General features: G+C 70.7%; 404 protein-coding genes, 2 tRNA genes, 11 pseudogenes and 1 riboswitch (1 of these 418 only partly in view). Of the genes and pseudogenes, 234 read left to right on the plus strand and 183 right to left on the minus strand.

The genetic code is table 11. From position 1 onward, the window contains the following. Positions 1-38: 38 nt before the first annotated feature. A complete protein-coding gene (locus ACQCO7_RS17910) occupies positions 39-1,010 on the plus strand; it encodes a helix-turn-helix transcriptional regulator (RefSeq protein ID WP_464072790.1) in 972 nt (323 codons plus the stop codon). An 810-nt stretch (positions 1,011-1,820) separates the two neighbouring features. Here ACQCO7_RS17910 and ACQCO7_RS17915 read toward each other — a convergent pair. Further along, the gene (locus ACQCO7_RS17915) at positions 1,821-2,819 is read right to left on the minus strand and encodes a sigma-70 family RNA polymerase sigma factor (protein WP_464072791.1); all 999 of its coding nucleotides are present in this window, start codon (positions 2,817-2,819) and stop codon (positions 1,821-1,823) included. A 185-nt stretch (positions 2,820-3,004) separates the two neighbouring features. Here ACQCO7_RS17915 and ACQCO7_RS17920 point away from each other — a divergent pair, with 185 nt between their 5' ends. After that, positions 3,005-3,523: an N-acetyltransferase family protein gene (locus ACQCO7_RS17920; protein WP_464072792.1), complete on the plus strand. Its 519-nt coding sequence runs from the start codon at positions 3,005-3,007 to the stop codon at positions 3,521-3,523. A 34-nt stretch (positions 3,524-3,557) separates the two neighbouring features. On the opposite strand, the gene ACQCO7_RS17925 is transcribed toward ACQCO7_RS17920, so the two are convergent. Beyond that, positions 3,558-4,340, minus strand: a complete 783-nt coding sequence (locus ACQCO7_RS17925) for a dioxygenase family protein (RefSeq protein ID WP_464072793.1) — start codon at positions 4,338-4,340, stop codon at positions 3,558-3,560. Positions 4,341-4,497: 157 nt separating this feature from the next. On the opposite strand from ACQCO7_RS17925, the gene ACQCO7_RS17930 reads away from it, so the two are divergent. Then, positions 4,498-5,007 (plus strand): MarR family winged helix-turn-helix transcriptional regulator, encoded by a 510-nt coding sequence (locus ACQCO7_RS17930; protein ID WP_029183331.1) that lies wholly within the window; start codon positions 4,498-4,500, stop codon positions 5,005-5,007. A 37-nt stretch (positions 5,008-5,044) separates the two neighbouring features. On the opposite strand, the gene ACQCO7_RS17935 is transcribed toward ACQCO7_RS17930, so the two are convergent. Together ACQCO7_RS17935 and ACQCO7_RS17940 are read right to left on the minus strand one after the other, a co-directional pair. Then, the gene (locus ACQCO7_RS17935; RefSeq protein ID WP_464072794.1) at positions 5,045-6,559 is read right to left on the minus strand and encodes an MFS transporter; all 1,515 of its coding nucleotides are present in this window, start codon (positions 6,557-6,559) and stop codon (positions 5,045-5,047) included. Positions 6,560-6,699: 140 nt separating this feature from the next. Continuing rightward, positions 6,700-7,347, minus strand: coding sequence for a TetR/AcrR family transcriptional regulator (locus tag ACQCO7_RS17940; RefSeq protein ID WP_464072795.1), 648 nt, complete (start codon positions 7,345-7,347; stop codon positions 6,700-6,702). Between the two features lie 277 nt (positions 7,348-7,624). On the opposite strand from ACQCO7_RS17940, the gene ACQCO7_RS17945 reads away from it, so the two are divergent. After that, complete coding sequence (locus tag ACQCO7_RS17945; RefSeq protein ID WP_464072796.1) at positions 7,625-8,929, plus strand: M6 family metalloprotease domain-containing protein; 1,305 nt, start codon at positions 7,625-7,627, stop codon at positions 8,927-8,929. Positions 8,930-8,990: 61 nt separating this feature from the next. Beyond that, positions 8,991-10,712, plus strand: coding sequence for an IclR family transcriptional regulator domain-containing protein (locus ACQCO7_RS17950; protein ID WP_464072797.1), 1,722 nt, complete (start codon positions 8,991-8,993; stop codon positions 10,710-10,712). Here the strand turns inward: ACQCO7_RS17950 and ACQCO7_RS17955 are convergent. Together ACQCO7_RS17955 and ACQCO7_RS17960 are read right to left on the minus strand one after the other, a co-directional pair. Continuing rightward, positions 10,696-11,526, minus strand: coding sequence for an MFS transporter (locus tag ACQCO7_RS17955; protein ID WP_464072798.1), 831 nt, complete (start codon positions 11,524-11,526; stop codon positions 10,696-10,698). The genes ACQCO7_RS17950 and ACQCO7_RS17955 overlap by 17 nt on opposite strands. Positions 11,527-11,598: 72 nt before the next feature. Next, positions 11,599-12,381 carry an MFS transporter gene (locus ACQCO7_RS17960; RefSeq protein ID WP_464072799.1) on the minus strand — a complete coding sequence of 261 codons (783 nt, stop codon included), beginning with the start codon at positions 12,379-12,381 and terminating at the stop codon, positions 11,599-11,601. A 99-nt stretch (positions 12,382-12,480) separates the two neighbouring features. On the opposite strand from ACQCO7_RS17960, the gene ACQCO7_RS17965 reads away from it, so the two are divergent. Further along, the gene (locus tag ACQCO7_RS17965; RefSeq protein WP_464072800.1) at positions 12,481-12,915 is read left to right on the plus strand and encodes a MarR family winged helix-turn-helix transcriptional regulator; all 435 of its coding nucleotides are present in this window, start codon (positions 12,481-12,483) and stop codon (positions 12,913-12,915) included. A gap of 34 nt (positions 12,916-12,949) precedes the next feature. Here the strand turns inward: ACQCO7_RS17965 and ACQCO7_RS17970 are convergent, their stop codons facing one another. Both ACQCO7_RS17970 and ACQCO7_RS17975 read right to left on the minus strand, forming a co-directional pair. Beyond that, positions 12,950-13,954 carry a hypothetical protein gene (locus ACQCO7_RS17970; protein ID WP_464072801.1) on the minus strand — a complete coding sequence of 335 codons (1,005 nt, stop codon included), beginning with the start codon at positions 13,952-13,954 and terminating at the stop codon, positions 12,950-12,952. Positions 13,955-14,140: 186 nt separating this feature from the next. Next, positions 14,141-14,213: transfer RNA gene (locus ACQCO7_RS17975), tRNA-Arg, on the minus strand. Positions 14,214-14,623: 410 nt separating this feature from the next. On the opposite strand from ACQCO7_RS17975, the gene ACQCO7_RS17980 reads away from it, so the two are divergent. Beyond that, complete coding sequence (locus tag ACQCO7_RS17980; RefSeq protein ID WP_464072802.1) at positions 14,624-15,625, plus strand: glycoside hydrolase family 5 protein; 1,002 nt, start codon at positions 14,624-14,626, stop codon at positions 15,623-15,625. A 637-nt stretch (positions 15,626-16,262) separates the two neighbouring features. On the opposite strand, the gene ACQCO7_RS17985 is transcribed toward ACQCO7_RS17980, so the two are convergent. Further along, on the minus strand, positions 16,263-16,790 hold the full coding sequence (locus ACQCO7_RS17985) for a GNAT family N-acetyltransferase (protein ID WP_464072803.1): 528 nt from the start codon (positions 16,788-16,790) through the stop codon (positions 16,263-16,265). A gap of 171 nt (positions 16,791-16,961) precedes the next feature. Between ACQCO7_RS17985 and ACQCO7_RS17990 the strand changes: the two genes are divergently transcribed. From ACQCO7_RS17990 to ACQCO7_RS18000, 3 genes are all read left to right on the plus strand, one after another. Further along, positions 16,962-17,213: a hypothetical protein gene (locus tag ACQCO7_RS17990; protein ID WP_464072804.1), complete on the plus strand. Its 252-nt coding sequence runs from the start codon at positions 16,962-16,964 to the stop codon at positions 17,211-17,213. A gap of 157 nt (positions 17,214-17,370) precedes the next feature. Beyond that, positions 17,371-17,808, plus strand: a complete 438-nt coding sequence (locus ACQCO7_RS17995; protein ID WP_464072805.1) for a DUF5994 family protein — start codon at positions 17,371-17,373, stop codon at positions 17,806-17,808. Positions 17,809-17,860: 52 nt separating this feature from the next. Continuing rightward, positions 17,861-18,046, plus strand: a complete 186-nt coding sequence (locus tag ACQCO7_RS18000) for a hypothetical protein (RefSeq protein WP_464072806.1) — start codon at positions 17,861-17,863, stop codon at positions 18,044-18,046. Positions 18,047-18,101: 55 nt separating this feature from the next. Here ACQCO7_RS18000 and ACQCO7_RS18005 read toward each other — a convergent pair whose 3' ends face one another. Then, positions 18,102-19,085: an acyl-CoA desaturase gene (locus ACQCO7_RS18005; RefSeq protein ID WP_464072807.1), complete on the minus strand. Its 984-nt coding sequence runs from the start codon at positions 19,083-19,085 to the stop codon at positions 18,102-18,104. 358 nt (positions 19,086-19,443) lie between these two features. On the opposite strand from ACQCO7_RS18005, the gene ACQCO7_RS18010 reads away from it, so the two are divergent. Then, positions 19,444-19,791, plus strand: coding sequence for a hypothetical protein (locus ACQCO7_RS18010; RefSeq protein WP_464072808.1), 348 nt, complete (start codon positions 19,444-19,446; stop codon positions 19,789-19,791). Positions 19,792-20,302: 511 nt separating this feature from the next. Here ACQCO7_RS18010 and ACQCO7_RS18015 read toward each other — a convergent pair. Beyond that, positions 20,303-21,493 (minus strand): MFS transporter, encoded by a 1,191-nt coding sequence (locus ACQCO7_RS18015; RefSeq protein ID WP_464072809.1) that lies wholly within the window; start codon positions 21,491-21,493, stop codon positions 20,303-20,305. Positions 21,494-21,603: 110 nt separating this feature from the next. Here ACQCO7_RS18015 and ACQCO7_RS18020 point away from each other — a divergent pair, with 110 nt between their 5' ends. The 4 genes from ACQCO7_RS18020 to ACQCO7_RS18035 all read left to right on the plus strand — a co-directional run bounded on the left by ACQCO7_RS18020 (position 21,604) and on the right by ACQCO7_RS18035 (position 25,230). Continuing rightward, entirely contained in the window at positions 21,604-22,170 is a 567-nt protein-coding gene (locus tag ACQCO7_RS18020) for a TetR/AcrR family transcriptional regulator (RefSeq protein WP_464072810.1), read from the plus strand. A gap of 206 nt (positions 22,171-22,376) precedes the next feature. Next, positions 22,377-23,069 carry a glycoside hydrolase family 11 protein gene (locus tag ACQCO7_RS18025; protein ID WP_464072811.1) on the plus strand — a complete coding sequence of 231 codons (693 nt, stop codon included), beginning with the start codon at positions 22,377-22,379 and terminating at the stop codon, positions 23,067-23,069. Positions 23,070-23,082: 13 nt separating this feature from the next. Continuing rightward, the gene (locus ACQCO7_RS18030) at positions 23,083-23,745 is read left to right on the plus strand and encodes a polysaccharide deacetylase family protein (protein WP_464072812.1); all 663 of its coding nucleotides are present in this window, start codon (positions 23,083-23,085) and stop codon (positions 23,743-23,745) included. A gap of 261 nt (positions 23,746-24,006) precedes the next feature. Then, positions 24,007-25,230 carry an AMP-binding protein gene (locus ACQCO7_RS18035; protein WP_464072813.1) on the plus strand — a complete coding sequence of 408 codons (1,224 nt, stop codon included), beginning with the start codon at positions 24,007-24,009 and terminating at the stop codon, positions 25,228-25,230. A 398-nt stretch (positions 25,231-25,628) separates the two neighbouring features. Here ACQCO7_RS18035 and ACQCO7_RS18040 read toward each other — a convergent pair whose 3' ends face one another. After that, on the minus strand, positions 25,629-26,132 hold the full coding sequence (locus tag ACQCO7_RS18040) for a PaaI family thioesterase (RefSeq protein WP_010350078.1): 504 nt from the start codon (positions 26,130-26,132) through the stop codon (positions 25,629-25,631). A gap of 333 nt (positions 26,133-26,465) precedes the next feature. Continuing rightward, a complete protein-coding gene (locus ACQCO7_RS18045) occupies positions 26,466-28,271 on the minus strand; it encodes an acyl-CoA dehydrogenase family protein (RefSeq protein WP_464072814.1) in 1,806 nt (601 codons plus the stop codon). Positions 28,272-28,396: 125 nt separating this feature from the next. On the opposite strand from ACQCO7_RS18045, the gene ACQCO7_RS18050 reads away from it, so the two are divergent. Beyond that, entirely contained in the window at positions 28,397-29,038 is a 642-nt protein-coding gene (locus ACQCO7_RS18050; RefSeq protein WP_464072815.1) for a hypothetical protein, read from the plus strand. Positions 29,039-29,079: 41 nt separating this feature from the next. On the opposite strand, the gene ACQCO7_RS18055 is transcribed toward ACQCO7_RS18050, so the two are convergent. Further along, positions 29,080-29,841 carry a hypothetical protein gene (locus tag ACQCO7_RS18055; RefSeq protein ID WP_464072816.1) on the minus strand — a complete coding sequence of 254 codons (762 nt, stop codon included), beginning with the start codon at positions 29,839-29,841 and terminating at the stop codon, positions 29,080-29,082. Positions 29,842-29,886: 45 nt separating this feature from the next. Next, a complete protein-coding gene (locus tag ACQCO7_RS18060) occupies positions 29,887-31,086 on the minus strand; it encodes an MFS transporter (protein ID WP_464072817.1) in 1,200 nt (399 codons plus the stop codon). Positions 31,087-31,224: 138 nt separating this feature from the next. Between ACQCO7_RS18060 and ACQCO7_RS18065 the strand changes: the two genes are divergently transcribed. The 3 genes from ACQCO7_RS18065 (at position 31,225) to ACQCO7_RS18075 (ending at position 33,823) form a co-directional block, all read left to right on the plus strand. Next, on the plus strand, positions 31,225-32,190 hold the full coding sequence (locus ACQCO7_RS18065; protein ID WP_464072818.1) for an ArsR/SmtB family transcription factor: 966 nt from the start codon (positions 31,225-31,227) through the stop codon (positions 32,188-32,190). Positions 32,191-32,285: 95 nt separating this feature from the next. Continuing rightward, on the plus strand, positions 32,286-32,789 hold the full coding sequence (locus tag ACQCO7_RS18070) for a glutathione peroxidase (RefSeq protein ID WP_464072819.1): 504 nt from the start codon (positions 32,286-32,288) through the stop codon (positions 32,787-32,789). Positions 32,790-32,947: 158 nt separating this feature from the next. Further along, positions 32,948-33,823 (plus strand): MerR family transcriptional regulator, encoded by an 876-nt coding sequence (locus tag ACQCO7_RS18075; RefSeq protein ID WP_464072820.1) that lies wholly within the window; start codon positions 32,948-32,950, stop codon positions 33,821-33,823. A 139-nt stretch (positions 33,824-33,962) separates the two neighbouring features. Here the strand turns inward: ACQCO7_RS18075 and ACQCO7_RS18080 are convergent, their stop codons facing one another. The 3 genes from ACQCO7_RS18080 to ACQCO7_RS18090 form a co-directional block, all read right to left on the minus strand. Continuing rightward, on the minus strand, positions 33,963-34,148 hold the full coding sequence (locus ACQCO7_RS18080; protein ID WP_464072821.1) for a DUF397 domain-containing protein: 186 nt from the start codon (positions 34,146-34,148) through the stop codon (positions 33,963-33,965). 170 nt (positions 34,149-34,318) lie between these two features. Next, positions 34,319-35,200 (minus strand): helix-turn-helix domain-containing protein, encoded by an 882-nt coding sequence (locus ACQCO7_RS18085; RefSeq protein ID WP_010350067.1) that lies wholly within the window; start codon positions 35,198-35,200, stop codon positions 34,319-34,321. A 403-nt stretch (positions 35,201-35,603) separates the two neighbouring features. Then, a complete protein-coding gene (locus ACQCO7_RS18090; RefSeq protein ID WP_464072822.1) occupies positions 35,604-36,365 on the minus strand; it encodes a GOLPH3/VPS74 family protein in 762 nt (253 codons plus the stop codon). Positions 36,366-37,297: 932 nt separating this feature from the next. On the opposite strand from ACQCO7_RS18090, the gene ACQCO7_RS18095 reads away from it, so the two are divergent. Next, positions 37,298-39,862, plus strand: coding sequence for a D-alanyl-D-alanine carboxypeptidase (locus tag ACQCO7_RS18095; protein WP_464077229.1), 2,565 nt, complete (start codon positions 37,298-37,300; stop codon positions 39,860-39,862). 182 nt (positions 39,863-40,044) lie between these two features. Then, the gene (locus ACQCO7_RS18100) at positions 40,045-41,955 is read left to right on the plus strand and encodes an MFS transporter (protein ID WP_464072823.1); all 1,911 of its coding nucleotides are present in this window, start codon (positions 40,045-40,047) and stop codon (positions 41,953-41,955) included. Between the two features lie 32 nt (positions 41,956-41,987). On the opposite strand, the gene ACQCO7_RS18105 is transcribed toward ACQCO7_RS18100, so the two are convergent. Then, positions 41,988-42,857 (minus strand): hypothetical protein, encoded by an 870-nt coding sequence (locus tag ACQCO7_RS18105; protein WP_464072824.1) that lies wholly within the window; start codon positions 42,855-42,857, stop codon positions 41,988-41,990. 90 nt (positions 42,858-42,947) lie between these two features. Here ACQCO7_RS18105 and ACQCO7_RS18110 point away from each other — a divergent pair, with 90 nt between their 5' ends. From ACQCO7_RS18110 to ACQCO7_RS18120, 3 genes are all read left to right on the plus strand, one after another. Further along, positions 42,948-43,736, plus strand: coding sequence for an SDR family oxidoreductase (locus ACQCO7_RS18110; RefSeq protein WP_464072825.1), 789 nt, complete (start codon positions 42,948-42,950; stop codon positions 43,734-43,736). A gap of 187 nt (positions 43,737-43,923) precedes the next feature. Next, positions 43,924-45,495 carry a sodium:solute symporter family protein gene (locus ACQCO7_RS18115; protein WP_464072826.1) on the plus strand — a complete coding sequence of 524 codons (1,572 nt, stop codon included), beginning with the start codon at positions 43,924-43,926 and terminating at the stop codon, positions 45,493-45,495. Between the two features lie 211 nt (positions 45,496-45,706). Continuing rightward, positions 45,707-46,840 carry an ADP-ribosylglycohydrolase family protein gene (locus ACQCO7_RS18120; protein ID WP_464072827.1) on the plus strand — a complete coding sequence of 378 codons (1,134 nt, stop codon included), beginning with the start codon at positions 45,707-45,709 and terminating at the stop codon, positions 46,838-46,840. A 53-nt stretch (positions 46,841-46,893) separates the two neighbouring features. Here the strand turns inward: ACQCO7_RS18120 and ACQCO7_RS18125 are convergent, their stop codons facing one another. Together ACQCO7_RS18125 and ACQCO7_RS18130 are read right to left on the minus strand one after the other, a co-directional pair. Further along, positions 46,894-47,472 carry a hypothetical protein gene (locus ACQCO7_RS18125; RefSeq protein WP_464072828.1) on the minus strand — a complete coding sequence of 193 codons (579 nt, stop codon included), beginning with the start codon at positions 47,470-47,472 and terminating at the stop codon, positions 46,894-46,896. Positions 47,473-47,601: 129 nt separating this feature from the next. Further along, complete coding sequence (locus ACQCO7_RS18130; RefSeq protein ID WP_464072829.1) at positions 47,602-50,187, minus strand: bifunctional FO biosynthesis protein CofGH; 2,586 nt, start codon at positions 50,185-50,187, stop codon at positions 47,602-47,604. Positions 50,188-50,400: 213 nt separating this feature from the next. Here ACQCO7_RS18130 and ACQCO7_RS18135 point away from each other — a divergent pair, with 213 nt between their 5' ends. Continuing rightward, positions 50,401-51,096: a hypothetical protein gene (locus tag ACQCO7_RS18135; RefSeq protein WP_464072830.1), complete on the plus strand. Its 696-nt coding sequence runs from the start codon at positions 50,401-50,403 to the stop codon at positions 51,094-51,096. Here ACQCO7_RS18135 and ACQCO7_RS18140 read toward each other — a convergent pair. Beyond that, on the minus strand, positions 51,079-51,924 hold the full coding sequence (locus ACQCO7_RS18140) for an LLM class F420-dependent oxidoreductase (RefSeq protein WP_464072831.1): 846 nt from the start codon (positions 51,922-51,924) through the stop codon (positions 51,079-51,081). The genes ACQCO7_RS18135 and ACQCO7_RS18140 overlap by 18 nt on opposite strands. 234 nt (positions 51,925-52,158) lie before the next feature. Here ACQCO7_RS18140 and ACQCO7_RS18145 point away from each other — a divergent pair, with 234 nt between their 5' ends. Both ACQCO7_RS18145 and ACQCO7_RS18150 read left to right on the plus strand, forming a co-directional pair. Further along, positions 52,159-53,676, plus strand: coding sequence for a CehA/McbA family metallohydrolase (locus ACQCO7_RS18145; RefSeq protein WP_464072832.1), 1,518 nt, complete (start codon positions 52,159-52,161; stop codon positions 53,674-53,676). Between the two features lie 174 nt (positions 53,677-53,850). After that, entirely contained in the window at positions 53,851-54,246 is a 396-nt protein-coding gene (locus tag ACQCO7_RS18150) for a nitroreductase/quinone reductase family protein (protein ID WP_464072833.1), read from the plus strand. A gap of 22 nt (positions 54,247-54,268) precedes the next feature. Here ACQCO7_RS18150 and ACQCO7_RS18155 read toward each other — a convergent pair whose 3' ends face one another. The 5 genes from ACQCO7_RS18155 to ACQCO7_RS18175 all read right to left on the minus strand — a co-directional run bounded on the left by ACQCO7_RS18155 (position 54,269) and on the right by ACQCO7_RS18175 (position 60,435). Next, entirely contained in the window at positions 54,269-55,060 is a 792-nt protein-coding gene (locus ACQCO7_RS18155) for an alpha/beta fold hydrolase (protein WP_464072834.1), read from the minus strand. A 190-nt stretch (positions 55,061-55,250) separates the two neighbouring features. Beyond that, positions 55,251-56,702 (minus strand): aldehyde dehydrogenase family protein, encoded by a 1,452-nt coding sequence (locus ACQCO7_RS18160; protein ID WP_464072835.1) that lies wholly within the window; start codon positions 56,700-56,702, stop codon positions 55,251-55,253. After that, on the minus strand, positions 56,699-58,429 hold the full coding sequence (locus tag ACQCO7_RS18165) for an N-acyl-D-amino-acid deacylase family protein (protein WP_464072836.1): 1,731 nt from the start codon (positions 58,427-58,429) through the stop codon (positions 56,699-56,701). The genes ACQCO7_RS18160 and ACQCO7_RS18165 overlap by 4 nt, the downstream gene beginning before the upstream one ends. A gap of 6 nt (positions 58,430-58,435) precedes the next feature. Further along, on the minus strand, positions 58,436-59,554 hold the full coding sequence (locus ACQCO7_RS18170; RefSeq protein WP_464072837.1) for an LLM class flavin-dependent oxidoreductase: 1,119 nt from the start codon (positions 59,552-59,554) through the stop codon (positions 58,436-58,438). 101 nt (positions 59,555-59,655) lie between these two features. Next, positions 59,656-60,435 carry an SDR family NAD(P)-dependent oxidoreductase gene (locus tag ACQCO7_RS18175; RefSeq protein WP_464072838.1) on the minus strand — a complete coding sequence of 260 codons (780 nt, stop codon included), beginning with the start codon at positions 60,433-60,435 and terminating at the stop codon, positions 59,656-59,658. Positions 60,436-60,628: 193 nt separating this feature from the next. On the opposite strand from ACQCO7_RS18175, the gene ACQCO7_RS18180 reads away from it, so the two are divergent. Both ACQCO7_RS18180 and ACQCO7_RS18185 read left to right on the plus strand, forming a co-directional pair. Further along, entirely contained in the window at positions 60,629-61,366 is a 738-nt protein-coding gene (locus ACQCO7_RS18180; protein WP_464077230.1) for a hypothetical protein, read from the plus strand. Positions 61,367-61,404: 38 nt separating this feature from the next. Beyond that, the gene (locus ACQCO7_RS18185; RefSeq protein WP_464072839.1) at positions 61,405-62,190 is read left to right on the plus strand and encodes a hypothetical protein; all 786 of its coding nucleotides are present in this window, start codon (positions 61,405-61,407) and stop codon (positions 62,188-62,190) included. 12 nt (positions 62,191-62,202) lie between these two features. Here the strand turns inward: ACQCO7_RS18185 and ACQCO7_RS18190 are convergent, their stop codons facing one another. The 5 genes from ACQCO7_RS18190 to ACQCO7_RS18210 all read right to left on the minus strand — a co-directional run bounded on the left by ACQCO7_RS18190 (position 62,203) and on the right by ACQCO7_RS18210 (position 70,162). Continuing rightward, positions 62,203-62,856: a LuxR C-terminal-related transcriptional regulator gene (locus ACQCO7_RS18190; RefSeq protein ID WP_464072840.1), complete on the minus strand. Its 654-nt coding sequence runs from the start codon at positions 62,854-62,856 to the stop codon at positions 62,203-62,205. Between the two features lie 78 nt (positions 62,857-62,934). Continuing rightward, positions 62,935-63,873 (minus strand): LLM class F420-dependent oxidoreductase, encoded by a 939-nt coding sequence (locus ACQCO7_RS18195; RefSeq protein WP_464072841.1) that lies wholly within the window; start codon positions 63,871-63,873, stop codon positions 62,935-62,937. Next, positions 63,870-65,102, minus strand: a complete 1,233-nt coding sequence (locus tag ACQCO7_RS18200; RefSeq protein ID WP_464072842.1) for an amidohydrolase family protein — start codon at positions 65,100-65,102, stop codon at positions 63,870-63,872. The genes ACQCO7_RS18195 and ACQCO7_RS18200 overlap by 4 nt, the downstream gene beginning before the upstream one ends. A 297-nt stretch (positions 65,103-65,399) precedes the next feature. Next, positions 65,400-68,372, minus strand: coding sequence for an AfsR/SARP family transcriptional regulator (locus tag ACQCO7_RS18205; RefSeq protein ID WP_464072843.1), 2,973 nt, complete (start codon positions 68,370-68,372; stop codon positions 65,400-65,402). Between the two features lie 182 nt (positions 68,373-68,554). After that, complete coding sequence (locus ACQCO7_RS18210) at positions 68,555-70,162, minus strand: FadD3 family acyl-CoA ligase (RefSeq protein ID WP_464072844.1); 1,608 nt, start codon at positions 70,160-70,162, stop codon at positions 68,555-68,557. 123 nt (positions 70,163-70,285) lie between these two features. On the opposite strand from ACQCO7_RS18210, the gene ACQCO7_RS18215 reads away from it, so the two are divergent. The 4 genes from ACQCO7_RS18215 (at position 70,286) to ACQCO7_RS18230 (ending at position 73,729) form a co-directional block, all read left to right on the plus strand. Then, positions 70,286-71,434 (plus strand): lipid-transfer protein, encoded by a 1,149-nt coding sequence (locus ACQCO7_RS18215; RefSeq protein ID WP_010353323.1) that lies wholly within the window; start codon positions 70,286-70,288, stop codon positions 71,432-71,434. Between the two features lie 64 nt (positions 71,435-71,498). Next, positions 71,499-71,909, plus strand: coding sequence for a Zn-ribbon domain-containing OB-fold protein (locus ACQCO7_RS18220; protein WP_464072845.1), 411 nt, complete (start codon positions 71,499-71,501; stop codon positions 71,907-71,909). Then, positions 71,906-72,676: an enoyl-CoA hydratase/isomerase family protein gene (locus ACQCO7_RS18225; RefSeq protein ID WP_464072846.1), complete on the plus strand. Its 771-nt coding sequence runs from the start codon at positions 71,906-71,908 to the stop codon at positions 72,674-72,676. The genes ACQCO7_RS18220 and ACQCO7_RS18225 overlap by 4 nt, the downstream gene beginning before the upstream one ends. 75 nt (positions 72,677-72,751) lie before the next feature. After that, positions 72,752-73,729 carry an alpha/beta fold hydrolase gene (locus ACQCO7_RS18230; RefSeq protein WP_464072847.1) on the plus strand — a complete coding sequence of 326 codons (978 nt, stop codon included), beginning with the start codon at positions 72,752-72,754 and terminating at the stop codon, positions 73,727-73,729. 22 nt (positions 73,730-73,751) lie between these two features. Here ACQCO7_RS18230 and ACQCO7_RS18235 read toward each other — a convergent pair whose 3' ends face one another. From ACQCO7_RS18235 to kbpA, 3 genes are all read right to left on the minus strand, one after another. Further along, positions 73,752-74,291, minus strand: coding sequence for a hypothetical protein (locus ACQCO7_RS18235; RefSeq protein ID WP_464072848.1), 540 nt, complete (start codon positions 74,289-74,291; stop codon positions 73,752-73,754). 59 nt (positions 74,292-74,350) lie between these two features. Further along, positions 74,351-76,789: a protein serine/threonine kinase AfsK gene (afsK, locus tag ACQCO7_RS18240; RefSeq protein ID WP_464072849.1), complete on the minus strand. Its 2,439-nt coding sequence runs from the start codon at positions 76,787-76,789 to the stop codon at positions 74,351-74,353. A 211-nt stretch (positions 76,790-77,000) separates the two neighbouring features. Continuing rightward, complete coding sequence (gene kbpA, locus ACQCO7_RS18245; RefSeq protein WP_464072850.1) at positions 77,001-77,804, minus strand: AfsK-binding protein KbpA; 804 nt, start codon at positions 77,802-77,804, stop codon at positions 77,001-77,003. Positions 77,805-77,937: 133 nt separating this feature from the next. Here kbpA and ACQCO7_RS18250 point away from each other — a divergent pair, with 133 nt between their 5' ends. After that, the gene (locus ACQCO7_RS18250) at positions 77,938-78,573 is read left to right on the plus strand and encodes a TetR family transcriptional regulator (RefSeq protein ID WP_059043759.1); all 636 of its coding nucleotides are present in this window, start codon (positions 77,938-77,940) and stop codon (positions 78,571-78,573) included. An 83-nt stretch (positions 78,574-78,656) separates the two neighbouring features. Here ACQCO7_RS18250 and ACQCO7_RS18255 read toward each other — a convergent pair whose 3' ends face one another. Together ACQCO7_RS18255 and ACQCO7_RS18260 are read right to left on the minus strand one after the other, a co-directional pair. Next, positions 78,657-79,130 carry a nitroreductase family deazaflavin-dependent oxidoreductase gene (locus ACQCO7_RS18255; RefSeq protein WP_464072851.1) on the minus strand — a complete coding sequence of 158 codons (474 nt, stop codon included), beginning with the start codon at positions 79,128-79,130 and terminating at the stop codon, positions 78,657-78,659. Beyond that, a complete protein-coding gene (locus ACQCO7_RS18260) occupies positions 79,127-80,443 on the minus strand; it encodes an acyl-CoA dehydrogenase family protein (RefSeq protein ID WP_464072852.1) in 1,317 nt (438 codons plus the stop codon). Before ACQCO7_RS18260 ends, ACQCO7_RS18255 begins: the two co-directional genes overlap by 4 nt. A gap of 90 nt (positions 80,444-80,533) precedes the next feature. Between ACQCO7_RS18260 and ACQCO7_RS18265 the strand changes: the two genes are divergently transcribed. After that, positions 80,534-81,694, plus strand: coding sequence for a thiolase C-terminal domain-containing protein (locus ACQCO7_RS18265; RefSeq protein ID WP_464072853.1), 1,161 nt, complete (start codon positions 80,534-80,536; stop codon positions 81,692-81,694). Positions 81,695-81,698: 4 nt separating this feature from the next. On the opposite strand, the gene ACQCO7_RS18270 is transcribed toward ACQCO7_RS18265, so the two are convergent. Beyond that, a complete protein-coding gene (locus tag ACQCO7_RS18270; RefSeq protein WP_464072854.1) occupies positions 81,699-82,211 on the minus strand; it encodes an ATP-binding protein in 513 nt (170 codons plus the stop codon). A 176-nt stretch (positions 82,212-82,387) separates the two neighbouring features. On the opposite strand from ACQCO7_RS18270, the gene ACQCO7_RS18275 reads away from it, so the two are divergent. Together ACQCO7_RS18275 and ACQCO7_RS18280 are read left to right on the plus strand one after the other, a co-directional pair. Then, positions 82,388-83,239, plus strand: a complete 852-nt coding sequence (locus tag ACQCO7_RS18275) for a helix-turn-helix domain-containing protein (RefSeq protein WP_464072855.1) — start codon at positions 82,388-82,390, stop codon at positions 83,237-83,239. A gap of 8 nt (positions 83,240-83,247) precedes the next feature. Beyond that, positions 83,248-83,442: a hypothetical protein gene (locus tag ACQCO7_RS18280; RefSeq protein WP_464072856.1), complete on the plus strand. Its 195-nt coding sequence runs from the start codon at positions 83,248-83,250 to the stop codon at positions 83,440-83,442. A 61-nt stretch (positions 83,443-83,503) separates the two neighbouring features. Here ACQCO7_RS18280 and ACQCO7_RS18285 read toward each other — a convergent pair whose 3' ends face one another. Next, the gene (locus tag ACQCO7_RS18285) at positions 83,504-90,685 is read right to left on the minus strand and encodes a DUF7507 domain-containing protein (protein ID WP_464072857.1); all 7,182 of its coding nucleotides are present in this window, start codon (positions 90,683-90,685) and stop codon (positions 83,504-83,506) included. 206 nt (positions 90,686-90,891) lie between these two features. On the opposite strand from ACQCO7_RS18285, the gene ACQCO7_RS18290 reads away from it, so the two are divergent. Together ACQCO7_RS18290 and ACQCO7_RS18295 are read left to right on the plus strand one after the other, a co-directional pair. Further along, on the plus strand, positions 90,892-91,911 hold the full coding sequence (locus ACQCO7_RS18290) for an expansin EXLX1 family cellulose-binding protein (protein ID WP_464072858.1): 1,020 nt from the start codon (positions 90,892-90,894) through the stop codon (positions 91,909-91,911). A gap of 49 nt (positions 91,912-91,960) precedes the next feature. Continuing rightward, complete coding sequence (locus tag ACQCO7_RS18295; protein ID WP_464072859.1) at positions 91,961-92,629, plus strand: pyridoxine/pyridoxamine 5'-phosphate oxidase; 669 nt, start codon at positions 91,961-91,963, stop codon at positions 92,627-92,629. A 1-nt stretch (position 92,630) separates the two neighbouring features. Here ACQCO7_RS18295 and ACQCO7_RS18300 read toward each other — a convergent pair whose 3' ends face one another. From ACQCO7_RS18300 to ACQCO7_RS18310, 3 genes are all read right to left on the minus strand, one after another. After that, a complete protein-coding gene (locus tag ACQCO7_RS18300) occupies positions 92,631-94,118 on the minus strand; it encodes a flavin monoamine oxidase family protein (protein ID WP_464072860.1) in 1,488 nt (495 codons plus the stop codon). A 187-nt stretch (positions 94,119-94,305) separates the two neighbouring features. After that, positions 94,306-95,502, minus strand: a complete 1,197-nt coding sequence (locus ACQCO7_RS18305) for a flavin-containing monooxygenase (protein ID WP_464072861.1) — start codon at positions 95,500-95,502, stop codon at positions 94,306-94,308. Between the two features lie 27 nt (positions 95,503-95,529). Then, entirely contained in the window at positions 95,530-96,777 is a 1,248-nt protein-coding gene (locus ACQCO7_RS18310) for an RNA-guided endonuclease InsQ/TnpB family protein (RefSeq protein WP_464072862.1), read from the minus strand. Between the two features lie 293 nt (positions 96,778-97,070). Between ACQCO7_RS18310 and ACQCO7_RS18315 the strand changes: the two genes are divergently transcribed. The 6 genes from ACQCO7_RS18315 (at position 97,071) to ACQCO7_RS18340 (ending at position 103,065) form a co-directional block, all read left to right on the plus strand. Continuing rightward, on the plus strand, positions 97,071-97,517 hold the full coding sequence (locus ACQCO7_RS18315; protein WP_464072863.1) for a DoxX family protein: 447 nt from the start codon (positions 97,071-97,073) through the stop codon (positions 97,515-97,517). A gap of 3 nt (positions 97,518-97,520) precedes the next feature. Further along, a complete protein-coding gene (locus tag ACQCO7_RS18320) occupies positions 97,521-97,937 on the plus strand; it encodes a Zn-ribbon domain-containing OB-fold protein (RefSeq protein WP_464072864.1) in 417 nt (138 codons plus the stop codon). 249 nt (positions 97,938-98,186) lie between these two features. Beyond that, a complete protein-coding gene (locus tag ACQCO7_RS18325; protein WP_464072865.1) occupies positions 98,187-98,795 on the plus strand; it encodes a GNAT family N-acetyltransferase in 609 nt (202 codons plus the stop codon). Continuing rightward, complete coding sequence (locus ACQCO7_RS18330; protein WP_464072866.1) at positions 98,792-99,652, plus strand: GNAT family N-acetyltransferase; 861 nt, start codon at positions 98,792-98,794, stop codon at positions 99,650-99,652. Before ACQCO7_RS18325 ends, ACQCO7_RS18330 begins: the two co-directional genes overlap by 4 nt. Positions 99,653-99,772: 120 nt before the next feature. Next, positions 99,773-101,998, plus strand: a complete 2,226-nt coding sequence (locus tag ACQCO7_RS18335; protein ID WP_464072867.1) for an acetate--CoA ligase family protein — start codon at positions 99,773-99,775, stop codon at positions 101,996-101,998. Positions 101,999-102,075: 77 nt separating this feature from the next. Then, on the plus strand, positions 102,076-103,065 hold the full coding sequence (locus ACQCO7_RS18340; RefSeq protein ID WP_464077231.1) for an enoyl-CoA hydratase/isomerase family protein: 990 nt from the start codon (positions 102,076-102,078) through the stop codon (positions 103,063-103,065). Here ACQCO7_RS18340 and ACQCO7_RS18345 read toward each other — a convergent pair. After that, positions 103,052-103,987: a hypothetical protein gene (locus tag ACQCO7_RS18345; protein WP_464072868.1), complete on the minus strand. Its 936-nt coding sequence runs from the start codon at positions 103,985-103,987 to the stop codon at positions 103,052-103,054. The genes ACQCO7_RS18340 and ACQCO7_RS18345 overlap by 14 nt on opposite strands. Before the next feature lie 83 nt (positions 103,988-104,070). On the opposite strand from ACQCO7_RS18345, the gene ACQCO7_RS18350 reads away from it, so the two are divergent. Beyond that, the gene (locus tag ACQCO7_RS18350; protein ID WP_464072869.1) at positions 104,071-104,679 is read left to right on the plus strand and encodes a flavin reductase family protein; all 609 of its coding nucleotides are present in this window, start codon (positions 104,071-104,073) and stop codon (positions 104,677-104,679) included. Between the two features lie 137 nt (positions 104,680-104,816). Here the strand turns inward: ACQCO7_RS18350 and ACQCO7_RS18355 are convergent, their stop codons facing one another. Continuing rightward, a complete protein-coding gene (locus ACQCO7_RS18355) occupies positions 104,817-106,118 on the minus strand; it encodes an MFS transporter (protein WP_464077232.1) in 1,302 nt (433 codons plus the stop codon). Positions 106,119-106,417: 299 nt separating this feature from the next. Between ACQCO7_RS18355 and ACQCO7_RS18360 the strand changes: the two genes are divergently transcribed. Then, positions 106,418-107,419 carry a GlxA family transcriptional regulator gene (locus ACQCO7_RS18360; protein ID WP_464072870.1) on the plus strand — a complete coding sequence of 334 codons (1,002 nt, stop codon included), beginning with the start codon at positions 106,418-106,420 and terminating at the stop codon, positions 107,417-107,419. Between the two features lie 8 nt (positions 107,420-107,427). Here ACQCO7_RS18360 and ACQCO7_RS18365 read toward each other — a convergent pair whose 3' ends face one another. The 3 genes from ACQCO7_RS18365 to ACQCO7_RS18375 are packed head-to-tail and all read right to left on the minus strand — an operon-like array spanning position 107,428 to position 110,535. After that, positions 107,428-108,477 (minus strand): Zn-dependent alcohol dehydrogenase, encoded by a 1,050-nt coding sequence (locus ACQCO7_RS18365; protein ID WP_464072871.1) that lies wholly within the window; start codon positions 108,475-108,477, stop codon positions 107,428-107,430. Beyond that, positions 108,474-109,613: an acyl-CoA dehydrogenase family protein gene (locus ACQCO7_RS18370; RefSeq protein WP_464072872.1), complete on the minus strand. Its 1,140-nt coding sequence runs from the start codon at positions 109,611-109,613 to the stop codon at positions 108,474-108,476. Before ACQCO7_RS18370 ends, ACQCO7_RS18365 begins: the two co-directional genes overlap by 4 nt. 10 nt (positions 109,614-109,623) lie before the next feature. Then, complete coding sequence (locus ACQCO7_RS18375; RefSeq protein WP_464072873.1) at positions 109,624-110,535, minus strand: SDR family oxidoreductase; 912 nt, start codon at positions 110,533-110,535, stop codon at positions 109,624-109,626. Between the two features lie 85 nt (positions 110,536-110,620). Between ACQCO7_RS18375 and ACQCO7_RS18380 the strand changes: the two genes are divergently transcribed. Continuing rightward, the gene (locus ACQCO7_RS18380) at positions 110,621-111,547 is read left to right on the plus strand and encodes a cyclase family protein (protein WP_010357816.1); all 927 of its coding nucleotides are present in this window, start codon (positions 110,621-110,623) and stop codon (positions 111,545-111,547) included. Between the two features lie 347 nt (positions 111,548-111,894). Here the strand turns inward: ACQCO7_RS18380 and ACQCO7_RS18385 are convergent, their stop codons facing one another. The 4 genes from ACQCO7_RS18385 to ACQCO7_RS18400 all read right to left on the minus strand — a co-directional run bounded on the left by ACQCO7_RS18385 (position 111,895) and on the right by ACQCO7_RS18400 (position 116,093). Beyond that, positions 111,895-112,374, minus strand: coding sequence for an ATP-binding protein (locus ACQCO7_RS18385; RefSeq protein WP_464072874.1), 480 nt, complete (start codon positions 112,372-112,374; stop codon positions 111,895-111,897). A 458-nt stretch (positions 112,375-112,832) separates the two neighbouring features. Beyond that, positions 112,833-113,750, minus strand: coding sequence for an acyl-CoA dehydrogenase family protein (locus ACQCO7_RS18390; RefSeq protein ID WP_464072875.1), 918 nt, complete (start codon positions 113,748-113,750; stop codon positions 112,833-112,835). Positions 113,751-113,763: 13 nt separating this feature from the next. Then, positions 113,764-114,894, minus strand: coding sequence for an acyl-CoA dehydrogenase family protein (locus ACQCO7_RS18395; RefSeq protein WP_464072876.1), 1,131 nt, complete (start codon positions 114,892-114,894; stop codon positions 113,764-113,766). Positions 114,895-114,899: 5 nt separating this feature from the next. Then, the gene (locus ACQCO7_RS18400) at positions 114,900-116,093 is read right to left on the minus strand and encodes an amidohydrolase family protein (RefSeq protein ID WP_464072877.1); all 1,194 of its coding nucleotides are present in this window, start codon (positions 116,091-116,093) and stop codon (positions 114,900-114,902) included. 132 nt (positions 116,094-116,225) lie between these two features. Here ACQCO7_RS18400 and ACQCO7_RS18405 point away from each other — a divergent pair, with 132 nt between their 5' ends. Beyond that, positions 116,226-117,728, plus strand: a complete 1,503-nt coding sequence (locus ACQCO7_RS18405; protein WP_464072878.1) for a class I adenylate-forming enzyme family protein — start codon at positions 116,226-116,228, stop codon at positions 117,726-117,728. A gap of 29 nt (positions 117,729-117,757) precedes the next feature. Then, entirely contained in the window at positions 117,758-118,222 is a 465-nt protein-coding gene (locus ACQCO7_RS18410) for a hypothetical protein (protein WP_464072879.1), read from the plus strand. A gap of 36 nt (positions 118,223-118,258) precedes the next feature. Here ACQCO7_RS18410 and ACQCO7_RS18415 read toward each other — a convergent pair whose 3' ends face one another. Further along, positions 118,259-118,642 carry an STAS domain-containing protein gene (locus ACQCO7_RS18415; protein ID WP_464072880.1) on the minus strand — a complete coding sequence of 128 codons (384 nt, stop codon included), beginning with the start codon at positions 118,640-118,642 and terminating at the stop codon, positions 118,259-118,261. Positions 118,643-119,024: 382 nt separating this feature from the next. Between ACQCO7_RS18415 and ACQCO7_RS18420 the strand changes: the two genes are divergently transcribed. Together ACQCO7_RS18420 and ACQCO7_RS18425 are read left to right on the plus strand one after the other, a co-directional pair. Next, positions 119,025-119,612, plus strand: a complete 588-nt coding sequence (locus ACQCO7_RS18420) for a sigma-70 family RNA polymerase sigma factor (RefSeq protein WP_464072881.1) — start codon at positions 119,025-119,027, stop codon at positions 119,610-119,612. After that, positions 119,609-120,958 carry a zf-HC2 domain-containing protein gene (locus ACQCO7_RS18425; RefSeq protein ID WP_464072882.1) on the plus strand — a complete coding sequence of 450 codons (1,350 nt, stop codon included), beginning with the start codon at positions 119,609-119,611 and terminating at the stop codon, positions 120,956-120,958. Before ACQCO7_RS18420 ends, ACQCO7_RS18425 begins: the two co-directional genes overlap by 4 nt. 186 nt (positions 120,959-121,144) lie before the next feature. Here the strand turns inward: ACQCO7_RS18425 and purU are convergent, their stop codons facing one another. Then, positions 121,145-122,026 carry a formyltetrahydrofolate deformylase gene (purU, locus tag ACQCO7_RS18430; RefSeq protein WP_464072883.1) on the minus strand — a complete coding sequence of 294 codons (882 nt, stop codon included), beginning with the start codon at positions 122,024-122,026 and terminating at the stop codon, positions 121,145-121,147. A gap of 108 nt (positions 122,027-122,134) precedes the next feature. Continuing rightward, a complete protein-coding gene (locus ACQCO7_RS18435) occupies positions 122,135-122,635 on the minus strand; it encodes an SCO4402 family protein (RefSeq protein WP_464072884.1) in 501 nt (166 codons plus the stop codon). Positions 122,636-122,775: 140 nt separating this feature from the next. Between ACQCO7_RS18435 and ACQCO7_RS18440 the strand changes: the two genes are divergently transcribed. After that, complete coding sequence (locus tag ACQCO7_RS18440; protein WP_464072885.1) at positions 122,776-124,086, plus strand: ABC transporter substrate-binding protein; 1,311 nt, start codon at positions 122,776-122,778, stop codon at positions 124,084-124,086. 3 nt (positions 124,087-124,089) lie between these two features. On the opposite strand, the gene ACQCO7_RS18445 is transcribed toward ACQCO7_RS18440, so the two are convergent. Both ACQCO7_RS18445 and ACQCO7_RS18450 read right to left on the minus strand, forming a co-directional pair. Then, positions 124,090-125,670, minus strand: a complete 1,581-nt coding sequence (locus ACQCO7_RS18445; RefSeq protein WP_464072886.1) for a hypothetical protein — start codon at positions 125,668-125,670, stop codon at positions 124,090-124,092. Between the two features lie 160 nt (positions 125,671-125,830). Then, the gene (locus ACQCO7_RS18450; RefSeq protein WP_464072887.1) at positions 125,831-127,216 is read right to left on the minus strand and encodes a transcriptional regulator; all 1,386 of its coding nucleotides are present in this window, start codon (positions 127,214-127,216) and stop codon (positions 125,831-125,833) included. A 414-nt stretch (positions 127,217-127,630) separates the two neighbouring features. Here ACQCO7_RS18450 and ACQCO7_RS18455 point away from each other — a divergent pair, with 414 nt between their 5' ends. Further along, positions 127,631-128,293, plus strand: a complete 663-nt coding sequence (locus ACQCO7_RS18455) for a bifunctional DNA primase/polymerase (protein WP_409116561.1) — start codon at positions 127,631-127,633, stop codon at positions 128,291-128,293. Between the two features lie 379 nt (positions 128,294-128,672). Here ACQCO7_RS18455 and ACQCO7_RS18460 read toward each other — a convergent pair. Both ACQCO7_RS18460 and ACQCO7_RS18465 read right to left on the minus strand, forming a co-directional pair. Then, a pseudogene (locus ACQCO7_RS18460) lies at positions 128,673-129,446 on the minus strand (alpha/beta fold hydrolase); the annotation flags it as partial. A gap of 1,575 nt (positions 129,447-131,021) precedes the next feature. Then, positions 131,022-131,714 (minus strand): metal-dependent transcriptional regulator, encoded by a 693-nt coding sequence (locus ACQCO7_RS18465; RefSeq protein ID WP_010357798.1) that lies wholly within the window; start codon positions 131,712-131,714, stop codon positions 131,022-131,024. A 236-nt stretch (positions 131,715-131,950) separates the two neighbouring features. Here ACQCO7_RS18465 and ACQCO7_RS18470 point away from each other — a divergent pair, with 236 nt between their 5' ends. Continuing rightward, positions 131,951-132,706: an SIS domain-containing protein gene (locus ACQCO7_RS18470; protein WP_464072888.1), complete on the plus strand. Its 756-nt coding sequence runs from the start codon at positions 131,951-131,953 to the stop codon at positions 132,704-132,706. Positions 132,707-132,719: 13 nt separating this feature from the next. On the opposite strand, the gene ACQCO7_RS18475 is transcribed toward ACQCO7_RS18470, so the two are convergent. Next, positions 132,720-134,123: a PAS domain-containing protein gene (locus tag ACQCO7_RS18475; protein ID WP_464072889.1), complete on the minus strand. Its 1,404-nt coding sequence runs from the start codon at positions 134,121-134,123 to the stop codon at positions 132,720-132,722. A gap of 42 nt (positions 134,124-134,165) precedes the next feature. Next, entirely contained in the window at positions 134,166-134,618 is a 453-nt protein-coding gene (locus tag ACQCO7_RS18480) for an N-acetyltransferase family protein (RefSeq protein ID WP_464077233.1), read from the minus strand. A gap of 109 nt (positions 134,619-134,727) precedes the next feature. Between ACQCO7_RS18480 and ACQCO7_RS18485 the strand changes: the two genes are divergently transcribed. Together ACQCO7_RS18485 and ACQCO7_RS18490 are read left to right on the plus strand one after the other, a co-directional pair. Then, positions 134,728-135,510, plus strand: coding sequence for an SDR family NAD(P)-dependent oxidoreductase (locus ACQCO7_RS18485; protein ID WP_464072890.1), 783 nt, complete (start codon positions 134,728-134,730; stop codon positions 135,508-135,510). 593 nt (positions 135,511-136,103) lie between these two features. Continuing rightward, positions 136,104-137,120, plus strand: a complete 1,017-nt coding sequence (locus ACQCO7_RS18490; RefSeq protein ID WP_464072891.1) for an isopenicillin N synthase family dioxygenase — start codon at positions 136,104-136,106, stop codon at positions 137,118-137,120. Between the two features lie 149 nt (positions 137,121-137,269). On the opposite strand, the gene ACQCO7_RS18495 is transcribed toward ACQCO7_RS18490, so the two are convergent. Next, positions 137,270-138,370 carry a citrate synthase 2 gene (locus ACQCO7_RS18495; protein WP_010357793.1) on the minus strand — a complete coding sequence of 367 codons (1,101 nt, stop codon included), beginning with the start codon at positions 138,368-138,370 and terminating at the stop codon, positions 137,270-137,272. Positions 138,371-138,801: 431 nt separating this feature from the next. Between ACQCO7_RS18495 and pdxH the strand changes: the two genes are divergently transcribed. Then, complete coding sequence (gene pdxH, locus ACQCO7_RS18500) at positions 138,802-139,488, plus strand: pyridoxamine 5'-phosphate oxidase (RefSeq protein ID WP_464072892.1); 687 nt, start codon at positions 138,802-138,804, stop codon at positions 139,486-139,488. A gap of 15 nt (positions 139,489-139,503) precedes the next feature. On the opposite strand, the gene ACQCO7_RS18505 is transcribed toward pdxH, so the two are convergent. The 10 genes and pseudogenes from ACQCO7_RS18505 to ACQCO7_RS18550 all read right to left on the minus strand — a co-directional run bounded on the left by ACQCO7_RS18505 (position 139,504) and on the right by ACQCO7_RS18550 (position 151,979). Next, entirely contained in the window at positions 139,504-140,034 is a 531-nt protein-coding gene (locus tag ACQCO7_RS18505; RefSeq protein ID WP_464072893.1) for a YheV family putative zinc ribbon protein, read from the minus strand. 49 nt (positions 140,035-140,083) lie between these two features. After that, positions 140,084-140,656, minus strand: coding sequence for a TetR/AcrR family transcriptional regulator (locus tag ACQCO7_RS18510; RefSeq protein WP_464077234.1), 573 nt, complete (start codon positions 140,654-140,656; stop codon positions 140,084-140,086). A 179-nt stretch (positions 140,657-140,835) separates the two neighbouring features. Next, positions 140,836-141,570 (minus strand): enoyl-CoA hydratase family protein, encoded by a 735-nt coding sequence (locus tag ACQCO7_RS18515; RefSeq protein ID WP_464072894.1) that lies wholly within the window; start codon positions 141,568-141,570, stop codon positions 140,836-140,838. Next, complete coding sequence (locus tag ACQCO7_RS18520; RefSeq protein ID WP_464072895.1) at positions 141,567-143,135, minus strand: 4-coumarate--CoA ligase family protein; 1,569 nt, start codon at positions 143,133-143,135, stop codon at positions 141,567-141,569. Before ACQCO7_RS18520 ends, ACQCO7_RS18515 begins: the two co-directional genes overlap by 4 nt. 26 nt (positions 143,136-143,161) lie before the next feature. Then, a complete protein-coding gene (locus tag ACQCO7_RS18525; RefSeq protein WP_464072896.1) occupies positions 143,162-144,322 on the minus strand; it encodes an acyl-CoA dehydrogenase family protein in 1,161 nt (386 codons plus the stop codon). After that, entirely contained in the window at positions 144,319-146,193 is a 1,875-nt protein-coding gene (locus tag ACQCO7_RS18530) for an acetyl/propionyl/methylcrotonyl-CoA carboxylase subunit alpha (RefSeq protein ID WP_464077235.1), read from the minus strand. Before ACQCO7_RS18530 ends, ACQCO7_RS18525 begins: the two co-directional genes overlap by 4 nt. Before the next feature lie 7 nt (positions 146,194-146,200). Further along, positions 146,201-147,799 carry an acyl-CoA carboxylase subunit beta gene (locus ACQCO7_RS18535; RefSeq protein WP_464072897.1) on the minus strand — a complete coding sequence of 533 codons (1,599 nt, stop codon included), beginning with the start codon at positions 147,797-147,799 and terminating at the stop codon, positions 146,201-146,203. Positions 147,800-148,362: 563 nt separating this feature from the next. Next, positions 148,363-150,039, minus strand: a pseudogene (locus ACQCO7_RS18540) (acyclic terpene utilization AtuA family protein); the annotation flags it as partial. After that, a complete protein-coding gene (locus ACQCO7_RS18545; protein ID WP_464072898.1) occupies positions 150,036-150,854 on the minus strand; it encodes a TIGR03084 family metal-binding protein in 819 nt (272 codons plus the stop codon). The gene ACQCO7_RS18545 and the pseudogene ACQCO7_RS18540, both read right to left, overlap by 4 nt. 141 nt (positions 150,855-150,995) lie before the next feature. Next, on the minus strand, positions 150,996-151,979 hold the full coding sequence (locus tag ACQCO7_RS18550) for a phosphotransferase enzyme family protein (protein WP_464072899.1): 984 nt from the start codon (positions 151,977-151,979) through the stop codon (positions 150,996-150,998). Positions 151,980-152,215: 236 nt separating this feature from the next. Between ACQCO7_RS18550 and ACQCO7_RS18555 the strand changes: the two genes are divergently transcribed. Further along, positions 152,216-153,850, plus strand: coding sequence for a peptide-N4-asparagine amidase (locus ACQCO7_RS18555; protein WP_464077236.1), 1,635 nt, complete (start codon positions 152,216-152,218; stop codon positions 153,848-153,850). Between the two features lie 106 nt (positions 153,851-153,956). Here ACQCO7_RS18555 and ACQCO7_RS18560 read toward each other — a convergent pair whose 3' ends face one another. From ACQCO7_RS18560 to ACQCO7_RS18580, 5 genes are all read right to left on the minus strand, one after another. After that, positions 153,957-154,964 carry an EamA family transporter gene (locus tag ACQCO7_RS18560; RefSeq protein ID WP_464072900.1) on the minus strand — a complete coding sequence of 336 codons (1,008 nt, stop codon included), beginning with the start codon at positions 154,962-154,964 and terminating at the stop codon, positions 153,957-153,959. A gap of 112 nt (positions 154,965-155,076) precedes the next feature. Next, positions 155,077-157,146: an ABC transporter ATP-binding protein gene (locus ACQCO7_RS18565; RefSeq protein ID WP_464072901.1), complete on the minus strand. Its 2,070-nt coding sequence runs from the start codon at positions 157,144-157,146 to the stop codon at positions 155,077-155,079. Positions 157,147-157,243: 97 nt separating this feature from the next. Further along, positions 157,244-157,378 carry a hypothetical protein gene (locus ACQCO7_RS18570; RefSeq protein ID WP_464072902.1) on the minus strand — a complete coding sequence of 45 codons (135 nt, stop codon included), beginning with the start codon at positions 157,376-157,378 and terminating at the stop codon, positions 157,244-157,246. A gap of 188 nt (positions 157,379-157,566) precedes the next feature. Then, on the minus strand, positions 157,567-158,331 hold the full coding sequence (locus ACQCO7_RS18575) for a metallophosphoesterase family protein (protein WP_464072903.1): 765 nt from the start codon (positions 158,329-158,331) through the stop codon (positions 157,567-157,569). Continuing rightward, positions 158,328-161,231 carry an FAD-binding and (Fe-S)-binding domain-containing protein gene (locus ACQCO7_RS18580; protein WP_464072904.1) on the minus strand — a complete coding sequence of 968 codons (2,904 nt, stop codon included), beginning with the start codon at positions 161,229-161,231 and terminating at the stop codon, positions 158,328-158,330. Before ACQCO7_RS18580 ends, ACQCO7_RS18575 begins: the two co-directional genes overlap by 4 nt. Before the next feature lie 194 nt (positions 161,232-161,425). On the opposite strand from ACQCO7_RS18580, the gene serC reads away from it, so the two are divergent. Then, a complete protein-coding gene (gene serC, locus ACQCO7_RS18585; RefSeq protein ID WP_464072905.1) occupies positions 161,426-162,544 on the plus strand; it encodes a phosphoserine transaminase in 1,119 nt (372 codons plus the stop codon). Between the two features lie 87 nt (positions 162,545-162,631). Here the strand turns inward: serC and ACQCO7_RS18590 are convergent, their stop codons facing one another. The 3 genes from ACQCO7_RS18590 to ACQCO7_RS18600 all read right to left on the minus strand — a co-directional run bounded on the left by ACQCO7_RS18590 (position 162,632) and on the right by ACQCO7_RS18600 (position 165,950). Then, positions 162,632-164,170, minus strand: a complete 1,539-nt coding sequence (locus ACQCO7_RS18590) for a cellulase family glycosylhydrolase (RefSeq protein WP_464072906.1) — start codon at positions 164,168-164,170, stop codon at positions 162,632-162,634. 104 nt (positions 164,171-164,274) lie between these two features. Continuing rightward, positions 164,275-165,096, minus strand: coding sequence for an ABC transporter permease (locus tag ACQCO7_RS18595; RefSeq protein WP_464072907.1), 822 nt, complete (start codon positions 165,094-165,096; stop codon positions 164,275-164,277). Continuing rightward, a complete protein-coding gene (locus tag ACQCO7_RS18600; protein WP_464072908.1) occupies positions 165,093-165,950 on the minus strand; it encodes an ATP-binding cassette domain-containing protein in 858 nt (285 codons plus the stop codon). Before ACQCO7_RS18600 ends, ACQCO7_RS18595 begins: the two co-directional genes overlap by 4 nt. 79 nt (positions 165,951-166,029) lie before the next feature. On the opposite strand from ACQCO7_RS18600, the gene ACQCO7_RS18605 reads away from it, so the two are divergent. From ACQCO7_RS18605 to ACQCO7_RS18630, 6 genes are all read left to right on the plus strand, one after another. Further along, a complete protein-coding gene (locus tag ACQCO7_RS18605; protein ID WP_464072909.1) occupies positions 166,030-166,278 on the plus strand; it encodes a hypothetical protein in 249 nt (82 codons plus the stop codon). Further along, positions 166,278-167,888: a recombinase family protein gene (locus tag ACQCO7_RS18610; protein ID WP_464072910.1), complete on the plus strand. Its 1,611-nt coding sequence runs from the start codon at positions 166,278-166,280 to the stop codon at positions 167,886-167,888. The genes ACQCO7_RS18605 and ACQCO7_RS18610 overlap by 1 nt, the downstream gene beginning before the upstream one ends. A gap of 494 nt (positions 167,889-168,382) precedes the next feature. Then, positions 168,383-168,760 (plus strand): hypothetical protein, encoded by a 378-nt coding sequence (locus tag ACQCO7_RS18615; protein WP_464072911.1) that lies wholly within the window; start codon positions 168,383-168,385, stop codon positions 168,758-168,760. Between the two features lie 193 nt (positions 168,761-168,953). After that, positions 168,954-169,778: a bifunctional DNA primase/polymerase gene (locus ACQCO7_RS18620; protein WP_464077237.1), complete on the plus strand. Its 825-nt coding sequence runs from the start codon at positions 168,954-168,956 to the stop codon at positions 169,776-169,778. After that, entirely contained in the window at positions 169,775-170,764 is a 990-nt protein-coding gene (locus ACQCO7_RS18625) for an AAA family ATPase (RefSeq protein ID WP_464072912.1), read from the plus strand. The genes ACQCO7_RS18620 and ACQCO7_RS18625 overlap by 4 nt, the downstream gene beginning before the upstream one ends. A gap of 949 nt (positions 170,765-171,713) precedes the next feature. Next, complete coding sequence (locus ACQCO7_RS18630; protein ID WP_464072913.1) at positions 171,714-172,004, plus strand: HNH endonuclease; 291 nt, start codon at positions 171,714-171,716, stop codon at positions 172,002-172,004. Here ACQCO7_RS18630 and ACQCO7_RS18635 read toward each other — a convergent pair. Beyond that, on the minus strand, positions 172,001-172,300 hold the full coding sequence (locus tag ACQCO7_RS18635) for a hypothetical protein (protein ID WP_464072914.1): 300 nt from the start codon (positions 172,298-172,300) through the stop codon (positions 172,001-172,003). The two genes, ACQCO7_RS18630 and ACQCO7_RS18635, sit on opposite strands and share 4 nt — an antisense overlap. Positions 172,301-172,623: 323 nt before the next feature. Between ACQCO7_RS18635 and ACQCO7_RS18640 the strand changes: the two genes are divergently transcribed. The 14 genes from ACQCO7_RS18640 to ACQCO7_RS18705 all read left to right on the plus strand — a co-directional run bounded on the left by ACQCO7_RS18640 (position 172,624) and on the right by ACQCO7_RS18705 (position 187,642). Next, positions 172,624-173,106, plus strand: coding sequence for an XF1762 family protein (locus tag ACQCO7_RS18640; RefSeq protein ID WP_464072915.1), 483 nt, complete (start codon positions 172,624-172,626; stop codon positions 173,104-173,106). 616 nt (positions 173,107-173,722) lie between these two features. Further along, positions 173,723-175,123 (plus strand): terminase large subunit domain-containing protein, encoded by a 1,401-nt coding sequence (locus tag ACQCO7_RS18645; protein WP_464072916.1) that lies wholly within the window; start codon positions 173,723-173,725, stop codon positions 175,121-175,123. 13 nt (positions 175,124-175,136) lie between these two features. Then, positions 175,137-176,339 (plus strand): phage portal protein, encoded by a 1,203-nt coding sequence (locus ACQCO7_RS18650; RefSeq protein ID WP_464072917.1) that lies wholly within the window; start codon positions 175,137-175,139, stop codon positions 176,337-176,339. Next, positions 176,336-176,980 (plus strand): HK97 family phage prohead protease, encoded by a 645-nt coding sequence (locus ACQCO7_RS18655; protein ID WP_464072918.1) that lies wholly within the window; start codon positions 176,336-176,338, stop codon positions 176,978-176,980. The genes ACQCO7_RS18650 and ACQCO7_RS18655 overlap by 4 nt, the downstream gene beginning before the upstream one ends. A gap of 209 nt (positions 176,981-177,189) precedes the next feature. Next, positions 177,190-178,425 carry a phage major capsid protein gene (locus ACQCO7_RS18660; protein ID WP_464072919.1) on the plus strand — a complete coding sequence of 412 codons (1,236 nt, stop codon included), beginning with the start codon at positions 177,190-177,192 and terminating at the stop codon, positions 178,423-178,425. 109 nt (positions 178,426-178,534) lie between these two features. Further along, on the plus strand, positions 178,535-179,128 hold the full coding sequence (locus ACQCO7_RS18665; protein ID WP_464072920.1) for a head-tail connector protein: 594 nt from the start codon (positions 178,535-178,537) through the stop codon (positions 179,126-179,128). Between the two features lie 551 nt (positions 179,129-179,679). Beyond that, positions 179,680-180,117 carry a hypothetical protein gene (locus ACQCO7_RS18670; RefSeq protein WP_464072921.1) on the plus strand — a complete coding sequence of 146 codons (438 nt, stop codon included), beginning with the start codon at positions 179,680-179,682 and terminating at the stop codon, positions 180,115-180,117. Between the two features lie 3 nt (positions 180,118-180,120). Continuing rightward, positions 180,121-180,858 (plus strand): hypothetical protein, encoded by a 738-nt coding sequence (locus ACQCO7_RS18675; RefSeq protein WP_464072922.1) that lies wholly within the window; start codon positions 180,121-180,123, stop codon positions 180,856-180,858. 69 nt (positions 180,859-180,927) lie between these two features. Further along, positions 180,928-181,338: a phage tail protein gene (locus ACQCO7_RS18680; RefSeq protein ID WP_464072923.1), complete on the plus strand. Its 411-nt coding sequence runs from the start codon at positions 180,928-180,930 to the stop codon at positions 181,336-181,338. Next, positions 181,335-181,853 (plus strand): hypothetical protein, encoded by a 519-nt coding sequence (locus tag ACQCO7_RS18685; RefSeq protein ID WP_464072924.1) that lies wholly within the window; start codon positions 181,335-181,337, stop codon positions 181,851-181,853. Before ACQCO7_RS18680 ends, ACQCO7_RS18685 begins: the two co-directional genes overlap by 4 nt. A gap of 1 nt (position 181,854) precedes the next feature. After that, positions 181,855-182,262 (plus strand): hypothetical protein, encoded by a 408-nt coding sequence (locus ACQCO7_RS18690; RefSeq protein ID WP_464072925.1) that lies wholly within the window; start codon positions 181,855-181,857, stop codon positions 182,260-182,262. 175 nt (positions 182,263-182,437) lie between these two features. After that, positions 182,438-184,348: a phage tail tape measure protein gene (locus ACQCO7_RS18695; RefSeq protein WP_464072926.1), complete on the plus strand. Its 1,911-nt coding sequence runs from the start codon at positions 182,438-182,440 to the stop codon at positions 184,346-184,348. A gap of 6 nt (positions 184,349-184,354) precedes the next feature. Further along, positions 184,355-187,114, plus strand: coding sequence for a hypothetical protein (locus ACQCO7_RS18700; protein WP_464072927.1), 2,760 nt, complete (start codon positions 184,355-184,357; stop codon positions 187,112-187,114). A gap of 21 nt (positions 187,115-187,135) precedes the next feature. Beyond that, complete coding sequence (locus ACQCO7_RS18705) at positions 187,136-187,642, plus strand: hypothetical protein (RefSeq protein ID WP_464072928.1); 507 nt, start codon at positions 187,136-187,138, stop codon at positions 187,640-187,642. Between the two features lie 48 nt (positions 187,643-187,690). On the opposite strand, the gene ACQCO7_RS18710 is transcribed toward ACQCO7_RS18705, so the two are convergent. Further along, a complete protein-coding gene (locus ACQCO7_RS18710) occupies positions 187,691-188,461 on the minus strand; it encodes a helix-turn-helix domain-containing protein (RefSeq protein ID WP_464072929.1) in 771 nt (256 codons plus the stop codon). Between the two features lie 178 nt (positions 188,462-188,639). Here ACQCO7_RS18710 and ACQCO7_RS18715 point away from each other — a divergent pair, with 178 nt between their 5' ends. The 5 genes from ACQCO7_RS18715 (at position 188,640) to ACQCO7_RS18735 (ending at position 190,619) form a co-directional block, all read left to right on the plus strand. Further along, a complete protein-coding gene (locus tag ACQCO7_RS18715; protein WP_464072930.1) occupies positions 188,640-188,966 on the plus strand; it encodes a hypothetical protein in 327 nt (108 codons plus the stop codon). Continuing rightward, positions 188,963-189,127: a hypothetical protein gene (locus tag ACQCO7_RS18720; protein ID WP_464072931.1), complete on the plus strand. Its 165-nt coding sequence runs from the start codon at positions 188,963-188,965 to the stop codon at positions 189,125-189,127. The genes ACQCO7_RS18715 and ACQCO7_RS18720 overlap by 4 nt, the downstream gene beginning before the upstream one ends. 181 nt (positions 189,128-189,308) lie before the next feature. Beyond that, positions 189,309-189,494, plus strand: coding sequence for a hypothetical protein (locus ACQCO7_RS18725; protein ID WP_464072932.1), 186 nt, complete (start codon positions 189,309-189,311; stop codon positions 189,492-189,494). Then, positions 189,491-189,799 (plus strand): hypothetical protein, encoded by a 309-nt coding sequence (locus tag ACQCO7_RS18730; protein WP_464072933.1) that lies wholly within the window; start codon positions 189,491-189,493, stop codon positions 189,797-189,799. Before ACQCO7_RS18725 ends, ACQCO7_RS18730 begins: the two co-directional genes overlap by 4 nt. Positions 189,800-189,983: 184 nt before the next feature. Further along, entirely contained in the window at positions 189,984-190,619 is a 636-nt protein-coding gene (locus ACQCO7_RS18735) for a hypothetical protein (protein ID WP_464072934.1), read from the plus strand. Positions 190,620-190,683: 64 nt separating this feature from the next. Here the strand turns inward: ACQCO7_RS18735 and ACQCO7_RS18740 are convergent. Next, positions 190,684-190,836, minus strand: a pseudogene (locus tag ACQCO7_RS18740) (daunorubicin/doxorubicin resistance ABC transporter ATP-binding protein DrrA); the annotation flags it as partial. A gap of 191 nt (positions 190,837-191,027) precedes the next feature. Between ACQCO7_RS18740 and ACQCO7_RS18745 the strand changes: the two are divergent. Continuing rightward, entirely contained in the window at positions 191,028-191,834 is an 807-nt protein-coding gene (locus ACQCO7_RS18745) for a TetR/AcrR family transcriptional regulator (RefSeq protein ID WP_464072935.1), read from the plus strand. Here ACQCO7_RS18745 and ACQCO7_RS18750 read toward each other — a convergent pair. After that, positions 191,808-192,779, minus strand: coding sequence for a WD40 repeat domain-containing protein (locus tag ACQCO7_RS18750; protein WP_464072936.1), 972 nt, complete (start codon positions 192,777-192,779; stop codon positions 191,808-191,810). The genes ACQCO7_RS18745 and ACQCO7_RS18750 overlap by 27 nt on opposite strands. Positions 192,780-192,867: 88 nt before the next feature. On the opposite strand from ACQCO7_RS18750, the gene ACQCO7_RS18755 reads away from it, so the two are divergent. Next, positions 192,868-193,545, plus strand: a complete 678-nt coding sequence (locus tag ACQCO7_RS18755; RefSeq protein ID WP_464077238.1) for a GDSL-type esterase/lipase family protein — start codon at positions 192,868-192,870, stop codon at positions 193,543-193,545. A 14-nt stretch (positions 193,546-193,559) separates the two neighbouring features. Here ACQCO7_RS18755 and ACQCO7_RS18760 read toward each other — a convergent pair whose 3' ends face one another. Together ACQCO7_RS18760 and ACQCO7_RS18765 are read right to left on the minus strand one after the other, a co-directional pair. Continuing rightward, positions 193,560-194,330, minus strand: a complete 771-nt coding sequence (locus ACQCO7_RS18760; RefSeq protein ID WP_464072937.1) for an aminoglycoside adenylyltransferase domain-containing protein — start codon at positions 194,328-194,330, stop codon at positions 193,560-193,562. Between the two features lie 327 nt (positions 194,331-194,657). Then, on the minus strand, positions 194,658-195,587 hold the full coding sequence (locus ACQCO7_RS18765) for a nuclear transport factor 2 family protein (protein ID WP_464072938.1): 930 nt from the start codon (positions 195,585-195,587) through the stop codon (positions 194,658-194,660). Positions 195,588-195,787: 200 nt separating this feature from the next. On the opposite strand from ACQCO7_RS18765, the gene ACQCO7_RS18770 reads away from it, so the two are divergent. Further along, the gene (locus ACQCO7_RS18770; protein ID WP_464072939.1) at positions 195,788-196,780 is read left to right on the plus strand and encodes an aldo/keto reductase; all 993 of its coding nucleotides are present in this window, start codon (positions 195,788-195,790) and stop codon (positions 196,778-196,780) included. A gap of 261 nt (positions 196,781-197,041) precedes the next feature. On the opposite strand, the gene thpR is transcribed toward ACQCO7_RS18770, so the two are convergent. Beyond that, positions 197,042-197,614 carry an RNA 2',3'-cyclic phosphodiesterase gene (thpR, locus tag ACQCO7_RS18775; RefSeq protein ID WP_464072940.1) on the minus strand — a complete coding sequence of 191 codons (573 nt, stop codon included), beginning with the start codon at positions 197,612-197,614 and terminating at the stop codon, positions 197,042-197,044. 33 nt (positions 197,615-197,647) lie between these two features. Here thpR and ACQCO7_RS18780 point away from each other — a divergent pair, with 33 nt between their 5' ends. Further along, positions 197,648-198,166, plus strand: a complete 519-nt coding sequence (locus ACQCO7_RS18780; protein WP_464072941.1) for a GNAT family N-acetyltransferase — start codon at positions 197,648-197,650, stop codon at positions 198,164-198,166. 198 nt (positions 198,167-198,364) lie between these two features. Here ACQCO7_RS18780 and ACQCO7_RS18785 read toward each other — a convergent pair whose 3' ends face one another. Then, complete coding sequence (locus ACQCO7_RS18785) at positions 198,365-199,660, minus strand: MFS transporter (RefSeq protein ID WP_464072942.1); 1,296 nt, start codon at positions 199,658-199,660, stop codon at positions 198,365-198,367. 179 nt (positions 199,661-199,839) lie between these two features. Then, a complete protein-coding gene (locus ACQCO7_RS18790; RefSeq protein WP_464072943.1) occupies positions 199,840-200,277 on the minus strand; it encodes a MarR family winged helix-turn-helix transcriptional regulator in 438 nt (145 codons plus the stop codon). Positions 200,278-200,442: 165 nt separating this feature from the next. On the opposite strand from ACQCO7_RS18790, the gene ACQCO7_RS18795 reads away from it, so the two are divergent. After that, a complete protein-coding gene (locus ACQCO7_RS18795; protein ID WP_029183504.1) occupies positions 200,443-200,625 on the plus strand; it encodes a ribbon-helix-helix protein, CopG family in 183 nt (60 codons plus the stop codon). A gap of 57 nt (positions 200,626-200,682) precedes the next feature. Here the strand turns inward: ACQCO7_RS18795 and ACQCO7_RS18800 are convergent, their stop codons facing one another. Then, positions 200,683-202,089, minus strand: a complete 1,407-nt coding sequence (locus ACQCO7_RS18800; RefSeq protein ID WP_464072944.1) for an NCS2 family permease — start codon at positions 202,087-202,089, stop codon at positions 200,683-200,685. 117 nt (positions 202,090-202,206) lie between these two features. On the opposite strand from ACQCO7_RS18800, the gene ACQCO7_RS18805 reads away from it, so the two are divergent. Both ACQCO7_RS18805 and ACQCO7_RS18810 read left to right on the plus strand, forming a co-directional pair. Then, positions 202,207-202,491 (plus strand): DUF2530 domain-containing protein, encoded by a 285-nt coding sequence (locus tag ACQCO7_RS18805; protein WP_464072945.1) that lies wholly within the window; start codon positions 202,207-202,209, stop codon positions 202,489-202,491. A 151-nt stretch (positions 202,492-202,642) separates the two neighbouring features. Next, on the plus strand, positions 202,643-205,024 hold the full coding sequence (locus ACQCO7_RS18810; RefSeq protein WP_464072946.1) for a cation-translocating P-type ATPase: 2,382 nt from the start codon (positions 202,643-202,645) through the stop codon (positions 205,022-205,024). Between the two features lie 77 nt (positions 205,025-205,101). On the opposite strand, the gene ACQCO7_RS18815 is transcribed toward ACQCO7_RS18810, so the two are convergent. The 4 genes from ACQCO7_RS18815 to ACQCO7_RS18830 all read right to left on the minus strand — a co-directional run bounded on the left by ACQCO7_RS18815 (position 205,102) and on the right by ACQCO7_RS18830 (position 210,479). Next, positions 205,102-205,887 carry a hypothetical protein gene (locus tag ACQCO7_RS18815; protein ID WP_464072947.1) on the minus strand — a complete coding sequence of 262 codons (786 nt, stop codon included), beginning with the start codon at positions 205,885-205,887 and terminating at the stop codon, positions 205,102-205,104. A 153-nt stretch (positions 205,888-206,040) separates the two neighbouring features. After that, positions 206,041-209,346: a sacsin N-terminal ATP-binding-like domain-containing protein gene (locus tag ACQCO7_RS18820; RefSeq protein WP_464072948.1), complete on the minus strand. Its 3,306-nt coding sequence runs from the start codon at positions 209,344-209,346 to the stop codon at positions 206,041-206,043. A gap of 63 nt (positions 209,347-209,409) precedes the next feature. Next, positions 209,410-209,619, minus strand: coding sequence for a DUF397 domain-containing protein (locus ACQCO7_RS18825; protein ID WP_464072949.1), 210 nt, complete (start codon positions 209,617-209,619; stop codon positions 209,410-209,412). Continuing rightward, positions 209,616-210,479, minus strand: coding sequence for a helix-turn-helix domain-containing protein (locus tag ACQCO7_RS18830; protein WP_464072950.1), 864 nt, complete (start codon positions 210,477-210,479; stop codon positions 209,616-209,618). Before ACQCO7_RS18830 ends, ACQCO7_RS18825 begins: the two co-directional genes overlap by 4 nt. A 440-nt stretch (positions 210,480-210,919) precedes the next feature. On the opposite strand from ACQCO7_RS18830, the gene ACQCO7_RS18835 reads away from it, so the two are divergent. Both ACQCO7_RS18835 and ACQCO7_RS18840 read left to right on the plus strand, forming a co-directional pair. Beyond that, on the plus strand, positions 210,920-212,137 hold the full coding sequence (locus tag ACQCO7_RS18835) for an IS110 family RNA-guided transposase (protein ID WP_464072951.1): 1,218 nt from the start codon (positions 210,920-210,922) through the stop codon (positions 212,135-212,137). Between the two features lie 596 nt (positions 212,138-212,733). Continuing rightward, on the plus strand, positions 212,734-213,879 hold the full coding sequence (locus ACQCO7_RS18840; RefSeq protein WP_464072952.1) for a helix-turn-helix domain-containing protein: 1,146 nt from the start codon (positions 212,734-212,736) through the stop codon (positions 213,877-213,879). A gap of 139 nt (positions 213,880-214,018) precedes the next feature. Here the strand turns inward: ACQCO7_RS18840 and ACQCO7_RS18845 are convergent, their stop codons facing one another. Beyond that, positions 214,019-214,942 (minus strand): DUF3027 domain-containing protein, encoded by a 924-nt coding sequence (locus ACQCO7_RS18845; RefSeq protein WP_464072953.1) that lies wholly within the window; start codon positions 214,940-214,942, stop codon positions 214,019-214,021. 378 nt (positions 214,943-215,320) lie between these two features. On the opposite strand from ACQCO7_RS18845, the gene ACQCO7_RS18850 reads away from it, so the two are divergent. From ACQCO7_RS18850 to ACQCO7_RS18865, 4 genes are all read left to right on the plus strand, one after another. Further along, positions 215,321-216,748 (plus strand): MFS transporter, encoded by a 1,428-nt coding sequence (locus tag ACQCO7_RS18850; protein ID WP_464072954.1) that lies wholly within the window; start codon positions 215,321-215,323, stop codon positions 216,746-216,748. Between the two features lie 143 nt (positions 216,749-216,891). Then, positions 216,892-217,383, plus strand: coding sequence for a DUF2771 domain-containing protein (locus ACQCO7_RS18855; RefSeq protein WP_464072955.1), 492 nt, complete (start codon positions 216,892-216,894; stop codon positions 217,381-217,383). Then, complete coding sequence (locus ACQCO7_RS18860; protein WP_464072956.1) at positions 217,353-218,126, plus strand: futalosine hydrolase; 774 nt, start codon at positions 217,353-217,355, stop codon at positions 218,124-218,126. Before ACQCO7_RS18855 ends, ACQCO7_RS18860 begins: the two co-directional genes overlap by 31 nt. A 7-nt stretch (positions 218,127-218,133) precedes the next feature. Then, entirely contained in the window at positions 218,134-218,985 is an 852-nt protein-coding gene (locus tag ACQCO7_RS18865) for a 1,4-dihydroxy-6-naphthoate synthase (RefSeq protein WP_464077239.1), read from the plus strand. Between the two features lie 24 nt (positions 218,986-219,009). Here the strand turns inward: ACQCO7_RS18865 and ACQCO7_RS18870 are convergent, their stop codons facing one another. Then, on the minus strand, positions 219,010-219,393 hold the full coding sequence (locus ACQCO7_RS18870; protein ID WP_010351235.1) for a cold-shock protein: 384 nt from the start codon (positions 219,391-219,393) through the stop codon (positions 219,010-219,012). Positions 219,394-219,619: 226 nt separating this feature from the next. On the opposite strand from ACQCO7_RS18870, the gene ACQCO7_RS18875 reads away from it, so the two are divergent. Further along, entirely contained in the window at positions 219,620-219,892 is a 273-nt protein-coding gene (locus ACQCO7_RS18875) for a hypothetical protein (protein WP_075661493.1), read from the plus strand. Here the strand turns inward: ACQCO7_RS18875 and ACQCO7_RS18880 are convergent. Together ACQCO7_RS18880 and ACQCO7_RS18885 are read right to left on the minus strand one after the other, a co-directional pair. Then, positions 219,847-220,530: an HAD family hydrolase gene (locus tag ACQCO7_RS18880; protein WP_464072957.1), complete on the minus strand. Its 684-nt coding sequence runs from the start codon at positions 220,528-220,530 to the stop codon at positions 219,847-219,849. The two genes, ACQCO7_RS18875 and ACQCO7_RS18880, sit on opposite strands and share 46 nt — an antisense overlap. 98 nt (positions 220,531-220,628) lie before the next feature. Next, on the minus strand, positions 220,629-221,672 hold the full coding sequence (locus tag ACQCO7_RS18885; protein WP_464072958.1) for a hypothetical protein: 1,044 nt from the start codon (positions 221,670-221,672) through the stop codon (positions 220,629-220,631). Between the two features lie 224 nt (positions 221,673-221,896). Between ACQCO7_RS18885 and ACQCO7_RS18890 the strand changes: the two genes are divergently transcribed. Together ACQCO7_RS18890 and ACQCO7_RS18895 are read left to right on the plus strand one after the other, a co-directional pair. Continuing rightward, on the plus strand, positions 221,897-224,557 hold the full coding sequence (locus tag ACQCO7_RS18890; protein WP_464072959.1) for a helicase-associated domain-containing protein: 2,661 nt from the start codon (positions 221,897-221,899) through the stop codon (positions 224,555-224,557). Between the two features lie 77 nt (positions 224,558-224,634). Beyond that, a complete protein-coding gene (locus ACQCO7_RS18895; RefSeq protein ID WP_464072960.1) occupies positions 224,635-226,281 on the plus strand; it encodes a DNA repair helicase XPB in 1,647 nt (548 codons plus the stop codon). A gap of 7 nt (positions 226,282-226,288) precedes the next feature. Here the strand turns inward: ACQCO7_RS18895 and ACQCO7_RS18900 are convergent, their stop codons facing one another. Continuing rightward, on the minus strand, positions 226,289-226,477 hold the full coding sequence (locus ACQCO7_RS18900) for a hypothetical protein (RefSeq protein WP_409116606.1): 189 nt from the start codon (positions 226,475-226,477) through the stop codon (positions 226,289-226,291). Between the two features lie 232 nt (positions 226,478-226,709). Between ACQCO7_RS18900 and ACQCO7_RS18905 the strand changes: the two genes are divergently transcribed. The 3 genes from ACQCO7_RS18905 (at position 226,710) to ACQCO7_RS18915 (ending at position 230,316) form a co-directional block, all read left to right on the plus strand. Further along, entirely contained in the window at positions 226,710-227,057 is a 348-nt protein-coding gene (locus tag ACQCO7_RS18905; RefSeq protein ID WP_464072961.1) for a GntR family transcriptional regulator, read from the plus strand. An 83-nt stretch (positions 227,058-227,140) separates the two neighbouring features. Then, complete coding sequence (locus tag ACQCO7_RS18910) at positions 227,141-228,037, plus strand: DUF1648 domain-containing protein (RefSeq protein WP_464072962.1); 897 nt, start codon at positions 227,141-227,143, stop codon at positions 228,035-228,037. 215 nt (positions 228,038-228,252) lie between these two features. Next, positions 228,253-230,316, plus strand: a complete 2,064-nt coding sequence (locus ACQCO7_RS18915; protein ID WP_464072963.1) for a HelD family protein — start codon at positions 228,253-228,255, stop codon at positions 230,314-230,316. A 35-nt stretch (positions 230,317-230,351) separates the two neighbouring features. Here ACQCO7_RS18915 and ACQCO7_RS18920 read toward each other — a convergent pair whose 3' ends face one another. Further along, positions 230,352-231,029 (minus strand): copper homeostasis protein CutC, encoded by a 678-nt coding sequence (locus ACQCO7_RS18920; protein ID WP_464072964.1) that lies wholly within the window; start codon positions 231,027-231,029, stop codon positions 230,352-230,354. Between the two features lie 81 nt (positions 231,030-231,110). Next, positions 231,111-231,782, minus strand: a complete 672-nt coding sequence (locus ACQCO7_RS18925) for a maleylpyruvate isomerase family mycothiol-dependent enzyme (RefSeq protein WP_464072965.1) — start codon at positions 231,780-231,782, stop codon at positions 231,111-231,113. Positions 231,783-231,832: 50 nt separating this feature from the next. Here ACQCO7_RS18925 and ACQCO7_RS18930 point away from each other — a divergent pair, with 50 nt between their 5' ends. Continuing rightward, the gene (locus ACQCO7_RS18930; RefSeq protein ID WP_464072966.1) at positions 231,833-232,480 is read left to right on the plus strand and encodes an HD domain-containing protein; all 648 of its coding nucleotides are present in this window, start codon (positions 231,833-231,835) and stop codon (positions 232,478-232,480) included. Positions 232,481-232,497: 17 nt separating this feature from the next. Further along, positions 232,498-233,586: a GNAT family N-acetyltransferase gene (locus tag ACQCO7_RS18935; protein WP_464072967.1), complete on the plus strand. Its 1,089-nt coding sequence runs from the start codon at positions 232,498-232,500 to the stop codon at positions 233,584-233,586. On the opposite strand, the gene ACQCO7_RS18940 is transcribed toward ACQCO7_RS18935, so the two are convergent. Both ACQCO7_RS18940 and ACQCO7_RS18945 read right to left on the minus strand, forming a co-directional pair. Then, on the minus strand, positions 233,559-233,849 hold the full coding sequence (locus tag ACQCO7_RS18940; RefSeq protein WP_010351218.1) for a DUF4031 domain-containing protein: 291 nt from the start codon (positions 233,847-233,849) through the stop codon (positions 233,559-233,561). The genes ACQCO7_RS18935 and ACQCO7_RS18940 overlap by 28 nt on opposite strands. Then, complete coding sequence (locus ACQCO7_RS18945) at positions 233,846-234,244, minus strand: hypothetical protein (protein ID WP_409116613.1); 399 nt, start codon at positions 234,242-234,244, stop codon at positions 233,846-233,848. The genes ACQCO7_RS18940 and ACQCO7_RS18945 overlap by 4 nt, the downstream gene beginning before the upstream one ends. Positions 234,245-234,300: 56 nt before the next feature. Between ACQCO7_RS18945 and ACQCO7_RS18950 the strand changes: the two genes are divergently transcribed. Further along, on the plus strand, positions 234,301-235,185 hold the full coding sequence (locus ACQCO7_RS18950; RefSeq protein ID WP_464072968.1) for a MurR/RpiR family transcriptional regulator: 885 nt from the start codon (positions 234,301-234,303) through the stop codon (positions 235,183-235,185). A 140-nt stretch (positions 235,186-235,325) separates the two neighbouring features. Next, positions 235,326-236,252 carry an N-acetylmuramic acid 6-phosphate etherase gene (gene murQ, locus ACQCO7_RS18955; protein WP_464072969.1) on the plus strand — a complete coding sequence of 309 codons (927 nt, stop codon included), beginning with the start codon at positions 235,326-235,328 and terminating at the stop codon, positions 236,250-236,252. A 43-nt stretch (positions 236,253-236,295) separates the two neighbouring features. Here murQ and ACQCO7_RS18960 read toward each other — a convergent pair whose 3' ends face one another. Continuing rightward, complete coding sequence (locus tag ACQCO7_RS18960; protein ID WP_409116616.1) at positions 236,296-236,862, minus strand: hypothetical protein; 567 nt, start codon at positions 236,860-236,862, stop codon at positions 236,296-236,298. A gap of 120 nt (positions 236,863-236,982) precedes the next feature. On the opposite strand from ACQCO7_RS18960, the gene cpt reads away from it, so the two are divergent. After that, entirely contained in the window at positions 236,983-237,519 is a 537-nt protein-coding gene (cpt, locus tag ACQCO7_RS18965) for a chloramphenicol phosphotransferase CPT (RefSeq protein WP_464072970.1), read from the plus strand. A gap of 25 nt (positions 237,520-237,544) precedes the next feature. Here cpt and ACQCO7_RS18970 read toward each other — a convergent pair whose 3' ends face one another. Both ACQCO7_RS18970 and ACQCO7_RS18975 read right to left on the minus strand, forming a co-directional pair. Further along, positions 237,545-239,050, minus strand: a complete 1,506-nt coding sequence (locus ACQCO7_RS18970; protein WP_464072971.1) for a carboxylesterase/lipase family protein — start codon at positions 239,048-239,050, stop codon at positions 237,545-237,547. 157 nt (positions 239,051-239,207) lie between these two features. Continuing rightward, a complete protein-coding gene (locus ACQCO7_RS18975) occupies positions 239,208-240,323 on the minus strand; it encodes an NADH:flavin oxidoreductase (RefSeq protein WP_464072972.1) in 1,116 nt (371 codons plus the stop codon). A gap of 290 nt (positions 240,324-240,613) precedes the next feature. Here ACQCO7_RS18975 and ACQCO7_RS18980 point away from each other — a divergent pair, with 290 nt between their 5' ends. Next, positions 240,614-241,195 carry an ALF repeat-containing protein gene (locus tag ACQCO7_RS18980; protein ID WP_464072973.1) on the plus strand — a complete coding sequence of 194 codons (582 nt, stop codon included), beginning with the start codon at positions 240,614-240,616 and terminating at the stop codon, positions 241,193-241,195. An 80-nt stretch (positions 241,196-241,275) separates the two neighbouring features. Here ACQCO7_RS18980 and ACQCO7_RS18985 read toward each other — a convergent pair whose 3' ends face one another. Both ACQCO7_RS18985 and ACQCO7_RS18990 read right to left on the minus strand, forming a co-directional pair. After that, positions 241,276-241,497 carry a hypothetical protein gene (locus ACQCO7_RS18985; RefSeq protein ID WP_464072974.1) on the minus strand — a complete coding sequence of 74 codons (222 nt, stop codon included), beginning with the start codon at positions 241,495-241,497 and terminating at the stop codon, positions 241,276-241,278. Further along, positions 241,494-241,727, minus strand: a complete 234-nt coding sequence (locus ACQCO7_RS18990) for a hypothetical protein (protein WP_464072975.1) — start codon at positions 241,725-241,727, stop codon at positions 241,494-241,496. Before ACQCO7_RS18990 ends, ACQCO7_RS18985 begins: the two co-directional genes overlap by 4 nt. 116 nt (positions 241,728-241,843) lie before the next feature. Between ACQCO7_RS18990 and ACQCO7_RS18995 the strand changes: the two genes are divergently transcribed. After that, complete coding sequence (locus ACQCO7_RS18995; protein WP_464072976.1) at positions 241,844-242,689, plus strand: helix-turn-helix domain-containing protein; 846 nt, start codon at positions 241,844-241,846, stop codon at positions 242,687-242,689. Continuing rightward, positions 242,670-242,924, plus strand: coding sequence for a DUF397 domain-containing protein (locus ACQCO7_RS19000; protein WP_464072977.1), 255 nt, complete (start codon positions 242,670-242,672; stop codon positions 242,922-242,924). Before ACQCO7_RS18995 ends, ACQCO7_RS19000 begins: the two co-directional genes overlap by 20 nt. A gap of 43 nt (positions 242,925-242,967) precedes the next feature. Here the strand turns inward: ACQCO7_RS19000 and ACQCO7_RS19005 are convergent, their stop codons facing one another. Further along, positions 242,968-243,351, minus strand: a complete 384-nt coding sequence (locus ACQCO7_RS19005; protein ID WP_464072978.1) for a hypothetical protein — start codon at positions 243,349-243,351, stop codon at positions 242,968-242,970. Positions 243,352-243,881: 530 nt separating this feature from the next. Between ACQCO7_RS19005 and ACQCO7_RS19010 the strand changes: the two genes are divergently transcribed. From ACQCO7_RS19010 to ACQCO7_RS19025, 4 genes are all read left to right on the plus strand, one after another. After that, positions 243,882-244,745 carry a hypothetical protein gene (locus ACQCO7_RS19010; RefSeq protein WP_464072979.1) on the plus strand — a complete coding sequence of 288 codons (864 nt, stop codon included), beginning with the start codon at positions 243,882-243,884 and terminating at the stop codon, positions 244,743-244,745. Continuing rightward, positions 244,742-245,413, plus strand: a complete 672-nt coding sequence (locus tag ACQCO7_RS19015) for a Uma2 family endonuclease (RefSeq protein WP_464072980.1) — start codon at positions 244,742-244,744, stop codon at positions 245,411-245,413. Before ACQCO7_RS19010 ends, ACQCO7_RS19015 begins: the two co-directional genes overlap by 4 nt. Before the next feature lie 66 nt (positions 245,414-245,479). Beyond that, positions 245,480-246,046 (plus strand): RNA polymerase sigma factor, encoded by a 567-nt coding sequence (locus tag ACQCO7_RS19020; RefSeq protein WP_464072981.1) that lies wholly within the window; start codon positions 245,480-245,482, stop codon positions 246,044-246,046. After that, positions 246,043-246,552, plus strand: coding sequence for a hypothetical protein (locus tag ACQCO7_RS19025; protein ID WP_464072982.1), 510 nt, complete (start codon positions 246,043-246,045; stop codon positions 246,550-246,552). Before ACQCO7_RS19020 ends, ACQCO7_RS19025 begins: the two co-directional genes overlap by 4 nt. An 84-nt stretch (positions 246,553-246,636) precedes the next feature. Here the strand turns inward: ACQCO7_RS19025 and groL are convergent, their stop codons facing one another. From groL to thrC, 4 genes are all read right to left on the minus strand, one after another. Next, positions 246,637-248,259, minus strand: a complete 1,623-nt coding sequence (gene groL / locus ACQCO7_RS19030; protein ID WP_010351197.1) for a chaperonin GroEL — start codon at positions 248,257-248,259, stop codon at positions 246,637-246,639. 588 nt (positions 248,260-248,847) lie between these two features. Further along, complete coding sequence (locus ACQCO7_RS19035; RefSeq protein WP_004986573.1) at positions 248,848-249,051, minus strand: cold-shock protein; 204 nt, start codon at positions 249,049-249,051, stop codon at positions 248,848-248,850. Positions 249,052-249,495: 444 nt separating this feature from the next. Next, positions 249,496-249,771 carry a MoaD/ThiS family protein gene (locus ACQCO7_RS19040; protein WP_464072983.1) on the minus strand — a complete coding sequence of 92 codons (276 nt, stop codon included), beginning with the start codon at positions 249,769-249,771 and terminating at the stop codon, positions 249,496-249,498. After that, entirely contained in the window at positions 249,768-251,063 is a 1,296-nt protein-coding gene (thrC, locus tag ACQCO7_RS19045) for a threonine synthase (RefSeq protein WP_464072984.1), read from the minus strand. Before thrC ends, ACQCO7_RS19040 begins: the two co-directional genes overlap by 4 nt. Before the next feature lie 17 nt (positions 251,064-251,080). Beyond that, positions 251,081-251,228, minus strand: a riboswitch (SAM riboswitch). A gap of 165 nt (positions 251,229-251,393) precedes the next feature. On the opposite strand from thrC, the gene ACQCO7_RS19050 reads away from it, so the two are divergent. Both ACQCO7_RS19050 and ACQCO7_RS19055 read left to right on the plus strand, forming a co-directional pair. Then, positions 251,394-252,338, plus strand: a complete 945-nt coding sequence (locus tag ACQCO7_RS19050) for a glucosyl-3-phosphoglycerate synthase (protein WP_409116629.1) — start codon at positions 251,394-251,396, stop codon at positions 252,336-252,338. Positions 252,339-252,450: 112 nt separating this feature from the next. Continuing rightward, positions 252,451-253,824, plus strand: coding sequence for an alpha,alpha-trehalose-phosphate synthase (UDP-forming) (locus tag ACQCO7_RS19055; protein WP_464072985.1), 1,374 nt, complete (start codon positions 252,451-252,453; stop codon positions 253,822-253,824). Here the strand turns inward: ACQCO7_RS19055 and otsB are convergent. The 3 genes from otsB to ACQCO7_RS19070 all read right to left on the minus strand — a co-directional run bounded on the left by otsB (position 253,800) and on the right by ACQCO7_RS19070 (position 256,263). Further along, positions 253,800-254,603, minus strand: coding sequence for a trehalose-phosphatase (otsB, locus tag ACQCO7_RS19060; RefSeq protein WP_464072986.1), 804 nt, complete (start codon positions 254,601-254,603; stop codon positions 253,800-253,802). The two genes, ACQCO7_RS19055 and otsB, sit on opposite strands and share 25 nt — an antisense overlap. A gap of 179 nt (positions 254,604-254,782) precedes the next feature. Further along, entirely contained in the window at positions 254,783-255,016 is a 234-nt protein-coding gene (locus ACQCO7_RS19065) for a DUF3263 domain-containing protein (RefSeq protein ID WP_464072987.1), read from the minus strand. Between the two features lie 20 nt (positions 255,017-255,036). Next, the gene (locus ACQCO7_RS19070) at positions 255,037-256,263 is read right to left on the minus strand and encodes an extracellular solute-binding protein (RefSeq protein ID WP_464077240.1); all 1,227 of its coding nucleotides are present in this window, start codon (positions 256,261-256,263) and stop codon (positions 255,037-255,039) included. A 140-nt stretch (positions 256,264-256,403) separates the two neighbouring features. Between ACQCO7_RS19070 and ACQCO7_RS19075 the strand changes: the two genes are divergently transcribed. The 3 genes from ACQCO7_RS19075 (at position 256,404) to ACQCO7_RS19085 (ending at position 259,699) form a co-directional block, all read left to right on the plus strand. Further along, positions 256,404-257,345: an ROK family protein gene (locus ACQCO7_RS19075; protein WP_464072988.1), complete on the plus strand. Its 942-nt coding sequence runs from the start codon at positions 256,404-256,406 to the stop codon at positions 257,343-257,345. 211 nt (positions 257,346-257,556) lie between these two features. Further along, entirely contained in the window at positions 257,557-258,681 is a 1,125-nt protein-coding gene (gene nagA / locus ACQCO7_RS19080) for an N-acetylglucosamine-6-phosphate deacetylase (RefSeq protein ID WP_464077241.1), read from the plus strand. Between the two features lie 88 nt (positions 258,682-258,769). Continuing rightward, positions 258,770-259,699, plus strand: a complete 930-nt coding sequence (locus ACQCO7_RS19085) for a 1-phosphofructokinase family hexose kinase (protein ID WP_464072989.1) — start codon at positions 258,770-258,772, stop codon at positions 259,697-259,699. Here the strand turns inward: ACQCO7_RS19085 and ACQCO7_RS19090 are convergent. Together ACQCO7_RS19090 and cdgB are read right to left on the minus strand one after the other, a co-directional pair. Next, a complete protein-coding gene (locus ACQCO7_RS19090) occupies positions 259,696-260,670 on the minus strand; it encodes a carbohydrate-binding protein (RefSeq protein ID WP_464072990.1) in 975 nt (324 codons plus the stop codon). The two genes, ACQCO7_RS19085 and ACQCO7_RS19090, sit on opposite strands and share 4 nt — an antisense overlap. A gap of 119 nt (positions 260,671-260,789) precedes the next feature. Then, on the minus strand, positions 260,790-262,451 hold the full coding sequence (cdgB, locus tag ACQCO7_RS19095) for a diguanylate cyclase CdgB (RefSeq protein ID WP_464072991.1): 1,662 nt from the start codon (positions 262,449-262,451) through the stop codon (positions 260,790-260,792). Positions 262,452-262,847: 396 nt separating this feature from the next. On the opposite strand from cdgB, the gene ACQCO7_RS19100 reads away from it, so the two are divergent. Together ACQCO7_RS19100 and ACQCO7_RS19105 are read left to right on the plus strand one after the other, a co-directional pair. Next, on the plus strand, positions 262,848-263,366 hold the full coding sequence (locus tag ACQCO7_RS19100) for a flavin reductase family protein (RefSeq protein WP_464072992.1): 519 nt from the start codon (positions 262,848-262,850) through the stop codon (positions 263,364-263,366). Positions 263,367-263,428: 62 nt separating this feature from the next. Beyond that, positions 263,429-263,608, plus strand: a pseudogene (locus ACQCO7_RS19105) (GNAT family N-acetyltransferase); the annotation flags it as partial. A 143-nt stretch (positions 263,609-263,751) separates the two neighbouring features. Here the strand turns inward: ACQCO7_RS19105 and arfB are convergent. After that, on the minus strand, positions 263,752-264,177 hold the full coding sequence (arfB, locus tag ACQCO7_RS19110; protein WP_464072993.1) for an alternative ribosome rescue aminoacyl-tRNA hydrolase ArfB: 426 nt from the start codon (positions 264,175-264,177) through the stop codon (positions 263,752-263,754). A gap of 212 nt (positions 264,178-264,389) precedes the next feature. Between arfB and ACQCO7_RS19115 the strand changes: the two genes are divergently transcribed. Next, a complete protein-coding gene (locus tag ACQCO7_RS19115) occupies positions 264,390-264,965 on the plus strand; it encodes a TerD family protein (RefSeq protein ID WP_464072994.1) in 576 nt (191 codons plus the stop codon). Positions 264,966-265,052: 87 nt separating this feature from the next. Here ACQCO7_RS19115 and ACQCO7_RS19120 read toward each other — a convergent pair whose 3' ends face one another. Beyond that, entirely contained in the window at positions 265,053-266,687 is a 1,635-nt protein-coding gene (locus ACQCO7_RS19120; protein WP_464072995.1) for a hypothetical protein, read from the minus strand. Between the two features lie 159 nt (positions 266,688-266,846). Further along, complete coding sequence (locus ACQCO7_RS19125; protein ID WP_464072996.1) at positions 266,847-267,800, minus strand: aminoglycoside phosphotransferase family protein; 954 nt, start codon at positions 267,798-267,800, stop codon at positions 266,847-266,849. Positions 267,801-267,990: 190 nt separating this feature from the next. Here ACQCO7_RS19125 and ACQCO7_RS19130 point away from each other — a divergent pair, with 190 nt between their 5' ends. Next, positions 267,991-268,239 carry a hypothetical protein gene (locus tag ACQCO7_RS19130; protein WP_464072997.1) on the plus strand — a complete coding sequence of 83 codons (249 nt, stop codon included), beginning with the start codon at positions 267,991-267,993 and terminating at the stop codon, positions 268,237-268,239. A 291-nt stretch (positions 268,240-268,530) separates the two neighbouring features. Then, positions 268,531-268,704: pseudogene (locus tag ACQCO7_RS19135) on the plus strand (phosphohydrolase); the annotation flags it as partial. On the opposite strand, the gene ACQCO7_RS19140 reads toward ACQCO7_RS19135, so the two are convergent. Then, positions 268,692-269,159, minus strand: coding sequence for an NUDIX domain-containing protein (locus ACQCO7_RS19140; protein ID WP_464072998.1), 468 nt, complete (start codon positions 269,157-269,159; stop codon positions 268,692-268,694). The pseudogene ACQCO7_RS19135 and the gene ACQCO7_RS19140 sit on opposite strands and share 13 nt — an antisense overlap. 440 nt (positions 269,160-269,599) lie before the next feature. Here ACQCO7_RS19140 and ACQCO7_RS19145 point away from each other — a divergent pair, with 440 nt between their 5' ends. Next, positions 269,600-271,264, plus strand: a complete 1,665-nt coding sequence (locus ACQCO7_RS19145; protein WP_464072999.1) for a lysyl oxidase family protein — start codon at positions 269,600-269,602, stop codon at positions 271,262-271,264. A gap of 93 nt (positions 271,265-271,357) precedes the next feature. Here ACQCO7_RS19145 and ACQCO7_RS19150 read toward each other — a convergent pair whose 3' ends face one another. After that, positions 271,358-272,638 (minus strand): COG1361 family protein, encoded by a 1,281-nt coding sequence (locus tag ACQCO7_RS19150; protein WP_464073000.1) that lies wholly within the window; start codon positions 272,636-272,638, stop codon positions 271,358-271,360. 190 nt (positions 272,639-272,828) lie between these two features. Between ACQCO7_RS19150 and ACQCO7_RS19155 the strand changes: the two genes are divergently transcribed. From ACQCO7_RS19155 to ACQCO7_RS19180, 6 genes are all read left to right on the plus strand, one after another. Further along, the gene (locus tag ACQCO7_RS19155) at positions 272,829-274,220 is read left to right on the plus strand and encodes an LCP family protein (RefSeq protein WP_464073001.1); all 1,392 of its coding nucleotides are present in this window, start codon (positions 272,829-272,831) and stop codon (positions 274,218-274,220) included. A gap of 83 nt (positions 274,221-274,303) precedes the next feature. Then, entirely contained in the window at positions 274,304-275,743 is a 1,440-nt protein-coding gene (gndA, locus tag ACQCO7_RS19160; protein WP_464073002.1) for an NADP-dependent phosphogluconate dehydrogenase, read from the plus strand. Between the two features lie 168 nt (positions 275,744-275,911). Beyond that, complete coding sequence (locus tag ACQCO7_RS19165) at positions 275,912-276,298, plus strand: luciferase domain-containing protein (protein WP_010351161.1); 387 nt, start codon at positions 275,912-275,914, stop codon at positions 276,296-276,298. 107 nt (positions 276,299-276,405) lie between these two features. Continuing rightward, on the plus strand, positions 276,406-276,804 hold the full coding sequence (locus ACQCO7_RS19170) for an LPXTG cell wall anchor domain-containing protein (RefSeq protein WP_464073003.1): 399 nt from the start codon (positions 276,406-276,408) through the stop codon (positions 276,802-276,804). Next, positions 276,801-277,493 (plus strand): class F sortase, encoded by a 693-nt coding sequence (locus ACQCO7_RS19175; RefSeq protein ID WP_464073004.1) that lies wholly within the window; start codon positions 276,801-276,803, stop codon positions 277,491-277,493. The genes ACQCO7_RS19170 and ACQCO7_RS19175 overlap by 4 nt, the downstream gene beginning before the upstream one ends. A gap of 221 nt (positions 277,494-277,714) precedes the next feature. Then, the gene (locus tag ACQCO7_RS19180; RefSeq protein ID WP_319735753.1) at positions 277,715-278,236 is read left to right on the plus strand and encodes an RNA polymerase sigma factor; all 522 of its coding nucleotides are present in this window, start codon (positions 277,715-277,717) and stop codon (positions 278,234-278,236) included. Between the two features lie 21 nt (positions 278,237-278,257). Here the strand turns inward: ACQCO7_RS19180 and ACQCO7_RS19185 are convergent, their stop codons facing one another. From ACQCO7_RS19185 to ACQCO7_RS19200, 4 genes are all read right to left on the minus strand, one after another. Further along, entirely contained in the window at positions 278,258-278,719 is a 462-nt protein-coding gene (locus ACQCO7_RS19185; protein WP_464073005.1) for a hypothetical protein, read from the minus strand. Positions 278,720-278,751: 32 nt separating this feature from the next. Beyond that, the gene (locus tag ACQCO7_RS19190; RefSeq protein WP_464073006.1) at positions 278,752-279,633 is read right to left on the minus strand and encodes an RNA polymerase sigma-70 factor; all 882 of its coding nucleotides are present in this window, start codon (positions 279,631-279,633) and stop codon (positions 278,752-278,754) included. A gap of 10 nt (positions 279,634-279,643) precedes the next feature. Beyond that, entirely contained in the window at positions 279,644-280,933 is a 1,290-nt protein-coding gene (locus ACQCO7_RS19195; RefSeq protein WP_464073007.1) for an NAD(P)/FAD-dependent oxidoreductase, read from the minus strand. A gap of 93 nt (positions 280,934-281,026) precedes the next feature. After that, positions 281,027-281,926: an NAD(P)-dependent oxidoreductase gene (locus tag ACQCO7_RS19200; RefSeq protein WP_464073008.1), complete on the minus strand. Its 900-nt coding sequence runs from the start codon at positions 281,924-281,926 to the stop codon at positions 281,027-281,029. A gap of 35 nt (positions 281,927-281,961) precedes the next feature. On the opposite strand from ACQCO7_RS19200, the gene ACQCO7_RS19205 reads away from it, so the two are divergent. The 3 genes from ACQCO7_RS19205 to ACQCO7_RS19215 all read left to right on the plus strand — a co-directional run bounded on the left by ACQCO7_RS19205 (position 281,962) and on the right by ACQCO7_RS19215 (position 283,316). Further along, positions 281,962-282,306: a winged helix-turn-helix transcriptional regulator gene (locus ACQCO7_RS19205; RefSeq protein ID WP_464073009.1), complete on the plus strand. Its 345-nt coding sequence runs from the start codon at positions 281,962-281,964 to the stop codon at positions 282,304-282,306. A 152-nt stretch (positions 282,307-282,458) separates the two neighbouring features. Next, complete coding sequence (locus ACQCO7_RS19210; protein ID WP_464073010.1) at positions 282,459-282,842, plus strand: winged helix-turn-helix transcriptional regulator; 384 nt, start codon at positions 282,459-282,461, stop codon at positions 282,840-282,842. A 222-nt stretch (positions 282,843-283,064) separates the two neighbouring features. Next, on the plus strand, positions 283,065-283,316 hold the full coding sequence (locus ACQCO7_RS19215; protein ID WP_464073011.1) for a hypothetical protein: 252 nt from the start codon (positions 283,065-283,067) through the stop codon (positions 283,314-283,316). Positions 283,317-283,385: 69 nt separating this feature from the next. Here ACQCO7_RS19215 and ACQCO7_RS19220 read toward each other — a convergent pair whose 3' ends face one another. After that, complete coding sequence (locus ACQCO7_RS19220) at positions 283,386-284,516, minus strand: acyltransferase family protein (protein WP_464073012.1); 1,131 nt, start codon at positions 284,514-284,516, stop codon at positions 283,386-283,388. Positions 284,517-284,589: 73 nt separating this feature from the next. On the opposite strand from ACQCO7_RS19220, the gene ACQCO7_RS19225 reads away from it, so the two are divergent. Next, positions 284,590-288,543 carry an nSTAND1 domain-containing NTPase gene (locus ACQCO7_RS19225; protein WP_464073013.1) on the plus strand — a complete coding sequence of 1,318 codons (3,954 nt, stop codon included), beginning with the start codon at positions 284,590-284,592 and terminating at the stop codon, positions 288,541-288,543. Here ACQCO7_RS19225 and ACQCO7_RS19230 read toward each other — a convergent pair. Next, positions 288,533-289,222 (minus strand): TetR/AcrR family transcriptional regulator, encoded by a 690-nt coding sequence (locus tag ACQCO7_RS19230; protein WP_464073014.1) that lies wholly within the window; start codon positions 289,220-289,222, stop codon positions 288,533-288,535. The two genes, ACQCO7_RS19225 and ACQCO7_RS19230, sit on opposite strands and share 11 nt — an antisense overlap. A 54-nt stretch (positions 289,223-289,276) precedes the next feature. Between ACQCO7_RS19230 and ACQCO7_RS19235 the strand changes: the two genes are divergently transcribed. The 11 genes from ACQCO7_RS19235 to ACQCO7_RS19285 all read left to right on the plus strand — a co-directional run bounded on the left by ACQCO7_RS19235 (position 289,277) and on the right by ACQCO7_RS19285 (position 298,121). Then, complete coding sequence (locus ACQCO7_RS19235; RefSeq protein ID WP_464073015.1) at positions 289,277-290,416, plus strand: FAD-dependent oxidoreductase; 1,140 nt, start codon at positions 289,277-289,279, stop codon at positions 290,414-290,416. 373 nt (positions 290,417-290,789) lie between these two features. Next, positions 290,790-291,557: a phosphotransferase gene (locus ACQCO7_RS19240; protein ID WP_464077242.1), complete on the plus strand. Its 768-nt coding sequence runs from the start codon at positions 290,790-290,792 to the stop codon at positions 291,555-291,557. 132 nt (positions 291,558-291,689) lie between these two features. Beyond that, entirely contained in the window at positions 291,690-291,887 is a 198-nt protein-coding gene (locus tag ACQCO7_RS19245) for a ferredoxin (RefSeq protein ID WP_464073016.1), read from the plus strand. A 1-nt stretch (position 291,888) separates the two neighbouring features. Then, complete coding sequence (locus ACQCO7_RS19250) at positions 291,889-293,160, plus strand: NAD(P)/FAD-dependent oxidoreductase (RefSeq protein WP_464073017.1); 1,272 nt, start codon at positions 291,889-291,891, stop codon at positions 293,158-293,160. Continuing rightward, positions 293,157-294,389 carry a cytochrome P450 gene (locus ACQCO7_RS19255; protein ID WP_464073018.1) on the plus strand — a complete coding sequence of 411 codons (1,233 nt, stop codon included), beginning with the start codon at positions 293,157-293,159 and terminating at the stop codon, positions 294,387-294,389. The genes ACQCO7_RS19250 and ACQCO7_RS19255 overlap by 4 nt, the downstream gene beginning before the upstream one ends. Then, positions 294,386-295,231, plus strand: coding sequence for an SDR family NAD(P)-dependent oxidoreductase (locus tag ACQCO7_RS19260; RefSeq protein WP_464073019.1), 846 nt, complete (start codon positions 294,386-294,388; stop codon positions 295,229-295,231). Before ACQCO7_RS19255 ends, ACQCO7_RS19260 begins: the two co-directional genes overlap by 4 nt. Beyond that, the gene (locus ACQCO7_RS19265; RefSeq protein ID WP_464073020.1) at positions 295,224-295,616 is read left to right on the plus strand and encodes a carboxymuconolactone decarboxylase family protein; all 393 of its coding nucleotides are present in this window, start codon (positions 295,224-295,226) and stop codon (positions 295,614-295,616) included. The genes ACQCO7_RS19260 and ACQCO7_RS19265 overlap by 8 nt, the downstream gene beginning before the upstream one ends. A gap of 84 nt (positions 295,617-295,700) precedes the next feature. Beyond that, positions 295,701-296,357, plus strand: a complete 657-nt coding sequence (locus tag ACQCO7_RS19270) for a TetR/AcrR family transcriptional regulator (RefSeq protein ID WP_464073021.1) — start codon at positions 295,701-295,703, stop codon at positions 296,355-296,357. Positions 296,358-296,426: 69 nt separating this feature from the next. Further along, a complete protein-coding gene (locus ACQCO7_RS19275) occupies positions 296,427-296,897 on the plus strand; it encodes a helix-turn-helix domain-containing protein (RefSeq protein ID WP_464073022.1) in 471 nt (156 codons plus the stop codon). Between the two features lie 95 nt (positions 296,898-296,992). Then, positions 296,993-297,652: a hypothetical protein gene (locus ACQCO7_RS19280; RefSeq protein ID WP_464073023.1), complete on the plus strand. Its 660-nt coding sequence runs from the start codon at positions 296,993-296,995 to the stop codon at positions 297,650-297,652. 124 nt (positions 297,653-297,776) lie between these two features. Beyond that, positions 297,777-298,121, plus strand: a complete 345-nt coding sequence (locus ACQCO7_RS19285; protein WP_050375495.1) for a DUF2516 family protein — start codon at positions 297,777-297,779, stop codon at positions 298,119-298,121. 35 nt (positions 298,122-298,156) lie between these two features. On the opposite strand, the gene ACQCO7_RS19290 is transcribed toward ACQCO7_RS19285, so the two are convergent. The 4 genes from ACQCO7_RS19290 to ACQCO7_RS19305 form a co-directional block, all read right to left on the minus strand. Next, positions 298,157-299,614, minus strand: coding sequence for a PP2C family protein-serine/threonine phosphatase (locus tag ACQCO7_RS19290; RefSeq protein WP_464073024.1), 1,458 nt, complete (start codon positions 299,612-299,614; stop codon positions 298,157-298,159). A gap of 257 nt (positions 299,615-299,871) precedes the next feature. Continuing rightward, positions 299,872-300,963 carry a C40 family peptidase gene (locus ACQCO7_RS19295; protein WP_464073025.1) on the minus strand — a complete coding sequence of 364 codons (1,092 nt, stop codon included), beginning with the start codon at positions 300,961-300,963 and terminating at the stop codon, positions 299,872-299,874. 396 nt (positions 300,964-301,359) lie between these two features. Beyond that, positions 301,360-302,139 carry a class I SAM-dependent methyltransferase gene (locus ACQCO7_RS19300; RefSeq protein ID WP_464073026.1) on the minus strand — a complete coding sequence of 260 codons (780 nt, stop codon included), beginning with the start codon at positions 302,137-302,139 and terminating at the stop codon, positions 301,360-301,362. 2 nt (positions 302,140-302,141) lie between these two features. Then, positions 302,142-302,537: a CPCC family cysteine-rich protein gene (locus ACQCO7_RS19305; RefSeq protein WP_464073027.1), complete on the minus strand. Its 396-nt coding sequence runs from the start codon at positions 302,535-302,537 to the stop codon at positions 302,142-302,144. A gap of 204 nt (positions 302,538-302,741) precedes the next feature. Here ACQCO7_RS19305 and mshA point away from each other — a divergent pair, with 204 nt between their 5' ends. Both mshA and ACQCO7_RS19315 read left to right on the plus strand, forming a co-directional pair. After that, positions 302,742-304,070: a D-inositol-3-phosphate glycosyltransferase gene (gene mshA / locus ACQCO7_RS19310; protein WP_464073028.1), complete on the plus strand. Its 1,329-nt coding sequence runs from the start codon at positions 302,742-302,744 to the stop codon at positions 304,068-304,070. Further along, complete coding sequence (locus ACQCO7_RS19315) at positions 304,063-304,548, plus strand: type III secretion system chaperone family protein (RefSeq protein WP_464073029.1); 486 nt, start codon at positions 304,063-304,065, stop codon at positions 304,546-304,548. Before mshA ends, ACQCO7_RS19315 begins: the two co-directional genes overlap by 8 nt. A gap of 31 nt (positions 304,549-304,579) precedes the next feature. Here the strand turns inward: ACQCO7_RS19315 and ACQCO7_RS19320 are convergent, their stop codons facing one another. Continuing rightward, on the minus strand, positions 304,580-304,930 hold the full coding sequence (locus ACQCO7_RS19320; protein ID WP_464073030.1) for a hypothetical protein: 351 nt from the start codon (positions 304,928-304,930) through the stop codon (positions 304,580-304,582). 251 nt (positions 304,931-305,181) lie between these two features. Between ACQCO7_RS19320 and ACQCO7_RS19325 the strand changes: the two genes are divergently transcribed. Continuing rightward, positions 305,182-305,415, plus strand: coding sequence for a DUF7683 domain-containing protein (locus tag ACQCO7_RS19325; protein ID WP_464073031.1), 234 nt, complete (start codon positions 305,182-305,184; stop codon positions 305,413-305,415). A gap of 6 nt (positions 305,416-305,421) precedes the next feature. Here the strand turns inward: ACQCO7_RS19325 and ACQCO7_RS19330 are convergent, their stop codons facing one another. Together ACQCO7_RS19330 and ACQCO7_RS19335 are read right to left on the minus strand one after the other, a co-directional pair. Continuing rightward, positions 305,422-306,063 carry a methyltransferase domain-containing protein gene (locus tag ACQCO7_RS19330; protein ID WP_464073032.1) on the minus strand — a complete coding sequence of 214 codons (642 nt, stop codon included), beginning with the start codon at positions 306,061-306,063 and terminating at the stop codon, positions 305,422-305,424. A gap of 41 nt (positions 306,064-306,104) precedes the next feature. Then, positions 306,105-307,016 (minus strand): DMT family protein, encoded by a 912-nt coding sequence (locus tag ACQCO7_RS19335; protein WP_464073033.1) that lies wholly within the window; start codon positions 307,014-307,016, stop codon positions 306,105-306,107. 266 nt (positions 307,017-307,282) lie between these two features. On the opposite strand from ACQCO7_RS19335, the gene ACQCO7_RS19340 reads away from it, so the two are divergent. Together ACQCO7_RS19340 and ACQCO7_RS19345 are read left to right on the plus strand one after the other, a co-directional pair. Continuing rightward, a complete protein-coding gene (locus ACQCO7_RS19340) occupies positions 307,283-308,506 on the plus strand; it encodes an AAA family ATPase (protein WP_464073034.1) in 1,224 nt (407 codons plus the stop codon). 74 nt (positions 308,507-308,580) lie between these two features. Further along, entirely contained in the window at positions 308,581-309,162 is a 582-nt protein-coding gene (locus ACQCO7_RS19345) for a hypothetical protein (protein WP_464073035.1), read from the plus strand. A gap of 10 nt (positions 309,163-309,172) precedes the next feature. Here ACQCO7_RS19345 and ACQCO7_RS19350 read toward each other — a convergent pair whose 3' ends face one another. Continuing rightward, entirely contained in the window at positions 309,173-309,592 is a 420-nt protein-coding gene (locus ACQCO7_RS19350) for an ATP-binding protein (protein ID WP_464073036.1), read from the minus strand. Positions 309,593-309,745: 153 nt separating this feature from the next. Between ACQCO7_RS19350 and ACQCO7_RS19355 the strand changes: the two genes are divergently transcribed. The 7 genes from ACQCO7_RS19355 (at position 309,746) to ACQCO7_RS19385 (ending at position 313,002) form a co-directional block, all read left to right on the plus strand. Then, positions 309,746-310,600 carry a helix-turn-helix domain-containing protein gene (locus ACQCO7_RS19355; protein ID WP_464073037.1) on the plus strand — a complete coding sequence of 285 codons (855 nt, stop codon included), beginning with the start codon at positions 309,746-309,748 and terminating at the stop codon, positions 310,598-310,600. Between the two features lie 11 nt (positions 310,601-310,611). Further along, positions 310,612-310,812, plus strand: coding sequence for a DUF397 domain-containing protein (locus ACQCO7_RS19360; RefSeq protein ID WP_464073038.1), 201 nt, complete (start codon positions 310,612-310,614; stop codon positions 310,810-310,812). 77 nt (positions 310,813-310,889) lie between these two features. Further along, entirely contained in the window at positions 310,890-311,162 is a 273-nt protein-coding gene (locus ACQCO7_RS19365) for a hypothetical protein (protein ID WP_464073039.1), read from the plus strand. After that, positions 311,159-311,587, plus strand: coding sequence for a PIN domain-containing protein (locus ACQCO7_RS19370; RefSeq protein WP_464073040.1), 429 nt, complete (start codon positions 311,159-311,161; stop codon positions 311,585-311,587). Before ACQCO7_RS19365 ends, ACQCO7_RS19370 begins: the two co-directional genes overlap by 4 nt. A gap of 60 nt (positions 311,588-311,647) precedes the next feature. Then, the gene (locus ACQCO7_RS19375) at positions 311,648-312,430 is read left to right on the plus strand and encodes an aminotransferase class IV family protein (protein WP_464073041.1); all 783 of its coding nucleotides are present in this window, start codon (positions 311,648-311,650) and stop codon (positions 312,428-312,430) included. Positions 312,431-312,439: 9 nt separating this feature from the next. Next, on the plus strand, positions 312,440-312,748 hold the full coding sequence (locus tag ACQCO7_RS19380) for a prevent-host-death family protein (RefSeq protein WP_464073042.1): 309 nt from the start codon (positions 312,440-312,442) through the stop codon (positions 312,746-312,748). Then, a complete protein-coding gene (locus ACQCO7_RS19385; protein ID WP_464073043.1) occupies positions 312,745-313,002 on the plus strand; it encodes a hypothetical protein in 258 nt (85 codons plus the stop codon). Before ACQCO7_RS19380 ends, ACQCO7_RS19385 begins: the two co-directional genes overlap by 4 nt. A 65-nt stretch (positions 313,003-313,067) precedes the next feature. On the opposite strand, the gene ACQCO7_RS19390 is transcribed toward ACQCO7_RS19385, so the two are convergent. Continuing rightward, positions 313,068-313,559, minus strand: a complete 492-nt coding sequence (locus ACQCO7_RS19390; protein WP_464073044.1) for a GIY-YIG nuclease family protein — start codon at positions 313,557-313,559, stop codon at positions 313,068-313,070. A gap of 357 nt (positions 313,560-313,916) precedes the next feature. Here ACQCO7_RS19390 and ACQCO7_RS19395 point away from each other — a divergent pair, with 357 nt between their 5' ends. Beyond that, entirely contained in the window at positions 313,917-314,279 is a 363-nt protein-coding gene (locus tag ACQCO7_RS19395) for a hypothetical protein (protein ID WP_464077243.1), read from the plus strand. 35 nt (positions 314,280-314,314) lie between these two features. On the opposite strand, the gene ACQCO7_RS19400 is transcribed toward ACQCO7_RS19395, so the two are convergent. Continuing rightward, positions 314,315-315,076, minus strand: a complete 762-nt coding sequence (locus ACQCO7_RS19400) for a phosphoglyceromutase (protein WP_464073045.1) — start codon at positions 315,074-315,076, stop codon at positions 314,315-314,317. Between the two features lie 137 nt (positions 315,077-315,213). Here ACQCO7_RS19400 and ACQCO7_RS19405 point away from each other — a divergent pair, with 137 nt between their 5' ends. After that, positions 315,214-316,461 carry an MDR family MFS transporter gene (locus ACQCO7_RS19405; protein ID WP_464073046.1) on the plus strand — a complete coding sequence of 416 codons (1,248 nt, stop codon included), beginning with the start codon at positions 315,214-315,216 and terminating at the stop codon, positions 316,459-316,461. 12 nt (positions 316,462-316,473) lie between these two features. Further along, positions 316,474-317,238 (plus strand): aminoglycoside phosphotransferase, encoded by a 765-nt coding sequence (locus ACQCO7_RS19410; RefSeq protein ID WP_464073047.1) that lies wholly within the window; start codon positions 316,474-316,476, stop codon positions 317,236-317,238. Here ACQCO7_RS19410 and ACQCO7_RS19415 read toward each other — a convergent pair. The 3 genes from ACQCO7_RS19415 to ACQCO7_RS19425 all read right to left on the minus strand — a co-directional run bounded on the left by ACQCO7_RS19415 (position 317,223) and on the right by ACQCO7_RS19425 (position 321,375). Continuing rightward, positions 317,223-318,062, minus strand: coding sequence for an isocitrate lyase/PEP mutase family protein (locus ACQCO7_RS19415; RefSeq protein WP_464073048.1), 840 nt, complete (start codon positions 318,060-318,062; stop codon positions 317,223-317,225). The genes ACQCO7_RS19410 and ACQCO7_RS19415 overlap by 16 nt on opposite strands. 472 nt (positions 318,063-318,534) lie before the next feature. Further along, complete coding sequence (locus ACQCO7_RS19420) at positions 318,535-320,742, minus strand: trypsin-like serine protease (RefSeq protein WP_464073049.1); 2,208 nt, start codon at positions 320,740-320,742, stop codon at positions 318,535-318,537. A gap of 99 nt (positions 320,743-320,841) precedes the next feature. Continuing rightward, the gene (locus ACQCO7_RS19425; protein WP_464073050.1) at positions 320,842-321,375 is read right to left on the minus strand and encodes a hypothetical protein; all 534 of its coding nucleotides are present in this window, start codon (positions 321,373-321,375) and stop codon (positions 320,842-320,844) included. A 312-nt stretch (positions 321,376-321,687) separates the two neighbouring features. On the opposite strand from ACQCO7_RS19425, the gene ACQCO7_RS19430 reads away from it, so the two are divergent. Beyond that, positions 321,688-325,068, plus strand: coding sequence for an ALF repeat-containing protein (locus ACQCO7_RS19430; RefSeq protein ID WP_464073051.1), 3,381 nt, complete (start codon positions 321,688-321,690; stop codon positions 325,066-325,068). Positions 325,069-325,097: 29 nt separating this feature from the next. Further along, positions 325,098-325,484: a hypothetical protein gene (locus tag ACQCO7_RS19435; protein WP_464073052.1), complete on the plus strand. Its 387-nt coding sequence runs from the start codon at positions 325,098-325,100 to the stop codon at positions 325,482-325,484. 286 nt (positions 325,485-325,770) lie between these two features. Here the strand turns inward: ACQCO7_RS19435 and phoU are convergent, their stop codons facing one another. Further along, positions 325,771-326,451 (minus strand): phosphate signaling complex protein PhoU, encoded by a 681-nt coding sequence (gene phoU / locus ACQCO7_RS19440; protein ID WP_464073053.1) that lies wholly within the window; start codon positions 326,449-326,451, stop codon positions 325,771-325,773. Between the two features lie 182 nt (positions 326,452-326,633). Between phoU and phoR the strand changes: the two genes are divergently transcribed. Next, positions 326,634-327,899 carry a two-component system sensor histidine kinase PhoR gene (gene phoR / locus ACQCO7_RS19445; RefSeq protein WP_464073054.1) on the plus strand — a complete coding sequence of 422 codons (1,266 nt, stop codon included), beginning with the start codon at positions 326,634-326,636 and terminating at the stop codon, positions 327,897-327,899. Positions 327,900-327,904: 5 nt separating this feature from the next. Next, the gene (phoP, locus tag ACQCO7_RS19450; RefSeq protein ID WP_018568744.1) at positions 327,905-328,576 is read left to right on the plus strand and encodes a two-component system response regulator PhoP; all 672 of its coding nucleotides are present in this window, start codon (positions 327,905-327,907) and stop codon (positions 328,574-328,576) included. A 71-nt stretch (positions 328,577-328,647) separates the two neighbouring features. On the opposite strand, the gene ACQCO7_RS19455 is transcribed toward phoP, so the two are convergent. Continuing rightward, positions 328,648-329,274, minus strand: coding sequence for a copper chaperone PCu(A)C domain-containing protein (locus ACQCO7_RS19455; RefSeq protein WP_464073055.1), 627 nt, complete (start codon positions 329,272-329,274; stop codon positions 328,648-328,650). Between the two features lie 617 nt (positions 329,275-329,891). Here ACQCO7_RS19455 and ACQCO7_RS19460 point away from each other — a divergent pair. The 6 genes from ACQCO7_RS19460 (at position 329,892) to ACQCO7_RS19485 (ending at position 336,041) form a co-directional block, all read left to right on the plus strand. Then, complete coding sequence (locus tag ACQCO7_RS19460) at positions 329,892-330,374, plus strand: CarD family transcriptional regulator (protein ID WP_003953493.1); 483 nt, start codon at positions 329,892-329,894, stop codon at positions 330,372-330,374. A 256-nt stretch (positions 330,375-330,630) separates the two neighbouring features. Next, positions 330,631-331,377, plus strand: coding sequence for a 2-C-methyl-D-erythritol 4-phosphate cytidylyltransferase (gene ispD, locus ACQCO7_RS19465; protein ID WP_464073056.1), 747 nt, complete (start codon positions 330,631-330,633; stop codon positions 331,375-331,377). Continuing rightward, complete coding sequence (ispF, locus tag ACQCO7_RS19470) at positions 331,367-331,858, plus strand: 2-C-methyl-D-erythritol 2,4-cyclodiphosphate synthase (protein ID WP_464073057.1); 492 nt, start codon at positions 331,367-331,369, stop codon at positions 331,856-331,858. The genes ispD and ispF overlap by 11 nt, the downstream gene beginning before the upstream one ends. A 47-nt stretch (positions 331,859-331,905) precedes the next feature. Then, complete coding sequence (gene cysS, locus ACQCO7_RS19475; RefSeq protein WP_464073058.1) at positions 331,906-333,306, plus strand: cysteine--tRNA ligase; 1,401 nt, start codon at positions 331,906-331,908, stop codon at positions 333,304-333,306. Between the two features lie 116 nt (positions 333,307-333,422). Further along, positions 333,423-334,361: a 23S rRNA (guanosine(2251)-2'-O)-methyltransferase RlmB gene (rlmB, locus tag ACQCO7_RS19480; RefSeq protein WP_464073059.1), complete on the plus strand. Its 939-nt coding sequence runs from the start codon at positions 333,423-333,425 to the stop codon at positions 334,359-334,361. 96 nt (positions 334,362-334,457) lie between these two features. Next, positions 334,458-336,041, plus strand: a complete 1,584-nt coding sequence (locus ACQCO7_RS19485) for a DoxX family protein (RefSeq protein ID WP_464073060.1) — start codon at positions 334,458-334,460, stop codon at positions 336,039-336,041. Positions 336,042-336,120: 79 nt separating this feature from the next. Here the strand turns inward: ACQCO7_RS19485 and ACQCO7_RS19490 are convergent, their stop codons facing one another. Further along, positions 336,121-336,324: a DUF397 domain-containing protein gene (locus tag ACQCO7_RS19490; RefSeq protein ID WP_464073061.1), complete on the minus strand. Its 204-nt coding sequence runs from the start codon at positions 336,322-336,324 to the stop codon at positions 336,121-336,123. Between the two features lie 13 nt (positions 336,325-336,337). Then, the gene (locus ACQCO7_RS19495) at positions 336,338-337,204 is read right to left on the minus strand and encodes a helix-turn-helix domain-containing protein (protein WP_464073062.1); all 867 of its coding nucleotides are present in this window, start codon (positions 337,202-337,204) and stop codon (positions 336,338-336,340) included. A 189-nt stretch (positions 337,205-337,393) separates the two neighbouring features. Between ACQCO7_RS19495 and ACQCO7_RS19500 the strand changes: the two genes are divergently transcribed. From ACQCO7_RS19500 to ACQCO7_RS19510, 3 genes are read left to right on the plus strand one after another with little or no spacing between them, the layout of a single operon-like run. After that, positions 337,394-337,837 (plus strand): ATP-binding protein, encoded by a 444-nt coding sequence (locus tag ACQCO7_RS19500; protein ID WP_464073063.1) that lies wholly within the window; start codon positions 337,394-337,396, stop codon positions 337,835-337,837. After that, entirely contained in the window at positions 337,834-337,995 is a 162-nt protein-coding gene (locus tag ACQCO7_RS19505) for a hypothetical protein (RefSeq protein WP_464073064.1), read from the plus strand. Before ACQCO7_RS19500 ends, ACQCO7_RS19505 begins: the two co-directional genes overlap by 4 nt. Next, positions 337,992-338,222 carry a hypothetical protein gene (locus tag ACQCO7_RS19510; protein ID WP_464073065.1) on the plus strand — a complete coding sequence of 77 codons (231 nt, stop codon included), beginning with the start codon at positions 337,992-337,994 and terminating at the stop codon, positions 338,220-338,222. Before ACQCO7_RS19505 ends, ACQCO7_RS19510 begins: the two co-directional genes overlap by 4 nt. On the opposite strand, the gene ACQCO7_RS19515 is transcribed toward ACQCO7_RS19510, so the two are convergent. The 3 genes from ACQCO7_RS19515 to ACQCO7_RS19525 form a co-directional block, all read right to left on the minus strand. Next, positions 338,203-338,952: a tyrosine-protein phosphatase gene (locus ACQCO7_RS19515; RefSeq protein ID WP_464073066.1), complete on the minus strand. Its 750-nt coding sequence runs from the start codon at positions 338,950-338,952 to the stop codon at positions 338,203-338,205. The genes ACQCO7_RS19510 and ACQCO7_RS19515 overlap by 20 nt on opposite strands. Next, positions 338,946-340,169 (minus strand): hypothetical protein, encoded by a 1,224-nt coding sequence (locus tag ACQCO7_RS19520; RefSeq protein WP_464073067.1) that lies wholly within the window; start codon positions 340,167-340,169, stop codon positions 338,946-338,948. Before ACQCO7_RS19520 ends, ACQCO7_RS19515 begins: the two co-directional genes overlap by 7 nt. Before the next feature lie 130 nt (positions 340,170-340,299). After that, positions 340,300-341,679, minus strand: coding sequence for a hypothetical protein (locus ACQCO7_RS19525; protein ID WP_464073068.1), 1,380 nt, complete (start codon positions 341,677-341,679; stop codon positions 340,300-340,302). A 204-nt stretch (positions 341,680-341,883) separates the two neighbouring features. On the opposite strand from ACQCO7_RS19525, the gene ACQCO7_RS19530 reads away from it, so the two are divergent. From ACQCO7_RS19530 to ACQCO7_RS19590, 13 genes are all read left to right on the plus strand, one after another. Then, positions 341,884-343,212 (plus strand): B12-binding domain-containing radical SAM protein, encoded by a 1,329-nt coding sequence (locus ACQCO7_RS19530; protein WP_464073069.1) that lies wholly within the window; start codon positions 341,884-341,886, stop codon positions 343,210-343,212. After that, complete coding sequence (locus tag ACQCO7_RS19535; RefSeq protein ID WP_464073070.1) at positions 343,199-344,317, plus strand: aminotransferase class I/II-fold pyridoxal phosphate-dependent enzyme; 1,119 nt, start codon at positions 343,199-343,201, stop codon at positions 344,315-344,317. Before ACQCO7_RS19530 ends, ACQCO7_RS19535 begins: the two co-directional genes overlap by 14 nt. After that, on the plus strand, positions 344,314-344,955 hold the full coding sequence (locus ACQCO7_RS19540; RefSeq protein ID WP_464073071.1) for a P-loop NTPase family protein: 642 nt from the start codon (positions 344,314-344,316) through the stop codon (positions 344,953-344,955). Before ACQCO7_RS19535 ends, ACQCO7_RS19540 begins: the two co-directional genes overlap by 4 nt. Then, a complete protein-coding gene (locus tag ACQCO7_RS19545; protein ID WP_464073072.1) occupies positions 344,952-345,575 on the plus strand; it encodes a 2OG-Fe(II) oxygenase in 624 nt (207 codons plus the stop codon). Before ACQCO7_RS19540 ends, ACQCO7_RS19545 begins: the two co-directional genes overlap by 4 nt. 237 nt (positions 345,576-345,812) lie before the next feature. Then, complete coding sequence (truD, locus tag ACQCO7_RS19550) at positions 345,813-346,859, plus strand: tRNA pseudouridine(13) synthase TruD (protein WP_464073073.1); 1,047 nt, start codon at positions 345,813-345,815, stop codon at positions 346,857-346,859. 278 nt (positions 346,860-347,137) lie between these two features. After that, positions 347,138-347,965, plus strand: a complete 828-nt coding sequence (locus ACQCO7_RS19555) for a helix-turn-helix domain-containing protein (RefSeq protein ID WP_464073074.1) — start codon at positions 347,138-347,140, stop codon at positions 347,963-347,965. Positions 347,966-347,992: 27 nt separating this feature from the next. Further along, a complete protein-coding gene (locus ACQCO7_RS19560; protein ID WP_464073075.1) occupies positions 347,993-348,655 on the plus strand; it encodes a 2OG-Fe(II) oxygenase in 663 nt (220 codons plus the stop codon). A 304-nt stretch (positions 348,656-348,959) separates the two neighbouring features. Beyond that, entirely contained in the window at positions 348,960-350,189 is a 1,230-nt protein-coding gene (locus ACQCO7_RS19565; protein WP_464073076.1) for a M16 family metallopeptidase, read from the plus strand. Beyond that, positions 350,186-350,992 carry a hypothetical protein gene (locus tag ACQCO7_RS19570; RefSeq protein WP_464073077.1) on the plus strand — a complete coding sequence of 269 codons (807 nt, stop codon included), beginning with the start codon at positions 350,186-350,188 and terminating at the stop codon, positions 350,990-350,992. Before ACQCO7_RS19565 ends, ACQCO7_RS19570 begins: the two co-directional genes overlap by 4 nt. After that, a complete protein-coding gene (locus ACQCO7_RS19575) occupies positions 350,989-352,089 on the plus strand; it encodes a hypothetical protein (protein WP_464073078.1) in 1,101 nt (366 codons plus the stop codon). Before ACQCO7_RS19570 ends, ACQCO7_RS19575 begins: the two co-directional genes overlap by 4 nt. Next, positions 352,086-353,060, plus strand: a complete 975-nt coding sequence (locus ACQCO7_RS19580) for an ABC transporter ATP-binding protein (protein WP_464073079.1) — start codon at positions 352,086-352,088, stop codon at positions 353,058-353,060. Before ACQCO7_RS19575 ends, ACQCO7_RS19580 begins: the two co-directional genes overlap by 4 nt. Beyond that, positions 353,057-353,827, plus strand: a complete 771-nt coding sequence (locus ACQCO7_RS19585) for an ABC transporter permease (protein WP_464073080.1) — start codon at positions 353,057-353,059, stop codon at positions 353,825-353,827. Before ACQCO7_RS19580 ends, ACQCO7_RS19585 begins: the two co-directional genes overlap by 4 nt. Beyond that, positions 353,827-354,642, plus strand: a complete 816-nt coding sequence (locus ACQCO7_RS19590) for an ABC transporter permease (protein WP_464073081.1) — start codon at positions 353,827-353,829, stop codon at positions 354,640-354,642. The genes ACQCO7_RS19585 and ACQCO7_RS19590 overlap by 1 nt, the downstream gene beginning before the upstream one ends. Positions 354,643-354,734: 92 nt before the next feature. On the opposite strand, the gene metK is transcribed toward ACQCO7_RS19590, so the two are convergent. Next, the gene (metK, locus tag ACQCO7_RS19595; protein WP_464073082.1) at positions 354,735-355,949 is read right to left on the minus strand and encodes a methionine adenosyltransferase; all 1,215 of its coding nucleotides are present in this window, start codon (positions 355,947-355,949) and stop codon (positions 354,735-354,737) included. 233 nt (positions 355,950-356,182) lie between these two features. Between metK and ACQCO7_RS19600 the strand changes: the two genes are divergently transcribed. Then, entirely contained in the window at positions 356,183-358,927 is a 2,745-nt protein-coding gene (locus ACQCO7_RS19600) for a helix-turn-helix transcriptional regulator (protein ID WP_464073083.1), read from the plus strand. 224 nt (positions 358,928-359,151) lie between these two features. Then, entirely contained in the window at positions 359,152-361,641 is a 2,490-nt protein-coding gene (locus ACQCO7_RS19605) for a BTAD domain-containing putative transcriptional regulator (RefSeq protein ID WP_464073084.1), read from the plus strand. Here the strand turns inward: ACQCO7_RS19605 and fabD are convergent. The 11 genes from fabD to ACQCO7_RS19660 form a co-directional block, all read right to left on the minus strand. Continuing rightward, entirely contained in the window at positions 361,629-362,504 is an 876-nt protein-coding gene (gene fabD / locus ACQCO7_RS19610) for an ACP S-malonyltransferase (protein WP_464073085.1), read from the minus strand. The two genes, ACQCO7_RS19605 and fabD, sit on opposite strands and share 13 nt — an antisense overlap. A gap of 34 nt (positions 362,505-362,538) precedes the next feature. Further along, complete coding sequence (locus tag ACQCO7_RS19615) at positions 362,539-363,966, minus strand: PucR family transcriptional regulator (RefSeq protein ID WP_464073086.1); 1,428 nt, start codon at positions 363,964-363,966, stop codon at positions 362,539-362,541. Then, positions 363,963-367,358, minus strand: coding sequence for a carboxylic acid reductase (gene car, locus ACQCO7_RS19620; RefSeq protein ID WP_464073087.1), 3,396 nt, complete (start codon positions 367,356-367,358; stop codon positions 363,963-363,965). The genes ACQCO7_RS19615 and car overlap by 4 nt, the downstream gene beginning before the upstream one ends. A gap of 52 nt (positions 367,359-367,410) precedes the next feature. Then, a complete protein-coding gene (locus ACQCO7_RS19625) occupies positions 367,411-368,613 on the minus strand; it encodes a cytochrome P450 (RefSeq protein WP_464073088.1) in 1,203 nt (400 codons plus the stop codon). Positions 368,614-368,695: 82 nt separating this feature from the next. After that, positions 368,696-369,502, minus strand: a complete 807-nt coding sequence (locus ACQCO7_RS19630; protein WP_464073089.1) for an oxidoreductase — start codon at positions 369,500-369,502, stop codon at positions 368,696-368,698. A gap of 37 nt (positions 369,503-369,539) precedes the next feature. Next, positions 369,540-370,757 (minus strand): cytochrome P450, encoded by a 1,218-nt coding sequence (locus ACQCO7_RS19635; RefSeq protein WP_464073090.1) that lies wholly within the window; start codon positions 370,755-370,757, stop codon positions 369,540-369,542. Between the two features lie 102 nt (positions 370,758-370,859). After that, complete coding sequence (locus tag ACQCO7_RS19640; protein WP_464073091.1) at positions 370,860-372,005, minus strand: acyltransferase family protein; 1,146 nt, start codon at positions 372,003-372,005, stop codon at positions 370,860-370,862. 28 nt (positions 372,006-372,033) lie between these two features. After that, positions 372,034-373,122, minus strand: a complete 1,089-nt coding sequence (locus ACQCO7_RS19645) for an oxidoreductase (protein WP_464073092.1) — start codon at positions 373,120-373,122, stop codon at positions 372,034-372,036. A gap of 61 nt (positions 373,123-373,183) precedes the next feature. Further along, positions 373,184-373,825: an NADPH-dependent F420 reductase gene (locus ACQCO7_RS19650; protein ID WP_464073093.1), complete on the minus strand. Its 642-nt coding sequence runs from the start codon at positions 373,823-373,825 to the stop codon at positions 373,184-373,186. Positions 373,826-373,828: 3 nt separating this feature from the next. Further along, positions 373,829-374,191 (minus strand): nuclear transport factor 2 family protein, encoded by a 363-nt coding sequence (locus ACQCO7_RS19655; protein WP_464073094.1) that lies wholly within the window; start codon positions 374,189-374,191, stop codon positions 373,829-373,831. Then, entirely contained in the window at positions 374,188-375,750 is a 1,563-nt protein-coding gene (locus ACQCO7_RS19660) for a condensation domain-containing protein (protein WP_464073095.1), read from the minus strand. The genes ACQCO7_RS19655 and ACQCO7_RS19660 overlap by 4 nt, the downstream gene beginning before the upstream one ends. 454 nt (positions 375,751-376,204) lie before the next feature. Between ACQCO7_RS19660 and ACQCO7_RS19665 the strand changes: the two genes are divergently transcribed. From ACQCO7_RS19665 to ACQCO7_RS19675, 3 genes are read left to right on the plus strand one after another with little or no spacing between them, the layout of a single operon-like run. Then, positions 376,205-376,450 (plus strand): acyl carrier protein, encoded by a 246-nt coding sequence (locus tag ACQCO7_RS19665; protein WP_464073096.1) that lies wholly within the window; start codon positions 376,205-376,207, stop codon positions 376,448-376,450. A gap of 1 nt (position 376,451) precedes the next feature. Further along, positions 376,452-378,446: an asparagine synthase (glutamine-hydrolyzing) gene (gene asnB, locus ACQCO7_RS19670; RefSeq protein WP_464073097.1), complete on the plus strand. Its 1,995-nt coding sequence runs from the start codon at positions 376,452-376,454 to the stop codon at positions 378,444-378,446. Further along, positions 378,443-398,650 carry an SDR family NAD(P)-dependent oxidoreductase gene (locus ACQCO7_RS19675; RefSeq protein WP_464073098.1) on the plus strand — a complete coding sequence of 6,736 codons (20,208 nt, stop codon included), beginning with the start codon at positions 378,443-378,445 and terminating at the stop codon, positions 398,648-398,650. The genes asnB and ACQCO7_RS19675 overlap by 4 nt, the downstream gene beginning before the upstream one ends. 75 nt (positions 398,651-398,725) lie before the next feature. On the opposite strand, the gene ACQCO7_RS19680 is transcribed toward ACQCO7_RS19675, so the two are convergent. Then, positions 398,726-399,217 carry a hypothetical protein gene (locus tag ACQCO7_RS19680; RefSeq protein WP_464073099.1) on the minus strand — a complete coding sequence of 164 codons (492 nt, stop codon included), beginning with the start codon at positions 399,215-399,217 and terminating at the stop codon, positions 398,726-398,728. Beyond that, positions 399,214-400,248, minus strand: coding sequence for a GNAT family N-acetyltransferase (locus ACQCO7_RS19685; protein WP_464073100.1), 1,035 nt, complete (start codon positions 400,246-400,248; stop codon positions 399,214-399,216). Before ACQCO7_RS19685 ends, ACQCO7_RS19680 begins: the two co-directional genes overlap by 4 nt. Before the next feature lie 220 nt (positions 400,249-400,468). Between ACQCO7_RS19685 and ACQCO7_RS19690 the strand changes: the two genes are divergently transcribed. The 3 genes from ACQCO7_RS19690 (at position 400,469) to ACQCO7_RS19700 (ending at position 403,584) form a co-directional block, all read left to right on the plus strand. Further along, the gene (locus ACQCO7_RS19690) at positions 400,469-401,497 is read left to right on the plus strand and encodes a hypothetical protein (protein WP_464073101.1); all 1,029 of its coding nucleotides are present in this window, start codon (positions 400,469-400,471) and stop codon (positions 401,495-401,497) included. Between the two features lie 111 nt (positions 401,498-401,608). Beyond that, positions 401,609-403,012, plus strand: coding sequence for a hypothetical protein (locus ACQCO7_RS19695; protein WP_464073102.1), 1,404 nt, complete (start codon positions 401,609-401,611; stop codon positions 403,010-403,012). After that, on the plus strand, positions 403,009-403,584 hold the full coding sequence (locus tag ACQCO7_RS19700; protein WP_464073103.1) for a hypothetical protein: 576 nt from the start codon (positions 403,009-403,011) through the stop codon (positions 403,582-403,584). Before ACQCO7_RS19695 ends, ACQCO7_RS19700 begins: the two co-directional genes overlap by 4 nt. 71 nt (positions 403,585-403,655) lie before the next feature. On the opposite strand, the gene ACQCO7_RS19705 is transcribed toward ACQCO7_RS19700, so the two are convergent. Continuing rightward, positions 403,656-404,102, minus strand: coding sequence for a nucleoside-diphosphate kinase (locus ACQCO7_RS19705; RefSeq protein ID WP_464073104.1), 447 nt, complete (start codon positions 404,100-404,102; stop codon positions 403,656-403,658). A 180-nt stretch (positions 404,103-404,282) separates the two neighbouring features. Here ACQCO7_RS19705 and ACQCO7_RS19710 point away from each other — a divergent pair, with 180 nt between their 5' ends. Together ACQCO7_RS19710 and ACQCO7_RS19715 are read left to right on the plus strand one after the other, a co-directional pair. Beyond that, entirely contained in the window at positions 404,283-405,062 is a 780-nt protein-coding gene (locus ACQCO7_RS19710) for a class I SAM-dependent methyltransferase (RefSeq protein ID WP_464073105.1), read from the plus strand. Then, the gene (locus tag ACQCO7_RS19715; RefSeq protein WP_464073106.1) at positions 405,059-405,619 is read left to right on the plus strand and encodes a GrpB family protein; all 561 of its coding nucleotides are present in this window, start codon (positions 405,059-405,061) and stop codon (positions 405,617-405,619) included. The genes ACQCO7_RS19710 and ACQCO7_RS19715 overlap by 4 nt, the downstream gene beginning before the upstream one ends. On the opposite strand, the gene ACQCO7_RS19720 is transcribed toward ACQCO7_RS19715, so the two are convergent. Beyond that, positions 405,606-405,758 carry a hypothetical protein gene (locus tag ACQCO7_RS19720; RefSeq protein WP_464073107.1) on the minus strand — a complete coding sequence of 51 codons (153 nt, stop codon included), beginning with the start codon at positions 405,756-405,758 and terminating at the stop codon, positions 405,606-405,608. The genes ACQCO7_RS19715 and ACQCO7_RS19720 overlap by 14 nt on opposite strands. A gap of 630 nt (positions 405,759-406,388) precedes the next feature. Here ACQCO7_RS19720 and ACQCO7_RS19725 point away from each other — a divergent pair. Both ACQCO7_RS19725 and ACQCO7_RS19730 read left to right on the plus strand, forming a co-directional pair. Continuing rightward, entirely contained in the window at positions 406,389-407,381 is a 993-nt protein-coding gene (locus ACQCO7_RS19725; protein ID WP_464073108.1) for a LuxR C-terminal-related transcriptional regulator, read from the plus strand. A 197-nt stretch (positions 407,382-407,578) separates the two neighbouring features. Further along, the gene (locus ACQCO7_RS19730; protein ID WP_464073109.1) at positions 407,579-409,516 is read left to right on the plus strand and encodes an AfsR/SARP family transcriptional regulator; all 1,938 of its coding nucleotides are present in this window, start codon (positions 407,579-407,581) and stop codon (positions 409,514-409,516) included. Positions 409,517-409,565: 49 nt separating this feature from the next. Here ACQCO7_RS19730 and ACQCO7_RS19735 read toward each other — a convergent pair. Next, a tRNA-Thr gene (locus ACQCO7_RS19735) sits at positions 409,566-409,639 on the minus strand. A gap of 214 nt (positions 409,640-409,853) precedes the next feature. Here ACQCO7_RS19735 and ACQCO7_RS19740 point away from each other — a divergent pair. The 3 genes from ACQCO7_RS19740 to ACQCO7_RS19750 all read left to right on the plus strand — a co-directional run bounded on the left by ACQCO7_RS19740 (position 409,854) and on the right by ACQCO7_RS19750 (position 412,467). Beyond that, positions 409,854-410,939, plus strand: coding sequence for an ABC transporter ATP-binding protein (locus tag ACQCO7_RS19740; protein WP_464073110.1), 1,086 nt, complete (start codon positions 409,854-409,856; stop codon positions 410,937-410,939). Positions 410,940-411,148: 209 nt separating this feature from the next. After that, positions 411,149-411,607 (plus strand): hypothetical protein, encoded by a 459-nt coding sequence (locus ACQCO7_RS19745; protein WP_464077244.1) that lies wholly within the window; start codon positions 411,149-411,151, stop codon positions 411,605-411,607. A 128-nt stretch (positions 411,608-411,735) separates the two neighbouring features. Beyond that, entirely contained in the window at positions 411,736-412,467 is a 732-nt protein-coding gene (locus ACQCO7_RS19750; RefSeq protein ID WP_464073111.1) for a nucleotidyltransferase family protein, read from the plus strand. 248 nt (positions 412,468-412,715) lie between these two features. Here ACQCO7_RS19750 and ACQCO7_RS19755 read toward each other — a convergent pair whose 3' ends face one another. Next, entirely contained in the window at positions 412,716-413,633 is a 918-nt protein-coding gene (locus ACQCO7_RS19755) for an aminoglycoside phosphotransferase family protein (protein WP_464073112.1), read from the minus strand. Between ACQCO7_RS19755 and ACQCO7_RS19760 the strand changes: the two genes are divergently transcribed. Further along, entirely contained in the window at positions 413,632-414,276 is a 645-nt protein-coding gene (locus tag ACQCO7_RS19760) for a rhomboid-like protein (RefSeq protein ID WP_464073113.1), read from the plus strand. The two genes, ACQCO7_RS19755 and ACQCO7_RS19760, sit on opposite strands and share 2 nt — an antisense overlap. Before the next feature lie 9 nt (positions 414,277-414,285). Beyond that, positions 414,286-414,879 (plus strand): annotated as a pseudogene (locus ACQCO7_RS19765) (NAD(P)/FAD-dependent oxidoreductase); the annotation flags it as partial. Here the strand turns inward: ACQCO7_RS19765 and ACQCO7_RS19770 are convergent. Then, positions 414,863-415,463 (minus strand): annotated as a pseudogene (locus ACQCO7_RS19770) (alcohol dehydrogenase catalytic domain-containing protein); the annotation flags it as partial. The pseudogenes ACQCO7_RS19765 and ACQCO7_RS19770 sit on opposite strands and share 17 nt — an antisense overlap. Positions 415,464-415,633: 170 nt before the next feature. Between ACQCO7_RS19770 and ACQCO7_RS19775 the strand changes: the two are divergent. Together ACQCO7_RS19775 and ACQCO7_RS19780 are read left to right on the plus strand one after the other, a co-directional pair. Continuing rightward, on the plus strand, positions 415,634-416,323 hold the full coding sequence (locus tag ACQCO7_RS19775) for a pentapeptide repeat-containing protein (protein ID WP_464073114.1): 690 nt from the start codon (positions 415,634-415,636) through the stop codon (positions 416,321-416,323). Positions 416,324-416,326: 3 nt separating this feature from the next. Further along, the gene (locus ACQCO7_RS19780; RefSeq protein WP_464073115.1) at positions 416,327-416,998 is read left to right on the plus strand and encodes a hypothetical protein; all 672 of its coding nucleotides are present in this window, start codon (positions 416,327-416,329) and stop codon (positions 416,996-416,998) included. A 283-nt stretch (positions 416,999-417,281) separates the two neighbouring features. Here ACQCO7_RS19780 and ACQCO7_RS19785 read toward each other — a convergent pair whose 3' ends face one another. Then, positions 417,282-417,782, minus strand: coding sequence for a hypothetical protein (locus ACQCO7_RS19785; protein ID WP_050374585.1), 501 nt, complete (start codon positions 417,780-417,782; stop codon positions 417,282-417,284). A 39-nt stretch (positions 417,783-417,821) separates the two neighbouring features. Here ACQCO7_RS19785 and ACQCO7_RS19790 point away from each other — a divergent pair, with 39 nt between their 5' ends. After that, positions 417,822-419,219 (plus strand): M1 family metallopeptidase, encoded by a 1,398-nt coding sequence (locus ACQCO7_RS19790; RefSeq protein ID WP_464073116.1) that lies wholly within the window; start codon positions 417,822-417,824, stop codon positions 419,217-419,219. Here the strand turns inward: ACQCO7_RS19790 and ACQCO7_RS19795 are convergent. Beyond that, positions 419,212-419,724 carry a GNAT family N-acetyltransferase gene (locus ACQCO7_RS19795; protein WP_464073117.1) on the minus strand — a complete coding sequence of 171 codons (513 nt, stop codon included), beginning with the start codon at positions 419,722-419,724 and terminating at the stop codon, positions 419,212-419,214. The genes ACQCO7_RS19790 and ACQCO7_RS19795 overlap by 8 nt on opposite strands. 157 nt (positions 419,725-419,881) lie before the next feature. Next, a pseudogene (locus ACQCO7_RS19800) lies at positions 419,882-420,178 on the minus strand (ATP-binding protein); the annotation flags it as partial. Positions 420,179-420,361: 183 nt separating this feature from the next. On the opposite strand from ACQCO7_RS19800, the gene ACQCO7_RS19805 reads away from it, so the two are divergent. After that, positions 420,362-421,216 (plus strand): helix-turn-helix domain-containing protein, encoded by an 855-nt coding sequence (locus tag ACQCO7_RS19805; RefSeq protein ID WP_464073118.1) that lies wholly within the window; start codon positions 420,362-420,364, stop codon positions 421,214-421,216. Positions 421,217-421,228: 12 nt separating this feature from the next. Next, positions 421,229-421,510, plus strand: coding sequence for a DUF397 domain-containing protein (locus ACQCO7_RS19810; protein WP_464073119.1), 282 nt, complete (start codon positions 421,229-421,231; stop codon positions 421,508-421,510). On the opposite strand, the gene ACQCO7_RS19815 is transcribed toward ACQCO7_RS19810, so the two are convergent. The 3 genes from ACQCO7_RS19815 to ACQCO7_RS19825 are packed head-to-tail and all read right to left on the minus strand — an operon-like array spanning position 421,491 to position 423,083. Then, a complete protein-coding gene (locus tag ACQCO7_RS19815; protein WP_464073120.1) occupies positions 421,491-422,348 on the minus strand; it encodes a helix-turn-helix domain-containing protein in 858 nt (285 codons plus the stop codon). The two genes, ACQCO7_RS19810 and ACQCO7_RS19815, sit on opposite strands and share 20 nt — an antisense overlap. Next, complete coding sequence (locus ACQCO7_RS19820) at positions 422,345-422,875, minus strand: DUF6879 family protein (protein WP_464073121.1); 531 nt, start codon at positions 422,873-422,875, stop codon at positions 422,345-422,347. Before ACQCO7_RS19820 ends, ACQCO7_RS19815 begins: the two co-directional genes overlap by 4 nt. Next, positions 422,853-423,083, minus strand: a complete 231-nt coding sequence (locus tag ACQCO7_RS19825; protein ID WP_464073122.1) for a hypothetical protein — start codon at positions 423,081-423,083, stop codon at positions 422,853-422,855. Before ACQCO7_RS19825 ends, ACQCO7_RS19820 begins: the two co-directional genes overlap by 23 nt. Positions 423,084-423,304: 221 nt before the next feature. Between ACQCO7_RS19825 and ACQCO7_RS19830 the strand changes: the two genes are divergently transcribed. From ACQCO7_RS19830 to ACQCO7_RS19845, 4 genes and pseudogenes are all read left to right on the plus strand, one after another. Then, positions 423,305-423,469 carry a hypothetical protein gene (locus ACQCO7_RS19830; protein ID WP_464073123.1) on the plus strand — a complete coding sequence of 55 codons (165 nt, stop codon included), beginning with the start codon at positions 423,305-423,307 and terminating at the stop codon, positions 423,467-423,469. A 121-nt stretch (positions 423,470-423,590) separates the two neighbouring features. Further along, positions 423,591-423,806: pseudogene (locus ACQCO7_RS19835) on the plus strand (DUF397 domain-containing protein); the annotation flags it as partial. 56 nt (positions 423,807-423,862) lie between these two features. Next, positions 423,863-424,447: a hypothetical protein gene (locus tag ACQCO7_RS19840; protein WP_464077445.1), complete on the plus strand. Its 585-nt coding sequence runs from the start codon at positions 423,863-423,865 to the stop codon at positions 424,445-424,447. Continuing rightward, positions 424,410-426,440 carry a pectinesterase family protein gene (locus tag ACQCO7_RS19845; protein WP_464073124.1) on the plus strand — a complete coding sequence of 677 codons (2,031 nt, stop codon included), beginning with the start codon at positions 424,410-424,412 and terminating at the stop codon, positions 426,438-426,440. Before ACQCO7_RS19840 ends, ACQCO7_RS19845 begins: the two co-directional genes overlap by 38 nt. Before the next feature lie 55 nt (positions 426,441-426,495). On the opposite strand, the gene ACQCO7_RS19850 is transcribed toward ACQCO7_RS19845, so the two are convergent. Both ACQCO7_RS19850 and ACQCO7_RS19855 read right to left on the minus strand, forming a co-directional pair. Continuing rightward, the gene (locus ACQCO7_RS19850) at positions 426,496-427,185 is read right to left on the minus strand and encodes an ABC transporter ATP-binding protein (protein ID WP_464073125.1); all 690 of its coding nucleotides are present in this window, start codon (positions 427,183-427,185) and stop codon (positions 426,496-426,498) included. 234 nt (positions 427,186-427,419) lie between these two features. Further along, entirely contained in the window at positions 427,420-429,222 is a 1,803-nt protein-coding gene (locus ACQCO7_RS19855) for a bifunctional metallophosphatase/5'-nucleotidase (protein WP_464073126.1), read from the minus strand. 160 nt (positions 429,223-429,382) lie between these two features. Here ACQCO7_RS19855 and mshD point away from each other — a divergent pair, with 160 nt between their 5' ends. Next, positions 429,383-430,300: a mycothiol synthase gene (gene mshD, locus ACQCO7_RS19860; RefSeq protein ID WP_464073127.1), complete on the plus strand. Its 918-nt coding sequence runs from the start codon at positions 429,383-429,385 to the stop codon at positions 430,298-430,300. Here the strand turns inward: mshD and ACQCO7_RS19865 are convergent. The 5 genes from ACQCO7_RS19865 to ACQCO7_RS19885 form a co-directional block, all read right to left on the minus strand. After that, positions 430,260-431,033 (minus strand): ABC transporter, encoded by a 774-nt coding sequence (locus tag ACQCO7_RS19865; protein ID WP_464073128.1) that lies wholly within the window; start codon positions 431,031-431,033, stop codon positions 430,260-430,262. The genes mshD and ACQCO7_RS19865 overlap by 41 nt on opposite strands. Further along, on the minus strand, positions 431,021-432,544 hold the full coding sequence (locus tag ACQCO7_RS19870; protein ID WP_464073129.1) for an ABC transporter permease: 1,524 nt from the start codon (positions 432,542-432,544) through the stop codon (positions 431,021-431,023). The genes ACQCO7_RS19865 and ACQCO7_RS19870 overlap by 13 nt, the downstream gene beginning before the upstream one ends. Then, positions 432,541-433,407, minus strand: coding sequence for an ABC transporter ATP-binding protein (locus ACQCO7_RS19875; protein ID WP_464077245.1), 867 nt, complete (start codon positions 433,405-433,407; stop codon positions 432,541-432,543). Before ACQCO7_RS19875 ends, ACQCO7_RS19870 begins: the two co-directional genes overlap by 4 nt. A 53-nt stretch (positions 433,408-433,460) precedes the next feature. Beyond that, complete coding sequence (locus tag ACQCO7_RS19880; RefSeq protein ID WP_464073130.1) at positions 433,461-434,297, minus strand: cupin domain-containing protein; 837 nt, start codon at positions 434,295-434,297, stop codon at positions 433,461-433,463. A 139-nt stretch (positions 434,298-434,436) separates the two neighbouring features. After that, positions 434,437-434,979, minus strand: a complete 543-nt coding sequence (locus ACQCO7_RS19885; protein ID WP_010355738.1) for an RNA polymerase sigma factor — start codon at positions 434,977-434,979, stop codon at positions 434,437-434,439. Between the two features lie 174 nt (positions 434,980-435,153). Here ACQCO7_RS19885 and ACQCO7_RS19890 point away from each other — a divergent pair. The 11 genes and pseudogenes from ACQCO7_RS19890 to pstB form a co-directional block, all read left to right on the plus strand. Continuing rightward, positions 435,154-435,522, plus strand: a pseudogene (locus tag ACQCO7_RS19890) (GntR family transcriptional regulator); the annotation flags it as partial. A gap of 203 nt (positions 435,523-435,725) precedes the next feature. After that, positions 435,726-436,634 (plus strand): ABC transporter ATP-binding protein, encoded by a 909-nt coding sequence (locus ACQCO7_RS19895; protein ID WP_464073131.1) that lies wholly within the window; start codon positions 435,726-435,728, stop codon positions 436,632-436,634. After that, positions 436,631-437,815: an ABC transporter permease gene (locus tag ACQCO7_RS19900; protein WP_464073132.1), complete on the plus strand. Its 1,185-nt coding sequence runs from the start codon at positions 436,631-436,633 to the stop codon at positions 437,813-437,815. The genes ACQCO7_RS19895 and ACQCO7_RS19900 overlap by 4 nt, the downstream gene beginning before the upstream one ends. Further along, entirely contained in the window at positions 437,812-438,921 is a 1,110-nt protein-coding gene (locus ACQCO7_RS19905; RefSeq protein WP_464073133.1) for a hypothetical protein, read from the plus strand. Before ACQCO7_RS19900 ends, ACQCO7_RS19905 begins: the two co-directional genes overlap by 4 nt. Before the next feature lie 307 nt (positions 438,922-439,228). Further along, positions 439,229-441,613, plus strand: coding sequence for an RNA degradosome polyphosphate kinase (locus ACQCO7_RS19910; protein WP_464073134.1), 2,385 nt, complete (start codon positions 439,229-439,231; stop codon positions 441,611-441,613). A gap of 115 nt (positions 441,614-441,728) precedes the next feature. Further along, on the plus strand, positions 441,729-442,910 hold the full coding sequence (locus tag ACQCO7_RS19915; RefSeq protein WP_464073135.1) for a CHAD domain-containing protein: 1,182 nt from the start codon (positions 441,729-441,731) through the stop codon (positions 442,908-442,910). A gap of 69 nt (positions 442,911-442,979) precedes the next feature. Further along, on the plus strand, positions 442,980-443,408 hold the full coding sequence (locus tag ACQCO7_RS19920) for an NUDIX hydrolase (protein WP_464073136.1): 429 nt from the start codon (positions 442,980-442,982) through the stop codon (positions 443,406-443,408). Between the two features lie 219 nt (positions 443,409-443,627). After that, entirely contained in the window at positions 443,628-444,764 is a 1,137-nt protein-coding gene (pstS, locus tag ACQCO7_RS19925) for a phosphate ABC transporter substrate-binding protein PstS (RefSeq protein WP_464073137.1), read from the plus strand. A 101-nt stretch (positions 444,765-444,865) separates the two neighbouring features. Then, positions 444,866-445,858 (plus strand): phosphate ABC transporter permease subunit PstC, encoded by a 993-nt coding sequence (gene pstC / locus ACQCO7_RS19930; RefSeq protein ID WP_464073138.1) that lies wholly within the window; start codon positions 444,866-444,868, stop codon positions 445,856-445,858. Then, a complete protein-coding gene (gene pstA, locus ACQCO7_RS19935) occupies positions 445,855-446,904 on the plus strand; it encodes a phosphate ABC transporter permease PstA (protein ID WP_050374562.1) in 1,050 nt (349 codons plus the stop codon). The genes pstC and pstA overlap by 4 nt, the downstream gene beginning before the upstream one ends. A gap of 41 nt (positions 446,905-446,945) precedes the next feature. Further along, complete coding sequence (gene pstB / locus ACQCO7_RS19940) at positions 446,946-447,722, plus strand: phosphate ABC transporter ATP-binding protein PstB (protein ID WP_464073139.1); 777 nt, start codon at positions 446,946-446,948, stop codon at positions 447,720-447,722. A gap of 103 nt (positions 447,723-447,825) precedes the next feature. Here the strand turns inward: pstB and ACQCO7_RS19945 are convergent, their stop codons facing one another. Together ACQCO7_RS19945 and ACQCO7_RS19950 are read right to left on the minus strand one after the other, a co-directional pair. After that, positions 447,826-448,185, minus strand: coding sequence for a hypothetical protein (locus ACQCO7_RS19945; RefSeq protein ID WP_464073140.1), 360 nt, complete (start codon positions 448,183-448,185; stop codon positions 447,826-447,828). A gap of 40 nt (positions 448,186-448,225) precedes the next feature. Further along, positions 448,226-449,575 carry a hypothetical protein gene (locus ACQCO7_RS19950; protein WP_464073141.1) on the minus strand — a complete coding sequence of 450 codons (1,350 nt, stop codon included), beginning with the start codon at positions 449,573-449,575 and terminating at the stop codon, positions 448,226-448,228. Between the two features lie 123 nt (positions 449,576-449,698). Between ACQCO7_RS19950 and ACQCO7_RS19955 the strand changes: the two genes are divergently transcribed. From ACQCO7_RS19955 to ACQCO7_RS19980, 6 genes and pseudogenes are all read left to right on the plus strand, one after another. Continuing rightward, positions 449,699-449,875, plus strand: coding sequence for a hypothetical protein (locus tag ACQCO7_RS19955; protein ID WP_464073142.1), 177 nt, complete (start codon positions 449,699-449,701; stop codon positions 449,873-449,875). Continuing rightward, the gene (locus ACQCO7_RS19960) at positions 449,872-450,138 is read left to right on the plus strand and encodes a hypothetical protein (RefSeq protein WP_464073143.1); all 267 of its coding nucleotides are present in this window, start codon (positions 449,872-449,874) and stop codon (positions 450,136-450,138) included. The genes ACQCO7_RS19955 and ACQCO7_RS19960 overlap by 4 nt, the downstream gene beginning before the upstream one ends. Positions 450,139-450,308: 170 nt before the next feature. Further along, positions 450,309-450,568 (plus strand): annotated as a pseudogene (locus tag ACQCO7_RS19965) (SAM-dependent methyltransferase); the annotation flags it as partial. Positions 450,569-450,757: 189 nt separating this feature from the next. Beyond that, positions 450,758-451,147: a hypothetical protein gene (locus ACQCO7_RS19970; RefSeq protein WP_464073144.1), complete on the plus strand. Its 390-nt coding sequence runs from the start codon at positions 450,758-450,760 to the stop codon at positions 451,145-451,147. Beyond that, a complete protein-coding gene (locus ACQCO7_RS19975) occupies positions 451,144-451,311 on the plus strand; it encodes a hypothetical protein (RefSeq protein WP_464073145.1) in 168 nt (55 codons plus the stop codon). The genes ACQCO7_RS19970 and ACQCO7_RS19975 overlap by 4 nt, the downstream gene beginning before the upstream one ends. 198 nt (positions 451,312-451,509) lie before the next feature. Continuing rightward, a complete protein-coding gene (locus ACQCO7_RS19980) occupies positions 451,510-451,698 on the plus strand; it encodes a hypothetical protein (protein ID WP_464073146.1) in 189 nt (62 codons plus the stop codon). 12 nt (positions 451,699-451,710) lie between these two features. Here ACQCO7_RS19980 and ACQCO7_RS19985 read toward each other — a convergent pair whose 3' ends face one another. Further along, positions 451,711-452,046: a metal-sensitive transcriptional regulator gene (locus ACQCO7_RS19985; protein ID WP_464073147.1), complete on the minus strand. Its 336-nt coding sequence runs from the start codon at positions 452,044-452,046 to the stop codon at positions 451,711-451,713. A 193-nt stretch (positions 452,047-452,239) separates the two neighbouring features. Between ACQCO7_RS19985 and ACQCO7_RS19990 the strand changes: the two genes are divergently transcribed. Continuing rightward, on the plus strand, positions 452,240-452,594 hold the 5' portion of the coding sequence (locus ACQCO7_RS19990) for a DUF47 domain-containing protein (RefSeq protein WP_055721076.1). Its footprint extends 266 nt past the window's final position; 355 of the gene's 621 nt are visible here — the first part of the coding sequence; it begins with the start codon at positions 452,240-452,242; its stop codon lies beyond the right edge, outside the window.

Here is a 452,594-nt window from a genome sequence, read left to right on the forward strand (position 1 = left end):
GTCAGGTCCTGGCCTAGACGTGCGGCATCCTTCCGGGCATGACCACTGACACGCCTGCGCGGCTGCTTCAGCTGTTGTCGTTGCTCCAGACGCCCCGGGAGTGGCCCGGGGGTGAGCTGGCCGGGCGGCTCAGGGTGTCCCGGCGGACCGTTCGGCGGGACATCGACCGGCTGCGGGAGCTGGGGTATCCCGTGCAGGCGACCATGGGGGCCGACGGGGGGTACCGGCTGGTCGCCGGGAAGGCGATGCCGCCGCTCGTGCTCGACGACGAGGAGGCCGTCGCCATCGCCGTGGGGCTGCGGGCGGGGGCCGGGCACGCGGTCGCCGGGGTCGACGAGGCGTCCGTGCGGGCGCTGGCGAAGCTGGAGCAGGTGCTGCCGGCGCGGTTGCGGCGGCGGGTGGCCACGTTGCAGGCCGCCACCGCGCCGCTCACCGGTGGGGACGGGAATCGGATTCCGCCGGAGACCCTGACCGCCATCGCCTCCGCCGTCGCCGGGACCGAGCGGCTGCGGTTCGCGTACAGCGCGCGGGACGGGGTGGCCAGCCGGCGGCTCGTCGAGCCGTATCGGCTCGTGTCCACCGGGCAGCGGTGGTATCTCGTCGCGTACGACCTCGACCGGGGGGACTGGCGGACGTTCCGCGTCGACCGGGTGAGCGAGCCGTTCGCCACCGGCGCGCGGTTCGCTCCGCGGGAGCTGCCGGAAGGGGGTGCGGTGGAGTTGGTACGGCGGGCGCTCTCCGGGCGGCGGGACACGTACGCGTTCTCGGTCGTCTTCGCCGGGAGCGCGGAGGAGGTGGGGGCTCGGGTGCCGGGGTGGCTGGGGGCCGTGGCGGAAGAAGTGGACGGGGGGTGCAGGGTGCGGGGGGCGATCGGGGGGCCTGTGGAGTGGCTGGCCGTGCATCTGGCGCTGGTGGGGGTGGAGTTCGCGGTGGAGGGACCGGAGGAACTGGGGCGGTGCGTACGGGAGTTGGGGGAGCGGTTGGGGAGGGCTGGTGGGGTGGGGGGCTGAGGCGGGGGGGGGTTGGTGTGGCTGGGGGTGCGGGGTGAGTGCGGGTTCGGTGGGGGCTGGGGTGGGGGCGTTGGCGCTTGCCCGCGCTGGCGGGGTGCCGCTGCGCCCACCCGTGCCGCCCCATGGGGGTACCTCCCAGGCCCTTCGGGCACTGGGGGAGGCACGACTGCCCGCAGCTGGGTGGGCGGCGGAGGGCGGGTGTGGGGGGTGCGGCGCGGTCTGCCGTAGCTGCGCGAGCCGGGTGAGCGGGTGCGGGGCAGCTCGTGGTGCGGCGCAGCCGGCCACAGCTACGCAAGCCAAGCGAGCGGGTACGAGGCACCTCGTGGTGCTGCGCGGCCTGCCGTAGCTGCGCGAGCCGGGTGGGCGGGTGCGGGGCGGCTCGTGGTGCGGCGCGGGCGCCCCCGGCTGTGGCCCGTGTGTGCTGCGGGTGTGGGCGGTTTTTGGAGGAGGGGGTGTGGCACAATCTGGGGTTTGGGTGGGCCACCCCGGGGTTCAGGTTCGGGGTGGCTCGCCCTTCTTCGTGTGGCCGCCCTGGGTGGGAAGAGCCGGGCTTCGGCGCCCGGGGGGGGAGGGTGCCGAAGCCCGGCTGGGGTGGTCCCGGCGCCGGGGGGAGTGCGTCGGGACGTGGTCTCTGTTGGGGGGTCAACGGGTTCGGGGGGTGCGAGGTTTCTCGTACGTAGGGGTGAACTCCCGTTCCCTGGAGACTTGTTCCCTTGGAATCGGTGGTTGAAGCCGGGGAGGGGCCATGTTCGCCAGGGGCGAGCAAGGTGTGGCCTGAAACCCAACTCCGGCTTCACGCACGGGTGTTCACTAAGCCGCCGCCTCGAACCCCGTGTCCCGCGCGAGCTTCTTCAGTTCGAGCAGCGCGTGCTTCTCGATCTGCCGGATGCGCTCGCGCGTGAGCCCGTGCTCCTTGCCGACCTCGGTCAGCGTGCGCTCGCGGCCGTCCTCGATGCCGTACCGCATCTTGATGATGGAGGCGGTGCGGGGGTCGAGGCGGTCGATGAGGCCGTCCAGCTCCTCGCTGCGCAGCAGGGTCAGGACGGACTGCTCGGGGCTCACCGCCGACGTGTCCTCCAGGAGGTCGCCGAACTGCGTCTCCCCCTCGTCGTCCACGGCCATGTTGAGCGAGACCGGGTCACGGGCCCAGTCGAGGACGTCGACGACGCGCGCGGGGTTGGAGCCCAGCTCCTTCGCGATCTCGGCGGGCTCGGGATCGCGCCCGTGCTCGCGGTTGAACTCGCGCTGGACCCGGCGGATACGGCCCAGCTCCTCGACCAGGTGGACAGGGAGCCGGATCGTACGGGACTGGTCGGCTATGGAGCGCGTGATGGCCTGGCGGATCCACCACGTCGCGTACGTCGAGAACTTGAAGCCCTTGCGGTAGTCGAACTTCTCGACCGCGCGCACCAGGCCCGCGTTGCCCTCCTGGATCAGGTCGAGCAGGGGCAGGCCACTGCGCGGGTAGCGGCGCGCGACGGCGACGACGAGGCGGAGGTTGGAGCGGATGAAGACGTCCTTCGCGCGCTCGCTCGCGGCGACCAGGGCCTCCAGCTCCTCGCGCGTGGCGCCGGAGGGGGACTCCTCGAAGCCGTCGAGAAGCTGCTGGGCGAACACACCCGCCTCGATGATCTGCGACAGCTCGACTTCCTTGGCGGCGTCGAGCAGGGGGGTACGCGCGATCTCGTCGAGGTACATGCCGACCAGATCGCGGTCGGCGATCTCCCCGCCGGTGGCGCGAACGCTGCGGGCCGCGGCGCCTGTCTCGCCGCTGGCGGACTGACGACGGGCGACGGCACGGGTTGCCATGCGAGCTCCCTTGCGATGGTGGGCTGTCGGGTGGTCCTGACCGGGTCCGCCGGATCCGGTCTCCTGCCCCGGGTCCCTCAGATCCGCTCGATGGAAACAACGACTGGAATCAGGACAGAATTCCCAACCCATGCCCCCAATTTTCTGATCTTGCAGTATCCTGCCCGGCCACGCGGAGGAGGCGAATGGTGTCGGAACCCACAGAGGTGCAGGTCAGGCCAGGAGTCGAGGCGGATCTCGCCGCGCTCACCGAGCTGTACAACCACTACGTCCGTGAGACGCCCATCACATTCGACACCGCGGTTTTCACGGTGGAAGAACGCCGTCCTTGGCTGCTCTCCCACCCTGAAGACGGCCCGTACCGGCTGATGGTTGCCACGGACACGGACTCTCAGGAGATTCTGGGGTACGCCACATCCAGCCCTTACCGTCCGAAGGCGGCGTACTCCACGTCCGTGGAGGTCACGGTGTACGTCGCGCCGGGCGCGGGCGGCCGAGGCGTGGGCACGCTCCTGTACGAGGCCCTCTTCGCCGCCCTGGGCAAAGAGGACCTCCACCGCGCGTACGCGGGTATCGCACAGCCCAACGAGGCATCGACCCGGCTCCACGAGCGCTTCGGGTTCCAGCACCTCGGGACGTACCGCGAGGTGGGACGGAAGTTCGGCCGCTACTGGGACGTCGCCTGGTACGAGAAGGCCCTCTAGGCCGGCCTCTAGGCCCCGCCCGCCCGGAACTCCCTCACCCGAACTGCACCGACCTCTTCGCCAGCCCCAGCCAGAACCCGTCGATCACCGACCGCTGCGAGTCCAGCTCCCCCACCGCGTCCGCGACCCCCATCGTCACGAACAACGGCGCGAAGTGCTCCGTACGCGGGTGCGCGTACCGCCCGGCCGGCGCCTTCTCCAGGAAGTCCAGCAGCCCGTCCCAGTCGTGGGACTCCAGCGCCCGCCGCCCCCACTCGTCGAACTCGACGGACCAGGACGGCACCCCGGACCCCCGCAGGGCCGCGAGGTTGTGGGTGAAGAAGCCGGAGCCGACGATCAGCACGCCCTCGTCGCGCAGGGGCGCGAGCTTGCGGCCGATGTCCATGAGTCTCACCGGATCGAGGGTGGGCATCGAGATCTGGAGGACAGGGACGTCCGCGTCCGGGAACATCTCCACCAGCGGGACGTAGGCGCCGTGGTCCAGACCCCGGTCCGGGATGTCCTGCACGGGAATACCGGGGGCGCGCAGCAGCTTGCGCACGCTCTCCGCGAGCCCCGGTGCGCCCGGGGCGTCGTACGTGACCCGGTAGTAGTGCTCAGGGAAGCCCCAGAAGTCGTAGACAAGGGGGACGGGGTTGACGGCACCGAGGGCGAGGGGGGCCTCCTCCCAGTGCGCCGAGACGATGAGGATCGCCCTGGGTCGCGGCAGCTCCGCCGACCACGCGGCGAGCTGGCCGGGCCAGAGGGGATCGTCGGCGAGCGGCGGCGCCCCGTGACTGAGGTACAGGGCGGGCATGCGCTGACTGGCGGCGGACATGGCGGCGACTCTCCCTTGTTTCGGCCGACCTCGTTTTCGGCCGACCTTGTCTCGATCGGCCCCGTTTCGAGCCTTGCTTCAAAACTGCAACATCTTCCTACATACCCTACGACCTGTTTGTTTAAAATTCAATGATGGGAGCGTTACTGTGGAGTACATGAAGGCATCCCCCTCCCCTACCCCGGAGCCGCAGTGGCTCACCGAAGAGGAGCAGTTTGTCTGGCGTGCCTACGTGCACGCGTCGACGCTCCTCGACGACTACCTCGACCGGCAGCTCCAACGCGACGCCGGCATGCCGCACATGTACTACGGACTGCTGGTGGGCCTCGGTGAGGCCCCCGGCCACCGGCTGCGGATGACCCAGCTCGCGATGAAGTCCAAGATCACCCGCTCTCGTCTCTCGCACGCCATCGCGCGGCTGGAGAAGAACGGCTGGGTCCGCAGAGAGGACTGCCCCTCCGACAAGCGGGGACAGTTCGCGGTCCTGACCGACGCGGGGCGCGACGTACTGCAACGGGTGGCCCCCGGCCACGTCGAGGCCGTACGGACCTCGTTGTTCGAACGGCTCACCCCGGAACAGACGAAGGCCCTCGGCGAGATCCTGACGATCGTCGCCGAGGGCCTTCAGCCCAACGAAGCGGGTGCCGACCTGCCCTGGCTGCGCTGACCTCGTCCCCAGGGCCGGCGCTGGTCAGAGCGGTGGCTCAGTGGGCTACCACCGGGATCTTGACCTCGTCATCGGCACCTTCCTCCGCACCGCGGCCGAGATTCGGACGGCCGGCGTTGATCAGGGTGAAGGCGATCGCCGAGGCGGCGACCAGGATCCCCACGGCGAACCAGATCGCACTGGTGTAGCCGTGGACCATGCCCTCCAGCTGAACCAGCTGCTGCTGCGGCTTGGCGGCGGCACCGGCGATGTGGTCCTTGACGTACGAAGTCGTCGCGGACGCGGCGATCGTGTTCAGGAGGGCGGTGCCGATGGCGCCGCCCACCTGCTGCGACGTGTTGACCATCGCGGAGGCGACACCGGCGTCCCGGGGCTCCACGCCCTGGGTCGCCATCGACATGGCCGGCATGAACGCCGTACCCATGCCGAGGCCGAGCAGCACCATCGCGGGGAGCAGCAGCGCGGCGTACGACGAGTCGACCTTCATCTGGGTCAGCAGGAACATGCCGAGCGCGGCGACCAGGAAGCCGGGGCCCATGAGCAGGCGCGGGGCGACGCGGGTCATCAGGCGCGTACCGATCTGGGTGGAACCCGTGATCATGCCCACGACCATCGGCAGGAACGCGAAACCGGTCTTGACCGGGGAGTACCCCTTGACGATCTGGAGGTAGTAGGTCAGGAAGAGGAACAGGCCGAACATGCCGATGATGGCGAGGCCCAGCGAGAGGTAGATACCGCCGCGGTTGCGCTCGGTGACGACGCGCAGGGGCAGCAGCGGGGCCTTGACCTTCAGCTCGACGGCGACGAACGAGGCGAGCAGGACGACGGAGCCGACGAACATGGCGATCGTCAGGCTGTCGGACCAGCCGGCCGTCTCGGCGCGGGTGAAGCCGTAGACCAGGGCGACCAGGCCCAGCGTGGAGAGCAGCACGCCCGGGATGTCGAGGGGGTTGCGGTTGCGACCGCCCTCGGGCTCACGGATGACGAAGTAGGCACCGGCCGCCGCGATGATCGCGAACGGGATGTTGACGAAGAACGTCCAGCGCCAGTTCAGGTACTCGGTGAGGAAGCCGCCGAGGATCAGGCCGACCGCGCCGCCACCACCGGCGATGGCTCCGTAGATGCCGAACGCCTTGGCGCGCTCCTTCGCGTCCGTGAACGTCACGGCGAGCAGGGAGAGCGCGGCGGGGGCGAGCAGGGCGCCGAAGAGTCCCTGGAGGCCGCGGGCGCCGAACATCATGGCCTGGTTGGTGGCGGCGCCGCCGAGCGCGGAGGCGAACGCGAAGCCGCCGAGGCCGACGACGAAGGTGCGCTTGCGGCCCCACAGGTCGGCGATCCGGCCGCCGAAGAGGAGGAGACCGCCGAAGGCGAGGGCGTAGGCGGTGACGATCCACTGCTTGTTGCCCTCGGAGATGCCCAGGTCCGACTGCGCGGCGGGCATCGCGATGTTCACGATGGTGGCGTCGAGGACGACCATCAGCTGGGCTATGGCGATGAACGCCAGGGCCTTCCAGCGATTGGCGTCGGGCGCCTGGGGGACTGCTTGAGACATGGGTGAACCCACTCCGGGACTTCGTTGAGAAAAACGGCGTCGTCGATCGCGGACCGGCGGCGATGAAAAGTGACCGCTACTGAGCGATCGGACTGGTGAAGGATGCGGAACTAATCGGTCAATGCCAGGTAGGCGCCGGGTCAGGGCCGGCGGAGCTCCTCGACGGTCATCGGACTCCCCGGCAGCGTGGAGGCTGCGGACGCGCGCAGGCCGTCGAGGAAGAGTTGCAGGTGGCGGTGGACGAACCGGTCGGAGAACACGCATTCCGTGCCCGCCGGGGGCCGGCTCAGCTGGGCCATGACGATCATCACGTCGCCGGGGCCGATGTCCCCACGGAGCTGACCGGCCGCCTTCGCCCGGTCCATGAGCTCCGTGACGATGTCCTCGACCCGGCCGCTCGCGGCGGCGAGGTCGGGGTGGTCCTCGTCGAAGCTCTCCGACAGCATCGGGCACAGGGCGCTGACGCGTTCATCGGCGGTGACGTGCACGAAGCGCTCCAGCGCGGCGAACGGGTCGCCGCCCTCGGCGAGCGCCTCCTGCCCGGCCCGTGCCGTACGGTCCAGGACCGAGCAGACGACCTCGCGGACGAGGGCCTGGCGGTCCGGGAAGTGCCGGTACACCGTGGCGTTCCCGACACCGGCCCGGCGGGCGATCTCGTCGAGCGGCACTTCCGGGCCGAACTCGGTGAGCATCTCGCGGGCGGCGGTGACGATCCGCTCCCGGTTGCGCAGGGCGTCGGCACGCGGCCGGGTCGTCTTGCGCTGCGCGGGAAGCGTGGGGGACTCCACGGCGGGCTCCTTCGGTTTCGATCCGGTCTTGGGAGGGACGATCCGGGGAGAGCATCCCCGTTTCACTCGGACGCTGGGTTAAACGGGGATGACGTCCCCGGTTATTTCCCCACCTGAATGTGACCTGTGTCACACGCCTCTGTCGCAGGCATATTTCCGTACGAGGGGTGGGTCCCCGATCGGACGCCTCCAGCGCGCGCCCCCTCGCGCCCCGGCAGAGGGTGAACGGGAGGGTGCAGCCGGTGACCGGTGGCTGCCTGGACCGAAGGGCCCCCGCATGCAGCCGCACTCGCCGCGCCGACGGATACGCCCGCACCGCAGGGCCGCGCTGGTGTCGGTGACCGCGCTGACACTGGCGGTCGGCACCTCGGCCGGACCGGCCGAGCGGCTGCGGGAGCCGGGGGCGGTCGCGGCCGGCGCGAACCCGATGACCCTCGCGCGGGCCTCCGCGCTCGGGCCGTGCATGATCCGGGGCGCGACGGCGGTGCAGATGTCCGAGGGTATGCCGACGCCCGGGGGGTACTCCAGGTCCACGGGTACGGTGCGGGCGCTGACGCTGATGGTCGACTTCCCGGACGCCAAGGGTCCCGGCAACGCGATGGACCGGTTCGGGGAGTTCTTCCCGCAGACCTCCGAGTGGTTCCGGACCTCCTCGTACGGCCGTCTCGACTACCGCGCCGAGGCCCCCGTGCCCCACTGGCTGCGGATGCCGAAGCCGTTCGATGCCTACGGGCTCGAACGCGGCGCCCCCTTCGACCCCGGGTACCGGGAGCTGGTCGAGGACATCGTCGCCGCCGCCGATCCCCGCGTCGACTTCCGGGACTACGACCTGCTGAACGTGCTGATCACCCCGAACGCCGGGCCCTCCGCGCTGGACACGGTCCTGTCGGTGACCTTCGCCGGGAACACCGAGGCGCCGATGGCCGACGGGGTGCCCGTCGCCAACGCGTCCTTCGTGTACTCGCGGCAGGACGACGGGTCCGGGACGTACGGCGAGACCGGCTACCGCGTGCTGCCGCACGAGAACGGGCACGTCTTCGGGCTGCCCGACCTCTACACGCAGGAGGGCGGGGGCGCCGTCGGGCACTGGGACATCATGAGCGAGGACTGGGGCGCCAACAACGACTTCCTCGGCTGGCACAAGTGGAAGCTGGGGTGGCTGACGCCGGACCAGGTCAACTGCGCGTCCCTGAAGGGGACTTCGGAGTACATGCTGACGCCGCTCTCCTCCCCCGGCGGGCGCAAGCTGCTGTTCGTGCCGGTCGGCGGGCGCAGCGGGTACGCGGTCGAGCTGCGCACCAAGGGCGGCAACGACGAGGCGGTGTGCCGGCCGGGGGTGCTGATCTACAAGGTCGACGCCGGGGTCGACACGGGGCTCGGGCCGGTGAGCGTGCACGACTCGCGGCGGGACAGCGGCGGGTGCACGCGCAGCCCCAACGTCCACGCCGAGCTGTCCGACGCGACGTTCCGGCCGGGGCAGCGGTTCGTGGACCGCAGGCACGGGATCAGCATCGCCGTCGGGGGGATCGACACGGACGGGAACTACCTGGTGACGGTCGTCCGGGGGAAGTCTTCCGCCTGACCCGCTCCCGGTATGTCCCGTACGGTGTCTTCCCGAGATCTCACCCGGGAGTGCAGCGCCCATGACGTCGTCCGATGCCGTTCCGACCGAGGCCGTGACCCCGTTGATGCGGGGGGTGGGCGTGCTGGAGCGGCTCACCGGGGCCGGGGGGACGCTCAGCCTCAGCGCGCTGGAGCGGGAGACGGGGCTTGCGCGGGCCACGGTCGACCGGGTGGTGGGGACGCTGGCGCGGGTGGGGTACGTACGGCTGGACGGGCGGGACGCGTCGCTCGCGCCGCGCGTCGCGGAGCTGGGGAACGCGTATCTGTCCGCGCTGCGGCTGCCGTCGTTGCTGGGGGCGTGGGCGGATCAACTCGCCGACGAACTCGACGAGTCGGTGTCGCTGGCGGTCGGGGACCGGGACGGGATCCGGTTCATCCATCAGGCGACGCGGCGGCGGACGCTGTCCCTTTCTTTCCGGATCGGGGATCTGCTGCCGGCCGAACGGACCGCGCCCGGGCCGTTGTTCGCGAGTGAGTGGGACGAGGAGGGGTGGGCTGTCTGGCGGGCCCGCCGGGAGGCCGATCCGACGGACGCCGGGTTCGTGGCGGTGCCGGATCGTGAACTCGGCTTGATGGGCGGGGGGTTCGGCGGCTCGGAGTCCGGCGGCTCAGGGTTCGGCGGTGACGACTTCGTACGCCGGGCTGACGGCGCCGGGCGGGACGGGTTCGCCCTGGACGACCAGCTCATCGAACCCGGGCTCGTGGCGGTCTCCGTACCCGTGCGGGGAGTTGACGGGCGTATCGCCTGTGTCGCCAGCGTCGTGAGCCACACCAGCCGGCATACGGCCGAGGGGTTGCGGGACGCGTTGCTGCCCCGGCTGCGGGAGGCCGTGGCCGGGATGGAGGAGGTGCTCCGTACCGCGTCCGAGGCGGTCGCCGGGCCCGCGCCCGCCGGGCTCGCGGGGTGGACCGGGGCGTCGAAGCAGGAGTTGGGGCGGGGGTTCGTGGAGTCGCTCGCGCGGGGGCTGAGTGTGCTGACCGCGTTCGGGGAGGGGCGGGACGCGTTGACGTTGTCGGAGGTGGCGCGGGCTACCGGGTTGTCGCGGGCGTCCGCCCGGCGGGCGTTGATCACCTTTCGGCATCTGGGGTTGGTGCGACTCGGTTCAGATCCCCGGCACTTCGCGCTCACTCCGCGCGTACTGGGCCTGGGGTTCCCGCCCTTGTCCCGGACGACCCTCGCGCGGATCGCCCAGCCGCATCTGGAGGAGCTGGCCTCGCGGGTACACGAGCCTGTGTCGCTGGGGGTGTTGGTCGAGGGGGGTGAGGTGCAGTACACCGCCCGGGTCGCCGCTCGGCATGTGATGAGCGTGGAGTTGGGGGTGGGGGCTCGGTTGCCCGCCTGGGTGACGTCGTTGGGGCGGGTGTTGCTCGCCGATCTGCCTTCTGGTGAGCGGGAGTTGGGGTCGTTGCGGGAGCCGGGGGCGCTGCGGGAGCCGGGGGCGCTGCGGGCGTTCACCTCGCGGACGGTCACGGACGCGGGGGTGTTGCGGGGGGTGCTCGACGAGGTGCGGGCGCGTGGATTCGCCCTCGTCGACGAGGAGTTGGAGGACGGGTTGCGGTCCGTCGCCGTGCCGGTGCGGGGGCGGGACGGGCGGGTCCTGGGGGCGGTGAGCGTGGCAACTCATGTGGCGCGGCGGTCGGTCGACGAGTGTCTGACCGTGATCCTGCCCGAACTGCTCGACGCCGCTGGGCGGATCACGGACGAGGTCGGGGTGGTGTCGCGGTTCATTCGGGTGCGGTGAGGGTGGTTCTCGCGGGCTCTCGCGCGGGCCCGGCAGGCCGGTTCGGGAGTTTCAGGAGCAGCGCGAGAGCGAGCGCGACGGCGAGGACGCAGGCGGCGACGAGGAAGACGCGGTCCACGGCGGCGTCGTACGCGCGCAGCACCGTTTCCCGGAGGGCTCCGGTCAACTGGTGGACGCTTTCCGGCTGTTGAGCGGCTTTCCTCTGCTCGGCGTCGAGCCCGGAGAGTTCGGAGACGAGTTTCGCGTGGAAGACGGCGTTGAACGCGGCGAGTCCGAGGGAGCCGCCGAGCTGGCGGGCGAGGGTCTGGAGGGAGACCGCCGCGCCGAGGTCCGTCATCGGGGAGTCGTTCATGACGGCGAGCGCGTACACCTGGGTCATCAGTCCGAGCCCGACGCCGATGAGGACCGTGTAGACGGCGGAGAGGGCCCGGCCGGTGTCGGGTGTGAGGGTGATCAGCAGGCCCAGACCGAGTCCGGTGACCGCGACCCCGGCCGCGCCGAACCACTTCTCGTGCCCGCACCTCACCATCAGCGGGCTCGCGGAGAGCGCGGCGAGGACGATGCCGACGGTCAGCGGCAGCAGCAGGAGCCCCGAGTCGGTGGCGGAGCCGCCGGTGCCGACCTGGAGGAAGACCGGCAGGAACATCAGCGCCCCGAACATCGCGGCCCCGGACGCGAACGCCTGGGCGTTGGAGATGGCGAGGATCGGCCGGCGCAGCAGGTGGAGCGGGACGACGGGTTCGCGGACCCGGCGTTCGACCACACCGAGGGCGGCGGCGAGGAGGATCGTCCCGCCGATCAGAGCCTGTGTCACATCCCCGGTCGGATCAGCGCACGTCGTCTGGTGCGTGCGATCGCAAGGCGCCGGAGCGCCCGCGTGGCGGAGTCACGTGGGCGGTTCGGCAACGCCGCGAGCGTGCGTGCCAGGCGGCGGGCGCCCGGCCGGGGATGTGACACAGGCTCTGCGAGCGAGGATCGGCGGCGAGGCCCAGCGGTGCTCCGTACCCGCCCAGGCGGAGATGAGGACGAGGCCGGTGGCGACGCCGCCGACGAGGACCGCGCCGGCGTAGTCGACCGTGGGGCGGGTGACTCTGCGGGCCGGCTTCAGCGTCGTCAGGATGAGCAGCAGCGACACCGCGCCGATCGGGAGGTTGAGGTAGAAGATCCAGCGCCAGCCCCAGCCGTCGGTGACGTATCCGCCGACGAGCGGGCCGAGCGCGGCGAAGCCGGTCAGGGCGGTGGAGAACCAGCCCTGGAAGCGGGTGCGCTGCTCGGGGGTGAGCAGTTCGGTGTACAGGGCCATCGCGGAGACGATGAAGCCGCCCGCGCCGATGCCCTGGACCGCTCGGAACAGGGCGAGTTGGGGCATCGACTGGGCGATGCCGCTGAGCACCGAGCCGGTGAGGAAGGCGGCCATCGCGAACACGAGGACCGGTTTGCGGCCGAGGAGGTCGCCGAACTTGCCGTACAGGGGTGTGGTGACCGTCGCGGCGAGGGTGTAGGCGGTGGCGACCCAGAAGAACGAGTCCAGCGCGCCGAACTCGTCGATGATCACGGGCATCGCGGTGGCGGTGACGTTCGTGTCCAGCATGGCGAGGAGTTGGGCCAGGAGGACGCCGGTGAGGGGGAGCAGGGGGGTGGGCGTCGGGTCTGGCTTCGGTTCGGGCACGGGGGCTCCTATATATGTGTGACACACACATGCTAGAGCGAGGGTGCCGACCCGTACAGGGATATATGTGTGGCGAACATATCTGTTACGGTCCCCTGCATGAGCAGCTCCGAGTCCGGCCCGGCCCTCTTCCGCGTCGTCCGCGTCCTGGGGCGCAGGCCGGGGTCCGTCGAGCCGGACCGGCTCATCCATATCCTCGTCGTCCAGGCGGTCGGGGATGCCGCCGCCGCGTCCGACGATCCCGAGGTGACGGTCGGGTCCGTCGCCGAGCGGCTGAAGCTGGATCCGTCCACCGCCAGCCGGATGGTGTCCGATGCGGTGAAGAGCGGGTATGTCACGCAGGGGGCGTCCGTGCGGGACAGTCGGCGGCGGGTGCTGGAGTTGACGCCGGGTGGGGTGGAGCTGCTGGCGCGGTCGCGGGAGTTTCAGCAGGGGGTGTTCGACGGGTTGGTGGCGGGGTGGCCGGAGGGGGATGTGCGGGAGTTTTCGCGGTTGTTGGTGCGGTTCGCGGAGGCGGTGGAGCGGGAGTTGTGAGGGGGTGCCGTCAGGAGGCGTCGCCAGGGGGGCGTCAACTCCCTTTGCGGTAAACGAAGTCGGCCAGTGAGACCGCGTACTCCTTGCGGTTCTCCCGGTACTCCGCGCAGTACTTGGTCGGGTACCAGCCGCTCTCGCGCCACGCCTCCGGCTGCCGGAACGGCGTGCAGGTGTCGTCGGCGCGGGCGTCCCTTGCAGCGCGAGCGTCTCGCAGGCCCTCCAGCCACGACTTCGCGATCATCGCCTCGTAGAAGGTGATCTCCCCGTCGTACGTCCCGTAGATCCACGTGCGTGTGAACGGGCCGCCGTTCAGCTCCGGCGCCCTCGCGTCGAGGAGGTGGTTGCCCATCGCCGGTTCCACCGCGTCGACGTCCACGAAATCCGGGGCGAGGTAGCGGCTCGGTACGGGTTTCTTCGCCCTTGCGTAATCCGCGCAGTCCGTCAGCGCCGGGCACGGTCCGGGTCTGATCGCGTTCCGTTCGGCCAACGGCTGGATATAGAAGTGGAAATCGAAGTGGGGGATGTCGTAAACCCCCTGGGGAATATGGCCTTCGGGGTTCCAGTTCACCAGCTCCCACGCGAACGGGCCCGCCCCGGCGGGCAGCTCCAGCACCTTCTCATGGCCCACCGAGCATTCCGTGTGCAGGTCGGTGCCGCCGTTTCCGTCCTTGTCGAAACAGTGCTTCCCGTCGCTGACGGCCGTCGGGAGTCCGCGCAGTGCCGACGCCGGGAACGCGACCCCGACGGCCACCGGACGTGCGCCGACCTGCTGGACGTATGCCCTGAGGACCCCGCCCCCGAGGGGCACGGCCCTGCCGTACGCGGCGCAGGGACCGGCGTACGAAGCGGTCGTCCGCAGCAGCGCGGGGAGGCTTTCCGCCGGGACACTCACCGTGCGTTCCGCGTCCGGATTCCCGGACGGAACCAGGCAGACCGGCACCCGTTCGCTCTCCCCCGCCGCTCCCGCCGCGCCCGTGAGAAAAGCGGCGAGAATCGTCATCGCGAGCACGATCCGCGTACGCCGTCCGGTGCGCGCCATGGAATTCCCCTTCGCTGGATTCGTTTTCCAGCATCGGGGAAAAGGCGGTCGGGGGCGATCCGGTCCGGCCGGAATTCCGCCTTTCAGGGAGTGGGCATCGACGCGGCCCGGTCACGTTGCCACAGAAGAGGGCCCCGGACCGTCCCTTAAGTGGGAGATCCGGGGCCCTCGCCCTGATCGGTTACGTGCCCCCGGGCAGATTCGAACTGCCGACACCCGCTTTAGGAGAGCGGTGCTCTATCCCCTGAGCTACGAAGGCGGGGTTTGTGAAAACCCTGTCGGAAAACCCGGATCGCGGATTCTCGGCAAGGGCACAGACCCAGCGGCCAGTCGCGGTGGCATGTCCCCTGCTTCGGTGCTCGCACAGGCGACATGGCGAACCGACCACCAGCCAAGGACAGGGTAGCCGATGCGGGCGGGCGCGGGTTGCCGGGATCGGGGGCGAAGGGTCCGGTGACGCGGTTGCAGCGCGTTTCCGCCCGGCGCGACGGTCTCGTCCAGCGCCTTCGTGCTCCCCGTCGGCGGGCGACGACTTTGCCAACCGGTTCCCCTTCGGAGGGTTGACGGCGCGACGAGGAAGGTCGCAATGTTCCGACAGAGTCAAACAGCCAGCAACAACATTCCTTCACACTTTCCACCAAGGTGGGCCCTCGCACGCACGGAGCAGCCATGTCCACTCGCACGTTCACCCGGAAGACGCTGGCCCACCTCCTCTCGGTGGCCGCCTTGATCTGCGCTTCCCAGCTGGTCCTCGCCCCCGCACAGCCGGCCGCAGCCGCCACCAACCAGTTCAAGGGGGTCAACTGGGCCGACGCCCGCGACAACTACAACACCGGGTGGGTGATCCCGGACGGTCTGACCGCGTCGGACAGCTACTCGCAGGTCTATTCGGTCGCCGACAACTATGTGAAGGCGTTCCAGTCCAACCTCGGCGCCAACACCGTACGTCTGCCGATCAATCCGCCCAGCGTCAACGAGTCCTGGTGGAGCGCCTACCGGGGCGCGATCGACGCGGCGCTCGCCGACGGCATGAAGGTGGTCATCAGCGCCTGGACCGAGAAGACCAGCGTCGGCACGGTCACCGACATGGCCGCCTGGCAGGCCATGTGGGCCACCGTGGTGAGCGCCTACGGCAACAACGGCAACGTGTACTTCGAGCCGCTGAACGAGCCGTACGGCTACTCGCTGAGCCAGTGGGTCTCGGTCTGCTCCTCCTGGCTCGCCCAGTTCCCCGGCGTCCCGAGGGGCCGGGTCGTCATCAGCGGCACCGGCTACAACGACAACGTGACCGGCGTCGGGGCCTCGTCCGCCCTCAGCGGCACCCTGCTGTCGCTCCACTACTACGGCTACTGGAACACGTACACCAAGGAATCGTCCTGGGTGACGGACTTCAAGAACCGCATCGGCGGCTACACCGACCGGACGATCGTCGACGAGTTCGGGGCCCCGATGACCACGGGCACCGACTACCTGTCGAACCACGACAACGGCCAGTTCCAGTCGTACCTCGCCGCGGTCACCGACACGGCCCGCTCGACCGGGATGGGCAGCGTCTACTGGCCCGCGCTGCGGACCGGTGACACCTACTCGCTCCAGGCCCACAACGGCAGCGGACTGTCGAACACCAACTCCTCCGGCGTCGCCCAGGTCCGCTGGGGCTGGGGCTACTGAGTCACGGCGCGCCGGGCGAGGTGGCCTGTCGACCGGTGCCCGCCGGGTTCGGGGCTGATACCTGTCCCGCTGCCGGACTTCGTGCGCCGGAAGCAGGAACGCCGCCTGCTGGAAGGGGAGCATCGCCTCTTCCTGTCCGCACGGCGTACCGCGCGCGGACGGGTACGGCCGAACTGGCCGACCTGCGTGCCGAGTTCCTCCGCGACGCGGTGTCCGGGTGTCGGCGACCTGCTTGTCGCCGGCCGGCGCGGACACCCCGGAGCATCGCACGGTACGGGACGAACTCACCGCCGTCTGACGGGACTTCGCGGCGTACGGTGATCCTGGCCGGGCTCCGTACGATGTCGGCGCGGATGACAACTCCCGGGCGTTCGGCGGCACTTCGTCCATGGTCACCGACGACGAGGGCTCGCAGGCGTCGGTTGCGGCCGGGGAACAGGCGCTGCCGTCCTGGTAGTTCGACGCTACGCCCTTGGACGGCCCACAGGAGTCCTTGCTGGGCGAGGATGCCCTACGGCGAACACGTCCCGTCCAGCGCACCATCGGTCGAGCAGCCGCTCTCCTGAAGCGGGTGTCGGCAGTTCGAATCTGCCCGGGGGCACATGGCCGATCAGGACGAGGCCCCGGATCTCTCGTTTCAGGGATGCTCCGGGACTCTCTCCGTGACGGCCGAAAGGCTCAGGACGCGCAGGAGCAGCAAGTCGTACACCGGCCCCGTCGGAGTGTTCCGGTAGGGGCCGGCGTAGCGGTAGCCGAGGCGTTCGTACAGGTTGCGCCCTTGGGAGTTCTCCGGCTGCACGAGCAAGGAGGACCACTGCGGGGTGATCGCCTGGAGCAGCGCCGTGTGGAGGCGGGTGCCGATGCCGTGGCCTTGCCAGGGCGGGCGGACCGCGAGTTCGCACAGACCCATCAGGCGCTCGGTGCGGGCACCTTCGGGGACCTGGTCGACGAGTTGCTCGCCGAACCAGTACGTCGCGTCGCACGGGAACCCGTAGCCGAATCCCACCGCCTCGCCGCCCGCATACGCGACGGCCATCGCGAAGCCCTGCCACCTGAGGTGGCCGGTGATCTGGCGGTGGAGCGCGGGCACGGACAGACCCGCCGTCTCGGCGCCCGGGTTGTCGACGAGTTCGGGGTGGGCGTCGGCCCAGAGCAGGTTGACCAACTGGCCAGTGCGGTAAACGGGCCTCCTGTTCGTTCGAGCTGGAGGCCCTTCGGCTGTTCGGGGTCCGTCTGTCGGCCCGGAAGCTCGCCGGTCATGTCCAAGGGCGGCAGGGTGTGCCGGAGTAGCATGAAAGATCGGTCCGCTGATTCGTGTCCGAGCAATGAGGTCGCCATGCAGCCCACGGAAACACCCCCGGACGGGCACGCCGAGGTCCGTATCGTCGCGGCCTCGCCCGAGGTCGCCCGTCGTGTCGCGGAGGTTCTCCGCCAGTGCTTCGCCGCCGACGAGCAGCGCAGCTATCCCGCGGACGGCCCGGAAGGGACCCGCCTCCAGCTCACCGTGGACACCACCCGCCCGGCCGGACCGGCACGGTCCTGGCTGGAGACCAGCCGCTCCCCGCAGGACGACCGGCGCCGGAAGTGAACCGACGTCCAGGAGCGGTCCGTTCGGCCGCTTCGAGGAGTAGCGTGAACTCATCGGGAGCACTTCGCACACCGGCTCCGATGCCGGTTTCGTTCCCGGTGAGTGATCGACACCGGGCAACTGCCCTCGCGCAGAGGTCCGGAGACGGGTTCGCGCGATGTCCGCGACCATCTCCCATCCCCCGCTACGGGCCGTTCCCTTCAGGGCACCGACCGCGCGCCTCGCGCTGAAACCCGTGAGCCCTTCACCAGGACGCGCCGAACTGGACGGCGCCTGGTGGCCCCGTTCACGTGACCTGCCGCACGAACTCTCCGCTCTGGCGGACGTACTGGATCCGCTGGGGGGACGGCTCACCCATGTCGCCGTCAACCCACGCCACTGGTCGATCCGTTCTCGCAGGATTCTCGTCAACGGCCATACGGTGAAGGCCAGTTGGTTCCCGTCGGGGCAGGATCCGCACCATATTCTGCTGCTGTCCCACACGACGGGCCGCTGGGCCCTCCTGGTGATACCCCCGGAGACCAGTGCCTCCTCCGCCGCCCGGCTGATGGCCGCCGCGAGCGCGAACACCGGTCGGCCGGTGGTGGGGGTGTGACCGTCGTCGTCACCGCCCTTCGCGGGGCCGTGGGTGGTGGGCCGGATCAGGCGTGACCATCCGCCGTGGCCGCCATGAGCGGTTCCGCTGTCTCCTCGGTCGTGTCCGGAGGGACGACCAGCGGCCCCGGCCGGGGGCGAGCAGGACGACCGTGTGCGGGGCGGATGCCGCCACGGTCCTGCGCAGGCGTACGACCTGGTCGAAGACGGGCATCCGGCCGGGCAGCGCGCCCCGTTGACGGTGACGCCGGTGATGTGGCCCCACGTGCGCGGCAACCCGGCGAGCAGCCGGCGTCAGGCGCGGCGGGCGGCCACGCGGTCCGGGGTGGGCCAGCGCACGTCGTGCACCCAGCCGAGGCGTTCGAGGAGGCGGATGACGGCGGCGGAGGGGTCGAGCTGGCCTCGGTCGACGCCGTGGCGGGCGCTGGTGGGGTCGGCGTGGTGGAGGTTGTGCCAGCTCTCGCCGAACGAGAGCAGGGCGAGGGGCCACAGGTTGGTGGCCCGGTCGTGGCGCCGGGTGCGGAACGGGCGCTCACCGATCATGTGGCAGAGGGAGTTCACGCTCCAGGTGACGTGGTGGAGCAGCGCGATGCGCACAAGTCCCGCCCACAGCAGGGCGGTTACGCCGTACAGCCAGGTACCGCCGATGGCCCAGCCCACCGCGAACGGCAGGGCGAGCGTGAGAACGCACAACGCCGGGAAGGCGCGGGAGACGGCCCGGATGTCGCGGTCGGCCAGCAGGTCGGGGGCGTACCGGTCGGCGGGTGTGCGGTCGTTGCGGAACAGCCAGCCGACGTGTGCGTGCAGCAGCCCGCGCAACTGGCCGCGCAGGTGCGTGCCGTAGCGGTACGGGGAGTGCGGATCGCCGGGCCGGTCGGTGAAGGCGTGATGGCGGCGGTGGGTGGCGACCCAGCCGATGACGTCGCCCTGGAAGCTCATCGAACCGGCCACCGCGAGCGCGATCCGTACGGGACGGACGGCACGGTAGCCGCCGTGGGTGAGGCCGCGGTGGAAGCCGACCGTGACGCCGAGACCCGTGACCGTGTAGAGGACGAGCGCGAGGACGATGTCGGCGGGATGGATGAGACTCCCCCACAGCAGCCGGCCGGCGAGGCCGATCGCCACGAACGGCAGGACGACGATCAGCGCCGTCACCGCGACGGACAGCCGCTCACCGCCGACGCGCGCGGGCGCCGGGCCGTCCGGCGGGAAGGGAGACGTCCCGTCGTAGCCCTGGGGCGGTGTGACCGTCCTGGACGTGGTCGGACTGTGTGCCATACCTGGCTCCTCGGCCTGATGCGAATGCGCGGCCGGGGTCTCGGGCTGCCCGTGTGAGGGGAATCGCGAGGACGGGGCCGGTTCGGACATCGGCGTACGAAGAGCCCTCGCTTCCTCCACCGTACTCCCGCACGCTCCGAAGCGAGGCGGGCCGGATCGCGTGGCCACGCGTTGACACGGACCGCTGCCGGACGTTGACTGGCCACCGGACAACAGCGAGGTCGGCCATGACCGTTGCACGGACCATCAGGAACCAGGCGCGGACGGCGAAGAGCAGGGGCGACCGGGTCTCCGGAAGCCTGAAACACGCCGTCGAGAGGGCCGGGGCGGCCTTCGGGCGGAACGGAAGCGGCACCCGATGATGTACGACCAGACACGCGCCCAGCAGCCCGCGGGCCAAACCCGGGCCCCCGCCGAACGCCGCACCCCGGGCCCGGAGCCGCTGCTCCCGTCGGCCGAAAGGGACCGGATCCTCCTGCGCCTCCGGCACGCCCTCAACACCTTCGCCGACACTCCGCGAGAGGCGCTGGAAGAGGCCGAGAGCGCCTACGACGAAGCCACCGCCCAGCTCGTGAACGCCCTCGCGGAACGGCGGCGTCTCCTGCGCGCCGGGTGGCAGGACCAGGCCCCCGGAACACAGTCCGACGAACTCCGGCACGCGCTGAGGCAGTACCGGGAGATCACTCAGCGGCTGCTCCAGCTCTAGGCGGCCGTCGCGGGCGGCCCGGAGACGGGTGCACGTCATGTCGGCGGCCCGGCTGACGGCTGCCGCGTCCGGCTACGACGGCCCGCCACTGACCGCGAGCGCGCTCATCGGCGCGGACGGGGCCCGGCACGGTGTCCTGCGGCCGGCCGATGCGGTGGCTGCCCCCTGCACGGGGAACATGGCCCGCGGCCGGGACCCGTGCCGAGTCGGGAACGAGCCGGCGCCAGGGACCGGCTCGGTGAGTTGGCCGGCCGTCGTGGGGAGGGGCGCGGGCCGGTGACGGGCGACCAGTCGCGGGCTGCGGTGCCATCGACGGCCGGTACGACGGGCGGCGGTCACGTCCGGGGACTGCCGTGTGAGCCGCGCCGCCCGAGCGGAACCGTACCGGCCGCGACAGCGCGTCTTCGCGCTGAGGGGAGCCCGGGCGCCCGTCTTCGCCTCGGACGCCGACGGCCTGCTGCGGCTCCTCGCGGGACCCCGTGCGCGTCGAGAAGGTCTGCCGCGCCGCAGGTCACGCCCCCTCCGCCAGCGCCTCCCGCTGCCGCGTATCCACCGCCGGCGCGGCGAACGTCGCGCACGCCACGCACGCCAGGACCACCAGCATCGCCGGCCGCAGGCCCACGTGTTCGCCGAGGAAGCCGAGCGTCGGGGGGCCGACGAGGAAGGCGAGGTAGCCGATGATCGCGACCAGGCTGACGCGGGCCGTTTCGTCGGGGCCGGATTCGCCGGCGGCGGAGAGGGCGAGGGGGAAGCCGAGGGAGGCGCCAAGTCCCCACAGGAGTACGGCTATTCCGGCGATCACCGCGTTGTCCGCGACGATGACCAGGAGGAGGCCGAGGGCGCCGGAGAGGGCGCTCGCGCGGACGACGTTCACGCGGCCGAAGCGGTCCAGGAAGTACGTTCCGCTGAACCGGCCCAGCGTCATCGCGGCGGCGAAACCGGCGTACACCAGGGACCCGGCGGCCTCGTCCATGCCGTGGCCGTCGACCATGATCAGGGGGAGCCAGTCGTTGGCGGAGCCCTCGGCGAGGGCCATGGCGAGGACGATCGTGCCGATCAGGACGAGCCTGCGGTCCTTCCACAGGGCCGTACGGGGACGGTCGGTTTCGGCGGCCGGCGCCTTCTCGACTCGGCCGGTACCAGCGGGAATCGCCGGGAACGCGTACGCAAGGAGCCCTACGGCTACGGCGGTTGCCCCGGCGAGATGCCATTGCACCGGTACGTCCAGGGCAGTTGCCCCGATGCCGATGCCCGCGCCGAGCACCGTACCGAGGCTGAAGCAGCCGTGCAGGGTCGGCATCGTCGTGACGCCGGTGAGACGTTCGACGTCGGTCGCGTCGATGTTCATGCCGACCTCGCCGCCGCCGATGCCGGAGCCGAAGAGGAACAGGCCGGCCGTGACGAGGGGCGTGGACGAGGCGAGGACGCCGACGGCGACGGTCGCGAGGCCGGCCACCAGTACCGACGTACCCCAGAGGATCACCGGGCGGGTGCCGAAGCGGGAGACGAGGCGGCCGGAGCAGAGGATGCCCAGCATCGAGCCGAGCGAGAGACCGAAGAGGACGAGCCCCATCCCGCCGGTGGACAGGCCGAGCTGGTCGCGGATCGCGGGGGTGCGGGTCACCCACGACGACATCGAGGTCCCGGCGAGCAGGAAGAAGACGAACAGCGCCCGGCGGCGCCTGCGCACGGCCTGATCCATCAGAATGCGTCTTTCGTGGGTGCGGGGTCGGCTGTCCGGCCGGACCTCCTCGTCCACCGGGTTGGACAAATGTACATTCCAGTTCACGGCGGCAGAAAGCGTTTTCAAGAATGACCTCACCAGGGACCACCTCCCGCCGCGACCTCATCCTCGCCGCCGCCCTCGACGTCGTCGCCGAGGAGGGTGCCATCCGCGTCACGTACCGTCGGATCGCCGCCGCCGCGGGCGTCCCGCTCGGGTCGGTGACGTACTACTTCGACGACCTGAACCAGTTGCTCACCGAGGCGTTCACGCGGCTCGCCAAGACCGTGTCGGCGCACTACCGGGCCCAGTTGGAGGCGGCGCGGACGCCGGAGGAGGCGCGGGACGCGGTCGTCGACATCATGAGCGGGACGCTGTGGACGAGCGACCGCGATCCGCTGCTGACGTTCGAGCTGTACGCGTTCGCCGCGCGCGCCCCGGAGCTGCGGACGGTGCTGAACAGCTGGATGCGGGCCAGCCGGTCCGCGCTGGCCAGGCACTTCGACCCGTTGACGGCCCGCGCGCTGGACGCGCTGGTCGAGGGGTTCACGTTGCACAACTTCTTCGACGACACCCCGATCGGGCGGGACGACATCGCGGAGATCGTCCAGGCGGTCCTGGAGCGCGGGCGGGGATTCCCCGAGGGTAAAAACTGACCGGAAGGCGGGCGAAACATTCGGGATTCACGGTCCGCAACCTGGGGCAAGTGACCGCATTGCCTACGCGCTACGCGCGCTGATCAGGAATGATGTGCGCGAATGTTTCGGACCGGCTGCCGAAACTGTTGACAGTTGTCGGGGTCATACCAACACTGTCCCCCGTCAGGCACCCTTACCTCTGCAGGACCAGGAGGAAGCACGCCATGCACGCCGCACCCGCACTCAGCGGCCCTCTCAGCCGCTTCAGGATCTTCGCAGCAACCGTTTGCACAACAGCTCTGGTCGCGCTGATCGCCCTCGTCATGCCGGGCACCGCGCACGCCGCGACGGTCGTCACCACCAACCAGACCGGCACCAACTCCGGGTACTACTACTCGTTCTGGACGGACTCGCAGGGCACCGTCTCGATGACCCTCAACAACGGCGGGAACTACAGCACTTCGTGGCGCAACACCGGCAACTTCGTGGCCGGCAAGGGCTGGAGCAACGGCAGCCGCAGGAACGTGAACTACTCGGGCAGCTTCAACCCGTCCGGGAACGCCTACCTGGCGCTGTACGGCTGGACGTCGAACCCGCTGGTCGAGTACTACATCGTCGACAACTGGGGGACGTACCGCCCGACGGGCACCTACAAGGGCACCGTGACCAGCGACGGCGGCACGTACGACATCTACCAGACGACGCGGTACAACGCCCCGTCAGTGGAAGGCACCAGGACCTTCAACCAGTACTGGAGCGTGCGCCAGCAGAAGCGCACCGGCGGGACCATCACGACCGGCAACCACTTCGACGCGTGGGCGCGGGCCGGGATGCGGATGGGCTCGTTCAACTACTACATGATCCTGGCGACGGAGGGATACCAGAGCAGCGGCAGCTCCAACATCACGGTGAACTGAGGGAGTTGACAGCATGTACTCCGTACGATCCCTCGCAGCCGTGACGGCGGTCGCCGCGCTGACCGGGTTCGCGGTCGATGCCGCTCCCGCGCGAGCCGCCGCCTGTTCCGGGTACGTCGGCCTCACCTTCGACGACGGCCCCGGCGGGAACACCCAGGCCCTGCTGGGCGCCCTCACCTCGAACCGCCTTCGGGCCACGATGTTCAACACCGGCCAGAACGCGGCGAGTTACCCGGCGCAGGTGCGGGCCCAGGTGTCGGCGGGGATGTGGGTCGCCAACCACAGCTACACCCACCCCCACCTCACCCAACTCCCGCAGGCCCAGGTCGACTCGGAGCTGTCCCGCACGCAGCAGGCCATCGCGAACGCGGGCGGCGGCACTCCCCGGCTGTTCCGGCCGCCGTACGGCGAGACCAACGCGACCGTGCAGGCGGTGGCGGCCAAGTACGGGCTGCGGCAGATCATTTGGGACGTCGACTCGCAGGACTGGAACAACGCGAGCACCGACGCGATCGTGGCCGCCGTCGGGCGGCTCACCAACGGCCAGATCATCCTGATGCACGACTGGCCGTCCAACACGCGCGCCGCGATCCCCCGGATCGCGCAGAACCTCGCGTCGCGCGGCCTGTGTTCGGGGGCGATCTCGCCGTCGACCGGGCGCGCGGTGGCGCCGTAGCGGTTTCCCGGCGCGGCGGCTGCCGGCCGCCGCGCCGTCATCGTGCCCGGAACGCCCGTCAGGGCCGGGCCCGGCAATCCGGCGGAAGAGTGAGGCGGGGGCATCTCAGGTGGCGGCCGGGGCCCGGTTGCCACTTGAGCGCCTGCCGTACGCCTCCCGGGGGAGGGGGTTGACGGGATAGGTGTGGTGGGGGACGTCCAGCGCCCCGAAACCGGCGCACGCCCAGTGCCCCGAACCGGCGTGGCCAAAAGGAGTCGTGGGATGCCGCACAGACGCATCACTCCGGGGGAACGCCGAGGCCGCAGGTCGGGGGACCCGCTGGAGAACCGGATCGTCTGCGAGGGGTTCCGGGGGACCTGGTGGCGGCTGGACCCGCCCCCGCTGGAGCGGCGCACGGTCGTCCTCGCGGACGGCCAGCTCGACGCGCTGACGGCCGCCCGCGCCCATCTCGGCAACCCCGGTGAGCTGCTGGTCGTCGCGCGCGAGCGGGTCGACGAGACGCTGTACAAGGAGTTGCGGCGGTTCTCCGAGGGGCGGCCAGCGCGGCCCGGCCGGATCTGGCTGACGACCAGCGGGAGCGCGGGCCGGCCCCGGCTGCTCGCGCACACGCTGTCCTCGCTGACGACGCTCGCCGCTCCCCCGGCGCCGCACCGCTGGCTGCTCCCCTACTCCCCCGGTACGTACGCCTGGTGGCAACTCGTCGCGCTCAGCCTCGCGTTCCCCGGTCAGGACCTCGTGACGGCGCCGGGGCCGCGCCCCGACCAGTGGCTGCCGGTGGCGCTCGCGGAGGGCGTGGACGCGGTGTCGGCGACGCCCTCGTTCTGGCGGCTCGCGCTGGCCTCCGCCGATCCGGGGCTCGCGGAGCTGCGGCCCCGGCAGATCACGCTGGGCGGCGAGCCGGTGGACCAGCCGCTCCTGGACCGGCTGCGGGGCGTGTTCCCCGCCGCGCGGATCACCTGGATCTACGCCTCCACCGAGGCGGGCACCTGCGTCGTCGTGCACGACGGGAAGGCCGGGTTCCCCGTCGAGTGGCTGGAGCGCACGGACAGTACGAAGCCCGGACTGCGCGTGCGGGACGGGCAGTTGTACGTCCGTCCCGTGCACGGCGCGGACGGGGTGCCGGAGTGGATCGCGACCAGTGACCGGGCCGAATTCGTGGGCGGACGTGTGGTGTTGAGCGGGCGGCTCGGCCAGGACCAGCTGAACGTAGGGGGGTTGAGGCTCTCCGCCGGGCAGGTGCGGGACGTGCTGCTCGCCCACCCGGACGTGCACTGGGCGCGGGTGTTCGCGCGGACCGCGCCGTTCGTCGGGTCCGTGGTGGCCGCGGAGGTCGTATCGGACGCGTCCGAAGGGGAGTTGGTGTCCTGGTGCACGAACCGGCTGCCCGGCCATGCCGTACCGCGCTTCTTCACCGCGCTCGACACCGTGCCGCTGACGACGACGCTGAAGAGCCATCTCAACAAGGCCGCGCGCAGGAACGGCTGAGCGGGACGGGTCGGGGCGCGGTGGGGCCTTCCGCCGAACGTTGGAAATTTCGTCCGCACCCGTGCCCCCCGAGTTGGCGCAACTGCCTACCGCCATATGGGCAGTCGTGGCGTCCGGGCACTCGGTGACATTCCACCGGAAGGACCGCGCCCAAATCGGTGTGCACTCAGTGCCGTTGGCGTGGCTCGTGTCGTTGATTCGCGTAACGAGCGCTATTTTCGCCGGAGATGAGGGTGGCGGGGAGGTGGGTATGGGCATGCGAAAGCCGCAGGACGCCGGGTGCGGCGTGCCTGCGGCTGCGGGAGGCTACGAGAACGTGTCAGGGGGTACTGCGGGGCGGGGGTGCTGCGGGTGGGGGTACTGCGGGGTGGGGGGTACTACGCCTGAGGTACTACGGCTCAGGCCATCAGGTCCTTCGTGAGGAACAGGGCCGTGGAGTGGGCCAGGAGCGTGCCGTCGGGGGTGGTGACGTCGGCGTGGGCGAGGATGCGCGGGCCCTGGGTCTGGGTCGCCCTGCCCACGCAGGTGATGCGGAAGCTGCCCGCCGGCACCGGCTGGAGCAGGTTCATGCTGAAGTTGCCGGTCACGGCCTTGGTGCCGCGCCGTACGGTCGACAGCGCGGCCAGCGCGCACGCCGTGTCGCACAGGGTCGCGGTGAATCCGCCGTGCGTGAAGCCGGGCCAGCTGCTGTGGCCGTCCGTCGGGGTGGCACTCAGGATCACCCGGCCGCGCTCAGCCATCTGGACCCGGACACCGAGCCCGTCACTGAACGGGAAGAACCCGGTGCCGTGCGCCGCGGACTCCTGGATCGCCTTCAGACCGCTCATACGACGGAGGCGCCGAACGAACGGGCTGTCCGACGCGAGGACGGGGGAGAGGGGCGCGAGTGTGGCGGTAGTCATCGGGAAAACTCCGAGGTCGTAGGGGTGCTGGAAGGCACCCATGCAACAACCCGCGCCGACCTAATCCAAGGGCCGGGTCTCCATCTCGGGTGCACGGGGGCGCGCGGAAACGGCGCGCGCGGCAAGTCGGATCATCGGCCTAAGCGCCCCGCGCGCTCGCTGGTTCGGCCGAAGCCTCGCGCGGCCTTTTCCTGTGCCCGCCGGCATGCCTGCTCCTGTGCCCGCCGGCATGCTTCGTGCCCGTCGGCATGCCCACCGCGAGCCCTTCCGAACCCCGCTTCCCGGTGTCACTGAGTGCCTGGCACGCACTGCCCCTCCCGCGCTCCCCCGCACTCACTCCCCGGCGGGGTCCAGCGCCCGCGCGTAGTGCGACACGAACCCCTCCGGCGCCTCGAACGGCGTGCCCAGCAGCCCCGTGGGCAGCTCGAACGCCTCCGTGAGCGTGCGCAGGTGAGGCGCGAGGCGGTCGTGCAGGCGGTCCGCCATCGCCGGGAGGGGTTCCGTCAGGGCCGGGAAGGGGCCGTCCGGGAGCAAGTCGGCGCCGTGGGACTGGCATTGGCGGACCGCGAAGAGGGTCAGGAGGTCGTGCAGGACGCGGCGGGTCGCGTCGGAGACGGCGTCCGTACGGCGGGCCAGGGCGTCGGCCGCCCGGTGGGCCGCGTGCGCCTCCGCCGCCGCCAGCGCCGCGTGCGAGGTGCGGTCCCAGCGGACCTGGGCGTCGCCGCCGGACGTCGCGTGCAGGCGCCGGGCCCTGCGGTGGAGGTACTCCTCACGTACGGCCAGCCAGCTGAGCCACCGGTCGGGGGTGTCCGCGCCGCAGGTCTTGGCGGGGTCCCAGCGGGTCGTACCCTTCTCCTCCGCGAGAGCCAGCCGCCGGTACGCCGCGTGCAGGGCGCCCACCTGACTGTCGCCGTCGGCCGTCGTCACCGCGTCCCGCAGCGCGCGGTACTCGACGATCCTGTTGTGCGCGAACGCGCCCTGCGCGCCCAGCCGTTCGCGGGCCTCGTCGCAGGCGCGGGCGGCGACGGTCGTGACGAAGTACTTCGTGAGAGCTATCTCGTCCGTCACCCCTGAGGCGTACTCGTCGGGGATACCGGCGAACGCGGACGACGCCTCACGGACGGCGAGCGTCGCGACGTACGTCTCCGCCAGTACGTCCAGCAGGCGGCCGTGGTGCGAGCGGACGTGCGCGAGGGGGATACGGCCGCCCGCCTTGCTCTCGATCTCGCGCTGCGCGGCGTGCCGTACGGCGATGGAGAGGGAGGCCCGCGCCGCCGCTGCCGCCATCGCCGCCGCCGCGATACGGCCCGTACGGACTCTGCTGATCGCGCGCCAGGTGCGGTTGGTCTCGGAGAGCGGTTCCACCAGTTCGCCCTCGGGCGTGACGTGCGTGCCCTCCGGCGAGAGGAGGCAGTCCAGGCCGACGCGGACGCCGTCGAAGCGGGTCAGCGCGTTGTCGATGCCGAGGACAGGTTTGTCGGGGAGGCGGCGGATCGTGACGCCGGGCAGGACCGTGCCGTCGGAGGCCGTGAGGTGGACCAGGAAGGCGTACGGCCCCCGGTCCTCGCCCCAGAGCCTCAGGCGGGCCAGGACGACGCCGAAGCGGGACACTCCGGCGAGCGGGGGCGGGGCGGTGCTGGACATGAACTTGACCGCCGTCGAGGACGGGGTGGTCAGCACGAACTCCCTGGTGTCCGAGTCGAATTCGGCGATCGTCTCGACGTTGTTGAGGTCGCTGCCGTGGCCGAGTTCGGTGACGACGTACGAGCCGACCGCGCGGCCTTCCAGCATGCGGCGGCGGGTGCGCTCGGGTTCGCCGGACAGCGGTGAGTACTCCGTCAACGTGCCCAGCGCCAGGTTCACCTGGATGCTCAGCAGCAGCGCCAGGTGCGGATCCACCGTCGTCGCCCACTCGGTCAGAGTGACCAACTCGCGGACGTCGAAGGCCGCTTCCATGGGTCGCAGCTTCGGCAGCAGGCGCAGGTACCGTTCGTACGCGCGCCGCCCCGGGTCCGTCGGCCTCGCCCGCCAGTCCTGTGCGAACAGGGGCTGGGTGAAGAGCTCTCGGTGGTGGCGGTACGCCTCCTCCTGCCGGTCGGCGGACAGCATGACTGCGATCTCGTCGGACATCGCGTTCATGGGCTCATGGTCAGGGCGGGTGTCGAGTGCGTCAAGTGCCCGTGGAACGACCGATGGTGCCGGTGAGGAGCGTTTCGCTGGTCGCGCGCCCCCGGGCGGGCATGTATCCCCGGCATAATCCAGCCATGTTCACCGAGCGGTCCCTGGCGGCCGATGTCCTCGCCGTCGGGTCGCCGTATCCCCTCGCGCTGACGGGTGGCTGCGCGCTGCGTGCGCACGGGGTGGTGGGGTGGTCGCGCGGGGTCGGGGTGGCCACCGAGCATCCGTCGCGGCTGGAGTGGATCGCCTCCCAAGTCGCGGTGGGTTTGGCCGAGTTGGGGTGGGCGGCCCAGGTCGCCGAGAAGGGCCCGCTGTTCGCCCGGCTGGCCGTCGGCTTCCCGGAAGGCCCGGTCTCCGTCTCCCTCCGCAAGGAGATCTTCCACCGCCCTCCCGTCGAAACCCCCGCCGGCCTCGCCCTCTCCCTCCCCGACGCCCTGGGCGTGAAGGTCCGCGACTTCGTCCGGTGCGGTTACGCCCGCGACCTCGCCCGTATCGCCGCCGGCGCCGACACCTGGAGCTGGCCGGAGCTGGAGGAACTGGGCCGCCGCCACAGCTCCGACGGCCTCGAACTCGCCGATCTCCAGGGGAGGTTGGTACGCACCGAGTGGCTCGACGACACGGAGTTCACGGGGTGCGCGGACGTGGGGCGGCTGCGGCGGTGGGCTCAGCTGTGGGCCGACGACATCGGGGAACGGCTGCTGGAGGGCGGCGTGCCGGAGGAGCGGTGAGTGGACCGGTGGTTGCCGCAACCTGCGTTACCGGCCCCCTTTTACGCCCCTGTCCGTCTCCGCACCCCCGTGTCCAGTTCTCTCAGTCCCTTGAGGTCGATGCGTTGGGGTTCACCGCCGACCACCTCCACCGAGAAGGCCGCCTCGAAGGGGGAACCTCCGGACACCAGCGGGTGGTTGAGGAATTCCGGGTCCGCGAGGAGGCGGGCGGCGGCGCTGGTGCCGAAGCCGAAGCTGCCGGCGAGGATGACTATGTGGCGGTCCGGCTGGAAGGGGTTGGGGGCTCGGACCAGGATGCCCAGGTCCACCGCCAGTTGGTTGTCCGGGGTGATGTCCGGGGAGAGGACCTCGCCCGTGCGCGCGTCGGTGATTCTCGCGTCGTGTTCCTCCACCGGACCGAACGTGTAGGTGAGCGGCAGGCGTTGGACCACCTCGGCGGTGACGCGGTTGGAGTGGGGGCCGCCGACGAGGATGAGGTTGGCCCGGCGTTCGAGGCCCGTGAGGTGGTGGCTCGGGGTGAGGGGGAGGTGTTTCACGCCGGTGCGCTGGAGTTGTTGCCGTAGTTCGTGGATGGCCAGGACGTCCCCCACGCCGACCAGGCCCGAGCGCTCCCAGATGTAGTGCTCCTCCTGGATGAAGATCGACGTCACCATCTTCAGGTCGTGCGCGGTGAACGGCTTCCAGAAGCCCCGGGTGTCCCGGAAGCGCCACAGGTCACGGACCCTGCCGAACGACCAGCCCGCCACGAACGCGAGCGACGCGGAGGAGAGGTTCACCAGGAGGTCTTGCAGCGCGCCGCTCATCCAGGAGGCTCCGTCCGTTCGGCGTGGGCTCCTGGTTCCTCCCCCTCACGGCCGGATTCGACGCCCGTTGTCGGCCAGGTGCAGGGCGAGGGTGACAGCCACGGAGACCGCCGCCATCACCGCCATCGCCCGTGCGGGACCGGCGAGTTGGGCCAGCGAGCCCGCTGCCGCCGCCGAGAGGCCCTGGAGGGCGAGCATCCCCGAGGAGTGCAATCCCAGTGCGTGGCCGCTGAGTCGAGGTGGCGTCAGCTCCATCAGCCGTTCCTGCTGGGCCAGACTCGCGCCGAATCCGATCGACGCGAGCACCGCCGCCGTCGCGGTGACCGGGAGCGGAGGGTGGAACGCGAACACGGCGTACGGGGCCGCCAGGAGCAGGAGAAGAGGGGTGACCGCCCTGCGCCGTACGGCGGGCCTAAGGACGCGGCCCACGGTCACGTCGCCGACCAGCATGCCCAGCGCCGCGCACGCGAACAGGGTGCCCGCCGCGCCGGGGTCGTAGGAGACGAAGAGCGATTCGCAGCCCACGACAAGGCCGTTGGGGATCCACAGGCCGAGGTAGGTGAGGCGGCGGGGCCGGGAGGACCACAGCTCGGCGTTCGTGCGCCAGGTTTCCGCCGGGGTGGGGCGGCCGGTGGTGCGGGGTGGGCGTTCGGCGAGGGCCGCGCGGGTGGTCGCGGCGGAGGTGACGTACAACAGGGCGGCCAGCGCGAGGACTTGGGGCGGGCTGACGATCGTGAGGAGCAGGCCGGCTGCCGCGTAACCCCCGATCTGCATCAGGCCGTTCATCATGTTGAACAGGGAACGGCCGGTCAGGTAGGCCCCGTTGGGGAGGATCTCGTTCAGCAGGCCCCAGCGGACCCCGCCGCCCAGCGCCGAGACCAGGCCCTGGAGGAGCAGCACCGTGAACACGGCGCCCAGCGGGAGGCCGGGGACCGCGACCAGGGCCGTGGTCGTCGCGAACGCCAGGGAGAGGGCCGTGAGCGTGGCGCGGGGGCGGAGGCGGTCGGCTCCCGAGAGGAGGAAGGTCGCGCCGAGGACCTGGGCCAGCGACGGGCCGAACATGCTCAGCGCGGAGAGGAGGGGGGAGTTCGTCTCGCGGTAGACGTGCGTGCCGAGGGCCAGGCCCGCGAGGGTCTGGGCGGCGACGTGGGTCGCTGAGGAGAGGAAGAGGGGGGTGAATTCGGGGGTCGCGAAGAGGGATCTGTACGGGGTTGTGGAAGCGGTTGTGGTGGGTGCGCCGGTCATGGACGGAGTCTCGGGGTGGTCCGGGCGGGGTGGTTATTGTTTCGCGGGTACGCGAAAGGTCGTGCGAGCCCCTGACCGGCGAGGTCGCGCGGGGCTCCGGCGGCCTCGCGGGAAGTCCCGGCCGGCAAGGAGGAAGCCGTGGGCCTGTGGCAGGTCAACGCCGACACGCTCGCCCGGAGCCGGTTCGTGCTGTCGCCCCTCGCCGAGACCTTCGCCGCGCTGAAGCTGCTGCACGCCGGGGTGGGGCGGCATCCCGGGGAGAGCCGGTGGCTCGCCGCGCACCTGCCCGCGTACCGCGCCCGGCTCGCCGCCGACCCCGTCACCGCGCTGCTCGTGCAGGCGGGGCTCGGCCGGGACTGGATCGCCGACTTCCTGACGCCTACACCCCGGGGTGGAGAGGACTTCGCCACCGAAGTACTACGGGTACGGTCCGCCGGGGTCGCCGAGTCCCATGCCCATCTGCGGACGGCCCTCGCCGGGGATCTGCCTCAGGTACTGGTGCGGGACGACCTGCCCGACCGCGCCGCCGACCTCATGGAGTGGGTGTGGGCGGAGGCTGTCCGGCCCTACTGGGAGCGGCGGCGGCACGTCCTCGAAGCGGACATCGCCGTACGGCTGGACCAGGTGAGCCGGGGCGGGTGGGCCGCCGTGCTCGACTCCCTGCGGCCGGGGACCCGTTGGCTCGGCGAGAGCACGTTCCAGGTGAACCGGCACGAGTATCCGCCCCGCGAGATCTCCGGCGCCGAGTTGGTCTTCGTCCCCGTGACTCCGCAGACGGGGTGGGTCGCGTGGGAGGAGTCCTCGCGGTACGCGGTCGTCTACCCCTGCGTGGGGGTGCTCACGGAGGAGCGCGGGGCCGGGCGGGCCGGGGCGCTGGACGCGTTGCTGGGGGCCGGGCGGGCGCGGGTCCTGGTGCTGCTGGGGCGTCCCATGAGTACGACCCAGCTCGTCGCCGTCACCGGGCAGGGGCTCGGGTCGGTCGGGAGGCATCTGCGGGTGCTGTGGGACGCGGGGCTGGTGGAGCGGCGGCGGGTGGGGAGGTCGGTGCTGTACGTGCGGACGGGGGTCGGGGACGCGGTCGTGGAGGGGGTACCTGGGGCGTAGACGTCTACGACCCCGCCGCCGCCCACCGGCACTCCATCCGGCGGGCAGCCGCCCTCACCCCGGAGGACCAACCCCGCGGAGTTAGCATCCGAAGCATGACTAACAACGCCACCTCCCCCCTCCAGGTAGAGATCGACTCCCTCAAGGGCGGCTCCGCGGACCTCTCCCAGTACGCCGGTCAGGTCGTCCTCGTCGTGAACGTCGCCTCCAAGTGCGGGCTCACCCCGCAGTACTCGGGTCTGGAGAAGCTCCAGGAGCAGTACGCGGCGCAGGGCTTCACCGTGCTCGGCGTCCCCTGCAACCAGTTCATGGGCCAGGAGCCCGGCAGCTCCGAGGAGATCGCGGAGTTCTGTTCCGCGACGTACGGCGTGACGTTCCCGATGACCGAGAAGGTCGAGGTCAACGGGGAGAGCCGGCACCCGCTGTACGAGCGGCTCGTCGGGTTCGCCGACGCGGAGGGTCACACCGGCGACATCCGCTGGAACTTCGAGAAGTTCCTCATCGGCCGGGACGGCTCCGTCGTCGCCCGCTTCTCCCCGCAGACCGAGCCGGAGTCGACGGACGTCGTCACGGCGGTCGAGGCACAGCTCGCGGGCTGAGCCAGGCGCGTCCCTCTCAAGTACCCCGGTATGACGTACCCGGGTATGACGTACCTCGGTATGACGTACCTCGGTACTACCCCCCTTGACCTTCCCCCAAGGTCAGACCCGAGCCTCCTCCCACCGGACGACCCCGTCCGGTGACGGAGGATGGCGGGATGGACGAGGGACTCATCGGCATCGGCGCCTTCGCGGCACGCTCTCGCCTGTCCGCGAAGGCGCTGCGGCTGTACGACCGGCTGGGCCTGCTGCCCCCGGCGCGCATCGACCCGGCGAGCGGCTACCGCTACTACCGCGCGGACCAGATCGAACGCGCCCGCCTGGTCGCCCTGCTGCGCCGCCTGGACATGCCGCTCGCGCGGATCGCCGGGATCGTCGAGGCGGACGGCACGCAAGGTGCCGGGCTCCTGGACGCGTACTGGTCCGAGGCCGAGACCCGCCACGCCGAACGGCGCGCGCTCGCCGGCTACCTCCGTCGTCGTATGACCGGAAAGGGCCAGGAGATGGCTGACCTGTACGACGCGTTCACGGTCGAACTCGTGGAAGTCCCCGAGCAGTTGCTGATCACCGAGACCCGGCACATCCTCGCGGACGAGCTGCCCGTGTGGATCCCGGCGGCGCTGGGCCGGCTGGAGGAGGCGGCGGCCGGCTGCGGCGGCATCGCCGGGCACCCCTTCGTCGCGTACCACGCGGAGTCGTCGATGGAGAGCGACGGTCCCGCCGAGGCGTGCGTACCCGTGGCGGACGCCGGAGCGGCGCGGACGTGGGTCGCGGGACAACCCCGTACCCGTCATACCCGTACCCGTCTGGAGCCGGCGCGGCGGCTGGCCGTCACGCGGGTCACCAAGGCGCAGGTGGCTCACCCCCAGATACTCGCGGCGTACGAGGCCGTGGAGGCGTGGATGCGGCGGGAGGGGTGGGAGTACGACGGCCCGTGCCGGGAGGTGTACTTCACGGACTGGGACGCGGCGGGGGCACAGGATCCGGTGTGTGACGTGGCGTTCCCGGTGCGGCGGGAGACGACAGCGCCCTAGGGCTGGGCCCACCAGGCCCGGGCACCGGACGAACGGGCACAAGCCGAGCCCCCTCGGCAAGGACGGCGATACTCGTCGAGAGGGCTCTCGGTGGTGCTTGTTCAGTTACTCGGCCGACTCAACTGCCTGACGGGTTCTGCTACTTGACCGACTCCACGAAGACGGTCCAGGCCGTGGCGGGGAACGCCAGGGCGGCGCCCTCGGGGCGCTTCGAGTCGCGGACGGCCAGCGCCGCGGCGGGCGACCTGACCTCCACGCACTCGCCGTTCCCGACCGAGTACGAGGACTTCGTCCACACGTGCGTGGCGCTCTGACGAATTGCCATCTCTGCTCCAGTGGCTGGTTGTCTTCGCGCCAACACCGTTGATCGCTGGCGCAATTCGACGCTACTGGGAGACCCCACCCCGGGGGCCAGTCATTCACCCGACCTGGTGGCATATTCCGGGAAAACCTCACGCTGGAGCGCAACAGCCCTGTACAGTGCGGCCTTTCGCCTCAGCGCGCGTACTCCTTCGCGATGGACTCGATGGTCTGGCCGGACACCTCGACGTTCATGGCCTGCGCCCGCAGGTGCTCGTACATCAGGGCGTAGATCTGCACGTCGTGGTGCTTCTCCAGGTACAGGTCGCTGGTGACGCCCTCGATGTAGACCACGCTGGAGTCGGCGAGTTCGGCGAACTCCAGGATCGAGTAACCCCCGTTGAGCCCGGGGTGCGCGCCGGCGTCGAAGGGCAGCAGCTGGATGGTCACGTGCGGCAGCTTGCCCAACTCCAGCAGGTGCTCCAGCTGTTCGCGCATCACCCGGCGGCTCCCGACGGTCCGGCGCAGGACGGCCTCGTCGATGACGACCCACAGCCGTACCGGCTCCTTGACCTCCCCCGTGACGGGGTGGATCTGCTCGCCGAGCCGCCCCTGCCGGCGCAGCCTGACCTCCACCCGCTTCTCGATGTCCTCCGCCGAACTCTCGGGCAGCGCGCCCTTGATGACGGCCGCCGCGTACTCCGGCGTCTGGAGCAGCCCGGGGATGACCTGGGGCGAGTACGTGCGCAGGCTGGACGCGTCGTCCTCCAGGCCGATGTACACGCTGTACGGGACGTCCTTGAACGCGTACCACCAGCCCTGCTGGCGGGATTCGCGCGCCATCTGCATGAGCGACTCGACGACGCGCTCGTCCTCGATCTCGTAGACCCCGCACAGGTCGCGGACGTCCCGGGGGCTGATGCTGCGCCGGCCGTTCTCCAGTCGGCTGATCTTCGACTGCGAGACCAGCAGGCGTTTGGCCACCTGCTCGGCCGTCATGTTCTTCGACTCGCGGAGCCTGCGCAGTTCCAGACCGAGACGCCGACGACGCACGGTGGGATTGGTGTTGGACGGCATGAGACGTGCACCTCCGGCTGGATGCCTGTTGATACTTTGCGTATCTGCTGCTGAGCAGACTGCCACCAACAGGCTTATTACCGCTGGGAAACCACGGATATGCCAGCCAGGCCCGCAAGTTCGGGGATACTGGTGGATTGCGCGTGTTCAACACCGCTTCAACTCCACGCCGGGGCACCTGTTTTCGGACATGCGTCCGCGCGGGGCGGCGTACCGTTTCGCCTTGACGGTCGAAACGGACACACCACCCCGCGCGTGCGCGCGGCTCCCGAACGGGTCGGTGGGGCGCGGAGTTACGACTCCGGGGTTACCACCTCCGGGGTAGGACCCCGGAGCTACTACCCGAGAGTTACGGCCATGGTGGTAGCCGTACGCGTCTGCGGCTGCGTCGTAGGACTGCGGCTCAGTGGGCCACGACGCGCGCCATGGTGGTCCGGCGTGGCTGCGCCGGGACTCCATGGGCCGCTGCTTCCGCGCTCGCCCTGGCGGGTGGCGCGGCCTGGCGGCCGGCCGGTGCCGGGGCGGGCCGGCGCGGCTGGACGGCCACGCCGTTCTGGACGTCCATCACGGCGTGCGCCACGAGGCCGCCCATCGGGTCGTGCCTGATCAGGTCCCGTAGCCGGGAGCGCGAGGAACGACCCTCGTTGCCCGGGTACAGGTGCTTGCCGAGGCCGACCGCGTGCGCGAGCGCCGCGAGTGCCGCGGTCCGCGGGTCCGGCGGTACGCCGGTGCGGATCGCGGAGTCCAGCCGGGACCTGATCTCCCGGCTGATCGCGTTGTCCGTCGCCTGATAGCGAGTCGTCGGCAGCACCCCGCACATCTGGCCGGCCACGGCATGCACCATGCCGCACCGCTCCAGATGAGAGAGGTACGTCTGGCGGAGCCCCAGGCGGGGCCCGCCGATCCAGTGGACCGCGCGGACCGGAGCGCCACGACGGCGCAGCAACTCCAGTGCGTGGTCCAGTGTCGGATCACCTGTCGGCCGTGGTGCCACCACGGCGATACGATCCCCGTCAGGGGCTATCCGTCCGGCCAGCGCCAGCTCCACTAGCTGTGCTCCGGCCAGACCGAGGTCGAGCGACTGCGGCTGTGCGGTGGTACCCGTGGTCGGGTCCAACGCCAGCAACAGAAGCTCTTCCGGAAGAGTTCTGCGGCTCCTGCCCATCCATGCCTCCCCGCGTGGATGACAGACAGGGTGACCCCTCTCACATTCATCTGTCGAGGGTGCGTGACCTGTTTGTAAGGGAACCGGCAGGTATGTCGTTCTCGTCTACCGCAGGGGCCAAGCGCTCCACACAGGACACTGGTACACGGTTCGGACAGTGCCGAGGCGCCGTCCGGGTACGGGGTGTTGGTGGCCAGGTACGCAGTACACGGTTCGTTTCGTGCCGTACGTCAGCCCGTACGGCATATGAGGAGGCATCGGTGGCGGGCGAGTCCCCCGACAGGTCGAAGCAGCACGAGTCGTCACGACCGACGCAGGGTTCCGGTACGCCGGTTCCCGATCCCCGGGTCTCGGTGGGGGGCGGGGCCGAAGGGGGGGTGGATCTGGCTACGCGGGTGCTGATGTTGCCGAAGGACGGGGGCGCCGGGGAGGCCGGGGGTTCCGGGGCCGCCGAGGCGGGCGAGGACTCCGGCGGGGCCGAGGAGGGCGAGGACTCCGGGGTGACCGAAGCGGCCGAGGCCGCTGAGGGTTCCGGGCGCGCCGAGCAGGCCCGGGGTACCGGGGAGGCGCAGGGTGTCGAAGAGGGTGCGGTGAGTACTCAGGACCGGGGGGCTTCGGGTGCCGAGGTGCGCGCCGAGGGTGTCGGCGCGGTCGAGGAGGCGGGCACCGAGAGTGGTGACGCCGACGCTTCCGGTGACGATGCCGATCAGGCCAGTGTCCGTGAGGGTGACGGCGGGACTGGAGGCCGTTCTGGGGGCTCCGGGGAGACCGGGAGCGGGTCCGGGACGTCCGGGGGCGTGAAGGGCGCCCAGGGGGCGCCTGGGGGCGCCGAGGGGGGCTCGGGGCGGGGCGGTTCGGCTCGCGGCGCGGGTGAGGGTGCGGGGGAGGCGGATTCCGGGGGGTCCGGGGAGCGTCGTACGGCTGCGGATGCCGTGGCGGCGGACGCGTACGACGATGACGACGCCGACTCCCGCCAGGGAAACGCCGGTTCGGCCGACGAACAGGACAACTCGCCCGAGGACGCGACGAATTCGTACGCCGATGGCGCGCCGACCTCGAAAGCCGATGGTGAGACGGTCGACTCGCCGACACGCAAGGCCGGTTCAGTGGACACCGAGTCCAAGTCCCTGACAGAGAACGCCGGTTCCCGCACCGCCGAGGACACCGAGCCCGGCGAGGAAACCCCCGCCGCCGACAGCTCGCCCACCGGCAACACGGACTCCGGCGACAACTCGCCCGCCAGCAAGGCCGATCCCGGCGACGCGGAGGCCAAGTCCCCGAAGAGCGACGCCGATTCGGGCAGCGCGAAGAACACCGAGCCCGACGAGTCACCCTCCGGCGACAACTCCCCCGCCGACAAGGCCGATCCCGTCGAAGCCGACACCGACTCGGCTTCCACCAAGGCCCGTTCCGACGACGCCGACCCCCTCGACCAACCGACCGCGATCTTCAAGGCCGTACGCCCGAAGCCGAACGTCGACCAGCCGACGACGATGCTGAAGCTGGGCGACGTGGGCAAGCCCGCCACCACGAACCCCGGAAAACCGGACGCCGCCGAGGGAACCACGGGCGAAGCCGCCGGCGCCGCCTGGACGATGGCCGCCACCACGAAGCCGGACACCGGGGGGAAGCCCGGCACCACCGGCACCGCGAACGCCACCGCAGGCACGGACGCGACCGAGAAGCCCGGCACCGCCGAGACCACGGACACCGCCCCGAAGCCTGGCGGCGCGGGCAAAGCCGGCACCGCCGGGCCGGCGAGCGACCCCAAGGGCGCGGCCGGGAAGACGGATGCTGCCGGAAAGGCCGACGCCTCCGAGGAGACCGGCCCTACCGGAAAGACCGGCCCCGCCGGGAAGACCGAAGGCTCCGGAATCGCGGGCGGGTCGAAGAAGCCCGGCACCACCGGCACCGCGAACGCCACCGCAGGTACCGGCGCAGCCGCGAAGACCGGCGCCGCCGAGTCCACCGACGCCGCCTCGAAGCCGGGCGACGCCGGGAAGCCCACCCCCGCCGGCAAGCCCGGAGCCGGCAAGGCCCGTACCGCAACCGGCGGTGAGGCCGAAGCCGAGCGGACCAGCAGGTTCGTCGCGCTGAGGCCGCTGGACGACCCGGCCGGCCGTAAACCGCGTAGCTCCACAGGGGCAGAGTCGACCGCCACCACCGCCGTACCCCAGGTCGGCCCGGAGCGGACCACCCAGCAACCCCTCCCGCCGAAACCGCCGTTGGACCTGCTGGCGGAGCTGACGAACACGCCCCCGCCGCCGCCCACCCCGCTGCGCGCCCTCGTACGGCGGCTGAAGATCTGGACGCCGCTGGTGCTCCTGCTGGCGGTCGTGTTCGCGATCGCGCAGATGGTCCGCCCGCTGCCGAAGCCGTCGCTCGACCTGACGGCGAAGAGCGTCTACACCTTCGGGGGCGGCAAGGTCGGTATCCCGTGGCCCGCGCAGGGCCAGGCCGCGCTGGACGTACAGGGCGTGGGCACGTTCGGCTCGTCGGGCCAGGAGAAGCCGGTCCCGATCGCGAGCGTCGCGAAAGTGATGACCGCGTATCTCATACTCAAGGACCACCCGCTGAAGAGCGGCGAGGACGGCCCGAAGATCCCGATCGACCAGGCCGCCCAGGACCAGTCGAACGCGGGCCAGGAATCGACCGTGAACGTCACGAAGGGCGACGCGATCACCCAACGCGAGGCGCTGGAAAGCATCCTGATCGCGTCGGCGAACAACGTCGCCCGCCTGCTGGCCCGTTGGGACGCCGGCTCGGAGACGGCCTTCGTCGAGAAGATGAACGCCGCCGCCAAGGACCTGGGGATGACGAACACGACGTACACGGACCCCTCGGGCCTGAACGACACGACCGTCTCGACGGCGATCGACCAGGTGAAGCTCGGCAAGGCGGCGATGGAGCAGCCCGCCTTCCGCGAGGTCGCGGCGATGATGTCGTACACGGACTACAAGGGTGAGTACCACTCGAACTGGAACGGCCTGGTCGGCAGGAACAAGGTCGTCGGCATCAAGACGGGTACGACGACCTCGGCGCTGGGCAATCTGATGTTCGCCGCGAAGAAGGAGGTCGGCGGGGAGACCCGGACGATCATCGGCGCGGTCGTCCGGCAGCCCGCCGGCGGCCCGGAGAACACGATCCTCAGCGCGGCCCTGGACTCCGGCGACAAGCTGATCCGCGCGGCCCAGGACGTCCTGACGTCGGCGACGATCCTGAAGAAGGGCGAGGTCGTCGGGTACGTGGACGACGGCCTCGGCGGCCGTACCCCCGTGGTAGTCACGCGGGACGTCACCGCGGTCGGCTGGTCCGGGCTGAAGGTGAAGCTCTCCTTCGTCGCGGGTGATCTCCCGCACACCGCGAAGGCGGGTACCCAGGTAGCCACCCTGACGGTCGGCGACGGCGGCTCGGCGAGCGCCGTGAAGGTACCCGTAGCTCTCCGGAGTGAGTTGGCGGAACCCGGCTTCGGCGCGAAGCTGACCCGCGTCGGCTGACCCGGCACGCTCCCCGCAGCCCGCCGGCCAGTACCACCCGGTCCTGGTCGGCGGGCTGCGTGCTAGCGTCACGAAACGGACACAACTCGACGGCCGCTCACCCTGTGGTCGTAACCCTGCGGTCTTACGGGAAGCCGGTGGGGGACGAGAAGAAGAAGACGGGACACGGGGAGTGCCTACAGGTGGCCACTGCGGAGCCGACACGCGACGACACCGGTCCGGGCCGAGGCCCCGGCCCGCGAATACGGCTGCCCGCGCCGCAGTCCGGCTCGCATGACCGGCTCGGCCAGGGCGGCGGGAAGACGCGGGACCCCGAGGTGAGCACCCGTCTCAAGGACCGTCTCCGGGCCCGCCTGGACGCCCGCTTCGGCACCCGCCTCGACCTCCTGCGCGCCTGGCTGACGAACCACCTGGTGCTCTCCATGACCGTCCTCTCGGGCGGCCTGCACCTGCTCTGGTTCTTCACGTTCGCGAACAGCGGCGGCGACCTGGCGGCGCAGGACGCGTGGGCGGAGTTCGTCGGCCGCCACCCCGACTCCGCGTACAACCTCGCCTGGTACGGCGGGATGCACCCGGTGTCGTACAGCATCATCTCGCCGTACCTGATGTCGGTCCTCGGCGTGCGGACGACGATGATGATCGCCGGGACGCTCTCGGCGGGCCTGCTGACGTTGATCCTGCTGCGCTCGCGGCCGGTGAAGAACCCGGCCTGGCCTGCGCTGATAGGAGTCGTCGCGTTCCTGTGCAACGCGGCGAGCGGACGCGTCACCTTCGGCCTCGGCAACATGTTCGCGCTGGGCGCGGTGGCCGCCGTCTTCTGCTGGCCGCACAAGTGGCGCCACAAGCGCTGGGCGAAAGCCCTGGTCGCGGCGCCGCTGGCCGCGCTGGCGACGATGTCGTCACCGGTCGCGGGACTCTTCGTAGGACTCGTGGCGGTCGCCCTGTTTTTGCAGAAGCGACGCCCGGGCGCGTGGGCGCTGGGCATCGCGCCGGCCATCGTGGTCGGCGTCTCCGCGTGGCTGTTCCCCTTCTCCGGGACGCAGCCGATGTCGATCGGGTCGGCGTCGCTCCCGTTCATCTACTCGGTGATCGTCTTCCTCGCCGTGCCGAAGGACTGGAAGACGGTCCGGATCACGGCGGCGGTGTACGGGCTGTTCGTGCTCGGCGTGTGGATCGTCAGCTCGCAGATCGGCTCCAACATCACCCGGCTCGCGATGCTGTTCGGCGGGGTCGTGGTGGCGTGCGCGCTGCCGTTCGCGGTGCCGCGCAGCCGCAAGTGGTACGCGCTGGTGATCGCGACGGTCGGGTTCGTGGTGTGGGTCGGTTTCAAGTCGGTCGACGACGTCGTCCGTACCACTCCGGCCGCCTCCTGGGCGCGCGAGCTGGCGCCGCTGGTGAACGAGCTCCAGCAGGTCGGCGCCGGGAAGGGGCGGGTGGAGGTGGTACCCGCGCGCTCGCACCGGGAGGCGTCCGCGCTCGCGCCGTACGTGAACCTCGCGCGCGGGTGGAACCGGCAGGCCGACATGAAGCGCAACCCGCTCTTCTACGACGACACCCTCAACTCCGCGAACTACCACGAATGGCTCAAGCGCTGGGCCGTGCACTTCGTCGTCGTACCCAAGGACGCCCCGGACGGGGACGGTGCCGAGCGGGAGCGCGAACTGGTCCAGCGGGGTCTCCCCTACCTGAAGCAGATCTGGGGCGACGCCAACTGGCAGCTCTTCCGGGTCAACGACCCGGCGCCGCTCGCCGAGCCCGACGCGGTGGTCCAGCGCGCCGAACAGGGCGAGATGACGATCGACGTGAAGCGGGCCGGGCGGGTCCTGGTCAAGATCCCCTACTCCCCCTGGCTGAGCGTCGTCGACGCGCAGGGCAAGAGCCTCAAGGCCCCCCAGGAGACCGAGGCGTCCAAGCACCGCGAGGAGGGCGAGCCGAAGGTCTACGAGAACCTCCACGGCTGCCTCTACGAGACGGAGGAGGACACGGAGGGCGACAAGTGGACGATGCTGGTCGCCCCCACGGCGGGCATCTACCGGCTGGCGGCGCCCTACCAACTGCCCCGGGGGACGCCGTGCCCGGACGAACTCAAGTAGCACTCAGGTAGTCCGGTACCCGTACCCGAGAGCTAGCGCAGCTCGGAGACGTAGCGGTCGGTCCCCGGCACCGTCGGGATGAAGGGGGCCACCAGCTCCACCCTGCCGAGGCCCGATTCCTCCACCCGGGAGCCGAGTCCGGCGTAGTGGTCCTGCCAGACGTCCCGGGGGTCCTGTTCGAGGAACCACAGGAGGGTCAGGCGGGTATCGGTGCCCTCCACCTGCTTCACGTACGCCATGCGGTCGACGGGCAGCGGGGTGGGCCGGAAGATCGTCACCAGCGCGGCGGGGGACCCCTTCAGGGCGCGCGGGAGGTGGCGGGTGCGGAGCCAGTGGAGGAGGTCGGTGCGGCGCTCGGGGGTCTCGGCGTCGATCACCTCCAGGATCAGCCCCTGGTAGGGGTGGTCCAGGGCGTGGAAGTCGCGGGGACCGGCCGCGCCGTCGCGGTAGACCGTCGTCTCGTGGTCCTGGAACGCCGTGAAGACGTGGGTGCGGTCCTGGTAGACGCGGGCGTCGTGGTTGAGGCGGCGGTTGATGGCGACGGTCCAGCGCATGTGGTCGGCGTAGCGGCCGTCGGTGATCCAGTAGGTGGAGAGGTAGCACCCCAGGGTGACGGGCTGGGCGACCGCCGACTTCTCGGGGTAGCGCAGGAGCTGGAGGTCGCGGGTGGCGACCCAGCGGCGGCCCGCGTACATCCAGGGCATCGCCATCGCGCCCGCGTAGAAGTGGTCGTCCTCGTACCAGCGGTTGTAGGCGTACTCGTGGCCGGGGTGCGGTTCGACCATGGTGATCAGGGCGTGGCCGGGGCGGACGCCGTAGGGGCCGGTGGCCGCCAACTCGGCGTAACGGGCGCTGGATTCGGCCTCACCCGAAGTGGTCCCGCTGGTGCCGGTCTCGTTCATGTGCGTTCCCCTTTCCTGCGCGCTCGCCCATACTCTGACGGTCCGTCAGACAATGCGCCAGCGTCAGGAAGCGGCCATCAGGGAGGGTTCGTGTCTCTGCTCACCGGCAAGACCGTCGTCGTCTCCGGAGTCGGCGCGGGACTGGGTCACCAGGTCGCGGCGGCCGTCGTACGGGAAGGGGGGAACGCGGTGCTGGGGGCTCGGACCGAGGCTCAACTGGCCAAGTCCGCGCGGGACATCGACCCCGGCGGGGCGCGCACCGCGTTCCTGTCCACCGACATCACCGACGAGCAACAGTGCGCCGCTCTGGCCGAGTTGGCGGTGTCGCGGTTCGGCGGGATCGACGCCGTCGTCCAGGTCGCCGCCTGGGACTCCTACTTCGGGGGTGTTCAGGACGCCGACTTCGAGACCTGGCGGTCCGTCATGGACGTGAATCTGCTGGGGACCCTGCGGATGACGCGGGCCTGTCTGCCCGCGCTGAAGGAGGGGGGCGGGGGCGCGGTCGTGTTCATCGGGACGCAGTCGGCGGTGGCGGCGCCCTCGCAGGTGAAGCAGGCGGCGTACGCGGCGTCCAAGGGGGCGCTGACGAGCGTGATGTACTCGCTGGCAAGGGAGTTGGGGCCGTACCGGGTCCGGGTGAACACCGTGTTGCCGGGGTGGATGTGGGGGCCGCCGGTGGAGGCGTACGTGCGGTTCACGGCGCAGGCGGAGGGGGTACCCGAGAGTGAGGTGCTGGGGCGGCTCTCGGGGCGGATGGCGCTGCCGGAGCTGGCGACGGACGGGGACGTGGCGGACGCGGCGGTGTTCCTCGCGTCGCCCCGGGCGCGGGCGATCACGGGGCAGTCGTTGCTGGTGAACGCGGGGGAACTGATGCGCTGAGCGGTGCCCTCTCCCGCCAACTCGGCGTTCACGTACAGGAATTGAGGTCACCTCACCGAACGATTTTACTTCCCCTTGACCCTCCTTGCGCTTGCCGTGAGCACACCATCACACCCAGAGTTCACATGCCTGCCCTGCCTGTCTGCTGCGAACTCCCACGTTGACGGCGAACCCTGGAAGGGGGCACATGAACGGTCTCGACTGGGCCGTGCTCATCGGCTACTTCGGCGTGATGGTCGCCATCGGCGTCTGGTCGCACAAACGGGTCGACGACGTCAGCGACTTCTTCACCGCGGGCGGCAAGATGCCGTGGTGGCTCTCCGGTATCTCCCACCACATGTCGGGCTACAGCGCGGTGATGTTCACCGGGTACGCCGGCATCGCCTACACCTACGGGGTGACCTCCTTCGTCACCTGGTCCTTCCCGATCGCGCTCGGCATCGCGATCGGCTCGAAGCTCTTCGCGCCGCGCATCAACCGGCTGCGTTCACGGCTCCATGTGGCCTCCCCGCTGGAGTACTTGAAGAACCGGTACGACCTGAAGACCCAGCAAGCACTCGCCTGGTCGGGGATGCTGCTGAAGATCGTGGACGTCGGCGCCAAGTGGGCGGCGATCGCGACCCTGCTGTCCGTGTTCACCGGCATCTCGCTGAACCAGGGCATCCTCATCACCGGCACCATCACGGCCGTGTACTGCACGATCGGCGGCCTGTGGGCCGACGCACTCACGGAGTTGGGCCAGTTCATCATCCAACTCCTCGCGGGCGTCGCGATGTTCATCGCCGTGATCGTCGAACTGGACGACAGGAACATCGGGTTCCTCGGCGCCTGGGACGAACCCGCGCTCCAGGGCCACGGCAAGCCGCTCGTCGGCCCGTACGGCACGGTGTTCCTGCTCGCGTTCCTGTTCATCAAGCTGTTCGAGTACAACGGCGGCATGCTCAACCAGGCGCAGCGGTACATGGCGACGCGGAACGCGAAGGAGGCCGAGCGCTCGGCGCGGCTGTCGGCGCTGCTGTGGCTGGTCTGGCCGGTCGTGCTGTTCTTCCCGATGTGGATGTCGCCGCTGCTGGTCGAGTCGAAGAAGCCGGACGGCTCCGACTCCTACGGCCTGATGACCGAACAGCTCCTGCCGCACGGCCTGTTGGGGCTCGTGATCGTCGGCTTCTTCTCCCACACGATGGCGATGTGCTCCTCCGACGCCAACGCGATCGCGGCCGTCTTCACCCGGGACTGCGCGCCGGTCATCTGGAAACGGGCCCGAACGTGGGACCGGGGACAGGGACTTCGGGTCGCGCGCATCACGACCGTCGTCTTCCTCGGCCTCTCGATGGCGGCGGCGACGCAGGTCAACTCCCCCGCTTTCAAGGACATCATCACCGTCGTCATCAAGTGGGTCGCCGGTCTGATGGGCCCGATGGCCATCCCGATGATGCTGGGCCTGCTGCGGCCGTTCCGCCGCTCCGGGCCGACGGCGGCGCTGACGAGCTGGTCGATGGGGCTGCTGGCGTTCTGGCTCGTCAACTACCCGATCAACTGGAACGTCGACGGCGGCGTACCTCTCCAGTATCAGGTGTCGATCCCCCTCGCGGTCTCCCTCGTCCTGTACATCGCGATCGGCTTCATCCGTCCCGAGGACACCCCCGGCCGGCTCGCGATCATCGAGAAGATCAACTCGGACGACGACGCGGCGGCCGTCGCGGTGAGCGCGGAACTGGACGACGGACGCGGCACCGTCGGGGTCACGAAGAGCGGCTGAGACCGGGGGAGGCTGCCACATGCTCCCCCGTCCGGCCACATTCCCGACAGCAACACCACCAACACACAGAAACGACCACTCCCCACCCCAAATCCCGTCCCCTGCGGCCACACTGGGCATACCGCCCGACCCCTGAACTCCCCGTCCCCGTTCGATTACAGTGGCGAATCGTGTCGCACGGACGACGGACGGTGGCCCGGGGAGGCAGGGTGTGAGTACGGCGGCCGGGCCCATCTGGGGCCGTACGGAACAGCAGGACTTCCGCAGCCGGGTGCGCGGCGCACTGCTCGGCGGCGCCCTCGGCGACGCGCTGGGCGCCCCGGTGGACCGGTCCTCCGCGCAGGACATACTTCAGGCGTACGGGGTGGAGGGCATCGTCGACCTGGTCCCCGCGTACGGCAGGCGCGGCGCGATCACCCACCTCACCCAGCTCACCCTGTTCACGGTCGACGGCCTGATCCGCGCCCAGGTACGCCGTGACACCGGCGCCTGGCATCCCCCCACGGACCTGCATCGCGCGTATCTGCGCTGGGCGGCCACGCAGCGGGACTGGGGTCCCGACCTACGCCGCAAGGACGACGGCTGGCTGGCCCGCGAGGAGTGGCTGTACGCCCGCCGCGACCCGACGCGCCCGCTGCTCCTCGGCCTCGGGGACGAGCGGATGGGCACCCTGGAGACGCCGAAGAACCCGGCGGCGGACGGCCCCGAGGCGCTCGGCCGCTCCGCGCCGTTCGGTCTGCTGGTCGGCTGGGAGCCGCAGCTGGTCGCGCAGCTCGCGGTGGAGTGCGCGGCGCAGACCCACGGCCACCCGGCGGCGTACCTCGCGTCGGGCGCGTACGCGGTCGTCGTGCACGCGCTGGCCAGGGGCGACAGCCTCGACAGCGCGGTGCAGCGGGCGCTGTCCCACCTGTCGGCGCGGCCCGGCCACGAGCCGGTGTCGGAGGCGCTGCAACGGGGGCTCGGCGCGGTCAGACAGGGCCTGCCGACGCCCGCGCGGGTCGAGGAACTCGCCGGCGGCGGCAGCGCGCCCGAGCTGTTGTCCGCCGCCGTGTACTGCGCGCTCGTCGCCGAGGACGTACGGCACGGCCTGCGCCTCGCCGTCAACCACGGCGCCCCCTCCGCCGCGACCGCCTCCGTCACGGGGTCCCTGCTCGGCGCGCTGCACGGGGAGACGGCCCTTCCCCCGGCGTGGCTCGCGGAGCTGGAGGGGCGGCCGACGCTGCTGGAACTCGCCGACGACTTCTCGATGGAGATGACGCAGGGGCCGGCGCTGCACAACCCGGCGGGGGCGGCGCCGGGGTGGCTGGCCCGGTACCCGAGAAGCAGCGGGGTAGAGCTGGGGTAGGGGGCCGGGAACCGCTGGAGCGGGAGCCGTACCCCTCAGGTACTACCCGGGTACTACTCGACGACCCTGACCCTGGTCTCCGTCGCCCCGAACGCCCACAGCGCCGTGCCGTCCTCCTTGTGGAGGCGGATGCCGCCGGTCTGCGTGCCGGCGGGGGCGGGCGGCGGGGAGGAGCCGTCGACGGCGTTGGAGAAGGCGATGTTGATGCCGGACTTCACCGTGAAGTAGACGACGTGCTCGACGGCGACCCCGTCGGAGCCGGTGGTCGCGGGCGTGCGCACGGAGATCGTGTACGTCCCCGGGGCGGGGTCGACCGTGCCGGGCCAGACGTCGAAGGTGCGGCGGGACTGGTCGTCGGCGTCGACCAGCCAGACCCGGTCCTCGGAGAGCGAGTAGACGATACGGCGGCCCGTGCCCGACTTGGCGGGTAGTCCCGGAGTACTAGGGGTGGACGCATCCGGAGCCGCCGACTGCCGGGGTGTGGCGGCCGGCTTCGGGCTGGCCGCGGCCGTCGGGTGAGGGTGCACGCCGTGGTCCGCTTCGAGCGCCAGGAAGCCCACGCCGACGATCGCCCCGGCCGTCAGACCGGTGACCCAGACCCACGAGGGAAGCCGCAGGGCAGGCACGGGCACGCAACTCCTCAGTCTCCGGCCCCCGCATGTCGGGGGTCGGATCATCCTACTGTGGAGCGCCTGTCCGCAGGTCCCGTACCGGTCCCCCTCAGGTACCGTTCCAAGATCGCAACCGGCGCTCCACCAGGGTCAGTCGAGGAGCGGCAGCAGCTCCGGGAGGTGCCCGTCGGACGCCTGTGCCGCCCGCTGCCGCTCGGCCGGCACCTCGCCGTACAGCGTCGTACGCGGCTTCGCCGGACGCCCCGCCGCCTCGGCGACGGCGATGAGGTCCCGGATCGACTTGTACGAGCCGTACGACGACCCGGCCATCCGCGAGATGGTCTCCTCCATCAGCGTGCCGCCGAGGTCGTTGGCCCCGGAGCGCAGCATCTCGGCGGCGCCCTCGGTGCCCAGCTTGACCCAGCTGGTCTGGATGTTGGGGATCCACGGGTGCAGCAGGAGCCGTGCCATCGCCGTCACCGCGCGGTTGTCCCGGATCGTCGGGCCGGGCCGCGAGATGCCCGCCAGGTACACGGGCGCGTTGGTGTGGATGAACGGCAGCGTCACGAACTCCGTGAATCCGCCGGTGCGTTGCTGGATCCCGGCGAGCGTGCGGAGGTGGCCGAGCCAGTGGCGCGGCTGGTCGACGTGGCCGTACATCATCGTCGAGGTCGTGCGGATGCCCAACTCGTGGGCGGTGGTGACGACTTCGATCCAGGTCGCGGCCGGCAGCTTGCCCTTGGTGAGGATCCAGCGGACCTCGTCGTCGAGGATCTCGGCGGCCGTGCCGGGGAGCGTGTCAAGTCCCGCCTCCCGCGCCCGAGTCAGCCACTCGCGGATCGAAAGTCCCGTGCGGGTCGCGCCGTTGACGACCTCCATCGGCGAGAAGGCGTGCACGTGCATGCCCGGGACGCGTTCCTTGACCGCCTTCGCGATGTCGAAGTACGCGGTGCCCGGCAGGTCGGGGTGGATGCCGCCCTGCATGCAGACCTCGACCGCCCCGACCTCCCATGCCTGTTGGGCGCGGTCGGCGACCTGGTCCAGGGAGAGGGTGTAGGCGTCGGCGTCCGTACGGCGCTGCGCGAACGCGCAGAAACGGCAGCCGGTGTAGCAGACGTTGGTGAAGTTGATGTTCCGCGTGACGATGTACGTGACGTCGTCGCCGACCGCCGACTTCCTTACGTCGTCGGCGATGTGGGTCAGCGCGTCCAGCGCCGGACCGTCCGCGTGGAAGAGCGCGAGCGCCTCCGCGTCGGTCAGCTTCGTCGGGTCGTCGGCCGCCGTCGCCAGGGCCTGGCGTACGTCGGTGTCGATGCGCTCGGGGACCATGCCGGGGGCGGCGGCCTCGCGCAGTTCGGTCCAGTCGCCGTACACCTCGTCGAAGTCGTCGCGGCGGTCGGACGTACGGCCCTCGGTGTCGATCGTGCGGTGCAGGTCGGTGCGGCCGGTGGCCTCGAAGACCTCCTCGGGCTCCTGCCAGGGGTGACCCTCGACGACGGCGTCCGGGATCGCGAGGCCGGTCTCCGGGTCGGCGAGCGCGCGGACGTGCGGGAGGAGGCGGGGGTCGAGCCAGGGTTCGCCGCGCGTCACGAACTCCGGGTAGACGCACAGGCGTTCGCGCAGGTCGAAGCCGGCCGCCTCGGAGCGCCGGGTGAGTTCCTCGATCTGCGGCCAGGGGCGCTCGGGGTTGACGTGGTCGATGGTGAGCGGGGAGACGCCGCCCCAGTCGTCGATGCCGGCGCCGATGAGGCGCTCGTACTCGCCGTCGACCAGGTTCGGCGGGGCCTGGATGTTCGCCGAGGGGCCGAGGATCAGGCGCGATACGGCGACCGCCGCGACCAGTTCGTCGAGTTCGGCGTCCGGCATGCCGCGCATCGCCGTGTCCGGCTTGGCGCGGAAGTTCTGGATGATCAGTTCCTGGATGCCGTGGTGCGCGCGGGAGACCTTGCGCAGCGCGAAGAGCGACTCGGCGCGCTCCTCGTACGTCTCGCCGATGCCGATCAGCAGACCCGAGGTGAAGGGGACCGAGGAGCGGCCCGCGTCCTCCAACACCCGTAGCCTGACGGCCGGTTCCTTGTCCGGGGAGCCGTAGTGGGGGCCGCCGGGCTCGGACCACAGGCGGGTGGCCGTCGTCTCCAGCATCATGCCCATGCTCGGCGCGACCGGCTTGAGGCGCTGGAGGTCGGTCCAGGACATCACCCCGGGGTTGAGGTGGGGGAGCAGGCCGGTCTCCTCCAGAATGCGGATGGAGATGGCTCTCACGTAGGCGATGGTGTCGTCGTACCCGTGCGCGTCGAGCCACTCGCGCGCCTCGGGCCAGCGGTCCTCCGGCTTGTCCCCCAGCGTGATGAGGGCTTCCTTGCACCCCAGGGAGGCACCCTTGCGCGCTACGTCGAGTACCTCGTCGGGGGACATGAACATGCCGTGGCCGGCACGGCGGAGCTTGCCCGGCACCGTGACGAAGGTGCAGTAGTGACACTTGTCGCGGCACAGGCGGGTCAGGGGGATGAAGACGCTCTTGGAGTACGTGATGACACCGGGCCGGCCGGCCGCCGCCAGGCCCGTGTCACGCACGCGCGCGGCGGTCGCCGTGAGGTCGTCGAGAGCCTCGCCGCGCGCCTGGAGCAGCACAGCCGTCTCGGACACGTCGAGGGCGACGCCGTCCCGGGCGCGTTTGAGGGCGCGACGCATGGAGTTCTCGGTGGGGCCGGTTCCCGAGGTCGCGGAAGTCGTCATCCTTTGAGCATACGTTCGAGGTCATAGAAGGTGCGGGGGCGCCAGGTGGGGGGTGCGGGGTGGGTACGGGGGTGGGGGTACGAGGCGGCTACGCGTGCGGGGAGGCGGGGTGGGGGTGCGCCTGTGGTCCTGTCCCTCTTGAGTACTAGTACCCAGGGGGTGTACGTGGTCGTACCGATGTCCGGGGTATCGGCTGCCGCCTACGGTCCTGGCATGCCTGTGGAGATCACGCCCGACGCCGAGACCGAGCCCGCCGCCGCTCCTGCCCGAGGCACCGCCGCTCGGGTGGGGCAGGCCGTGGGGATCGGCTGCGCCGCGCTCGTCGCCGTACCGCTGTTCCTCGGCCTCGCCCTGCTCGTCTGGCTCGCCCTGATCACCAAGGACGCGTCGGACTTCCCCCGGGTCGTGCCCCAGGAGATGGCGGACCGGGCGGTGGCGAACTCCCAGGAGGCTTACGGCGTGCTGGGGTTCACGCGCACGATCCCCTACGGCTCCGGGGATCCCGGGATCTCCGCCGAGAACACCCTGAGTGCCGACCTGTGCTACCGGGGCGGGCTGACGGACGAGACGGTCGACGGGGCCTACGCCATGCACCACAGCTGGGCGCTCGACCACGTCACCGCCGGGGAGGCGGTTCCCGCCCTGCGTCGGCTGCGCACGTATCTCAAGGACGACGGGTGGGACATCGCGTCCTACGAGGAGGGGGGTACCGGGGATACCTGGGGGCTACGCGCCTCGCGCCCGGACGGCGAGATGTTCTTCACCTGGTCCGCCGGGAGCGGGTACTTCCGGGGCGGCGCTTCCATGCCCTGCGCCGTGGACCCCGGCTGGCACATGCCGGACGGGTCACCCGGCGACGACGTGTCGCCGCCGGCCCTCACCCCGTCCCCGTCACACGTACGGCGCTAGCTCGTCCAGCACCCGCAGCACCTCGGCCTCCCCCGCCGGAGGCAACTGCACGACCGCCTCCTCGATCCCCAGCTCCTCGTAGTACTCAAGTTTTCCCCGGGTAGGCACTACGGCGTACGGCACCACATCGAGCTCGGACGGTTCCCGCCCGGCCTCCGCCCAGGCGGTCCGCAGGGCCGGCAGCGACTCGCCGAGCCCGCGTCCGCCGATCGGGAGCCAGCCGTCGGCGTACTCGCAGATGTGGGAGAACAGCTTGGGCCCGGCGCCACCGCCGATGAGGGTGCGCGGCCCGACAACCGGCCCGCGCGGCTTCCGCACCGGCTTGGGGTACGCGATGGACGGCCGTACGCTCCCGAACTCCCCTTCGTAGCCGGTCGGTTCACCGGACCACAGGGCCCGCATCAACGCCATCCGGTCCCGCACCAGCTCCCGCCGGGTCCGCCACTCGACGCCGTGGTCGGCGGCCTCCTCGACGTTCCACCCGTACCCGAGCCCCAGCGTGAGCCGCCCGCCGGACAGATGATCGACGGTGGCGACCTGCTTGGCGAGATCGATCGGATCGTGCTGCGCGACCAGCGTGATCCCGGTCCCCAGCCCCAGCCGCTCGGTCACCGCGGCGGCCTGCCCGAGCCCGACGAACGGGTCCAGCGTCCGCCCGTACTCCCTGGGTAGCCCCCCACCCGCGGGGTACGGCGTAACTCTCTCGACCGGAATGTGCGTGTGCTCCGGCAGATACAGCCCGGCGAACCCCCGCTCCTCCAACTCCCTCGCGAGACGCGTAGGGGTGATGGTCTCATCGGTGAGAAAAATCGTGACCGAGATACGCATACGACGGCCTTTCCGGATGTACGGCGGTACGACTACAGGCGCGGGTGCCGCCCTCATCTGTACCCGGAACAATCCGAACTGTCCATACCGACCGGTCGGAATTACACGACGCAGCCTCCGGCCCGACGCCCCCGCGAGCTTCAACCGACCGGAACCCACGCCCATTCGAACGACCTCACATCCCGATTCCCTTCAGGTCTCCCCGAGTTCACCCCCCTCCCCCACACTGACCCCATGTGCGACGACGCTCACGAGATCGGCAGACGTGCCCTGTTCGTGACGGGTGCGGCTGCGGCGATGACTGTCGGGGGCATGAGTTTCGCCTCCGCCGAGGGACGAGAGCAGGGGCGGGCGGCGAAGACCCTGCGGGGGACGTTGCCCAACGGGGCGCCGGACTTCGTGTATGTGCCGGTCGAAGTCCCGGCGGGGGTGAGCGAGTTGAGGGTGGCGTACACCTACGACCGCCCGGCCGTCCCGACCGGCACCGCCGGAAACGCCCTGGACATCGGCCTGTTCGACGAGCGCGGTACGGGGCTCGGCGGCCGGGGCTTCCGGGGCTGGTCCGGCGGGGCCCGTACGGAGTTCTTCGTGCGGGCGGACGACGCGACCCCCGGGTACGTCCCGGGACCGATCCGCGCGGGTACCTGGTACGTCGCGCTGGGCCCGTACACCGTGTCCCCCCAGGGGCTGACGTACGAGATCACCGTCACTCTCACGTACGGGTCACCGGGTCATACCCCCACCCCCGTCTACCCGCCGGAGCGCGCGCGGGGCCGGGGACGCGCCTGGTACCGGGGCGACTGCCACCTGCACTCCTGGTACTCCGACGGTCGCCGCACCCCCGCCGAGATCGCGGCGCTCGCGCGCACCGCCGGGCTGGACTTCATCAACACCTCCGAGCACAACACCCATGCGGGGCACGCCCATTGGGCCGACCAGGCCGGTGACGACCTGCTGATCCTGCTCGGCGAGGAGGTCACCACCCGCAACGGCCACGTCGTCGCGCTCGGCACCGACCCCGGCACGTTCGTCGACTGGCGCTACCGGGCCCGCGAGAACCGTTTCGCTCGGTTCGCCCGGCAGATCCGCCGCGCGGGCGGCCTCGTCGTCCCCGCGCACCCGCACGCCACCTGCATCGGCTGCGCCTGGAAGTTCGGGTTCGGCGAGGCGGACGCGGTGGAGGTGTGGAACGGCCCCTACACCCCGGACGACGAGATCGCGCTCGCCTCCTGGGACGCGACGCTGGTCGCCGCCGTACGGGAGGGCCGTGACTGGCTCCCGGCGATGGGCAACAGCGACGCGCACCGGGACCCGGACGTGGTGGGGCTGCCCCAGACCGTGGTCCTCGCGGACGACCTGACCCGGGCAGCGGTCCAGGACGGCATCCGCGCCGGGCGGTCGTACGTCGCGGAGTCCAAGGACGTCTCGCTCGCCCTCACCGCCACCGGCCCGCGCGGCGAACACGCCGGCATCGGGGAGCGGCTCGCGGTCGCCCCGGATACCCCTGTGGTCGTACACGTGGAGGTCTCAGGGGTGAGGGGCTGCACGGTCCGCCTCGTCACCGACCAGGGCGTCCTGTTCACCGGGGCGCCCGTGGGGGACTCCGGTTCGGGGGTCTTCGAGTGGCGGACGACACCGTCGTACGCGGCGTACGTACGGGCTGAGGTCCGGCACCCGGCGACGACACCGTCTCTCCCGGGACCGTTCGCGGCGCTGAGCAACCCGGTGTTCCTGGGGCGCGGGCGGGACTGACGGGGGGGGCGGGCCGAGGGCGACGCGCGGTGCGAAGACCTCGGGGGGACAATCGGTGGGGATACCTGAGGGGTACAGGACTACGCACGACCTGAGGGGTACGGGACTACAGGCGCCGCACCCCCGCCCCTCACCGTCCGCCCCGCCCACCGTCCCCGACCAGTCAGGCCCCCCATGCCCACCCTCGCCGACCGCCGCTTCCGGATCACCACCGCCGTCCAGCGCCGCCTCAACCCCCTCATGCGCAGACTCCCGCTCCAGCCCGTCCTGGAGACCACCGGTCGTACCTCGGGACTCCCCCGCCGCACCCCGCTCGGTGGCCGCCGGATCGGGGACGCCTTCTGGCTGGTGTCGGAGTTCGGCGACCGTTCGCAGTACGTCCGGAACATCAAGGCCGACCCGAGGGTCCGGGTCCGCATCAGGGGCCGCTGGCACACCGGTACGGCGCACATCCTGCGGGACGACGACCCGGTGACCCGTCTGCGCGGCCTGCCGAGACTGAACAGCACGGCGGTACGGGTACTGGGTACCGACCTGCTGACGGTACGGGTGGACCTGGATACGCATTGACCCCCGTCATACCCGTACCCCCTCAGCCCACCCTCCGGTACAAGTCCTCCACCAGCTCCACGACCGCCCCCGGCACCCGCAGCGTCGGAAAGTGGTCGCACCGGCTCTCCCGCACCAGCCGGCACCCGGGAATCCGCGAGGCGATGACCTCGTTGCGCTTGACGACGACCGGTTGGTCCAACTCCCCCAGCAGCAGCGAGCACGGTAGGGCCAGCTCCCCCAACCGCTCGTAGCAGGACGGGAGTTGCTCCTCGTGCGCGTACGAGGTGAACCACCCGCCCAACACCCCCCGCAGCAACCGCCGCGCCTCGCTGTCGGGCGGCGTCCCCGCCCCGCCCCACCACGACATCCCCAGATCGGCCAGCCCTTCGAGGTCACCGGCGAGCGCCAACGGCTCGACCTGCGCGGCGAGTTCGGGCGGATCGGGCTCGGGGTACCCGGGTACGCCGGGCACGAGCAGCCCCAGCGCGGCGATCTGCTCGGGATGGTCCAGCGTGTACGCGATGGCGGTGGACCCGCCCATGCTGCTGCCGATCAGTACGGCACGCTCCACGCCGAAGTGGCCGAGCACGAGCGCGAGATCGAGGTCCTGCCGGTACGAGGAGACCGGCGCCGGAGACCGTCCGTACCCTCGTACGTCGTACCGGATCACCCGGTGCCGCTCGGCCAGCGGGGCGAGCACGGGCTCCCAGATCTCGGAGGACCCGACGCCGGGGTGGAGCAGGACCAGGGGCGGCCCCTCGCCGTCGCCCCGCTCGTCGGCCCAGACCTCGCCGCCGTCGACGGCGATCATGACGCCCGCTACATCACCCATGCCCCGATACTGCCCCATACGGCGGCATCGCGCCCGACGGAAAACGGACAGTAACCGCTCTCAGGAACACACCACACCCCTGGTCACCGACCACGCCCCGCCCCGCCGCCTCCCACGTCTCAGCCTCGCCACCCACCTCGCCGCCGGCAGGCCACTCCCCCCTCATCGCCCCCCACCCCAGCGCCCCCCTTCACCCCGGCCACACGATCGCCTGCACCTCGCTGTACGCATGCAACGCGTACGACCCCACGTCCCGCCCCACCCCACTCCTCTTGAACCCCCCGAACGGCGCCTCCATGTTCCGCCCCACGGTGTTGACCCCCACGCCCCCGGCCCGCAGCCGCCGCGCGACGCGGAACGCGCGGGCGACGTCGCCGGACCAGACGTAGTCGATGAGCCCGTACTCGGAGTCGTTGGCGAGGGCGATCGCTTCCTCCTCGTCGTCGAAGGGAAGGACGGCGACGACAGGACCGAAGATCTCCTCACGGACGGCCCGCATGTCGTTGGTGCAGTCGGCGAGGACGGACGGCCCGAGGTAGAAGCCCCGCTCGGGAAGGTCAACAACCTTGCCCACCAGGGGCGTTGCCCCTTCCCGAACCGCCCACTCGACATGCGCCCGCACCCGCTCACGGTGAGCCGCACTGATCACCGGCCCCATGACGGTCCCGGCCTCCCGGGGATCCCCCAGCGTCAACCGCCCGGCATAGGCGACGAGTTGCTCAACCAGCCTGCCGTACACGCCCCGCTGGACCAGCACCCGCGTGGGCGCCGTACAGATCTGCCCGCTGTAGAAGGAGAACGTCGTCCCGATCCCCGCGACCGCGGAGCCCAGATCCGCGTCGTCGAAGACCAACGCCGCGCCCTTGCCGCCGAGTTCCATGAGCTGCCGCTTCATGCCGCGCCCGCACACCTCGGCGATCCGCACCCCGACGGCGGTGGACCCGGTGAAGCTGACCATGTCGACGTCGGGGGACGAGACGGTCGCCTCCCCGACCTCGGCCGCCTCTCCGGAGACCACATTCACGACACCGGGCGGCACCCCGGCGGCTTCCAGCACCTCCGCCATCCGGTACACCGACAGCGGATCCTGAGGCGCCGGTTTCACGACGACCGTGTTGCCCATGGCCAGCGCGGGCGCGATCTTCCCGGCGGGGTTGGCCCAGGGGTTGTTGTAGGAGGTGATGCAGGTGACGACCCCGACGGGTTGCCGTACCGCCAGCGCCCCCATCACGGCGGCCTTCCCCATCGGCCCGGCCTCGTTGATCTGCGGGGCGATGGCCCACTCGGCGGGTTCGACGCGGGCGTACCGTCTGAACCGGGCGGCGGCGACGCCGAGTTGCATGGAGCGGACGGTCGCGGTGGTCGCCCCGGTCTCGGCGCGGGCGAGACCGGTGAGTTCCGCGCGCCGGGCCAGGATCAGGTCGGCGGCGCGGGCCAGGACGGCGGCCCGTTCCTCGGGACGCGTCCGCGACCAGCTCTCGAACGCCGAACTGGCCGCCGCACAGGCGTCGTTGGCCTGCGCGGCGGACGCTTCGGGGGCCAGTCCGACGACGTCCTCGGTCGCGGGGTCGATCACCTCGTAGTGCCCGCCGTCCGGCTCGACCCATTCGCCGCCGACGAACAACCGCTGCCCGTCGGTCACTTGGTGCTCACCGTCCGGGTGTCGGTCCCGGAGCGCAGCACCTTTCCGGGTACGGCGCCGGTGACGACGTCGTCGCGGATGGCTTCAACCCCGTTGACCCATACGGCCTTTATGCCGAGGGCCTTGGAGTCGAGCCGTGGGCTGTCGCCCGGCAGATCGTGGACGAGGGTCGCCTTCCCGGCGTCGATGCGTTCGGGGTCGAAGAGGACGAGGTCCGCGTGGAACCCTTCCTCCACCCGCCCCCGTTGGCGCAGTCCGAAGAGTTGGGCGGGGTCGTCGGTGAGCATCTTCACCGCCTGCTCCAGCTCGACCAGTCTGCGTCCCCGCAGGCAGTCCCCGAGGAAGCGGGTCGTGTACGGCGCCCCGCACATCCGGTCGAGGTGCGCCCCGGCGTCGGAGCCGCCGAGGAGAACGTCCTCGTGCCGCCAGGTCTCGGCGCGCAGCGCCCAGGAGGCGGGGTCGTTGTCGCGCGGCATCGGCCAAAGCACCGTGCGCAGAAGGTCGTTGGAGCAGATCTCGACGAGGGTCGCGAAGGGGTCCTGGCCGCGCTCGGCGGCGATGTCGCGGACGACGCGCCCGGTGAGGCCCTCGTTCTCGGGGCTGTAGGTGTCGCCGATGACGTACCGCCCGAAGTCGGCGAGCCTGCGGAAGACGCCCGCCTCCTTCGACTGGGCGCGCCGCAGCATCTCGGTGCGTACGTCGGGGTCGGCGAGTTTCTCGATGCGTTCGGGGACGGGCAGCCCGAGGACCGGGCCCCAGCCGGGGATGAGGTTGAGCGCGCAGAACGTGCCGAGCGACATGTTCATCGGCGTGAGGATCGGCATGGTCAGCGCCACGACACGGCCACCGGCCTTGCGGGCGCGCTCACTTGCGTGCAGTTGCCGGGGTACGCGCTCGGGGACCCCGGCGTCGACGGTGAGGACGTTCCAGTTCAGGGGGCGTCCGGCGGCGGCGGACATGTCGACGAGGAGGTCGATCTCGGCGTCGCTGAACTGGTCGAGGCAGCCGGCGACGATGGCCTCGATCTGGGTGCCCTCGTGTTCGCCGACCGCCTTGGACATGGCGATGAGTTCGGCGGGCAACGCGTGCCGGGAGGCGACCGGCCGGCCGTCGCCGTCGGAGTGGGTGGTGGACTGGGTGGTCGAGAAGCCCCAGGCCCCGGCGTCCATCGCGTCGTGCAACAGCAGGACGATCTCGGCGAGTTGAGCCGGGGACGGCTGTCCGCCCACCGCGTCGGCGCCCATCACGTGCCGTCGCAGCGCGCAATGCCCCACCATGAAACCGGCGTTGACGGCGATCCGCCCCTCCAGGGCGTCGAGGTACTCCCCGAAGGAGTGCCAGCTCCAGGGCGCGCCCTCCTCCAGCGCGACCAGCGACATGCCCTCGACCTTGGACATCATCCGCCGCGTGTAGTCGGCGTCCTGTGGCCGCGTGGGGTTGAGGGGGGCGAGGGTGAAGCCGCAGTTCCCGGCGGCGACGGTGGTGACGCCGTGGTTGAGGGAGGGGGTGGCGTAGGGGTCCCAGAAGAGCTGGGCGTCGTAGTGGGTGTGCGGGTCGACGAAGCCGGGGCACAGGACGAGGCCGGTGGCGTCCTCAACTGTCCTTGATTCCTGGGCGACTTCACCGACGACGGCGATACGGCCGTCCCGGATACCGACGTCGGCGACGCGCGCGGGCCCGCCGGAGCCGTCAACCACCGTGGCCCGCTTGAGGACATGATCGAGCATCAGCGGTCACGCTCCCTGACGGAACCGCGTCGTCCGGTGCACGGGGTCCGTGTCGATCTTCGGGATGACGTGCTCGCCGATCAACTGGATGGTCTGGAGGGTCTGTTCCTTCGGCACGCCCACCGGCAGTCCGAAGCTCAGCTGGTCGGCGCCGGCCTGTTCCCAGCGCTTGCACTGCCGCAGCACCTCGTCCGGGTCGCCGCAGATCAACAGCTCTTCCTCGATGAGGAGTTCGACGAACTCGGGGGTGTACTCGGGCAGTGTCTCGGGCCAGACCGGGAAGCCCTCGGGGCGCGGGAAGGTGTCGTGGTAGCGGAAGACGAGCGAGGGCAGGTAGTGCAGCCCGCCGCTCACCGCGACCTGGATCGCCTCGTCGTGGGTGGGCGCGCAGATCGCCGTGGTCGTCACCATCACGTTGTCGTTGACGAAGTCCCCGACCGGTTCGGCGTTCACGATCTCCGTCTTGTACTGCTCCAGCACCCACTCCATGTCGGAGACCTTCTGGATGCTGAACCCGATGACGCCCAGGCCCTTTCGGGCCGCCATCGCGTACGACGGGGGCGAGCCGGCCGCGTACCACATCGCCGGGTGGGACTTGCCGTACGGCTTCGGCAGCACCTTCCTCGGCGGCAACTGCCAGTGTTTGCCCTGGAATCCGACGTATTCCTCCTGGAGCCACATCTTCGGGAACTCCGCGATGGTCTCCTCCCACAGCTCCTTCGTGTGGTTCATGTCGGTGATGCCCGGCATGAACCCGAGGATCTCGTGGGACCCGGCGCCGCGTCCGCTGCCGAACTCGAAGCGGTTGCCGGTGAGATGGTCGAGCATGGCGACCTTCTCGGCGACTTTCACCGGGTGGTTGACCGGCGCGAGGGGGTTGAAGATGCCAGAGCCGAGGTGGATGCGCTCGGTGGCGTGCGCGAGGTAGCCGAGGAACACCTCGTTGGCCGACAGGTGCGAGTACTCGTCGAGGAAGTGGTGCTCCGACGCCCAGGCGTACTTGAACCCCGACCGGTCCGCCTCGATGACGTACTCGGTCTCCTCCATCAGCGCCTTGTGCTCCGCGAGCGGGTCGACCTCGCCCCGCTTGCCGACGTATCCCTGTACAAAGAGCCCGAATTCCAAGGAGGTTCACCGCCCCAAGACTGTTTCTGACGGACCGTCAGCCAACGAACTGCCGCCGACTCTGGCACCACCCCCCGTAAGCGTCAATACCTGACGAGTCGTCAGATGACCGAGACCCCCGCCAGCCACCCCCCGTCGATCACGAACGGCTGCCCCGTGATGTACGACGAGTCCGCCGACGTCAGGAACAGCGCGAGGCGGGCGACCTCCTCGGGCCGTCCGATGCGCCCCAGCGGAACGAGCTTGCGGTACAGGCCGTCCAGCGCCTTGGACGTCTCCTCGGGGTCCGAACTCGGGTCCAGCAGCGAGGGGTTGGACATGGCCGTGTCGATCGCGCCGGGGCAGATCGCGTTGACGCGTATACCCCGGGGCGCCAGCTCCAGGGCGGCGACGCGGGTCAGGCCGAGGATCGCGTGCTTGCTCGCGGCGTACGCGCCGACCGCCGCCATGCCCGTGATCGCCGTGTACGAGGCGGTGTTGACGATCGTGCCGCCGTCCGCGAGGTCGGGGGCGGCCGTCTTGATCCCCAGGAAGCAGCCGACCTGATTGACCCGCACGACCTGCATGAACTCGTCGAGCGGCGTGTCCGTGAGGGCGTTGAAGCGCAGGATGCCGGCGTTGTTGACGAGCCCGTCGAGGCGGCCGTACGCCTCCTTGGCGGCGTCGACCGCCGCGCGCCAGGAGTCCTCCTCGCGGACGTCCAAGTGCACGTACAGGCAGTCGAGTTCGGCGGCGAGGGCCTCGCCCTGTTCATCGAGGACGTCGGCCACGACGACCCGCGCGCCCTCGGCCGCGAAGAGCCGCGCCTCCTGCTCGCCCTGCCCTCGGGCCGCGCCGGTGACGACGACGACCCGGCCGTCCAGCTTGCCCGTGCTGTCCATGGGACCTCCTCGGCATAGGTGGAGGTCAGCATCGTAACGCCGCACCTGATGACTCGTCAGATACCTGTACGAGCATTGCGTGAGCAATGTCACAGACCCGCGAGTCGGGATATTTGACCCTGTCGGCCCCCTCCTTGAGTCCTCAATAATCCTGGCGCTGCGGACAAAGAAGTCGCCAAGGAAGGGACAAGGCATGGCCAAGAGAAAGCTCCGGAACAAGAAGGTCCGATACGTCGCGATAGGTGCCGCGCTGGCGACCGGAGGTGCCATCATCACCCTCCTCCCTTCGGCGAACGCGGCCGATGAGCAGAAGACGCCGGAGCAGATCATGTCGATGTGCGAGCGCTCGGCGGTGCTCAATGGGAAGCAGCGCTCGGTCAGCGACTTCAACGGAAGCTTCGGTGACGGTTTCGCGGCGGACAACTGTGATTTCGTCGAGACGAAATTCGAGACCTTCGACGGCCCCACCGAGAAGGCGTCGATCGACTTCCCGAACTGCGAGCCGGACGCCACGGAATCGGCCAAGGTGAAGATCGGCTGGTCGGCGACGGTGGCCCAGGGGGAAGGAAAGTACACCGTGACCCAGCAGGGCGGCGGTGGCGGTCTTTTCGGCGCCATCAGCGGCTCGTGGGTGAAGCACAAGGGCACCCTGGACATGACCGTTGATTCGGCGACCGCCAGTGACACGGAAGAGCGTGAGGTTCCGGTCGGCAAGGTCCTCCACATGGAATTCACGCCGAAGATGCAGCGCATGACCGGAGAATGGCGCGTCCGTATCGACGCCCGCTCGGCGACGACCGTCACGAACGCCACCCCCGAGAAGAACTTCGTCGCCCCGGACGTCGTCGAGGGCCCGCACATGCTGCCGGGCGCGGCCGGTGCGCCGGGCGTCGTCGACGGTGTGTCCAAGGCCGTCCTCGAAGACTGCTGAAACCTTCCCACCAGCCACTACACCCTCTGGAGACTGTCATGGGCACCCGCACCAGAAAGCACCGCAGCCACAAGAAGCGCATCACCCTGGCCCTCGCCCCGGTGGCCGCGCTCGCCGTCGCGATCCCGCTGATGAACTCCGCCGGCGCGGCGACGCCGAACGAGGTGTCGGCCGACTGCGCGGCGGATTCCGACAAGCTGGAGAACTGCGAATTCGTCAACGTGCAGTTCAAGGCGAACAGCCTCGGCCCGAATCAGCGGGTCTCCCCCGTGACGGACAACTGCGGAAACACGACGGCGGCGTCGAAAGAGTTCGCGGTCAGCACCTCGGTGACCCGCAGCATCGAACTGGAGGACGGCTTCACCGTGGAGGGCGGAACGAAACTCGCGAGTTCCGTCTTCGAGGTCGGTGTCCAGTTCAGCACCTCGGAGATCAACATCACCCGTGACGAGAAGACGACGGGCCTGAGTTTCGAGCGCAGTGACACCGTCCAGCCCGACAGCATCGCCTTCTTCATGTGGTCGGCGAAGCGCACGGACGTGAGCGGATTCCTGCGCGCCACGTACAAAGAGGCCCAGGACGGCCAGAAGGTTTTCTTCTCCCCGAGCGAAGGCGCCACGTCCGTGCACGTCTTCTATCCGCAGATCCTGAAGAACGGAACTCCGGACGGCCGCCTGTGGCTGCGGAACGTGAAGTGCGGGACGCCTCAGGCGAACGGCATCCTGAACTCCGAGAACAGCATCCGTGTGGAGCCCGGGCTCGACGAGGGCGGCACCAATGTGACGGACGTGGAAATCCCGGTGACCGAGATCAGCCAGTCATAGAGTCGATCGTTCTCATATGCGAAGCACGGGCGTGGCCCCCAGCCAGCGCAGGACCGCGTCCGTGCCCCCTCGGGCGTCGAGCTTCGCGTAGATGTTGCTGAGGTTGTTGCGCACGGTCTTCTCGCTGAGCCGCAGCCGCAGTCCGATCTCCTGGGCGCCGAGCCCGGTCGAGAGCAGTTCCATGATCTGCCGTTCGCGCGGCGAGAGAAGGGCCCGCAGGCGCTCCACCGCATCTCCTCCGGCGGGCGCCTCTCGGACCTCTTCGCGCAGCGCCGCGCAGGCCGCCGGAGACAGGTAGGTGTGGCCGACGGTGGCCGCCATCACGGCCGAGGAGAGCATGCAGGTGCAGTAGTCGCCGTCGACCAGGTAGCCCGCGCCGCCCCGGAAGACCTCGACGACCGTCTCGACGTCCCGCCGCCCGCTGACCACGATCACCGGCACCCCGCGTCCGGCGAGGGCACCGGTCAACTCCGGGAGCGCGTGGGCGGGTTCGACGCAGCTGAGCAGGACGACGTCCAGCGGCGTGTCCGCCAGCTTCCGGTAGGGCGGGGCCACCTGCCAGACCCGGCCCACGTACGAGTCGTCCGGCGCGGGCCAGTCGGCGTGCGGCCAGCTGGCACCTTCCGCACAGGCCAGAGCGACAGAGAGCCTTTCGGAGGATCTCACTGTGGGGGGTCCTTCCGCCGGAACAGCGACGTCCGTACGTTCGTACATACGCTGTCCGGCGCAGGCATGTTCAAAGATTCAAGAGAGGTGCCTCACAGACCCCAGCAGAGGGGCCACTTCGGCTCCGAACTTCCTTATCTGATCGGTGAGTTCCCCAACCGACCGGCTTCTGAACCTGACTTGGATCTGGTCCACTCCCAACTGCCCGTACGCGTTCAGGGAGTCGGCCAGTGCCGCGGGGCTCCCGGTGAGCGTGCGACGGCCGACGTCCCAGTCCGGCGTCCCGACGTACAGCGGCTCGGCGATGGCTCCGAAGGTGAACTCGCCGCTGTCGGGGCGGAGTTGGCGTATCGCCTCGATCTGTGCGGGGAGCCGGTCGCGCGGGTCGCCCTGCGGCAGCCAGCCGTCGCCCTTGAGGGCGGCCCGGCGGATCGCGGCGGGCGAGGAACCGCCGACCCAGACCGGCACGTGCGGCTGGGCGGGTCGGGGTCGCTGGCCGAGGTCCTCGTAGTCGTACAACTTTCCGTGGTGGGTGGCGAATTCGTCCGGACCGAGCGCTGTCCGCAGGGCGTCGAGGGTCTCGTCGAGCACGGCGCCCCGGCGGGCGAAGTCGACGCCGAGCGCCTCGAACTCCTCCTGGACGTGACCCGCGCCGACGCCGAGGATCAGCCGGCCGCCGGAGAGGTGGTCGAGGGTGGCGTACTGCTTGGCGGTGAGCAGGGGGTGCCGCAGACCGGCGATCGCGACGTGGCTGAGGAGCCGGACGCGGGTCGTGACGGCGGCGAGGTGGGCGAGGGTCGCGACGGGGTCGTACCAGACCGTGCCCATCGCGTCCGCGAGGCGGCGCGGGATCGCGACGTGGTCGCAGCAGGCGACGTACGCGAACCCCGCCTCGTCGGCGGCGCGGGCGACGGCCACCAACTCCGTCGGCCCGGCGTCGGGTTCCCAGGGTTCGACGTAGATGCGGCTCTGGGACTGGACGGGGAGCTGCATGCCGTAGGCGAGGCGGCCGGTCATCTCGGGCCCGGCCAGAGGCCGCCCGCGGTCAGGCCGAGCAGGTCGATGGCGTTGCGGCGGACGATGCGGTCGACGACGTCGGCGTCGAGGTGGCCCATCTGGGACTCGCCGACCTCCCTGGACTTGGGCCAAGTCGAGTCGGAGTGGGGGTAGTCGGTCTCGTAGAGGACGTTGCCGACGCCGATGGCGTCGAGGTTGCGCAGGCCGAACGCGTCGTCGAAGAAACAGCCGTAGACGTGCTCGGCGAAGAGTTCGGACGGCGGGCGGTGGACCTTGTCGGCGACGCCGCCCCAGCCCCGGTTCTCCTCCCAGACGACGTCTGCGCGCTCCAGGATGTAGGGGATCCAGCCGATCTGCCCTTCGGCGTACATGACTTTGAGGTTCGGGAAGCGTTCGAACTTGCCGCTCATCAGCCAATCGACCATGGAAAAACAGCAGTTGGCGAAGGTGATGGTCGAACCGACCGCCGGGGGCGCGTCCTTGGAGGTGGACGGCATACGGCTGCTGGAGCCGATGTGCATGGCGATGACGGTGCCCGTCTCGTCGCAGGCGGCGAGGAAGGGGTCCCAGGCGTCGGAGTGCACGGACGGCAGGCCGAGGTGGGGCGGGATCTCGGAGAACGCGACGGCGCGCACCCCGCGCGCGGCGTTGCGGCGGACCTCGGCGGCGGCCAACTCGGCGTCCCACAAAGGGATCAGGGTGAGCGGGATCAGCCGCCCGCGGGCCTGCGGGCCGCACCACTCCTCCACCATCCAGTCGTTGTACGCCCGCACGCACAGCAGGCCGAGTTCGTGGTCGCTCGCCTCGGTGAAGGTCTGCCCGCAGAAGCGCGGGAACGTGGGGAAACAGACCGCCGACTGGACGTGGTTGACGTCCATGTCGTCGAGGCGCGCGGGTACGTCGTACGACCCCGGCCGCATCTGCTCGTACGTGATGACCTCCAGCCGGATCTCGTCGCGGCTGAACCCGACGGCCGTGTCGAGGCGGGTGAGCGGGCGCTGGAGGTTCTCGAAGAGCCACCAGTCGCCGAGCGGGCCTTCGTCGCCCTTCTCGCCCATCACGGGCTTGAACCGCCCGCCCAGGAAGGTCATTTCCTTCAGGGGCGCCCGGACGACTCGCGGGCCGGTGTCGAGGAACTTCTTCGGGAGGCGGTCCTGCCAGACCCTCGCGGGTTCGACGGTGTGGTCGTCGACGGAGATGATCAGCGGGAACCCTGTCGTGTTCTCCATGCCGGCCACGGTAGCGCCGATCTGACGGGCCGTCAGCTACTGGTGCGACAAAGGGCGTTGCCTCGGCCGCGGCGGCTCCCCCTCCGTGCCACCGCGGCCGTCCCCCGGATCCCCCCTCCGACTCCCCCGTGGAGTGGAACACCTGTCCGGCTACTCCCCCGTGAGTCGCCGGACAGGTTCAACGACTTCGGCCGTTCCCCCCGGTCCGGCCGTTCGTTGGTAAGAGCATGTCAGAGGCCGATAAACGTTCCATGAACGTCGGCTTCCACATCGCGGGTACTACCCCCTGAGTACCCCCTACGCCGCCACCGACAGCTTCAGCAGCCCCCGTACCTCCTCCGCCTCCGGCGCCCTCAACTCCTCGTAGATCCCCAGCGCTTCGGTCCAGCACACGTGTGCCCGCCCCGCCTGCCCCAGCCCGCTCAGCGCCCGCCCGAGAACCGTGAGGACCAGCCCCCGGCGCCACTCCCCGCCGATCCCGCGCAGCGCGGTGAGCGCGAGGTCGGCGTTGGCGGCGGCCTGCGCGGGGCGGCACGCGGCGAGGTCGACCTCGGCGAGCCGGAAGAGCGTCATGCCCTCCCACAGCCGCTGCCGACTGTCGCGGAACACGTCGAGCGCGTCCCGCAGGATGTCCGCGGCCGTGGTGAGCAGCCCGCTCTCGGTGAGCGCGAGCCCCAGCGCGTACCGCCCGTTGGCGCCGCGCAGCGCGTTGCCGGTCCGGTCGTAGATGCCGATGCCCTGGTGCGCCAGCGTCACCGCGCTCTCCACCCGCCCGGTCGCGAGGTGGATGCGGGAGAGGTTGCACAGGACGCTCGCCTCGCCCGCCCTGTTCCGGTTGGCGCGGAAGTTGTCGAACGCGACCGTGAGATGCCGCTCGCCCTCCTCGTGCCGCCCCTGGTAAAGGGCGATGATTCCGCGGGTGTTGGGCGCCCAGCAGCGCGGTACGGGGTCGTCGGCGTCCTCGGTGACCCGCAGCGCCTCGACGGCCGCCGCGTCGGCCCGGTCGAAGCGCCCCGCGACGAGGTGGACGTCCGTGAGGGTGATCAGCGCCCGCCCGAGCGCGTGCGGGTCACCGGCCGAACGGGCCTGCTGGAGCGCCTCGTTGGCGGCCACCTCGTACTCGCGCGCGTTGGCCCCGGACTCGGCGAGGTCCTTGGCGACCCACAACAGGTCGACGGCGCGGCGCAGTCGGCCGTCCCCGATGGACTGCCGTACGCAGGACAGCAGCGCGCCCGCCTCGGCGTACAGCCAGTCCTGCGCGTCGTGCCGGTCCTCGAAGTGGAGCCCGGGATAAGCGGTTTCCTCCAGCTGCTCCACGAGCCGGTCGCCGGGCCGCTCGATCGCGTACACCCCGGCGGCCGTCGCGAGGTAGAAGTCGAGGAGCCGGGTGAGCGCCGACTCCCGTTCGGAGGAGGGGAGTTCGTCACGCTCCGCGCATGCGCGCGCGTAGAGCCGGACCAGGTCGTGGAAGCGGTAGCGGCCGGGCGCCGCCGACTCCAGGAGCGAGGTGTCGACGAGGGACTCCAGCAGGTCCTCGGTGCCGTCGGGCGGCAGGTCCAGGACGGCGGCTGCGGCGGCGAGGGAGATGTCCGGTCCGTCGGCGAGGCCGAGGAGGCGGAAGGCGCGGGCCTGTGCGGGCTCCAACTGCCCGTAGCCCAGCTCGAATGTTGCCTTCACGGCAAGGTCCCCGGCCTGGAGCTCGTCCAACCTCCGTCTCTCGTCGGCGAGTTTGTCCGCGAGGACCGACACCGTCCAGGTGCGGCGGGCGGCGAGCCGGGAGGCGGCGATACGGATCGCGAGCGGCAGGAAGCCGCACGCGGCGACGACGTCGAGCGCCGACTCCCGTTCGGACGCGACGCGTTCGGCGCCGACGATGCGCGTGAAGAGCGCGAGCGCCTCGTGCGGCGCCATCACGTCGAGGTCGACGAGGTGCGCGCCCGCGACGTCCACCATCCGCGTGCGGGAGGTGACGAGGGCCGCGCAGCCGGCCGTACCGGGCAGCAACGGCCGTACCTGGGCGGCGTCCCGGGCGTTGTCGAGGAGGACCAGGACGCGGCGGCCGTCGAGCAGCGAGCGGAACAGCGCCGAGCGCTCCTGGAGGGAGTCGGGGATCGCGGGGTCGGCGGTGCCGAGGGCGCGCAGGAACGCGCCGAGGGCGGCCTGGGGTTCGACGGGGCGGGGGCTCGCGCCCTGGAGGTCGACGTACAACTGGCCGTCGGGGAAGGCGGATCGGGCCTGGTGGGCGACATGCACGGCGAGCGTCGTCTTGCCGACGCCGCCGATCCCGGCGACGGCGGAGACCGCCATCACCCGGTTCTCGTCGCCGCTCTCCGCGACGAGCGCTTCGCCCAGTTCGTGGGCGAGGGTCTCCCGTCCGGTGAAATCCGTTACAGATGCGGGGAGTTGAGCGGGCAGAATACGGACGACGGGGGTTTCGGCGGCCGGTGTCTCGGGTTCGGCGAGCGCGGGGTCGGCGCGCAGGATGCCTTCCTGGAGGTCACGCAGACCGGGTCGGGGGTCGACGCCGAGTTCCTCCGCGAGCAGGCGGCGGGTGTCGGCGTACACGGCAAGTGCCTCCGCCTGGCGGCCACTTCGGTACAGGGCGAGCATGAGCAGCTCGCGCAGGCGTTCCCTGAGGGGGTGTTCGGCGGTGAGGGAGGTCAACTCCGGGACGGCTTCGGCGTGCCGGCCGAGTTCGAGGTCCAAGTCGAGCCGGTTCTCGATGAGTTGGAGGCGCAGTTCCTCCAATCGGACGCGCTGGGAGTCCGCGTAGGGCCCGGGTACGCCCGCGAGCGTCTCGCCCTCCCACAGGCCGAGCGCGTGGTCGAGGCGGTCCCGCGCGGCGCGTACGTCCCCCGCCGCCCAGGCTTTCTCCGCGTCCTCGGACAGGGTCCGCGCCGCCGTGAGGTCGAGCCCGACGGCGCCGCCGGGGTCCCGCAGCGCGTAGCCTCCGGCGTCACTGACCAGCATCCGCGAGGTCAGGACCTTCCGCAGCCGCGACACGTACGTCCGCAGCGCGGCCAGCGCCTGGGAGGGCGGGTCCTCGCCCCACACCGCGTCGATCAGCTCGGCGGCGGTCACCGTGCGGCCCTCGCGCAGCAGCAACGTCGCGAGCACGGCGCGCTGTTGGGGTGACCCGGTGGGCAGCGGAACGTCGTCCCGCCAGGCCCGTACCGGTCCGAGCACACCGAACCTCAGTCCCGCCACGTCCTCGGCCCGCGCGGGGTCGTGGCGTTCCTGTCCCGGCACGCGCGGTACTCGGTCGTCCATCGAGGTCTCCCTGGGCGCTCCCTGTTGACCTGCCCAGTTTGCCTTGCTGGCACGGGACCCGTCAGCAACGGGAAACACCGAGTACACGACGGCACACGGGAATGCACAACTCCCTCACACACTCCCCACAATGCCGGAGGGTGTGGAGCAAACGGCAGCAATCGTTTTCAGCAACCCCGACTTCAGCTCCGCAGCTGCCCCTTGACCACTTTCCCGCTCGCATTCCGGGGCAACTCGCCCACGAATTCCACCACTCGGGGAACCTTGTAGTTCGCCATCTCGCGCCGCGCCCAGGCGATCAGGTCGTCCCCGGTCGCCACGGCGCCGGTCCGCCGGACGACGTACGCCTTGCCGACCTCTCCAAGGCGGGCGTCCGGTATGCCGACGACGGCGACGTCCGCGACGGCCGGATGCAGCCCCAGGAGTTGCTCTATCTCGGCCGGGTACGCGTTGAAACCGCCGACGATGAACATGTCCTTGATCCGGTCGGTGATCCGCAGGTTCCCGGCCTCGTCCAGTACCCCTACGTCTCCGGTACGCAGCCAGCCGTCCGGTGTGACCGCCTCCCGGGTCGCCGCGTCGTCCCCGTAGTACCCGAGCATGACGTTGAACCCCCGTACCAGCACCTCCCCCGGCTCCCCGGACGGCAGCGCCCGCCCCGCCGCGTCCACCACCCGGACCTCGGTCCCGGGGATCGCCCGCCCCGACGTCGTCGCGATCACCTCCGGCTCGTCGCCGCGCCGGCACATCGTGACGATGCCGCTCGCCTCGGACAGCCCGTACGCGGTCAGCACGGTCGCCACGCCCAGTTCGTCCCGCAGCCGCTCGACGAGCCTGAGGGGTACGACGGCCGCGCCCGTCACCACCAGCCGCAGCGAGGACAGGTCGTACGACGCCCGCGCGGGGTGGTCCAGGAGCGACTGGTGGAGCGTGGGCGGGCCGGGCAGGACGGTGACGCGCTCCGCCGCGATGTTCGCCAGCGCGGTCGTCACGTCGAACACCGGCTGCGGGATCATCGTCGCGCCCCGCGTCAGGCAGGCGATCACCCCGGCCTTGTAGCCGAACGTGTGGAAGAAGGGGTTCACGATCAGATACCGGTCCCCCTCACGCAGCCCCGCCAGCTCGCTCCAGGCGTCGTAGCCGCGCAGGGTCTGTTCGTGGGTGATCACGGCGCCCTTGGGGCTACCCGTAGTACCTGAGGTGTAGATGATGTCGGAGGGGGAGGACCCCGTAATACCCGTAATACCCGCAGTCCCTGTAGCCCCCGTAATACCTACGGCCGCCCCCTCCCGCGCCTCGTCCCCACCGGCCAGGAAGTCCTTCCACGTCCGGAACCCCTCCGGCGCGTCCTCCGCCAGTACTACGACCTCCCGTAGCTCCGGCACCCCCGGCAACGGCCCCTCCCCCACCCCGTCCCCCGCGGCCCTCCGCAGCGAAGCCACGTACGACGTCCCCAGGAACGTCCCCGTCACGAACAGCAGCCGCGCCCCGCTCCTGCGCAGCACGTCCGCCGCCTCACCCCCCTTGAAACGCGTGTTCAACGGCACCAGCACCCCGCCCGCCGACACCGCCCCGAGCGCCGCGACGACCCACTCCAGCGAGTTCGGCGCCCAGATCCCCACCCGGTCCCCCACCCGTACCCCGGACGCGGCACAGGCAGCCGCCGCCCGCTCCACCCGGGCCCCCAACTCCCGGTAGGAGATCCGGACCCGCCCGTCCACCACCGCCTCGGCCTCCCCGTACTTCTCGGCCGACCAGCGCACCAGCTCGGGAATGCTGCGCCACTCCATGCCCGTCCCTCCCTGCCCTGCCGCTCCATGAACGGCCCCCGACGATCCGGGAGCCAGTAGCTGACGACCCGTCAGATTAGCGATAACCTAACGCCCTGTCAGCAGGTCTGATCGGAGGGGGACATGGCCGGACTCAAGGACGCGACAGCCATCGTCGGCATAGGCCAGACACCGTTCGCCAAGCACCTCCCGGAGGACGAGAGAACCCTCGCCTGCCGGGCCGTCCTCGCCGCCCTGGACGACGCGGGCATCACCCCCGCCGAGGTCGACGCGGTCGCCTCGTTCACTATGGAGGAGACGGACGAGGTCGAACTCGCGAAGGCGGTCGGCTTCGGCGACCTCACGTTCTTCGCCAAATCCCCGTACGGCGGCGGAGGTTCGTGCGCGACGGTCGCCCACCTCGCCACCGCGATAGCCGCGGGACAGGCGAGCGTCGGTGTCGCCTGGCGCTCCCGCAAACGCGGCAGCGGCCCCCGCCCCTGGACGAACACGACGGCCCAACTCCCCACCCCCGCCCAGTGGACACGCCCCTTCGGCCTGCTCCGCCCCGCCGACGAGATCGCGATGCTGGCCCGCCGCCACATGCACGAGTACGGCACGACCCGCGACCACCTCTTCAACGTCGCCCTGGCCTGCCGCAACCGCGCGAACCAGAACCCGGCCGCGATCATGTACGACCGCCCGCTGACCCGCGAGATGTACATGACCTCGCGCTGGATCAGCGAACCCCTCTGCCTGTTCGACAACTGCCTTGAGACCGACGGGGCGTTGGCCTGTGTCGTCGTCTCGGCGGAGCGCGCCCGCGACTGCCGCCGCACCCCGGTCTACATCCACTCCGCCGCGCAGGGCCTGCCCGCCCAGCACCACGGCATGGTCAACTACTGGAACGACGACCCGCTCACCGGCCCCTCCTGGGCGACGGCCCGACACCTGTGGAAACACGCCGACTTCACCCCGGCGGACGTCCAAGTCGCCCAGATCTACGACGCGTTCACCCCGCTCGTCCCCCTCTCCCTGGAGGGCTACGGATTCTGCGGGCGCGGCGAGGGCGGCGCGTTCACCGAGGGCGGCGCGCTGGAACTCGGCGGACGGCTCCCGGTCAACACGGGCGGCGGCGGCCTCTCGGAGGCGTACGTGCACGGCTTCAACCTCATCAACGAGGGTGTGAAACAACTCCGGGGAACCAGCACCGCACAGGTCCCCGACGCCTCGACCTGCCTCGTCACGGCGGGCGAGGGAGTCCCCACCTCCGCGCTGCTGCTCCGGACGTGAAGAACCGGCCGAGGACCTGAAAAGCCAACCGCACGCGTCCACCCAGGACTTGAGGAGTCCGGCCATGCTGACCCCGCTGCACGACACCGACGGCGCCCCGTTCTGGCAGTACGCGGCCCGGGGCGAACTCCGCGTCCAGACCTGCGCCCAGTGCGCCGAGCCCCGCTTCCCGCCCCGCCCCTGCTGCCCGAACTGCCAGTCGTTCGGGTCGACTTGGCAGCTCACGTCGGGAAGGGGACGCATCTGGTCGTACGTGATCCCCCACCCGCCCCTCCTCCCCGACTACGCCGCGCAGGCCCCCTACAACGTCGCCCTGGTCGAACTCGACGACGCCCCCCGCATCCGCCTGGTCGGCAACGTCGTCACCCACCCCGGCGCCCCCCTCAACTCCCTTGCCCCTGACCGGATCCGGATCGGCGCCCGCGTGCAGGCCGTGTTCCCGGACGGCGGCCTCCCGCAGTGGGTACTGGCGTGACCCCCCGCCTCGACACGGACAAGGAGACCGGCGTCGCGGTCGTCACGCTCGACCGGCCGGAGAGGCTCAACGCGATCGACGTCCCGGCGGCCCGCCAACTCGCCGGGATCTGGGGCCGGTTGCGGTTCGACGACACCGTGCGGGCGGTCGTCCTCACCGGCTCCGGCACCCGCGCCTTCTCCACCGGCCTCGACCGCGACGCCGTCGTCCCGCAGCCCAACTCCCCCTATATGCAGGACGATCCGCTCCTGCGCATCGGCCCCAAGTCCAACGACCTGTGGAAACCGGTGATCGCCGCCGTCGAGGGAATGGCGTGCGGCGGTGCTTTCTACCTGCTGGGCGAGAGCGAGTTCGTCGTGGCGGGGGAAGGCGCCGAGTTCTTCGATCCGCACACGACGTACGGAATGGTCAGCGCGTACGAGTCGGTGCTGATGGCGCAGCGCATGCCGTACGGGGAGGTCGCGCGGATGATGCTGATGGGGACGGCGGAGCGGATCTCCGCGCGGCGTGCGTACGAGGTCGGGCTCGTCTCCGAACTCGCGGAAACCGGGCGGGCGTTGGCGGTAGCGATGGAGAGGGCGCAGGTCATCGCCGGGTATCCGCCGGAGGGGGTGCAGGGGACGGTCCGGGCGCTGTGGTCGGCCCGGGAGGCGGCGCAGGCTCACGGATTCGCGCAGGCCCCGCATTTGATCTCGCTGGGAAATCTTCCGGACGACCGGCAGGCACAACTTTTCACGAAAAGAACGCAGAATTTCCGGATTCGCTGAGCGATTACCGGAAAGGCGACCCGGAATACGCGGGGCGCCGTATTCCCGTCCGGAACACCCTCATAAAATAGCCGCATGATCCAGCACCGCACCATAGAAGTGAACGGCATCACCCTGCACATCGCCGAGTCCGGCACCGAAGGCCCGCTGGTGGTCCTGCTGCACGGCTTCCCCGAGTCCTGGCACTCCTGGCGCCACCAGTTCGCCCCGCTCGTCGCGGCCGGTTTCCGCGTCGTCGCCCCGGACCAGCGCGGCTACGGCGCCTCGGACCGCCCGGACGACGTGAACGCGTACAGCATCCTGCACCTCGTCGGCGACGTCGTCGGCCTGATCCACGCGCTCGGCGAGGAGACCGCGTTCGTCGTCGGCCACGACTGGGGTGCGCCGGTCGCCTGGCACACGGCGCTGCTGCGGCCGGACGTGGTGCGCGGGGTCGCGGGGCTCAGCGTGGCCCCGGCGCCGCGTGGCGCCAACCCGCCGCTGGAGGTGGTGAAGGCGGCGTACGACGGCCGCTTCTACTGGACGTACTTCAACCAAGTCGGCCTCGCCGACGAGGAGTTCGGCCGGGACCCGAAGGCCGCGCTGCGGCGTTTCGTGTACGCGCTCTCCGGCGACGCCCCGGGCGAGCCCGGCATCCACCAGGCCCTGATCGAGCCCGGCACCCCCTGGCTGGACCAGCTGCCCGCCCCCGAGCAACTCCCGGACTGGTTCACCGAGTCGGACCTCGACGAGCTGGCCGAGGACTACGTCAAGGGCTTCACCGGCGGCCTCAACTGGTACCGCAACCTCGACCGCAACTGGGAGCTGACGGCCCCCTACGCGGGCGCGTCCATCACCACGCCCGCGCTCTTCGTGTACGGCGACCGCGACCCCGTCGCCTACTTCCCGGGCACCCCCGAACTCGTCGCCCGCCTCCCGGAGTTGGTCCCGGGCCTGCGCCGCCCGCCGGTCGTGCTGCCGGGCTGCGGCCACTGGACGCAGCAGGAACGCCCCGCCGAGGTGAACGAGCTGCTGGTGGAGTTCCTGACCGGCCTCCGGGACGAGCAGGCGTAACTCCTGCGGCGGCAGGAAGAGTTCAGGTCGTCGGGGCGGCGGGCTCGACCTCGCAGCGGTCCACCTGCGCGGCGAGACCGGCGTCCCCGACGGGAATCCGGACCTCCTCCGTCTTCTTCCCGCCGACGATCTCCTCCGTCACGGGCGCGGCGATCACCACGCCCCGCGCGTCCAGGAACCTGACGGTGATCCCGAAGGTCTGCACCGACTTGTTGGGGTTGGTGACCTTCACGGTCATGTACGGCGCCTTGCGCGTCGCGCACGCTACGAGGCTGACGCGGGCGTCCTCGACGACGGTGACCGGCGTGTGCGTGGACGAGCCGGACGAACCCCCGCTGGAGGAGCTGGAGTCGTCGTCGTAGTCCCGGTAGTGCGACCCACCGGACGATCCCCCCGACGTCGACGACGAACTGTCGTGATCCTGCCGGGAGCTGCTGCACCCGCCTCCCCCACCGCCCCCGCCGTGGCTCCCGTGCCCACGCCCACTGGAGAACCCGGTGAGCGCGAGCACGACCAGCGCCGAGACAGCCGTAAGCCTGAAGACGTACCCCCGTGATCGCATGCGCCCACTCTAGGCAATGCCTGTCACGGTCATGCCACCGCCCGCCGACGACATGGTCCTCACGCCGGCCGAGCCGTCCCCGTCCCCTTCTCCGCGTCCAGCGCGTACACGCACCGGTCCTTGCTGCACGCGTACACGACCCCGTCCCGTACGACCGGAGAGCCAGTGATCTCCCCGCCGGTCGCCAGCTTCCACCGCAACCGCCCGTCATCGGCCTTGAGCGTGTACAGCAGACAGTCGGTCGACCCGAAGTGGATCCGCCCCTCGGCGACGGCGGGCGCCCCCACGATGTCCCCGCCGGCCTGGAACCGCCACTTGGGTGTCCCGGTGACCGCGTCGAGCGTGTAGAGCCCCTTCCCGCTGCCCACATGGACATGCCCCGCCGCGACCAGCACGGGATCGATGGAGGACCGCGCCTCGGTGGCGATCCGCCACCGGTCACGCCCGTCGGCGGCGTCGAGGGCGTAGACCGTACCGAGGTAGTCCGCGAGGTAGACCCCGCCCCCCGTGACGGCGGGCCCCGGCACGAAGGTGGGCGGCGACAGGAACGCGGCCGGTGCCTCGAAGTGCCAGCGCACCATCCCGGTCGCGATGTCGACCGACAGCACCCGCGTACCCGCGGAGACGTACACGTTCCCGTCCCCCGAGGGAGTTACGCGTACGGGTACGCCCCCGCAGGAGGCGGCGTCACCGATGGGGTAGGACCATCGCTCCTCACCCGTACGGGCCTCCAGCGCGCGCAGCCTCGCGTCCTGCCAGACGTACACCGTGCCCTCGTGCAGCACGGGCCCCGCCTCGGGGGACTCGAAGTCGGTCTGGCAGCCGCCGATCTCCCACAGCTTCTGCCCGTTGGACGCCTCCCAGCCCTGCGCGCCGCCGCCGCGCGTGCCGGTGACGATCGTGCCGCGCTCGGCCCGCAGGGAGTACACCCAGGCGTCGGCGGGCAGCCGCCACAGGTCGCCGCCCTCGCGGGCGTCCAGGGCGAAGAGGGTGGGCCCGTCGGAGGCGTGGACCCGGCCGTCGGCGACCGCCATCGACCAGGCGACGTCCCGCGTCTTGAACCGGCGCCGACCGGTCGCGACGTCCAGCGCGTGCACCTCGAAGGAGGTGACGTAGACGAGGTCGCCGTCGACCGAGGGGGTACCCCAGACGTCGTTCGACATACGGAAGCGCCAGGGCCGCCAGCCGGGCGGGGCTTCCGGGGACGCGCTCGGCAGGGCGGGCACACCGGTCACCCCACCCCCAGGTACTACGGGTACGACGGGGTCGGCGCCGTTGGCACCGGGCCGCACCCGCGTCCAGGACCCCGTAAGACCTGGGTCGGGTACGGGGGCCCGTACCGCGGAGGTAGCCCGGATGTCGGAGATGCGCGGCCCGGGACCGATCGGGACGGGCGCGCCCGCGAGCCGTACCGGACTGGCGTCGGGCGCCCCCATCGGCGCGGGGAACGGCGCGGGACTGGACGGCCTCGGAGGTACTACGGGTACTACACCCCCGCCGGGTACGACGGGGTCGCGCGACGGCGGAGGCGGCAGCGCGGGCCTGCCCCCCAGGTTGACCCCGCCCCCGCTCCGCCCGGAAGGCCCCGCGGGTTTCGGCGGGCGCCCGCCCCGGCGGGTCTCGATCATGGTGACGGCCTTCTCCGGCAGCCACGCCGAGGCCGTACCGCTGTCGTCGGACCCGGACCCGAAGAGGTGCGGCGCGAGCTGCGCCTGGAGGTCGGCCGGGTTGGGCCGGGCGGTGGCCTCCATCTGCATGCACGACTCGATGAGCGGCCGGAGTTCGTCCGGCAGCCCCTCCAGGTCGGGCCCTTCCCGCAACAGCATGAAAACGGTTTCTACCGGATTCGCGCCATGGAACGGCGGATGCCCGGTGGCCGCGAAGACGAGCATCGACCCGAGCGAGAAGACGTCGCTCGCCCCGGTCACGCTGCGCGAGTCCTTCGCCTGCTCGGGCGACATGTACGCGGGGGTACCGACCGCGACGTTCGTCATGGTCAGGCGGGTATTGGACACCCCGGAGGCGATACCGAAGTCGATCACCCGGGGGCCGTCCTCGACGACGAGGACGTTCGACGGCTTCAGGTCTCGGTGCACGAGACCCGCGCCGTGGATGGACTGGAGCGCTTCAGCGACCCCCGCCGCCAGCCATCGCACCGCCTGGGCCGGCAGCGGCCCGCAGTCGTTCACTATCTCTTCGAGGGAGGGCGCCGGGACGTACGCGGTCGCCAGCCACGGCACGGCCGCGCGCGGATCGGCGTCCACGACAGCGGCCGTGTAGAAGCCGCTTACTGCGCGCGCCGCCTCGACCTCGCGCGTGAACCGCACACGGAAGAGCTGGTCCTCGGCGAGTTCCGTCCGCACCGTCTTGATCGCCACGCGCCGGCCCGACGCGGAGCGCGCCAGATAGACCAGCCCCATGCCGCCGGCTCCCAGCCGTCCCAGCACCTCGAACGGCCCGATCCGCCGCGGATCGTGCTGCGTCAGCTGATCCACCACTTGCCTGCCACCTCCCCGTACGGGCCGCGCAAGCCACGTCCTCACGCGACCCCGTGCAGCGTCTCACCACCGCACCGCCATGGCGGCACGCACCCCCGATTGTTCCTGGCCGGGCGGCTGGTTGCGAACCCGGTGAAAAATAGGGCGCTACTTCATCTACCGGAACATTTCTTCCAAATCAACGCCGGATCGCCTTCGAACCGATGTCGATTCACGCCGGTTCGACGCCGAAACGGCGGTTCTCCCGCTGCAACAACGCGAACGACGCCCCTTGATTGTCCGATACGACGGCGGCGATCCCGTAGGACGTCGGGAACGGCCCGGCCTGGACCCGCCCGCCGAGGCGTACGACGGTCCGTACGGCGACGGCGCAGTCCTCGACGCCGAAGTGGACGACGAAGTGCGGGGGCATCTCGGCGGGGAAGACGTCGGAGACGGGGGCCCGGCCGAAGTCGGGGCGCGCACCCTCGCCGAAGAGGGCCTCGTGGAAGAGGCCGCCGTAGAACGAGTTCACGGCGTCGATGTCCCGGGCGTACAGCTCGGCCCATACGAAAGTGCCAGGGGTATGACGTACCCCGAAACCAGGGTGGCGCTCCCCCTGCCAGAGCCCGAAGACGGCGCCCTCGGGGTCGGCGACCAGGGCGGCGGCGCCGAGCCTGCCGACCGGGAAGGGGGCCATCACGACCTGGCCGCCGACGGCGACGATGCGCCCGGCGGTACGGCGGATGTCGGGGGTCGCGAAGTAGACCGTCCAGACGGTCGGCATCCGACCGTCACTCTTGGGAGCCAGGGCAGCAACCGGTTTCCCGTCTTTGCTGGCCCACAGCGAGCCGCCGTGGTCCATTCCGGGGTCGTCGGGTACGCCGAAGGTCCACCCGAAGAGCTCACCGTAGAAACGCTTTCCCGCGTCGAGGTCGGGAAGCTGGGCGTCGACCCAGCAGGGAACGCCCTCTCCGTAACCGCCCGTGTGCGCGGCGGTGCCCTCTCCGTACCCCGATGCCCTGTTTTCGGCCATGCGCCCAAAGTAACGGCGGGACCCGCACCGCGCAGACCAGCGGATGCGCCCCGGGAAGTGGAATGCACCCCATTTGGATCGGCCGAATCGCGCTCCGATCACCCCTCGGTAAGCTGACGGCATGACAGGACAAGTGCGTACCGTCGACGGCCGCGTAGCCGGTCGGCGTGGGCAGGCCACGCGGCAGAAGCTGCTGGACTGCCTCAGCGAGATGCTCAGCTCCTCTCCTTACCGGGACGTCAAGGTCATCGATGTCGCCCGGAAGGCGGGCACTTCGCCCGCGACCTTCTACCAGTACTTCCCGGACGTCGAAGGCGCCGTCCTGGAGATCGCGGAGCAAATGGCCGCCGAGGGCGCGGGGTTGACCGAACTCCTCGAAGGCCGTTCGTGGGTCGGCAAGGCCGGCTGGCAGACCGCGCAGGAACTCGTGGACGGTTTCCTGGAGTTCTGGCGGAAGAACGAGGCGATCCTGCGGGTCGTGGACCTCGGCGCGGCCGAGGGCGACAAGCGGTTCTACAAACTCCGGATGAAGATCCTCAACTCGGTGAACAACTCCCTCGCGGACGCGGTCGCCGAGCTCCAGTCCAAGGGCAAGGTCGACAAGGACGTGAACCCGGCGGCCGTGGCCGGTTCGCTCGTCGCCATGCTCGCGGCCGTCGCCTCGCACCAGAAGGGGTTCACCACCTGGGGTGTGAAGCAGGCCGAACTCAAGCCGAATCTCGCGCTGTTGGTGCACCTCGGCATCACCGGCAAGAAGCCGACGAAGTAGGCGTGCAGACCTGACTCGTCCTGTCTCAGCGGGCGGTGGTTCACCTGGGTGGGCCATCGCCCGTTGCCGTCGGACGGCGGGTGTCACGTGGCGGTGATCCTGAACAGGCGGATCTCGCGCTCGATCCGGGCCTGGTACGTCGCGTACGGCGGCCAGAAGGCGAGCGCGGCCTTCCATGCCGAGGCCCTCTCCTCCCCGGTCAACAGCCGTGCCGTGACGGTGACTTCACGCCCCTTCCAGCTGATTCGCGCCTCCGGGTGGGCGATGAGGTTCGCGGTCCACGAAGGATGCCCCGGGCGGCCGAAGTTGGAGCCGATGAGCAGCCAACTCCTGTCGCCCTCAGGCATGCAGGCGAGCGGCGTCCTGCGGGCCAGCCCGCTGCGCGCGCCGGTTGAGGTGAGAATCACACCCGGCAGCATCTGCGCGCTCAGCAGCACCTTGCCGCGGCTGAGACGGTGTACGGCGCGGTCGAGCGCGGGCAGGACGCGCGGGGCGACCTTGCTGAACGCCCGTGTGGAGGACACGCGTTGGACGAGCCGGACGCCGATGGTGATCACGCGGTGACCTCCTGTTGCCGGGTGTTGCTCTGGTCGGGGTACGGGGCGTGCGTCGAGCCGGGGCGCGAGTCGTCCCGTTGAGCATTCTGCCGAGTGTTCCGCTCGCCGCCACCTCGCTCGAAGATTCCAGCCCCGTCGGCCGCATGCGCGCGGAGCCGGTGCGGCGGCCCGAACAACAACGCGTCCCCCACTGCCCGTTTGAAGTACAGCTGCGCGTCGTGCTCCCACGTGAACCCGATCCCGCCGTGCAGTTGGATCCCCTCACCGGCGGCGAGCCGCAGCGCGTCCAGGGCCTGCGCGAGCGCGATCCCCCCGACCGGCTCGGCCGACTCCCGCCGCACCGCCCAGGCGGCGTAGTACGCGGCCGAACGAGCGGCCTGCACCTGCACGTACACGTCCGCGAGCCGGTGCTGCACGGCCTGGAACGATCCGATCGCCCGCCCGAACTGCTCGCGGTGCTTGACGTGTTCGACGGTCAGCTCCAGTACGCGCTCGGCGGCACCGACGGCTTCGCAGGCGAGGTGAGCGGCGAACGCCGCGCCGGTCGAGGCGAGCACGGCCCGTACGTCGACGTCGTTGCCGCCACTGTCGCCGTCAGCCTCGCCCTTGCCCTCTGCCTCGCCGAGCAACTCGGCGGGAACGTCCCTCAGTTGGACGCGCCCGAGTGGCCGGGTGACGTCAAGTGCGGTATGCCGCACCCGCGTCAGCCCGACCGCGTCCCCGCGTACGACGAACAGCCGCACCCGCGACCGGGCGAACCCGCCGCAGTGCGCGGCGACGATCAGCAGCCCGGCGCTGTGCCCGTCGAGGACGCGCACGACCTCGCCATAGAGCCGCCAGCCGTTGTCGCGGGGCCGGGCCTGTACGCCACCGGCGCGCCCGCCCCCGGCCCAGTCGCCGTTGTTCTCGCAGGTCAGGGCGAGGGCGGCGGGTGGAGCGGCGAGGGTGGCCGTGAGGTGGCCGGCGGCGATGCGGGGCAGGAGAGCGGACCGCTGCTCCGGACTGCCGAGGGCGTTGATGAGCGGCCCGGCGAGGACGGCGGTCGCGAGGAGCGGCGAGGGCGCCAGGGTGCGTCCCAATTCCTCCCCCGCGAGCGCGAGTTCGAGGGGCTCGCAGCCGACTCCGCCGTACGTCTCGGGCAACGCGAGGCCAGGGAGCCCGAGTTGGGCGGAGAGCGCGTTCCACAGGGCGGGGTCGTATCCGGCGGGGGTGTCGGCCGCCGCCCTCAGCTCGGCCGGTCCACAACGTTTGCCGAGGAGTTCGCGCAGAGTGCGCTGGATCTCGTGCTGTTCGGCGGTGAGGCTGGCGTCCACAGGTCCCCCAGGGCTCAAGATCTGACGATCCGTCATACCAAAGCGCCGACACATAGAGAAGAGAAGGGATCTGATATACCGTCAGATCTCATGACGCGCAAGGTAGCTGTGGTGGGCGCGGCCCTCTCCGACTGCGGTCGCCTCGACGACACGACCCCGTACGCCCTCCACGCCCAGGCGGCCCGCCGCGCACTGGCGGACTCCGGCCTCGACCGGGGGGTGATCGACGGCTTCGCCTCAGCGGGCCTCGGCACGCTGGCCCCGGTCGAGGTCGCCGACTACCTGGGCCTGCACCCGACTTGGGTCGACTCGACGTCCGTGGGCGGCTCGACGTGGGAGGTCATGGCGTCCCACGCCGCCGACGCGATCGCCGCCGGTCACGCCAACGTCGTACTCCTGGCGTACGGTTCGACGGCTAGGGCGGATGTGCGGGCGGGGCGGCGGGGCGGGACGCTGGCCTTCGGGAGCCGGGGGCCGAGCCAGTTCGAGGTGCCGTACGGGCACACGCTGATCGCGAAGTACGCGATGGCCGCGCGGCGGCACATGATCGAATTCGGCACGACCATCGAGCAGTTGGCGTCGGTGGCAGTGCAGGCGAGGGCGAACGCGGCACTGAATCCCGACGCCATGTTCCGCACGCCGATCACCGAAGCGGACGTGCTGGACGGGGAGTTGATCGCGGACCCGTTCACGAAGCTGCACTGCTGCATCCGCTCGGACGGGGGCGCGGCGATCTTGCTGGCGGCCGAGGAGTACGTACGGGACTGCCGTTCGGCGCCGGTGTGGGTGCTGGGGAGCGGGGAGTACGTCTCGCACGCGAGCATGTCGGAGTGGCCGGACTTCACGGTGTCACCGGCTGCGGTGAGCGGACGAACAGCCTTCTCACGCGCCGGAGTTCGCCCTGCCGAGATGGACTTCGCCCAGATCTACGACGCGTTCACCTACATGACGCTCGTGACCCTCGAAGACCTCGGCTTCTGCGCGAAGGGCGAGGGCGGGGCCTTCGTCGAGAAGGGGCGACTCCTCGTCGAGAGCGGCGAGTTGCCCGTCAACACCGACGGCGGCGGACTCTCCGCCCAACACCCCGGTATGCGGGGGCTGTTCCTCCTCGTCGAAGCGGTCCGCCAGCTGCGCGGCGAGGCAGGGGGGAGACAAGTCCGCACCCGGGACGGGGACTTGCCTCGGTTGGGGGTGGCTTCGGGGACGGGCGGGTGGTTCTGTTCTTCGGGGACGGTGGTGCTGGGGAGGTGAGGGGTCAGGCCGACTTGAGGTAGCCCTCCGCGCCCTCCCTCGGCAGCAGGGCCCACATCTTCGTGCCGCCGCTGAAGGCGCTGCTGGCACCGATGCCCCAGTCGCCGTCGCAGGCGTTGACGACGCGGTCGAGGAGGTCGAGGGAGGTGCAACGGTGGTTTTCGCAGGCGGACTTGAGGTGGCGGTTGGCGTGCTGGGGGTGGTCGTCGAAGAGGGTGAAGTAGAGGGCGTCCTGGCGGTAGCGGAGGGAGAGGTAGATCTCCTGGCCGGGGGTGAAGACGCAGGCGCAGGTGGTGAGTTCGCTGACGGCCTGGACGGCGGCGTCGGCCATGGAGGTGAGGGAGTGGATGGCGAGGATGGCGCGGGTGGTATGGCGGGCGACGGAGGGGGTCTGGAGGCCGGCGGGGAGGGTGAAGCTGTAGCGGAGGTCGGCGGGGAGGCAGGGGGTGAAGGAGAGCTGGGCGGGGTTGAGGCGGGGGGACCGGCAGGTTCCGTCTCCGGGCTGGTCGAGGTGCACGGCAACTCCCTTGGGGCGCGTGGGGATTGAGTGGCTCTGTAACTGAGCCACGACTGACTGTAGGGACCCTGGTTCCACGATGTCTACCGATTCGAGGAACAATTACACCCACGGGTGGTGGGCCGGTACGATCGATCGGCAGACTTGGTGTGACCACACGCGTAATAAGGGGCGGTATGGGCACGAGGAGCACGCCGACGCAGCGACAGAAGCGCCTGGGCGCGGAGTTGCGGAAGATGCGGAACGCGGCCGGAGTCACCACGGAGTACGCCGCCGGTCTTCTCGGCTTCGACCGGACCCGGCTGTCCAACATGGAGTCGGGCATCCGCGCCTTCCCCGGCGACCGCATCCGCACGCTCGCCTGCAACTACGACTGCACGGACGAGGATTACGTCAACGCGTTGGTCGCCATCGCCGAGAACAAGGAACGCGGCTGGTGGGAGGAGTACCGGGGCACGCTGCCCGCCGGACTGCTGGACATCGCGGAGATGGAGTGGCACGCCAAGCGGCTGGACACGGTCCAGTTCATGCACCTGCCCGGCCTGCTCCAGACGGAGGAGTACGCGCGGGGCATCTTCAGCGCCGTACTGCCACCCGTCAGCAGGTTGGAGGTTGAGTTGCGTGTCGCCCAACGCATGGCCCGGCAGAAGGTCTTCGAGCGCCCCGGCCCTCTCCCCTACACCGCGTACGTCCATGAGGCGGCCTTGCGTATGCAGTACGGGGGCATCAAAGCCACCCGGGACCAACTGACATATCTGGCCGAGCAATCCGAGCGCGACAACATTGACGTACGGATCATCCCCGTGACCGTCGGTGAATTCCCTGGCGCCGGACACGCGATGCTGTACGCGAGCGGCCCTGTCCCCCAACTCGACACCGTGCAGCTGGACTCCGCACACGGGCCGGTATTCACCGACGCCGACGCCCAACTCACGAAGTATCGTGCGCATCTGGACTGGATGGACGCGGCAGCCTTGCCCCCGGAAGGCTCTCGCGAGCTCATCCGCAACGTCGCCCGTGAACTCTGAGGAACACCATGCGCACCGATATCACCTGGGAAGACCCCTTCTGCGGCGAGGGCAATAACTGCTTCAGGCTCGGCACCGACGCTTCAGGAAACGCTTACATCGCCGTTGCTGGCCAGGAAGACACCCCCCTCACCGACACCCACAACGCCCTCCGCGCCCTCATCCTCGAAATCAAAGCCGGAAAAGCCGACCACCTCCTCTGAACCCCCTAACGCCGAACGGGGCGCCCGCCACCCGGCGGACGCCCCGTTTCTCAAGCGGTCACTACTCCCCGCGTCGGCGCCGCACGGCCAACAGCAGGCCCCCACCCGCTGCGGCCAGCGACACCGCGAGGCCGATCAGCAATGGGTCGAAGTCGTCGCCGGTGTCCGGGAGTTCCGGCGTCGGCGGCGGCTCCGTCGTCACCGTGACGGTCGAGGTCGGCGGCACCGGCGGCTCGCCGCCACCCGGCACCCGTGCCGTACCCGTCGCCGCGTTGCTGACCTTGCCGGACTTCGCGTCGGCCTCGGTCACGACGTACGTGGCCGTGCAGGTGACGCGCTGCCCGGGGATCAACTTGGCTGCGGAGTCGGGGCAGTCGATCGCGGACACCTTGCCGGTACCGGTGAACTCGGTCTCCACAGGCCGCACATCAGTCAGCGTGACATTGCCCGTGTTCGCCAGCAGGAACGAGTACGTGATCGTCTCGCCCTTCTTCACCTTGCCGCTCGGCGACGCGGTCTTCGTCACCTTGAGGCCCGGCTTGGAGTCCGTGGGGACCGTGGTCCTGCCCGGCGGTGAGATGACCGGCGTGTCGGGGCCGAGGGGCGGAACCCCGGTGGCGGTGGCCGAGTTGGAGATCTTCCCGGCGTCCACGTCGTCCTGGGTGACCTTGTACGTCGCCGTACACGTCACCGAGACACCCGGCGCGAGCGCCTTGGCCCCGTCCGGGCAGAACACCTCGGACAGCGTGCCGGACCCGGTGAACTCCCCTTCCTGGACGCCGACTTCTTTCATCGTGACGTTCCCGGTGTTGGTCACGACGAACGAGTACGTGATCGTCTCACCGAGCACCAACTCGTTCTTGTCGGCGGACTTCACCACCGACAGCCCTGGCTTGGAGTCCGCCGGCACCTTCGTCGTCCCCGGCGGCGACTCGACAGGGTCCCCGCCGAGCGGCGGCTCCCCGGTGACGGTCGCGGAGTTGGCCAACTGCCCTGCATCGACGTCGGCTTGAGTCACCACGTACGTCGCCGTACAGGTCACCGACTCGCCCGGCGCCAACGACTTCGCCGCGTCCGGGCAGGAGGGCACCGACAGGACACCCGTCCCGTTGAAGTCCCCTTCTCGCACAGTGATGTCGGTGAGCGTGACGTTCCCGGTGTTGGTCGCCTCGAAGGAGAAGGTGATGGTCTCGCCCGCCACCAACTCCTGCTTGTCAGCGGTCTTCTGGACCTCAAGACCCGGCGTCTGCGTCCCGGTGACCGTGTTCGGCGAACTCGGCGGCGACCCGATCGGCGTGGTCGTGCCCGGCGGAACTCCGGTCCCCTTCGCCGTGTTGGTCAACTTGCCCGCGTCCACATCGGCTTGGGTGACGACGTAGGTAGCGGTACAGGTCACCGACTCACCGGGCGCGAGCGACTTCGCCGCAGCCGGGCAGGCGATCTCGGACAACTTCCCGGTACCGCTGAAGTCGCCTTCCTGGACGGCCACATCCTTCAGCGTCACATTCCCCGTGTTCGTCGCCTTGAACGAATACGTCACCGTCTGCCCGACCACCAGATCCGTCCGGTCGGCGGACTTCTCCACCTTCAGGCCCGGCTTGGGGGTACCGGTCAGGGTCGTCGTACCTGGGGGGTAGTCCTGCGGGGTGGAGGTATGAGGGGGCGTACCTGTGGGGGTCGCGGAGTTGGTCAACTTGCCCGCGTCCACGTCCGCTTGGGTGACGACGTACGTCGCGGTACAGGTCACCGAGGCCGCCGGTGCCAGCGAACTCGCCGCGTCCGGGCAGGTGATGCCGGAGAGCTTCCCCGTACCGCTGAAGTCCCCCTCCTTCACCCCGACGTCCTTCATCGTGACGTTCCCGGTGTTCGTGACCTTGAACGAGTACGTCACCGTCTGGCCGACGACCAGATCCGTCCGGTCGGTCGACTTCTCCACCTTCAGACCCGGCGTCCGCGTCCCGGTGACCTTGGTGGGCGGGACCGGCGGCGACTCGATCGGCGTCGTCGTGCCCGGCGGAACGCCGGTCCCCGTAGCCGAGTTGGTCAGCGAACCCGCGTCCACATCGGCCTGCGTCACCGTGTACGTCGCCGTACACGTCACCACCGCACCCGGCGCCAGCGACTTCGCCGCGTCGGGGCAGGTGACGGCCGACATCGTCCCCGTACCGCTGAAGTCGCCCTCCTCGATGGTGACGTCCTTCAGCGTGACGTTCCCGGTGTTCGTGGCCTTGAAGGAGTACGTCACCGTCTGCCCGGCCACCAGATCCGCGCGGTCGGCGGTCTTCTCCACCTTCAGACCCGGCTTCTGGTCCACGTTCACCGTGGTCGACCCGGGCGGCGAGGTGATCGGGGTGTCCCCCTGCGGAGGTACCCCCGTAGAGGTAGCCGAATTGGTGATCCTCCCGGCGTCCACGTCCGCCTGCGTGACGGTGTACGTCGCCGTACACGTCACCGACGCACCCGGAGCCAGCGATTTCGCCCCGTCCGCGCACACGATCTCCGAGGGGGTACCCGTACCGCTGAAGTCCCCCTCCTTCACCGAGACGTTCTTGACGGTCACGTTCCCCGTGTTCGTCACCGTGAAGGTGTACGTGACCACGTCCCCGAGGACCACCAGCGTCTTGTCGGCCGTCTTCTCGACCTTCAGGGACGGCGTCTGCGTCCCCGTGATCGTGTTCGGCGAACTCGGCGGCGACCCGATCGGCGTGGTCGTGCCCGGCGGAACGCCGTTCGCGGTCGCGGAGTTGGTCAACTTGCCCGCGTCCACGTCCGCCTGAGTGACGACGTACGTAGCCGTACACGTCACCGCCGCGCCCGGCGCCAGCGACTTCGCCGCGTCAGGGCAGGTGACCGCCGAGATCGTCCCCGTACCGCTGAAGTCCCCTTCCTCGACAGCGATGTTCGCCAGCGTGACGTTGCCCGTGTTGGTGACCTTGAACGAGTAGGTCACCGTCTGCCCGGCGACCAGGTCCCTGCGGTCCGCCGCCTTCTCCACCGTCAGCGACGGCGTCTGCGTCGCCGGCACCTTGGCGGTGGACGGCGTCGAGGTGATCGGCGTCGTCGTGTTCGGCGGAACCCCGCTGCCCGTCGCGGTGTTGGAGATCGTCCCCGCGTCCACGTCCGCCTGCGTGACGGTGTAGGTAGCCGTGCAGGTCACCGAGGCGCCGGGGACGAGGGTCCGTACCGTGTCGGGGCAGGTGATCGCGGACATGGTCCCCGTACCGCTGAAGTCGCCCTCCTGGACGGCGATGTCGGTCAGCGTGACGTTGCCCGTGTTCGTCGCCTTGAACGAGTACGTGATCGTCTGGCCCAGCACCAGATCGTCCTGGTCGGACGTCTTGACCAGCGTGAGGGCCGGCTTCTGCGTACCCGTCAGGGTTGTCATACCTGGGGGGTAGTCCTGCGGGGTGGAGGTATGAGGGGGCGTACCTGTGGGGGTCGCGGAGTTGGTCAGCTTGCCCGCGTCCACGTCCGCCTGAGTGACGACGTACGTAGCCGTGCAGGTCACCGCCGCACCCGGCGCCAGGGGGCCACTCGGGCACGTGATCGCGGACATAGTCCCCGTACCGCTGAAGTCCCCCTCCTTCACCGAGACGTCCGTCATCGTGACGTTCCCGGTGTTGGTGACCTTGAAGGAGTACGTCACCGTCTGCCCGGCCACCAGATCCGCGCGGTCGGTCGACTTCTCCAGCTTGAGGCCGGGCTTCTGGTCCACGTTCACCGTGGTCGACCCGGGCGGCGAGGTGATCGGGGTGTCCCCCTGCGGAGGTACCCCCGTAGAGGTAGCCGAGTTGGTGACCTTCCCGGCGTCCACGTCGGCTTGGGTCACCGTGTACGTCGCCGTACACGTCACCGACGCACCCGGCGCCAGCGACTTCGCGTCGTCCGAGCAGACCGGGGCCGACATGCTCCCCGTACCGCTGAAGTCCCCCTCCTTCACCCCGACGTCCGTCAGCGTGACGTTGCCCGTGTTCGTCACCGTGAAGGTGTACGTGACCACGTCCCCGAGGACCACGGACGTCTTGTCGGCGGCCTTGGTCAGCGTCATGCCCGGCCGCTGCGTCCCGGTGATCGTGGCGGGCGGGCTGGGCGGCGAGGTGACCGGCGTCGTCGTCCCCGGCGGGACGCCGGTCGAGGTCGCGGTGTTGGTCAACTTGCCGGAATCCACGTCGGCTTGGGTGACGACGTAGGTCGCCGTACACGTCACCGCCGCACCCGGCGCCAGCGAACTCGCCCCGGCAGGGCAGGAGATGGCCGACATCGTGCCCGAGCCGGAGAACGAACCCTCCTGCACAGCAACGTTCTTGAGCGTGACGTTCCCGGTGTTGGTGACCTTGAAGGAGTACGTCACCGTCTGGCCGACGACCAAGTCCGTGCGGTCGGCCGACTTCTCCACCGTCAGCGACGGCGTCCGCGTCCCGGGGACCGTCGTCGTGGACGGCGGCGAGGGGACCGGCGTGGTGCCCTGCGGCGGAACGCCGGTCACGGTCGCGGAGTTGGCGAGCCTGCCCGCGTCCACGTCGTCCTGCGTCACCCGGTACGTCGCCGTACAGGTCGTCGTCGCGTTCGGCGCCAGCGTCGTACTCGGGCAGGAGATCGCGGACAGCGTCCCCGTACCCGTGAAGTCGCTCTCCTGCACGGCGATGTTCTTCATCGTGACGTTGCCGGTGTTCGTCACCTTGAAGGAGTAGGTGATCGTGTCACCCAGGACCAGGGACGTCTTGTCCGCCGACTTCACGACGGTCAGCGCGGGCTTCTGCGTCCCGGTGACGGTCGTAGTACCCGGGGGTGAGGTGATCGGCGTGGAGGTATTAGGGGGTGTCCCCGAGACCGTCGCCGAGTTGGTGAGCTTCCCGGCGTCCACGTCCGCCTGCGTCACCGTGTACGTCGCCGTACAGGTCGTCGAGGCGCCCGGCGCGAGCCAGTTGCTGGGGCAGGTGATCGCCGACAGCGTTCCGGTGCCGGAGAACCCGCTCTCGTTGACGGCGAGGTTCGTGATGGTGACGTTCCCGGTGTTCGTAGCCCTGTAGGAGTACGTCACCGTCTGCCCGGCCACCAGGTCCATGCGGTCGGTCGACTTGGCGACGGTCAGCGCGGGCCGCTGCGTCCCGGTGATCGTGTTCGTCGGGCTCGGCGGCGACGAGATCGGTGTGCTGGTGTTCGGCGGAATGCCGGTCGCCGTACCGGAGTTGGTGAGCTTCCCGGCGTCCACGTCCGCCTGCGTGACGGTGTACGTCGCCGTACACGTCACCGACGCGCCCGGCGCCAGCGAGCCTCCCGGGCAGGACACGGCGGGCGTGCCGCCGCTGCCGGAGAAGCCCGTCTCCTTCACCGCCACCCCCGTGAGGGTGACGTTCCCGGTGTTCGTAGCTCTGTAGGTGTACGTCACCTGCTGGCCGGCCACCAGGTCCGTGCGGTCGGCGGTCTTCGTCACCGCCAGCGCGGGCCGCTGGGACGTCGTCACCGTCGTCGTCGCGCTCGGCGGCGACGGCACCGGCGTGCTGGAGTTCGGCGGAGTGCCGCTCGCGGTCGCGGTGTTGGTGATCTTCCCGGCGTCCATGTCGGCCTGCGTCACCCGGTACGTCGCCGTACACGTCACGGACGCGCCCGGCGCCAGCGAACTCGCCCCGGCGGGGCAGGAGACGGCCGGAGTACCGCCGCTGCCCGAGAAGTCGCCCTCCTGCGCGGCGACGTTCCGCATCGTGACGTTGCCGGTGTTCGTCACCCGGATCGAGTAGGTGATCGTGTCCCCGACGGCCACGTTCGTCTTGTCCGCCGACTTCGCCACCGTCAGCGACGGCCTGGCCGTGAACGGCACGACGGCGGTCGACGGGGTCGAGGTGACGGGTGTGCCGTTGTTCGGCGGAGTGCCGGTCGCCGTCGCGGTGTTGGAGATCGAACCGGCGTCCACGTCCGCCTGCGTGACCGTGTAGGTCGCCGAGCAGGTCAGTGAAGTCCCGGGTGTGAGCGCGACGTTGGGGCAGGAGACCGACGGAGTGCCGCCGCTGCCGGTGAAGTTGGTCTCGTTGATCCTGACCGGGCTCAGCGTGACGTTGCCGGTGTTCCTGACCGCGAACGAGTAGTGCAGGGTCTGTCCGGCGTTCAGGTCACCCGTTTCGGCAACCGTTTTCTGCACGGACAGCGCCGGGTTCTGCGAGGCCGTCACCGTCGCCGTGGAGGCGTTCGAGACCGGCGCGCTCATCCCGCTGGGCGGAGTCGCGGTCGCCGTCGCCGTGTTGGTGACCCGGCCCGCGTCGACGTCCGCCTGGGTCGCCGTGTAGATCACCGTGCAGGTCACCGACGCGCCCACCCCGACGCTCCCCGCAGGACAGGAGACCGAGGGCTTGGTACCCGTACCGGAGAAGGAGGACTCGTTGATCCTCGGGTCGGTGACGGGTACCTCTCCGGTATTGGTCACCTGGTAGGAGTACGTCACCGTGTCCCCGGCCTTGGAGATCTGGCTCGGGGCGGCGGACTTGGCGAGGGAGAGGGACGTCTGCGCGGGGGTGATACCGAGGATCTGGCCCCACCCGTCGGTGGTGGTGCCGCTGCCCTCGTACCCGTAGTTCAGCGTCAGGCTGGTGATCGTCGACGTCGTCGTACTGACGTCGTAGGCACCACAGGCGAACGCGGTGCAGCTCTCGGTCACCGGGGTGGTGCCGACGTACTGATTGGGGTTGACGACGCCCACCGTCCGGCCGCTGTTCCAGATGCCCGCGCGGGCGGACTGCGAACCGGAGGAGTCCAGGCTGAAGGTGCCGGACTGGAGAGTGATCGGGTGGTCGTGGTAGGTCGTCACCGTCGTCGACGAGGTGTGCGCGCCGACGTCCGCCACGTAGAGGACCGGCGTGCGCACCGGCCGGGAGAACGTGTAGGTGACCGAACCACAGCCGTTCACCGCTGTGTTGGAGCAGTTCGTGATGAGGTACTTCAGCGCCGCCGTGCTGCTGGTGGGCAGGTAGGACGGCCGGGAGCCGGTGTTCATGATGTCGCCCTGGCCGTTGCCGGTCATCGCCCCTGAGGCGGTCACCGTCACCACGACCCCGCTCGGGGTAGTACCCGTCGCGGTGTTCCCGTTGACCGACCAGCTCGCCGGATACTCCGACCCCGCCGGAACCGCCGCCGCCGTGGCCGCCCCCAGCGGGGGGAGCCAGGACAGAAGCAGCGCGAGGACGGCCAGCAGCACGGCCAGGAAATGCCGGGAGCGCGGTCTGTCCGGACCTCTGCCTCTCCGATACGTCACCACGTACTCCCACCTGCTGTCTGATCAGCCGAAACTCCCGTCACAATCGCTATCTCTTATCATCACGATTAAATTAACCAGACAGGCATAAATACGTTTCTGTACGGATTCCCTCGCTCGGGCGAAGAAGAGGATCCGTCCGCCCGGCAACCTTTCGCGGCTCGGTGACCACCAAGGGGTAGTCCAACCCGACCTAAGGACCACCCGTGGCATCGTCATCCCACCGGCGCAGCCGGTCCCGGCGCCCGTCCGGCGCGCTCATATCCGTGCTCGCCGTGGCCGGTATCGCCCTGCTCGTCTCGCTCGTCGTCGCGTTCCGGCCCGGCGGCGGGGACGACGTCAAGGAGCGCGCCGGAGCCGGGAGCGCCGTCGAGGAACAGGCCGGGAAGTCCTTCCCGTACCCCTCGGGCAGCCCCTCCCCCAGTACGTCGGTATCCCCCTCCCCGAGTACTACGGGTTCCCCCTCGCCCTCGGCCTCCCCCTCCGGAGCTACCCCCGCCAAGTCCTCCCCGAAGCCCTCCACCGCCCCGTCCACCGGCGGCCGGGCCCAGAGCGGCAGCGGTAGCGGCGGCAGCGGCAGGGTCGCGAGCGCGGGCAGCGGTGACGCCCCGCTCGCCGACCGCATCAGGCCCGGCCGGACCTACCAGGGCGTCGCCACGGCGTACGACGTCGGCGACGGGAACGGCGCCTGCTCCTTCGGGCCGACCGGCGACATCCTGACCGCCGCGATGAACACGGCCGACTACGAGACCTCGAAGGCGTGCGGCGCGTACGTCAAGGTCAGCACGGGCACCGCATCCATCACCGTACGGATCACCAACGAGTGCCCGGCGCCCTGCGCGCCCGGTCAACTCGACCTGAGCCAGGCGGCGTTCGCGAAGCTGGCGCCGCTGAACGTCGGGCGTATCCCGATCTCGTGGAAGCTGGTCGGCGCGAATACCGGCGGGAACCTGTCCGTGCGGTACAAGACCGGGTCGTCCCAGTACTGGTGCGGCATCCAGGTGCTCCGGCACCAGAACCCCGTGGCCCGGCTGGAGGTCCGCAGCGGGGGTGCGTGGCTGCGGCTGGAGCGGACCACGTACAACTACTTCCTGTCCGAGCAGGGGGCCGGGTGCGGGGGCTCGATCCGGATCACCGACATCTACGGGGAGCAACTCGTCGTGGACGGCATCTCGGTGAAGCCGGACGTCGTGCAGGGGACGGGCGTGCAGTTCCGGCAGCGCTGAGCGGCGGCGTACCCCGGAAGTCGTACGGGGTCCGTTCGATAATCGGCCCATGACCAGTGATCTGCCCCGCCTGCTGCGCACCCTCTGGGTCTGGGCGCCCGAGGCGACCAGCCTCCCGGCGTTCGACCCGGACGGTGCCCCCGCGTCGCCCCTGTCCCTGTTCGCGGCCTGGTTCGCCGAGGCCGTGGCGGCGGGTGAGCGCGAGCCGCACACCATGTCGCTCGCGACGGCGGGCGAGGACGGCCTCCCGGACGTGCGGATCGTCATGCTGCACGGCGCCGACGAGCGGCACGGCTGGTCGTTCGCCACCCACTCGACCAGCAGGAAGGGCCGTCAGCTCGCCGAACGGCCGTACGCGGCCCTCGCCTTCTACTGGCCGTCGCTCGGCCGCCAGGTCCGTGTCCGGGGCCGGGTGACGACGGCCCCGGACACGGAGTCCCAGGCGGATCTGCACGCCCGCTCGACGGGGGCGCTGGCTGCCGCGCTCACCGGACGGCAGAGCCAAGTCCTGCCGTCGCTGGGCGAGTTGGCGACCGCCTCCGAGGAGGCGTGGGAGCGGGCGGCACGGGACCCCGAGGCCCCGTCCCCGACCTGGACGCTGTACCAACTGGCGCCGGACACCGTGGAGTTCTTCCAGGGCGACGAGCGGCGCAGGTACGTACGGCTGGAGTACCGCTGGAACGAGGGGAGTTGGGAGAAGGTGCTGCTCTGGCCCTGATTCAGAGCGCCGCCAGGACCTCCCGCGCGACCCGCTCCCCCGACCGCACGGCCCCGTCCATGAACCCCATCCAGTAGACGGACGTCTCCGTCCCGGCCCAGTGGATGCCGCCGACCGGCACTCTCAACGACCGTCCGTACTGGGTGAGTACGCCGGGCGCGGCGATGGATACGGGGCCGCCGCGCGTGTACTGCTCGTTGTTCCAGCGGTGCAGGGCGAAGGAGGTCGGGGTGGCGGCCTTGGCGCCGAAGTAGGTGGTGAAGTCCTTGAGGACCGCCGCCCGTACGTCCGCCTCGCTCGCCGCGTCCAACTGCCGTGCCTTGTCAGCCTCGATGAAGCCCATGAGGGCACCGAAGGACGCGTCCGGCGGGGAGTTGTCGAACGTGGAGCTGATCACGCCGCTGTCGCTGACGACTTGGCCGTTGAGACCGTCGGCGCGCCAGAAGGGCGTGTCGTAGACCGCGATCGCCTTGGCGACGGAGGCCATCGGCAGGCGCTGCGTCAACTGGTCGCGGGCGGCGGGCATCAGGGGGTCGTACGCGATGCGCGCGGCGAGCGGCGGGGGTACGGCGACGATGACGCGGGACGCGGTGACCGTCGTGCCGTCCGCCGAAACGACGTACCGGGAACCGGACTTGGCGATCGAGCGGACCGGCGCGTTCAGGACGACGCGGTCGCCGAGGGTCGCGGCCAGCTTGACCGGGACCTGTTGGGAGCCGCCGACGAACCTCAACTCCTGGGCGCCCTTGGCGGTTTCGGTGAGGCGTTCCAGGGTGCCGGGGTTGTTCGCGTCGCCCGCGCCGGCGATGTAGTAGAGGACGAAGAGCAGGGAGAGTTCGCGGGGTTCGGCCGAGAAGATCGAGGTACAGGCCACGTCCAGAAGGAACTTGGCGGACGGGACGACCGCGTTGGCGCGCAGCCAGGTCTCGAAGGTCTGACGGTCCCATTCGTCGGCCTTGGGCGCGGACCAGGGTGCGTCGACGGGGACCTGCTTGGCCATGTCGTTCAACGAGGCTTGCACGATGGCCGCGTTGGCGAGTCCGGCGAGGTCGACGGGCGGGACCGAGCCGAGGGCGCCGTCGGTGGCGTACGGGGTCTTCTTGCCGTCCTTGTAGAGGAGGTTGTTGCCGGTGTTGTAGGTCGCGAAGGTGTCGACGCCGAGGGAGTCGGCGAGCGCCTTCATGCGGGTCTGCGTCGGGCCGATGAACTCGCCGCCGCCTTCGGTGACTCCGCCGTTCGCGAGCTTCAGGTTCAGCACCCGGCCGCCCACCCGGTCGCGGGCCTCCAGCACGACGACGGTCTTTCCGGCCGCCACCAGGTCGCGGGCCGCCGTCAGCCCGGCGAGCCCGGCGCCGACGATCGCGACGTCGACGTCACGGGTGGCGGTCGCCGCCTGCGCGGAGGCCGTACCGGTGGCCGTCGCGGCGAGGGTGAGGGCGCCCGCGCCTCCGATCAACTTCCGGCGGGAGAAGGGTCTTTCGCTTGCCACGTGCGGCCTCCGGGGGGTGGTCGGCAGAACTCTGCGCAACTTGCCGGAACGGGAAAGCTGAGAATTGTTCACGTTCCAGCGCGCATTCTGGCGACTCGCGCCGCCGCGCGACAGTTCTCCGACCCCGCCCACCCGTCACATCCGACACATGTACAACAGGCGTACTACTGCGATGAGTTGAGGTTCCCTACGCTCGCAGGTCGCGGGCGATCCGCTTGGCGATGCGCTCCGCGTCCAGCCCCACCTCGCGGAACGTCCCGCTGATCGGCGTGACGAACCCGGTGAAGTACAGCCCGGCCGCGTTCTTCGGCGACCGCGCGCCGTTCACCACCGGCCGCCCGTCCTCGTCCAGGACGTCGAGGTGGCCGACGAGCCCTTCCAGCGCACGGGAGTAACCGGTTGCGGCAATGACCGCGTCGACCTGCGCCCGCTGGCCTCCGGCCAGCAGTACCTCCCCCTCCTCGAACCCCTCGACGGCGCCCACGACCTCGACCTTGCCCTTGCGGATCGCGCTGATCAGGCCGACGTCCTGGACGGGGATCGCGCCCGCCTTGGCGCGGCTGTAGAGGCCGGTGTCGGGCCGGGGGAGGCCGTGCTCCGAGAGGTCGGGGATGCTCAACTTGGCCATGGGGCGGGCGAGTCGGTCGACCACGGCGGCCGGCAGGCGGCGCACGAGGATGCCGGTGTACTGCGCCGCCCAGCCGGCCGTCGAGCGGCGCACGAGGTGCGGGACCGTCCGGACCGCGAGCAGCACCCGGGCCGCGCCGTTCTCCACCAGGTCCACGGCGATCTCGGCGCCCGTGTTGCCGATGCCGACGACGAGGACGTCCTTGCCCTTGTACCGGGCACCGTTGCGGTACTCGACGGCGTGCGTCAGCGGGCCGGCGTACGACTCTCGTCCCGTCCACCCCGGGAGGTACGGGGTGTGGTTGTAGCCGGTCGCGACGATCACCGCCGAGCCGGTCAGCTCACGTCCCCCCGTAGCTCTCAGGAGCCAGCCGGTGCCATCGGGGGCGCGCTCGACGTCGGAGACCTCGACGCCGGTGACGATGTCCAGCTCGTGGTGCTCGACGTACTTCTCCAGGTACCGGACGACGTCCGCGCGGGCCACCCAGCGGCCGAACTTGCGCGGCATCGGCAACCCCGGCAGGGCCGAGAGGCGCCGGGTCGTGTGCAGATGCAGACGGTCGTAATGGCGGCGCCAGGAATCGCCCACCCGGTCGGCCTTCTCCAGCACGACCGCGCGGATCCCCTTCTGCTTCAGCGCGTACGCCGCGGCGAGACCGCCGGGGCCGCCTCCGACGATGTAAACCGGGCGGTCGGCCGGGGTGGGGGCGGTGTGCCGGGACGGTATCGGCGCTGTGGATTCGCTGGGTTGTGCCATAGTCGCGAGCTTGACGTGTTCCCTGGCCTAAAGTCCAGGGATTCCGGTCTGGGCCGTCTGTCTGCCCTTCCGGTGGCTTCCTGCTTCACCGCGCTGTGCGGGCACGTGTGCCCGTCTTACCGGCGCTCCACAGGCGTTTCGTGTCTCCGCCCGCCCGGCGGCGACGATACGGCGTCCCTCGAAGAGGGCGTTGCGGCCCGCATTGCGGTCACGGTCGTGGTGGGTGCCGCACTCGCCGCACGTCCACTCCCGGACGTGGAGCGGTTTGGGGCCGTCCCTGAACCCGCAGGCCGAGCAGACCTGCGAGGACGGGAAAGCACGGCCCACCTTGACGAACGTACGGCCGTGTCTGGCCGCCTTGTACTCCAGCATGCCGGTGAACGCGGACCATCCCGCGTCGTGCACGGACTTCGCGAGCCGGGTACGGGCCAGGCCGGACACCGCGAGATCCTCCACATACACCGCTTGGTTGTCGCGGACGATCTGTGTGGAGACCTTGTGGTGGAAGTCCCGGCGCCGGTCCGCCACCCGGGCGTGCTGGCGTGCGACTTTGATCCGGGCCTTGGCCCGGTTCTTCGACCCCTTCACCTTGCGGGACAGCTCCCGCTGGAGGCGCCGGAGTTTCTTCTCCGCCCGGCGCAGGAAGCGCGGGCTGGCGATCTTCGTCCCGTCGGACAGGGCCGCGAAGGCGGACAGGCCCAGGTCGATACCCGTGTCGGTCTCCACGCCGGGGAGGATGTCCGGCCCAGTGTCGACGACGAAGCTGAGGAAGTACCGGCCACAGCTGTCCTTGGTGACGGTCAGGGACGTGGGCGCGGCCGGGAGCCGACGCGACCACATGACCTTGAGGTTCCCGACCTTGGCCACGTACACCGTGCCGTCGTCCTTCAGGCAGAAGGCGTTGGTGTTGAGGCGGACCGACTGCCGGGTGTCCTTCTTCGACTTGAAACGGGGCGGACCGACCTTGCGGCCCTGCCGCTCGCCCTTCACCGAGTCGAAGAAGTTCTTGTAGGCGGCATCCAGATCCCGCAGGGACTGCTGAAGCACGACCGCCGACACCTCGGCCAGCCAGGCACGTTCGGCGGTGCGCTTGGCCTGAGTGATACGCAGCCTGGACAACTCCGCCGAGGTCACATACGGCAACCCCGCCGCGTGCGCCTCCTGCCGGTCGCGCAGGCAGTCGTTCCACACCACCCGTGCACACCCGAACGCCTTCGCCAGCGCACGGCACTGCGGGGCGTCCGGGTAGGCCCGGTAGTTGTAACGGAGCTGCACGCCCACCACGCTACGCACACAGACCACGCACGGCACACCAAAGATCGAAACTTATCGATAATTTGTTCTATTTTCCATATCTGGCTGACACGGGATCAGACTTCCGTGCACAGCCTGCGAGGACATCGAGGCCAGTTTCCGGCGCCAGGAGTCGCCGTACGTCAGCCGTCTCGCGGCGAGTGGGTGGTCGTGCTGGCGAGTAGAGCCTCCCCTTGCCAAACTTCCTTCCCGCTCCTAGAACTGACGTACCGTCAGATTCGCGACCCCGTTCGCCCGACCCAGCAGGGAGTCCCATGGACACGATCTGGCTCGACGGCGCGCAGTGGCTGGCGGTGTTGCGGATCGGGCTCGGGCTGTGGTGGCTGGAGAGTTGGCGGCACAAGGACAAGAAGACGTGGTTCCAGGGCGGGGGGATCAGGTGGGCGGCGGACATCGCCGCCAAGCACCGGTGGTCCGCCGTGCGCAGCGGGTTCGCGGTCACCGTCACGCCTCGGCCCCGGGCGATGGCGTACGTCGTCGCCTACGCCGAACTCGCCCTCGGGCTCGGCCTCGTCCTCGGGTTCCTCACACCCGTCGCCCTGGTCGGCGGGTTCCTGCTGAACGGGCTCTACTTCGTCCTCATGATCCACGACTGGGCGGAGCAGGGGCAGAACTCGATGATGGGGCTGATGTCGGTGGTGGGCCTGTTCGGGATGTCGTGGCAGAGCTGGTCCGTGGACAGTGCGCTGGGGTGGTTCTGAGACATGGCCGAGCACCCGGGGGTCCCTCAGAAGTACGACATACCTGAGGCCGATGCCCTCACCCTCCCCTACTGGGACGCCGCCGCCCGGGGCCGCCTGCTGATCCGGCGCTGCACGGCCTGTTCCCGCCCCCACCACTACCCCCGCGAGTTCTGCCCCCACTGCTGGAGCGAGGACGTCGTCTGGGAGGAGGCATGCGGACGGGCCGGCCTCTACACCTGGTCGACCGTCCACCGGAACGACCTCCCGCCGTTCCGCGACCGCACGCCGTACGTCGCGGCGGTCGTCGACCTGGAGGAGGGGCCCCGGATGATGACGGAGGTGGTGGGGTGCACGGCTGCGGAGCTCCACCCGGGGATGGAACTGGTGGTGAGATTCCGGGAGGGCGTGCCGGTGTTCGGGCCGCCGGGGCGCGTCTGAGGGGGCTGGGAGGGCTCTGTCGCTCCTGAGAGGTAGGCCGGGAAGGGTAGATCCGCAGAGGTAACGCTGGAGAGGCAATCCTCAAGGGGTAGCCCGGGGGAGGTAGCTCCGAGGAGGTAACCCCCGAGAGGTAGCTCTAGAGAGGTAACCCCAGAGGGGTAGCTCTGGAGGGGTAGATCTGCCGGGGTAGCTCCCGAGGCGTAGATCAAATGGGGTGCCCCTCAAGAGGGACCCGGTTTCAATGGCCCCATGCCCCGAGCGACCGACCCCGTACCCCCGGCCCCCGCACCCCGCCTGCACGGCCACGGCCTCGCCCTGCACCCCTGGGACCCCGGCTCCGGCGCGGACGTGGACGCCTGGCTGCGGGGTCAGGCGAACGACGAGTTCCGGCGTTGGAACACCCCGCTCATGCCGGTCACCGACCTCGACTCGGCCCGCGCTCACATGCGGTCGAAGGTGGAGGGCGCCGCCGAGGGCACCGGCATGCCGTTCCGCGTCGCCGACGCCGCGACGGGCGAGACGCTGGGGTATATCGGGCTGAACCTCGTCAACCGGGTCACCCGGAGCGCGCGGGTCGGGTACTGGGTGCTGCCCGAGGCACGGGGCCGGGGTGCAGCGACCCGCGCCCTGACCGTCGTAGCCCACTGGTCGCTCACCGAATTCGGCCTGCACCGGCTGGAGTTGGACCACGCGGACGGGCACGACGTCTCCTGCCACATCGCCGAGCGGTGCGGTTTCCGCTACGAGGGCACCCTCCGTGACGCGACGTTCGCCGCGGGCCGCCACGACGCCTTCCGCGACATGCACCTGCATGCCCGCCTGTCCACCGATCCGGAACCGAACGGGGAGAGCAAATGACCGACGAGCACTGGCGGTTGACCACCGACCTGACCGAATTCCTGGACACGGCAGGCCCGTTCCTGCGCTCTCGTCCGGTCCGCCACACGGTCCCGCTCACCGTGACCGAGAACCTGCGCACCCAGGGCACAGCCCTCTACGGCGACAACCGCCCCTTCTTCGGCTCCCTGACCGGCGCCGACGGCGAGGTGGCGGCGGCCTTCTTCCACACCCCGCCGTTCCCGCTCAGCGTCACCCGACTCACCCCGCAGCAGGCCGAGTCGCTGGCCGAAGCGCTCCTGCACCACAACCACCCGCTCTCCGGCGTCAATTCGGACGAGAAGACGGCGGAGGCGTTCGTGGCGGCGTGGAGGCGCAGGACGAACGCCACCGCGACCGTGTTCCGACGTGAACGCCTCTACCGGCTGGAGGAGTTGACGCGACCCCAGCCGGTCCCGCCGGGCCGGTCCCGCACCGCGACCCCGGCGGACCACGCCCTGCTCCGCGCCTGGAACGACGAGTTCACGACGGAGATCGGCCACCCCCACACCATGGCCGACTCCCTGCTGACCGCCCGCATCGCCGCCGGCTCCTTCACCCTCTGGGAGACCCCGGACGGCACCCCGGTCTCGATGGCGAGCGCCACCGGCCTGCTCGCGGGCCAGATCCGGATCGTCACGGTCTACACGCCGTCCGAGCACCGTGCCAAGGGGTACGCGGGTGCGGCCACCGCCGAGGCGAGCCGCCGGGCGCGCGAGGCCGGAGCCCAAGAGGTGCTGCTCTTCACGGACTTGGCGAACCCGACGAGCAACGCGCTGTACCGGCGGATCGGTTACCGTCCGGTCGAGGACTTCGCCGCGTACGGCTTCCAGGACTGACCTTCCCGCACCGCTCCCATCCGGCCGCCCGCCAACCTTTCACCGCACCCCCATTCCTGACACACCATCAGTTCTGTAATCTGACAGTGCGTCAGCTAAGTCAAGGAGGCGGGCGGACCGATGCTTGGATCAACCCACGGCACCCTCACCACCGACTCCCGCCGGGCCCGGGTCATCGCCTGCGGCGAGCAGCCCGGACCGGCCGTGCACGGCAGGCCGGCCGATGTGGACGGCATGGACGTCAGCGGGCGTCCACTGTACGCGGACGTGCCGGTTCTGGAGAGGTTCTTCCGGCCCGAGTCGGTGGCGGTCGTCGGCGCCTCCGACGCAGAGGGCCGGCCGAACACCGGGATCACCAGGCAGTTGCTGGCCTGGTCGAAGCGGGTGGGGGCCCGGCTGCACCCGGTGCACCCCACCCGTCCCGCGGTCTTCGGCATTCCCTGCGTCGCGTCGGTCGCGGACCTTCCCGAACAGGTCGATCTGGCCGTGCTGTTGGTGTCCGACCCGCTGCCGGTGATCGAGCAACTCGCCGAGACGAAGGTGAAGTTCGCGGTCGCCTTCGCGTCCGGTTTCGCGGAGACCGGCGAGGAGGGCGCCGCCGCGCAGGCGAGGCTGGCGGCGGCCGTCGAGCGCGCGGGCCTCAGGCTCCTCGGCCCGAACACCAACCTGAACGCCTTCGAGGAGTTCCGCGACGACCTCGACGGACCGGCGATCGCCCTCATCACCCAGTCCGGTCACCAGGGCCGACCGGTGTTCTCCCTCCAGGAGTTGGGCGTGCGCCTCTCCCACTGGGCGCCCACCGGGAACGAGGCCGACCTCGAAACGGCCGACTTCATCTCGTACTTCGCCGAGCGGCCCGAGACCGGCGCGATCGCGTGCTACGTCGAGGGCCTCAAGGACGGCCGCGCGTTCCTGCTCGCCGCCGACCGCGCGGCCCGCCGCAGGGTGCCCGTGGTCGCGGTGAAGGTCGGCCGCACCGAGACCGGCGCCCGCACGGCGGCCTCCCACACCGGCAAACTCACCGGTGCCGACGACGTGGTCGACGCCGCGATGCGCCAGTACGGCGTGATCCGCGTCGACGCGCTCGACGAACTCCAGGACACGGCAACCCTGTTGGCCCGCGCGAAGCCCCCGGTGGCGAACGGCGTCGCCGTGTACGCGATTTCGGGCGGCACCGGCGCCCATGTCGCCGACCTCGCGACGACGGCGGGCCTCGACCTGCCGTCCCTCTCCGCCGCCAAGCAGGCCGAACTGCACCAGTGGATACCGGAGTTCCTCAGCGTCGCGAACCCGATCGACAACGGCGGACACCCGGTCGGCGACCACCGGGGCCGGAAGATCATCGACGCGATCCTCGCCGACCCGTCGGTCGGGGTGCTGATCTGTCCGATCACCGGCCCGTTCCCGCCGCTCAGCGACCGGCTGGTCGAGGACCTGGTGGCGGCGGCCGAGGAGACGGACAAGCTGGTGTGCGTGGTGTGGGGTTCGCCGGTCGGCACCGAACAGGCGTACCGGGACGTGCTGTTGGGGTCGCGCAGGGTCGCGACGTTCCGTACGGTCCCCAACTGCCTCAAAGCGGTGCGGGCTTATCTCGACCACCACCGCTTCACCCGTGACTACCGCTCCCCCTTCGACCAGGCTCCCCGCACCCCGTCGCCCTCCTTCCGCAAGGCCCGTGAACTCATGCGCCCCGGACAGCAGTTGAGCGAGCACGCGGCCAAGCAGCTGCTGCGCGCGTACGGGATCCGGGTGCCGCGCGAGCAGTTGGTGACCAGCGCGGCGGGGGCCGTACGGGCGGCGAGCCTCGTCGGCTACCCGGTCGTGATGAAGGCGTCCGGCGCGGACATCGCACACAAGACGGAACTCGGCCTGGTGAAGATCGGCCTCACCTCGGCCAGCCAAGTCCGGGACGCCTACCGTGAGTTGACGGATATCGCCCGGTACGAGGAGGTCGCGCTGGACGGCGTCCTGGTCTGCCAGATGGTCGCGCAGGGCGTGGAGATGGTCGTCGGCGTCAGTCATGACGCGCTGTTCGGGCCGACGGTGACGGTCGGGCTCGGCGGGGTCCTGGTCGAGGTCCTGCACGACACCGCCGTACGCGTACCACCCTTCGGGGAGACGCAGGCGCGGGACATGCTGACGGATCTGCGGGGGCGGGCGCTGCTGGACGGGGTGCGGGGGAGGCCGCCGGCGGATCTGGACGCGCTGGTCGAGGTGATCCTGCGGGTGCAGCGGATGTCGCTCGAACTCGTCGACGACATCGCGGAGTTGGACATCAACCCGCTGATCGTGCTGCCTCGGGGGCAGGGGGCGGTGGCGTTGGACGCGCTGGCGGTGTGCCGGTGAGCCCGCCTCGGACGGACGGGCCCGGACCAGACGCCGCGTCCATGACCCGCACTGTTCCCAAAGCCGACGCCGCGTCCATGACCCGCGCTGCTCCCAAAGCCGACGCCGCGTCCAGAACCCACGCCGCTTCCGAAGCCGACGCCGCGTCCAGAACCCACGCCGCTTCCGAAGCCGACGCCTCGCCCGAGGCTCACGCCGCCTCCAAGGCCGACGCCTCCCGCGAAACCGGCGCCGAACCCGAACCCCGCGCCGCGCCTGAGGCCGAAGCCCACGCCGACCCCGACACCCCCCTCCTCCACTCCACCGACGACCACGGCATCACCCGCCTCACCCTCAACCGGCCCGAGTCCCTCAACGCCCTGACACCAGCCCAACGGGACGCCCTCATCGGCCAGTTGGCGGACGCCTCGGCCGACCCCGCCGTACGCGTCGTCGTCCTGACCGGTACCGGTCGCGGCTTCTGCGCGGGTGCCGATCTGCGGGGCGGCCCCGCGAAAGAGGTGCTGCCCGGGGACGTGTCACGGACCCTGCGTCTGGGGGCTCAGCGGCTCGTCGCCGCCGTACTCGACTGCGAGAAGCCCGTGATCGCGGCGGTGAACGGGACGGCGGCGGGGCTGGGGGCGCATCTCGCCTTCGCCTGTGATCTCGTGCTCGCCGCCGAATCGGCCCGTTTCATCGAGGTGTTCGTGCGCCGGGGGCTCGTTCCCGACGCGGGCGGCGCCTATCTTCTGCCCCGGCTGATCGGGCCGCATCGCGCCAAGGAGCTGATGTTCTTCGGGGATTCGCTGTCGGCGCCGGAGGCCGAGCGGCTCGGTCTGGTCAACAGGGTCGTGCCGGACGGGGAGTTGGCGAAGGCGGCGCAGGAGTGGGCGGCCCGGCTGGCCACCGCCCCCACCCGTTCCCTCGCCCTCACCAAGCAACTCGTCAACTCCTCCCTCGACTCCGACCGGGCCACCGCGTTCGCCGCCGAGGCCGCCGCGCAGGAGATCAACATGACGACGGCGGACGCCCGGGAAGGACTGCGGGCGTTCGCGGAACGCAGGAGCCCTGAATTCAGGGGCCGTTGACCCCGAGTCGGGCGGGCCTGAGGATGTGCAGGTCGCCCGCATCGGGATCGCCGAACAGCACGAACAACTCGGGCGAGTCCGCCGTACCGCCGACGACCCAGTACGTGTCCGCGCCGCACCCCTCAAGGCGTACGACCGCACCATCGCGCTCCTCGGAGCCCTCGCCGTCGAACCCGTCGTAGCGGCCCTCGGTGTCGAGGAACCACGTGCCGGTCGCGTCGCAGACGTCGTAGACCTTGTCGACGGACCAGTCCCCGTCGGGCCGCTGGGCGGGCAGGCCGTTCGCCTCGGCGTGGCCGCCTGGGCGCAGGTCGAGTTCCGCGCCGTCCGCTCCGCGCCAGACTCCGGTGAGGCGGTCGGCGGAGAGCCGGGGTGGGTCGTACTCAGGTATTAGACCTGCCGCATCAGCCGCGAACACCCCCGTGAGTACTACGCCGAACAGGGCCACCGAGGCCGGGACCGAGCGCCACCACACGCCCCCGGGGGACCACGGGTGGCTCCTGCGGCGTAGTACCAGTACCGCGAGCACGGGGAGGATGCCGAGCGCGGTCAGGGCAGCGGCGGTCGGGAACAAAGGAGCGCTGAGGGTGAGGGTCGCGATCATCGCCCACAGCGCGCTCACGAGCGCCGTAGCTCCCAGGTAGTACGACCACCCACCCTTGAGAGCCGCGAGCGTTCCGGCGGGGCGGGTGAGCAGGGCCGTCTGGAGCATGCCGGTGACCGGTACCCACAGCGGGGCGAACAGGAGGACGCAGGCCCAGCCGAGGCTGGACGGGGGGATGCCGTAGTCGTCCTGGCCCGAGGACAGGGCCACCCAGACGACGAGGGCGGCCGGTATCTGTGCCGCCGCCGTCGCCGCGGCCACATGCGTGTCGACAGGCGTCCAGCTCAGCCGGGCCGCCCGCAAGGTCCCCCGCCTCATGAGGGGGAGCGTATGCGGGGCGCGCAAAGAAGGGTTCACCACCCCTTCCGACCTGACGCCCCGTCAGCTTCAATGGGAGGGTGATGGGACACGCAGGCGCTGCGGCTGCCGCAGTCCGCTATCTGAGGGCCCTGCCGGGCGGCGGGGCGGCCGAGGGGCCGCCGAGACCGCGACCGGAACTGCGGTGCGTACGGGACGGCGAGGGCGCGCCGGTCGACCAGACGGTTTTCCGGCAGGTGCTCGGGAACTTCGCGAGCGGGGTGACCGTTGTCACGGCACCGGCTCCCGCGGAAACGGAAGGAGCATCCCCCGCCGGGTTCGCCTGCCAGTCCTTCTCCTCCCTCTCCCTCGACCCGCCCCTCGTCGCGTTCATGGTCGCCCGCACCTCCACGACCTGGCCCCGCATCGCCCGCGCCGGCGTCTTCTGCGTCAACGTCCTCGCGGACGACCAGTCCGACCTGTGCCGCGCCTTCGCCCGCAGCGGCACGGACAAGTTCGCCGGGGTGCCGTACGACGCGGCCCCCGCCAGCGGGTCCCCCCGCCTCGCCGGCGCGCTCGCGTGGGTGGACTGCACGATCCACGCGGTCCACACGGGCGGCGACCACCTCATCGTCGTAGGCAGGGTGGACGCGCTGGGGACGATGGGCGGGGAGCGGGGGCCGCTGCTGTTCCATCGGGGGCGGTTCGTCTAGGACCCCGACGGGCTCCAACTCCCGTATGCCTGCGGTGACTTGGCCGCGCCTCCCAACAGCGGACCCATCACCCCGTACGCGCTCGCCCCGGAGCACGGCGCACCCCGTAGACGCCCACGCGCGGCCCGCCCGCCGGGTCACGCCGTCGCGAGCGCCACCCCCCGTCGCCGTATCACCAGCGCCATCAGCGCCGCCGCCGCGCACAGCGCTCCCGACGCGTACCAGACCACGTCGTACGAGCCGAAGACGTCCCGCGCGACGCCGCCGAGGAAGGCGACCAGGGCCGCGCCGACCTGGTGGGACGCGAGGACCCAGCCGAAGACGATGGCCGAGTCGTCGCCGTAGTGCTCGCGGCACAGGGCGAGGGTGGGCGGGACGGTGGCGACCCAGTCGAGGCCGTAGAAGACGATGAAGAAGATCATCGGGGGGTGGACGGTCGCCGCGAGCAGCATCGGCAGGAAGAGGAGCGAGACGCCGCGCAGCGCGTAGTAGACCGCGAGGAGGCGGCGCGCGTCGAAGCGGTCGGTGAACCAGCCGGAGGCGATCGTGCCGACGACGTCGAAGACGCCGATCACCGCGAGGAGCGAGGCGGCGGCGGTGACGGGCATGCCGTGGTCATGCGCTGCGGGTACGAAGTGGGTCTGGACCAGGCCGTTGGTGGACGCTCCGCAGATCGCGAAGGTGCCCGCGAGCAGCCAGAACGGGCCCGTGCGCGCCGCCTTGGACAGGACGGTCAGCGCGCGCCGCGCGGCGCCTGTGACGGGCGGCGGCTTCTCGACGTACGCCTTCGCGCCGTACGGCTCGATGCCGACGTCCGCCGGGTGGTCGCGCAGCAGCAGCCAGACGAAGGGGACGACGGTCAGCGCGGCGAGGGCGACGGTCACCGCGGCCGGGCGCCAGTCGTAGCGGGTCACCATCCAGGACAGCAGCGGCAGGAAGATCAGCTGGCCCGACGCGGACGCGGCGGTGAGGATGCCGCTGACCAGGCCGCGGCGCTCGGTGAACCACCGGTCGGTGACGGTCGCCGCGAACGCCAGCGCCATCGAGCCGGAGCCGAGGCCGACCAACAGGCCCCAGTACAGCATCAGTTGCCAGGCCGCCGTCATCCATACGGTGAGTCCGGAGCCGATCGCTATCACCGTCAGCGCGACGGCTACGACCCGGCGGATGCCGAAGCGGTCCATCAGCGCCGCCGCGAACGGCGCGGTCAGGCCGTACAGCGCGAGGTTGACGGACACGGCCGCGCCGATCGTCCCGCGCGACCAGCCGAACTCGTCGTGCAGGGGGTCGATCAGCAGGCCCGGCAGGGAGCGGAAGGCCGCCGCGCCGATGATCGTGACGAAGGTGACGGCGGCCACGAACCAGGCGCGGTGCACCCGGAGTCGCGCGCGGGGGGCGTGCGGTGGTTTGGCTGCGGGGAGTTCGGGGGGTACGGGCACCCCCGCCACGGACTGCCCGGCGCCCGACGGCTGGGGCACGGAGGTTCCGGCCACGAACACCCCACCGGCAGCGGGCCCGGCTTCCGACAGCCCGGGCAGGGCGGATCCTGGTGCGGGCACCCCCGCCCCGGGCGCCCCGGCAGCAGTGGGCCCGCCCCCGGGCTGCCCGGCCGTGGAGGGGGCCGCCGCGTACGGCCCGTCCGCTGGGGTCTCGGTTGTCTGAGTCACGTCACTCAGCATCGGCCCCCCGCTCCCCCGCATCGACTGGCCCGAAGGACACGGTTCGCTAGGATCGGGCCATGAGCCCCGGCACCGCACGGGCCTACCGCCCGCACCACGTGGTCGTCCTCGCCCTCGACGGCATCCTCCCTTTCGAACTCGGCATCCCCCACCGGATCTTCGGCCGCCCCAGGGACGCGCGGGGCCGGCCCCTGTACGAGGTGATCACCTGCTCGGTCCGCCCGCCGGGCCCGGTCCGTACGGACGCCGACTTCTCGATCATGGTCGAGCACGGTCCGGAGGCGCTGGCCGATGCCGACACCGTGATCGTCCCCGCCTCCTACCAGCTGGGCCCGGTCTTCAAGGAGGGCGTGCTCACCCCGGAGCTGGAGTCCGCCCTCGCGCGCACGCGCCCCGGCGCGCGCCTCGCGTCGATCTGCACGGGCGTGTACGTCCTCGCCGCCGCCGGCCGTCTCGACGGGCGCCCCGCGACGACCCACTGGGCCGACGCCGAGCACCTCCAGCGGCTCTTCCCGCGCGTGGCCGTCGACCCGAACGTCCTGTTCATCGACGACGGCGACGTCCTCACCTCGGCCGGTGTCGCCGCCGGGATCGACCTGTGCCTGCACATCGTGCGCCGCGACCACGGCGCCGCCGTCGCCAACGAGGTCGCCCGCCGCACCGTCGTCCCCCCGCACCGCGACGGCGGCCAGGCCCAGTACATCGAGCGCCCCGTCCCCGACGCCCGCCAGGCCAGCACGACGGCCGCCCGCGCGTGGGCGCTGGCCCGCCTCCACGAGCCGATCCAGCTGCGCGACATGGCCGCCCAGGAGGCGATGTCCGTCCGCACCTTCACCCGCCGCTTCCGCGAGGAATCCGGCGTCAGCCCCGGCCAGTGGCTCACTTCCCAACGCATCGAACACGCCCGTCACCTCCTCGAATCCACCGACCTCTCCATCGACCGCATCGCCCACGACGCGGGCTTCGGCACGGCCCAGTCGATGCGCCAGCACCTCCAGACCGCCCTGGGCGTCACGCCGTCGGCATATCGCCGGACGTTCCGTACCGGCGCCGAGACCTGAGGCCCCCGTCAGAACGTCAGCACCGCCCGAGCCACCCTCCCCTCCTCCGCGTCCACCCGTGCCTTCTCGAAGTCCTCGATCGGGTAGGTCCGGGTGACCAGTTCGTCCAGCAGGAGCCGCCCGGAGCGGTACAGGTCCGTGTAGAGGGGGATGTCGCGCTGGGGGCGGGAGGAGCCGTAGCGGCAGCCCAGGATGGACTTGTCCAGGAAGAGGGAGGTCACCGGGAAGGACGCCTCGGCCGTGGGGGGCGGGGTGCCGAGGAGGATCGCCTGGCCGTGGCGGTCCAGGAGGTCGATCGCGGCTCGGACGAGGGTGGTGCGGCCCACGCATTCGAAGACGTGGTCGGCGCCCGTGGGGAGCAGGTCCCGCACCGCCTCTGTCGACGTCACGAAGTCCGTCGCGCCGAAGGTACGGGCCGTCTCCTCCTTCGCCGGGTTCGTGTCCACCGCGACGATCCGCAGGGCTCCGGCTATGCGCGCGCCCTGGAGGACGTTGAGGCCGATGCCGCCGGTGCCGATGACCACGACGCGGTCGCCCCGGTCGACGCGGGCGCGGTTGAGGGCGGCGCCTACGCCGGTCAGGACGCCGCAGCCGATGAGGGCGGCCGAGGTGAGGGGGACGTCCTTGGGGATGCGGACCGCCTGGACGGCCTTGACGACGGTGCGTTCGGCGAAGGCCGAGTTCGCGGCGAACTGGTGGACCGGCGTGCCCGCGCGTGTGAAGGGGCGTTTCGGGCGGCCCAGGGAGTGCCGGCACATCGTCGGGCGGCCCCGGTCGCACTCCGCGCACGTCCCGCAGTTGGCCAGCGTCGACAGCGCGACGTGGTCGCCGGGCGCCACGTGCGTCACCCCCACGCCGACCGCCTCGACGATCCCGGCGCCCTCGTGCCCGAGGACGACCGGCACGGGGAAGGGGATCGTGCCGTCGACGACGGACAGGTCGCTGTGGCACAGCCCCGCGGCGGAGATCGCGACCAGCACCTCCCCCGGCCCCGGCTCCCGTACGTCGAGGTCCCGCACGACCTCGACGCGGCTCCCGTCGAACACGACACCCCTCATCGCACCGCTCCCCTCTTCGGCAGACCGAGCACCCGCTCGGCGATGATCGTGCGCTGCACCTCGTCGGAGCCGCCGTAGATCGTGTCAGCCCGCGAGAACAGGAACTCCCGCTGTCCTTCGTCGAGTTCGTACGGCGCCTCGGGCGCCCACGCGCCGGGCCCGACGGCGGCCTCGGCGCCCCGCACCAGCACCCCCAGCTCCCCGAGCCGCTGGTGCCAGCCGCCCCACAGCAGCTTGGCGACGCTGGTGGCGCCCGCCTCCTGCGCGCCGCCCAGCGTCCGCAGTGCGTTCCACCGCATGACCCGCAGTTCGGCCCACGCGCGCACCAGCCGTTCGCGGACGACGGGATCGGCGTCGGCCCCTGTCCGCGCCGCCGTCTCCAGGACCCGCCCCAACTCCTCGGCGAACCCGATCTGCTGGGCGAGCGTGGAGACGCCCCGTTCGAAGCCGAGCAGGCTCATCGCGACCCGCCAGCCGTCCCCGGCGGCCCCGACGACGTGTTCCCCGGCGGCGAACGCCCCGTCGAAGAACACCTCGTTGAACTCGCTGGTGCCAGTCATCTGGCGAATGGGCCGTACGTCGATCCGGCCCGGCTGGTCCATGGGGACCAGGAGAAAGGTGAGCCCCTTGTGGCGCGCCGATTCCGGGTCGCTGCGGGCGAGGACGAAACACCAGTCGGCTTCGTGCGCGAGGGAGGTCCAGATCTTCTGGCCGGTGATCCGGTATCCGCCCGCGCAGGATTCGGCGCGGGTGCGGATTCCGGCGAGGTCGGATCCCGCGCCGGGTTCGCTGTAGCCCTGGCACCACAATTCCTCGCCGGCCGCGATCGGGGGCAGGAATCTGGCTTTCTGCTCGGGAGTTCCGTGCGCGAGGAGCGTGGGCGCGAGGAGGTTCTCCCCGATGTGCCCGGAGCGCGCGGGGGCGCCCGAGCGCGCGTACTCCTCGGCCCACACGACCTGCCTCGTCAGCGGCTCGGGCCGGTTGCCGTACCCGCCCTCGCCCCATCCGATCCCGATCCGCCCGGCGGCGCCGAGCGTGCGCTCCCAGGAGCGCCGGTCCACGGCCGAAGGGACGTGCGCGGAGAGCCAGGCGCGCACCTCGGTACGGAAGTCGTCGGCACCGAATTCGAAATCCACGGTCCCCTCCTCACGCGTTGGGGCGGTTTCCCTCCGCCGCCGCTTTCCTCATCTCCGCCAATTTCTCCAGCAGGGGCATCGGTTCCGTCCCGACACTCCCCGGCAGCACCTCGGCGATCCGCTCCGGCGTCCAGCCGCCTTGTGAGAACGCCGCCCGCACTTCTTTCGGCTGCGCCCACACCGCAATCTTGGCACCGGCGACCGTATAGACCTGTCCAGTTATCCACAGGTCGCGCGCCCGGTTGGACAAAAGGAAAATCACCATCGCGGCGACGTCCTCGGGCTCGCCCATCTCCGCGAGTTCCATCGGCACCCCGGCCGACATCCGGGTCCGGGCGACGGGCGCGACGGCGTTCGCGATCACGCCGTACTTGTGCAGCCCGAGGGCCGCGCTGCGCACCAGCGAGATGATCCCGCCCTTCGCGGCGCTGTAGTTGGCCTGCGAGACGGAGCCCTGGTGGTTGCCGCTGGTGAACCCGATGAGCGACCCGGAGCCCTGCCGGCGCATCACGGCGGAGGCGGCCCGGAACACCGTGAACGTGCCCTTGAGGTGCGTCGCGACGACCGGGTCCCACTCCTCCTCGGTCATGTTGAACAACATGCGCTCGCGCAGGATCCCGGCGACGCAGACGACCCCGTCGAGCCGCCCGTACGTCTCCACGGCGACGTCGACGACCCGCTGCCCGCCGGCCATCGTCGAGATGTCGTCGGCGACGGCGACGGCCTCCCCTCCGGCGGCGGTGATCTCTTTGACGACGCCCTCGGCGACCTCACTCGTGGGCGAGGCGCCGTCCACGGCCACGCCGTAGTCGTTGACGACGACCCGCGCGCCCTCGCGCGCTGCGGCCAGCGCGACGGCCCGTCCGATCCCCCGTCCCGCGCCGGTGACGGCGACGACCTTGCCGGCCAAGAAGTTCCCCACGACCCGCCCCTTCCACGGTTTCTGACGGACCGTTAGATTTTATGGCGCGGCCAACCGCCGAGGACAAGCCCCGGGGAGGCACCGGATGACACTGCCGGAGGAGTTCCACGAGATCGCGAAACGCGTGAACAACTGGGGGCGTTGGGGAGCGGACGACGAGATCGGCACGCTCAACCTGATCACCGGCGACGTCGTACGCCGGGCCGCCGCCGAGGTGCGCGACGGGCGCCGGGTGCCGCTCGCGCTGCCCCTCAAGGAGGACGGCGTGCAGACCGGGGCGATCCCCGGGCGCGTCAACCCGCTGCACGCGATGACGCAGATCAACCAGGAGATCTTCGGCCCCGGCACGGTGGCGTGCAGCGACGACGCGGTGACCATGGGCCTCCAGGCCGGCACCCACTGGGACGCGCTGACGCACGTCTCGCACTCGGGGCGGATCTACAACGGGCGCCCGGCGGGCACGATCACCGCGCACGCGGGCGCGGCCTTCAGCGGCATCGCCACCGCGCGGCACGTCGTCTCACGGGGCGTGCTGCTCGACGTCGCCCGCGCGCGGGGCGTCGAGAAGCTGGACGGCGGGCACGCGGTCACGCCTCAGGACCTGGCGGCGGCCGAGGAGTTCGGCAAGGTGCGCGTGCGCGCGGGGGACGTCGTCCTCGTACGGACCGGGCAGGTGCGGGTGTATCTCGGCGGGGACCGGCACGCGTACGCGTACCCGTCGCCGGGGCTGTCGGTACGGACGCCGGAGTGGTTCCACGCGCGGGACGTCGCCGCCGTCGCGAACGACACGCTGACCTTCGAGATCTTCCCGCCGGAGATCGAGGACCTGTGGCTGCCGGTGCACGCGCTCGACCTGGTCGAGATGGGGATGCTCCAGGGGCAGAACTGGAATCTGGAGGAGTTGTCCACAGCCTGTGGAGAAACCGGGCGGTACGCGTTCCTGCTGTCGGCGATGCCGGAACCGTTCGTCGGCGCGACCGGCACACCCGTGGCGCCCGTCGCGGTCCTCTGAGCGCTCGCCCGTACGCACCGGACGGCGGCACGCCGCGCCCGCCCCGAGCACGGCACCGCGCACCGCCGTCCGGACTCGGCGCGCCCGCCCTGCGTCCCCTCGCCCCGAGAGGGAACCGACGCCGAATCAACGACCCACACTCGCCGAGGACTTCCGTCACCGAAGCCCTCGCCGTCCCCTCGCGGCGAATCGCTGACCACAAGCGTGATCAAACGGACACGTCACGTCAACACCCTCTCAGGGTTTTGTGGTTGTACGCCCGCTTCGCGCCGGGCGCGCACGGAAGCACGGCCGGGCGCACCGCCGGCCCTCGCCGTGCGGATCAGGCACACGTACGCGCACGCGGGTCACACGGCGCCGTAGGCCAGCCCCTCGAAGATCCCCAGCGCCCGCCCGCACTCCGCCGCGACATGCCCCTGCGCCCGCGCGGGACGGTCGAGTTCGCACCAGATCCGTTTGCCGGTGCCCTCGGCGGCCCACCCCCAGCGGTCGGCGAGCCCGTCGACGAGGGCGAGGCCGCGCCCGCCGGTGGCGTCGTCGGTCGCGCAGCGGGGCACAGGAGCCCTCTCGCTGCCGTCGGCGACCTCCAGGCGCACCGTGGCCGCGCCGGCCGCCTCACCGGGCAGACAGAGGCTCAGGACGGCCGGACGGCCGGTGTGCACGACGGCGTTGGTGACCAGTTCGGAGACGATCAGCGCGAGCGTCTCGGCGAGCGCGTCGTCGTCGGCCAGCGCCGACCCGGCCAGGCGCGCGCACGCCCATCTGCGGGCCCGCCCCACCTCCGCGGGGTCGGGCCGGATCTCCAACTGCGTCTGAAGCACCTGCACCGCTCACACCATCCGAACCGGCGGACACAGCCCCGCGCGCCACGACGGCGACGTGCCCACCATGACGACGAGGGCCACGATCGTAGCCATTTCCCGCGCGCCCCCGGCAACGGCCCGAGGCGTCGTGACAGAACGTGAATCCCTTGCAGAACAGCTTGATCGACGTTCCGTCACCCCGACGAGCGCTTCGGGCATATTCCAGCGTGAAGGAGTACCCGTGCGGCATACTGTGCGACCCCCCTCTGCGGAAGTCGGACAGGCGACACCGGGGCGGCTCACACCCGGAACCACTCGCATCCCCCGAAGGTACCGGAGCGAATCCCCGACTCCACACCGTGACGGGTCACGCGCGGGACACAACCAGGTATCGACACACCGTCATCGCCCGTTGCCACAATCGTCGACATCCGTACGCCGCGCCCCCGCGCGCGGCACCGTCCCCGCAGGCCACGGCGGTGTCAGCCGGCCCCGGAGAGCAGCTCCCGCGCGAGCAGTTCCTCGCTCTCGCACGCCCCTCCCGCCCGCCTCGCCCGCACCCACGCGCGCTTGAGCAACAGATGTACGTCCGCCTCCCAGGTGAACCCCATCCCGCCGAACACCTGGAGGCAGTCCCGCGCGCCCTGTACGGCGGCCTCGTCGGCGAGCACCCGCGCGCACGCGATGTCGACGGCGTCCCCGGTGACCGACGCCGCGTACACCGCCGCGCGCGCGACCTCCACGCGCACCAGCGCCTCGGCGCACAGGTGCTGCACCGCCTGGAACGCGCCGATGGGACGCCCGAACTGCTCGCGCGTACGCGCGTGTCCGACGGCCAGCTCGCACGCGCGCGCGGCGGTGCCGAGCTGTTCGGCGGCGGTGAGGAGAACGGCGACGGGGTCACCCGCGCGCGGGACGGCGACCGGGTCTCCCACGCGCGGAGCGACGCGGTGCAGCGGCGTCAGCGGATCGACCGACCGCATCGCGACAGCCCCCGAACCGCCCACCCCGGCCGCACCCCCCTCCCCGATCACAACGTCCGCCTCCGCCCACCACTCCACGAGCCCCCCGTCGACCATCGCGACGACGGTCTCCCCCTGCGCCGCGCCCGGCACCGCCCCCGCCGCGAGGTGCGTCGCCACCAACGGCCCCGGCAGCAGCGCCCGTCCGGCCTCCTCGAACGCCAGCACCGCCTCCGGCAGCCCGAGTCCGACCCCGCCGTCCGCCTCGGGCAGCCGCAGCGCGAAGAACCCGGCCTCCCCCAGGGACCGCCACAGCGCCCGGTCCAGCACGGGTTTCCCCACGGCGGCCCGCAGTTCGTCGGGCCCGAAGCGCCGGTCGAGCACCTCACGCACGCCCGCGCGCAGGGCACGCTGGTCGTCGGTCAGCCGGAATCTCACAAGTCCCTCCCCGTCAGCGCCCCTTGGGCAGCCCCAGCACCCGTTCCGCCACGATCGTCCGCTGGATCTGCGACGTCCCCGCCGCGATCGTGTACGACAGCGACGACAGCCGCTCCAGCACCCACGGCCGGTCCAGATCCAGCGCCGCGTCGCCCAGCACCTCGGCGGCGGCGTCGTACAGCTCCTGGCGCGCGTGCGAGAAGCGCAGCTTGAAGACCGAGCCCCCCACGCCGGGCACGCCGTTCGCGGTCGCCTCCGAGACGTTCCACTGGACGAGCCGCCACAGCGCCCGCAGCTCGGCGTCCAGGCGGCCCAGACGGCGCCGTAGGGCCGGATCGTCCCAGCGGCCGACCGCCAGGGCCTCGCGGGCGAGTTCGGCCAGCACGCGGCGACAGGCGACCACCTCGCCGGCGAAGGCGGTGCCGCGCTCGAAGGAGAGCGTGACCATCGTGACGCGCCAGCCGTCGTTCTCGCCGCCGACCCGGTTCCCGACCGGCACCGGCACGTCGTCGAGGAACACCTCGGCGAACTCGGCGGACCCGGCGAGCGTGCGCAGCGGCCGTACGGTGATGCCCGGCGCGTCCATCGGCATCGCGAGCCAGGTGATCCCCCGGTGCTTGGGGGCGTCCGGGTCGGTGCGCACGAGGAGTTCGCACCAGTCGGCGACCTCCGCGTGGGACGTCCAGATCTTGGAGCCGGTGACCCGGTAGACGTCGCCGTCGCGCCGCGCGCGCGTGCGCAGGGAGGCGAGGTCGGAGCCGGCGTCCGGTTCGCTGAACCCCTGGCACCAGACCTCCTCGCCGCGCAGGATCGGCTCCAGCCAGCGTTCCCGCTGCTCGGCCGTGCCCTCGGCGGCGATCGTCGGGCCCGCGTGCAGGAGGCCCACGAAGCCCGCGCCCACGTAGGGCGCGCCGGCCCGCTCGGTCTCCTCCAGAAAGATCAGGCGGACCGTCGGGGAGGCGTCCCAGTGCACGTGCGCGTAGCCGGCGTCGTACAGCCTGCGCTGCCAGCCGAGGTCGTACGCGCGCCGCGCGGGCCAGTCGTCCGGCGACGGCTTCGGCGGCAGCAGGGGCAGCGTTTCCGTCAGCCACGCGCGCAGGCGCGCGCGGAACTCCTCCTCCTCGGGCGTGTACGCCAGGTCCATGCGCGCTACTTGTCGAGGTCCAGGTCGAGCATGCGGATCGCGTTGCCGCGCATCAGCTTGTAGGTCGTCTCCTCGTCGAGCCCCTCGACGTGCTCCAGGGCGATCTGTTTGGTGTGCGGGAACGTCGAGTCGACGTGCGGGTAGTCCGTCTCGAAGGTGGCGTTGTCGCGGCCGACGACGTCGATGGAGGCGACGCCGTGCCTGTCGCGGAAGAAGCAGCAGAAGATCTGCCGGTAGTAGTACGTCGACGGCGGTTCGGGGACCAGGTCGCGGACGCCGCCCCACGCGCGGTGTTCCTCCCAGACGTCGTCGGCGCGCTCCAGGGCGTACGGGATCCAGCCCATCTGCCCCTCGGAGTAGGCGAGTTTGAGGCGCGGGAAGCGCACCAGGACACCGCTGAAGAGGAAGTCCATCATCGACGCCATGGCGTTGTTGAACGACAGGGCCGCCTGGACGGCCGGCGGCGCGTCGGGGGAGGCGGCGGGCATCTGGGAGGACGAGCCGATGTGCATGTTGACGACCGTCCCGGTGTCCTGGCAGGCCGCGAAGAAGGGGTCCCAGTAGCCGGAGTGGATGGACGGCAGGCCGAGGTGGGTGGGGATCTCGGAGAACGTCACGGCGCGCACCCCGCGCGCGGCGTTGCGCCGGATCTCCTCGACGGCGAGGCCGACGTCCCACAGGGGGATCAGGCAGAGCGGGATGAGCCGTCCGCCGCTGGAGCCGCACCACTCCTCGACCATCCAGTCGTTGTAGGCGCGCACGCACGCGAGGGCGACGTCCTTGTCCTGCGCCTCCGCGAAGGTCTGCCCGCAGAAGCGCGGGAAGGACGGGAAGCACAGGCTCGCCTCGACGTGGTTGAGGTCCATGTCCTTGAGCCGCTCGACCGGGTCGTAGCAGCCGGGGCGCATCTCCGCGCGCGTGATGCCCTCCAGGGTCATGTCGTCGCGGTCGAAGCCGACGGCGGCGATGACGCGCTTGTAGGGGAACTTGAGGCCCTCGTAGATCCACCAGTCGGCGGGCGGCCCGTCCGGGTCCATCGTGATCTGGTACTTGCCGCCGATGTAGGCCAGTTCGCCGATCCCGGCGGTCAGCGGCTTCGGCCCGTGCTCCCGGTACTTCGCCGGCAGCCAGGTCTCGAAGAGGTGCGCCGGCTCGATCACGTGGTCGTCGACGCTGACGATGCGCGGCAGCTCGCCCATGAGGCCCCCACTCCCGATATCTGATGGACCGTCAGATCCTGTCGTCACGCGCAGACTAGCCCCGCACCCCTGGACCGACAAGGCGCACGCTCCTACGATCTGACGACCCGTCAGAGAAGCAGGGGGCCCGAAGTGACCGACACCGCGCACGCGCTGAGCTCCGCCCGCACCCTCTGGGAACTCCTCGACCGCCGCGCCGCCCTCACCCCCGACCGCCCGGTGCTCCTCCAGGACGACCGCGCGCTGACGTTCGGCGAACTGCGCGACGGCGCCGAGCGCACGGCGGCCGGCCTGTACGGCATGGGGGTGCGCCCCGGCACGGTCGTCGCCTGGCAGCTCCCCACCCGGATCGAGACGGCCGTCCTGTCCTTCGCGCTCGCGCGCCTGGGCGCCGTCCAGAGCCCCGTGATCCCGTTCTACCGGGACCGCGAGGTCGGCTTCGCGCTGCGGGAGTCCAGGGCCGAGTTCTTCGCCGTGCCGGGCGTCTGGCGGGACTTCGACCACACCGGCCTGGCGCGGCGGCTCGGCGCGAAGGGGATCTTCGAGGCGTACGACCGGCTGCCCACCGGCGACCCGGCCGTTCTGCCCGCTCCACCCAGCGACGGTTACTCCGTTCGGTGGATCTACTGGACCTCGGGAACGACCTCGGACCCCAAGGGAGTTCTCCACACAGACCGCTCGCTCATCGCCGGGGGTGCCTGCCTCGCCCACGCACTGCGCCTGTCGGAGACGGACGTGGGGTCGATGGCCTTCCCGTACGCCCACATCGGGGGGCCGGACTACATGGTGATGCTGCTGCTCTACGGCTTCCCGGCGGTGATGTTCGAGCGGTTCGCCCTCCCCGAGGCGCTCGGAGAGTTCCGGCGGCACGGCGTGACGGTGGCGGGCGGGTCGACGGCGTTCTACTCGATGTTCCTCGCGGAGCAGCGCAAGCGGCCGGGGACGAAGGTGATCCCGACGCTGAGGCTCCTCGCGGGCGGCGGAGCGCCGAAGCCGCCGGAGGTGTACCACGCGGTGGTACGGGAGCTGGAGGTGCAGCTGACGCACGGATACGGCATGACCGAGGTACCGATGATCACGATGGGCTCGCCGGACGACACCCCGGAGAACCTGGCGACGACAGAAGGGAGACCGCCGGAAGGGATGGAGATACGCATCGTCGACGGCGAGGTGCGGCTGCGCGGCGAGGCCGTCTGCCAGGGGTACCTGGACCCCGACCAGACCGCCGGGGCGTTCGACGCGGACGGGTTCCTGCGCACCGGCGACCTCGGGTACGTCACCCCGACCGGGCACCTGGTCCTCACCGGCCGGCTGAAGGACGTCATCATCCGCAAGGGCGAGAACGTCTCCGCGAAGGAGATCGAGGACCTCCTCGCCGCGCACCCCGGCATCGGGGAGGCCGCGGTGGTGGGGCTGCCGGACGCGGAGCGCGGGGAGCTGGTGTGCGCGGTGGTGGAACCGGTGGACGGGCAGGGCGAGTTGAGCCTGGCGGGCGTCGTCGCCCACCTCCGCGAGCAGGGGCTCTCGCCGCACAAGCTGCCGGAGCGGCTGGAGGTGGTCGAGGCGCTGCCGCGCAACGAGACGCTGCGCAAGGTGCTCAAGTACAAGCTGCGGGAGCGGTATTCGGAGGGCTGAGCAGAAGGTGGTGTGATCAACTGTCCGGCGTGGAGACGTTGGCGGCGAGTCTCGTGGCGGTGCTGGGGACCCTGCTCGGCGCGGGGGTCACCCACCGGTTCCAGGTGCGGGCGGCCGAGCGGGCGGAGCGCTTCGCGCGCGCCGAGCGGCTGCGGCAGGAGCGGATGGCCGCGTACTCCGCGTACGCGGGCGCGCTGGTCGCCTACCGGCGGGTGCTGCTGGACCGGTGGTTCCGGCTGCACGAGGACAACGAGCCGGAGGAGTCGCGCCGGGCCCGCCTGGAGGGGTACGCGCTGCGGACGACGGTCCAGGAGGCGCTGTTCCGTGTCCAGCTGCTCACGTCGGACGAGGCGCTGGTCGCGCGGGCGCGCGAGGCGCTGGAGCTGACCGACCAGCTGCACAGGGCCCCCGACCGGGCCGAACTGGAGACACGCCGCGACATCACGCGCGCGGCGGTGACGGCCTTCGTGACCGAGGCCGGGCGGACGCTGTGACGCCGGAGGGCGCCGAGGTGCCGTAGCGGCGATCGGCTACGCCGACACCTGGCTCGGCTGTTCCTCCTCCGCCGTCGCCTCGTCGAGGCTCGCGTACACGTCGAACAGCCGCCGCACGCCGAGCGCGCCGAAGACCTTGTTGACGTGCGCGTCCTGGCCGCCGCCCGCCGGGAGGACGAGGCGCAGCCGGCCCCCGCAGGAGCGCAGGAGGCGGCGGGCGGCGATGAGGACGCCGACGCCGCTGGAGTCGCAGAACCGGACGCCGGAGAGGTCGAGGACGAGGAGGTGACGGCCCTCGGCCACCTCGTCGTGGACCCGTCGGCGCAGGCTGGTCGAGGTGACCAGGTCCAGTTCGCCCGCCACATGGAGCACGGCCCAGCGGCCCCGCTCCTCACCGGTCACTTTGATCGCCACCACCACGCCCTTCGCTCGCCGGTCCGGAAACGGACGTCCCCCGGAAGCGGTCCCTTCGCTTCCCCTCGTTTCCTTGCAGCGCGGCTGCCCACCGGCCGTTCCCCGAAACACCGGGCGGGAAACGGACACCGAACGAAGGAGGCTGGTTCCCGTCGGGTCATGTCCGGGCACCACCGGTGCACGATCAGTGCACGATCGGTCGGAAAATGATCCGTTTCGATCATGGCTTGATCGCGCCGGAACGGGGTAGGCGGCGCACAAGGCGGACAGAAGAGCCCCTTTATCACCCCATGACGGGTCCGGGGAGCACAATGCGACAAACGAGCGTGCGATGTCAGAGGGGACGACTACATTCGAGGTGACGGCAGAAACGGGTGGAGGGGGCCGCATGGCGAAGAAGGACGCACTGCCCCGCTGGGACCGCAAGATGCAGCAGCGGCTGGCGCGCGGCGAGGCGGCGGCGCTCGGCGAGCTGTACGACCGATTCGCTTCGCTCGTGCACGGCCTCGCCCACCGCGTGCTCGGGGACGAGCGCGGAGCCGACCGCATCACGCGCGAGGTGTTCACACACGTGTGGCAGCACCCCGACGCGTACGACCCCAAGCAGGGCCCCCTGCGCACCTGGATCGCCGCCCTCACCCACCGCCTCGCCGTCCAGCACCTGCGCGACACCGGCGCCGCCGACCTCGCGCACGGCGCCTCCGGCTCCCCCGAGGACCTCGAACACCGCGTCCGGCACGCCTCGGTCGCCGCCCGCGCCGACTACATCGTCCAGTCCATGCCGACGCCCCTGCGCAGCGCGCTCGAACTCGCCTACTTCCAGCGCCGCGACTACCGCCAGACCGCCGCCGACCTCGGCGTCACCGAGGACGAGGCGCGCCGCCGGCTCCGCCTCGGCCTCCAGCTGCTGTCCACGGCCCACGACAGCGCGGCACCCGGCGCACCACCCGGCCCCGGCTACGGGGGTGCGGCATGACCAACGCCGACCGGCACGCCGAGGACCCCTTCGACCCGGACGGGTACGGCACCCCAGGCGTTCCCAAAACGCCCGGCACCCCAGGCCCTCCCGGCAGCCCGGGAACCCCCGGCGCCCCGGACCCCGGCCGGCCCTCGCCCCGGATACCGCTGCCGCGCGCCGCCGCCGAGGACGACGCGGCGTACCCCGCCGTACGACAGGAAGGCGGGGGCGTCCCCGCACCGCCGACACCCCCTCTGGAGCACCCGGTGCTCAAGTCACTGCTCGGCGCGTGGGCGCTGGCGGCGTGCTCCGCGGAGGAGTCCGAGGCCGTCGAGGAACACCTCGGCGGGTGCGGGGCCTGCGCCGACGAGGCGCGGCGGCTGCGCGAGGCCGTCGGGCTGCTCCAGCGGCCCGAGCCGCTCGACCTCGACCCCGGGCTGCGTACGCGGGTCCTCGCGAGCTGTCTCGAACGGCGTCCGCCGCGCATCCCCGTGCCGGAGTGGGCCCTGCCGTACGACGCGGAGGCCGCCCGGCTCGACGCGCTGCTCCAGGACTTCGGGGACTCCGAGTGGCACGCGCCCGTACGGCTGCGGTGGTTCACCGGGGAGCGGCAGGAGAACCGGCGCACCACCGTCGCCGGGGTCATCGCGCACCTCCACGCGGTCGACGGGCTCGTCGCCGTCGCGCTCGGGCTCGACGATCCGCTGCGCGGGGGTGCGGACGAAATGGGGTGCGGGCCCGTCGCCCGGACCGAGTTCTCCTGGCGCAGCTCCCGGTTCCCGCACACCCGTACCGTGCGCGCGCCCTGGCGGGCCCAGGCCCACGACATCGTGCGGACCGCGTCCTTCACGGGCGGCTCCGCCGGGGGGCTCGGGGTGTCCTACGGCGACTTCGAACTGCCCCTGCGGGACGCACTGCTGGACCGGGCCTTCGAGTGCTGGGTCCACGCGGACGACATCGCGCAGGCAGTGGACTATCCGTACGATCCGCCCGCGCCGCGTCATCTGCGCGCGATGATCGAGCTGGCCGCGCGGATGCTGCCCGCCGCGCTGGCCGAGCGGCGCCTTGCCGGGCTCGCGTCTCCGGGGCGTACGCGTCACCTCGTCCCCGCGGGGCACCCCGGGCGCAGCCTCCGGCTGGAGATCGAGGGGCTCGGTGGGGGCGAGTGGTTCATCCCGCTCGACTCGCCCGCGGCCGTCGGGTCCGCCGAGTACGAGGTCGCGCACATCGCTCTCGACGGGGTCGAGTTCTGTCAGCTCGCCGCCGGGCACATCGCACCGGACGACGCGGCTGCGGGCCAGGTCGGGGACCGGGAGGCGATCAGGGATGTGCTGTTCGCGGCGGCGGCGTTGAGCCGAATGTAGGGGGCGGGAAGTCGGCGACTGCGGGTTGTGTGTGGTTGCTCGCGCCCACGCGGCGGAGCCGCATGTCGAACACAGCCCCGCGCCCTAAAAACCGCAGGTGCCAGCCGGTCTTCCAGGGGCGCGGGGAACTGCCCGAACGGCCACGCCGTACCCGCGCCCGCCTACCCGCCAGCACCACCCCGGCTGCTACGCGAACACCACCGTGCGGCGGCCGTTCAAGAGGATCCTGCGTTCCGCGTGCCACTTCACCGCTCGCGCCAGCGCCTGGCACTCCACGTCGCGGCCGATCGCCACCAGCTGGTCCGGCGTGACGTCGTGGCCCACCCGTTCGACCTCCTGCTCGATGATCGGGCCCTCGTCGAGGTCGGCCGTCACATAGTGCGCCGTCGCGCCGATCAGCTTCACGCCCCGCGTATGCGCCTGGTGGTACGGCTTCGCGCCCTTGAAGCTGGGGAGGAACGAGTGGTGGATGTTGATGATCCGGCCGCTGAGCTGCTTGCACAGGTCGTCCGAGAGGACCTGCATGTAGCGGGCGAGGACCACCAGCTCGACGTTCTCCTCGCGGACGATCTCCAGGAGGCGGGCCTCCGCGTCGGACTTCGTGTCCTTCGTCACCGGGATGTGGTGGAAGGGGATGCCGTACGAGCCGACCAGTTCCGCGAAGTCCGTGTGGTTGGAGACGACCGCGGCGATGTCGACCGGCAGTGCGCCGGTGCGCGCGCGGAACAGCAGGTCGTTCAGGCAGTGGCCGAACTTGCTGACCATGAGGACGACGCGGGTGCGTTCGTCGGCGCGGTTGATCTGCCAGTCCATGTGGAACGAGTCGCCGATCGCGGCGAAGCTGGCGCGCAGCTTGTCGGTGGTGACGGGTTCCTCCGCGGAGAAATGGACGCGCATGAAGAACAGGCCCGTGTCGTGGTCGCCGAACTGCTGGCTGTCCTCGATGTTGCACCCGGTCATGAACAGGTAGCTGGACACGGCGTGCACGATGCCGGCCTTGTCGGGGCAGGAGAGGGTGAGGATGTACTGCTGGGCCGGGGCGGCGGCGGGGCTGGACTGCGCGTTCATGTCGGACAGGGTCCCATACGTACGCCAGGGACCTCGGGGGGTTCCAGTGGGTGGGCGGGTGCGGGCCGGCCACAGCGGACCCGCACCCGCCCACCCACCACAGACCCCCTAAACCGCCCGCGTAACCATCCGCAGCACCTCCAGCGTCTGCGGCGGCACCTCCGGGTCCTCCCCGTCCGCCACAGCCATCCGCACATGCGCGTCCCGCGCCGCCCGCACCGCCTCCCCCCACCCCGCGTGATCGAGGTACGCGGAGACCGGCGCGTCCGGCCCCACCTGGTGCATGATCCGCAGCACCCGCAGGACGGCCGTGTCGACGAGCGCCGCCTCCTGGGAGTCCCGGAAGATCGTGCCCACGTATTTCTCGGCCGACCAGTTGTCGAGCCAGGTGTCCTCGACGAGGCGGTACACGGCGTCGGTGACGTCGCCGTACCCCTCGGCGCCGGCGAGCCAGACGCCCCGCTGGAAACCGGGATCGGAGAGCATGTGCAGCGCGGAACGCACATTGCTGCGCCAGCGCCACCACGGCATGTCGTTGAGTGGCATGACGCCCATGGTGGATGAGCGACGGCCCCGACGGGAAGGGTTCTCCGGTCCTTGCAAGGTCATGGATCCTATGATCGCCGACACCCCGTACGGCCCCGCCTGCCACCCCCGCCCCTCAGCCCGCGCGCAATTCACCTCCGCGTCACCTCACGTTGACCGCGAGTGACTCCCGAGTTGGGGATGTGACGGAAGCGTGTGTGTCCATGACCGGCAGGCGACGCACGCGCAGCACCTTCCTCCCCAGGACCGGCCGCTTCACCAGGTCTGTCAGAGCCAGCACGGCGACTCTGGTGGCCGGCGCGTCGCTCGTCGCCGGCTGCGGGGCCATCCCCGGTACCACGGGGGGTGCCGGGGACGACCCCGTCGTGGTGATGACGTGGGCCCCGCAGGACACCGGCGCGACGAACAAGCCGGGGATGCCGGCCTTCGCGCAGGCGTACGCGCGCTGGGTGAACGACAACGGCGGTCTGGGCGGCCGTGACCTCAAGATCCTGACCTGCAACGACCACAACGACACGGTGGGCGCGGCGCAGTGCGCGCGGCAGGCGGTCAAGGAGGGCGCGGTCGCGGTCGTCGGCTCGTACAGCCAGTACTCCAAGTCGTTCTTCCCGCCGCTGGAGGGCGCGGGCGTCCCGTACATAGGCGGCTACGGCGTCACCGAGAACGAGTTCACGAGCCCCCTGTCGTACCCGGTGAACGGCGGCCAGCCGGCCCTGCTCGCGGGGCTCGGCGAGGAACTCGCGAGGACCTGCGGCCGGATCGCGCTGGTACGGCCGGACACGATCGCGGGCGACCCGCAGCCGGTGATGCTGGACGCGGGCCTGGAGACGGGCGGCCACGCCGCGGCGGACGACCAGCGGGCCGCCGAGGACGCGACCGAGTACGGTACGGCGGCCGAGGCCGCGCTGAAGGAGGCGACCCGCGGGTCGGCGGCGAAGAAGGGGTGCGTCGTCCCGGCGCTCGGTGACCGGACGAGCATCTTCATGGACTCCTTCCGCCGGGTCCGCGACGAGTACCCCGAGGTGCGGACGGCGTCCGTGCTCGGCAGCGTCGACCAGACGGAGATCGACTCGACGGGCGGCGCGAGCAGTCCGTACGAGGGGGCGTACGTCACCGGCTGGTACCCCGTCGCGAGCGACCGGCGGTGGGACGGGATGAAGAAGGTCATCAAGGAGGAGGCGTTCTCCGACACGCGGATCGACGCGCAGGACACGGGAGTGCAGACGACGTACCTCGCGTTCACGGTCCTCAAACAGGCCGTCGAGTCCCTCAAGGGTGAAGATGTGACGGCCAGTTCACTGCGGGGCGCTCTCGACGACGGCCTGAAGGTCAACACCGGCGGCCTCACTCCCACCCTCAGCTGGGAGTTCTCCGGACGCCTCGGGTCGGTCGGCTTCCCCCGGATGGTCAACTCGGCCGTGACGCTCCAAGTGGTCCGCCAGGGACGGCTGGTGGCCGCCCGCGGCGACTTCGTGGACGTGACGAAGTCGCTCCAGGCGGCGAGCCTGCGGTGACCCTCAGAGCTGCGTCGGCTGCCGCTCCGTCAGCCCGTACTTCTTCGCGATGACGTTCCACAGCGCCGCCGCCTTCGCCTTCTGCTGCGTCGCCGTGCCGCTCTCCTTGTTCCCGGCCGCCGTCTCGGACGTCGTACGGGCCTGGCCCTTGCGGCAGCCCTTCTTGTCGCCGGCGACCTGGTCGGCCCAGGCGGCGTAGTGGTCGTCGGCGGCGGCGGAGGCGTGCCACGCCTTCGTGAGGGCCTCGGTGAGGGCCGTGTGGTCGGGGAGCTTGTCGACGGACAGGGCGGACAGCCTGGTCACCAGGTCGTTGCGCTGCCCGGCGGCGTCGCGCAGGTCGGCGGCGGCCTTGCCCAGGTTGTCGCACGCCTTGACGTCCGCGACCGCGCCGATCACCGTCGCGCGGCTGCTGCCGCTGTCCGCGAGCAGCTTGTCCAGCGCGGCGGCCTGCGCCTCGGCGCCGTCCCCCGCCTTCGTGCCGGTGCCCCCGCTCGGGTCGGCGGACGCGGCGACGTTCGTGCTGTTCGCCTTGTCGTCGTTGCCGCCGCTGCCCATCAGGGCCCCGGCGCCTATCCCGACGGCCGCGAGCGCGACGCCCGCCGCGACGATCAACGGCACCTTGGAGCGGCTGCGGCCACCCCGGCCGCGCGCGTCGTCGTCGTAGTCGTACGAGGGCTGCTGGGCGTACGGCGCGGGGGCGGGCTGTCGGCCGTACGGGGCCTGCTGCGGCGGACGGCCGTACCCCTGCTGGGGCTGTCCGTAACCCTGCTGCGGCGGGATTCCCCCGGACGTGGCCGCACCGGGCTCGTCGCGGAACAGGTTCTCGAACCCGGCGGGGGCGCCGCCGCCGGCGGGCACGGGCGGGATGATCTGGGTGGCCTCGGAGCCGCCGGGGGACGGCATCGCGCCCGGGTAGCCGCCCATCTCCGGAGGCAGCGCGCCCGGGGTGACCGGCGGGAGGACCTGCGTCGCGCCCTCCTCGACGGCCGGGACGGGCGGGAGGTACTGCGTCGCGCCGTCCGGGGAGTACGCCGGGTTCGGCCCGTCGACGACCGGCGGCAGGTACTGCGTGGCGCCCTCGGAGCCGTGGAATGCGGGGGCCTGGCCGGGGAATCCACCGGCGTCCGGGTACTGGCCCGGGAATCCGCCCATGTTCTGTGCCTGGCCCGGGTAGCCGCCGTCCGTCACCGGCGGGATGTACTGCGTCGCCCCCTCGTCCATCGGCGGCAGCGGCGTGCTCTGGCCGTAGGCGGCGGGCGGCTCGTACGGCTGCTGGTAGGGGGCCTGCTGGTCGTACGAGAGGGCCGGCGCCCCCTGTCCGTACGTCACCGGCGAGTCGCCGCCCTCGGGGGGCAGCGGCCAGCTCTGCGTGGACGGGTGGGACGGCTGGGCCGGGGGCGGTGTCCAGCCCTGGCCGGCGACCGGCGCGGCGGGGTCCGGCTGGGGGTCGTACCGGGGAGGCGGAGGGAGTGCCGCCGCGCCCGTCATGCCCGGCAGCAGCGGCTCACCGCCGTCGGAGGGCAGCACGATGCCTTCGCGCGCGGGCCGCGCCGAGGGCTCCTCGCCCTGTCCACTCTGCGTCACGGGACTCCTCCGAACGGGGGACTACACGACAGTCGTCGGCTCACGCTACCGGGTCCCCGGAATCCCGTACCACACAGCTCAGGCCGTGACCTGCGGTGCTGTGACGTCACTAACAGCGCCGACCGCCGTACTCGTGGGTACGGCGGTCCGGTGTGCGTGCTCAGGCCGCCGTCTGGAGGCCGAGGCGGGCCCCGAACTCCCGGACGACGGGCTCGTCCCGGTAGGGCTCCAGGCGGTGCTGGAGGTCGTCGAGGTACTCCGCGCCCCGGTTGGAGCGGAGGGTCTCCAGGAGGTCGACCGCCTTGAGGCCGGTGTGGCATGCCTGCTCGATCTCGCGCTGCTGGACCTGCGCGGTGGCGAGCAGGACGTATCCGATGGCGCGGCGGCGCGCGCGCGTGGGCGGGTGGCCGGCGAGGGACTGTTCGGCGCAGCGGGCGGCGGCCTCCGCCTGGCCGAGGTCGCGGTGGCAGTGGGCGAGTTCGTCGGCGAGGTACGCCTCGTCGAAGTGGGCGATCCAGGGCGGGTCGTCCCCGGTGTCGGTGCCGGCGGCCTCCAGCGCGGACAGCGCGCGGGAGGACGACAGCTGGGCGGCGCGTGCGTCGCCGAGGAGGGCGTGGCCACGGGCCTCGGCGGCGTGGAACATCGACTCCGCGCGCGGGGTGACGCGCCCGCGCGTGCCCTCCTGCGCGGCGCGCGCCAGCTGGGCGATCTCGCGCGGGTTCCCGAGCTGGGCCGCGAGGTGGCTCATGGACGCGGCGAGGACGTACCCGCCGTAGCCTCTGTCCCCCGCCGCCTGCGCGAGCCGCAGGGACTGGATGTAGTACCGCTGCGCGAGGCCCGGCTGGCCCGTGTCGACGGCCATGTACCCCGCCAGCTCGGTCAGTCGGGCGACGGCCGCGAACAAGTCCCGCCCCACCGCCTCCCGGTAGGAGCCGGCGAGCAGTCCGGAGACGACGCTGTTGAGGTAGTGGACGACGACGGGGCGCACGTGCCCGCTGCCGTACTGGTGGTCGAGGTCGACGAGGGCTTGCGTCATCGCGCGGACGGCGGAGACGTCGGACTGGCCCACGCGCGGGCCCGCCGAGCGCGCGACCTGCGCGTCCGGCGCGGAGATCAGCCAGTCGCGGCTGGGCTCGACGAGCGCCGACGCGGCGACCGAGGAGCCGGAGAGGAAGTCGCGGCGGCCCACGTCGCTGCGCCACAGCTCGCAGACCTGCTCGATCGCGCCGAGGACCGTCGGGGAGAACTGGAGGCCGACGCCCGAGGCGAGGTTCTTGCCGTTGGCCATGCCGATCTCGTCGATCGTGACCGTACGGCCGAGTTTGCGGCCCAGCGCCTCGGCGATGATCGCCGGTGCGCGGCCCCGCGGTTGCTGTCCGCGCAGCCAGCGGGCCACGGACGTCTTGTCGTAGCGCAGGTCGAGGCCGTGCTCCGCCCCGCACATGTTGACCCGGCGGGCGAGCCCGGCGTTCGAGCATCCCGCCTCCTGGATGAGCGCCTGCAACCGTTCGTTCGGCTGCCGCGCGACAAGCGGCCTTGCGGCCATGGCGTAACCCCCTGTGGCTGCGGTGCCTGCCACGCACCGAGTTGACGTGTCTTCCACCGGTCGGCTCCGGGTTGGTCGTCCTCGGGTCCGGCTGTTCGGGATCCGGACCCGCTAACCGAAAAAATCCGGCCGTGAAGATCAGTGCCCCGCCTGCCTGACGAAAATGCGGGACTTGCGAGGATTGCCGGGGTATCGGGCGGAGCGCTGCCCTGGACGTGACTCCCCGTTCCCCCCGGTTTGTGCCTACCCGTTCCGCGGCGCTTTCCTGCCACGCGCCCCCGGGCGTGCACCCATGCGCCCCGAAGGCCGAACCGGTGCTCTCCCCCGCGCACTTGAACATCCGTCAGAGCCGTCCGGGAGCCCGCTTCCGCCCAAGCTCTCGGGCACGCGTAACCCCTCGTGACCGCTAGAGTTGTGCTCACCGTGGAAGAGACCATTGCCGGCGTCGCCGAAGCCACCCAAATCCCGAAGCAGCGCGGGGAAACGCTGCTGGAAACCGCCGTCCGCTATGCCGAGGAGCGCCATTGGGACGTGTTCTCCGGCACCTGGCTGGAAGCCGTCGACGGAGTGCAGCGCTGCTCCTGCGGTGACACCAAGTGTGCCGCGCCCGGCGCACATCCCGTGCGCCCCGACTGGGCGTCCCAGGCGACGGGGAGTGCGACCGTCGCCCGCAGGATGTGGCAGAAACAGCCCTCCGCGTCCATCCTGCTGCCGACCGGGCGCACCTTCGACGCGATCTCCGTGCCCGAGACCGCGGGGTTCCTCGCGCTCGCGCGGATGGAGCGGATGGAGCTGACGCTGGGGCCCGTGACCCTCTCGCCCGACGGACGTATGCAGTTCTTCGTCCTTCCCGGGGCCTCGGTCAAGGTTCCCGACCTGCTGCGGCGCATCGGCTGGTCGGTCGGCGCGCTCGACCTCGACGTCCTCGGGGAGGGTTCGTACGTCGCCGCTCCGCCGACCCGTCACGGTTCCCGCGCCGTCCAGTGGGCCTGCCGTCCCACCGCCGCGAACCGCTGGCTCCCCGACGCGGAGGAGCTGATCTCACCGCTGGCCTACGCGTGCGGCCGGGACCGGTAACTCCGGTCCGCCTGAAGGGCGTTCATTCATACTGGCCGGGCCCGCCGGTCCGGGGGGCATGCCGCGGATGCGGTGCCTGGGGGTGGGGCCCGGCCGAGGGGTGTCCGGGGGGTGTTCCGCGCGGGTGCCGGGTACGCCGGGTGGGGTGTGCGTGTCGGCGGGGATCTGTACGGCCGCTGGGCGGCACGGGGGCGGTGGGGATCGTGCGTCCGCTGGGCGGCACGGGTGGGCTGGGTGCGGGATCTGGGTACGGGTGGTCTGGGCATGGGTTATCTGGGCCCCCTCTTGGCGCGGGCTCGGTGAGCGTCAGCGCCCCTGTCTCAGCCCGTGCCGTCGCTTCGGCCCCACCGCGCCCGAGCCCCTTCCCGACGGTCACCCCTCACTCCGCGAACGCCCCCTCCAGGAACGGTTCGATCGCCGCTCGCCATGCCTCCGGCTGGTCGTAGTGGACGAGGTGGCCGGCGTCGGAGACCTCCGCGTACTGGCCCCGGGGGAGGACGCGGACCATCTCCTGGGCCTCGGCGCGGCCCAGTTCGCCGTCCAGGCCGCGGACCACCAGGGACGGGCACTGGACCTGCGCGAGTTCCTCCCAGTGCGCGTCGTACACCCACGTCTCCCGGGACTTGAGCATCTGCTCGGGCTCGAAGACGGGCCGCCAGCCGTCCGCGGACTCGTGCATGACCTCCGCGTAGAACGCCCCGCGCGCGGGGTTGGGCCGCTCGACCCAGGGGTCGTCCTCGCCGAACCACTTGCGGACGTCCGCGAGCGTCGCGAACGGCACCGGCCAGGACCTGAACCAGTCCGCCCACTCCCGCTGGGACGCCGCCCCCAGCGCGGACGCCCGCATGTCACAGACGATCAGCCCCCGCACGAGATCGGGCCGCTTCGCGGCGAGCTGCCATCCGGTGAGCGCTCCCATCGCGTGCCCGATGAGTACGGCGGGCCCGAGCCCGAGCTGCTCCAGCGCCGCCTCGGCGTCCTCGACGTACGCCTCACGCGTGTACGCGGCCTGCGGGGGCTTCTCGCTCTGCCCGTGGCCCCGTTGGTCCAGCGCCACCGCGCGATGCCGCTCGGAGAGCCAGCGGGCGGTGGACGCCCAGTGCGAGGCGCGGCCCATGAGGCCGTGGAGTAAGAGGACGCCGGGCGCGGAGTCGCTGGCGGGGCTGGCGGGGCTGGCGGGGCTGGCGGGGCTGGCGGGGCTGGCGGGGCTGGCGGGGCTGGCGGGGCTGGCGGGGCTGGCGGAGGTACGGTCACCGGCCTGGGGCGCGCCGCGCGGATGGGCGTCGCGCTCACGGCCACCGTCCTGGAGTGCTCCGCCTGGATGGGCGCCACCCTCACGGCCACGGCCCTCGAAGCCGCCGCTTTCAGGGCCTCGCCCCTCGTGAGCACCGCCCCGGGGCGCGCCGCCCCGATGAGGGCCCGCCTCCGGTCCGCCGGCCGCGAAGCCGTCCGCCTCGAAGCCGTCCGCTTCGCGAGAACCACTCGAAAGAGCGCCCCGCGTGGAGCCGTCCCCCGGGCGGCCCTCGCCCGGCGCACCCGCGCCCGGCGGTGTTCCCCGTCCGCTGCCGGCAGGACCCGGCACCCTCCCGGCCCCCTCCCGCGCCCCCGGCTGGTCCGGAATCTGCTTGGGCGGGTCACCGAACTCCCAGGCCGCGAGGCGTACCCCGCCGGCCCCGGTCACCTCGATGCGTCGCGCCATCGGTCTGGCACCCCCCTGGCTCCGCTCGGCCCGCCCGCTCCCGCTCGAGCCCACCGGTCCGAGTCAACCGCTTCGTGTCTGCCGTCGTACCACTACCGCCGTGTCCTGCTCCCGCCGCCGGACCGCCCCGCTCCCGCCCGCCCGAAGCGCGGCCTCCGCTTCCGCGGCCCCTCACCCGCAGCGTATCGAATGCGCATTCGAGAAACAGAGTCTCCGGCGGCAACACCGCTCGTTCGAGTGACAGGGCTCAAGGAATGATCGCCGCTGCCGAGGGGAGATCTTCAGCGGGAGGCGGACCGGCCGGGGAAACCGGTCCGAGGGGAACGACCCTGGGAGCTCGGGGCTCCGGGTCGGTACAGGGGAGGACAGGCCCCGGTGCTTCACGGCACCGGGGCCCTTCTCACGTCTGCGGCACATCTTCCCGCCCCCTCCGGTCATATGCCTCACGCGACAGCCTCGCACGCGCGGCGCCCGAGCGCTGCGATTCGGTACAGGGAATCTTCGGCTTCGAGACCCCGAAGGGAACCCAATCATCGCGAGCGGCTCAGGAGTTGACCATGCCCCACGATGGAGCACCGCACGCCCGCGGGCACGCGGTGCTTGCGCGGCCCCGGCACGGGACGCCGAAACCGACGCCGGCACCGGGCACTCGGCACCCGGCATCGACCCGGCGCACAATCCCGACCCGAAGCCTCGCGCGCGCCCCCCGGCATCAGCCACCGTCCGGCGCCCGCCGCCCTGGAACCCAGATCTCGGCGTCAGCCTGACGCCCAGCCCCGGCCCCGGCACATCGCACGGCATCCGCCACCGACCGCCCCGAAGCCCGGCCTCGGCCCGGCAACCGAGCACCCGCCCCCCAGCACGGCTCGGCACGGCTCACCGCACGGCACCCACCGCTGCCCCAGAGCCCGGCCTCAGCCCAGCGCCCGGCACCCGCCCGAAGCCAGGCGCCGCCCCGGCACTAGCCCCCGCCCGAGCCCCGGCGCCCCGCTCTCCCCTCAGCCCGGAGCCCCGGCGCCCCGCGTCACCTCACCGCTTGGCCACGAACACGTGCGACGCCACGTCCGACTCCAGTTCCGCCGCCTCCCCGCCGCTGCCGACCAGCACCCCGCCCGCCGACTCCGTCACGCTGACGACGGACCCGGGCTGGACGCCCGCGCGCCGGAGCGTGTACATGAGCTGCGCGTCCGTCTGGATGGGCTCGCCGATGCGGCGGACGACGACGGTCTTGCCCTCCGTACCGGGGTCGAGGTCGGCGAGGGAGACCATGCCCTCGTCGAGGAACGGGTCGGCGCCGTCCTTCTCGCCGAGTTCCTCCAGGCCGGGGATGGGGTTGCCGTAGGGCGACTCGGTGGGGTGGCGCAGGAGCTCCAGGACGCGGCGCTCGACGGCCTCGCTCATCACGTGCTCCCACCGGCACGCCTCCGCGTGGACCTGCTCCCACTCCAGCCCGATGACGTCGACCAGGAGGCACTCGGCGAGGCGGTGCTTGCGCATCACGCGCGTGGCGAGACGGCGCCCCTCGTCGGTCAGCTCCAGGTGCCGGTCCGTGGCCACGGAGACGAGACCGTCGCGCTCCATGCGCGCGACCGTCTGGCTCACCGTCGGTCCGCTCTGGTCGAGCCGCTCGGCGATCCGGGCGCGCATGGGGACCACACCTTCCTCCTCCAGCTCGAGGATGGTGCGGAGATACATCTCCGTGGTGTCGATCAGTCCGGACATTCGTGCCCCTCGATTTGCTCTGCCGAAGGCTGGACGGCTCTCGGCGCGTGCGCTGGCCCTGTCCCCAATTCTGCCGGATACCACTGACAACCGTGCCGCGCCGGCGAAACCCCTTCCCGCGAGACGCCTCCCGGGAGGACCGCACCTCCTCGGCGCACCCCCGTATTGACACCGCACTGGTCCAGACCGCACGGTGATCCGCGGAACGGACGGGCACGGCGCGAAGGGGCTCGACGATGGGTGGGTCAGAGGTCGGTGAGCGGTTCTTCGAGGCCGCCCTCGCGCTGCTGGAGCGCGTGCGCGCGGAGGAGGCCGGTGCGGTCGAGGCGGCGGGCGAGCTGCTGGCCGACACCGTCGTGGCGGGAGGCCGCCTGTTCGCCTTCGGCGCGGGCCACTCCTCGCTCGCGGCGCAGGACCTCGTCTACCGCGCGGGTGGCCTCGCGGTGATGAACCTGCTGTCCGTGCCGGGCCTGGTCGGCGTGGACGTACGGCCCGCGACGCTCGGCTCCGCGCTGGAGCGCGTGGACGGCCTCGCCCGGGTCGTCCTGGAGACCTCGCCCCTGCGCGCGGGCGACGCGCTGATCGTCGTGTCCCTGTCGGGCCGCAACCCGCTCCCCGTGGAGATGGCCCTCCACGCGCGCGCACGCGGAGTGAAGGTCATCGGCGTCACGTCGCTCGCGTACGCACGCGAGACGTCCTCCCGCCACTCCTCGGGCACGTTCCTCAAGGACCACTGCGACCTGGTCCTCGACTCCAAGATCCCGGTCGGCGACGCCGCGCTGACCCTCGCCGGCGTCCCCGCGCCCTTCGCCCCCGCCTCCACGGTCGTCACCTCGGCCCTCCTCCAGGCGGTGGCGGCGACGACGGCCGCCGCCCTGGTCGCGCGCGGCGTGGAACCGCCCCTCCTGCGCTCGGGGAACGTCGACGGCGGCCACGAGTGGAACGCGCGCGTGCTGGAGGAGTACGGCGACCGGATCTTCCACGGCAACTGACGTCCCTCCGGCCCTACCCCCGCTCCTGCCCCGTCACCCCGGCCAGATCCAGCGCCGCCGCGATCCGTACGGCGACGTCCTCCGCGTACGTCGTGTCGGCGCGCTCGAACGCCGTACGCCCGCGCCCGCGCAGGAACGTGACCGCGCCCAGCGTGCGCCCCCGGCTGCGCAGGACGGTGGACAGGGCGTGGACGGTGTCCTCGGGCCACTGGCGCGTGCGCGCCCAGACGCGGGCCTGGTCGGCGGGGATGCCGGCGGCTCCGGCGCGGACGGTACCCACGCGGGCGACGCACTGGAGCGCCGGGTGGCCTTCCGGGTAGCCGACGGGGAGCCCGGGGTGGGTGCTCAGGACGCTCGGCCCGGGGCCGCCTGCGGGGGTGGAGGCGACGCGCACGAGCCGTACGGGCGTGACGAGGTCGGCGTCCGCGCGCGGGGTGCCGTGGAGGCGGTCCAGGAAGACGTGGTCGGCGAACCCGGCGAGCGCGAAGTCGAGGTGGACGGTCGCGGCCTCGGCGGCGTCCTCGCACTCCGCCGCCGCGCGCGCGGCGCGGTGCAGCTGGTTGGCGCGGAAGCGCAGCAGGGACGCCTCCTGCTCGCCCTGCTTGGTCTCCGTGACGTCCTGGAAGAGCCAGCCGACGCCCAGCGGCACGGGCTCCTCAGCGAGCGGCGAGGAGAGCCGTACGAAGCCGCTGCGCCAGCAGCGCCGCTTCTCGCCGTCGGGGGTGCGTACTCCGATCCACATCTCGGCGGGCGCTGGCGGGGCGCCCTCGGCGAGGACGTGCGTGAGGGCGCTCTCCAGCTCCTGGACGCCGTACGTGAGCAGTTCGCCCAGCGGACGGCCCAGGACAGCCGTACGGCCCGTGCCGAGGGCCCGCGCGGCGTGCGTGTTGACGACGGCGGGGCGCAGGTCGGCGTCGATCAGGACGACGCCCCAGGAGGCGTCCTCGAACAGGGCCTCGCTGAGCGCGATGGACCGCTCCAGGTCGATCTGCGCGTGCACCTCGCTGAAGGCGCAGTACAGCCCGGCGGGCTTGCCGTCGGGCCCGCGTACGGCGGACGACTGGGTGCGGACGAGGACCCGGCCGCCGTCCTTGGTGAGGAGCGCGAACTCGTGCACCTGGCGCCCGGCCGCGTGCATGGCGGCCATCAGCCGGCCCTCGACCTCCTCGGCGTCGGCGCTGCGCACCGCCCAGCCCGCGAAGCCGTGCCGGCCCACCGCCTCCTCGGCGCTCCACCCGAGGATGCGCTCCGCCTCGCGGTTCCAGTGCGTGACGACCCCGTCGGCGTCGAACGCGCACAGCGCCGCGTCCATGCCGTCCAGCAGCGCGGCGAGCAGGTCGGCCCCGTGCGGCCCGTCCCTGCCGGGCTCGTCGGGGCCCAGCTCGTCGGTGGTCCCCCTACGCCGGGAAGCGCTCACCTGGACCCCCTGCCAGCGTCGATTCGCTCACTCGCCCTTCATTCAACTGGAACGTGACTCAGCCCACACGGTGTTCCCGGAAGCCGGTCCGAGATTCGGCACCCTCAGATCGACCCACCAGTCGTCGTCGCCGTCCTCCAGGGTGTACCGCTCGACCTCGGCGAACCCGCGTGCGCGGGCGAACGCCAGTCCGTCGGTGTTCGCGGCCAGCACGCACGTCTCGACGGCCTCGGCACCGAGCTCGCGCGCGTACGCGAGGGCGTGCCGGTACAGCGCGCCGCCGTACCCGCGCCCCCGGAACTCGGGCAGCACGCGCGCGATGACGGTCGCGGTCCGGTCCTCCTCGCGCGGGGGCCGCACGGTCGAGCAGCCGACGAGCACGTCTCCCGCGTAGGCGTTCTCCAGCCGGTAGCGCCCCGCACGCTCCTCGACCTCGGCCAGGGACAGCGCCGCGGGCGGCACGACGGTGTTGTGGACCTGCCGCCACTGTTCCAATGGCCGCTCGCCCACGGCGGGTTCGATACGAAAGCCGATCACACGAAAAGCCGAACACGCACCTGCGCGCGTGTCAACGCGGGGTGCCGACCGCTTCGAGGAGTCCCACATGATCGACACACGCCTGTCCGGAAAGAACGTCCTGGTGACCGGGGGCGCGGGGAACATCGGCGGGGCCGTCAGCCACGCGTTCGCCGCACAGGGCGCGCGCGTGGCGGTGCACTACCTCCCCGAGGACCCTCCCGCGCCGGACGGCGTGTCCTGGGCCCACGTCACGCCGGGCGAGTCGGCGGCCGTGACGCTGGCGCGGGAGCTGGGCAACGGTTCCTTCGCGGTCGGCGCGGACCTGTCCCGCGCGGACGACCTGCCTCGCCTGCTCGACGTCGTCGCCGAGCGGCTCGGTCCGGTCGACGTGCTGGTCAACAACGCGGCGCACTGCGAGAGCCCGGACGACGTCGGGACGCTGACCGCCGGGTCCCTGGAGCGGCACTACCGGGTCAACTCGATCGCCCCGGCGCTGCTGATCGCCGAGCTGGCGCGGCGGTACGTCACCGGCCCCCCGCCGACCGTCGTGAACGTCTCCACGGACGCCGCCCGCGCCTTCCCCGGCCAGCTCGGCTACGGCACATCCAAGGCGGCTCTGGAGGCCCTCACACGGGCTCTGGCGCTCGATCTGGGGCCGCGGGGCATCCGGGTCAACGCGGTCGCTCCTGGACCCGTACAGACGGGCTGGATGGACGAGGCGCTCGCGGCGGAGGTGGCGGGGCTGGTGCCGCTCGGGCGGGTCGGAGAGCCCGGTGACATCGCGGACGCGGTGGTGTTCCTCGCATCGCATCAGGCGCGGTGGATCACGGGGCAGGTGGTCCAGGTCGCGGGCGGGCACGCGCTGTGACGCCGGGCGCGCGCTGGGACGCCGGGCCGCCTAACCCCCGTACCCGCCCTTGTCGTCGTGCCGGAAAAACCGGTTGAGGTGTCCCGGAGGTGGTTCCTAGGGTGTGGGGCACACGAGAAGGGAGGTGGTTCGGCAGATGTATGGAAACCGGACGCGTGAGGTGACTGCGGGCTAGCGCCCGTCACCCGCAGTGCGGTGCCGGACCCGCGCGTGAGTGTTGCGCGCCGCCGGCCCAGTCCCAATGCAGTCACCCGACCCGCGAGTCGCCGGTACGTCCGGCCGGCTCCTCCACGGAGGAACCCGACTCGCGGGTCGCCTGCGTTCCCGTGCGTTCCCGGAGGATTTCCGGGGGGTGATCCACGCCACGTACGAATCTTTCGCCGAGCGGTAACCTGGGGTTCATGCTTCCGCTCGTTCGACGCCGCCACGTGGACTACGTCCGCGTCACGAGCATGGGCTGTCGACGCTCCGTCTGAGCCTCCAGCCCGCATTCCCGGCGGCCCTCCAGGGCCGTCGCCTCCTGCTCACCCGGCACCCGCGCCCGCGCCCCACCCACGGCGGCGGGTCGGCCCCCGTACACCTACGGACGCACCATGACGAACCCGTCGTACCAGCAGCTCCCGATCATCGACCTCTCCGCGGCGGACGCGGGCCCCCGCGCGCGTGCGCGGCTGCACGAGCGCCTGCACAGCGCCGCGCACGACGTCGGCTTCTTCCAGCTCGTGGGCCACGGCGTGCCGGACGGCGAGACGGCCGCCCTGCTGACGGCGATGCGGCGCTTCTTCGCACTGCCGGAGGCCGAACGCCTGGCCCTGGACAACGTGAACTCGCCGCACTTCCGCGGCTACACGCGCACGGGCGACGAGCGCACCGCCGGCCGCCAGGACTGGCGCGACCAGCTCGACATCGGCGCCGAGCGCCCCGCGCGCGTGCCGGGCCCCGGCGAGGCGCCGTACTGGTGGCTCGAAGGCCCCAACCAGTGGCCCGCCTCGCTGCCCGAGCTGCGCACCGCCGCGCTGCGCTGGATCGACCGCCTCAGCGCCGTCTCCGCGAAGCTCCTGCACGAGCTGCTGGCGTCCATAGGCGCCGACCCCGGCTTCTACGACTCCGCGTTCGGCGCGCACGCGCACCCGCACCTGAAGCTCGTCCGCTACCCCGGGAACGCCGGGAACGGGGCCGACCAGGGCGTCGGGGCGCACAAGGACTACGGCTTCCTCACACTGCTCCTCCAGGACCGGGTGGGCGGCCTCCAGGTCCAGCGCGAGGACGGCCTCTTCCACGACGTGCCGCCCCTGGAGGGCGCCTTCGTCGTCAACCTGGGCGAGCTGCTGGAGGTCGCGACCAACGGCTACCTGCTCGCCACCAACCACCGCGTCGTCTCCCCGCCGACGGCCGTGGAACGTTTCTCCGTGCCGTTCTTCTACAACCCGCGCCTGGACGCGCGCGTGGAGCCGCTGGCGTTCCCGCACGCGTCGTCCGCGCGCGGGGTGACGACGGACCCGGCGAACCCCTTGTTCGCGGAGTACGGGTTCAACGAGCTGAAGGGGAAGCTGCGGGCGCATCCGCTGGTGGCGGAGAGGCACCACGCGGGGCTGCTGTCGCCGGCGTAGTGCCTCGCGCGCGGGTGGCTTGTGGTCGATCGGCGCAGGGGCGGGCACGCCGATCTGGCCGACCACGCGCGCGTGCCTTTGGGGTGCTGCGGGCGGCGGCCCGTGACGCCGGAGTCGCCGACCTCGCGCGCGCGTACTCCGGATCGGCGTCAGCCGGTGAGGCCGTCGTACCCGTCGATCTCGCGCGGGTCCCGGCCCGCCGGACCGATGTACCGCGCCGAGGGCCGCACCAGCCGTCCCGTCCGCTTCTGCTCCAGGATGTGCGCCGACCACCCCGCCGTACGCGCGCACGTGAACATCGACGTGAACATGTGCGCCGGCACCTCCGCGAAGTCGAGGACGATCGCCGCCCAGAACTCGACGTTGGTGGCGAGCACCCGGTCGGGACGGCGGGCGTGCAGCTCGGCGAGGGCGGCCTTCTCCAGGGCCTCAGCGACCTCGAACCGGGGCGCGCCGAGTTCCCGCGCGGTACGGCGCAGCACGCGCGCGCGAGGGTCCTCGGCGCGGTAGACGCGGTGCCCGAAGCCCATCAGCCGCTCACCCCGGTCGAGCGCCTGACGGACGTACCCGTCGGCGTCCCCCGTGCGCTCGATCTCCTCGATCATGCCCAGCACGCGCGAGGGCGCGCCCCCGTGCAGCGGGCCGGACATGGCCCCCACGGCGCCGGAGAGCGCGGCGGCGACGTCCGCGCCGGTGGAGGCGATCACGCGCGCGGTGAACGTCGACGCGTTCATGCCGTGCTCGGCGGCGGACGTCCAGTACGCGTCGACGGCGGCGACGTGCCTCGGGTCCGGCTCGCCGCGCCAGCGGATCATGAACCGTTCGACGACGGAGCGCGCCTTGTCGATCTCCCGCTGCGGCACCATCGGCCGCCCCTGCCCGCGCGCGGACTGCGCGACGTACGAGAGGGCCATCACAGCGGCCCGCGCGAGGTCGTCGCGGGCCTGGCCCTCGTCGATGTCCAGAAGGGGCTTCAGGCCCCACACAGGGGCCAGCATGGCCAGCGCGGACTGCACGTCGACCCTGATGTCCCCGGAGTGCACCGGGATCGGGAACGGCTCGGCGGCCGGCAGCCCGGGGTCGAACGCGCCGTCGACCAGCAGACCCCAGACGTTCCCGAACGAGACGTGCCCCACCAGGTCCTCGATGTCGACGCCCCGGTACCGCAGGGCGCCGCCCTCCTTGTCCGGTTCGGCGATCTCCGTCTCGAACGCGACGACTCCTTCGAGACCGGGTACGAAGTCGGACATCAGGCGGCTCCTCGATGTGTGGGGCGGGATGTTCTCGGCGGCCGGTGCGCGTGCGCGAGGGCGGTCGTTCCCGCGTGCTGCTCGGTTCGGGTGCGGGGTCGTTCTCGGGTACAGCCGGCGTTCGCGCGCGGTCCGGGTCGGTGTGCGGCGGTGTTCGTGCGCGGGACGCGGGCGCGCGCGGGGCGGTCGTTCGCGCGTGACCGTGTCCTCGCGTGCTCGGTTCGCGTGCTGCTCGGTTCGGTGCGGCACAGCCGGTTGCGGCTCCTGCTGTGCGGCACCAGCACCATATCCCCGGGTGTCACCTTTGGGGAGGTCGTACGGCACTGAGTGCCACCCAAAGGGTGCCCGGTGGAGCGCCGGAACATGCCGGGGCCGTACGGCGGTCCCCCGCGCCTGCGCGTTCCGGCAGACCACCCCGCGCGCGCCCGCCGATGCGGCAGGATGACCGCGTGAACGACCACGACGACGCCTCCCCCGATCCCGCCGCGATGCGTACGCAGTACCGGGCGGAGGGTCTTGCCGAGGACGACCTTGCCGCGACCCCGGTGGAGCAGTTCGCCCGCTGGTTCAAGCAGGCCGCCGCCGAGGCGCACCTGTTCGAGCCGAACGCGATGGTCGTCTCCACCGCCGACACCGAGGGGCGGCCCAGCGCGCGCACGGTGCTGCTGAAGCACTTCGACGAGCAGGGGTTCGTCTTCTACACGAACTACGGCTCCCGCAAGGCCCGCGACCTCGCCGGGAACCCGTACGTCTCCCTGCTGTTCCCCTGGCACCCGATGGCCCGCCAGGTCATCGTGCACGGCGTGGCGCGCCGTACCGGGCGCGACGAGACGGCCGCGTACTTCCGCACCCGCCCGCACGGCTCCCAGCTCGGCGCCTGGGCCAGCGCGCAGTCCTCCGTCGTCCCGTCCCGCGCGGAACTCGACGCGTCGTACGCCGAGCTGACGGCGCGCTACCCGGAGGGGGAGCAGGTTCCGGTGCCCCCGCACTGGGGCGGTTTCCGGGTGGCTCCCCAGTCGGTCGAGTTCTGGCAGGGCCGGGAGAACCGCCTCCACGACCGGCTGCGGTACGTCGAGGAGGCGGACGGGGGGTGGCGGGTGGAGCGGCTGAGTCCCTGAGTCCTTGAGGTGCCGTCAGATCTTGCCCCAGAGGTACGCCGTGCGGTGGCCCTCGAGGACGTCGGTTATTCGCGCGCGGAACGCGTCGGAGAGGTCGGGCCAGTTCCAGAACTCCAGCCCCAGGTGCCCGAAGGCGAGCGGCGGGCCGTCCCAGCCCCACTCCGGCACGGGTACGGGGGCGGCGCAGGCGGGGCACTCGACGGTGGCCGCGCCCGTGTCGTGCCAGATCTGCATGGCGTCGTTGAAGCGGCTCCAGGCGTCGTCGTCGAGGGTGGCGACAGCCGCGCACCGGGGGCAGACGGCCGCCTCCGGCATGTCCGCGCCGCTGTGGAAGCCCCCGCGCCCCACATGCGCCGCGAGCCCGCCCGACGGCTCGTGGTCCCCGTCGTCCACGGCCCGCGCCCAACCGGGACCGGCCGCGTACCCACTCCCGTCCGCCACGACGATCCCCTCCCCCACGAGCCACCCGACGACGCGCTCCTTGAGCCGGGCCGCCTCCGCCTCGCCCGCATCGAGGTCCACGATCACCTGGAACCGATCTCCCATGCCCCCACCGTAGAACCCGCCACTGACAACGCCCCCGACCTGCGCCTCCTCACCCCAACTCGGCCTCCACCAGCGCCACCCACTGCCCCACGACCCGCTCCCGGCGAGCCCGGTCGTCGGTGAGGAGGTTGGCGAGGCCGAGGCCCCGGGCCATGTCCAGCAGGCCCTGTACGGTCTCGCGCGCGCCGGGGCGGCTCTCGTCGGCGTCGAGGAGTTCGACGGCGATGCGGTGGGTCTCCCGGCCTACGCGGGCCTCCAGTTCGGTGACCCGGGGCCGGAGCTGTTCCTCGTTGGAGGCGGCGACCCACAGGTGCAGGGCGGCGCGGAAGAGGGGCCCGGTGTAGAGGTCGACGAGGGCGCCGACGACGGCCGCGCGGTCGGTGGCCCCCTGCGGGAACAGCGCGCGCAGAGCGCCGGACCGCTCCTCGGCGACGTACTCGACGGCGGCGGTGAACAGGTCCTCGCGGGTGGGGAAATGATGCTGGGCGGCCCCCCGGGAGACCCCCGCGCGCTCGGCGACGACGGAGACCGTGGACCCCACCCACCCGTACTCGGCGAGACAGGCGACGGCGGCCTCCAGAAGCCGCTGCCGGGTGACGCGGCTACGGTCCTGCTTGGGCACGCGGTCGTTGGGCGGGCGGTCGCCGGGGGTGCGGCTGTCGGGGGCACGATCCCCCGGCGCGCGACTGTCCGACGCGCGGTCGCCGGGCCCACGGCCTTCTCTCGCGCGGTCGCCCGACACCCGTTCCGCCGGCCCTCCTTGCCCCCGCGCACGGTCGTCCGGCGCTCGGTCGGCGGCGGTCACAGCACCCATGCGGGATCCCGTCGTTCGAGGAAGGCCGTCATCCCCTCGCGGGCCGCGGGCGAGGCGAACAGCCGCGCTGAGAGCGCCGTCAGCTCCGCGGCGTCCCGGTCGAAGGCTTCGAGAACCTTAGCCGTGAGCAGCCGTTTCGTCTCGGCCAACCCGTCGGGCGCGGACCGGCGCAGCCCGTCGAGGACGGGCGCGAGGAGGGCGTCGACGTCGTCGCCGGCCACGGTCACGAGCCCCGCGCGCACGGCCTCGGCGGCGTCGAACCGCTCGCCGGTGAGGCAGTACCGCGCGAGCGCGCGCGGGTCGGCGCGAGGCAGGAGGGGCAGCGAGATGACGGCGGGCGCGACCCCGATGCGTACCTCGGTGAACGCGAACGTCGATCCGGTGGCCGCCCCGGCGACGTCGCAGGCGGCGACGAGCCCGAGGCCGCCCGCGCGCACGTGCCCCGCCACGCGCGCGACGACCGGCTTGCCGAGCCCGACGACCGCGCGCAGCAGCCCGACGAACTCCTCGGGCGCGGGCGGGTCCTTGAGGTCGGCGCCCGCGCAGAACGTGCCCCCGCTGTGGGTGAGGACGACGGCCCGTACGGCGGGGTCCCGCGCGCAGTCGGCGAGCGCGCCCGCGAGGGCGGCGACGAGGTCCGCCGAGAGGGCGTTGCGGGTGTCCGCGGCGTCGAGGCTGAGGCGTTCGACGCCGCGCTCGTGGCTGCGGCCGATCAGGGTCATGCGCGCTCCCTCAGCTGGCGTCGGAGGATCTTCCCGGAGGCCGCGCGCGGGACGGCGTCGACGAACGTGACCCGGCGTACGCGCTTGTAGGGCGCGACGCGTTCGGCGACGTACATCAGCACCTCCCCCTCGGAGAGGCCGGCGGCGTCCGGCTGGCGCACCACGTGCGCGTGCGGGACCTCGGTGCCGTCGTCGTTGTACGTGCCGATCACGGCGGCGTCGGCTATCCCGGGGTGGGTGAGCAGGAGGGCTTCGAGTTCGGCGGGGGCGACCTGGAAGCCCTTGTACTTGATGAGTTCCTTGACGCGGTCGACGACGTACAGCCAGCCGGCGTCGTCGGCGTACCCGATGTCCCCGGTGTGCAGCCAGCCGTCGGGGTCGATCATCGCGGCGGTGGCGTCCGGGTGCCCGAGGTAGCCCTTCATCACCTGCGGTCCCCGGAAGAGCAGTTCGCCGGCCTCTCCGGGGCCGAGGTCCTTGCCGGGGTCGTCGAGGGAGACGATCCGCATGCGGGTGCCGCCGATGAGCTTGCCCACGGTCCCGGGCGGGGCGGCGGCCATGGCGTCCAGGGGGACGACGTGGGTGCCCGGCGACAGCTCCGTCATGCCGTACGCCTGGCCCACGGGCGGGAGGTTCAGCCTGCGCGCGCAGGCGGCGGCGAGATCGGCGTCCAGGGGCGCGGCGGCGCTGATGACGTACTTCAGCGACGACAGGTCGTAGCGCTCGACGGCGGGGTGCTTGGCGAGCGCGAAGACGATCGGCGGGGCGACGTACAGGCCGGTGATGCGGTGCCTCTCGACGGCCGCGAGGAACGTCTCCAGGTCGAAGCGGGGCAGGACGACGACGGTGGCGCCCAGGCGCAGGGGGGCGTTCATCAGGGCCGTCAGGCCGTAGATGTGAAAAAACGGGAGTATCGCCAGAATCCGGTCGCCCGGGCCCGACGGCATCACGGGCTCCAGCTGGGCCAGGTTGGTGGCGATCTGTCGGTGGGTCAGCATGACGCCCTTGGGGAGCCCGGTCGTCCCGGAGGAGTACGGGAGGGCCGCGACGTCCTCCACGGGGTCGATGTAGGGGTTCGGTTCGGGGGCCTGGGAGGCGAGCATGCCGATCAGCGAGCGGTGGCCGCGGGCCTCGTCGCAGACGAAGATCTCCCCGACGCCGCCCGCGAGTTCGGCCGCGCGCCGGGCGGTCTCCAGCAGCGGCGAGACGGTGACGATCCAGCGGGCGGCCGAGTCGCGCAGCTGCCGCGCGAACTCCTCGGGCGTGCACTGGGGGTGGACGGTGGTGACCGAGGCGCCCGCGCGCGTGGCGGCGTAGAAGGCGATGGGGAAGGCGACCGTGTTGGGGCTGTGCAGGGCGAGCACGTCCCCCTTGCGCACGCCCGCGTCGGCGAGCCCGGCGGCGACGCGCCGGTGGAAGCGGTCCAGCTGCTCGTAGCTGAGGGTCGTGCCGTCCGTGCCGTCGATCAGCGCGGGCAGGGCGCCGAACTCGGCGGCGCGGCCCAGGACGGCGTCGTGGATGGGCAGGTCCACTGCCGGGACGTCTGCGTACTCGCTGCGGAACACGGTTCCTCCTCGCACAGGGGCGGCGGTCAGTACGACTTGGGCAGGCCCAGGCTCTGGTGGGAGACGTAGTTGAGAATCATCTCCCGGCTCACCGGGGCGATACGGGCCACGCGCGAGACCGTTATCAGCGAGGCGAGGCCGAACTCGCGTGTGAGGCCGTTGCCGCCGAGGGTCTGCACGGCCTGGTCGACGGCCTTCACGCACGCCTCCCCGGCCGCGTACTTCGCCATGTTGGCGGCCTCGCCCGCGCCCGTGTCGTCCCCCGCGTCGTACAGGTGGGCCGCCTTCTGAGTCATCAGGCGGGCGAGTTCGAGGTCGATGTGCGCCTGCGCGAGGGGGTGGGCGATGGCCTGGTGGGCGCCGATGGGGGTGTCCCAGACGGTGCGTTCGCGCGCGTACCCGACGGCCCGCGCGAGCGCGTAGCGGCCCATGCCGATCGCGAAGGCGGCCGTCATGATCCGCTCGGGGTTGAGGCCGGCGAAGAGCTGCGCGAGGCCCGCGTCCTCGTCGCCGACGAGGGCTTCGGCGGGGAGCCTGACGTCGTCCAGGGCGAGTTCGAACTGCTTCTCCGCACCGTGCAGTTCCATGTCTATCTTGCGGCGGGTGAAGCCCGGCGCGTCGCGCGGGACGATGAACAGGCAGGGCTTGAGGCGGCCCGTGCGCGCGTCCTCGGCGCGGCCGACGACGAGGGTGGCGTCGGCCGCGTCCACGCCGGAGACGAAGACCTTGCGGCCGGTGAGGAGCCAGTCGGCGCCGTCGCGGCGGGCCGTGGTGGTGATGCGGTGGCTGTTGGAGCCCGCGTCGGGTTCGGTGATCCCGAAGGCCATCAGGCGGGAGCCGTCCGCGAGCGCGGGGAGCCACGCGCGCTTCTGCGCCTCGGTGCCGAAGCGGGCGATCACCGTGCCGCAGATCGCCGGGGAGACGATCATCATCAGCAGGGGCGAGCCGGCCGCGCCCAGCTCTTCGAGGACCAGGGCGAGTTCGGTGATGCCGCCGCCCCCGCCGCCGTACTCCTCGGGGAGGTTCACCGAGATGTAGCCGAGTTTCGCGGCCTCCTGCCACAGCTCGGTGGGGTGGCGGCCCTCGTCGATGACCTTGGTGAGGTAGTCGCGGCCGTAGCGCCTGCCGAAGGCCGCGACCGCTTCGCGCAGGGCCTTGTGCTCGTCGGATTCGATGACCGGGCTCACTGTCGCGCTCCTTCGGGTTCGTCCTGTCGGTCGCCCTCGACCACGGCCAGTAGGGCTCCCACCTCCACCTGCTGTCCTGCCTGTACCTCCAGCGCCGTCAGGGTTCCGGAGACCGGGGCCGTGAGGGCGTGTTGCATCTTCATCGCTTCGAGCCACACGATCGGTTCGCCCGCCTCGACACTCGATCCGGTGACGAGTCCGGGCGCGACCTTGACGACCGTGCCGGGCATCGGCGCGACCAGCGAACCCGGGACCCGCTGGGGCGCCGGGGCGGGGAAGCGGGGCAGCGCGGTCAGGGCCGTCCCGTTCACGTGCACGCGGTCGCCGTAGCGCGCGACCTCGAACCGGCGCCGTACGCCGTCGGCTTCGAGGACGACGGTTCCCGCGTCGGCGTGGACCACCCGGACGCCGTCCGCGTCGAGGCCCGCGCGGGTGTGCCGGTACGCGACCTCGTGTTCCTGGCCGTCCAGTTCGTACCGCTTGCGCTGGGGCTGTGAGGGGACGTTGCGCCAGCCGCCGAAGCGTGAACGGCCGTGCGCGTCCGCGAGAGCCGCCGCGAGGGGGGCGAGCGGGTCGGCGGGTGCGCGCGTGAGGGCGGTGAGGTGGCGGTCGTAGAAGCCGGTGTCCATGCGCGCGTGCGTGAACTCCTCGTGGCGCAGGGAGCGCAGGAGGAGGTCCCGGTTGGTCGTCGGGCCGTGGACGGTGGCCCGTTCCAGGGCGCCGGCCAGCTTGCGGAGGGCTTCCGCGCGCGTGGGCGCGTGGGCGATCACCTTGGCGAGCAGCGGGTCGTAGTGGACGCCGATCGTGTCGCCGTCGGCGTACCCGGTGTCCAGGCGGACGCCGTCGGGGACGGCGAGGCGGTGCAGGGTGCCGGTCTGCGGGGTCCACTCGCGCGCGGGGTCCTCGGCGTAGAGGCGGGCCTCGATCGCGTGCCCGCGTGCGGGAGGCGGCTCGTCCGCGAGGGCGGCTCCTTCGGCGACGCGGATCTGCTCGGCGACGAGGTCGAGGCCGAACACGGCCTCCGTGACGGGGTGTTCGACCTGGAGGCGGGTGTTCATCTCCAGGAAGTGCGCCGTGCCGTCGGGGGCGAGGAGGAACTCGACGGTCCCGGCACCGGCGTACGACACCGCGCGCGCCGCGCGGACGGCCAGCGTTTCGAGGTTCCGTGCCACCGGCTCGGACAGCCCCGGCGCGGGCGCCTCCTCGATCACCTTCTGGTGGCGCCGCTGGAGCGAGCAGTCGCGCGTGCCGAGCGCCCACACCGTGCCGTGCGTGTCGGCGAGGATCTGCACCTCGACGTGGCGCCCGCGCTCGACGTACGGCTCGACGAACACCTCGCCGTCCCCGAAGGCGCTCGCGGCCTCCGCGCGGGCGGCCTCCAGGGCGGGGGCGAGGTCCCGCGCGCGGCGCACGATCCGCATGCCGCGCCCGCCGCCCCCGGCCGCCGCCTTCACCAGGACCGGCAGGTCGGCGTCGGTGACGTCCGTCAGCGGGGCGATCCCCATGAGGGCCTTCGCGCGCGTCTTGGACGCCATCGCCTCGATCGCCTCCGGGGGCGGCCCGATCCACACCAGGCCCGCGTCGAGCACCGCGCGCGCGAAGCCGGCGTTCTCGGACAGGAAGCCGTACCCGGGGTGCACGGCGTCCGCGCCGGACGCGAGGGCCGCCTTCACGATCAGGTCGCCGCGCAGGTACGTCTCGGCGGGGGTCGCCCCGGGCAGCCGTACGGAGCGGTCGGCCACGCGCGCGTGCAGGGCGCCCTCGTCGGGGTCCGAGTGGACGGCGACCGTACGGATGCCCGACGCGCGGCAGGTGCGGAAGATCCGGCAGGCGATCTCGCCCCGGTTGGCGACCAGAACGGTGGAAATCACAGGCACCTCACATCCTGAAGACGCCGAAGCCGCCGCGTGCGCCTTCGTAGGGAGCGGTGTGGATCGCCGACAGGCACAGACCGAGCACCGTGCGCGTGTCGCGCGGGTCGATCACGCCGTCGTCGTACAGCCGCCCGGACAGGAACATCGGCAGGGACTCCGCCTCGATCTGCCGCTCCACCATGGCGCGAAGGCCCTGATCGGCCTCCTCGTCGTACGGGAGGCCCTTGGAGGCGGCGGACTGCCGGGCCACGATCGACAGGACGCCTGCGAGCTGCTGAGGGCCCATCACGGCCGACTTGGCGCTCGGCCAGGCGAACAGGAAACGCGGGTCGTAGGCCCGGCCGCACATCCCGTAGTGGCCGGCGCCGTACGACGCGCCCATGAGGACCGACAGGTGCGGCACCCGGCTGTTGCTCACCGCGTTGATCATCATCGCGCCGTGCTTGATGATGCCGCCCTGTTCGTACTCCCGGCCGACCATGTAGCCGGTGGTGTTGTGCAGGAACAGCAGCGGGACGTCCCGCTGGTTGGCCAGTTGGATGAACTGGGCCGCCTTCTGGGACTCCTGGCTGAACAACACGCCCTGCGCGTTGGCGAGCACCCCTACGGGATAGCCGTGCAGGGTCGCCCAGCCCGTCGTGAGGCTCGTCCCGTACAGCGGCTTGAACTCGTCGAAGTCGGACGCGTCGACGACCCTCGCGATCACCTCGCGCGGGTCGAAGGGAACCTTCAGATCGCCGGGGACGATCCCCAGGAGCTCCTCCTCGTCGTACTTCGGGGGGAGTGCCGGGGGCGGGTCGCCGTACGCCTTGCGGTGGTTGAGGCGGGCCACCACGCGGCGTGCCTGCCTGATCGCGTCCCTCTCGTCGACCGCGAAGTGGTCCGCGAGGCCCGACACGCGCGCGTGCATCTCGGCGCCGCCCAGGGACTCGTCGTCGCTCTCCTCGCCGGTCGCCATCTTCACGAGGGGCGGGCCGCCGAGGAACACCTTCGCGCGCTCCTTGACCATGATCACGTGGTCGGACATCCCGGGGATGTACGCGCCGCCCGCCGTGGAGTTGCCGAAGACGACGGCGACCGTGGGAACGCCGGCCGCCGACAGGCGCGTGAGGTCACGGAAGATCGCGCCCCCGGGGATGAAGATCTCCTTCTGGGACGGCAGATCGGCACCCCCGGACTCCACCAGGCTGATGCAGGGCAGCCGGTTGGCCAGCGCGATGTCGTTCGCCCTGAGGGCCTTCTTGAGACTCCAGGGATTGCTCGCGCCCCCGCGCACGGTGGGGTCGTTGGCGGTGATCAGGCACTCGACCCCCTCGACGACACCGATCCCCGTCACGAGCGACGCGCCCACGGGGTACTCGCTCCCCCAGGCCGCGAGCGGCGACAGCTCCAGGAACGGCGTATCGGCGTCCACCAGCAGTTCGATCCGCTCGCGCGCGAGCAGCTTCCCGCGCGCGCGGTGCCGCTCGACGTACTTCGGCCCTCCCCCCGCGAGCGCCTTCGCCTGCTCGCCCGCCAGCTCGTCGAGCTTCGCGAGCATGGCCTCGCGGTTCGCCAGGTGGTCGGGGCCGTGCGCATCCAGGGCGGTCGTCAGGACGGTCACGGGGCGGCCTCCAGAGGGCTGTTCGAGGGGGGCGCGGGTGGGTGCGGGACTTCCTCGGCCGCGAGGTGTGAGGGGCAGGCCGTTGCCGGCGACGGGTGTCCGAGGCCCTCCGACGGGCTCTGCGGGCTGCCGGGAGCCGCGCTGGACGGCGGGGGCGCTCCCCGGCCGTACGCGGCGTCGGCGAGGCGTGCGGAGCCGTACGGGGCCGCTGCGGGGTCCGGGGTCCCCTGCGCGGGTGGGCCGCCGGAGACGGCCGCGGGGTCGTGCACGCCACCGGAGACTCTCGTACCGCCCGAAATGACCGCCGGCAGCGAGGGAGCGGCCGGGACCGCCGGGGAACCCGGAGGCCGGGCCACGCCGCTCGGCGCCTCCGCAGGCGTGCGCAGACCTTCGTGATCCTCTCGCGCGGGCGCGTCGCCCGTGGCGGATGTGGCGCGCGCGGGCGCGAGGTCGTCGGAATCAGCAGTCACCGCCGCAGGCCCGGACGCGGACTCGCCGGGATCAACCCTCACCCCTACGCGCGCGGACGCGGGACCCTCGGCCTCGACCGTCACCCCCGCGCGCAGGACGCCCTCCGGAACGTCCACGTACCGCGCCCGCAGCCACTCCCCCAGTGCCTTGGCCTGAGGGTCGAAGCGGTGCTGGGACGCGACGCCCGCGCCGAGGATGCCCTCGACCACGAAGTTCACGGCGCGGAGGCCGGGCAGGACGTGCCGGGTGACGGGGAGGGCGCGGGTCTCGGGGAGCAGTTCCCGGAAGCGGTCGACCGTCAGCTCGTGGACGAGCCAGCGCCATGCCTCGTCGGTGCGTACCCACACCCCGACGTTCGCGTCACCGCCCTTGTCGCCGCTGCGCGCCCCGGCGATCGTCCCCAGGGGTACCCGTACTCGTACCTGAGAGGGAGGCAGCGGATCGGGGAGCGGCGGCTCCGGTACCGGTTCGAGCACGGTGGTACGGGTGGGTGGGGGTACGGCGATCCGCCGCCCGTCGTCGAGGACGGCCCGGTGCCCGACGTCCCCCTGAGGCAGGTACGCCGCCTCGAACACCCCGTACGGCGCCCCCCGCCCGGGCGGCGCGAGGACATGGAACCCGGGGTAGCTCCCGAGAGCCAGCTCGACGGCGGCGCCGGACAGGGCGCGCCCGGCGGTCTCCTCCCGCGCGTCCCGTACGACCAGCCGCAGTACGGCGCTGGCCTCCTCCTCGGTCCCGGCGTCGGCCCGGTCGCTGCGGACGAGGTCCCAACGCACCTCGGCGGGAAGGGACTTGCCGAAGGCGTACGTCTCCATCTGCTCCCGCACGAGCGCGGCCTTGGCCTCGATGTCGAGCCCGGTGAGGACGAAGGCGACCTCGTTACGGAAGCCCCCGATCCGGCTCAGCCCGACCTTGAGGTCCGGCGGCGGCGCCTCCCCCCGTACCCCGGCGACCCTGACCCGGTCGGGCCCGTCACTCTCCAGTACTACGGAGTCGAGGCGGGCGGTCACATCGGGCCCGGCGTACCGGGCACCGCCCGTCTCGTACAGGAGTTGGGCGGTGACCGTACCCACGTCCACCAGACCCCCCGTACCGGGGTGCTTGGTGATCACGCAGCTGCCGTCGGCGTGGAGTTCCGCGACCGGGAAGCCGGGACGGCGTACGTCGGCCTCCTGGAAGAAGGCGTAGTTGCCGCCGGTGGCCTGCGTCCCGCACTCCAGGATGTGCCCGGCGACGACCGCGCCCGCGAGCCGGTCGTACTCCCCCGACCCCCACCCGAAGTGCGCGGCGGCGGGCCCGGTGACGAGCGCCGCGTCGGTCACCCGCCCGGTCACCACGATGTCGGCGCCCTCCCGCAGGCACGCGGCGATCCCGGCCCCGCCGAGGTAGGCGTGTGCGGCGAGCGCGTCCGGGAACCGCCCGCGCAGATCGTCCCCCTCGACGTGCGCGACTCGCGCCGGAACCCCGAGCCGCCGCGCCAACTCCCTTACGGCGTCGGCGAGTCCGGCCGGATTGAGCCCGCCGGCGTTGGTGACGATCCGCACCCCGCGTTCGTGCGCGAGGCCGAGGCAGTCCTCCAGTTGCCGCAGAAAGGTACGCGCGAACCCGGCGCCGGGGTCCTTGAGTTGGTCCCGGCCGAGGATGAGCATCGTCAGCTCGGCGAGGAAGTCCCCGGTGAGGACGTCGAGTTCGCCTCCGGTCAGCATCTCGTGGAGGGCGTCCAGACGGTCGCCGTAGAACCCCGAGAAGTTGCCTATCCGGAGGGTCATCCGGCCTCCCCCACAAGCCGTTCGGCGGTCTCCGACTTCGGCGGGCGGCCTCCTCCGGGCGGCCCGGCGAACACCTGGGCGACCCCCAGCCACTGCTCGGCCTCCGGCCCTTCGGCGTTGAGGGCGAGGTCGTCGCGGTGGGCGCGCTGGGTGACGAGGAGGCAGAAGTCGAGCGCGGGACCGGTGACCCGCTGGTCGGCGTCCTCGGGCCCGTACGTCCACAAGGCACCCGATGGAGAGGTGAGTTCGACGCGGAAGTCCTCGAACGGCGCCGCGAGCCCGTGCACACCGAACGCGAAGTCCCGTGTCCTGACGCCGAGTCGGGCGATGTGGCGGAGCCGGTCCGTGGGGACCGGTGTGACGCCGAGCGCGTCCGCGACGTCCAGGCCGTGCGCCCAGGTCTCCATCAGGCGGGCGGTGGCCATGGACGCGGTGGACATCGGCGGGCCGTACCAGGGGAACCGCCCGCGCTCGGGCGCCGTCCGCAACACCTGCTCCAGCGCCTCGCGTTCGGCCCGCCAGCCCCCGAGCAAGCGCTCGGGCGGTCGTTCCGCGCCGTCCCGCGCCCCGTTGTCCACGAAGTCGCCGGGCGCCACGAGCGCCTTCTCGACCTCGCGCGAGAACGCGTCCTGGTCGGTCATCGCCAGCCGGGCGGAGCGGTCCGTCCAGGCGAGGTGCGCGATCTGGTGGGCGATGGTCCAACCGGCCGCAGGCGTCGGGAGTTTCCACTGTTCGGGGCTCAACTCAGCTACCAGCCGGTCGAGTTCCTCGCTCTCGGCACGCAGGTCGTCGATGACGGGGGTGGGGTCGGCCATGGGGCGAGCATGGCAGTGGGGGTGAAAACAATCAAGCGTGCTTGCATGGATCTGGTCACGGCGGCGGCCAAGAGGCGTCGGCGGCAGAGCCGTTCAACACCCCCAGCCGGCAAGGCCGTTCAACTCGCCTCCCAAGACCGCTCAGCTCGCCTCAGCAGCCGCCTCGGCCAGCACGTCCACGGCGTCCAGACGCGGGATCACCCGCATGCAGCGGACCGCCTGCTCGGCACCGAACGCCCGCTGCTCCTCGGTGACCGTCGGTTCGACCGCGCAGTCGGCCTGAACTCGCACGTAGTTCAGGGCGGTTGCGAGGAGCATGGAGAACGACCGCCTCCCCCGGATCACGCCCGGCCCACCGGCGGCGCGGTACGCCCGGACGATCCGCCGAGCCCTCTCGGGGTCCGGCTCGTTCGCGCCCGACCAGACGAACAGGGCGCGCGCCAACTCCTGTTCGGCGGAGATCGGGCCGGCGTTGTCCCAGTCGAGCAGGACAGGTCCGGCGGGGCCCACCAGGACGTTCTGCGGCTGGAAGTCGAGGTGCGACATCACCAGTTCGGCGTCCCCCGCAGGTATCACCCAGGCGGACAGCTCAGGTACTACGCCCTTGACGAAGCGGTCCAGTTCGTCGGCCCAGGCGAGCCCCGCGCGCCGTACCTTCTCGCCGAGTTCCCGCCACTCGGCGTCGTCGGGGCAGCGCTCGTACCAGTCGTTCACCGGCCCCTCGGCGCCCGCCCCCGCGCGGTGGACGATCCCGGCCGTCCGGCCGAACCAGTCCAGGATCGCGGGGTCGGAGGTGTCGGCCGCGCTCCCCTCCACCCAGTCGTACAGCTTGACCGCCGAGGTCTCCAGGCGGGTGACGTGGGCGCCGTCGCGGTTGGTGTGCAGGCGGGGCGCCGAGATGCCCAGCTCCTCCGCCGCGTCCCGGAGCTCGGCCTCCTTGCGGACCTGGTCCTCGTCGCACCCGAACAGCATCTCCTTCACCGCCCAGGACGATCCGGCGCCGGTCAGCCGCCAGATCTGCCCGAGGGCACCCCGGGACACCGGGGTGACACTCCAGGGGCCGGGGCCGAGGGAGTAGGCGTCGGCGATGACTGCGGCTTCTACTGACCTGGTGGGTGCGGACATGAGCGCCGACTGTAGTTCTCGTAGTACTCGCGGGGTACGGGATTTTCGCGGCCCGAGGGGGGCGCGGCCGGTCGGGCAGATCACGGCCCTATCGACGCCAGGTCCGGTTATGCCCCGGAATTGGTCAATATCTTTCCAACCCCCCTTGGCCCGGCGCGGGACGTGGCAGTTCACTGCGCCGCATGAGAGTCATACGAGCCACGAGGACCAGGGCCCCGGGCCCCTCGGGACCCGCGATCCGTCAGGGCCGGACGTTCACCGTGCTGGCCGCCACCGTCGCCGCGTTCGGCCTGTCCCTGGGCAGCGCCTCCGCCGCCGGCACACCGGCCGCCGCGACCACCGTGCCGGCCTCCGCCACCGCGCCGGCCACCACCGTGCCGCCCGAGTTCGGGACCGACTACCACGACCCCGTCACCGCCGCCCCGCCGCTCGCGACCCCGCACACGAGGTCGTGCTCGGTCACCGTCGCACAGGCCGAGTTCAAGGACTTCACCCCGTACACCGGTACCTACACCCCGCCCAACGGCTGCGGCAGGCCCGGAAGTTGGTCCAAAGTCGTGCTGCGCCTCGACGGGAACGTGAAGGGCAGGCAGTTCGACCGGCTCGGCTACCTGGACATCGGCGGCGTACAGATGCTCCGCACCTCGACGCCCGAGCCCTCGCAGGACGGGATCGACTGGTCCGTCGAGAAGGACGTCACCCAGTACGCGAAGACCCTCAGCACCCCGCAGTCCGTCGACATGCTCATTGGCAACGTTGTCGACGACACCTACACGGGCATCCTGAACGTCAAGGTCACCCTCACGTTCTACCCGTCCACCCCTGGAGTCCGGGTCTCCGCGCCCGACCGCGTCATACCCCTGAGCGACGCCAACAGCGTGACGACGGGCGCGTCCCTGACCGTGCCGCGCAACTCCGAGCGGATCCTCGCGGAGGTGTACGCCACCGGATCGGGCGGCGGCTGCGAGGAGTTCTGGTACTCGGCGGTCACCCCTTCGGCGTCGTACTCCTGCAAGGGCGGGGACGACGGGCCGTACCGCGAGGTGCGGATCAGCGTCGACGGGAAGGTCGCCGGGATCGCCTCGCCGTACCCGAACGTGTGGACCGGCGGCTGGTCCCCGTACCTCTGGTCGGTGATCCCCTCGCCTCACTCCTTCGACGTACGACCGCTGGTGTACGACCTGACGCCGTTCGCGGGAGTCCTGAACGACGGGAAGGCGCACAAGGTCGACGTGTCGGTGATCGGGGTGCCGGCCGGGCAGACCGGGTGGAGCGCGCCGACGAACGTCCTCGTCTGGCAGGACCACCACAAGGCGGTCGTGACCGGGGCCGTCACGTCGTACCGGCAGAGTGGTCCTCAGGTCGTCAATCACTACACCGACGGCTCGCTGCGCCACCTGACGACCGACGGCACGGACCGGCTCAAGGTCACCGGGTACCTCGACACCTCGCACGGCCGGGTCACGACGACGGTCGAGCGGACCCTCACGACCGCGATCGACCACCGGTGGACGCCCGACGAGAACACCGACGACCAGACCGGCAAGTGGACCGACCACCAGGCCGTCACCACCGGCGGGCACGTCTCCCGCACCGACCGCGCCTACACCCTCGACGGCCGCGCGACCATCGACAGCGGCAACCGGCTGCGCGTGATCATGTCCGTCGGCGACCGCTCGGCCGTCGGTGCCACCCGCGTCGACGACGAGTACCGGGGGGACGCGACCTTCACGCTCGGCGTACCCCGGGAGCAGCGGCACGCCGTAGCCACCACGAGTGAGCGGTACCGGGTCCGGGGTCCCGGGGTCCGCTACGACCACACGCTCGCGACGGAGCAAGGGGTCCTGACGAAGGACGTACAGGGCTACTGAGGTAGGGGCTACCCGGGAGGGACGGGTACGGGGTCCCGGCCTCTCCCCGCCGGTCGTCCCTCTCCGGTACTAACCGGGTACATCCGCAGAGGGACGACCGGCCGCCTCAGCCGGTGGAGGCCCCGGAGACGCCGGACGCGCTGGGCGCGTCCGGCAGCTTCGCCCTCCCCCTCCCCACCTGCGTACGTACCGCCCCCATACTCGCGGCGATGACGAGCGCGATCGCCAGCGCCTGGAGCGAGGTCAGGGCCTGGTCGAGGATGAGGAACCCGGCCCCCGAGGCGATGGCCGGTTCGAGGCTCATGAGGATCGCGAAGGTGGAGGCGGGGAGGCGGCGCAGGGCGAGGAGTTCGAGGGTGTAGGGCAGGACCGAGGAGAGGATCGCGACGGCCGCGCCGAGGCCCACGGTCGCCGGGTTCAGCAGCTTCGCACCCGCCTCCGCGATCCCCAGCGGCAGGAAGAGGAGGGCGCCGACGCCCATCGCGAGCGCGAGGCCGTCGGCCTGCGGGAAGCGGCGGCCCGTGCGGGCGCTGAAGACGATGTACGTCGCCCACGCGACGCCCGCCGAGAGCGCGAACGCGACGCCGGCCGGGTCGAGGCTGTCGAAGCTCCCGCCGCCGAGCAGGAAGACGCCGGCGAGGGCGAGGGCCGCCCAGACCGCGTTCACCGCGCGGCGGGAGGCCAGGACCGAGAGGGCCAGCGGGCCGAGGACCTCCAGGGTGACGGCCGGGCCGAGGGGGATGCGGGCGACGGCCTGGTAGAAGAGGCCGTTCATGGTGGCCATCGTGGCGCCGAAGACGATCACCGTGCCCCAGTCCGCGCGCGAGTGGCCGCGCAGGCGGGGGCGGCAGATCACGAGCAGCACCACCGAGGCGACCACCAGGCGCAGCGTCACCACGCCGAGCGCGCCCGCCCTCGGCATCAGCAGTACGGACAGGGCGCCGCCGAACTGCACCGACACGCCGCCGGCCAGCACCAGGCCGATGGGTCCGAGGGGGCTCGTACCCCTGCCCCGTCCCCCGCCAGGGGTACCGCCCGGAGTACCGCCCTCGCCCCGGAGGGTTCCGGGTACGCCGCCAGTAGGGGTCGTGATCGTCGGTTCAGGGGTGGTCACTGGCGGTCCCGGTGCTCGGCGAGTTCATCATGATGCACTTTCGAGTCCACGGTAATGGACTCGGTCAGGCGTGTGAACCGGGTTTGCCACTGTCTCGGACCGTGAGATGCCCTCAGTACCCCTGCGGTATGTCGTACGTCTGGGGGACGGGGGGTACGTGACCGTAGTAGGGGTGGTACGGGTCGTACCCGGCGTAGGGGTTGGGCTCGGGGGCCGGTGCTGGAGCCGGTACGTCATACCCGTAGTACTCCGCTCCACCCGCGTCACCGGGGTAGTACCCCTGGCCTGCTCCACCACCCGCCCATGCCTCCGTAGCCCTCTCCGCCTCGGTCTCCGGGAACACCGGCATCCGCAGCTCCCCCGTGTCCATCACGGCGTTGTTCTGCGAGCGGTGCAGCCGGGAGTACGCCCCGCCGCGCGCGAGCAGTTCCTCGTGCCGGCCGGTCTCGACGACCCGCCCCCGGTCGACGACGAGGATGCGGTCGGCGTCGGGCGCGAGGTTGAGGTCGTGGGTGATCATCAGGGTCGTCCGCCCGGCCATCAGCCGCCGCAGCGGCCTGACCACCCGGCGTGCGGACATCGCGTCGAGCCCGGTCGTCGGCTCGTCGAGGACCAGCACCGGGGAGTCGCGCAGGATCGCGCGGGCGATGGCGAGCCGCTGGAGCTGCCCGCCGGACAGGCGTGCGGTGCCGGGGTCGATCCGCGTGTCGTACCCGTCGGGGAGGCGTACGACGAAGTCGTGGGCGTCGGCCGCGCGCGCCGCCGCCTCGATCGCCTCGTCGCCGGCGCCGGGCCGGCCGCAGGCGATGTTGGCGCGGACGGTGTCGTGCAGGACCAGCGTCTCCTGGGGGAGGAGGGTGACGTACTCCCGCAGCCGGGCGAGGGGGAGGTCCCGCAGAGGTGTGCCGTCGAGGCGTACCTCTCCGGTATCGGGGTCGTAGAACCTGAGGAGCAGCTTCGAGACCGTGGACTTCCCGGCGCCGCTCGGGCCGGTGACGATCACCAGCTCGCCGGGGCTGACGTCGAAGGAGAGTCCCCGGAGGGCGTCGCGGTCCGCGCCGGGGTAGCGGAAGGCGACGTCGCGGACCGTGATCGCGCCGTCCGGGCGGCCGGTGTCGGCGGCGTGCCGGGGGTCGGTGACCGACGGCCGGACGTCGAGGATCTCGATCAGCCGCTCGGCGCCGGCGGTGGCCGCCGTGATCGTGAGCCCGAGCTGGGCGAGTCCGCGCACGGGTGGGTAGAGGTAGCCCAAGAAGGCAGCGAACGCGAGGAGTTGACCGAGCGTCATGCGTCCGGTGGAGATCTCCCAGGCGCCGACGCCGATCACCGCGAGCACGCACACGGTCTCGATGACCTGGACGAGCTGCTCGTACGCCTCGTTCAGCCGGGTCGAGCGCACGGAGGCGCGGAACCAGGCCGTCGCCTCCTCGTGCAGCCGGCGCCGCTCGGCGTCGCGGCGGCCGTACGCCTGGGTGAGGACGATGTTGCCGAGGGACTCCTCGACGACGGAGGTGATCGCGCCGTCCGCGACCCGGCCCGCGCGGGACACGTCCTTGATGGAGCCGGAGAAGCGGCGGGCCGCGAGCCAGAACAGGGGGGCCAGGACGAAGGTCGCGGCGGCGAGGTCCCAGCGCAGCCAGAACGCGGCGGCGGCGTAGAAGAGGGTGCTGAACCCGGCCGAGGCGGCGCCCACGAGGCCGGACACGACGAGCGTCTCGATCGCCTCGACGTCACTGGTCAGCCGGGACAACAGGTCGCCCTGGCGGTGGACTTGGAAGAAGTGCGGGGGCAACTGCTGTACGTGGTCGAAGACATGCTCGCGCAGTCTCATCACGAAGCGTTCGGTGGCCCAGGCGGCGAGGGAGTTGCCGGCGTACGCGACGACCGCACCGACGACCGCGACGGCGAGCCACTTCCCGGCCGGGGTCCAGAAGGCGCTCAGGGAGCCCTGGTTGAGGGCATGGTCGGTCAACTCGCCGAAAAGCAGGATGGCTTCGGTCTCGGCGAGGGCGGAGAGGATCGTGCAGACCCAGACGAGCAGCAGCCACTTCCGCAGGCCCTGGGTCAGCGGCCAGAAACGGCGGAACGCGGCCCGGGGCGGAATGGTCGGGGTGTCGTACTCGTATTCGCCGGAGTCCGAATCGGAATCGAGATCATCGATCTCCGTATTCTTGTCGACCACGCGACACACCCTTTCCCTGCCGTCGGCTCCCCATATTCAAAAGAATCGAGAAAGGGCCGATGGCGCACCACCGGCCCTTTCTCTTTTCACCGCAGGATCAGTTGCCCTGACCGGGGATGGGCTTGAGGGCCGGCGGAACCGGGCGCTTGCCCTTGGGCTTCGGCTTCGGCGGGGGCGGGAGCTGCTTCGACTTGGGCTTCGGGGGCAGCGGGGCAAGCTTCTTGAAGCTCATTCCGACTCCTAAGGGGGATTGCGCTGAACTTTCGATTTCGTCGAATTCCGCGTCCGGAACCCGATACCGAGAAACCTACACGCCCCTCTTGTTCACGGGCGGCAAAGTTGGCAAAGAGGCGCTGTGAATACCTTTGAGAAAGCTGGGCATTCCATCAGCATCACCCAGCTCATTCACAGAATCGCTGGTCAGCCGCGTCCGTCACGCGGCCCGAACGTCTCCATGGCCAGCGTGTCCGTGACCCGCGCGTACAGATAGGTGTCCGCCCACTCGGCGATCCCCGGGTACCCGCACTCCGCGACCAGCCGCGCCACGGCTCCCGGCACGTCGTACGGCGTGACCCGCAGGTCCACCCCCGGCCCGAGCAGGCACCAGTGCGCGCCGGAACGGCCGTACGGCATCCCGACGCTGCCGGGATTGACGACCAACTTGCCCTCGGCGAGGCGGAGATACGGCATATGGGTGTGCCCGCAGACGACGGTGCGTACGGCGGGGTCGAGCCCGGCGAGGACCTCGCTCCAGCGGGCCTGGCGGGAGTCGACGAGGACAACTTCCTCGTCGTCGCGGGGAGTTGCGTGGCAGAACAGGGTCGTCCCCAGTCCGGCGACGGTGAGTGTAAGGGTCGCCGGGAGGGCGGCGAGGAAGTCGACGTGCTCCTCGGTCAGCGCCCGCGCGGCGAACGGGCCGACGGGGTCCGGGATGTCGTCGCGCAGACCGCGCCGGTACTCGACCAGTTCCCGGTCCGCGTTGCCGGAGACCCACAGCACGCGGTCGCCCTGCTCCCTCAACAGGTCGATGACCTCGGCGGGTTGGGGTCCCGCCGCGATGTCCCCGGTGAGGACGATCCGGTCGACGGCGGCGACGTCCGGTTCGGCCAGCACCGCTTCGAGGGCGGGCAGAACGCCGTGGATGTCGGACAGAACTGCGACCGACTCGGCTTCCTCGTACGTCACTTGGTGTCCCTCTCTCCGTCCAGCGCCTCGGCGAGCACCTCCGCGAGGTGCCTGCCCCGCACCCCGGCCAGCTGCTCCAGCTGGGTCCGGCAGGAGAAGCCGTCGGCGAGGACGACCGCGTCCTGCGGCGCGTCCCGTACGGACGGCAGGAGTTGCTCCTCGGCACAGGCGGCCGACACCTCGAAGTGCCCTTTCTCGAAGCCGAAGTTACCGGCGAGGCCGCAGCATCCGCCGCTCAACTCCCCGCCGAGGCCCGCGGCTTCCCTCAGCCGCCGGTCGGCCGCGTCGCCGAGCACCGCGTGCTGGTGGCAGTGGGTCTGCCCGACCACCGGCCGGTCCAGCCGGGGCGGCGCCCAGTCCGGGGCGTACTGCTCCAGCGCCTCCGCGAAGGTGAGCACCCGGGCGGCCAGCCGCGCGGCGCGCGGGTCGTCGGGGAGGAGTTCGGGGAGGTCGGTGCGGAGCGCGGCGGCGCAGCCGGGTTCGAGGACGACGAAGGGCGGGAGCGGCAAGTCGTCGTCCTCGTCGGCGAGTTCATCCATCGGCATCAGGTACGTATCCAGCAGGTCCAGCGTCTCGCGCAGCACCTGCCGGGCCTGCTCCAACTGGCCGGTGGACACGTAGGTGAGCCCGCAGCACACCTTTCTCCTGCGTGCCGGCCACGGCGTCGCCGCGCCCTCCCACCGCACGGTCGGCGGCAGCAGCACCGTCATCCCGGCCGCTTCCAGAACGCGAACTGCCGCTTTGCCGACTGCCGGTGACAGATGTTCGGTAAAGGTGTCCGGCCACAGAACGATCATCTGTCCATCCCGCAGCCACTCGGCCCGGCCCCGCTTCAGCACCGTCCTGAACCGCCGCATCCACCACCGGCTGAACGTCTCCGAGGCCACCCTCGGGATCTCCCGCTCGGGAGCGACCCCGCCGATCCGCTTCCCGAGTGCGGCCAACGGCCGTACGGAAGCGAGGGAGTTGACGAGCGGTGCGGTCCGGGTCCGGGCGATCCACCGCAGCCACTGCGGCAGCCGCCCCATGCTGTAGTGCGCGGCCGGACGCCGTCGCCCCTCGTAGTGGTGGTGCAGGAACTCGGCCTTGTAGGTGGCCATGTCGACGCCGACCGGGCAGTCCGAGCGGCACCCCTTGCAGGAGAGGCACAGGTCGAGCGCGTCCCGGACCTCGGTCGACTGCCAGCCGTCGGTGACGAGTTCACCCGCGAGCATCTCGTGCAGAAGCCTCGCGCGTCCCCGGGTGGAGTGGGCCTCCTCGCCGGTCGCGCGGAACGACGGGCACATGACGGCGGGGCCGGACGCCGTCGTCGTACGGCACTTGGCGACGCCCACGCAGCGCCGTACGGCGGCGGAGAAGTCGCCGCCGTCGGCGGGGTAGCCGAAGACGACGGGGACGGGCTCGCGGGGCAGCGGTGCGAAGCGGAGGTTGGTGTCGAGGGGTGCGGGGCGGACCAGCATGCCGGGGTTGAGGAGGTCGTCGGGGTCCCAGAGCGCTTTGACGCGTTCGAAGAGGGCGACCATCTCCACCCCGTACATCCTGGGTAGCAGTTCGGCGCGCGCCTGGCCGTCGCCGTGCTCCCCGGAGAGGGACCCGCCATGGGCGGTGACGAGGTCGGCCAACTCCTCCGAGAAGCGGCGGAAGCGGGCGATGCCGGGGGCGGTGAGGAGGTCGAAGTCGATGCGGACGTGGATGCAGCCGTCGCCGAAGTGGCCGTAGGGGGTACCCCGCAGCCCGTGCGCGGCGAGGAGGCCGCGGAAGTCGCGCAGGTAGGCGCCGAGGCGGGCCGGGGGTACGGCGCAGTCCTCCCAGCCGGGCCACGCCTCCCGGCCGTCCGGCGTCCTCGTCGCCGTACCGCCCGCGTCCTCCCGGATGCGCCACAAGGCGCGCTGTCCGGCGGGGTCGGTGACGACCAGCGCGTCGACGGCGTCGGCCGCGCGGACGATCGCCTCACCCCGTACCCGCGCCTCGTCCGGACTCTCGCCGCCGGTCTCGACGAACAGCCACGCGCCGCCGCGGGGCAGCCCGTAGCTCTCAGGTACGAGGTCGGCCGCCATACCTTCGACCGTCAGGGGCCCGTACGGCAGCAGCCCGGCCGCCGCCTCCGCCGCGTCGCCCTCGTCCCCGTACCCCAGGACGGCGAGGGCCCGCGCGCGGGGTGCCTCGACGAGGCGGACGGTGGCCCGGGTGAGGACCGCGAGGGTGCCCTCGGAGCCGCAGTACGCGCGGGCCGTGTCGGCGCCCTTCTCGGGGAGCAGGGCGTCCAGGGCGTACCCGGAGATGCGCCGGGGGAGTTCGGGGAAGCCGGTGCGCAGGCGGGCCAGTTCGGTGTCGACCAGTCGGCGTAGTCCTTCGGGGCTACCCGCCCAGTCCCTCCCCAGGGTGAGGCGGGCGCCGCGCGCGGTCACGACGTCCAGGGTCCGGACGTTGTCGGCGGTCGTCCCCCACGCGACCGAGTGGGAGCCGCACGCGTTGTTGCCGATCATGCCGCCGAGGGTGCAGCGGCTGTGCGTCGAGGGGTCGGGGCCGAAGCGCAGGCCGTGCGGGGCGGCGGCGTCCTGGAGGCGGTCGAGGACCAGTCCTGGCTGGACCACGGCGGTACGGGTGGCGGGGTCCAGGTCGAGGACGCGGTTCATGTGCCGGGTGAAGTCCAGTACGACGCCGGTGCCGGTGGCCTGTCCGGCGATGGAGGTACCCCCACCCCTGGGTACTACGGGTACTCCGTGCTCCCGGCAGATCTCCAGGGCGGCGACCACGTCGGCGTCGTCCTGGGGAGCTACGACCCCGAGGGGGACCCGCCGGTAGTTCGAGGCGTCCATGGTCACGACGGCACGGGAGGTGGTGTCGAAGCCGACGTCGCCTCGCAGGGCCGTGCGCAGATCCGCTTCCAGGTTCGGCATGGGTACAGGAAATCAGGCGGGACAACCGAGGGCACCGGGACGGACGTTCAAGATCCTTCAAGGAGCGTCCCGGATCCATCCGTCCCGTAGTACCTCGGAGGGACCGGTACTACCCCCCTGCCGGACGTCCACACGACGTCTCACCGGACGGACCACGTTTCGCTCACGTTTGCCGTAACGGCTACCCTCCCCCCGTGGCTGAGATCCGGATTCCCTCTGACATCAAGCCCGCGGACGGTCGTTTCGGCGCGGGTCCCTCCAAGGTGCGGATCGAGGCGCTGGACGCCCTCGCCGCCACCGGCACCTCCCTCTTGGGTACGTCACACCGACAGGCCCCGGTGAAGAACCTGGTCGGCGAGGTCCGCGAGGGCATCTCCGCACTGTTCTCCCTACCTGAGGGCTACGAGGTCGTCCTCGGCAACGGCGGCTCGACCGCGTTCTGGGACGTCGCGACCCACGGGCTGATCGAGAACAAGTCGCAGCACCTCACCTTCGGCGAGTTCAGCTCGAAGTTCGCCAAGGCGGCCAAGCTCGCCCCCTGGCTGGCCGAGCCCACGGTGATCTCCTCCGACCCGGGCACCCACCCGGAGGCGCGGGCCGAGGCGGGCGTGGACGTGTACGCGTTCACCCACAACGAGACGTCGACGGGTGTCGCGGCGCCGGTCAAGCGCGTCGCGGGCGCCGACGAGGGCGCGCTGGTCCTGGTCGACGCCACCTCCGGCGCGGGCGGCCTCCCGGTCGACATCGCCGAGACGGACGTCTACTACTTCGCCCCGCAGAAGTCCTTCGCCTCCGACGGCGGCCTGTGGATCGGCGTGTTCTCCCCGGCCGCGATCGAGCGCGCCGAGCGTGTCCATGCCTCCGGCCGGCACGTCCCGGAGTTCTTCAGCCTCCCCACGGCGATCGACAACTCCCGCAAGAACCAGACGTACAACACCCCGGCGCTCTCCACCCTGTTCCTGCTGAACGAGCAGCTCAAGTGGATCAACGGCCAGGGCGGCCTTGCCTTCTCCACCTCCAGGACGAAGGACTCCTCCACCCGCCTCTACACCTGGGCCGAGGAGTCGAAGCACGCGACGCCGTTCGTCACCGACCCGGCGAAGCGCTCGCAGGTCATCGGCACGATCGACTTCGCGGAGGACATCGACGCCGCCGCGATCGCCAAGGTCCTGCGCGCCAACGGCATCGTCGACACCGAGCCCTACCGCAAGCTCGGCCGCAACCAGCTGCGCGTCGCCATGTTCCCGGCGATCGACCCGGCGGACGTCGAGGCCCTCACGAAGTGCATCGACCACGTGATCGAGAACCTCTGACTCCCTTCCCGCACGGCGTAGTTGTCCGCCGCGCACCCGTACGACGCTGAAGGGCGCCCGGTGAACTCCGGGCGCCCTTCGCGCAGTTCAGGTCGCCGTGCAGGTCAGGCTCGGCGCACTGCCCCCGCCGGGCGCGGCACCGAACCCGAAGGTGGCCGAACTCCCCGCGGACAACGCCCCGTTGTGGGCCGCGTTGACGGCGGTCACCGACGCCCCGCTCTGGGTGTACGACGCGTTCCACATGGTGGAGATCTGCTGGGAGCCGGGGAAGCTCCAGGCGACCTTCCACGACGAGATGGCCGTCGTCCCCGAATTCACCACTTTCACCTCGCCGTTGAAGCCGCCGCCCCAGTCACTGGTGACGGCGTAGGTCGCGGTGCAGGCGGCGCTCCCGCCACCACCTCCACCGCCTCCGCCACCGCCTCCGCCACCGCCACCGCCACCGCTGCCGACCGGCGGGAAGGCCGGCGCCTTGATGCTCGCGAGGTAGCCGTCCTTCACCGTGTCGACGCTCTGCCAGTCGTCCTTCAGAATCCCGCCGGTGTCACCGGAGTTGGGGTTCCACGACCAGAACGTCCAGTGGAAGGAGTCGGCGCCGTTCGCCGACGTCGAGCGCAGGTAACTCACCAGCGCCGCCAGCCACTTCTGGTCCACGGACGCCTGGAGCGTCGTACCGAACTCGCCCACCCACACCGGGGCGATGTTCTGCTTGAAGATGTAGCCCCAGTACTTGTCCCAGATCCCCGGCATGTTGTTCGGGAAGGTGGGGTCGCTGAACCAGCTCTGCTGGGCGACGCTGGTGGCGTAGTCGTGCGCCGAGTACACCAGCCGGTTGGGAACCGAGAGTTGGACCGGATACTGCGCGACACCCATCAGGTTGCCGCCCCACCAGCCGGAGACTCCGTTGACGGTCTGGATGCCCTCGACGAAGATCAGCAGGTCGGGGTTGACCGACAGGACCGCGTTCCCGGCGCGCTGGGCGGCCAGCCGCCAGTCGGTCGCCGTGTCCCCGCAGCCCCAACAGGCGGGATCGTGCGGCTCGTTGTGGAGGTCGATGCCGACGACGGCCGGGTTCCCGGCGTAACGGGACGCCAGGGACTTCAAGTTGGCGATCCACGTCGACTCGGGGACGGCCGCGGTGTACCAGAGGGCGGACTGTCCGCCCGAGTCCGGGCGGTGCCGGTCGAGGATGACGCGCAGGCCGTCCCGGCCGGCGTACGACACGATCTTGTCCAGCACGCCCAGGGAGTTGAGGCCCTGGAGGTCGGCGTTCTTGCCGCTGGAGAAGTCGATGCTGTTGGGGACGGTCGAGGACTTGAAGATGTCGTCGCTGTACGGGATGCGGATCGTGTTGTAGCCCAGCGACTTCATCTGGTCGATCATGCTCTTGTAGTCGCGCGACCACAGGCCGTGGACCACGTAGTTGCCGGTCTCGAAGCCGAACCAGTTGATCCCGGCGACCCGGACGGGCTGTCCGGCCGAGTCGAGGATCTGACGGCCGCTGGTGTGCCAGTACCCGGCTCCCGGCGCCTCCGCGGCCCGCGCCGGTTGCGCGACCGCCAGGCCCAGAGGCAGCAGCAGCGCGGCGACCACCGCGCACAGCGCTCTTCGCACGTTGCGGAACATGTCCCTTGTTCCTCTCGGGGGTGCGGATCCGGAACGTGGGAGCGCTCCCACTTCCGCACCTCCCAGAGAAGACCGGTCCCAACACCCCGTCAAGGACTACGACATCACTTCCCGAGCTTCTTGAACCTCCCCACCGCCAGCGGCAGGAAGAGCGCGCCCAGGATCAACGGCCAGACGAGAGCCATCAGTTGGGCGTTCTGCTCGACCCAGGTGCTCCCCGCTCCCGCCGGCGCCCCGAAGAGTTCCCTGGTCGCCCCGGCCGTCGCCGAGATCGGGTTCCACGCGGCCACGAACCCCAGCCAGTCCGGCATGAGCTGGGGCGCGACGAAGACGCTGGAGATCATCGTCAGCGGGAAGGCCACGGCGAACAACCCGCCCGCCGCCTCGGGGTTGGGGACGACGAAGCCGAGCCACACCCCCAGCCAGATCAGCGCCAGCCGCAGCCACAGCAGCAGTCCGAAGGCGCCGACGAATCCCCAACTCCCCTCCGGACGCCACCCGATGGCCAGCGCCGTGAGCATCATGATGGCCAACTCGGCGCAGGCGACGAGGAGATCGGTCACCCCGCGCCCCGCGACGACCGCCGAGGACGCCATCGGCATGGAGCGGAACCGGTCGACGACCCCCTTCTGCGCGTCGTACACGACGACCGTCGCCGTGTTGATGAACCCGAAGGCCATCGTCATGACGAACATCCCCGGCATCAGGAAGTCCTTGTAGTCCCCACCGCCCGGCACGTGCATCGCGCTGCCGAAGACGTAGCCGTAGAGCAGGACGGAGAGGATCGGGAAGCCCAACTGCCAGAGGATGTTGACCGGTTGGCGCCGGTAGTGGGTGAGCCCCCGCCGGACGAGGTTCCAGCAGTCGGCCAACGCCCAGTAGACGCGGCCGTGTTCGCGGACCGGGGTCAGGTCGAGGGTGCTCACGCGGCGGCCTCCTTCACGGTCGGGCCGGTCTCGGTGCGGTGGCCGGTCAGGCGCAGGAACACGTCGTCGAGGCTGGGCCTGCGCAGGCCGATGTCCTCGACCCGCACGCCCTCGTCCTGGAGGGTGCGGGCCACCGCGGTCAGTGCGGAGACCCGGTCGGCGACAGTGGCATGGATCCTCAACTCGCCTTCGTCCGCCTCGGGTTCGCCGTCCGCGACGCGGGCCATCACCTTCACCGTCCGCTGGATGTCGGCGCGTTCGGCGAGCACGACCTCGATCCGGTCGCCGCCGATCATGTCCTTGAGGCCGTCGGGGGTGTCGTCGGCGATGGACCGGCCCCGGTCGAGCACGGTGACGCGGGAGGCCAGCCGGTCCGCCTCCTCCAGGTACTGCGTGGTGAGCAGGACCGTCGTACCGTCCGCCACCAACGCCCGTACGGATTCCCAGACTTCACCCCGGGCGCGGGGGTCGAGGCCGGTCGTCGGCTCGTCGAGGAAGAGGACCGCGGGGGCGAGGATCATCGACGTGGCGAGGTCGAGCCGGCGCCGCATGCCGCCGCTGTAGCCGTCGACGCCCCGGTCGGCGGCCTCGGCCAGGCCGAAGCGGTCCAGGAGTTCGGCGGCGCGCTGCCGGGCCCGCCTGCCGCCGAGGTGGAAGAGGCGGCCGAACATCTCCAGGTTCTGCCTGCCGGTGAGGACCTCGTCGACCGCCGCGTACTGGCCCGTGAGCCCGATCCGCGCACGCACCTCGCGCGCCCTGCTGACCACGTCGAGACCGGCGACCTCCGCGGTGCCGCCGTCGGGGCGGCGCAGGGTGGCCAGGATGCGGACGGCGGTGGTCTTGCCGACTACCAATCCAGGGGGACATTGGCTCCACACCGCTCGACAGGCCGTTTCGGCTGGTCAGAGCTACCGTGAGGCCAAGGGAGTGGCTATGAGCAAGGCACTGGAGAAGGCAGGCGTACCCGCCTCAGCCGTTCGACTCGCGGTGACCGCCGTGAGCGACGCAGGTTTCATGATCGGCGCCCTTGACGCGTCCGGCGCCCACTACAACTACGTGGACGTGGTCAAGGCCAACACCGACCGGCTGGTGACTGCCTACGGCGCACCCCGGACGACGGCCCGCCGGGTGCTTGCCGGTGCCTTTCGTCGCGCCTACGTCCGCGCGGGTGGTGACCGTTGATGACCGCCGCAGTGAATGAGGGAATCGCGTACGAGCGCATCTCTGCCGACGACGGGGCCGGTTACGGCGTCGAGTCCCAGCGCATCGAGATCAACGAGCACGCCGACGAGCACGGGCTCACGATCACCGAACACTTCACGGACAACGACCGGTCCGCCTACTCGGGCAAGCTCCGTGAGGACTACGCACGGATGCTCGCGGTCATGGCGTTGGGCGTGATCCGGTTCGTACTCGTCTGGCACCCGGACCGGCTGCACCGGTCGAACGCTGAGCTTGAGCGGTTCATTGCGCTGGGACGTCAGCACCGGATCATCGTGAAGTCGGTGACGGCCGGGGAGTACGACCTCACGACGGCTCACGGCCGTAAGGCGCTGCGGGACGCAACGACGAATGCCGCGTACGAGTCGGAGCACCGGGCGGAACGTGTGGCTCTTGCCCGCAAGCGGCAGGCGCGCATGGGTGCGTTCGGCGGGGGTGTGCGCGCCTTCGGGTGGGGTGCCCCGACCAACCGGGTCCGGCGAGTCCTGGTGAACAAGGAAACCCGCGAGTACGAGGACCGTCCGGTACTCGACTGCACGCAGCACAACCCCCAGGAAGCGGCGGTCATCCGGTGGATGGCCGATGAGCTGCTGGCCGGGGTACCGATCGCCCAGGTGACGCGTGCGCTGAACGGTCCGGGCACGATCCGGCACGGCGGGAAAGTCATCGCCAACGGTCCGGTTCTGACGGTCAGTCAGGCGGACAGCCGGAAGCTGAAGCGTGAGGGCAAGGAAGTCAAGCACGGGGGTTGGAACTCCAAGACCGTCCGGCAGATCCTGACGGCCCCTCTGGTGTCAGGGCACGCGGTCTACAAGAACGAGATCGTGGCCCGCGATGTCTGGGACGCGATCCTTCCGGAAGACCGCCGACAGGCGCTGATCACGCTGTTCGCCAGTGAGACCCGGACGGACCTCAAGACCGGCAAGGTCATGCCGCGTAAGACTTCCCCGGGCAATCAGCCCAAGTGGCTTGGCTCGTTGATCCTTGAGTGTGGAATCTGCGAGGCCGAAGGGACGCCCATGACGTCCCGGACCAAGCACGGGCGTCCGGTCTACAGGTGCGCCGCCAAGGGGCACGGCATCATCAGTGCTGAACCCATGGACAAGTTCCTCGGCGCGGCGGTCGTAGAACGCCTCTCACGGCCCGACGCGGTGGACCTGGTCGAGTCGGCCCCCGAGGTGGACGTGAACGCCCTGAGGGACGAGCAGAAGCGATTGCAGGGGAAGAAGAACGGGCTCGTGAACCTGTTCAACGCGGACGCGATCGATGCGGAGCAACTCACCCGGGGAACCGCTGAGTTGAAGGCGCGGCTTGCCGAGATTGAGGCGGAACTGAGTGCGGCGATCGTGGAGGATCCACTGTCGGACCTGGTCGGGCAGAAGAGCGTTCGGGACGCGTGGGAGGGTCTGTCGCTCGGCAGGAAGCGCGAGATCCTGCGGGTGTTGTTCACGGTGACCGTGAAGAAGGGGCGTATGGGAGTTGCCGGGAAGGACTTCGACCCCAACCGCGTTGTGATCACCGAAGCCCGCAAGCCCAAGGCGCCGGAACGCCCGGTGCTCAGGGCGGCATAGGCCGAGAAAACCAGGAACCCCTACCCATTCCGGGTAGGGGTTCCTTTGCGCCCAGAGTAGCCACCCAATAGCCACGAGTGATGTCCGCAAAATCTTCTGCCTGACGCACCGACGGGCCTTTAAAGGCCGCAAACCTTCCCGTTCGGTTCCTTGCTGGGCGCACGTCCGTCGGCGCAGGGTAGTCACCCACTCGCAACCCCTGCGGCTCGAAGGTTCAATCGACACCCCCGAGCGTAGGGTCTGGAAGCCTCCCGCCAATGAATACGGGAACACGATGTCAGCACGTTTAAAGCCCCGACGCAGCTTCTGGCCGCCGTTGAACACTTCGACCCTACCCGGACACGCTCCCCAATTATGTTTGGTGGGTATTTCCATGGCGTAAGGGAGTGTAGGGGGCACGCCTTCGACGCGTTTGCACGCTCGGGAACGTCGTCTCACACCACCGGCTTGGACCATCCGCGCGAAGTGAGCGCATACCAGAAAGGATCATCGGCATGTTGAATGCTGAAGTAATAGCGGAAAAGATCATCGCCGCCCTCAGGGGATCAAACCGGTCCACGGGAATTACATGGATCGAGATCGAAAGAGAGGCGGCCGTTCTCGGCGTAAACACGCAGGGAGAGCTGTGGATCATGAGTCCGACGTACGAGAACGTCGCCTTCTGGCCGACCGTCAGCCAGGATTTCATTGACGTATATCAGGCGCTCGCCCCCTCGCTGGATATTCACGAAGCGAGTCCGATCTCTTACATGGCTGACGGAAAGGTGCCAAGTCTTCCTCTCGTCAAGCAACCCCCGTGTGAGGGTTACCGTAAGCCGCATTGGCTGCCTCTTCGTTTTGAAATTAAGGAAGAGGTCTCCTCTGATGCCTGACGAAGATTTACCGATCGAGTGGCTGGAGAATATTCAGATTCAGATAGACAAGCTACCACCCCTTGATGATGCAACCAGAAGCGTACTGCGAATTTTACTCAACGGTTCTTAATTGCCGATTGAACTGAAAAACCTTGCTCAGCCCCACCCCTCGCGGGTGGGGCCCTTACTCAACCTCTTTCGGAGATCTTCAATGTTGTTTAAAGCTGCCCTGACCTTGACCGAGCAAGGATTCCGAGTATTTCCCTGCATGACAGGCCAGAAGAGGCCCCTTACGAAACACGGCCTCCGTGACGCCAGCATGGACAAGGATGCACTGGCCGACTGGTGGTCACGGTGGCCTGACGCCAATGTCGGAATCGCCACCGGTCCAACGACAGGTTACGGCGAACCGGGATTGATCATTCTGGATATCGACGTCAAGAACGGCATTGACGGAATGTTCAGTCTCCGGGGCCTGGAAGTCTTGTACGGCAAGCTTCCTGATAGCCCAGAAGCCCGAACACCATCCGGTGGGGTCCACCTGTATTTCAAGCTGCACGAGGGTGGCCCCTACGTCGATATCCCATGCAGCGTTGGAAAGCTGGCGCCCGGGGTGGACGTTCGTGCGCGCGGCGGACTGGTAATCGCTCCTCCCTCAACCGTCGGGAACGAGCGCTACGAGTGGACGCGTGAGCCCGTGTCGGCGCATCACATGCCTCTACTGCCGAAAGCATGGCTGGCGGCACTCAAGGGAACCTCACGGCCCCGCACCCCCCGCCCAGCAGTACCGGTCGCCGTAGACCTCAGGAGGCGCCTGTCAGGCGTCCTCGACCGACTGTTGGGTGCGCAGGAGGGCGAGCGCAACTCTCTTCTTCACTGGGCTAGTTGGCGGTTTCGGGAAGAGCATGAAAACGGCAGGATCACGGAAGCGCAGGCTGTAAACGCTTTGCTTACTGCTGCTGATCACCTTGGATTGCCTCGCCCTGAGGCCGAAGCTACCGTATTCGGCGTGTTCCGGCGGACGGATGCCGCGTGAAGGCTGAGGACATCTTGATAAACGTGGGTTTGCGAGAGCCTCGACCTGACTTCCGGGACTTCCTCTATACATCAGCAACTCTTGACGGAATACCTGAGCCGTCCCCGCTGATCGATGGATTCATTTACAAGAACAGTCTTGCCCGGATGTTCGGGGCGTCCGGTTCGATGAAGTCTTTCGTCGCCCTCGATATGGCCGCCCATATCGCGCTTGGGTGGGACTGGCACGGCCAGCGTGTCATACAGGGGTCAGTGCTTTACGTGGTCGCCGAGGGAGAGGGCGGTATCAGACGGCGCGTGAAGGCTTGGGAGAACCATCACGACAAGGAAATGACCGGAGTCACCTTCCTGACGCTGGCTTTCCAAATAGGAAACCCTGAATGGCCTGACTTTCAGGAATGGTGTGCGGAAGAGGAGTTCTCGCTCATCATCTTCGACACGCAGGCCCGGGTAACTCTCGGCACGGAAGAGAACTCCAATAGTGAAATGAGCACCGTGGTGGCCATCCTTGATGGCCTTGTGAGAACTACCGGGGCGTGTGTCCTGCTCGTCCATCACACAGGGCAGGGGGCGGCAGAACGAGCACGTGGAGCCAGCGTTGTCCGTGCCGCACTGCAATCTGAAATCAAAGTGGAGAAGGACCCCACCACTAAAGCCGTGTCCGTGTCCTCAGATAAACAGAAGGATCACGCCGAACAGACTGTGACTCTGCAACCCGAGATCACCCCCGTTCCGGGAATGCTTGACTGCTTCGGGCGGCAGAAGACCTCTGTTGTTCTGCGGGCCCGGACTGAGGGCTTAGTTCCGAGTTTCGCCAAGAGTCCCCAGGACTATGCGGTGATGCTGCGCGAGGCTCATCCCGGTGAGGACTGGCAGCAGTGGAACCGTGAACGCGTCAAGGAAGCGCTAGCGACCCTAGGGCGCAAGATAGGAAAGAACGCGACCCTCGCGGCGACTCTTCGGGAACTCAAGCGTCCCCAAGAATAGCCGGACCTCTCGGGACACCAAGGGACTCGGGACAGTCTCATTGTCCACCGGCAAAACGTGGACGCCTGCAACGGTGTCCCTGGTGTCCCACCCCCGTAGGGGGGACCCCGGGGCAGGCGGACGATGCCCGCGAGAACGGACCACCAAACGAAAGGTACGAGCATGATTTCCCATCATGACCATTTACAGCAGATTGCCGAATACGTAGGCCAGCTCATCCGGGGTATCCCTGTCCCCGTTGATTACACGATCTCCGCACAGACCCCTAACGGGATAACTCTGGAGCAACGGCGACGGCAGATCACGCACTCGCCCTTACTGCGGCAGGTGGAAACACTCGGCACCGTGCCGACAAGCAACGGCATCCCGGAGTCCCGACCGGTCCACGGGTCACGTCCGCCGGGGAATTTGGAGGCAGTGTCTTGGGGCATGGACGTACGGGCGGCAGCGCGGGACCTCAGGGCGCTTCTGTGGCGGTCGGGTGGCCAGGCCGGTGAATGCCCCCAGGTGGCCCCGGAGAGAGCGTTGGAGTCCTTACCGGCCCTAGCATCCACCGCCCCCCTGGAAGACGCTCAGATGGCCGTACAGGCCCTTGCCGCCCTCGTACGGCGTGCCCGCGTGCTCCTGGGCTACGACGAACCCCCGCGAGCGATCCGGGGACGGCGCTGCGAGTGCGGCGGAACCCTGCGCATCGCTGCCGACGCAACGGGGCCGGTGTGGTGCTCGGGCATCGAGGACCGCGATTCTTGCGGCAATACCATCGAGAAATCTGAATGGATCGAATGGGAACGCTGGCGGAATTCAATGCACGAGTTGAGGAATGCGGCATAGTCGGATATCAGCTATAATGGAGTCTTGCGGGAGAACTCCGCCCTCAAGCGCGTCACCTCTTGAGTGAATACCTTCCACCCCCTTCTCGTTATGCCCTCTGGCGGGAAGGGGGTTTCTCATGCCCAAGAACAGGCCCGACCTCACTACGCACCAATGGCGGCAGATACGGCAACAGGTGCTCGGGGAATCAACCGTGTGCATCGTGTGCGGGCACCCGGGTTCCCGGACCGTGGACCATGTCATCCCGGTTTCCCGTGGCGGAGAACCCCACTCTCCCGACAATGCCGCACCCATCCACGGGGTCGAACGGTGTCCGGCCTGCGACCGGAACTGCAACAACGACAAGGGCAATCGCCTGTTGTCGGAAATGCACCTCTTCACTACCAGCGTGGATTGGTGGTCGGGTTAGCCTCGCGAATTATCGCCATCTATCAAATCCGGCTCCCAGCGGTCCACCAGACGCTTTTCCATCTCGATCTTCAGTTTGTTTAGTCGCGCATAGAGAACCTGCTCCTGATTGGACAGTTTCCCGGAGTCCATCTTTGCCAACAATTCCTCGATGCTTTCCGACAGAACGTTCACGCAAATATTCGCTGCCCCGTTGAAGCCATTGGTGTAAGCATCGTCTTCACGCTTATTCAAACCCCGCCTCGCCCCCTCTGTCACTGCCCCTGCTAGTTCACGCTTTACGCTGTTCCAATCCAACGCGTTGCCCCCATCTCTTATTCGATCCGGCTCGATTCATCATCGTAGCCGACGATCTACAGGGTGCATTCGAACGTTTGCAGCCGGGATGGGCATCCAGTTTTTGAGCCGCACTGGCCGTATGACCACACGTCCCCCTGTTTCATCTCTCTCCCCGGGGCTGGAGCGGCTCGCCGGCTCCTACTTCCAGCCTCTCTCACCTGCGAGTTTCGCGGGCAGAGCGCTGGTCCTGGTGGTCGAGCTCACGGGGCGACTGTTCACCCATCGATCTTGACCGGCGGTTTGCTGCCGCTGTTCACGAGCTGGAACACGAGGGGGTGACCATGGGTCTGTACGTACGCCCCCTCACCCTGAAACAGGCCAACGAAATGGTAGCCAGTCTTCACCGGCACCATAAACCGGTGGTGGCTCACCGTTTCAGTCTCGGGGCATTCGACGAGAACGGCGTATGCCATGGTGCCGCAATCGTCTCCAAACCCGTGGCGCGAATGACTCCGCAATACACCGTGGCTGAAGTCACGCGGCTGGTCACCGATGGGACGTACAACGCTTGCAGCATTCTGTACGGTGCCGCTGCGCGTGCCGCTAAGGCAATGGGGTTCGAGCGTATCCAGACATTCATCCTGGACAGCGAGCCCGGCACCACTCTGAAAGCCTCAGGGTGGGAGCATGACGGGAATTCCTCGGGTGGGGCCTGGTCGTGCCCCACCCGGAAGCGCAACGATGATCACCCATTGGTCGAGAAACAGCGTTGGGTCAAGCGCTTGAACCCCGAGCATCTAAACAAGGGTGCAACTCTCGGGTAGGAATGGTGGAGACTGTGCAGGATCGAGGCAATTCCTCTGGCACTCTTCGCACGCCAGGATGAGCCACTGTGGAATACCTTGCCCCATTGCCACAGTCGGAGTGGCGCGCATATTTTCGACGCCTGGAAATTGTCGATCGGTTTGAATTTGTACATGCTCACCTGTCGAGCGGTTCTCATCGCAGCACACGCACATGTATTGAAGAGTCATTTCGACACCTCATCTCATGTCGAAGATAACTCCGCTTCCTTAACTGCCGCATGTCGATCTTCCCCGGGGGGCCCCGTAGAGACGGCCGTACGCGCCGAGCTGGCCGGTCACACAGAGTCGGCGTTGGGGGCGCTCTCACTGGCCCTTGCGCGCCACCTCGACTCAGGCCCGGACGCGCGGCAGGTCGCTGCCCTTCACCGAGAGCTACGACTCACGCTCACTGACCTACGCGCCGAGCTGGCCGACCGGACCGGGGGTGAGTCACTCGATGACCTCTCCGGACTGGCAGACCCCGACTGAACTCCGGGGCCAGTGCGCCGACGCGTACGGGCTGGACTGCCCGCCCCGGTGGGGAATGCCCCGGCGTCCGGACTATCCGACGTTGGGCCCAAAGGTCGCGCGGGTTATGGAACGTCTCGGATTCCGGGTCATGCCGTGGCAGCGCTACGTTCTCGATGTTTCCTTTGAACTCGACCCCGTCACCGGGTTACTGGCATACCGGGAAGTCGGGTTATCCATTCCCCGGCAGCAGGGGAAAACCACCTTGTTGTTGGGCGTGATCGTCCACCGCCTCATGGCATGGGAACGGTCACGCGTCATCTACGCGGCGCAGGACCGGAATGAAGCCCGCAAGCGTCTTGAGGAAGAGTTCGCCGAAATCCTTGATGCTTCCCCGTTGTCCGGCCGGTACACGACCCGGTGGACGAACGGCAGCGAACACATCAAGTGGGAGAACCTTTCCAGGGTCGGCATCACCGCGAACACCGAGAAAGCCGCCCACGGTTCGACCCTCGATCTCGGGGTCATTGACGAGGCGTTCGCCCATGCCGATGACCGGTTGGAACAGGCTTTCAGTCCAGCCATGATCACACGCCCCATGGCGCAGCAGTGGTGGGCGAGTGCGGGTGGTACCGAAAAATCGGTGTACCTGAACCGGAAACGGAAACAGGGCCGGGAAATAATCGAGCGGTACTGGCAGACCAGGGAAGTTCCCACGGTCGCCTACTTCGAATGGTTCTCCCCTGATTCGGAACCCCGGGACAAACCCTCAACCTGGTACGGGTGTATGCCCGCACTCGGGCACACGATCACCGAGTCAGCTATCCGTTCCGATCTCGACCGGCTGGAGCCCGCAGAGTTCGACCGGGCGTATCTGAACAGAACCCGGAAGTCCGAGCCAGCTCCCGATGCCAACGTTCCCCGGGAGGAATGGGCCGGACTCTCGGACAAGACTTCCCGGTGCGGTGCCGATATCTCGTTCGCGGTCGATGTGGCACCGGGCCGTGACTGGGCGTCGATATGTGCTGTCTCTGTCCGGGACGACGGCCGGTTGCACTGCGAATTGGTGGCCCGCCGGTCCGGCACGGATTGGGTGGTTCCCGCCCTGGTGAAACTCCGGGACCGGTGGAATCCGGTAGCCGTCGCGATAGACGTTCCCTCAAGGGCCCCTGCGGGGGCCCTCGTGGACGAACTCCATGCGGCAGGTATCCGCCTGCCCGTGGACCGGGAAAAGCCCGCACGCGGCGACTTGGCGATACCCCGCACGGTGGACGTGACCGGCGCGTGTGCCCAGCTCGCTGACGCGATCCGGCAAGGCAGGGTCGTGCATCTCGACCAGGGGCCGTTGACTGCCGCCGTGAACGGGGCGCGTACCCGCGCGGTCGGGGATTCGTGGGCATGGCACCGACGTTCGGCGTCCGTGGACATCTCGCCCCTGGTTTCCGTGACGCTCGCCCGGTGGGCACTGATGACCCGGCTTCCCCTCCTGACTGACGACTCGTACGACGTACTTTCTTCCGTGGCCTGAGAGGGGTGTTCTCATGACCTTTCAGGGACCTGACGGGACTTTCTACCCGGGCACTCCCTCTGTCGCTCCTGAGGGCCGGTGGGGGCGTTTCTGGAATGCAGTAGGGCGAAGGTTCAAAGCGCCGGAGGAACGTGCTATCTCCGTTCCCTGGAACTACGGCGGACCGAACTCCGGTGCTGTCTCAAATGAGACAGCCCTAGCGGTCGTCCCCGTATTCGCGTGCGTGCGCATCCTCGCGGACTCCATAGCCTCCCTGCCGGTGAAGGCATACCGGAAGAACGGCGAGACCCGCGAACCAGTGCCCATGCCCGCACTGCTGCGGAAGGGTTCTGCCCGGGACAACACTTTCCAGTGGATACATAAAGCGATCGTGTCTCTCGCCTTGCGGGGAAACGCCTACGGTCTTGTGGTCGCACGCGACGACATGGAGTTTCCCATTCAGGTTGAGTGGCTCAACCCCGATGACGTGTACGTGGACGAGACCTCACCGGCCATGCCCGTGTACTACGTGTGGGGCAAGAGGGTGAACACCGAAGATATCGTTCATATCCCGTGGATCGTCCCGCCCGGCAAGGTCAAGGGCCTTTCTCCGATATCCGCGTTCGCGTCCACACTCGGTGTGGGAATCAGGGCCACGGACTACGGGGCACGCTGGTTCGACACCGGAACACCACCGGCCACCATGCGGAACACCGAGAAGACCGTGACCCCGGACGAGTCGGCAGAAATCCGCGACCGCCTCATGTCCGCCATGCGGCAGGGGAAACCCCTGGTGTTCGGGAATGACTGGGAGTTCAGCGCACTCCGGGTATCCCCGGAAGAGTCGCAGTTCATCGAGACGCTCCGGCTGAATGCGACACAGATAGCTTCCATCTACGGGGTTCCCGCCGAAATGGTTGGCGGAGAAACAGGCGGGTCTCTGACCTACTCGACCGTGGAACAGAACTCCATCAACCTGACTCAGCTCACATTACGGCCGTGGGTGGTGCGCCTTGAGTACGCCATCAACGACATGATCCCGTATCCGGAGTTCGTGAAACTCAACCTCGATGCCATGGTGAGAACAGATCTCCTCACGCGATATCAGGCTCACGAGATCGCGTTGCGCAACGGATGGCGGAACGCGGACGAGACCAGAGCTATCGAGGACGAACCACCTTTGCCGGACGGCATGGGGCAGGGATACGGACAGACACAGATTGGGGGTCCGCAGTGACCGAAATAGAAAGACGGTTCACGACCGTCCCGGTAGAGCTGCGGGCCACCGCGAAAAGCGCTTCTGCCATCGGCGGATATGCCGCCGTGTTCAACCGGCAGTCCAAGAATCTCGGCGGGTTCGTCGAACAACTCGCCCCCGTCGTGTTCAACCAGTCACGCGGCGACGGATGGCCCGACGTGGTGGCCCGCTGGAATCACGACGACATGGCCCTACTCGGCACGACCGGGGCCGGAACTCTCCGCCTCCACATCGACGGAACCGGATTGCTGTACGAGGTCGATCCACCTGCCGCGCGGGCCGATCTCGTGGAACTCGTGGAACGCGGCGACGTACGGAAATCCTCGTTCGCTTTCCGTGTGATCGAGGACGACTGGTCGACGACCGACCAGGGATTCCCCATGCGCACCCTCATCAAGGTGCAATTGGTTGATGTGGCCCCGGTCAACGTACCGGCCTACGCCGACACGACAGCGGGACTCAGGTCCCTTGCCCGGCATTTTGATGCCGACTTCGAAGAGGTCCGTTCGATGGCTCAGGCGAATGAATTGCGCCGGTTCTTCGAAAGGACTGAAACCAGCGTTCAGCCCGTGGGCAAGACGCCCGCACAACTGAGGCTGGAACTCCTCAAGCGCCGGTAGCTGGAAGCAGCAGCCGGCGAATCCTTTACCCGCCCTAACTAACCCCCTGGCACTCCCGTTAGCGCGGGCTTTGTGGCGATTGGCAACACCGTCGTCAGGTGCGGCACGGAAGTGACTACGCGATGACTCCCGATTGCGAAAAGGCGTCGGGCCCCGGGCAATAGCCAGGACATCAGCGGCTCCGTTCGATCTTGAACGGAGCAGTAGCAGTGTCCGAAGTAGCACAACGTTTAACCGAGCGCCGCAACACCGTATGGAACAAGGCTAAAGAACTTGCCGACCGGGTTGCCGAAGAGAACCGGAATTTCTCCGGTGAGGAAGAGTCTTCCTGGCAGGCGCTTAATTCTGAGCTTGACGCCCTCGACCGCCGTATCAGTGCGGTCATCGAGGGCGAGCAGCGGGCCAAGGACGCCGAAGAGGCCATGTCCCGCCTGCGGGGCGAGACCAAGCGCACCGGCCCTACAGACAGCGGCAGTGACGAACTCCGCACATTCCTGCGTGGCGACGGTCCCCGCGTATTCGAAGTACGGCCCGGGGCTGAGTCCCGTGACCTTTCCAAGCTGACTGCCGGTGCCGGTGGAAATACCGTGCCCACCTCTTTCTACAATCAGCTTGTCGCGCATCTTGTCGAAACCTCTGCGGTCATGACCGGCGGGGCAACGGTTCTTACCACTGCTTCCGGCGAGAAGCTGCAAGTCCCCAAGACGACCAGCCATTCCAGCGCGAGCATCATCACCGAGGGTTCCGCTATCTCCGAGAGTGACCCTGCTTTCGGGCAGGTGGAATTGGGGTCGTTCAAGTACGGCACCCTCATTCAGGCATCCCGTGAACTCCTCACGGATACCGGGGTGGACCTTGAGGGGTATCTCGCCATGCAGGCCGGTCGAGCATTGGGGAACGCATTCGGTGCGCACCTCATTTCCGGTACCGGTACCGGGCAGCCGCGAGGGATTCTCACCGATGCTTCGGTAGGCGTCACCGGGGCGACCGGTGATTCAGGCGGGTTCGGGAATCAGTCCACTGCCGGTAAGGGCGCTGACCTGCTTATTGACCTCTTCCATTCCGTGATCGCCCCCTACCGCGCAAGCAATTCTTGCCGGTGGGTCATGGACGATTCCACAGCCGGGGTCATACGGAAGATCAAGACGACTGAAGGCCAGTACATATGGCAGCCATCAGTGGTGGCCGGTACCCCGGACATGATTCTCAACAAGCCGGTGCTGACCGATCCGTCGGTTCCCGCTGTCGGTCTTGGGAACAAGTCTGTGATCTTCGGTGACCTTTCTCAGTATTTCGTGAGGCTTGCCGGTGGAATCCGCTTCGAGCGTTCTGACGAATACGCCTTCAACTCCGACCTTGTCACCTTCCGTGCGGTCATGCGTGCCGACGGCGCGCTTGTGGATCTCACCGGGGCCGTGAAGGTATTCCAGGGTGGGGCTTCCTGATCTCTCTCATGCTGAGGCGCCGGTTCTTTCTTCCTTTCTGCCGGTGCCCCTCCTTCTTCCTCACATCAACGTGACTATCTTCCATGTGACTATCAGGGGGTGATGTGCCATGCCCTATGCGCAACTCGCCACCCTGAAACTGTCTCTGAATATCGACCCTGCGGACACGACACGTGATGCGCTGCTGAATCAGGCTCTTGAATCTGCGACGGCCGGTATCGACCGCATGACCGGACGGACATTCACCCTTGCCCCGGTTACTGCCTCCCGCATCTTCAACCCGAACGAACGGGTAGTCGTTGACGAATGCGGGGAACTCCTGTTGGTCGACGATATCGGGCACGGGACCTTTACCGTGGAAACCGGAACAGCGGGGGGCGGGACGTGGACTGTCGTAGCCGACTATGAAACCGTTCCCTTCAACGCGCTTTCCCGTGGACGGCCCGTCACCGCACTGCGCCGGTATTCCGGAACGTGGGGGCGCGGGATATCCCGCGTGCAGATCAATGCCCGGTGGGGGTGGCCGGAAGTCCCGGAAGAGGTTGTGCAAGCCTGCCTCATTCAGGCGTCCCGCCTGTACAAGCGGAAGGATTCCCCAGAGGGGATTGTGGGGTCCGCCGACTGGGGTGTGGTTCGGGTATCTCGGATAGACCCCGACGTCGGGGCACTCATCCGGCATTTCGTGCTGCCAGGGTTCGGGTGACCGCTACCAACATTCGGTAGTTCGTCCCATGGATTGGCAATATGGGTCGTCCGAGCCGGATGAACTATTGCGGGCCTGGCATGATGCATATAGGAACAGTGCGAGAATCACGCCAGCAATGATCATCCATGACTTGATCACCTCGGCTTTCTGTTCCGCCGCTTTAGTACATCGATATTGTTCCGCTAGCTGTTTCTCCACTTCTTCTAGCCTTTCGCTAGCGTCATCCGGATCGACAAGCTCCTCTGCGGGACCTGAGTCCCAATCCTCCTCATGGGCTGAGTCGGCCTGAGCAATGGAATTAGTGCCAGGCCACACGTGGACGCTGTTCGTCTCTCCGGTCTTGTCGACGTAGCCGCATGAGTTGCACTGCCAGCAACCGCTAAAAGGGCCGCCGACAAGGTGGTGTCCTCGCTGTTGTTTTTGGCATCCCGGACACATTTCGTTCGTGGTTGGCACTTCAGATCCCCTCCCTTGAGCACGTCCCCTCGCGCTCCGTGTTGTCGCGCACTGTACCGGAGTCAAGCGTTCGAGTGAGAGGAATGTGTGCGATGGATATTGCGAGTGTGCGGGAGGCTATAGCCACCGCCGTGCGGAACGGGGTCACCCTCCCTGCGGGAATTCAGAGGCTCACGGTCACGGGCTATGTACCCGACTCGGTGACGGAGCCGTGTTTTTTCGTGGCCGAGTGGTCCCAGGAATACGACAAGAGTTACGGGCACCTCGATGAAGTCGAGTTCACGTGCCGAGTCCTGGTCGGCAGGGGGGACGACAAAGCATCTCAGCGCCTCTTGGACGACCTCTTGTCCCGCAACGGCAGTGCATCCATCAAGACAGCGATCGAGGCCGCGAGAGGCGCCCCCGGAGAATCCGCTCTCGGTGGCTTTGCCGACGACCTACACGTGACCAGAGTTCAGGGATACCGCTGGTACGAACACCAGGGCACGGACTATGTCGGCGCCGAGATCATCGTGAAAGTAGTGGGGTGACCTATGGCGAAGACAATCCTTACCAATGTGCGGCTGTTCGCGGGCGGAGTGGATCTCACCGGGCAATCGAACCAGGTCGAGATATCGGCGGAATTCGAGGACAAGGACGCCACCCATTACGCGTCGGCCGGTTGGAAGGAAGTTCTTCCCGGGCTCGCGTCCACCGAGATCACCGCGTCCGGCCAGTGGGAAGCCGGGGACCCCGGCAAGATCGATGACGCGTCCTGGTCGTCACTGGGCACCACCGCCGCGTGGACGGTCTGCCCCGTCGGGGCGTCGGTCGGGCAACTCGCCTACTCCACGCGGGCGTTGAGGACTTCCTACGGCCTGTTGGACGCCGTGGGGGAGGTTGCTCCCTGGTCGGGTACCGCCGTGGGCTCCTGGCCCCTCGTACGCGGAACCGTGGCGCATCCCCCGGGGGTGGCTGAGACGGGGGCCGACTCCACGACCGGCCAGCAGCTCGGGGCCGTGCCCGTCGGCAAGCGCCTGTATGCCTCCCTGCATGTCCTGTCCGTGGCGGGTAGCGGAACCCCCACGCTCACGGTGGATATCGAGTCGGACACCGACAACACGTTCTCCAGTCCGGTGACTCAGCTTTCCTTCACCCCTGCCACCGGTATCGGGAGTCAGATACTGCGGACGGACGGCAGCGCCATCACCGATACCTGGTACCGGGTCTCGTTCGATGTCACCGGCACGACTCCGTCATTCATGTTCGTCGTGGCATTCGGTATCCAGTAGCCACATCAAAACTCTTTTCCCTGCCCGCCCCCAGTGTGGGGCTTTTTTCATGCCCGCATTGGAGGCGTCATGGCCAAGATGGTATTAACCGCAGCGTATGTCTCGCTCAACGGAAGTGTCCTTTCGGAGTACGCGAACAAGATTGAACTCTCCGTCGAAGTCGAAGACAAAGACGTGACAACGTACGCGTCACTCGGCTGGAAAGAAATGCTCGGGGGCCTCAAGTCCGGTGAGCTGTCCGTCGATTTCTTGCAGGACTTCGCGGCGACCGAACTCGACTCGATCATGTGGCCCCTGCTGGGCACGGTCGTTTCCTTTTCCGTCCGGGCCGACCAGGGCGCCGTGTCCGCATCGAATCCCTCCTACTCGGGGAACGTGCTCATCAACGCATGGAATCCCCTTCAAGGGTCCGTGGGTGATGAGGCCACGGTGGGTGTCTCCTATCCCACGTCCGGTGCCGTTATCCGGGCCACCTCATGACCGGCCGCAACAACCAGCACTCCGCCGTGGGAGTGGATATCGAGGGTCTTGAGGCCGTGGTCCGTGCCCTCAAGGCCGAGGAAGACGGCAAGGAACTCCGGAAGGATCTCGTCAAGGAATTGCGGCAGGTGATGAAACCAGCCACCGACCATGCCAAAGCGGGAATCATGGGAATGGCCTCGACCGGCCGTTCCCACTCCGCCCCTGCATTACGGTCCTCGATCGCCAAGCGGATACGCCCTGAGGTGAAGCTCTCCGGGTTCGGGATCGGTATCCGGGTCAAAGCCAAGCGGACTGCGAACGTGCGGAACTTCCGCAACGCGCCCAAGCGCACGCAGTCCCCGAATCGGTGGCGTCACCCGGTATTCGGCAACCGGGATGTGTGGGTGACACAGCGCGGCAAGCCCGGCTGGTTCGATGACTCTTTCCGCAGCATCAGAGAACCCGCCATGCGGGCCGTGCACGAGGTTCTGGAACGCATGGCGGAACGTATCTCATCAAGGGGAAGAGGCTGATATGAGGCTGATTTATAAACCCTCCGGAAAGGGGGAGCCGGCGAGCTGGCCCTATAACCCCCTCAAACTCATGTCGGCGGAACGTGAGGACATCGAACGCCGTACCGGCCGCAACTATTCGGCATTCACGCAGGACGTGTTGTCAGGTAATTCTCTCTGCCGTCGCGTCCTGCTGTTCGTGTTCCTGAAACGTGAGCATCCGACGACCCGTTTCGAGGACGTCGATTTCGCGTGGGATGAACTCACCCTTGAATTCACGAAAGGCGAGTTGCGGCAGATGCGTGACAAGCTTTCCGACACCATGACCGGGGATGAACTCACCACCACCCTTGCCGCACTCGACCGGGAAATAGAGAGCGCTCCCGAGGACGACGAGCCGGGAAAAGCAAGTCTGCCGATCGCCGCCTGAGTCAGCTCGGCAACGCCTCCCATCTCCTGAATGTCCGCCCGTGGGAATGGTCTCTGATGACCGTTGAGGAAGCGGACCACTTGTTGGACTGGCTCGATGAATACAAGCGGCAGGCCGAAGAGGCAGAGGCCCGCATGAAACGGCACTGAGAACTGAAAACAGGGGGTGGTCCGGCATGGCTTCGGATACCTCTCTGGTGTTCAACCTCATTGCCCGCGACCGTGCTTCCGAAGTCGTCGGGCAGACCGGTGAACGCATCAAGACCGCTGCCGCCGGAATCGGTGTCGCCGCTGCCGGGGCATTGGGTGCGGGACTTCTGCATTCCATGGACGCGTCAGCCGCGAACGCGAAACTCACGGCACAGCTCGGAGTGGGCCCGGCGGAAGCAGCCGCTATATCGAAGGTATCGGCAAGCGTTTACGCGAATGCGTGGGGCGATTCCGTCGGCACCGTGAACGACGCCATCAAAGGCGTCTATCAGAACATCGGTGACACGTCGAAAGCCCAGGGTGGATTAGAAGGAGTCACTACCAAGGCCCTCGCACTGTCCCAGACATTCGACGCCGACTTGGGAATGACGACGGCGGCTGTCGGCCAGCTCATGCGCACCGGACTGGCGACGGATGCCGACCATGCTTTAGATATCGTCGCGAAAGGTCTTGGGTCCGGTGCCGACAAGGCCGGTGACTTCCTCGAAACCCTCAACGAGTATTCGACGCAATGGCGGCGCTTGGGTATCGACGGACAGACGGCGACCGGTCTTCTTTCCCAGGGACTCAAAGCGGGGGCTCGGGACGCCGACCAGGTGGCCGATGCTCTCGGACAGTTCGGTGAAAGGGCACTTGCGGGCGGGACGGCCGTAGAGGACGCGTACAAGTCCGTCGGGCTCAGCGCGGCGGATATGGCCAGCATGATCGGGCAGGGCGGGGAATCAGCGGAACAAGCCCTGACGATGACGCTCGATGCTTTGCGGGGGACGAAAGACGAACAGGTGAAGCTGAATGCGGCAGCAGCCCTTTTCGGTGATCCCGCGAATGTCATGGGTGACGCGTTGTTCGCCCTCGATCCTGCCACTGCTGCGGCAGCATCCGGGATGGACAATGTTTCCGGTGCTGCGGAACGGGTGGCGAAGAAGGTTTCCGAAAGCCCGACCGCCGCATTCGAGCGCTTCAAACGGGGCGCCATCACACAATTGTCGGAGATAGCCGGTGGGCTGGCCAAGTTCGCCATGGACAACCAGGACGTGATGAAACCCGTTCTGATAGGTCTTGCGGCACTGGCAGCGACCATTATGGTTATCCGGGCCGGAATGGCCGCGTGGGTGGCGATACAGGCCGTATGGACGGCGGCAACGAAAGTAGCGACCGCCGCTCAGTGGCTTCTCAATACAGCTTTCTGGGCGAACCCCATCACATGGGTGATTGCCGGAATCGTCGCACTCACCGCGATCATTGTTCTGCTGGTCGTGAAATGGGACTGGGTGAAAGCCAGACTCTTGCAGGCGTGGGCCGCCATCAAATCGGGCCTTGCGTCCGGCTGGAACTGGATCAAATCCAATGTGTTCTCACCCATCGGAGCCTTCTTCACCAGAACCATTCCCGGGTGGGTGTCGACCGGCGCCGGTTACGTGAAGTCCCGGTTCAATTCCCTCGTCTCGTTCTTCCAGGGGATACCGGGCCGGATATCCCGTGCCCTCTCCGGTGCCTTCAACGGGCTGAAGAACGCGTTCCGTGGCGCGGTGAACTGGATCATCGGCCGGTGGAACGGGCTCAGTTTCTCCATCGGCGGGGGATCGTTCATGGGGATGAGCATTCCCCGGGTCACACTCGGCACCCCGAACATTCCCTATCTCGCGTCCGGAGGATTCATCACCGGGGCGGGTTCCGCCATCGTCGGTGAACGCGGCCCGGAACTCGTCTCCCTGCCACGCGGGGCGAGTGTCCAGCCCCTCACTCGGGGTGGAATGCAACAGGTCGTCGTCACCTTCGATTTCCGGTCCGCCGGACGTTCAGCCTTCAAGGAATTCATCAGCGAGATTGTCCGTGTCGACGGACAGGGCAGCGTACAAAAAGCATTCGGGGGGTGATGACCCGTGGTATTCCCCGATCTCGTCACCACACGCTTCGAACTGTGGACCGGTTCCCAGTGGGAGAACATCACGGGTGACGTGTACCACCGTGACGGGCTGGTCATTGAACGGGGCCGCAAGAATGAGGCCAGCAGTACCGACCCCGGACGGGCCGCATTCACCCTCAACAACCGCTCCGGGAAATACTCACCCCGCAATCCGATGTCTCCCCTGTACGGCGTCATCGGCCGGAACACCCCCGTACGGATCTCTGTGCAGGGTCCGGAAACCTACCTGCGTATCGCGGACATGGCAGGGTCCCGGGTCCGAGCCGGCTCGTCCTCCGGGCTCAACATCACTGCCGACCTCGATATCCGGGTTGAGCTGGCACTCGACCGTTTACCTACTCAATTCCCTCTGGATATCGGGAACCCGTACGACAAGGCACAGCAAGAAATCGTGGCGCGTGACCAGGATGGTGACCGTGGCTGGCGTCTCTTTCTCGGACCGTCCGGGCAACTGGAATTCACCTGGTCGCCGGACGGGACGAACGCGATAGGCCACTATTCCACGGACTTTGTCCCCTACCGGTCCGGGGAACGCTTCGCGGTACGGGCCACCATGGACACCAACAACGGGTCTGGCGGATACACCCTCGTCTTCTACTGGGCGGATTCCCTGGCTGGCCCCTGGAATCAGCTTGGTGACGTGATTACCGGGGGTTCCACGACCAGCATCCACAACGCGGCGAGTCCGCTGGATATCGGGGACGCACAGTTTCAGGGATACGCCCGTGGCGCGGGACGTTACTACGCTCTCGAACTCCGCAACGGAATCAACGGCCCGGTGATAGCCAATCCCGACTTCACCGCCCAGAGCCCGGGAACCACCTCCTTCAGCGATGCGGCAGGAAACACATGGACCCTGAACGCCCCCGCAGAAATCACCGACTACTACACCCGGTTCACCGGGGGAATCAGCGTGTGGCCCCAGCGGTGGGACGTATCTGGCAAAGACGTGTGGACCCCGGTAGAAGCGTCGGGAATCCTCCGTCGGCTTGGGCAGGGGAACAAGCCCTTGGACTCGACCCTCAGGCGCCGTGTCCCGTCCGTTGAACCCTTCCCCTTGGCCTACTGGCCTATGGAGGAAGGGAAGTCGGCAGAGCGTATTTCCAGTGCTGTTGCCGGAGTGCCTGACCTCGACTTCACCGGGTTCACGTTCGACTCGAACAGTGACCTCTCAGGTTCCAAACCCCTGCCGGAAATCGGCGCGTCGGCAAGCTTCGGCGCACTCATCACCGGGGCTGCCCCCGGCGCGTGGCAGGCGGAATACGTGTACTTCCTGGAAGCACCCCCGGCATCCGGAACACCGGTCATGATGCGCGTGCACACTACCGGGAACGTATGGAACCGCTTCGACGTTGAGGCCACCAGCAACGCCGTACGCGTCATGGCCTACAACACCGTGACCGAAACATCGTCACTCATCATCAACGCGCTCAATACGGCATTCACTGGGAAGTTCACCCGGCTCCGCCTTTTCTCGTGGCAGTCCGGCGGCAGCACCATGGTGCGTGTGCACTGGATGCCCATCGGCGAACCCACCGGATATTTCCTCACGCACACCTATACGGGCACGGCCGGAGCCATCACCCGTGTGTCGTCACCGTTCGGCCCTACCCTGGAAGGAATGACGGTCGGCCATTTAGCCGTGTGGGACTCGAACGACGTGCATTCCATGGACGGCGCCGACTCCGGATTCCGGGGCGAATTCAGCCTCGACCGGATACGGCGCCTTGCCTATGAGGAAAAGCTCACCGTGTCCGCCCCCGGATTCTTCACCCTGACGGAACAGGTCGGCCCGCAGACCATCACCACCGCACTCGACCTCATGCAGGAAACAGCCGACGCGGACGGGGCAACTCTCTTTGAACTCAGGGGAGTTACCGGGTTGCAGTACGAACCCCGCTACCGGTCCTACAACCCGCGCTATGCCCTCGAACTCGACTACGCGGCGGACGGGGAAGTAGCCCCGCCCCTGGAGCCCGTCGACGACGACCAGGGGCTCCGCAACGACGTCACGGTGACCCGTGACGGGGGCGCCAGCAGCCGGGCCGTACTGGAGTCGGGGCCACTGTCGACGAACCCGCCACCGGCCGGTGTGGGCGTCTACAACGAGTCGGTGACCCTGAACCTCTCCGCCGACGCGCAGACTGCCGACAGCGCCGGTTGGCGCCTTCACACGGGCGCGTGGGATGAGGCCCGGTATCCGGTCGTCGTCCTGGACCTCAGGGCCGCGCCCCACCTCGCGCAGACGGTCTTGGACCGGCTCGACGTCACCTCGTTCGTGCGCATCGTGAATCCACCCCCGTGGCTCCCGCCCGATCCGATCCGGTTACGGGTGGAGGGGTACGACGAATCCATAGCGCAAGACGAGTGGCGTATTCGACTCCAGTGCTCACCGGCCGGACCCTGGAACGTGGCGGTCACCGACGATGACACCTTGGGCCGCGCCGATACCGACGGAAGCCAGCTCAGCACCGGCATAACTACGTCAGCCACCTCGATAAGCGTGGCTACTACGGACGGCCCGATATGGACAACCGATGCCGGAGAATTCCCTTTCCCTGTTCGTGTGGGTGGGGAAGTCATGACCGTCACGGCGATATCCGGGGCAAGCAGCCCTCAGACATTCACCGTAGTCCGAGGCGTGAACGGCATCACCAAAACACACAGCACGGGTACGAAAGTCGCTCTCGACCAACCAGCCGTCGTCTCTTACTGAACTGGAAGAAAGAAGCCCCTCATGTCCTTTGTCGACTGGAAAGCAGGAATGCGCATCACCGCGAGCCGACTCAGGGCCATAACCCCTGACCTCAAAACATGGACACCCGTCTGGACGACATCCACCGGAAACAACACACCGAGTTTCGGCAACGCAACCGTCATCGCCGAGTACTCAGAATTTGGACGTTTATGTATCGGACGTCTTGACATCACCTTCGGATCGACCACCAACTTCGGTGGGGGAACCACCGCCGACAACTGGAGATTCTCCGTTCCGGTCACCGCGTCCAGCGCCTCGACCATATGCGGGTGGGGGGAAGTGCAGGACACCAGCGCCACCATCGCGTCACGACTCGGTTTCCGCTGCCGCCTCACCACCACAACCACCATGGAACTGGAAACCGCATCAGGCCGTGTCGACGGAACAGCCGTCACCAACACCGGACTCATGGACTCCCTCAGCCCTTGGACATGGGCCAACACAGACACCGTGAAACTCTTCTTCCAATACCCCACCGCCTCATAACCCCGCACATGAAAGCGCCCCCAACCGTGACTGGTTGGGGGCGCTCTTTTAGTGCGCTGCGGGTTCGCTGTTCACTTTCACACCCCTGGTCCACAACTCTTCGGCATGTTCCGCGAATCGGTCGAACATCCCGGCATTGTCGCGCTTTCGCAGGTGCAGGAGTGGCGAATCATGACCGACCAGCCGGGCAAGGTGCGGAGTGACCAATGCTTCTTCGTCGAAGCGGAACACGGACAGGGACACGTGATTCACCGCATCGTCCGAGGCGGAGAAACGCACCTCAAGCCTCTCGTGTGCGCCGAGCTTACCGAGGTGCTCAAGAGTGATCCGGATTCGGGTGGAAACCGAGAGCGCCACGCCCTCGACCGCTTCCCGGTTTCGGGTCACCTCTCCATTCGGGTCACCGAGGAGGAAGCGCACCCGACATCCGTCGTCGAGTTTCCTTCGCAGGGTCTCGACGAACGCAGGCTGGTCAAGCCATAGAAAATAGTTTGTGTATCCGGCGAAAAATAGTTCCTGCGTGGCGTTCGCGACCAATTCACCCCACACTGTGGAAGGGCAGGCCGACCGATATGGATAGGATCGGATGATTTCCCGGTCGCCGCCGGTCTTGATTCGATCCTTTACCGCTTTCGGCCAGATCATTTCTTCGTCAACTCCCAACGCCTTACAGGCGTCTTCCCGGTTTCTGGCATGCGGGGTGAGTGCAGCGTCCGCAACCCATCGCTCAACGGTCTTGCCTGAAACGCCCACGCGAACTGCCAGTTGCCTGGGTGACAACCCGGCTGTCTGCATAGCCGACCTCAGCGCTGTGTTCAAGGCTTCCCCCTGGGACGTTTGGGCGTTCTTCCACGCTACCGCTGAGACATCCCAACTGTCGCTGCACCTGGGCAAATTCGTCCCTTCTGGGACGGCAACGTGGTCAGACGCAAGAAACCCCCGCGACGCGGCGAACGTCCGGGGGCGTGGTCCACCAACTGAAGTGGAGTTGATGAACATGGCCGAGCGTAGCGCGGTAGCGCTGCACTGGCTCGGGCTGGCCCTGATCCTCGGGGTTCTGGCCCGCCTGCTTCCCGCCACCGGACGGCGCCGGAAGGCGCCGACGGCAAACCGAACCTCTGTGACCTGCGGGAACGTGAACGATCTCGTCCGCCTGGTCGCCACCCCCAACCCGACCTGGAACCGTTCCCGCGTCCGGCCCTACTGGACCGCACGGGAGCGTGCGCGCCAGTGGAAGCGGCGCCGGGTCCTGGTGATGGCGGCTGACTTCCGCCTCGATCTCGACACCCGGAACATCCACACCCCCGCCGGGGGTGCCCGATGAACGGTTCGGGACAGACCAGAGACGCGATGCTGAACGCCTACGGCCGGTGGTTCGAGCACGCCCACAAGTGCGCCGACTGCTACGCCACCGACAAGTGCGCGACCGGACAGAGGCTGTGGGACACCTACCTCAACGCCAAGCGCGGGGGTGAGACACGGTGACGTTCCCGAAGAACCTGGACACGGAATCGATGTCGTCGGCGTGTGCCGTCGCGTACGAATTCGACGTGCCCCATCTGCACACCACGTGCAGGCGGACCGAGGACCTCCCCACGCCGACCGCCCCGGACATCGTGCTGATCCGTCGCTGTACCTGCCCCTGCCACAACGCGGGTGATGCCCGATGACCCGTGGCCCGATCATCACGGCACCCGAACCCCCGTACCGGTCCCTGAACTGCGCGGTCGGCACACACGACCGCTGCCGGGACGGTGTCCCGCGCGAGTCCGACGTCCCCGGAGTTCGCTACCTGATCTGCGCGTGCCAGTGCCACCGGCACACCGCGACGGGGCCGAAGGGGGCGTCATGACGGTCAACTCCCTTGAGACCAGGGCGCGTTGGTTCCGCGTGTGCTGGACGGTCACAGAGAACGGCCGCACGGTCGAAAACGGCACCCTCACCGGGCGGGACGTGCCGAACATGCTGGTCAGTCTCCGTGACTGCCTGCCCATCGGCCCGCAGAACCCGGACGTGGTGAACGCCGCTGTCGGCACCCCCGAGGGCTGGCGCTTCGAGTCCGGCACGATCAGCGTCCACACCCACCAGGTCCCCTTGGAGGGGCACTGGTTGCCGTTCGCCACGTGCCCGGAACGGCGGAAGGGGGGCGACGCGTGATGTCCCGCCGGAAGCGGCGTAGGCGCCTGGAGTCGGTCACCTTCACGGCTGCCCTCATGACCGTGTGGGCGGTCGTCGTCCTCTCGTTCGTCGCCCGGATCACCCACCCCTAGCCCCTGCCCCGTACCCCCATACCGGGGCAGGAACGGCCCCCTCCGCGCTCTGCCGCAGAGGGGGCCGACTCATGGCCTCGGAGCAGGCAGACTTAGGACCTATGGGTCTGTCAGTCATCGCAATCATCACTGCGTCCGCCAGTGCGATCTTCACGGGGACCAACATGATCGTCTCCGCCATGACATACCGTCGCCAACGCCCCCGCATTCGTGTCTCTCTGAAGTGGGAGCAGGTGGGGGTTACCAAGCCTCTGGGCGAGATCGAAGTGGGTGACTTTCAGAACGGTTTCCACGTGCATGTGAAGAACCTGAGTCCTACGGAAGCCAAGATCCAAGAAGTCCACGTACTCAGCAGACATCCGCTGAAGTTCAAGCATCGATCGCTGTTGGAAGGGACGCGTCACGTCCTCCCTTTGAGTGCCGAGTTCGTAGAAACAGACCCTGGCATGGAGGTCGTTGCGTTCGGCGGCGTCCGCTGGCAGATCCGACGGCCGTTCATCACGACTGTAGAACGCCAATGGGTGAGCGTCCGCGTGACTCTCACGAACGGTGACCAGGTACAAGGGCGTTGGATGGCCAGTCGCAAGCTCTTGGAGGATGACCAGAAGCTTGCGGAGTCCTTGAAAGAGCTGCATCAACTGTTCCCTCTGGCCTCCAACAACGAGGTGCATGGGATTCAGGAGTCCGAGCCTGAAGGTACTGCTTGACGCCGAGTAGGTAAGGAGCCGACGCCAGAGCGACTCTTTACCCTGGTCACAGCTCTGCAACGATAAGGGCCCTCAGGCCCGTAATCGGGTTGCCGGCTCCGTTCGGGCCGAGCAGCCCGTGGACCGTGCCTGCGCGGACGGCCAGGTCGAAGCCGTCGAGGGCGGATTTTCCGGCGTAGCTCTTGCGTAATGCCTCGGCGCGGACGGCGTACTCCATGGGGTCCCCTAACTCCGTGGTCGTAACTCTGAGGTGGTAGCCCTCGGGCGGTAGCTCTGAGGTCGTAGCTCTCAATAGGTAGCCCTCAGGTGGTAGCTCTCGGGTCCTATCCCCACCCGATAACCGAGTACACCGTACCCGATTTCGCGTACACCGTACTCGGTTTTTCGCCCCGGAACTAGACTGCTCCCATGACGAGCAGCCAGGACCAGGCCCAGCACTGCCGGGACCAGATCACGCGCACGCTCGAACTCCTCTGGGAGGGCGCCCGCCGCCCCGCGCGCGGCCCGAGGCCGACGCTCACCCTGGACCGGATCGTCGAGGCCGCCGTCGAGATCGCCGACCGGGAGGGCCTGGACGCGGTGTCGATGCGCCGGGTCGCGGCCGAACTCGGCACGGGAGCGATGTCGCTCTACCGCTACGTCCCCGGCAAGTCGGAGCTGGTCGAGCTGATGCTGGACCGGGTGAACCGGGTCTCACAGGACCCCGGCGACCTCGGCGACGGCTCCTGGCGGGCGGCCCTGGAGGTCATGGCCCACTCCATGCTCGGCCTCTACCACCGTCACCCCTGGGTACTACCCGCCAGCCGCTCCCGCCCCCTGCTCGGGCCGAGCACGATGGACGGCATGGAGAAGGTGCTCGCGCGGATCCGGCCGATGGGGCTCACCGATACCGAGCTGGTGTCGGCGGTCATGGCGGTCGAGGGGTACGTCGTCGGTGCGGCGCGCACCCAGGTGTACTACCAGGAGGCCGAGCGCACCTCGGGTATGACGACGTCCGAGTTCTACGAGGCGCAGTCCCCGTACCTCTCCAGGGTGATGGAGTCGGGCCGGTTCCCGGTGCTCGCCTCTCTCGACGCCGGCACCTGGACCTCCTCCTTCGACCACTTCGGCTTCGGGCTCCAGCGCATCCTGGACGGCCTCGAAGCGCTCGTCGCCCGGCGCGGCGCCGAGAGCGCGCCGGGGAGTGACTCAGCTGCGGCGCAGCAGTCGCCGTAGCCCGAACACCGCCGCGCAGACGACGGCGATGGCGATCGCGCCCTTGGTGACCCCGCCGCCGGAGTCGCCGTCGCTCGGGGAACCGGAGCCGGAGGTGGTCGAACTTCCCTTGGAGGGCGAGGACTTGTCGGCGCCGGGGGCGTCCCGGGCGACCACGCCGCTCTCCGCGCCCTCGCTGCCGTACAGCAGCTTCTTGCCGTCGGCGGAGTAGGTGACGGACTCGCCCTGGCGCTGGAGGGGGACGTCGAGGCGGCCGGTCTTCTTGATCCTGCCGCCGTTCCAGTCGTAGGTGATACCTCCGAAGTACCCGCGCACTACCAGCTGCCGGCCGTCCGGGGAGAACGCGGCGTCGGTGGCCCAGAGGTCCACCGGGGCCACGGGCTTGAAGATGTTGTCGCCGGACGCGGTGAGTCGGGCGGGGCCCTCGTACAGGTGGCCGCCGTCCTCCTTCTTGTCGATGATGTACACCCGGCCGGTCTTGGGGTGGACCATCATCGACTCGGCGTCGCGCCCGCCGTCCGCGTACTTGACGATGTACTGGGTCGCCTTGACCGTCTGGTCCTTGAGTACTACCGGTTCAGGGAGCCGGTAGATCCACAGGTAGGGCCAGCGGCCGTTGAAGTTGTCGCCGATGTCGCCCACGTAGATCTGGTTGTCGGGGCCGATGGAGATCGCCTCGACGTCGCGCGGGGTGCCGACGCCGCGCAGCGTGACCGTGGCGACCGTCTCGCCGGTGGCGCTGTCGACGGCGTAGATCTGCGGGCCGTAACCGCTGTCGTTGTGCGTCCAGTAGACGCCCGGGTGCCGGCGCGAGGCGGCGAGGCCGCTGGACTCCTTGATCCGCGGGTCCTTGATGGTGAACCCGCCGTCGTCGGCGGCGGACGCGGGTACGGCGAGGGCCCCCACGAGCAGGAACCCGGCGAGGACGGCGAACGGTCGGCGCATGTCCCCAGCCTGCCACCCCGCGCGGCGCGACACGCGAGGTGTCGGGACTCACACCCCGGCCGGGGCGGCGATCGTCCATCATGAGCGGATGCTCAGGTTCATGCCCGTCGGTGACTCCATGACGATCGGCAGCGCGGGCGACCACACGTGGCGGTACCGGCTCTGGCGGCATCTGTGCGCCACGTACGGCGGCCCGTTCACGCTGGTCGGGCCGCGCGAGACGTTGTACGACCAGGGAGCTGACTCTCCGGTCTCATACGCGTACGCCGAACCCGACTTCCCGCGCGGGCACCTCGCCGGGTGGGGTGAGGGGTGGCAGCACATGGTTCCGCTGATCGGCGACGCGGTGCGTGCCGGACGCGCGGATGTGCTGCTCGTCTCCCTCGGCCTCATCGACCTGGGTTTCTATACGAACGCGGAGCAAACGGCGGAAAACGCACGGGAGTTCATCGCCGCGGCCCGCGCCGCGCGCCCCCGCGTCCGTGCCGTCGTCCTTCCCGTCATCCCCAACGTCCGCGCCACCGCGGACCCCGCGTTCGCCGAACAGGTCAGCCTCTTCAACGAACTCCTCGCGAAGACGGTCGCCGACCTCGACGAGCCGGGGTCACCGCTGCTCCTCGCCTCCATCCCTCCCAGGTACGACATCCACACGGATACGTACGACGGGACGCATCCCAACGCGAGCGGCGAGCACAAGCTGGCGGAGGCGTTCGCGGAGGCGATGTATCAGGGGTGGGGGCTGGGCGGGCCCTACGAGGAGGGGTAGTCCCCGGGTAGTACCTACGGGGGACCGTACCCCTCGATGACCTCGGCCATCGCCTCGGCGCATCCCCTCGCTCCGTCCCCCGGTTCCTGGCCCTCCCCCAGGTACGCCGCGCGAGCCCGCGCCAGCACGGCCCGGTGCTCCCTCGCCAGCCTCGCCTCCGCCCACCGGGCCGCCTCGTCCTTGGCGCCTACGACCCCCGTACCGAGGGTCATCCAGATACGGGCGAGGGTCAGCAGGACGTTCCGGGTGTCGTGCTCCAGGTCGGCCATGAGGTCCGGGACGCCCGCGGTGATCCCGCGCAGAAGATCGGCGTGCGGGACGGGGTCGAGGAGAGCGGCCGGAGGCGGGCTGCCGAGCAGCGGCGCGTCCCCCTGAAGGACCATGGTCAGCACGGGCGCCAGATCGGCGCTGACCTCCGGCACGGGCAGCACCCCGGCCTCGAACTCCCCCCGCAGCCAGTCCCCGTAGAGAAAATCGCAGACGGGCGGAAACCGCCAGGGACGCACGTCCCTCTGTACAACGACGGTCAACTCGACGTACCGATACCCGTGTTGCCCGGACAGGGCCAGCAACTCATCGACGAGCACACGCCTCTGACGCTCACTCAAGGACCGCCGCACCACCCCGAGCACATCGATGTCACTGTGCGGCCGAAGCCCACCCAACACGGCCGACCCATGCAGATAAACCCCGAGCAACTCCCCCTCCTTGACGACCTCACACAACAACTCCGCTTCCCTACGCCCCAGCACGATGCCGCTCCGCCACTCTCCAGTCGTCCCCATGACGGCACGGTAGGCGGCGTCGAGGTGGTGGCCGCAAGCACATTTGTGCGACGTCGACCTGACCGGCACCGTCATCGACCTGGTCCTCAAGACCGACGGGTTCCCCCGGGACTAGTGCCGTTTCAGGCGACGTTTGCCCGTCAAGGAGCGGCGTCCGGTGCGTGCTCTCGGCGTGCCGGCCGGAAGTCCTCGTACTGGACGTACGTGGGCTTTCGGCCGGTGCGGCGAGAGTGCGTGCCGGGCGTCGCGACGGGGCGAACGTTGCCTGACGCAGCACACTAGCTCTCAGGGACTCCGGTACTACCCCCGGAGTCCCCGGCTCCCGTCCTAGAACATCGTGTTGTCGTTCGCCGAAGTCTCCGGCACGTCCTGGATGACGTCCCAGTGCTCGACGATCTTCCCGCCCCGCACCCGGAACAGGTCCACGATCGCCTGACCCCGCTGACCGGGCGCCGGGACGTAGTGGCTGTGGACGGCGACGAGGTCGCCCTCGGCGATGACCCGCTTGGGCTCGACCTTCAGCTGGGGGAACTGGGCGAAGTACGCGCCGAGCCCGGCCTTGGCGCCGGCGGCCCCGTTGGGGATGTTCGGGTTGTGCTGCTGGTAGCCGGTGCTCCAGTACCGGTCGATCGCGCCGACGTCCTTCCGCACGATCAACTGGTCGAACGCCTTCACCACGAGCTTCTTGTTGTACGACGTCAGCCACGCCGGCCCGGGCTGCTGGGTACGAGGCCAACTCACCGTGGAGAACATGTCGTTGCCGTTGGCGGTCGTGTCGGGAACGTTCTGCCCGGTGTCCCAGTGTTCGGCGATCTTCCCGCCCTGGAACCGGAAGATGTCGAAGACGGCGCTCCCCGAACTCCCGGGCACCATGACGACGTTGGAGTGGACGACGACCAAGTCGCCTTCGGAGATGACCCTCTTGACGTCGTACTTCGCGTCGGGGAACTGCTGGTGGATGGACGTGCCGAGGTTCTTCAGCGTCGCGGCACCGTCGGGCGCGAACGGGTTGTGCTGGATGTAGTCGGCGCGGACGTACCGGTCGACGACGGCCCCGTCACCCCGCTCGAAGACCCCCTTGAGGACCCGGACGGCGACGTCCTTCTGGTACGCGAGACGCAGCGGCGAGTCGACGGACACGTGACCGGGCCGGTCGTACGGCACCGCGACGGCGGGAACGGTGGCGGCGGTGACCGTCAGGGCACCGGCCGCGAGGACCGCGGCGAGCACCCGACGGGCGGACGTGGTGGGGGACACGGAGTTTCCTTCCAGAGGCATGGCTCTCAGGTAGGGGTCAGCTTGAACTTTCAACCTCACCCCTCGACCCTGATCCTAACCACAGGGAAGCGCTAACTTCTAGATAGCACTCGCAGGTATCGTCCCTCCCCGGTATGACCTTCCTCCCACCCCTGAAGTCGCTTGCGTCGAGTCCACTCCAAGTCGTTGGCTTGAGGACCATGAAGTACACACAGCTCGGACGCACGGGACTCAAGGTCAGCCGACTGGTGCTCGGCACGATGAACTTCGGTCCGCAGACAGACGAGGCCGACAGCCACGCGATCATGGACGCGGCGCTGGACGCCGGCATCAACTTCTTCGACACGGCGAACGTCTACGGCTGGGGCGAGAACAAGGGCCACACCGAGGAGATCATCGGCAACTGGTTCGCGGCCGGTGGCGCCGCCCGCCGCGACAAGGTCGTCCTCGCGACCAAGGTGTACGGCAACATGGCCGCCGACGGCGACGCCTGGCCCAACCACGACAAGCTCTCCGCGGTGAACATCCGCCGCGCGGTCGACGCGTCGCTCAAGCGGCTCCAGACCGACCACATCGACCTCTACCAGTTCCACCACATCGACCGTCTGACCCCCTTCGAGGAGATCTGGCAGGCCGTCGACGTCCTGATCCAGCAGGGCAAGATCCTGTACGCCGGTTCCTCCAACTTCCCCGGCTACAAGATCGCCCAGGCCAACGAGGCCGCCGCACGCCGCGGTTCGTACGGGCTGGTCAGCGAGCAGTGCCTCTACAACCTGTACGAGCGGCGCGCCGAGATGGAGGTCATACCCGCGGCGGAGGAGTACGGGGTGGGCGTGATCCCCTGGTCCCCGCTGCACGGCGGGCTCCTCGGCGGCATCCTCAAGAAGGAGGTCCAGGGCGGCCGTCGCGCCTCGGGCCGCGCCGCCGACTCGATCGCCGACGCGAGTGTCCGGGCCAAGATCCAGGCGTACGAGGATCTGCTCGACAAGCACGGGGTCGACCCCGGCGAGACCGCCCTGGCCTGGCTCCTCACGCGTCCCGGCGTGACCGGCCCGATCGTCGGCCCGCGTACGGCCGGGCAGCTGGAGTCGGCGATCCGCGCGGTGGAGCTGGAGCTGAGCGAGGAGCTGCTGGCCGGGTTGGACGAGGTGTTCCCGGGACCGGGCCCGTCGCCGGAGGCGTTCGCCTGGTAGAGGGCAGTACCTGAGAGCTACCCCTCCGGTACCCCGTACCCGAGGGGGACGCCTCCGGTACCCCGTACCTGGGAGCTACCCCGCACGTACCCCGTACCTGAGAGGTACGCCCTCGGTACCCCGTACCGGGGAGCTACCTCTCGGGTACCCCCACCCGAGACCTACCTCCCCACAGCCGCCGCCACCGCCACCACCGCGAACATCAACACAAGCGCACCGGCCATGATCCGGTTCCGGGTCTTAGGATCCACGCCACCGAGCCTAACCGGCCCCGCCGAGCCCCCACCGACCGACCACCTCATAGCGCGGCCTCTCCCCCGCCACCCCCGACCTCGGCAGCTCACTCCGCACCAGCGCCAGCTCCCCGACTCGCCACCCCCGCCCGGAAAACCGGTCCAGCGCCTCGACGTACGCCTCCGCGGCCACCCCCTCCCGGCTCCGTGCCAGCGTCAGATGCGCCTTGTACCGCCGGTGCTCCCCCATCTCCACCCCGGCCTTGCGCCCCGCCGCCTCCGCCCGGTCCGCGAGCAGCCGCAGTGCCGCGACCTCCCCCGCCGCCCCGGCCCACACCACCCGCCCCTGCCCGAACTGCCCGCCCCCGCGCACGGCGAGTTCGAAGGGCTCGGTGCGACCAGCGGCGCGCTCCAGCCGCGCCGACAGTTCCGGTACGACGTCGTCGTCCACGTCCCCGTAGAACGCGAGGGTGAGGTGCCACCCCTCCCGCCCGGTCCAGCGCAGCGCGTCCGCGCCGGGCAGCGTGCGCAACTCACCCACCACGGCGTCGAGTTCGGCACGAACCCGCTCCGGCGGTAGGACGGCGGCGAAGAGTCTCATACCGGGATTGTGCCGCCCGGCATGATGGTCGGCATGGAGATCACGATCAGAGAAGGCACCCCGGACGACATACCCGTCATCCTCACCATGCTCGACAGCGCCGTGGAGTGGCTGGCGGCGCAGGGCCGTACCGGCCAGTGGGGGTCCAAGCCGCTCTCGGAGAACCCGAAGACGGTGGAGTCTGTGACCCGGTACATGGACGAGGGCACGACGTACATCGCGGAGGCGGACGGCATCCCCGCCGCGACCCTCACCCTCACCGACGCCCCCGGCGCCTACCTCGCCCACCTCCCCTCCCCCGGCGAACCCGAGCGCTACATCCACTGGCTCGCCTCGGACCGCCGCTTCAAGGGCCACGGCATCGGCAGCGCTCTCCTCACCCACGCCGCCCTCACGACCCGCGCGGCCGGCGTGTCCCTCCTGCGCGTCGACTGCTACGCGGGCGACGACCGAGGACTGGTCGCCTACTACGAGGCCAACGGCTTCACCCCGACCCACGCGTTCACCGTGAACGACAGCTGGCCGGGACAACTCCTGGAACGCCGGGTCTGACCCCGTACCCCTCCAGAGCTACCCCTCCAGAGCTACCCCCTCAGAGCCACGCCCCCCATCCCCCTCCAGAGCCACGCCCCGTACCCCTCCCCGCACATACGGATACGGCGCGCCCCGGACCCACCCGAGCCCAGACCGCGCCGTACCCCTACCCCCGTACCACTACCTCGGTACCCCCACCCCCGTACCGCCCCAGAGCTACGCCGCCCGAGCCAACCCCGCCTCGACCCCGGCCTCTTCCCCCGCCGACCCCCGTGGCACGAACCGCACCCGCGGATGCCCCCCGTGCCACCCGAACGACAGCCGGAACCCCCCCACACGTGTCAGCACGAGCCCGATCGCGACGGCGGCCAGCAGCGAGATCGCGCCCCCGACGGCGAGCCCGGCCCGCACCCCGTACGCGTCGGTGATCCACCCGGCGATCGGCGCGCCCACCGGCGAGCCGCCGAGGAAGACCATCATGTAGAGGGCCATGACGCGCCCCCGCATAGCGGGATCGGTGGACAGCTGGATCCCCGTGTTCGCCGTGACGTTGACGGTCATGCCGAACATCCCGATCGGCACCATGAACAGCGCGAACAGCCACAGCGAGGGCGCGAACGCGGCGGCCAGCTCGACCGCGCCGAAGGCGACCGCCGCCCCGATCAGCACCCGCGTCCGCGAGGTCCCCCGCCGCGCGGCGAGCAGCGCGCCCGCGAGCGACCCGACGGCCATCAGCGTGTTGAAGAGGCTGTAGGACCCGGCGCCCGCGTGGAAGACGTCGTCGGCGAAGGCGGAGAGGTAGACGGGGAAGTTGAACCCGAACGTGCCGATGAACCCGACCAGCGCGATCGTCCAGATCAGCTCGGGCCGCCCGGCGACGTAGTGCAGCCCTTCGCGCAACTGCCCCTTGCCGCGCGGCGCGCGCTCGACGGCGTGCAGCTCGCGCCCGCGCATGAGCAGCAGTCCGGCGATCGGGGCGACGAAGGACAGCCCGTTGAAGAGGAACGCCCAGCCGGTGCCGACCCCGGTGATCATCAGACCGGCGACGGCGGGTCCGACGAGCCGCGCGGACTGGAAGTTCGCGGAGTTCAGGCTGACCGCGTTCTGCAACTGGTCCGGGCCGACCATCTCGGAGACGAAGGACTGGCGCGCGGGGTTGTCGACGACGGTCGCGAGTCCTACGGCGAAGGCGGCGACGTAGACGTGCCACACCTGGACGTGTCCGGAGAGGGTCAGGGCGGCGAGCGCGACGCCGGCGACGCCCATCGACGTCTGTGTGATCAGCAGGGTCGGGCGCTTGGGGAAGCGGTCGACGAGGACGCCGCCGTACAGCCCGAACAGCAGCATCGGCAGGAACTGGAGCGCGGTGGTGACGCCGACGGCGGTCGCGGAGCCGGTGAGGCTGAGGACGAGCCAGTCCTGGGCGATGCGCTGCATCCAGGTGCCGATGTTGGAGACGACCTGGCCGAGGAAGAAGAGGCGGTAGTTGCGGACCTTCAGCGAGCTGAACATCGAGGACCTGCGGGCCGGTTCCACGGGGTCCGCGGAGAGCTCCGGTCCCTCGGAAGTACTACGGGTATGACGGGTACTACGGGTATCCCCCGGCGGTCCCTCCGGGGTCGTACGGATCGGCGCGGGTGCGGAATCTGCTCCGGGTCCCGAACTCAAAGCGGTCGCCTCCTTGTGTCTGCCTACAGATGTGCGAGCTTCTCCAGCACGGGGGCGGCGGCCTTCAGCTTCGCCCACTCGTCGTCGTCGAGCTCTTCCGCCAGACCGGCCAGGAACGCGTTCCGCTTGCGGCGGCTCTGCTCCAGCATGGATTCGGCCTGCTCGGTCTGGCTGACCACTTTCTGGCGCCGGTCCTCGGGGTGCGGCTCCAGGCTGACCAGCCCCTTGGCCTCCAGGAGCGCCACGATGCGGGTCATGGAGGGCGGCTGGACGTGCTCCTTGCGCGCCAGCTCGCCGGGGGTGGCGCTGCCGCAGCGGAACAGCGTCCCGAGCACCGACATCTCGGTCGGGCTCAGCGACTCGTCCACCCGCTGGTGTTTCAGCCTGCGGGAGAGCCGCATCACGGCTGATCTGAGGTCGTTCACGGCGGCGGCATCGTCGTCGTGGGTGAGGTCCGGCATGTTTCTTAGCCTAACTCATTACCCTGGCTAAATACCAGCCGGAACGCGCCGATCCGCCCGTGATACCCACCACTGGGCGCCCTCACAGCACTTTTTCACTCATACGGGTGACAGGGCCCCAGAAGCCCTCCCATCACCCCGAACCATCCGGCGACCCTCGTACTCATGGGGACCACAGTGCTCAGCCTGCGAATAGACCACGAACTGCTCGAACGGCTCCGGCAGCACGCCGCCAAAAGAGGAATGAGCGTCCAGGACTATGTCGTCCGGACGCTCGTTCGCGATGACTTCGACGAGCGGTTCCAGGCCGCCGTCGAGGAGACAGAGAAGTTCTACGGGCTCACCTGAGGGCGTTACCCCTCAGGTAGTCCCCGGGATACCCCTCAGGTAGTCCCCGGGTACCTCTCAGGTGAGACCCAGCGCCGGCATCAGGTAGTAGAACGCGAACACCGCCGACACCACGTACATGGCCACCGGTACCTCCCGCCCCCGCCCCGCGGCCAGGCGCAGGACGGCGAAGGCGATGAAGCCCATGCCGATGCCGTTGGTGATGGAGTAGGTGAACGGCATCATCACCATCGTGATGAAGGCCGGGATCGCGATGGTGTGGTCGGCCCAGTCGATCTCCTTCACCGAGCCCGCCAGGATCAGGAACCCGACCGCGAGCAGTGCCGGGGTCGCGGCCTGCGACGGGACCATGGTCGCGACCGGCGTGAGGAACAGCGCGACGGCGAAGAGCGCGCCGGTGACGACGTTCGCGAAGCCGGTCCGCGCGCCCTCGCCGACCCCGGCGGTGGACTCGACGAAGCAGGTGGTGGCCGAGGAGGAGGACGCGCCACCGGCGGCGACGGCGATGCCGTCCACGAACAGGACCTTGTTGATCCCCGGCATCTGACCGGACGCGTCGGTCAGCTTCGCCTCGTCCGAGACACCCATGATCGTGCCCATGGCGTCGAAGAAGCAGGACAGCAGGACGGTGAAGACGAACAGGATGCCGGTCAGCACACCGACCTCGCTGAACCCACCGAACAGGCTGACCTTGCCGATCAGCCCGAAGTCGGGGGTGGCTACGGGGTTACCGGGCCACTTCGGGGTCGTCAGACCCCAGGACTGCACGTGTACGACCGCCTCGATGATCATCGCGAGTACGGTCATGGCGACGATGGAGATGAGGATCGCGCCCGGCACCTTGCGGACGATGAGGGCGAGGGTGAGCAGCGCGCCGAGCACGAAGACCAGGACCGGCCACCCCAGGAGGTGACCGCCGGTGCCGAGCTGGAGCGGCACGGTCGTCTGGGCGACGTCGGGGATACGGGTGACGAACCCGGAGTCGACGAGCCCGATCAGCATGATGAACAGGCCGATACCGATCGAGATCGCCTTGCGCAGCCCGAACGGCACCGCGTTCATGACCCGCTCGCGCAGTCCGGTCGCGACCAGCAGCATGACGATCAGACCGGCGAGGACGACCATCCCCATCGCGTCCGGCCAGGACATCCGCGGCGCGAGCTGGAGCGCGACGACGGAGTTGACGCCGAGGCCCGCGGCGAGCGCGATCGGCACGTTGCCGATGACGCCCATCAGCAGTGTCGTGAAAGCGGCGGTGAGGCAGGTCGCGGTGACGAGCTGGCCGTTGTCCAGCTGGTGTCCGTACATGTCCTTCGCGCTTCCGAGAATGATCGGATTGAGCACGATGATGTACGCCATCGCGAAGAAAGTGGCGAAACCACCTCGAACCTCCCGGGACAGCGTGCTGCCGCGTTCGGAGATCCTGAAGTAGCGGTCGAGGGCGCCGAGGGTCGGGGTAGGCATCGTTTGGTGGTTCCTACGAAGAGAAGCGGTCACGTGTAATCGGTTTCAGTATGAACATATGACGACGGAAACAACCATCTCCGCGCGTAGATGTAATCGCCTCGTAAGCTAAGGCCCATGGCGAAGTGGACACCCCAGCACGAGGCGCCGGAGCCCCTGGAGGGCCCCGTGGTCGCGACCATCACCGGCGGCACGATCCTGTGGTTCGTCCTCTTCCTCGGACAGCTCCCGTTCTACGGGTGGTACGACGAGCACGGCCACCTCTGGTGGGTGTGGACCTGCCTCGCGGGCACCGGTCTCGGCCTGTTCGGCATCTGGTTCGTCCGGCGCAGGGACGCGGCGATCAAGCGGGACGCGGCGCTGAAGGAGTCGGAGGAGGCGTCGGCGGTGGCTCCCGAGTAGTACGGGGATGACGGGGGTCGTCCCCGTCATCCCCGTAGTACCCCCGTAGGTGACACCCCCTACAACCAGGGCACTACACGCCTCCTACCCGAGTCGGATCTTCGGCATCTTCAGCGGGTGAACGGGGCGATCGGCACGTACCGTCGTGGGCATGGCCCACACCGATGCGGCTGACGCCGTACCAGCCGCCCCGGCGCTCCCGGCGTCCGGACTGACCACCGCCGAGGTCGCGGAGCGCGTCGCGCGCGGCGAGGTCAACGACGTCCCGGTCCGCAGCAGTCGTACGTTCGGGGAGATCGTCCGGGCGAACGTCTTCACCCGGTTCAACGCGATCATCGGTGTGCTGTGGGTGATCACCCTGGTCGTGGCGCCGATCCAGGACGGGCTGTTCGGGTTCGTGATCCTCGCGAACACCGGGATCGGCATCATCCAGGAGTGGCGGGCCAAGCAGACCCTGGACTCCCTCGCGGTGATCGGCGAGGCGCGGCCGACGGTACGGCGGGACGGGACGGCCGTCGAGGTCGGCACCTCGGAGATCGTGCTGGACGACCTGATAGAGATCGGTCCCGGTGACAAGATCGTCGTGGACGGCGCCTGCGTCGAGGCCGACGGCCTGGAGATCGACGAGTCGCTGCTGACCGGCGAGGCGGACCCGGTCGTCAAACGCCCCGGCGACCAGGTGATGTCGGGGAGTTTCGTGGTCGCGGGCGGCGGCGCGTTCCGCGCGACGAAGGTGGGCCGCGAGGCGTACGCCGCTCAACTCGCCGAGGAGGCATCGCGGTTCACGCTGGTCCACTCCGAGCTGCGCACCGGTATCTCGACGATCCTCAAGTACGTGACGTGGATGATGATTCCGGCCGCGATCGGCCTCGTCATCACCCAACTCGTCGTCAAGGAGAACGACTTCAAGGACTCCGTCGCCCGGACGATCGGCGGCATCGTCCCGATGGTCCCCGAGGGCCTGGTCTTGCTCACCTCGGTCGCCTTCGCGATCGGCGTCATCCGGCTGGGCCGACAGCAGTGCCTGGTCCAGGAGTTGCCCGCGATCGAGGGCCTCGCCCGCGTCGACACGGTCTGCCTCGACAAGACCGGCACCCTCACCGAGGGCGGCATGGACGTCACCGAACTGCGCGTCCTGGACGGCCGCGACGAGTCGTACGTACGCCAAGTCCTGGGCGCCCTGGGTGAGTCGGACCCGCGCCCCAACGCCTCGCTGCAAGCGGTGATCGACGCCTACCCCGACGCTGAGGACTGGCGCTGCACCGAGTCGCTGCCCTTCTCCTCGGCCCGCAAGTACAGCGGCGCGCGCTTCAGTCAGGCCGACGGGGAGTCGAGCACCTGGCTGCTGGGGGCGCCGGACGTGCTGCTGAGCGCGGGCGCCCCCGCCCTCGCGGAGACCGAGCGGCTCAACGAACAGGGCCTGCGCGTCCTGCTGTTGGCGCGTACGGCCCGTGATCTGGGCGATCCCGAGGTCGCCGCGGGTGTCGAACCGGTCGCCCTCGTCGTGCTGGAGCAGCGGCTGCGGCCCGACGCGGCGGAGACCCTGCGGTACTTCGCCGACCAGAACGTCCAGGCGAAGGTCATCTCCGGGGACAACGCGGTGTCCGTCGGCGCGGTCGCCGGGAAGCTGGGCCTGTCGGGGAAGGCCGTGGACGCGCGCCAACTCCCTTCCGGCCAGGAGGAGATGGCCAAGGCGCTCGACGAGGGCACGGTGTTCGGGCGGGTCACTCCGCAGCAGAAGCGGGAGATGGTCGCCGCGCTCCAGTCCCGGGGCCACACCGTCGCGATGACCGGTGACGGCGTGAACGACGTCCTCGCGCTCAAGGACGCGGACATCGGCGTCTCGATGGGCTCCGGGTCCGAGGCGACGCGGGCCGTCGCGCAGATCGTGCTCCTCAACAACAGCTTCGCGACGCTGCCTTCGGTCGTCGCCGAGGGGCGCCGGGTCATCGGGAACATCACCCGCGTGGCGACGCTGTTCCTCGTCAAGACCGTGTACTCGGTGCTGCTCGCGCTGCTGGTGGTGTGCTGGCAGGTCGAATACCCCTTCCTGCCACGGCACTTGACCCTGCTGTCCACGCTGACCATCGGAATTCCCGCGTTCTTCCTCGCCCTTGCTCCCAACAAGGAGCGGGCGCGGCCCCACTTCGTACGGCGCGTGATGCGGTACTCGATCCCCGGCGGGGTGATCGCGGCGGTGGCCACCTTCACGTCGTATCTGATCGCCCGTCACTATTACACGGGGGCCGACGCGTTGGACGCGGAGACCAGTGCGGCGACGCTGACGCTGTTCCTCGTGTCGATGTGGGTGCTGGCGATCGTGGCGCGGCCGTACACGTGGTGGCGGGTGCTGCTCGTCGCGACGATGGGGCTGTCGTTCCTCGTCGTGCTCGCCGTGCCGTGGTTGCAGCACTTCTTCGCGCTGAAGCTGGTGGGGACGACGATGCCGTGGATCGCGGTGGGGATCGCCGTGGCGGCGTCGGCGGTGCTGGAGGTCGCGTGGCGGTGGGTGGACCGGCGGTTCGCGGAGTAGGCCCTGAGCGAGGAGAGCGCGGCACCTGTTTCCGGGTGCCGCGCTCTTCTGTCCCTCTGGAGGGGTAATACCTGAGGTCAGCGGACGTCTACGTAGTCGGCCGCCGAGGCGACCGCGCCCGTCGTCGACGTAGCTACGAAGTTGTACCGGTAGTACCCGTCGGCCGTGGCCTTGACCGTGGTGCTCAGGGTGCCCTTGGCCGTGGTCTTGACGGACTTGACGGTCGTCCAGGTCTTGGCGCCGGCCTTCTTGTACTGGAGCTGGACCGTCTGCGCGCCGTAACCGGCGTACTTGTTGGTCTCCCAGTTGGCGCGGGTGAGGGTGCCCTTGACGGTGATGGTGCCACCCTTCTTCACCGGCTCGGGGGTGGCGTCGGTGGTGAGCTTGGCCTGACGCAGGAGCTTGGTGGAGCCGAGGTCGCTCTGCCAGGTCAGGTTCTCCTTGGAGTCGATGGCGAGGCCGCCGACCTTCCAGGCACCGGACTCGGAGTTGACGAGGTCGTTGTCGGTGACGTTCAGGACCAGGGCGGCCGTGCAGTTCAGGACCGTCGCGGAGACGGCCTTGCAGGTGCCGGGGTTCTCGCTGACGAAGAGGTCCGACGGCTTGGCGATCGTCGCCCCGCGGTAGATCGCCGGACCGCTCTGGAACGACTTCGCGCTCAGGCCCGCCGGCTTGGTCACGGTGTACGTGACGGGGAAGGAGGCCCGGGAGGTGCCGGCCACGAGCGTCTTCGCGATCTTGACGTTCGAGAAGGTCACCTTGGGACCGGCGGCCGGAGCGGCCTGCGCGGTCGGAACGGCGAGGGCCGAGAGAGCCACGGTGCCCAGGACGACGGCAGCGGTGGCAGTGGCGCGTATGCGCATGTGCGTTCCCCAGTGGGATGAATGTTCAGGGAGTCTGTTGACTCACGGCGTGAGACCCGTAGCTCTTGGGAACAGTTGTACGGACGTAAGGGCATTTGGTGAAACCTTTGCCCTGAACAGCCCGGTCCCTCTCAAGAGCTACGGGTCCACCCCTCAGTCGAACCAGCGGTCCCGCGCCAGCTCCCCCGTCCTGGACGGGTCCTCCAGCAGCGCCGCCACCTCGAACCGCCGCGGCCACTGCCCCGCCGCCCACGCGAGCCCGGCGGCGACGCCTTCGAGAGTCGATGCGTGGAGCACGCCGTCGTCGGTGAGCCGCCAGTCGATCTCGACGCCGTCGACGATCAACTCGTCGTGTTCCACATACGACTTGGGGGTACGGGAGCCGAGGAGCAGGGCCACGGAGTCGGGTACGTCGTGCTCGGCGCCCTCGGAGTCGACCTCACCGGTGACGGACTCGCTGAGGCGGCGCACCTGGAAGAGTTCCGCCAACTCGGCGGCCCTGGTGGGGCGTACGGGCAGCAAGGGGGTGCCGTCGGTGAAGGGGAGGAGGTCCGGGGAGTCGACGACGACGGCGTCGGCCGCGTCCACGACGTCCACCGAACCGTCGACAACGGCCCTCAAGTCGTCCGGGAGCGTGACCTGTTCGGGGTCGAGGTCGGCCAGGGCCCCGTAGAGGCCATGGAGTTGGGACGGGGTGACCTCGCGGTCCGGGTCGGCGAGCCGCTCCAGGAGTTCGGCGCCGCCGCCGGGCTCTTCGAGGAGCGCGGACACGGACGTCCTGACTCCCAGGGCGCGCAGGACCTGTTCGTCGTCGAAGCCGGTCGCGTCGGCCTCGTCGTACAGCCCGCGCAGCAGCGGGTCGCCGCCCGCCGCGAGCAGGCCCGCCGGGCGGCGGCCGTCGAGGACCGGGTGACCCCTCAACCACCAGGCGGTGTACGGCCGTACGACCTCGTGGGTGCCGTCGGGCAGCAGGATGCGCAGCGGCTGGACCAGGGCGTCGCGCAGCGGCGGCTGCGCCAGCAGGGCCAGCGCCTGGGGCCACTTGTCGTCGTCCACGAGGTCCAGGTCACGGACGGCGACGAGTTCCGTCGCGACCGGGGGGACCGGCGAGTCGGGGAAACGGTCCAGGACGTCCTCGGCCCAGACGTCCACGGCGTCCAGCAGGCCCGCGTCGTCGGGTTCGGCGAAGTCGCCCTCGCGGGGCTCCAGTTCGTCGGGGTCGAGGACGACGTCGGTGGCGCGGACGAGGGCGAAGTTGGCGAGCACGCCGCAGGCGGTGAGGGGCTGTTCGCCCCACTTGTCGGCCAACTCGTGGTCGACCTCGGCGAGTTCGTCCTCGCGGATCACGGAGGCGAACGGGCTGCCGGGGAGGACGAGTTCACCGGCGGGCACGAGTTCGCCGTCCTCGTCGGGCAGGGCGAGGGCACCGAGCCAGGGTTCGTCGCCGGGTTCGAGGCCCGCCTCGCGGACGAGGGCGAGCACGGTGTCCGCCAACTCCTCGGCGTCCGGGGCGTCTTCGTCCCACGCGCCGCCGTCGTCGTCCAGGGAGGCGGCGACGGCCGCGCGGACCTGGGGAGTCGTCAGGACGGCGCGCGGGGTCGCCGGGAGCGCGCCGAGCTTCTCCAGGAGAGGGTGCGCGGCGTCCTCGTGGGCGACCTTGAGGCCGAGGCGGGCGAGGACCTCCGGGTCGGTGCCGGTCGCCGTGTCGGGGAGGGGGAGGAGGATCTGGCGGGGGCCGATGGCGGTGCGGCCGTCGGCGAGGGGGACGGGCAGGCCCGAGAGCCGGTCGGGGTCGGTGCCCGCGAGGCTGTCGTACAGCCGGTACCACCAGTCCGGGTCCTTCTCCAGCCCGGCGAGCCGGTCGACGACATCCGCGAGGGGGACCCGGGTGACGCCGAGGGTGCGCAGTTCGACGCGGCGCTCCAGTCCGGCGGGGAGGAGGGTGGGGAGGACTTCGGCGAGGACCTGGACGGTGTCGGCGCCCGCGCCCTCGACGACCTCGGCGTCGCGGGGGCGGAGGGCTTCGGGGATAGCTCCTGGGTCGTCGGCCGCGAGGGGTAGTACCTCGGAGTTAGCTCCCAGGTCGTCCCCCGGGAGGGTTAGTACTTCGGAGTTGGCTCCCGAGTCGTACCCCGCCAGGGGTAGTACCTCGGAGCCAGTGGCGCCCGTGGCGCTTCCGGCGTACAGATCCCCAGCGACGCCGAAGGCCGGGCCCGCCGTCTCGCCGGGCCGGTCGCCCTGTCGCGCGGCGGGCGGCAGGAACGCGGTGCGCGGCAGCCGCTCCAGCACGGCCTGGCGGAGCGCGCCGTCCAGTTCGCCCTTGCCGAGCGGGCCCGGGACCAGGTCGATGATGCCGGTGTCCACGGGGCGCCAGCCCGCGAGGAGTTCGGCGTACGTGTCGGCCGCGCGCTGGACCAGGAAGTCGGTCAGGGGGCCGGGGGCGGCGTGGCGGCGGGTGGTGTCGAGGGGGAACGAGGCGATGAGGAGGGCGGGGACGCCGAGGGGCTCGTCGCTGGGGGTGGGGGCGTGCAGGACGGGGGCGGTCCGGGGTCGTACCGGTAGTCCTCCGGTATCCACCGGGACTGCCCACGTCAACGACCAGTGCGGGCGCAGGCGCTCCTCCACCGGGCGGTCCACGAGGAGGTCCGGCGCGGTCTCGCCGTGCGCGGAGAGGGTGCGCCAGGTCGTCGTACCGTCGCGGGAGTCCTCTACGACCGTGAGGTGACCGTCGGTGCGGCGCCACAGGGTGCGGGCGTCGTCCCCGACCTCGACGACGACCTCCTCCAGCCCCGCGAGGGTCAGCAGCAGGCTGTCGTCCACGGCGTCGAGCAGGCGCTCGGCGAGGTCGGCCGCCGCCGTGTCCCGCAGGGGGAGGATGACGGCCGTGTCGTACGTGTCGGGGGCGGTGCCCTCGGCGGCGTACGGCAGGCGTAGTACGGGTACGTGGCCGTCGCGGCGGCGTACCTCGTCGCCCAGGCCGGGGCTGTGGCGGGCCGTGTCGGCGGCGAGTTCGCGGGCCTCGGCGAGGGACCAGCGCACGCCGCCGTGCCTGCCGACGACCGCCGGCTCGTCGGTGACGGACAGGACCGCCGCGAAGCCGACGCCGAAGCGGCCGATGGACGGGGTGTCGCGTTTCGCCGAGGCCCTGAGCGTCGAGAGCGACTCGACTCCGGCGGCGTCCAAGGGGGCGCCGGTGTTGGCCGCGACGAGTACGCCCTCCCTGAGAGTGAGCCGGAGTCGTCCCGGTACGCCCGCGCGGGCGGCGGCGTCGGCGGCGTTCTGGGCCAGCTCGACGATCAGCCGATCGCGGTAACCCCCGAGTACGAGGTCCTCCTCGGCGTTCGCGTCCTCCCGGAAGCGGGCGGGACTGGTCGCCCAGGCGTCCAGGACCCCGCGTCGCAGCCGGGCGGTGCCGAAGGGGTCGGCGCCCTCGGTCGCGGGCCGCACGAAGTTACTCACGTTCACTCTCCTCATCGGCGTGAGGAGACCGTACCGCTCAGGTCTTACGGGGGCGTACAGCGTTCACTGGGAGGCGTAGGCGAGGAAGCCGGTCCAAGTGGCGGGAGTCACAGCGAGGCGGGGGCTGGAGTCGGAGTACTTGGAGTCGCGGATGTGGATGGTGCCGGGGGTGTTGGCGACCTCTACGCAGGAGTCGCCCTCGCTGCCGCTGCTGTAGCTGCTCTTGAACCATGCCGGTCGAACGGCTTCGCCGAGTGCGGAGTTGTGGCTCATGTCTCTCCCAACAGTTGCTCGATGAACGCTCGGGACTCCTTCACCGAATGAGCCTCGCCGCGAATGGCGCCGTAGCTCATTTCGAGGATCATCAGGCTTTTCGGGTCGTCCACGGGGCGGCCGTCGCCGTCCTCCTGGCGGCCGATTGCCGAGCCGTCCGCGAACTTGAGGATCTGGATGCGGCCTCCGTTGCCGAGGTGGTTCCAACGGGCGGTGGGCAGTACTTGGATCTCTACGTTGCGCAACTGACCTACGTCCAGGATGTGTTCGAGTTGGCCACGCCAGACCCGTACGCCTCCGACCGGCCGCCGCAGCGCCATCTCCTCGATGACGAAGCTGAGTTCAGGTGCCGGTGAACGGCTGAAGATCCGCTGCCTGGCCATGCGTCCGGCCACCGCCTTCTCCAGCCGGTCGTCCGGGAGCAGGGGGCGCCCCGTCTCCATCAGCGCCCTCGCGAACTCCTCGGTCTGGAGCAGGCCGTGGACATGTCTGCTGCCGTACGACAGGAGCTGGACGGCCTTCGTCTCCATCTCCGCCAAACTCCGGGCATTCTTCCGGTACTTGACCTTCTCCACGTCGTCCCACATCGCCGAGACGCGGCCACCCGCCCCCAACACGCTGTCGGCCTTGTCCAGATACGGCCGCCGGGGGATCCGCATCCCGGACTCGACCTTGTAGACCATGTCCTCGCCGTACCCGATCGCCTTGGCGAAGTCGACGACCTTCATGCCCGCGGCCTCACGCCACAGCTTCAACTGCCGCCCCACACAGACGAGTACGGCGACGCCCCACTCGTCCTCGGGATCGACCTCCCACCCCGGCCCACCCCCCTCGGCCTCGGCTCGCCCCTCACCGTGCATTCCGTGCTCCCTCGGTCGTACGCCTCTGCTCGCGACCTACCCCGGATCCCACCTATACAGCGTCGACACGGTTGGACAGCGATTGGACAGTCGCTCTACGCAGTGGCGATATCACTGAAACGGTAAGTGAATCCGACCACTCTGTGTGACGTGATTCAGAAACTCCACCAACCCACCCCCCGTTATCTTCTTCGCGGTCCTGCAAGAGGGCCGCTGGCCTCCGGGCCCGGCATGACTGTGTCCCCCTGTCGAATGGATGACCTGGGGGGTGGTGTCACCGGGCCCAGAAGGTGCCGTCGGAGACGCTGATGAGAGGTCCGGCCACCGCCCGGTCCGGCGCAATGCCGGACAGCTCGCGGGCGGCAGGTCTGCATAACGTGGATGCGCGCGTACGACACCACTGCCAAGGCCGGCACGTTCGACTCCCCTGGAAGGGCGCGATGTTCGACACCGAAGACGTGGGCGTGTTCCTCGGCCTGGACGTCGGCAAGAGTGCTCACCACGGCCATGGGCTGACCCCGGCCGGGAAGAAGGTCCTCGACAAGCAGCTGCCCAACAGCGAGCCGAGACTGCGGGCCGTCTTCGACAAGCTGACCGCGAAGTTCGGCACCGTCCTGGTGATCGTGGACCAGCCCGCCTCCATCGGCGCCCTCCCGCTCACGGTCGCCCGGGACGCGGGCTGCAAGGTCGCCTACCTGCCCGGACTCGCGATGCGGCGGATCGCCGACCTGTATCCGGGCGAGGCCAAGACCGATGCCAAGGACGCCGCGGTCATCGCGGATGCGGCCCGGACCATGCCGCACACCCTGCGCTCCCTGGAGCTCACCGACGAGATCACCGCCGAACTCACGGTCCTCGTCGGCTTCGACCAGGACCTTGCGGCCGAGGCCACCCGCACCTCCAACCGCATACGCGGCCTGCTCACCCAGTTCCACCCGTCGCTGGAGCGCGTCCTGGGCCCCCGCCTCGACCACCAGGCGGTCACCTGGCTGCTGGAGCGCTACGGCTCCCCGGCCGCACTGCGCAAGGCCGGCCGCCGCAGACTCGTCGAGCTCATCCGCCCCAAGGCCCCACGCATGGCCCAGCGGCTGATCGACGACGTCTTCGACGCCCTGGACGAGCAGACCGTCGTCGTCCCGGGGACCGGCACCCTCGACATCGTCGTGCCCTCGCTGGCCCGCTCTCTCGCCGCTGTCCACGAACAGCGCCGGGCGATGGAAGCCCAGATCAACACCCTGCTGGAGGCCCACCCTCTTTCCCCGGTCCTGACGTCGATGCCCGGCGTCGGCGTCAGGACCGCCGCCGTCCTGCTGGTCACCGTCGGCGACGGCACCAGCTTCCCCACCGCCGCCCACCTCGCCTCCTACGCCGGACTCGCCCCGACCACGAAACAGTCGGGCACCTCGATCCACGGCGAACACGCGCCCCGCGGAGGAAACCGCCAGCTCAAACGCGCCATGTTCCTCTCCGCCTTCGCCTGCATGAACGCCGACCCGGCCTCCCGCACCTACTACGACAAGCAACGCGCCCGCGGCAAGACCCACACCCAGGCACTCCTCCGCCTCGCCCGCCAACGCATCAGCGTCCTGTTCGCCATGCTCCGAGACGGCACCTTCTACGAACCCCGCACACCCGCGGACGTCGAACTCGCCGCATGACCCCAGCAAGACCTAATCACCGCAAACCCGACAGGGGTGCCTTGACGAAGGACATAGAGGCACCCCCCCGCCACCCACTTCACCGTCCAGCACGGCCGCGTACCCGGGCGGGACTTCCTGCTGCTCCTCCAGAACCTCGGCGGCACCCTCCGTATCGAGGTCTCCGACACCCGTACGGACCGGCTCCCCCAACCTCAACTCGCCGGGCCCGACGCCGAGTCGGGGTACGGGCTCGCCCTCGTGCACGCACTGAGCACCGCGTGGGGCGTCACCGAGGGGTCGACCCCGCGCAAGACCGTGTGGGCCGAGGTCGCGTTGGGTTCGCCGGGGCCCGGGTTTCCGTGCACCGGTGTGGCCGGACCCTTCCAAAAGGAACACTGAGGGAAAAGGAACCCGCCAAACCCCACCCCTCCCGCCCGCGCCCGGCGAGCGGGAGCTGGGGTCACTCCAGTGAGTGACGTTCGCCAACCGGACTTGATCTGGGGCGGGTTGTATGCCTTACGCTCTGCCTCACACGTTCAGAAAATCAACGGCCCCCGCCGGGACTGGCATCCCAATGCGAGGGCCTCACCACCAAGGAAGAATGGACCTTCCCGATGGATACCCAAGACATTAACGCGTCCCCGCGTACCCAGTCCCGTCCCCGTGACGGGAAACACCCGAACCGGCGTCACCCGCACGCAGGTCTGGTTCACGACAACACCCGCCACACCGCACGCTTCACGGTGATCGGCAACCACCTCGCCCAGCACCCCGACCTGTCGCTGCTCGCGATCGGACTCGGCGTCCACATCCAGTCGCTGCCCGCAGGCGCCTGCATCTCCATCAAGTCCCTCGCCGGACGTTTCCCCGAGGGCGTGGACCGCATCTCGGCGGGGCTACGGGAGTTGGAGCACCACGGCTACCTGCGCCGTACGCCCGAGCAGGTCCAGGGCGGCCGGATCATCACGCGAACCGTCTCCTGCAACCACCCGGGCCGCACCAACATGCCTGCCCAGAAGGGCAAGAGCCACACCCCCAGGAACTCCGGCCCCGAAGGCGACCGCACCGGGGAGCACGACAGCCGGGCCCACGACACGCACAGCCACAGCACGCGAAGCCACGCCAACCGGGACCGCGACAGTGACAGCGAGGGGCGCGACAACGGGGGGCACGACAGCGGGAGTTACGCCGACGAGGGCTCCCACAGCGCAAGCTGCGACAGCGAGGGCCCCGGCCCCAACCCCCCACAGCAACCCCCCAGGAAAGCCCTCCCCCCAGTCCCCCAACCCTCCTGCACAACCCCCGGCATCTTCCAGAAAGCCTCCGAAGTCCTAGCCGACCTCCGCCGCCACGACCCCCGCCTCTACCTCTCCGCCACCGACATCGCCCACCTCTCCCCCGGCGTCGCCGCCTGGCTGGAACGCGAGGTCTCCACGGGAACAGTCCGCCGAGCCCTGACCGAGAACCTCCCGCTGGACCCCCTCTACCGCCCGGCAGCCTTCGTGGCCCACCGACTGACGGCCCAGCTCCCACCTGTCCCGTACTTCGGCCCAGGGCGCCCGGTACTACCCGTGTACCCCGCGCCGGACGCGCCCCCGGCGACCGGCGCCGACAGCCTCGTACCCGTACACCCCGTACTCCCCCGGGGTCTCCGAAACCCCACCGCCTGCCCCGAGTGCGAGCGCCCCTACCGCCGCCCCACACCCCCAGGCACCCTCTGCCTGGACTGCCGACCGCCCGAGCGCGTAGTACCCGGGTAGTCCCCCGCAGGTAGCCACCCTCAGGTACTACCTCCCAGGTGCGACCCCTCAGGTACTACCCCTCAAGGAGTCCCTCCCCGGTACTACCTCTCAGGTAGCCCCCCGCAGGTACTCACTCCCCGGTACTCCGCCGAAAGAGCTACGAGTGCCCCAGCTCAGCCGTCTCCTCGTCCCCGTCCCCCACCGGCACCGACCCCGAATCCGCGGCGGGCCGCAGCGGGAACGGGTCCACCCGGGTCTCGTCGACCACCGGCAGAGCGGGCCGCGCCGGCGCGGGCATGACCGCCGCCTCGGAGTGGCCGCCGCACCCGTACGTGAGGGAGACGACGCGGCCGTCGGCGGGCGAGAACTCGTTCGCGCAGACGCCGAACGCCTGGCCGAGGCTGCCGCCGATCGGCGTGAGGAAACCGCAGCTCACGCAGGTCGCGGGGGCGGCCTGCGCCATCGGGGTCTGTGCGCCGAACGCCTCCTCCCAGCGGTCGGCGGCGATGTGGAGGCCGTAGCGGGACAGGACGCGGGCGCGGCGCAGACCGAGTTCGTCGGCGACGGCGGCGATCGTGCCGCGGGTGGGCGGCATGGCGAGGTCGGGCGTGTCCTCGGTGTCGGCGGACGCGGCGGCGGTGAGTTCCGGCTCGGGCTCGTCGTCGCCGGAGTCGCCGAGGGCGAGGCGGTCGTCGGCGTACCCGGACTCCAGGCGGTCGTCGTCCGCGTCGGTCGGCAGGAGGTCGCCGGGGCCGAGGTCGCCGGGGCGCAGGCGCTCGCTCCACGGCACCCACTCGGGCGCGAGGACCGCGTCGGGGCCGGGGAGCATGACGACCTCGTCGAGCGTCACGGTCTTGGCGCGGGACGCGCGCGCGACGGTCGCCGCCCAGCGCCAGCCCCGGTAGCCGAGTTCCTTGCACTCGAAGAAGTGGGTGACGACGCGGTCACCCTCGGAGACGAGGCCCACGTGCTCACCGACGACTCCGGGTGCCGCCGCCTCCTCGGCTGCGGTGCGTGCGAGGTCCACGGCCTCGGCGCACAGGCGGTCGGGGGTGCGGCTTCGCGTGGTCGCTGCGCTCACAGGTATCGCTTCTCTCCTACGCCGTCTGTCGGGTGCGGTGTCTCGGGCCGCGGAACGGACGGAGCGGACCTGTGGGCCGCGTCGACGTCCGCGTCCGATCGTGCTCGGGCGCACCTGTGCCATCCATTGTGCGGGATGGCTGAGATACGCACGCTACCTGTTCACGGCCGCTCAGCCCACACCGACGGGACACGTCGATCGACAACGACACCCGGATCGTCACCCTGAGGTAGTCCCCGGGTAGTACCAGGAGCGCCCCGACGGCGCCCCGGGCGACCCTTCCGTAGCCGAGGACTACCCGGGTAAACCCGGAGAACTACCGCCCCGTCCGCGTGCTAACCGCACTACACACCGCTTTCTCGGGGCACTATGAACGTCGTGGCAACCGCGCGGACACCCCAGGGCGCGACCGGAATCGGCGGGCAGGGGAAGGCAGGAGGCGGCGGTTCGGGTCGGCTGGGCAGACCCGTCCGCTCGATCGGCCGTGCCCTGCACTTCCCGTTCACCGGTACGGCGCGCGGCATCAGAAAGGCCACGCACGCGCACGGCGCGGGCGAGTCGGGCCTCGGCAAACTCATCGAACTGCACGCCGTGAACGGCGCGGGCGACGTGATGATCACGGTCGCGCTCGCCTCCACCGTCTTCTTCTCCGTCCCGACGGACGAGGCGCGTGGGCGGGTCGCGCTCTACCTCGCGATCACCATGGCGCCGTTCACTGTTCTCGCGCCCGTCGTCGGTCCGCTGCTCGACCGGCTCCCGCACGGGCGGCGGGCCGCGATGGCCGGTGCGATGCTCGCGCGGGCCCTGCTCGCCCTAGTACTTTCGGGTGCCGTCGCCACGGGGAGCCTGGAGATGTATCCGGCGGCTCTGGGGGTACTCGTAGCCTCCAGGTCGTACGGCGTCGTTCGTTCTGCGGTAGTACCCCGACTACTACCACCGCGTCTGTCCCTGGTGAAGGCGAACTCCCGGGTCACCCTGGGGGGACTCCTGGCCACGGGGATCGCCGCGCCCATCGCGGCGGGGCTGCACCAGATCGGGCCCGGGTGGCCGCTGTACGGCGCGTTCGTGATCTTCGTCCTCGGTACGTTCCTGTCGTTCACGCTCCCGCCGAAGGTGGACTCGGCGAAGGGGGAGGACGTCGCGCTCCTCGCCGCCGACGAGGACCACCTGCACGGGCCGCTCAAGTCGGCCAAGCGGCCCGGCCTGCGCACGGTCGGCATCGGCGTCACCCACGCCCTCGGCGCGAACGCCGCGCTGCGGTGGCTGTCGGGGTTCCTCACGTTCTTCCTCGCGTTCCTGCTGCGCGAGCACCCCCTCACGGGGCAGAGCGCCGCCGTCTCGCTCGGCATGGTCGCCGTCGCGGCGGGGGCGGGGAACGCGCTGGGTACGACGGTGGGGGCGTGGCTGCGGTCGCGGGCGCCGGAGGTGATCGTCGTGACGGTCGTCGCGGTGGTCCTCGCGGCGACGGCCACGGCGGCGCTGCTGTTCGGGGCGTTCCTGGTGGCCTGCCTGGCGGGGGTCGCCGGGTTCTCGCAGGCGCTGGCCAAGCTGTCGCTGGACGCGCTGATCCAGCGGGACGTACCGGAGTTGGTGCGGACGTCGGCGTTCGCCCGGTCGGAGACGATGCTCCAGGTGTCGTCGGTGTTCGGCGGGGCGGTGGGGATCGTGATGCCGCTGAACGGGACGCTGGGGCTGTCGGTGGCGGCGGGGGTGGTCGCGGTGGGGCTGGTGGCCACGGCGAAGGGGTTGCTGGGGGCGGCGCGGCACGGGAGCGGGGGCGGCGGGGGCCGGGCTCGGGTGGAGTAGAGCTCTAGTACCTGAGAGCCACCGGCCACCCCTACCTGAGAGCCACCGCCCGGACCGCCGCCCGCACCCCGCGTGGCGTAACGCACAGCCACGCCGCACCCCGCGTAGGAACTGCGTCGGGCGGGCCCGATAGCCTTCCGCCTATGACCAAGCAATCCGCTGCTGTGCGACGCCGCCGCGCCGTCGCCGCCGCCGGCGCCGTGTCCGCCGGACTGCTCGTGCTCTCGGCCTGCGACAAGCCGACGCCTCGGGCCACGATCACCTTCGGCACGTCGTCGGTCAGCGAGGAGGCCACCTGCGGCGGTGAGAGCTCCACGCTCGACACGTCGAAGCTGACGGCCTGCCTGAAGGACGAGAACATCGAGTCCATCAAGGTCGACCCCGACGCGGGCAACGTCCGGTTCGGCGTGGACCCCGACATCGCCGACAAGCGCTGGACGATCCTGATGAACGGCCAGCCGCTCACCGGGGACAGCGACAAGACGTACCTCACCATCCCGAGCAGCGTCTTCTTCAACGCCCAGTACGGCGCGCAGGGCGACTCCACGCTCGTGACCATCAAGGCGGGTGACGGCAAGAAGGAAAGCCAGGCCGTCACGGGTCTGTGGTCGTTCCGCCTGAAGAAGGACAGCTGACCACGTCCGCCGTCCGCATCCTGGTCGCCACCGCCGTCCCGGCCGAACGGGACGCGGTGGCACAGGCGTTCCCGGACCCGTACGGCGAACTCCGTACGCTGCCGGGCGGGGTGACCGTCCGCCACCTCACCCATCTCACCCCCCTCCCCCACAGGTATGACGTCCTCGCCGCCGGGGTGGGCCCCGCCCTCGCCGCCGCCTCCACCGCGACCGCCCTCACCGCCGCAGTACTGGAGAGGGACCCGTACGACGTGGTCGTCTCGGCGGGCATCGCGGGCGGCTTCGCACCGGACGCCCCCGTAGCCTCCCTGGTCCTCGCGGACCACATCACCGCCGCCGACCTGGGTGCGGAGACCGCCGACGGGTTCCTCCCCGTCACCGACCTCGGCTTCGGCACCGTCACCCACCTCCCGCCCCCGGACCTCGTACGCCGCGCCGCCGCCGCGACCGGCGCCCGCACCGGCACCGTCCTCACCGTCTCGACGGTCACCGGCACCGCGAGCCGGGCCGACGCCCTGCGCACCCGGCACCCCGGCGCGCTCGCCGAGGCCATGGAGGGGTTCGGCGTCGCGGAGGCGGCCGGTGTCCACGGCGTCCCCGTACTCGAACTGCGCGCGATCTCCAACCCCGTTGGCCCGCGCGACCGTTCGGCCTGGCGCATCAAGGACGCGCTGGAGTCGCTGACGGCGGGTTTCGGGAAGCTCGCCCCCGTTCTGGAGAGTTGGAAGAAGCATGACCTCTGAGCAGCCCATGACCTCCGAGCGGCCCGTGCGGATCGCGTACTCCCCCTGCCCCAACGACACGTTCGTCTTCGACGCCCTCGCGCACGACCGCATCGCGGGCGCCCCCGCGCTCGACGTGACGTTCGCGGACATCGACATCACCAACGGGCTGGCCCAGGAGGGCGCGTACGACGCCCTGAAGGTGTCGTACGCGGTCCTTCCGTACGTACTTGAGGACTACGCCCTCCTGCCCTGTGGCGGGGCCCTGGGGCGCGGTTGTGGCCCTCTGGTCCTCACGAGGGAGGCGGGCGTCTCCCTCGTGGGCCGTACGGTCGCGGTGCCGAGCGAGAAGTCGACGGCGTACCTGCTGTTCCGGCTCTGGGCGGCGGACACCGTGCCCGGCGGGGTCGGGGAGATCGTCGTGATGCCGTTCCACGAGATCATGCCGGCCGTCCGGGACGGGAAGGTCGACGCGGGACTCGTCATCCACGAGGCGCGGTTCACCTACCAGAACTACGGGCTGCACAAGCTCGCGGACATGGGCGAGCACTGGGAGGAGACCACGGGCCTGCCGATCCCGCTGGGCGCGATCATCGCCCAACGGTCCCTGGGCGCCGACCGGTTGGAGCTGCTGGCCGATTCGATCAGGGCGTCGGTGCGGGCCGCCTGGGACGACCCCGAGCTGTCCCGGCCGTACGTCATGGAGCACGCGCAGGAGATGGACCCCGCCGTCGCCGACCAGCACATCGGGCTGTACGTCAACGAGTTCACGGCGGATCTCGGGGAGGCGGGGTATGCCGCCGTACGGGGGCTGCTCACGCGGGCGGCGGCCGAGGGGCTGGTACCGCCCCTCGGACCGGACGCACTGCGGTTTCCGTGATACCTGAGAGTTACCCGGGGATTCCTACACGTCGAGCTGGTCCGCGACCGCCCTCAGCAATCCCGCGATCTTCGCGCCGGAAGCCTTGTCCGGATAACGCCCCTTCTCCAGCATCGGCGTGATGTTCTCCAGGACCGTGGTCAGATCCTGGACGATAGAGGCGAGTTCGTCCGGCTTACGGCGTTGTGCCGCGGCGACCGAAGGAGTCGGATCGAGGAGAACGACCGAAAGAGCCTGATCGCCGCGCTGACCGGCGACGACTCCGAACTCGACGCGCTGGCCCGGCTTGAGTGTCTCGACTCCGTCGGGGAGGACCGAGGAATGAACGAAGACGTCACCGCCGTCGTCGCGGGAGAGAAAGCCGAAGCCCTTCTCGCTGTTGAACCACTTGACTTTGCCGGTAGGCACGTCTGTCCTCGTCCTCGTACTCGTCGGAAAACTGCTTCTGTCGTAAAACCGCTTCCGAAAACCGCTCGCGGAACCGTCGGCACCTCGGCCTTGGCACCGCGCGAACGGCCCCGGATAGCAGTACAGCGGGTCGACCATGACCCGCCGGTACCAAGGCTAATGGTCTGTGCGCGGGTGACAAGACGTCCCCCGGTTGTTCCTTCGGGCTGGGAACTACCCTGGTCCGGTGCGTGACAAAACCCAAACGAATTCCACCGCTCCCGGCGACCGGCTGATCCGCGCCGGTGCGATCGTGTTCTTCGCCGGTACGGTGGCCACTCTCGTCACCGTGACCCCGTTGTTCCTCGGTACGACGCCTTTTCCTGCGTACATGTTCGGATTGAGCATGCTCATGGGCGTCGGCTTCCTCATCGCGGGCGCCGGTGTACTGCGTTCGATCGCCGCCGGACGGCGTCAGGCGAGGGAGGGATCAGCGGCTTCCGGAGCGTCCGCGAGATAGGCCGAAAGCCACCCCGGGAACGCGAGGAGATCGGGGAGCACCACATCCGCACCGGCCGTGCGCAATTCCTCCGCGCCGCACGGTCCGGTGGTCACCCCCACCGAGAGCGCGCCGGCAGCCCGGGCACCCCTGACGTCTCCCACGTGATCTCCCACATAGACGTGGGCGCCGTATTCCTTGAGCGCCTCCGCCTTGCGCTCGGCCCACAGGTCACCGACTACCACGTCAGGGGTAAGCCTCAGGTACTCCATGTGCAGCTTCGCGTTGGGCTCGTGCTTGGCGGTGACGACGATGGCGCGACCGCCCGCCGCGTGCACGGCCTCGATCGCCTCGGGGGCGCCGGGCAGCGCGAGGGTCCCGCTCACGGCGTACGCGGGGTACAACCTGCGGTAGAGCGCGGCCATTTCGACGGCCTTGTCCGCCGGGAACCAGTGGGCCATCTCGTCCTCGACCGGCGGTCCGAGCCGGCTGACCACGAGGTCGGCGTCTATGTGCACGCCGGTCCGCTCGGCGAGGGCCTGGTAGCAGGCGCGGATTCCGGGGCGGGAGTCGATGAGGGTCATGTCGAGGTCGAAGCCGACGACGGGGGCGGAGGCGAGGGTGGGGGCCGGGGCCGGGGCGAACTCGGGTGCGGTCATGTCTCCGAGTGTGTCAGCCGCCGCGATCACCCCTTGAGTACTAGTCGGTTACGACTCCGGTATTACGTGGCCCTTCGCGGCCCTTCAGTCTTTTGCGGCTACTTGTTCCGCTGTGACCGCCACACCAGGTACAGGGCCGACGCGACGGCCGCTCCCCGTACCACCCACGGCCAGGTCTCGGAGACCGCGTCGTTCATGTGCCCGGCGACGATCGGCTCGCCCCAGCGGCCCTGGTCGCGGCCCCACAGCCAGACCATCCCCGCCGCCACCGCGCTGCCCGGGATCCACAGGACGGCGAGCTTCGTCTCGCGGTCGGTGAGGCGCCGGGACGCGTAGGCGATGAGCCAACCGGCGCCCAGAGCAAGGAGGTTGCCGAGGACCGCGCCCGCGACGAGGGAGGCGGCGGCGAGCAGGAGGAGGGGGTTGCTCCACTTGCGGGAGGGGAGGTCGCGGGAGGGCCGGTCGCGGGAGGGCAGGGGGATCAGGCGGCGACGGCGACGGGGTCCGGCCTTGCCGGGGTCCCCGGCGGCCTCGGCCTGCTCGCCGGCCGGGGGCGGGGGTGCGGCCGGGGTCTCCTTCTCGGCCTTCGCCTTCCTCTCCTCCGCCGCCTTCTTCTCCTCCGCCGCCCTGGCGCGCGGGGACTTGAGGAGTTCGGGGATCTCGACACCGCCGACGAAGCCTGGGACGTCGTCGAGGCCGCTCTCCAGACCTACGGGGCCTTTGAGCCACCAGTCGGGGAGGGGGTCGTCGGAGGTACGGGGGGTGGGGAAGGTGACGGGGTCGCCGGAGCCGGTGAGGTCGGCGGTTCCGGTGGGTACGGCCGGCGCCGACGGCCCCTGGTAGCTCCCAGGTCCCGGGATACCCGAGGGGTACGCCGGCTGGGCGGGTACGGCGACCGCGTCCGGCGTACCGGCACCGCTGCCCGCCGCCGCGACGACGTCGTCAGGACTCCCCAGCCGGGCGATGATCTTCCGTACCGCCGCCGGGCTGTCCGCCGACGCCTTCGCCCGGCGCTGGTCGATCTCGTTGCGCAGCTCCGACACGAGCCGCATCCGGTCGCCCGACGCCAACTGCTGTTGCTGGGCCACGTCTCCGACGCGGCTCAGGTACTCGTAGACGACTTGGTCGCTCTCGATCCCCACGGGAAAAAGCTACCGCGCGGGGGACTTCGTCCAGTAGATCTGGAGTTGCAGGGACTGGGGGGTACCTGAGAGTGAGGGGTACGGCAGGCACGACGGGGACAGCCGAGACCCTCCGGCTCCTGGAGCGGAACCCCCTGGCTCCTGGGGCGTAACCCTCCTGGCTCCCAGGGTGTAACCCCTCGCGGAAGGCCCCTACCCCGGCCGTACCCGCTACCGTGGGTCAGATGAGCACCCCCCGCTCCCTCGCCGAGGCGCTCCGCTCGCGCGACGACCGGTCCCTCGCCGCCCTGCTGCGCAGCCGGCCGGACCTCATCACGCCGGTGCCGACCGACCTGACCCAGCTCGCGACGCGGGCGGGCACCCGCGCCTCCGTCGTACGAGCCCTGGAGCGGCTCGACCGGTTCACCTTGCAGACCGCCGAAGCGCTGGCCGTCGCGGCGGAGCCGGCGTCGTACCAGGAGCTCCTGGGTCTGATGGCCGGGGACGAGAAGGACCCGGCGGTCGTGGCGGCGCTGCCCGACGCGGTGGCGACGCTGCGGGAGCAGGCGCTGGTATGGGGGGACGACAAGCGGCTGAGGCTGGTGCGTACCGCCAGAGAGCTACTCGCCCCCTCACCCCAGCACCCGTCCCCCACAGGTCTCGGGCCGAGCGTGCAGGAGGCCACGGCGGGGATGTCGCCGGGGCGGGTGCAGGCGATCGTGGCGGCGGTGGGGCTGCCGTCGACGCACGACTCGGTGAGCGCGGTCGCGGCGCTCACGGCGCTGTTCTCCAGCCGCCGCAGGCTGAAGGCGCTGCTCGCGAAGGCTCCGGCGGAGTCCCTTGAGGTGCTGGACCGGCTGGTGTGGGGGCCGCCGTACGGGCAGGTCACGGCCGAACCGGCGGCGCGGCTGCGGTGGTTGCTGGACCGGGGGCTGCTGCTGCCGACGGCGCCGGGGACGGTCGTCCTGCCCCGGGAGGTGGCGCTGCACCTGCGGGCCGGGCGCGCGCACCGGGAGGTCGAGCCGTGGCCACCGGCCGTGGAGGCGGCGGGAGTTCACCGTCCACAGCTTGTGGACGCGACGGCGGCCGGGCAGGCGTACACGGCGCTCGCGACCGTCGAGGAGCTCCTCAAGGACTGGGACGAGGGTGGTCCCGCGGTACTACGCTCCGGCGGCCTCAGCGTCCGCGACCTCAAGCGGACCGCCGTCGCCCTCGACGTGTCGGAGCCGGTCGCCGCGTTCTGGGTCGAACTCGCCTACGCCGCCGGACTGTTGGCGTCCGACGGCGAGGCCGACGAGCGGTACGCGGCGACGCCCGAGTACGACGAGTGGCGGGAGCGTCCGGCGGCGGAGCGGTGGGCGCGGCTCGCGGAGGCGTGGCTGTCGGCGACCCGGACGCCGGGGCTGGTCGGCGGGCGGGACGGGAAGGACCGTACGCTCTCGGCGCTCGGTCCCGGGCTGGATCGTTCGGCTGCCCCTGAGGTACGACACCGGGTGCTGGCTCTTCTGGGGGAGCTTCCGGAGGGGACCGCGCCCAGCTCCGAAACGCTGCTGGCCCGGCTGCGCTGGGAACGGCCCTTGCGGGGGCCGGAGCGCGGCGAGGGGGATCTGCGGACCCGGCTCGCGCAGTGGACGCTGGGCGAGGCGGAGTCCTTGGGTATGACGGGTAGGGGGGCGCTCTCGGGGCAGGGGCGGGCGTTGCTGGGGATCGGGGCGGGCGGCAGGGGCGGGGCGGGTGCCGGGAGCGGGCGGTCGGCGGCCGAGGCGGGAGGCGGCGAGCGGCTGACCGTATCCGGCAGCGGCAGCGGCAGCGGCAGCGGCAGCGGCCCAGTTTCCGGTGACGGCGAAGGCGCGGCTCCGGTTTCCGGTGTGGACCCCGCCGACGCGGGCGACAAGCTCCCCGTACACCACCGCCCCCCGCATCACCCCGTAGTACTACCCCTGTCCCCCACGGAGCAGGCCGTGGCGACCGCCGCTGCCGCCCGCCTGCTCGCCCCCCTCCTGCCCGAGCCCCTCGACCACGTCCTCCTTCAGGCCGACCTGACGGCCGTCGCCCCCGGCCCCCTGCAACGGCCGCTCGCGGACACGCTCGGCGTGCTCGCGGACGTCGAGTCGAAGGGCGGCGCGACGGTGTACCGGTTCACGCCGGCCTCGGTGCGCCGGGCGCTGGACGCCGGTCGTACGGCCTCCGATCTCCAGGCGTTCCTGACGGCGCACTCGCGGACGCCGGTGCCACAGCCGTTGGCGTACCTGATCGACGATGTGGCCCGCAGGCACGGCCACTTGAGGGTCGGCGCGGCGTCGGCGTACGTACGCTGCGACGACGACGCGCTGCTGAACGAGATCGTCGCGGACAAGCGCTCGGCCGGCCTGCGCCTGCGCCGTCTGGCGCCCACGGTCCTCGCGTCCCAGGCCGACCCGGCGACGCTGCTCGACGTCCTGCGCACGATGGGTTACGCCCCGGCGGCCGAGTCCGCCGACGGCGACGTCCTGATCCACCGGGCCGACGCGCACCGGACTCCACCCCGTACCCCTCCGGAGCCGGTCCCCGACGGCCCCCCGGTCCCGGACGTCACGCTCCTCTCGGCGGCGGTCCGCGCGATCCGGGCGGGCGACCTGGCGTCGACCACCCCGCGCAAACCCACCCCTGAGTCCTCCCGCACTACCTCCGGAGAGCTACCGCGCACGTCCCCCGCCGATACCCTCGCCACCGTCCAGGCCGCCGTCCTCACGAACGAGCCCCTCTGGATCGGCTACGTCAACGCCGAGGGCGCCGCCTCCCAGCGCGTCATCGCCCCCCTCCGCGTCGAGGGCGGCTTCGTCACGGCGTACGACCACACGGCGGACGAGGTCCGGACGTACCCCCTGCACCGGATCACGGGGGTGGCGGAGCTGGCGGAGGAGTAGCCGGCCGCTCACCCGGCAAGATCACGCCCGGATGAGGCACACTGGACGTTTGCCCCGTGCGGAAGGGATCCACGTACGTGAACGGTCCTCTCATCGTCCAGTCCGACAAGACACTGCTGCTCGAAGTCGATCACGAGCAGGCCGATGCGTGCCGTCGGGTGATCGCGCCGTTCGCCGAGCTGGAGCGGGCGCCGGAGCACATCCATACGTATCGGGTGACGCCGCTGGGGCTGTGGAACGCGCGGGCCGCCGGGCATGACGCCGAGCAGGTCGTGGACGCGTTGGTGCAGTTCAGCCGGTATCCGGTGCCGCACGCGCTGCTCGTCGACATCGCCGAGACGATGGACCGGTACGGGCGGCTGACGCTCAGCAAGCACCCGGCGCACGGGCTGGTGCTGACCAGCACCGACCGGCCGGTGCTGGAGGAGGTGCTGCGGTCGAAGCGGATCGCGCCGCTGGTGGGGGCGCGGATCGATCCGGACACCGTGATCGTGCACCCCTCGGAGCGGGGACAGATCAAGCAGACACTGCTCAAGCTGGGGTGGCCGGCGGAGGACCTCGCCGGGTACGTCGACGGGGAGGCGCATCCGATCGAGCTCGACGAGGACGGGTGGGCGCTGCGGCCGTACCAGAAGCAGGCCGTCGAGAACTTCTGGCACGGGGGCAGCGGCGTCGTCGTCCTGCCCTGCGGTGCCGGGAAGACGCTGGTCGGGGCCGGGGCGATGGCCGAGGCCAAGTCGACGACGCTGATCCTCGTCACCAACACCGTCTCCGCGCGGCAGTGGAAGCACGAGCTGGTGAAGCGGACCTCGCTGACCGAGGACGAGATCGGGGAGTACAGCGGGACGCGCAAGGAGATCCGGCCGGTCACCATCGCGACGTACCAGGTGCTGACCACGAAGCGGAAGGGTGTGTATCCGCACCTGGAGCTGTTCGACTCGCGGGACTGGGGGCTGATCCTCTACGACGAGGTGCATCTGCTGCCCGCGCCGGTCTTCAAGTTCACGGCGGATCTTCAGGCGCGGCGGCGGCTCGGGCTGACGGCGACGCTGGTGCGGGAGGACGGGCGGGAGTCCGACGTGTTCTCCCTGATCGGGCCCAAGCGGTTCGACGCGCCGTGGAAGGAGATCGAGGCGCAGGGGTACATCGCGCCCGCGGACTGTGTCGAGGTGCGGGTCAATCTCACCGACTCCGAGCGGCTCGCGTACGCGACCGCCGAGGCCGAGGAGAAGTACCGGTTCTGTGCGACGACCGCGACGAAGCGGAAGGTGACCGAGGCGATCGTGCGCCGGTTCGCCGGGCAGCAGATCCTCGTCATCGGGCAGTACATCGACCAGCTCGACGAGCTGGGGGAGCATCTCGACGCGCCGGTGATCAAGGGGGAGACCTCCAACGCGCAGCGCGAGAAGCTCTTCGACGCGTTCCGCGAGGGCGAGATCAGCGTGCTCGTCGTCTCGAAGGTGGCGAACTTCTCCATCGACCTGCCCGAGGCGACCGTCGCCATCCAGGTCTCCGGCACGTTCGGCTCGCGCCAGGAGGAGGCCCAGCGGCTCGGGCGGGTGCTGCGGCCCAAGGCGGACGGGCATCAGGCCCACTTCTACTCCGTCGTCGCCCGCGACACCATCGACCAGGACTTCGCCGCGCACCGGCAGCGGTTCCTGGCGGAGCAGGGGTACGCCTACCGGATCGTCGACGCGGACGAGCTGCTGGCCGAGGACGTCTGAGCGCTCCTCACCCGCGGCGCCGGACACCTGCCTCCTCGCCGTACTCTCCGAGGATCATGACGTCGAAAGCGGCACCGGCGAACACGCGTATCGCGTGCACGGTGTCGCCCAGGCGGTGCCTGTGCGGACTGCTCATCGGGGTCGCACCTGACGGGCGACCGGCGGCCGGGGCTGGTGTGAAGGTCGCTGCGCTCATGCATCCATAGTGCGATCCCGGACGTAAAGCGGGCATCACCCCACAGAGCCAACTTTCCCACCCGTTCCGTAGTACTCAAGAGGGACGGGATTTCTCAGGGGTATTAGGGGGCGGTCTCAGGGTTCCTCCGACAGCACGACGCGATCGCCTGCGGCGGTCGTGGCCTTCGGCGTGCCCGGAACCCTGGCGGGGGTGTCCACAAGAAGATAATGGTGCTAGCTTCATTAGCACCATGTTGCTGACACTGGACGTCACAGACAGTCGGCCGCTGCACGAGCAGGTGGCGTGGGCGGTCCGGCGGGCCATTGCCGAGGGGGAGTGCGGGCCGGGGGACCGGCTGCCGCCCGCCCGGGAGATCTCCGAGGCGTTGGGGGTGAATGTGAACACTGTGCTCAGAGGACTACGGGGGCTACGGGACGACGGAGTGCTGGAGTTCCGGCGAGGCCGGGGGGTGACCGTCTCCGTGGGAGCGGATCAGCGGGGTGTGGTGCTCGGGCGGGTGCATGAGCTGGTCGCGGAGGCGGCGCGGCTCGGGTACGGCAGGGACGACCTCATCGAGATGATCAGGGAGACGCCATGAACGGGCGGACGGGGAACGGGCGGAGTACGGGCGGACGGTTCGACGCAAGTCGCGGGTGGGGTGCGGTCGTTGGGTGCGGTGCCGTGTTCGTGCTGCTCGTCGCCCTGCCGCTGATCGCGCGCGGGCGGCTGCCGGACCGGATGGCCACGCACTGGGACGGCAGCGGGAGGGCCGACGGATCCATGCCGTTCTGGGGCACCGTCGCCTTTCCGGCGCTGATCTGGGCGGTAGGCTGCGCCGCCTCGCTGTACGTGGCTCTGAAGGTGTCCCGCGGTAGTACGGCGGGGTGGGTCGGGCTGCCGGTGCTGGGGCTCGGGCTGGTCGGTGGGCAGGCGGCCGTCGTACGGGCGAATCTGGACGTCCGCGACTGGCGCGAGGCCGGGTCCACGTACGGCTGGATCGTCGGCGTGGTCGTCGTGGCTCTCACGCTGGGTGGGCTCGTGTGGCTCTCACGTCGTAGTACTCCAGAGCCAGAGGGCGACGGGCCTGTCATGGACCTCCCCCAAGGCCGGCGGGTTGCGTGGTTCTCGCGACTCTCCAGCCCGGCGCTCCAGGCGGTCGCGGCGGTCCTCGGGTTCGTGGCCCTCGCGGTCGCCGCCGCATCCCTCGGAGGTATGACGGGACCACGGCCGGGCCTCCTCCTGGCCATCGGCTTCGGCGTCATCTCCCTGCTCTCCTTCACCTTCGCGTCGGTACAGGTCCGCGTGGGCGAGCAGGGGCTTCAGGTCTCCTTCGGCCCTCTCGGCTGGCCCGCGCGCCGCTGGTCCGTCGCGGACATCGAGTCGGCGCGCATGGAACAGCGCACTCCCGCACAGGCCGGCGGCTGGGGGTACCGGATCAACGGGCTCGGTACGACCGTGATGCTGCGTGGCGGCGAGTGCCTGGTCGTCCGCGCCAAGGGGCGTGACTTCGCGGTGAGCGTGGACGACGCGGAGCGGGGCGCGGCGCTGCTGAACTCGCTGCGAGCTCTCCAGGGTTAGACGGGTACGACCGTCGCGGTACGCGGCCTCCGGGGCCCGGCCGGGGCAGTCGTACGTCTGTGCCGTACGGCCGTGAGGGTCCGGGCGGCGAAAACCCGTTGGCCCCCGCACCGTCCCCTCGCCTACACTCTCCGCTCTTGCCGCCTCCCTCGTGGAGTGCCGTCGTCCGGTCGGAAACCGGTCGGCCCCTGTCGCACCCCATCCGCAGCTCACGCATGCCCGGAGGCATCCTCTTGTCCACGCCTGTGCCCGTCGACGATCCCTTGTTCCGTGAGCGCTCCCACCTCGCCGCGTCCCGTACCGCGCTGCGGGCGATGCGGGAGGACGTGCAGGCGCTGGACATCAAGGACGTGACCGCCAACTGGGTTAACGCCGAGGTACTAGGCCGTCAGATCGAGGAGCGCATCAAGGCACTCGCCGACCTGAGTGATACCCCCTTGTTCTTCGGCCGGCTGGACTACCTCCACGCGCCCGGTACCGAGCAGGCCGAGGGGGCGGACGGTGAGAGGTTCTACATCGGGCGTCGGCATGTGCACGACGCCGACGGCGACCCCATGGTCATCGACTGGCGCGCACCGGTCTCGCAGCCCTTCTACCGGGCGTCGAAGAAGGACCCGATGGACGTCGGGCTGCGGCGCCGGTTCGGGTACACCGGCGGCGACCTCACCGCGTACGAGGACGAGCACCTCTCCGACCCGGCGGAGGCGGCACGCACCAGCAAGCTGCTCCAGCAGGAGATCGAACGGCCGCGCGTCGGCCCGATGCGGGACATCGTCGCGACGATCCAGCCCGAGCAGGACGAGATCGTGCGCAGCGGCCTCGCGGGCAGCGTCTGCGTGCAGGGAGGTCCGGGGACCGGGAAGACCGCCGTCGGTCTGCACCGGGTCGCGTATCTGCTGTACGCGCACCGCGAGCGGCTCGCGCGGACCGGGACGCTGGTCATCGGGCCGAACCGGTCCTTCCTCCACTACATCGAGCAAGTCCTGCCCGCCCTGGGCGAGTTGTCGGTCCGTCAGGCGACGGTGGACGACCTCGTCGCGCACGTCGAGGTGCGCGGCGCGGACGAGGCTCCCGCCGCCGTCGTCAAGGGCGACGCCCGGATGGCCGAGGTGCTGCGGCGGGCCGTGTACGCGCACGTCACGCTGCCCACCGAGTCCGTGGTCGTGGTGCGCGGATCGCGGCGGTGGCGGGTGCCCGCGTACGAACTCGAGGACATCGTGCGGGAGTTGCTCGACCGCGACATCCGGTACGGCGCGGCGCGCGAGGCCCTGCCGCAGCGGATCGCGCACGCGGTGCTGGTCCAGATGGAACGGGCCGGGGAGGCGCCGGACGACCGGGTCCAGGACTCGGTGGCCCGCAACAGCGCGGTGAAGGCGGCCGTCAAGTCGGTCTGGCCGCCCGTCGATCCGGCGAAACTGGTCCTGCGGCTGCTCTGCGAGCCGGAGTTCCTCGCCGAGCACGCGGCCGGCATCCTCACCGACGAGGAGCAGAAGACGATCCTGTGGACCACGCCCGTACGGTCCGTGAAGTCGGCCAAGTGGTCAGCGGCGGACGCGGTGTTGATCGACGAGGCCACCGACGTCGTCGAGCGCACGCACTCCCTCGGGCACGTCGTCCTCGACGAGGCGCAGGACCTCTCCCCCATGCAGTACCGGGCGGTGGGACGGCGCTGCACGACCGGTTCCGCGACCGTCCTCGGCGACCTCGCGCAGGGCACCACCCCCTGGGCGACGCGGAGTTGGGAGGAGGCGCTCGGCCATCTCGGCAAATCCGACGCGGTGGTCGAGGAGTTGACCGCCGGGTTCCGGGTGCCGACGGACGTCATCACCTACGCGTCCCGGCTGCTGCCGCACATCGCGCCCGGCCTCGCGCCCGTCGCGTCGGTGCGTGAGAACCCCGGCTTCTTCGAGCTGCGCGAGGTCTCCGAGGTGGAGCAAGTCGTCGCGGCGTGCGGTGAGTTGCTGCTGCGGGAGGGGTCGATCGGGCTCATCGCCGCCGACGCCCGGATTCCCGTGCTCGCGGAGGCGCTGGGGGCGGCCGGGGTGTCGTACCTCGACCCCGGCCAGGAGACCACGGCCGAGACCCGGCTCACCCTGGTTCCGGCCTCGTTGGCGAAGGGCCTTGAGTACGACTACGTCGTGCTGGACGAGCCGCAGGCCGTGGTGGACGGCGAGCCGGACGAGCGGACCGGGCTGCGGCGGCTGTACGTCGCGCTGACTCGTGCCGTTTCCGGGCTGGTTGTCGTGCACGGGCATGAACTGCCGGAGCAGATCCGCTGATTGCCGTGGGCCATCAGCGGCCTTTCCGCACCCCGTCAGGCGCGGTCGATCGCCCGGCGCCAGGTCCGGACCGCTTCCGGCGCCACCGGCTCGGCCCAGCCGTACGGCCGTACCGCCCCGCCGACGTGGAAGGCGTCGACCCCGGCCGCGCGCAGGACCGGTACGTGCGCCAGCGTCAACCCGCCGCCGACCAGGAGGCGTTGCTCGTACCGGCCCGCCTCGCCCAGCAGCGTCTCCATGCCCCGCTCGACGCCGTCCGGCGAGCCCGCCGTGAGGTACGTGTCCAGGCCCGGCATGCCCGCGAGCGCCTTACGGACCGCCTCGCGGTCGGCGGCGTGGTCGAGTGCGCGGTGGAACGTCCAGCGGCAGCCGTCCAGTTGGGCGGCGAGCCGCTCCACCGCGCCCACGTCCACGGCGCCTTCGGCGTCCAGGAACCCCAGCACGAACTGGTCCGCACCGGCCTGCCTGAACTCCCCTGCCACGCGCACGAGTCGACCGAGGTCGCCCGCCGCGAAGCCCGCCGACCCCCTGAGCATCACGCGGACATCGATGTCCACGGCCGCGCGGACCGCGCCGAACACCGAGAGCGCCGGGGTCAGTCCGTCCGCCGCCATCTCGGAGACCAGCTCGACCCGGTCCGCGCCGCCCGACTGCGCCGCGACCGCGTCCTCGGGGGTGAGGGCGATCACCTCCAGGAGCGGACGCGTGCTCATACGGGGCCTTTCGTCGAGAGGTACCTCTCCGGAGGTACCTCCAGCGGGGTACACCTACAGGTCTAGTCCAATCAGAGTACGTTACGCGAACAGATTCAGCTCGTCCTCCCGCACCCCCACCAGCTCGTACGACGCCCCCTCCACCGGCCGCCCCGAGTACAGCCGGACCAGCGTCGCCGCCGGGCCGAGGTAGCGGGCCGGCGGGTGGGTGCCGTCGGAGTGGCCGAAGGCGACGGGAGCGTCCGTGTCGTCGAGGTCGGCCTGGAGGGGGATGCGTTTGCGGTGGTGGGTGAGGTACCTCAGGAGAGCCAGGGCCTCGGGGAGGGCCGGACCGGCGTAGGCCCCGGGCTCGTTCCATGCCTCGCGTACATCGCCCGCGTGGATCCACTCGCCGAGCGCGATGGCGTCGAGGCGGCCGGTCGAGGCGGCGAGCAGCGGGCCGACCTCGGTCATGCCGCGTTCCAGCTCGTCGACGATCCGCCCGGTGGGCCAGTCGGCGCGGTCGGCGATGTCGCGATCGTTGGCCTCGGGGGAGAACACGCCCTCCTCGAAACGGTTCTCCACCACGCGGATCAGGGCCGAGGAGCAGTGCGCGAGGACATCGCGCACGGACCAGCCCGGACAGCCCGTGGTCGGGAGCGCGAAGTCGGCGTCGGGACGGGCCCGCAGGAGGGGTATGAGAGCGTCGCGCTCGGCGGTGAGGAGACGGCCGGGGAGTTCGGGGTCGCGGGGTAGCTCCGAAGTAGGGGTCACCCATCCAACCTAGGGCGTAGAGGATCATCGCGTGCCGGGACAATGGAGCCATGGCCGATCTCGACGCCCTGCACGCCCGCTGGCTCTCCGCCCTGCTCTCCGCGCGGGCCGACGACTCCCGCGCCGTCGCGCCCCACCGGTACGCCGACAACCTGATCGGGCGCTGGCAGGAGCCCCAGCGCAGGTATCACACCCTCACGCACCTCACGGCGGTACTGGACCGCGTCGACCTCCTGGAGAGCTACGCCGACGACGCCGATCTGGTGCGGCTCGCGGCCTGGTTCCACGACGCCGTCTACCTCCCGGAGCGGTCGACGAACGAGGAGCGGTCGGCGCGGCTGGCGGAGCGGGCGCTGACCGAGGCGGGCGTGCCGGAGCGGGGCGTGGCGGAGGTCGCGCGGCTCGTACGGCTCACCCAGGGGCACGCCCCGGCCGACGGGGACCGCAACGGCGAGGTGCTGTGCGACGCGGACCTCGCGATCCTGGCCTCGGCGCCGGACGCGTACACGGCGTACACGGCCGCCGTCCGGGAGGAGTACGGCTTCGTTCCCGAGGACGCGTTCCGGGCCGGGCGGGCCGACATTCTGCGTCAACTCCTCGGCATGGAAAGGCTGTTCAGGACGCCGTACGGCCAGGAGCGCTGGGAGGCGGACGCGCGGCGCAACATCGCCGCCGAACTGGAGGTGCTGACCGGCTGAGGCCCTACGCTCACGTCATGCGGAGAAGTCTTTCGGGCGGAGATCAACTGGACGCGGCCGTCGCGGAGAGCGTCACGCTGCTGCGGGCGCTCGCGGACCGGGACTGGGCGGGCACCCCGGCCTCGGGCCTGGAGTGGAGCTGCCGGGTGACCGCCGAGCACATCGCGTACGAACTCTTCGGATACGCCGGGCAGTTGGCGGGCCGGGTGCAGGGGGCGTATCTGCCCTTCAAGCTCCGGTTCGACGAGGAGACGCCCAACTCCCGTGTGGTGGACGTGATCGAGGCGGCCGGTGCGGTGCTCGCGGCGGCCGTACGGACCACGCCGCCGCGTGTGCGGGCGTACCATCCGGCGCCGTTCCGGGGCGCGAACCGGCAGGGGTTCGCGGCGATGGGGGTCGCCGAAGTCCTGCTGCACACCCACGACATCGCGCGCGGCCTGGACGTCGACCACCAACCCGCCCCGGAACTCGCCGAGTTCGTGCTCCAGCGGATCTTTCCCGAGGTGCGTCCGGCGCTCGACCCCTGGGAGACGCTGCTGTGGGCGACCGGGCGCGGTGAACTGCCGGGCCGCACACCGGTGTTGCGCTGGCTCTGGCACAACAGCCTTGTCCTGCCCACCGATCGGCTCACGCTGGAGTCCGCCACCCCGGCCGTGCTCGCCGAGCTGTGGGTGGGCGGCGACGGCGGGTTCGACTGGCTCGGGGACGGCCCCCTGGACGGGACGCGCGAGGCCGCCGGGCTGGTGTTCTCCTCGTACGAAAAGGGCGTCCTGCGGGCGGAGTTCGGGCTGTTCGTGCTCGTGCGGCGCGCGGACGGGCTGGCGATCGGGAGCCTCGGTTTCCACGCGGCGCCGGACGGGGACGGCCGTACGGAGATCGGGTACGACGTCGTCCCCGAGGCGCGCGGGAACGGGTTCGCGACGGAGGCGGTGCGGGCCGTCGGGGAGTGGGCGCTCGGGCGTGAACAGGGGGACGTGGACAGCGTGTTCGCCGTCGTCGAGCCCGAGAACCTCGCGTCCAAAGGGGTGTTGGAGCGGGCCGGGTTCGTCGAGGCGGGGACCGATCCGGAGGGGGACGCCTACGAGCTGCGGCGGTACCGGCTCTGAGGGACGCTCGCCTTGCGCCGTCGCAGACCCGCGCCGTGCAGGAGCCGTACGACCTCGCGGCTGCTGACCTCGACGGCTCCGGCGGCCACCACGTCGGCGTAACGCTGTGCGGGGATGTCGTAGTGATCGCGCTCGAAAGCGCGCGGCGGAACGCCCAACTTCTCGGCGAACGCGTGGAGTTCGTCGTAGGAGACGTCGCTGACCAGGTGGGACCAGAGGCGGCCGTGGCCGGGCCAGGTGGGCGGGTCGATGTAGACGGTCATGAGGACGGCGGTCCGCTCCGGCCGGTGCCGAGGGCGCCGACCGCCGCGACCTTCACGCCGGCCTTGTGGCAGACCCAGTGCGGGTCGGGGCCCAGCTCCGGTTCGACGTCCAGCGCGTGCGGGTCGCCGGAGCCGCAGACCGGGCACAGGGGCCAGCGGCCGTACCTCTCCAGCAGTGCGTCCTGTACGTCCTGCGCGACCAGGCCCGCGACGTACTGCGCGCCGTCCGGCCACTGCTCCACCCACCAGCGGCGCTGTACGACCGACTCCTCGACCAGCGACACCACGTCCGCCTCGGCGACCTCGCCCGCGACCAGGTCGGCGAGGACCAGGGCGCGGGCCCTGTGCAGGGCCTGCTCCAGGGGGCTTACGGGGTGTACGGGGTCGGTGCTCATGTCTTCATTGTGCGCACTCTTGACCCGGTCACCGAAATGAAAATATCTTTCAGAGTGTGACCCGTGACGTGAAAGAAATTTTCGGCGGCGCGCTCGCGGCCAAGGTGCGTACGCTCGCTCCCTCCATGACCCGGTCCATGCAGCGGGTCGCCGAGGCCGTCGCGGGGGACCCCGCCGGGTGCGCGGCGCTCACCGTCACCGGGCTCGCGGAGCGGACGGGAACCAGTGAGGCGACCGTCGTCCGTACCGCTCGGGTACTGGGGTATCCCGGGTACCGCGATCTTCGGCTCGCTCTTGCCGGGCTCGCGGCGCATCAGCAGTCCGGGCGGGCGCCCGTGCTGACCACGGATATTTCCGTCGACGATCCCATCGGTGACGTCGTCACCAAACTCGCCCACGCCGAGCAGCAGACGTTGGCCGATACCGCCGCCGGGCTCGATACCGTTCAGCTCGGGGCCGCCGTTTCCGCCGCCGCTTCCGCCCGGCGCGTCGATGTTTACGGCGTCGGGGCTTCCGGGCTTGTCGCTCAGGATCTTGTGCAGAAATTCTTGCGCATCGGGATTGTCGCCCATGCACACAGTGATCCTCATCTCGCGGTGACCAATGCGGTGCAGTTGCGGGGCGGGGATGTCGCCGTCGCCATTACGCATTCCGGGTCCACCGGGGATGTGATCGAGCCGCTGCGCGTCGCGTTCGAGCGAGGGGCTACCACCGTGGCCATTACCGGCCGGGCCAATGGGGCGGTCACTCAGTACGCGGATCATGTTCTGACCACGTCCTCTGCTCGGGAGAGTGATTTGCGGCCTGCGGCCATGGCGTCGCGGACCGGGCAGTTACTGGTGGTGGACTGCCTGTTCGTGGGGGTTGCTCAGCGGACTTATGAGGCTGCGGCTCCCGCGTTGGCCGCGTCGTACGAAGCGCTGGCGCACCGGCATCGGTAGGCCGTAGGGGTGATCCTTTCGGTCGGGCTGCGGGTTGTGTGCGGCTGGTCGCGCCCCGCAGCGGAGCTGCTGTTAGACACAGCCCCGCGCCCCTACAGGTAGGTGTAGGAATCCCTTTGGATTGAAAGAGCCGTCTTTTTATGTCCTCCTCCGACCTTCTCTCTCAGCTCTCCTCCCTTCCCACCGAGTCCTTTCGTGCCGACTTCGCTCGTATTGATGAGCTGTCCACGCTTGATATCGCTCGGCTCATGAATCGTGAAGATGCCGGCGTTCCCGCTGCTGTCGCTACCCAGCTGCCTGTTATTTCTGCCGCCGTCGATGCCATTGCCCTGCGGATGGAGCGTGGGGGACGGTTGATTTACCTGGGGGCCGGGACCCCTGGGCGGTTGGGGGTTTTGGACGCCTCCGAGTGTCCGCCTACTTTCAATACCTCTTCCGGGCAAGTGGTGGGGCTTATCGCCGGTGGAGTGGGGGCGCTCGTCGATTCCGTCGAGGGGGCCGAGGATTCCCGGGAGTTGGCTGTGCGGGATCTTCGGGGGGTGGCTCTCACGGGGGACGACTCCGTTGTGGGGGTATCGGCCTCCGGGCGTACCCCTTACGCGGTAGGCGGGGTGGAGTACGCACGGGGTAGAGGGGCCTTGACCGTGGGGATCGCCTGTAATCCCGGGAGTGCTCTGGGACGTGCCGCCGAGTACGGGATCGAGGTCGTCGTGGGGGGTGAGCTGCTCGCCGGGTCCACTCGGCTCAAGGCCGGGACCGCTCAGAAGCTCGTCCTCAACATGATCTCCACGATCACCATGATCCGGCTCGGGAAGACGTACGGGAACCTCATGGTCGACGTACGCGCGTCCAACGAGAAGCTGCGGGCCCGGTCCCGGCGGATCGTCGGCGTCGCGACCGGGGCCGAGGACGACGAGATCGAGGCCGCGCTCACCGCTACCGGCGGTGAGGTGAAGGACGCGGTGCTCATGCTGCTCGCGGGGGTGGACGCGGGGACCGCCCGGCGGTTGCTGGCGGAGGCCGGGGGGCATCTGCGGGGTGCGCTCGCCGCGCATCGCGGGGCGTAGTACCTGCGGGCTAGGGACGTAGTACCTGGGGGTCAAGGCCGGTTCAGAGGTTGCCCAAGGGCTCGATGTCCACCTTCAGGGGGGTACCCCATACCCGTAGTACCTCGTAGTCCGTGAACTCGTGGACCAGGCGGTACGCCATCGCCGGGCGCGGGCCCCGGCGTACCGCCGCGAGGAAGGCTTCCGCTTCTCGGCGGTCCCTGCGGGGGGTGCCGCACAGTTGCCACTCCTGGCCGTTCCACAGTTCCGGGAGCCAGCGTTGCTGGGGTTGCGGGCGGTCCTCCCGTACGCCGTACCGGCTGGGGGTCGTCGGGATCTGCGGGGGCGGGGTCGAGCCGTGCAGTTCCGAGCGGCGGGCCGTTCTGCGGCGGGTCTCGCACAGGAGGCAGCCGTCGGGGGCCTCCGTGTCGACGGGGCCGTAGGGGTGCTCGGCGCAGCGGGTCACCGGGGCCGCGCCCTCCACGCTGTCGTCCAGCAGGTCCAGGGCTCGCTGGATGTCCGCCTTCATCTCGTGGAGCTTGGCGTCCGGGGTGTCGCCGGTCAGCGCGTCGCCGTGTTCGCCCAGGAGGCGGAGGGCTCGGCCTAGGGCGGTGAGCTGGGCGTGGTTCATGGTGTGGGTTTCCGGCCGGGGGTGGTGGGTCCAGAGTAGGCGGGTGGGGGTGGAAACGGCCGGTGGGGAGGGGCGGAAATCTGTTGTCCGGGGGGTGCGGGGGGCTCCTACTGTGGGGGGATGGGTACTCGGGTCGTTTTTCTCAACGGTGGGTCCAGTTCCGGGAAGTCCGGGATCGTTCGGTGTCTTCAGGAGATTCTGCCGGGGGCCTGGATGGCTTTCGGGGTGGATTCGTTCGTGGAGGCGCTGCCTCGGAAGATGCGGAACTCCGAGGAGGGGATTCTGTTCGAGGCGGACGGGAGTATCCGGGTGGGGGCGGAGTTCAAGGCGGCCGAGGCGGCTTGGCGGGAGGGGGTCGCGGCGGTGGCTCGGGCCGGGGGGCGGGTGATCGTCGACGATGTGCTGCTCGGTGGGGCCGACGGGCAGCAGGGGTGGGAGAAGGTCTTCGACGGGGTGGATGTGCTGTGGGTGGGGGTGCGGTGTGATGCGCAGGTCGCCGCCGGGCGGGAGATCGCTCGGGGGGACCGGGTGCCGGGGATGGCCGAGTCGCAGGCGGAGGCCGCGCACGCGGGGGTCCGGTACGACGTCGTGGTGGACACGAGCCGTACCGAATCCCTGGCGTGCGCACGGGTGATCGCGGAGAGGGTGACGGGGTGACCCTCTCCGTCGGGACCCGCTCCCGTCAGTCCACCAGCGGCAGCGCCTCCCACGCGTACCCCTCCCACAGCCTCCTCGCCGTCTCCTCCGGGTAGCGGCTGACCTCCGGCGGGGTGTCCAGGATCTGCGTGAGCCCGCGTTCCAGGCCGTACGCCTCCCAGCCGGGGTCGCCGGTGCGGGCGAAGGACGTCCAGGACGTCTGGAAGCGGGCGGTGAGGTCGGCCGCGTCCGGCGGGACCTCGCCGCCGGGGAAGACGACGGCGCCCATGTCCGCGGCGTACGTTCCGAAGAGGAGGGGGACGTCCAGGGCGTGGCAGCCGCGCAGGATGCCGCCGTGGGCCGGGGGTGTCCAGGTCAGTTCGTAGAGGTGGGCCGAGCCGCCTGCCGCCAGCTGGGCCTCCGCGAGGTACAGGGACGGCATCGCGAACAGCCAGTCCGACTGGACGCGTTCGAAGAGGTCCTGCGCCGTGGCGTCCGGGAAGGCTTCGCGGTACGCGCGCTCGCCGGGCTCGCCCCCGCCGGGGGCGTACATGCGCAGCGCCGCCGTCGCCTGGTCCTCCGTGATGCGGCCCAGGAGGTTCCCCATGACCGTGAAGAGGCGGTACTCCTGGGAGTTGTGGCCGATCAGGAGGTCGATGTCCCGCGCCTCACCCGCGCGCACCGCCTGCCACGGGGTCTTCGGCAGGATCTCGCCGTCCACCACCGGCGAGTACGGCACGGACGTCGGCGCGACCTGCCCCCAGCGCGTGTACGCCGCCATCTTGGCCGACAGGGCCTCGCCCGCCCCGGGGAGTTTCCTCGGCGGGATCGTCGCGAGGTCGGCCGCCGTCGGCCGTACGCCCGCCTCCGCCGCGAGCGCCACCGCGATGTCCCGGGCCAGGGGCGCGGAGAAGTACGTGACCGGGATGCTCTGGGCGATGGCGCGGTGGAAGAGGCCCCGGGCCGCCGGCGTCGCGAGGAGCGCGGCGACCGAGCCGGCGCCCGCGGACTCGCCGAACACCGTGACGTTCCCGGGGTCGCCGCCGAACTCCGCGATGTTGTCGCGGACCCACTCCAGGGCGGCGATCTGGTCGAGGAGGCCCCGGTTGGCGGGGGCGCCCTCGATGTGGAGGAAGCCCTCGATGCCTACGCGGTAGTTGAAGGTGACGACCACGACGTCACCCTTGCGGGAGATGTGCTGGGCGTCGTAGCCGGGGCTGCCCGCGTGGCCCATGCGGTAGGCGCCGCCGTAGATCCAGACCATGACCGGGCGCGGGGCCTGCGGGGCCGGGTCCGGTGTCCAGACGTTCGCCGTCAGCCAGTCGTCGCCGCCCGTGGCGGGGGTGCCCTGGAGGCCGGTCTCCTGCGGGGGCGGGTCGCCGAACTCGTACGCGTCCCGCACGCCCGTCCAGGGCGCCGGAGGGGTCGGCGCCTGGAAACGGGCGGGGCCCACCGGGGGTGCGGCGAAGGGCATGCCCCGGAACACCGTCAGGCCGTCCTCGCGCCTGCCCCGGACCACACCGGCCGTCGTACGAACCTCTTCCGCCGCCATCCCTTGCTCCTCTCGTCTCCCACCGACCGCCTCTGACCCGCCCAACGGCTCGCATCGAACAAGGGTTCCAGCGAGCCGCCGATCCGGCCGGAGTTCACTCGTGTGGGTGACAAAAGGGTAGGACAGAGGGGTGGACAGAGGGGCCGGGCGGAGGGCCTCAGCTCAGCGTCTGGAGCGCCGCCGGGTCGAACGCCCGCAGCTCCTCGACCCGGCCGTCCAGCACCTTCGCCGCCCACTCCGGGTCCTGGAGCAGCGCGCGCCCGACGGCCACGGCGTCGAACTCGTCCCGCTCGAAGCGCTCCAGCAGGTCGTCGATGCCCTTCGCCTCGGCCCCCTTCCCGGCGAACGCCGTGTTGAACTCGCCGTCGAGTCCGACCGAGCCGACGGTGATCGTCGGCCTGCCCGTGAGCTTCTTGGCCCAGCCCGCGAGGTTGAGGTCGGCGCCGTCGAACTCCGGCTCCCAGTAGCGGCGCGTCGAGGCGTGGAAGGCGTCGACCCCGGCCGCCGCGAGCGGCGTGAGGATCGCCTCCAGCTCCTCCGGCGTCTCGGCGAGCCGCGCGTCGTAATTGTCGTACTTCCACTGCGAGAAGCGGAAGATGACCGGGAACTCCGGAGACACGGTCTCGCGTACGGCGGCGACGATCTCGGCCGCGAACTTGGTACGCGCGACCGGGTCACCCCCGTACGCGTCGGTGCGGCGGTTGGTCGTGCCCCACAGGAACTGGTCGATCAAGTAGCCGTGGGCGCCGTGGAGTTCGATGCCGTCGAAGCCGAGGCGTTCGGCGGCGGCGGCGCTCTGCGCGAACGCGCCGATGACGTCGTCCAGGTCGCGCTGGGTCATCGTGTGGCCGTCGGCGGTGCCGTCGACACGCAGGCCGGAGGGGCCGACCGGCGGGGCGTCCGTGAACGGCGGCTGGCCCGCCTTGCGGATCATGCCGATGTGCCAGAGCTGCGGGACGATCCTGCCGCCGGCCGCGTGGACCGCGTCGGCGACCTTCGCCCAGCCCGCGAGCTGCTCCTCGCCGTGGAAGCGGGGTACGCGGTCGCTCTCACCCGCCGAGTCGTGACCGACGTACGTCCCCTCGGTGACGATCAGGCCTACCCCTGCGGTAGCACGACGTGCGTAGTACGACGCCACGTCCTCCCCAGGTATCCCCTCCGGGGACTGCATGCGGGTCATCGGGGCCATCGCGATGCGGTTCGCGAGGGTGAGGCCGTTGATGGTGACCGGGCGGGACAGGATCTCGGAGGCACGGGTGGGGGTGGCTGCCACAGGAAGGGCTCCTCGCTCGTGAAGTCGTCTGGCTGACCGGTGGGTATGTGCATACGCATACGCCTTGTACGTCCAGGTCAACCGGACCGCGGTCCACGCCATTTCCGGACGAGGGGGTAGGGGGGTGTGATCCCGGACACCCCGTAGTACTTGAGAGGTGTTCTCGGTACGGCGCCCTGAAGCGCACCGGCAACAACTCCACCTGGAGCACTGCCCGTTATCGAAATGCACCGCCCCCGTCCCTCGTGCGAGGCTCTCCCCTCAACATGACTACACGGGGAGACAGCAACATGAGACGCCTGACCCGCGCCACCCTTCTGCTCACGACCGCCGCCCTCACTCCGGCGCTGCTCTTCACGTCCCCGGCGTTCGCGACGACCCCGCCGACGACTTCGACTTCTGCGACCGTGTCCGCCGAAGTCCCCATCGACGACATGTCGTTGGACGAACTCCGCATCGCCACCCTGCGTCTCATGTGGAGCCCGATCAGCGGCAAGGCCGTCACCCGCGCGGGCAACAAGGCGCTCGATGGCACCGCCGACGACCTGCGGAACTTCCTCAAGACCGGGTACCGGCTCGCGCAGGCCGAGGACGATCGCGTCCAGATCTCCACCATCCTTGCGCGCAAGCCCGGCAAGGCGGTCGTCCGCGAAGCGGGCAAGGCCCTCGATGTGAATACGCCGGAAGTACTACGTGCCTTCCTGGCTACCGGGTATCGCCTCGCGCAGGCCGAGGACGACCGCGTCGCCGTCGCGCGGATCATCGGGGACCCGAAGAGCAGCCCTGCGCTCCGCGCGGCGGCGCAGCGCGTGATCGATGGGACGCCGGAGGAGTTGCGGTACTTCCTTGAGGTCGGGCAGTACGAGGTCTGAGACGCCGGCCAGCAGAAGAACGGCCCCGCCTCGTGCCGTGAACCGGCTTGCGGGCGGGGCTGGTCGGGGCTTCTCCGCGTTCAGGAGTTGAGCTGGCTCCGAGTGCGCGTGTTCCTGTTCCGCGTGCGGACCCGTTCGCTCAACAGCGCTTCCTGCGTGGGGAGTTCCGTGTCCGTCGGGTGGCAGTCCCACTCCACTCCGCCGCCGATCGGGCGGAGTTGGAGGTGGCCGTTCAAGTGGTCCATGACCTCGCCGATACGGTTCGAGCGGGTGTCGAGGACGTAAGTGCCGATCTTCGTCATCGAGTTGGGGCTCCCGCGCGGATGAGGGCAGTGGTGAGGCGGGTGGCCGTGGCCACGTTGCAGCGGCCGAGTTCGAGGAGGTGGTACGCCGGGTCGCGGTGCGTCGCCGAGACCTGGTCGGCGGCGAGGGAGGGGAGGGTGATGCCGGCGTCCGCGAGGGCGTTCCGCAGTCTGGTGAGGGCTTCGTCGATGGTGGGGGTGGGCTCTTCAGCCCCGGTCAGCTCCTTCATGTGCGCACTTCCTCCACGCTGAGTGTTTTGGTTCACCACACAGCGTGGTCGCCGCTCTTCTAACCTGGCCAGAGGAGGCGCAGCAACAACTCCGGCTGTAACGGAGGGAGTCGATCATGGCGAAGCAGAAGGATCTGGATCTGCCGACGTCACCCCGCGTGTTCCTGGGCAGGGAACTCAAGCACGCCCGCGAGGAAAAGGGGTACAGCCAGACGGGATTGGGGGAGGTCCTGTTCGTAAGTGGCTCGTACGTCGGTCAGATGGAGGTGGGCATCCGGCGGATCAGGCCTGAGATGGGGCCGCCGCTGGACAAGGAGTTGGGGACGGGGACGTTCTTCACGCGCAACTCGAAGGAACTGGCCAAGAAGTCGAAGTATCCGGAGCACTTCGAGGAGGCGGCGGAAGCCGAGGCCAAGGCGACCGAGATCAGGCACTATCTGCCGTTGCTGATCCCCGGGTTGTTGCAGACGCCGGAGTACGCGGAGTCGTTGTTCCGCACGTACAGGCCCACGGCATCGGACGACGAGATCGAGGAGCTGGTGGCACTCCGCATGGGGCGCACCCGTCTCCTCGACGGTCCAACAAACCCGTTGCTCTGGGTGGTTCTGGACGAGGCCGCGCTCCGTCGGCCGGTCGGAGGTCCAGCTGTCATGGCAGCCGCGCTCCGGCATGTGGTGGACATGGCCCAGCGGCGTCGGGTCATCTTGCAAGTGCTGCCGTTCAGTTCAGGAACCCATGCCGGAATGGGCGGTTCCCTGAAACTCATGGCGTTCGAGGATGCCTCGCCGCTGTGCTTCACCGAGGGACTTGACATGGGAAAACTGGAGGACGACCCGGCTTTGATCACCCGTCACACCCTCACGTTCAACCTCCTCCAGGCGGATGCTCTCCCCACCCCGCGATCACTGGCTCTAATCGAGTCGGTGGCGCAGGATTACGCCCATGAAGCACAACACCTCTGAGTACGCACCGAACAGCGCAGCCTGGTGCAAGACCAGCGACAGCAGCGACCGCCTCGAAGTCGCGCGCTGGCGCAAGTCGACGTACAGCGCGGGTGATGGCGGCGACTGCCTCGAAGTCGCGGACGGACACCCCGAGTTGACCCCCGTCCGCGACTCCAAGAACCCCTCCGGCCCGGCGCTCGTCTTCCGTACGCAGTCCTGGGCCGCCTTCGTCGAAGACCTCAAGCAGGGCTAGCCCGACCTGTTGGGCCGCCCGTCCCCCGACGGCGCGGCCCTCCTCAATGCGTCAGGTCCAGCACCGCCGTACAGTGCTGGTCCCCCTCCGGCTCCGCCCACAACTCCCGTTCCCCCGACCGCGAGAACACCTCCGCCATCACCGCCGGACCCGCCTCCGCGAGACGTACGTCGCAACCGATGACACCCGGGGTGTCCTGGCGACGTACGTACAGCCGCATCCCGCCCCCACGTTGGTACACGAACCCCACCAACAACGACTCGGCGCTCTCCCGTTCCTCGAAGCTCGGGTGTGGGCAGCTCAGGGTGGTCAGCAGTGTGTGGGCGCGGTCTTCCGGGCGGGCCTCCCCCAACTCGCGCTGCACGAAGTCGACCACCTGCCACGAGAGCAGTATCTCGTCCCGCCGGAAGAGCGGCATCTCGTACACAGCCCGGAACTCACCGGCGAACGTTCTCCGGCCGCCGACCGCGATGTGTACGGTCTCGGCGCCCGCCGGGCCCGGGAGGACGCCCCGTACCCCCGTCTGCGGTGATGTCGGCCTGCACTACGGCCGCTTCCCACGATGTCATCGCTTCGGTTCCTTGTTCGACGTACGGAAAGGCAGGGCGATGGACGCCTTCGGAGGGCCGGTCATCCTGACGATGCTTGCCGGTGTGCTCGTCATCCTCAAGTATCGGCGCCGGGCGGCAAGGCGGCGTTCACCGCTTCCCGCTCGCGACGCCCCGGGGCTCAAGTCCTGAGCTTCGAGCCGTTGCTTTTTTGAATGGGTGTGGGTCTCAACCCGCCCTCCCACCCCGCCTGTTGACTTTGCGGGTTCGGGTTGCGACGGAGTGTCAGTTGGCTTTACGGTTCTGCCAACACAAAGGCTCCGGACGTAAATCAACCCCCAACAGGTGCTGACAACACCTGTGGGGGTTTGACCGAAGGAGCCGCCCTCTCAGAGCAAGGGCTACACCAATGGCTGACGCCAACTTTAGTACCACCGACCTGCCCGCGCACCCGATGGCCAAGCCCGGGTACGGCAAACGCACCGCCCCCGGCCAACAACCGCGCCGCAAGGGTGACTTCGATCACCTCCTCCCCCGCGACGCCGCCATCGCCGGATACCTCGACCGGCTTCCCGACGGCGCCGACATCTCCGTGAAGATGCTCGCCAAGACCACCGCGTACGGGCAGTGCGCGCTACGGACCTCCCTCAACAGGATCCAGGCGGCGGGACACTTGCGGCGGGGGCAGGAGAAGGTGACGTCCCCCTCCGGCACCGAACTCTGGATCACCCGGACGTTCTTCAGCCGCACCGCCCGCGCCGACGACTGGTGGGCCGCGTTCACCCGGGGTGACGTACCGCCGGACAACTCCGAGCCCCCGCAGACCCGTTCACGCGCCGTCATCCTCCTCGCCGCGCTCAGCCGTACCGCGCCCTCGCTGTTCCTCTCCGCCGCCGAGTGCGCACGGCTCGCTCCGCTGGTCGAGGAGTGGTTCGCGCGCGGCGCCGGTGCGGAGGCCATCCGTACCGCCCTCACCGCCGGGCTGCCCTCACCCGTCCACTCCCCCGCCGCGCTCCTGCACCGCCGCCTCGTCGACAAGATGCCGCCGCCGGTACCCGTACGACCCGTACAGGCCGTGAGACCCGTACGGCTTCTGGAGTGCTCCGAGTGCAGGGTGCCGGGGAGGCCGGAGGCGTTGCCAGGGGGACTGTGCAAGGGGTGTACGGGGAGTCCCGTACGACCTGCGGGGTACCGGGACGCCCTTGATGTTCGCGCCCAGACGGATACGTTCCGGGCCTCGATCCGGATGAAGCCGCGCGTGGGGGCACGATGACCTCCGGGCCTGCCGAACGTCCGGACACTCCCGTCGAGGACTTCGAGGAACTGGCCGAAGCCGTCCCGCCGAACGTCCGGCTCGTGTACGTCGACGGCCGGGTCCGCACCGAAACGCCGCTCGGCGTCGAGGAGTTCGAGGAACTGGCGCGCCGGGCACCGAAGAACTTCTGGATCGAGTACAGCCGGGGAAAGCTGGAGCTCAAGGCCCCGCGCGACGGCAATCACTCCTGCATGCTGATGGCCCTGCTGCGCCAACTCCTCGCGCTGCGCCCCAGCCACGGCCTGTACTCCGCCGTCGGCATCAAGACGGAGGCCCAGCTCACAGGGCGCGCCATCGCCGACGGGGCCTTCGCACCCATCGGTCACTTCATGGGACACGGCAACTGGTCCGACCCCGCCGGAATCCCGATGGTCGTCGAGATCACCTCCCGCGACCTCCGCACCAACCAACGCGCACGCCACGAACGCCCCGTCGCCTACGCGGAAGCCGGCATCCCCGTCTACCTCCTGCTCGACCGCAACACGGCGACCTTCACCGTCCACAGCTCCCCCGAGAACGGCCGCTACCGCAGCTCCCTGTCATACCCCTGGGGTACCCCCGTACCTCTCCCACCCCCGGTCGACCTCACCCTCGACACCCAGACCCTCAAGATCTACTCCGGCTGACCCTGTAACGCTTCCCCCTCCCCCCCGCCAACTACAGACGTACCCCCTGACACAAAGGAGGCGCCTGTGGGTGGCACAGGAAAAAGACCGCTCAGTGATCCGGAGGTCCTGGAGAACTTCTACCGGCGGCACGTCGGAGCCGTAACCCGGTTCGTGGCACGGCGCGTTGGCGATCCGCACACCGTCGCCGACCTCGTCACCGAAGTGTTTCTCGCCGTGCTCGACTCCGGGCACACCTACCGCGCCCGCCTCGGGAGCGAGACCGCCTGGCTGTACGGGATCGCCCGGAACGTCGTCTCTGCCGAGTACCGGCGAGTCGCCCGGGAAGCCGAGCGCGTGCGGCGAGTCTCCGGGCGGCGGCTGCTCGACGCCGATGACATCGCTCGGCTTGAGGAGCAGCTCAACGCGGAGAGTCCCGGGCGGCGGGCCCTGCAAGTACTGGCCCAACTCCCCGACGGGGAACGGGCCGTGATGGAGCTGGTCGCCGTGGATCAACTCAGCGTCGGGGAGGCCGCCGCCGCGCTCGGGATACGGCAGGTCACCGCCCGCGTCCGGCTGCACCGCGCGCGCAAGGCGCTGCGCCGGGACGACATCGTCGTACAGGAGATGCACACCGTGGGGGGCGAAGCATGACTTTTGAGGAGCGGTTGCTCGAACAGCTCAAGCAGGACGCCGAGTTGCGGGGAGCGGCTCAAGTCCCGGCGCGCAGAAAGGTGTTCACCCCGAGGCGCGCACTCGTCGCCGGGATCGCCTGTGCCGCCGTATCCGTGGGATGGGTCCTGTGGCCAAGCGCGTCCAGCCAATCCGCCGCGTACGCCGTCGAGAAGAACGCCGACGGCAGCGTCACGCTCTCCGTGAAGGAGTGGGGCGAGCGGGTCGCGCTCAACCTCAAGTCCGTTCCCGAGCAGATCAGCGGGAGCGGGGGGATGGCCGTCGACGTCGCCGGCAGTACGTGCGCCTCCGACCCCGAGGAGCCCATGCCGGACTGGGTGGAGAACACGGCCGGGCCCGACAAGGCCGTACGCGAGCACCCGGCGTGGAAAGTCACGCTGCGGGCCGGGAAGGCCCAGCCGTACGTCATCCACGTACGACTCACGGATGACGGCAAGCTCGTACCCTGCACGCCCGACAAGCCCTGAAACAACGCCCGAGGGCGGTACCCCCCATACCTGGGAAGTACCGCCCTCAGTAGTACTGCCGATCCGTCCCTTGCGGGAGATGGATCAGAAGTCCATGTCACCGCCCGGCATACCGCCACCGGCAGGCGCGGCGGACTTCTCCGGCTTGTCGGCGATGACGGCCTCGGTGGTGAGGAAGAGCGCGGCGATGGAGGCCGCGTTCTGGAGCGCGGAACGCGTCACCTTCGCCGGGTCGATGATGCCGGAGGCGATCATGTCGACGTACTCACCGGTCGCGGCGTTCAGGCCGTGGCCGACCTGGAGGTTGCGGACCTTCTCCACCACGACGCCGCCTTCGAGGCCGGCGTTGACGGCGATCTGCTTCAGCGGGGCCTCAAGGGCGAGCTTGACGGCGGCAGCACCGGTCGCCTCGTCACCCTCCAGCTCCAGCTTCTCGAAGACCGCGGCGGCCTGGATGAGGGCCACGCCACCACCGGCGACGATGCCCTCCTCGACGGCCGCCTTCGCGTTGCGAACGGCGTCCTCGATGCGGTGCTTGCGCTCCTTGAGCTCGACCTCGGTCGCGGCACCGGCCTTGATGACCGCCACGCCGCCCGCGAGCTTCGCCAGGCGCTCCTGGAGCTTCTCGCGGTCGTAGTCCGAGTCGGAGTTCTCGATCTCGGCGCGGATCTGGTTGACCCGGCCGGCGACCTGGTCCGAGGACCCGGCGCCGTCGACGATCGTCGTCTCGTCCTTGGTGATGACGACCTTGCGGGCGCGGCCCAGCAGGTCCAGCGTGGTGTTCTCCAGCTTGAGGCCGACCTCCTCGGAGATCACCTCGCCGCCGGTGAGGATCGCGATGTCGTTCAGCATCGCCTTGCGGCGGTCGCCGAAGCCGGGCGCCTTGACGGCGACGGACTTGAACGTGCCGCGGATCTTGTTGACGACCAGGGTCGACAGGGCCTCGCCCTCGACGTCCTCGGCGATGATCAGCAGCGGCTTGCCCGACTGCATGACCTTCTCCAGGAGCGGGAGCAGGTCCTTGACGGAGCCGATCTTGGAGTTCGCGATCAGGATGTACGGGTCGTCGAGGGACGACTCCATGCGCTCCATGTCGGTCGCGAAGTACGCCGAGATGTAGCCCTTGTCGAAGCGCATGCCCTCGGTGAGCTCCAGCTCCAGACCGAAGGTCTGGGACTCCTCGACCGTGATGACGCCTTCCTTGCCGACCTTGTCCATCGCCTCGGCGATGAGCTCGCCGATCTGGGTGTCGGCGGCGGAGATGGAGGCCGTGGAGGCGATCTGCTCCTTGGTCTCGACGTCCTTCGCCTGCTCCAGGAGCGCGCCGGAGACGGCCTCGACGGCCTTCTCGATGCCGCGCTTCAGGGCCATCGGGTTGGCGCCTGCGGCGACGTTGCGGAGGCCCTCGCGGACCAGTGCCTGGGCCAGGACCGTCGCGGTCGTCGTGCCGTCACCGGCTACGTCGTCCGTCTTCTTCGCGACTTCCTTGACCAGCTCGGCGCCGATCTTCTCGTACGGGTCCTCCAGCTCGATCTCCTTGGCGATGGACACACCATCGTTGGTGATCGTGGGGGCGCCCCACTTCTTCTCAAGGACGACGTTGCGGCCCTTGGGGCCGAGGGTGACCTTGACGGCGTCGGCGAGCTGGTTCATACCGCGCTCAAGGCCGCGCCGCGCCTCCTCGTCGAACGCGATGATCTTGGCCATGTGAAGTGGTCCCTCCAGGACTGGGGGTGAGTACCGCAAATGGACCGCGCCCGCGCCCGCGACGGACGGTCCCGCGGTCTGGTGGTCCCTTGCCCCACCCTCGCCGTGAACCTCACCGACTCGGTCCTTCGTTGTCACTCTCACAGGGAGAGTGCTAACGCCAATGATTAGCACTCGACCCCCGAGAGTGCAAGGCCGTACGGGTGGAGGGTGGGGGTTTGCGGGGGCTGCGGGGTGGGGAGGGCGCGGGTCACGGGGGTGGCGGGGGAGGACTGGCAAGTTGCGGATTCGGGGGTGGGGCGAAGGGGGTGGGGGGTGGTGGCGCGTGGGCGGCTGCGGGTGCGTCGTGGCTTGTCGCGCAGTTCCCCGCGCCCCTAAAAGACCTGGACCGGCTCGGCGTCCGACCGGTGCCGTCGGCAGCAAGCAGGGAAGCGGCCAGGCGAGCGCGGGCGCGTCGTGGCTCGTCGCGCCCGCGCGGCGGAGCCGCACATCGGCAGAGCCCCCTGAAAGCACACCTCGCCCGGCGACCCCCAGCACCCACGACAAAAGGCCCGCACCCTGGACAGGTGCGGGCCTTTTGTCGAATGTTCAGGCGGTGACGCGAACCATGTCGGCCTGCGGGCCTTTCTGACCCTGCGAGATCTCGAACTCGACTCGCTGGCCCTCTTCGAGGGTGCGGTAGCCGTCCATCTGAATGGCGCTGTAGTGGACGAAGACGTCCGCACCACCGTCGACCGCGATGAAGCCGTACCCCTTCTCCGCGTTGAACCACTTGACGGTGCCCTGAGCCATGCCTAACTCCCCTATTACTGGCCCTTGCGCGGACCCACACTTCGTGGGTCCGGGTCAGACCTCACCCCCCTGCCGTATTGGGGGCGTGCGCCGGAACGCGTCGACCGCGGCTGAATGTATCTGTCCAACTGCCGTCTGCAACAGGTCAATCGGACGAGAATTCTGGACGCACGCGATCCGGAATGTGGTGAGAATTCACCAGAGGTCAGGGCAAGTCGGGCCGGGCATATGCCGCAAATGCCACGCAAGAGACGCACACTTTGGCTGTTTCTTGTCGGATGCGAGAAGGCTGAGCGCAAGCGGGTTCCCCAACCCTACCTCGTTCAACCACACAGAATTGCCCCCTCCGCTTCGAAGCAGAGAGGGCAATTCGATGAACAATGAGTAATACGCGTTACTGACGGTTACTACCCGCCGGTAATGACATTAGGTCAACCGGCGAACTCAGCCCCCGGCGACCGCCGGGATGATGGAGACGCCGGCGCCGTCGGGAGTCGCCGTCTCCAGCCCCTGCTCGAAACGGACGTCGTCGTCATTGACGTACACATTCACGAACCGCCGCAGCTTCCCCTGGTCGTCCAGGACGCGCGCGGAGATCCCCGTGTGGTTCTTCTCCAGGTCCGCGATGACCTCCCCGAGGGTCCCGCCCTCGGCGGCCACCTCGGCCTTTCCACCGGTGTACGTACGCAGGATGGTCGGGATACGAACGGTCACGCTCATGCGAGGCCAGCCTCTCGGAAGGAGTCCAGGGTCGGGCGGATGGTGGCGGTCAGGCCGGTCCCGGCGACCGCGTCAAGGGTCTTGAGGCCGTCACCCGTATTGAGGACGACCGTCGTGAGGGACGGGTCCAGCAGCCCGTTCTCGATCAGCTTGCGGGTGACCCCCACGGTCACGCCCCCGGCGGTCTCCGCGAAGATCCCCTCCGTCCGCGCCAGCACCTTGATCGCGTCGACGATCTGCTCGTCGGTGACGTCCTCGACGGCGCCGCCGGTCCGCCGCGCGATGTCCAGCACGTACGGCCCGTCCGCCGGGTTCCCGATGGCGAGGGACTTAGCGATCGTGTCCGGCTTCTGCGGCCGTACGACGTCGTGCCCCGCCTTGTACGCGACCGACACCGGCGAGCACCCCTGAGCCTGCGCCCCGAAGATCTTGTACGGCTTGTCCGCGACGAGCCCCAGCTTGATCAGCTCCTGGAGCCCCTTGTCGATCTTCGTGAGCTGCGAGCCGGAGGCGATCGGTACGACGAGCTGGTCCGGAAGTTCCCAGCCGAGCTGCTCGCAGATCTCGTACGCCAGCGTCTTGGAGCCCTCGGCGTAGTACGGCCGCAGGTTGACGTTGACGAAGCCCCAGCCCTCGCCCGCCGAGTCGCCGATCAGCTCGGAGCAGAAGCGGTTGACGTCGTCGTAGTTGCCCTCGATGCCGACCAGCTCACCGCCGTAGACGGCGGCCATGACGATCTTGCCCTGTTCCAGGTCGTGCGGGATGAAGACGCAGGAGCGCAGGCCAGCGCGGGCGGCTGCGGCGCCGACCGCGCCCGCGAGGTTGCCGGTCGAGGAGCAGCTGAGGGTGGTGAAACCGAAGGCGCGCGCCGCTTCGAGCGCCTGGGCGACGACGCGGTCCTTGAAGGAGTGCGTGGGGTTGCCGGAGTCGTCCTTGACGAACAACTTGCCCTGCTCGACGCCGAGTTCGGCGGCGAGGCGGTCGGCCTGGACGAGCTTGGTCCAGCCGGGGTTGATGTTCGGCTTCTCGGCTACGTCCGCGGGTACGGGGAGTAGGGGGGCGTAGCGCCAGATGTTGGCGGGACCTGCGGCGATGCGGGCTCGCAGCGCTTCGGTGTCGTACGAAGAGAAGTCGTACGCGATCTCAAGGGGACCGAAACACTCTTCGCAGGCGAAGAAGGGGCCGAGGGGGACGCGGTGGCCGCACTCGCGGCAGCTCAGCGCCGTTGCGGGACCGAGGTCGACGGTGTTCTCGGAGGTCGACGCGGTGGTTGCGATCGTCTGCACAGCCATGGAGGCGAGGCCCTTTCTCCTCATCTTCCTCACGACGCATCTCGCCGTGAGACGGATTTGGCACCTTCCCTAGCCGGGAGCCTCGCTGCGTGATCACGCACGAGACCGGCTGGAGGGTTGCCGGGGCTTCATCGGGCCGTATCCCTCTGCCCCTCTGGATGAGCGGTATGAAGTTATGGGTGGAGCTGTCCGCCAGGCGTCCCCGACATGCGATGGTCACCAGCGTTGTTCAAGACTGTAACCGAAGGCCACGACAGTTGAGATAGTCGTCCGAGGCGCGAGATGGATCACACGTCGCAGTGTGACCGTGACAGTGAGGAGCCGCTGACTGTGCTGGAAGAAGCCGAGCGCTGGCTGGCCACCCGCTCCTGGTCGGTGACCGACCGCCCCCTCCACCGGATCATGGCGGCGAAGCGGGCCACCGGGCTGACCGTCTCCGTGGTCCTCCCCGCGCTGAACGAGGAGGCGACGGTCGGTGACATCGTCGCGGTCATCCGCCACGACCTGATGCTCCAGGTGCCGCTCGTCGACGAGCTCGTCGTCGTCGACTCCGGCTCGACGGACCGTACAGCGTCCGTCGCGGCCTCGGCGGGGGCCCGCGTCGTCCATCGCGACGCGATCCTGCCCCGCATCCCCGCCGTCCCCGGCAAGGGCGAGGTCCTCTGGCGGTCCCTGCTCGCCACCACCGGCGACATCGTCTGCTTCATCGACGCGGACCTGCGCGACTTCTCCTCCGACTTCGTCTCCGGGATCGTGGGTCCGCTGCTGACCGATCCGGACGTCGATCTGGTGAAGGGCATGTACGACCGCCCCCTCGCCGGCGCGTCGGGGCAGGGCGGGCGGGTGACGGAGCTGATGGCGCGCCCGCTGCTGAACATGCACTGGCCTCAACTCGCCGGGTTCGTGCAGCCGTTGGGGGGCGAGTACGCGGCCCGGCGCAGTCTGCTGGAGCAGCTTCCGTTCCCGGTGGGGTACGGGGTCGAGCTGGGCATGCTGGTCGACGCCCTGCATCTGGTCGGCCTCGACGCCCTGGCCCAGGTCGACATCGGGGTCCGCAAGCATCGTCACCAGGACGGGCAGGCGCTGGGGCGGATGTCCGCGGCGATCTACCGTACGGCCCAACTGCGGCTGGCGCGTGGGCACTTGATCCGTCCGGCGCTGACCCAGTTCGAGCGGAGCGAGGGCGGGTTCGAGGCGCGGACGTATTCGGTGGACACCGAGGAGAGGCCGCCGATGGTGGAGATCGCGGAGTACGCGAGGCGGAAGGTCGCGTGAGTGGCTCCCGGGGTGTAACCGGTTAGTACTTGAGGGCTGCATACCCCTGAGTCCCATGCCACGTATACGTTCCGAACGTTTGAGCAGCGCAGCGCCTGGCTAGGTTGGGCGTATGACGTTCGGTGCTTCGCGTGTGCTCGTCGCCTCCAACCGGGGCCCCGTCTCCTACTCCGTCGGCGACGACGGCGCGCTGCACGCCAGGCGCGGCGGCGGCGGGGTCGTCTCCGGGCTCTCCGCGATCGACCCGGACTCCGGTGCGCTGTGGGTGTGCAGCGCGCTGTCCGACGGGGACCGTGAGGCCGTACGGCGAGGGGTCGGCGAGCCGGGGACGCGGATGCTCGACATCCCCGCCGACGTGCACGCCGACGCGTACAACGGCATCGCCAACTCCGTGCTGTGGTTCGTCCACCACATGCTGTACCAGACGCCGCTGGAGCCCGTGTTCGACGCGGAGTTCAGACGGCAGTGGGTGTCGTACGAGGCGTACAACCGGGCGTTCGCGCGGGCGCTGGCGGAGGGGGCGGCCGAGGGGGCCGCCGTACTCGTACAGGACTACCACCTGTGCCTCGTGCCGGGCATGCTGCGGGAGTTGCGGCCCGATCTGCGGATCGGTCACTTCTCGCACACACCCTGGGCTCCGCCGGACTACTTCGCGCTGCTTCCCGACGACATCCGTACGCAGCTCCTGACCAGCATGCTCTCCGCCGACCAGCTGGGGTTCCTCACCCGGCGGTGGGCCGACGCGTTCGCGTCCTGTTGTCCCGACGGGACCGGGTCGACCGGGATCGGGGTGTACCCCCTCGGCGCCGACGCCGACTTCCTCCGCGACCGCGCGGACCAGGCCGACGTACGGGACCGGATCGCGTCCCTGCGTGAGGAGATCGGGGAGGGGCGGCTCGCTGTCGTCCGCGTCGACCGGACCGAGCTGTCCAAGAACATCGTGCGGGGGCTACTGGCCTACCGGCACCTGCTCGACACTCGCCCCGAGTGGCGTGACCGTGTGGTCCACGTAGCTTTCGCGTATCCCTCGCGGCAGGACCTCAAGGTGTACCGGGACTACATGGACGAGGTCCAGCGGGTCGCCGACGAGATCAACTCTGTCTACGGGACCGCGACTTGGACCCCCGTACTGCTCCATCTCAAGGATGACTTCGCGCGGTCCCTCGCGGCGTACCGGCTCGCGGATGTCGCGCTGGTCAATCCGATCCGGGACGGCATGAACCTTGTCGCCAAGGAGGTGCCCGTCGTCTCCGACGAGGGGTGCGCCCTGGTCCTTTCGCGGGAGGCGGGGGCGTACTGGGAGCTGCGCGACGACGCGATCACCGTCAATCCGTACGACATCCTGGAGACCGCCGAGGCGCTTCACGAGGCGCTCTCCATGCCGCGCGAGGAGCGGGCGGAGCGGACGAAGCGGCTCGCCGCCGCCGCGACCGCGTTGCCGCCGACGCAGTGGTTCCTCGATCAGCTGACGTCGTTGACGAGCTGAGCCAGGAGTTCCACGACTCCGGGGGGACCGTCCACGATCAGGTCCGCCCTGTTGCTGAGAGCGGTTACTTCGTTGCTGCCGCTACAGATCAGGACGCCGGGGGTGTTGTCCGCGCGGAGGGCGTCCACGGCGTCGAAGGCGGGGAGGTCACCGAGGTCGTCGCCGGCGTACAGCACCGCGGTGACGCCGGTCTCCTCGACGAGGCTCTTCAGCGCGGCTCCCTTGTCCATCCCGGCCGGCCTGATCTCCAGGACCAGGCGGCCCGGTTCGACGATCAGCCCGTGCCGGGTGGCGAGTTCGGCGATCGGCTCCCGCAGGGCCTCCCACAGTCCCTGCGGGTCCTTCGCGCGCCGGGTGTGTACGGCGACGGCTCGCCCCTTCTCCTCGACCCAGGCGTCGGTGGTGCCGAGGATGCCGGGGAGTTCTCGCCGTACGTCGTCCAGGGCGGGGGGAGGGGGAGGGGCGGTGATCTGTCCGGTGCGCTGCTCCCAGCGTTCGGCGCCGTAGTGGCCGAGCACGGTCATCCCTGCGACGCCCTCGAACTGGCCGTAGCGGACGGCTACTTCGGCGGGGCGGCCGGTGATGACGGCGATGCGCGCGCCCTTGTCCGCGAGGGCGGCGAGCGCCGCGAGGGCGCCGGGGTAGGGGCGGGACTTCTCCGGGTCGTCGACGATGGGGGCGAGGGTGCCGTCGAAGTCGAAGGCGAGGAGGGAGCGGGAGGGGTGGGTGCGGATGGTGGTGAGGGCTTGGTGGGCGGGGGGGTTCAGGTGGGTACCCATGGGGTCGACAGTAGAGGGTTGGGGGCGGGCCGGTGGGGGCCGGTCGCCCGGCATCGACCACGAACAGGCCGCCCGCCCCGAGGGACTTCGGGTGCGGGCCGCATGTGGTTGCTCGCGCAGTTCCCCGCGCCCCTAAAAACGACCGGTCACCCGGCATCGACCACGACCAGCCCCTCCCCCTACCGCTCCTCCCGGCGCCCCTCCCGAACCCGCCGTAGGCGGTTCACCGTTACCGGGTCCGATGCCAGTGCTCTGGGGTCGTCCAGCAGTGCGTTGAGGAGTTGGTAGTAGTGGACGGGGGACATGCCCAGGTCCTCGCGGATCGCGCGTTCCTTTATGCCGGGGCTGGGGAACGAGCGGCGCTCCAGCGCCAGGATGTCCTGTTCGCGGCGGCCCAAGTCGGGGGGTGGCATACCCCGACAGTAGTCCCCGGTTACGACACCCCGCTCTCCGCGGCCATCGCCTCCGTCTCCAGCCTGCGCAGCACGTCGTCGGGACGTACCCCCGGGGCCACCGCGCTGCCGATGCCCTTCTTGATGGACGCCGCGACGGTGGCCCAGGACGTACGACCCACGGGGTACGACTCGGAGAGGGGCAGCTGCTCCAGGAAGGGTTCGAGGTCGCGGTCCTCGGGAGCCGTACTCATCACCGCGGACGCGGAGGACGTCACCGGCAGCAGGTCGTACTCCCGGGAGAACGCGAGCACGTTGTCCTCGTCGTACACGAAGTCGAGGAACTTGCCGATCTCGGACCGGTTCCCGTGCTGCTTGAACGCGGTCATCCAGTCGGCGACCCCCATGGTGAGCGGCCGGACCCCGGCCTTCCCGGGCATGGGCACCATCCCGTACCGAACACCCTTGTCCCGGGCCATCTTCATCAGCGAGGGATGCCCGATGAGCATGCCGACGTCACCGGCGGCGAAGGAGGAGAACACGGTGGCACGGTTGAGCTTCGCGGGCGCGACCGGCCCGGTCAGCCCCTTGTCGACCAGCTTGTTCTGGAGCCACTCGAAGGTCTGGACGTTCTCGACGGAGTCGAGGCTGTAGGTCCCGGCGGCGGAGGTGTACCCCCCGCCCCCGCTGAGCATCCACTGCATGGCCTCGGCCTGCGCCTCCTCGGGCCCGAGGGGAAGGGCGTACGGGTAGGACACCCCCGCGTCCTTCAACTTGGCGGCGTCGGCGGCGAGTTCGTCCCACGTCGTGGGCGGCTCGGTGATCCCCGCCTTGGTGAACAGCCCCTTGTTGTAGAAGAGGAGCCGGGTGGAGGAGGCGAAGGGCATCCCGTACTGCTGCCCGCGGACCTTGCCCGCACTGGCGAGCTGGGAGACGAAGTCGGCCTGGGTGGGGATGGAGAGCAGGTCACCGGCCTTGTAGAGGAGACCGCGGTCGGCGTAGTCGGCGTACGACCCGATCTGCGCCATGTCGGGCGCGTTCCCGTCGTCGACCATGGCCTTGACCTTGCTGTCGACGTCGTTCCATGAGTACACGCTGACCTGGACGTCGACGTCGGGGTGCTTCTCCTCGTACGCCTTGGTCAGCTTGGCCCAGTACTTGGTGGAGCTGTTGGCCGCGCTGTCCCCGTAGTCCGCGGCGACGAGTCTGAGGCTCACCCGGTCGGAGTCACTCCCGAGTACCCCGCACCCCCCGACAGCCACCGTCATACCCAGCGCGGCCAAGGCCCCGACCCAACCCCTGTGCACCACTGCTGCCACCCCACACACACTTGTCCGATATTCGGATCAAGGTCTACACCACCCCAGTGGACTAGACCTCTCCGGGGTCCTCGGCCACACTGTTCACCGTGAGACATGTCATCGCCCTCGACGTGGGCGGCACCGCGATGAAGGGCGCCCTGGTCGGCGCGGACGGCGCGCTGCTGCACCGCGACCGCAGGCCCACGGCCCGCGAGCGGGGCACCGAGGCGGTGATCGGGGGAATCCTCGACTTCGCGGCGGACCTCCGGTCGTACGGGGTACGCCACTTGGGTGAAGCCGCCCTGGCCTCGGGTCTCGCCGTCCCCGGCATCATCGATGAGACCTCAGGGGTAGCCGTCTACGCCGCGAACCTCGGCTGGCGCGACGTCCCCCTGCGCGACCTCCTGGCGACCCGTACCGGTACCCCTGCGGTACTGGGCCACGACGTACGCACGGGCGGCCTCGCGGAAGGCCGCCTGGGCGCCGCCCGCGAAACCCCCCGCTTCCTCTTCCTGGCCCTCGGCACCGGCATCGCCGGCGCGATCGGCACCCCCACGGGCATCGACCCCGGCGCCCACGGCTCCGCCGGTGAGATCGGCCACATCGTCGTACGCCCCGGAGGCATCCCCTGCCCGTGCGGCCAACGGGGCTGTCTGGAGCGGTACGCGTCGGCGGCGGCGGTGACGGAGTCCTGGGCGAGGGCCTCCGGCGACCCCACGGCGGACGCGGCGGACTGCGCGAAGGCGGTGGAGGCGGGCGACCCCAGGGCGGTGGAGGTGTGGCAGCAGGCGGTGACGACCCTCGCGGACGGCCTGATGACGGCGCTGACCCTCCTGGACCCGACGAGGATCGTGATCGGAGGGGGCTTGGCGGAATCGGGGGACACCCTGTTCGCACCCTTGCGGGAGGCGATCCGCTCAAGGGTGACGTTCCAACACACCCCGGAGATCGTCCCGGCGGCCCTGGGCGACACGGCGGGCTGCCTGGGAGCGGGCTTGATGGCATGGGATCTTCTCAAGCAAACGGACGGTATGGAGGAAACGCCGTAATGGCACCCACCCCAGGGGCGCGGGGCTGTGTCGATGTGCGGCTCCGCCGCGCGGGCGCGACCGCCCACGACGGGCACACACGCCGATCCTCAACGAAGGCTACGGAGGAAACGCCGTGACGGCATCCAACCCAGGGGCGCGGGACTCCGCTCACTTCGCGGCTACCGCCGCGCGGGCGCGAGCAACCACATCCGACCCGCATCCGACGACGATCCTCACCGGCGCGACAGCGGTCCTCCCCTCCAGAACCGCCGTCCAGGACATCGCCGTTCACGGCAAGCGCATCACCTCCGAGGCCCCCGGGAACGCCCACCGGATCGACCTCACCGGCCACTACCTGATCCCCGGCTTCGTGGACCTCCACAACCACGGCGGAGGCGGAGCCTCCTTCTCCGGCACAGCCGACGACGTACGGACCGCCCTCCACACCCACCGCACCCACGGCACCACCACCCTCGTCGCCTCGACGGTGACGAACGACCTGGACGTCCTCGCCCAACAGGCGGCCCTGCTCAGCGAGTTCGCCGAGGACGGAGAGATCGCCGGCATCCACTTCGAGGGCCCGTTCATCTCCCCGTGCCGCAAGGGCGCCCACGCGGAGGCCCTGCTGAGGCACCCGCACCCGGCGGACGTACGGAAGCTGATCGACGCGGCGAGGGGCCACGCCACGATGCTGACGCTGGCCACCGAACTCCCCGGCGGAATCGACTCGGTGAGACTCCTCGCCGACCACGGAGTGATCGCGGCGATCGGCCACACGGACGCGACGTACGAGCAGACGAGGGAGGCGATCGAGGCGGGCGCGACCGTGGCGACGCACCTGTTCAACGCGATGCCCCCGCTGGGCCACAGGTCGCCGGGCCCGGTGGCGGCGCTGCTCGAAGACCCGCGCGTGACGGTCGAGTTGATCAACGACGGCACCCATCTCCACCCGGCGGCACTGGAGTTGGCGTTCCGGCTGGCCGGCGCGGAGCGCGTCGCGTTCATCACGGACGCGATGGACGCGGCCGGCACCGGCGACGGCAGGTACCTGCTGGGGCCACTGGAGGTCGAAGTCACCGACGGCGTCGCGAGGTTGGTGGAGGGCGGCTCGATCGCGGGCTCGACGCTGACGCTGGACCGCGCGTTCAAGCGGGCGGTGACGATCGACGGCATCCGGATCGAGGACGCCGTACAGGCACTGTGCGTCAACCCGGCCCGCCTGCTGGGCCGCCTGGACGAGATCGGTTCCCTGGAACCCGGCAAACTCGCCGACCTCCTCGTCCTGGACGAGAACTTCGACCTCAAGGGCGTGATGAGGCACGGCAGTTGGGTAGCAACACCTGAACTGGCGTGAAATCGGCGACCTCAGGGCGCTGCCCCTTTGGCATGATCCGACCTTCGGGAGCACGCCATGAGCGCCGACGAAGGGGAGGTCGAGGCTGGTGATCCTCACGGTCACGCTCAACACCGCGCTCGACATCACCTATCGCGTGAGGGGACTGCGCCCTCATACGGCCCACCGCGTCACGGACGTCACCGAACGGCCGGGCGGCAAGGGCCTGAACGTGGCCCGCGTCCTCGCCGCCCTCGGCCACGAGGTGACGGCGACGGGCTTCGTGGGCGGCGCGACGGGGAAGGTCGTACAGGATCAACTCACCTTGATCCCCAGGGTGATCGACGCGCTCGTGCCGATCTCCGGGCACACCCGCAGGACCGTCGCGGTCGTGGACACGCACACCGGTGACACGACTCAGTTGAACGAACCGGGCCCGGCCGTCACGCCCGCCGAGTGGGGCGCGTTCCTGGAGGTGTACGACCAACTCCTGGGCTCCGCCTCGGCGGTTGCCCTGTGCGGGAGCCTGCCGCAGGGCGTACCGGTGGGCGCGTACGCGGGGTTGGTGCGGGCGGCGCGGACGGCGGGCGTACCGGTGCTGCTGGACACGAGCGGCGAGCCGCTGCGGCGCGGGGTCGCGGCGCGTCCCGACATCGTCACCCCGAACGCCGACGAACTGGCCGAACTCACCGGCTCCCACGACCCGTTGCGCGCGGCGCAGGACGCGCGCCGCCGGGGCGCCCGCTCGATCGTCGCGTCCCTGGGCCCCGAGGGCCTCCTCGCGATGACCCCGGAGGGCCGCTGGCGCGCCACTCCCCCGACTCGCCTGCACGGCAACCCCACAGGCGCCGGCGACTCGGCCGCCGCCGGCCTCCTCTCCGGCCTCCTCGACCAACTCCCTTGGCCTCAGCGGCTTTCCCGGGCCCTGGCCCTGTCGATGGCGACCGTACTGGCGCCGGGGGCGGGGGAGTTCGACCGGGGGGCGTACGAGGAGTGGGTGGGGCGGGTGGCGGTGCGGGGGGAGGTCAGCGCGGCCTAGTCGAGGGTTTTGACCTGGCCCTTGCGCAGTGCCATCTGGTCCAGCAGGACGTTGCACTTGTCGCCGGACTGGCAGGAGATGGAGATGGTGTTGGTGCCCTTGGTCAGGGTCGGCCAGGCGTAGGTGTTGGTCCAGGCCCGGGTGGGGTCCGTGGAGTGGGTGAAGTTGCCGAAGTTGACCTTGCTGCCGAAGGGCTTGCCGTTGACGGAGAGGGTCATCTCCTGGTCCTCGCCCGTCACGTTGAAGAGGGCGAAGACGGTGTAAGTCCCGGTCTCCGGGATGCCGTTGACGGTCCAGGTGACCGATGCGCCCTCGGTGTTGAGGCCGGTGACGTAGGTCCCGGACTTCGAACCCTCTATGTCCGAGGCGGTAGTCGCTCCGCCGTCCAGCTTCATCGCCTTCGCGTCGGTCGTCCCGGGCAGGTCGTCCTCGGCCTTCGGGCTGCTGCCCGGGTCGCTCGCCGAAGCGCTCGCCGGCGACGACGCCTCCGGCGTCGGGTTCGTGCCCTTGTCGGCGTCCTTGTCCTTGTCGCCGAGTGACACCGCGATGACGATGCCGACGACGACGGCCATGACCACGGCGACCGCGCCGATCAGGAGGCCCTTGGTGTTGGGGCCCCGGCCGCCGCCCCGGTTGCCGCTGCGCGGCGGCTGCTGCTGGGGCGGGCCCTGGTGGAGACCCTGGCCCTGCTGCGGAGAGCCGTACGCCCCCTGCTGCTGGGGTGCGCCGTACTGCTGAGGTTGGGGGGGTACCCCGTACTGCTGGGGTACCTGGCCGTACGCGGCCGTCTGCTGCTGCGGGCCCGCGGCGGGGCGGCGGTCGCCGACCGCTCGTACCCGGTTGACCGAGTTCGGGTAGCCGTACCCGCCACCGGACGGCGGCTGGGCTCCCCGGGCCTGTCCGTCCTCGTAGAGGTAGCCGAACGGGTCGTCGTCCTCCGGCGTGCTCGCGCCGTTGTTGCCGGGCGTCATCCCTCGAACTCCTCAACAGGTGCGGGGCCGTCTACATAAGGTGGTGAGAAGAGCGAGCCTACCCGCTCCGATTGACCCGAACGGGTGAGTGCGCCTCCTCAAACCCTCTGACCTGCGGTTTATCCGGCCCGTCGATGCTGTTTGGGACGAGATCGTTTCTCGACGTACATCCGCTCGTCAGCGGATTTCAGCACCTCGTCCGCCGTCATGCCGCACTGTGCCCAGCCGATCCCGAAGCTGGCCCCCACCCGCACGGCCCGCCCCTCGGCGCGGATCGGCTGGATGATCTCGTTCCTGAGGCGTACGGCGAGGTCGGTGGCGTCGGCGCGGCCGAGGCCGTCGGCGAGGATCACGAACTCGTCGCCGCCGAGCCGCGCGACCGTGTCGCCGTCGCGGACCGCGCGGCCGAGGCGCCGGGCGACCTCGATGAGGACCGCGTCGCCCGCGTTGTGCCCGAAGCGGTCGTTGATCGACTTGAAGCCGTCGAGGTCGCAGAAGAGGACGGCGAGCCCCTTCGTCCCGTCGTCGCGGGCGCTCTCGTCCGGGGAGACGACGTGGACGTGGTCATACCCGTCATACGTGGGGGTGGGGGTGGGGTGGTAGTCGAAGCCGTGGCCGTTCGCGTCGTGCGCACCGGGGCCGTACGTCCGGTCCATCGCGTCGAGCTCGGCCGGGTGGGTGGACTGCGGGCGCCGGCAGATCCGGGCGGAGAGGCGGGCGCGCAGCTCGGCGGAGTTCGGGAGGCCGGTGAGGGAGTCGTGGGAGGCGCGGTGGGCGAGCTGGAGCTCGCGGCGCTTGCGGTCCTCTATGTCCTCGATGTGGGTGAGGAGGAAGCGCGGCCCGTCGGCGGCGTCTGCTACCACGGAGTTACGGAGGGACACCCATATGTACGTATCGTCCCGGCGGCGCAGTCTCAGTTCCACGCGGCCTCCCTCGGCGGAGGTGCGCAGGAGGGTGCCTATGTCCTCCGGGTGGGCGAGGTCGGAGAAGGCGTAGCGGCGCATCGCGGTGGCGGGACGGCCCAGCAGGCGGCACAGGGCGTCGTTCGTCCGGAGTATTCGGCCGTGCTGTTCGCCGCCCAGCTCGGCGATGGCCATGCCCGAGGGTGCGTTCTCGAACGCCGCGCGGAACGATTCCTCGCTCGCCCGCAGGGCCTGCTGCTCGCGCTCCAGGCGGACCAGGGCGCGCTGGATGTTGGAGCGGAGGCGGGCGTTGCTGACCGCTATGGCCGCCTGGAAGGCGTACATCTGAAGTGCCTCGCGGCCCCACGCGCCCGGCAGCCGGCCGTTGCGCGGGCGGTCCACCGAGAGGACTCCGATCAGCTCGCCGCAGGTACCCCCCTGGGAGGGTGGGGTGTACATGGGGGCGAACAGGCGGTCCGAGGGGTGCCACTCGTCCTCGAAGCGGGGCGGGGGGCCGTCGGTGTACCACTGGGGTACGTCGTCGTCGTCCAGTACCCATCCCTCGGTGTGCGGGATGAAGACCAGGTCCCCCCACCTCTCGCCCATCGCGAGGCGGCGCTCCCAGGACTCGCGCGAGCCCACGCGGCCGGTGATGAGCGCCTCCGCGGCCGGGTTCCCGGCGAAGGCGGCGACGACGAGATGGCCGTCGTTCCGCACGAGGTTGACGCACGCCAGCTCGTAGCCGAGGGCGTTCACGACTCCGTCCGCGACGGTCTGCAAGGTGTCCGCCAGGCTGCGGGCCGTGTTCATGTCGGCCATCGCCTGGTGCAGTTGCCGCAGGGACGCGAGGCGGACATAAGGCTCCGACTCGGTCTCCATGTTCGCCCTCCCCCCGAGACTTCGCAGCGAATCAAGGGTTGTTCATCGGCGTACCTTTTCACCGCCACTGAATCACAGCGCGCCGCCAACTCGGTACACAGGGTCAACAATTCCTGCCCCTTGTGACTCAAGTCACAGCAAAACGTGAGCAATTGGTCGGCGTTTCTGCAATTTTCAGAGTGGTACGAGACGTGTTACCGACTGTACAGAGAACGCTTACTGTACGTCGATGGTTCCCTTGGGGCGGTCGGGTTTCGGTCGGTCGTAGGACCTGGACGTACGACCGTTCTCGGGCCGGAGTCCGATGTGTCCGAGGGGCCGCGGACACTAGCGTCCTTGACCGTGCCGAACACTTCCCCGCCCCCCGTCCCCACCCTCACCGGGCATGCTGAGGGGGTGAGCAACGACGAGTTCCGGGCCTCGATGGCCCGGCTGGCCGGTGGTGTGGTGCTGGTCACCGCGCAGGAGCCGTCCCTGGACGCCGACGATCCGGCCGCGCCGCCCGCCGAGGACGTCGGCATGACCGCGACCGCGTTCATGTCCGTGTCCCTCGATCCGCCGCTGGTCATGATCAGCCTCCGTAACGGGTCCCGCATGGACGACCTCCTCGACGAGCAGCACCTGTGGGCCGTCTCCGTCCTCTCCGAGAGCCAGCGGCACATCGCCGGGCGCTTCGCGATGAAGGGGCGGCTCAGTGACCGGCTCCTCTTCGAGGACATCCCATACCTGCGAGGTACGCTCACCGGCGCGCCGATGGTGGGGGGTGCGCTCGCGAATCTGGAGTGCCGGACCGAGGAGCGGGTGGTCGCCGGGGACCATACGTTGGTGATCGGACGAGTCCTTTCGGCTTCCGTGCCGAGTGCGGAGGGCGGGCCGTTGTTGTACTTCCGGGGTAGGTACCGACAACTGGGGTAGGGGGTCGGCGGCGTACGGAAAACTCGTCGCGGGCGCCTGAGGGGTCTACCTAGGGTGCCGCCATGCCCGTACCCCGACTTGAAGAGATCACGCCGGCCAATTTCACGAAAGCGATCGGTGTCACCGTCCGACCGGAGCAGGAGTTCGCCGTCGCGCCGGTCGTGAAGTCGCTGGCGAAGGCGTATGTGCATCCCGGGGTGGCCTGGCCCCGGCTCATCGTCGACGCCGGGGAGCAGGCCGGGGAGGAAGAGGTGGTGGGGGTGCTGGAGCTGGGGTGAGGGGGACTACCGGGGTAGGGGGGAGCGGCGTAACTCTCCGGTACCCCGTACTCGTACGTCTCCGGTAGCGGCGTACCCGTACCCCTCCGGTATGTCGTACCCGTCCCTCACCAGTCCTTGCCCGAGCGGCCCTTCTTCGTTTCCGCGCGGGCCTTCTTCTCGCGCAGGCGGCGTTCGTTGATGCCCCGGGGGATGCGGGTGGCGCGGCGGGGCTTCGGGGGCGGGGCGGTGGCCTCCGCGAGGAGGGACGCGAGGCGGACGGCCGCCGCTTCGCGATTGCGCCACTGCGAACGGTGCTCGGAGGCGCGTACGACGACGACGCCGTCGACCAGGCGGGCTGCGAGGCGCTCCAGCGCGCGTTCTTTCCAGACGGGCGGGAGGGATTCCGTACGGGCCAGGTCGAAGCGGAGTTCCACTTGCGTGTCGCTCGTGTTGACGTGCTGGCCGCCCGGCCCCGACGAGCGCGAGAAACGCCAGATCAGCTCGGCCTCCGGGAGGGAGACGGAGCCTCGGACGATGTGAGGACCGGACATGCGTTCCATGGTGAGGGCGGCGGGGGCGGGAGTCACGCGAATTACGGATGTTCATGTCCGGGAGATGGCCGGAGAGAAGAGAGTAAAGAAAGTAAAGGGGCCGGGAACCTTTGCGGCACCCTGGGGCGTTCTTCGTGGTAGCTGTAGGTTCACGCCGTACAGCAAGCCGGATGCGGCACCGACGTACGAAAACAAGGGAAGGACTCCCAACCATGGCTGTAAGCCTGTCCAAGGGTGGCAACGTCTCGCTCACCAAGGAGGCTCCGGGCCTGACCGCCGTCACCGTGGGCCTCGGCTGGGACGTCCGTACGACCACCGGCACGGACTTCGACCTCGACGCCTCCGCGATCGCGGTCAACCCGGCGGGCAAGGTCTACTCCGACGCCCACTTCGTCTTCTTCAACAACAAGCAGACGCCGGACAACACGATCGTCCACACCGGCGACAACCGCACGGGCGAGGGCGACGGCGACGACGAGCAGATCCAGGTCAACCTCGCGGGCCTCCCCGCCGACGTCGACAAGATCGTCTTCCCGGTCTCGATCTACGACGCCGAGAACCGCTCGCAGAACTTCGGCCAGGTCCGCAACGCGTACATCCGCATCCTCAACCAGGCCGGCGGCGCGGAGATCGCCCGCTACGACCTCTCCGAGGACGCGGCCACCGAGACCGCCATGGTCTTCGGCGAGCTGTACCGCAACGGCGCGGAGTGGAAGTTCCGCGCGGTCGGCCAGGGCTACGCGTCGGGCCTCGCGGGGATCGCGCAGGACTTCGGGGTGAACGTCTGAGGTTCGGTCGGACGTAGGTAGGTGATCGGGCGGGCCCTGGCTGCTGTGTGCGGCTGGGGCCCGTTCGTGTGTCATCCGACGGTGCGTTCAGACGGGTTCCAGCAGATCGACGACGGAGAGCCCGGTCTCGCCGTTCACGAGTTGAAGGGCCACCTCGGCCCTCGCGGCGAGGGCCAGCGGGGTGAGGTCCTCCGCGTACGCGGCGTGCACGATGCGGTCCAGCCCCGCGCCCACCAACGGCGCAGCGGTGCGCAACGATGCCTCCAGGGCCACACCCTGGGTGGCGCCACCGTGCAGGATGATGTTCCGGGTGCGGTACAGGCGTCGTAGCGCGATCCGGAAAACCCCCGCCACGCCGTTCAGGACGGGCCGGGGATCTTGGACGAGGTCGGCCATACGGTGGGCCGCGGGGCCGTCGGAGTATTTGGTGGACGTCCTGGTGAAGTCCAGCGCTCCAGCGCCTTCGGCGCGCAGTGTCTCGGCGACCAGCCTGGCGCGTTCCTGGTTCGTCGTGCAGGCCGCCACGGCTCGGACGAGGGCATCGGCGCTCCGAGGCTTGTGGCGGTACGCGAGGGCGGTGAGTTCCGCGCGTGGCCAGGAGCAAGCGATGACGGCGGCCATCCGGTCAGCTGCCACCGCTTTGCCTGATCGCTCGTTCTCCTTCGGGTCGTCCGGATGCGACAGCAGCGATTCCACGGCGGCCCAGGCACCGGCGACGGCCGGGGCGATAGGACCGCGATTCACCACGGCCGCGAGTTCCAGCACGTCGTCGATCCTGCTGCGCCGGTCCGTGATCCGGTACAGATGTCCCTCATTGACCAGGGTCAGGACATCAGCTCCCCGAGCAGGGGGTTCGAGCGGTACGGGTTGCGGGTGTCCCGCCACCCAGAGGTATGGCAGAGGCTCCACGCCTCCCCGGTCCTTGCGCAGGAACTGGGCGCGTGCGGTCATGCGCTCCACCAGTTGCCGTACCTGTTCGGCAGCGCTGAACGGGTCACGGGCCCGTACCTGGTAGACGAACCCGCCTCCTGGACGAACGCCCGATGCGTCGTGACCGTGCTCGCGCAGCCAGCTCACGACCTTTCCCTTGCTGAGCCAGTTCTCCAGCTGCTCGGCGAGTTCGCGTCGGGGAACCTTCTGCAACACCACCAGCACCTCGAACGGACTGGCCGGGGTCTTGGCCAGACCCGCCGCACTGTCCGCGATATCCGCCGTGGTCGCGCGAGCCTGGTAAAGACCGTTCGCCCATGACCTCAGATGGCCGGCGCTGTATCCCAGATCCAGAAGGTGAGAAGCGACCGCGCGTGAATAGCGCTCCGGCTTGGCGCGCTTCTCCATGGGTACGTTCACGGCCGTCGCCCAGCGCCCCAGGTAACCGACCCGTACGTGCCCGATGATCTCCTTGAGTCGGCGACGGGCTGGGCTCGGGTCCGGCAGCGGTTTCTTCAGCAGCTCCGTGAGTTCCTTGCGCAGCTCTCTGTCACCAAGACCCCGGTCGGGACCGATCAAGGCGTTGAGCTCATTGCGTTGCCAGTCGCAGGCGGTCTGTGACAGCACCCCGTGCGCCTGCCAGTAACCGGCCTCCCACAGCTCTTCCAGTACCAGCACGGAGCCTATGTCCCACAGCCGTCGCGCCCACGGTGTGCCTTCATCTGTAAAGTAATCCCCCATCCGGGCCAGCACGTGTCGGGCATAGGGATCTGAAGCGGAGACCAACGGCATCGCAGCACCCTACCGGTCCGGGAAGCTCGTGTTACATTGACTGAAGACTTAAAGGGGCACTCGCCGTTCTGCGGCCACTGCCCCTTTCTTCTTGCTCCGCTTCATTCTTTCTCTGCGCGATCTGCTTCGCGGGCCTCAGTGCCTCGAACCCTCAGCGCCTCACATCGGATCTTCGGCGAACAGCTCTCGCAGCCAGGCCGCTCCCGCTTCCGCGTTCTCCGGGGGTGCCTGTGGCGCGAACACCCTCCCCCAGGCGGCGGCGCGGCCGACCGCGCCCACCCTGCATGAGAGGGCAACGGCCCGGTGGAGTTCGGGAGTTGTGAGGTTTGTTGCTGCCCAGGGTTCGAGGTAGGCGGCGCGGAGGCGGGGGGCCGCCGCGGGGCCGTAGCGGCGGGTCGCGGCGCGGGTGGGGACCAGGAGGCTGGTGAAGGGGTGGGCGAGGGTGGCGTCGCCCCAGTCGAAGAAGGTGAAGCGGTGGTACGGGGGGTGGGTGAGGACCTGGGAGTCCTGAAGGTCGGAGTGGTCGAGGGAGGTGGGGATGCCGGTGGTCGAGAGTTCCTCGCACCAATCCTTCAACTTGGGGCACTGGGAGAGGAGTTCACGGCGTCCGGCGTGGTCGAGGGCGGTGTTCTCGTCGACCAGCCTCTCGAAGAGCGCCGGGATGTCCTCGGGGCGGGCCGACGGTACGCCCAACTGCTCGATCTCCGGGACATGCGCGGTCAACTCCCGTTGCAGTACGGCGTACTGGCGCACCATCTCCTCCCACGCGGCCAGCCCCACGTCCGCCCCCTCCCGCATCACCACTCCCCCGTCGGGCCACAGCGCCCACCCCCGCTCGGCCCGCACCGCGACCGGCCCCAGCACCCTCCCCGGCACCCACCGCGCGAGCCCTTCCCCCAACCCCGCCTCGAAACGGCTCCCTTCGGGGTTCGCCTTGAACCACAGATCCCCGAAACGCACGAGCACGGACCAGGGGCGCAGCCGTACGTCACCCACGGCGGCGTCGTGCCCCAGTACCCCCCGCACCCACTCCACGACCTCGGCCCGCCACGCCTCGTCGTCCCAGGGAGTTACGCCGATGCCGTAGTCCCCGCGGTCTACCTTTCCAGCCATGTCCATGCGGACATGAGAACACTCCCGGCGTTCGACCGGCTGAACACCTTCACGGAATCCGCGCACCAGGGATTCGATCACGGTGCTACGGTGCCGATCACAACAATAAAAAGTGGCCCCGTCAGGACTCAGAGTGTTAGCGCACTCTGCTGACGACGCCATGACGACAAAGGTTTAGGAGCCTGTCGCCATGCGCCACTCTATCGCGCGTGCCATTTCGGCATCCCTGCGCACTCTGCTCGCCCTTCCCGGTCGGGGCAAGCGCCGCAAGCCGTGTACGGCCCCCGTACCGGCACCCCAATCCGTAGTACCCGTAAGCCCCTGGTCCCGCCCCTGGACCTCCCTCTCCAAAGAAGACGCTGCGGAGATCTTCCGCCTCCAGGCGGAACACCACGCCCAAGCACAGGCCGCGTGGGAACGCCGCCGGGCCGCCGCGTGAACCGGGAGGCACTCCTCGCGGAGGAGCCGCCGAGGCCGTTGGAGGCGGCGTGCTGTCGGTGCGGGCACTGGACCCTCGTACCGATCCCCTGCGCTCAGCGCGGTGAGGTCATCCTCTATTCGTGTCCGGATTGCGTGCTGCTGATCTGAGCGGGTGGGACGCAGGGCGGGGTGGCCCGCCAACTCCGGCCCGGCGTCCTGCCGTTGAGTGAGACGAGGAGTGCCTGATGGAAGGAGAACGGCTCGGGAAGTGGCTGAACATGCCGTCGGACTGGGCCGGGTCGTCGGCGAGGACACGACCGTCCGGTGCGGCATGACGACCACTCCTGACGGTGAGCGGACCACTGCCGAGGAGCGCGTTGCCGAGATCCGGAGCGGCTACGGACGGTTCATCCGCCGGGCGGCGCCGGAGATTCTCGCGGCTGTGGGACGTATCGAGGCAGCGTTGACCGCTCAACCGAGATAGGGGTACGTGCCCGCGAGATAGTCGCCGATCTGCTGGCGCATGCTGGGGTGGATGTCGTACTCGTCGAGGTCGGCGGGCAGCACTAAACGTACGCCGTCGGCCTCGTCGTTGACCGTTGGCTCACCCCCGACCGGGCGGCCGATGTACGTGTTCTCGTACTGCTGGCGGATCTCCCCGTCGGTGTACGCGACGATGTGGCGGGGGTTGCTGTAGACGCCGAGGAAACCGATGATCTCGGCGACGATCCCCGTCTCCTCCAGGCATTCGCGCACCGCGCACTCCGCCGCCGTCTCGCCGATGTCCTGGGCGCCACCGGGAAGCGCCCACTGGCCGGTGTCGCGGCGGCGCTGGAGGAGGATCGCACCCATGTCGTCGGCGACGAGGAGGTTGCTGGCAGGGATGAGGGTGTTCGCCTCGGGTGCGGTGGGGTCGTTGTAGTACTCGGTCCGGCCCATGCTCGGCGGCCCCTTCGGGTGAGCGGCGACTCCGTCAGGAACAGGATGGCATCAGGGGTGAGAATCGGCCGGTGAACACACTTCTCAGGTTCCTCCACGCCCGCTACGAGGAGGACAGCCACGCCTACGCCTACGTCGCCCAGTGCTTCGGGAGTGATGCGCGGCGGCCGGGCCGGTGATCGGGCCGTTCCCCGGTTGAACCTTGACTGTTCGGACAACATCCCTTGGTGATCGTTGAGTTGAGTTTTTGACCTTCTTGGAGGGCGAGGCAACCGGGCCCGGAGAAACCCTGTCTCACAGGGTGCTCACAGATCGGGGCCGATCCCAGGGGCGCGTGGGGACGCGTCGCAGTGGTACGTGGGGTGGGGTCCGGGATGCGGGTTGTTCGGTCCGGGCGTCCATGACCAGGCGCTCGCAGGCTAGGAACAGACGAGGAACCGATGACCAGTCAGCAAGATCGCAAGCAAGTGAAGAAGCGCGCGGCGTTGGCCGCGGGGGCCGCGCTCACCGTGGTGGCCGCCGTCGCGGCGACCGCGCCGGGGGCGGGTGCGGCGACCGCCGCGAAGCCCGGCCAGCCTCAACTCAAGCTCGTCGCCGCGTCGAAGGCCGTCGTGCTCGACAAGTACGAGGGGGACCCGGGGGTCTACCTCGACCTCGGGACGTACCTCACCGTCGACAACGCGCCCCTCGAGTTCAAGGTGACCCGCAAGTCGTACAAGGACCAGATCGTCGCGCAACAGGTGCTGCGGGACGGCAAGAAGGTGACGACGAAGACCCTCCCGGCGGGCCTCGTCAAGGACTTCAAGGGTCTGCCGGACTTCATCGAGGTGTCCGTGAAGGACGCCGCGGGCAAGGAAGTCACCAGCAGCAAGGGGACGTTCTGCCCGAACAACGCGTCGGGACGCCTGCGCCCGGACGCCCCGGCGACCTCGCACTATCCGCAGAGCTGCCCCACCAACCCCTTTACCCTGGGCTCCATCTGGGGCGTGGAGAAGGGCTGGGCGGCCAACACCGCGGCCGTGGACTACGACCGGCCGGTCAACCTCCCGGCGGGCGAGTACACCGCGAAGGCGAGCGTCGCGAAGAAGTACCGCGACCTGTTCGGCATCCCCAACGACACGGCGACCGTGAAGGTGACGGTCCGTGAGATCAAGGACGGCGGCGGCGAGGGCCTGCGCTCCCAGCACACCGGCCACACGGCGACGGGTACGACGGAGGGCGCGAACCACCACTACGGCCCGCGCGGCGCCGACGCCCCGACCCCGCCCGCGCTGTCCCACGCGCTCGAAGCCCGGGGCCAGGCCCACCACTTGGGCGACGGCAAGGGTCACACGGACGGCTCGCGCATCGCCCCGGCGCTGAAGGCGAACGCGGCCAAGCCGACCGGCAAGGCGGGCGCCCCTGCCAACGTCCCCAAGCCCGACCTGCGTTCACTCCCGGCGTGGGACATCTCCATCACGGACGGCGAGGACGGCGACGTACCCGGCAAGGACTACCTCGCGTTCAGCGCGAACGTGTGGAACGCCGGTCCGGCCCCGCTCGTCGTGGACGGCTTCCGCAAGCCGGGTGCCGAACTCATGGACTCCTACCAGTACTTCTACGACGCGAACGGCAAGCAGGTCGGCTACACCCCGGCCGGCACGATGGAGTGGGACCCGCGCATCGGCCACGAGCACTGGCACTTCACGGACTTCGCGAGCTACCGCCTGCTGAGCGAGGACCGCACGAAGGAGGTCCGCAGCGGCAAGGAGGCGTTCTGCCTCGCCAACACGGACGCCGTCGACTACACGGTGAAGAACGCCAACTGGCACCCGTACAACACGGACTTGTCCACGGCCTGTGGACAGCAGAACTCCATCTCCGTGCGCGAGGTGCTGGACGTCGGCTCCGGTGACACGTACACCCAGTACCGTCCGGGCCAGTCCTTCGACGTCACGGGCCTGCCGAACGGCACGTACTACATCGAGGTCAAGGCGAACCCGGCCAACCGCCTCCAGGAGACGAACCTCAAGAACAACGTCTCGCTGCGCAAGGTGACGCTCGGCGGCAAGGAGGGCGCGCGCACGGTCAGCGTCCCGCCGGTGGACCTGATCAACGCGCCGTAGCACAAAGCCGGTTGGGGCACCCTGAACCCCCCAGGGTGCCCCAACTGTCCTGACTGCCTTGAGAACTCAACTGCTCCTAGAACTCAACTGCCTTTAGAAATCAGCCGAGTTGTTCGAGGAATCGGGGTCGAACGAGAACCCCGTGCCGTACGACGGCCGCGCCGACACGCTCCCCTTCGCACCGGGTACGACACTGTCGACCCGCACCGTGAACGGGAAGGCGGCGCTCTCCCCCGGCTTGATCATGATCCCCAACTCGCAGGCGTACCCGGCCCCGTGCGGCGTGCACCGGTCCGGCACGCTCACCGCGCTGGTCCCGGCGGGCAGTGTCACGTCGAGGACGGCCACCGGGTCGCCGGAGCGGATGTTGGCGGCCCAGGCGGGCCCGTTGTCCGTGAGCCGCGCGGTGAGGCCGACGGTCTCCCCGGCCGCCCCGCCCCCGTAGGTCCCGGAGACCGCGAAGTCCGCCGTGTTGTCCGCGCGGAGCTGCCAGCCCGTGCCGTTGTCGGAGGGCTGCAAGTCGGTCTGCCCGGCGGCCGGGTCGACGGAGAAGTCGAACCGCTCGTCGAGGGCGTGCGGTGTGACGGTGACCTTCAGCGGCTGCGGAAGCCCGACCGTCTCGCCCGGCTGGACGACCGTGTCGAACGCGCAGGTGTAGTGGACGAGGAAGCCGTCGATGTCCTCGGACGTGCACTGCGGGTACGCCGTCGCGAGGTCGAGTCCGTACGACGTCCACATCTGGACGGTGAACCCGTTCGCGGCCTGGTCACCGTGGTTGGTGATGCTGAACGGCGCGTCGACGGTCGTCCCGGGCTGAACTCCCGTGAGATCGGCGGGAGTCGGCACACTGAGGTCCGGTCCCGTACCGACGGTGACGTCCGTCGTGAAGGAGTCGGCGGGTGCGACGAGCGTCCCGTCGGGACCGCCGGTCGCCTCGGCGCCGTACGAGATACGACCGGACGCACCGACCGCCGCTCCGGCCAACGCCCTGACCTTCAGCGTCACTTGAGGCACGAACCCGGCGTGGAGGACCGGCACGTCCCCCGCGTCGCACACCGCGCTCGTCCCGCTCGGCACGCAGTTCGACGGCCACAACACCTCGGCCACACCGGCGAGTCCGGACACGTCGACCGTCAACTTCCCGTCACTCACCGTGAAGTTGTTGTTGTCGTGGTACAGCCCCACCGGGATCGTCTGGGTCAGCGCCTCCCCCGAGGCGGGCGCGACCGTCACCGGCCGGTCCGCCGGTGCGTTGACCCACAACTGGTCGGTCTGCTCGTCGGCTTGAGCCGGTGCGACCGCCGACGCGGCGAGCACGAGCGACGCGGCGACGGCGCCGTACGTACCGAATCGTCTGAAACGTGCCGAGTTCATCAAGTCCCCCTGTTGATCGGTGTTGTGCGGCAGTCGATCATCGTAAGAGGCGGATGAGCTGAACGGGACGTGCGGTATCGGACGTACTGGAAAAGAATTGGTCATCCGATGGGCAACGGAACCTGATGGCTGGGTCGTCTGTTGTGTGTGGGGTGTCCGTGCCAGGTGGAGGCGGAGCCTCGATACGAGCATGGGGGAGCGGAGGAACGGCGTGGGAAAGCGCAAGGCGGATGTCCGCCTGACCCGGCGCGGGCGGGTGCTGGCCTGGAGCGCCGGTGTCCTGTGCGTCGGCGTGCTGGGGGTCGCGGGGGCCGGGACCTGGATCTACCAGCAGCTGAACGGCAACATCACCTCCGCGGACGTCGACGACAAGCTCGGCGGCGACCGGCCCGAGAACCTCAGCCCGGGCTCGAAGAACATCATGATCGTCGGTTCCGACAGCCGTGAGGGCGCCAACTCCGGCTACGGCAACAGCAAGGACCTGACGACGATGCAGTCGGACACGCTGCTCGTCCTGCACATCCCGGCCGACCGCAAGTGGGCGTCGGTCCTGTCGTTCCCGCGCGACTCGTGGGTCCGCATTCCCGTCTGCGACAAGGGAGATGGGACCAAGTCGCAGGAGCACCACTTCAAGATCAACGAGGCGTTCGCGCTGGGCGGCACGAGCGGTGAGGTCGCGGGCGCGGCGGCCTGCTCGATAAAGACCGTCGAGGAGAACACCGGGCTGCGCATCGACCACTTCATGTCCATCGACTTCTCCGGCTTCAAGGGGATGGTCGACGCGCTGGACGGCATCGAGGTGTGCCCGAAGACCGCGATCGACTCCCCCAAGGCCAAGTTGAAACTTCCGGCGGGCTGCCAGACCATCGACGGCGAGACGTCCCTCGGCTACGTCCGCGCGCGCTACGGCGTCGGCGACAACTCCGACATCGGACGCATCGGCCGCCAGCAGGAGTTCATGGACGCGCTCGCGAAGAAGGCCAAGTCCAAGCTGACGAGCCCGGATTCGATGTACGGCTTCCTCAACTCGGCGACGAAATCGCTGACTACGGACCCGGACATGGCCGGCATCAAGCAGTTGTACTCGCTCGCGTCCGAGCTGAAGGGCATCCCCAGCGACCGGCTCGCCTTCCTCACGGTCCCCAACTACCCGCGCGAGGCGGACGTTCCGACCGACAAGGCCAACGTCGTCTGGCAATACCCGCAGGCCGCCGACCTGTTCACCTCGCTGGCCAAGGACCAGGAGACGACGAAGGACGCGCTGACCGCGAAGACGAAGAACCTCGTGTACGCGTCGTCGGTGAAGGTCCGCGTCCTCAACGGCACCGGGGTGCCCGGGCGGGCCGCCGCCGTCGCGCAGAAACTCAAGGAAAACGGTTTCACGATCGTTTCCACCGGCAACGCGCCCTCGAACGTCAGCAAGTCGGCCGTCCAGTACGCCCAGGGCGCGGACGACACCGGCGCGCGCGCCCTCGCCACGCGGCTCGGCGGGAAGGTGACGGCGGCGGCGTCCGGGGAGGCGTCCGCGGGGGTGGTGAACCTCGTCGTCGGGCCCGACCTCAGGGCCGACGACATGTACTGACCCGGCGGCATCGAGAAAGAGCCGCGCCACGTGCGTACTTGACGGTGACGGACTCACCTCCACGCAGGGGACAGGTACCACACATGAGCGCATCCGCATCGATCGGCGTCACCGGCCTGGGAGTCATGGGCCGCAACCTGGCGCGCAACTTCGCGCGGCACGGGTACACGGTCGCCGTCCACAACCGTAGTGCGGGACGTACCCGTGCGCTCATCGAGGAGTTCGGCCACGAGGGGGACTTCGTCCCCGCCGAGAGCGCCGAGGATTTCGTCGCGGCGCTTGAACGCCCTCGGCGTCTGATGCTGATGGTGCAGGCGGGGGAGGCGACGGATGCGGTGATCTCGGAGTTCGCGCCGCTGCTCGAGCCGGGCGACATGATCATCGACGGGGGCAACGCGCACTTCGCGGACACGCGCCGTCGGGAGGCCGCCCTCAAGGAACAGGGCATCCATTTCGTGGGAGTCGGCGTCTCCGGGGGTGAGGAGGGCGCGTTGCACGGGCCGTCGATCATGCCGGGCGGGTCGCCGGAGTCGTACGCCGTGCTGGGCCCGATGTTCGAGGCAATCAGCGCGAAGGTCGACGGGGAGCCCTGTGCCACGCACATCGGGGCCGACGGGGCCGGGCACTTCGTGAAGATGGTGCACAACGGCATCGAGTACGCCGACATGCAGCTCATCGCGGAGGCGTACGACCTGCTGCGGCAGGTCGGCGGCTACGAGCCGGCCGAGATCGCGGACATCTTCCGCGAGTGGAACCAGGGGCGTCTGGGCTCGTACCTGATCGAGATCACGGCCGAAGTGCTGGGCCACACCGACGCGTTGACCGGCGGACCGTTCGTCGACGTGGTCGTCGACCGGGCGGGGCAGAAGGGCACGGGGCGCTGGACCGTGCAGACCGCGCTCGACCTCGCCTCCCCGGTGACGGCGATCGCCCAGGCCACCTTCGCGCGGGCCGCGTCGGGACAGACCGCGCTGCGCACGGCGTACCGGGGACTGCCGGGCGGCACCACCCCGCCACTGTCACGCACCGAGGCCGCACGGTTCGCCTCACAGGTGGAGAACGCCCTGTACGCCTCCAAAGTGATCGCGTACGACCAGGGATGGACGATGATCCAGGACGCGGCGAAGGAGTACGGCTGGGACATCGACCTCGCCGCCGTCGCCCGCATCTGGCGGGGCGGCTGCATCATCCGCGCCTCCTTCCTCGACCGCATCCGCGCCGCCTACGCCCAAGACTCGGCACTGGTCTCGCTGCTGACGGAGAAGGAGTTCACGCAGGAGATCACGGACGCGCAGGTCCCGTGGCGCGAGATCGTCGCGACGGCGGCTCGCCGGGGCATCCCCGTACCGGCCTTCTCCGCAGCTCTCTCGTACTACGACACCATGCGCGCCGAACGCCTGCCCGCCGCGCTGCTCCAGGGCCAGCGCGACTACTTCGGCGCGCACACCTACGGCCGGGTGGACAAGCCGGGTGCGTTCCACACGCACTGGGCGGACGCCGAGCGGCCCGAGACCGACGCGTAGTACCCGGGTAATACCTGAGGACTACGCCTCGTAACTGGTGTGTGACGAGGGACTGTTGGGCCACGGAACGCGAGCGGACCGTGGCCCTCCGTTCTTTTTCACCTCACGGGGAGGTTACGGAACACTCAACCTCTGGTAGCGGGGCGGTTATCCGGCGACGATGGGAGCATGACACCGGCCGAGCGCGCCCATGAACGCCTGGCGAGCTGGCCCGACCTCACGACGGTGACTGCCGCGTGCGGTACGGGTCCCGCCCTGCGTTCCGCGCACAGCGAGATCGTTCACTTCCACTCCGCGCACGAGGTGGACCTCCACCTGACCGGCCAGGCCATTCACCGGATCTCCCGTGATCTGCGCGCCTCCACGGCCATCCGCCTGCTCCCCGGCTCCCGTTGGGTCACGGTCCACCTGGACTGCGACTCGGACGTCGACCTCCTGATCAGTCTCGTCAGCATGGCTCTCCAGGCCCACCAGGCGGCCATACCCGAGGAGGAGGGACCCCGCTGCAATCTGCACCGGGTGATGCTCGTGCCGAGGGACGAGCCGTTCGTCTGACGAGGCCGACGTGACTTTGCCTTCTCTTTACAACTGACCATCCCCCTGTCTCGTCTCTCCGCTCGATTCCACCCCGCCCGGGTGGACCGAAGAAGGAGAGCGAACGGATGCGTCGTACTCGTGGTGTGCTGGGGACCCTGGTCCTCTCGGGTGTAGTCGTACTGACCGGCACGGGGGTGGCGGCTGCCGCGACTCCGTCGCCGGTGCCGACCGTCGCCGAGGCGCCGAGCTCCGAGCCGAGTACCGGGGACTCGACGAAGGCGCCGGGTGAGCCGAGCGCGATGCCGAGCGCGGTGCCGAGCGTCCTGGAGCCGACCACGGCGCCGGCCAGGGACTCGGGTCAGGTGTCGGTCGTGCCGAGGGGGGCCGCCGACACGGGTGTCGGTGAGCCGTCGGGGTCCGGGTCGTCGTCGTCCACGGCCCTCGTCGGGGCCGGCGCCGGGGCCGTCCTGCTCGCCGGTGGCGCCTTCGTCGTCGTACGGCGCCGGCGGGCGACCGGGGAGTGACCGTGCTGTCCAGGCGGGGGTTCGCCGTGGTGGGGCTGGGGGCACTGCTCGTGGGGTGCGGGTCGAGCGGGGAGGGGGTGAGGGTGTCGGACGGTTCCCCGGGGAAGGTTCGGGCCGCGGGGGACGGTCGTCCGGGCGGCGCCTCGGGAGGCGGCGGGGCCGGGGGCACTTCGGGGGCGGGGGGCGCTGGTACTACGGGTACTACGCCGTCCGGTTCCTCTCGTGCCGGCGGTCGCGCCGGGCTCGTACCCGTAGCTCTCAAGGTGCCCTCGATCGGGGTCGACACCTCGCTGCTCTCCCTCGGTCTCGCCTCGGACGGCACGGTCGCGGTACCGCCGGTCGTCGCGCACGACCAGGCGGGGTGGTACCGCCACTCGCCCTCGCCGGGGCAGACCGGGCCGTCCGTGATCCTCGGGCACGTCACCGTCGGGGAGTACGGGGACGGGGTCTTCCGGCACCTGTCCGAGCTGAGGCGCGGGGACGAGGTCGTCACGCGGCTCGCCGACGGGCGGGAGCCGGTGTTCCGGGTCACGGCGGTACGGACGGTCGCGAAGTCGGCGTTCCCCACCCAGGAGGTGTACGGCGATACCGCGCGGCCCGAGCTGCGGCTGATCACGTGCGGGGGGAGCCGTACCGGCGCGGGATACGCCGACAACGTGATCGTGTTCGCGGAGCTGAAGCGGGGATGAGGGGCGGGGTGGGAGGAGAGCGGGCGCCGGTGGACGCGTCGTACCCGGGCGACCGGTCGTACGGGTATCACCCGCCGCACCGCGAGGACCGGTACTACGGGTATGACGCGTCACACGGCGGCCAGGGGTCGTACGGGTATGCGGCAACCCCTACCCGTAGTACCACCGTCCTCCCACCCGGCTCCCTCCCCGGACCTACCCCTCACATCCCCTGGAGAGCGTTGAAACGCCCCCGATCCCTCACCCGGTCTCGCGCACGCTCCCGTGACGAGGCCGCGTCGGAGCTGTTCGCGGCGCTGTACCCGCGTCTCGCGGGCTGGTGCCGGCGGCTCGTGGACGACGACGAGACCGCGCACGAGGTCGCGTCGGAGGCGTTCACGCGCCTGTGGTCGCGGTGGACGAAGGTCGAGGAGCCGCAGGGTTTCCTGTACGTCACCGCCGCGAACCTGGTCCGGGACCACTGGCGGAAGACCGAACGGGAGCGCCGGGCGATGCGGCGGGCGCGGACCGAGGAGGCGCTGCGGCCCGCGCAGGAGCAGGGCGACCCGTCGGTCATGCTGCTCGTGCAGTCGCTGCCCGAGCGGCTGCGCGTCCCGATCCTGCTCCACTACTACGCTGACATGCCGATCCGGCAGGTGTCCGCCCTGACCGGACGCAAGGAGGGAACCGTCAAGGCCGACCTCCACGCGGCCCGCGAGCTGCTCCGCGCCCACCTGAGGAGAAGCCTTGACCACACGCTTTGACGCCGACGACGGCAACGGGCGTCAAGATGACCCGCTCGTCGAGCTGTTGCGACCACCGGCGTCCCATCTCCCGCCTCCGTCAGGCCACTTCACGGCGCTGCGCCGCAAGTCCCGGCGGCGCAAGGCGCGTACGGTGCTGGCGGCGACGGCGACCTGTGCGGCGGCGCTGCTGATCGCGCTGCCGATCGCGTCGTCGTCCTCGTCGCCTCCGGCGCGGAAGGCTCCGCCGATGGCTCCGGCGCCGACGGCCGATCCGTCGCTCACGGAGCGTACGCCGCCCACGCCCAGTCCGTCGGCGGCGGACACGGAGCCGCTGGTGAGGGACTCGACGCGTCGGCCGTCGACGGCGAGTTCCCCGGGCTCGGAGCCTCCGGTGCGGGACGTGGCGCCGTCGCCGTCGATGGATCCGACGACGTCCGTGGACAGTTCCTCGGCCCCCGAGAGGTCCTTGGAGGAGTCGCCGGCCCCCTCCGCCGTTCCCACGACGGCCCCGGTCGGGCGGCGGCCCTGACGCCTTAGGGGAGGCCGATCGGGGCTCCCGTGGTGAAGCCGGTCAGCTTCTCCGGGTTGCGGACGTAATACATGCCGTCGATCAGGGAGTTGGCGATCCTGAACGCGATCACGCCGTCCAACTCGCCGTCCAGGTGCAGCGCGAGCGCCGGGGCGCCGTTGACGAGGGTGGGGTGGGAGGTGAGGACGCCGTTCTTCGCCCGGGTGCCGGAGATGAAGCGGATGATCTTCTCCGGGCCCACCACCGGTACGCGCGCGGCCTGTTTGATGCCGCCGCCGTCCGTGAGCAGGACGACGTCCGGGGCGAGGACGTCCAACAGGCCTTGCGGGTCACCCGAGTCGAGCGCCGCGCGGAACGCGTCCACCGCCGCGCGCGCCTCCCCCGGCGAGACCGTCTGCCGGGGGCGGCGGGCGTCCACGTGCTGCCGGGCGCGGTGCGCGATCTGCCGTACGGCGGCGGGGGACTTGTCGACGGCCGCCGCGATCTCGTCGTACGGCACGTCGAAGACCTCGCGCAGGACGAACACCGCGCGTTCCGTCGGCGACAGGGTCTCCAGGACCAGCATCAGCGCCATCGACATGCTCTCCGCGAGTTCGGCGTCCTGCGCGACGTCCGGGGCGGTGAGCAGGGGCTCCGGGAGCCAGGGGCCGACGTACGACTCCCTTCTTCTCGACAGGGTGCGCAGGCGGTTGAGGGCTTGGCGGGTGGTGATCCGGACGAGGTACGCGCGTTGGTCGCGCACCTCGTCCAGGTCGACCTTCACCCATCTCAACCAGGTTTCCTGGAGGACGTCTTCGGCGTCGGCGGCGGAGCCGAGCATCTCGTAGGCGACCGTGAAGAGGAGGTTGCGGTGGGCGACGAAGGCGTCGGTGGCCGGGTCGGTCATCGTGTCTCTTTCAACGGGCGGTTGCTGCGGGGGTGTTCTCGGCGGGAGTGTTCTCGGTGGGGATGTTCTCGGTGGGGATGTTCTCGGCGGGGATGTTCTCGGCGGGGATGTTCTCGGCGGGGCGGGCGGAGGCGTCGGGGGTGGGGCTCGTGGGGGCGGACGCTGCGGAGTCGGACGCTGCGGGGGCGGGCGCTGCGGGGGTCTTGAACTTCTTTGCCTCCATCGTGAGTTGCCATACCGTGCCACGGCACACGAACTCCTTGACGCGGCCTCCCGTGCGGCCCGCGACGTGCAGCTTCTTCGCCGTGTCGTCGCGCTGCGAGAACTGGAAGATGCCGGTCCTGCGGCCCAGGCTGATGCACTGGCCCGCGAACGCCACCTTCACCGGGGCGGGTTGGGCTCCCCCGATCCTGCTCAGCACCGTCTCCGCCGCCTGCGGGCCGAGTTGGACCGCCGACTGGCAGCCCATGCGGTACGGCTGTCCCGCCGGCGCCGCCGAGTCGCCGGCCGCGACGATCCTGTCGTCGTCCACACTCGTCAGGGTGTCGTCCGTGAGGAGCCTGCCGAGGGCGTCGGTGGAGAGGCCGCTGCGCGCCGCGAGGTCCGGGACGCCGAAACCCGTTGTCCAGATGGTGAGTTCGCCCGGGATCTCCGTACCGTCTTCGAGCCGTACGGCGTGCTCGGTGACCTCCATCGCACTCGCGCCTTCGAGGACGGTCACGCCCAGGTCCGTCAGCCGTGCCGTCACCGCACGGCGGGCCTTCGGGTGCAGGTAGGGGTTCAGGACTCCGCCGCAGACCAGCGTCGACTTCCGTCCCTGTTCCGCGAGTTCGGCCGCCATCTCGATGCCGGAGGCACCGCCGCCGACCACGGTGACCGGGGCGCCGGGGTGGGCGGTGAGGAGCGCCTTCAGCTTGGCGGCGTCCTCCAGGGTGGCGATCGGGTGAGCGAACTCCCTTACACCGGGGGTGTGTTGGCCGGCGCCCGCGCTGCCCACGGCGTACACGAGGTAGTCGTACGAGAGGGTGCCGTTGTCGCTGGTCGCCAACTGCCTTTCGGCGGCGTCGATTCGGGTGACCGAGTCCACCAGCAGCCGCACCCTGGCGTTCAGCACCTTGCCGTACTCCACGACCGCGTCGTGCGTGCCCGCCGCCAACTGGTGCAGCCTGATCCGCTGTACGAACTCCGGCCGCGGGTTGATCAGCGTCACGGCGACGTCGCCACGCTTCATCAGCCTGTTCGCCGCCATGACCCCGGCGTACCCGCCGCCCACCACGACCACCTCGATGTTCCCGTTCACTGTCTCTCCTCCGCTCCAAGGGGTTCGGCCTCAAGACACCGGGTGCGCGGAGGTTGTGACAGCCGTGACGCAGCTCACAGCTTCGGGTCGGCCCTAGGAACGTACGTCCCTGCCCAGCACCTCGGCCGCTCGCATGAAGCCGTCCGTGCCGTGGCCGAGGGTGATGACCCTGTCGGTCAGGGACAGTGCCGCGCGCATCAAGGACGCGTCCATGCCGTGGAGTTCGGAGGTCTGGATGATGTGGGACATCGTGGAGGCCGCGGAGGTGGCCGGGTTGTCGGCGCCGGACCCGGTGAAGTCGCCCATGTCCGTTTCGGTGGCCGTCTGGGCGAAGACGGCCGGGAGGATGTGGGAGATGCCCGCCGCGAACGGGGCCAGGTCGCTCGCCTTGACGCCTTCCGCCCGGGCCAGGGCCAGGCCGTGGGCGTAACCCGCCATCGTGGTCCAGAAGATGTCGAGGAGGGCGATGTCGTACGCCGCGGCGCGGCCTATCTCGTCGCCGAGGTGGGTGTGGGTGCCGTTCAACGCGTCGAGTACGGGCCGGTGTTGGGCGTACAGGTCGGTGGGGCCGGAGTAGAGGAACACCCCGGCCGGGGTGCCGATGACCGTGTTCTGGGTCATGATCGCGCCGTCCAGGTAGGAAATGCCGTGTACGGAGGCCCAGTTGGCGGACTCGCGGGCCCGCTCGGGGGTGTCGGCGCTCAGGTTCACCACCGTACGTCCTCGGAGCGCGGCGGCGACCGGCTCGCGCCGGAGGAACGTGTCCGCGGCGTCGTAGTTCACCACGCAGACGACGGTCAGCGCGCTCGCGGCGACCGCCTCCTCCACGGTCGCCGCGCCGACGGCTCCGCGTACGGCCAACTCCCGTTCCCTGCCCGGGGTTCGGTTCCACACGGTCGTGCGGATACCGGCGTCGAGGAACGCGCCGGCGAGGGCGCGGCCCATCGGCCCCAGGCCGAGTACGGTGACAGACTGATCCTTGATGTCGGGCATGAGTTCGATTCCTTGGTGAGAAGAACGGGGTGGACATGACGCGCAGCCGCGCCCAGGACACGAACGTCTGCGGAGTGACCGCCGCGATCTCCGTGATCGACGGCAAGTGGAAGACGAACCTGCTCTGGCTGCTGGAGTCGGGACCGCACCGCCCCGGTGAGCTCCGTCGGCGGTCACCCGGCCTCAGCGAGAAGGTGCTGACGCAGGCGCTGCGCGAGATGGAGGCGGACGGGCTGGTGCACCGGGAAGTACACGACGTACTGCCGCTGAAGACCGAGTACTCCCTGACTCCCTTCGGCTACGACCTCTCCAAAGCCCTTTCCCCGCTTGCCGATTGGGGTCACCGGCGGCTGGAGAGGATGTCCGGGCGGCCGTCCTGACCGCCTCCGATCAGCCTCACCCGGCCCGCCACCCGCCGCCAAGTACCCACTTTTTTGTGGGTGCCTGTTTCTGTGGGTGCCTGTTTTGTGGGTGCCTGGTTCTCGGCGACCATGGCCGGACGGCCCACCACCCGGAAGAAGCAGAGGACTCGATGGGAACCAGGCACGAGCTCAAGGACCTCCCCGAGCACGCCGACCTCCGTCGCGCGGACTCCCTCGCGCGGGAGATCTTCTCGGACGTGGCCAACAAGTGGGCGCTGCTGATCATCGAGGCCCTCGGTGAACGGACCTTGCGCTTCAACGAGTTGAGGGACGAGGTCGAGGGGATCAGCCACAAGGTCCTGACCCAGAACGTACGGATGCTGGAGCGGAACGGACTGGTGGCGCGCACGGTCCACCCGACGATCCCGCCGCGCGTCGAGTACACGCTCACCGAGCCGGGGCGGGCGCTGCGGGCGACGGTGGATCTGCTGTGCGGGTGGACGCAGACGTATCTGGGGGACATCGAGGAGGCGCGGGAGCGGTTCGATGGGTGAAGTCCCCTACGGGGGCTTGCCTTTGACCCCCACGTCAGGGTTTACCGTCTCCGCGCCCGCCGTCTAAGGAGACCCCCTTGATGCCCTCGATCACCCGCGAAGTCCGCCTAGCCACCACTCCCCGGGGACTTCCCGTCCCCGGCGACCTCACCATCGTCGACACTCCCCTCCCCGCCCCCACACCGCACCCCCTCCGGCCAACGCGACTACACACCCACCGACTTGGCCGTCCTTCGCATCGTCCGCGAACTCCTCGCGCTCGGCCTGACCGTGGAGGACCTGCACACCATCGCCGACCGCCTGCCGCTCCTCGCCACGACCCCGCAGCGCGCCTGCGATCCGACGGCAACGGAACCCGACGTCGTCGGCGCAACCGTCGTGGACCGCCGCATCACCGCGCTCGACGCGGACATCGCCCGGCTCACCCGGCTCCGGGACGGACTGAGGGAGGCTGCGAGGCGGACCCGTACCTGAGCCGGCCCCGGTCGGCCAGTTCGCACAACTCCGCTTCTGTGCACAGGTGTTCGTACGCACCCAGGGCGATCACCGTGACCGCATACGCCGCACCAGCGCGCGCCCCCACTCCTGCCCCGGCACCTCGACGTACCGGTACGTCAGCACGCACACCGGCAACAGCACCGCACAGAAGGCCACTTCGAGCAGCCAACTGTCCTCGCGCCGCCGCCCGGCCGTCCCGTCGATCACCGCGAGCAGCAGCGGGTGCACGAGGTAGACCGAGTAACTCACCGTCCCCAGCCCGGCCAGCACCCGAGGCGTACGGCGTCGGCGCGACGCCAGTCCGACACCGAAGGTGAGTACGGCGAGCAGGAACGCGGTGATCCACCCGCGCGACGCGGAGCCGTACGCGCACGAACTCCACACCGCACAGCCGACGACCACCAAGGCGACGCGCCAACTGCCGTACCCGGCACGGTATATGGCCGTGCCGAGGAACATCACGGCGAGAATCACGAGCCCTTCCCACGTCGGAACGGTGCCGTTGAGGGCGATCAGTACGAGGCCCAAGGCTCCGCCCAGAACCCGCGCCCAGGCGTTCGCGCAGCAGATCGCGACGGCCATGGCGACCGAGGCGCACACGATCAGCGGCCCCCTGCCGACCACGCCGGACAGCGCGGAGGCCGGCACCGTGGCCCCCGCCACCACACTCGCCACGGCGAAGAGGACGGCGATCGTTCCCGAGTGCCGGTGGAGGCGGAGCGTGAAGAGGGCGACGACCAACAGGTAGAAGGACATCTCGTAGGAGAGGGTCCACAGGACGAGCAGGAGGTTGGGGGTGCCGAGGAGTTCCTGGAGCATCGTGATGTGCGCGAGGGCGGTCAAGTAGACGTTCTGGCCGCCGAGTTCGCGTATCCCCGCGACGCCCGCGAGGTGCAGCGCGAGGAGGGCGGCGACGACCACCACCCACAGCGGGTACACGCGGAAGATCCGTCCGATCCAGAACTCCCGTACGCGGCCCCGGCGTTCGAGTGACGCGGGGATGAGGTAACCGCTCACCAGGAAGAACACCATGATGCCGTAGCGGCTGGTGTTGAACTCGGGCATCAACTCCCGCCGTATTTCAGGCAGGAACGTGTACGACGAGTGGTCGAAGACCACGACGAGTGCGGCGATGCCGCGCAGTGCGTCCAGGCAGGCCGACCGTGAGGGTTTCATGCTCCGAGTCCAGCGGGCGGCGCATTGTTGGGCAGCGCCCCGACGGGGTCCGAACAATGGGGGGGGTGAGGCCGTGGCAGGGCGGAAAGAGGTGCCGGTCGATCCGGCGGCGGGGCCGGTGCAGCGGTTCGCGTTCGAGTTGCGCAAGTTGCGGGCGGAGGCGGACGGGGTCACCTACCGTGAACTCGCCCTGCGGGCGGGCTACTCGGTGACCACGTTGTCGCGGGCGGCGGGTGGGGAGCAACTACCCACGTTGCCGGTGGTGCTGGCGTATGTGCGGGCCTGTGGGGGCAACTCGGCTTGGTGGGAGGCGCGTTGGCGGGAGGCCGCTGGGGAGATGCCCCCGGATGACGGTTCCGCCCCGCCTTACCGAGGGCTCGCCCGGTACGAGCCCGACGACAGCGCCCTGTTCTTCGGGCGTGAGCAACTCACCGCCGATCTCGTCGGGTTGTTGAGCCGTCGCCGGTTCGCCGCGGTCTTCGGGGCCTCCGGCAGCGGCAAGTCCTCTCTGCTGCGGGCCGGGTTGATCCCTGCGCTGCGGCGGGCCCGGGACCCTCGTCCGTCCGCGATCCGCATCCTGACACCGGGCGAGCATCCCGCCCGCACGCACGCCCAACTCCTCACGCCGGCAGGGCCCGAGACGTACGTGATCGTCGACCAGTTCGAGGAGGTGTTCACTCTCTGCCGGGATGCCGCCGAACGGGACCGGTTCATCGAGATGTTGCTGACCGCGCGCCGACCCGGCAGCGGGGTATGGGTGTTGCTTGCCGTGCGCGGTGACTTCTACGGCCGGTGCGCCGAACACCGGGGGCTCGCCGAAGCATTGCGGGACGCCAACCTGCTTGCCGGCGCGATGAGTCCGGCCGAGCTGCGGGACGCCGTGGTCAAGCCGGCCAGCGCGAGCGGGTTGACCGTCGAACGTGCCCTCACGCGTCGGTTGGTAGAGGAGGTCGCCGGGGCGCCGGGTGGACTGCCCTTGCTGTCCCACGCGTTGCTGGAGACGTGGCGGTTGCGGCGGGGCAAGACGCTGACCCTGGCGGGGTACGAGGCGGCGGGCCGCCTGGACGGGGCGATCACACGGACCGCCGAGCGGGTCCATGCCGGTTTCACCGAGGCGCAAGCGGCCACCGCACGCCGGGTGTTGCTGCGGCTGATCGAGCCCGGCGACGGCGTACCCGACACGCGCCGCCCTGCGCAGCGCACCGAACTACCCGGCGATACAGGGCCCGTTCTGGAGGCGCTCACTGGGGCACGTCTGCTCACGCTGGACGGCGACACGGTCGAACTGGCCCACGAGGCACTGATCACGGCCTGGCCCCGGCTACGGAGGTGGATCGAGGAGGACCGTGAACGGCTCCGGGTGCAGCGGGAGTTGACGGTGGCGGCGGGCTCTTGGGCGGAACTGGGGTGCGAGGAAGGGGCGTTGTATCGGGGGAGTCGGCTGGCTGCCGCACAGGAGTACTTCGGGGGTACCGGGAGCAGGGGGTTGACCGGCGGAGGGCTCGGGAGGCTTCTGGGCCGGAAGCGCGAGGAGTTGGCCGGTACGGGGCGCGGGAAGCCGGCGGACGGGGAGCGCGGGGAGCTGACTGCCCCGGCCGACACGAACCGCACGAAGCTGACCGCCGACAAGCACTCCACCCCGGCTGACACACACCGCGCAGAGCCGACCGACATAAAGCACACGGCTCCAGCCGACGGGCAGTCGACCGCCCCGGCCGACACGAACCGCGCCACCCCGGCCAACGGCAAGCACTCGCCCCCGGCCACCACCAACCACCCCGAACTCACCCCCGTAGAACGCTCCTTCCTCGACGCCAGCCTCAACCACGCCCAGCGTGGCCGTCGTCGGTCCCGGCTCGTTCTTCTCTCCGTCGTCTCCGCCCTCTGTCTCGCCCTCCTCGGTGCCGGGCTCGCCGTGGGGCAGTGGCAGAGTGCCGTCGATGCGCAGCGGCTTTCCGAGTCGCGGCAACTGGCCGCGCAGTCAGGGGCGTTGCTGAGGTCGGATCCTGATCGGGCCGCGTTGCTCGCCGTGCGGGCGTATCGCACGGCGGCTACCCGGGAGGCGACCGAGGCACTGTACGTAGCTGCTTCGCTGCCCTTGCGGCAGCGGCTCGTCGGTGGCAAGCGACCCGTACAGGCCATCGCCCTCAGCCCGGACGGACAGACCCTCGCGGCCTACGACGCGGACGGCACCGTACAGATCCGGGACCTGCCCGGCGGCAGGCTCCGGCATACGCTCGCCGGTCTCGGCGGCGCCAGGGGCATGGTGTTCAGCCCCGACGGACGCGTCCTCGCCGTCGCCGGTACGGAGATCAGCCTGTGGGACCCGGTCACCGGCGAGAAGGTCAACTCCCTTGCCATCAGGGATGGTTACGTACCCGGCATGGACTTCCACGGTCGCACTCTCGCCGTCGCCTTCCCGGCGGGCGTACGTCTCTGGGACACCGGTACCGGTCGCCTCCGCAGGCCCCTCGCCGGGCTCCGCGATCCGGAGGCCGTCGCGTTCGGGCCCGGTGGGCGTACCGTCGCGGCGGCCGGTCTCGACGGAGGCGTACGGGTGTGGGACGTCGCCACCGGGCGGACCGTGGCCGTCCACGAGGGCCGGACAAGGGCCGAGGTGGTCTTCAGCCCGGACGGGCAGACGTACTCGATCACCCCCAGCGGCGGTTCGGTGGAGCTGCGGGACATGGCGACCGGGGCTCTGCGACGCACCCTCGGCACCGGCGGGCGCCCGGCGTTCACCCCTGACGGGCGGACCCTCGCCGTCGCCGGGCCGGGGGACACCGTACGGATCTGGGACGCCGTGTCCGGCGCGGCCCTGGCCTCGCTGACCGCCGGGCACCACGGGCGCGGGCTCATGGAGATCGCCCTCGGCCCGGACGGCACGCTGGTCACCAGCAGCAACCTGGACCCGAGCGTCCGCGTGCAGCGCTGGTCGGCGGAGCGTCCGAGGGCCACTCTGTACGGGGCTGTCGGGACGTACGTCGCGGACTTGGCGTTCGGGCCGGGTGGGCGGGCGGTGGCGACGGTTTCGGGGAAGGCCACGCCGGTGCCCGGCGACGGTTCGGCGCAGCTCTGGGATGCGGGGGCCAGCGCGCTCGTACCCGCGTCGACGCCCGGCGAGCCCTCGCTCCAGCCCCGGGATGCCGGAACTGTCGCCCTCGTACCCCTGTCGATGCTCGACGAACCCTCGACGCGCCCCCGGGAGACCGGAACCACCGTCCGCAAGACCGCCCCCGCCCTCAACACCGGCCCAGCCTCCTGGGACACAGCCCTCGGTTTCACCCCCGAAGGCCGCGCCCTCCTCTCCCGCACCGTCGGCAACGGCGCGACCGAAGTCCGCGACCTCGCCACCGGCCGCCTCCTCCACAGCCGTCGCCTCGGCCCCGTGGACAAAATCGCCTTCAGCCCCGACGGCACCCGGCTCGGCGCCGTCGGCCCGGACGGCACCGTACAGATCTGGCACCTGTCGACCGACACGCTGAGAACCGTCCGCACCGGCGACCACCACCCCCTCAGAACCATGGCCTTCACCCCGGACGGCCGCGGGCTCGCCCTCGTCACCATCCACCCCCGCGACGAACGCCTCACCCTCCTCGACACCGCGACCGGCCGCACCCGGCACACCCTCGACCCGGGCATCGGAGGTTTCCTGTCCATCGCGTTCAGCCCCGACGGCCGCACCCTCGCCGTCGCGAGCGGCGACACGGGAACCGTGCAGATCCGGGACCCCCGCACCGGCCGCCTCCAGCACACTTTCGACGCCGGTGACCAGGCCGTTTCCCCCGCCTTCAGTCCCGACGGCCGTACCCTCGCCACCGGCGAACCCGGTGCGGTCCACCTCTGGGATCTCGCCACGGGGCGCCCCCGCCGTACCCTGCCGACCCGCTCGTACGCGACCCCGGCGTTCAGTCCGGACGGCCATACCCTCGCCGTCGTAGTGGAAAACTCCGTCGAGTTGTGGGACGTCGATCTGCCGGACCCGGCGCGGGCGATGCGCGAGATCCGGGAGGCCGTCAGCGGGTGAGGTGCGCGGCGACCGCGTCGAGGACCCAGTCGAGGCCGGTCGTGAAGGACGTCTCCGCGTCGACCTCCGTACCGTCGTGCACGGCCTTGGCCAGTGCCGGGAAACGGCCCGTGGCCAGCATGTTCATCACGTGCGGACCCGATGCGCGCTGCCAGTCGGCGTCGGTCAGCCCCGTGGCGCGCTCGGCGCGCAGGTGCGCGATCTCGCGCCGGAGTGCGCCGGTGACGTACGCGCTGACCGTCTCCACCGCGCGCAGGGCGGTGTCGACGTCCGCGTGGCCGTCGAGGGCGGCGAGTTTGGCCTCGGTCACGGCGAGGCCGTGGGGGCCCAGGGTGGGGCGTCCACCGAGGAGGTCGGCGAGCCATTCGTGGCGGAGGGCCGTACGACGCGTGCGGTGGGCGAGCGCACACAGCGCTTCGCGCCAGTCGCCGGGGTGCTGCTCGGTGTTGGCGACGATCTCCGCACACACCTCATCCACCATGAGGTCGTACAGCTCCTCCTTCGTCGCGATATAGCCGTACAACCGCATCGGCCCCGCATTCAGCCGCGCAGCAACCTTGCGCAGCGACACCGCCTCCAACCCACCCTCGTCCGCCAAGGCGATCGCCGCGGTGACGATCCGCTCGCGGTCGAGGGGGGCGGGGCGGGTGGGGGGCTCGGGCCGGTCCCAGACAGTCATGGTTCACATCGTACGGTTGCGATACAGCGCATCGTAAAAATACAGTGTATCGGCATGAGACAACGTATCGCCGTCGTCGGAGCCGGGCCCGCCGGGCTCACCTTCGCGCGGGTACTACACGGGTACGACCATGCCGTCACGATCCTCGAACGCGACCCCTCGCCCGATGCGCGTCCCCCGGGCGGCATGCTGGACCTCCACACCGGCATGGGCCAACTCGCCCTGTCCAAGGCAGGGTTGCTGCCAGAGTTCGAGGCCCTGTCCCGTCCCGAGGCCCAGGCCATGCGCATCCTCTCCCCCTACGGCACGGTCCTGCGCGACTGGCGTCCCCACCCGGACGACCGCGCCAACCCCGAGATCGACCGCGGCCAGCTCCGCGATCTGCTGCTGGGGCCGCTCGACGTCCAGTGGGGGCGGGAGGTGACGCGAGTGGAGCCGGGTCCCGGCATCCAGGGAGACCTGAGAGGTACCCGGGTAGTACCAGGGCGGGTCCATTTCGCGGACGGCCGGCACGAGACGTACGACCTCGTAGTCGGCGCGGACGGCGCCTGGTCCCGCGCCCGGCCCGCCGTCTCGCCTGTCACCCCGTACTACACAGGGGTGACCTCGGTCGAGACGTCCCTCGACAACACGCCGTCCGACGACGACCTCGCCCACCTGATCGGCGACGGTTCCCTCGCGGCGTACGGCGTGAACCGCTCCCTCGTCGCACAGCGCGGCAGCTCAGGCCAGGTGAAGGTGTACGCGAAATTCCGCGCACCGGAAGACTGGCACGCACACCTCGACCCGGCCGACACGGAGTCTCTCCGTACCGCACTCCTGACCCTGTTCTCCGGCTGGTCCCCCTCCCTCCTCGACCTCCTGCGCCGAGGCACGGCCTTCACCCACCGCCCCTTCCACACCCTCCCCGTCTCCCACACCTGGCCCCACACCCCCGGCGTAACTCTCCTGGGTGACGCGGCCCACCTGATGCCACCCCTCGGCGCGGGCGCGAACCTCGCCATGCTGGAGGGAGCGGAACTGGCGGAGTCCCTCATGACGGACGACCTCGACCCGGCGGTCCGCACCTTCGAACTCCGCATGTGGGAACGGGCCGCGAAGTGGTCCCAGATCGCGACGACGGGCCTGGACCGCCTGGTCAGCCCGGACCCCATGGAGGCCATCACCCACTTCGACAGAGTCCAGCCGTCCTGAAGAGCCGCGCGTCCGAGGACGGCAGGAGTCTGCGGCAGGCCGCATCCAGCAGTCCGTCACAATCCGGCCCAGTCCGGCACAACCCGGCCCAGCACAGCCCGGCCCAGCACAGCCCGGCCCAGCCCGCCGCAGCAGCCCTTCGCCCCCATCACCCTCGGACGCCCGCCCCTACCAGAGTTCCCGGCCCGCGCGGAAAAGGCACGCCGCTAGCGTGACCGGCATGACGACAGAGGGAGAAGAGCCGGTCGGTATGACGCCTGAAGGCGGGACGCCAGCCGGTACGACAGCTGAACGCGGGGCGCCAGCCGGTACGACGGCCGAAGGCAGGCCGCCAGCCGGTACGGCGACCGAAGACGGAGCACTGACCGGCGGCATGGCCAACGCGGGAGCCGTCTTCCGCCACGGCACCCTGGTGGACCGCCCGGCACCCCGCAACGCACCCGCCCTCCACACGTACCTCCACGCCCTGAAAATCCACGGCTTCGACGCAGCGCCAACCCCCCTCGCCCTCACCGAGAACGGCCGCGAGCACCTCACCTTCATCCCCGGAGACGTCCCCCTCCCCCCGTTCCCCGACCGCGCGATGACGAGTTCCGCCCTCGCATCCGTGGGCCGCCTGCTCCGACGCCTGCACGAGAGCAGCGCCGCCGTCCCGGTCGACCCCCACGCCGAGTGGCCCCCGGACCTCGCCGACCCGGAGGGAGGAACGATGCTGTGCCACAACGACGTATGCCCGGAGAACGTCGTCTTCCGCGACGGCCGCGCCGCCGCCCTGATCGACTTCGACCTGGCCGCCCCGGGCCGCCCCCTCTGGGACGTCGCCATGACCGCCCGCTACTGGGTACCGCTGCTCGACCCCGCGTCCGCAGCCGCCTACTACCCCGCCGGCCTGGACGTACCCGCGCGCCTGCGGGTCCTCGCCGACGGCTACGGCCTCTCGCCCGAGGCCCGCGCCGACCTCCCCGCCGTCGTCGAACAGGCCACCGCCGTCTGCCGCGCCTTCGTCACCCACCGCGTGACCACCGGCGACCCCGTCTACCTCCGGGCTCTGGCCGAACGCGGCGGCTGGGACCGCTGGGACCGCTTGCAGACCTGGCTGGCGGAGCACCGCGAGACGTTCAGGACCGCCCTTCTGAAGTGACGCCCCTGCCCCCCGGCACCCGACCCCAGGCGATCTTGCCACCCTATAGTGACAGCCTTAAGGTGACGCCTGTCAGGCAACAGGGGATGCGAAGCGTCCCACCATGCGGTCACCGGGAAAAGGTCGAGCGGCGTGAAAATAACTGTCGACGAAGCGAAGTGCTGCGGCGCGGGCCAGTGCGTACTGGTCGCCCCGGAAGTGTTCGACCAGCGGGACGAGGACGGCATCGTGGTCCTGCTGGAGGCCGAGCCCCCGGCGGATCGGCACGACGCCGTGCGGGAGGCGGCCCAGGTGTGCCCGGCGGCGGCGATCCTCGTCGAGGAGCGCTGAGGTGCCGGCCGCCGAAGAACTCCGCCGACTGGTCGTGGTCGGCGGTTCGGCCGCCGGCCTGGCGGTCGCGGAGGAGGTACGCCGCCGCGGCTACACGGGCACGGTGACGCTGATCGACGGCGAACCGGGCCTGCCCTACGACCGTCCCCCGCTGTCGAAGCAACTGCTGGCCGGCGAGTGGGAGGCCGACCGGCTGCTCCTGCGTCCGAAGGACCAGTGGGACGCGCTCGACATCACGCACCTGCCCGCCACCACCGCGTCCGGCGTCGACACGGCCTCGGACACCGTACGGCTGACCGACGGCGGCGAACTCCCCTACGACGCGCTGGTCATCGCCACCGGCGCCCAGGCGGTGCATCCGGCGTCCCTCGGCGCGGGCCTGCCCGGCGTCCAGGTGCTGCGCAGCCTGCCGGACGCCCTCCGGCTGCGCGCGGCCCTCGAACAAAGCGGCCGGCTGGTCGTGGTGGGCGCCGGTTTCGTCGGCGCGGAGGCGGCGGCCGTGGCCCGGCGCATGGGAGTACCGGTCACGATGATCGACCCCCTGCCGCTGCCCCTGGCCAACGTCCTCGGCGACGAGGTCGCCGCCCTGCTCGCCGCCCGCCACCGCGCGGCCGGTGTGGACCTGCGCTGCGGCACGGGGGTCACCGAGGTGCTGGCCGAGAACGGCCGGGCGGCCGGGGTGGTGCTCGACGACGGCTCCGTCGTCGAGGCGTCCACCGTCCTCGTCGCGGTCGGAGCCCGTCCGGCGGTGGGCTGGCTGGCGGACTCCGGCGTACCGCTGGGCGACCGGGACCGGGACGGCGTCGAGGGCGTGCTGTGCGACGCGGACGGCCGGGTCGCGCCGAAGCTCTGGGCCGTCGGCGACGTCGCCGCCCGCCTCGACCCCGCCACCGGCCGCCACGTACGCGCGGAACACCGGCTGGCCGCCACCGAACAGGGCCGGGCGGTCGCAGCCGCCGTCCTGGGCGCCGGGAGCACCGCGCCCACGCTGCCCTACTTCTGGTCCGACCAGTACGACCTGAAGCTCCAGTCCTACGGCGCCACGGGGCGGCGGATGGCCTTCACCGTGGTGGAGGGCTCGCTGGCGGAGGGCCGGTTCGTGGGCGTCTACGGCCACCGCGACGCCGACGGGCGACCCCACCGGGTCGACGGCGTGCTCGGCAACGGAATGGCCCGCGCGCTGCGCACCTGGCGTACGGCCGTACTCGACCGCGCCCCCTGGCCCGTGACCACCGCCGACGCACCGGCGCTCCGACAGAGGAAGGCGATATGACCACCACCACCGAGTCCGCCGCCACCGAGGAAGTCCCCTTCTTCCCGGCCCCCCGCACCTGCCCGTTCGACGCCCCGGCGAAGTACACCGAGTTCCGTGAGACCGGCGGCCTGCACCAGGTCACCATCTGGGACGGCTCCCGGCACTGGCTGGCCACCCGGCACGAGGACATCCGCGCCGTCCTGTCCGGCCCGTCCTTCAGCGCCGACGTGCGCAGGCCCGGCTTCCCGCTGGTCCACCCCGGGCAGGACGAGCACCAGGGCGGCCTGTTCCTGCGCCTGGACGACCCCGAGCACGCCCGGCTCCGGCAGATGCTCACCAAGGAGTTCAGCGTCAAGCGCACCCAGGCGATGCGCGAGAAGCTGCTCGCGATCACGGACGAGCTGATCGACGGGATGCTCGCCAAGGGCGGCCCGGTCGACTTCGTCGAGGACTTCGCGCTCCCGCTGCCGTCCCTCGCCATCTGCCTGATCCTCGGGGTCCCCTACGAGGACCACGACATGTTCCAGCAGCACGCGAACGCCGGGACGGACCTGGACGTCGGCCCCGAGGAACGCGCGCGGCTCCAGCGCGAGGCGTTCGAGTACTACACCGCCCTCGTCGAGCGCAAGCGCCGGGAGCCCGCCGACGACATGGTCAGCCGGCTGCTGGCCGACCACACCGGTCCGGACGGCTTCACGCCCGAGATGCTGCCCCGCCTGGTCGCCGTCCTGGTCGGCGCCGGGCACGAGACCTCGGCGAACATGCTCAGTCTCGGCACCGTGGCACTGCTCGTCGACCCCGTCCAGCGCGAGCGGCTGCGCGACCACCCCGAGCTGGCGCCCGGCGCGGCGGAGGAGATGCTGCGCTACTGGAGCATCGTCTCCACCGACCCGCGCCGGGTGGCGACCGAGGACGTGGAGGTCGGCGGGCAGCTCGTGCGCGCGGGCGAGGGAGTCATCGTCTCCCTGCTCGCCGGCAACCGTGACCCCCGTGCCTTCGGCGGCGGCGAGGGCGAGTGCCCCGCCGGCCAGGTGGACATCGGCCGTGGGGCCCGCCACCACGTGGCCTTCGGCTTCGGCTCCCACCAGTGCCTGGGCCAGAACCTGGCGCGGGTGGAGATGCAGGTCGCCTGGCCCCGGCTCTTCGAGCGCATCCCCGGGCTGCGGCTCGCCGTCCCCGAGGACGAGCTGCCCTTCAAGAAGAACTCCATCGTGTACGGGCTCACCTCCCTCCCGGTCACCTGGTGAGCGGCCTCTTCGCCGTCGGCGGGCACACCGACGGCCACGGCACCCGGCTGGCGGGCCGGGCGGTCCTGGTCACGGGAGCCGGCGGCGCGGGCGACCTGCCGGGCACCGGGGCGGCCACGGCCATGCTCCTCGCCGCCCAGGGCGCCACCGTGGGCATCCTCGACGTCAGCGCCGAGCGGGCCGCACACACCCGCGAGCGCATCGAGGCCGACGGCGGCACGGCGATCACGCTCACCGCGGACATCACCGACGACGCCTCGGCCAAGGCGGCGGTCGACGACTTCGCAGGCCGGGCCGGGCGCATCGACGTGGTCGTCAACAACGCCGGTACGAGCGGGGTGGGCGCCACCCGGGCCGACTGGGACCGGGTCTTCGCCCTCAACGTCACCGCGGCCATGCAGGTGGCCCGTTCGGCCCACCCCCACCTCGTACGCGGCGGTGGCGGCTCCGTCGTCAACATCTCCTCCGTCGCGGCGCTGCGCGGCTTCGGCAGCGGGGCGTACGGGGCCAGCAAGGGCGCCCTCCAGTCGCTGACCACCGACCTGGCCTACGCCTGGGGACCGGACAACATCCGCGTCAACTGCCTCGTACCGGGCCACTTGCACACCCCCATCGGCGATCACGGCGGGGAGGAGGGCCGGCGTCTGCGGCGCGCGGCCAACCTGCTCGGTCTGGAGGGCACCGCCTGGGACGTGGCCTGGGCCGTCCTCTTCCTCGCCGGAGCGGAATCACGGTGGATCACCGGCGCCATGCTCCCCGTGGACGCGGGGACCACCACGGCCACGGTGCTGGGCATGCTGCCCCGCCTCGCCGACCACGACCGGAAGGACAGCGATGAGTGACAGCGAGCCCCTGGACCGCAGAGCCGCCGGCGAACAGGTCGTACGGGAGATGTTCGGCGAGGAGTTCCTGGACCAGAACCTGGTCTCCCACGCCGACGGCGAGGGCCCGGGGGCCGCCCTGGCCCGGCTCGCTCTGGAGAACTGCTTCGGCGAGGTCTGGTCGCGCCCCGGCCTGGACCGGCGCAGTCGCAGCCTGGTCACGCTGGGCATCCTCATGGCCCAGGGCCACCAGTGGGAGATCCGCAACCATGTGCTCGGCGGCCTGAACAACGGGCTGACCGGGGAAGAGCTGCTGGAGGCGGTCGTCCAGGCCACCCCCTACATCGGGCTCCCGGCCGCCGGCCAGGCGATGGCCTCCGTAGCCCGCGCCGTCGCCGAGGCATAGCCCCGCGCGGCATGGTCCCTGCCCTGCGGTTTCCCGGTCCGGCGCCGGGGAACCGCGGGATCGGCGTATCGCAGAATGGGACACATGACCAAGGAAGCCGCGCCCACCACCGAGAGCGCACGCAGGCGCAATCCCCGGGGCCAAGGGGACCGGCTCCGCTCCGAGATCCTGGCCGCCGTCGGACGGCTGCTCGACGAGAAACTCACCGACAACCCCCTCCCGGTGTCCCTGCGTGAGGTGGCACGCGAAGTCGGCATCGCCGCCCAGAGCATGTACCTGCACTTCGCCGACAAGGACCAGCTCGCCCGCGCCGTCGCCGAGGACGGGTACCAGCGGGTCGTCGCGGCCATGCGCGACGCCGACACCCGGGCCGCGTCCGACGGAGCCGACCCCGGCGAACGCCTGCGCGCCCAGGCCAACGCCTTCTGCGCGTTCGCCGCGGCCGAACGCGGCGTCATCCGCCTGATGTTCGGACACGACGCCTCCAGCTGCGGAGAGCCGGGCAATGAACACCACCCGGCGGGCCTGCTGTGGCGGCAATGGCTCGACGCGGTCCACGCCTGCGAGAACGCGGGCCTGCGCTGGCCCGACGGCGCCGAACAGGCCGCACTGCACCTGTGGTCCGCACTCTTCGGCCGCTTCGCCCTGTGGGCCTCCCCCTTCGACCGCCACGAGCGAAAGGACCTCACCTCGTTCGCGAACCTCGCCGTCGACATGGTGCTGCGCGACGCCCGCCGCTAGAACGAGACACAGCGCACTTTTGCAAGCAGGCGCTTGCAATAGTTAGCGGGGTCGGTGCATGGTGGAGCCATGGCATCGCTCAACGTCGGGAACCTCGGCGAGTACCTCCGCGAGCAGCGGCGCAACGCGCGGCTGTCGTTGCGGCAGCTCGCGGAGGCCGCAGGGGTGTCGAACCCGTACCTCAGCCAGATCGAGCGGGGGCTGCGCAAACCGAGCGCGGAGGTTTTGCAGCAGGTCGCGAAGGCGCTCAGGATCTCCGCCGAGACGTTGTACGTACGGGCGGGCATCCTCGACGCCGAGCGGGACCTCGACGAAGTCGAGACGCGGGGCGTGATCCTCGCCGACCCGACGCTGACCGAACCGCAGAAGCAGGCGCTGCTCCAGATCTACGAGTCGTTCCGCAAGGAGAACGGCTTCGAGGCGGGCGCGGCCAAAGCACCGGGCACGGCCAGAACACCGGGTGCGGACGGTGACTTCGGCGCCGACAGGCCCGTACAGAAAACCGACAACGACAGCGACCCGCAGGGAGCGGCCGGCTGACCGGTCCAGGGGACCGGCCGCCCGACTGCGGATCAGCATCACCTCGGCCGATGCCGACGTACGTGACGAACGCGAAACCGGGAGGAACACCCACCATGGCCATCACCGACGATCTGCGCAAGACCCTCAGCGACCCGACCCCCCTGTACTTCGCCGCCGGCGCCGCCGACCTCGCGCTCCAGGAGGTGAAGAAGGTCCCCGCGCTGGTGGAGCAGCTGCGTACGGAGGCCCCGGCGCGGTTCGAGGCCGTGCGGGAGAGCGACCCCAAGGCCCGCGCGAAGGAGGCCGGCGCCCGTGCGAAGGAGGCCGGCGCGAAGGCGGGCGAGCGTGCCAAGGAGGCGCAGGAGACCATCCAGACCAAGGTCGGCGAGTTCGTCACCGCGCTGGACGGCGACTTCAAGAAGCTCGGCACCACCCTCGACGCGGACCTCAAGCGCCTCGGCGAGTCCGCGCAGGACCTCGCGCTGCGGGGCGTCGGCGTGGCCGCGGAGTACGCGGTGAAGGCGCGCGAGACGTACGAGAAGGTCGCGGAGCACGGCGAGCAGGCCGTGAAGACGTGGCGTGGCGAGGCCGCGGAGGAGATCCAGGAGCTGGCGGTCGCGGTGGAGGTCCAGGAAGAGACCCCGGCGCCCGCCGAGGAAGCCCCCGAGGCCGAGGCGCCCACGGCCGCCGCCGCCCCCGCGAAGAAGACCCCCGCCAAGAAGGCCACCACCCGCAAGGCCGCCGCGAAGAAGACGGCCCCGGCAGCCGAGTAAAGCTGTACGACGGGCCGGGCACTCTCGCGGAGCCCGGCCCGTTCCAGGGGTAGCGGACGGACCGTTGCGGGTACGGTGACCGCGTAAGGGACGAGTAGTCGAACCGGGTGGTGGCGTTGTGCTGATGCAAGGATTCAGCAGTTTCATGGCTCTGCTGAGCCTGGCCCTGATCGTCTTCAGCGGCTTCGCGCTCTTCGACGCGGCGATCCGCCGTGAGGACGGCTATCGCGCGGTCAGCAAGCAGACGAAGCCGTTCTGGATGATCGTCCTGGGCCTGGCCTTCGTCGTGAACCTGATCTTCCCGATCCTGTCGTTCCTGCCGATCATCGGCCTGGTGGCGACGATCGTGTACATGGTCGACGTACGCCCCGCGCTGCGGACCCTGCCGGGTGGCGGGAAGGGCGGCCGGGGCGGCCGGGGCGGTTCGAGCAGCGACGGCCCGTACGGGCCGTACAACGGTGGCAGGTAGCAGGTACTAGTACGGCGGTACGAGGCGAGGGTCCCCTACTTGAGAGGGACCCCGCCTCCCCGTACGGGACCCTGCTCCAGCAGCAGTACCGCCACGTCGTCCGCCAGCTCGCCCCCGTTCATCTCCCGCACCTCCCGGACCGCCGCCCTCAGCAGCCGCTCCCCCCGCGTCCCTTCCCCCCACAGCCGCCGCACCATCCCGACCATCCCGTCCTGCCCGAGCCGCTCCCGGCTCCCGTCCCCGACGCGCCCCTCGATCAACCCGTCGGTGTACATCAACAGGCTCCACGCGGACCCGAGTTCGACCTCCATCCGAGGCCAGTTCCGCCACGGCAGCATCCCGATCGCGGGCCCGTTCTCGGTGGACGGCAGCAACTCGGCGTGCCCGTCGCGCACGACCAGCGGCGCGGGGTGCCCGGCAAGGCAGAGCCGCGCCCGCGAACCGTCGGCATCGATGTCGACGGTGCAGAGCGTCGCGAACAGCTCCTCGTCGTCCCGCTCGTGCTCCAGCACCTCCTGGAGCGTCCCCAGCAACTCGTCCCCGGACAGCCCGGCCAGCGTCAACGCCCGCCAGGCGATGCGGAGTTCGACCCCGAGCGCGGCCTCGTCGGGCCCGTGCCCGCAGACGTCCCCGATCATCGCGTGGACGATCCCGTCGGGGGTGCGGACGACGTCGTAGAAGTCACCGCCGAGCAGCGCGCGGGACCGTCCGGGCCGGTACCGCGCGGCGAACCGCAGCGAGGCGCCGTCGAGCAGCGGCGTGGGCAGCAGCCCGCGTTCGAGGCGCGCGTTCTCCTGCGCCCGCAGCCGCCCCTCCGCGAGCCTGCGCTCGGCCGCGTCGGAACGTTTCCGCTCGACGGCGTACCGGATCGCGCGGCTCAGCAGCCGCCCGTCCAGCTCGTCCCGGAAGAGGTAGTCCTGTGCGCCGACGCGTACGGCCTCGGCGGCGCGGTCGGCGTCGCCGGAGGCGGTCAGCGCGAGGACGGCGTGCCGGGGCGCGAGACGCAGGACGTGCCGGAGGACGGCCAGCTCGTCCTCGTTGCCGTCCTCGCCGGGGCCGGGGGCGGGGAGCGCGAGGTCGAGGAGGATGCAGTGGACGTCGTCCGTGAGCAGCCGCTCGGCCTCGGTGAGGTTGCGCGCGGCGCGCACCCGGATGGGCTGCCCGGCAGAGTCACGCAGGTCCGGGACGAGGGGGGTCGCGGCGGGGTCGTCCTGGATGAGGAGAAGGCTGAGCGCGGCGGGGGTCAGGGCCTCCGGGATGCCGGGTACGCCGGTGAGGCTCGCGGAGTCGGGAGTGCCGGGTACGCCGGTGAGGCTCGCGGAGTCGGGTGCGCCAGGGGCGTCAGCGGTCACGCCGGCGTCGATGCTCACGCCGCTCGCGGAAGCGCCCCGCGTCTCTGCGGGCGCGCCGTCCTCCGGCGGACGGGACTCGGTCTCCGCCTGACCACACTCCACGGCCGGGATCGCTCTCTGCCGCGGTACGGGTACGGGCATGTCTAGGGTTCCTTCCCCTCCCCCCGAGGGCACGGCGGTGACGAGGGACTCGTCCCACCGAGCGGGACCCTAGCGGCAGAAAGCGCCGGAGCGGAATGGTGTACGGCACCCAGGTTGATCTCAAGTCAATGGCATATGCCGCGTTCCGTACCGCAGTTGGGCAGTGCGGGTGAGGTGCGGGGATGACGAACGTCACGTCCCGGCGAGGTTTCGGATCAAGCCCGCGTGCCGCGCGTCACGTAACCCGGTTCACACCCCTACGCGTCCGGCCGCACCACCCCCAGGATCGGCATCGACCCCGCCCCGGCGACGGTCACCGTCCGCCCCGGCCTGGGCGCGTGGACCATCCGCCCCTCGCCGATGTACATCGCGATGTGACTGGCGTCCGAGAAGTAGACGATCAGGTCGCCGGGGCGCATGTCCGCGATGTCGACGTGCTTGAGCTGCCGCCACTGCTCCTGCGAGGTCCGGGGTATCGCCTTCCCCGCCCCGGCCCACGCCTGCGAGGTGAGCCCGGAGCAGTCGTACGAGAGCGGCCCCTCGGCGCCCCATTCGTACGGCTTGCCCTGCTGCGCCAGCGCGTACGCGACGGCCTTCGCACCCTGCTCCGTCGCACCGGCCGCGCTCCCGGCCACGACCTCCGTGTTCGCGTCGAGCCACTTCGTCTGCGCCTGCTGGGCCGCCTGCCGCTCCAGCTCCGCGAGGCGCGCCAGCTCCTCCTTCTGGAGCGCGGCCTCCAGCTTCTTCGCGGCGGCGATCTGCTGCTCGATCCGCTTCTGCGCGGCGGCCTTCGCCTTGCGGCCCGCCTCCAGCTTCTGCCACTGGACGGCGGCGTCCCGCGCGTACTGCTCAAGGTCCGCCTGGACCGTCGTCAGCTGCGCGAGCAAGCCCTTGGTCGCCTTCTGCCCCTGGGCGACCCGCCCCGCGTCGTCGAGGAACTGGGAGGGGTCGTCGCTGAGGATCAGCTTCGCCTCGTCCGGCAGGCCCCCGCCGCGGTACTGCGCGCGCGCCGCCGCCCCCGCGCGGTCCTTCAGCTTCGCGAGCTGCTCCCTGCCGTCGACGATCCGCTGGGCCAGCGCGACGAGCGTCGCGGACTGCTCCTTCGAGGCTTCCTCGGCGGCGTTGTACGCGTCGGTGGCGACGGCGGCGTCGTGGTACAGCGCGTCCAGGCGGGCGCGTACGGCCTGAAGGTCCTTGTTGGGCAGGGGAGTTACGGCCGCCGCCCCCGTAGGACTCACGCTCGGCCCCGGATCGGGAGCCGCGAACGCCGTGGTCGCGGGCACGAGCACCGTCACCGCGCAGACGACGCTCACGGCCGTAGCCACCAGGGCGCGCTTCCCCGTACCCATACCGCTTCCCCCAACTGATTAACCGTCAGTAACTTCCGGACCCCGGTGGATCGTGTCACGCTCCGATCGAAAACGACAGGGTTTGTACGCCCTTGCCGCCACTCCCCCACCGCACGCTCCACCCTTCCCTCCCCACTTCCCGCGCCGCCATGACCCGCCCGATGCCTGTGTGACGAACGGCGCAACGGAGGCGTTCCCACGGCCGGTCACTCGATGGGGTGAACGTGCCGAGGGGCCGGGATGCACGGGGCACCTGGACGCGGCCGTGTCCCGCCTCATGGCGCAAGCGACCTCGCTCGACGCGTTCCGGCAAGCCGCGCGTCGGCCGCCCCACCCACACGCCAAGACAGCCGAGACACGAGGAACCCGCGCGGCAGACCCACCGGCAAGGTCGCCTCACCGAGGCGCCAACGCCCCCCACTCCACGGTCACTTCCCCCTGCCGCCACCGCCGTACCCCGTCCACGACGGGCCACACCCCCGCCAGATCCCGTACCGCCCTGATCCACCGCTGCCGCACCCCGTACGACGCGTACGGCGCGGCGGCGGCCCAGGCCCGGTCGAAGTCCCGCAGGAACGCGTGCACGGGCTCCCCCGGCACGTTCCGGTGGATCAGCGCCTTGGGCAGCCGCTCGGCGAGATCGGACGGCCGTTCCAGCGACCCCAGCCGCGCGGCGAAGGTCACGGTCCGAGCCCCCTCCGGCCCCAGCGCGACCCACACGTGCCGCCGCCCGACCTCGTCGCAGGTCCCCTCGACGAACAGCCCCTCGGCCGCGAGCCGCCCGCAGACCCGCTCCCACACCCCCGCGACGGCGTCCTCGTCGTACTGCCGCAACACGTTCGCGGCCCGCACCAGCACAGGCCGCCCCTCCACCGGCACCTCGAACCCCCCGTGCCGGAACACGAGCCCCTCGCGCGCGTACGGCGCGGCGGCGGCCACGCGCGCGGGATCGATCTCGACACCCACCACGCGCGCGCGAGGCGCGACCCCCCGCAGCCGGGCCAACAACTCGACGGCGGTCCAGGGCGCGGCCCCGTACCCCAGATCAACGGCGACAGGCTCCGCGACCCGCCGCAGCACAGCGCCATGCACGTCGGCGATCCACCGATCCATACGCCGCAGCCGATTGGGATTGGTGGTCCCACGCGTGACGGTTCCGACGGGACGGGGGCTCATGGTTACGAGGGTAGGCGCAGGTGGCGCCGCCAGTACGTGGGCCGCCAGTAGTACAGCTCGGTGACGTCGTCCGGGTAGGGCGTCCGCGTGAACTCCGCCTCGAAGACGTCCCGCCCGAGGTCGATGACCCGGAACCCGGGATCGAGCGGCTCGTCGTCCTTCGGCGGACGGACGTACCGCAGCAGGTCTTCCCGCACGGCACCGATCCGCACGTAGTTCGCCTGCGCGTCGATGAGGCTCAGGCCGCCGTTCGGACCGAAAACGCACCACGGGTAGCGCAGCTGCGTGACGTCCTCCTCCCAGCAGCAGACGTCGCAGATGTCGTAGTTGCCCAGCTCCCAGAACATCAGGTGCCCGCAGCAGGGGCAGGGGAACGTCTCCTCGGGCGGGGCGGTCACTGTGCGTCTCCTCGGTACGTCGCGTGCGGCGCTCGAATGGCGGTTGCCGTGACCCCGCCGCACGGTTGACCCGTAAGAGTAATGATTCGGAAAAGTATCCGCCCCGGGAATTCGCCTCACCCCCTCCGCTGTTGCCCCCCTTGGAAGGCGCGCCAGCCTCCCTCTGTCATGCCCGCAGCACCGCCAGCAAGGAGGAAACGCCACGTGAGCCAGTACGTCAGCCGGCTCGGGCGTCGCTCCCCGGCCACGACCCCGCGGCTGCGGCTCCCGCAGCGCAGGCCGCGCCGTGTCGCGATGCTCTCCGTGCACACGTCGCCCTTGCACCAGCCCGGCACCGGGGACGCCGGCGGGATGAACGTGTACATCGTCGAGCTGGCCCAGCGCCTCGCGGCGATCAACATCGAGGTGGAGATCTTCACGAGGGCTACCACGGGTGGCCTACCTCCCACGGTGGACCTTGCCCCCGGAGTACTGGTACGCCATGTGGACGCCGGCCCCTACGAGGGACTCAACAAGGAGGACCTCCCCGCCCAGCTCTGCGCCTTCACGCACGGCGTGATGCAGGCGTGGGCGGGCCACAGGCCGGGGTACTACGACCTGGTCCACTCCCACTACTGGCTCTCGGGTCACGTCGGCTGGCTCGCTGCCCAGCGCTGGGGCGCCCCCCTCGTCCACGCGATGCACACCATGGCGAAGGTCAAGAACGCGAACCTGGCCGACGGCGACACCCCCGAACCGGCGGCACGTGTCATCGGCGAGACCCAGATCGTCGACGCGGCCGACCGCCTGATCGCCAACACCGCTGAAGAAGCGGCGGAGTTGGTGCACCACTACCACGCCGACCCCGCGAAGGTCGCCGTCGTCCACCCCGGCGTCAACCTGGACCGCTTCACGCCGGGCGACGGCCGAGCGGCGGCCCGCGCACGCCTCGGCCTCCCCCCGGACGCCCTGATCCCCCTCTTCGCGGGCCGCATCCAGCCCCTGAAAGCGCCGGACATCCTGCTGAAGGCCGTCGCCGAACTCCTGGACGCCCGCCCCGAGTTGCGCACCCGCATCGTCGTCCCGATCGTCGGCGGCCCCAGCGGCAGCGGCCTCGCGAAGCCGGAGGGCCTCCAGAAACTCGCCGCGCGCCTCGGCATCGCGGACGTCGTCCGCTTCCGACCCCCCGTCGGCCAGGCCCAGTTGGCGGACTGGTTCCGCGCGGCGTCGGTGCTGGTCGTCCCCTCGTACAGCGAGTCCTTCGGCCTCGTCGCGATAGAGGCGCAGGCGACGGGTACGCCGATCCTGGCGGCGTCCGTCGGCGGCCTCCCCGTCGCCGTGCGCGACGGCGAGACCGGCTTCCTCGTCGACGGCCACGACCCCGCCCGCTACGCCCGCGTCCTCGAACGCTTCGCGGACGCACCGGAGTTGACGTCCCGCATGGGCCACGCCGCCGCCGTCCACGCCCAGCGCTTCGGCTGGGACACGGCCGCCGCCGCCACGGCCGACGTCTACGCCGCCGCCGTCCAGCACGTACGCTCGCACCATGGCTGACCAGCACGAGGTGATCGAAGCGGCGCTCCGGGAGGCGGGCGTCTCCTGGGAGTCCCCGGAGCCGGGCACGTACGTCGCCGAACTCCCCGGCACCCGCAAGCTGAAGACCACGGTCTCCCTGCGCCTCGGCCGCCACTCCCTCTCGCTGAACGCGTTCGTGATCCGCCACCCCGACGAGAACGAACCGGCCGTCCACCGCTGGCTCCTCGAACGCAACTTGAAGCTGTACGGGGTGAGTTACGCGGTCGACCGGCTGGGGGACATCTATGTCACGGCCCGACTGCCGCTGGCCACGGTCACGCCGGACGAGATCGACCGCCTCCTGGGCCAGACCCTCGAAGCGGCCGACGGCGCGTTCAACGTCCTGCTGGAGCTGGGCTTCGCCTCCGCGATCCGCAAGGAGTACGCGTGGCGGGTGTCACGCGGCGAGTCGACCCGCAACCTCGACGCGTTCAGCCACCTGACGAAACCCAGCTGAGCATCTCAACTGCCTTGACGCAGAAGGCAGTTCACACATGCACCTCGAACTCGTCCGGGCCGAACGGCGAACCCGGGTACACGTACGGGTAGTCGATCCCCATCGCCGCGAACTCCAGCACCCGGCGGCGTTCCCGCTGGCGCCGCAGGTTGTAGGCGGCCTTCGCCTGCGCCTGGAGCTCCGCCCGCTGGCGGAGGATCTCGGCGGCTTCTTCCTTGGACGGCGAGAGCCAGGGCCGTGACCAGGGGCTTTCGGGGATGACGGGCTCGGGGGCCGGGGCGGTGTGCACGGCGGCCCTACGGCGTTGGCCCGTCCCGGGGAGGACGAGGGAGAGCAGGGTACGCAGGCAGGCGAAAATGGTGTGCGCGATAGAATGGCGCATGGCGACAGTTTCCTTCAAGTTTGTGTCGTCACGGCCCCATCAGCGGAGTGTTAGCAGCACTCCGGGCCCTGATGGGGCCACTGTTGTCTTGTTGCGTATCACGCTAGCACCAAGATTCGCTCCGCAAAGCGAAAACGCCAGATCTTCTTGAGCAAACCCCGCTGAACTGCGGTCAGTTGACGATACGTGAGGGTCACTCCACTTCGCTAAGGCAGATGTTGAATCGGCGACGGTCGCGTAGGGTGCCGGGGATGATCTACAGAATCGCCCGGTACCACAAGGACGAAGACTTCACCGAAGACCGGTGGGACGTGACGCACCTCGGCGATCAGACCATTGCCGAGGTATTCCACATCACGCACCCCGACGACCTCGTTCACGTCTACCGGGTGACGGCGGAACAAGCGGCCAAGCTCGCAGCGCTCACGGGACTCACCTTCGAACTCGACACCTACGATTACCACTTGGAGCCGACCTCCGACTGACCCCGCTCACAACTCCCGCGCGTCCAGTACGTCATACCCGATGAACTCGAACATGCTGACGCCGACCGGGAGTTGCCCGGTGACTCCCCGGTACCGGTGCGCCCCCACCCCGTGCTCGACCTCAGGCCCGGACACCCACACCGGCTCGAACTCCCGCTCCTCCAGCCACTGTTGAAGCGGCGTGCCGAAGTGCCGCGTACGGGTCCACACGAGCGTGCCGCCGGTTCGGCAGAGGGCCGTGCAGTGGTCGATGATGCGCTTCATGTCGGCGCGTACGACGTTCCCGAGCAAGCCGCAGACCATGACGATGTCGGCGGGCGCGAAATCGACGTAATGATCGGTGAGCGAGGCGTCCCCGGTCACGACCTCAACCTGATCGAGCCCCGCCGCTGCGGCCAACTCCCGGGCGAACTCGGTATTACGGGGGTCCAGTTCGACAAGCCGAGCCTTCACATCCCGCCGTCTCGGATGCTCGGCCAACACCTCGATCAGATCCCGCCCCTGCCCCGCACACAGACTCACCACCCTCAACTCGCCTGCCGGGGCGGCGTCCAGGGCCTCACGGATGCGTTCCTTCACCAGGGCGAGGCGACTTGAGAGGTAGGAGTCGGGGTTGTCGTACGCGTCATGCCAGGTAAGCCAGTCCATGGCCCGAGAACTTACGTCCGTCGATCTTCACCGGCACCCGATTAAGGCACCCGCTCCGGCTCCCGCCCGACGGCGTCGTCCGAAGCCGCCTCCTCCTCCGACCCGAACCAGGCCACAGCCACCGCCCCCGAGACCGCCAGGACGAACCCGATCACCGCGAGCCACCCGAACCCGGGGCGCGACGCGTCGCCCAGCCACCAGACGCCGATCATGCCGGGGAGTACGGTCTCGCCGACGACCAGCGCGGCCGTCGCACCGTTCACCGAGCCGATCTGGAGGGCGACCGTGTGCAGGTACATGCCCCCGATCCCGGCGACGAGGATCGCGTACAGAGCGGGGTCACCGAGCAGCGCACCCAGATCAAACGGATCGACCCCGTTCAACACCCGCACCCCCACCCCGAGCGCCCCGAACCCGAGCCCGGAGAGCAGCCCGGCGAGGATCGCGGCGCGCGCACCGAGCAGCCGGACGAGGACAGTGCCGCCCACGATGAGCAGCACGGAGATCGCGAGAAGCCACCAGTGCGTACTGATCGGCGTATGCCCACTCCCCTCGGGGCCCGCCGCGCTCGCGAGCAGCACCAGCGCCGAGCAGACGACGGCGATCGACGTCCACTCCGCCCGCGTAAGCCGAATCCCCAGCATCTTGACGCTGAGTACGGCCGTGATGACGAGGTTCGCGCTGATGACCGTCTGCGACAGGAACAGCGGCAGCAGCCGGGCGGCCAGCGCGCCGAGCCCGAACCCGACGAAGTCCAGCACGGTCCCGACGATGAACTCCCAGGTCATCGCGGCCTGCGCGGTGGACGAAAGGCTGGGCCCACCATGCGCGGTCACTTGCCCCCCAGCCTCAGCCTGCCGCCGAGCCGACTTCCGCGACCCAACGGCTTGCAACACGGAGCCCGTGCCATAACAAATCGAGGCCACGACGGCGGTCAGCAGTCCTACGAGCACCGGGCACTCCGTTTCAGGGGATGGCTGTTCCCCCTGCCAGACGAGGGATCGGCCGTCGGCGTTGCGTGAACCGGCTCCCGGGTACCCAGCACGCCGTACCCGACGAACTCGAACATGCTGACCCTGTGCTCGACCTCCGGCCCGCCCCCCCCACACCGCTTCGAAGCTACGCGGGTCCAGTTCGGCGAGCCGAGCTTTTTCAGCAAGGCCAAGTCATACCAGCCGTACACGCTACCGGGCGATCAACTACCCGATAGATTTGCCCCATGCCCGGCCGCCTTCTCGAACTCCATGTCGAGAACTTCCGCAGTCTCCGTGACGTGACCATCCCGCTCGGTCCGCTCACCGTCCTCGTGGGCCCGAACGGAGTGGGAAAGTCGAATGTACTGAAGGTGTTCGACTTCCTCGCCTCGATCATCCGAACCGACCTCCAGCCCGCGCTCGACGAGCGTGGCGGATTCGACGAAGTTTCCTTCTGGGGTGGCGACAAAACGCCCACATCGATGACAATCCGACTCAAAGCGGACTGGACAACGCATGCGAGCGCGAAAGCGCCGGACGAATACTCGCTGACCATTCGCAGGCGTTCTTCACCGGGAAACCGCGACTCCTACAGCCTGTCGCGCCAGGAGAGTTTCCAGTTCAAGCGGACACAGGGTCGAGGCCGCCGTATCACCATTTCCGGTGACGAGGCCCGCGTTGTGGACAGAAAGGCCGGCCGGGATTCCGACGGAGGTCGTTTCGGTATTCAGCGGCTGAGCAGTGGCTTGTCCACCCTCCCTCGGCTGGGCCGTTCGGACGGCGGTGAGGAAGTCACCAGAGTCGCCGACCGATTGTCATCCTTCAGGGTGTTCGATGTCGATGTCACCGCTGCCCGCCAACCCGCACGCGCTCATTCACTCAAGGCCCGCCGCTTGGATTCCCATGCCGAGAACCTGGCCGCCTTCCTGGTTCGGCTCAGCACCGACGAAGAACGCTGGGAACTCCTCACGAAGGACGCCCGCCGCATTCTTCCGCAGTTGGATGCCATCGAATTCGAGCAGGTTGGAGGGTTCGCGGAACGCCTTGCCGTGGTGCTCCACGAACACGGTCTACGCCGGACCACCCCCCTCGCCGACGCGTCATTCGGAACGGTGCGCCTGCTCGGTCTGCTGGCTATGCTCTACGATCCGAGCCCCCCGGCGCTGACATGTGTGGAAGAGATCGACCACGGTCTGCATCCTCAGGCTCTCGAACTAATCGTGGAGCGCATGCGGGAAGCGTCGACGCGAACACAGTTCATCGTGGCGACCCATTCGCCCGCACTCGTCGACCGGCTGCAGCCTCACGAATTCATCGTGTGCGACCGCGACGAAAGCGGCGCCTCCATCATTCCCGCCCTGACAACGGACGAGATCACGGAAATCGTCGCGGAGACAGGCGATCAGCCCCTCGGCGAGCTGTGGTTCTCCGGAGTACTGGGCGGCGACCTGACAGAGGACGACCTGTGAGCCGCAAACGGATACCCGCGTCCGCAGGCCGGGGTATGGTCGTACTCGCGGGCGAGAGCGCGAATGATCGCCGCATGCTGGCCACGTTCATCAAGGCCGCCCATCCCGAACTCGCAGCCAAGGTCACGCTCACCGAGATCACCGACCCTGTGCGGTTGCGGAAGAAGTCGGGCGCAGAACTGGCAACGGCCGCAGGCACCTTGGTGAGCAAAGCACGTGGCAAAGCCCGGCTGAAAGCGTGCGAATTCGTAGGGATCGCCGTCCACGAAGACATGGACGCCTGCCCTGGGCCTGCCTACGACACCGCCCGAAAGGCTGTCTCGAACGCGTTGTCCAAGGCTGCGGGTGCTTCCTCCTCCGTCTACGCGCTTGCCGCCGCCGAGTCCGAGGCGTGGCTCCTCCTCTTCCCCAAAGCCTTCACCCTCCACCGGCTCTCGTGGACCATCCCGACGGCGTGGCAGGGAAAGGACAGCGGGCGTCGGCAGACTCCGAAGGAGGACCTCGAAGGAGTTCTCACCAGTCCACGCTTCAGGGAAAGCGACGGGCCCGAGATCGTCTCCGCCGCCTTCAAGCATGGCCTCCTCGCGGAGCCCAAGGGGTCGAATCGCTCCTATCAGGAGTTCCTCGCGGACCTCTCGGGCTGGCGGGTTCCCTGACCGCAGCCGATCAGGCAACTCCCCTGCCACCCTCGACCAGTTGGAACCACACGTCCTTCCCCGTAGGCATCGGCGTCCCGTGAATCCGCGTCCCCCACGAGTCGGTGAGGCTGTCGAGCAGAAACAGGCCCCTCCCGCCCTCGCAGAGATCCACCACCTCGGGCATCGCCAGCACACACGGCAGATCGTCCCGCACGAACACGGTGACCCCCTTCTCGGTCACCGCCGCCCTGACGTACACGAGCCGCGTCTTGGTGTGCCGGTACACGTTGGTAACGACCTCGCTCATGCACAGCCGCGCGGAGTCGACGAGGCTCTCGTGGCCGGTCGTCCGGAGGAGGGAGGCGAGCTGGTCGCGGAGGAGGGCGGCGGCGAAGGTGCCGTTGGCGGCGATGAGGCGGACGGTCAGAGGGGTCGAGGAAGAGGACATGGTGGGGTCTCCCAACGCGGGCGTCCGTTGCGTGAGAAGCACCGTAGGGGGCAGTTATGCCACGTGGCAATCCTTCACCAAAGGTTGACGCAGCAGGGTGGAACCATGGGACCGTGAGCGACACACGCAGATCAGGCAAAGGGGAAGGGACTCATGCCACCCAGGGACAACCCGACCGTGCGTCAGGCACGCCTCGGCGCTGAGCTGCGAAAACTACGCGAGAAGGCAGGCATGGCCTCGCGTCAGGCTGCCGGGATGCTGTCCGTCGACCAGGCCAAGATCAGTCACCTGGAAGCAGGACGTATCGGGGTCAGCGAGGAGCGGATCCGGCGGCTGGCGTCCTTCTACGAGTGTGACGACGAACTCCTGATCGAAGCGCTCTGCGCCATCGCGCGCGAGCACCGGGGTCAGTTCTGGTGGGACGAGTACCGAGGCATTCTTGCCCCGGGCTTCCTGGACATCGCGGAATTGGAACACCACTCGACCAGGCTGCGTACGTTGCAGACCATCACCCTCCCTGGCCTGCTCCAGACCGAGAACTACGCTCGCACCCTGTTCTCCGCCGCCATGGTCAAAAGGCCCACCGCCGAAATCGAAACGCGCGTCGAGCACCGGCTAAAGCGTGCCGAAATCCTGGATCGGGACGAACCGCCACCGTTCACGGCAATCATCCACGAGGCCGCCCTACGCATGCGCTATGGCGGCCGAAAGGTGGTCCGGGAACAGCTCGAGTACCTCATCGAGGCGTCTCACCGCCCAGCGGTCACCGTACGCGTCATGCCCTTCACTTGCGAGAAGTTCATCGAGGTCACACAGCCTGTCCTCTACGCCACCGGGATCGTCCCGCAGTTGGACACAGTCCAGATCGACACCTCGTTCGGAGGCCGTTACCTGGACGCCGAGGCCGACCTCAAGAAGTACACGGCGCTCCACGACCTCGCCGAACGTGAATCGCTCGACCCGGAGGAGTCACGGCAGCTCATCCACCACATCGCACGGGAACTGTGAGACACACCAGCATGAGCGCACCCATCGAGTGGCAGAAGTCATCGTTCTCCGGGGGCAACGGCCCGAACTGCATCGAAATCGCCCTCCACGACGGCCACATCCTGATGCGCGAAAGCGACAACCCCACCGAAACCATCACCACCACCCCCGCCAAACTCGCCGCCTTCCTCGCGGGCGCCAAAGCCGGCGAGTTCGACCACTTCCTGACCTGATCCACCTCTCGCGCAGATCCCGCGCCCTACCCTGGACATGGGACCAGTCCCCGGGCCGCGACGCGAAGGAGCCGACCATGAGCACCGCCCCAAACCCACCGCCGCACAGGCCGGAAGACCCCCGTCACCCTCTGCGGACGATCCGGGAGATCCGGGAGTCGCTGCCCGCGCAGCAGGTCGCCCACTTCGACGCCGAACTCGCCGACACCGACCTCGACGCCCTCCCCGATATGCTCCACCGCTGGGCAACCCTCGGAAACGACGGCTTCTTGGACCGACTGCTCTCTACCCCCTTCGAGGGCCTGGAATTCGGCGGACGATCCTACGACGACGCGGCGGGCGGCGAGTGATCTACCTGCTCGACACGAACGTCGTCACCGAACTCACCACACGACCGAAGCCCGCCCCCGCAGTGGTCGCCTGGGCACGCTCGGCCCCGTCACCCGCACTCCACCTCAGCGTCATCACCATCGCGGAGATCGAGGCAGGCGTGGCGGCAGCCCCGGACGCCGTCCGCAGGTCCGCCTTCCAACGGGCCCTCGACGGCATCCGCCACGAATACCTCAACCGCATCACCCCCGTCGGGGAGAGGGAAGCACTCGCCTACCTCACTCTCCACAAGCACCTCAAAACCACCGGCACCACCATCGACCCGCCAGACGCCCTGATCGCCGCTACAGCCCTCGCGAACAAGTGGACCCTGGTCAGCCGAAACACCAAACACCTGACCCGAACGGGCGTCCTCCTGCTGAACCCCTGGGAGTACAGCGGGTAGGGCACGCGTCCTCGCTGGTGCATCCCGTCATGGAGGTGCACGACTGCCATGCTGGGCGCCATGCCGAACCTCGACGAACACCCCGCGACGGCAGAGGACTTGCTCCCCCTGGCCCTGACGTCGTACGGACACTTCACCTCCCTGCGCGTCCACGCCGATCGCCGCATCCGTGGACTGTCCCTGCACCTGGAACGACTCGTGCGCGACAGCAGGATCGTGTTCGGCGCTCCCGTGGACACCGGCCACGTCCGCGACCTGATCAGCAAGGCACTGAACGGGAGGAACGGCCCCTGCGTCGTCCGCGTCACGCACTTCGACCCGGCGGTGGACATGGGCCACCCCGAGGAGGCCACAGAGCCCCGGATCATGGTGACCGTACGCCCGGCAGGCGAGTTGCCCCCGCCGCCGCTCACCGTGATGAGCGTGCGGTACGAGCGTGACCTTCCCGAGGTCAAGCACTGCGGCCTCTTCGGCGCACTGCACGCCCGCCGCTCAGCACGCCTCAAAGGCTTCGACGACGCCCTGTTCACCGGCCCGGACCAGCACGTGACCGAGGGCGGAACATGGAACGTGGGCTTCATCGACGAGAACGGCACCGTCCTCTGGCCGGAGGGCCCCGTACTCCCCGGCGTGACCACCGCGCTGCTCCAGGAACGCACCGAGTACAAGACCGCTCCCGTGACCCTCGACGAGGCCAAGGCCATGCCGGCCGCCTTCGCCACCAACACCTCGATCGGCGTCCGAGCCCTGTCGGCGATCGACGGCACACCCCTGGCAGTCGACCACCCGGCGCTCAGCGCACTGCGTGAGACGTACCTGTCCGTCCCGGGCGAAGAACTGTAGGACCCAGGCATGACGGAGGCGCAGAACTCCAAGCGGGTTACCGACAGCGTCGAACGAGCCCGACGCGTTCACATCACCCAGCGTGACAAAGGTCCCCGAGCCGTCCCGGTCACCCAGCCAGAGGTCTTTCCGTGGGCCCGCCACCTCTCCGCCGAAGAGGTGCGTGAGTTCGCCGTCGAGTCGGACGCGTACTCCAACCTGCACCGGGTCATCGTCGAGTGGCGCGCCACCGCGAGAATCCTCGCGGACCCCGAACTGACGGCACAGCTCACCACCCCCCTTCCGGACGAGGACCACGGCGAGGTACCCGCTCCATGAGCCCCAAGCGCGGCGACGACGTCCCACCACCACCGGTCGGCACCGAATGGCGTCTGCGGTTCGCCACGAACGAAGCGGCGAAAGGATGGGGCGACCTGTGCCTCGCCACCGCCACCCTGGGCGGCACGCAGTACCCGCAATGGGAGTACGAGATCACCGCCGGCGGCCGGGGCCGCTACCTCATCGACGAGCCGCGTCACACCGTGCACCTCGTCTACGCGTCCACCCGGCACCCCAAGGACACGGACAACTGAAACAGCACACAACGAACAAGCCCCCTCCCCACAGAGAAACCGCAGAGAGGGGTCCGTCCGACGGCCTACGAGCTGATAGGCAACTCTCGTGCTCGCTGGCGTGCTTGGGCTCGTATCTCCTTCAGACGACTGTGGAACGCGTTATGGCGGTTCTGGTCCAGGTTCAGCGGGAGGTCGAGCTGGGAGATGAGCTGTGACTCCAGGTCCCATGGTTCGCTCTGCCTAATCCAGCACACTCGCGCGTTGTCCGCCATCCACTGGCTCAGGGTGGCTTCGCCGGCCTTGCCGAAGGTCATCCGCTTGCCGCTGCCCACACGGCGCAGCTCAAGGCCGAGCAGGCATCCGAGGGTGAGCCGCAGCGTCGAGCCGGCCGCGTTGCCTCGGTAGTGGTAGCGCACCCGCTTGCGAAGGTTCTGCGTGCTGGTCCGGTTCGCCATGAACCGCGGGGCTATACCGACGTACAGCAGGCGCCCAGCGTCCAGGTCGGGGTGGGGCGGCTGCTCGAAGTGCCACCCGTAGACCCCTGCCGCCGTCGGCACAGGGCTCGGACGAACCAAGACCTCCTGCGCCGACCACAACTGATCGGGACTGACGAGAGCGGTAGCTTCCACGGCATCTCCAGGCGCGTGACGGCTGATCGTCGCAGGCTACTGGTCGCCGCTGACAGACCGTCCCTGGCCTACGTAGCTGCGTGACATCAGCTTGGGAAGCTGAGGTGATCCAGAGCTCGCTGCGGCCTTGACCTGCGGCGAAGGGACGAAGGCACCTGGTTGACTGCGGATGGGTTCCCCGCTGTTCCCAGTGGCTCCCCGCACCGTCTGGCACGGGGGAACCTCTGATCCGTAGCTCTAGCGCGATCGGTTACTAGGGTTGCGGTACTGGCTGCTGTACCGCACGATCCAAACGGGGTGACCATGGAACGGCATGTGCTGGAATCGCTGTTGATCGGTGATGACGAGGCCTCCGTGCTGGCTCTGGCCGCCCTCCGCAGCGGCGCCCCCTACTCGGTGGAGGAGCGGATACAACCCACTGGTGCGCATGCCGGAGTCTTCAGTCGCCGACTTCAGCGCATGCGGATGCATGGATTCGAACCTTTTGGCCTGGAGCGAGCAGTGCAGCTCATCAGGGAATATGGCCGGCCTGTGCGCACAGCGCTGATCGATCCTGAAAATCGGACACGGTTCACCCTGCTCTTCCTCACCGAGGACGGCAGCGCACTCGTGGCCTGCGCCAGCTGGCCGCTGCCGCTGGTTGCCAGGAAGCCCCCTCCCCGCTGAGAAACCGCAGAGAGGGGGCCCGTTCAGGCGTGGGGCTACTTCTTCTTCCCCTGGTTCTTGACCGCCTCGATCGCAGCCGCAGCCGCCTCAGGGTCCAGGTACTTGCCGCCCGGCGTGAGGGGCTTGAAGTTCGCGTCCAGTTCGTACGCCAGCGGGATGCCCGTCGGGATGTTCAGGCCCGCGATCGCCTCGTCCGAGATGCCGTCGAGGTGCTTCACCAGTGCGCGCAGCGAGTTGCCGTGGGCCGCGACCAGGACCGTGCGGCCCGCGAGGAGGTCGGGGACGATGCCGTCGTACCAGTAGGGGAGCATGCGGACGACGACGTCCTTCAGGCACTCCGTGCGGGGGCGCAGCTCCGGGGGGATGGAGGCGTAGCGCGGGTCCTCGGACTGGGAGAACTCCGTGCCGTCGGCCAGCGCCGGCGGCGGCGTGTCGTACGACCGGCGCCACAGCATGAACTGCTCCTCGCCGAACTCCGCGAGGGTCTGCGCCTTGTCCTTGCCCTGGAGCGCGCCGTAGTGGCGCTCGTTGAGGCGCCAGCTGCGGTGGACGGGGATCCAGTGGCGGTCGGCGGATTCGAGGGCCAGCTGGGCCGTGCGGATCGCGCGCTTCTGGAGCGACGTGTGGACCACGTCGGGCAGGAGACCGGCGGCGGTCAGGAGTTCACCGCCGCGGACCGCCTCCTTCTCGCCCTTCTCGTTGAGGTTGACGTCCACCCAGCCGGTGAACAGGTTCTTCGCGTTCCATTCGCTCTCGCCGTGGCGGAGGAGGATCAGCTTGTACGGTGCGTCGGCCATACGTCTGAGCGTAATCGAAGGGTTTGGGACACAGCGCCGCACGGTGCATTGACGGGATCTGTTAATCGGCTGGCTCCCGGAACATCGCCTCTCGTAACATACGATCACCGCCTGCACCACTTACATCGGGGGTCCCCATGTCCATCGCGTCCCTCAGACGCGCCACCCGCGAGAGCGTCTCGGGCCTCCCCCGCGAGTTCTGGTGGCTGTGGACCAGCACACTGGTCAACCGCCTCGGCGCGTTCGTCGCGACGTTCATGGCGCTGTACCTGACCCTCGACCGCGGCTACTCCGCGTCGTACGCCGGTCTCGTCGCCGCGCTGCACGGGCTCGGCGGCGTCGTCTCCTCCCTCGCGGGCGGCGTGATGGCGGACCGGCTCGGACGGCGGCCGACGCTGCTGATCGCGCAGCTGTCCACGGCGTTCTCGGTGGCGCTGCTCGGGTTCGTCACCGACCCGGTCGCGATCGCCGGGGTCGCGTTCCTGGTCGGCGCAGCGAGCAACGCGTCGCGGCCGGCGGTGCAGGCGATGATGGCGGACATCGTGCGCCCCGAGGACCGCGTGAGGGCGTTCTCGCTCAACTACTGGGCGATCAACCTCGGGTTCGCCGTCTCCGCGATGGGTGCCGGGCTGATCGCGGAGGTCAGCTACCTCGCCGGGTTCCTGATCGAGGCGGGCATGACGTTCGTCTGCGCGATCCTCGTCTTCCTCAAGCTGCCGGAGTCCCGGCCAACTCCCAAGGCGGCGGCGGAAGAAGCGAACGTCTCCCTCGCCACCGTCGTACGCGACCGGCGCTTCATGTCCCTCGTCGGGCTCTCCTTCCTCGTCGCGCTGATCTTCCAGCAGGGGTCCGTAGGGCTGCCGGTGGCGATGGGCGAGGCGGGCTTCTCGCCGGCCGACTACGGAACGGCGATCGCGGTGAACGGCATCCTCATCGTCGTCCTCCAGATCCCGGTCACCCGTTTCATCGAACACCGCGACCCCGTACGGCTGTTGGTCATCTCCTCCGCCCTCGCGGGGTACGGCTTCGGCCTCACCGCCTTCGCCGGGTCGGTCGGCGTCTTCGCCCTCACGGTGTGCGTCTGGACCCTCGCGGAGATCGTCAACGCGCCTACCCAGACAGGGCTGGTGGTCCGCTTCTCCCCCACCCAGGGCCGGGGCCGCTACCAGGGCATGTACACCCTCTCCTGGTCCGCCGCCGCCCTCGTCGCCCCCCTCATGTCCGGCCTGGTCATCGACCACCTGGGGGCGGACTGGCTGTGGGGGACGTGCGCGGTGGTGGGTACGGTCGCGGGGGCGGGGTACTGGATGCTGTTGCGGCGAATCCCCGCCGAGGACAAGGGCGTTGAGGCGGGGGTGGAGCCGAAGGTGGTTGTGCAGCAGTAGAAGGGGGCGCTCATGCGCTGGGACGACCTGCCCCTCACCGCGCGTCGGGCGGTGGAGGAACGCGCGGGCCAGGTACGGGAGTTGGAGCAGAGGAACGGTCTGCTGGCGGTCACCGTACACACCGCCGCCTCCACCGTCTTCGTGAAGGGCGCACCGGACGACTACCTCCAGGTCCACACGCACAACCGCGAAGCGGCGGTGAACCCCTGGCTCCCGATGGCCTCCCCTCGCCTGAACTGGCGTGCGCGCAAAGGCGGTTGGGACCTCCTCGGATACGACCACATAGACGGCCACCCTGCCGACCTCGCCCCCAGCTCCCCCGATCTCCCGCTCGCGGCAAGGGCGTTGGAGGAGGTACGCAACACACCTTGCCCGGACGTGAAGTTGAGGCGCGCCGAGAGTCGCTGGGGTTCCTGGACACGCGACGGCGATCCCCAACTCCTCGCCGGTGACACCTTGTTGCACACGACCCTCGCGCCGGACGACATCCTCGTCGGCGACCGCGCCCACCTCGTCGGCTGGTCCCAGGCCACGATCGGCGCCGCCTGGATCGACCCCGCCGTACTGATCCTGCGCCTCATGGACGCCGGACACACCGCGTACGACGCCGACTTGTGGGCCCGGGGGCGGTTCCCGGCGTGGGCGACGGCGCCGCGTGTCGCCGTAGGCGTGTTCTCCGAGGCCAACTCCCAGGTGTGGAACGCGATCGCCGAGGACGAACCGGCGAGGCGGATGGCTCGGGCCGCCGGGGACTGGGTGCGTTACTGGCGTTCGTAGAGGGCGTTGATCTCGTCCTGCGGGAGTTGGCTCTCGGCGTAGGTGAAGGTGCCGCGCTCGGCCAACTCTTTTGTCGCATCGAGGAGTTGCCGGTACATCGTCCGCACGATGCTCCCTCCGACCGTCACCCGGCGTACGCCGAGTTCCCTCAGGTCCGCCATCGACAGCTTGCCGCCCGTCAGCCCCATGACGACGTTCAGGGGGCCGTCGAGACCCCGGACCAGGGCACCGATCGTCTCCGCGTCCGCCGCGCCCGGCACGAAGGCGCAGTCGGCGCCCGCCGCGAGGTACGCGTTGGCCCGGCGGATCGCCTCGTCGAGGGTGCCGCCGGTGAGAAGAACGTCGGTGCGGCCGATCAGGGCGAAGGGGGCGCCGTCCGTGTCGACCGTCTCGCGAGCCGCACGAATACGGTCCACGGCAAGTGCCGTGTCGTACAAGGGAGTAGCCCGATCCCCCGTGAAGTCCTCGATGTTGCCACCGGCCGCACCCGCCGCGATCGTCAACTCGACAGTCTCGGCAACGAGTTCGGGCGAAGCCCCGTACCCGTCCTCCAGATCCGCACTGAGCGGCACACCGATCCCGGCCGCCATCTCCGCAACCCGGCCCAGCATCGTCGTACGGTCGACGCGCCCCTCCCCGTAACCGTGATCCGGCCTGCCGAGGGAGAACGCGATGCCCGCACTGGTCGTCGCGACGGCCGGAAACCCGGCGGATTCCAGAAGGCGGGCGCTGCCGACGTCCCAGGCGTTGGGGAGGAGGAAGCAGCCGTCCTTCTGGTGCAAGTCCACGAAGTGCTGGGCGCGTTGGTGCTTCTCGGGGTTCATGTGGTCCTTTCTTTGCCGCGGCTGGGTCGACCGTATGCCTCCGTGGACAGGTATGGCGGCTATATTCCGCGCGGTCCGGAAGGGGCCGTGTTCCCACGTCCGATTCGCGCCCTCCCCCGCGCCCGCCAACCCCCGCACGCTGAAAGTTCCGACCGAGGGGAGCAGTCATGGCCGACTGGAAGCAGGGGAAGTGCAAGTGGCCCACCCCCAAGGGGCCCTGTCAGAACAAGACGATGAAGGGGACCTCCCGGTGTCACTTACACCAGGGCGACTGGACCAAGCGAGGACAGGCCGAGCTCAAGAAGAAGGCGGCTCGGCGGCGTAAGAAGTAAGGAGTCAGGAGTCAGGAGCCGCAGAACCCGGGCACCCCCACCCCGAACGCCTCCAACCGCCCCCACCCCGAACACCCCCGCCCAGCCGAAGCCGAGCGGGGGTGTTCGCCGCGATTACGTCACCGGTGCCACAGGCTCACTCACCGAGCCGACTGCCCGAACCGGTCCCCCGTGGCCGCCAGACCCCCCGCCCCCGGCTGGTAGACCGTCGCCGGAGCCACAGCCCCGCCCGCAGTCACATTGGACAGCGGCAGAGAGTAGAGCGTGCCGTACGCGGAAGGCCCGTACGGCAGGCCGACGTACAGGTTCGTCCCCGTGTACCAGAGGCTGGAGCCGAGCTGCTGGTTCGCGCCCGGCGTGCCGGGGATGCCGTCGCCGTCGCCGACCTCCAGCCAGCGGTCACCGGAACCTGGCGTGCCGAGCAGCGAGAACGTCTGGACGGCGCCCGCCTTGGCGGTCGTGCCGATCGCCTCGCCGGGAACACCGACCGCCAGCTTCAGCGTCGCCGCCGAACTCACCGCGCGCGGCGCCGTGTTGACCGCCGCCAGCGTCGAGCCGAAGAGGTCGCCGGACTCGGAGGTACCGGAGACGTCGTCGTCGGCGGTCCCGGAGGAGTAGCCGTTGAGCTGCGTGTAGGTACCGGCCGCGGTCACCCGGAACGTCAGCACGTTCCCGGTGTCGACGCTGGACGTCCCACTGATGTCGAGGTCCTCACCGGGCGACCCGACCGCGAGGATCGAGTCGGTCGCGGCGGCGGCCCCGGACGGCCGGTACGACACGATCGCGAGCGACTTCCCGAAGAGGTCACCCGCCTCGGCGCCACCGGACACCGTGTCGAGGTCCTGGTCGAGCCCGAAGAGCGGGGTGGGCCGCTTCTCGGAGTTGAGGACGTTGGGGTTGAAGACGGCGAGGTTGCCGGCGTTGGCGTGCGTGCCGATCGTCTCGTTCGGCGCGGCCACGGCGAAGTGGTTGGACCCGGCGGCGACAACAGTGCCGAAGGCGTCGTTCGCCTCGATCGCACCGGGCACGCCGAGGCTGTCCTGGTGGACGGAGACGTTGGTGGAGCCCTGGAGGTAGAACACCTCACCGGCCTTGGCCGCCCCGGCGAGCGCCTCCCCCGGCACACCGATCACGACGTACGGCTCACCGGCGTTGGTGACGGACGCGGCGACGGCCGCCCCCATCCGGTCCCCGGTCTCGGGAGCGGACGCGGAGATGGACCCGTTCCCGTTCCCCTGCTGGTAGTTGGCGTCCTTCAGGGCGCCGGTCCCGAGCCCGCCGGGCGCCCCGTAGAGCAGATCGGCCATGCCCGCGTCGACAGCGTCTCCCAGGTCCTCCCCGGGCGTACCGACGACCAGATCCGTGCACCCGTCGGCGTTGTAGTCGACGGTGGCGATGGCGTCCCCGAAGGCGTCCCCGGCCTCGGCGCCGCCGTTGACCCAGTCGAGGTCCTGGTGGATCTCGGCGTTGCCCTTGCCGCCGCCGTACACGATCCGCACGGACCCGGCACCGGCGTCGCCGCCGATGGTCGCGCCGGGATCGGCGACCGCGATGTCCTCGACGCCGTCGCAGTTGAAGTCGGAGACGCGCGGCGCGCCGACGACACCGGTCACCCAGGACGCGATGTCGTCGACGCGCGCGACGACACCCCCCGTACGGGTCTCAGCGGTGTCGATGCCGAAGCAACCGCCTTGGAAGGACCGGCTGTTGAGCCCGACGAGCTGACCGCCCCGGACGACGGGCCCGCCGGAGTCGCCCTGACAGGCGGCGGCATCGGCGACACCGGTGACGGTCGCGGTGGCTCCACTAAAAGCATCAACCGTCAGCGCACCGGTATGCAGCTTCAGCGGCACCCACTCGGTCTTCGTCCGCCCGTACCCGGCGAAGGTCAGCTGCTCACCGGCGGCCGGCGCGGTGGTGGAGACGACGGCCGGCGTCACCCCGGCGACGGGCTTGTCCAGCCGCGCCAGGACGACGTCCCGGTCCGTACGCGGCACGATCTCGACGACTTCGCGTACGGCGCCGTCGGTGCCGGAGAGGTCGGTGCGGCCGATCGTCGCGACCGTCTTCTGCGCGGGCTTCCCGGCGGGCACGGCCAGCGAGGCGGCCGGGTCGGCGGCGAAGCAACTGGCGGCGGTGAGCAGCCACTCGGTGTCGACGAGGACACCGGAGCAGCCGCGCGCGTAGTCGCCGACGAGGATCTGGGCGGTGTAGCCGTAGGTGGTGCCGGTCGCGGCCGTGCCGGTGACGGCGGACGCGGGAGCGGCGGCGCACACCGCGACGGGGCCGGCGACGAGGGCCGCCGCGAGCGCGGACAGGCGCAGGGAGAGGGGTCTGGGTGGTGTCATGGCGTGGATTTCCTCAAGGGCAGGAGCTGGAAAGGGAGTTCGGGAAAAGGACCGCCACGCGAACGTCACGCCGTCACGCGGCCAGCACGCCGTAACCGGCTACTTCGAGCTCCTGATCTCCACGAGGATGTGGTCCCGCCCCTGCTCGTCCGCGCTCGACCCGACCGGCGTCCAGGCGTTCTTCGCGACGTCGAAGGACTTCTCCTCCGTGCCGACGGTCATGTCGACCTGGGTCGCGTAGTCGTTGCCGCGGATGCCGTACACCGCCGGGATCTCCAGCGTGAGCCAGCCGGAGTTCCCCTTCACGTCGAAGCAGATCTTGTCGGCCTTGTCGTGCGCCCACACCTCCAGCTGGCCGGTGCCGGTGACGCAGTCGGCGAGGGTGATGTGCCCGTCGCCGCGCTTCAGGACGATGTTCTTCTCCGCGAGGATCTTGTCCGCCTGCGGATAGGCGTACTTCTCGACCGCGTATCCGGGCGATTCGTCGGCCACGGAAGAGACGGCCTCAGAAGAAGCGGCCCCGGAAGAGACGGTTCCGGATTCCGTTTCCGATGCGCCGATCGCGAGCCACGCCACAGCCCCCGCCGCCGTGGCGGCGCCCACTATGCGCCAGATTGCTCTTTGTGCCTTCATTAATGTCCCCGTCTTTGACGCCTGTGTTTTCCGGGTGAATACAGGTTCCGGAGGAGGACATGCCTGGTGAAGAGTCCTCCCCGCAAGAACTCGTACGCACAGCGGATGTCATCCAAGACCCGGCGGGGAAGCACTGTCCAGAGCACCGGGTGTGACATGCGACACGCTCAAAGAAATGTGAAGGTCCGTTTGTGTAAGTTCGGTAAACAAGCCGCAATGCACGTCCGGCATGCGAATCCGGCATTGACTTGGACCATGACGCGTGCTTTACCTGTGCCGGAAAACTCAAAAGCACCGGAAGGGTGATTTCTTTTGCCTCCCTCTTCTCTGTGGAGCAGACGCCGGATTCTCACCGCCGCCGCCGGCGTGGCCGCGCTGCCGGCCCTCCCCTCGATCCTCACGCTGACGGCCACTCCGGCCCTCGCCGCCGACGACCCGTCGGACAGCGGCCTGCCGGACACCGACCGAGGCAAGGCGGTGTGGGCGTACAAGACCGGCGGACGCAGCGTCCGCGAGTCCGCCACGGCGGCGCTGCTGGGCACCCCGGCCGCGGTCACCGCGTTCCTCACCACCGACCTCCCCGCACGCCGTGCGGAGGACAACCGGATGGGTGTGCTGGCGGGTCTGACCTATGCCGGCCGGTCCGTCCAGAACCTGGTCAATACGGCGTTGTCGGCGGGGGATGACGCGGTCTCGACCTTCCTGGACGGCGGCTACACGGCGGCCGTCAGCTCCGACCTGCGCGCCTCGGTGCTCACGGTCATGAACAACAGCGGCACGGCCGTACAGCGCGCGGGTACGAAGGCGCTGGACGCGGCCAACGACAAGGCGCTGCACACCTTCCTGAACGACGGTCAGTTCACGGCGCAGGCCGAGGACGAGCGCTCGGCCGTCTTCAAGATCCTCACCGGCGCCTCCCCGCAGGTCGCCACGTACGCGCAGCGCGCGCTGGACGACGGCTCGGCGCAGGCGATCCGCCAGTTCCTGGTCTCCGGCCAGTACATCGCGCGCGCCCGCGACGAGGAGGCGGCGACGATCGACCAGCTCGTCGCGATCGTCGAACGCGAGGGCAAGCGCGCCCAGTTGCAGACCGAGCAGGCCGTCGCCGCCTCCGACAAGGCGAAGGACGCCGCCGAGAAGGCGAAGGCCGCCGCGCTGAAGGCCGCCGACGAGGCCGCCGCCGCGAAGGACGACGTCGCGAAGTCGGCGCGCGCCGCGAACGCCGCCGCCTCCGCCGCGAAGGGCGCGGCAGCCGCCGCGACCACCGCGATCTCGGCGTCCCGTGTCGCGCAGGCCGCCGCCGGCCGGGCCACGATGGCCGCGCAGGCCGCCGCCTCGGCCGCCGCCTCGGCGGGCAGCGCCGCGTCCCGCGCGTACGGCGCCGCGATCGCCGCGTCGAAGGACGCCTCGAAGGCGGCTGCCGCACGCTCCGCCGCCGAGGGCGCCCGCAACGCGGCGAGCAAGGCGCGGACCGCCGCGAAGGCCGCCGACCAGGCACGCGCCGCTGCCGCCGCCTGCGACACGGCCGGGGCCGCCGCCAAGTCGGCCGCGAACAACGCCGCCGCCGCCGCGAACGCCGCCGCCGCTGCCGCCGCGTCCTCCGGTGTCGCCCAGGCGCAGGCCGCCCGCGCCCGCGCCGCCGCCGCCGAGGCGAGCGCCGCCGCCGCGCGCGCGACGGCCGCCGCGAACACCGCCTCCACCCTCGCCGGACGCGCCGCAGCCGCAGCCGCCGTGGCCCGTGACGCCGCCAACTCCGCCGCAGCGCACGCCGAGAAGGCGGCGGCAGCGGCGGACGAGGCGGCGGCGCACGCCGGTCAGGCCGTCGAGTACGCCAAGCGCTCCACGGAGTCCGCGAACGCCGCCGTCGAGGCCGCCAACACCGCGACCGACGCGGTCAAGGAGGCGCAGGAGGTCGAGAAGGCCGCGCGGGCCGCCGAGACCGAGCGCATCGAGGCCGACACCGCGATCGGCGTCGAACTCGCGCGCCTCGCCGCGCAGGAGGAGACCGCCGACCTCGCCAAGGCGAACCGCGAGCGCACCCAGGCCGACCGGACCTCGTCCGACATCAAGGACCTGGTCGCCGCCGCCGAGGCCGCCGTCGCCGCCGGTGACACCGCCACGGCCGTCGACAAGGGGCGCCGCGCCGCCCTGCTCCTGCTGGACAACTCCGGCTCCTGGACCCGCCAGGCCGCCGAGTACGCGCTGTCCGGCACCGAGTACGACGTCCTGAACTGGCTCGCCGCCGACCGGGCGCTCGCCGAGGGCCAGGACGACCGCGAGACCGTCGTCACCGTCGCCGAGATCTCTCGGATCTCCGTCGCGCGGGCCGCCGCCGACACGCTGGCCTCCACCGCGCCGGACGCCGTCCGCACCTTCCTGACGACCGGCGCCGTCGAGGCGGCCAAGACGGACAACCGGGTACTGGTCTTCAACGTCCTCGGCGCGAACCCCGGCGCCGCCGTCAAGGCGAAGGCGCAGGCCGCGCTGGACGACGGCAGCGCCATCGCCCTGCACCGCTTCCTCCAGATCGAGCACGCCGAGGCGATCAAGGAGGACGACCGGGTCGAGATCTTCAGACTGCTCGCGGGCGGCGGCCAGTACATGAAGTCGGCCGCGCAGATCGTCCTGGAGGGCCCCGCCCGGATGCGGCGGAACTTCGTCGCCCACGACCAGTACGACGTGGCCCGCCTCGACCAGGACGCCGTCGCGCACATCTCGGCGATCCGCGCGGCCATCGCGCACGCCGCGAAGGTCGCCGCGAAGGCGCAGGAGGACGCCGCGCTCGCGTCCAAGGCCGCCGCCGAGGCCCGCCAGGCCGCCGCCGAGGCGACCGCGTGGAAGAACAGGGCCGACGGGTACGCCGCCGACGCGCAGAAGTCCGCCGCCGAGGCCAAGTCCAACGCCGACGCGGCGGACAAGTCGGCCGCCGACGCCGCGAAGTCCGCCGCCACCGCGCAGCAGGCTGCGGCGGTGGCCCGGACGGCCGCCCGGACGGCGAACTACTCCGCGCGCCGCGCCGCCGCCTCCGCCAGCCAGGCGGTCGCCTCGGCGTCCTCCGCACAGGCGTCCGCGACCGCCGCACGCGCCTCCGCCGTCCAGGCCGGCAAGGACGCGCAGGCCGCTGCCGCCGCCGCGTCCGACGCGAACCGGATCTACACCGCGAAGGTCGCCGCCGAGGCCAAGCAGCGCGCGATGGACGCGGCCGACAAGGCCCGCGGCTACGAGAGCGACGGCACCAACCCCTCCCAGACCGCCGACAGCGACAAGCCGTGGTACGTCGACTGGGGGATCTGGCCGGAGGACGTCGGCAGCGCCAAGCAGTGGTCGACCGTCGTCGGCCACTACTCGACGATCCTCGGCGGCGGCGCGGTCGCGCTCGGGGTCGCCTCGCTGTTCTTCCCGCCGCTGGCCCCGATCGCGATCGGCGTCGGTATCTCCTCGGTGGTCGTGCAGGGGGTCAGCGCGTTCCTCGCGCTCGCGGGCAACGACTGGAACTGGCAGAGCAAGCAGTTCCAGTCCGCGTTCGGCCTCTTCGGCCTCGGCCTGGTCACGCTCGGCGTGGGCGGCCCGCTGTCCCGCATCGGCCTCAACTACGCCGACGACGCGGTCAAGCTCGCCGACACCGTCGGCGGCAAGATCGTCAGCGTGGCCGGTGACGTCACGACCACGGTCGTCGGTCTGCTGACCTGGTAATCCCGGTACGAGAGGGCGAGGATCCGCACATGCTCACTGAGGACATGTCCACGACCGGCTGGTGGATCCTCGCCCTCGTCTCGGGCGCGGCGCTGGGGTACGCGTCCCTGACCCTGGCGGACAAGCGCAAGCCGTCCCACCGCGTCATCTGCGTCGCGGTCCCCGGCAGCATGGCGCTGTTCCTCTGGGCCCAGGCGGAGTTCGGCAGCCTCGAAGGCCGCCAGGCGCTGTTCTTCTTCACCCTGATCAGCCTCAGCCTGGCGATCCTCCGCGCGGTCTACCACCCGTGGTTCCGGCGCCAGTTCCGGCTGCGCGACGCGGGCGAGCCGATGGAGAACGCGACCACCCCGCAGGTGTTCCTGTTCCTGTTCTCCTTCGTCGCCACGTTCGCCGGCGTCGCCTTCCTGGTGCACTGACAGCCGTAGGGCCCGGTGGGATCACCGGGCCCTACGTCGTCGTACGACTCAACCGCACTGGCACGGACTGCCGGACTGGCACCCGCACCCGCACCCCGACCCGCACCCACAGGCCCCTATCAGCATCAGGTTCCTGATCTCGACAGGCTGTTCGGTGGGTGTCTCCTGGGTGGGGTCGGGCGACGTGCTGGGGGATTCGGCCATGGGTCCCTCCTCGACGCAGGTACACCCATGGCAACCGAACCACGACCCGGAGTGAAGGGCGCATCAACGGCGCACAGAAGCTCTACGCCTGGATCTCCGGCGGCAGATCCTGCTGGAGGTCGTCCGCGTGCTCGCCGGTGACGAGGAAGACGACGCGCTTGGCGACGGCGACCGCGTGGTCGGCGAACCGCTCGTAGTAGCGGCCCAGGAGGGTGACGTCGACGGCGGTCTCGATGCCGTGCTTCCAGCGGTCGTCGATCAGGTGCTGGAACAGCGTGCGGTGCAGGAGGTCCATCTCGTCGTCGTCCGCTTCGAGCTGGAGCGCGAGGTCGACGTCCTTGGTGATGATGCACTCGGCGGACTTGGCCATCAGGCGCTGGGCGAGCTGGCCCATCTCCAGGATGGTGGCGTGCAGGTCGCGCGGCACGGCCCGCTCCGGGAAGCGCAGCCGCGCCAGCTTGGCGACGTGCTGGGCGAGGTCGCCGGAGCGCTCCAGGTCGGCGGACATCCTGAGGGACGTCACGACGATCCGCAGGTCCGTGGCCACCGGCTGCTGGCGGGCGAGCAGCGCTATGGCCTTCGCCTCCAGTTCGTGGTGCAGCTCGTCGACCTTCTTGTCGCCCTCGATGACGTTCTCGGCCAGGTTCAGGTCGGCGTCGAGGATCGCGGTGGTCGCGCGCCCGATGGCCGAGCCGACCAGCCGGGCCATCTCCACCAGACCGTCGCCGATCGAATCAAGTTCCTCGTGGTACGCGTCACGCATCAGCGTTCCCTCTCCTGCATCGGTTTCCAGCGCCTACAGTCCCACGTTCGGCCCCGCACGCGTCGGTTTCCGCCACCCCAAATGAACCACCACTAGCTCCAAGGTGAACTCTGGGCGACGAGTCTCGAAGGTCACCCCTCGACGGCTGTGGCGAAGTCGCACCCCGTGCCTAACCTGGAGACATGGACGTGAACGCGGCGGTCGCCGCAGCGGCAGCGATCGCCGGGGTGCTCACCGGTGTCATCGCCATGCTGGCGTTCCGCTGGAGCGAGCGCGACCAGAAGCGCCCCACCCGTACCTCGCTGCACACGGACGCGGTGCTCCCGCCGGGGGTCGACACGGTGCTGTCGGTCCTGCGCTCCTCCGCCGTCGTCCTGGACGAGGCGGACGCCGTGGTGAAGGCGAGCTCGGCGGCGTACGCCCTGGGCCTGGTGCGGGGCGGGAAGCTGGCGGTGGAGCCGATGCTCCTGATGGCCCGCGACACCCGCCGCGACGGCGAGATACGCCAGGTCGAACTGGACCTCCCGAGGCGCGGGACCGGCCGGGGCGAGGCTCTCGCGGTCTCCGCGCGGGTCGCCCCGCTCGGCTCCCGTCTGGTGCTGCTGCTGGTCGAGGACCTCACCGAGGCCCGCCGCATCGAGGCGGTCCGCCGGGACTTCGTGGCGAACGTCAGCCACGAGCTGAAGACCCCGACCGGGGCGCTCTCCCTGCTCTCCGAGGCCGTCATGGACGCCTCGGACGACCCCGAGGCCGTCCAGCGCTTCGCGGGCCGCATGCAGATCGAGGCGACCCGGCTCACCAACCTCGTGCAGGAGCTGATCGACCTCTCGCGGGTGCAGAACGACGACCCGCTGGACGACTCCGAGCCGGTCCGGGTCGACGAACTCGTCGCCGAGGCCGTCGACCGGTGCCGCCACCAGGCGGGCACGAAACAGATCACGATGGCCGCGGGCGGCACGGCCGACCTGCACGTATGGGGGAACCGCGGCCAGCTCGCGGCGGCGCTCGGCAATCTCGTCGAGAACGCCGTCAACTACTCCCCCGCCCGCACCCGCGTGGGGATAGCGGCCCGCCGGGTGACCGCGCCCGGGGGCGACCTGATCGAGATAGCCGTCACCGACCAGGGGATCGGCATCTCCGAGAAGGACAAGGAGCGCGTCTTCGAGCGCTTCTACCGCGTCGACCCCGCCCGCTCCCGTGCCACAGGAGGTACGGGACTGGGGCTCGCGATCGTCAAGCACGTGGCCGCCTCGCACGGCGGGGAGGTCACGGTGTGGAGCTCCGAGGGACAGGGCTCCACGTTCACCCTGCGACTGCCGGAGGCGGGTTCGTCCCGTGACCGGGCGCACCAGCACCCCGACCTGGACGGCGAAGAGGCCGACGAGGACAGGGCCGCACCCTCAGAATCACCCTACGAACCGCTCCCCGCCCCGGAGGTCCTTCCGTGACCCGTGTGCTCGTCGTCGAGGACGAGGAGTCCTTCTCCGACGCCCTGTCGTACATGCTTCGCAAAGAGGGCTTCGAGGTCGCCGTGGCGGCCACGGGCCCCGACGGTCTCGACGAGTTCGAGCGCAACGGCGCCGACCTCGTCCTCCTCGACCTGATGCTGCCGGGCCTGCCCGGCACGGAGGTCTGCCGCCAGCTGCGCGGCCGGTCCAACGTCCCGGTGATCATGGTCACCGCCAAGGACAGCGAGATCGACAAGGTGGTGGGCCTCGAAATAGGGGCCGACGACTACGTCACCAAGCCCTTCTCCTCCCGCGAACTCGTCGCCCGCATCCGCGCGGTCCTGCGCCGCAGGGGCGAACCGGAGGAGGTCACCCCGGCCGCCCTCGAAGCGGGCCCGGTCCGCATGGACGTCGACCGCCACGTGGTCACGGTCTCCGGCTCCAAGGTCGACCTCCCCCTGAAGGAGTTCGACCTCCTGGAGATGCTCCTGCGCAACGCGGGCCGCGTCCTCACCCGCATGCAGCTCATCGACCGGGTCTGGGGCGCGGACTACGTCGGCGACACCAAGACCCTGGACGTCCACGTCAAACGCCTGCGCGCAAAGATCGAGCCGGACCCGGGCGCGCCGCGCTACCTGGTCACGGTTCGCGGCCTCGGCTACAAGTTCGAGCCGTAAAGAGCCTCTCTACGGCGATGAGGGCGGCATCCCCGGTCGGGGGTGCCGCCCTCAGGCGTGTCCGGGGTCGGTCAGTGACCGGCCGCGGGGGACTCCGACGTGCTCGGGGAGGACGAAGGGCTCGGGGACTCCGAGGAACCCGCGCTCGGGGACGAGGACGGGGTCGGGACCGCCGTCGGGCCCCAGGACGTGAAGTAGCTCGTCGCCGGGACGACGAACGCCTGGAGGCTGACGTCACCCGTCTCGCTGAACGTGAAGGTGATCTTCTGGGCGTTGCCGTTCTTGACGGTGTCGCCCGGGTTCTCCAGCACGGCGGACGCGTTGTTCGCGCCGCCGATGACGACCGAGCCGCCGGCCGGGACGACCAGGCTGCCCTTCGTGCTCTTCGTGTCGTCCTTGCCCGGCGTCAGCACGGCGGAGGCGCTGGTGCCGTCCACGGTGATGCCGGTCAGCGTCTGGTCGGACCGGCTGGTGTTGAAGACGGTCGCGGCGACGGCGGCGGGCCCCTCGGCACCGCGCTCCGGCTGGGTGACGACGATCGCGTTCTGGATCTTGATCACCCCGACGGTGACAGCCGCGTTGTCCGGCTTGATCTCCAGGGTCTGGCTGTTGTTCCCGGCGGCGCAGCCGGCGAGCGAGGCGATCGAGAACGCGAGGGCGGAAGCGGCGAGGGCGCCGCGTCGAAGGCTGCTGCTCACGGCGGCGGCATCTCCTTGGAACGCAGGGGCGGATTCCGATAAAGCCGCCCTAAGGGTCAGTCAGCGCCCTCAGGGTATCGACCCGTTCACCGGCCCCCGCACCCGACCCGCCTCTGACACCTCCCGACGTCCCGAGCACCCCACCTGTCACACCAGCCCCACCCACCTCTTCTTACCCACGCGCCACTATGGCCACTTCCCGTGCCCCGCGCATTCACATAACCCCTCGCGGCCCCCGGCCCGGATTTTCGAACCCCGAATGCGGCGGGTGCCGGAAATTCGATCACCCCGGCGGGCCGGGATGTTCGATGATCAATTCCGGAAACGTCGAAGACCGGCCACGTCACGCCGAACGGAGTAGCGGAAGTCGTACACCAGGAAGAGGACATATCGGGACGTTCACTCGCCTTGACGCGGTTCCGGAAGCGTGTAACGTACGCGTTTCACCCCCCACGGAGAGCCGCTCCCACCTGCGAATACCCGCTTCCGAGCGCCTTCCCCAGCACGTTCCTGTTGCTGTTGTCAAGCCCTGAGATATGCCCTGACCTGCGAAAACGCCATTCAGGAACCGTCGTTTCCGTGTTACCCTGGATAGCCACGGAAGGGGTACCTGTCACATGACGTTCAAGGTTGGCGACACCGTGGTCTATCCCCATCACGGGGCCGCGCTGATCGAGGCCATCGAAACTCGCCAGATCAAAGGCGTGGACAAGACCTACTTGGTGCTGAAGGTCGCCCAGGGTGACCTGACGGTACGTGTGCCAGCGGACAATGCGGAGTTCGTCGGCGTACGTGATGTGGTCGGTCAGGACGGGCTGGACCGGGTCTTCGAGGTGCTGCGCGCGCCGTACGCCGAGGAGCCCACGAACTGGTCGCGTCGCTACAAGGCAAATCTGGAGAAGCTCGCCTCCGGCGATGTCATCAAGGTCGCGGAAGTCGTCCGTGACCTGTGGCGTCGTGAGCGCGAGCGCGGACTCTCCGCCGGTGAGAAGCGCATGCTCGCCAAGGCCCGCCAGATCCTGGTGAGCGAGCTGGCCCTCGCGGAGAACACCAACGAGGACAAGGCCGAGGCCCTGCTCGACGAGGTACTCGCTTCCTGAGCCGAGCCTGTCTCTCCACACCTGATCATGCCGCGGTGCCCGATGACGTATTTCCCGTCGCCGGGCGCTGCGGCATGTTCGTATCCCCACCGCCCGAGCCCGGGGTCCCCGAGGGAACACCCGAGTACTTGTACAAGAGTCCCGGGCTCCCGCTCCCGGCCCGCGCGTCACGGAAGGGGCAGGTCGAGGTGGGGGTACCCGGCACTCCTCCCAGGCCATACCCACGTAGGTCGAGCACACAAACCTGACAGGAACCATGTCTGACGAATCACACCCCCCCAAGGCGGCCATCCGCACGGCCGCGGTGATTCCGGCCGCCGGTCGCGGCGTCCGCCTCGGCCCCGGCGCACCCAAGGCGCTGCGCACGCTGAACGGCACGCCGATGCTGATCCACGCGGTGCGCGCGCTCGCCGCGTCCCGCGCGGTCTCCCTGGTCGTCGTCGTGGCGCCCCCGGACGGCGCCTCCGAGGTCCGCTCCCTCCTGGACGCGCACGCACTCCCCGAGCGCACCGAGTTCGTCGTCGTCCCCGGCGGCGAGTCCCGCCAGGAGTCCGTGAAACTCGGCCTGGACGCGCTGCCCGACGGATACGACATCGTCCTCGTCCACGACGCGGCCCGGCCCCTCGTCCCCGTCGACACGGTGGACTCCGTCGTGGAGGCGGTCCGCGAGGGCGCCGTCGCCGTGGTGCCCGCCGTACCGCTCGCCGACACGGTCAAGGAAGTGGAGCCGACGCCGGGGGCGCCCGAGCCCGTCGTGTCCACCCCCGTCCGCGCGCGCCTGCGTGCCGTGCAGACCCCGCAGGGGTTCGACCGGAAGGTTCTCGTGCACGCGCACGAGACCGTCACCGAGGACGTCACGGACGACGCGAGCATGATCGAGCAGCTCGGGGGGACGGTCGTCGTGGTGCCGGGGCACGAGGAGGCGTTCAAGGTGACGCGTCCGCTGGACCTGGTGCTGGCGGAGGCGGTTCTGGCGCGCAGGAGGGCGAACGATGGCTTCTGACGGGTTTCCGGTGCTCCCCCAGGTCGGCATCGGTACCGACATCCACGCCTTCGAGGAGGGCCGCGAACTCTGGTGCGCCGGCCTCAAGTGGGACGGCACCGGCCTCGCCGGCCACTCCGACGCGGACGTCGTCGCGCACGCGGCGTGCAACGCGCTGTTCTCGGCGGCGGGGCTCGGCGACCTGGGTCAGCACTTCGGCACCGGGCGCCCGGAGTGGTCGGGTGCATCCGGCGTCACGCTGTTGACGGAGGCGGCCCGGATCGTGCGGGACGCGGGGTTCGTGATCGGGAACGTCGCCGTCCAGGTCGTAGGCCCCCGCCCGAAGATCGGCAAGCGCCGGGACGAGGCCCAGAAGATCCTGTCGGACGCGGTCGGGGCGCCGGTGTCGGTGTCGGGAGCGACGACGGACGGGCTCGGATTCCCGGGCCGGGACGAGGGTCTGATGGCGATCGCGACGGCGCTCGTCGTACGGAAGCCCTGAACAACGGCGGTGTTTTTTCGCCGCCTTCTCCTACTACCCTTGGTCCCGTGACTATTCGCCTGTACGACACCAGCGCCCGGCAGATCCGTGACTTCTCCCCGCTCACGCCGGGCTGCGTCTCGATCTACCTCTGTGGCGCCACCGTGCAGGCGGCACCGCACATCGGGCACGTCCGGTCGAACCTCAACTTCGACATCATCCGCAGGTGGTTCACGTACCGGGGGTACGACGTCACGTTCGTGCGGAACGTGACGGACATCGACGACAAGATCATCAACAAGGCCGGTGAGCAGGGCCGTCCCTGGTGGTCCATCGGCTTCGAGAACGAGCGCGCGTTCAACGACGGCTACCGCGCGCTCGGCTGCCTCCCCCCGACGTACGAGCCCCGCGCGACCGGCCATGTCACCGAGATGGTCGAGATGATGCGCACGCTCATCGAGCGGGGGCACGCGTACGAGGCCGACGGCAGCGTCTACTTCGATGTCCGCTCCTGGCCGTCGTACCTGGAGCTGTCCCGGCAGGACCTGGACGAGATGCGGCAGCCGGACGAGTCCGGGATCACCGGCAAGCGCGACCCCCGTGACTTCGCGCTGTGGAAGGCGACGAAGCCCGGTGAGCCGGACTGGGAGACGCCGTGGGGGCGGGGGCGGCCCGGCTGGCACCTGGAGTGCTCGGCGATGGTCCGCAAGTACCTGGGCCCGGCGTTCGACATCCACGGCGGCGGCCTGGACCTGATCTTCCCGCACCACGAGAACGAGATCGCCCAGTCGAAGGCGGCCGGCGACGGCTTCGCGACGTACTGGCTGCACAACGCGTGGGTCACCATGAGCGGCGAGAAGATGTCGAAGTCGCTCGGCAACTCCGTGCTGGTCTCGGAGATGGTCAAGCAGTGGCGGCCCATCGTCCTCAGGTACTACCTGGGTACGCCTCACTACCGATCCATGATCGAGTACAGCGAGGAGGCGCTGCGCGAGGCCGAGTCCGCGTTCGCGCGGATCGAGGGGTTCGTGCAGCGCGTCGTGGAGAAGGCGGGCGGGGCGGTCGAGCCGGCCGCCGAGGTGCCGCCCGCGTTCGCCGAGGCCATGGACGACGACTTCGGCGTCCCGCAGGCCCTCGCGATCGTCCACACCACCGTCCGCCAGGGCAACAGCGCGCTCGCCGCCGACGACAAGGAGGGCGCGGTCGCCCGCCTCGCGGAGGTCCGGGCGATGCTGGGAGTCCTGGGCCTCGACCCCCTCGACCCGCACTGGGCGGGCGAGTCGGACCGGGGCGAGGACCTGCACGGCGTGGTCGACAGCCTCGTACGCCTGGTCCTGGACCAGCGGGAATCCGCTCGCGCGCGCAAGGACTGGGGCACGGCGGACGCGATCCGCGACCAGCTCGGGCAGGCGGGGCTGGTGATCGAGGACGGCCCGCAGGGGCCGCGCTGGACGCTGGGACCGCGCTGAGCGACCCTGTGTTGACGAAGATCGATTGTGCCGTCCGGCTCTCCGGGCGGCACACTTCATGAACGTACTTCTACTTCTACAGTAGAAAAGTCGAACTTTTTAGGGACGGGTAGGTCATGGCAGCCAACAACCGCCGCATGTCCGGCAAGAAGGGCGCGCAGGTCGGCAGTGGCGGCCAGCGGCGCAAGGGTCTGGAGGGCAAGGGCCCGACCCCGCCCGCCGAGATGCGCAAGAAGCACAAGGCGAACCGCATCGCGAACGCCAAGGCGAAGCAGCTCGCGCGCCGCCCCGTGGCCCGCCGTGGCGGCAAGGGGACGTCCGAGATGGTCGTCGGCCGCAACCCGGTCGTGGAGGCGCTGCGCGAGGGCGTGCCCGCGTCGACGCTGTACGTCCAGCAGTTCATCGACAACGACGAGCGGGTCCGCGAGGCGCTCCAGCTCGCGGCCGAGCGCGGCGGCATCAACCTCATGGAGGCGCCCCGCCCGGAGCTGGACCGCATGACGAACGGCCTGAACCACCAGGGCCTCGTCCTCCAGGTCCCGCCGTACGAGTACGCGCACCCGGAGGACCTGGCCGCCGCCGCGTACGACGCCGGCGAGGACCCCCTGATCGTCGCGCTCGACGGCGTCACCGACCCGCGCAACCTCGGCGCGGTCGTCCGCTCGGTCTCGGCGTTCGGCGGCCACGGGGTGGTCGTACCGGAGCGCCGCGCGGCCGGGATGACGGCGGGTGCGTGGAAGACGTCGGCGGGTACGGCGGCCCGCACGCCGGTCGCGCGGGCGACGAACCTGACGCGGGCGCTGGAGGCGTACAAGAAGGCCGGCGTCACGGTGGTCGGCCTCGCGGCGGACGGCGATGCGGAGGTCGGCACGCTGGCGGCGCTGGGCGGTCCGGTGGTCATCGTCGTCGGGAGCGAGGGCAAGGGGCTGTCCCGACTGGTGGGCGAAACCTGCGACTACCGGGTGCGGATCCCGATGCCCGGCGGCGCCGAATCGCTCAACGCCGGTGTCGCCGCGGGGATCGTGCTCTACGAGGCGGCGCGCCGACGGGCGTAGGGCGCGTCATCCGTACGGGGTAGTCCTGGGGTTTGACGCTGTCCGGACACTTCCGGTGAGTCAAGGCAGTGTCCTAAACACAAGTCACTCGGTTAGATGAGTGTGGACACCAGAACACCCCGTACACCCGCGGGGGACCGCCAGTCGGGATTCGCCTCAGGACTCGACGACGGTCCCGCACTGAGCATGGTGAAGGTGCCGAGCGATCCGGCGCAGGTCATCGTCACGCACGCCTCGTTCCGTGTGCAGCTGGGAGCGTCGTCGCGACGCCAATCCCCCAGCATCGCGCGGCACTTGAGCGCGTCCGAGAGCACCGCGCGGATGCCCGCCGGCGGCAGTGGCGGCAGCCCGGCGCGACGCCGTGCCGTCGTCTGGAGCGGGCACTCCGCGCCGGACGACACCGGCGCGCACCGCCTCCTCCAGGCGGTCCGCGCCGGCAGCGTGGGCCACGCCGAACAGCCCTCCGCCGACGCGGGCGCCACCCAGGTCATCCCCCGCGTGGAGGCCGAGGACCTCGTCGAGCGGACGATGGAGACCCCCCTCGTCGGCGCCCAACGCACCCGCGACAACCGGCTGTTGCCGCACATGCAGACCGTCGACAGCGTCTACGACGAGCCGTCGTACGCGCCCCCGCCGTACGACGGGTACGACTCCCCGCGCGAGCGGGTCCCCGGCGATCCGGCGCGGCACGCGTACTACCCCGGCCGCCGGCTGAACCTCGGCGTCGTCCTGCTCCCGCTGCGCATCTTCCTCGGCTTCCTCGCGGCGTACGCGGGGATGGGCAAGCTCTGCGACCCCGTCTACTTCGACGGCGGGAAGCGGGGGTCGATGGTGAAGTGGCTGAACACGCTGCACCCGTGGGAAGTGGCTGAGCCACTGCGCCAGTTCGCGCTGCACCACCCGGTCGGCTCGGGCCTCGTGATCGCCTTCCTCCAGGTCGTCGTCGGCGTGCTGACGATCCTGGGGTGCTGGCAGCGGGTCGCGGCCGTGGTGGGCGCGGTGCTGTCGGCCGCGCTGATCGTGACGGTGAGCTGGAAGACCGTGCCCGTCTACGACACCCCCGACATCATCAACCTCGCCGCCTGGTCGCCGCTGATCATCGCGGGGGCGCCGGTGTACTCGGTGGACGGGCGGCTCGCGTCCGCCGCGTGGCGGCGCCTCGGACCCCGGGCTCCCCTGTGGCAGCTGCGCCGCTACACGCTGCGCCGGGGCGCGCTGGTCACCGCCATCGTCGTAGGGCTGACGCTCCTCTTCGGCTCGCTCCTCGGCGCGGCCGTCCGTGACGCCGACCGGGTGGTCGTCCCCGGCCCCGGCGAGGCGCCGCGCAACGAGCTGCCGGGCTCGCCGCTGCCGAGCGCCTCGGGCAAGGGCAAGCACGGTTCCCGGCCGAGCGGGGAGGCGTCCGCCTCGCCCACGACCGAGGGGACGACCTCGACGCCGTCCACGGAGTCCCGGCAGGACAGGCCGACGTCCACGCGCGACTCCACGACCTCCAACTCGCCCAGCCAGACGCAGGGTTCGTCCTCGGACGACACTCCGTCGAAGAACACGGCGCCCGTGCAGGAGGCGCCGAGCACGACGTCGTCCGGACCGTCGTCGGGCGGCAGCTCGTCGAGCGGGTCGGGCGGGGGCGAGTCGTCGGGCGGGAACGAGAACCTGGTGGGCGGCTTGCTGGGGTAGGCCTTCTTCCCGGTACGACGGTGGGGTCCCCTTCCTCGGAGGAAGGGGACCCCACCGTCGTACCGAAGGGCCGGGACGGTCACACCTCGCGTGCGGGGTACCGTCCGGCCTTCACGTCGTCGACGAACGCCTGCCACTGCCGCGCTTCGAAGCGCAGTGCCGGGCGCTGGACGTCCTTCGAGTCGCGGCAGCCGACGCCGTTGGCCTGGAACCGGGCTTCTACGCAGCCACCGTCCTGAGAGCTATAGCTGCTCTTGAACCATTCCAACCTGTTTGCGCGCATATGCCGTCTTTCTCTAAGAGTCGAGCTGTCCCGCCAAGTCCCGGATCAGGGACTGGGATTGGAGGGGACCGAGTGCCATGGAGCAGAGGCGGTCGAAGGCGTCCCCGTAGTACTTGATGCCACCCGGCGTCTCCAAGTAACTCTGGCCCATGTGGTTTTCCAATGTGACCACTTCCATGGCGGAGGGCTTCGGGAAGCGGTAGATCAGAAAGGGGAACGGTCCTCCCCGGTATGCCCCTGCGGAAAAAGGTAGTACCTGCAACATCACGTTCGGAAGCTCCGACAACTCGACCAAGTGCCGCAACTGGCCCAGCAGAACAGCCGGTCCGCCGTACATGTGCCGCAGCGCGGCTTCGCCAAGGATGATCCACGCCTCCAGCGGACTCTCGCTGCGGGTGATGGCTTTCTGCCGTTCCATCCGGACCTGGACGCGCGCCTGGCGGACTTCGTTGAGCGGACCGAGTTCGCCGCCACCGATGACGGCCTCCGCGTACGCCTGCGTCTGTAGCAGCCCATTCACCAACCCCGGCTCGAATCCCCGCACATGAGAGACGTCCTCCTCCAGTCCGACCAAGTCCAGGAAATCGTGCGGGAGTTGGTCCTCCAGGTCCCGCCACCAACGCCGTTCACGGCTCTCGCGGGCCAACGCCAGCCAACCCGCCCGCTCCTCCGGGTCCTTGATCTCGTACAGGTCGAGCAGCAGCTTCAAGTCGACCTGGCGGATGCCTGATTCGGCCTTCTCGATGCGGCTGATCTTCGAGGGGTCGCAGCTCAGGACCTCGGCGGCGTGTTCGAGGTGGAGGCCACGGTCGGAGCGCAGCCGACGCAGGTTGGACGCGAGGACGCGGCGGCGGACGGTGGGGCGTTGCACGACAGCCATGGGCTTCCCTCTTCTCCGGGCGCGAGGTGCTGGGGGGACGGTGCCTTGCCGGGGGTCGAACCCGCAAGCGAAAAGGCATGACCTTCACTCGTTCTAGTGAACAACCGAGTTGTTCCGCTTGCGACTTGAGCTCGCCGTGGCCCATGCTACCGAGCAACCCAGGCACCCGATGCAGCGGGAGGCAAGCGCATGTCCCGAGTGGAGTGGTCCGTCACGCTCGTCAATGACGACCAGGCCGCAGGCCGGGCCCGCCGGGTCATACGCGATGCCATGCCCGCCGGGGAGTACGACGCGGAGGTGACCGACGCGGCCGTACTCGTCGTCTCCGAACTGGTGACGAACACGACCCGGCACGCGCCCGGCACCGCCCGCGTGGAGGTCCGGTTCGCGGTGACCGGCGAGGAACTCGCTGTCGAGGTCTACGACGAGAACCCCGGCCGGCCCGTCCGGCGAACGGCATTCGCCGACGCCGAGTGCGGCCGGGGGCTGGACATCGTCGAGGCCGTCACCGCCGAGTACGGCGGCTGCCTCGGTGTCCGGACCGCCGCGCGCGGCAAGTGCGTCTTCGCGACGCTGAAGCTCTCCCCGACATCCCCGAGCCCCGTTCCCTCACCCTCCGGAGGCCCCCGATGAGACTTCTCAGGTTCCGCGATCCCGCCGTGCGCTCGTACCGCCGCTGGTTCGACCACTCCCGTGCGTGCGGGAGTTGCGCGGGAACCGACCGGTGCGGGACGGGGCAGCGGCTCTGGGACGCCTACCGCGACGCGCGCGGGAAGAACGGACCCCGGTGAACACCGAGGACCCCGACCCGGAGTACCGCTCCCCCCGCTGCGTCCTCGGCGAACACCCCCACTGCCGGGACGCCGAGCCCCGCGACAGCGGCGTACCGGGCGTCCGTCACCTGCTCTGCGCCTGCCCCTGCCACCACCGGGCGCCCCTCTTCACGGCCGCCCTCATGACCACCTGGGCGGCAGCCGCCCTCGCCTGCCTGGCCCGCATCACGTGTCACCGGCCCTGACGGGCGCCGCCAGTTCGGCGCGCAGCGTCGCCAGGGTCGCCGGTGGCACCCCTCGGCGGTTGAGGAACGGCGCCAGGCCGCCGTGGCGTTCGCGTACCTCGGAGAGAAGGGTGTGCATCGTCTCGTCGCGGACCTGCACGCGGTGGAGGTAGTCGTCGCGGGTGTGGCCCCGGCGCAACCACTTGTCCTGGAAGCGGTCGACCTGGGCGACGAGGTCGCGGGCGCTGTCGGCGTAGTCGCGGGCGATGTCGTCGCGGGGACAGCCGAGGAGGTCGAGGACGGCGGCGACGGCGAGGCCGGTGCGGTCCTTGCCGAAGTGGCAGCAGACGAGGAACGGCTCCGGGGCCGCCAGGGCCAGGGCCGTGAAGAGGCCGGGCCAGCAGGTGTCGTAGGAGTCCGTGAGGATGCCGTGGTAGTAGCGGACGACGTCCCCGGTGGCCGGGCGGGGCGCGGCGACCGCGGCGCCGGAGTAGCCGGTCAGGGGGGCCTGGACCCAGTCGAGGCCGGCGTCGATGAGGGCCTGCGGGGGCCCGTAGGCGGCGGTCTCGCGCGTGCTGCGCAGGTCGATGACCGTACGGATGCCGTAGCGGTCCCGCAGGACGGCCGCGTCCTCGGGCGTGCACGCGGTGACGTACCCGCAGCGGAACAGCCGGCCCGGCCGCAGCCCCCGCGCGCGGACCTCCCGGAAGTTGACACCGACGGCCTCGGACTCCACGTTCCAGATCAGCACGGCCGCCCCCCGGAGACGGAGACGGAGGCGGCGCTCATCCCCAGAGCCCCCGTCACCTCCGCCCAGAACCGCGGGAAGTCGGCGTTGACGTCGGGTCCGTAGCGCACGCGGACCCGGGGCAGCCGGCGCAGCCCGTCGAGGACCCGGGCCCGCCCCTCGGCGTCGAAGGGCCGGGGCGCGAGGATGCCGAGGTAGTCGACGAAGTACCGCAGGGCGCGCCCGCTGGTCGGCTCCAGCTCGGGCACCGGATCGCCGGAGGTGTCCGCCGTCACCGTCCACCCGCTCATGTGCGGATCGGCGACCGGCAGGACGATCCCGGCCGGCTCGGCGTGCTGGGCGCACCGCGTCCCGGTGATCGCGGTGAACTCGTCGATGTCGCAGTACAGCCGCACCCGCCCCTCCCGTGACCACGAGTCGGCCGGGGGCGTCGGCAGCGGCCCCACGGGAGCGTCGCCGTAGCGCCGCAGCGGATGCGTCTCGAACCGGTCCCGCGCCGGATGCCCGGCGAGCGCGCCGACCCCGATCCCGAGCCGGCGCGGTGCCCCGCTCACCGCGAGCGGTCCGCCGGGCCCCTCCTCCCAGGCGAGCAGGGTGTCGTCGGAGACGAAGTCCCAGCCGGCCAGCGTGGACGCGAGGAACGCGAGCGTGGACTTGCCGGAGCCGCTGGCCCCGAACACGGCGACGGCCTGCCCGTCCCGGGCGACGGCGGACCCGTGCAGCACCGGCACCCCGCCGGAGTGCAGCTGCGCGCTGAGCAGGAACGCCACCAGCCGTACGACGGCCCGCCGCGACCTGGGCGTGTCCTCGGCGATGTCCAGCCGCACGGCCCGCTCGCCGCGGTTGACGCTGATCAGGACCGGATCGCTGTCCTCCTCCATGTCCCGCAGCGTCACCATCGTGTCGCTCAGATGCTCCAGGACGACCATGCGGGGCCCGTCCTCGTCGAGCCACAGCTGCGGGCTGCGCGGCACGGCGTCCAGGTCGCCGCCGGCGACGGGCAGCTCCGGCGAGCGGCGCACCGACACGGTGACCGCGCCGGAATCCGCGCCCGCGGTCGGCACGAAGTACGGCCCGAGCAGCGCGGTGAGGAACGCGTTCAGCTCCGGCAGCTCGCTCTCGACGGACAGCCGGGCGAACCACCGCGACAGGGTGAAGACCTCACCCGGTGGGGACACGGCCGGTTCGTCGAGCAGGGTGGTGCGCGGTTTTCCCGTCACAGGTGCCTTCCTCTCGCGGTTCGTGCGCGGCCGGGCGCCCGCCGCCCGGCCCGAAGCGGCCACGTTCCATCCTGGGCACCGGCGCCGCCCGGGGCAGGGGGCGTTCCACGGCCCGGAACACGTACCGGGCTCATCCGCGCACCTCCGCGCCGAACGCCCGCAGCTTGGCCGGCAGGTTCTCGTAGCCGCGCGCCAGGTGGCCCACCCCGTGCACCGCGTGGCGCCCGCCGGCCGTCAGCGCGCCGATCACCAGCGACATCACGGCCCGCAGGTCGCCCCCGTACAGGTCCCCGGCCGCGAGGCTGAGCGTGCTGGGCCGCACGGTCAGCCGGGACCCGGAGACGGTGAGGTCGGCGCCCAGCGCCCGCAGGCCCTCGACGTACCCGAACCGCGAGCCCCACACGAGGTCGGTCAGCACGGAGGTCCCCGACGCCCGCAGCAGCACCGGCACCAGCAGGGCGAGGGCGTCGCTGTAGACGAGGTGGGAGGCGGCGACCACCTCGACGGGCTCGACCCGCCCCACGCGCCCGACGCGCAGCGTGTCGCCCTCCCAGGCCAGCGGAATCCCCATGGCGTCCATGACCGCCAGTTCGGGCGCGAGCCCGGCACGCACCGCGTCGGGCCGGTCCAGCCGTATCCGTGACTCGGTGTCGAGGCAGACCGACAGGGCGATCATCGTGACCACCTCCATCAGGTCGGACGGCAGCCGCAGCTCGGTACCGCCGATCGGCCCGCCCCGCCCCTCGATCTCGATCTCGTCCGCCCCGATCCGCACCGGCACCCCGGCCGAGCCGAGCGCCCGCGCCAGCTCCAGCACGTCGGTCTTCGGGTACGGCTCGCGCAGGACGGTCGTGCCGTGCGCGACGGCGCCGAGCAGCAGCGCCGTCTTCGTCGCCCCGGAGTAGTACGGCCCGGTGAGGGTGCCGGTCACCGGCTCCCGTACGGCGAAGTCGGCGAGGTCGACGACGGCGCCGCGCAGCCCGGACAGCGGCGTGGTCGCGCTGAAGGCGCCGTCCGACAGCTCGGTGCGGGCGCCGAAGCGTTCCATCACGGCGGCGACGTGGGACAGCGGACGCTCGCCCGTCGAGCCCTGGCCGATCCGGCAGCCGCCGTGCTGCCCCGACACGACCCTGCCGGTCGCGGCGAGCAGTGCGGGCAGCAGGTAGACGCCGCCGTGCACCTGCGCGGACAGCTCGTCCGGGATGCGGTGCCGGCGCAGCTCCCCGGCGAGGACGCGGACCGTGCCCGCCCGCCGGTCGTGCATGACGGCGGCCCCCGCCCCGCCGAGCAGCGCGGTCAGGACCCGGGTGTCGGCGATGTCGGGCACGTTGGAGATCACCCAGGGCCGGTCCGCGAGGCAGGCGGCGGCGAGGGCCGGGACGAGGAGGTGCTTGAACCCGGAGACGCCCACGCGCACCGAGGACGGTGTCCGCGTCCGGGAGAGCTCCCAGCTGTCGGACGCGGCCTCGGCCGTACGCGGGGCCGTGATCACAGACGCTGCACTGCGCATGGGGGGTCCTTTCCTGCTGCGGGAATGTCAGAGCCCTGGGAACCCTAGGGTGAATACGCATTTACGGACGGAAAGGGTTTCGCGCGGCGGAACGCGCTTTCCCGGAAGCGCGGCAGAAGGCGTTCCGCCGGGAGAAACCCCGGATTCCGTACGGCCCCGATCCGCACCAGCATTCCGGGAAAGGTACGAGGCAGGAGTGAATCCATGAAGGTACTGGTCATCTGGCCGCCTCATGTCCCCAGCTACTTCAACGCCGGCCATCACACGCCCGCGTTCATGACCGCGGGCCACCTCCGGCGCGATCCCCGGGTGACCCGCGTGGACGTGCGCGACGCCGGGGTGCTGAACATGAACTGGAAGGCGGTCGGCGATCTGCTCTTCCAGGGCGACTACGACGTCGTCGCCGTGATGAACGACTTCGACGCGGTGGACGGTCTGGAGCGGTTCATCGCCTACGCCAGGGAGCTGTCGCCGCGCAGCCGCCTGGTCACGTTCGGCCGCCTGAGCAGCATGAACCCCGGCTGGTTCAAGCGCTACGACCTGGACGCCATCGTCCGGTCCGGCGACTACGAGTGCGGGGTCGCCCAGGTCGTCGACGCCGTCGTGCGGGAGAGCTGGCCGCAGGGAGCGCTGCCGGGCGTCGCCGTGCGGGCGGCGGGGCAGTGGCACGACCCGCACCTTCCCGGCGGCACGCTGCCGGCCGAGGAGTGGACCCTGCCGGACGTCGACGAGATCCCCTACGCCGCCTACGACCGGCTCTACGCCCGTGACGACCACAAGTTCTGCGGCATCCCCTTCCGCCGCGAACTGGTCGTGCCGGCCGCGCGCGGCTGCCCCATCGGCTGCGACTTCTGCGAAGTGCCGTCGATATTCGGGCTCAAGGAACGCCGCCTCTCGGTGGAGCGGACCGTCCAGTACATCGAGGACGCTTTTGCCCGCCACCCCTTCGAATACGTCTCCTTCTACGCGCCCACGTTCACCCTGGACCGCCGCTGGGTGAAGGACCTGTGCGCCCGCTTCCAGCAGAGCGAACTGAAACCGCGCTGGAAATGCGCCACCACCATTCACCACCTCAACGAGGAACTCGTCACGCTGATGGGCGCCTCGGGCTGCGTCCGCATCTCGGTCGGCCTGGAGACCCTCGAACCCGACAGCCAGGGCACCCTGCCGAGGGCCAAGCAGATCGAGGACGAGAAGTTCCGCACGCTCGCCGGCTGGTGCGAGCGCGCCGGCATCGAGCTGAACGCCTTCGTCATCGTCGGCCTCCCCGGCACCACCCCCGCCGGAGTCGCCCGCACCCTCGACGTCGCCCGGCGCACCGGGGCCCGCGTACGGCCCACCATGTACACCCCGTACCACGGCATCCCCGCCGACCTGACCCCCTTGCAGATCAGCCGCTACAACCGCCAGCTCCTCTCCGCACCCGGCGATCCGCTGGCGCGCGAGTGGTACGGGTTCATGTTCGGCCACGAGGACCGGCTGACGACGGTGTACGAGGCCGTCCCGCAGTACGCGGCCGATGACGCCGCGTGAGGCGACGGCGGCGAGGGCGCCGGTCGTCCCCCTCTTTTCCGTCCGCGCCTCCGCCCTGACCGCCGTCCACCCGCCCCGGCAGCGCTTCGCCGGGGTCAATCTGAAGAGCTGCGAGCTCCAGCACCCGCTGGCCGACCGGCTGGTCGCCGAGGCGTCGAGGGCGCTCGCCCCGGCCGACACCCGGTCGTACCCCGTCCTCACCGAGGTGCGGGCCGAGGTGGGCGCCCGGTACGGGGTGGACGCCGAGCGGGTCGTGCTCACCGCGGGCTCCGACAGCGCGATCGGCATGCTGGTCGACGCGTTCGCGGTGCCCGCGGGGCGGCTGATCGTGCCGGAGCCGGCGTTCGAGGCGTGGGGGCACTACGCCCGGCTGCGCGGTGTGCCGGTGACCGCCGTACGCCAGCTGCGGGGACAGCCTCCCCGGCTGGACAACGCCGACCTGTTCGAAGCCGTCCGCACCCACCCGCCGTCCGTCGTCGCGCTCACCAACCCGGCGGGCCTGTCCGGGCTGCCGCTGCTGCCCGGCGAGGTCGCCTTCCTCGCCGAGGCGTGCGAGCGGTACGGCCACCTGCTGGTGATCGACGAGTGCTACGGCGCCTACGCGGGCGTGACGCACACCCCGCTGCTCGCCGACCACCCCCGCCTCGTCGTCGTCCGCTCCCACTCCAAGTCCCACGCCCTGGCCGGCGCCCGCATCGCCGCCGTCTTCGCGGGCGAGGACATCGCGGACCACCTCGCCGCGTACCGCCCGGACAGCACGGTCTCCGGCCCCGCGCTCGCCCTGCTGTCCGGGCTCCTGAAGCGCACGGCGGAGTTCGCCGAGGTGTGGGACGACGTACGCGCCATCCGCGACGAGTTCGCCGGCGCCGTCGAGGAGGTCCGCCCCGGCTGGCGGCGGCTCGAACCCGGCGGGAACTTCGTCACCTTCCACACCGGCTCCGCCACCGAGCCCGCGCGCGCCGAACGGGCCCTGCTGGACGCCGGGTTCAGGACCCGCGCGTTCACCGGCGTGCCCGGCCTCGGGGAGTGCCTGCGGATCTCGCTGGCCGACCGGCCCGTCATGCGCCGGGTCGTCGCGGCGCTCGCCGGACGGGGCCGGCGATGACGCCGCCGGCCCGCCGGGTCGCCGTCCTCGGCAGCCCCGGCAGCGGCAAGTCGACGTTCTGCCACGGCCTGGCCGGCGCCGGTGTCCCCGTCTTCCACCTCGACGACCTGTACTGGCGCCCCGGCTGGCGCCGCCCCGCGCCCGAGGAGTGGCGGCGCACGGTCGCCGCCCTGGCGAGCGGCGACCGGTGGATCGTGGACGGCAACCACCTCGACACCGTCCCCGAACGGCTCGCCAGGGCCGAGATCGTCGTCCTGCTCGACCCGCCGGTCCTCGTCTGCGCCTGGCAGGTCGTGCGGCGCAGCCGTCGCCTGCGCCGCCACCACGGCGCCGACGGCGAGTACCTGCCCCGCGGCCTGCGCGCGGCCGACCCGCCCGTGCGCGACCTGCCCGCGCTGCTGCGCAAGGTGCTGGGCTTCAGGCGCCGCGAACTCGTCGAGCTGCGGCGGCTGCTGGCCGGGTTCGACGGCCGGGTCGTCGTCTGCCGGTCGCGGCGCGCGGCGCGCACGGCGCAGCGCGAGCTGACGGCGCTGCTGCGGGCCCGCCCCGGCGCCGCGGGGCCGCCGCCGGACCAGACCCCCTGCACCTGCGGCGGCCCGGACGGGGCCGCCGTCTCCGATCCCCTGGAGGACCGATGACACCGCTGACCCGCGATCCGGTGCTGCTGGCCGACGCCCGCAGCGAGACCGTGCCCTTCCCCTACCACCACCTGCCCGAGACGTTCCCGGCCGAGGCCGCCGCGCGGCTGCGCGAGACGTTCCCGACGACCGGGTTCACCAAGGTCACCGGGCAGGACCCGGACAAGACGTACACGATGTGGACGCGCCCGCTGCACCCGGAGCCGGCGGGTGAACTCCCTTGGCCCTGGCAGGAGTTCGTCCACGAGGTGACCGGCGCCCGCTACCGCGCCGGCCTCGCCGCGCTGACCGGTCTGCCCGTGGAGTCCTGCCCCGTCGAGGTCAACCTCTGGCGCTACCCGCCGGACTGCTGGCTCGACCCGCACGTCGACAAGCCGGGCAAGCTCGTCAGCCACGTCTTCTACTTCAACGAGCCCTGGTCCGAGTCCTGGGGCGGCAACCTGCTGCTCCTCGGCTCGCGGGACGTGCGCGACGTGGTCCGGCGCGTCGCCCCGCTGCACAACTCCAGCGTCGTCCTGGTGCGCGGCGAGACGTCCTGGCACGCCGTGGAAAACGCGCGTCCCGGGAATCCGGGCACCGTGCGGCTTTCCGCCCAGGTGATTTTCCACCGGCCCGAGTGATCTCCCGTTCCACCGCGCGAAATCGCCGCTGCCGTGCCCTGGGCGGCGCCGGTAACGTCAAGGACACCGGCGAGACCGGAAAGCCGCCTGGAACCGGCGTGAACACCCCTTATTCCCTGCCCTCGACATGAGCGCGGGAACGCTGCGCGCCCAGGTTCCTCGGTTTACCGGTCTCGCCGGTCAGTTTTCTCCCCGGTCCCGCCTCGAACTCCAGGAATCGCCATGGGAAGCCCTGTCGTGAAAGCAGTGCCCGAGGATTTCGTCGTGCGGGAGGTCATGGCCCTTCCGCAACGGACCTCGGCAGACTCCGGCCACACCTATCTGCACCTCCGCAAGAAGGGCTTCACCACCTTCGAGGCGATGGACCTGATCGCCCGCCACCTCGCCCTCCCCGCCGACGCGGTCTGTGCCGCCGGCCTCAAGGACGAGGACGGCGTCACCGAGCAGACCCTGTCCGTCGCGGCCGAGGTGCCGTCCGCGCTCCTCGACGCGTTCAACCGGCGCTGGACCCCCGGCACCGGCCGCTGGCTCGCCCTGGGCCGCGCCGGAGCGGGTGACCGGCGCCTGGGCATCGGCGAACTGCTGGGCAACGCCTTCCTGCTGACGCTGCGCGGCCTTGAGGCCGACGAGGCGGACCGGCTCAGGAGGGTGCCGCGCGGCGAGGCGCCCGTCCTGTTCGCCAACTACTACGACACCCAGCGCTTCGGCGTCGCGGGCGGCCCCAAGGTCACCCACCTCATCGGCCAGGCCCTCCTCGACGGCGACCTGGACCTCGCCCTCGCGCTGCTGCGCACCTCCGAGTCCCACGAGGGCGGCCTGGCGCTGCGGCACACCGGCTCCGCCGAGGAGTTCTTCGCCGGCCTCGACCAGCGGGTGGCCGCCTTCTACCGGACGGCGCACTCCTCGTACCTGTGGAACCACCGGCTCAGCCGGCTCCTCGAACAGCACGGCCCCGAGGTCGTGCGGACCGAACGCGAGGGGCTCGGCTACACCTACCCCACCACGGCCCGGCCCCTGCTCGGCCTGCTCGGCGAGCTGCCCGAGCTGGAGTACGACAAGTGGCGCTGGTCCGACGGCACGCTGCGCCGCACGGTCTCGCGCCGGCCGACGGTCCTCCAGACGGTCGTCACCGTGCGGGACGTCGAGCCCGACGACATGTTCGGCGGGCTGTGGAAGTGCGCGGTCTCCTTCATGCTGCCCTCGGGCGCCTACGCCACCAACGCCGTCTCGCAGTTCCTGCTCAGGCTCGCCCACGCGGAACGGGCCGTGCTCAGCGCGAGCTGACCTTCGCCGGGCCACGGCCCCTTTCCCCCGGAGCACGGGGGAAAGGGGCCGTTTCCGTATTTCCGGCCGGAAACGGCCTGGCCTGTTCCGCCGTTCCGGCGGCCTTCCGGGCGGGCCTTCGCCGACGGCAGACTCGGGAGAGAACGAGACGCCCCCTGCGAACCGGACGTCTCCCTCACCGCCCGCACCGGTGCTCGCGCTTCCTTCAGCTCGAATTCCAGGAGTCCCCCCATGCCAGAAAACACCTCCGCCATCTCGGCACATATCATGCTTCATCCGTGTTCGTCGCCCACGCGGGCGGGGCGAGAGACGAGCGGGCGGTGACCGGCTCCGAGCCCGAGCGGACCGTACTGCTCGACCGGGCGCACGGACTGCGGGGACAGCGCAAACGCGACTCCATGCTGACGCGGGGGCTCGCCATCCTCAGCGCGTTCGGCGCGAACGACGTGGAACTCACGCTCGCCGAGATCGCCCGCCGCGTCGGCCTGCCCAAACCCACCGCCCACCGGCTCATCGCCGAACTGCTGGACTCCGGGTTCCTGGAGCGCGGCCAGCGCGGGCTCGTGCTGGGCCGGCAGATGTTCGTCCTGGGCGGCCGGCTCCAGCGCGACCAGAAGATCCGTGTCCTGGCCCAGCCCCACCTGCAGAACCTGCGCCGCGTCACCGGGACCTCCCTGGTCTGCCTCTCCGTCGCGCGGGGCCGCGACATCGTTCATCTCCTGCGGGTGGGCACGTCCAGGGTGTCCGACGAACGGGAGAAGATCGTCGACCTCAGCGCCCGCAGGGTGCTCGCACAGCCCCTCGGCCGCGTTCCCGGTCCCGAGAACTCCGCCCTCCGCTCGCTCGGTCCGGCGGGCGCTCCTCCCGCGGCCGGTCCCGTCGTGCGGCTGGACGACGCCGTCCACTCCTGTGCCGCACTCGCCTGCCCCGTACGGCTGCCCGGTACGGAGGTGGTGCTGGCGCTGTCGGCGGTGAGCGGCGCCGACCAGAAGACCCGCACCCTGCTCGCCCGTGAACTGCACCGCGCCGCGCAGGAGCTGGCGGTGCGGATCGCGGCCCTGCCGGACTTCCACACCGCCCCCACCGGTGTCAGCGGCGCCGCGTAGACCCGACGGAACCGAAAGGACATCCCCATGAACACCCAGCTGAACACCCGGACCTCACCCATCGACCTGGACGCCCTGCGCGGCGCCACCCTCCACTCCTCGCCCTTCGTCTGGGGCACCGTGCGCGGCACGGTGCCCCAGCCCGCCCTCGGCCGGCTCGTCGAGGAGTTCCCCGACACCGGCTTCACCCGCACGGAGCGCACCGGCGGCCGGCCGGGGGAGAAGGGGTACCGCACGGACAACCTCGCCCTCGTCGACGCCGACGAAGCCGTCGAGGAGGGGTTCCGGCGGCTCACGCCCCTGTGGCGGGACCTCGTGCGCACCCTGATGTCCGCCGACTACCGCAGGACCGTCGGCGAACTGACCGGCAAGGACGTCTCCCGTGCCCGGCTGGAGATCAGGGCCGTCCGCTACCCGGCGGGCGCCTGGATCGACCCCCACACCGACCGCGCCGACAAACTCGTCACCCAGACCTGGTACTTCAACGCCGACTGGCCCGCGGCGAACCAGGGCCAGTTCCAGGTGCTCGGCTCCGCCGCCCCCGACGACGTCACCCAGCGGGTCCTGCCGCTGGCCGGCGAGTCCATCGTCCTGTGCCCCTCGGAGAGCTCCTGGCACTCCGTCGCGCCCGTCTCGGACGCCGCGAAAGAGGACCGAAAGGTGCTTCTGCTGCACCTCAGCGCGGTCTGAGAAGGAATTCGTTCCGCGCCGTGGAATATTCGGGCCTCATCCCTTGAGGGGGTTATCCGGGCGCTGATAGAAATTACTTGTCGCCGCAACGGGGCGGAGGAAAAACCGAAAACCCCGGCGACAAAAACCAACGAAGAAAGGAAAAGAACATGACTCGCAACGCTGTCACCCTCGTCTCCCCCCGCCTGGAGAAGGTCGTCACGAAGAAGGCCTGAATCACCAGCTGATGCGGTGCCGCCACGAGGTAACCGTGGCGGCACCGCTCGGTTTTTGTCCGAGAAATTTCCGAGAGGAAGGAATCCGGATGCTCGCCGCCGGAGAAACACCGCCGACCACCGCGGAGCGCATCCGCCCCCAGGTGGTCAGTGTGCTCGACCCGAGCCTGGAGACCACCAGCGTCTGCCTGTCCGTCGGCTACGGAGCCCGGCTCGACCCCCAGGGCCGCTGCGGCGTGGCCCACCTCCTGGAGCACCTGCTCTTCTCGCTGCCGAAACCGGGCCGGCCGTCCTTCGCCGAATGGGTGGAGCGCAGGGGAGGCACCGCCAACGCCGAGACCGGCCTGGAGAACATGCTCTTCTACGCCCAGGTCGCCACGGAGGACGCGCCGAAGACCGTGGCACTGATGCTGGAGTCCGTGCTGGAGCCGGCCTTCGACACACAGGTCTTCGAGACGGAACGCGAGGTCGTCGTCAAGGAGATGGTGACCGCCGCCGCCGACCCCTCCGACCTCGTGCAGGACGTCGTCTTCGAGAAGCTGTTCCCCGGCCACCTCATCGGCCGGCCGATCGGCGGACGGATCGAGGAGCTTCAGGCGCTCGACCGCGCCGACGTCGAGGAGGAGTACCGGACGAGGTTCCTGACCGGGCCCATGGCCCTCGTCGTGGTGGGGCCGCGCCCCGTCGAAGGGCTCGGCGACCTCCTGGACACGTTCGCGCGGCCCGAGCCGGGCTCCCCGTTCGAACCGTCCCTGCCGCTGCCCGCCCCCGACCTGACGCCGCCGGGCCCGGCGGGAACCGACCTCGCCTGGACCTGCTTCGCCGGCCGCTCCCCGGCGCTCGGGGCCGCCGGCCGAGAGGCGTACGCGATCCTGTCGACGCTCCTGGGCTCCAGCCCGTCGTCCCTGCTCTACCGCAGACTCCGCGTCGAGGAAGCCCTGTCGTACGCCTTCGAGTCGTGGAACCGCTCCTACACGGAGTCCGGCGTCTGGCGGCTGCTCGTCGGCGTCGAGCCCGAGTCGGTGGGCCGGCTGACGGAGATCGTCGAGGAACTGCTGACGGAGGTGGCCGAGGGCCGCGTCCCCGAGGAGGAGTTCGCCGTCGCCAGACGCAAGGCCGAGATGCGCCTCGTCACCCAGGGCGAGACCCCCCTCGAACGCGCCCGCCTCACCGCCCTCGGCGTCCGGGCAGGCACCTCCGACTGGTCCCTGGAACAGGCACGGGCCGAACTGCGCGCGGTGACCTCCGGCCAGGTCGCGCAGGCCGCCGCCGCCCTGCGCGGCAACCTCGCCGTCGCGGTCCGCCCGGAGGCGGCGTGAACGCGGGAGCGGGGCAGCGGAAAGCGGTGGACGACGTCACCGAGGACCTCCTCGCCGACGTCACGGCGGGCCCCTACACCGACCCCGTCACCGGTGAGCGGCACATCCTGGTCCAGGAAGCCGGTGCGCGGGTACTGAAGGACGCCGGGGTGCTGGCGGCCGTGTGCGCCGCCCTGCACCGTGCGCATCCCGGCGCCGAGAGCACCCTGCTGCGGACACCGCCGGGGGTGGAGCTGCCCGCGCCCTGGCGCCGGCATCTGACGTACGTGCGCTGCGAGAGCGAGTTGCCCCCGGTGCCGGGCGGGCCCCGGGTGAGCCTCGCGGACGGCGACGGCGACGGCGAACTCGTCCGGCTCTGGCTGGCGCAGGCGTTCGAGGCCGCCGGGGTGGACATGCGGCGCCCGGTGCCGGGGCGGGTGGCACGGGCCGAGGCCGACAGCCTGTACGCGCTGCCCGGCCGGGTCTCGCTGCTGGCCCGGCACGAGGGCCGCACCGTGGGCCACGCGACGCTTCTGACCGAGCAGGAGGACGAGACGACGGGGGAGGCGTTCGTCGAACTCGTCGACGTCCTCGTGGACGGCGCCCCCGACGCCCGGCTCGCCACCGCCGAACTGACCCGCGCCGCCGCCGCCCACGCCCGCGCCCTCGGCCGCCCGCTGATCGGCAACGTCGTCCACACGGCCGCGGGCGACCCGGCCGAGTCCGGCAAGGACACCTGGCGGATCGTCACCAGGCTCGTGGAGAAGGGCTGGACCATCGACCACGCCTACTGGTGGGCCCCGGCCCTGGAGGAGCAGCGGTGACCGGACCCGGTGCGAACGCCCTCCCCGACGTCACCCTGGAGATGCTGTACCGCCTGCTCGGCGTCGAGGACCACGAGAGCGGCCGGGAACTGATCCGCCGAGGCCGGCTGATCTCCCCCCGGCTGCCCCAGCTGCTCATCTCGGCGGCGGCCCGGGAGGGCGTGCCGCTGGGCACCGGGACGCGTGACGAACTGCGCCGGGCACGGGCGAAGGCGGGCCGGTACGCGGACCTGTACGACGCCGTCCGGGCGGCCGTCCCCGGCGTCCGCCTCGTCAAGGGCCCCTCGCTCGCCCGCTGGTACCCGGCGGACCTGGTGCGCCCCGTCGGCGATCTCGACCTCGTGGCCGGGACGCAGGAGGAGCTGTGGCGGGCGGCACGGACCCTGTGCGACCGGGTACCGGCCGACCGTCTCGACCTCGCCCTCGTCCGGCACGGGGACCGCACCGAGGTGTTCCTCGGCGTGAAGTGGCCGTCCGAGGACGAACTCCTCGACCGCCCCTGGAGCGTCGAACTGAGCACCGTCGCCTTCCCCGGCGACCTCGCCGGCACCGTCCCCCCGCGCCCCGCCCTCCCGGACGACCAGACCCTCGCCGACCTCCTCTCGCTGGCCGAGGAACGCTTCCAGCGCCCCTTCAACGCGAAGGACGTGGTGGACGTCCTGATGATCCTGACGCACTGCCCACCCGGACCCGGCACCCTCGCGGAGGCCGCCGAAGCCCACCGCCTGGCCCCCGAACTCCTGGAACTCCTCACCCTCGTCCAGGACGGCGCCCAGGCCCCCCTGGACGGCTTCCGCACCCCCCTGCGCGCCCCGGCGGCAGCCGAACTCGCCCGCCGGGAAGCCACCCCGCGCCCGTCCGGGCCGCACGACACGACGACCGTCGACGGCCGCCTGGCCGCCGGACTGCCCGTGGCGGGCCTACAGCTGAACCAGCGCCACCACCCGATGGACCGCGCCGTCCGCCACGACACCGACGGCGTCACCCTGCTGCGCACCCCCGTCGCCGACTTCCTCCTGGTCTGCGGCGAGGTCGTCAGCCGCGCCGACCACGAAACGGCGCTCGCCGCCCTCGACCGTCTGGAGGCCGCCCGGTGACCGCGACCACCCCGCCCGCCGTCGAAGTCACCGACCTGCGCCGGGAGTTCACCGTCGGACGCGGCTCGGGCGCCCGTACCCTGACAGCCCTGGACGGCCTCGACCTGACGATCGCCCCCGGCACCGTCCACGGCCTCCTCGGCCCCAACGGCGCCGGCAAGAGCACCCTGTGCAAGATCCTCTCCACCACCCTGCTGCCGACCTCCGGCACCGCCCGCGTCCTCGGGTTCGGCGTCACCGACCGGCCCCGCGAGATCCGCCGCCGCATCGGCCTGGTCCTCGGCGGCGACCGGGGACTGTACAGCCGGCTGACGTCCCGGCAGAACCTCGAACTGTGGGGCGCCCTGCACGGACTGCACGGCCGGGAGCTGCGCACCCGCATCGCGGACCTCCTCGACCGCGTCGGCCTGACCGACCGCGCCGACGAACGCGTGGGCGGCTTCTCGCGGGGCATGAAACAGCGCCTCCACCTGGCCCGGGGTCTGATCGGCGACGCCCAGGTGCTGCTCCTCGACGAGCCGACCACCGGCATGGACCCGGTCGCCGCCGACGACTTCCGCGACTTCGTCCGCGCCCTGCGCGCCGAGGGCCGCACCGTCCTGATCACCACCCACGACATGGCCCAGGCCGAGGCGGTCTGCGACGAGGTCACCCTCATCGACCACGGCCGCGTCCTCACCACCGGCGACCCCCGCGACCTGGCCCGCCGCCTCTCCGGAGGCCAGCGCGTCGAGGCCGACACCGTGCCGCCGAGGCTCGCCGCCGAGATCGAGGCGCTGCCCGAGGTGACCGTCGTCCGCCCTGCCCGGGGCGGACACCTGCGCGTCGACACCGCGAGCGCCGAGGCCACCCGCCTCGTCCTCGCCCTGCTGATCGACGCGGGCGTCAGCAGCGTCCGCACCGGGCCGCCCGGCCTGGAGGAGCTGTACCTGAGGGTCGTCGGCGGCCGGAAGATGCGGGTGTCGGCGTGATCACCACCCTGTGGGGGGCCGTCCGCTTCCAGCTCGCCATCGCCCGCACCAGCCCCGACGTCCTGCTGATCCTCGTGCGGGCGCCGTTGATGACGATGGTCCTGCTGTCCATCAGCGAGTACTCCGGCCGGCGCGACCTGGCCGCCGGCGTGGTCCTGGCGCCCGTCCTCATGGCCCTGTGGGACATGACCCTGCTCATCGCCGGCGAGGTCATCAACCGGGAGCGGTCCTGGGGCACGCTGGAGGCGCTCGTCGCCACGCCCGCCCGGTTCTTCCTCGTCGTCCTCGGCCGGATCGGGGCCGTCACCACGATCAGCACGGTCTCCTTCGCGGAGGCGTGGCTGGTGGCCCGGTACGGCTTCGGGATCCACCTGACCGTCGTCCACGGCACCGTCTTCGTGCTCTGCGTCCTCGCCTCCGGGCTCGCCATGGCCGGCACCGCGACCCTCATGTCCGCGCTGTTCGTCCTCGCCCCCAGCGCCCGCCTCATGCAGAACACCCTCACCTACCCCTTCTACCTGCTGGCCGGCGTGCTGGTGCCGGTCTCGATGCTGCCGGAGTGGCTGCGCCCGCTGTCCTCGGCCGTCTTCCTCTCCTGGAGCGCCGAGTTGCTGCGCGCGTCCCTGGCCCCCGCCCCCGTCCCGGACGCCGCGCTCAGCCTCGCCGTCATCGCCCTCCTGGGGCTGGCCGGGACCCTCGCCGGACTGCTCGCCGTCAACCGCGCGCTGCGGCAGGCCCGCGCCGCCGGAACACTCTCCGAGGTGTGATGCGTACCCTGACCGGAAACCTCGTCGGCCATCTGCACGTCGTGCGGTACGCGGCCGTCACCTCGGCGGCCGAGTTCCGCCAGACCTACACCTGGCGCTCCTGGACCATCGGCTGGCTCGGCCGCATGCTCTCCCAGGTCACGTTCTTCGCCCTGATCGGCGTCATGCTCGGCTCCCCCGGACACACGCGCTACCTCGTCGTGGGCAACGCGGTCATGGCCTGCGTCATCGAGACGATGACGGTCACGACGAACGGCGTCCGCGAACGCCAGGAGGGCACGTTCCCCCTCTTGGCCGCCTCCCCCGCCTCCCTCGGCACCGTCCTCTTCGGCCGCGGCCTCCAGCAGCCCGCGAGCGGCGCCGCCACGGCCCTGGTCACCCTCTTCGTCCTGGCCCCCGCCTTCGGCGTCCGCCCCACCTGGGCCCAGGTCCCCGCCCTGACCCTCCTCGTCCTCGTCACCGCCCTCACCACCTATGGCGTCGGCCTCTTCCTCGCCGCCGTCGTCATCGGCCTCCCCGGTGCCCGCAACGTCGTCTCCAACACCGCCTACCTCCTGATGATGGCCGTCTGCGGCGTCCAGGTCCCCGTCACCTTCTGGCCCGCCTGGGTCCAGTGGATCGCCGGCCTGCTCCCCCTCACCCACTCCCTCGCCGCCGTCCGCGAGGTCATCGCGGGCCACTCCGCGGCATCCGTCGCCCGCCCCCTCGCCCTCGCCCTCCTCACCGGAGCCCTGTGGCTGTACCTCGCGTCGGCGGCGATCCGGGTGGTGCAGGCGCGGGGAAGGCGGACGGGGTCGTTCGACTACGCGGCATGACGGCTGGAGCGCGGCGCCCGTGCCGTAGACGTGCCGGAGGCCCGGTGCCCCTCGTCCGGGGACACCGGGCCTCGCGCGAAACAACCGGGGACCTACAGCCCCGCGGCCTTCTTCAGCGCCTCCACCCGGTCCGTCCGCTCCCACGTGAAGTCGGGCAGCTCGCGGCCGAAGTGCCCGTACGCGGCGGTCTGCGCGTAGATCGGCCGCAGCAGGTCGAGGTCGCGGATGATCGCGGCGGGACGGAGGTCGAAGACCTCGTCGATGGCCTTCTCGATCCGGTCCGTGTCCACCTTGTGCGTGCCGAAGGTCTCCACGAACAACCCCACCGGCTCGGCCTTGCCGATCGCGTACGCGACCTGGACCTCGCACCGGGACGCGAGCCCCGCGGCGACGACGTTCTTGGCGACCCAGCGCATCGCGTACGCGGCCGAGCGGTCGACCTTGGACGGGTCCTTGCCGGAGAAGGCGCCGCCGCCGTGGCGGGCGAAGCCGCCGTACGTGTCGATGATGATCTTGCGGCCGGTGAGACCGGCGTCGCCCATCGGGCCGCCGATCTCGAAACGGCCGGTCGGGTTCACCAGCAGGCGGTAGTTCTCGGTGTCGAGCTTGATGCCGTCGTCCAGCAGGGCCTTCAGCTCGGGCTCGACCACGAACTCGCGGATGTCGGGCGCGAGCAGCGACTCCAGGTCGATGTCGGAGGCGTGCTGCGAGGAGACGACGACCGTGTCGAGGCGGACGGCCCTGTCGCCGTCGTACTCGATGGTGACCTGGGTCTTCCCGTCGGGGCGCAGGTAGGGGATGGTCCCGTTCTTGCGGACGTCCGAGAGACGCTTGGAGAGGCGGTGCGCGAGGAAGATCGGCAGCGGCATCAGCGTCGGCGTCTCGTCGGACGCGTAACCGAACATCAGGCCCTGGTCACCGGCGCCCTGGGTGGCCAGAACGTCTTCGGTGTCGGCGTCGACACCCTGCGCGATGTCCGGGGACTGCGCGCCGATGGACACCGAGACACCGCAGGAAGCGCCGTCGAAGCCCTTCCTCGACGAGTCGTAGCCGATCTCCAGGATCTTCTCCCGCACCAGCTGCGGGATCGGCGCGTACGCCTGGGTGGTGACCTCACCGGCGACGTGCACGAGGCCGGTGGTGATCAGCGTCTCGACGGCGACGCGGGACGTGGGGTCCTCGCGCAGCAGCGCGTCGAGAATCGTGTCGCTGATCTGGTCGGCGATCTTGTCGGGGTGACCTTCGGTCACGGACTCCGAGGTGAACAGACGACGGACGCCGTCGCAGGCGGAATGTATACCGGTCATTTCACTTGCCTCTTGTCTCCTTCGGTTTCCGGAACTCCGGTCACCTGGAATTGAACCGGGCGGACGGAGAGCGGCCAACCCCTGATGAGACCGGCCGACTCTGGGGTGAACAGGGGGCGGGGTGGCGTACCGCCTGACGGAACGCCTGTTGACGGGGGACCGGGAGAACACGTTCCGTGGAACTCAGGCATCGAGAGGAGCGTCGGACAGTGCTCGACAGCCGCGAAAAAGTAATGACGAAGCTCTGGGAGAACATTCAGAAAAGCCGCCGGCACGGCGGCGGGGCGGCCGTCCTCAAGGGATTTCCCGGCTCCGGGAAGACGACGCTGCTGGGCCGGTTCGCCGAACGGGCCCGCGCGTCCGGGACGGTGACCCTGTACGCCACCGGCAGCACGGACGAGCAGGACGTGCCTCTCGGGGTCGTCGAGCAGTGGTTCGACGACGGGCGCGGCGGCGCGGGGATGCCGCCCCGGCTGACCGCCGCCGTCCAGGCGTACCGCGAGGCCGTCCTGAGCGGCGACACCGGGGACGCCGGGCGGCTGCTGCTGCGGACGCAGGCGCTGGTCGAGGGCGCCCTGCGCGACCTCGCCGGGCGGGGGTCCGTGGTGGCCGTCGTGGACGACGCGCACCACACCGACGCCGCCTCCGCCCAGGTCCTGCGGTTCCTGGCCAAGCGCCTGGTCCGCCTGCGGCTCTTCCTCGTGCTCGCCGACGGGCCGGCCCCCGGCAAGGAGTACCGCGCCTTCCAGGCCGCCCTCCTGCGGGGCACCCGCCTGTTCGTCGCCGAACTCGCCCCGCTCGACCCGCAGGACACCGTACGGCTGGTGCGCGAGGTGCTGGGACACCCGCCGACGCCGGCGTACGTACGCGACGTGCTGGAGGTGACCGCCGGGAACCCCCGGCTGCTGTGGGCGGTCGCGCGGGACACGCAGTACGTGTTCCAGGACGCGCCGGCCGCGCGGTGGACGCCCGTGCCGGGGGCGGCGTTCCGCAAGGCGGTCGCGCTCGTGGTGTCCGCGCAGCGCTCCGAGACCGTCGAGAAGGTCGCCCGCGCCCTCGCCGTCCTCGGTGACGCCCGCTCGCCCGACCTGGTCTCCCGGCTGGCCGGCGTGGACCCGGTCCAGGTGACGGCCGGCCTCGGCCTGCTGGAGGCGGCCGGACTGGTCGCCGGGGGCCGGTTCAGGCATCCGGCGGCGCGGGCGGCCGTCCTGGCGGACAGCTCCTTCACCGGGCGGGCCGAGCTGAGCCGCGGCGCGGCGCGGCTGCTGTACCGGGCCGGCGCCGCCCCGCTCAGGGTCGCCCGGTGTCTGACGGCCGCCGGGGGGATCGTCGCCGCCTGGGAGGTGTCGGCGCTGCGCGAAGCGGCCCGGCAGGCGCAGTCCGAGGGGGCCTGGGAGGAGGCCGTCGATCTGCTGGAACTCGCCCAGAGCTGCCGGGGCGAGGTGGACGACCGGCCCGGCCTGCTCGTCCAGGTGGTCCTCGCCCGCTGGCAGCTGGACCCCTACACGGCCTCCCGGCACCTCGCCGAACTCGTCGCCCTGGGGCACGAGGGGCGGCTGTCGGCGCGTGAACTCACCCTCGTCGCCCAGTTGCTGGCCTGGCACGGACGCCTCGACGAGGTCGACGCCGTGCTCGCGCTGCTGCGGGCACGGGCCGCGGACGACGAGCAGGCCGCTGTCGAACTGCACCTGCTCGACGCGATGCTGAGCCTCGTCTTCGCCCGCTACCGGCGCGGCGCGCGGCCCCGGCCGGCGCTGGACGTCCCGCCCTGGCGCGAGGTGCTGCTCTCGTCGCCCGCCCTCGGGCGCACCGGCGCGGACACCTCCCTGCTCTCCCTCGTCGACCTCACCCAGCAGGCCCTGTGCACGGCCGGCGACCCCGAGGCGCGGATCACCGACATCGTCCACTGCCACCTCCGGCTGCTGCACCAGGCCGGCGCGGACGGGTCGGCGCTGCCGCGGGTCGACGCCGTGTCCGCGGCAGCCGCCGAGCGGCTCTCCCCCTTCCACCAGCTGCTCCTGCACTGCCTCCAGGCCGTCAGCGCCCTCGCCCGGGGCGACCTGCCGGGCGCCGAGCTGGCCGCGCGGGCCGCGCTCGTGCGGCCACGCGCCTGGGGGGTGGCCGTCGGGCTGCCGCTGAGCGTCCTCGTCGTCGCGCTGGCCCGGCGCGGCAAGGCCGAGGAGGCGGCGGAGGTGCTGCACACCCCGGTGCCGGCCGCGCTGTCCGCGTCGTACTTCGGGCTGCTCCACCTCGACGCCCGGGGGCAGCACTACCTCGCCGCCAAGAGCTACGGCCTCGCCCTCAGCGACTTCCTCGGCTGCGGGGAGGCCGAGCGGCAGGGCGGGTTCGAGCCCACCCCGGGCTGCCTGTGGCAGGTCCACGCCGCCGAGGCGCATCTGCGTCTCGGGCAGCACGACGACGCCGTACGGCTCGCCCGCGAGGCCGCCGACAGCGGGTCGGGGCCCGCCCGGGCCGTCGCCCTGCGGGTCCTCGCGCTGGCCAGGCCCGTCGAGGGGCGCGGGGCGCTGCTGCGGGAGGCGATGAGCCTGCTGGAGGACTCCGGGGACCGGGCCGAACTCGTCGCGTGCATGGTCGAGCTGGGGCGGACGCACTACGCGCTCGGCAACTCGCGGGTCGCCCGCTCGCTCGTCCAGCGGGCCGCACGCGTCGCCCGCGGGGCCGGGTTCGAGGACGTGCTCCAGCGCCGGCTGGAGGAGGACGACGCCGGACGGCTCGCGCCGGCCGGTCCTGAGCCGGCTTCCCAGGCCGGGGCCGGGGCCGCCGGGCTCAGTCCGGCCGAACGGCGGGTCGCCTGGCTGGTCGGCGTCGGATACAGCAACCGTGAAATAGCCGCCAGACTATTCGTTACCGTGAGTACGGTCGAACAGCATCTCACCCGTATCTACCGCAAACTCAAGGTCAGACACCGTGACGAAATCGCCGCATGTTCTCCGCCGCTGGACGAAACCTTCGACTAGCGGTTTTTTCTCCGGGTGCCGCCCATAAACATGGGCGGCACTCTCTTTTTTTCCGCGATTTCGTATTGCATGTCACACCCCGCTTCAGGGGGTGGGTGGGGTGGCCTAGGGGGTGGCTGCACACAAGGGCGGCGATTACGGTCGATACGGTGGACCGAATCTGCCGCATCGGAGTTCCCGAATTCAAACGGGTGGTCATGAAAATGCGAACCGACACACCGCCCATGCTGCGTGTCCTCGGGCCCATGGCGGTCCGGACCGAAGACGGTGAGCTACCCGTCGGCCCACCGCTGCGCCGGCTCCTGCTGGCCCTGCTGGTCGTCGGACGAGGGCAGGTCGTCCCCACCGAACTGCTCATCGAGGAGATGTGGACGGGCCGGCCGCCGAAGAAGGCGCTCGCCACGCTGCAGAGCCACGTCTCCCAGTTGCGCGGTGTGCTCGATCCGCCGAGCGAGCGCGGCGACGGGTCGGTGCTGCGGCACCAGGCGCCCGGCTACGTCCTGCGGCTGCCGCCGGGGGAGATCGACGTCCACCGCTTCGAGGAACTGGTCCGGGCCGGGCAGCTCCGGCTGAAGGACGGTGACGCGGGCGGCGCGTGCGCGAGCCTCACCCAGGCGCTGGCGCTGTGGCGCGGAGCGCCCTACACCGAGTTCGACTCCTCCATGTCGCTCGCCCACGAACTCGCCCGGCTCGAACAGCTCCGGCTCACCGCGCTGGAACACCGCGCCGACGCGCGGCTGCGGCTCGGGGACGCGGAGCAGGTGGTGTTCGAGCTGGACAGCGAGGCCCGGCGGCATCCCGCGCGGGAGCGGCTGGTGGGGCATCTGATGACCGCGCTGTTCGCGCTCGGGCGGCAGGCGGAGGCGCTCGCGGTGCACGAGCGGACCCGGCGGTACCTGGCGGAGGAGCTGGGGGTGGAGACCGGGAGCGAGCTGCGGCGGGTGCATCTGGCGATCCTGCGGCAGGAGGTGGGGACGCGGGAGGTGGGGACGCGGGAGGTGGTCCGGCGGGGGGAGCCGGTGGCGGTGAACGGGGTGGGCGGCGGCGCCGGGTCCTCGGCCGGATTCTCGGCCGGCCCTTCAGCGGGTCCCTCGGTCTGGCCCTCGGCCGGCCCTTCAGCCGGTCCCTCAGCCTGGCCCTCGGCCACTCCCTCAGCCAACCCCTCGACCAACCCCTCAGCCACTCCCTCAGCCAACCCCTCAGCCGGTCCCTCAGCCTGGCCCTCGGCCACTCCCTCAGCCGCCCCTTCAGCCAGGCCCTCAGCCGGCCCTTCGGCCGGTCCCTCAGCCTGGCCCTCGGCCACTCCCTCAGCCAGCCCCTCAGCCAGCCCCTCAGCCGGCCCCTCGGCCGGGCCCTCGGCCGGGCCCTCGGCTCGACGTCGGGTCCGAAGGGAGCGGGTGAGGCCGGCGCGGGCGGCGGCGTCAGGTCCGGTCCCGGTGGCTCCGGCGCCGGACGCCGGGTCGGCGTCCCCTTCCACGGCAATCCCCCCGGCGGAGCGTGCCCCGTCCGTCTCGGCCTTCGTCGGGCGGGCGGCGGAGCTCGGGCGGCTGGAGGCCGAGGCGGTCGGGGCGCTCGGCGGACACGACCAGGTGAGCTGTGTGACCGGGCCGCTCGGGATCGGCAAGACGCATCTGCTCACGGAGTTCACCGCGCGGATGGGGGCGGCGCATCCTCAGGTGGAGGTCGTCGGGGCGCACGCGCTGCGGGATCAGGGGGTGCCGCCGCACTGGCTGTGGACCCAGGTGCTGCGGCGGCTGTCGGTGACCCGCGCGGGGGCGTTCCACGACGCGGTGGCGCCCTACGAGGCGCTGCTCGCCCCGCTGCTCGCCGGGGAGCGGCGGACGGACGCGGGTGACGAGTGCGAGCGGACGCGGTTCCTCACGCAGGACGCGGTGTGCGAGGTGCTGCGTACGCTGGCCGCGCAGCGGGCCCTGCTGCTGTGCGTGGACGACCTGCACTGGGCCGACCCCGCGTCGCTGGGGCTGCTGGAGATGCTCGCCCGGCGTCGGGGAGGGTGGCGGATCGGGGTCGTCCTGTCCGTGTGGGACTGGAAGCTCACGGTCGACGGCCGGCTGCGGCGGGTGCTCGGCGACATTCTGCGGGGGCCCCGGGCCGGGGTGCTGCGGCTCGGTGAGCTGCCCCGGCAGGCCGTCGCCGAGCTGGTGCGGGCGCGGCTCGGGCCGGGCACGCGGGAGGAGCACGTCGAGCGGGTGTACCAGGAGAGCCAGGGCAACCCCTACTTCGCCCACCGCATGCTGATGTGGTGCGGGGCCGAGCGGGAGCGGGACGGGCGCGGCGAGGGAGTGTGCTGTGCGCAGGGGCGGGCGAGGGCGCTGGAGAGTCTGCGGGTCGTGCTCGCGCGGATGCCGGAGCGGGAGCGCCGGGTCGTGCACCTGTGCGCGGTCGCCGGCGACCGGATCGACCCCGGTCTGCTGCGGCGGGTCGCCGGGGACGAGCCGGTGGACGCGGTGCTGGACCAGTTGCTGCGGGCCGAGCTGCTGCGTGAGGATCCCCGGCATCCCGGTCAGGTCCGGTTCGTGTCCGAGCCCGTCCGGGAGGCGCTCGCCGAGGGGCTCGGCCAGGAGGAGCGGTACCGGCTGCGGCAGCGGATCGCGTCCGCCTCCTGCACGGCGCCGGCGCGCGCCCGGCGGACGCCCGCGGCGGTGGGTGGCGGGGCCGGCGAGGTGGACGGGCTGGTGTGTCACGGCTGCTGAGCGGTCTGGAGGAGCGGCGCCGGTTCGCTGATCCTCTTCAGCATGCCCAGCAGGGACGTGCCGCCGATCTCCGCGCACTCCAGCGGAGTGTCGTGCGTGCGCAGCCAGCGGATGCTGTCCGTCCAGCGGACGGGGTGGATGAGCTGGGCGCCCAGGGTGCGGGGGAAGTCGGTGGGGTCGTGGGGGAGGGCGGTGACGTTGGAGACGACCGGGGTGTGGGGGGTCTCGAAGGTGAAGTCCTTCAGGTACTTCTCGAAGAGGACCCGGGCGGGGTCCATGTAGCGGGAGTGGAAGGGGCCGCCGACCCGCAGGGGGACGAAGCGGATCGCGCGGCGGGTCAGGGCGGCGTGGGTGGTGCGGAGGTCGGGGAGCGGGCCGGCGATCACGAGTTGGGTGTCGGAGTTGAAGCCCGCCATGTCGACCGACTCGATGCCCTCCTCCTCCAGGACGGCGAGGAGTTCCCCGGGCCGCAGGCCCATCACCGCCGTCATGCCCCCGTCGGACGCCGCCGCCATGAGTTCGCCGCGCTTCTTGACCAGGCGCAGGCCCGTACCGAAGTCGAAGGCGCCGGCGGCGAGGAGGGCGTTGTACTCGCCGAGGCTGTGGCCGAGGTAGTAGTCGGCGGAACGCTCCTCGCGGCGTTCGCGTTCGAAGGTGTGCAGGGCGTTGACGACGAAGAGGGCGGGCTGGGTGCACTCGGTGCGGGCGAGGATGTCGTCGGGGTTGTCGCGGCAGACCGCGGCGAGGTCGTAGCCCAGCAGGTCGCAGGCGAACTCGGTGAGGGCGGGGTAGCGGTCGAAGAGGCCGGCGCCCATGCCCCGGGACTGTGTTCCCTGGCCGGGGAAGAGGACTGCGAACGGCATGGTGTCTCCCAGTACGCGGTGTCGTGTCGGCGGGTCAGGTGTCCAGGGCGGCTTCGCCCAGGACGTCGAACAGCAGCAGCGCGCTGTGCAGCCGCAGCCGGTCCTCCTGGAGAGGGCGGCCCAGGAGCCGTTCGGCCTTCCTGATCCGGTAGGCGACGCTGCTCTTGGCGATGTGGAGCCGGTCGGCGGCGGCGGACATGCTGCGCTCCAGGTCCAGGTAGCACTTGACGGTGGCCCGCAGTTCGGCCATGTCGTCGCCGGCCAGCGGCCCGAGTTCGCGGCGCACGAACCCGGCGCTGAGGTCGGGCCGGGAGCGCAGCAGGACGGCCAGTTCGAGGTCGGCGTAGTCGTAGGGCGGCCTGCGGCCCCCGGCGCCGGGTCCGGCCGCGCGGATGATCTCGGCGGTCTGCTGGGCCTGCCGGTGACTGGTCCGGAACCCTTCGCTGCCCTCGCCCGGCAGACCGGCGGCGACGTGGATGCCCGGCGGCTGCCGGTGCGCCCCCTCGGTGTCGCGCAGCTGACGCGGCGTCAGCGGGTGCCCACGGGTGCGCGCGCCCCACGCCCACAGCGACGACACCCCGACGGGGACGGTGAGCAGCGAGGAGCATCCGGCGCCGCGCAGCAGGGCCGTCGCGGCGGAGGCGAGGTCGGCCGTGCCGTGGGCGTCCCAGTCGTCGCGCCAGACGACGAGCGCGAGGTGGGTGCGGCTGAGGTCGTAGCCGAGCCGCAGGAACGCCTGCGGGGCGTCGACGTCCGCGCCGTCGAGGATGTCGAGGACCAGTTCCTGGTGGTGCGCGGCGGCGCTGCCGGACCAGCCGCGCCGCTCCCGCTCCGCCTGCTGGGCCAGCGTCAGCAGAACGTGCTGCACCTCGGCCACCAGCGCCCCGGAGAGGGTACGGGTGACCTCGGCGGCCTCCACCGGGTCGAGCAGATCAGCGCAGGCGTGGAACAACTCCTGGACGAGACAGTCGAGTTGGTTCTTGAGGACGTCGAACCTGCCGCCCACGGGCAGGCCCCGGCGGATGAACTCGCGCACGGAGACGCCGATGATCTCCGGGATGTCGTCGGCGCCGTACCCGGCGAGGGAGGTGAGGACGTACAGGGCGAGCGCCTCCGCGCTGCGCGCCCCCAGTTCGTCGAGCACGGGGGACGGGACGCCGGCGGCGGCGGCCGGCGGCCGGGCGGCGCTGCCCGCCGAGGCCATCCGCGCGGCCACCTCCACCGCCCACCCCGTGGCCCCGTCCCCGACCAGCAGCCGGGCCTCGCGGACCAGGGCCTCGTCGCCGACCGCGTCCCGCAGTGCGCCGGGGGCGTGCGGGCGCAGCTGGAGGATCCACGAGTTGCCGGGGTCCAGCGGGGCGCGTACCGGGCCGGTGGCCGGACGGCGCAGCCCGTGCCGGATCCCGCCGTGCGGGTTCGGCGGCGCCTGGACCCGGTGGGCCGCCGCGGTCGGCTCGTTCATCGGCTCTCCTCCTCGGTCGTCGCCCTCAGCAGCCCCAGGCCCCGCAGGTCGTCGACGTACTTGCGGACGAGGTCCGCCGACGCGTGGGGGATGTCGCTCCCGGCGTCCTTCACGGCCGCGTGGAACCGCCCGGCGGACGGCGCCGGGTTTGAGGCGGGCCGGGCGAAGGCGTCCAGCAGCGGCAGCAGCGAGGCCCGGCGCAGGCGTTCGGGCAGGGCGCGCAGCGCGGCCTCGAAGCGGGTCAGCCACGCGTCGTAGTCGTCGATCCGCCGCACCGGGCAGCCCGCCTCGGCGAGCTGGTCGACGACGGTGTCGAGGCCGACGCCGTCGTCGTGCGGGTTCACCACGTGGAAGGTCCGGTACCCCTCGGTGACGCCCGCGCCCAGCGCGGTGACGGCCTCGGCGGCGAAGTCGACCGGCAGGCCGTCGTGGCGGACGGCGCCGAACGAGCCCGGCGCGATGCCGGTGGCGGCGAGGCTCAGCAGGAGCCGGGTGAACAGGTCGGGCACGTTGAGCTGGCCGGCGTACCGGGTGTGCGCGAGCAGGACGCCGGAGCGGAAGACGCCGACGGGCAGCCCGAACCGTTCGTGCGCCTCGCGCAGCAGGACCTCGCCGGCCCACTTGCCGGCCGTGTACCCGTCGGCGTAGCCCCCGCCGGTGGGCCTGAGGGGGACGGCGGTGCGGATGTCGGCGTCCTCGTCGGGGGCCTGGACGGCGATCGTCGAGACGTAGGTGACCGGTTTGCGGCGGGTCGTGAGCGCGAGGCGGATCACCTCGGCCGTCCCGGCGACGTTCGGGCCGAACAGCTGGCGGTAGGGCAGGACGTGGTTGACGAGGGCGCCCGCGTGGACGACGAGGTCCACCTCGGCGGCGAGCCGCTCCCACGTCCCCTCGTCCAGGCCGAGCCGGGGCTCGCCCAGGTCGCCCGCGACGACCTCCAGCGCGTCGCCGGCCAGCTCCCGGTACCGGGCCAGGAGTGCGGCGTCGCCGGTGTCGTACGCCTCGGCGAGGCGCCGCGCCGGGTCCGCGCCCCGCACGAGGCACACCAGCCGCCCGCCCACGGGGGCCAGCCGCTGAAGCCACTCCAGGCACAGGAACCGGCCCAGGTAGCCGTTGGCGCCGGTCAGCAGGACCGTGCGGACGTCGCCGGACGGGCCCGGCAGCGCGGCGGCGGCCTCCAGGGCGGGGGCGTCGAGGAACTTCTCCAGCGTGAGGTCGCTCGCGCGCACCTCGGCGCCGTCCGCGCCGTGCACCGCCGCGTACGTCGCCCCGCGCGCCCCCGCCTCGATGTGCCGGGCCACCCCGGCGAGGTCGTTCGCGGCGCCAATGACGACACCGACGGGGACCTCGACGCCGAAGATCTCCTCCAGCAGCCGGGAGAAGGCCAGGGCGGACAGGGAGTCGCCGCCGAGGTCGGTGAAGCGGGCGCCGGGGTCGGGGTCGGCGTCCGTGCGGCCCAGCAGCGCCCCCGCCGCCCGCACGACGGTCTCGGCCACCGGCCGGTCCACGCCCGTGCGGCGCAGCTCGCGCAGGCGCCGGTCCTGGCCCTCGGCCAGCTCGGCGTACAGCGCTTCGAGGGCGGCGCCGTACCGCTCTTTCAGCCGGGGGCGCAGGACCTTGTGGCTCTCGGTGTAGAGGCCGTTCTCGGGGCTGAAGGGCTCGGTCTCGACCAGGAAGTCGCGCGGGATCTCGTACGGGTTGAGGCCGGTGTCCGCCGCGACCCGCCGCAGCGCCTCGGCGAGTTCCGCCTTGAGGGACGCGGTGTCCTCGCCGTGCCGGGACAGGGCCTGCCCGGTGGGCACGACCACCGCGAGGAGGTGGGCGCGCTCGCTGTTGCCGTACACGTAGATCTGGTGGACCGGCGGGGCGGCGAGGAAGAGGGTCTCCAGGCGGGAGACGGCGACGAACTCGCCCTGGGACAGTTTCAGGGTGTCCTTGGTGCGGTCGACGTGGACGAGCCGGTCGGGGCCCAGCTCGGCGAAGACGTCGCCGGTGCGGTAGTAGCCGTCCGCGTCGAAGAGTTCGGCCGTCAGCTCCGGGCGCTTGTAGTAACCGGGCACCAGGGTCTGGGACTTGAGGAGGAGTTCGCCGCGCGGGTACGGCAGGTCGGTGGTGTGGTAGCCGAGTTCGGGGACGTCGACGAGCTTGTAGTCGATGACGGGCGGGCGCTGCACCACCGTGTCGAGCAGGACGCCGCCCGCCTCGGTGGAGCCGTACCCGGTGTAGAGGTGGATGCCGAGGCAGGACTCGACGAACGACGCCAGCTCCGGGGCGAGCGGGGCGGTGCCGCAGAACGCGTTGGCGACGCGCCCGCCGAGCACGGTGTCCCGCAGGTCCTTCAGGACGGCCGCCTCGACGTCGCCGGGCTCGCCCGACCGGCGCTCCAGCTCGCCCCGGTAGCGCTGGAAGAGCATGTCGCAGATGCGCGGGACCATCGTCAGCTCCGTCGGCCGCACCAGCGCGATGTCGTCGAACAGGGCCGACAGGTCGCTCTTGGCGGTGAAGTAGCCGGTGCCGCCGCGCACCAGCGAGCCCATCAGCGCGTACCGCCCGGCGAGGTGGCTGTGCGGCATGTAGAGGACGCTCACCGGGGGCCGGTCCGCCGCGCCGTAGCTGAACCCGTACCAGGCGGTGCCCAGCAGCCGCTGCGTGTACATCGCGCCCTTGGGGGCGCCGGTGGAGCCGGAGGTGTAGATCAGCAGGGACAGCGGGTCCTCGCCCGGCGGGGCCGTGAACAGCGGGGCCGGCGCCAGCTCCCCGCCCCGCGCGATCACCTCCGCCAGCGTCTCGACGACGGCCGCGCCGCCCGCCTCGGCCAGCCGCCGCCGGGCCTTCGCGAGCGCGGCCCGCTGAGCGGGGTCCCCGGGGCGGTGGTCGAACACCGTCAGCCGCCGCACCGACGGCGCGCCGAGGACCAGGGCGAGCGCGGTGTCCAGGTGCTCGGCGCTCACCGCGAAGGCGCTCGGCCCGGCCTCCGCGACGATCTCCGCCGACTGGGCCAGGGGCGCGCCGTGCTGGAGGGGTACGGGGACGACGCCCGCGTGGATGGACGCCAGGTCCAGCGTCGCGTGGTCGACGCTGGGGAAGCCCAGCGTGGCGAGCCGCTCCCCCGGGCCCAGCGGATGCTCCGGGTCGTGGTGCCAGTGGGCGGCGACCGCGCGGATGCGGGCCCACAGCTCGCGGTAGCTGATCGTGTCGAAGCGGGGCAGCGGCTCCCCCGTCGCCTCGTCCCTCGCCCGCTCGCCGAGGGCCGGGCGGTCCCCGTGGCTCTCCATGACGGCCGCCATCACCTCGGCGAGCGCCTGCCCCGGGTCGACGGACGCCAGGGCCTCGGCGAGCCCCCGGCCCGAGTCGGGGGCGGGCGCGGCGGTCGCGTCCCGTGGTACGGCCATGGTCACAACTCCTGTGCTGTCGCGGTGGGGGGATCGGTGGGGGGCGGGGTGTTCACCAGGTGACCGGCAGCGCCGCCACACCGCGCACGAGGCGTTCGGTGCGCCAGGACAACTGGTCGGCCGGGACGGCCAGTCGGAGATCCGGCAGGCGCTGGGTCAGGATCTCCAGGACGATCCGCAGCTCCAGGCGGGCCAGCTGGGCGCCCAGGCAGTGGTGCAGGCCGTGCCCGAAGGTGACGTGCGGGACGCGTTCGCGGTGGAAGTCGATCTCGTCGGGCCGTTCGAACACCTCGGTGTCGTGGTTGGCCATGCCCAGCTCGGCCACCACCGCGTCCCCGGCGCGGATGAGGGTCCCGCTCAGCTCCACGTCCTCGGTGGCGATGCGGGTGAACCCGGCGGTCGCGCTGTTGGGGATGAACCGCAGCAGTTCCTCGACCGCCTTGGGGATCAGCGCCGGCTCGGCCCGCAGCCGGTCCCACAGCTCGGGCCGGGTCACCAGCGTGTAGACGAAGTTGCCGATCTGGTTGGCCGTCGCCTCCTGCCCGGCGGACAGCAGGCTGACCCCGAGGCCGATCAGCTCCTCCTCGGCGAGCGGCCCCTCCTCGTCCTCGGCGTCCCCGGCGACCAGTTCGCCGAGCAGGTCGTCGGTCGGGGTGATCCGGCGCTGCGCGATCAGCCCGGCGAGATACGCGTCGAGCTGGGCGCGGGCCTGCGCCGCCTGCTCGGGGTCGGCCAGCATGAGCAGGCCGTCCACCCACTCCCCGAACCGGCCCCGGTCGGCGAGCGGTACCCCGAGCATCTCGCAGATCACCGTGATGGGCAGGGGCCAGGTCAGGGCCGTCGTCAGATCGGCCGGCGACCCGCTCGCCGTCATCGCGTCGAGCAGCTCGTGCACGATCTCCTCGATGCGGGGCCGCAGCGCCTTGAGCCGGCGCACCGAGAACGCGTTCATCACCCGGCGCCGCAGCCGGGTGTGGTCCGGCGGGTCCATGCTGAGCATCGAGGTGCTGGGCAGCCCGACCGCGACCGTGCGCGGCACGTGGTCGCCGACGGCCGCCGCCCGGCTGAAGCGGGGGTCCGCCAGTACCGTCCTGACGTCCTCGTGCCGCGTGACCAGCCAGCCGTCGCCGCCGAACGGCAGCCGTACGCGCAGCACCGGCCGCTCGCCGCACAGTTCCTTGAGCGTCGGGTCCAGGTCGAGGCGGGTGATCGGGCCGAAGGGGTAGGCCCGTACTTCTTCCCCTGCCGCAGTCATCGTGTGCGTCCCGTCCTTTGTCTGATTTTGTGTGGCGTTACGTGGTGTTACGTGGCGCCGGAAGGTGCCTGTGGGGTGGCGCTCAGGCGAGGCTCGCGGTCTTCCCGCCGTCGATCACGACGTTGCTGCCGGTGATCCACGAGGCGCGGGGCGAGACCAGGAAGCTCACCGCGTCGGCGGCGTCCTGCGACCGGCCGAGGCGCCCGAGCGGGATCTCGGCCGCCCACTGCTTGGCGAGGTCGTCCAGGTCGGTACTGGCGGGGTCGCCGCCGAAGTACTCGACGATCTGGCCGCGCGCCGATTTCGAGGCCGGGGTGTCGACGTTGCCCAGGCACACGGAGACGACCCGGATGCCGTCCGGCGCCAGCTCGGTGGACAGGCCCTTGCTGTACGACTCCAGGGCGGCGTTGGCGGCGGCGTAGTGGTAGAGCATCGGGTACGCCGCGATGGTCGCCGTCGTCGAGACGTGGACGACGGTCCCGCCGCCCGCCTCGCGCATCGCGGGCACCAGTGCCGCGTTGAGCCGCACGGACGCGAGGAAGTTGACGTCCATCGTGTACTGCCAGTCCTTCTCCAGCTCCAGCACCGGGTGGAAGGAGCGGACGCCGCCCACGTTGTTGACGACGATGTCGACGCCGCCCAGCGTGTCCAGCGCGGCGTCCGCGAACGCGCGCACCCCGTCGGCCGTGCTGAGGTCGGCCTTGACGAACGTGGCACCGGACGGCAGCCCCGCGTCCGGGTTGCGGGCGGACGTCACGACGGTGGCGCCGGCGTCGAGGAAGTTCTGGACGATCGCGGCGCCGATGCCGCGGCTGCCGCCGGTGACGACGGCCCGCTTGCCCGCCAGCTCCTTCAGGGGCGTCGGGATGGGGTGGTCCTGGTTCGCCATGGGGTTCTTCTCCTTGGGGGTGCGTGCGCGCCGGGCGCTACCAGACGACCGGCATGGTGCGCAGGCCGTGGACGATGTCGTTGAGCTTGAAGTCGGCCTGCTCCAGGGGCCTGGCGAGCCGCAGTCCGGGCAGCCGGCGCAGCAGGGTGGTCAGGGCGACCTGGAGTTCGACCTCGGCGAGCTGCTGGCCGATGCACTGGTGCGGGCCGACGCCGAAGGACAGGTTCGTGCGGCCCCGGCGGCCCAGGTCGAGGGTGTCGGGGTCGGGGAAGACGCTCTCGTCGCGGTTGCCGGACGGCAGCGCGGCGACCACCCACTCACCGGCCCGCACCTCGGTGCCGCCCACGGTGACGTCCTCGGTGGCGTACCGGACCAGGCCGAACTGGATCACCGTCAGGTGGCGCAGCAGCTCCTTGACGGCGGGGCCGATCGTCTCCGGGGCCGCCCGCAGCGCGGCCAGTCGCCGCGGGTCCTCCAGCAGCACCGCCATGCTCAGCGTGATCATGTTGGCGGTCGTCTCGTGCCCGGCGACCAGCGTCAGCACGGCCAGCGTGGACAGCTCGGGCACGGTCAGCGGCCGGTCGGTGGCGGCGGCGCGGGCGATCAGCCGGCTCAGCATGTCGTTCTCGGGCACGGCGAGCCGCTTCTCGATCAGCTCGCCGAGGTAGCCCTCCAGGCGCCGGGTGGCCGCCGCGCGGGTGGCCTCGTCCGCCTCGAAGCTCGTCAGGATCTGGCTGTCGTGCTGGAAGGCCGTGTGGTGCTGGTAGGGCACGCCGAGCATCTCGCAGATCACCTGGGAGGGGATCGGCAGCGCGTAGTCCCGCACCAGGTCGGCGCCGGTCCCGGCGAGCATCGCGTCGGCGTGCTCGTCGGCGATCCGCTGGATGTACGGGCGCAGCGCCTCCACCCGCCGTCCGGTGAACTCGCCCATCATGAACCGCCGCAGCCGCGCGTGCTCCTCGCCGTCCAGCTGGATCATGAAGCCCGGCAGCGGGTCGTGCCCGGCGTAGGAGGGCAGCATGTGGTCGGAGCCGGCGGCGCGGGAGCTCAGCCGGGGGTCGGCGAGCACGGCTCGGATGTCCTGGTAGCGGGTGACCAGCCAGGCGTCCATGCCGGCCGGGCAGCGCACCCGCGACACGGGCTCCTCGGCCCGCAGCCGGGTGTAGGTCTCGTCCGGGTCGAAGGGGCACTGGTCCGGTCGCGTGACCGGGAAGTCGTGGGTCGGCGGGGCGGAGGCGAGGCGGATGTCCGTCATGGGGAGCTCCGGGAGGACGTGGGAGGGGAGGCCGAGGGCTGTCCGGTGGGCTCGGGGCGCGGGTGGGGGAGCGTGGCCCGGCCCGCCGGACGGCCTCGGGTCCTACGGGACGGCCGCGGGTTCGCGGATCTCGGCCGGCGGCTTCGCCGGGCGGGTCCTCTTCCTGCTGAAGCGCTGGACCGCGGGGCGTTCGACGGTCGTGTAGAGGGCCACCGCGAAGGCGAAGCTGAGGACGACGGTCAGCGCGATGTTCAGGGCCGTGTCCGTGGCGGAGCCGGTGTCGACCCCGTCGATGGCGTCGAGCGGGCCGTACTGGATGACGAGCCAGTGCACCATGTAGAAGGCGAACGAGATCTCGCCCAGCCACACCATGACCCGCCCGCTGAAGGGGGTCCGTACGCCGCGGACGTCGGCGGCGGCACAGGCGGCGATCGCCAGGGCGACCGGGAAGGCGGTCATGCCGGCGGAGATGCGGAAGATGCCGGGGAGGTACGCCTGGGTCACCGTGCAGGCGGCCAGCAGGAGGAACGCCGGCGCCATGCCGAGGCGGATCCACCTCCCGCTCATCATGACCCGCGCCAGCAGGATGCCGAGGACGAACTCCAGCATCCTGGTGAAGGGGAAGCTGTAGACGAACCAGCTGTGCCACTCGGGGATCGTCGGGTCCCAGGAGGTGGCGGGGTTCCTCGGCAGCAGCAGGGCGACGAACGGGACGAGGACGGTGCCCGTCGCGACGGCCCCCACCCACAGCCACAGCCGCTCCGGGCGGATCCGCCGGATGAGGCGGATCAGGAACGGGAACGCGAGGTAGAAGACCACTTCGCAGCAGAGGGACCAGACCGGCACGTTGATGCCGTTGAGCCCGCCGAGGGTGTCGAAGTGCGGGACCCACGGCTCGACCAGGAAGAACACCGGGACCGTGTTGATGGCCTTGAGCGTGACGCCCGCGGTGGTCATCAGCGCGAGGGTGACCGCGAACGTCACCCAGTGGTTCGGGAACACCTTCACCAGACGCCGGCGCCAGAAGCTCCGCGTGGTGTCGTCGGGGTTCGCGACCCAGGTGAGGACGAAGCCGCTGAGGGCGAAGAAGAACGACACCCCGACCGGTCCGATGGTCGTGAACACGGGCCACAGGCCGGGGTAGAGCCCCGTCACATGGGTGATCAGCACGGCCAGGGCCGCGACGGCCCGGGTGCCGGTCAGTGACGGCAGCCGGCTGGGGCGAGTGGACGCCTGTGGCGTCTCCATAACCGTTTCCTTTCGGGAAAGCCGGCCGTCAGGTCAGGGTCCGCAGGACCGACGGGTCGTAGGGGAGGGCTCGGGACAGCTCGCCGCGCAGGGCCAGCGCCGCCCAGTCGGGGTTGGCCAGCAGGGAGCGGCCGACGGCGACGAGGTCGAACTCGTCGCGCTCCAGGCGGGCCGTCAGTTCCTCGATGCCGGTCACTCCGGAGGGGCCGGTGAAGCCGGACATGAAGTCGCCCTCGCCGTACTGCTGTTCCATGCCGACCGAACCGACCGTCACGGAGGGCCTGCCGGTGAGCTTGCGCAGCCAGCCCGACAGGTTCAGGGAGCTGCCCTCGAACTCGCGCAGCCAGTAGCGGCGCGTCGAGCCGTGGAACACGTCGACCCCGGCCTCGGCCAGCGGCGTCACCAGCCCCGCCAGCTCCTCGGGGCTCTCGGCGGTGCGGGCCTCGTAGTGGCCCACCTTCCACTGCGAGAGCCGGAAGAACACCGGGAACCCGGGGCTGACGGCCGCGCGGACCGCCTGGACGACCTCGGCGCCGAACCGGGCGCGGGAGGCCGGGTCGCCGCCGTAGCGGTCGGTGCGGCGGTTGGTGACGCTCCACAGGAAGTTGTCGATCAGGTAGCCGTGCGCGCCGTGCACCTCGACGCCGTCGAAGCCGAGGCGTTCGGCGGTCGCCGCGGCCTTCGCGTACGCGGCGATCGCGTCGTCGATGTCCCGCTGGGTCATCGGGCGGCCCAGCGGGGCGCCGTCCAGGCCGATGCCCGAGGGGACGTCGGCGGGCGGGCCGTCCATGAGGCGGGCCGCGCCGGTGTGCCACAGCTGAGGGATGATCCGGCCGCCGGCCTCGTGGACCCTGCGCACGACGTGCTCCCAGCCCGCCAGGGCCTGTTCGCCGTGGAAGTGGGGGACGTTGTCGTAGGCGCCCGCCGCCGGGCGGTCGATGTACGTGCCCTCGGTGATGATCAGGCCGACCTGGTGCGCGGCCCGGCGGGCGTAGTACTCGGCGGCGTCCGGGCCGGGGACGCCGCCCGGGGACGCGGTCCTGGTCATGGGAGCCATCACGATCCGGTTGGGGAGCGTGAGGGTGCCCACGGTGAAGGGGTCGTCGAGACCGGCCATGGGAGCTTCCTCTCTTCGGAGCGGCTTGGGTGGTGGGGTGGTGGTGGTGCGGGCGGGGTGGTCAGGCGGGGGGCCGGGCCGCCTGGGCCAGGGCCTTCGTGACGCCCGCCGCGTCCGTGCGCAGGCCGTAGACGGGGGTGCCCGGCTGCTGGCGCCAGGACTCGTCGAGGCCGCCGGCGTCCACGGCGTCGAAGCCGAGGGCGTCGATCAGGGCGCGGACGGTCTCTTTCGCCCGGGGGTCGTCGCCGGCGACCGGGAGGGCCTGGCGGCCGGGGGTGCCGGGCGGGGCGGGCCGGTCCAGGAGGTCCTGGGCGTACGTTCCGTTGAACGCCTTGACCACGGGCCGGCCGAGCTGCCGCTCCGCCCATCTGCTCTCCGGGAGGCCGTTCTCCACGGCCGTGATCGTGCCGTCGCGCTCCGGGTAGTAGTTGCCGGTGTCGACGACGGCCGCGTCCGGCGCCGCGTCCCTCAGGAGATCCCGGGGCAGCCGGGGCAGCGCCTTCAGGGGGACGGCCACCACGACGACCTCGGCGCCGCGTGCCGCCTCGGACACGTCCACGGGAGTCGCGCCGGTCTCCTTCGCCAGCTCCGTCAGGGTGTGCGGGCCGCGGGAGTTGGCCACCGAGACCTGGTGGCCCAGGGCGGTGAGGCGCCGGGTCAGGTTGCCGCCGATGCTGCCCGCGCCGATGATGCCGATCCGCACGGTTCAGTCCGTCGGCATCGAGTAGTTGTACTCCTCGATGCGGTCGATGAGGCCGCCCTCGAAGCGGAAGTACAGCAGGGCGTGGATCGCCTGGTGGGTGCCGTCGTTCAGGTCCAGGTGGAGCACGTGCTGCTGCAGGACCTCGTCCTCGTGCTCGAACTGGCGCTGGACGTCGTACCGCAGGGACGTCAGGTTCGTCACGAAGGCGCCGAACTGTTCCATCCGCTCGTCGATCGGCTGCTCCACCGTGCTGTCGTTCTGCCACACGACGGCCTTCTCGGTGCACATCGCCCGGGCGCCGGCGAAGTCGTACTTCTCCAGGACGCGCAGGAACGTGTTGATCGTCTCGATCCTCGACTGGGTCATGGTGCCGCCTTTTCGGTCGTCGCTTCTTCTGTCAGGGAGTGCCACCGGGCCAGGAATTCCTGGGCGGTGGCTTTTCGGAAAACGTTCGTGTCGTACTTGAGGAAGACCTTGTACGTGTCGCCCGACCGGTAGAACTCCATCGCCAAGGTGTATTCACCGGCGTACGGGAGGTCGTCGAAAGGGCGAAGGTCCAGATCGCCGGGGGCGGTCGCGGTGTTTCCGGTGAGGAGGTCGGCGCCCTCGAAGTTCTGGAAGAGGAAGTTCGTGATCACCAGGGGGTTTTCGGGGGTTCCCAGGGAATGCGCGATGTCCCGTAACGGGATGGCGCCGTGCTCTATCGCGGCGGCCACCTTGAGCTGTGCGGATCTCAGCAGGGCCGGAAAGTCCCCGGTGTCCGTGCAGCGGACGGGGAGGCAGTTCGCGAACTGGCCCACGACCTGCCGGAAGCGGGGCTCGTAGCGGGCGGCGGCCGTCAGGCCCAGGGTCGGGCCGGGCCTGCCGGTCAGGCGGTGCAGCAGGCGGACGTACGTCGCGAAGAACGCGGTGGCGGTGCTGACCCGGTGGTGTCGTGCCGTCCGGGTGAGGGCGGCGGTCAGCGCCGGGGAGAGGGTGGTGGTCAGCACCGCCACGTCCGGGAGGCGGGCCGGGTCGTAGGGGTGGTCGTACGGGAGCGGGAGCGGGGGGTGCCGGTCCGCCAGCTCGCTCTGCCAGTGGGCCCGGTGGCGCTGTGCTCGCGGGCTCGCCAGGAACGCGTTCTCCCACGCGACGAAGTCGCCGTACGTGGTGTCCGTGCGGGGCCGTCCGCCCCGGTACGCCTCCTTCAGCGTGCGGATCAGGATCGCGGTCGACGTGCCGTCCAGCAGGATGTGGTGGGCGGTGAGCAGGAGCAGGCGGCGGCCGTCGGGGAGCGTGAGGAGGTGTGCGCGCAGCAGCGGGCCGGACGCCAGGTCGAAGGGGGCGTCCACCAGGGCGCGCAGCCTCGCCAGCTGCTCCGCCCGGGACTCCGCCGTCAGGTGGTGCTTCTCGAACGACGGGGTCCGCGTCGGGGCGACGCTCATGTACGGGACACCGGCCCGTTCCCCGAACCGCGCGCTCAGCACCGGGTGGATCTCGGTCTGCGCCCTGACCGCCCGCTCCAGCGCCCCCTCGTCCAGCGGGCCGTGGATCTCGAACAGCAGCGGCAGGTGGTAGGCCCGGGAGTCCGGCGAACGCCGCTGGTCCCGGTACATGGTCAGCTGGCCCTGCGCGAGGGGCCAGGTCGTACGGGCGTTCAGGTGCCGGCGCAGGGCCTCGATGGAGGTGAGGTCCAGGAGGTCGGTGGCGGGGACGTCGTGGCCCAGTTCGGTGCGGAGCGCGGCGGCGAGGCGCAGGGCCAGGAGGGGGTGGCGGTCGGGGTGCGGGAGCGGTGCCGCGGGGTCGATCCGGTCGGCGGGGACACCCAGCACCGCCGCGGACCGGGTGAGGAGGAGGTCGGTGAGCGGGTCGGACGCGGGCCGGGGGCCGGCCGGGGGCGGGTGAGGGAGTGGGGGGTGGTGGTTCCCGGGGGTCGGTCCGCGCACGGTGGGCCTGCCGTTCTGGTCGGCTCGCTCTCTGTCGTACGAGCTGTGTCGGCGCGGGGGGCGCCGCTGTTCGTGTTCCGGTGAGCGACATGGTGGCCCGCGCCCTTTGCGGTTTCTTCCGCCGTCTGCTGGCGCCCCCCTTATCGGCTCCTTTCGCTTCGCTTGCGTCCCTCGTCTCCGCACCCGGGGTACGGAATCCGGGCCCGCGTCCGCACCCCCGGCAGCACGCCCGGCGCGACCCGGACCGCCGGACCGGAGCCGGCCGGGAAATTCGCCCCGGCGGACGTTTCACCGGCCGTGTCCGTCCGGCTCTACTGGGTCATCGACGGCTCGGCGAATTCTTCGCAGCCGTATACGGAGCGCGGTGCGCGCTCCCTCCCAAGGCCCCCTCCCCGTGGCCCCGGGCCCCTCCCCCGCAATTCGACCGCCCCTTCGTGCTGCCAAGGAATGAGCAATGACCAGAACGGAAAAGATCGTCCGGTTCATCGAAGAGCAGTTCCTGATCGAGTTCGGTGCCGAAGTGACGCCGCAGAGCGACCTCTTCAAGGACGGCGTCATCGACTCCTACGGATACATCCAGCTCATGTCGTTCCTTGAGGAGGAGTTCTCGCTGGACATCAAGACCGAGGAATTCCTCCTGGACGTACCGGCCACGCTGGAGGCCCTCGACCGGTTCGTGGCGCAGAAGCAGGGGGCCTGACATGTGCGGAATCGCGGGCTTCGTCTCCCCGGCCCTCGTCCCCGGCACCCAGCCGGCCGTCATCACCGGCATGCTCTCCCGCATCCGCCACCGAGGCCCCGACGAAGCCGGGTACTACCTCGACGACGGCCTGGCGATGGGCACCGTGCGGCTCGCGATCGTCGATCTCGCGTCCGGCGCGCAGCCCATGCCGGACTCCACCGAGCGCTACTGGATCTGCTTCAACGGCGAGCTGTACAACCACATCGAGCTGCGGGAGGAACTCAGCGGACTCGGCCGCCAGTTCCGTACCCGCTCGGACACGGAGGTCGTCCTCCAGGCGTGGATCCAGTGGGGCCCGTCCTGCCTGAGCCGTTTCAACGGGGCGTTCGCCTTCGCCGTCCGCGACGCGCTCACGGACGAGCTCTTCATCGCCCGCGACCGGTACGGCAAACGCCCCCTGTTCTACGCGGACCGCCCCGACGGGTTCCTGTTCGCCTCGGAGATGAAGGCGTTCCGCGCCCATCCCGGTTTCCGCTTCGCGCTCGACCCGCACGAGCTGAAGTCCATCTACGGCATCTGGACCCCCCTCCCGGACCGCACCCCGTTCAAGGGCGTCCGCCAGCTGCCGCCCGGCAGCCTGCTCACCCGGCGCGACGGCCGCATCGAACTGCACACGTACGAGGAACTCGCCGTCGACGCGCCCCCGTTCACCGGCACGGCGGCCGACGCGGCGGCCCTGGTCCGCGACACCCTGCGCACCAGTGTCGAGGTGCGGCTGCGCAGCGACGTCGAGGTCGGCGTCTACCTGAGCGGCGGCCTCGACTCGTCGATCGTCGCGCGGCTCGCCACCGATCTCTCCGCGCACGAGGTCCGCACGTTCTCCGTGGAGTTCGAGGACCGCGCCCTCGACGAGTCGAGCGCCCAGCACGAGGTCGCCCGCCACCTCGGCACCCGGCACTCGTCCATCGCGATCTCCACGGCGGACGTCGTCGAGAACTTCCCGGCGGCGATCCACCACGCCGAGGTCCCCGTGTTCCGCACGGCGCTGGTCCCGATGTACCTGCTCTCCCGGCATGTGCGCGACGCCGGTATCAAGACGATCCTCAGCGGCGAGGGCGCCGACGAGGCGTTCCTCGGCTACTCCCTCTTCCGCGAGACGATGCTGCGCGCCGGCTGGCACCGGCTCACCGCCGAGGAGCGCCAGGAGCGCATCGCCGTCCTGCACCCCGAACTCGCCCACTTCGGGCCCGAGCACCAGGTCCATGTGAGCGGACTGCTCAGCCAGTTCACCGAGGAGCGCCTGGAGGGGCTGTTCTCCCACGAACTGCGCTACCAGAACGGCCGGTTCGCGCAGCGGCTGCTCAAGGACCGCGCCGAGCCGTTCGCCGACCTGCTCGCCCTCGTCCGCGACACCCCCGGCTACGCCGCCCTGTCGCCGACGCAGAAGGCGCAGTGGCTGGAGTTCAAGACCCTCCTCGCCGGCTATCTGCTCTCCAGCCAGGGCGAGCGGATGGGGCTCGCGCACGGCGTCGAGAACCGGTGCCCGTTCCTCGACCCGGCCGTCGTGCGCGCCGCCGCGCTCGTCAACCTGCGCTTCGACGACGGGTGGGAGGAGAAGGCCGTCCTCAAGGAGGCGTTCCGCGACGTCCTCCCGGCCGGGCCCCTCACCCGGCGCAAGCAGCCCTACCGCGCGCCGGGCAGCACCGCCTTCCGCGAGCACCGGCCCGACTACCTCGAACTGGTGCTCTCCGAGCACGAGCTGGCCCAGATCGACGGCATCGACCCGGTGTTCGCGAAACGCCTCGTCGACAAGGTCCTGGCCGCCGAGGGGCCCGAGGCCAGCACGAAGGAGGACCAGGCGTTCATCCACCTGCTCTCGACCGCCGTGCTCAACCGACAGTTCGTGATGGACCGGGGAGAAGACATGCGGATCCCACAGGCCGCCGAGATGAACCTGACGACCGTGATCGACCGACGGCACGGCAGCCCGCTGCTGACCGGGGGGCAGCGATGAGCCCGGACCAGCGGCGGAACGTTTCCGCAGACACCGCAGACGCCGCACACACCACGGACGACACCGACGCCGTCGCGGTCATCGGCCTCGCCCTGCGCCTGCCCGGCGCCGACACCCTGGGCGAGTTCTCCCGCCACCTCACCGAGGGCCGCTCCCTGATCTCCGAGGTCGGGCCCGAACGCTGGTCCAAGGAGCGCTGGTTCGGCAGCCCCAAGCGCGGCGCCGAGAAGACCAGCAGCGTCTGGGGCGGCTTCGTCGAGCACGCCGACCGCTTCGACGCCGCGTTCTTCGGCATCTCCCCGCGCGAGGCGGAGAGCATGGACCCCCAGCAGCGCTTCGCCCTCGAACTCGCCTGGCACGCCGTCGAGGACGCCGGCCTGCGCGCCGGTGAACTCGCCGGCAGCCGCACCGGCGTCTTCATGGGCGTCTGCCACGCCGACTACGCCGAGCTGATGGAGCGCGACGGGGCCAAGACCGACGCCTACTTCCCCACCGGCACCGCCTACTCGATCATCTCCAACCGGGTCTCCTACTGGTTCGACCTGCAAGGCCCCAGCATCACCAACGACACGGCCTGCTCCAGCTCGCTGGTCTCCGTGTACGAGGCCGTCACCGCCCTCCGCAACGGGGACTGCGCACTCGCCCTCGCGGGCGGGGTCAACCTCTGCTGGTCGCCCAAGCACTTCGTCGCCTTCAGCCAGGCCGGCATGCTCTCGCCCACCGGCCGCTGCCGCGCCTTCGACCAGGGCGCCGACGGATACGTACGCGGCGAGGGCGGCGCGGTCCTGCTGCTCAAGCCGCTCGCCCGGGCCGTCGCCGACGGCGACCTCGTGCACGCCGTCATCCGGGGCGCCGCCACCAACCACGGCGGGCGCACCAGCTCCCTCACCGTCACCAACCCGGCCGCGCAGTCCGACCTCGTCGAGGGCCTCTACACCCGCGCCGGCATCCGCCCCGAGACCGTCTCCTACATCGAGGCCCACGGACCCGGCACGCCCGTCGGCGACCCCATCGAGATCATCGCCCTCAAACGCGCCTTCCGGAGCCTGCACGACGCCCAGGGCACGCGGCCGGCGCCGGACTCCGTCGGCATCGGCTCCGTCAAGACCAACATCGGGCACCTCGAAGGCGCCGCGGGCATCGCCGGCATCGCCAAGGTGATCGCCGCGCTCGCGGGCAAGGTGCTGCCGGCGACCGTCGGCTTCGAGGAGCAGAGCCGGCTCATCGACCTCGACGGCAGCCCCTTCCGGATCGTCCGCGAGACCCAGCCGTGGGACGCGCCCACCCCGCGCCGGGCCGGCGTCAGCTCGTTCGGGTTCGGGGGGACCAACGCGCACGTCGTGCTGGAGGAGTACGTCCCCGCCGAGCAGGCGGACACGGACCCCGGCGAGACCGCCGGGCCGTACGTCGTGCCGCTGTCGGCGCGCAGCCCCGAGCGGCTGAAGGAGGTGGCGCGGCGGCTGCGGGAGTTCCTGGAGACGGACGGGTCGACGGCTCTGCGCGATCTCGCGCACACCCTCCAGCGTGGGCGTGAGCCGATGGCGTCCCGCGTCGCCTTCGTGGTGGCGGACACCCGTCAACTGCTCGGCCTGCTCGCCGAGTTCGTGGACGGCACGCTGCCCGAGGGCGCCGCGCACGGAGGCCCCGACGACGGCGGCCTCGCCACGCGCTGGGCCGAGGGCGGCGACGCCGACTGGGCCACGCTTCCCGGGTACGCCCGGGCGCGCCGGGTACGGCTGCCCACGTACCCGTTCGCACGGGACCGGCACTGGTTCCGTACCCGGCCGGACGAGGACCAGGGTGCGGCGCACCCCCTCGTCCCCCGCAACACCTCCACCCTCGGCGAACACCGCCACACCTGCGTGTTCACCGGCACCGAGCCCTTCCTCGACGCGCACCGCGTCCACGGCACCCGGGTCCTGCCCGCCGCCGCCCAGCTGGAGCTGGCCCGCGCGTCCGTCGTGCACGCCGTGTCCGGCACCGGCGCGTCCGTCCGGCTGACCGACACGGCCTGGCTGCGCCCGCTGACGGTCGACGGCGGCCCGGTCGAGGCCCATGTCGTGGTCACCGGGCGGCCCGACGGCACCCTCGCGTACGAACTCCGCACGACGGACGGCGGCACAGCGGTCGTCCACAGCCGGGGCACGGCCTCGGTGGGGGCGGACGACGAGCCCGAGCGCCTCGACCTCGTCGCGCTGCGGGCGTCCTGCGCGACCTCCCGCGACCCCGGCGAGGCGTACACGGCCCTGCACGCGGCCGGCCTCGAATACGGCCCCGCGATGCGCGGGCTCGCCGAGATCCGGCTGGGCGAGGGGCAGTTGCTGGCCCGCCTCCAGCGCCCCGCCGCCGACGTCGCGGACCCCGCCGTCGCGCTGCCGCCGAGCGTCCTGGACGCCGCGCTCCAGGCGTCGGTCCTCCTGGGGGCGGCCCTGTCCCCCGAGGCGGGCCGCAACCTCTCCCTGCCGTTCGCCCTCGACCGGCTCGACGTCCACGCGCCCTGCGCCGACACGATGTGGGCGTGGGTCAGGCACCGGGGCGGCGGGAAGGGGCTCGCGACGTTCGACGTCGACCTGTGCGACGACACGGGCGCGGTCCGCGTGCGGCTGCGGGGGCTGGCGCAGCGGACGGTGGCCCCTGCGGGCGACGCCGACGAGGCGCGCGTCCCGGCTGCCGAAGCGTCGGCCTTCGACGGGTCGCCGCTCGTCGCCGCCGGTTCCCGCTGGGTCCCGGCGGACGTCAGCGGCCCCGCCGACGGCGTCACCGTGCACGGCTTCCTCGCCGGGCGGACCGACGCGTACGCCGCCGAGGTCTCCGCCGCCGCCGGGATGCCCTTCACCGCCTTGCCCGCCGTCACCCCCGACGCGGTCGCGGACGGGGTCGCGGCGGTGCTCGACCTCGTCGTCGGGCGGGTTCAAGAAGTGCTGCGGGCCAGGCCCAAGGGGGCGCACCGGTTCCTCGTCCTCGTCGACGACCGGGTGCCCCGGCGGTTCCACGCGCCGCTCACCGGGCTCCTGCGCACGCTGAACCTGGAGAACCCGTCCGTCTCGGGGCGCGTCGTGCGCGTCGCCGGGTTCGCGAACGCCCCGGCCGGGCAGGTCGCGGAGCTGGTGCGGGCGGAGGCCGGGGACACGGCCGTCCACGACGCCGAGGTCCGCCGCGCTGCCGACGGTGTACGGCAGGTGTGGCGGCCGGAGCCCGTGGAGATCGGGCTCGACGCGCACGTGCCGGCGCTCAAGGACGGCGGCGTGTACTGGGTGACCGGCGGGCTCGGCGGGATCGGGCGCAGTGTCGCCCGGTACTTCGCGCGGTGCGCGGGCGTCACCGTCGTCCTGAGCGGGCGCACCGAAGGGGAGGGGACCCGCGCCGCCGTCGAGGAGCTGCGGGCGGCCGGGGTCGACGCGCACTACCTCGCCGCCGACGTCGGCAGCGCGGCGGACGTCGAACGCGCCGTCCGGGGCATCCTGCGCGAGCACGGCTCGCTGGACGGGATCGTCCACGCGGCGGGGACGCTGCGGGACGGGTACCTGCTGACCAAGGAGCCCGGGGACGTGGCCGAGGTGCTGCGGCCCAAGGTGAGCGGCGTGCTGCACCTCGACGCCGCCACCCGGGGCGTCCCGCTCGACTTCCTCGTCCTGTTCTCCTCCGTCGCCGGCGTCTACGGCAACCCGGGCCAGGGCGACTACGCGGCGGCCAACGCGTTCCTGGACGCCTTCGCCCACGACCGGCAGGCCCTCGTGGACGCCGGTGAGCGCCACGGCCGTACGGTGGCCGTGAGCTGGCCGCTGTGGGCGGACGGCGGGATGACGGTCGACGACGTGACGCTCGCGTCGATGCGGCGCCGGCGCGGCTGGGAGCCGCTGCCCACGGAGGCGGGGCTGCGGGTGCTGGGCGCGGCCCTGCGGGACACGCCGGAGCACGTCGTCGTCGCGTACGGCGCCGAGGCGTCCCTCGCGGCGGCGGAGCCCCGTGCCGGGTCGGCACTCCGCCCCGCCGCGCCGGCCGCTCCGGCCGCCGCGCTCACCGAGGCCGACCTCACCGCCCGGACGGCGGACCTGCTGAAGGAGGTCCTCGGCGAGGTCCTGCACCACGACCCGGCGCACCTGAAACCGGAGGTCGGCCTCATCGAGTACGGCATCGACTCGATCGGCGTGCTGGAGGCGACGGAACGCCTCGGCGAGATCTTCGGCCCGCTGCCCAAGACGCTGTTCTTCGAGTACGTCGACATCGCGGGCGTCGTCGGCTACCTGATCGAGGAACACCGGCCGACACTGGAGGCCCGCTTCGGCCAGGACACCGGGGCACAGGACACCGGGGCACAGGACACCGGGGCGCAGGCGGCGGAGCCCGAGTACGTCGCCCCCGACCCGGCCCCCGCTCCCGCTCTCGTCGTCCGTGAACCCGTCCCCGCCGGCCCCGCCGACCGCGACGACTACCACGACATCGCGATCGTCGGCGTCTCCGGCCGCTACCCCGGTGCCGACACCCTCGACGAGCTGTGGACCGTCCTCGAAGAGGGCCGCCACCTCTTCCAGGAGGTGCCCCGCGAGCGCTGGGACCACGACGCGATCCACAGCCCCGAGCGCAGCGTCCCCGGCAAGAGCGCGATCAGGACCGGCACGTTCCTGCGGGAGATCGACACCTTCGACCCCCGCTACTTCCGCATCTCGAAGCGGGACGCGGAACGCATGTCGCCGGAGGTGCGGCTCTTCCTCCAGGTCGGCGTCGAGGCGCTGGAGGACGCCGGCTACTCGCGCGAGACGCTGCAGCGCCGCTACGACGGCGACGTCGGCGTGCTCGTCGGCACGATGAGCAACCACTACAACCTGTACGGGTTCCAGAACAGCCTGACCAGGGGCGCCCCGGCGACCGGGAGCTACACGGCGACGATCCCCAACACCCTGTCGTACTTCTACGGCTTCACGGGACCGTCGATCTTCCTGGACACCATGTGCTCGGGCTCCTCGACCTGCGTCCACCAGGCCGTGCAGATGCTGCGGGCCCGCGAGTGCAAAATGGTCGTCGCCGGCGGCGTCAACCTGCTGCTGCACCCCTACAACCTGATCACCTCCTCGCACGAGCACTTCACCACCGCCACCTCCGACGTCATCCGCAGCTTCGGGCACGGCGCGGACGGCACGATCCTCGGCGAGGGCGTCGGCGCGGTGGTGCTGAAGCCGCTGGTGGAGGCGGAGCGCGACGGCGACCAGGTGTACGCCGTCATCAAGGGCACCGCGCTGTCCAACGCCGGGGTGCGCAACGGGTTCACCGTCCCCAACCCCCGTATGCAGGCCCGCGCGATCGAGAAGGCCATCGACGACTCCGGCGTCGACCCCCGCACGATCACCTACGTCGAGGGCCACGGCTCCGGCACCTCCCTCGGTGACCCGATCGAGGTCCGGGCGCTGACCTCGGCGTTCGGCAAGTACACGCCGGACAAGCAGTTCTGCGCGCTCGGGTCGGTCAAGTCGAACATGGGCCACCTGCTGCACGCGGCCGGGATGATCGGCTTCGCGAAGGTGCTGCTCCAGCTCAGGAAGCGCACCCTCGTGCCGTCCCTGCACAGCGAGGAGCTGAACCCGGACATCGCCTTCGAGGACACGCCGTTCCGCGTGCAGCGCGAACTGGCCGAGTGGAAACCCGCGGTGACGGCCGAGAACGGGGTGACGACCGTCCACCCCCGGCGCGCGGGCATCACGTCCATCGGCGCGGGCGGCATGAACTCGCACATCGTCGTCGAGGAGTACGTCGCCCCGGCCCGCCCGGACGACGGACGGCCGCGCGGCGCCGAGCTGTTCGTGTTCTCCGCGATGACCGACGCCGCGCTGGAGACCTCGCTGGCCCGGTTCCGCGACTACCTCGCGGCGGCCGACGAGGCCGACCTGCCGTCCATCGCCCACACCCTGCGCGTCGGCAAGAACGAACTGCCGCGCCGCTGGGCCTTCGTGGCGAAGGGCCGCGCCGAAGCCGTCGCGTCCGTCGACCGTTACCTGGCCGGCGGGCGCGACCAGGACGCCGCGCTGGCCGGCGCGGACCCGGCCGTACGCGGCCTCGCCCTCGACTGGGCGGGCGGCACCGGCGTCGACTGGGCGCCCCTGACGGGCGGGCGTCCGCCCCGGCGGATCTCGCTGCCGGCGTACCCGTTCGAGCGGGTGCGCTGCTGGACGGAGCCCGAGCCGGGCGCGCCGAGCGTCCTCGCCCCGCTGGCGGTGCGGGAGAAGGTCCACCCGTTCCTCGGGGCCAACCGGTCCGACGTCGACGGGCTGCGGTACGTCCTCGACGTCCACCTCGACGACCTCGCCGACTACGGGTACGCCCGCGACAAGGTGCGCGGGATCGTCCCGACGTTCGCCGTCGACCTGGCGCTGGCCGTGGGCAGGGCGACCGGGTTCGCGGCGAGTCCCCGGGTGAGCGGGCTGCGGCTGTACGGGCCGGTCCCCTGGGGGGAGACGGCACGGCTGGTGACCACCTTCACGCCGGACGGCCGGGAGGCGGGCGTCGGGGTCGTGGTGCGGGAGGACCGGGACGGTGAGCGGAGTGTCGTCGCCGAGTTCGTGGTGCGGCCCGGGGACGGGCGGCCCGCTCCGGCGGGCGAGGTGCGCCAGGACGCCGTGCGCGTGCTCGACCGGGACGGGGTACTGGCCGAACTCGCCGAGGGGGGTGTCGTGCCCGAGGCCGTGCGGTTCGGGGTGTCCGGGGCGTCCTGGCTGGCGGACGGGCGGCTCGTCCTCGCCGTCGGGGTGCCTCAGGTGCGCCAGGACCACGTCCTGCGCGACGTGCGCATCGCGCCGCACGTCCTCGCGGCCGTCGCGCACGGCGTGCGGCTCGCCGCCAAGCGGGACGGGGCCGCCGACTGGGCCCGGCAGGTTCCACGCGGGTTCGAGGAGGTGCGGGTCTTCGACGACACGCGCGGCGCCGACGAGGTCGCGCACGTCGTCCTCGACCCCTCGGCCGGGCGGGTCCTGCTGACCGGCGCGGACGGGACGGTGCTCGCCGAACTCACCGGGATGCGGTGGGGAGAGGCGCAGACCGGGCCCTCGTACACGGAGGCCGAGCGGCGCGAGACGCCGGTGCGGGCCGCCCCCGTGCGGACGGAGCCGGCGCCCGTCGAGCCCGTCCCGGCGCGGGACGAGGACTCCCTCGTCGCCTTCGCCGTCGACCGGCTGCGGCTGCTCGCCGCCGACCTCCTCAAGTTCGACGCCGAGGAACTGGACGCGCACACCGGGTTCGACGCCTTCGGGTTCGACTCGATGTCGCTGGTCGCGTTCGCCAAGCTGATCAAGGAGGAGCTGGGGGCCGAACCGACGCCGGCGGTGTTCTTCGACGTGAACACGCTGGCCGCGCTGGGGCGGTACGTGGTCGAGGAGCACGGGGAGGCGGTACGGGCGGCCCGGGGGGAGGCCGGGGGCGGGGCAACTCCGGTGCCGGAACCTCCTGTTGAGGCAACTCCCGTCCAGAAACCGCCCGTTGTGGCAACTCCCGTCCAGGCCAGGCCCGTAGAAGCCCCGGCCGACCCCGGCCGGCCGATGCCCATCGCCGTCATCGGCGTCGCCGGACGCTTCCCCGGCTCGCCCGACCTGGACGCCTACTGGACCAACCTCGCCGGCAACCGCGACTGCGTCACCGGGTTCCCCGTCCACCGCTACGACGCCGCGTACGCGAAGGTCGTCGAGGAGGCCGAGTTCCCCAAGCACGCGGGCGTCGTGGACGACGTCGACGCGTTCGACGCGGAGTTCTTCCAGATCTACCCGCGTGAGGCCGAGCTGATGGACCCTCAGCACCGGCTCGCCCTCCAGACGGTGTGGAACGCCGTCGAGGACAGCGGGTACGCGCCCGGCGCCCTGCCGCGTGACACCGGGCTCTACCTCGGGGTCTCCGGCACGGACTACGCGACGCTGCTGACGACGTACGGGGTCGAGCCGGACGCGTTCACCTCCACGGGCAACGCGCACTCCATCCTCGTCAACCGGATCTCGTACGTCCTCGACATCCGGGGCCCGAGCGAGCCGATCGACACGGCCTGCTCCAGTTCGCTGGTCGCCGTGCACCGGGCGATGGAGGCGATCCGCTCCGGCGCGTGCGAACTCGCGATCGCCGGCGGGGTCAACCTGCTGCTCAGCGTGGACACGTTCGTCAGCGCGCACCGGGCCGGCATGCTCAGCCCGACCGGCCGGTGCCGCACCTTCGCGCGGGACGCGGACGGGTACGTGCGCGGCGAGGGCGTCGGCGCCCTCGTCCTCAAGCCGCTCGACGCCGCCGAGCGCGACGGCGACGCCATCCTCGGCGTCCTCGTCGGCAGCGCGGAGAACCACGGCGGGCGCGCCAACTCCCTCACCGCGCCCAACGCGGACGCCCAGGCCGACCTGGTCGCCACCGCGATGCGCGGCATCGACCCGCACACCGTCGACTACATCGAGACCCATGGCACCGGCACGGAACTCGGCGACCCCGTCGAGGTCCGCGCGCTGCGCACCGCGTACCGCAGGCTGGGCGCCGGGGACGACGCCGGCATCGCGCTGGGCTCGGTGAAGACCAACATCGGCCACCTGGAGGCCGCCGCCGGGGTGGCGAGCCTGCTGAAGGTGCTGCTCGCGATGAAACACGACACCATCCCCGCCGCCCTGCACTCCGGCGACCTCAACCCCTACCTCGAACTCGACAAGGGGCCCTTCCGCGTCGTCCGCGAGAACGAGCCCTGGCCGCGCGGCCGTTCGCCCCGGCGGGCGGGTGTCAGCAGCTTCGGGTTCGGCGGCGTGAACTGCCATGTGGTGGTGGAGGAGTACGTGCCCGGCGCGGCGCAGGCCGACGCCGCCTCGGTCACCGCCCCCGTCGCCGTCCCGCTGTCGGCCCGCACCCCCGAGCGGCTGCGCCAGGTCGCCCGCGACCTGCTGGCCCACCTGGAACGCACCGACGTCCCGCTGTCCTCCCTCGCCTGGACCCTCCAGAGCGGGCGCGAGGCGCTGCGTGAACGGGTCGGCTGGGTGGTCGGCTCGCGGCGTGAACTCGCCGCCGAACTAAGGGCGTTCACGCAGGACGGCCCGCACACCGGGCTCCGGGGCACGGTCACCCGCCGGGCCGGCGACACCCCCGTGACGGACGGCGGCCCCGCCCGCACGCTGGCCCGCTGGATCGCCGGGGACGCGGTCGACTGGCGTGCGCTGTACGGGAGTTCGACGCCTCGGCGGGCCCACCTGCCGGTCTACCCGTTCGCCCGGGAGCGGTACTGGATCCCGGGGTCGGCCGCGCGTGACGCCGCCCGGCCCGGGACCGGCACCGGGACCGCGCTGCTCGTGCCGCGCTGGGAGCCGAAGGCCGTCGCCGGGTCCGGCGAGGTGCCGCCCCGGCGGGTGGTGATCCTGTGCGGTGAACTCGCCGCCGGTGCACAGGAGTTCATCGAGCCCGGGGTGCGGTGCGTCACCGTCGGGAGCCGTAAGCGGCGGCTCGACAGCCGGTTCGGGGACGTCTCACGGCAGGTCTTCCAGGCCGTGCGGGACGTCGTCGCCGAGGCGACGCCCGGCCGCACGCTCGTGCAGGTCGTGGCGCCCGTGTCCGGTGCCGACACCGTCCACCTCGCCCTCTCCGGGCTGCTGCGCACCGCCGCCGCCGAGGACCCCTCGCTCACCGCGCAACTCATCTGCCTCGACGGGCAGTTCGACGGCGCGGCCGTCGCCGCCCGGGTCGCGGAGAACGCCGCCGCCGAGGACGACGTCGTGCTCCACCGGGGCGGCGTCCGCTCCGTGCTCGTCTGGCGGGACGTCACCGCGCCGCAGAGCGAGCGGGTCCTGCCCTGGCGGGACGGCGGCGTCTACCTGATCACCGGCGGTGCCGGGGGCGTCGGTGCCGTCGTCGCCCGTGCCATCGCGCGGGACGTCGAACGGCCGACGCTCGTGCTCACCGGCCGCTCACCGCGCGACGCGCGCATCGACGCGCTCCTCGGCGAGCTGCGCGGCGCCGGCGCCATCGCCCGGTACGCGCGGGCCGACGTCTCCCGGTGGGAGGAGGTCCGGCATCTCGTCCGCGAGGCCGGTCGGTTGCACGGCATCGTCCACTGTGCCGGGGTCGTCCGGGACGCGGCGCTCGTCAACAAGACGGAGGACGAATGGGGGGACGTCCTCGCGCCGAAGGCCGACGCGGTCGTCCACCTCGACCGGGCCGTGGGCCGCGCCCCGCTCGACTTCCTGCTGCTGTGCTCCTCCGGCTCCGCGGTCACCGGCAACCCCGGCCAGGCGGACTACGCCACCGCCAACGCCTTCCTGGACGCCTTCGCCGCACTGCGCAACGCGCGCGTCGCCGCCGGGGAGCGGTCCGGGCGGACCCTGTCGCTCGGCTGGCCGCTGTGGCGGGACGCCGGGATGCGGGTCGACGACGCCGTGCGCGCCCGGCTCTGGACGAGCAGGGGGCTGGCGCCTATGGAGTCCGCCGCCGGGGTCGAAGCGCTGGTGGGGGCCTGGGGATTGCGGGAGGAAGGGCAGGTCTGGATCCATCACGGGGACCTGAGCAGGGTCCCGGACGTCGGGTCGAGCCGCGCTCCGGCCGTCCCCGCCCCTGTTCCCGCCCCTGTTCCTGTGCCAGTTCCTGTCTCTGTTCCTGTCCCTGTTCCTGACCGTGCCGTCGACGACGCCCTCCGCCGGCTCGTCGAGATCTTCGCGCAGGTCACCAAGGTCGCGTCCACAGCTGTGGACGGCGATGCCCCGCTGCACGACCTGGGGCTGGACTCGATCATGATCGTGCAGCTCAACAGGGAGCTGGCGCTGGCGTACGGCGAGGTCTCGAAGACGGTGTTCTACGAGTTCCCGACGCTGCGGGCACTGGCTGAACACCTGGCGCCGAAGGGGCAGTCGCCCCTACCGGAGCCTGTACCTGAGCCCGTGCCGCCCGTGCCGCCCGTGCCGGAAGCGGCCGTCCGGACCGTCCGGACGCCCGCCCCCGCCGCCCGCGAGCCCATCGCCGTCATCGGCATGACCGGCCGCTACCCCGGCGCCCCGGACCTCACCCGGTTCTGGGCCAACCTCAAGGCCGGCCGGGACGCCATCCGTGAGGTCCCCGCCGACCGCTGGCCCCTGGACGGCTTCTACGAACCCTCCCGTGCCACCGCCGTCGCGAACGGCCGCAGCTACAGCAAGTGGGGCGGCTTCCTGGACGACTTCGCCGGGTTCGACCCGCTGTTCTTCCGCATCGCCCCCCGCGACGCCTACGCGATGGACCCGCAGGAACGCCTGTTCCTCCAGGCGGCCTGGGAGGTGCTGGAGGACGCCGGCTACACCCCGGAGGAACTCGGCGCCCGCCACCACCACCGGGTCGGCGTCTTCGCCGGCGTCACCAAGTCGGGCCACGCCCGGTACGGCACGCGGCGGCTGCCGTCCGGGGAGACGGTCGTCCCCGCGCTGTCGTTCGCCTCGCTCAGCGCGCGCACCTCGCACGTGCTCGACCTGCGGGGCCCGAGCATGACCATCGACACGATGTGCTCGGCGTCGCTCACCGCGATCCACGAGGCGTGCGAGCACCTGCACCAGGGCTCGTGCGAGGCGGCCATCGCGGGCGGCGTCAACCTGTACCTGCACCCGCTGGACTACGTGGAGCTGTGCCGCTCCACCATGCTCTCGGCGGAGGGGAAACTGCGCAGCTTCGGCAAGGGCGGCGACGGCTTCGTGCCCGGTGAGGGGGTCGGCGCGGTCCTGCTGAAGCCCCTCTCGCGGGCCGAGGCCGACGGCGACCAGGTGCTCGCGGTGATCCGGGGCACGAGCGTCAACCACGGTGGCCGCACCCACGGTTACACCGTGCCCAACCCGGTCGCCCAGGCCGAGCTGATCCGCGACGCGCTGGAGCGCGCCGAGGTGAGTGCCCGCGACATCGGGTACGTCGAGGCGCACGGCACCGGCACGCAGCTCGGCGACCCCATCGAGGTGACCGGGCTGACGCTCGCCTTCCAGCAGGACACGGACGAGCGGCAGTTCTGCGCGCTCGGCTCCGTCAAGTCGTCCATCGGGCACCTGGAGGCCGCCGCCGGCGTCGCCGGGCTGACCAAGGCCGTGCTGCAACTGCGGCACCGGCAGTTCGTGCCCAGCCTGCACGCCGAGGAACTCAACCCCAACCTCGACCTCGACCGCAGCCCGTTCTTCGTCCAGCGCGAACTCGCCGACTGGCCCGGCGACCGGCCGAGGCTGGCCTCGGTCTCGTCGTTCGGTGCGGGCGGCTCGAACGCCCACGTCATCTTGGAGGAACACGTGTCCCAGTCCGCCTCCGGCCGAGCGCCGGACCAGGCAGGAGCGGAGCAGCTCGTCGTCCTGTCCGCCCGTACGCCCGCACAGCTGCGCGCCCACGCCGAGCGCCTGGCCGACCACCTCGCCGGTCCCGGCGCGGGGGCCGACCTCGCGGATCTCGCCTTCACCCTCCAGACGGGCCGCGTGGCCTGGGACGAACGCCTCGCCGTGGTCACGGCGTCGGTGCCGGCCCTGCTCGCCTCCCTGCGGGCCCATCTCGCGGGCGACCCCGCCGCCCCCGGCGTCTTCCGGGGCACCGCCGGCCGCCCGGGCGGCACGGCCCTGGAACTCACGCAGGACGACGACCTCCGCGACCTCCTCGTCACGCGCTGGACCGCGGCCCGCAAGCTCACGAAGCTCGCCGCGCTCTGGACCGAGGGCGTCCCCCTGGACTGGCCCGCCCTGCACGCCCCCACCACCCCTCGCCGCATCTCCCTGCCGGCCTACCCCTTCGCCCAGGACCGCTACTGGGCGGGCGACCTGGAGGCGGTGGCGGACGGCGCGGGCGCGGGCTACACGGCCCCGGAGACCGGCACCGACCCGGCCAGGCATGAGGCGGGTACCGCGTACGGGGCTCCCGAGCCCGGCACAGCGCCCACGGCGCGGACCACCGGGGCGGATGCCGGATACCGGGCTCCCGGCGCCGCTCCGGCGGGTACCGCGTACGGAGCCCCCGAACCCGGCACGGCGCCCACGGGGCACACCGCTGAAGCGAACGCCGGCCACGGGACTCCCGGGGCGGGTGCCGCGTACGCCGCCCCCGCCACCGCCGAGTCCGCGCCCCCGCTCGACGACCGCGTCCGCGACACCGTGCACGCCAAGCTCGCCGTCGCGCTGGCCATGGACGAGCGGGAGATCGACGGGCGGCGTGCCTTCGCCGAGTACGGGCTCGACTCCATCCTCGGCGTGCGCTTCGTGCACGAGCTCAACGGGACGCTGGGCCTCGACCTGACGACGAGCGTCATCTACGACCACAGCTCGGCCGACCGCCTGATCACCCACCTCCTGGACGACCACCGCGAGACCATCACCTTCGCGGCAACGCCGCAGCCGACGACCGCGGCGACCGGCGTCGCCCCCGTGCCGGGGGCCCCGGCGACCCACGAGCCCGCCGCCACTCCGCTGTCCCCGGCGCCCGGGTTCCCCGCGAACAGCACCTCCGCGTTCCCGGCCCCGGCAGTCGGGTTCCCGGCGGGCGGCGCCGTCGCCCCCGCGCCCGAGCCCACCCCCGCGTCCCCGCCCCCGGCGCCCGCGGCGGTCGGCGTCGCCGTGCCGGAGGGCCCGGTGGCCGGGTTCGCCTCCGGCCGTCCGTCCCCCTCCGCCTCCCGGCCCCCCATCGCCATCGTCGGTATGAGCGGGCGTTTCGCCGGGTCGGACTCTCTCGATGAGCTCTGGCGGCATCTCGCGGCGGGGGACGATCTCACCGGTGAGGCCGTCCGGTGGCCGCTGCCCGCGACGGACGACGCCGGGAACCCCCGCTGCAACCGGGGCGGATTCCTGGACCGGATCGACGAGTTCGACCCGTTGTTCTTCAACATCTCGGGTGTCGAGGCCGCGGTGATGGACCCTCAGCAGCGGCTGCTCCTGGAGGAGTCGTGGAAGGCGCTGGAGGACGCCGGGTACGCCGGGACGGCGATGCGTGAGCGGGACTGCGGGGTGTACGTCGGCTGCTGGGAGGGCGACTACCGCGGCCTCGTCGGGGAGGACGCGCCGGCGCAGGCGTTCTGGGGGAACCTGGGGTCGATCGTGCCCGGCAGGATCGCGTACTTCCTGGACCTGAAGGGCCCGGCGATCGCGGTCGACACGTCCTGCTCCAGTTCCCTCGTCGCGCTGGACCTGGCCTGCAAGGACCTGTGGTCCGGCGAGACCGGCATGGCGCTGGCGGGCGGCGTGTACGTGCAGTCCACCCCGCGCCTGTTCGACCTGGCCGGCCGCGCGGGCATGCTGTCCCCGACGGGAAGCTGCCGCGCCTTCGACCACCGCGCGGACGGCTTCGTCCCCGGTGAGGGGGTCGGCGTCCTCGTCCTGAAGCGCCTCGACGACGCCCTCGCGGACGGCGACCACGTGCACGGCGTGATCCGCGCGTCCGGCACGAACCACGACGGCGCCACGAACGGCATCACCGCGCCCAGCTCGCTCTCGCAGGAGCGGCTGCTGAGCCAGGTGTACGACAGGTTCGGCGTGGACGTCGGGACGATCCAGCTCGTCGAGGCGCACGGCACCGGCACGAAGCTGGGCGACCCGATCGAGTTCCAGGCGCTGACCCGCGCGTTCCGCAAGGGCACCGACAGGTCCGGCTACTGCGCGCTGGGCTCGGTCAAGACGAACCTCGGGCACACGCAGTACGCGGCGGGTGTCGCCGGCATCTTCCGGGTGCTGCTCGCGATGCGGCACCGGCAGATCCCGGCCTCCCTGCACTTCGAGCGGAACAACGAGGCGGTACGGCTCGACGGCAGCCCCTTCTACGTCAACACCCGCACCGAGCCGTGGCCGGCCCCCGCGCACGGCCCGCGCCGGGGCGTCGTCAGCTCCTTCGGCGCGAGCGGCACCAACGCCCACGTCGTCCTGGAGGAACCCCCGGCCCGCCCCGCCGGGCGCGCCGACGCCCCGGCCCACCTGGTCGTCCTGTCGGCGCGCTCGCGGGAGCAGCTGGCCGAGCAGGTCGCCCGCCTGGCCGCGCACTGCCGCGCGGAGACGGCGCTGGACGCCGGGGACGTCGCCTGGACCCTCGCGGTGGGCCGCGCGCACTTCACGCACCGGTACGCCTGCGTCGTCCGCGACCGCGAGGACCTGCTGCGGGTCCTGGAGCAGGGGCTCGGCGGACCGCGCGCCGTGACGGGCGAGGCGAAGCCGTCCGCGCCGCCGGCCACGCCGCCGGCGGACCTGAACGCCCTCGCCGAACTCCACGTCCGGGGCGCCGAACTGGACTTCGCGCGCGTGTTCCCGGACGGCCTGCGCAGGGTCCCCCTGCCGACGTACCCGTTCGCCCGCGAGAGCCACTGGGCGACGGGGACACCGCCGGTCGCCCCGGCCCAGCCCCAGGCACCGGCACCGGCACCGGCACCGGCACCGGCACCCGAGGCGACGGCCGTCCCGCAGACGCCCCCCGCCGCCGACCCCTTCCTCACCGACCTGACCCCCGACCCCACCGCCCCGGGCACCCTCCAGGGCACCGTCCGCCTCACCGGCGACGAACGCCTCCTGCGAGACCACCTGGTGCGCGGCGGCCGGGTCCTGCCCGGCGTCGTGCACCTGGAACTCGCCCGCGAGGCCGCCGTCCGCGTCCTGGGGACGGACCCGGCGGCCGGGCTGAGGATGCGCGACGTCACCTGGGTGCGCCCGCTGGCCGTGGACGGCCCGCTGGAGGCGCGGGTGACGGTCCGTCCGGACGCCGAGGGAGTCACCGTCACGATCGGCGCCCCGGACGGGCCCCCGTACAGCGAGGCCCGGGTCCGGCCGTCCGCCGCTCCGGCCCCCGCCCCCCTCGACCTGCCCGCCCTGCGCGCCGCCTGCCCCACCCGCGTGCCCGGCACCCGCATCACGCAGTCCCTGGTCGCGGCCGGTATCACCCACGGCCCGGCGCTGCGGGCGATCGACGAGGCGTACGTCGGTGAGGGCACGGTCGTCGCCCGGCTGACCGCGCCCGCCGGGCACCCGTACGTCCTGCACCCGGCGCTGACGGACTCGGCGGTCCAGGCGTCCGCCGCGCTCGCGCTCGACGGCGACGCGAGCGACGTCAGGGTGCCGTTCGCGCTGGAGACGCTGGAGCTGTTCGGCCCCTGCGAGGAGGTGATGTGGTCGGTGGTCCGCGTGGTGGACGCCGGCCGGCTCGACATCGACCTCGTCGACGAGGCGGGCGCGGTCCGCGTCCGGCTGACCGGCTACACCTCGCGCGCCGTCCCCGACTCCGCGCCCGCGCTGTTCAGCCCGGCGTGGCAGCCGGTGGCGGCCGAGGAGGGGGGCCCGGCGTCCGGCCAGGAGCGGGTGCTCGTCGTCGGCGCCACGGACGAGCGGTTCGCCGACGTCCTGCGCACCTTCCCGCAGGCCCGCGCCTGGCGGCTCGCGCCCGGCGCGACGGTCGAGGAGACCGCCGCCGCGCTGACGGCCCTGGGCGGCATCGACCACCTCCTGTGGCTGGCCCCCGACACCGCACCGCACGTGACGGACGCCGCCGGCTTCACCGCCGCGCAGGAGGACGGCGTCATCGCCGCGTTCCGCATGGTCAAGGCCCTGCTGAGCACCGGCGCCGACGCCCGCCCGCTCGGCGTCACCCTGGTCACGAGGGGCGCCCTCGCCACGTACGCGGGCGAGGCGACCCGGCCCGCGCACGCCGCCCTGCACGGCCTGTTCGGCTCCCTGGAGAACGAGTACGGGCACTGGACCGTCCGCCGCGTCGACCTCGACGAGGCGGGCGGCCTGTCCGGCCTGCCCGCCCGCACCCCCGGCGGCACCTGGGCCCGGCGCGCGGGCCAGTGGCTGCGCCGCCGCCTCGTCCCGACCGCCTCGGCCCACCTGGAGACCGTGCCCTACCGCGAGGGCGGTGTGTACGTCGTCATCGGCGGCGCGGGCGGGCTCGGGGAGGCGTGGACGCGGCACGTCACCGAGCGGCACGGCGCCCGCGTGACCTGGCTCGGCCGCAGGCCCCAGGACGCCGGCATCACGGCCCGGCTGCACGCGGCGCGCGGGCGCGGCGAGGTCCGCTACCTCGCCGCCGACGCCACCGACCCGGCCGCGCTGCGCGCCGCGTACGAGGACGTCAAGGGCCGGTACGGGCGCGTCGACGGCGTCGTCCACTCGGCGCTCGTGCTGCGTGACCGGGGGCTGGCCGGCATGGCCGAGGCCGACTTCCGCGCCGCGCTCGCGGCGAAGGTCGACACCAGTGTGGCGATGGCCCAGGTCTTCGCCGCCGAACCCCTCGACTTCGTCCTCTTCTTCTCCTCGCTCCAGTCCTTCGTGACGGCCGCGGGCCAGTCCAACTACGCGTCCGGCTGCGCCTTCGCCGACGCGTACGCGAACCTGCTGGGCCGCGAACTCGCCTGCCCCGTCCGGGTGATGAACTGGGGCTGGTGGGGGTCCGTCGGCAGCGTCGCCTCCGCCTTCCACGAGCAGAGCATGGCCCGCTGGGGCCTGAAGTCCATCGAGCCGCCGGAGGGCATGGCCGCCCTCGGCACGCTCCTGTCCGGCCCGCAGCCCCAGGCGAGCTACGTCAAGCTGGCCGACCCCCGGGCCATCGAGCCGATCGACCCCTCGCTGCGGACGACGGTGTACGCGCGGGCGTCCGTGGGCGTCCCTCCGGAGACGGTCGCCGCGCACACGGGGCAGGCCGACGAGGAACTGCTGCGCGGTGTCGCCGCGTGGCGGCGCGACGAACGCGACCCGCTGCTCGGGCAGTTGATCCGGGCGCACCTGGAGGCGCTGGGGGTCGTGCGGGCCGGTGAGCCGGTGCCGGACGGAGCCACCGGGCTCGCACGCGGCGGCATCCACGAGCGGTACTCCGCCTGGCTCGCCCACTCCCTGCGGGTCATGCCGGCGTCGGCGGCGCCGCTCGACGTCCTTGAGGCGCGGTGGGCGCAGGAGTGCGCGCGCTGGTCGGCCGACCCCGACAAGGCCGCCGAACTCGCCCTCGTCGACGCGACGTTGGCGTCCCTGCCGGCGATCCTCACGGGGCGGGTCCCCGCGACCGACGTCATGTTCCCGCGCGGTTCCGTCGAACTGGTCGAGGGCTGCTACCGCAACAACCGGGTCGCCGACACGTTCAACCGGACGATGTCCGCGGCGGCCTCCGGCATCGTCGCCGGCCTGCTGCGCCAGGACCCCGGCGCCCGGATCCGCATCCTGGAGATCGGCGCCGGCACGGGCGGCACGAGCGTGGGCATGTTCGCCGCGCTGCGCCCCTACGCGTCGAGCATCGAGACGTACACGTACACCGACCTCTCCAAGGCGTTCCTCAACCGGGCGCAGGCCAACTACACCCCCGACGCCCCCTACCTGGACTGCCGCCGCTTCGACGTCGAACAGCCCCTCGCCGGGCAGGGCATCGAGGCGGGCTCCTACGACCTGGTCGTCGCGGCGAACGTCCTGCACGCGACGCGGGACATGCGTAACACGCTGCGCAATGCCAAGGCCGCGCTGCGCGACCGGGGCTGGCTGCTCCTCAACGAGCTGACCGCCTTCGACGTCTTCAGCCACCTCACCTTCGGCCTCCTGGAAGGCTGGTGGCTGTCGCAGGACGTCCCGCTGCGCGTCCCCGGCTCCCCGGCGCTGGCCCCGGACGCCTGGCGGGAGGTGCTGCGCGGCGAGGGCTTCACGTCGGTGGTGTCGCTGCTGCCGTCGGCCGGTGACCTGGGCCAGCAGATCATCGCCGCCGAGGGTGACGGGATCGGCAGGCAGAAGGTGTCCGGAGCTGGAACGGCTGGGCCGACGAGCGCGGTCGCCGCAGCGGCACAGCGGACGACACCGGCTCCCACACCCTCCCGCCCCGTAACCGCCCAGGCCCCGACCACCCCGTTCCCGGCCGCATCGCCCCCGGCGGCTCCGGCGGCTCCGGCTCCGGCTCCGGCGGTTTCGGGCACGCCGGCTTCGCCGGTTCCGTTCCCGGCCACCCCGGCCCCGATCACCCCGGCCCCGGCTGTTTGGGCCACGCCGGCCTCGCCGATTCCGTCCCCGGCCGCGTCGGCTCCGGCGGTTTCGGCTCCGGCTCCGGCGGTTTCGGGCACGCCGGCTTCGCCGGTTTCGTTCCCGGCCACCCCGGCCCCGATCACCCCGGCCCCGGCTGTTTGGGCCACGCCGGCCTCGCCGGTCCCCGTCGCCTCGTCCGCCGTCACGGTCCTGTCCGCCTACCTCACCGACAGGGCCGCGGAAACCCTCCGGGTCCCCGCTGAGAAGATCGACGCCGACACCTCGTTCATCGAGTACGGCATGGACTCGATTCTCGTCCTCCAGTTCACCAACGAACTGCGCCAGGACCTGGGCGAGTTGTCATCGACCGTGCTGTTCGAGGAGGACTCGGTCGGCAGGCTCGCCGCGTACCTGATGGCGAACCGCGCCGAAGAGGTACGCACGCTGGTGGCCGAACTGCACCCGGAGCCGGTACGGGACGAGGGAGCCGTGGACGTGGCGGAACCGGTGCTGGGAACGCTGTTCCACGCGGCCGTCCGCTCGGCGCCGCCGGCTCAGGGCGCCGCTCTGCTGAAGAGCGCCGCGCGGCTGCGCCCCGCCTTCACCACGGGCGCGGACACCCCCGACCCGGAGACGCTGTACCTGGCCGAGGGCAAGGACGAGGTGGGCCTGGTCTGCCTGCCGTCGCTGATCGCCCCCACGGGCGCGCACCAGTACCTGCGGCTGGCCATGGCCCTGCGCGGCCTGCGCCCGGTGTGGGCGACCGGCATGCCGGGATACGGCACCGGTGACCCCCTCCCGCAGACCCTGGACGCGGCGATCGACCGCCAGGTCACCGCCTTGCGGGGGCGCTTCGCCGGCCGGCGTTTCGCGTTGGTGGCGTACTCGTCGGGCGGCTGGCCGGCCCACGAGATCGCGCGGCGGCTGGAGGCCGACGGCACACCCGCCGCCGCGCTGGTCCTGCTGGACTCCCCGGCACGGCCGGGCAGCGCCCTGGCCGACGGCATGATCACGATCACCCGCTGGCTCGCCGACCGCTACCCCCAGCTCCCCGCCGACGACGAACAGCTCACGGCGATGGCGCGGTACGCGGAGCTCTTCGAGAGCTGGGAGCCCCGTCCGCTGCCGACGCCGACGCTGTTCGTGGCGCCGTCCTCGCCGGAGGCCCTGTCCGAGGTCCTGGGCGACACGTCCCGTCAGCTGTGGCGCCCGGACTGGCCGCTGGACCACACCCGCCTGGAGGTGCCCGGCAACCACTTCACCCTGCTGGAGGAACACGCCGGGACCACCGCGCACGCCGTCCACGAGTGGCTGACGCGCCTGGGCTGACGCCGGGGAACGCGTGAGCGTGGGCGCCGACGGGGTGAGTCCCGTCGGCGCCCACGCCGTTGCCGTCGTCCACGCCTACGCCGTCGTCCGCGTGCCCCCCGGCACCAGTGTCTCCTCCGCGCTCAGCACGAACCGTTCCAGCTCCGCCGAGCCCACCGCGTACGGGCAGTACTCGCGCCGTACCCGTTCCACCGCCGCCCGCGCGCTCACCCCGGCCACCGCCATGTCGAGGCAGGCGAGCGCGGCGCCGGTGCGGCCGTGGCCGCCGAAGCAGGCGACTTCGAGGGTGGCCCCGCCCCGTAGCTCGACGGCCAGTTCCCGGACGCGGGTGAGGAGCAGTGCCGACTCCACGGGCGCCTCCAGCGTGGGCCAGAACACGAAGTACGGGCGGCGGGCGTCGGCCTCGCCGTGCCAGCGTTCGTCGAGGTAGAGGCCGAAGTCGGCGGGCCCGGCGTGCGGCGCGCCCAGGCGGCGCTCGGGGCTGTCCAGGGAGGTGCCCCACACCGTGAGGCCGCCGACCCGGTAGCGGGTCCTGAAGTGGCGGTCCTTCTTCGGGCGGTCGGTCATGTCGTGCTGCCTTCCTCTCGTGTCGCTCCGGCGGATCCGGGGATCCAGAAGCCGGCCGTGTGGTGTTCGCCGGGCCCGAAGGCCGCCTTGAACCTCGTCACCGAGGTGCCGGGGTAGGTGTCGCCCAGGTGCAGGGTCCGGGCGCCGCGCGCGCAGGCGTCCTCGGTCATCAGGTGGACCAGATACGTCGGCGCCTGGGTCAGCGCGGCGCCCTCCTTGTCCATCGCGGCGGCCCAGTACACGGCCTGCGGGCCCCGGTGCAGGGCCACCAGCGCGGCGACCGGCGCGCCCTCGTGCGACGCCAGCCACACCTGGCAGTCGTCCCCCAGGTGCCGGGCCACCGCCGCGAACTTGGCCGGCGGATTCTTCTCCCGCACCTTGCGCAACGTCTCCTCGGGCGCGTCCCCCGCCTGCCCGGCCCACCGCACGGCCGACAGTTCGAACAGCCGCTGGAACTGGGGCACGAGCCGTCCCGTACCGTCCCGCTCCACGTCGAGCCCCGCGCGCTCGGCCTTCCGTACGGCCCATCTGGCCCGCTTGCCGAACCGGTGCCGCCACACGTGCCCGAAGCCGCCGTCCAGGTCCAGGACCTGGGTCAGCCGGGGGTTGCGGCGGGTGCCCTGCGGCATCTGTGACTCCCACAGCGGCGCCGAGGCGGTGTCCGGGCGCAGGTACACCGTCCGTGCGGGGAGCCCGGCCAGGTCGTCCACCACGGCCCGCGCGCGCTCGGCCGTCAGCGCCCCCGGCGCCGCCACGGCCCCGCCGACGCCCCAGCCCTCCGGCCAGGACGCGTACGTCCCGCCGTCGGCCGCCCGCACCAGCGGCACCAGCAGCCTCGTGCCGTCCGGCCAGGTGTAGAGACGCGACGCGTCCCGCCACCCGTTCGAACACACGGCGCTCCGCCAGCCGGCGGTCTGACTGGGCAGCACGCCGTCGCCCGCCTCGCGGGTGACGGCGTCCCAGAGGGGGGCGGGGACAAGGGGGTCGACGCGGACGCCGAGGGCCAGGGCGCTGCGGGCGGTTACGGTCATGAGGGCACATCCTGTGGGGTGCCGGGAGGTGGGGTAAGAGGGGGTTCCTCCGCGTGGAACGGTGGGGCGGGGACGCGAGCGGGTCCGTTCCGCGGGGCGGAACCGGTGGCTGCGGGGGTGGTGACCGCAGGCATCGTGGGCCGGACCGTTCCGCCTCCGTGTCCGTCCCGCGCCCGTCCCGGCGCCCGTCCCGAGAGCCGATGCCGTGGAGCCGCAGTCCGTGTCCCGCCCCGACGACCCCGCCCCGGCGCCGGACCGGACCCGGTTGGCCTGGGGACCGGTCGGCTGGGAGCTGACGAGCGGGGACCCGGCGGAACACCGCTGGTTCGCCGCGCACCTGTCGGTCACCGGCGATCACCTGCCGTACGCCGCGCCGCTGCGTACGTTCAGGATCGAGGTGCGTACGGGGGCGTCCGACGAGTGGCGGGGCCCGGCGGGTCCTGTCGTCCTCATCCGCGACGTCCCCCACCACCGCACGGCCGTCGAGGGCCACCCGGCCTGGGTCAGGGCCGGCGGCGCGCCGTACGCGTACGTCCACCGGGGCGGGGACGACTGGCTGGTCCTGCGTGAGGAGCGGGGTGCGGACCGTTTCCGCCCCGCCGAGACCCTGGCCGCCGAACTGCTCAACGTGACCCTGGCCGGCCTCGGCGGCACGACCGTCCACGCGTCGGCCGCCACCGCCCCGCACGGCACCCTCTTCGCGGGTGCCTCCGGCACGGGCAAGAGCACCTTGGCCCTCGCCCTCGCCGCCCGGGGCGGCGCCTTCATCGCGGGCGACCGCAGCGTGCTGCTGCCCGGCGAGCACCGCTGGCACATCGCCGGCGCCGCCGTGGCCGCCCGCTTCGGCCGCGGCACGCTCCACGCCACGGGCCACGCCGAACGCGTGGACGCCGCACGGCTGTTGCGCCGCAGCTCGCCGAAGGCGCTCCTGACCCAGACCGAACTCCACGGCCTCCTCGGCACCCGCACCTCGGCCGGCGCCCCCCTGGCCCGCGTGGCCCTCCTGGAACACGCCACCGGCGAAGCCCCGGCGGTGACCCGGGTCCCGCCGGACGAAGCCGCGCCCCTGCTCCTCCCGCACCTCCTTCCCGCCCCGGCGCCGTGGTGGGACGGCTCCCCGCCCCCGCCGCCCGTCCTCGCCCCCTGCCCGCCGGTCCCCGTGTTCCGGGTGCGCTGGAATCCCGTGGTCCACGCGGCCGGGACCGTCCTGCGCCTGCTGGACGGGGCGGGGGCGGCGGGCCGGAGCTGAGTCCGAGGCGTGTTCCGCGCCGGGGAACGGCCCTTCCCGGCGGGCCGGAGGCGTTGCGAGGCTGACGGCCGTTGCGGTCGTGTCCGGTCGTCGAGTGAGGAGTCGCGCGTCGTGAGAATCCACCGGCGGGTTCCCGCATCCGTACGCTCCGGCGCGGGACCGGTCCTCGGGGCCCTCCTCGTGGCCGCCCTGCTCCGCGCGGCGGCCCCCGTCGCGGCGGCCCTGCTGCTCCTGCGGCACGGGCCCGACGACCTCGGCGGCGGGTACGCGCTCGCCGCGTGCGCGGCGGTGTGGTGGGCCGCCCGGACCCTGGAGGGAGTCCTGGTCCCCCGCGCGGCCCGCGCGGTCGATCACGCGGCCCGGCGGTCCGTGCTGGACGCGCTCGCGCGGGCCGCGGACGCCCGCCGGCTGGACCCGGACGACCGGGAGCTGGGCGACGCCGCGCACGCGGCGGCGGGAGTGGCCGTGCGGTGGGAGCCGAAGCCGGGGACGGCGGCCGGTCCGGCGGCCCGGCTGGTGCGCGACGCGGTGACCGTGGGCGGGGTCTGCGCGGCGCTGGGGGCGGCGTACGCCCCGGCGGGGTGGCTCTGCGCCGGCGTCGCGGTCCTCGCCGGGGCCGTCCGGGTCCGGCGGCACGCCCCCGCCGACGCCGGGTTCGGCCGTACGCGGTGGCTGACCCTGGCCCGGCGTATCCGGCGACGGCCCGTGACGGCCCGGGGGTCCGCCCTGGCCCTGGCGCTGACGGCGTTCCTCACGGCGGGCGCCCGTCCGGGCCTTGAGGCGGGCGCGGCCCTGGCCGCCGTCCTGCTGTACCGGGCCGGGGCCGCCCTCCAGGACCTCACGGCGCTGCGGCACGGGGTCACCGCGCTGAGACGGGTGCGCGCCCTGTCGGCGACGGCGGCGCGTCCCCGCGCACCCCGTGATCCCGCCGAGCACCTGACCGTCCGTCCGCTGCCCGGCGGCGGCCTGCGCATCCGTCTGACCCAGCCAGGACCCGCCGGCCGCCCGCAGGTCACCGAGGTCGGCGCGGCGCCCGGCGCGTACGTACGCCTCACCACGACCCGCGCCGCCACGGACGTTCTGCACCACCTCATGACGACCGCCACCGGCCCCGTGGTCATGGTCCCGCCCGACCCGTTGCGCCTGGGCTTCGCCACCCTGGCCGACAACGTCACCCTGGGCAGTAGCCCCCTGCCTCTCGACCCGGCCCACCTGCAACCCGGGCTGGACCACCTGACGGCCGACCCGGCCCACCTGGCCGCCGGCTTTCCGTACGGCCCCCGTACCCTCCTCTCCGCCCAGTACAGCCGCGGCGTGGACCTGGACGACCACGCCTGGTCCGCCGTCATGGCCGCCCGCCTCACCGCCCGCCTGCCCGCAGGCCCCGCCCTGATCTGCCTCGCCGCGTCCCCGGCTCCCGCTCTGGCGAGGGCCCTGGACCGGGCACGTGCGCGGGGGGCCTGCGTCCTGCGCCTGGATTCCGTACCCGTCACCGCCGCCCCGGAGCCCGTATGACCCACCCCGTCCTCCTCTGCGTCACGACCGCCGCCGGCGCCTCCCTCGGCTGGTGGACGGCCCACGCCTCGCCGGGCCGTCCCGCGACGGTCCTGGCCCTGGCCCTGGCCCTGTGCTGCCTCGGCAGCGCCTGGCGCGCGGGGCCGGCTGGCTTCGCCGTGGACCGGACGGTCCGCGTCGTCACGGCCCTGTCCGTCCACCCCGCGCTGGCCCTGGCCCTGCTCCCCCTCTGCCTGCCGCACCGCCCGCCGACGGCCCGCCCGCCCCTCACCGGCGAGGCCGCCGACGCCGCCCGCGCCATCCGCAGGATCGTCCGCGCGGCGGTGGAACCGAGGGACTGGCCGGAAGTGACGGCATGGCGTCTCATGCCCCTGCTCGTGACCCATCACGAGCGGCACGCGAGCACGGTGGCAGCCGCGACGGCCCGGGCGTCGGTCCGGTCCCTGCCGGGCGGACTCCCGATGGCGGCGGCCCTCCTGCTGACGGCGGCGACGGTGTGGGCGGTCCCCGGGGCGACCCTCACGGAGGCCCAGGCGGTGCTGCTGGCGGTGACGATCGCGACGGCGGCGTAGGGCCCGGGGCGGCCGGCGAGGCTCTTCGGGGGCGGGGGCGGCATCACCGCGCGCCCCGGCTCTTCACGCCGCTATGCGGCCCGGCGCCCCAGCAGCTCCCCGAACACCGCCCGCTCGTGGTCCCGTTCCCCCACCGTCTCCGGGCAGTGCACCACGTTCCTGCGCTCTCCACACCCCAGCTCCGCCCGCAGCCGCCGCTTCACGGCCAGCGTCCGCCGTATCGCGTCCTCCCCCCGTACCGCCAGCAGCTCCACGGGCCCCTCGCACAGATAGGCCAGGGTCGACGCCCCGTCGGGCTCGTCGGCCTTCTCGGGCAGCCAGCGCCGCGCATCGGCCGCCCGCAGCCGGAACGACCCGACCGCCTCCACCTCAAGGCCCGCGCCCCGCAGCGCCGAGACCACGGTCCCGGACAGCCCGCGCGCGACCCCGTCGGGTTTGACGAGGGCGTGGGTGGAGGGGGAGAGGTCGCAGCGGGCGGGCAGGGCGAAGCCCGGCAGAGTGGTCCAACGGATCCGCATCGGCCCTCCGATATCGTCGCCGGCCGGCATCGTCGCCCCGATCCTGCCCCCGCCCCCGCCCCCGCGGTACTCGCCGTTCCGCGCGGTGAAATGTCCCGGTCGCACCGGCGGAACCCTCGCTAAGGTCGCTCGCAGGAGCCGGAAGAACGGCGCACCCACAGCACGGGAGGGGACCATCAGATGACGAGGGACCGGGGCCTGGCCCACGCCCGGAAGTATCTCGGAGACTTCGAGACGCTCGTGGCCGCGAGGATCGAACAGCAGGGCAGGGTCCGGCTGCTGGAGGCGGGCTGCGGCTACGGCGTCGCGATGATGGAGCTCGTCCGCGCGTTCGGGGACGCGGTCGAGGTGCACGGCTTCAACTACTCCCCGGTCGACGGCGACGAACGCCGGATGCGTACGGAGGCCGTGCGGCGGGGCGTCTTCACGGAGCAGGACCTGGCCGGCGTCACGCTGCCGAGGATCACCTTCTGCGACGCCTCGAAGCCGCTCCCGTTCCCGGAGGGCTCCTTCGACTTCGTCTACAGCCAGGCGTCGATGTACCTGTACGACGACAAGGCGGCGTTCCTGCGGGAGTGCAACCGCCTGCTCGCCCCGGGCGGGGTGGCCCGCGTCAACCCGTCCCTGCACTTCGACGAGAAGGACGCGCCGGAGAAGTACCAGGGGTACTGGGAGATCTGGGACGGGGGCCGGGAGGTCGAGCTCGGCGACCACCTGGAGCGCGTCGAGGGCATCGACCTGGTCTGGCCGGCGGGCCGGGAGCACCCCGACCTCGCGTACGTCGAACTGCGCCGTCAGGACGAGCTGGACCTCGGCCTGCGCCTGGTGGCCTCCGTCGACCTGAACTTCCTGTGGCACGAGTGGGGCGGCGTGCGCAGCGTCTACTCGACGCAGGTGGAGTTCACCCCCCGCTACAAACGCGAGCAGGGCCGCCCGGCGACGGCCGGGAGCCCCGCGTGACGCGCACGGTCGAGATCGTCCCCTACGACCCCGCGTGGCCGGCGGAGTTCGCGGCCCTCGCCGGCCTCCTGCGGCCGGCCCTCGCGAACGCCTCCCGCATCGACCACATCGGCTCCACCTCGGTGCCGGGACTCGACGCGAAACCCGTGATCGACGTACAGATCTCCGTCCCCGCCCTCACCCCGGACGACGCCTTCCGGACCCCGCTGGAAGCGCTCGGCTTCCGTTACCGGCGAGACAATCCCGACCTGTCGAAACGGTATTTCCGTGAGCCGGAGGGTGCCCGCCGCGTCCACCTCCACGTCCGCCGCGCAGGCAGCCTCGACGAGCAGCTCAACCTGGTCTTCCGGGACTTCCTGCGCGCCCGCCCCGACACGGCCCGGCGGTACGCGCGGACGAAAAGGGAGCTGGCGGCCCGGCACCGCCACGACGGCCAGGCATACACCGAGAGCAAGGGTCCGTTCATCTGGGCGACACTGCGCGAGGCCGCGGCCTGGGCCCAGGAGACCGGCTGGGAACCGGACCCCGGCCGCGGGACCGGCGTCAGTCCCAGATGAGGCCGTCGCCGTCGGCGTCGCCGTCGGCGCGGACGGTCGTCACGTGCTGGCCGGCCGGCTGCTCGGCGTGCAGGGCGAGACCGGCCAGGGCGAGGACGGCGGCGACGAGAATCCCGTGGAAACCGAGGGTACGAGACATGGGGGTACCTCCAGAAGAATTGCGATGAATCGGTGGGGGTAATTCGTTCACGCACCGAAATCGACAGATTTCCTAATTCAGAAATCCCATTCTTTTCCGGTGGGAGCGGGGGGCGCTTCTTCGCCTTTTCGCTGTCCGCGTCGCCGCGTCCCTCGCTTCGTTTTCGATTCTGGAGGTCCGTACCGGTCGGCAGAAGCGGGAAAAGCGGCCCGGCCGCTTTGGGCCAGCGCCGGCGACCCGGCCGTCTCCGGCCACCCCGTCGACCACGCGCCGGACGCCCTGCCCTCGCTCCGAGCAGGGCCAGTACCGCACGCAGACACGCGTGAGCCCGTGCGGGCGGGTGGATAGGGAAGCGATAGCGGACCGAAAGTCCGGCCCCCTTGTGTGAGAGGTGCGCACGGTGATTGCTGCGCCCCGAAGAGTGGCGGCCCCCTTGAGATACCGCCCCGGACAGGGATGGAGGTCATGTTCGATGACATGTTTCTCACGCGGCGGGCGACGCGGCGACGAGCCTTCGGCCGTCGCCGCTTTGCTGTTTTCCGCATCGAACGGCTTATTAACCCGTGCCCCTGGTCCGGGGGCATGGATAGGACGGTTCTCTCAGCGGACGGAGACGGAGGTGGGGCGGGAATGAAGGCCGTGTTGGGGTTGGCCGGGCTCGATCGGGTGCAGGAGATCGTCTACAGCGCGACGCTGGAGGACCCCGCACTGGACGCATCGGCGCTGGCGGAGCGACTGCACCTGGACGTCGCCGAGGTGCGCGACGCCCTGGAGGTCCTGCTCGAACTGCGCATGGTGCGCCGCTCGCACGAGGAGCCGGAGCGGCTCGTCGCGGTCGATCCCGTGGTGGGTCTGCAGAACCTGCTGGCGCGCGAGCACGAACAGCTGCTCGCGCGCCAGCAGCAGATCTCGGCGAGCCAGTCGATGGTGCTCAGGATGCTCGCGGACCGCAACACGAGCGTCGCCTCCGCCACCACCGAGGGGGTGCAGCGGCTGGAGGGGATCGACGCCGTCCAGCAGCGCCTGGAGCGGTTCTCGCAGGAGGTCAAGTGGTCCGTGGAGACGTTCATGCCGGGCGGCGCCCAGTCCGCCGCCGCGCTGGAGGCCGCGCGGCAGAACGACGCCCGGGTCATGGCCCGCGGCGTGGTGATACGCACGATCGGGCTGGACTCCGTACGCGAGCACGAAGGGACGCTGGCGTACGCCCGCTCGCTGACCGACCGGGGCGGCGAGTTCCGTACGGTCGCCGCGCTGCCGCCCCGGATGGTGGTGGTGGACCGCAGCTCCGCGCTGGTGCCGATCGACCCGGAGGACAGCCGCAAGGGGGCGATGTACCTGACCGAGCCGGGCATGGTGGCCTCCCTGGTGGCCCTCTTCGAGCAGGTCTGGGACGTGGCCACGCCGTTCGGCAGTGACCGCAGACCCGACAGCAGCGGTCTCTCCGCGCAGGAGAAGGCTTTGCTGGCGCTCATCGCACAGGGGCACACGGACGAGTCGGCCGCCTCCAAACTGTTCATCTCGGCGCGCACGGCCCGGCGGACGATGGCCGGAATCATGGAACGCCTGGGAGCGCGCAGCCGGTTCGAGGCGGGCGTGAAGGCCGCTCAGCTCGGCTGGCTGTAACGGGGAACGGCAGGATGCGGACCGGGCTGGGGTTTCCGAACAGGGCAACTCCTTGGTGACATACGCGATTTGCTCAGGAGTACTGGATCTTTCAAACAAGTCCGTGATGTGAGTAGACTGACTTCGGGGCGAGTTGGGAGAAATTCGCAGGCCCTGAGGACCTTGACGGAGCTGCCGTCGGAAGCAGAGGCGGAGCGTTGGAACCTGTCTTTCGAGTTCTCGGCCCGCTCAGACTGACCGGCCCGCAGGGGCCGATCCGGCTCCCCGCCGGACGCGAGCGGGCCGTCGTCTCCCAGCTGATCCTCAACACCAACAAGGTGCTTTCGGTGGAACGGCTGGCGAACGCGGTGTGGGACTACGACGCCCCGTCCACCGCACGGACCCAGATCCAGATCTGCATCTCGCGGCTGCGCCGGGCGTTCGACGAGGCGGGGCTCTCCGGGCGGATCGTCACCTCCCGGCCCGGCTACCAACTGGTCGCCGAGCAGGGCGAGGTGGATCTGCTGGTCTTCGAGCGTGAGGTCTCCGAGGCCCTGCGCATGATCCGGCGCCGCGCCACCCCCGAGACGACCGCCGAGGGGGTCGCCCTCGCCCGGCGTGCGCTCGGGCTGTTCACGGGCGAGCCGCTGGCGGACGTCGGCAGCGAGGTCGTCCAGTCCGTGGCCCGCCAGCTCGCGCAGCGCCGGCTCCATGTCCTCGAAGTCTGCCTGGACGCGCAGCTCGACCTCGGGCAGGCGGCCGACATCGTCGACGAGATCGCCGCACTGGTCGCCGAGCATCCGCTGCACGGGCGGCTGCGGGCGCTCAGCATGAAGGCCCTGCAGCGGCTGGGCCGGCGGGCGGACGCGATCGCGGTCTACCAGGAGGCGCTGCGCGAGTACCGCGACCGGCTCGGTCTCGAACCCGATCCCGAGCTGAGACAGCTGCATGAAACGATTCTGCAAGACATGAGTTACCCGGTGAGGGAGAGCCGGGACCCCGAGGAGACCCGCGGCCACGCCCCCGAGCCCCACGGCGCCCTGCGCCCCCCTTCCCTCGGCCGCGAACTCCTCCCCATGCCCGGCACGTACCACCTCGACGGCCGCACGGAGGAGTTCCGCATGCTGCGGGAGGCGCTGCGGCGGGCCAGGTCGGCGGGGGCGGGGAGGTCCGGCTCGGCCCCGACCGGTCCCGGCGTGCCTCCCGGGCCCGTGTTCGTCTCCGTCTCCGGTCCACGCGGTATCGGCAAGACGGCCTTCGCCATCGCCGCCGCCGTCCGTCTCGCCCAGGACTATCCGGACGGCCGGCTGTACCACGACATGCACCGCGGGGACGGCACCGACGTCGACGCCCACACCGTCCTGGCGACGTTCCTGCGCACGCTCGGTGTGCCCTCCGCCGACGTGCCGCCGACGCTGGAGGAGCGCTCGGCGCGGTACCGGGAGCTACTGCGAGAACGCCGGGTGCTGGTCGTCCTCGACGGCGCGCAGGACCGCCAGCAGGTCCTCCCCCTGCTGACCGACGGCTCCAGCAGTGCCGTCATCCTGGTCAGCCGGGTGCCGTTGGCCCCGCAGCCGGCGGCCCGGCGCATCCGCCTCGGTCACCTCGACACGGACGCCTCCATCAGCTTCCTCGTCCGGCTGGTGGGCGCGGCCCGCGTCTTCGCCGAGCCGGAGGCGGCCCGCCGCCTCGCGGAGCGCTGCGCCGGGCACCCGCTGGCCCTGACCGCCCTGGCCTGCCGTCTCGACCGCCGTGCCCAGTGGCCCCTGTCCCGCCACCTGAAGTCCCTCATGGACGACGCGACCCTCCTGGACCAGCTCTCCACCGGCGGGCCGAACGTCCGCGCCGCCCTCCAGGCCAACTACGACGACCTGCACCCCACCTCCCGTCTCCTCCTCCAGCGCCTCGTCCTGCGGGACGACGACCGCCCTTTCTCCCCGGAGGTGGTGGACGCCCTCTTGGACTGCCCTCCCGGCGCCGGCATGGAAGTCCTGGACGACCTGGTGGTGGCGGGCCTGGTGGACGTACGCCACGGCTCCGACGCGACGGAGACCTACCGCCTGACAGGCCTGATCCACCTCCTGATCCGCGAGCACACCTCACCACGCCCCTCGACCGGCCTCGCACTTTCACTGAGCGGGCCGTCCGACGGGTGAACCAACGACAAAGGCCAGGTCAGAACACACCTGACCTGGCCTGAAAAAGAGCCCCCTGTCGGATTCGAACCGACGACCTACGCATTACAAGTGCGTTGCTCTGGCCAGCTGAGCTAAGGAGGCGTGACGTACACGACTGGGTACGCGACCCGTGCAGTGTACCCAAGCCGATCCGCCGCCCCGGCGAAAATTTCCGCGAAGTTCACAGTCCCCCAGGTGCTGACATACCGGAAAACGCGAGGTAGCGTCCTGAGGCAGTCCACCCGTGGACTACACCACCACCTTCCTACAACGGATCGTCCGGCACGTTCCTGCCGGTAGAAGGGGGCCTAGCACCATGGCCACTGTGTCTTTCGACAAGGCGACCCGGATCTACCCGGGTACCGAGAAGCCCGCCGTCGACGGGCTCGACATCCACATCGAGGACGGGGAGTTCCTGGTCCTCGTCGGCCCGTCCGGCTGTGGAAAGTCGACCTCCCTGCGGATGCTCGCGGGTCTTGAGGACGTCAACGGCGGAGCCATCCGCATCGGCGACCGCGACGTCACGCACCTGCCGCCCAAGGACCGGGACATCGCCATGGTGTTCCAGAACTACGCGCTGTACCCGCACATGTCGGTCGCCGACAACATGGGCTTCGCCCTGAAGATCGCCGGCGTCCCGAAGGCGGAGATCCGCGCGAAGGTCGAGGAGGCCGCGAAGATCCTCGACCTCACGGAGTACCTGGACCGCAAGCCGAAGGCGCTCTCCGGCGGTCAGCGCCAGCGTGTCGCGATGGGCCGCGCGATCGTGCGTGAGCCCCAGGTCTTCCTCATGGACGAGCCGCTGTCGAACCTCGACGCCAAGCTCCGTGTGTCGACGCGTACGCAGATCGCGTCCCTCCAGCGCCGCCTCGGCATCACGACCGTGTACGTCACGCACGACCAGGTCGAGGCCATGACGATGGGCGACCGCGTCGCGGTCCTCAAGGACGGTCTGCTCCAGCAGGTCGACACCCCGCGCAACATGTACGACCGCCCGGCGAACCTCTTCGTCGCCGGCTTCATCGGCTCCCCGGCGATGAACCTCGTCGAGGTCCCGATCGCCGACGGCGGCGTGAAGTTCGGCAACGCGGTCGTCCCGGTCCAGCGCGACGCGCTCTCCGCGACCACCGACAAGACGGTCACCGTCGGCGTCCGCCCCGAGCACTTCGAGGTCGCGACCGAGACGGACAAGGGCCTCGTCGTCACCGTGAACGTGGTCGAGGAGCTCGGCGCCGACGCGTACGTCTACGGCACCGCCAAGGTCGGCGAGGAGTCCAAGGACCTCGTCGTCCGCGTCAGCGGCCGTGCCGTCCCGGAGAAGGGCTCCACCCTCTCCGTCGTCCCGCGCGCGGGCGAGACCCACGTCTTCTCCACCTCGACGGGCGCGCGCCTGTCGGACTGACGCGAGCTGTGCGAAGGACCCCGTGGCCGGAAGGTCGCGGGGTCCTTCCGCGTTCCCCCGAAAATCCCCGACACTCCCGACTTTTCGGGCAGGAACGTCAACCCCCTACCCAATAACCGCCACTTCATCGTCCCCCATCCGAGTGACTAAATGTCTCCAAATCATTACTGGGCGCTACCATCACTGGCGTGAAGCACTCGAAGCGCTCCGTGGAGCACACCACCACGCGGACGCGACGCGGCGGCCGGGGTCCCGCCCGCCGGATCGGTCGCTCCCTCGCCCTCGTCCTGCCTGTCGTCATGGTGCTCTCCGGGACCCTCGCGGTGACCCGGGTGAACTGGACCGGGAACCCGTCGGACTCGGTGCTGACCGCGTCCGACGTCTCCGCGCCACGCACCGGTCACGGCAGCGTCGCCCGCGCACCGCAGGACGTCCTGCGCGACCAGCTCCTCACGGAGCTCCAGCAGAAGGACCCCGGCATCGCCCTGACCCACCTCCAGCAGGCGGTCAACGGCAAACCGGCGCTCGCGAAGCACTGCGCGTCCATCGCGCGGGCGCTGGGCCGCGCCGCCGTCCGGGCGTACGGTCCCAGTCGCGCCCAGTCCTTCTCCCGCCCCGTCTGCGACACGTCCTTCGCGTCCGGCGTCCTCGCGGCGCACACGGGCTGAGCCGACCGCACGCCGACCGCCGTACGACACCGACCGGCCCCGGGGACATGAACCCCCGGGGTCGGCCCATGTCCATGTAAGAACCCCTTCCCCGCACCCCCCTCACCCCCGTCTCGTACAGTGCGGTCATGACCGACCCGCACGCCGCGCCGCGGCCCACACAAGCCGTCATCCTCGCCGGGGGCCAGGGCTCACGGCTGCGCCCCTACACCGATGACCGGCCCAAGCCGATGGTCGAGATCCCGGGGACGGGGACGCCGATCATCGGCCACCAGCTGAACTGGCTCGCGGAGGAGGGGGTGACCGACGTCGTCGTCTCCTGCGGGCACCTCGCGGACGTCCTCCAGAAGTGGCTGGACGACACCGACCTGCCGGTCTCCGTCACGACGGTCGTCGAGCCCGAGCCGCTCGGACGCGGGGGCGGCCTCAAGTACGCCGCGGCCCGGCTGCCGCACCCCGACCGGCCCTGGTACGCCACCAACGGCGACATCTGGACCCGCTTCTCGCTGCGCGAGATGGCCGACTTCCACACGGAACGCGACGCCGTCGCCACGATCGCCCTCGCCCGCCCCCGGATCCCCTGGGGCGCCGTCCAGACCGACGGCTTCGGCCACGTCACCGACTTCATAGAGTCCCCGCCCTCGACGTTCGAGATCAACGCGGGCGTGTACGTGTTCTCACCGGAGTTCGCCGAGCTCCTCCCGGAGCGGGGGGACCACGAGCGGAGCACGTTCCCCCAGCTCGCGCGGGAGCTGAGGCTGGCGGGGTTCCCGCTGCCGCAGGGGGCGTACTGGCGGGCCATCGACACCGCCAAGGACCTGACCGAGGCGGCCAAGGAGCTTTCGGCCCTGGGGCGTTGACCGAAAGCGGTATTCCGCGCGGGGTGTGATCGTCCCCTAGTCCTGGAAGGCCCGGTCCAGCGCTGCGCTGAGCTGGGCCTTCGGCATGTTCAGGGCGGCCGAGTGGGGGAGGCCGGGGAGGAAGGCTTGTCGCTCTGTTCTCGATGCCAAGGATCGGGCTGTTGTCGGGTCCAACGTGCCGCGTTTACCGGGAGTTCCCGAGTCGTCACGCAATTTCCAGATCCTCCCCGCCCTTCGTGCCGCCGCCCTCAGAGATTCCGAAGCCGCCGCGCGATTTCCAGGTCTTCCTCGTCGAGCGGTTCGCCGTCCTCGATGTTCCAGAGGGAGTTCTCCAGGAGGCGGCCCAGGGTCCAGGCGCGTGCTCGGGCGCGGTCCAGGCCGAGGCCGGAGGTCATCGCGTCGAAGCGCCAGCGGATGTCGTCCGCGTCGAAGCGGTTGGCGATGGCGGGCCAGAGGTCGTAACCGGGGTCGCCGGCGAGGGGTTTGGGGTCGATGGCGAGCCAGGGCGCGCGGTCGGCGGCGAGGACGTTCTCGTCGTGGAGGTCCCAGTGGAGAAGGCGGTCGCCGGGTTCGTCGACGACTTCGGCCACGGCGGAGGCGCAGTCGGCGACGATACGGCGGTGCTCGGGGTCGGGGATGCGGGCCAGCGCGGCCGGCGTGCGCTCCAGCATGGACGCGGCGATGTCGGCGAGGCTGCGCATGCCCTGCGGCGCGGGCCCGGCGGTGAGGTGGGCGAGCAGCCCGGTGATGACCTCGACGGAGGTGTGGGCGTCGGCCACGCGCGCGAGCATGCGCGTGGGGTCGAGGCGTTCGAGGAGCATCGTCCCGGTGGCGTCGTCGAGATCGAGGAGCCGGACCGCTCCGTCGCCGTCCCACAGCCGCAGGGCGACCGCCTCGCCCTCGCTCTCCTCGTCGAGGAGTTGCAGCTTCAGGACGGCGCGCAGGCCGTCCGTACGGACGACGGGCAGGATCAGCGCGCACATGCCGTGCATCGACGGCCCGTCGAGCCGCAGGTCCCAGCGTGCGAGGAACTCCTCCGCGAGCGCCGGCAGCCCTTCCAGGAAAGCCACTCCGGCCGCCCCGTTCGCCCTTTGCTGAGACTTCACTAATCCGTGCGGAATGTCGATCACCCCCCGGACGATACTGAACTGCGTGAATCCGCTCATGCGAATCAAGCGCGGACTGCGGGCAGTCGGAAGGTACATCCGGCGCTCCCCGGGGACCTACATCTGGCTGGGCGTCCTGCTGTTCACGACGGCCGCCGCGCACCGCATGTCGCCGCAGTTCGAGGAGGAGTTCCTGCGGCAGCGGTCGACGAACCTGCACGAGCTGTCGGACAACCCCGTGCGCGTGCTGCTCGCGAGCGCGATGTGGCTGGACGGCGGGTACTGGCTGCCGTACGCGGCGCTGTACTCGGTGATCCACGCGCCCGTGGAGCGGTGGCTCGGGACCGCGCGCTGGCTGGCCGTCGCGGCCGGCGCGCACGTGCTGGCGACGCTCATCAGCGAGGGGGCGCTGCTGGTCGCGATCGAGCAGGGGATCGCGCCGAGGTCGGCGATGAACACGCTGGACGTGGGGGTGAGCTACGCGCTGGCCGGGGTCGCGGCGGTCCTCACGTACCGCCTGCGGGCGCCGTGGCGGTACGTGTGGGCGGCGGGGCTCCTGGTGTTCTTCGCGGCGCCCATGGCGGTCACGCCAACGTTCACCGACCTCGGGCACTTCATCGCCGTACTGCTGGGGCTCGCGGCGTATCCGATGACCAAGGGACGACGAGATCCGAAGGGGACAGCCCTCGCCCGGACGGGCTAACGTCCGCGCGTGGGTGCCTTCGCGAACGGCGGTGTCTCCTTCTGGTGGGCCGAGAACGGCCTCCCCCGGGAGTGCGATCCGCTGCCCGGGGACGCGACCGCCGACGTCGTGATCGTCGGCGGCGGATACACCGGGCTGTGGACGGCGTACTACCTCAAGAAGGCCGACCCCTCGCTCACGGTCACCGTCCTGGAGCGCGCGTTCTGCGGGTACGGCGCCTCCGGGCGCAACGGCGGCCGGCTGTACAACGGGATCGCCGGACGCGACCGGTACGCGCGCGTGCATGGCCACGAGGCCGCCGTACGGCTCCAGCGGGCCATGAACGACACCGTCGCCGAGGTCGTCGCGGTCACGCGGGCCGAGGGGATCGACGCGGACGTCCACCGAGGCGGCGTCCTGGAGATCGCCCGTACGCCCGCGCAGCTCGCGCGCCTGCGCGCGTTCCACGAGCACGAGCTGGCGTACGGCGAGACGGACCGCGAGCTGTACGGGCCCGCCGAGACGTCGGAACGGGTCCGTATCGTCGACACGCTGGGGTCCACGTGGACGTCGCACGGCGCGCGCGTACACCCCGTCAAGCTGCTGACGGCCAGTCGGGGGTCGTGCAGTCGAGGGAGAGGTCGGCGCCGTTCGCGCGCGCCTGTGCGGTCTTCGCCGGGCCGCCTGCCAGGGCTATGACCGTGGCGCCCCGGTGTTTGGCGTACTGGACCAGGAGCGTGCCGAGTCCGCCCGCCGCTGCCGGGACGATGGCGATCGAGTCGGGGGTCAGGGTGGCGAACTGGAGGATGCCGAGGGCTGTGCGGCCGGTGCCGATCATGGCCACGGCCTGGGCCTCGTCGAGGGGGCGGGGATCTCGTGGAGGCGGGTCACGTCCGTGACGGCGAGTTCGGCGTAGCCGCCGGGGGCGAAGCCGAGGTGGGCGACCACCCGGCGGCCCAGCCAGGTTCCGGCCACGCCCTCGCCGAGGGATTCGACCGTGCCGGCGACTTCGCGGCCCGGGATCGTCGGGAGGGCGGTGGGGGTGGGGCCGGGCCCTGGATGCCTTGTCTCAGGGCTGCGTCCAGGAGGTGGACGCCTGAGGCGCGTACGGCTATGCGGACCTGGCCGGGGGCGGGGTGGGGGTCGTCGGTCTGTTCGTAGGTGAGGTTCTCGGCGGGGCCGAAGGCGTGGAGGCGGATGGCGTGCACGGGTCCCCCTAGGGTGCCGGTTGTCCGGTGTTCTTGTCGTACGAGTCGGGTGTTCTCCAGGCTTCGGCCTCAACCCCGCTTGAGGTCGAGGAGCTTGTCGCCGAAGGCCCCGGTGGCGGAGTTATCCACAGGCCAGGGGCGTTGTCAGTGGCGGGGTGCAGGATGGGGGCATGGCGAGCAACGGACGTGGCGGCGGCGACAAGCGGGGCGGGGTCAAGGGGGCCCGGCGGCCCGAGCTGCGGCTGCCGGAGCTGCGGGGGTTCGAGGGCGGGGAGGTGGAGCCGGACGGGGATTACGACGGGGTGGAGCTGAAGGAGCTGGACCTGGCGGGGCAGGACGGCGCGGGGGCGACGTTCATGGACTGCGCGCTGACGAGGTGCGCGCTGGACGAGACGCGGCTGAGGAACGCGCGCTTCCTGGACTCCCGGCTGACGGCGCCGCGCGGGGTAGGGACGGACCTCGCGGACGCGACGCTGCGGGACGTGGAGGTGACCGACGCGCGCCTGGGCGGCACGCAGATGTTCGGGAGCGTGCTGGAGAGGGTCGTCGTGCGGGGCGGGAAGATCGACTATCTGAACCTCCGGCAGGCCCGTCTCAGAGATGTCGTTTTCGAAAACTGCGTTCTCGTCGAACCGGACTTCGCGGGCGCGCGTATGGAACGGGTGGAGTTCGTCGACTGCGCGCTCAAGGGCGCGGACTTCAGCGCGGCGACCCTGTCGGACGTCGATCTGAGGGGAGCGGTCGAACTGGGCATCACCGCCGGTGTGGACCGACTGCGCGGTGCCGTCATCAGTACGGCACAGCTGCTCGATCTCGCACCGGTGCTGGCGGGGGAACTGGGGATCAGGGTGGAGGAGTGACCGATGGGCACGTTTTACGGAAACGTACTGGTGGCGCGGCCGTGCCAGGAAGTGGTGCCGCTGCTCTCCGAGGAGACGGCGGCGGGTCGGCCCGCGATACGCGGGTACGCACTCGCGGTGGGGCCCAGCCACACCGTGATCCATCCCGCTGAGGAGACGGAGGCGCTGACCCTCGCGGAAGCGGTGAGCCGCCGCCTGTCCGTCCCGACGCTGGGGATGTACGTCTTCGACTCGGACGTACTGGTCATGCAGGTGTACGACGACGGCGAGCTGCGGCACGTCTACGACTCGTGGCCGGGGTACTTCAGCGGGGAGCGGCCCGCCGACGCGTGGGCCTCCGGCCAGGCCCCCGACTGGCCCGAGCCGCTCGGTGCCGCCCCCACCGCGTTCCTCCCCTTCGCCGCCGCGCCCCTCGACATCCCGGCGCTGGAGTCGGTGCTGCGCTGCGTGCCGCTCGCGCGGGAGGACGGCAAGGACGGGCGGTACGTGTTCGCGGATGCGCAGCACTACGACGTGATGGCGCTGCTGGGGCTGTCGGCGCCGAGGCTGAACACGGGGTACGGAGCGCTGTCGCAGGGGTACCTGCCGCCGGGGACGGCGTTGACGGAGCTGTGGCTGCTGGGCGGGGCGACGTTCTGGGCGGGGGGTGCGCCGGCGGGGGCGTCGGGGATGTGACGGGCAGTGCGGGGTGCTGATGCCGGGTTCTTCAGCGGCGCGTCGTTCAGGGGCGCGGGGCGCTGAGAGCGGGGGTATCGGTGGCGCGGGGCTGGGGGCCGGTGCAGGGCCGAGGGCGCGAGGCTGGGACGCCGGTGCAGGGACGGCCGGGGGCGCGGGGCTGGGGCGATCTGCGGCTCCGCCGCGTGGGCGCGGCCAGCCGCCATGGCACCGCAGCCGCACGGCACCGCAGCCGCCCGACGGCCTCGCCCGGCACTTTCCGCCGCGCCCGCCCCCGCAGGGGTCAGCTCAGCCGGGGGAACTTCGCCTGGAGGGTCCAGATCGCCGGGTTCTCCCCCAGGTCCTCGTGCAGATCCGTCAGGTCCTCGATCAGGTCGTGCAGGAAGTCCCGCGCCTCGCGCCGCAGCTCGCTGTGGGAGAACGTCAGCGGTTCCTCCTCCACCCGCATCCAGTCCGCCTCGATGTCCACCCACCCGAACCGCCGCTCGAAGACCATCCGGTCGGTCGACTCGGTGAAGTCCAGCTCCGCGTACTGCGGCCGGGAGGCCCGGGACCCCGCCGGGTCGCGGTCGATCCGCTCGACGATGTCGCACAGCGCCCACGCGAAGTCGAGCACCGGCACCCACCCCCACGCCGTGGACACCTCGCGGTCCGCCTTCGTGTCCGCGAGGTACACGTCGCCGCAGAACAGGTCGTGGCGCAGAGCGCGGACGTCCGCGCGCCGGTAGTCCGTCTGCGGCGGGTCCGGGAAGCGGTTGGAGAGGGCATAGCCGATGTCGAGCACGCCCCGATGGTGTCATGGCCGCGTCCTAGGATCTCCGACATGTCCAGACGAAGCCGCGCCGCCGCCGTAGCCGTCCTCCTGCTCCTGGGCGGATGCAGTTCCGACGACGGCGACGACAGCGAGGGCGCGGCCGGTGTCGGGGACCCGTACTTCCCGAAGGCGGGGAACGGCGGGTACGACGTCACGCACTACGACCTGACGCTCGACTACGTCCCCGGGACCCGCCATCTCACCGGTACGGCGGTGATCACGGCGCGCGCGACCCGGCAACTCACCTCGTACCACCTCGACTTGACCGGTCTGGACGTCGAGAAGGTCACCGTCGACGGTGAACCGGCGCGGACGAGCCGCTCCGGGCAGGAGCTGACGGTCCGCCCCGCGACCGGCCTCTCCGAGGGCACGGTCTTCACGACGACCGTCCGCTACTCCGGCACGCCACAGACGATCACCGACCCCGACGGGTCCGAGGAGGGGTGGCTTCCCACGGCGGACGGTGCGGTCGCGCTCGGGGAGCCGGTGGGGTCGATGGCCTGGTTCCCCGGGAACCATCACCCCTCCGACAAAGCGACGTACGACCTGAGAGTGACGGTGCCGGAGGGGCTTACGGCCGTTTCCAACGGGGAGTTGGTGAGCGAGAAGGCTGCCGGCGCGGGGCGGCGTACGTTCGTCTGGCGCGCCGGGGAGCCGATGGCGAGCTATCTCGCGATGCTGGCGGTGGGGAAGTTCGAGGTGCGGCGTACGGCTGTTGGCGGGCTTCCGGTGTACACGGCCGTCGATGCGACGCAGGTCGCGGCAAGTCGTGTGGTTGTGGGGCGACTTGGGGATGTTCTCGACTGGGCCGCGTACAACTTCGGGCCGTATCCCTTCCGTTCGACCGGGGTTGTGGTCGGGCGGGCCGGTGACGCCGGGTACGCGTTGGAGACGCAGAACCGACCCTTCTTTCCCGGGCCTCCTGAACTCTCCACGTTCGTCCATGAGTTGGCCCATCAGTGGTTCGGGGACTCGGTGACGCCTCGGACCTGGCGCGACATGTGGCTCAACGAGGGGTTCGCCACGTACGCGGAGTGGTTCTGGTCCGAGGATCACGACGGGGACACCGCTCAGGAGATCTTCGACGCCGTGTACGCCGGGGACTATTACGACGACGCCGAGGCCAACGAGGCGATCTGGGCGTTCGCGCCGGGTGATCCGCCGGGGGCCGACCGGATCTCCGATCCACCCGTCTACATGCGGGGCGCCATGGTCGTCCACAGGATCCGGCAGATTCTGGGGGACGACGCGTTCTACGACTTCTTGCAGGGGTGGACCCGTGAGCATCGTCATCTCGTCGTGGACACCGGGGAGTTGAAGGCGTACCTGGAGAAAGTGGCCCCGGGTGAGGACTGGGACGGGGTGTGGAAGCAGTGGGTGTACGGGAAGTCCAAGCCCTCTAGTTGACCAATAGCTTCCTCAACACCGCGCACGGACGCTGGAGTTGACGGTCCTTTCGGCGGTCGATGAGTTCGTAGCCGAGGGCTGTCCAAAAGGCCATGCCCTGCGGGTTGTTGTCGAGGACCGCCAGGCGAACCGCCGTTCGGCCCGCCTTGCGGAACGTGTCCTCCACCGCCTCCGCGATGCGGCGGCCGTGGCCCTTGCGGCGTTCGTTCACCATCAGGAGGCCGATCCAGGGGTCCGGGTCCTGGGGGTCGGGGTGGTGTGCCAACGTGACCGCGATACCGGCGAGTTGACCCTCGCTGCGGGCGAGCAGGACCTCGGCGTCCGGGTTCGCGAGTTCGTCGGCCAGTTCCTTCGCGATCTGCTCCGGGCGGATGTCCGTGGGGTCCGGGAAGTCGCCGCTCAGGGCGAAGAAGGTCTCGTTCGCGGCGTACAGGGCGGTCAGTTCGGTGAGTACGGGGGCAGGGATGTCGTGGTCCGGGGTGAGCGGGAGGGGCGCGAGGATCATGCCGCGAGGGTAGTGGGGCGGACCTCGAACCAGAGGAGCTGCCGGTGACGGGGCTGCCGGGGTCGTCCTGGAGGGGCCAGCCGCCCCAGGCGTACGCGTATTCCTGTACGAGGCAGAGCCCTCGGCCTCTCTCCTTGTGCACCGGGGGCATCGGGGTGCGGCCGGCCGTGGGGTGCGCGAAGGGTTCCGGGATGTGGGGGTGGGTGTCCCAAATACCCACGCGCAGGCCGCCGTTGCCGGGGCCGGTGAGACGGACGGAGGCGGGGCCGGTGGTGTGGCGGTATGTGTTGGTGACCAGCTCGGAGGTCAACAGTTCGACGGGGTACAGGAGTTCGTGCATCGAGTAGGTGGTGAGGGCGGCGCGGACGGTCATGCGGGCGATGCGGGAGGCTCGGGGGTCGTGGGGGAGGCGGAGGGAGTAGGTCCAGGTGTCGGGGTTGGGTACGGTGCTCATGGGTGAACTCCGGGAGGAAGGGGACGCGGTGGCTCAACTGCCGCATGCTGCGTGCGGAGTTGGGCGGTACGTGAACTACCGTAGAGCCGTGCGGGAGATTTATCTCCCAGTTTCTGGAGATGTACCTTCGTTTCCCTCGTGTGGGTGACGAGCGCGCCGCGTTGCGGCCTGACAGGAGGTGCCGTGCCACCCACGAACAATCCCAGCTACCGCCAACGGCGCCTCGGCGTGGAGCTGCGCAAACTCCGTGAGCGGGCCGGGCTGACGGTCACGCAGGCGGGCGTGCATCTGGGCGTCAACCAGGGGCGCGTGAGCATGATCGAGACGGGGCGCAGCGCGTTGAGTGCGGATCGGGTTCGGGGGATGGCCTCGGCGTACGACTGTGCGGACGAGGCGTTGGTGGAGGCGCTGGCGTCGATGACCGGACGCCGGGGGCGCGACTGGTGGGAGGAGAGCCGGAACCACGTACCGGCCGCCCTCGTGGACCTGGCCGAGTTGGAACATCACGCCACAGCGCTGCGCGTCGCCCTCGTGGTCCACATCCCGGCGCTGCTCCAGACCGCCGACCACGCCCGCGCGCTCTTCCGGTCGGTCGTACCGCCCATGCGGCAGTACGAGGCGGAGCACCGGCTCACCCATCGCATCAAGCGGCAGGGCGTACTGCACCGCGCCGACCCACCCCCGTACACCGCGATCATCCATGAGGCCGCGCTGCGGATGAACTTCGGCGGCTCTTCCGTCGCCCGTGGACAGTTCAAGCACCTGCTCGACATGAGCGAACTGCCCCATGTCACCATCCGGATAGTGCCGTTCGGCGCGGAGGACTTTCCGAGCACGGGGCAGTCCTTCGACTACGTGGAGGGTCCCGTCCCTCACCTCGACACCGTTCAGCTCGACTCGCACCACGGTGCCTGTGAATTCCTTGATGCGGAGGTCCAGTTGGGCAAGTACCGAGCTGTACTGAACCGCATGGACTCCTGCGCCCTCGATCCCGCCCGCACCCGCGACTTCATCCACCGCCTCGACCGGGACCTCTGAAAGGAATCGACCGTGCAGACCCTCAACTGGCTGAAGTCCTCCTACAGCGGCGACGGCTCCAACTGCGTTGAAATAGCTCTCACTTGGCGGAAGTCCAGTCACAGTGCGGAGACTGCGAACTGTCTCGAAGTCGCGGGCACTTGGCAGGTGTCCTCCCACAGCCCCGACGGATCCAACTGCCTCGAACTCTCCCCCACCACCATCCACATCCGCGACTCCAAAACCCCCACCACCCCCCACCTCGCCTTCCCCCACTCCGCCTGGGCCCACTTCCTCACCCAAGTGCGTCAATAGCCGCCGTGATCAACCCCCTTGCACCCGTTCCCCGCACCGCAATCGCCGACAACTCCGCGAACGTCCTTGTGTACTCCGCGACTTCACTCGGCTGAGTCACCGACAGCCTCGCCGAGACCAGTTCCACCTTGACCAAGTTGTCGTCGAAGATCAGGAAGGACTCCGTCGGCCAACCCCCGCCCCGTGGCACGCCCATGGGGATGATCCCCAGAGACACCGAGGGGAGAGACGCGACGGAGATCAGGTTGCCGAGCGCACCGGCCATCGTCTCCGCGTCGCCGATGACCGTACGCAGGACCCATTCCTCGATGAGGAAGACGAAGCGGCGTCCGCCGGAGTGCAGGACGCGTTGGCGGTCCATGCGGAGAGCTACGGCCGCTTCGATGTCGTCGACGTCGACGGGGCCTGAGCTGGGGAGCGCCGCGATGTTCAGGATCGCGCGGGTGTAGGCGGCCGACTGGAGCAGGCCAGGCAGCACCGCCGACTCATATGCCCGGAAGCGACGCGCGCGTTCGTACAGCGGCAGAGCGGACTGCTGGATATGCCTCAGGCCCGCTCGTTGAAGCCTGCGCCACTCGACGTACATGCCCTCGACCGCGTGCGCGGCGGCGATCAGATCGGCGGTCTGGTCCTGCGCGGCGCAGTGCAACGTATACGCCCGGATGTCCGCGTCCGACGGAGGTGTCCGGCCGTGCTCGATGCGGCTGCACTTGGACTCGTGCCAGCCCGCAAGATTGGCCAACGCCCGCCCGGTGAGGCCGGATTCCCTCCGGATCTCGCGCAGGCGTCGGCCGAGAGCCTTGCGGGCTTCGGTGACGCTGGAGGACGGACTGCTCAACGCAGGACGTACTCCGCGTGGTCGACTCCCAGACCCCAGACCGCTTCGAAAGCGTCCAGGCAGAGCTTCACGACCGCCGGGTCCTGCGTGAACTCCTCGTCGTCAGGAGCGGCCGGCACTTCCCCGTCGCCGGTGAAGAAGTAGAACAGCACCGAACTCTCGTCGAAGAGCCAGAAGTCGTTGCCGGGGAGCGCCAGCGCGGACGCGCGGCGGCGCGGCAGCCATCTGACCTGTTCGCCCGCCGACACGTTCCCGGCGGTCGCCTCGTGCTCGAACCTGATGTAGTCCGAGACCGGTTCGGAGACGATGCGTGCCCGCCGTACTTCGACCCCCTTCGCCGTGACGTCGGAGATCAGCCGCAGCCAGGGGCGCAGATCAGGGTCGTTCCTCGCCGGGTCTCGAAGGTCACCGTTCCGCCAGGCGACGAACGAAGGGTCCGACTGCATGTAGCCGTCCCTCATCTCCAGGTGAAGAGCCGACCGCGTACACGCCCGCAGCCGATCCTCAAATGTTGGTTCCAGCCCCATCTCCTCCGATCACCTCCGGGAAGAATTGCATCATGCGGCGAGGGAACTCGATCGCCGTCTCATGCTCCGGGATGTCCATCTGCTTCCGCTTCTCGGGGCTCACCCGCCAGCCCTGAAGCACGTAGTTGCCCGTCTCCTCGTCCAGGTAGACGGTCGGCGACCTGCCGTCGTCGCTCTCCGGGTCCTGCCCCAGCTTGATCAACGCCACGGCCAACCTCCTCTTACCGTCGGGAATGACGCACAGTCTTGCCCCCACCAACCCTCCGTAGCCAGAAACTTGCACGAACTTCTACGAACCCCGAGATCAACCCCCTGACCAGGGAGGTTGACCCGCCCGAGTGAACCCCGCGCAAGCTCACGCAAGTTCATAGCCCCCCAACTCCCCGCCTCCCTACGGTCACCGCATCGACCAACACCGGGAGCCACCCCATGGAACCCCAGCACTACCCACTGCCCGAGCCGTCCCCGGTTCCCGGCTGCGCCGACTGCCTGTCCCTCGCGACGGCGAGACGGAACGCCCGCTCGGCGTACGACCACAGCGCGGTCACCGACGCGAACGTCCTGCTGCGCAGGCATCTCGCCGAGGCGCACTGAGATCCCCGACGTCCTCCCCGTCCACCCCAGCTCCCCTCAACTCCCGCCCGGTGCCCACGCATTCGGACGGCGGCGGCCCATCTCACGGCCGTGTCCCAGTCGAGCTGGAAGGTGTACGACGATGCTGGACGGAACCGATCTCTACGCACTCGACATCACCGCGGCCTCCTTCGTGAAGGCCTGCGGCGGCCCCTGCACCGAAGGCTGCGTCACCCTCGCCCGTATCGGCCACGACGCCTGGGCCCTGGCCGACAGCAAGCGCCCCGACGCGCAGCCACTGCGCTTCACCACCGCCGAACTCGACGCCGCCGGCATCGACCCGGCCCGCTTCGGGATCAGCGTCCGACCTGAACGGGGCCCGGACCTCCCGGGCCCCGTCGACTGGACCAACTCATGCACCACCACGCCTACTTGTGGACCGGCCCCAAAGCCCGCTTCGACAACGAGGCCCTACGAAGGCCACCCCACCCCCAGCCACCACCGCCACCCGCCGACCCCGCCGGAGAACGCCTCCTCCACCGCTACCGCGAAGTCGCCGCCGAGTTCCCCACCTCCGACCTCCCGCCCATCGAAACCGCCCACTGGCTCCTCAAACCCAGCTCGCTGATCCAGGGCACCTGGACCGACCCGGACCAGGCCGCCGCATGGCTCACCGGCCAACTCCACGCCCACGCACCCCGGTTCGCCGCCGAACGGGACCGCACCCCGACCCGCCTCACCACCCTCGCCGCCTCAACCCTCGTACGGCTCAAGGCCGGTAACGACGTCACCCTCGGCCTCCACCTCGAACACCCCGCCTTCCTGCACCTCGCCCTCATCGCCTGCGCCCCCAACCGCAGCCGCCCCCAACTCTCCTGCGCAGCAACGGAAGACCCGGCAACCTTTCCCCCCGGCGCGGCGACAGAGCAGCGACTCTCCCCCGCACGGAAAGGTCCCCCACATGAGCCGCAAGGCACTTCGCAGGCATCGTCGGCGTAACACCTCGCTGGCGGTCGGGCTGCCGCTCGTTCTGACCGCTACCGGGGTCTTCGTCTATGGGTACGGGAAGGGTGACGAGGCGTCAGCAGCGGCGCCGGGATGGGCGGCGACAGCAGCCGATGGGTTCGCGTCCGTCAACGCGCTTGGGCAGAACGGGACTTATGGCGGGCGGGACGGGAAGACCGTCACCGTCAGGACGCTCGCCGAGTTGGAGAAGTACGCGACCGCGAGTGAGCCGTACGTGATCGTCGTGGCCGGGGCAATCACCATGGACCCGGTCGGCAAGGAGATCAAGGTCGCCTCGGACAAGACGATCGTGGGGTCCGGGACGGCCGGGCACATCGTCGGCGGTGGCTTCTTCCTGGGGCAGGGCGTGCACAACGTCATCATCAGGAATCTGACCATCAGGGATGCGTACCAAGGGACTTGGAACGACAAGGAGCACGACTTCGACGCCATCCAGATGGACGGCGCGCACCACGTCTGGATCGACCACAACGATCTGCGGCACATGGCGGACGGGCTGATCGACAGCCGTAAGGACACGACGTACCTGACCGTCTCCTGGAACAGACTCAGCCAGGAGAACAAGGCGTTCGGGATCGGCTGGACGGAGAACACGACCGCCGACATCACGATCCACCACAACTGGATCCGCGAGACGGAGCAGCGCAACCCGTCGACGGACAACGTCGCGCACGCGCACCTGTACAACAACTACCTTGAGGACGAGGCGAGTACGTCGATCACCTCGTCGTACGGGAACTACGCGCGCGGCAACACGAACATGGTGCTGGAGAATTCGTACTTCCAGGGCATGAAGAACCCGGTGATCAGGGACAGTTCGGCGACGCTCGTCCAGCGGGGGAACGTGTTCTCGGGGACCAGCGGGCGCAACGAGAGCGGTGGCGCGGGCGCCAAGTGGGACCCGAAGAGCTACTACCCGTACACGCTGGACGCGACGGCGAACGTACCCGCGCTGCTCAAGTCGGGTACGGGGCCGAGGAGTTCGATCGGTACGACGGCCGCCCTTGAGGCGACGACCCTGACCGTCGCCCAGGACGGCTCCGGCCAATATCGCACCGTCCAGGCCGCCGTGAACGCCGTTCCCGTCAACAACCCGTCCCGCGTGGTGATTTCGGTCAAGCCAGGGACGTACCGCGAGGTCGTGAAGGTCCCCGCGAACAAGCCGCACGTCACCATCCAGGGCTCGGGCGCCAGCCGTAAGGACACGGTCATCGTGTACGGCAACGCGGCCGGGATGACGAAGCCCGACGGTTCGGGGACGTACGGGACGCCCGGCAGCGCCACCCTCTCCGTCTCCTCGGACGACTCGCAGGTCAGGAACCTGACCGTCACGAACGACTTCGACGAGGCCGCGCATCAGGACATCGCGAACCAGGCGGTCGCGCTGCTGACGCAGGCCGACCGGATCGTCCTCGACGGCGTGATCGTCAACGGGGACCAGGACACACTGGAGTTGGAGACCGCCGCGAAGGACAGGCTCGGCCGGGTGTACATCGCCAACTCGTACATCACCGGGAACGTCGACTTCATCTTCGGCCGGGCGACCGCCGTGGTGGACAAGTCCGTCATCACGCTGAAGAAGCGCTGGAACGGCACCTCCGCCGGGTACGTCACCGCGCCCAGCACCGCCGCCGGGCGCAAGGGCATCCTCATCAACAAGTCCACCGTCAACGGCGATGTGTCCAACGGGAGTTACTACCTCGGGCGGAACTGGCACCCCGGCGGTGACACGGCCGTCGACCCGCAGGCCACGGTTCGCGAGTCGACCCTCGGCGGCGGCATCAAGCCGACGCCGTGGACGGACATGGGCGGCTTCTCGTGGAAGGACGACCGGTTCGCCGAGTACCGGAACACGGGGGCGGGGTCGGGGCCGGCGTCCTCGGAACGGCCGCAGTTGAGCGACTCGCAGGCGGCGGGGCAGGAGGTCGCGGACTGGTTGGGGGACTGGACGCCGTCGGCTTCCTGAACTGGGCGGTCGGCTTCCTCAACTGGGCAGTCGGCTTTCCGAACTGGGCGTGGGATCACTGAAGTTGGTGTGCCTCGGCCTCCAGGTACGGGTCGGCCCTCTCCCCGACCAGCACCCCCCTCTCCAACCGGTGCACGGCGTCCGCGATCCCCCACACCGCCGGGTCGGCGGACGCGAGCACCACCGCCCTTCCCTCATCGGCGAGTTCACGGAAATATGCCATCAACTCGGCGCCCCCCGTGGGCTCGTCGGCGAGGATCACGGGCGGGTCGTTGATCAGCGCGCGGGCCAGGGCGACCCGGCGCTGTTCGTCACCCGTCAGATCGCCGGGAAGGTGTGAAGCTCCCCGCGTCAGATCCATGCGGTCGAGGAGGTCGCGCGCCCGGCGTTCGCCCTCGGCGCGTGAACCGGCGTACGGGACAAGGACGTTGCGGTACGCCGAGTGGCGGGGCAGGAGGTCGGGAGAGCGGAAGACGATGCCCAGGCGGCGCCGGCGGGTGTCCGCCCGGGCGGGTCCGGCGAGGGCCGTCAGGTCGTCGTCGCCGAGGAACACGCGGCCTCGGTCGGGGATTTCGAGGAGGGCCAGGATGTGCAGCAGCAGGGTCTTCCCCGACCCCGAGTCCCCTGCCAGCACGGTGACTTGACCCGCCTCGGCGCCGAGCGTGACGTCGTCCAGGAGGTCGATCCTCGCTCCCCGCAGGGCGTGCGTCTTCCCCACGCCCTCGGTCCGCAACAGGGTGGTCAATGGGGCTCCTCGCCTACGACGCCGGGCAACTCGCCCGGAGACAGGCACCCTTCCTATCGGCGCGTCACCCTCGTACACCTCATCCGCGTCACCACGAAGAGTGAGCCACCGGGCGGATTCAACCCCTGCGGGGTACGCGGCGCCGGGCGGGTGACGGGGCCTGCGGACGAGCGAGATCCCCCCGGGGCTGGTCCTCGGGGGGATCTCGGAACGTCATGAGGGCTTACCCGGAGTTCACCGTACGAAGGTGATCCGGTCCGCTGTCGGAGGCGTCAGCGGGGTGCCCGCCGACGAGTTCGCCGTCAGGTACTGCGCGAGGGCCGACAGGTCGTCCGTGCCGACGAAATCGTTCGTGCCCTGGCCGAGCGTGGGGAAGCCGTCGCCGCCGCCCGCGAGGAAGCTGTTCGTCGCGACGCGGTAGGTCGCGGCGGGGTCAATCGCCGCGCCGTTCAGGCGGATCGTGTCCGTGACCACGCGGTCCGCGCCCGACTTCGTCAGGTCGAGGGTGTAGCGGAGGTTCGCGGACGGCAGCAGGACCTTCGGCGAGGCCGTGTTCGTACCGCTGACCTGCTCCTTCAGGATCTGGATCACCTGCGCGCCGGTGAAGGACTGGAGGTTGACGGTGTTCGCGAACGGCTGGACCGTGAACCCTTCCGCGTACGTCACGACGCCGTCGCCCTCCGCGCCCTTGGCCGCGTACGTGAACCCTGCGCGCACACCGCCGGGGTTCATCAGCGCGAGGTCGGTCTCCGGGTCGAGGCCCTTGCCGTACGCGAGTTGCGCGTCCGCGATCAGGTCGCCCGCCGGGGACTCCGTGCCCGTGTTCGGGATGTCGGCCGCGATGTAGCCGATCGCGCGGTTGCCGATGGGCGCCGCGAGGGTGTTCCACTTGTCGATCAGCTGCGTCATGTCCGGCGCCTTGGGGACGTCCCGGGTGACGACGTGGTTCGCGGACTTCACGGCCGTACGGGCGATGTCACCCGTCCAGCGGTCGTACGTCAGCGTCGTGTCGGTGTAGAGGCGGCCGAACGACGCCGCCGAGGTGACCATGCGGGGCTTGCCCGCCGGGTCGTTGATCGTGCACACGTACGCCGCGTGCGTGTGGCCGGTGACCAGCGCGTCGACCGCCGGGGTGACGTTCTTCGCGATGTCGACGATCGGGCCGGAGATGCCGTCGCCCGCGCCCGGGGCGTCGCAGTTGTAGTTGTACGACTGCGAGGCGGGCTGGCCGCCCTCGTGGATCAGCGCGACGATCGACTGCACGCCCTGGCGCTGGAGTTCGCGCGCGTACTTGTTGATCGTCTCGACCTCGTCCTTGAACTTGAGGCCCTTCACACCCTCCGCCGAGACGACGCCCGGCGTGTCCTCCAGGGTGACGCCGATGAAGCCGACCTTCACACCGTTCTTCCGCCACACCCAGTACGGCTTGAGGATCGGCTTGTTGGTCTTCTCGTCGAGGACGTTCGCCGCGAGGTACGGGAAGTCCGCGCCCGTGAACTTCGTGTCCGTGTAGCAGCCGTCCTTCGGGTGACAGCCGCCCTTCTGGAGGCGCGCGAGTTCCTTCGCGCCCTCGTCGAACTCGTGGTTGCCGACGCTCGTGACGTCCAGGTCGAGCTTGTTGAGCGCCTCGATCGTCGGCTCGTCGTGGAACAGGCCCGAGATCAGCGGCGACGCGCCGACCATGTCCCCGCCGGCCGCCGTCACCGAGTACGCGTTGCCCTTGCGGGCGTTGCGCAGGTGCGTGGCGAGGTACTCGACGCCCCCCGCGTCGATCGTCTTCGTCGTGCCGTCCGCCTGGAGCTCGGTGACCCGGCCGGACGAGCCGGACGGCGGCTCCAGGTTGCCGTGCAGGTCGTTGAACGACAGCAACTGCACGTCCTGGTACCGCTTGAACTGCGGCTTTCCGCCGTGCTTCGTGTCGTGCGCGTCCGCCGGCAGCGCGGCGGCCATGGCCCCGGCGGTGGCGAGCGCGGCGGCTGCGGCGAGTAGCCGGTACGTCCGTCTGCGGCCCGGGTACGGCTGGGAACTGGCTGGCATGAGCCCCCCTGAAGATGGCTAGGAACATGTGGCCCCGTCCGGCGCAGCCTAGATTCAACGCGCGTAGCACGACAGGGGGTTCATGGTTACATCCTGGTTTCCCTTTGCCCCGCCCTTTGCGTACGGCGTCGCGGCACCCCCTCCCCGTACCCTCGTACGCATGACCAGCGACGACTCCGTACGGCCCCGATCCCTTGAGACCCTGTCCGTTCTCGACCCCGAGCAGATCGACGCCGTTCTCGCCCTGCTCGCGGACTCCGCTCGCGCCGACGGTCAGCAGGCGGTGTCCGAGCAGGGGCGGCTGAACCTGCGCGGGGGCGCCCGCGAGGGCATCTCCCACCTGCTCCTGTCCAGCGGCCCCGAACTCGTCGGCTACGCCCAGCTGGAGGACACCGACCCCGTCGAGGCACCGGCCGCCGAACTCGTCGTCCACCCGGAGCACCGGGGTCACGGGCACGGGCGCGTGCTCGGTACGGCGCTGCTGAGCGCGACCGGCAAGCGGCTGCGCGTGTGGGCGCACGGCGGGCATCCCGCCGCCCGGCATCTCGCGCAGGTCCTCGGTCTCACGCTGTTCCGCGAACTGCGGCAGATGCGCCGCCCCTTGACGGACCTGCACCTCCCCGACCCGGTCCTCCCCGCCGGCGTCACCGTCCGTGCCTTCGTCCCCGGCAAGGACGACGCCGGCTGGCTCGATCTGAACGCCGCCGCCTTCGCGCACCACCCCGAGCAGGGCTCCCTCACCCAGCGCGACCTCGACGCGCGGTTCGCCGAGCCGTGGTTCGACCCCGCCGGGTTCTTCCTCGCCTTCCGGGGCGACGAGCTGATCGGCTTCCACTGGACGAAGGTCCACGCGGCCGAGCAGCTCGGCGAGGTGTACGTCCTCGGCGTGCGCCCCGGCGTCCAGGGCGGCGGGCTCGGCAAGTCCCTCACCACGATCGGGCTGCGCCACCTCGCGGGTCAGGGTCTGCCGACCGCCATGCTGTACGTCGACGCGGACAACAAGGCGGCGGTCTCCGTGTACGAACGGCTCGGGTTCCTCACGCATGAGACGGACCTGATGTACCGCGCCGAGAGCTGAGGTCCTTCGGCCGGCCGAGGTTCTTGAGCCACTGCGGGGCCCCGCGTTCGAGCGGCTGCGGGGTCCACGCCGCGCACGCCAGCGCCGTCACCGCCAGCACCAGCGCCCACCTCCAGTGCGCGCCCGGCCAGTGCGGCTCGCCCGGCAGCGCGAACAGGCCCCACCTCGCGGGGATCACCACGGCTACGGCCATCGCCGCGAGCGTCCCTATGGCCGCCGCGCCGCCCGGTGTCGCGACGTCCGTGAAGCGGGTCTTCGCGGTCGCCAGCGCCAGGGCTGTCGTCGCCATCGCGGCGGCTTCCAGGGTGAGCGGGAGCAGCGCGGGGCGTGAGCCTGCGGGGACGAGGAACACCGCCGCCGTCCACCACAGCGCCGCCAGCGGGAGTACGGGCGCGAGCCTCAGGGCCACCCTCAGGGGGCGGGGCGTCGGCGTCGTCTCCGTGGTGTTGCGCGAGCGGTCGTCCAGCAGGAACGCCAGCGCCAGGGCGCCCAGGAGAGCGGTGACCCGCAGGAGGTTCAGGGCGGAGAGGGCGTCGGGGGGTGTGTCCGCGATGCGCGTCGAGGCGGCGAGCAGCAGCCCGGCGCCGGCCGCGAGGGCGGGGGCGAGGCGGGGGGTGGAGCGCCAGGTGGGGAGGGCGAGGGCGGGGAGGGACCGCCAGTTCAGGCGCGTCGGAGTCGTGGTCGTCGGCATCGGGTTGCGGGTCTCCTCTTCGTCGTTCCTCACTCGCCGCACGTGTCCGCCCCCTTCGGCGCCTCGACGCCCAGCAGGCGCGCCGCGTCCGCCGTGGTCGTCCTCGGTGAGGTCAGCTCGGTCCAGTGGGCCTTGACCGCCGCCGTGACCTCGGTGCGGGGGCGGGCCAGGAGGCTGTTGACGACGTCGGTCTGCTGGGCCGTCATGGAGACCGTGTCGGTCGAGGAGAGGACGATGGCGGAACCCACCGTGCTGTCCCCCACACGGAGGTTCCTGAACGTGTCCTTGGGTGTGGGGTCGTCCCCCAGCGCCAGCCACAGGACGGTCACCCCGCGCGCGCCGCACAGGTTCTCCGCCGCCTTCTCCGATCCGGCGACCAGCACGGACGCCACGCCGACCGCGAACTCGGGGACCCGGTTGCCGCCCCAGCGGGTGCCGACCGTGGCCTGGCCGGGGCCGGTCTGGGGCGTCAGCGAGTAGTCGCCGCCGATCCCGTCGGTGACGTCGATGCGCTGGCGCACCGTCAGCGGTGTCGCGACCCCGGCGCCTGCCCGGACCCGGTCCACGACCTTCGCCCACTGCGCCCGCTGACCGTTCCACTCCGGGAACGAGCAGTACGTCGACCCGTCGTACTCCGCGCACGACTGCACCTTCTCCGGGTGCTCGGACGCCGTCCGCCGCGCCTCCGCCAGAGCGGTCTGGTCCCCCGGCCGCTGGCCGAGCCCGGCGATCACGGTGACCGCGAGCGCCAGCACCGCCGCCGCCTTGATCACCGCGCTGCGTCCGCCCTTGACGAGCATCGCCACGCAGGCGAGCAGCACGCACAGGGCCACCAGGTAGAGCGCATGCCAGCCGGAGTGCCGGTCCAGGAGGTTCGAGGGGACCGGGAGACCGTTCGCGTTCTCGTCGATGACGACCGGGGAGAACCAGCTCGTCCAGCTGCCGTCCAGCGACACCGACTCCACGACCGCCACGTACACGACCGCCACGATCAGCACCGGCACGAACGTCAGCGGCCACAGCCCCGCCAGCAGTATCCCGATGAGCCCCGCGAACATCACCGTCAGCGGACCCACCACCAGCTCGGCGACCGACCCCGACCCCACCGCGCCCGGCCTGATCGCCGCCGTCCCGAAGTCGACGCCGACGACCAGCGCGGTGAACAGGGCGTACGGCACGACCGACAGGGCGTGGGCCAGCGCGCGGGCCCAGGGTTCCATCGGCAGCATCGAGAACTGCTCGTCCGTCTTGTTCCTGCGGGCGCGCAGCACCGCCGAGTTGGCGGAGACCAGGATCGCGATGGAGAAGAACTGCGGGAGTGCCTGGGTGTCCCGGTCCACCATGTGGAGGATCGGGAAGTCGTTCATCCCCTCGTCCCGCACCAGCTTGACGACGGTGAGGGCGAGCCACAGGAGCCCGAAGAGCACCACGGGGACCTGGAGGAGGAGTTCGCGGGCCTCGAAGCGGGCCAGCGCGAGGACCGGGGCGAGCCGGCGGGGGCCGGGGTTCTTCGGCTCGGTCACCGTGGTGGGGGTCGCGGTCAGGGTGCTCATGCCGACGCCTCCGCGCTCTCGCCGTCCAGGGTGAGCAAGTAGCCGTCCTCCAGGGTGGGTTCGAGGAGTTCGGCGCCCTTCGGGGGGTCGCCGATGTTGCGGAAGCTGCCGGTGCCGGTGCGCCAGCCGGCCCGCGCCGCCGGGTCCCGCTCGACGCTGCTCCACACTCGGCCGGCCGCCCGCGCGGTCAGGTCGGCGGGGGTGCCCTCGAAGCGGACTCGGCCCCGGGTCATCACGATCACGCGGTGGCACAGCATCGCCACGTCCTCCGTCTGGTGCGTCGACAGCAGGACCGTCCGGCCCTCGCCCGCCTGCGCGATCAACTCCCGGAACCGCATCCGCTGTTCGGGGTCGAGTCCGACGGTCGGTTCGTCCAGCACGAGCAGGCCCGGGTCGCCGACGAGTGCCGCCGCGAGCGCGACCCGCTGCCGCATCCCGCCGGACAGCCTCTTCAGGCGCGTCTTGCGCACGTCGCTCAGGTCGACGGCCTCCAGCACGCGCCGCACCTCCTTGATCCGCGTCCCCCGGTCGTTCAGCTCCTTGAGGATCGCGACGTAGTCGACGAACTCGAAGGCCGTGAAGTCCGGGTGGAAGCCGGGGTTCTGCGGCAGGTAGCCGAGCGCCCGGCGCAGTCCCAGCCGGCCGGCCGACGTACGTGGGTCGTGGCCCAGTGCCCTGAACTCCCCGCTGTCCGGGGGCACCGCGGTCGCCAGCACCCTCAGCAGCGTCGTCTTGCCCGCGCCGTTGGGGCCCAGGAGGCCGGTGACCCCCCGGCCGAGGCTCAGGGAGACGCCGTCCAGGGCGCGGGTGCCGCCGTAGCGCAGGGAAAGGTCTGTCGCCGTCAGTGTCGTGATCCCGGTCATGGGGTCCTCTCGGGTGGTGTCGTGGTCGGTGGGGCGGGGTGTCCTGCGCGGTGTCACATCGCCCCTCCTTCCTGGAAGCCGGCCATCGGGCGGATGTCGAAGCGTTCCCGTGAGCGGTAGAGCGCGAACGCGGCGACCAGTGCCACCGCGGCGGCGGCGAGCTGGCCCGGTGTGGTGAAGGGCGCCAGCGTCTCGTGAGGGCGGGACTTGGCGAACAGGAGGATCCCGACCCAGGTGGCGCAGGTCAGGACCGGAGCGATCACCGCGCCGAGGCGGGCGGTCAGGGCCAGGCCCGTCGTCGTCAGCGCCAGCGCCGGCAGGAGCCAGGCCAGCGCCAGCAGGCCGTACCCCGGGAGGGCCAGGGTCGCGAGGCCGTTGAGGGCGAGGCTCGCGGTGAGGACGGCGACCGTACGGATCATCAGGAGCCGGAAGCCGTGCATCGGGGCGACCATCGCCATCTCGTACGTCGGGTCCAGGGCCCGGCCGAACGACACGGCCACACCCGCCAGCGGCAGCAGCGGCGCGAGCGCCAGGAAGAGCGCCGGGTTGTCGGCCGTACGGACCATCACGATCGTCATCACCAGGACCGACAGCACCGCGAGGAACCAGGAGCGGCGCAGGATCGGCGTCGCCGTCAGCAGCCGCGCGGTGTGGTCGGAGACCCCGAACCGTACGAGCAGCCCCTCGGACACCCCCCGCCTCGGCGCGTCCAGCTCCGCGTCCAGCCGCTCCCAGCCGACGTCCAGCGCGACCGGGTCGGCTTCCCGCGCGAGCGTGGCCCGGCACTGCGCGCACGCCGCGAGGTGCGTGTCCGTCGACCACAGCAGCGGCGCCGCCAGCTCGCCCCGCGCGTAGGCCCGCAGTTCCTCATCACCGACATGCCAGCTCATGCCGCGCTCCTTTTGTCGATCCGACCCGACCCCGTCACTGCGCCTCGCCCGCTCTGGCCCGGCTCCGTCGCCACGCCCTCGCCGATCCAGCGCAACCCCGCCACCGCGCCCCCTCGGGCGCCCTCGTTCGTCGTCCCCCTCACGTCAGCGCCTCCCTCAGCTGTTTGCGGGCGCGCATCGCCCGTGTCTTGACCGTCCCGGCCGGGATGCCGAGCAGGGCCGCCGCCTCTCTGGTGCTCAGGCCGTCGATGACCGTGGCCTGAAGGGCCGCGCGCAGCTCCGGTGAGAGGCGGGCCAGGGCGCCGGCGAGGTCGCCGTGTTCCACCCCCGTGAGGACGCGGTCCTCCGCGGACACCTCGTCGCGATGGCGCAGCCGGGCGAGGGCCTGGCGGATCCGGCCCCGGGCGCCGTCGCGGCGCAGGGCGTCCACGAGACGTCTCGCCCCGATGCGCCACAGCCAGCCCGCGACGTCCCCCTCCTCGTGGTACCGGGCCTTGCCCCGCCACACCGCGAGAAACGTCTCCTGCACGACGTCGTCCACCGTCCCGGAGTCCGAGCAGCGGCTGCGCAACCGAGCGGCCAGCCACGGCGCGTACCGCCGGTACAGCTCCTCGAAGGCGTGACGGTCCCCGTCTGCGGCGATGGCCCGCAGCAGCTCTCCGTCACTTCTCGTTTCGCTCACACCCCCTCATCGCTTCGACCTCGCCGATCGGTTCACGATCTGCGGAAATTTTTTTGTCCCCTTGTATAGCGCCCCGTGCGGCGCCTCCGACCTGCGGTTTCTTCGGACGCTTGACGAACCGGCCCCGCTCCACCACCCTTTCACTACTCAATTAGTGAAAGGGTGGTGGAACCCGTGGTCGAATACCGCATCGACCGGCACAGCGGCGTGGCCACCTACGTCCAGATCGTCCAGCAGACCAAGCAGGCCCTGCGCCTCGGCCTGCTCCGCCCCGGCGACCGGCTTCCCACGGCCCGTGAGGTCGTCGAGGCGACCGCCATCAATCCGAACACGGTGCTGAAGGCGTACCGGGAGCTGGAACGGGAGGGGCTGGTCGAGGCCCGCCGGGGTCTGGGCACCTTCGTCCGCCGCACCCTCGGCACCGCCCCCGCCGACGACTCCCCGCTGCGCCGCGAACTCGACGACTGGGCGGACCGGGCCCGGGAGGCCGGCCTGGACCGGGAGGACGTGGCCGCTCTCTTCACCGCCGTGCTCGACGAGTACTCCGCACCGGGATCCGGCCGGCACTCCCCTTACTCCCCAGCCCCATCCGGCCCCTCACAACCTGCGCATTCATCGGATTCCGGAGATTTCTCAAATTCTTCCGGCAGGACAGAACCGATCGAGGGGTCAGATCCGATCAACAGAGCAGAAGCACCCGAACAATCCGAATCCGCCCCATCCGCGACCCTCAAGGGGGACCGACCATGACCACCGCCGAACCTCAGCCCCCCGCCCTCACCGCCGCCGGCCTCGGCAAACACTTCGGCCGCCGGAGCGCCTGGGCTTTGCGCGACTGCTCCTTCTCCCTCCCCGCGGGCCGGGTCTGCGCGATGGTCGGTCCGAACGGCGCGGGAAAGTCGACGCTGCTCGCGCTCGCGGCCGGCCTGCTCCCCCCGACGGAAGGGGAGCTGACCGTGCTCGGCACGGACCCCGCGTCCGCCCGGACCCGGGTGGGTTACGTCGCGCAGGACAAGCCGCTGTACCCGCAGTTGACGGTGGAGCAGACGCTGCGGATGGGCGCCGACCTGAACCCCGCGCGGTGGGACGCGGAGACCGCGCAGCGGGTGGCGACGGCCCAGGACCTCGGCCCGGACCAGCGCATCAGATCGCTGTCGGGAGGTCAGCGGACGCGCGTCGCCCTCGCGCTGGCCCTCGGCAAGCGCCCCGACCTGCTCCTGCTGGACGAGCCGATGGCCGACCTCGACCCGCTGGCCCGGCACGAGCTGATGGCCACGCTGATGTCGCAGGCCGCGCGGTTCGGGACGACGATCGTGATGTCGTCGCACGTGGTGGCCGAGTTGGAGGACTCCTGCGACCACCTCCTCCTGGTCGGCGGCGGCCGGATCCGCCTCGCCGGCGAGATCGACGACCTCCTCGACGCCCACGTCCGGGTGCAGGGCCCGGCGGAGGGCACCGGCCTCGCCCCGCACACGGTCGTCGAATCCCGCACGACGGGCCGCCAGCTCACCGCGCTGATCCGCCCCCAGGGCCCCCTCACCCCCGACTGGCGCACGACCCGGCCGTCCCTGGAGGAACTGGTCCTGGCCCACCTCCGCAACCCCGGCACACCCCCGCTGCCCCACCCCGCCCCGACGGCGAAGGCGGCGGCATGACGACACAGCCCCAGGACACACCGGACCCGCCCCGCACCCCGCCGGATGACCACGCGACCCCGCCGAACCACCTCGCGCCCCCGCCGGACGACCACACGACCCCGCCGAACCACCTCCACAGCACGCCGAACGCCCCCTCCCCCACAACCCACCGCCCCCACGCCGCAACGCCCTCGCCCCACCCCACGACCGCCCACCTCCGCTGGCTCCTGCGCCTCCACCGCCCCGCCCTGGCCAGCTGGCTCGCCCTCGTCCTCCTCCTCGCCGCCCTTCAGCTCGCCAGCTGGATCCCCTTCGTCGACGGGGCGCTGCGGACCGTGCGGTACGGCGAGGGGGCGATCCTCAGGCACGACGACCTGTTCGGGTACGCGACGACCGCTCTGTTCACCCTCCCGCTCGTCGTGGGCGCCTGGTCCGGGGCCGCGCTCTTCGGGCGGGACCTGGAGAGCGGGACCGCGCGGCTGACCTGGAGTCAGGGCGTCACCCCGGCCCGCTGGCTGGGCGGCGGGCTGCTCGCGCCGGCCGCCCTGCTCACCGTCGGGACGGGTCTCCTGGTCGTGCTGCACCGGCTGACCTGGCAGGCGGGTGACAGCGAGTCCGTGCACATGGGGCAGTGGTACGAGGACGACACCCTGTTCACCAACGGCCCCGCGGCCGTCGCGCTGGTCCTCGCCGGGCTCGCGGGCGGGGCGCTCGCGGCGCTGCTGTGCCGCCGGACGCTGCCCGCGCCGGCCCTCGGCGCGGGGATCGCGCTGGCGGTCCGGGAGGTGACGGTCCGGGTGACGCCGTACCTGTGGCCGACGGTCACCGACACGACCGGTCTCCACGCGGGGTACCGGAGTTCGGGGCTCGAAGTGGCCGCCGGGGTCGTCACGTCCTCCGGGGCGCACGTCGCGGACCCCGGGTGCGGGCCGGTCCTCCCGGAGGACGGGGGCGCCTCGTGCCAGGCCGTGTACGACAAGGTCGACGGCGCCGGGCTCTACGTGACGTACCACCCCGAGTCCCACTTCTGGCCGCTCCAGTTCGCGGCGACGGGGTTCGCCCTGGCCGTCGCCGGACTGCTGGCCCTGGCCGCGTTCCTCGTCCTGCGCCGTACCTACGGGCCGGCCAGGAGCAGCGCGCCCGCGAACACCGGGCCCGGCGCCGTCCTCAGCGCCGCCCTCAAGGAGGTCACCGTATGAGCGCCACCCTCACCCCGGCCCGCGGGGGCCTGCCCCGGACCGTCCTGCGGCTGCACCGCACGGCGCTGCTGATCTGGGCCGCGTTCGTGGTGGTGACCCTGGGGTGGCTCGTCTGGAGCGGCGAGGTCGACGCGCGGTCGATCCTCGACTACGGGCGGACCTGCGACGACGCCTGCACGTTGCCCTACCGGGCGCACCTGTACAGCGTCCGGCTGGACCGGGCGGGCCTGCTGATCGGGTACGCCTCCCTCGCGGTCGCCGCGTTCGCGGGCGGGGCGCTGGTCGGGCGGGAACTGGAGTCCGGTACGGCACATCTCGCGTGGACGCAGGGGGTGTCACCGGCGCGCTGGCTGGCGGCGAAGCTGGCGGTGCCGGCGCTGGCGGTCGGCGCGGGTTCGGCCGCCCTCACCGCCGCGTACCGCTGGAACCGGGGCGCGTCCGACGCTCTGCTCTACAACAGGGGCTGGTCGGAGGCGGGGGCGTTCGTGGCGAGCGGGCCGGCGGCGACGGCGTACGCGCTGTGCGCGCTGGCGGTGGGTGTGCTCGCGGCGCTGCTGACGGGCCGTACGCTGCCGGCGCTGGGGACGGCGTTCGGGGCGACGGCGCTGGTCCAGTGGATCCTGTTCACCGTCCGCCCCTACCTCTGGCCGTCGGTGACGCGCCCGACGGCGGCCGTCGACCCCGGCCTCCTGAACAGTTCCTGGGTCCTCGCCACCCACCGCACGACGACGACCTACCACCCGAAGTCCCACTTCTGGCCCCTGCACCTCATGGAGACGGGCCTGGTCCTCACGGTCGCCGCAGCAGCCACCGCAGCAGCCTTCTGGACACTCCATCGCCGGACCGCGCCTCGGGGGCGAGCAGGAGGCGGGCGGTCTCCTCGGGGCCGAGAGGAGCAGCGCCGGGCCAGTAGCGCTGCCCGTACCGCGCCCAGTACCGGGCCGTCCGCCGCTCAAGGCCGGCCGGATCGGTCCGGTCGGTCCGGTGGAGGAGCACCGGCCCCTCGTACCCGTCAGGCGCGGACAGCTCCAGAACGCGGCCGTCCGGGAGGTACACCGCCGGGTACTCCGCGTCCGCCACGTCCATCGCCTCCAGGTCGTTCGTGACATGGGTGAAGGAGGGGTAGGCGAAGAGTTCCTCGTCCCGGTCGAAGACGAGAACGGTCTCCTCGGGCGGGGAGGAGGGCGCGGACATGGTGGAACCCCCGGCGGGCTGTGCGGCGTACGGCGTGGTGTTCCATCCTGGACGAGGGGCCGGGGCCGTCACCAACGGCTTTCCCGGGCGGCGACCCGGCCCGCGCCGGCCGCCACCCCAGCCGCCGCCCCGGCTGCCACCCCGCCCGAACACCCCCCGCTATCCCGCACGTCATGTCTCCGTAACCGTCGATTCAGACGAGCTTGCGAGGCTCGGGCAATGAACCAGGCCGTGCCCGAGCCTTCGCCGCCGCCAGAGGGTCTGCCCCCCACGGATCCGCCCCCCGCAGGCGACGCCGCCCCCCTCCCGCCCGCACGCTCCGACGCGCCCGTCCTGCCCCGTGCGCGGAAGAATGGGTTTATGAGCCAGTCCAGCACCCAGTCAAACGCCCAGGCAGAAGCCCAGTACGCACAGCCCTCGGTGGGATCCATAGCGGCGCACCGCCCTCATACGGTCTCCCCCTCGACGGTGTCCGACCTGGAACCCGACATCGACGCCGACCTCGACGCGTACGAGGAGAGCGGGGACGGGGACGAACTCCCGCAGGGCCGGTTCCTCGACCGGGAGCGCAGCTGGCTCGCGTTCAACGAGCGGGTGCTGGAGCTGGCCGAGGACCCGAACACGCCGCTGCTGGAGAGGGCCAACTTCCTGGCCATCTTCGCGAGCAACCTGGACGAGTTCTTCATGGTCCGGGTGGCCGGGCTCAAGCGGCGTATCGCGACCGGCGTGGCGACGCGCTCGGCGTCGGGGCTCCAGCCGCGCGAGGTGCTGGAGATGATCTGGGCGCGCTCGCGCGAGCTGATGGCCCGGCACGCCGCCACATACCACGAGGACGTCGCCCCCGCGCTCGCGGAGGAGGGCATCCACCTGGTCCGCTGGGCGGAGCTGACGGAGAAGGAGCAGGCGCGGCTGTTCACGCTGTTCCGGCACCAGATCTTCCCCGTCCTCACCCCTTTGGCGGTCGACCCGGCGCATCCCTTCCCGTACATCTCCGGCCTCTCGCTGAACCTCGCGGTCGTCGTGCGCAACCCGGTCAGCGGGCACAAGCACTTCGCGCGCGTGAAGGTGCCGCCGCTGCTGTCGCGGTTCCTGGAGAGCTCGCCCGGGCGGTACGTGCCGATCGAGGACGTCATCGGCGCGCACCTGGAGGAGCTGTTCCCGGGGATGGAGGTGCTGGAGCACCACGCGTTCCGCCTCACCCGCAACGAGGACCTGGAGGTCGAGGAGGACGACGCGGAGAACCTGCTCAAGGCGCTGGAGAAGGAGCTCATGCGGCGCCGCTTCGGCCCGCCGGTGCGCCTGGAGGTCGAGGAGTCCATCGACCGCGAGGTGCTCGACCTGCTGGTGCGCGAGCTGAAGGTCTCCGAGGCGGAGGTGTATCCGCTGCCGGGTCCGCTCGACCTGACCGGCCTGTTCCGCATCCACGGCCTGGACCGGCCCGAGCTGAAGTACCGCAAGTTCATCGCGGGCACGCACCGGGACCTCGCCGAGGTGGAGTCGTCGTCCGCGCCGGACATCTTCGCGGCGCTGCGCGAGCGGGACGTGCTGCTGCACCACCCGTACGACAGCTTCTCGACGTCCGTGCAGGCGTTCATCGAGCAGGCGGCGGAGGACCCGGACGTCCTCGCGATCAAGCAGACCCTGTACCGGACGTCCGGTGACTCGCCGATCGTCAACGCGCTGATCGACGCGGCGGAGTCCGGCAAGCAGGTGCTGGTCCTCGTCGAGATCAAGGCACGGTTCGACGAGCACGCGAACATCAAGTGGGCGAAGAAGCTGGAGGAGGCCGGCTGCCATGTCGTGTACGGCCTGGTCGGGCTGAAGACGCACTGCAAGCTGTCGCTCGTGGTCCGGCAGGAGGGGGACACGCTGCGCCGCTACAGCCATGTCGGCACGGGCAACTACCACCCGAAGACGGCACGGCTGTACGAGGACCTCGGGCTGCTCACCGCCGATCCGCAGGTCGGCGCGGACCTGTCCGACCTGTTCAACCGGCTCTCCGGGTACTCGCGCCGCGAGACGTACCGCCGGCTGCTGACCGCGCCGAAGTCGCTGCGGGACGGGCTGGTCTCCCGCATAGACAAGGAGACCCAGCACCACCGCGCGGGCCGGCCGGCGTACGTCAAGATCAAGGTCAACTCGATGGTCGACGAGGCGATCATCGACGCGCTGTACCGGGCCTCGCAGGCCGGGGTCCCGGTCGACGTGTGGGTGCGGGGCATCTGCGCGATCCGCCCCGGCGTACCCGGCCTCTCGGAGAACGTCCGCGTACGGTCGATCCTGGGCCGGTTCCTGGAGCACTCCCGCGTCTTCGCCTTCGGCAACGGCGGCGAGCCCGAGGTGTGGTTCGGCAGCGCCGACATGATGCACCGCAACCTGGACCGGCGTATCGAGGCGCTCGTCCGGGTCACCGACCCCGGTCACCGCGCCGCCCTCAACCGCATGCTGGAGACCGGCATGTCCGACACGACCGCCTCCTGGCACCTCGGCCCCGACGGCGAGTGGACCCGGCACGCCACCGACGCCGACGGCCAGCCCCTGCGCAACATCCAGGAGATGTTCATAGACGCCCGGAGGCGCCGGCGTGGCACAGCGACACCATGACCTGACGGACCACGCCACCGCGAGCGGCCCGGCCGGGGGACCGAACGCCGGGGGACCGAACGCCGGGGGCCTCGGTGGCGGACCGGCCGGGGCACAGGCCGGGGGGAGGAGTGACGTGGTGACCGGGGGACCGTCCGACGGCAGAGGGGACGGGCTCGCGCTCGTGCGCGGCGACGCGCTCGCCGGTTACCTCCGCGCGCAGGCGACCGAGTTCCTGCGGGCGCTGCGGCTGCACCGGGAGACCGGTGCGGGCGCGGCCCCCGTGGACGAGTCCCTGGACGCGGCCCGCGCGCTGCGCCGTTCCGCGCGGCGGATCAGCGGGAGCCTGCACACGTTCCGCCCGCTCCTCGACCCCGACTGGGCCGAGCAGATCCGCCCCGAGCTGGCCTGGCTCTCCGGCACGCTCGCGCAGGAGCACGCGTGCGAGGCCCGCCTGGAGCGCCTCCTCCTCGCCCTGCACCGCCTCTCGGGCGCCCCCACGCTGCCGGAACAGCCGTCCCCGCCCGCCCGCAGAACGCCCGCCACGGCGAGCAGCCGTACGACGGTGACGCCCCCGGCCGGCACACCCGGCACCGGCCACCCGGACACCCCGACGGGTACGCCCCTGGCGCCGGAACCCGGCACGAAGGCCACCCCCACCACCCGCGCAGCGACCCCCGCCACCCCCGACCGCCCCGCCCTCACCGTAGGCGCGGCCAAAGCCGGTGCCCTCCTCGACCGCCAGCTCACCCTCGCCCGCACCCGAGCCCACAGCACCGCCCTCCAGGCCCTGGGATCGAGCCGCTTCCACGCGGTGGCCGACAAGATCGCCTTACTCGCCAGCGAGGTGCCCCTGACCCCAGGGGCCCAGAGCACCCCCCTGGCGCACCTGGCAGGCGCGGCGGAGGAGCGCCTGACAGCGGCGATCACGGGCCTCCCGCTGCTCACGGCGGGCCACCCGTACAACGCGGAGGCCCTCATCCACGGCCTCTCCCCGGAGACGGCCCCGCACCCGCAGGACACCCCCTGGCATCAGGTCCGCCTGCTGCTGCGCCTGCACCGGTACGCCCTGGAGGTCCTGGACGGCGAGTCCCTCCAGGACGCCCGCCTGATCCAGGCCGGCGAGGCCCTGGACCGCCACCGGGACGCGTCGGAGGCGGCGGCAGCGGCGGCGCACGCGGCCCGCACGCCGAGGATCGCCCCGGCGACGGCGTACGCGCTGGGCGTCCTGCACGCGGACCAGCGGCACGAGGTCGAGGCCGCCCGGTACGCGTTCCAACAGAGCTGGCAGGCACGAACGCTGACGCCGTCGCCGTAAGGCAGAGAGCCGTAAGCCAGCGAGCCGTAAGGCAGAGAGCCGCAAGCCAGAAAGTCATAAGGCGGAAACATGACCGAGGCCACCATCCAGGCAGCGGGCTGCGTCCTGTGGCGCACGTCCCCCATCGACGAGGACCTGGAGGTGTGCCTCGTCCATCGCCCCAAGTACGACGACTGGTCGCACCCGAAGGGCAAGCTCAAGCGCGACGAGGCCCCCCTGGACGGCGCACTGCGCGAGGTCGAGGAGGAGACGGGGTACACGGCGAGGCCGGGGGCCCGTCTCCTCACGCTCGCGTACGAGGTGCACGGCCGCCCGAAAGTGGTCCAGTACTGGGCGGCGGAGGCGACGGAGGGCGCGTTCACCCCGAACGACGAGGTGGACCGCATCCTGTGGCTCCCCCCGGCCGCCGCCAGGAATCGCCTGACCCATCCGAGGGACAAGGACCTCGTGGACGCCCTGCTGACGGCGATCAGGCGCTCTACGGTGTCGTGGACGTGAGCATTCGTGTCCTCGACGTAAGCGTTCCGTGACCTAACCACACCGCCTTCAGGGGTTCACCCGCCGTTCATATGGGCCCATCGGCGCCTTCACCTGATCTGCTTAATTTCGGCCTTACACGGCACGGAACGCAGCACGACGGACGTTCCCGGGCCGCACAGTCTTCGCCTCGCACGCCGCCGGATTCAGGACGGCGGCTCTCGGAAGGATCTCCCTCAAGTGAAGCTTCAGCGCAAGAACCGGCGGGCACTCGCTCTCGGCGCTCTCGCCGTCTCCGGCGCCCTGGCCCTCACGGCGTGCGGCTCCGACGACACCGGCTCCAAGAGCAGCGACACCAGCTCCTCGGCCGCCACGTCGGGCAACGCGGGCTCGGTCAAGTGCGACGGCGCGAAGGGCCAGCTCCTTGCCGACGGCTCCTCCGCGCAGAAGAACGCGATCGGCGCGTGGGTGAAGAACTTCACCCAGGCCTGCCCCGGCATCCAGATCAACTACAAGGGCCAGGGTTCCGGCGCGGGCATCACCGCGTTCAACCAGGGCACGGTCGCCTTCGCCGGCTCGGACTCCCCGCTGAAGCCCGAGGAGATCACCGCCTCCAAGTCGGTCTGCTCCGGCGGCCAGGGCATCGACCTCCCGATGGTGGCCGGCCCGATCGCCGTCGCGTACAACCTCTCCGGCGTCTCCGACCTGGTGCTCGACGCTCCCACGATCGCGAAGATCTTCAAGGGCGAGATCACCAAGTGGAACGACCCGGCGATCGTGAAGCTGAACCCGAGCGCGAAGCTCCCCGACGTGAAGATCCAGCCGTACCACCGCTCCGACGAGTCGGGTACGACGGACAACTTCACCAAGTACCTCAAGGCCGCCGCGCCGAGCGACTGGACCTTCTCCGGCGGTAAGGCCTGGCAGGCGAAGGGCGGCCAGTCCGCCTCGGGTTCCTCCGGTGTCGCCGGCGGCGTCAAGCAGACCAACGGCGCGATCGGCTACATGGAGCTGTCGTACGCCAAGGACGGCCTGAACGCGGTCGCGATCAACACCGGCGCGGCTGCCCCGGTCAAGGCGTCCTCGGACGGCGCGACCAAGGCCGTCGCCGCCGCGCAGGTCGTCGGCACCGGCTCCGACCTGTCGCTCAAGCTCGACTACACCACCAAGGCCGAGGGTGCGTACCCGATCACCCTGGTGACGTACGAGATCGCCTGCGACAAGGGCAACAAGGCCGCCACGCTGCCCGCCACGAAGGCGTTCCTGCGCTACGTCGCCTCCGCCGACGGCCAGAACCTCCTGTCGGGCATCGACTACGCGCCGATCCCCGACGCCATCATCACGAAGGTCCGCTCCACCATCGAGGGCCTGAGCTGATCTGACGGCGCGGCCCGGGGAGTACGACGCTCCCCGGGCCGCGCCATCCGGTGCACCGCCGCCCGGAGCCCACCGGCTCCCGCAGACCGGAGAACCCAGACATGGACACGACGCAAATAACCGACACACCTCCCCCCACGGCACCCGCCCCCGTGGTCAGGAAGAAGAGCACGGGCCGCCTCGGCGACAAGGTCTTCCTCGGCCTCTCGCGCGGCTCCGGCATCTTCCTGCTGGTCATCATGGCCGCGATCGCGGTCTTCCTGACCTACCGCGCGGTCCTCGCGATCAACAAGGACGACGGCAACTTCCTCACCACCTTCGAGTGGAACACGGGCCTCGTCCCGCCGAAGTTCGGCATCGCCGTCCTGGCGTTCGGCACGATCGTGTCGTCGCTGGTCGCGATGCTCATCGCGGTCCCGGTCGCCGTCTCGATCGCGCTGTTCCTCACCCACTACGCCCCCCGCCGGCTGCGCGGTCCGATCGCCTACGTGATCGACCTGCTCGCCGCGGTGCCGTCCATCGTGTACGGCCTGTGGGGCGCCCTGATCCTCGTACCGCACCTGGACGGCCTGTTCGGGTGGCTGAACGACTACCTCGGCTGGACCGGGGTCTTCTCGTGGGACGAGGGGCCGGCGCGCTCGCTGCTCACCGTCTCGGTCCTGCTGGCGATCATGATCCTGCCGATCATCACGAACGTCAGCCGTGAGGTCTTCCGCCAGGTCCCGCAGATGCACGAGGAGGCGGCGCTCGCCCTCGGCGCGACGCGCTGGGAGGTCATCCGCATGGCCGTCCTGCCGTTCGGCCGCTCCGGTGTGATCTCCGCGTCGATGCTCGGCCTCGGCCGCGCGCTCGGCGAGACGATGGCCGTCGCGACGGTCCTCTCCCCGGACTTCGACATCCACGCCAGCCTCCTCAACCCCGGCGGCGGCACCTTCGCCCAGAACATCGCCAGCAAGTTCAGCGAGGCGAACGACTTCGGCCGGGACGCGCTGATCGCCTCCGGTCTCGTCCTGTTCGTCATCACGCTGCTGGTCAACGGCGCGGCGCGGCTGATCATCGCCCGCCGCAAGGAGTACTCGGGGGCCAACGCATGAGCACCGCGACCGTCAAGAGCACCCTGCGCGGGGCGAGCCTGCCGAAGTGGACGCCGTGGGCGATCGCCGCCGGTTCCGTCGCGCTCGGCCTCGGTGTCAGCGCCGCAGCCGGACTCGACAGCAGCATCCAGTGGGCGCTGATGGCGGGCGTCTTCTTCGTCGTCGGCACGTACGGCATCGCCGCTCGCGTCGAGGGTCCCCGGCAGGCCAAGGACCGGGTCGCGACCAGCTTCGTCTGGGTCGCCTTCCTCCTCGCGCTGGTCCCGCTCACCTCCCTCGTGTGGGCGACCGTCCAGCGCGGCGTCAAGGTCCTCGACTTCTACTTCCTCTCCCACTCGATGGGCATCGTCGCCGACACCGATCCCGGCGGCGGCATCTACCACGCGATCATCGGCAGCCTCGAACAGGTCGGCCTCGCGACCGTGATCGGCGCTCCGGTCGGCGTGCTCACCGCGGTCTACCTCGTGGAGTACGGGAGCGGCAACCTCTCCCGGGCCGTCACCTTCTTCGTCGACGTCATGACGGGCATCCCGTCGATCGTCGCGGGCCTGTTCATCCTCAGCCTCATGCTGATCTTCGACATGGAGCCGTTCGGCTTCGCGGGCTCGCTCGCGCTCGCGATCCTCATGATGCCGGTGGTGGTCCGCTCCACGGAGGAGATGCTCAAGCTCGTCCCGAACGAGCTGCGCGAGGCGTCCCTCGCGCTCGGTATCCCGAAGTGGCGCACGATCCTGAAGGTGGTCATCCCCACCGCGATCGGCGGCATCACGACCGGCATCATGCTCTCCATCGCGCGCATCGCCGGCGAGACCGCGCCCGTCCTGCTGCTGGTGTTCGGCAACCCGTTCATCAACAACAACCCCTTCGAGGGTGCGCAGGAGTCGCTGCCGCTGTACATCTACAAGCAGTACTCGCAGAGCGCGGGCTCCGAGGCGGCGTTCGACCGTGCCTGGGCCGCCTCTCTGACGCTGATCGCGTTCGTGATGATCCTCAACCTGGTGGCGCGCGGCATCGCCCGCTGGAAGTCCCCCAAGTCCGGTCGCTGACGCGACCTCCTAGTCAGCGACTGTCTGGAAGTGAAGCAGCTATGTCCAAGCGAATCGACGTAAGCGGACTGACCGCCTACTACGGCTCCCACAAGGCCATCGAGGACATCTCGATGACCGTCGAACCCCGCACGGTCACCGCGTTCATCGGCCCCTCCGGCTGCGGCAAGTCGACGTTCCTGCGCACCCTGAACCGGATGCACGAGGTGACCTCCGGCGGGCGCGTCGAGGGCAAGGTCCTGCTCGACGACGAGGACCTGTACGGCCCCAGCATCGACCCCGTGTCGGTGCGCCGCGAGGTCGGCATGGTCTTCCAGCGGCCCAACCCCTTCCCCACGATGTCCATCTTCGACAACGTCGCCGCGGGCCTGCGCCTCAACGGCAACTACAAGAAGAGCGAGCTGGCCGACGTCGTCGAGAAGTCCCTCAAGGGCGCGAACCTCTGGAACGAGGTCAAGGACCGCCTCAACAAGCCCGGCTCCGGGCTCTCCGGCGGCCAGCAGCAGCGGCTGTGCATCGCCCGCGCGATCGCGGTGGAGCCGAAGGTCCTCCTGATGGACGAGCCCTGCTCGGCCCTCGACCCGATCTCCACCCTCGCCATCGAGGACCTGATCGGCGAGCTGAAGGAACAGTTCACGATCGTCATCGTGACGCACAACATGCAGCAGGCGGCCCGCGTCTCCGACCGCACCGCCTTCTTCAACCTCGCCGCGGTCGGCCAGCCCGGCAAGCTCATCGAGATCGACGAGACGGAACGCATCTTCTCCAACCCGTCGGTCCAGGCCACGGAGGACTACATCTCCGGCCGCTTCGGCTGATCCCTCCGGTCACAGACCCCTCGCGGTGCTGCATGGCGGTGCCACCGCGAGGCCGTAAAGGGCCCGCTCCCTGTTCGCAGGGGGCGGGCCCACGCGCGTTCGTTCAGACGCCCTCGACGGCCTCGAAGATGTCGGCGTCCGTCTCCTGCTGCCACTCCGGCAGTTCGCCCCAGTCGGCGACGTACCCCGGCTTCGGGTCCTCGAAGTGCCGGTACATCTGAGCCGTCCAGCAGACGGCGACGAACCGCCCCTTCTGCTCCCGCGACAGCCGGGCCGCGTGCCCGCCACTCAGTACGAGGAACTGGCGCACCTGCTCATACACGGCCCCCGCAGCCTCGCGCTCCCAGCCGGGCATGTCCTCCCACGGGGTCACGTAGCCCGGCTTGGGCTCGCCGGGGAAGTGCTTGCGTACGCCGGCGATCCACGCTTCCCGAAAGACTCGCGAGCCGTCGTTCTCGGACACCCATCTCCTCTGGCCTGCCACGTGACCCGAGCGGCACGCCCTAAGCCACCGCCTTCTGCCGGGCCAACTCCCGTGCCCGTTCGTTCAGTTCACGTGCTCGCGCGTTGCCGAGATGCGGCCGGATACGGCGGCGCATGATCGCGAAGTGTTCGTCCGCCCGCGCCGAGGACAGCGCGGCGTAGTCGTCGAGGAACACCTCCCAGGTCGCGCAGGCCGCTTCGAGGTGGCCGACTTCGAGCTGGCGTTGGGCGAGGAGACCGTTCGCGTGAGCGTTGCCCTGCTTCTCCATCGGGGGACGGGCCCGGTTGGACGCCTTCATGGCTTGGATGGAACCGGGCACGTCCCCCAGCGCGTGGAGAACGCTCGACACATGGAACTCGTACGCCGCCCGGTCGTACCCGCCGACCGCGTCCCGCCTGTTGTCGGCCTTGGACAGGGCCTCTTCCGTCTCACGCAGACGCGCGAAAGCGAGGCGGCTGTCCTTCACGAGGGCCGCTCCGTGGGCCTGTTGCCCACGCAGGAAGGCTTGCAGCCGGGGCCCGGCCGAAGGCGCGGCCTCCGCTGCGGAGTCCGCGAGTTCGAGGGCCTTGTTCGCGTGCTTCAGGTTGGCCGCCTGCAAGGCCATCCCACGGAGCGTGCGGCAGTAAGTGACCTGATCCGAACCGGCTTTGGCCAGCCCGAGGGCCTGCCGGTAGTACCGCTGCCCGAGCCCGTGCGCCTTCTCGTACATGGCCATCCACCCCGTGAGATACACGAGGTCGGAGGCGGCGGCCCGCATGTCGTTCCTGACGGCGTCCGTCCCGTCGGCACGCAGATAGGACGCGACCGAGTTGACGATGAAGGCGGCGGCCATCGGACGCGCGTGCGCCCCGCCCAGCTCGTCGAGGATGTCCGCGATCCGGTCCGTCATGCTGCGGACGACGGCGACGTCCCCGGGCCCGATACGGACGGTACGGCCGGCCGCCTGGTGGTCGAGCCGGTCCAGCGTCTCACCGGCGTCGTCGAAGCGGGGTACGGCGAGCGCTGCCGAGTAGAGCGCGGTCGTCAGGACCGTACGGCGAGACGGGTCCATGTCCGCCCTTCCCGTGTCGACGAGACCCTCGACGGTGTCGATCGCGTGGGCCTGCGCGGTCGGTGTCGCCCCGAAGCCCGCTTCCTCGAAGGTGACGGGGCGTCCGAGCCGTCTCGACAGGGCTTCCACGACGGCGGCCCGTGCGGCCTTGCGCGGTACGGACCCTTTGAGCCAGTGCGCCACCGACGACTCGTCGTAGCGAAGTGTCAGGCCCTGTTCCGTCCCGATCCTGTTGACGGACGCCGCGAACTGACAGTGCTTGAAGTCCGCTTCGTCGAGCAGCCTTGCCAAGTTCTCGTTCGGTCGGCCCTTCGCCACGGTCCACCACTCCCCGCGAACTCAAGCGTTCAACTCGTTCAAGTCGTAGCTCCTCGTCCACAGTACCGCTGACCGTGCACGGCTGGTTGCGTATAGCGACAACGACAGCGGAAGGCACGAACGATGCGAGCAAGACCCCTGGCCCTGTCCGGACTTGAACCCGTCCCGCGCGAGGGATGCCGCGTCTGCGCCGCTCTGGGCAGGGAACGGGAGACGGCACGCCGGACCGGCAACGACACGAAGGTCCAACGGCTCAACCGCGAGTTGGAGAACCATCCGCACCGGGAGGTCCAGCCGTGACCGTTCCGCACCCTCATGCGCCGAGCCGGTACGCCGAGCGCATCCACACACGCGGACGGACCGTCGCTCCCGTACGCCGGCTCATCCTCATCAGCCTCGTACCCACCGCTCCCGGCGCCTGCGCCAACTGCCTCGGCTGGACGCGGCTCTGGTGCTCCGCCTGCCTGGGGTGGGGAGGGTGCACGGAATGCGCGTACACCCGCCAACTCCCCTGCCCTGCCTGCACCGACAGCCGCTCCGCCCGGCAACGGCGGCCCGGATGAAGCACTTTGCCCGGCTCCACTGGCAGGCCGCGTACATCGGCGTCGCAGCCGTCAGCTCCATCCTCCTGCTCGGCCTGGCCGTACTCGACCGCCCCTGATTCCCCTCAACTCCCGTCCGGTCGTAGGACGGTCGGCGATTCACGACCGGACGGGGGCCGAAGGGCCAGAGTCCCCGGCACCTGTTCCCGTTGGTGAAGCAACGCCTCACCCCCGGCGGCCGGCTCATGTTCTCCCAACCGGCCCCCAGGGCATGTACAAGGGCGGCTTCGCCGGACCGGCGACATACACCTACCGCTACAGCTACACGCCGGCCGTGTGGCGAAGTCTCCTGCGGACGGCTGGGTTTGACGAGGTGTCGGTACGTGCCCACGACGCCCCGGAGGCCGGCCACATCGGCACGCTGATCGGGTACGGGATCGCGTCCCCGTAGGGCTCGCGCCTTGTTACCCGACAGTTCCTGACGGGATATCGGGACTTTGCAGCAACTGCGTGCGCTGGAGCCGATGTTGGTGCTAGCGTGCGCCTAACCACAACAAAAAGTGGCCCCATCAGGACTCGGAGTGTTGTCGCACTCCGCTGACGGGGCCGTGACGACAAGCATCTCGAAAGGTCTGTCGCCGTGCGTCATGCTATCGCGCGCGCCATTTTCGCGTGCCTCCACACCCTCCTCACCCTCGCCCTCCCCGCCTCGGGGCAGCGCCGCAAGCCCCCCACCGCAGCGGTCCCCGCACCCCCGCAGCCGTACGTCAGCCCGTGGTCCCGCCCCTGGACCGGGCCCACGAAGGAAGAGGCCGCGGAGTTCTTCTGCCTCCAGGCCGAAGCGGACGCCGTACGGCAGATCCTCGCCGAACGCGAACGCGCACGCGCACGCGCGCTCCAGGACCCGGCCGAGTACGAACTCCAGCAGGAACGCCAACTCGCGGCGGCGTACGCGACGTTGGGCATCGACTACCCGTACACCTACCCCAACGCCCCCTTCACCGCCGAAGACTTCGGGACCCGCGTATGAACCGCGACGCCCTGACGACCGACCCGCCCACCTCCCTGTGGGCCGTCTGCACCCGCTGCGGACGCTGGACCCGCGCGGCGGTGGAACTCCCCGACCCCGGCCCCGTCCGGTACGCGTGCCCCGACTGCGTACTCCGTACAGAAACCGGACCCGGAAGTCACTGAGCCCCCGCGTACCGTCCACGGCCGCCGTCGTGGACGGTACGCATGCCGCCGTAGGTGACAGGTGTGACCGAAGAGGTCTGTGACAGATTCGGTCGCCGGGTGGGCAAGAACTAGCCCTTCCGTGCCATGCGCCGCGTGTGGGCCGCTGCCTACTCTAGGAAGCCGGGTTCGGCTTCAGCAGGGACGAGGTGAGGTGCGGTGGCTCCGGGGGGCGGTACGGCGGTGCAGGATCACGTGGCACTCGCCGAGATCGAACTGTGCGGGGAGCTGATGATCGCGGCGTCCTCGACGGACGGGGAGCGGCTCAGCCTGGACTCGATCGACGAGGTGCTGAGGGTGGTGCGGGTGCGGGACGACGAGACGCCCGGGGCCGAGCCGCCTCACTGACGGCGGCGTACGTCACGTACGCAGCATCCGCCCGATCGCCTTCGTCGCCTCCTCCACCTTCGCGTTGACCTCGTCGCCCCCCTTGAGCGCCGCGTCGGCCACGCAGTGCCGGAGGTGTTCCTCAAGGAGTTGCAGCGCGAAGGACTGGAGCGCCTTCGTGGACGCGGAGACCTGCGTGAGTATGTCGATGCAGTAGGTGTCCTCGTCGACCATGCGTTGCAGCCCCCGGATCTGGCCCTCGATCCGGCGCAGGCGCTTGAGGTGTTCGTCCTTCTGCTTGTGGTAGCCGTGCGTCGCGTGCCCGGCGGTCTCCTCGGAGGGCGTTTCCTCGGCCTGCGTGGTCGTCATCGCGTCCTCCGGTTCGTCTCGTATACCCCTACTGGGTATATCGTAACCAAGTTTGCTGGGTATAGGGGTCTTGGTCCCACCCCGTGCTGGTCACTGTGCCTGATGGGCGACACTGGGGACGGCCCCTTAGCCCTGACCGGATGATGCGCTTAGCATCAGCCTGACCGAAACCGATGCATACCGAGGACCCCACGTGCGCTTTCGTCTGACCCCCAGGGAGACGAGCTTCTACGACATGTTCGCCGCGTCCGCGGACAACATTGTCACGGGCTCGAAACTCCTGATGGAACTGCTCGGGGCGGACACCGCCGGCCGGGCCGAGATCGCAGAGCGTATGCGGGCCGCCGAACACGCCGGTGACGATGCGACGCACGCGATCTTCCACCAGCTGAACTCCTCCTTCATCACGCCCTTCGACCGCGAGGACATCTACAACCTCGCGTCCTGCCTCGACGACATCATGGACTTCATGGAGGAGGCCGTCGACCTCGTCGTCCTCTACAACGTCGAGGAACTCCCCAAGGGCGTCGAGCAGCAGATCGAGGTGC

The sequence above is a fragment of the Streptomyces saintjeani genome, assembly GCF_055409605.1.

What these genes read in the sequence shown, in the direction of transcription:
- ACQCO7_RS18105 (WP_464072824.1), bottom strand. Translation starts at nt 42,857, where the DNA reads ATGAACGAGACCGGCACCAGCGGGACCACTTCGGGTGAGGCCGAATCC.
- ACQCO7_RS19600 (WP_464073083.1), top strand. Translation starts at nt 356,183, where the DNA reads ATGACGAAGCTCTGGGAGAACATTCAGAAAAGCCGCCGGCACGGCGGC.
- ACQCO7_RS19015 (WP_464072980.1), top strand. Translation starts at nt 244,742, where the DNA reads ATGACCTCCGGGCCTGCCGAACGTCCGGACACTCCCGTCGAGGACTTC.
- pstB (WP_464073139.1), top strand. Translation starts at nt 446,946, where the DNA reads ATGTCCAAGCGAATCGACGTAAGCGGACTGACCGCCTACTACGGCTCC.
- ACQCO7_RS19975 (WP_464073145.1), top strand. Translation starts at nt 451,144, where the DNA reads ATGAACCGCGACGCCCTGACGACCGACCCGCCCACCTCCCTGTGGGCC.
- ACQCO7_RS19290 (WP_464073024.1), bottom strand. Translation starts at nt 299,614, where the DNA reads ATGCCCGTACCCGTACCGCGGCAGAGAGCGATCCCGGCCGTGGAGTGT.
- ACQCO7_RS19795 (WP_464073117.1), bottom strand. Translation starts at nt 419,724, where the DNA reads ATGATCCTCGCGCCCCTCCCGCTCACCCCGGACCACGACATCCCTGCC.
- ACQCO7_RS18135 (WP_464072830.1), top strand. Translation starts at nt 50,401, where the DNA reads ATGCCTGTGGAGATCACGCCCGACGCCGAGACCGAGCCCGCCGCCGCT.
- ACQCO7_RS18440 (WP_464072885.1), top strand. Translation starts at nt 122,776, where the DNA reads ATGACCGGCAGGCGACGCACGCGCAGCACCTTCCTCCCCAGGACCGGC.
- ACQCO7_RS19330 (WP_464073032.1), bottom strand. Translation starts at nt 306,063, where the DNA reads ATGGACTGGCTTACCTGGCATGACGCGTACGACAACCCCGACTCCTAC.
- ACQCO7_RS19530 (WP_464073069.1), top strand. Translation starts at nt 341,884, where the DNA reads ATGAAGGTACTGGTCATCTGGCCGCCTCATGTCCCCAGCTACTTCAAC.
- ACQCO7_RS19740 (WP_464073110.1), top strand. Translation starts at nt 409,854, where the DNA reads ATGGCCACTGTGTCTTTCGACAAGGCGACCCGGATCTACCCGGGTACC.
- ACQCO7_RS18690 (WP_464072925.1), top strand. Translation starts at nt 181,855, where the DNA reads ATGAGGCTGATTTATAAACCCTCCGGAAAGGGGGAGCCGGCGAGCTGG.
- ACQCO7_RS19985 (WP_464073147.1), bottom strand. Translation starts at nt 452,046, where the DNA reads ATGACGACCACGCAGGCCGAGGAAACGCCCTCCGAGGAGACCGCCGGG.
- ACQCO7_RS18235 (WP_464072848.1), bottom strand. Translation starts at nt 74,291, where the DNA reads ATGCGATCACGGGGGTACGTCTTCAGGCTTACGGCTGTCTCGGCGCTG.
- ACQCO7_RS18020 (WP_464072810.1), top strand. Translation starts at nt 21,604, where the DNA reads ATGACCTCACCAGGGACCACCTCCCGCCGCGACCTCATCCTCGCCGCC.
- ACQCO7_RS19010 (WP_464072979.1), top strand. Translation starts at nt 243,882, where the DNA reads ATGGCTGACGCCAACTTTAGTACCACCGACCTGCCCGCGCACCCGATG.
- ACQCO7_RS19395 (WP_464077243.1), top strand. Translation starts at nt 313,917, where the DNA reads ATGGAACGGCATGTGCTGGAATCGCTGTTGATCGGTGATGACGAGGCC.
- ACQCO7_RS18130 (WP_464072829.1), bottom strand. Translation starts at nt 50,187, where the DNA reads ATGACGACTTCCGCGACCTCGGGAACCGGCCCCACCGAGAACTCCATG.
- ACQCO7_RS19415 (WP_464073048.1), bottom strand. Translation starts at nt 318,062, where the DNA reads ATGAACCCCGAGAAGCACCAACGCGCCCAGCACTTCGTGGACTTGCAC.
- ACQCO7_RS18630 (WP_464072913.1), top strand. Translation starts at nt 171,714, where the DNA reads ATGCCCAAGAACAGGCCCGACCTCACTACGCACCAATGGCGGCAGATA.
- otsB (WP_464072986.1), bottom strand. Translation starts at nt 254,603, where the DNA reads ATGGGTACCCACCTGAACCCCCCCGCCCACCAAGCCCTCACCACCATC.
- ACQCO7_RS19200 (WP_464073008.1), bottom strand. Translation starts at nt 281,926, where the DNA reads ATGCCCGACATCAAGGATCAGTCTGTCACCGTACTCGGCCTGGGGCCG.
- ACQCO7_RS19870 (WP_464073129.1), bottom strand. Translation starts at nt 432,544, where the DNA reads ATGAGCACCCTGACCGCGACCCCCACCACGGTGACCGAGCCGAAGAAC.
- ACQCO7_RS18085 (WP_010350067.1), bottom strand. Translation starts at nt 35,200, where the DNA reads ATGCCGTCCAACACCAATCCCACCGTGCGTCGTCGGCGTCTCGGTCTG.
- ACQCO7_RS18080 (WP_464072821.1), bottom strand. Translation starts at nt 34,148, where the DNA reads ATGGCAATTCGTCAGAGCGCCACGCACGTGTGGACGAAGTCCTCGTAC.
- ACQCO7_RS18490 (WP_464072891.1), top strand. Translation starts at nt 136,104, where the DNA reads ATGACGAACCCGTCGTACCAGCAGCTCCCGATCATCGACCTCTCCGCG.
- metK (WP_464073082.1), bottom strand. Translation starts at nt 355,949, where the DNA reads ATGACCGGTATACATTCCGCCTGCGACGGCGTCCGTCGTCTGTTCACC.
- ACQCO7_RS19190 (WP_464073006.1), bottom strand. Translation starts at nt 279,633, where the DNA reads ATGACCGACCCGGCCACCGACGCCTTCGTCGCCCACCGCAACCTCCTC.
- ACQCO7_RS19875 (WP_464077245.1), bottom strand. Translation starts at nt 433,407, where the DNA reads ATGACCGGGATCACGACACTGACGGCGACAGACCTTTCCCTGCGCTAC.
- ACQCO7_RS19410 (WP_464073047.1), top strand. Translation starts at nt 316,474, where the DNA reads ATGCGCTGGGACGACCTGCCCCTCACCGCGCGTCGGGCGGTGGAGGAA.
- ACQCO7_RS18005 (WP_464072807.1), bottom strand. Translation starts at nt 19,085, where the DNA reads ATGGCACACAGTCCGACCACGTCCAGGACGGTCACACCGCCCCAGGGC.
- ACQCO7_RS18090 (WP_464072822.1), bottom strand. Translation starts at nt 36,365, where the DNA reads ATGGGCAGGAGCCGCAGAACTCTTCCGGAAGAGCTTCTGTTGCTGGCG.
- ACQCO7_RS19155 (WP_464073001.1), top strand. Translation starts at nt 272,829, where the DNA reads ATGGGGGAGCGGAGGAACGGCGTGGGAAAGCGCAAGGCGGATGTCCGC.
- ACQCO7_RS17965 (WP_464072800.1), top strand. Translation starts at nt 12,481, where the DNA reads ATGAGCAGCTCCGAGTCCGGCCCGGCCCTCTTCCGCGTCGTCCGCGTC.
- ACQCO7_RS18750 (WP_464072936.1), bottom strand. Translation starts at nt 192,779, where the DNA reads ATGCGCCGACCGTTCGCCGTCCTCGCCGGGTTCCTGCTCGTGGGGGCC.
- ACQCO7_RS18620 (WP_464077237.1), top strand. Translation starts at nt 168,954, where the DNA reads ATGTTGTTTAAAGCTGCCCTGACCTTGACCGAGCAAGGATTCCGAGTA.
- ACQCO7_RS19315 (WP_464073029.1), top strand. Translation starts at nt 304,063, where the DNA reads ATGGCTGACCAGCACGAGGTGATCGAAGCGGCGCTCCGGGAGGCGGGC.
- ACQCO7_RS19220 (WP_464073012.1), bottom strand. Translation starts at nt 284,516, where the DNA reads ATGAAACCCTCACGGTCGGCCTGCCTGGACGCACTGCGCGGCATCGCC.
- ACQCO7_RS19150 (WP_464073000.1), bottom strand. Translation starts at nt 272,638, where the DNA reads ATGAACTCGGCACGTTTCAGACGATTCGGTACGTACGGCGCCGTCGCC.
- ACQCO7_RS18780 (WP_464072941.1), top strand. Translation starts at nt 197,648, where the DNA reads ATGGAGATCACGATCAGAGAAGGCACCCCGGACGACATACCCGTCATC.
- ACQCO7_RS18855 (WP_464072955.1), top strand. Translation starts at nt 216,892, where the DNA reads ATGACCAAGCAATCCGCTGCTGTGCGACGCCGCCGCGCCGTCGCCGCC.
- ACQCO7_RS19320 (WP_464073030.1), bottom strand. Translation starts at nt 304,930, where the DNA reads ATGCGCCATTCTATCGCGCACACCATTTTCGCCTGCCTGCGTACCCTG.
- ACQCO7_RS18360 (WP_464072870.1), top strand. Translation starts at nt 106,418, where the DNA reads ATGAGCCCCGGCACCGCACGGGCCTACCGCCCGCACCACGTGGTCGTC.
- ACQCO7_RS19235 (WP_464073015.1), top strand. Translation starts at nt 289,277, where the DNA reads ATGAGACAACGTATCGCCGTCGTCGGAGCCGGGCCCGCCGGGCTCACC.
- ACQCO7_RS18035 (WP_464072813.1), top strand. Translation starts at nt 24,007, where the DNA reads ATGCCGCACAGACGCATCACTCCGGGGGAACGCCGAGGCCGCAGGTCG.
- ACQCO7_RS18755 (WP_464077238.1), top strand. Translation starts at nt 192,868, where the DNA reads ATGCTCAGGTTCATGCCCGTCGGTGACTCCATGACGATCGGCAGCGCG.
- ACQCO7_RS18515 (WP_464072894.1), bottom strand. Translation starts at nt 141,570, where the DNA reads ATGACCCTGATCGGCCGCAGCCACGAGCGCGGCGTCGAACGCCTCAGC.
- ACQCO7_RS17980 (WP_464072802.1), top strand. Translation starts at nt 14,624, where the DNA reads ATGTCCACTCGCACGTTCACCCGGAAGACGCTGGCCCACCTCCTCTCG.
- car (WP_464073087.1), bottom strand. Translation starts at nt 367,358, where the DNA reads ATGGCCGTACCACGGGACGCGACCGCCGCGCCCGCCCCCGACTCGGGC.
- ACQCO7_RS19400 (WP_464073045.1), bottom strand. Translation starts at nt 315,076, where the DNA reads ATGGCCGACGCACCGTACAAGCTGATCCTCCTCCGCCACGGCGAGAGC.
- ACQCO7_RS19115 (WP_464072994.1), top strand. Translation starts at nt 264,390, where the DNA reads ATGGCTGTAAGCCTGTCCAAGGGTGGCAACGTCTCGCTCACCAAGGAG.
- ACQCO7_RS19325 (WP_464073031.1), top strand. Translation starts at nt 305,182, where the DNA reads ATGATCTACAGAATCGCCCGGTACCACAAGGACGAAGACTTCACCGAA.
- ACQCO7_RS18610 (WP_464072910.1), top strand. Translation starts at nt 166,278, where the DNA reads ATGACCGCCGCAGTGAATGAGGGAATCGCGTACGAGCGCATCTCTGCC.
- ACQCO7_RS18545 (WP_464072898.1), bottom strand. Translation starts at nt 150,854, where the DNA reads ATGGCCGACCCCACCCCCGTCATCGACGACCTGCGTGCCGAGAGCGAG.
- ACQCO7_RS19205 (WP_464073009.1), top strand. Translation starts at nt 281,962, where the DNA reads ATGACGCGCAGCCGCGCCCAGGACACGAACGTCTGCGGAGTGACCGCC.
- ACQCO7_RS18580 (WP_464072904.1), bottom strand. Translation starts at nt 161,231, where the DNA reads ATGCCGAACCTGGAAGCGGATCTGCGCACGGCCCTGCGAGGCGACGTC.
- ACQCO7_RS18070 (WP_464072819.1), top strand. Translation starts at nt 32,286, where the DNA reads ATGACTAACAACGCCACCTCCCCCCTCCAGGTAGAGATCGACTCCCTC.
- cpt (WP_464072970.1), top strand. Translation starts at nt 236,983, where the DNA reads ATGGGTACTCGGGTCGTTTTTCTCAACGGTGGGTCCAGTTCCGGGAAG.
- ACQCO7_RS18325 (WP_464072865.1), top strand. Translation starts at nt 98,187, where the DNA reads ATGCCCCGAGCGACCGACCCCGTACCCCCGGCCCCCGCACCCCGCCTG.
- ACQCO7_RS19625 (WP_464073088.1), bottom strand. Translation starts at nt 368,613, where the DNA reads ATGACTGCGGCAGGGGAAGAAGTACGGGCCTACCCCTTCGGCCCGATC.
- ACQCO7_RS18970 (WP_464072971.1), bottom strand. Translation starts at nt 239,050, where the DNA reads ATGGCGGCGGAAGAGGTTCGTACGACGGCCGGTGTGGTCCGGGGCAGG.
- ACQCO7_RS18485 (WP_464072890.1), top strand. Translation starts at nt 134,728, where the DNA reads ATGATCGACACACGCCTGTCCGGAAAGAACGTCCTGGTGACCGGGGGC.
- ACQCO7_RS19295 (WP_464073025.1), bottom strand. Translation starts at nt 300,963, where the DNA reads ATGGGTACGGGGAAGCGCGCCCTGGTGGCTACGGCCGTGAGCGTCGTC.
- ACQCO7_RS19545 (WP_464073072.1), top strand. Translation starts at nt 344,952, where the DNA reads ATGACACCGCTGACCCGCGATCCGGTGCTGCTGGCCGACGCCCGCAGC.
- ACQCO7_RS18220 (WP_464072845.1), top strand. Translation starts at nt 71,499, where the DNA reads ATGCTGACCCCGCTGCACGACACCGACGGCGCCCCGTTCTGGCAGTAC.
- ACQCO7_RS19065 (WP_464072987.1), bottom strand. Translation starts at nt 255,016, where the DNA reads ATGCCACCCCCCGACTTGGGCCGCCGCGAACAGGACATCCTGGCGCTG.
- ACQCO7_RS18345 (WP_464072868.1), bottom strand. Translation starts at nt 103,987, where the DNA reads ATGAGGCGGGGGACCTTGCGGGCGGCCCGGCTGAGCTGGACGCCTGTC.
- phoU (WP_464073053.1), bottom strand. Translation starts at nt 326,451, where the DNA reads ATGCGTGACGCGTACCACGAGGAACTTGATTCGATCGGCGACGGTCTG.
- pstA (WP_050374562.1), top strand. Translation starts at nt 445,855, where the DNA reads ATGAGCACCGCGACCGTCAAGAGCACCCTGCGCGGGGCGAGCCTGCCG.
- ACQCO7_RS18425 (WP_464072882.1), top strand. Translation starts at nt 119,609, where the DNA reads ATGACCAACGCCGACCGGCACGCCGAGGACCCCTTCGACCCGGACGGG.
- ACQCO7_RS17950 (WP_464072797.1), top strand. Translation starts at nt 8,991, where the DNA reads ATGACGTCGTCCGATGCCGTTCCGACCGAGGCCGTGACCCCGTTGATG.
- ACQCO7_RS19820 (WP_464073121.1), bottom strand. Translation starts at nt 422,875, where the DNA reads ATGGGGCTGGAACCAACATTTGAGGATCGGCTGCGGGCGTGTACGCGG.
- ACQCO7_RS18335 (WP_464072867.1), top strand. Translation starts at nt 99,773, where the DNA reads ATGCTTGGATCAACCCACGGCACCCTCACCACCGACTCCCGCCGGGCC.
- ACQCO7_RS19025 (WP_464072982.1), top strand. Translation starts at nt 246,043, where the DNA reads ATGACTTTTGAGGAGCGGTTGCTCGAACAGCTCAAGCAGGACGCCGAG.
- ACQCO7_RS19830 (WP_464073123.1), top strand. Translation starts at nt 423,305, where the DNA reads ATGGAACCCCAGCACTACCCACTGCCCGAGCCGTCCCCGGTTCCCGGC.
- ACQCO7_RS18900 (WP_409116606.1), bottom strand. Translation starts at nt 226,477, where the DNA reads ATGAGCGCAGCGACCTTCACACCAGCCCCGGCCGCCGGTCGCCCGTCA.
- ACQCO7_RS19255 (WP_464073018.1), top strand. Translation starts at nt 293,157, where the DNA reads ATGACCACCACCACCGAGTCCGCCGCCACCGAGGAAGTCCCCTTCTTC.
- ACQCO7_RS19210 (WP_464073010.1), top strand. Translation starts at nt 282,459, where the DNA reads ATGGGAACCAGGCACGAGCTCAAGGACCTCCCCGAGCACGCCGACCTC.
- ACQCO7_RS17925 (WP_464072793.1), bottom strand. Translation starts at nt 4,340, where the DNA reads ATGTCCGCCGCCAGTCAGCGCATGCCCGCCCTGTACCTCAGTCACGGG.
- phoR (WP_464073054.1), top strand. Translation starts at nt 326,634, where the DNA reads ATGGACGTGAACGCGGCGGTCGCCGCAGCGGCAGCGATCGCCGGGGTG.
- ACQCO7_RS18175 (WP_464072838.1), bottom strand. Translation starts at nt 60,435, where the DNA reads ATGGACAGCACGGGCAAGCTGGACGGCCGGGTCGTCGTCGTCACCGGC.
- ACQCO7_RS18195 (WP_464072841.1), bottom strand. Translation starts at nt 63,873, where the DNA reads ATGACCGGCCGCCTCGCCTACGGCATGCAGCTCCCCGTCCAGTCCCAG.
- ACQCO7_RS19655 (WP_464073094.1), bottom strand. Translation starts at nt 374,191, where the DNA reads ATGACCCAGTCGAGGATCGAGACGATCAACACGTTCCTGCGCGTCCTG.
- ACQCO7_RS18330 (WP_464072866.1), top strand. Translation starts at nt 98,792, where the DNA reads ATGACCGACGAGCACTGGCGGTTGACCACCGACCTGACCGAATTCCTG.
- groL (WP_010351197.1), bottom strand. Translation starts at nt 248,259, where the DNA reads ATGGCCAAGATCATCGCGTTCGACGAGGAGGCGCGGCGCGGCCTTGAG.
- ACQCO7_RS19845 (WP_464073124.1), top strand. Translation starts at nt 424,410, where the DNA reads ATGAGCCGCAAGGCACTTCGCAGGCATCGTCGGCGTAACACCTCGCTG.
- ACQCO7_RS18420 (WP_464072881.1), top strand. Translation starts at nt 119,025, where the DNA reads ATGGCGAAGAAGGACGCACTGCCCCGCTGGGACCGCAAGATGCAGCAG.
- ACQCO7_RS18905 (WP_464072961.1), top strand. Translation starts at nt 226,710, where the DNA reads ATGTTGCTGACACTGGACGTCACAGACAGTCGGCCGCTGCACGAGCAG.
- fabD (WP_464073085.1), bottom strand. Translation starts at nt 362,504, where the DNA reads ATGCCGTTCGCAGTCCTCTTCCCCGGCCAGGGAACACAGTCCCGGGGC.
- ACQCO7_RS19750 (WP_464073111.1), top strand. Translation starts at nt 411,736, where the DNA reads ATGACCGACCCGCACGCCGCGCCGCGGCCCACACAAGCCGTCATCCTC.
- ACQCO7_RS18075 (WP_464072820.1), top strand. Translation starts at nt 32,948, where the DNA reads ATGGACGAGGGACTCATCGGCATCGGCGCCTTCGCGGCACGCTCTCGC.
- ACQCO7_RS19665 (WP_464073096.1), top strand. Translation starts at nt 376,205, where the DNA reads ATGACCAGAACGGAAAAGATCGTCCGGTTCATCGAAGAGCAGTTCCTG.
- ACQCO7_RS18465 (WP_010357798.1), bottom strand. Translation starts at nt 131,714, where the DNA reads ATGTCCGGACTGATCGACACCACGGAGATGTATCTCCGCACCATCCTC.
- ACQCO7_RS18790 (WP_464072943.1), bottom strand. Translation starts at nt 200,277, where the DNA reads ATGCCGGACCTCACCCACGACGACGATGCCGCCGCCGTGAACGACCTC.
- ACQCO7_RS18400 (WP_464072877.1), bottom strand. Translation starts at nt 116,093, where the DNA reads ATGGGCGAGCTGCCGCGCATCGTCAGCGTCGACGACCACGTGATCGAG.
- ACQCO7_RS19420 (WP_464073049.1), bottom strand. Translation starts at nt 320,742, where the DNA reads ATGACACCACCCAGACCCCTCTCCCTGCGCCTGTCCGCGCTCGCGGCG.
- ACQCO7_RS18180 (WP_464077230.1), top strand. Translation starts at nt 60,629, where the DNA reads ATGGCCAAGAGAAAGCTCCGGAACAAGAAGGTCCGATACGTCGCGATA.
- ACQCO7_RS18785 (WP_464072942.1), bottom strand. Translation starts at nt 199,660, where the DNA reads ATGTTCAGCTCGCTGAAGGTCCGCAACTACCGCCTCTTCTTCCTCGGC.
- ACQCO7_RS19275 (WP_464073022.1), top strand. Translation starts at nt 296,427, where the DNA reads ATGGCATCGCTCAACGTCGGGAACCTCGGCGAGTACCTCCGCGAGCAG.
- ACQCO7_RS19685 (WP_464073100.1), bottom strand. Translation starts at nt 400,248, where the DNA reads ATGACCGTAACCGCCCGCAGCGCCCTGGCCCTCGGCGTCCGCGTCGAC.
- ACQCO7_RS18150 (WP_464072833.1), top strand. Translation starts at nt 53,851, where the DNA reads ATGCCCACCCTCGCCGACCGCCGCTTCCGGATCACCACCGCCGTCCAG.
- ACQCO7_RS18805 (WP_464072945.1), top strand. Translation starts at nt 202,207, where the DNA reads ATGGCGAAGTGGACACCCCAGCACGAGGCGCCGGAGCCCCTGGAGGGC.
- ACQCO7_RS18840 (WP_464072952.1), top strand. Translation starts at nt 212,734, where the DNA reads ATGGATACCCAAGACATTAACGCGTCCCCGCGTACCCAGTCCCGTCCC.
- ACQCO7_RS19495 (WP_464073062.1), bottom strand. Translation starts at nt 337,204, where the DNA reads ATGGCTGTCGTGCAACGCCCCACCGTCCGCCGCCGCGTCCTCGCGTCC.
- kbpA (WP_464072850.1), bottom strand. Translation starts at nt 77,804, where the DNA reads ATGGCCGAAAACAGGGCATCGGGGTACGGAGAGGGCACCGCCGCGCAC.
- ACQCO7_RS19780 (WP_464073115.1), top strand. Translation starts at nt 416,327, where the DNA reads ATGGGCACGTTTTACGGAAACGTACTGGTGGCGCGGCCGTGCCAGGAA.
- ispF (WP_464073057.1), top strand. Translation starts at nt 331,367, where the DNA reads ATGGCTTCTGACGGGTTTCCGGTGCTCCCCCAGGTCGGCATCGGTACC.
- ACQCO7_RS19905 (WP_464073133.1), top strand. Translation starts at nt 437,812, where the DNA reads ATGAGCGCCACCCTCACCCCGGCCCGCGGGGGCCTGCCCCGGACCGTC.
- ACQCO7_RS18745 (WP_464072935.1), top strand. Translation starts at nt 191,028, where the DNA reads ATGACGAGCAGCCAGGACCAGGCCCAGCACTGCCGGGACCAGATCACG.
- ACQCO7_RS19350 (WP_464073036.1), bottom strand. Translation starts at nt 309,592, where the DNA reads ATGTCCTCTTCCTCGACCCCTCTGACCGTCCGCCTCATCGCCGCCAAC.
- ACQCO7_RS18985 (WP_464072974.1), bottom strand. Translation starts at nt 241,497, where the DNA reads ATGACGAAGATCGGCACTTACGTCCTCGACACCCGCTCGAACCGTATC.
- ACQCO7_RS19720 (WP_464073107.1), bottom strand. Translation starts at nt 405,758, where the DNA reads ATGTCTCGTACCCTCGGTTTCCACGGGATTCTCGTCGCCGCCGTCCTC.
- ACQCO7_RS18735 (WP_464072934.1), top strand. Translation starts at nt 189,984, where the DNA reads ATGGCCTCGGAGCAGGCAGACTTAGGACCTATGGGTCTGTCAGTCATC.
- ACQCO7_RS18770 (WP_464072939.1), top strand. Translation starts at nt 195,788, where the DNA reads ATGAAGTACACACAGCTCGGACGCACGGGACTCAAGGTCAGCCGACTG.
- ACQCO7_RS19380 (WP_464073042.1), top strand. Translation starts at nt 312,440, where the DNA reads ATGACGGAGGCGCAGAACTCCAAGCGGGTTACCGACAGCGTCGAACGA.
- ACQCO7_RS18380 (WP_010357816.1), top strand. Translation starts at nt 110,621, where the DNA reads ATGACACTGCCGGAGGAGTTCCACGAGATCGCGAAACGCGTGAACAAC.
- ACQCO7_RS19120 (WP_464072995.1), bottom strand. Translation starts at nt 266,687, where the DNA reads ATGCCGTTGGTCTCCGCTTCAGATCCCTATGCCCGACACGTGCTGGCC.
- ACQCO7_RS19490 (WP_464073061.1), bottom strand. Translation starts at nt 336,324, where the DNA reads ATGCGCGCAAACAGGTTGGAATGGTTCAAGAGCAGCTATAGCTCTCAG.
- ACQCO7_RS18640 (WP_464072915.1), top strand. Translation starts at nt 172,624, where the DNA reads ATGGGTCTGTACGTACGCCCCCTCACCCTGAAACAGGCCAACGAAATG.
- ACQCO7_RS18810 (WP_464072946.1), top strand. Translation starts at nt 202,643, where the DNA reads ATGGCCCACACCGATGCGGCTGACGCCGTACCAGCCGCCCCGGCGCTC.
- ACQCO7_RS18720 (WP_464072931.1), top strand. Translation starts at nt 188,963, where the DNA reads ATGAACGGTTCGGGACAGACCAGAGACGCGATGCTGAACGCCTACGGC.
- ACQCO7_RS18675 (WP_464072922.1), top strand. Translation starts at nt 180,121, where the DNA reads ATGGCGAAGACAATCCTTACCAATGTGCGGCTGTTCGCGGGCGGAGTG.
- ACQCO7_RS18145 (WP_464072832.1), top strand. Translation starts at nt 52,159, where the DNA reads ATGTGCGACGACGCTCACGAGATCGGCAGACGTGCCCTGTTCGTGACG.
- ACQCO7_RS19645 (WP_464073092.1), bottom strand. Translation starts at nt 373,122, where the DNA reads ATGGCCGGTCTCGACGACCCCTTCACCGTGGGCACCCTCACGCTCCCC.
- ACQCO7_RS19355 (WP_464073037.1), top strand. Translation starts at nt 309,746, where the DNA reads ATGCCACCCAGGGACAACCCGACCGTGCGTCAGGCACGCCTCGGCGCT.
- ACQCO7_RS19565 (WP_464073076.1), top strand. Translation starts at nt 348,960, where the DNA reads ATGCTCGCCGCCGGAGAAACACCGCCGACCACCGCGGAGCGCATCCGC.
- ACQCO7_RS19640 (WP_464073091.1), bottom strand. Translation starts at nt 372,005, where the DNA reads ATGGAGACGCCACAGGCGTCCACTCGCCCCAGCCGGCTGCCGTCACTG.
- ACQCO7_RS19855 (WP_464073126.1), bottom strand. Translation starts at nt 429,222, where the DNA reads ATGCCAGCCAGTTCCCAGCCGTACCCGGGCCGCAGACGGACGTACCGG.
- ACQCO7_RS19130 (WP_464072997.1), top strand. Translation starts at nt 267,991, where the DNA reads ATGCGCCACTCTATCGCGCGTGCCATTTCGGCATCCCTGCGCACTCTG.
- ACQCO7_RS18570 (WP_464072902.1), bottom strand. Translation starts at nt 157,378, where the DNA reads ATGAGCTTCAAGAAGCTTGCCCCGCTGCCCCCGAAGCCCAAGTCGAAG.
- ACQCO7_RS18470 (WP_464072888.1), top strand. Translation starts at nt 131,951, where the DNA reads ATGGGTGGGTCAGAGGTCGGTGAGCGGTTCTTCGAGGCCGCCCTCGCG.
- ACQCO7_RS18920 (WP_464072964.1), bottom strand. Translation starts at nt 231,029, where the DNA reads ATGAGCACGCGTCCGCTCCTGGAGGTGATCGCCCTCACCCCCGAGGAC.
- ACQCO7_RS17970 (WP_464072801.1), bottom strand. Translation starts at nt 13,954, where the DNA reads ATGGCGCGCACCGGACGGCGTACGCGGATCGTGCTCGCGATGACGATT.
- ACQCO7_RS18890 (WP_464072959.1), top strand. Translation starts at nt 221,897, where the DNA reads ATGAGCACCCCCCGCTCCCTCGCCGAGGCGCTCCGCTCGCGCGACGAC.
- ACQCO7_RS18395 (WP_464072876.1), bottom strand. Translation starts at nt 114,894, where the DNA reads ATGGACCTGGCGTACACGCCCGAGGAGGAGGAGTTCCGCGCGCGCCTG.
- ACQCO7_RS17915 (WP_464072791.1), bottom strand. Translation starts at nt 2,819, where the DNA reads ATGGCAACCCGTGCCGTCGCCCGTCGTCAGTCCGCCAGCGGCGAGACA.
- ACQCO7_RS19525 (WP_464073068.1), bottom strand. Translation starts at nt 341,679, where the DNA reads ATGCGCAGTGCAGCGTCTGTGATCACGGCCCCGCGTACGGCCGAGGCC.
- ACQCO7_RS18945 (WP_409116613.1), bottom strand. Translation starts at nt 234,244, where the DNA reads ATGAGCACCGACCCCGTACACCCCGTAAGCCCCCTGGAGCAGGCCCTG.
- ACQCO7_RS19090 (WP_464072990.1), bottom strand. Translation starts at nt 260,670, where the DNA reads ATGACGCCCGGCAACAACGGCGCGAGCACGCCGGAGGACGACGACCCG.
- ACQCO7_RS18230 (WP_464072847.1), top strand. Translation starts at nt 72,752, where the DNA reads ATGATCCAGCACCGCACCATAGAAGTGAACGGCATCACCCTGCACATC.
- asnB (WP_464073097.1), top strand. Translation starts at nt 376,452, where the DNA reads ATGTGCGGAATCGCGGGCTTCGTCTCCCCGGCCCTCGTCCCCGGCACC.
- ACQCO7_RS18185 (WP_464072839.1), top strand. Translation starts at nt 61,405, where the DNA reads ATGGGCACCCGCACCAGAAAGCACCGCAGCCACAAGAAGCGCATCACC.
- ACQCO7_RS18615 (WP_464072911.1), top strand. Translation starts at nt 168,383, where the DNA reads ATGTTGAATGCTGAAGTAATAGCGGAAAAGATCATCGCCGCCCTCAGG.
- ACQCO7_RS18200 (WP_464072842.1), bottom strand. Translation starts at nt 65,102, where the DNA reads ATGGAGAACACGACAGGGTTCCCGCTGATCATCTCCGTCGACGACCAC.
- ACQCO7_RS19240 (WP_464077242.1), top strand. Translation starts at nt 290,790, where the DNA reads ATGGCCAACGCGGGAGCCGTCTTCCGCCACGGCACCCTGGTGGACCGC.
- ACQCO7_RS19405 (WP_464073046.1), top strand. Translation starts at nt 315,214, where the DNA reads ATGTCCATCGCGTCCCTCAGACGCGCCACCCGCGAGAGCGTCTCGGGC.
- ACQCO7_RS18760 (WP_464072937.1), bottom strand. Translation starts at nt 194,330, where the DNA reads ATGGGGACGACTGGAGAGTGGCGGAGCGGCATCGTGCTGGGGCGTAGG.
- mshD (WP_464073127.1), top strand. Translation starts at nt 429,383, where the DNA reads ATGACCAGCGACGACTCCGTACGGCCCCGATCCCTTGAGACCCTGTCC.
- ACQCO7_RS18685 (WP_464072924.1), top strand. Translation starts at nt 181,335, where the DNA reads ATGACCGGCCGCAACAACCAGCACTCCGCCGTGGGAGTGGATATCGAG.
- ACQCO7_RS18155 (WP_464072834.1), bottom strand. Translation starts at nt 55,060, where the DNA reads ATGGGTGATGTAGCGGGCGTCATGATCGCCGTCGACGGCGGCGAGGTC.
- ACQCO7_RS19910 (WP_464073134.1), top strand. Translation starts at nt 439,229, where the DNA reads ATGAACCAGGCCGTGCCCGAGCCTTCGCCGCCGCCAGAGGGTCTGCCC.
- ACQCO7_RS19500 (WP_464073063.1), top strand. Translation starts at nt 337,394, where the DNA reads ATGTCCCGAGTGGAGTGGTCCGTCACGCTCGTCAATGACGACCAGGCC.
- ACQCO7_RS19035 (WP_004986573.1), bottom strand. Translation starts at nt 249,051, where the DNA reads ATGGCTCAGGGCACCGTCAAGTGGTTCAACGCGGAGAAGGGGTACGGC.
- ACQCO7_RS19955 (WP_464073142.1), top strand. Translation starts at nt 449,699, where the DNA reads ATGCGAGCAAGACCCCTGGCCCTGTCCGGACTTGAACCCGTCCCGCGC.
- ACQCO7_RS18800 (WP_464072944.1), bottom strand. Translation starts at nt 202,089, where the DNA reads ATGCCTACCCCGACCCTCGGCGCCCTCGACCGCTACTTCAGGATCTCC.
- ACQCO7_RS19760 (WP_464073113.1), top strand. Translation starts at nt 413,632, where the DNA reads ATGCGAATCAAGCGCGGACTGCGGGCAGTCGGAAGGTACATCCGGCGC.
- ACQCO7_RS18030 (WP_464072812.1), top strand. Translation starts at nt 23,083, where the DNA reads ATGTACTCCGTACGATCCCTCGCAGCCGTGACGGCGGTCGCCGCGCTG.
- ACQCO7_RS18280 (WP_464072856.1), top strand. Translation starts at nt 83,248, where the DNA reads ATGCGCACCGATATCACCTGGGAAGACCCCTTCTGCGGCGAGGGCAAT.
- ACQCO7_RS19880 (WP_464073130.1), bottom strand. Translation starts at nt 434,297, where the DNA reads ATGAGCTGGCATGTCGGTGATGAGGAACTGCGGGCCTACGCGCGGGGC.
- ACQCO7_RS18050 (WP_464072815.1), top strand. Translation starts at nt 28,397, where the DNA reads ATGTTCACCGAGCGGTCCCTGGCGGCCGATGTCCTCGCCGTCGGGTCG.
- ACQCO7_RS18040 (WP_010350078.1), bottom strand. Translation starts at nt 26,132, where the DNA reads ATGACTACCGCCACACTCGCGCCCCTCTCCCCCGTCCTCGCGTCGGAC.
- ACQCO7_RS19560 (WP_464073075.1), top strand. Translation starts at nt 347,993, where the DNA reads ATGAACACCCAGCTGAACACCCGGACCTCACCCATCGACCTGGACGCC.
- ACQCO7_RS17920 (WP_464072792.1), top strand. Translation starts at nt 3,005, where the DNA reads ATGGTGTCGGAACCCACAGAGGTGCAGGTCAGGCCAGGAGTCGAGGCG.
- ACQCO7_RS19505 (WP_464073064.1), top strand. Translation starts at nt 337,834, where the DNA reads ATGAGACTTCTCAGGTTCCGCGATCCCGCCGTGCGCTCGTACCGCCGC.
- ACQCO7_RS18010 (WP_464072808.1), top strand. Translation starts at nt 19,444, where the DNA reads ATGATGTACGACCAGACACGCGCCCAGCAGCCCGCGGGCCAAACCCGG.
- ACQCO7_RS17930 (WP_029183331.1), top strand. Translation starts at nt 4,498, where the DNA reads ATGAAGGCATCCCCCTCCCCTACCCCGGAGCCGCAGTGGCTCACCGAA.
- ACQCO7_RS19265 (WP_464073020.1), top strand. Translation starts at nt 295,224, where the DNA reads ATGAGTGACAGCGAGCCCCTGGACCGCAGAGCCGCCGGCGAACAGGTC.
- ACQCO7_RS18015 (WP_464072809.1), bottom strand. Translation starts at nt 21,493, where the DNA reads ATGGATCAGGCCGTGCGCAGGCGCCGCCGGGCGCTGTTCGTCTTCTTC.
- ACQCO7_RS18705 (WP_464072928.1), top strand. Translation starts at nt 187,136, where the DNA reads ATGTCCTTTGTCGACTGGAAAGCAGGAATGCGCATCACCGCGAGCCGA.
- ACQCO7_RS19700 (WP_464073103.1), top strand. Translation starts at nt 403,009, where the DNA reads ATGACCCACCCCGTCCTCCTCTGCGTCACGACCGCCGCCGGCGCCTCC.
- ACQCO7_RS18605 (WP_464072909.1), top strand. Translation starts at nt 166,030, where the DNA reads ATGAGCAAGGCACTGGAGAAGGCAGGCGTACCCGCCTCAGCCGTTCGA.
- ACQCO7_RS18680 (WP_464072923.1), top strand. Translation starts at nt 180,928, where the DNA reads ATGGCCAAGATGGTATTAACCGCAGCGTATGTCTCGCTCAACGGAAGT.
- ACQCO7_RS18315 (WP_464072863.1), top strand. Translation starts at nt 97,071, where the DNA reads ATGGACACGATCTGGCTCGACGGCGCGCAGTGGCTGGCGGTGTTGCGG.
- ACQCO7_RS19630 (WP_464073089.1), bottom strand. Translation starts at nt 369,502, where the DNA reads ATGGCGAACCAGGACCACCCCATCCCGACGCCCCTGAAGGAGCTGGCG.
- ACQCO7_RS19340 (WP_464073034.1), top strand. Translation starts at nt 307,283, where the DNA reads ATGCCCGGCCGCCTTCTCGAACTCCATGTCGAGAACTTCCGCAGTCTC.
- ACQCO7_RS19000 (WP_464072977.1), top strand. Translation starts at nt 242,670, where the DNA reads ATGAAGCACAACACCTCTGAGTACGCACCGAACAGCGCAGCCTGGTGC.
- ACQCO7_RS19145 (WP_464072999.1), top strand. Translation starts at nt 269,600, where the DNA reads ATGACCAGTCAGCAAGATCGCAAGCAAGTGAAGAAGCGCGCGGCGTTG.
- ACQCO7_RS18055 (WP_464072816.1), bottom strand. Translation starts at nt 29,841, where the DNA reads ATGAGCGGCGCGCTGCAAGACCTCCTGGTGAACCTCTCCTCCGCGTCG.
- ACQCO7_RS19590 (WP_464073081.1), top strand. Translation starts at nt 353,827, where the DNA reads ATGCGTACCCTGACCGGAAACCTCGTCGGCCATCTGCACGTCGTGCGG.
- pdxH (WP_464072892.1), top strand. Translation starts at nt 138,802, where the DNA reads ATGCGGCAGGATGACCGCGTGAACGACCACGACGACGCCTCCCCCGAT.
- ACQCO7_RS19635 (WP_464073090.1), bottom strand. Translation starts at nt 370,757, where the DNA reads ATGACGGACATCCGCCTCGCCTCCGCCCCGCCGACCCACGACTTCCCG.
- ACQCO7_RS18725 (WP_464072932.1), top strand. Translation starts at nt 189,309, where the DNA reads ATGACCCGTGGCCCGATCATCACGGCACCCGAACCCCCGTACCGGTCC.
- ACQCO7_RS19540 (WP_464073071.1), top strand. Translation starts at nt 344,314, where the DNA reads ATGACGCCGCCGGCCCGCCGGGTCGCCGTCCTCGGCAGCCCCGGCAGC.
- ACQCO7_RS19345 (WP_464073035.1), top strand. Translation starts at nt 308,581, where the DNA reads ATGCTGGCCACGTTCATCAAGGCCGCCCATCCCGAACTCGCAGCCAAG.
- ACQCO7_RS19040 (WP_464072983.1), bottom strand. Translation starts at nt 249,771, where the DNA reads ATGAGCGTGACCGTTCGTATCCCGACCATCCTGCGTACGTACACCGGT.
- purU (WP_464072883.1), bottom strand. Translation starts at nt 122,026, where the DNA reads ATGAACGCGCAGTCCAGCCCCGCCGCCGCCCCGGCCCAGCAGTACATC.
- ACQCO7_RS19790 (WP_464073116.1), top strand. Translation starts at nt 417,822, where the DNA reads ATGTCCAGACGAAGCCGCGCCGCCGCCGTAGCCGTCCTCCTGCTCCTG.
- ACQCO7_RS18935 (WP_464072967.1), top strand. Translation starts at nt 232,498, where the DNA reads ATGCGGAGAAGTCTTTCGGGCGGAGATCAACTGGACGCGGCCGTCGCG.
- ACQCO7_RS18165 (WP_464072836.1), bottom strand. Translation starts at nt 58,429, where the DNA reads ATGCTCGATCATGTCCTCAAGCGGGCCACGGTGGTTGACGGCTCCGGC.
- ACQCO7_RS19675 (WP_464073098.1), top strand. Translation starts at nt 378,443, where the DNA reads ATGAGCCCGGACCAGCGGCGGAACGTTTCCGCAGACACCGCAGACGCC.
- ACQCO7_RS19385 (WP_464073043.1), top strand. Translation starts at nt 312,745, where the DNA reads ATGAGCCCCAAGCGCGGCGACGACGTCCCACCACCACCGGTCGGCACC.
- ispD (WP_464073056.1), top strand. Translation starts at nt 330,631, where the DNA reads ATGTCTGACGAATCACACCCCCCCAAGGCGGCCATCCGCACGGCCGCG.
- ACQCO7_RS18825 (WP_464072949.1), bottom strand. Translation starts at nt 209,619, where the DNA reads ATGAGCCACAACTCCGCACTCGGCGAAGCCGTTCGACCGGCATGGTTC.
- ACQCO7_RS18450 (WP_464072887.1), bottom strand. Translation starts at nt 127,216, where the DNA reads ATGGCCGCAAGGCCGCTTGTCGCGCGGCAGCCGAACGAACGGTTGCAG.
- ACQCO7_RS18340 (WP_464077231.1), top strand. Translation starts at nt 102,076, where the DNA reads ATGACCCGCGCTGCTCCCAAAGCCGACGCCGCGTCCAGAACCCACGCC.
- ACQCO7_RS18915 (WP_464072963.1), top strand. Translation starts at nt 228,253, where the DNA reads ATGCCCGGAGGCATCCTCTTGTCCACGCCTGTGCCCGTCGACGATCCC.
- ACQCO7_RS18980 (WP_464072973.1), top strand. Translation starts at nt 240,614, where the DNA reads ATGAGACGCCTGACCCGCGCCACCCTTCTGCTCACGACCGCCGCCCTC.
- ACQCO7_RS19535 (WP_464073070.1), top strand. Translation starts at nt 343,199, where the DNA reads ATGACGCCGCGTGAGGCGACGGCGGCGAGGGCGCCGGTCGTCCCCCTC.
- ACQCO7_RS18645 (WP_464072916.1), top strand. Translation starts at nt 173,723, where the DNA reads ATGGAACGTCTCGGATTCCGGGTCATGCCGTGGCAGCGCTACGTTCTC.
- ACQCO7_RS19705 (WP_464073104.1), bottom strand. Translation starts at nt 404,102, where the DNA reads ATGCGGATCCGTTGGACCACTCTGCCGGGCTTCGCCCTGCCCGCCCGC.
- ACQCO7_RS18210 (WP_464072844.1), bottom strand. Translation starts at nt 70,162, where the DNA reads ATGGAGTGGCGCAGCATTCCCGAGCTGGTGCGCTGGTCGGCCGAGAAG.
- ACQCO7_RS18435 (WP_464072884.1), bottom strand. Translation starts at nt 122,635, where the DNA reads ATGACCTTGCAAGGACCGGAGAACCCTTCCCGTCGGGGCCGTCGCTCA.
- ACQCO7_RS19725 (WP_464073108.1), top strand. Translation starts at nt 406,389, where the DNA reads ATGAAGGCCGTGTTGGGGTTGGCCGGGCTCGATCGGGTGCAGGAGATC.
- ACQCO7_RS18505 (WP_464072893.1), bottom strand. Translation starts at nt 140,034, where the DNA reads ATGGGAGATCGGTTCCAGGTGATCGTGGACCTCGATGCGGGCGAGGCG.
- ACQCO7_RS18960 (WP_409116616.1), bottom strand. Translation starts at nt 236,862, where the DNA reads ATGAACCACGCCCAGCTCACCGCCCTAGGCCGAGCCCTCCGCCTCCTG.
- ACQCO7_RS19435 (WP_464073052.1), top strand. Translation starts at nt 325,098, where the DNA reads ATGCTCACTGAGGACATGTCCACGACCGGCTGGTGGATCCTCGCCCTC.
- ACQCO7_RS19895 (WP_464073131.1), top strand. Translation starts at nt 435,726, where the DNA reads ATGACCACCGCCGAACCTCAGCCCCCCGCCCTCACCGCCGCCGGCCTC.
- ACQCO7_RS17935 (WP_464072794.1), bottom strand. Translation starts at nt 6,559, where the DNA reads ATGTCTCAAGCAGTCCCCCAGGCGCCCGACGCCAATCGCTGGAAGGCC.
- ACQCO7_RS18880 (WP_464072957.1), bottom strand. Translation starts at nt 220,530, where the DNA reads ATGACCGCACCCGAGTTCGCCCCGGCCCCGGCCCCCACCCTCGCCTCC.
- ACQCO7_RS19900 (WP_464073132.1), top strand. Translation starts at nt 436,631, where the DNA reads ATGACGACACAGCCCCAGGACACACCGGACCCGCCCCGCACCCCGCCG.
- ACQCO7_RS18835 (WP_464072951.1), top strand. Translation starts at nt 210,920, where the DNA reads ATGTTCGACACCGAAGACGTGGGCGTGTTCCTCGGCCTGGACGTCGGC.
- ACQCO7_RS19230 (WP_464073014.1), bottom strand. Translation starts at nt 289,222, where the DNA reads ATGACTGTCTGGGACCGGCCCGAGCCCCCCACCCGCCCCGCCCCCCTC.
- ACQCO7_RS19055 (WP_464072985.1), top strand. Translation starts at nt 252,451, where the DNA reads ATGACGTTCGGTGCTTCGCGTGTGCTCGTCGCCTCCAACCGGGGCCCC.
- ACQCO7_RS18305 (WP_464072861.1), bottom strand. Translation starts at nt 95,502, where the DNA reads ATGGCACAACCCAGCGAATCCACAGCGCCGATACCGTCCCGGCACACC.
- ACQCO7_RS18275 (WP_464072855.1), top strand. Translation starts at nt 82,388, where the DNA reads ATGGGCACGAGGAGCACGCCGACGCAGCGACAGAAGCGCCTGGGCGCG.
- thpR (WP_464072940.1), bottom strand. Translation starts at nt 197,614, where the DNA reads ATGAGACTCTTCGCCGCCGTCCTACCGCCGGAGCGGGTTCGTGCCGAA.
- ACQCO7_RS18025 (WP_464072811.1), top strand. Translation starts at nt 22,377, where the DNA reads ATGCACGCCGCACCCGCACTCAGCGGCCCTCTCAGCCGCTTCAGGATC.
- ACQCO7_RS18830 (WP_464072950.1), bottom strand. Translation starts at nt 210,479, where the DNA reads ATGCACGGTGAGGGGCGAGCCGAGGCCGAGGGGGGTGGGCCGGGGTGG.
- ACQCO7_RS18495 (WP_010357793.1), bottom strand. Translation starts at nt 138,370, where the DNA reads ATGTCCGACTTCGTACCCGGTCTCGAAGGAGTCGTCGCGTTCGAGACG.
- murQ (WP_464072969.1), top strand. Translation starts at nt 235,326, where the DNA reads ATGTCCTCCTCCGACCTTCTCTCTCAGCTCTCCTCCCTTCCCACCGAG.
- ACQCO7_RS19775 (WP_464073114.1), top strand. Translation starts at nt 415,634, where the DNA reads ATGGCGAGCAACGGACGTGGCGGCGGCGACAAGCGGGGCGGGGTCAAG.
- ACQCO7_RS19170 (WP_464073003.1), top strand. Translation starts at nt 276,406, where the DNA reads ATGCGTCGTACTCGTGGTGTGCTGGGGACCCTGGTCCTCTCGGGTGTA.
- ACQCO7_RS18045 (WP_464072814.1), bottom strand. Translation starts at nt 28,271, where the DNA reads ATGAACGCGATGTCCGACGAGATCGCAGTCATGCTGTCCGCCGACCGG.
- ACQCO7_RS18815 (WP_464072947.1), bottom strand. Translation starts at nt 205,887, where the DNA reads ATGCGCATACGCGCCACTGCCACCGCTGCCGTCGTCCTGGGCACCGTG.
- ACQCO7_RS18205 (WP_464072843.1), bottom strand. Translation starts at nt 68,372, where the DNA reads ATGGACGACCGAGTACCGCGCGTGCCGGGACAGGAACGCCACGACCCC.
- rlmB (WP_464073059.1), top strand. Translation starts at nt 333,423, where the DNA reads ATGGCAGCCAACAACCGCCGCATGTCCGGCAAGAAGGGCGCGCAGGTC.
- ACQCO7_RS18795 (WP_029183504.1), top strand. Translation starts at nt 200,443, where the DNA reads ATGGGGACCACAGTGCTCAGCCTGCGAATAGACCACGAACTGCTCGAA.
- ACQCO7_RS19840 (WP_464077445.1), top strand. Translation starts at nt 423,863, where the DNA reads ATGCACCACCACGCCTACTTGTGGACCGGCCCCAAAGCCCGCTTCGAC.
- ACQCO7_RS19485 (WP_464073060.1), top strand. Translation starts at nt 334,458, where the DNA reads ATGAGTGTGGACACCAGAACACCCCGTACACCCGCGGGGGACCGCCAG.
- gndA (WP_464073002.1), top strand. Translation starts at nt 274,304, where the DNA reads ATGAGCGCATCCGCATCGATCGGCGTCACCGGCCTGGGAGTCATGGGC.
- ACQCO7_RS19070 (WP_464077240.1), bottom strand. Translation starts at nt 256,263, where the DNA reads ATGACGGTGGCTGTCGGGGGGTGCGGGGTACTCGGGAGTGACTCCGAC.
- ACQCO7_RS18265 (WP_464072853.1), top strand. Translation starts at nt 80,534, where the DNA reads ATGACGCGCAAGGTAGCTGTGGTGGGCGCGGCCCTCTCCGACTGCGGT.
- ACQCO7_RS18365 (WP_464072871.1), bottom strand. Translation starts at nt 108,477, where the DNA reads ATGAGGGGTGTCGTGTTCGACGGGAGCCGCGTCGAGGTCGTGCGGGAC.
- ACQCO7_RS19710 (WP_464073105.1), top strand. Translation starts at nt 404,283, where the DNA reads ATGACGAGGGACCGGGGCCTGGCCCACGCCCGGAAGTATCTCGGAGAC.
- ACQCO7_RS19920 (WP_464073136.1), top strand. Translation starts at nt 442,980, where the DNA reads ATGACCGAGGCCACCATCCAGGCAGCGGGCTGCGTCCTGTGGCGCACG.
- ACQCO7_RS19460 (WP_003953493.1), top strand. Translation starts at nt 329,892, where the DNA reads ATGACGTTCAAGGTTGGCGACACCGTGGTCTATCCCCATCACGGGGCC.
- ACQCO7_RS18670 (WP_464072921.1), top strand. Translation starts at nt 179,680, where the DNA reads ATGGATATTGCGAGTGTGCGGGAGGCTATAGCCACCGCCGTGCGGAAC.
- ACQCO7_RS17945 (WP_464072796.1), top strand. Translation starts at nt 7,625, where the DNA reads ATGCAGCCGCACTCGCCGCGCCGACGGATACGCCCGCACCGCAGGGCC.
- ACQCO7_RS19165 (WP_010351161.1), top strand. Translation starts at nt 275,912, where the DNA reads ATGACACCGGCCGAGCGCGCCCATGAACGCCTGGCGAGCTGGCCCGAC.
- cdgB (WP_464072991.1), bottom strand. Translation starts at nt 262,451, where the DNA reads ATGGAGACCGAGTCGGAGCCTTATGTCCGCCTCGCGTCCCTGCGGCAA.
- ACQCO7_RS19360 (WP_464073038.1), top strand. Translation starts at nt 310,612, where the DNA reads ATGAGCGCACCCATCGAGTGGCAGAAGTCATCGTTCTCCGGGGGCAAC.
- pstC (WP_464073138.1), top strand. Translation starts at nt 444,866, where the DNA reads ATGGACACGACGCAAATAACCGACACACCTCCCCCCACGGCACCCGCC.
- ACQCO7_RS18115 (WP_464072826.1), top strand. Translation starts at nt 43,924, where the DNA reads ATGAACGGTCTCGACTGGGCCGTGCTCATCGGCTACTTCGGCGTGATG.
- ACQCO7_RS17995 (WP_464072805.1), top strand. Translation starts at nt 17,371, where the DNA reads ATGTCCGCGACCATCTCCCATCCCCCGCTACGGGCCGTTCCCTTCAGG.
- ACQCO7_RS19375 (WP_464073041.1), top strand. Translation starts at nt 311,648, where the DNA reads ATGCCGAACCTCGACGAACACCCCGCGACGGCAGAGGACTTGCTCCCC.
- ACQCO7_RS19125 (WP_464072996.1), bottom strand. Translation starts at nt 267,800, where the DNA reads ATGGCTGGAAAGGTAGACCGCGGGGACTACGGCATCGGCGTAACTCCC.
- ACQCO7_RS18140 (WP_464072831.1), bottom strand. Translation starts at nt 51,924, where the DNA reads ATGCGTATCTCGGTCACGATTTTTCTCACCGATGAGACCATCACCCCT.
- ACQCO7_RS19280 (WP_464073023.1), top strand. Translation starts at nt 296,993, where the DNA reads ATGGCCATCACCGACGATCTGCGCAAGACCCTCAGCGACCCGACCCCC.
- ACQCO7_RS18590 (WP_464072906.1), bottom strand. Translation starts at nt 164,170, where the DNA reads ATGTTCCGCAACGTGCGAAGAGCGCTGTGCGCGGTGGTCGCCGCGCTG.
- ACQCO7_RS18995 (WP_464072976.1), top strand. Translation starts at nt 241,844, where the DNA reads ATGGCGAAGCAGAAGGATCTGGATCTGCCGACGTCACCCCGCGTGTTC.
- ACQCO7_RS18320 (WP_464072864.1), top strand. Translation starts at nt 97,521, where the DNA reads ATGGCCGAGCACCCGGGGGTCCCTCAGAAGTACGACATACCTGAGGCC.
- ACQCO7_RS18350 (WP_464072869.1), top strand. Translation starts at nt 104,071, where the DNA reads ATGGGACACGCAGGCGCTGCGGCTGCCGCAGTCCGCTATCTGAGGGCC.
- ACQCO7_RS18650 (WP_464072917.1), top strand. Translation starts at nt 175,137, where the DNA reads ATGACCTTTCAGGGACCTGACGGGACTTTCTACCCGGGCACTCCCTCT.
- ACQCO7_RS18940 (WP_010351218.1), bottom strand. Translation starts at nt 233,849, where the DNA reads ATGACCGTCTACATCGACCCGCCCACCTGGCCCGGCCACGGCCGCCTC.
- ACQCO7_RS18060 (WP_464072817.1), bottom strand. Translation starts at nt 31,086, where the DNA reads ATGACCGGCGCACCCACCACAACCGCTTCCACAACCCCGTACAGATCC.
- ACQCO7_RS19680 (WP_464073099.1), bottom strand. Translation starts at nt 399,217, where the DNA reads ATGACCGACCGCCCGAAGAAGGACCGCCACTTCAGGACCCGCTACCGG.
- ACQCO7_RS19755 (WP_464073112.1), bottom strand. Translation starts at nt 413,633, where the DNA reads ATGAGCGGATTCACGCAGTTCAGTATCGTCCGGGGGGTGATCGACATT.
- ACQCO7_RS18550 (WP_464072899.1), bottom strand. Translation starts at nt 151,979, where the DNA reads ATGTCCGCACCCACCAGGTCAGTAGAAGCCGCAGTCATCGCCGACGCC.
- ACQCO7_RS18865 (WP_464077239.1), top strand. Translation starts at nt 218,134, where the DNA reads ATGACCTCCGAGCGGCCCGTGCGGATCGCGTACTCCCCCTGCCCCAAC.
- ACQCO7_RS18990 (WP_464072975.1), bottom strand. Translation starts at nt 241,727, where the DNA reads ATGAAGGAGCTGACCGGGGCTGAAGAGCCCACCCCCACCATCGACGAA.
- ACQCO7_RS19300 (WP_464073026.1), bottom strand. Translation starts at nt 302,139, where the DNA reads ATGAGCCCCCGTCCCGTCGGAACCGTCACGCGTGGGACCACCAATCCC.
- ACQCO7_RS18730 (WP_464072933.1), top strand. Translation starts at nt 189,491, where the DNA reads ATGACGGTCAACTCCCTTGAGACCAGGGCGCGTTGGTTCCGCGTGTGC.
- ACQCO7_RS19140 (WP_464072998.1), bottom strand. Translation starts at nt 269,159, where the DNA reads ATGGGCCGGACCGAGTACTACAACGACCCCACCGCACCCGAGGCGAAC.
- arfB (WP_464072993.1), bottom strand. Translation starts at nt 264,177, where the DNA reads ATGTCCGGTCCTCACATCGTCCGAGGCTCCGTCTCCCTCCCGGAGGCC.
- ACQCO7_RS17990 (WP_464072804.1), top strand. Translation starts at nt 16,962, where the DNA reads ATGCAGCCCACGGAAACACCCCCGGACGGGCACGCCGAGGTCCGTATC.
- ACQCO7_RS19605 (WP_464073084.1), top strand. Translation starts at nt 359,152, where the DNA reads ATGCTGCGTGTCCTCGGGCCCATGGCGGTCCGGACCGAAGACGGTGAG.
- ACQCO7_RS19365 (WP_464073039.1), top strand. Translation starts at nt 310,890, where the DNA reads ATGAGCACCGCCCCAAACCCACCGCCGCACAGGCCGGAAGACCCCCGT.
- ACQCO7_RS19425 (WP_464073050.1), bottom strand. Translation starts at nt 321,375, where the DNA reads ATGAAGGCACAAAGAGCAATCTGGCGCATAGTGGGCGCCGCCACGGCG.
- ACQCO7_RS18215 (WP_010353323.1), top strand. Translation starts at nt 70,286, where the DNA reads ATGGCCGGACTCAAGGACGCGACAGCCATCGTCGGCATAGGCCAGACA.
- thrC (WP_464072984.1), bottom strand. Translation starts at nt 251,063, where the DNA reads ATGGCTGTGCAGACGATCGCAACCACCGCGTCGACCTCCGAGAACACC.
- ACQCO7_RS18695 (WP_464072926.1), top strand. Translation starts at nt 182,438, where the DNA reads ATGGCTTCGGATACCTCTCTGGTGTTCAACCTCATTGCCCGCGACCGT.
- ACQCO7_RS17910 (WP_464072790.1), top strand. Translation starts at nt 39, where the DNA reads ATGACCACTGACACGCCTGCGCGGCTGCTTCAGCTGTTGTCGTTGCTC.
- ACQCO7_RS18715 (WP_464072930.1), top strand. Translation starts at nt 188,640, where the DNA reads ATGGCCGAGCGTAGCGCGGTAGCGCTGCACTGGCTCGGGCTGGCCCTG.
- ACQCO7_RS19270 (WP_464073021.1), top strand. Translation starts at nt 295,701, where the DNA reads ATGACCAAGGAAGCCGCGCCCACCACCGAGAGCGCACGCAGGCGCAAT.
- ACQCO7_RS18930 (WP_464072966.1), top strand. Translation starts at nt 231,833, where the DNA reads ATGGCCGATCTCGACGCCCTGCACGCCCGCTGGCTCTCCGCCCTGCTC.
- ACQCO7_RS19615 (WP_464073086.1), bottom strand. Translation starts at nt 363,966, where the DNA reads ATGAACGAGCCGACCGCGGCGGCCCACCGGGTCCAGGCGCCGCCGAAC.
- ACQCO7_RS19285 (WP_050375495.1), top strand. Translation starts at nt 297,777, where the DNA reads ATGCAAGGATTCAGCAGTTTCATGGCTCTGCTGAGCCTGGCCCTGATC.
- ACQCO7_RS18295 (WP_464072859.1), top strand. Translation starts at nt 91,961, where the DNA reads ATGACCAGTGATCTGCCCCGCCTGCTGCGCACCCTCTGGGTCTGGGCG.
- ACQCO7_RS18665 (WP_464072920.1), top strand. Translation starts at nt 178,535, where the DNA reads ATGCCCTATGCGCAACTCGCCACCCTGAAACTGTCTCTGAATATCGAC.